The 334,762-nt window shown below is 52.9% G+C and carries 319 protein-coding genes, 1 tRNA gene, 2 other RNA genes and 8 pseudogenes (1 of these 330 running past the window's edge); 205 read left to right on the top strand and 125 right to left on the bottom strand.

Features of this window, described 5'->3' with window-relative positions:
• Positions 1 to 620 carry the 3' portion of an orotate phosphoribosyltransferase gene (gene pyrE, locus F4V72_RS07480; protein ID WP_136057938.1) on the top strand. The gene continues 22 nt to the left of window position 1, outside the view, so 620 of the gene's 642 nt are visible here — the last part of the coding sequence; its start codon lies off the left edge, out of view; it ends in the stop codon at positions 618 to 620.
• 79 nt (positions 621 to 699) lie between these two features.
• Here pyrE and slmA read toward each other — a convergent pair whose 3' ends face one another.
• The 3 genes from slmA to coaBC all read right to left on the bottom strand — a co-directional run bounded on the left by slmA (position 700) and on the right by coaBC (position 3,061).
• On the bottom strand, positions 700 to 1,296 hold the full coding sequence (slmA, locus tag F4V72_RS07485; RefSeq protein ID WP_023247292.1) for a nucleoid occlusion factor SlmA: 597 nt from the start codon (positions 1,294 to 1,296) through the stop codon (positions 700 to 702).
• A 108-nt stretch (positions 1,297 to 1,404) separates the two neighbouring features.
• On the bottom strand, positions 1,405 to 1,863 hold the full coding sequence (dut, locus tag F4V72_RS07490; protein WP_000976078.1) for a dUTP diphosphatase: 459 nt from the start codon (positions 1,861 to 1,863) through the stop codon (positions 1,405 to 1,407).
• Positions 1,841 to 3,061: a bifunctional phosphopantothenoylcysteine decarboxylase/phosphopantothenate--cysteine ligase CoaBC gene (coaBC, locus tag F4V72_RS07495; RefSeq protein WP_023247294.1), complete on the bottom strand. Its 1,221-nt coding sequence runs from the start codon at positions 3,059 to 3,061 to the stop codon at positions 1,841 to 1,843. The genes dut and coaBC overlap by 23 nt, the downstream gene beginning before the upstream one ends.
• Before the next feature lie 175 nt (positions 3,062 to 3,236).
• Between coaBC and radC the strand changes: the two genes are divergently transcribed.
• The 4 genes from radC to mutM all read left to right on the top strand — a co-directional run bounded on the left by radC (position 3,237) and on the right by mutM (position 5,451).
• Entirely contained in the window at positions 3,237 to 3,902 is a 666-nt protein-coding gene (radC, locus tag F4V72_RS07500) for a RadC family protein (RefSeq protein ID WP_023247295.1), read from the top strand.
• Positions 3,903 to 4,118: 216 nt separating this feature from the next.
• Positions 4,119 to 4,355: a 50S ribosomal protein L28 gene (gene rpmB / locus F4V72_RS07505; protein ID WP_001519051.1), complete on the top strand. Its 237-nt coding sequence runs from the start codon at positions 4,119 to 4,121 to the stop codon at positions 4,353 to 4,355.
• 20 nt (positions 4,356 to 4,375) lie between these two features.
• Positions 4,376 to 4,543, top strand: coding sequence for a 50S ribosomal protein L33 (rpmG, locus tag F4V72_RS07510; protein WP_001051798.1), 168 nt, complete (start codon positions 4,376 to 4,378; stop codon positions 4,541 to 4,543).
• 98 nt (positions 4,544 to 4,641) lie between these two features.
• Entirely contained in the window at positions 4,642 to 5,451 is an 810-nt protein-coding gene (gene mutM, locus F4V72_RS07515) for a bifunctional DNA-formamidopyrimidine glycosylase/DNA-(apurinic or apyrimidinic site) lyase (RefSeq protein ID WP_023247296.1), read from the top strand.
• A 23-nt stretch (positions 5,452 to 5,474) separates the two neighbouring features.
• On the opposite strand, the gene coaD is transcribed toward mutM, so the two are convergent.
• Together coaD and waaA are read right to left on the bottom strand one after the other, a co-directional pair.
• Positions 5,475 to 5,954 (bottom strand): pantetheine-phosphate adenylyltransferase, encoded by a 480-nt coding sequence (coaD, locus tag F4V72_RS07520; protein WP_001171884.1) that lies wholly within the window; start codon positions 5,952 to 5,954, stop codon positions 5,475 to 5,477.
• 8 nt (positions 5,955 to 5,962) lie between these two features.
• Positions 5,963 to 7,240, bottom strand: a complete 1,278-nt coding sequence (gene waaA, locus F4V72_RS07525; RefSeq protein ID WP_023247297.1) for a lipid IV(A) 3-deoxy-D-manno-octulosonic acid transferase — start codon at positions 7,238 to 7,240, stop codon at positions 5,963 to 5,965.
• Positions 7,241 to 7,648: 408 nt separating this feature from the next.
• Between waaA and rfaQ the strand changes: the two genes are divergently transcribed.
• The 10 genes from rfaQ (at position 7,649) to F4V72_RS07575 (ending at position 17,728) form a co-directional block, all read left to right on the top strand.
• The gene (gene rfaQ, locus F4V72_RS07530) at positions 7,649 to 8,719 is read left to right on the top strand and encodes a lipopolysaccharide core heptosyltransferase RfaQ (RefSeq protein WP_071790770.1); all 1,071 of its coding nucleotides are present in this window, start codon (positions 7,649 to 7,651) and stop codon (positions 8,717 to 8,719) included.
• Positions 8,716 to 9,840, top strand: coding sequence for a glycosyltransferase family 4 protein (locus tag F4V72_RS07535; protein WP_080070374.1), 1,125 nt, complete (start codon positions 8,716 to 8,718; stop codon positions 9,838 to 9,840). The genes rfaQ and F4V72_RS07535 overlap by 4 nt, the downstream gene beginning before the upstream one ends.
• Entirely contained in the window at positions 9,833 to 10,630 is a 798-nt protein-coding gene (gene rfaP / locus F4V72_RS07540) for a lipopolysaccharide core heptose(I) kinase RfaP (RefSeq protein ID WP_023247300.1), read from the top strand. The genes F4V72_RS07535 and rfaP overlap by 8 nt, the downstream gene beginning before the upstream one ends.
• A gap of 54 nt (positions 10,631 to 10,684) precedes the next feature.
• Positions 10,685 to 11,608: a glycosyltransferase family 52 gene (locus F4V72_RS07545; RefSeq protein WP_232081676.1), complete on the top strand. Its 924-nt coding sequence runs from the start codon at positions 10,685 to 10,687 to the stop codon at positions 11,606 to 11,608.
• Between the two features lie 85 nt (positions 11,609 to 11,693).
• The gene (gene waaB / locus F4V72_RS07550) at positions 11,694 to 12,773 is read left to right on the top strand and encodes a lipopolysaccharide 1,6-galactosyltransferase (RefSeq protein WP_053529960.1); all 1,080 of its coding nucleotides are present in this window, start codon (positions 11,694 to 11,696) and stop codon (positions 12,771 to 12,773) included.
• 5 nt (positions 12,774 to 12,778) lie between these two features.
• Positions 12,779 to 13,792, top strand: coding sequence for a lipopolysaccharide 3-alpha-galactosyltransferase (gene waaO, locus F4V72_RS07555; RefSeq protein WP_053529936.1), 1,014 nt, complete (start codon positions 12,779 to 12,781; stop codon positions 13,790 to 13,792).
• Positions 13,793 to 13,809: 17 nt separating this feature from the next.
• On the top strand, positions 13,810 to 14,820 hold the full coding sequence (rfaJ, locus tag F4V72_RS07560; protein ID WP_070801573.1) for a lipopolysaccharide 1,2-glucosyltransferase RfaJ: 1,011 nt from the start codon (positions 13,810 to 13,812) through the stop codon (positions 14,818 to 14,820).
• Between the two features lie 22 nt (positions 14,821 to 14,842).
• Complete coding sequence (rfaY, locus tag F4V72_RS07565; RefSeq protein ID WP_070801574.1) at positions 14,843 to 15,541, top strand: lipopolysaccharide core heptose(II) kinase RfaY; 699 nt, start codon at positions 14,843 to 14,845, stop codon at positions 15,539 to 15,541.
• A 149-nt stretch (positions 15,542 to 15,690) separates the two neighbouring features.
• The gene (gene waaZ, locus F4V72_RS07570) at positions 15,691 to 16,500 is read left to right on the top strand and encodes a 3-deoxy-D-manno-oct-2-ulosonate III transferase WaaZ (protein WP_053509324.1); all 810 of its coding nucleotides are present in this window, start codon (positions 15,691 to 15,693) and stop codon (positions 16,498 to 16,500) included.
• A gap of 82 nt (positions 16,501 to 16,582) precedes the next feature.
• Positions 16,583 to 17,728, top strand: a complete 1,146-nt coding sequence (locus F4V72_RS07575; protein WP_023247306.1) for a lipopolysaccharide N-acetylglucosaminyltransferase — start codon at positions 16,583 to 16,585, stop codon at positions 17,726 to 17,728.
• Between the two features lie 55 nt (positions 17,729 to 17,783).
• Here the strand turns inward: F4V72_RS07575 and rfaL are convergent, their stop codons facing one another.
• The 4 genes from rfaL to rfaD are packed head-to-tail and all read right to left on the bottom strand — an operon-like array spanning position 17,784 to position 21,972.
• A complete protein-coding gene (gene rfaL / locus F4V72_RS07580) occupies positions 17,784 to 18,998 on the bottom strand; it encodes an O-antigen ligase RfaL (RefSeq protein WP_023247307.1) in 1,215 nt (404 codons plus the stop codon).
• 39 nt (positions 18,999 to 19,037) lie between these two features.
• Positions 19,038 to 19,991 carry a lipopolysaccharide heptosyltransferase RfaC gene (gene rfaC, locus F4V72_RS07585; RefSeq protein WP_053509329.1) on the bottom strand — a complete coding sequence of 318 codons (954 nt, stop codon included), beginning with the start codon at positions 19,989 to 19,991 and terminating at the stop codon, positions 19,038 to 19,040.
• Positions 19,991 to 21,037, bottom strand: coding sequence for an ADP-heptose--LPS heptosyltransferase RfaF (gene rfaF / locus F4V72_RS07590; RefSeq protein WP_023247309.1), 1,047 nt, complete (start codon positions 21,035 to 21,037; stop codon positions 19,991 to 19,993). Before rfaF ends, rfaC begins: the two co-directional genes overlap by 1 nt.
• 2 nt (positions 21,038 to 21,039) lie before the next feature.
• A complete protein-coding gene (rfaD, locus tag F4V72_RS07595) occupies positions 21,040 to 21,972 on the bottom strand; it encodes an ADP-glyceromanno-heptose 6-epimerase (protein WP_136057940.1) in 933 nt (310 codons plus the stop codon).
• 202 nt (positions 21,973 to 22,174) lie between these two features.
• Between rfaD and kbl the strand changes: the two genes are divergently transcribed.
• From kbl to F4V72_RS07610, 3 genes are all read left to right on the top strand, one after another.
• Positions 22,175 to 23,371, top strand: coding sequence for a glycine C-acetyltransferase (gene kbl / locus F4V72_RS07600; RefSeq protein ID WP_053509331.1), 1,197 nt, complete (start codon positions 22,175 to 22,177; stop codon positions 23,369 to 23,371).
• A gap of 9 nt (positions 23,372 to 23,380) precedes the next feature.
• The gene (gene tdh / locus F4V72_RS07605) at positions 23,381 to 24,406 is read left to right on the top strand and encodes an L-threonine 3-dehydrogenase (RefSeq protein WP_070801576.1); all 1,026 of its coding nucleotides are present in this window, start codon (positions 23,381 to 23,383) and stop codon (positions 24,404 to 24,406) included.
• Between the two features lie 293 nt (positions 24,407 to 24,699).
• Positions 24,700 to 25,734 (top strand): glycosyltransferase, encoded by a 1,035-nt coding sequence (locus tag F4V72_RS07610; protein WP_150342438.1) that lies wholly within the window; start codon positions 24,700 to 24,702, stop codon positions 25,732 to 25,734.
• On the opposite strand, the gene F4V72_RS07615 is transcribed toward F4V72_RS07610, so the two are convergent.
• The 3 genes from F4V72_RS07615 to gpmM are packed head-to-tail and all read right to left on the bottom strand — an operon-like array spanning position 25,721 to position 29,524.
• The gene (locus tag F4V72_RS07615; protein ID WP_150342439.1) at positions 25,721 to 26,683 is read right to left on the bottom strand and encodes a divergent polysaccharide deacetylase family protein; all 963 of its coding nucleotides are present in this window, start codon (positions 26,681 to 26,683) and stop codon (positions 25,721 to 25,723) included. The genes F4V72_RS07610 and F4V72_RS07615 overlap by 14 nt on opposite strands.
• Positions 26,684 to 26,686: 3 nt before the next feature.
• On the bottom strand, positions 26,687 to 27,946 hold the full coding sequence (gene envC, locus F4V72_RS07620; RefSeq protein ID WP_024149606.1) for a murein hydrolase activator EnvC: 1,260 nt from the start codon (positions 27,944 to 27,946) through the stop codon (positions 26,687 to 26,689).
• Positions 27,947 to 27,979: 33 nt separating this feature from the next.
• The gene (gpmM, locus tag F4V72_RS07625) at positions 27,980 to 29,524 is read right to left on the bottom strand and encodes a 2,3-bisphosphoglycerate-independent phosphoglycerate mutase (RefSeq protein WP_053509338.1); all 1,545 of its coding nucleotides are present in this window, start codon (positions 29,522 to 29,524) and stop codon (positions 27,980 to 27,982) included.
• A gap of 246 nt (positions 29,525 to 29,770) precedes the next feature.
• Here gpmM and F4V72_RS07630 point away from each other — a divergent pair, with 246 nt between their 5' ends.
• The 5 genes from F4V72_RS07630 to cysE all read left to right on the top strand — a co-directional run bounded on the left by F4V72_RS07630 (position 29,771) and on the right by cysE (position 32,969).
• Positions 29,771 to 30,202, top strand: a complete 432-nt coding sequence (locus F4V72_RS07630; RefSeq protein WP_001156175.1) for a rhodanese-like domain-containing protein — start codon at positions 29,771 to 29,773, stop codon at positions 30,200 to 30,202.
• A gap of 86 nt (positions 30,203 to 30,288) precedes the next feature.
• A complete protein-coding gene (gene grxC, locus F4V72_RS07635; RefSeq protein WP_001273795.1) occupies positions 30,289 to 30,540 on the top strand; it encodes a glutaredoxin 3 in 252 nt (83 codons plus the stop codon).
• Between the two features lie 43 nt (positions 30,541 to 30,583).
• The gene (gene secB, locus F4V72_RS07640) at positions 30,584 to 31,051 is read left to right on the top strand and encodes a protein-export chaperone SecB (protein WP_000003370.1); all 468 of its coding nucleotides are present in this window, start codon (positions 30,584 to 30,586) and stop codon (positions 31,049 to 31,051) included.
• Complete coding sequence (gpsA, locus tag F4V72_RS07645; protein ID WP_023247315.1) at positions 31,051 to 32,070, top strand: NAD(P)H-dependent glycerol-3-phosphate dehydrogenase; 1,020 nt, start codon at positions 31,051 to 31,053, stop codon at positions 32,068 to 32,070. Before secB ends, gpsA begins: the two co-directional genes overlap by 1 nt.
• 77 nt (positions 32,071 to 32,147) lie before the next feature.
• Entirely contained in the window at positions 32,148 to 32,969 is an 822-nt protein-coding gene (cysE, locus tag F4V72_RS07650) for a serine O-acetyltransferase (RefSeq protein ID WP_001112115.1), read from the top strand.
• 185 nt (positions 32,970 to 33,154) lie between these two features.
• On the opposite strand, the gene trmL is transcribed toward cysE, so the two are convergent.
• The 5 genes from trmL to F4V72_RS07675 all read right to left on the bottom strand — a co-directional run bounded on the left by trmL (position 33,155) and on the right by F4V72_RS07675 (position 37,944).
• Positions 33,155 to 33,628, bottom strand: coding sequence for a tRNA (uridine(34)/cytosine(34)/5-carboxymethylaminomethyluridine(34)-2'-O)-methyltransferase TrmL (gene trmL, locus F4V72_RS07655; RefSeq protein ID WP_000932339.1), 474 nt, complete (start codon positions 33,626 to 33,628; stop codon positions 33,155 to 33,157).
• 64 nt (positions 33,629 to 33,692) lie between these two features.
• Positions 33,693 to 34,883 carry an FMN-dependent L-lactate dehydrogenase LldD gene (gene lldD / locus F4V72_RS07660; protein WP_001635973.1) on the bottom strand — a complete coding sequence of 397 codons (1,191 nt, stop codon included), beginning with the start codon at positions 34,881 to 34,883 and terminating at the stop codon, positions 33,693 to 33,695.
• Positions 34,880 to 35,656, bottom strand: a complete 777-nt coding sequence (gene lldR / locus F4V72_RS07665; protein WP_000636693.1) for a transcriptional regulator LldR — start codon at positions 35,654 to 35,656, stop codon at positions 34,880 to 34,882. The genes lldD and lldR overlap by 4 nt, the downstream gene beginning before the upstream one ends.
• Positions 35,653 to 37,308, bottom strand: coding sequence for an L-lactate permease (gene lldP / locus F4V72_RS07670; protein WP_002954673.1), 1,656 nt, complete (start codon positions 37,306 to 37,308; stop codon positions 35,653 to 35,655). The genes lldR and lldP overlap by 4 nt, the downstream gene beginning before the upstream one ends.
• Positions 37,309 to 37,581: 273 nt before the next feature.
• Entirely contained in the window at positions 37,582 to 37,944 is a 363-nt protein-coding gene (locus F4V72_RS07675; protein WP_023247318.1) for a YibL family ribosome-associated protein, read from the bottom strand.
• A gap of 290 nt (positions 37,945 to 38,234) precedes the next feature.
• On the opposite strand from F4V72_RS07675, the gene F4V72_RS07680 reads away from it, so the two are divergent.
• Complete coding sequence (locus tag F4V72_RS07680) at positions 38,235 to 38,444, top strand: hypothetical protein (protein WP_023247319.1); 210 nt, start codon at positions 38,235 to 38,237, stop codon at positions 38,442 to 38,444.
• Between the two features lie 9 nt (positions 38,445 to 38,453).
• Here F4V72_RS07680 and mtlR read toward each other — a convergent pair whose 3' ends face one another.
• From mtlR to mtlA, 3 genes are all read right to left on the bottom strand, one after another.
• Positions 38,454 to 39,044 (bottom strand): mannitol operon repressor MtlR, encoded by a 591-nt coding sequence (mtlR, locus tag F4V72_RS07685; protein WP_024149607.1) that lies wholly within the window; start codon positions 39,042 to 39,044, stop codon positions 38,454 to 38,456.
• Positions 39,041 to 40,189 (bottom strand): mannitol-1-phosphate 5-dehydrogenase, encoded by a 1,149-nt coding sequence (gene mtlD, locus F4V72_RS07690; protein WP_023247321.1) that lies wholly within the window; start codon positions 40,187 to 40,189, stop codon positions 39,041 to 39,043. The genes mtlR and mtlD overlap by 4 nt, the downstream gene beginning before the upstream one ends.
• Before the next feature lie 129 nt (positions 40,190 to 40,318).
• The gene (gene mtlA, locus F4V72_RS07695; protein ID WP_000093295.1) at positions 40,319 to 42,232 is read right to left on the bottom strand and encodes a PTS mannitol transporter subunit IICBA; all 1,914 of its coding nucleotides are present in this window, start codon (positions 42,230 to 42,232) and stop codon (positions 40,319 to 40,321) included.
• A 477-nt stretch (positions 42,233 to 42,709) separates the two neighbouring features.
• Here mtlA and F4V72_RS07700 point away from each other — a divergent pair, with 477 nt between their 5' ends.
• The 4 genes from F4V72_RS07700 (at position 42,710) to yiaY (ending at position 47,993) form a co-directional block, all read left to right on the top strand.
• Positions 42,710 to 43,318, top strand: coding sequence for a glutathione S-transferase (locus tag F4V72_RS07700; protein ID WP_070803440.1), 609 nt, complete (start codon positions 42,710 to 42,712; stop codon positions 43,316 to 43,318).
• A 98-nt stretch (positions 43,319 to 43,416) separates the two neighbouring features.
• Complete coding sequence (gene selA / locus F4V72_RS07705) at positions 43,417 to 44,808, top strand: L-seryl-tRNA(Sec) selenium transferase (protein ID WP_079836224.1); 1,392 nt, start codon at positions 43,417 to 43,419, stop codon at positions 44,806 to 44,808.
• Positions 44,805 to 46,655: a selenocysteine-specific translation elongation factor gene (gene selB / locus F4V72_RS07710; protein WP_136057942.1), complete on the top strand. Its 1,851-nt coding sequence runs from the start codon at positions 44,805 to 44,807 to the stop codon at positions 46,653 to 46,655. Before selA ends, selB begins: the two co-directional genes overlap by 4 nt.
• 186 nt (positions 46,656 to 46,841) lie before the next feature.
• The gene (yiaY, locus tag F4V72_RS07715) at positions 46,842 to 47,993 is read left to right on the top strand and encodes an L-threonine dehydrogenase (RefSeq protein WP_136057943.1); all 1,152 of its coding nucleotides are present in this window, start codon (positions 46,842 to 46,844) and stop codon (positions 47,991 to 47,993) included.
• Between the two features lie 71 nt (positions 47,994 to 48,064).
• Here the strand turns inward: yiaY and F4V72_RS07720 are convergent, their stop codons facing one another.
• On the bottom strand, positions 48,065 to 48,946 hold the full coding sequence (locus tag F4V72_RS07720; RefSeq protein WP_023247326.1) for an ROK family protein: 882 nt from the start codon (positions 48,944 to 48,946) through the stop codon (positions 48,065 to 48,067).
• Positions 48,947 to 49,114: 168 nt separating this feature from the next.
• Here F4V72_RS07720 and aldB point away from each other — a divergent pair, with 168 nt between their 5' ends.
• A complete protein-coding gene (gene aldB, locus F4V72_RS07725; RefSeq protein WP_023247327.1) occupies positions 49,115 to 50,653 on the top strand; it encodes an aldehyde dehydrogenase AldB in 1,539 nt (512 codons plus the stop codon).
• A gap of 88 nt (positions 50,654 to 50,741) precedes the next feature.
• On the opposite strand, the gene F4V72_RS07730 is transcribed toward aldB, so the two are convergent.
• Together F4V72_RS07730 and F4V72_RS07735 are read right to left on the bottom strand one after the other, a co-directional pair.
• Positions 50,742 to 52,697 (bottom strand): glycoside hydrolase family 127 protein, encoded by a 1,956-nt coding sequence (locus F4V72_RS07730; protein ID WP_150342440.1) that lies wholly within the window; start codon positions 52,695 to 52,697, stop codon positions 50,742 to 50,744.
• 10 nt (positions 52,698 to 52,707) lie between these two features.
• Positions 52,708 to 54,108: an MFS transporter gene (locus tag F4V72_RS07735; RefSeq protein WP_114048402.1), complete on the bottom strand. Its 1,401-nt coding sequence runs from the start codon at positions 54,106 to 54,108 to the stop codon at positions 52,708 to 52,710.
• Positions 54,109 to 54,332: 224 nt separating this feature from the next.
• On the opposite strand from F4V72_RS07735, the gene F4V72_RS07740 reads away from it, so the two are divergent.
• Entirely contained in the window at positions 54,333 to 55,151 is an 819-nt protein-coding gene (locus F4V72_RS07740) for an AraC family transcriptional regulator (protein ID WP_150342441.1), read from the top strand.
• On the opposite strand, the gene araD is transcribed toward F4V72_RS07740, so the two are convergent.
• The 8 genes from araD to yiaK all read right to left on the bottom strand — a co-directional run bounded on the left by araD (position 55,152) and on the right by yiaK (position 62,821).
• Complete coding sequence (araD, locus tag F4V72_RS07745; RefSeq protein WP_053509346.1) at positions 55,152 to 55,847, bottom strand: L-ribulose-5-phosphate 4-epimerase; 696 nt, start codon at positions 55,845 to 55,847, stop codon at positions 55,152 to 55,154.
• Positions 55,841 to 56,701: an L-ribulose-5-phosphate 3-epimerase gene (locus tag F4V72_RS07750; RefSeq protein ID WP_023247329.1), complete on the bottom strand. Its 861-nt coding sequence runs from the start codon at positions 56,699 to 56,701 to the stop codon at positions 55,841 to 55,843. Before F4V72_RS07750 ends, araD begins: the two co-directional genes overlap by 7 nt.
• Positions 56,694 to 57,359 carry a 3-keto-L-gulonate-6-phosphate decarboxylase UlaD gene (ulaD, locus tag F4V72_RS07755; protein ID WP_063390924.1) on the bottom strand — a complete coding sequence of 222 codons (666 nt, stop codon included), beginning with the start codon at positions 57,357 to 57,359 and terminating at the stop codon, positions 56,694 to 56,696. The genes F4V72_RS07750 and ulaD overlap by 8 nt, the downstream gene beginning before the upstream one ends.
• On the bottom strand, positions 57,356 to 58,858 hold the full coding sequence (locus tag F4V72_RS07760) for an FGGY-family carbohydrate kinase (protein ID WP_150342442.1): 1,503 nt from the start codon (positions 58,856 to 58,858) through the stop codon (positions 57,356 to 57,358). The genes ulaD and F4V72_RS07760 overlap by 4 nt, the downstream gene beginning before the upstream one ends.
• 81 nt (positions 58,859 to 58,939) lie before the next feature.
• Entirely contained in the window at positions 58,940 to 60,259 is a 1,320-nt protein-coding gene (locus F4V72_RS07765) for an MFS transporter (protein WP_053509352.1), read from the bottom strand.
• A gap of 134 nt (positions 60,260 to 60,393) precedes the next feature.
• Entirely contained in the window at positions 60,394 to 61,323 is a 930-nt protein-coding gene (locus F4V72_RS07770; protein WP_136057945.1) for a DUF4862 family protein, read from the bottom strand.
• A 23-nt stretch (positions 61,324 to 61,346) separates the two neighbouring features.
• Positions 61,347 to 61,811 (bottom strand): YhcH/YjgK/YiaL family protein, encoded by a 465-nt coding sequence (locus F4V72_RS07775; RefSeq protein ID WP_053509353.1) that lies wholly within the window; start codon positions 61,809 to 61,811, stop codon positions 61,347 to 61,349.
• Positions 61,812 to 61,822: 11 nt separating this feature from the next.
• Complete coding sequence (yiaK, locus tag F4V72_RS07780; RefSeq protein WP_136057946.1) at positions 61,823 to 62,821, bottom strand: 3-dehydro-L-gulonate 2-dehydrogenase; 999 nt, start codon at positions 62,819 to 62,821, stop codon at positions 61,823 to 61,825.
• Positions 62,822 to 63,040: 219 nt separating this feature from the next.
• Between yiaK and yiaJ the strand changes: the two genes are divergently transcribed.
• Complete coding sequence (yiaJ, locus tag F4V72_RS07785) at positions 63,041 to 63,856, top strand: IclR family transcriptional regulator YiaJ (protein ID WP_023247336.1); 816 nt, start codon at positions 63,041 to 63,043, stop codon at positions 63,854 to 63,856.
• Between the two features lie 116 nt (positions 63,857 to 63,972).
• On the top strand, positions 63,973 to 64,446 hold the full coding sequence (locus F4V72_RS07790) for a 4Fe-4S dicluster domain-containing protein (protein ID WP_001078816.1): 474 nt from the start codon (positions 63,973 to 63,975) through the stop codon (positions 64,444 to 64,446).
• A gap of 36 nt (positions 64,447 to 64,482) precedes the next feature.
• On the opposite strand, the gene avtA is transcribed toward F4V72_RS07790, so the two are convergent.
• Positions 64,483 to 65,733 carry a valine--pyruvate transaminase gene (gene avtA, locus F4V72_RS07795; protein ID WP_000144374.1) on the bottom strand — a complete coding sequence of 417 codons (1,251 nt, stop codon included), beginning with the start codon at positions 65,731 to 65,733 and terminating at the stop codon, positions 64,483 to 64,485.
• A gap of 173 nt (positions 65,734 to 65,906) precedes the next feature.
• The gene (locus tag F4V72_RS07800; protein ID WP_088733658.1) at positions 65,907 to 67,934 is read right to left on the bottom strand and encodes an alpha-amylase; all 2,028 of its coding nucleotides are present in this window, start codon (positions 67,932 to 67,934) and stop codon (positions 65,907 to 65,909) included.
• A 315-nt stretch (positions 67,935 to 68,249) separates the two neighbouring features.
• On the opposite strand from F4V72_RS07800, the gene F4V72_RS07805 reads away from it, so the two are divergent.
• A complete protein-coding gene (locus F4V72_RS07805) occupies positions 68,250 to 69,074 on the top strand; it encodes a protein bax (protein WP_136057947.1) in 825 nt (274 codons plus the stop codon).
• A gap of 60 nt (positions 69,075 to 69,134) precedes the next feature.
• Here F4V72_RS07805 and xylR read toward each other — a convergent pair whose 3' ends face one another.
• Complete coding sequence (xylR, locus tag F4V72_RS07810) at positions 69,135 to 70,313, bottom strand: D-xylose utilization transcriptional activator XylR (RefSeq protein ID WP_000459816.1); 1,179 nt, start codon at positions 70,311 to 70,313, stop codon at positions 69,135 to 69,137.
• A 362-nt stretch (positions 70,314 to 70,675) separates the two neighbouring features.
• Here xylR and xylA point away from each other — a divergent pair, with 362 nt between their 5' ends.
• The 3 genes from xylA to F4V72_RS07825 all read left to right on the top strand — a co-directional run bounded on the left by xylA (position 70,676) and on the right by F4V72_RS07825 (position 74,080).
• The gene (gene xylA, locus F4V72_RS07815; protein WP_046093843.1) at positions 70,676 to 71,998 is read left to right on the top strand and encodes a xylose isomerase; all 1,323 of its coding nucleotides are present in this window, start codon (positions 70,676 to 70,678) and stop codon (positions 71,996 to 71,998) included.
• 99 nt (positions 71,999 to 72,097) lie between these two features.
• Positions 72,098 to 73,552, top strand: a complete 1,455-nt coding sequence (gene xylB, locus F4V72_RS07820; RefSeq protein WP_023247341.1) for a xylulokinase — start codon at positions 72,098 to 72,100, stop codon at positions 73,550 to 73,552.
• A gap of 174 nt (positions 73,553 to 73,726) precedes the next feature.
• A complete protein-coding gene (locus tag F4V72_RS07825) occupies positions 73,727 to 74,080 on the top strand; it encodes a YiaA/YiaB family protein (protein ID WP_023247342.1) in 354 nt (117 codons plus the stop codon).
• A 22-nt stretch (positions 74,081 to 74,102) separates the two neighbouring features.
• On the opposite strand, the gene F4V72_RS07830 is transcribed toward F4V72_RS07825, so the two are convergent.
• Complete coding sequence (locus F4V72_RS07830) at positions 74,103 to 75,098, bottom strand: acyltransferase (RefSeq protein ID WP_023247343.1); 996 nt, start codon at positions 75,096 to 75,098, stop codon at positions 74,103 to 74,105.
• 165 nt (positions 75,099 to 75,263) lie between these two features.
• Between F4V72_RS07830 and F4V72_RS07840 the strand changes: the two genes are divergently transcribed.
• The 3 genes from F4V72_RS07840 to glyS all read left to right on the top strand — a co-directional run bounded on the left by F4V72_RS07840 (position 75,264) and on the right by glyS (position 78,695).
• Positions 75,264 to 75,566, top strand: coding sequence for a YsaB family lipoprotein (locus F4V72_RS07840; RefSeq protein WP_000178127.1), 303 nt, complete (start codon positions 75,264 to 75,266; stop codon positions 75,564 to 75,566).
• A gap of 138 nt (positions 75,567 to 75,704) precedes the next feature.
• Positions 75,705 to 76,616, top strand: a complete 912-nt coding sequence (gene glyQ / locus F4V72_RS07845; protein WP_079779280.1) for a glycine--tRNA ligase subunit alpha — start codon at positions 75,705 to 75,707, stop codon at positions 76,614 to 76,616.
• A gap of 9 nt (positions 76,617 to 76,625) precedes the next feature.
• Positions 76,626 to 78,695, top strand: a complete 2,070-nt coding sequence (glyS, locus tag F4V72_RS07850) for a glycine--tRNA ligase subunit beta (protein WP_079817317.1) — start codon at positions 76,626 to 76,628, stop codon at positions 78,693 to 78,695.
• A gap of 50 nt (positions 78,696 to 78,745) precedes the next feature.
• Here glyS and cueP read toward each other — a convergent pair whose 3' ends face one another.
• The 3 genes from cueP to F4V72_RS07865 all read right to left on the bottom strand — a co-directional run bounded on the left by cueP (position 78,746) and on the right by F4V72_RS07865 (position 80,249).
• Positions 78,746 to 79,285, bottom strand: coding sequence for a copper-binding periplasmic metallochaperone CueP (gene cueP, locus F4V72_RS07855; RefSeq protein ID WP_136057948.1), 540 nt, complete (start codon positions 79,283 to 79,285; stop codon positions 78,746 to 78,748).
• Positions 79,286 to 79,457: 172 nt separating this feature from the next.
• Entirely contained in the window at positions 79,458 to 79,670 is a 213-nt protein-coding gene (gene cspE / locus F4V72_RS07860; protein WP_000014594.1) for a transcription antiterminator/RNA stability regulator CspE, read from the bottom strand.
• A 288-nt stretch (positions 79,671 to 79,958) separates the two neighbouring features.
• A complete protein-coding gene (locus tag F4V72_RS07865; protein ID WP_023247347.1) occupies positions 79,959 to 80,249 on the bottom strand; it encodes an HTH-type transcriptional regulator in 291 nt (96 codons plus the stop codon).
• 437 nt (positions 80,250 to 80,686) lie between these two features.
• Between F4V72_RS07865 and F4V72_RS07870 the strand changes: the two genes are divergently transcribed.
• Entirely contained in the window at positions 80,687 to 81,397 is a 711-nt protein-coding gene (locus F4V72_RS07870) for a DUF3053 domain-containing protein (RefSeq protein ID WP_000190524.1), read from the top strand.
• Between the two features lie 49 nt (positions 81,398 to 81,446).
• Here the strand turns inward: F4V72_RS07870 and F4V72_RS07875 are convergent.
• Positions 81,447 to 81,863 (bottom strand): annotated as a pseudogene (locus F4V72_RS07875) (NAD(P)-dependent oxidoreductase); the annotation flags it as partial.
• Between the two features lie 172 nt (positions 81,864 to 82,035).
• Here F4V72_RS07875 and F4V72_RS07880 point away from each other — a divergent pair.
• Positions 82,036 to 82,524: an Hcp family type VI secretion system effector gene (locus F4V72_RS07880; RefSeq protein WP_136057949.1), complete on the top strand. Its 489-nt coding sequence runs from the start codon at positions 82,036 to 82,038 to the stop codon at positions 82,522 to 82,524.
• 12 nt (positions 82,525 to 82,536) lie between these two features.
• Here F4V72_RS07880 and F4V72_RS07885 read toward each other — a convergent pair whose 3' ends face one another.
• The 3 genes from F4V72_RS07885 to F4V72_RS07895 all read right to left on the bottom strand — a co-directional run bounded on the left by F4V72_RS07885 (position 82,537) and on the right by F4V72_RS07895 (position 84,199).
• On the bottom strand, positions 82,537 to 82,794 hold the full coding sequence (locus tag F4V72_RS07885) for a hypothetical protein (RefSeq protein ID WP_023247350.1): 258 nt from the start codon (positions 82,792 to 82,794) through the stop codon (positions 82,537 to 82,539).
• Positions 82,772 to 83,302 carry a DUF2778 domain-containing protein gene (locus F4V72_RS07890; protein WP_023247351.1) on the bottom strand — a complete coding sequence of 177 codons (531 nt, stop codon included), beginning with the start codon at positions 83,300 to 83,302 and terminating at the stop codon, positions 82,772 to 82,774. The genes F4V72_RS07885 and F4V72_RS07890 overlap by 23 nt, the downstream gene beginning before the upstream one ends.
• 237 nt (positions 83,303 to 83,539) lie before the next feature.
• A complete protein-coding gene (locus F4V72_RS07895; protein ID WP_023247352.1) occupies positions 83,540 to 84,199 on the bottom strand; it encodes an OmpA family lipoprotein in 660 nt (219 codons plus the stop codon).
• A gap of 152 nt (positions 84,200 to 84,351) precedes the next feature.
• Between F4V72_RS07895 and F4V72_RS07900 the strand changes: the two genes are divergently transcribed.
• Entirely contained in the window at positions 84,352 to 86,685 is a 2,334-nt protein-coding gene (locus F4V72_RS07900) for a molybdopterin guanine dinucleotide-containing S/N-oxide reductase (RefSeq protein WP_136057950.1), read from the top strand.
• Here F4V72_RS07900 and F4V72_RS07905 read toward each other — a convergent pair.
• Entirely contained in the window at positions 86,654 to 87,094 is a 441-nt protein-coding gene (locus tag F4V72_RS07905; RefSeq protein WP_023247354.1) for an N-acetyltransferase, read from the bottom strand. The genes F4V72_RS07900 and F4V72_RS07905 overlap by 32 nt on opposite strands.
• Positions 87,072 to 87,653: a DNA-3-methyladenine glycosylase I gene (gene tag, locus F4V72_RS07910; RefSeq protein ID WP_023247355.1), complete on the bottom strand. Its 582-nt coding sequence runs from the start codon at positions 87,651 to 87,653 to the stop codon at positions 87,072 to 87,074. Before tag ends, F4V72_RS07905 begins: the two co-directional genes overlap by 23 nt.
• 156 nt (positions 87,654 to 87,809) lie before the next feature.
• Here tag and F4V72_RS07915 point away from each other — a divergent pair, with 156 nt between their 5' ends.
• The 10 genes from F4V72_RS07915 (at position 87,810) to dppF (ending at position 97,156) form a co-directional block, all read left to right on the top strand.
• On the top strand, positions 87,810 to 88,514 hold the full coding sequence (locus F4V72_RS07915) for an autotransporter outer membrane beta-barrel domain-containing protein (protein WP_023247356.1): 705 nt from the start codon (positions 87,810 to 87,812) through the stop codon (positions 88,512 to 88,514).
• 229 nt (positions 88,515 to 88,743) lie between these two features.
• On the top strand, positions 88,744 to 90,435 hold the full coding sequence (gene eptB / locus F4V72_RS07920; protein WP_136057951.1) for a kdo(2)-lipid A phosphoethanolamine 7''-transferase: 1,692 nt from the start codon (positions 88,744 to 88,746) through the stop codon (positions 90,433 to 90,435).
• 90 nt (positions 90,436 to 90,525) lie between these two features.
• Positions 90,526 to 90,602: transfer RNA gene (locus F4V72_RS07925), tRNA-Pro, on the top strand.
• 34 nt (positions 90,603 to 90,636) lie between these two features.
• Positions 90,637 to 90,770: non-coding RNA, RtT sRNA (locus tag F4V72_RS07930), on the top strand.
• A 34-nt stretch (positions 90,771 to 90,804) separates the two neighbouring features.
• Positions 90,805 to 90,938, top strand: a non-coding RNA gene (locus F4V72_RS07935) — RtT sRNA.
• A gap of 516 nt (positions 90,939 to 91,454) precedes the next feature.
• Positions 91,455 to 93,062 (top strand): dipeptide ABC transporter periplasmic-binding protein DppA, encoded by a 1,608-nt coding sequence (gene dppA / locus F4V72_RS07940; protein ID WP_136057952.1) that lies wholly within the window; start codon positions 91,455 to 91,457, stop codon positions 93,060 to 93,062.
• Between the two features lie 158 nt (positions 93,063 to 93,220).
• Positions 93,221 to 94,240: a dipeptide ABC transporter permease DppB gene (gene dppB, locus F4V72_RS07945; protein ID WP_000938840.1), complete on the top strand. Its 1,020-nt coding sequence runs from the start codon at positions 93,221 to 93,223 to the stop codon at positions 94,238 to 94,240.
• 9 nt (positions 94,241 to 94,249) lie between these two features.
• Positions 94,250 to 95,152 carry a dipeptide ABC transporter permease DppC gene (dppC, locus tag F4V72_RS07950; RefSeq protein ID WP_023247767.1) on the top strand — a complete coding sequence of 301 codons (903 nt, stop codon included), beginning with the start codon at positions 94,250 to 94,252 and terminating at the stop codon, positions 95,150 to 95,152.
• Positions 95,153 to 95,162: 10 nt separating this feature from the next.
• Entirely contained in the window at positions 95,163 to 96,146 is a 984-nt protein-coding gene (gene dppD, locus F4V72_RS07955; RefSeq protein WP_023247768.1) for a dipeptide ABC transporter ATP-binding protein, read from the top strand.
• Positions 96,143 to 97,156, top strand: coding sequence for a dipeptide ABC transporter ATP-binding subunit DppF (gene dppF / locus F4V72_RS07960; RefSeq protein ID WP_023247769.1), 1,014 nt, complete (start codon positions 96,143 to 96,145; stop codon positions 97,154 to 97,156). The genes dppD and dppF overlap by 4 nt, the downstream gene beginning before the upstream one ends.
• Positions 97,157 to 97,256: 100 nt before the next feature.
• On the opposite strand, the gene F4V72_RS07965 is transcribed toward dppF, so the two are convergent.
• Positions 97,257 to 98,555, bottom strand: a complete 1,299-nt coding sequence (locus F4V72_RS07965) for an aromatic amino acid transport family protein (RefSeq protein WP_114048410.1) — start codon at positions 98,553 to 98,555, stop codon at positions 97,257 to 97,259.
• Between the two features lie 117 nt (positions 98,556 to 98,672).
• A pseudogene (locus tag F4V72_RS24390) lies at positions 98,673 to 98,876 on the bottom strand (PLP-dependent transferase); the annotation flags it as partial.
• A 321-nt stretch (positions 98,877 to 99,197) separates the two neighbouring features.
• On the opposite strand from F4V72_RS24390, the gene F4V72_RS07980 reads away from it, so the two are divergent.
• Positions 99,198 to 99,305 carry a type I toxin-antitoxin system toxin Ldr family protein gene (locus tag F4V72_RS07980; RefSeq protein ID WP_001537650.1) on the top strand — a complete coding sequence of 36 codons (108 nt, stop codon included), beginning with the start codon at positions 99,198 to 99,200 and terminating at the stop codon, positions 99,303 to 99,305.
• Positions 99,306 to 99,386: 81 nt separating this feature from the next.
• Here F4V72_RS07980 and bcsG read toward each other — a convergent pair whose 3' ends face one another.
• Genes bcsG through bcsE form a run of 3 tightly spaced genes read right to left on the bottom strand, consistent with a single transcriptional unit; the run spans position 99,387 to position 102,822 of the window.
• Positions 99,387 to 101,066, bottom strand: a complete 1,680-nt coding sequence (bcsG, locus tag F4V72_RS07985; protein WP_136057953.1) for a cellulose biosynthesis protein BcsG — start codon at positions 101,064 to 101,066, stop codon at positions 99,387 to 99,389.
• On the bottom strand, positions 101,063 to 101,254 hold the full coding sequence (gene bcsF, locus F4V72_RS07990) for a cellulose biosynthesis protein BcsF (RefSeq protein WP_023247774.1): 192 nt from the start codon (positions 101,252 to 101,254) through the stop codon (positions 101,063 to 101,065). Before bcsF ends, bcsG begins: the two co-directional genes overlap by 4 nt.
• On the bottom strand, positions 101,251 to 102,822 hold the full coding sequence (gene bcsE, locus F4V72_RS07995; RefSeq protein ID WP_023247775.1) for a cellulose biosynthesis c-di-GMP-binding protein BcsE: 1,572 nt from the start codon (positions 102,820 to 102,822) through the stop codon (positions 101,251 to 101,253). The genes bcsF and bcsE overlap by 4 nt, the downstream gene beginning before the upstream one ends.
• Before the next feature lie 244 nt (positions 102,823 to 103,066).
• Between bcsE and bcsR the strand changes: the two genes are divergently transcribed.
• The 9 genes from bcsR (at position 103,067) to F4V72_RS08040 (ending at position 118,919) form a co-directional block, all read left to right on the top strand.
• The gene (bcsR, locus tag F4V72_RS08000; RefSeq protein ID WP_000282617.1) at positions 103,067 to 103,255 is read left to right on the top strand and encodes a cellulose biosynthesis protein BcsR; all 189 of its coding nucleotides are present in this window, start codon (positions 103,067 to 103,069) and stop codon (positions 103,253 to 103,255) included.
• An 11-nt stretch (positions 103,256 to 103,266) separates the two neighbouring features.
• Positions 103,267 to 104,019, top strand: coding sequence for a cellulose biosynthesis protein BcsQ (gene bcsQ, locus F4V72_RS08005; RefSeq protein WP_063390912.1), 753 nt, complete (start codon positions 103,267 to 103,269; stop codon positions 104,017 to 104,019).
• Positions 104,016 to 106,640, top strand: coding sequence for a UDP-forming cellulose synthase catalytic subunit (gene bcsA, locus F4V72_RS08010; RefSeq protein ID WP_053529850.1), 2,625 nt, complete (start codon positions 104,016 to 104,018; stop codon positions 106,638 to 106,640). The genes bcsQ and bcsA overlap by 4 nt, the downstream gene beginning before the upstream one ends.
• 10 nt (positions 106,641 to 106,650) lie before the next feature.
• Entirely contained in the window at positions 106,651 to 108,951 is a 2,301-nt protein-coding gene (gene bcsB, locus F4V72_RS08015) for a cellulose biosynthesis cyclic di-GMP-binding regulatory protein BcsB (RefSeq protein WP_114048411.1), read from the top strand.
• Positions 108,952 to 108,954: 3 nt separating this feature from the next.
• Positions 108,955 to 110,064: a cellulose synthase complex periplasmic endoglucanase BcsZ gene (gene bcsZ / locus F4V72_RS08020; protein ID WP_063390909.1), complete on the top strand. Its 1,110-nt coding sequence runs from the start codon at positions 108,955 to 108,957 to the stop codon at positions 110,062 to 110,064.
• Positions 110,046 to 113,588 carry a cellulose synthase complex outer membrane protein BcsC gene (gene bcsC, locus F4V72_RS08025; protein ID WP_136057954.1) on the top strand — a complete coding sequence of 1,181 codons (3,543 nt, stop codon included), beginning with the start codon at positions 110,046 to 110,048 and terminating at the stop codon, positions 113,586 to 113,588. The genes bcsZ and bcsC overlap by 19 nt, the downstream gene beginning before the upstream one ends.
• A gap of 173 nt (positions 113,589 to 113,761) precedes the next feature.
• Positions 113,762 to 115,768 carry a biofilm formation regulator HmsP gene (hmsP, locus tag F4V72_RS08030; protein WP_023247781.1) on the top strand — a complete coding sequence of 669 codons (2,007 nt, stop codon included), beginning with the start codon at positions 113,762 to 113,764 and terminating at the stop codon, positions 115,766 to 115,768.
• A gap of 157 nt (positions 115,769 to 115,925) precedes the next feature.
• Positions 115,926 to 117,212 carry a C4-dicarboxylate transporter DctC gene (dctA, locus tag F4V72_RS08035; protein WP_136057955.1) on the top strand — a complete coding sequence of 429 codons (1,287 nt, stop codon included), beginning with the start codon at positions 115,926 to 115,928 and terminating at the stop codon, positions 117,210 to 117,212.
• Positions 117,213 to 117,431: 219 nt separating this feature from the next.
• The gene (locus F4V72_RS08040; protein WP_150342443.1) at positions 117,432 to 118,919 is read left to right on the top strand and encodes a M16 family metallopeptidase; all 1,488 of its coding nucleotides are present in this window, start codon (positions 117,432 to 117,434) and stop codon (positions 118,917 to 118,919) included.
• Positions 118,920 to 119,044: 125 nt separating this feature from the next.
• Here F4V72_RS08040 and F4V72_RS08045 read toward each other — a convergent pair whose 3' ends face one another.
• Positions 119,045 to 119,974 carry a sugar kinase gene (locus F4V72_RS08045; RefSeq protein ID WP_053508009.1) on the bottom strand — a complete coding sequence of 310 codons (930 nt, stop codon included), beginning with the start codon at positions 119,972 to 119,974 and terminating at the stop codon, positions 119,045 to 119,047.
• A 229-nt stretch (positions 119,975 to 120,203) separates the two neighbouring features.
• Here F4V72_RS08045 and pdeH point away from each other — a divergent pair, with 229 nt between their 5' ends.
• Both pdeH and F4V72_RS08055 read left to right on the top strand, forming a co-directional pair.
• Positions 120,204 to 120,971, top strand: coding sequence for a cyclic-guanylate-specific phosphodiesterase (gene pdeH / locus F4V72_RS08050; RefSeq protein WP_023247784.1), 768 nt, complete (start codon positions 120,204 to 120,206; stop codon positions 120,969 to 120,971).
• 110 nt (positions 120,972 to 121,081) lie between these two features.
• Entirely contained in the window at positions 121,082 to 123,142 is a 2,061-nt protein-coding gene (locus tag F4V72_RS08055; RefSeq protein WP_053508008.1) for an AsmA family protein, read from the top strand.
• 71 nt (positions 123,143 to 123,213) lie between these two features.
• On the opposite strand, the gene F4V72_RS08060 is transcribed toward F4V72_RS08055, so the two are convergent.
• The 3 genes from F4V72_RS08060 to F4V72_RS08070 all read right to left on the bottom strand — a co-directional run bounded on the left by F4V72_RS08060 (position 123,214) and on the right by F4V72_RS08070 (position 126,886).
• Positions 123,214 to 124,536, bottom strand: coding sequence for an MFS transporter (locus F4V72_RS08060; protein ID WP_023247786.1), 1,323 nt, complete (start codon positions 124,534 to 124,536; stop codon positions 123,214 to 123,216).
• A 350-nt stretch (positions 124,537 to 124,886) separates the two neighbouring features.
• A complete protein-coding gene (gene yhjD / locus F4V72_RS08065; RefSeq protein WP_023247787.1) occupies positions 124,887 to 125,915 on the bottom strand; it encodes an inner membrane protein YhjD in 1,029 nt (342 codons plus the stop codon).
• A gap of 71 nt (positions 125,916 to 125,986) precedes the next feature.
• A complete protein-coding gene (locus F4V72_RS08070; protein ID WP_023247788.1) occupies positions 125,987 to 126,886 on the bottom strand; it encodes a LysR family transcriptional regulator in 900 nt (299 codons plus the stop codon).
• Positions 126,887 to 127,516: 630 nt separating this feature from the next.
• Between F4V72_RS08070 and F4V72_RS08075 the strand changes: the two genes are divergently transcribed.
• A complete protein-coding gene (locus F4V72_RS08075) occupies positions 127,517 to 128,119 on the top strand; it encodes a response regulator transcription factor (RefSeq protein WP_063390907.1) in 603 nt (200 codons plus the stop codon).
• 29 nt (positions 128,120 to 128,148) lie between these two features.
• On the opposite strand, the gene F4V72_RS08080 is transcribed toward F4V72_RS08075, so the two are convergent.
• Positions 128,149 to 128,481 (bottom strand): glycoside hydrolase family protein, encoded by a 333-nt coding sequence (locus F4V72_RS08080; RefSeq protein ID WP_023247790.1) that lies wholly within the window; start codon positions 128,479 to 128,481, stop codon positions 128,149 to 128,151.
• A 280-nt stretch (positions 128,482 to 128,761) separates the two neighbouring features.
• Between F4V72_RS08080 and F4V72_RS08085 the strand changes: the two genes are divergently transcribed.
• Positions 128,762 to 130,351, top strand: coding sequence for an STY4199 family HEPN domain-containing protein (locus tag F4V72_RS08085; protein WP_023247791.1), 1,590 nt, complete (start codon positions 128,762 to 128,764; stop codon positions 130,349 to 130,351).
• Positions 130,352 to 130,363: 12 nt separating this feature from the next.
• Here the strand turns inward: F4V72_RS08085 and F4V72_RS08090 are convergent, their stop codons facing one another.
• Positions 130,364 to 132,013: an alpha,alpha-trehalase gene (locus F4V72_RS08090; protein WP_000934254.1), complete on the bottom strand. Its 1,650-nt coding sequence runs from the start codon at positions 132,011 to 132,013 to the stop codon at positions 130,364 to 130,366.
• Between the two features lie 325 nt (positions 132,014 to 132,338).
• Here F4V72_RS08090 and F4V72_RS08095 point away from each other — a divergent pair, with 325 nt between their 5' ends.
• The 4 genes and pseudogenes from F4V72_RS08095 to F4V72_RS08110 all read left to right on the top strand — a co-directional run.
• Positions 132,339 to 133,058 (top strand): GntR family transcriptional regulator, encoded by a 720-nt coding sequence (locus tag F4V72_RS08095; RefSeq protein WP_023176266.1) that lies wholly within the window; start codon positions 132,339 to 132,341, stop codon positions 133,056 to 133,058.
• Positions 133,059 to 133,233: 175 nt separating this feature from the next.
• A pseudogene (fraB, locus tag F4V72_RS08100) lies at positions 133,234 to 133,819 on the top strand (6-phosphofructose-aspartate deglycase); the annotation flags it as partial.
• Positions 133,813 to 133,920, top strand: a pseudogene (locus F4V72_RS08105) (fructoselysine 6-kinase); the annotation flags it as partial. The pseudogenes fraB and F4V72_RS08105, both read left to right, overlap by 7 nt.
• Positions 133,893 to 134,126: pseudogene (locus F4V72_RS08110) on the top strand (L-asparaginase); the annotation flags it as partial. The pseudogenes F4V72_RS08105 and F4V72_RS08110, both read left to right, overlap by 28 nt.
• A gap of 46 nt (positions 134,127 to 134,172) precedes the next feature.
• Here F4V72_RS08110 and gorA read toward each other — a convergent pair.
• Together gorA and F4V72_RS08120 are read right to left on the bottom strand one after the other, a co-directional pair.
• Positions 134,173 to 135,525, bottom strand: coding sequence for a glutathione-disulfide reductase (gorA, locus tag F4V72_RS08115; RefSeq protein WP_053508004.1), 1,353 nt, complete (start codon positions 135,523 to 135,525; stop codon positions 134,173 to 134,175).
• A gap of 104 nt (positions 135,526 to 135,629) precedes the next feature.
• Positions 135,630 to 136,472, bottom strand: coding sequence for a 23S rRNA (adenine(2030)-N(6))-methyltransferase RlmJ (locus F4V72_RS08120; protein ID WP_136057956.1), 843 nt, complete (start codon positions 136,470 to 136,472; stop codon positions 135,630 to 135,632).
• A gap of 210 nt (positions 136,473 to 136,682) precedes the next feature.
• Here F4V72_RS08120 and F4V72_RS08125 point away from each other — a divergent pair, with 210 nt between their 5' ends.
• The 6 genes from F4V72_RS08125 (at position 136,683) to hxpB (ending at position 143,178) form a co-directional block, all read left to right on the top strand.
• Positions 136,683 to 137,954, top strand: coding sequence for an acid phosphatase (locus F4V72_RS08125; RefSeq protein WP_121767632.1), 1,272 nt, complete (start codon positions 136,683 to 136,685; stop codon positions 137,952 to 137,954).
• Between the two features lie 181 nt (positions 137,955 to 138,135).
• Positions 138,136 to 140,178: an oligopeptidase A gene (gene prlC, locus F4V72_RS08130; RefSeq protein ID WP_023247798.1), complete on the top strand. Its 2,043-nt coding sequence runs from the start codon at positions 138,136 to 138,138 to the stop codon at positions 140,176 to 140,178.
• A 6-nt stretch (positions 140,179 to 140,184) separates the two neighbouring features.
• Positions 140,185 to 140,937 (top strand): 16S rRNA (guanine(1516)-N(2))-methyltransferase RsmJ, encoded by a 753-nt coding sequence (gene rsmJ, locus F4V72_RS08135; protein ID WP_023247799.1) that lies wholly within the window; start codon positions 140,185 to 140,187, stop codon positions 140,935 to 140,937.
• Between the two features lie 227 nt (positions 140,938 to 141,164).
• Complete coding sequence (locus F4V72_RS08140; RefSeq protein WP_023247800.1) at positions 141,165 to 141,899, top strand: ribulose-phosphate 3-epimerase; 735 nt, start codon at positions 141,165 to 141,167, stop codon at positions 141,897 to 141,899.
• Complete coding sequence (gene hxlB, locus F4V72_RS08145) at positions 141,889 to 142,446, top strand: 6-phospho-3-hexuloisomerase (RefSeq protein ID WP_023247801.1); 558 nt, start codon at positions 141,889 to 141,891, stop codon at positions 142,444 to 142,446. The genes F4V72_RS08140 and hxlB overlap by 11 nt, the downstream gene beginning before the upstream one ends.
• Before the next feature lie 81 nt (positions 142,447 to 142,527).
• Entirely contained in the window at positions 142,528 to 143,178 is a 651-nt protein-coding gene (gene hxpB, locus F4V72_RS08150) for a hexitol phosphatase HxpB (protein ID WP_070801589.1), read from the top strand.
• 47 nt (positions 143,179 to 143,225) lie between these two features.
• On the opposite strand, the gene F4V72_RS08155 is transcribed toward hxpB, so the two are convergent.
• From F4V72_RS08155 to F4V72_RS08190, 8 genes are all read right to left on the bottom strand, one after another.
• Positions 143,226 to 144,317, bottom strand: a complete 1,092-nt coding sequence (locus tag F4V72_RS08155) for a glycerol dehydrogenase (protein ID WP_053508002.1) — start codon at positions 144,315 to 144,317, stop codon at positions 143,226 to 143,228.
• Between the two features lie 61 nt (positions 144,318 to 144,378).
• Positions 144,379 to 144,666: an HPr family phosphocarrier protein gene (locus F4V72_RS08160; RefSeq protein WP_023247804.1), complete on the bottom strand. Its 288-nt coding sequence runs from the start codon at positions 144,664 to 144,666 to the stop codon at positions 144,379 to 144,381.
• A 2-nt stretch (positions 144,667 to 144,668) separates the two neighbouring features.
• A complete protein-coding gene (locus F4V72_RS08165; protein ID WP_053508001.1) occupies positions 144,669 to 145,841 on the bottom strand; it encodes a mannitol dehydrogenase in 1,173 nt (390 codons plus the stop codon).
• A 17-nt stretch (positions 145,842 to 145,858) separates the two neighbouring features.
• Complete coding sequence (locus F4V72_RS08170) at positions 145,859 to 146,557, bottom strand: DeoR/GlpR family DNA-binding transcription regulator (protein ID WP_023247807.1); 699 nt, start codon at positions 146,555 to 146,557, stop codon at positions 145,859 to 145,861.
• Between the two features lie 40 nt (positions 146,558 to 146,597).
• Positions 146,598 to 147,026 carry a PTS sugar transporter subunit IIA gene (locus F4V72_RS08175; protein WP_023247808.1) on the bottom strand — a complete coding sequence of 143 codons (429 nt, stop codon included), beginning with the start codon at positions 147,024 to 147,026 and terminating at the stop codon, positions 146,598 to 146,600.
• Positions 147,023 to 148,486, bottom strand: a complete 1,464-nt coding sequence (locus tag F4V72_RS08180; protein WP_053529864.1) for a PTS mannitol transporter subunit IICB — start codon at positions 148,484 to 148,486, stop codon at positions 147,023 to 147,025. Before F4V72_RS08180 ends, F4V72_RS08175 begins: the two co-directional genes overlap by 4 nt.
• Before the next feature lie 30 nt (positions 148,487 to 148,516).
• Positions 148,517 to 149,326, bottom strand: coding sequence for a sorbitol-6-phosphate dehydrogenase subunit (locus F4V72_RS08185; protein ID WP_053507999.1), 810 nt, complete (start codon positions 149,324 to 149,326; stop codon positions 148,517 to 148,519).
• A gap of 459 nt (positions 149,327 to 149,785) precedes the next feature.
• On the bottom strand, positions 149,786 to 150,988 hold the full coding sequence (locus F4V72_RS08190) for an NAD(P)/FAD-dependent oxidoreductase (protein WP_023247811.1): 1,203 nt from the start codon (positions 150,986 to 150,988) through the stop codon (positions 149,786 to 149,788).
• A 226-nt stretch (positions 150,989 to 151,214) separates the two neighbouring features.
• Between F4V72_RS08190 and F4V72_RS08195 the strand changes: the two genes are divergently transcribed.
• Positions 151,215 to 151,718 carry an RrF2 family transcriptional regulator gene (locus tag F4V72_RS08195; RefSeq protein ID WP_023247812.1) on the top strand — a complete coding sequence of 168 codons (504 nt, stop codon included), beginning with the start codon at positions 151,215 to 151,217 and terminating at the stop codon, positions 151,716 to 151,718.
• A gap of 77 nt (positions 151,719 to 151,795) precedes the next feature.
• On the opposite strand, the gene dtpB is transcribed toward F4V72_RS08195, so the two are convergent.
• The gene (gene dtpB / locus F4V72_RS08200; protein ID WP_136057957.1) at positions 151,796 to 153,268 is read right to left on the bottom strand and encodes a dipeptide/tripeptide permease DtpB; all 1,473 of its coding nucleotides are present in this window, start codon (positions 153,266 to 153,268) and stop codon (positions 151,796 to 151,798) included.
• 317 nt (positions 153,269 to 153,585) lie between these two features.
• Positions 153,586 to 154,020: a universal stress protein UspA gene (gene uspA, locus F4V72_RS08205; protein ID WP_000323565.1), complete on the bottom strand. Its 435-nt coding sequence runs from the start codon at positions 154,018 to 154,020 to the stop codon at positions 153,586 to 153,588.
• Between the two features lie 387 nt (positions 154,021 to 154,407).
• Between uspA and uspB the strand changes: the two genes are divergently transcribed.
• Positions 154,408 to 154,743, top strand: a complete 336-nt coding sequence (uspB, locus tag F4V72_RS08210; protein ID WP_000626193.1) for a universal stress protein UspB — start codon at positions 154,408 to 154,410, stop codon at positions 154,741 to 154,743.
• A gap of 83 nt (positions 154,744 to 154,826) precedes the next feature.
• Here uspB and pitA read toward each other — a convergent pair whose 3' ends face one another.
• Positions 154,827 to 156,323: an inorganic phosphate transporter PitA gene (gene pitA / locus F4V72_RS08215; protein WP_000902757.1), complete on the bottom strand. Its 1,497-nt coding sequence runs from the start codon at positions 156,321 to 156,323 to the stop codon at positions 154,827 to 154,829.
• A 230-nt stretch (positions 156,324 to 156,553) separates the two neighbouring features.
• On the opposite strand from pitA, the gene F4V72_RS08220 reads away from it, so the two are divergent.
• The 5 genes from F4V72_RS08220 to F4V72_RS08235 all read left to right on the top strand — a co-directional run bounded on the left by F4V72_RS08220 (position 156,554) and on the right by F4V72_RS08235 (position 162,985).
• Entirely contained in the window at positions 156,554 to 157,747 is a 1,194-nt protein-coding gene (locus F4V72_RS08220; RefSeq protein WP_023247814.1) for an NAD(P)/FAD-dependent oxidoreductase, read from the top strand.
• 107 nt (positions 157,748 to 157,854) lie between these two features.
• A complete protein-coding gene (locus tag F4V72_RS24115) occupies positions 157,855 to 157,992 on the top strand; it encodes a hypothetical protein (protein WP_154707684.1) in 138 nt (45 codons plus the stop codon).
• A gap of 63 nt (positions 157,993 to 158,055) precedes the next feature.
• Entirely contained in the window at positions 158,056 to 159,123 is a 1,068-nt protein-coding gene (locus tag F4V72_RS08225; protein ID WP_023247815.1) for an HlyD family secretion protein, read from the top strand.
• Positions 159,120 to 161,861 carry a ribosome-associated ATPase/putative transporter RbbA gene (rbbA, locus tag F4V72_RS08230; RefSeq protein ID WP_064055963.1) on the top strand — a complete coding sequence of 914 codons (2,742 nt, stop codon included), beginning with the start codon at positions 159,120 to 159,122 and terminating at the stop codon, positions 161,859 to 161,861. The genes F4V72_RS08225 and rbbA overlap by 4 nt, the downstream gene beginning before the upstream one ends.
• Complete coding sequence (locus tag F4V72_RS08235) at positions 161,861 to 162,985, top strand: ABC transporter permease (RefSeq protein WP_023247817.1); 1,125 nt, start codon at positions 161,861 to 161,863, stop codon at positions 162,983 to 162,985. Before rbbA ends, F4V72_RS08235 begins: the two co-directional genes overlap by 1 nt.
• A gap of 73 nt (positions 162,986 to 163,058) precedes the next feature.
• Here F4V72_RS08235 and nikR read toward each other — a convergent pair whose 3' ends face one another.
• The 3 genes from nikR to F4V72_RS08250 all read right to left on the bottom strand — a co-directional run bounded on the left by nikR (position 163,059) and on the right by F4V72_RS08250 (position 165,231).
• A complete protein-coding gene (gene nikR / locus F4V72_RS08240) occupies positions 163,059 to 163,460 on the bottom strand; it encodes a nickel-responsive transcriptional regulator NikR (protein ID WP_023247818.1) in 402 nt (133 codons plus the stop codon).
• A 91-nt stretch (positions 163,461 to 163,551) separates the two neighbouring features.
• A complete protein-coding gene (gene acpT / locus F4V72_RS08245) occupies positions 163,552 to 164,130 on the bottom strand; it encodes a 4'-phosphopantetheinyl transferase AcpT (protein ID WP_053529869.1) in 579 nt (192 codons plus the stop codon).
• Positions 164,131 to 164,181: 51 nt separating this feature from the next.
• Complete coding sequence (locus F4V72_RS08250) at positions 164,182 to 165,231, bottom strand: AI-2E family transporter (RefSeq protein ID WP_023247820.1); 1,050 nt, start codon at positions 165,229 to 165,231, stop codon at positions 164,182 to 164,184.
• Between the two features lie 130 nt (positions 165,232 to 165,361).
• Here F4V72_RS08250 and F4V72_RS08255 point away from each other — a divergent pair, with 130 nt between their 5' ends.
• A complete protein-coding gene (locus F4V72_RS08255; RefSeq protein WP_070803419.1) occupies positions 165,362 to 166,579 on the top strand; it encodes an MFS transporter in 1,218 nt (405 codons plus the stop codon).
• A 3-nt stretch (positions 166,580 to 166,582) separates the two neighbouring features.
• Here F4V72_RS08255 and F4V72_RS08260 read toward each other — a convergent pair whose 3' ends face one another.
• Positions 166,583 to 167,140: a DcrB family lipoprotein gene (locus tag F4V72_RS08260; protein ID WP_023247822.1), complete on the bottom strand. Its 558-nt coding sequence runs from the start codon at positions 167,138 to 167,140 to the stop codon at positions 166,583 to 166,585.
• 72 nt (positions 167,141 to 167,212) lie between these two features.
• A complete protein-coding gene (locus F4V72_RS08265) occupies positions 167,213 to 167,878 on the bottom strand; it encodes a 7-cyano-7-deazaguanine/7-aminomethyl-7-deazaguanine transporter (RefSeq protein ID WP_023247823.1) in 666 nt (221 codons plus the stop codon).
• A 169-nt stretch (positions 167,879 to 168,047) separates the two neighbouring features.
• Here F4V72_RS08265 and tusA point away from each other — a divergent pair, with 169 nt between their 5' ends.
• Entirely contained in the window at positions 168,048 to 168,293 is a 246-nt protein-coding gene (gene tusA, locus F4V72_RS08270) for a sulfurtransferase TusA (RefSeq protein ID WP_001541054.1), read from the top strand.
• 23 nt (positions 168,294 to 168,316) lie between these two features.
• Here the strand turns inward: tusA and tcp are convergent, their stop codons facing one another.
• The 3 genes from tcp to F4V72_RS08285 all read right to left on the bottom strand — a co-directional run bounded on the left by tcp (position 168,317) and on the right by F4V72_RS08285 (position 173,066).
• On the bottom strand, positions 168,317 to 169,960 hold the full coding sequence (gene tcp, locus F4V72_RS08275; RefSeq protein WP_023247824.1) for a methyl-accepting chemotaxis citrate transducer: 1,644 nt from the start codon (positions 169,958 to 169,960) through the stop codon (positions 168,317 to 168,319).
• A gap of 200 nt (positions 169,961 to 170,160) precedes the next feature.
• Complete coding sequence (gene zntA, locus F4V72_RS08280; RefSeq protein WP_023247825.1) at positions 170,161 to 172,359, bottom strand: Zn(II)/Cd(II)/Pb(II) translocating P-type ATPase ZntA; 2,199 nt, start codon at positions 172,357 to 172,359, stop codon at positions 170,161 to 170,163.
• Positions 172,360 to 172,439: 80 nt separating this feature from the next.
• Entirely contained in the window at positions 172,440 to 173,066 is a 627-nt protein-coding gene (locus F4V72_RS08285; protein WP_000964735.1) for a lysoplasmalogenase, read from the bottom strand.
• A 141-nt stretch (positions 173,067 to 173,207) separates the two neighbouring features.
• Between F4V72_RS08285 and F4V72_RS08290 the strand changes: the two genes are divergently transcribed.
• Positions 173,208 to 173,579, top strand: a complete 372-nt coding sequence (locus tag F4V72_RS08290; RefSeq protein WP_053529871.1) for a DUF2500 domain-containing protein — start codon at positions 173,208 to 173,210, stop codon at positions 173,577 to 173,579.
• Between the two features lie 21 nt (positions 173,580 to 173,600).
• Here F4V72_RS08290 and F4V72_RS08295 read toward each other — a convergent pair whose 3' ends face one another.
• Both F4V72_RS08295 and rsmD read right to left on the bottom strand, forming a co-directional pair.
• Positions 173,601 to 173,870 (bottom strand): DUF1145 family protein, encoded by a 270-nt coding sequence (locus tag F4V72_RS08295; protein ID WP_023247827.1) that lies wholly within the window; start codon positions 173,868 to 173,870, stop codon positions 173,601 to 173,603.
• Positions 173,860 to 174,456 carry a 16S rRNA (guanine(966)-N(2))-methyltransferase gene (gene rsmD / locus F4V72_RS08300; RefSeq protein WP_023247828.1) on the bottom strand — a complete coding sequence of 199 codons (597 nt, stop codon included), beginning with the start codon at positions 174,454 to 174,456 and terminating at the stop codon, positions 173,860 to 173,862. The genes F4V72_RS08295 and rsmD overlap by 11 nt, the downstream gene beginning before the upstream one ends.
• A 241-nt stretch (positions 174,457 to 174,697) precedes the next feature.
• On the opposite strand from rsmD, the gene ftsY reads away from it, so the two are divergent.
• The 5 genes from ftsY to livJ all read left to right on the top strand — a co-directional run bounded on the left by ftsY (position 174,698) and on the right by livJ (position 180,356).
• Entirely contained in the window at positions 174,698 to 176,173 is a 1,476-nt protein-coding gene (ftsY, locus tag F4V72_RS08305) for a signal recognition particle-docking protein FtsY (RefSeq protein WP_136057958.1), read from the top strand.
• A 2-nt stretch (positions 176,174 to 176,175) separates the two neighbouring features.
• Complete coding sequence (gene ftsE, locus F4V72_RS08310; RefSeq protein WP_000617716.1) at positions 176,176 to 176,844, top strand: cell division ATP-binding protein FtsE; 669 nt, start codon at positions 176,176 to 176,178, stop codon at positions 176,842 to 176,844.
• The gene (gene ftsX, locus F4V72_RS08315; protein WP_001081707.1) at positions 176,837 to 177,892 is read left to right on the top strand and encodes a permease-like cell division protein FtsX; all 1,056 of its coding nucleotides are present in this window, start codon (positions 176,837 to 176,839) and stop codon (positions 177,890 to 177,892) included. The genes ftsE and ftsX overlap by 8 nt, the downstream gene beginning before the upstream one ends.
• Before the next feature lie 245 nt (positions 177,893 to 178,137).
• Entirely contained in the window at positions 178,138 to 178,992 is an 855-nt protein-coding gene (gene rpoH / locus F4V72_RS08320) for an RNA polymerase sigma factor RpoH (RefSeq protein ID WP_000159621.1), read from the top strand.
• 260 nt (positions 178,993 to 179,252) lie between these two features.
• Positions 179,253 to 180,356: a branched chain amino acid ABC transporter substrate-binding protein LivJ gene (livJ, locus tag F4V72_RS08325; RefSeq protein WP_023247830.1), complete on the top strand. Its 1,104-nt coding sequence runs from the start codon at positions 179,253 to 179,255 to the stop codon at positions 180,354 to 180,356.
• A 43-nt stretch (positions 180,357 to 180,399) separates the two neighbouring features.
• Here the strand turns inward: livJ and panM are convergent, their stop codons facing one another.
• The gene (panM, locus tag F4V72_RS08330) at positions 180,400 to 180,783 is read right to left on the bottom strand and encodes an aspartate 1-decarboxylase autocleavage activator PanM (protein ID WP_000778869.1); all 384 of its coding nucleotides are present in this window, start codon (positions 180,781 to 180,783) and stop codon (positions 180,400 to 180,402) included.
• 422 nt (positions 180,784 to 181,205) lie between these two features.
• Between panM and livK the strand changes: the two genes are divergently transcribed.
• From livK to ugpQ, 12 genes are all read left to right on the top strand, one after another.
• Complete coding sequence (livK, locus tag F4V72_RS08335) at positions 181,206 to 182,315, top strand: high-affinity branched-chain amino acid ABC transporter substrate-binding protein LivK (RefSeq protein ID WP_053529873.1); 1,110 nt, start codon at positions 181,206 to 181,208, stop codon at positions 182,313 to 182,315.
• Positions 182,316 to 182,374: 59 nt separating this feature from the next.
• A complete protein-coding gene (gene livH / locus F4V72_RS08340; protein WP_000003007.1) occupies positions 182,375 to 183,301 on the top strand; it encodes a high-affinity branched-chain amino acid ABC transporter permease LivH in 927 nt (308 codons plus the stop codon).
• A complete protein-coding gene (gene livM, locus F4V72_RS08345) occupies positions 183,298 to 184,575 on the top strand; it encodes a branched chain amino acid ABC transporter permease LivM (protein WP_088759529.1) in 1,278 nt (425 codons plus the stop codon). The genes livH and livM overlap by 4 nt, the downstream gene beginning before the upstream one ends.
• Positions 184,572 to 185,339, top strand: coding sequence for a high-affinity branched-chain amino acid ABC transporter ATP-binding protein LivG (gene livG, locus F4V72_RS08350; RefSeq protein WP_000082083.1), 768 nt, complete (start codon positions 184,572 to 184,574; stop codon positions 185,337 to 185,339). The genes livM and livG overlap by 4 nt, the downstream gene beginning before the upstream one ends.
• Before the next feature lies 1 nt (position 185,340).
• On the top strand, positions 185,341 to 186,054 hold the full coding sequence (gene livF / locus F4V72_RS08355) for a high-affinity branched-chain amino acid ABC transporter ATP-binding protein LivF (protein WP_080168265.1): 714 nt from the start codon (positions 185,341 to 185,343) through the stop codon (positions 186,052 to 186,054).
• 130 nt (positions 186,055 to 186,184) lie between these two features.
• Positions 186,185 to 186,406 carry a type II toxin-antitoxin system Phd/YefM family antitoxin gene (locus F4V72_RS08360; RefSeq protein WP_001520924.1) on the top strand — a complete coding sequence of 74 codons (222 nt, stop codon included), beginning with the start codon at positions 186,185 to 186,187 and terminating at the stop codon, positions 186,404 to 186,406.
• Positions 186,403 to 186,771 (top strand): type II toxin-antitoxin system death-on-curing family toxin, encoded by a 369-nt coding sequence (locus F4V72_RS08365; protein WP_000174963.1) that lies wholly within the window; start codon positions 186,403 to 186,405, stop codon positions 186,769 to 186,771. Before F4V72_RS08360 ends, F4V72_RS08365 begins: the two co-directional genes overlap by 4 nt.
• 258 nt (positions 186,772 to 187,029) lie before the next feature.
• Entirely contained in the window at positions 187,030 to 188,346 is a 1,317-nt protein-coding gene (gene ugpB, locus F4V72_RS08370; protein ID WP_150342444.1) for a sn-glycerol-3-phosphate ABC transporter substrate-binding protein UgpB, read from the top strand.
• A 100-nt stretch (positions 188,347 to 188,446) separates the two neighbouring features.
• Positions 188,447 to 189,334 (top strand): sn-glycerol-3-phosphate ABC transporter permease UgpA, encoded by an 888-nt coding sequence (ugpA, locus tag F4V72_RS08375; RefSeq protein WP_136057959.1) that lies wholly within the window; start codon positions 188,447 to 188,449, stop codon positions 189,332 to 189,334.
• Positions 189,331 to 190,176 (top strand): sn-glycerol-3-phosphate ABC transporter permease UgpE, encoded by an 846-nt coding sequence (ugpE, locus tag F4V72_RS08380; protein ID WP_000572196.1) that lies wholly within the window; start codon positions 189,331 to 189,333, stop codon positions 190,174 to 190,176. Before ugpA ends, ugpE begins: the two co-directional genes overlap by 4 nt.
• 268 nt (positions 190,177 to 190,444) lie before the next feature.
• Positions 190,445 to 191,515, top strand: a complete 1,071-nt coding sequence (locus F4V72_RS08385) for a sn-glycerol-3-phosphate import ATP-binding protein UgpC (protein WP_000907838.1) — start codon at positions 190,445 to 190,447, stop codon at positions 191,513 to 191,515.
• Positions 191,512 to 192,252, top strand: coding sequence for a glycerophosphodiester phosphodiesterase (gene ugpQ / locus F4V72_RS08390; protein ID WP_085347565.1), 741 nt, complete (start codon positions 191,512 to 191,514; stop codon positions 192,250 to 192,252). Before F4V72_RS08385 ends, ugpQ begins: the two co-directional genes overlap by 4 nt.
• Here ugpQ and F4V72_RS08395 read toward each other — a convergent pair.
• Positions 192,249 to 192,665: a DUF2756 family protein gene (locus F4V72_RS08395; RefSeq protein WP_136057960.1), complete on the bottom strand. Its 417-nt coding sequence runs from the start codon at positions 192,663 to 192,665 to the stop codon at positions 192,249 to 192,251. The two genes, ugpQ and F4V72_RS08395, sit on opposite strands and share 4 nt — an antisense overlap.
• A gap of 125 nt (positions 192,666 to 192,790) precedes the next feature.
• On the opposite strand from F4V72_RS08395, the gene ggt reads away from it, so the two are divergent.
• On the top strand, positions 192,791 to 194,533 hold the full coding sequence (gene ggt, locus F4V72_RS08400) for a gamma-glutamyltransferase (protein ID WP_136057961.1): 1,743 nt from the start codon (positions 192,791 to 192,793) through the stop codon (positions 194,531 to 194,533).
• A gap of 38 nt (positions 194,534 to 194,571) precedes the next feature.
• On the opposite strand, the gene F4V72_RS08405 is transcribed toward ggt, so the two are convergent.
• From F4V72_RS08405 to yhhY, 5 genes are all read right to left on the bottom strand, one after another.
• Entirely contained in the window at positions 194,572 to 195,606 is a 1,035-nt protein-coding gene (locus F4V72_RS08405) for a phosphotriesterase-related protein (RefSeq protein WP_063390888.1), read from the bottom strand.
• Positions 195,603 to 196,574 carry a DMT family transporter gene (locus F4V72_RS08410; protein WP_136057962.1) on the bottom strand — a complete coding sequence of 324 codons (972 nt, stop codon included), beginning with the start codon at positions 196,572 to 196,574 and terminating at the stop codon, positions 195,603 to 195,605. Before F4V72_RS08410 ends, F4V72_RS08405 begins: the two co-directional genes overlap by 4 nt.
• A gap of 51 nt (positions 196,575 to 196,625) precedes the next feature.
• Complete coding sequence (locus F4V72_RS08415; RefSeq protein ID WP_023247841.1) at positions 196,626 to 197,387, bottom strand: glutamine amidotransferase; 762 nt, start codon at positions 197,385 to 197,387, stop codon at positions 196,626 to 196,628.
• Between the two features lie 12 nt (positions 197,388 to 197,399).
• Entirely contained in the window at positions 197,400 to 198,614 is a 1,215-nt protein-coding gene (locus tag F4V72_RS08420) for a PfkB family carbohydrate kinase (protein ID WP_080168269.1), read from the bottom strand.
• 233 nt (positions 198,615 to 198,847) lie between these two features.
• Positions 198,848 to 199,336, bottom strand: coding sequence for an N-acetyltransferase (yhhY, locus tag F4V72_RS08425; protein ID WP_023247843.1), 489 nt, complete (start codon positions 199,334 to 199,336; stop codon positions 198,848 to 198,850).
• Between the two features lie 469 nt (positions 199,337 to 199,805).
• Here yhhY and F4V72_RS08435 point away from each other — a divergent pair, with 469 nt between their 5' ends.
• From F4V72_RS08435 to gntU, 5 genes are all read left to right on the top strand, one after another.
• Positions 199,806 to 200,843 (top strand): oxidoreductase, encoded by a 1,038-nt coding sequence (locus F4V72_RS08435; RefSeq protein WP_136057963.1) that lies wholly within the window; start codon positions 199,806 to 199,808, stop codon positions 200,841 to 200,843.
• A gap of 122 nt (positions 200,844 to 200,965) precedes the next feature.
• Positions 200,966 to 201,661 carry a pirin family protein gene (locus F4V72_RS08440; protein ID WP_023183670.1) on the top strand — a complete coding sequence of 232 codons (696 nt, stop codon included), beginning with the start codon at positions 200,966 to 200,968 and terminating at the stop codon, positions 201,659 to 201,661.
• 291 nt (positions 201,662 to 201,952) lie between these two features.
• Positions 201,953 to 202,948, top strand: coding sequence for a gluconate operon transcriptional repressor GntR (gene gntR / locus F4V72_RS08445; protein WP_023247846.1), 996 nt, complete (start codon positions 201,953 to 201,955; stop codon positions 202,946 to 202,948).
• A 138-nt stretch (positions 202,949 to 203,086) separates the two neighbouring features.
• A complete protein-coding gene (gene gntK, locus F4V72_RS08450; RefSeq protein WP_023247847.1) occupies positions 203,087 to 203,620 on the top strand; it encodes a gluconokinase in 534 nt (177 codons plus the stop codon).
• Positions 203,617 to 204,957 carry a gluconate transporter gene (gene gntU / locus F4V72_RS08455; RefSeq protein WP_070789469.1) on the top strand — a complete coding sequence of 447 codons (1,341 nt, stop codon included), beginning with the start codon at positions 203,617 to 203,619 and terminating at the stop codon, positions 204,955 to 204,957. The genes gntK and gntU overlap by 4 nt, the downstream gene beginning before the upstream one ends.
• Before the next feature lie 62 nt (positions 204,958 to 205,019).
• On the opposite strand, the pseudogene F4V72_RS24765 reads toward gntU, so the two are convergent.
• Positions 205,020 to 205,115 (bottom strand): annotated as a pseudogene (locus F4V72_RS24765) (MarC family protein); the annotation flags it as partial.
• A gap of 183 nt (positions 205,116 to 205,298) precedes the next feature.
• Between F4V72_RS24765 and asd the strand changes: the two are divergent.
• The 6 genes from asd to glgP all read left to right on the top strand — a co-directional run bounded on the left by asd (position 205,299) and on the right by glgP (position 216,123).
• A complete protein-coding gene (asd, locus tag F4V72_RS08465; protein WP_023247848.1) occupies positions 205,299 to 206,405 on the top strand; it encodes an aspartate-semialdehyde dehydrogenase in 1,107 nt (368 codons plus the stop codon).
• A 348-nt stretch (positions 206,406 to 206,753) separates the two neighbouring features.
• The gene (gene glgB / locus F4V72_RS08470; protein ID WP_023247849.1) at positions 206,754 to 208,940 is read left to right on the top strand and encodes a 1,4-alpha-glucan branching enzyme; all 2,187 of its coding nucleotides are present in this window, start codon (positions 206,754 to 206,756) and stop codon (positions 208,938 to 208,940) included.
• Positions 208,937 to 210,913 (top strand): glycogen debranching protein GlgX, encoded by a 1,977-nt coding sequence (glgX, locus tag F4V72_RS08475; RefSeq protein ID WP_080168270.1) that lies wholly within the window; start codon positions 208,937 to 208,939, stop codon positions 210,911 to 210,913. The genes glgB and glgX overlap by 4 nt, the downstream gene beginning before the upstream one ends.
• Before the next feature lie 14 nt (positions 210,914 to 210,927).
• Complete coding sequence (gene glgC / locus F4V72_RS08480; RefSeq protein WP_023247851.1) at positions 210,928 to 212,223, top strand: glucose-1-phosphate adenylyltransferase; 1,296 nt, start codon at positions 210,928 to 210,930, stop codon at positions 212,221 to 212,223.
• Positions 212,223 to 213,656, top strand: coding sequence for a glycogen synthase GlgA (gene glgA / locus F4V72_RS08485; protein ID WP_001197663.1), 1,434 nt, complete (start codon positions 212,223 to 212,225; stop codon positions 213,654 to 213,656). Before glgC ends, glgA begins: the two co-directional genes overlap by 1 nt.
• 19 nt (positions 213,657 to 213,675) lie before the next feature.
• Positions 213,676 to 216,123, top strand: coding sequence for a glycogen phosphorylase (glgP, locus tag F4V72_RS08490; protein ID WP_000993430.1), 2,448 nt, complete (start codon positions 213,676 to 213,678; stop codon positions 216,121 to 216,123).
• Between the two features lie 91 nt (positions 216,124 to 216,214).
• Here the strand turns inward: glgP and glpD are convergent, their stop codons facing one another.
• Entirely contained in the window at positions 216,215 to 217,723 is a 1,509-nt protein-coding gene (gene glpD, locus F4V72_RS08495; protein WP_053507973.1) for a glycerol-3-phosphate dehydrogenase, read from the bottom strand.
• Between the two features lie 197 nt (positions 217,724 to 217,920).
• Here glpD and glpE point away from each other — a divergent pair, with 197 nt between their 5' ends.
• From glpE to F4V72_RS08510, 3 genes are all read left to right on the top strand, one after another.
• Entirely contained in the window at positions 217,921 to 218,247 is a 327-nt protein-coding gene (glpE, locus tag F4V72_RS08500; RefSeq protein ID WP_023247853.1) for a thiosulfate sulfurtransferase GlpE, read from the top strand.
• A gap of 75 nt (positions 218,248 to 218,322) precedes the next feature.
• Positions 218,323 to 219,153 carry a rhomboid family intramembrane serine protease GlpG gene (gene glpG / locus F4V72_RS08505; RefSeq protein WP_023247854.1) on the top strand — a complete coding sequence of 277 codons (831 nt, stop codon included), beginning with the start codon at positions 218,323 to 218,325 and terminating at the stop codon, positions 219,151 to 219,153.
• 93 nt (positions 219,154 to 219,246) lie between these two features.
• Positions 219,247 to 220,005 carry a DeoR/GlpR family transcriptional regulator gene (locus tag F4V72_RS08510; protein ID WP_023263136.1) on the top strand — a complete coding sequence of 253 codons (759 nt, stop codon included), beginning with the start codon at positions 219,247 to 219,249 and terminating at the stop codon, positions 220,003 to 220,005.
• A 25-nt stretch (positions 220,006 to 220,030) separates the two neighbouring features.
• Here F4V72_RS08510 and malT read toward each other — a convergent pair whose 3' ends face one another.
• Entirely contained in the window at positions 220,031 to 222,736 is a 2,706-nt protein-coding gene (gene malT / locus F4V72_RS08515) for an HTH-type transcriptional regulator MalT (RefSeq protein WP_136057964.1), read from the bottom strand.
• A 593-nt stretch (positions 222,737 to 223,329) separates the two neighbouring features.
• On the opposite strand from malT, the gene malP reads away from it, so the two are divergent.
• Complete coding sequence (malP, locus tag F4V72_RS08520) at positions 223,330 to 225,723, top strand: maltodextrin phosphorylase (protein WP_136057965.1); 2,394 nt, start codon at positions 223,330 to 223,332, stop codon at positions 225,721 to 225,723.
• Positions 225,724 to 225,732: 9 nt separating this feature from the next.
• The gene (gene malQ / locus F4V72_RS08525) at positions 225,733 to 227,811 is read left to right on the top strand and encodes a 4-alpha-glucanotransferase (protein WP_053529889.1); all 2,079 of its coding nucleotides are present in this window, start codon (positions 225,733 to 225,735) and stop codon (positions 227,809 to 227,811) included.
• 96 nt (positions 227,812 to 227,907) lie between these two features.
• Here the strand turns inward: malQ and gntT are convergent, their stop codons facing one another.
• The 3 genes from gntT to gntX form a co-directional block, all read right to left on the bottom strand.
• Positions 227,908 to 229,224 carry a gluconate transporter gene (gene gntT / locus F4V72_RS08530; protein WP_136057966.1) on the bottom strand — a complete coding sequence of 439 codons (1,317 nt, stop codon included), beginning with the start codon at positions 229,222 to 229,224 and terminating at the stop codon, positions 227,908 to 227,910.
• A gap of 377 nt (positions 229,225 to 229,601) precedes the next feature.
• The gene (gene nfuA, locus F4V72_RS08535; protein ID WP_000619387.1) at positions 229,602 to 230,177 is read right to left on the bottom strand and encodes a Fe-S biogenesis protein NfuA; all 576 of its coding nucleotides are present in this window, start codon (positions 230,175 to 230,177) and stop codon (positions 229,602 to 229,604) included.
• A 58-nt stretch (positions 230,178 to 230,235) separates the two neighbouring features.
• A complete protein-coding gene (gntX, locus tag F4V72_RS08540) occupies positions 230,236 to 230,919 on the bottom strand; it encodes a DNA utilization protein GntX (RefSeq protein ID WP_136057967.1) in 684 nt (227 codons plus the stop codon).
• Between the two features lie 37 nt (positions 230,920 to 230,956).
• On the opposite strand from gntX, the gene bioH reads away from it, so the two are divergent.
• The gene (gene bioH / locus F4V72_RS08545; RefSeq protein WP_064055969.1) at positions 230,957 to 231,727 is read left to right on the top strand and encodes a pimeloyl-ACP methyl ester esterase BioH; all 771 of its coding nucleotides are present in this window, start codon (positions 230,957 to 230,959) and stop codon (positions 231,725 to 231,727) included.
• Between the two features lie 35 nt (positions 231,728 to 231,762).
• Here the strand turns inward: bioH and F4V72_RS08550 are convergent, their stop codons facing one another.
• The 6 genes from F4V72_RS08550 to greB all read right to left on the bottom strand — a co-directional run bounded on the left by F4V72_RS08550 (position 231,763) and on the right by greB (position 239,076).
• On the bottom strand, positions 231,763 to 232,689 hold the full coding sequence (locus F4V72_RS08550; protein ID WP_053507969.1) for an Rpn family recombination-promoting nuclease/putative transposase: 927 nt from the start codon (positions 232,687 to 232,689) through the stop codon (positions 231,763 to 231,765).
• Positions 232,690 to 232,923: 234 nt separating this feature from the next.
• Positions 232,924 to 233,160 carry a [Fe-S]-dependent transcriptional repressor FeoC gene (feoC, locus tag F4V72_RS08555; RefSeq protein WP_023247862.1) on the bottom strand — a complete coding sequence of 79 codons (237 nt, stop codon included), beginning with the start codon at positions 233,158 to 233,160 and terminating at the stop codon, positions 232,924 to 232,926.
• Positions 233,161 to 233,172: 12 nt separating this feature from the next.
• Positions 233,173 to 235,491 carry a Fe(2+) transporter permease subunit FeoB gene (gene feoB / locus F4V72_RS08560; RefSeq protein WP_023247863.1) on the bottom strand — a complete coding sequence of 773 codons (2,319 nt, stop codon included), beginning with the start codon at positions 235,489 to 235,491 and terminating at the stop codon, positions 233,173 to 233,175.
• 18 nt (positions 235,492 to 235,509) lie between these two features.
• Positions 235,510 to 235,737, bottom strand: coding sequence for a ferrous iron transporter A (feoA, locus tag F4V72_RS08565; RefSeq protein ID WP_001160955.1), 228 nt, complete (start codon positions 235,735 to 235,737; stop codon positions 235,510 to 235,512).
• Positions 235,738 to 236,173: 436 nt separating this feature from the next.
• Positions 236,174 to 238,504 carry a Tex family protein gene (locus tag F4V72_RS08570; protein WP_070803408.1) on the bottom strand — a complete coding sequence of 777 codons (2,331 nt, stop codon included), beginning with the start codon at positions 238,502 to 238,504 and terminating at the stop codon, positions 236,174 to 236,176.
• A 98-nt stretch (positions 238,505 to 238,602) separates the two neighbouring features.
• On the bottom strand, positions 238,603 to 239,076 hold the full coding sequence (gene greB / locus F4V72_RS08575; protein ID WP_000856695.1) for a transcription elongation factor GreB: 474 nt from the start codon (positions 239,074 to 239,076) through the stop codon (positions 238,603 to 238,605).
• A 225-nt stretch (positions 239,077 to 239,301) separates the two neighbouring features.
• On the opposite strand from greB, the gene ompR reads away from it, so the two are divergent.
• Both ompR and envZ read left to right on the top strand, forming a co-directional pair.
• A complete protein-coding gene (gene ompR, locus F4V72_RS08580) occupies positions 239,302 to 240,021 on the top strand; it encodes an osmolarity response regulator transcription factor OmpR (protein WP_001157751.1) in 720 nt (239 codons plus the stop codon).
• Entirely contained in the window at positions 240,018 to 241,370 is a 1,353-nt protein-coding gene (gene envZ / locus F4V72_RS08585; RefSeq protein WP_001253818.1) for a two-component system sensor histidine kinase EnvZ, read from the top strand. The genes ompR and envZ overlap by 4 nt, the downstream gene beginning before the upstream one ends.
• A gap of 117 nt (positions 241,371 to 241,487) precedes the next feature.
• Here the strand turns inward: envZ and pckA are convergent.
• Positions 241,488 to 243,107: pseudogene (pckA, locus tag F4V72_RS08590) on the bottom strand (phosphoenolpyruvate carboxykinase (ATP)).
• A gap of 379 nt (positions 243,108 to 243,486) precedes the next feature.
• Here pckA and F4V72_RS08595 point away from each other — a divergent pair.
• The gene (locus tag F4V72_RS08595) at positions 243,487 to 245,196 is read left to right on the top strand and encodes a DUF4153 domain-containing protein (protein ID WP_136057968.1); all 1,710 of its coding nucleotides are present in this window, start codon (positions 243,487 to 243,489) and stop codon (positions 245,194 to 245,196) included.
• Between the two features lie 110 nt (positions 245,197 to 245,306).
• Here the strand turns inward: F4V72_RS08595 and hslO are convergent, their stop codons facing one another.
• From hslO to igaA, 4 genes are all read right to left on the bottom strand, one after another.
• Positions 245,307 to 246,185: an Hsp33 family molecular chaperone HslO gene (gene hslO / locus F4V72_RS08600; protein ID WP_079796047.1), complete on the bottom strand. Its 879-nt coding sequence runs from the start codon at positions 246,183 to 246,185 to the stop codon at positions 245,307 to 245,309.
• A gap of 24 nt (positions 246,186 to 246,209) precedes the next feature.
• Positions 246,210 to 246,611 carry a ribosome-associated heat shock protein Hsp15 gene (hslR, locus tag F4V72_RS08605; RefSeq protein ID WP_000660721.1) on the bottom strand — a complete coding sequence of 134 codons (402 nt, stop codon included), beginning with the start codon at positions 246,609 to 246,611 and terminating at the stop codon, positions 246,210 to 246,212.
• A 10-nt stretch (positions 246,612 to 246,621) separates the two neighbouring features.
• A complete protein-coding gene (gene yrfG, locus F4V72_RS08610; protein ID WP_079836185.1) occupies positions 246,622 to 247,290 on the bottom strand; it encodes a GMP/IMP nucleotidase in 669 nt (222 codons plus the stop codon).
• Between the two features lie 64 nt (positions 247,291 to 247,354).
• Positions 247,355 to 249,487, bottom strand: coding sequence for an intracellular growth attenuator protein IgaA (igaA, locus tag F4V72_RS08615; RefSeq protein ID WP_121767647.1), 2,133 nt, complete (start codon positions 249,485 to 249,487; stop codon positions 247,355 to 247,357).
• A gap of 322 nt (positions 249,488 to 249,809) precedes the next feature.
• On the opposite strand from igaA, the gene nudE reads away from it, so the two are divergent.
• A complete protein-coding gene (nudE, locus tag F4V72_RS08620; protein ID WP_023176215.1) occupies positions 249,810 to 250,373 on the top strand; it encodes an ADP compounds hydrolase NudE in 564 nt (187 codons plus the stop codon).
• Positions 250,374 to 250,468: 95 nt separating this feature from the next.
• Here the strand turns inward: nudE and mrcA are convergent, their stop codons facing one another.
• Entirely contained in the window at positions 250,469 to 253,021 is a 2,553-nt protein-coding gene (gene mrcA, locus F4V72_RS08625; RefSeq protein WP_170245751.1) for a peptidoglycan glycosyltransferase/peptidoglycan DD-transpeptidase MrcA, read from the bottom strand.
• 120 nt (positions 253,022 to 253,141) lie between these two features.
• Between mrcA and F4V72_RS08630 the strand changes: the two genes are divergently transcribed.
• The 12 genes from F4V72_RS08630 (at position 253,142) to trpS (ending at position 263,400) form a co-directional block, all read left to right on the top strand.
• Entirely contained in the window at positions 253,142 to 253,921 is a 780-nt protein-coding gene (locus F4V72_RS08630; RefSeq protein WP_136057969.1) for a DNA utilization protein HofM, read from the top strand.
• Positions 253,921 to 254,460, top strand: coding sequence for a PilN domain-containing protein (locus F4V72_RS08635; RefSeq protein ID WP_070801608.1), 540 nt, complete (start codon positions 253,921 to 253,923; stop codon positions 254,458 to 254,460). Before F4V72_RS08630 ends, F4V72_RS08635 begins: the two co-directional genes overlap by 1 nt.
• Positions 254,444 to 254,917 (top strand): hypothetical protein, encoded by a 474-nt coding sequence (locus F4V72_RS08640; protein ID WP_023247872.1) that lies wholly within the window; start codon positions 254,444 to 254,446, stop codon positions 254,915 to 254,917. The genes F4V72_RS08635 and F4V72_RS08640 overlap by 17 nt, the downstream gene beginning before the upstream one ends.
• The gene (locus F4V72_RS08645; RefSeq protein WP_000648138.1) at positions 254,907 to 255,308 is read left to right on the top strand and encodes a HofP DNA utilization family protein; all 402 of its coding nucleotides are present in this window, start codon (positions 254,907 to 254,909) and stop codon (positions 255,306 to 255,308) included. The genes F4V72_RS08640 and F4V72_RS08645 overlap by 11 nt, the downstream gene beginning before the upstream one ends.
• Positions 255,223 to 256,461 (top strand): DNA uptake porin HofQ, encoded by a 1,239-nt coding sequence (hofQ, locus tag F4V72_RS08650; protein ID WP_136057970.1) that lies wholly within the window; start codon positions 255,223 to 255,225, stop codon positions 256,459 to 256,461. Before F4V72_RS08645 ends, hofQ begins: the two co-directional genes overlap by 86 nt.
• 464 nt (positions 256,462 to 256,925) lie before the next feature.
• A complete protein-coding gene (aroK, locus tag F4V72_RS08655; protein ID WP_000818621.1) occupies positions 256,926 to 257,447 on the top strand; it encodes a shikimate kinase AroK in 522 nt (173 codons plus the stop codon).
• 56 nt (positions 257,448 to 257,503) lie between these two features.
• Positions 257,504 to 258,592 (top strand): 3-dehydroquinate synthase, encoded by a 1,089-nt coding sequence (gene aroB, locus F4V72_RS08660; protein ID WP_023247874.1) that lies wholly within the window; start codon positions 257,504 to 257,506, stop codon positions 258,590 to 258,592.
• 97 nt (positions 258,593 to 258,689) lie between these two features.
• The gene (gene damX / locus F4V72_RS08665) at positions 258,690 to 259,940 is read left to right on the top strand and encodes a cell division protein DamX (RefSeq protein ID WP_023247875.1); all 1,251 of its coding nucleotides are present in this window, start codon (positions 258,690 to 258,692) and stop codon (positions 259,938 to 259,940) included.
• A gap of 180 nt (positions 259,941 to 260,120) precedes the next feature.
• The gene (dam, locus tag F4V72_RS08670) at positions 260,121 to 260,957 is read left to right on the top strand and encodes an adenine-specific DNA-methyltransferase (RefSeq protein WP_023247876.1); all 837 of its coding nucleotides are present in this window, start codon (positions 260,121 to 260,123) and stop codon (positions 260,955 to 260,957) included.
• A 17-nt stretch (positions 260,958 to 260,974) separates the two neighbouring features.
• Positions 260,975 to 261,652, top strand: a complete 678-nt coding sequence (gene rpe / locus F4V72_RS08675) for a ribulose-phosphate 3-epimerase (protein WP_000816286.1) — start codon at positions 260,975 to 260,977, stop codon at positions 261,650 to 261,652.
• Positions 261,645 to 262,403: a phosphoglycolate phosphatase gene (gene gph, locus F4V72_RS08680; protein ID WP_023247877.1), complete on the top strand. Its 759-nt coding sequence runs from the start codon at positions 261,645 to 261,647 to the stop codon at positions 262,401 to 262,403. Before rpe ends, gph begins: the two co-directional genes overlap by 8 nt.
• Complete coding sequence (trpS, locus tag F4V72_RS08685; RefSeq protein ID WP_000165559.1) at positions 262,396 to 263,400, top strand: tryptophan--tRNA ligase; 1,005 nt, start codon at positions 262,396 to 262,398, stop codon at positions 263,398 to 263,400. Before gph ends, trpS begins: the two co-directional genes overlap by 8 nt.
• 141 nt (positions 263,401 to 263,541) lie before the next feature.
• Here the strand turns inward: trpS and F4V72_RS08690 are convergent, their stop codons facing one another.
• The 7 genes from F4V72_RS08690 to tsgA all read right to left on the bottom strand — a co-directional run bounded on the left by F4V72_RS08690 (position 263,542) and on the right by tsgA (position 276,370).
• Positions 263,542 to 263,712, bottom strand: a complete 171-nt coding sequence (locus tag F4V72_RS08690) for a YhfL family protein (RefSeq protein WP_023247879.1) — start codon at positions 263,710 to 263,712, stop codon at positions 263,542 to 263,544.
• Between the two features lie 194 nt (positions 263,713 to 263,906).
• On the bottom strand, positions 263,907 to 269,408 hold the full coding sequence (locus F4V72_RS08695) for an autotransporter outer membrane beta-barrel domain-containing protein (RefSeq protein WP_150342446.1): 5,502 nt from the start codon (positions 269,406 to 269,408) through the stop codon (positions 263,907 to 263,909).
• Between the two features lie 313 nt (positions 269,409 to 269,721).
• Positions 269,722 to 271,095: a siroheme synthase CysG gene (cysG, locus tag F4V72_RS08700; RefSeq protein ID WP_053507955.1), complete on the bottom strand. Its 1,374-nt coding sequence runs from the start codon at positions 271,093 to 271,095 to the stop codon at positions 269,722 to 269,724.
• Between the two features lie 11 nt (positions 271,096 to 271,106).
• Entirely contained in the window at positions 271,107 to 271,916 is an 810-nt protein-coding gene (gene nirC / locus F4V72_RS08705; RefSeq protein ID WP_023247882.1) for a nitrite transporter NirC, read from the bottom strand.
• An 81-nt stretch (positions 271,917 to 271,997) separates the two neighbouring features.
• Positions 271,998 to 272,324, bottom strand: a complete 327-nt coding sequence (gene nirD / locus F4V72_RS08710; protein ID WP_079796037.1) for a nitrite reductase small subunit NirD — start codon at positions 272,322 to 272,324, stop codon at positions 271,998 to 272,000.
• Positions 272,321 to 274,864: an NADPH-nitrite reductase large subunit gene (gene nirB / locus F4V72_RS08715; protein ID WP_063390869.1), complete on the bottom strand. Its 2,544-nt coding sequence runs from the start codon at positions 274,862 to 274,864 to the stop codon at positions 272,321 to 272,323. The genes nirD and nirB overlap by 4 nt, the downstream gene beginning before the upstream one ends.
• Before the next feature lie 324 nt (positions 274,865 to 275,188).
• Positions 275,189 to 276,370 carry an MFS transporter TsgA gene (gene tsgA, locus F4V72_RS08720; RefSeq protein WP_023247885.1) on the bottom strand — a complete coding sequence of 394 codons (1,182 nt, stop codon included), beginning with the start codon at positions 276,368 to 276,370 and terminating at the stop codon, positions 275,189 to 275,191.
• A gap of 275 nt (positions 276,371 to 276,645) precedes the next feature.
• On the opposite strand from tsgA, the gene ppiA reads away from it, so the two are divergent.
• The 5 genes from ppiA to argD all read left to right on the top strand — a co-directional run bounded on the left by ppiA (position 276,646) and on the right by argD (position 279,984).
• The gene (gene ppiA, locus F4V72_RS08725) at positions 276,646 to 277,218 is read left to right on the top strand and encodes a peptidylprolyl isomerase A (RefSeq protein ID WP_053507953.1); all 573 of its coding nucleotides are present in this window, start codon (positions 276,646 to 276,648) and stop codon (positions 277,216 to 277,218) included.
• 108 nt (positions 277,219 to 277,326) lie between these two features.
• Positions 277,327 to 277,494, top strand: a complete 168-nt coding sequence (locus tag F4V72_RS08730; RefSeq protein WP_001519136.1) for a YhfG family protein — start codon at positions 277,327 to 277,329, stop codon at positions 277,492 to 277,494.
• On the top strand, positions 277,484 to 278,086 hold the full coding sequence (locus F4V72_RS08735) for a putative adenosine monophosphate-protein transferase Fic (protein WP_079813294.1): 603 nt from the start codon (positions 277,484 to 277,486) through the stop codon (positions 278,084 to 278,086). The genes F4V72_RS08730 and F4V72_RS08735 overlap by 11 nt, the downstream gene beginning before the upstream one ends.
• 31 nt (positions 278,087 to 278,117) lie before the next feature.
• A complete protein-coding gene (gene pabA, locus F4V72_RS08740; protein ID WP_023247888.1) occupies positions 278,118 to 278,681 on the top strand; it encodes an aminodeoxychorismate synthase component 2 in 564 nt (187 codons plus the stop codon).
• 85 nt (positions 278,682 to 278,766) lie between these two features.
• Complete coding sequence (gene argD, locus F4V72_RS08745) at positions 278,767 to 279,984, top strand: bifunctional acetylornithine/succinyldiaminopimelate transaminase (protein ID WP_053507952.1); 1,218 nt, start codon at positions 278,767 to 278,769, stop codon at positions 279,982 to 279,984.
• Positions 279,985 to 280,025: 41 nt separating this feature from the next.
• Here argD and F4V72_RS08750 read toward each other — a convergent pair whose 3' ends face one another.
• A complete protein-coding gene (locus tag F4V72_RS08750) occupies positions 280,026 to 282,113 on the bottom strand; it encodes a YccS/YhfK family putative transporter (RefSeq protein WP_023247890.1) in 2,088 nt (695 codons plus the stop codon).
• 48 nt (positions 282,114 to 282,161) lie between these two features.
• Positions 282,162 to 282,794: a cAMP-activated global transcriptional regulator CRP gene (crp, locus tag F4V72_RS08755; protein ID WP_000242758.1), complete on the bottom strand. Its 633-nt coding sequence runs from the start codon at positions 282,792 to 282,794 to the stop codon at positions 282,162 to 282,164.
• A 307-nt stretch (positions 282,795 to 283,101) separates the two neighbouring features.
• Between crp and F4V72_RS08760 the strand changes: the two genes are divergently transcribed.
• Entirely contained in the window at positions 283,102 to 283,506 is a 405-nt protein-coding gene (locus F4V72_RS08760; RefSeq protein WP_023247891.1) for an OsmC family protein, read from the top strand.
• Positions 283,507 to 283,601: 95 nt separating this feature from the next.
• Here F4V72_RS08760 and F4V72_RS08765 read toward each other — a convergent pair whose 3' ends face one another.
• The 3 genes from F4V72_RS08765 to F4V72_RS08775 are packed head-to-tail and all read right to left on the bottom strand — an operon-like array spanning position 283,602 to position 285,805.
• Positions 283,602 to 284,471: a phosphoribulokinase gene (locus F4V72_RS08765; protein ID WP_001274689.1), complete on the bottom strand. Its 870-nt coding sequence runs from the start codon at positions 284,469 to 284,471 to the stop codon at positions 283,602 to 283,604.
• A 51-nt stretch (positions 284,472 to 284,522) separates the two neighbouring features.
• Entirely contained in the window at positions 284,523 to 284,741 is a 219-nt protein-coding gene (locus tag F4V72_RS08770; protein ID WP_023247892.1) for a YheU family protein, read from the bottom strand.
• Entirely contained in the window at positions 284,738 to 285,805 is a 1,068-nt protein-coding gene (locus F4V72_RS08775) for a hydrolase (protein WP_077950626.1), read from the bottom strand. Before F4V72_RS08775 ends, F4V72_RS08770 begins: the two co-directional genes overlap by 4 nt.
• A gap of 201 nt (positions 285,806 to 286,006) precedes the next feature.
• Here F4V72_RS08775 and F4V72_RS08780 point away from each other — a divergent pair, with 201 nt between their 5' ends.
• The 9 genes from F4V72_RS08780 (at position 286,007) to mdcH (ending at position 293,821) form a co-directional block, all read left to right on the top strand.
• Positions 286,007 to 286,318 carry a monooxygenase gene (locus F4V72_RS08780; RefSeq protein ID WP_023247894.1) on the top strand — a complete coding sequence of 104 codons (312 nt, stop codon included), beginning with the start codon at positions 286,007 to 286,009 and terminating at the stop codon, positions 286,316 to 286,318.
• A 264-nt stretch (positions 286,319 to 286,582) separates the two neighbouring features.
• Positions 286,583 to 288,238, top strand: coding sequence for a malonate decarboxylase subunit alpha (gene mdcA, locus F4V72_RS08785; RefSeq protein ID WP_023247895.1), 1,656 nt, complete (start codon positions 286,583 to 286,585; stop codon positions 288,236 to 288,238).
• Complete coding sequence (locus tag F4V72_RS08790; protein WP_079817345.1) at positions 288,238 to 289,128, top strand: triphosphoribosyl-dephospho-CoA synthase; 891 nt, start codon at positions 288,238 to 288,240, stop codon at positions 289,126 to 289,128. The genes mdcA and F4V72_RS08790 overlap by 1 nt, the downstream gene beginning before the upstream one ends.
• Positions 289,129 to 289,296: 168 nt before the next feature.
• The gene (mdcC, locus tag F4V72_RS08795; protein WP_023247897.1) at positions 289,297 to 289,596 is read left to right on the top strand and encodes a malonate decarboxylase acyl carrier protein; all 300 of its coding nucleotides are present in this window, start codon (positions 289,297 to 289,299) and stop codon (positions 289,594 to 289,596) included.
• Entirely contained in the window at positions 289,589 to 290,422 is an 834-nt protein-coding gene (locus F4V72_RS08800) for a biotin-independent malonate decarboxylase subunit beta (protein WP_136057971.1), read from the top strand. The genes mdcC and F4V72_RS08800 overlap by 8 nt, the downstream gene beginning before the upstream one ends.
• Positions 290,422 to 291,222 carry a biotin-independent malonate decarboxylase subunit gamma gene (gene mdcE / locus F4V72_RS08805; protein WP_023247899.1) on the top strand — a complete coding sequence of 267 codons (801 nt, stop codon included), beginning with the start codon at positions 290,422 to 290,424 and terminating at the stop codon, positions 291,220 to 291,222. The genes F4V72_RS08800 and mdcE overlap by 1 nt, the downstream gene beginning before the upstream one ends.
• Before the next feature lie 122 nt (positions 291,223 to 291,344).
• Entirely contained in the window at positions 291,345 to 292,304 is a 960-nt protein-coding gene (locus F4V72_RS08810; protein ID WP_023247900.1) for an AEC family transporter, read from the top strand.
• A gap of 3 nt (positions 292,305 to 292,307) precedes the next feature.
• Positions 292,308 to 292,928, top strand: a complete 621-nt coding sequence (locus F4V72_RS08815) for a malonate decarboxylase holo-ACP synthase (protein ID WP_023247901.1) — start codon at positions 292,308 to 292,310, stop codon at positions 292,926 to 292,928.
• Positions 292,925 to 293,821, top strand: a complete 897-nt coding sequence (gene mdcH, locus F4V72_RS08820; protein ID WP_023247902.1) for a malonate decarboxylase subunit epsilon — start codon at positions 292,925 to 292,927, stop codon at positions 293,819 to 293,821. The genes F4V72_RS08815 and mdcH overlap by 4 nt, the downstream gene beginning before the upstream one ends.
• 88 nt (positions 293,822 to 293,909) lie before the next feature.
• On the opposite strand, the gene F4V72_RS08825 is transcribed toward mdcH, so the two are convergent.
• Together F4V72_RS08825 and F4V72_RS08830 are read right to left on the bottom strand one after the other, a co-directional pair.
• Positions 293,910 to 294,842, bottom strand: a complete 933-nt coding sequence (locus F4V72_RS08825) for a LysR substrate-binding domain-containing protein (RefSeq protein ID WP_023247903.1) — start codon at positions 294,840 to 294,842, stop codon at positions 293,910 to 293,912.
• Between the two features lie 16 nt (positions 294,843 to 294,858).
• On the bottom strand, positions 294,859 to 296,760 hold the full coding sequence (locus tag F4V72_RS08830; protein WP_023247904.1) for an ABC transporter ATP-binding protein: 1,902 nt from the start codon (positions 296,758 to 296,760) through the stop codon (positions 294,859 to 294,861).
• Positions 296,761 to 297,026: 266 nt separating this feature from the next.
• Between F4V72_RS08830 and kefG the strand changes: the two genes are divergently transcribed.
• From kefG to slyD, 4 genes are all read left to right on the top strand, one after another.
• Entirely contained in the window at positions 297,027 to 297,578 is a 552-nt protein-coding gene (gene kefG / locus F4V72_RS08835) for a glutathione-regulated potassium-efflux system ancillary protein KefG (RefSeq protein ID WP_023247905.1), read from the top strand.
• Positions 297,578 to 299,383 carry a glutathione-regulated potassium-efflux system protein KefB gene (kefB, locus tag F4V72_RS08840; RefSeq protein WP_136057972.1) on the top strand — a complete coding sequence of 602 codons (1,806 nt, stop codon included), beginning with the start codon at positions 297,578 to 297,580 and terminating at the stop codon, positions 299,381 to 299,383. The genes kefG and kefB overlap by 1 nt, the downstream gene beginning before the upstream one ends.
• Before the next feature lie 9 nt (positions 299,384 to 299,392).
• Entirely contained in the window at positions 299,393 to 299,593 is a 201-nt protein-coding gene (locus tag F4V72_RS08845) for a YheV family putative zinc ribbon protein (RefSeq protein ID WP_053507944.1), read from the top strand.
• Between the two features lie 94 nt (positions 299,594 to 299,687).
• Positions 299,688 to 300,278: a peptidylprolyl isomerase gene (gene slyD / locus F4V72_RS08850; RefSeq protein ID WP_000861341.1), complete on the top strand. Its 591-nt coding sequence runs from the start codon at positions 299,688 to 299,690 to the stop codon at positions 300,276 to 300,278.
• Positions 300,279 to 300,465: 187 nt separating this feature from the next.
• On the opposite strand, the gene F4V72_RS08855 is transcribed toward slyD, so the two are convergent.
• Positions 300,466 to 300,684, bottom strand: coding sequence for a protein SlyX (locus tag F4V72_RS08855; RefSeq protein ID WP_001152701.1), 219 nt, complete (start codon positions 300,682 to 300,684; stop codon positions 300,466 to 300,468).
• A 219-nt stretch (positions 300,685 to 300,903) separates the two neighbouring features.
• On the opposite strand from F4V72_RS08855, the gene fkpA reads away from it, so the two are divergent.
• The 11 genes from fkpA (at position 300,904) to bfr (ending at position 309,219) form a co-directional block, all read left to right on the top strand.
• Positions 300,904 to 301,722: an FKBP-type peptidyl-prolyl cis-trans isomerase gene (gene fkpA / locus F4V72_RS08860; protein WP_023247908.1), complete on the top strand. Its 819-nt coding sequence runs from the start codon at positions 300,904 to 300,906 to the stop codon at positions 301,720 to 301,722.
• 275 nt (positions 301,723 to 301,997) lie between these two features.
• Positions 301,998 to 302,720: a helix-turn-helix transcriptional regulator gene (locus tag F4V72_RS08865; protein ID WP_000091462.1), complete on the top strand. Its 723-nt coding sequence runs from the start codon at positions 301,998 to 302,000 to the stop codon at positions 302,718 to 302,720.
• Positions 302,720 to 303,106 (top strand): sulfurtransferase complex subunit TusD, encoded by a 387-nt coding sequence (tusD, locus tag F4V72_RS08870; RefSeq protein ID WP_023247909.1) that lies wholly within the window; start codon positions 302,720 to 302,722, stop codon positions 303,104 to 303,106. Before F4V72_RS08865 ends, tusD begins: the two co-directional genes overlap by 1 nt.
• Positions 303,106 to 303,462, top strand: coding sequence for a sulfurtransferase complex subunit TusC (gene tusC, locus F4V72_RS08875; RefSeq protein ID WP_000820705.1), 357 nt, complete (start codon positions 303,106 to 303,108; stop codon positions 303,460 to 303,462). The genes tusD and tusC overlap by 1 nt, the downstream gene beginning before the upstream one ends.
• A gap of 7 nt (positions 303,463 to 303,469) precedes the next feature.
• A complete protein-coding gene (tusB, locus tag F4V72_RS08880; RefSeq protein WP_000903398.1) occupies positions 303,470 to 303,757 on the top strand; it encodes a sulfurtransferase complex subunit TusB in 288 nt (95 codons plus the stop codon).
• A 125-nt stretch (positions 303,758 to 303,882) separates the two neighbouring features.
• The gene (gene rpsL, locus F4V72_RS08885; RefSeq protein WP_000246815.1) at positions 303,883 to 304,257 is read left to right on the top strand and encodes a 30S ribosomal protein S12; all 375 of its coding nucleotides are present in this window, start codon (positions 303,883 to 303,885) and stop codon (positions 304,255 to 304,257) included.
• A gap of 95 nt (positions 304,258 to 304,352) precedes the next feature.
• Positions 304,353 to 304,823 (top strand): 30S ribosomal protein S7, encoded by a 471-nt coding sequence (rpsG, locus tag F4V72_RS08890; protein ID WP_001138042.1) that lies wholly within the window; start codon positions 304,353 to 304,355, stop codon positions 304,821 to 304,823.
• Between the two features lie 96 nt (positions 304,824 to 304,919).
• Positions 304,920 to 307,034, top strand: coding sequence for an elongation factor G (gene fusA, locus F4V72_RS08895; protein ID WP_023247910.1), 2,115 nt, complete (start codon positions 304,920 to 304,922; stop codon positions 307,032 to 307,034).
• A 71-nt stretch (positions 307,035 to 307,105) separates the two neighbouring features.
• Positions 307,106 to 308,290: an elongation factor Tu gene (gene tuf, locus F4V72_RS08900; protein WP_000031748.1), complete on the top strand. Its 1,185-nt coding sequence runs from the start codon at positions 307,106 to 307,108 to the stop codon at positions 308,288 to 308,290.
• A gap of 185 nt (positions 308,291 to 308,475) precedes the next feature.
• Positions 308,476 to 308,670 carry a bacterioferritin-associated ferredoxin gene (gene bfd / locus F4V72_RS08905; RefSeq protein ID WP_000289082.1) on the top strand — a complete coding sequence of 65 codons (195 nt, stop codon included), beginning with the start codon at positions 308,476 to 308,478 and terminating at the stop codon, positions 308,668 to 308,670.
• Positions 308,671 to 308,742: 72 nt separating this feature from the next.
• Positions 308,743 to 309,219, top strand: coding sequence for a bacterioferritin (bfr, locus tag F4V72_RS08910; RefSeq protein WP_000675530.1), 477 nt, complete (start codon positions 308,743 to 308,745; stop codon positions 309,217 to 309,219).
• Here bfr and hopD read toward each other — a convergent pair.
• Positions 309,216 to 309,683 (bottom strand): prepilin peptidase, encoded by a 468-nt coding sequence (gene hopD / locus F4V72_RS08915; protein ID WP_023246889.1) that lies wholly within the window; start codon positions 309,681 to 309,683, stop codon positions 309,216 to 309,218. The genes bfr and hopD overlap by 4 nt on opposite strands.
• A 379-nt stretch (positions 309,684 to 310,062) precedes the next feature.
• Here hopD and rpsJ point away from each other — a divergent pair, with 379 nt between their 5' ends.
• The 31 genes and pseudogenes from rpsJ to F4V72_RS09070 all read left to right on the top strand — a co-directional run.
• Positions 310,063 to 310,374 carry a 30S ribosomal protein S10 gene (gene rpsJ, locus F4V72_RS08920; protein WP_001181005.1) on the top strand — a complete coding sequence of 104 codons (312 nt, stop codon included), beginning with the start codon at positions 310,063 to 310,065 and terminating at the stop codon, positions 310,372 to 310,374.
• 32 nt (positions 310,375 to 310,406) lie between these two features.
• The gene (gene rplC / locus F4V72_RS08925) at positions 310,407 to 311,036 is read left to right on the top strand and encodes a 50S ribosomal protein L3 (RefSeq protein ID WP_000579838.1); all 630 of its coding nucleotides are present in this window, start codon (positions 310,407 to 310,409) and stop codon (positions 311,034 to 311,036) included.
• Between the two features lie 10 nt (positions 311,037 to 311,046).
• Complete coding sequence (rplD, locus tag F4V72_RS08930) at positions 311,047 to 311,652, top strand: 50S ribosomal protein L4 (protein WP_000424395.1); 606 nt, start codon at positions 311,047 to 311,049, stop codon at positions 311,650 to 311,652.
• Positions 311,649 to 311,951: a 50S ribosomal protein L23 gene (gene rplW, locus F4V72_RS08935; RefSeq protein ID WP_000617546.1), complete on the top strand. Its 303-nt coding sequence runs from the start codon at positions 311,649 to 311,651 to the stop codon at positions 311,949 to 311,951. The genes rplD and rplW overlap by 4 nt, the downstream gene beginning before the upstream one ends.
• A gap of 17 nt (positions 311,952 to 311,968) precedes the next feature.
• The gene (rplB, locus tag F4V72_RS08940) at positions 311,969 to 312,790 is read left to right on the top strand and encodes a 50S ribosomal protein L2 (protein WP_000301869.1); all 822 of its coding nucleotides are present in this window, start codon (positions 311,969 to 311,971) and stop codon (positions 312,788 to 312,790) included.
• Positions 312,791 to 312,806: 16 nt separating this feature from the next.
• Entirely contained in the window at positions 312,807 to 313,085 is a 279-nt protein-coding gene (gene rpsS, locus F4V72_RS08945; RefSeq protein WP_001138115.1) for a 30S ribosomal protein S19, read from the top strand.
• Positions 313,086 to 313,099: 14 nt separating this feature from the next.
• A complete protein-coding gene (rplV, locus tag F4V72_RS08950; RefSeq protein ID WP_000447529.1) occupies positions 313,100 to 313,432 on the top strand; it encodes a 50S ribosomal protein L22 in 333 nt (110 codons plus the stop codon).
• Between the two features lie 17 nt (positions 313,433 to 313,449).
• Positions 313,450 to 314,151, top strand: coding sequence for a 30S ribosomal protein S3 (gene rpsC, locus F4V72_RS08955; RefSeq protein WP_000529945.1), 702 nt, complete (start codon positions 313,450 to 313,452; stop codon positions 314,149 to 314,151).
• A gap of 12 nt (positions 314,152 to 314,163) precedes the next feature.
• On the top strand, positions 314,164 to 314,574 hold the full coding sequence (gene rplP / locus F4V72_RS08960) for a 50S ribosomal protein L16 (RefSeq protein ID WP_000941208.1): 411 nt from the start codon (positions 314,164 to 314,166) through the stop codon (positions 314,572 to 314,574).
• Positions 314,574 to 314,765: a 50S ribosomal protein L29 gene (rpmC, locus tag F4V72_RS08965; protein ID WP_000644742.1), complete on the top strand. Its 192-nt coding sequence runs from the start codon at positions 314,574 to 314,576 to the stop codon at positions 314,763 to 314,765. Before rplP ends, rpmC begins: the two co-directional genes overlap by 1 nt.
• Positions 314,765 to 315,019: a 30S ribosomal protein S17 gene (gene rpsQ / locus F4V72_RS08970; protein WP_000130101.1), complete on the top strand. Its 255-nt coding sequence runs from the start codon at positions 314,765 to 314,767 to the stop codon at positions 315,017 to 315,019. The genes rpmC and rpsQ overlap by 1 nt, the downstream gene beginning before the upstream one ends.
• 289 nt (positions 315,020 to 315,308) lie before the next feature.
• Entirely contained in the window at positions 315,309 to 315,680 is a 372-nt protein-coding gene (gene rplN, locus F4V72_RS08975; protein ID WP_000613954.1) for a 50S ribosomal protein L14, read from the top strand.
• A gap of 10 nt (positions 315,681 to 315,690) precedes the next feature.
• Positions 315,691 to 316,005 (top strand): 50S ribosomal protein L24, encoded by a 315-nt coding sequence (rplX, locus tag F4V72_RS08980; protein ID WP_000729185.1) that lies wholly within the window; start codon positions 315,691 to 315,693, stop codon positions 316,003 to 316,005.
• Positions 316,006 to 316,019: 14 nt separating this feature from the next.
• Positions 316,020 to 316,559 carry a 50S ribosomal protein L5 gene (gene rplE / locus F4V72_RS08985; RefSeq protein ID WP_001096206.1) on the top strand — a complete coding sequence of 180 codons (540 nt, stop codon included), beginning with the start codon at positions 316,020 to 316,022 and terminating at the stop codon, positions 316,557 to 316,559.
• A gap of 14 nt (positions 316,560 to 316,573) precedes the next feature.
• Complete coding sequence (rpsN, locus tag F4V72_RS08990; RefSeq protein WP_001118932.1) at positions 316,574 to 316,879, top strand: 30S ribosomal protein S14; 306 nt, start codon at positions 316,574 to 316,576, stop codon at positions 316,877 to 316,879.
• 33 nt (positions 316,880 to 316,912) lie between these two features.
• Entirely contained in the window at positions 316,913 to 317,305 is a 393-nt protein-coding gene (rpsH, locus tag F4V72_RS08995; protein WP_000062611.1) for a 30S ribosomal protein S8, read from the top strand.
• 12 nt (positions 317,306 to 317,317) lie between these two features.
• Positions 317,318 to 317,851, top strand: a complete 534-nt coding sequence (gene rplF, locus F4V72_RS09000; RefSeq protein WP_023246888.1) for a 50S ribosomal protein L6 — start codon at positions 317,318 to 317,320, stop codon at positions 317,849 to 317,851.
• Positions 317,852 to 317,860: 9 nt separating this feature from the next.
• Positions 317,861 to 318,214: a 50S ribosomal protein L18 gene (rplR, locus tag F4V72_RS09005; RefSeq protein ID WP_000358956.1), complete on the top strand. Its 354-nt coding sequence runs from the start codon at positions 317,861 to 317,863 to the stop codon at positions 318,212 to 318,214.
• A 14-nt stretch (positions 318,215 to 318,228) separates the two neighbouring features.
• Complete coding sequence (gene rpsE / locus F4V72_RS09010; protein ID WP_000940121.1) at positions 318,229 to 318,732, top strand: 30S ribosomal protein S5; 504 nt, start codon at positions 318,229 to 318,231, stop codon at positions 318,730 to 318,732.
• 3 nt (positions 318,733 to 318,735) lie between these two features.
• Positions 318,736 to 318,915 (top strand): 50S ribosomal protein L30, encoded by a 180-nt coding sequence (rpmD, locus tag F4V72_RS09015; protein WP_001140434.1) that lies wholly within the window; start codon positions 318,736 to 318,738, stop codon positions 318,913 to 318,915.
• Positions 318,916 to 318,918: 3 nt separating this feature from the next.
• A complete protein-coding gene (gene rplO, locus F4V72_RS09020; RefSeq protein ID WP_001238917.1) occupies positions 318,919 to 319,353 on the top strand; it encodes a 50S ribosomal protein L15 in 435 nt (144 codons plus the stop codon).
• A gap of 7 nt (positions 319,354 to 319,360) precedes the next feature.
• Positions 319,361 to 320,692, top strand: coding sequence for a preprotein translocase subunit SecY (gene secY, locus F4V72_RS09025; RefSeq protein ID WP_023246887.1), 1,332 nt, complete (start codon positions 319,361 to 319,363; stop codon positions 320,690 to 320,692).
• A gap of 31 nt (positions 320,693 to 320,723) precedes the next feature.
• Positions 320,724 to 320,840 carry a 50S ribosomal protein L36 gene (rpmJ, locus tag F4V72_RS09030; protein ID WP_000868187.1) on the top strand — a complete coding sequence of 39 codons (117 nt, stop codon included), beginning with the start codon at positions 320,724 to 320,726 and terminating at the stop codon, positions 320,838 to 320,840.
• Positions 320,841 to 320,986: 146 nt separating this feature from the next.
• Positions 320,987 to 321,343, top strand: coding sequence for a 30S ribosomal protein S13 (rpsM, locus tag F4V72_RS09035; RefSeq protein WP_000090780.1), 357 nt, complete (start codon positions 320,987 to 320,989; stop codon positions 321,341 to 321,343).
• Between the two features lie 16 nt (positions 321,344 to 321,359).
• Positions 321,360 to 321,749: a 30S ribosomal protein S11 gene (gene rpsK / locus F4V72_RS09040; protein WP_001029758.1), complete on the top strand. Its 390-nt coding sequence runs from the start codon at positions 321,360 to 321,362 to the stop codon at positions 321,747 to 321,749.
• Positions 321,750 to 321,782: 33 nt separating this feature from the next.
• Positions 321,783 to 322,403: a 30S ribosomal protein S4 gene (gene rpsD / locus F4V72_RS09045; protein WP_000135226.1), complete on the top strand. Its 621-nt coding sequence runs from the start codon at positions 321,783 to 321,785 to the stop codon at positions 322,401 to 322,403.
• A gap of 25 nt (positions 322,404 to 322,428) precedes the next feature.
• Complete coding sequence (locus tag F4V72_RS09050) at positions 322,429 to 323,418, top strand: DNA-directed RNA polymerase subunit alpha (RefSeq protein ID WP_001162094.1); 990 nt, start codon at positions 322,429 to 322,431, stop codon at positions 323,416 to 323,418.
• 40 nt (positions 323,419 to 323,458) lie between these two features.
• Positions 323,459 to 323,845, top strand: coding sequence for a 50S ribosomal protein L17 (rplQ, locus tag F4V72_RS09055; RefSeq protein WP_001216372.1), 387 nt, complete (start codon positions 323,459 to 323,461; stop codon positions 323,843 to 323,845).
• Between the two features lie 107 nt (positions 323,846 to 323,952).
• Entirely contained in the window at positions 323,953 to 324,321 is a 369-nt protein-coding gene (locus F4V72_RS09060) for a DUF1992 domain-containing protein (RefSeq protein WP_000266515.1), read from the top strand.
• Positions 324,322 to 324,331: 10 nt separating this feature from the next.
• A complete protein-coding gene (gene zntR / locus F4V72_RS09065) occupies positions 324,332 to 324,757 on the top strand; it encodes a Zn(2+)-responsive transcriptional regulator (protein ID WP_023246885.1) in 426 nt (141 codons plus the stop codon).
• Positions 324,758 to 324,814: 57 nt separating this feature from the next.
• Positions 324,815 to 325,018 (top strand): annotated as a pseudogene (locus F4V72_RS09070) (alternative ribosome-rescue factor A); the annotation flags it as partial.
• A 1-nt stretch (position 325,019) separates the two neighbouring features.
• Here the strand turns inward: F4V72_RS09070 and mscL are convergent.
• From mscL to def, 5 genes are all read right to left on the bottom strand, one after another.
• Positions 325,020 to 325,433 carry a large-conductance mechanosensitive channel protein MscL gene (gene mscL, locus F4V72_RS09075; RefSeq protein WP_053510233.1) on the bottom strand — a complete coding sequence of 138 codons (414 nt, stop codon included), beginning with the start codon at positions 325,431 to 325,433 and terminating at the stop codon, positions 325,020 to 325,022.
• Between the two features lie 141 nt (positions 325,434 to 325,574).
• Entirely contained in the window at positions 325,575 to 326,951 is a 1,377-nt protein-coding gene (gene trkA / locus F4V72_RS09080) for a Trk system potassium transporter TrkA (protein ID WP_000691374.1), read from the bottom strand.
• A gap of 21 nt (positions 326,952 to 326,972) precedes the next feature.
• Positions 326,973 to 328,262, bottom strand: a complete 1,290-nt coding sequence (gene rsmB / locus F4V72_RS09085; RefSeq protein WP_023246883.1) for a 16S rRNA (cytosine(967)-C(5))-methyltransferase RsmB — start codon at positions 328,260 to 328,262, stop codon at positions 326,973 to 326,975.
• A 51-nt stretch (positions 328,263 to 328,313) separates the two neighbouring features.
• On the bottom strand, positions 328,314 to 329,261 hold the full coding sequence (gene fmt, locus F4V72_RS09090) for a methionyl-tRNA formyltransferase (RefSeq protein WP_023246882.1): 948 nt from the start codon (positions 329,259 to 329,261) through the stop codon (positions 328,314 to 328,316).
• Between the two features lie 15 nt (positions 329,262 to 329,276).
• Entirely contained in the window at positions 329,277 to 329,786 is a 510-nt protein-coding gene (def, locus tag F4V72_RS09095; protein WP_063390860.1) for a peptide deformylase, read from the bottom strand.
• 131 nt (positions 329,787 to 329,917) lie between these two features.
• On the opposite strand from def, the gene dprA reads away from it, so the two are divergent.
• Genes dprA through F4V72_RS09125 form a run of 6 tightly spaced genes read left to right on the top strand, consistent with a single transcriptional unit; the run spans position 329,918 to position 333,710 of the window.
• Entirely contained in the window at positions 329,918 to 331,042 is a 1,125-nt protein-coding gene (dprA, locus tag F4V72_RS09100) for a DNA-protecting protein DprA (protein ID WP_063390859.1), read from the top strand.
• The gene (gene smg / locus F4V72_RS09105) at positions 331,014 to 331,487 is read left to right on the top strand and encodes a DUF494 family protein Smg (RefSeq protein ID WP_000460663.1); all 474 of its coding nucleotides are present in this window, start codon (positions 331,014 to 331,016) and stop codon (positions 331,485 to 331,487) included. The genes dprA and smg overlap by 29 nt, the downstream gene beginning before the upstream one ends.
• A gap of 26 nt (positions 331,488 to 331,513) precedes the next feature.
• Entirely contained in the window at positions 331,514 to 332,068 is a 555-nt protein-coding gene (locus F4V72_RS09110) for a DNA topoisomerase family protein (protein ID WP_136057973.1), read from the top strand.
• Complete coding sequence (gene tsaC, locus F4V72_RS09115; protein ID WP_023246878.1) at positions 332,061 to 332,633, top strand: L-threonylcarbamoyladenylate synthase type 1 TsaC; 573 nt, start codon at positions 332,061 to 332,063, stop codon at positions 332,631 to 332,633. The genes F4V72_RS09110 and tsaC overlap by 8 nt, the downstream gene beginning before the upstream one ends.
• A gap of 4 nt (positions 332,634 to 332,637) precedes the next feature.
• On the top strand, positions 332,638 to 333,456 hold the full coding sequence (gene aroE, locus F4V72_RS09120; RefSeq protein WP_024149567.1) for a shikimate dehydrogenase: 819 nt from the start codon (positions 332,638 to 332,640) through the stop codon (positions 333,454 to 333,456).
• Positions 333,453 to 333,710 (top strand): DUF1488 domain-containing protein, encoded by a 258-nt coding sequence (locus F4V72_RS09125; RefSeq protein ID WP_023246876.1) that lies wholly within the window; start codon positions 333,453 to 333,455, stop codon positions 333,708 to 333,710. The genes aroE and F4V72_RS09125 overlap by 4 nt, the downstream gene beginning before the upstream one ends.
• Here F4V72_RS09125 and F4V72_RS09130 read toward each other — a convergent pair.
• Positions 333,686 to 334,240 carry a gamma carbonic anhydrase family protein gene (locus F4V72_RS09130; protein WP_023246875.1) on the bottom strand — a complete coding sequence of 185 codons (555 nt, stop codon included), beginning with the start codon at positions 334,238 to 334,240 and terminating at the stop codon, positions 333,686 to 333,688. The two genes, F4V72_RS09125 and F4V72_RS09130, sit on opposite strands and share 25 nt — an antisense overlap.
• Positions 334,241 to 334,353: 113 nt before the next feature.
• Between F4V72_RS09130 and F4V72_RS24120 the strand changes: the two genes are divergently transcribed.
• Positions 334,354 to 334,506, top strand: a complete 153-nt coding sequence (locus F4V72_RS24120; RefSeq protein WP_164984560.1) for a hypothetical protein — start codon at positions 334,354 to 334,356, stop codon at positions 334,504 to 334,506.
• Positions 334,507 to 334,762: the final 256 nt, after the last annotated feature.

The raw sequence follows: 334,762 nt of genomic DNA on the forward strand, positions 1-334,762 counted from the left end.
TTATTGAGTTTGCGCTTAACAAGCAGGTACTAAAGTTTGGCGAGTTTACGCTGAAATCCGGGCGCCAAAGCCCCTATTTCTTCAACGCCGGGCTGTTTAATACCGGGCGCGACCTGGCGTTGTTAGGCCGTTTTTATGCCGAAGCTCTGGTTGATTCCGGTATTGAATTTGGTCTGCTGTTTGGCCCCGCATACAAAGGTATTCCGATCGCGACGACGACAGCGGTTGCGCTGGCGGAACATCACGATAAAGACCTGCCGTACTGCTTTAACCGCAAAGAGGCAAAAGATCATGGCGAAGGCGGGAATTTGGTGGGCAGCGCGCTACAGGGCCGCGTGATGCTGGTGGATGACGTGATTACCGCAGGTACGGCGATTCGCGAGTCTATGGAGATTATTCAGGCGCACGGGGCCACGCTGGCAGGCGTACTGATTTCGCTGGATCGCCAGGAACGTGGCCGCGGCGAGATTTCCGCGATTCAGGAAGTGGAGCGTGACTATGGCTGTAAAGTTATCTCCATCATTACGCTGAAAGACCTGATTGCCTATCTGGAAGAAAAACCTGAGATGGCTGAGCATCTGGCTGCTGTGCGGGCATACCAGGAAGAATTTGGGGTGTAAGCGAATTGCCCGGTGGCGCTACACTACGCTTACCGGGCCTATGTTTCTGTCGCCTGGATAAGGCGTGAGTCGGCCAGCGTTACTGTAACTGAGCGGCAATGAGCGGCCAGCGGGCGTCGAAATCGTCCGTTGGACGGTATTTAAATTCGCTACGCACGAACCGTGAAAGCATACCTTCACAGAAGGCGAGCAGTTGGCTTGCTAACAGTGTTTCATCCGTCGCGTAGCCTTCGCCTTCACGCATTCTTTTTTCTCGTAGCACCTGGCGGAGCTGCGCTTCGATGCGTTCAAAAAGCTGGTTAATGCGCCCTTGCAGGCGATCCTGTTCAAACATCAGCGCGTGCCCGGTAAGAATGCGCGTCAGGCCAGGGTTGCGTTCGCCAAAACCCAGAATCAGCAACACAATCAGTCGCAAACGCGTGCTGGTGTCTTTTTCATCTTTTAAAATCAGATTGATACGGGTAATCAGACTATCTTCGATAAACTCAATCAGGCTATCGAACATGCGGGTCTTGCTGGGAAAATGGCGATATAGCGCCGCTTCGGAAACGCCGACCGAGGCCGCCAGTTTTGCCGTCGTGATGCGTTGACTTCCATCGCTGGATTCAAGCATCAGCGCCAGAGACTGAAGTATTTCTTCGCGACGATTCCTTTTCGCAGTTTGTTTTTCTGCCATGTTACAAAATACCCCTGAAAATAAGCACTTGCCAGGCGAGCACCCACGCTATAACCGCAAACTCAGCGCTTGCGGCAGTATTATGACGTTATTGGGATGCGTAAAAATTTACTTACGGCCAGAATGACCGAAGCCGCCCTCGCCACGTTCGGTGGCGTCAAATGCTTCCACCAGATTAAATTCGGCCTGAACGACCGGAACAAACACCATTTGCGCGATACGTTCGCCGGGTTCAATGGTAAAACTGTCCTGACCACGGTTCCAGATCGAAACCATCAGTTGCCCCTGATAATCGGAATCAATCAGCCCGACCAGGTTGCCCAGCACGATACCATGTTTATGGCCCAGGCCCGAACGCGGCAACATGACTGCCGCCAGTGATGGATCGGCGATATGAATGGCCAGTCCGGTAGGCACCAACGTCGTTGCACCAGGCGCCAGTTCTACGGCGTCGTCGAGACAGGCGCGCAGGTCAAGCCCGGCAGAACCAGAAGTAGCATAAGTCGGCAGCGGAAACTGCTGACCAACACGCGGGTCCAGAATCTTAACGTCGATTTTTTTCATCATAACGGGTCACGATCTCGTCGAGTAATAATTGGCCCAGGAGTTCTTTTCGCTCAAGCGGTAAGACTTTATCTCCATCCTGCCAGAAAAGGTGTAAAGCGTTTTTATCGCTATTAAATCCCTGATTTGAAAGTGAAACATCATTTGCACAAATCAGGTCAAGGTTTTTACGGATACGTTTTTGCCGGGCGTATTCTTCCACATTATTCGTTTCCGCGGCAAACCCAACAACATAGGGTCGATTGTCACTGAGTGCGGCCACCCCGGCGATAATGTCCGGGTTTTTGACCATTTTTATTATTAATTCATCACTTTGCGCCGCCTGTTTTTTGATTTTTTCACTGGCGATAGTCTTTGCGCGATAGTCAGCCACGGCGGCGCAGCTAATGAAAATATGCTGCTGTTGAACGGCGGCCTGAACAGCGACTTCCATGTCCAGCGCGGTTATAACATCAACCCGTTTTACAAAAGGCGGCGTTGGTAACGAAACGGGACCGGAGACCAGCGTGACATTTGCGCCGCGACGCGCGGCGGCCGCCGCAATAGCGAAGCCCATTTTACCGGAGCTGTGGTTGGAAATATAACGCACCGGGTCGAGCGGTTCGCGCGTCGGACCTGCCGTAATCATGATATTAAGATGTTGCAGATCGTTGACAGCAGCGAAATGCGCGACGGCCTTATCGACGATAACTAATGGGTCCAGCATTCGGCCAGGACCTACATCGCCACATGCCTGACTGCCGCTATCCGGCCCCCAAATGAACAGACCGCGAGAGGCGAGTACCTCCAGATTATGTTGCGTGGCGGCAGCGCGGTACATCTGTTGGTTCATGGCCGGAAGAACGGCTACCGGGGCTGGCGTCGCCAGGCAGATGGTGGAGACTAAATCATTAGCCATACCCGATGCTACACGGGCGATCAGATCGGCGGTCGCGGGGGCAAGAATAACCAGGTCGGCCCATTTCCCCAACTCGATATGCCCCATCGCGGCTTCGGCGGCAGGGTCAAGCAGACTGTCGGACACCGGATAACCCGACACTGCCTGTAAGCTCAGGGGGGTAATAAAGGCTTTTGCCGCCTCGGTCATTGCCACGCGCACGTCAGCGCCGCGCTCACGTAAACGGCGTACCAGCTCCGGCGTTTTATACGCAGCGATACCGCCGCTAACGCCAAGAACAATTTTTTTACCGGCCAGGCTCATCATGTCTTTCCTGTTGGGTGATTTTGAAAGGCGGCTATTTTATCACAATCTCTACGGCGTCGTGTCTTTGCCTGCGCTCCACTTTGCGAGGCGCTACGCAAGAACAAAATCGGGGCATCGATCTCTCCCAAAGGCTATGCCACTATGCCGCTTCCTTAAAAAAGGAGGTGCGCGTATGGATACGTTGGACGGATTATTGCCGCGTGAAAAAATGCTCAGATCCGGCATTGCTTCCCTTAGCGATGTTGAGCTGCTGGCGCTTTTTTTACGTACCGGCACGCCGGGAAAAGATGTTATGACGTTGGCAAAAGAGATGTTGCAGCGCTTTGGGTCGCTGTATGGCCTGCTGTCGGCGGACTTTGCGCAGTTTCGCGGCGTAAACGGTATCGGCCTGGCGAAATTCGCGCAGTTGAAAGGCATTGCTGAGCTGGCAAGGCGCTATTACAGTGTGCGCATGAATGAGGAAAGTGCGTTGCTAAGTCCGGAAATGACGCGGGAATTTCTGCAAAGCCAACTGACGGGCGAGGAGCGTGAGATCTTTCTGGTGATCTTCCTCGATGCCCAACACCGTGTGCTTCAGCACAGCCGCCTGTTTTCCGGCACGCTTAACCACGTAGAGGTGCATCCGCGTGAGATTGTCCGGGAAGCGATTAAACTCAATGCCTCGGCGGTCATTCTGGCGCATAATCACCCTTCAGGCTGCGCAGAGCCGAGTAAAGCGGATAAACTTATCACCGAGCGCGTGATAAAGTGTTGCCAGTTTATGGACATCCGGGTGCTCGATCACCTGATAATTGGCCGCGGAGAGTACGTTTCTTTTGCCGAACGCGGCTGGATTTAAGGTACTTTGCGCGATCCATCGGGATCTTTGTCTGTTCGGGACTTGAGCATATCGCCGGGTCAGCGTATACTACGCCACCTTTGAGAATCTCGGGTTTGGCATTTGGGCCTGGCAATCGGGGGTTCACTTAGAACCGTCGTGACCGGGCTTTACAGCCTGACGAGGCGCCAATACCCCATACGAAGCTCGAGCTAATTTGATTTTTGGAGAATAGACATGTCCCGAGTCTGCCAAGTTACTGGCAAGCGTCCGGTGACCGGTAACAACCGTTCCCACGCACTGAACGCGACTAAACGCCGTTTCCTGCCTAACCTGCACTCTCACCGTTTCTGGGTTGAGAGCGAGAAGCGTTTTGTCACCCTGCGTGTATCTGCTAAAGGTATGCGTATCATCGATAAAAAAGGCATCGAAACAGTTCTGTCTGAACTGCGTGCCCGTGGCGAAAAGTACTAAGTACTAAGAGGAAATAAATCATGGCTAAAGGTATTCGTGAGAAAATCAAGCTGGTTTCTTCTGCTGGTACTGGTCACTTCTATACCACTACGAAGAACAAACGTACTAAACCGGAAAAACTGGAGCTGAAAAAATTCGATCCAGTTGTCCGTCAGCACGTGATCTACAAAGAAGCGAAAATCAAATAATTCTCGCTTTGATGTAACAAAAACCTCGCCTCGGCGGGGTTTTTTGTTTTTCTGGCCGTCCCCATATTAATAAGACCTGTCACACTGCCGGAGACGTTATGCCTGAATTACCCGAAGTTGAAACCAGCCGCCGGGGTATTGAACCCCATTTAGTTGGCGCTACTATTCTGCACGCCCATATCCGTAACGGTCGTCTGCGCTGGCCGGTTTCAGATGAAATTTATCGTCTGAGCGATACGCCCATCCTCAGCGTGCAGCGTCGTGCCAAGTATCTGCTGCTGGAGCTGCCTGACGGCTGGATAATCATTCACCTGGGGATGTCGGGAAGCTTGCGGATACTGGCGGAAGCGCTGCCGGCGGAAAAGCACGACCATGTCGATTTGGTGATGAGCAATGGCAAAATTCTACGTTATACCGATCCTCGCCGCTTTGGCGCCTGGTTATGGACCAAAGAGCTGGAAGGGCATAACGTACTGGCGCATCTGGGACCGGAGCCGCTAAGCGATGAGTTTAATGGCGAATATTTGCAGCAGAAATGCGCGAAGAAGAAGACGGCGATTAAACCCTGGCTGATGGATAACAAGCTGGTGGTCGGCGTGGGGAATATCTACGCCAGCGAGTCGCTGTTTGCCGCTGGTATTCACCCTGACCGCCTGGCGTCGTCACTCTCGACAGAGGAGTGCGACCTGCTGGCGCGAGTGATTAAAGCCGTTTTGCTGCGCTCTATCGAACAAGGCGGGACAACGCTGAAGGATTTTCTGCAAAGCGATGGAAAACCGGGCTATTTTGCGCAGGAGTTGCAGGTGTACGGGCGCAAAGGCGAGCCGTGTCGGGTATGCGGTACGCCGATAGTCGCAACGAAACACGCACAGCGTGCGACGTTCTATTGCCGTCACTGTCAGAAGTAAAACGCCAGGCCCGGCAAGGAGACTTATTTCAACTTATCCATTAGCGCCTGATGCACATTGTCCGGCAGAAAGTGGGTCACATCGCCCTGATGGCGCGCCACTTCTTTGACCAGCGACGATGAAATAAACGACCACTCTTTGGACGGCATCAGGAAAACGCTTTCCAGTTGCGGCATCAGATGACGATTCATATGCGCCAACTGCATTTCATATTCAAAATCCGCCACCGCGCGCAGACCACGAATCAGGATATTCGCCTGTCTGTCGCGGGCGAAATTGGCCATTAGGTCGCTAAAGCCCACCACCTCTACGTTACCCAAGTGTGCGGTCGCTTTTTGCGCCAGCGCCACACGTTCGTCCAGAGTGAACATGGGTTTCTTACCGGGGCTGGCGGCGATGGCCAGAATGACATGGTCGAACATCTGCGTTGCGCGCGTCACAATATCGAGATGACCGTTGGTAATCGGATCAAACGTGCCTGGATAAATCGCCCGTTTTTGCATGACAGCCCTCAATGCGTTTTCGGTGGCAGATAGGGTTCTAACAGTTGCAGCAGACGCTGGAGCGCGCCCTGATTTTGATAGAGCACTTCAACTGCGTGACGTCCGTAGAAATTACGATAATCAGCGTCGGTCAGTAAAGAGGAAACTTCTTTTGCCAGCGTAGCCGCATCAATAATAGTGATAAGTCCACTCGCCTGCTCCAGACGGGCGCAAATATCTTTAAAGTTAAAGGTATGCGGCCCCATCAGTACCGGAATCGCATGGGCGGCAGCCTCCAGCGGGTTATGACCGCCGCGCTCAACCAGTGAACCACCGACAAAGGCGAGATCGGCAATTCCATAGAGCAACATTAACTCGCCCATGGTATCGCCTACCACGACCTGAGTACTGGCGGACGGCACTTCGCCCGAAGAGCGAGTGATGTAGCTTAACCCTGCCTGGCGCACAAGATTGATAGCATCCGGGAAACGCTCCGGATGGCGAGGCACCAGAATCAGTAATAAATTCGGGAATTGATGTAATAACGCCTGGTGAGCGGCGATAACGATACTCTCTTCGCCATCGTGGGTACTGGTGGCAATCCAGACTGGCCGGTGCGGCGCCCACTGGCTACGTAGCGTAACGGCTTTAGCCGCCAGTTGCGGCGTAACTGAAATATCAAATTTCAGACTACCTGTGACCGTGACTTGATTGTTCTTCGCGCCCAACGCCACAAAACGTTCGCCATCTTCTTCGTTTTGCGCGGCAATCAGGGTGATACGGCGCAGGAGCGTACGGACAAACTTGCCAAGCTTCGTATAACCCGCGGCGGAACGGGCGGAAAGCCGCGCATTAGCGATCACCAGCGGAATATGACGTTTATGCAGCGCAGCAATCAGATTTGGCCAGAGCTCAGTCTCCATGATCAATACCAGCTTAGGGTCAATCTTATTGAGGAAACGATTGAGCGCATCGGGCAAATCATAAGGCAAGTAAACGTGCTGAACATCGTTGCCAAAGGCAGACTGGACGCGCTCCGAGCCGGTCGGCGTCATGGTCGTTACGGTAATAGGCAGATCGGGATAGCGATGACGTAGAGCGCGGACCAATGGGATGGCCGCCAGAGTTTCGCCCACTGAGACGGAATGCAGCATGATTCCGCCCGGTTTCAACGGACGGCGGTAGAATCCGTAGCGTTCACCCCAGCGCTTACGATAGGCCGGCGCTTTACGTCCACGCACCCAAAGCCGTATCCAGATCAGAGGCTGAATAAGGTAGAGAAGAGCGGTGTAAAGCAATTCGAGCATAGTAAATAGCTGACTTATGGATGTGCTGGGGATTCTATGTATTTAGCCTGGGCTTTACCATTACTTTTCCCATTTTTGCGCCAAATTGGCTCAGAAGCGGGGATTCCAGGCGCGAAACCTCATTATTTTTGCATTTTTACGCAATCCATTGAAATTTGCCGCCCTTGTCGCCCCAGGCAATTGGAATGACCATTCAAAATAGAGGGGTAAATTAATATCTCTTTGAATTTATAATTAAAAAAATGATTGTGTATAAAATTTATTCGTATCGGATTGCTGCGAAAGAAGTGTTACACTAGCGCATCTAAAATGAGTGCGGTATTAGCCATCGGGTTGCTGTGAAGCCTGGGGCGGTAGCGTGCTTTTTTCTGCTTATTTATCCGGACAATTTCAACCAAAGAGTCGCTTGTGGAAAAGCCATTTCGAAGAATTCTGATTATAAAAATGCGTTTTCATGGAGACATGTTACTTACCACCCCAGTCATCAGTACGCTGAAGCAGAATTATCCCGATGCAAAAATCGATGTGCTTCTTTATCAGAACACCATACCGATATTGTCGGAAAATCCGGAGATTAATGCACTCTATGGCATCAGTAACAAAGGCGCAGGAACAAAAGAGAAGATTAAAAACGCGCTATCGCTGATCAAAAAATTGCGTGCTAACCCGTATGATCTGGTTGTCAATCTTACCGATCAGTGGAGCGTGGCGCTTATTGTGCGTTTTTTAGACGCAAAAATAAAAATCTCGCAGGATTTCGGTAATCGTCAGTCTGCTTTATGGAAAAAGAGCTTTACGCATTTAGTGCCTTATGCGGGAGAGCATGCTGTCGAGCGCACGTTATCCGCGCTAAAGCCGTTAGCGCTAAAACAGTATGTCACGGAAACCACCATGAGCTATCGCCCGGAACATTGGGAAAACATGCGACAACAGCTCAAACAACTTGGCGTAACCCGGCAATATGTCGTTATTCAGCCTACGGCACGGCAGCTATTTAAGTGCTGGGATAACGATAAATTCTCTCAGGTTATTGATGCCGTGCAGCGCCGTGGCTATCAGGTTGTACTGACGTCAGGCCCGGCCGCAGACGAGATGGCCTGCGTGGATGATATTGCACGCGGCTGTGAGACAAAACCGATTACCGGTCTGGCGGGTAAAACTCGCTTTCCTGAGTTGGGCGCATTGATTGACCATGCGGATCTGTTTATCGGTGTTGATTCGGCCCCCGGTCATATCGCCGCAGCAGTCAAAACGCCGGTCATTTGCCTTTTCGGCGCGACGGATCATGTGTTCTGGCGTCCCTGGACCGACGACATGATTCAGTTTTGGGCAGGGAATTATCAGCCGATGCCTGAACGGCATGAGCTTGATCGTAATAAAAAATACCTTTCCGTTATTCCGGCTGAAGATGTTATCGCCGCGACGGAAAAAATGCTGCCGCATGAGGCACGCCCAATAGATTTGGACAGCCTGCTATGAGAGTTGCCTTTTGCTTATATAAATATTTTCCTTTTGGCGGTCTGCAGCGTGATTTTATGCGCATTGCCCAAACCGTGGCGGCGCGAGGTCATCAGGTTCGTGTTTATACTCAGACATGGGAGGGGGAATGCCCGGATAACTTTGAATTAATCCGCGTGCCGGTTAAATCCCGGACGAACCACGGTCGTAACGCAGAATATTATGCCTGGGTACAACACCATTTGCGCGACTACCCTGTCGATCGGGTTGTTGGATTCAATAAGATGCCGGGCCTTGATGTGTATTATGCCGCGGACGTGTGTTACGCCGAAAAAGTCGCACAGGAAAAAGGTTTTTTCTATCGCCTGACATCACGTTACCGGCATTATGCTGCTTTTGAACGCGCCACGTTTGAACACGGCAAGCAGACGCAGCTATTAATGCTGACGAATAAGCAGATTGCTGACTTCCAAAAACATTATCAGACTGAAGCGGAACGTTTCCATATTCTTCCTCCGGGGATTTACCCGGACAGAAAATATAGCCAACAGATCCCGAATAGTCGTCAAATTTATCGTCAGAAAAACGGTATCTCAGAACAGCAAAAATTACTGTTACAAGTGGGGTCTGACTTTACCCGTAAAGGTGTGGATCGCTCTATTGAAGCGCTGGCATCGCTACCCGAATCTTTACGGCAAAATACGGTGCTCTATGTTGTCGGGCAGGATAAGCCGAAGAAGTTAGCGGCACTGGCTGAAAGAAGCGGCGTCGGTGCGAATGTGCATTTTTTCTGTGGACGTAGTGATATCGCGGAATTAATGGCGGCAGCCGACCTTTTACTGCATCCAGCCTATCAGGAAGCCGCTGGTATTGTTTTGCTGGAAGCCATTACTGCTGGTTTGCCGGTATTGACAACCGCGGTGTGCGGTTATGCACATTATATTGTGGATGCAAACTGTGGCGAAGCGATGGCTGAACCTTTCCGTCAGGATGTGCTAAATGAGGTTTTACTCAAAGCGCTGACACAGCCTTCCTTACGCAGCGCCTGGGCTGAAAATGCGCGGTATTATGCTGATACCCAGGATTTATACAGCTTACCGGAGAAGGCCGCAGATATTATTACAGGTGATTTAGATGGTTGAGCTGAAAGCGCCGTTAACCACACTATGGCGCGGTAAAGATGCTTTTGAGGAAGTGAAAACGTTACAGGGCGAAGTGTTCAGAGAGCTGGAAACGCGTCGAACATTGCGGTTTGAGCTGGACGGCAAAACCTACTTCCTGAAGTGGCATAAAGGCACCTCTCTGAAAGAAATTGTGAAGAACCTGATTTCGTTACGTATGCCTGTACTGGGCGCTGACAGAGAATGGCACGCTATTCACCGCCTGCAAGAGCTAGGGGTAGATACGATGCACGGCGTTGGTTTTGGTGAAAAAGGTGTAAACCCGCTAACCAGAACATCATTTATTATCACCGAAGATTTAACGCCCACGATTAGCCTTGAAGACTACTGCGCTGACTGGGCTGTTAATCCACCGGACGTGCAGGTGAAGCGGATGATCATTAAGCGTGTTGCGACCATGGTACGTAAAATGCACGTCGGGGGAATTAACCATCGCGACTGTTATATTTGCCACTTTCTTCTGCATTTGCCTTTCACTGGCCGCGAAGAGGATTTAAAAATCTCCGTAATCGACCTGCATCGCGCGCAGATACGCCAGCGCGTTCCCCTTCGCTGGCGTGATAAAGATTTAATTGGGCTTTATTTTTCTTCAATGAATATTGGCCTGACTCAGCGAGATATATTCCGGTTTATGCGTGAGTATTTCTCTCTTCCCCTGCGAGAGATTTTGCGAAAAGAATCGGGGTTGATTCATCAGGCGGATGTTAAAGCCGCTCGAATCAAAGAAAGAACAATAAGAAAACATCTTTAATATAAATGCTGTATTTATAAATAGCATAGAGGCTGTATGTTCCTTTTCATATGCATGACTAATTTACAATTGCTCATTGCGCGGTCAATTATAGAAAAAGAGCAGTTGAAGAGTGTTGATGTTTTATTTATTGGCGATGTAGATAACGTAAAAAATCAGTACTATTTAAAAAAAATCCAACCGTTATGTCGGTACTCAAGCATAGTCTCTCAGGTTTCAAAATTTTCGGCATTTAAAACGATTCATAGAACACGATATGCTAAAAAAATCATGGAATCATATGCCAGAGAATATCATACCGTTTTCTTTGCGAATTTTCATGTCCCACTTATACACCATATTTTATCGTGTATCTCTTTTTCTGAAATAAAAACCTTTGATGATGGTACAAATAATATCAATCAGAAAAGTATAATGTATGAAAATAAGAATATAAGCGCAACATCAAAGTTAATACGAAAACTGATGGGGCGTAAATATCATAAAGATGAAATATTAAAGTTAGACGCAAAACATTATACTCTATTCCCTAACAGATCCAACATAATTAAAAATACCGAAGGAATTATATTGGTACACCACAACGGTCTTCCTGATACGAATAATGGCTTTAAAAAAGTATTATTGGGCACTGTATATACTGATGCGTTAAAAAATAAAGAAGATGAGAGTGTTTTTCTTGAGCATATTCAGCGGTTTATTAAGGAAGAAGCGGTTGATATATATATTCCTCATCCTCGATATGACTCGCATCAGTTTAATGGTGTATTGAATGTTAACTCTGAAATGATAGCCGAGGACATTATTTTAGAATGTCTGGAGCAGGGGATGGCATTAGAGATATATGGATTTAATAGCACAGTTCAGTATAATCTAAATAATATCTCAGCTATCAAAAACTATAAAATAACCAGCCATTTTCTAAAAGATAGCTTTAATCATGGACTGGGCTTCGATTTTAATCAGGTCTCAGTATAAATATAGTGTTGATTGGGTTTGTTCTTACAGTATCTTAAAAGTGAAGGAAGCCGAATAACATGAGTGTCAGCAGATGGTGACTTCATTGAAAATAACGTTTATTGGCGAAGCGGTATCTGGTTTTGGAGGGATGGAAACTGTTATTAGTAACGTTATCCATACGTTTGAAAACAACTCTCCGAAAATCAACTGTGAAATGTTTTTCTTTTGTCGTAATGACAAAATGGATAAAGCATGGCTAAAAGAGATTAAATATGCGCAATCATTCTCAAATATAAAATTAAGTTTTCTGCGTCGAGCTAGACATGTTTATAATTTTAGTCAGTGGCTGAAAAAAACGTCACCGGATATTGTGATATGTATTGATGTTATCTCATGTCTTTATGCCAATAAAGCACGAAAGAAAAGTGGTAAACAGTTTACTATTTTCTCATGGCCGCATTTTTCTCTCGACCATAAAAAACATGCGGAATGTATAACGTACGCAGATTATCATCTGGCCATCAGTAGTGGTATTAAAGAACAGATGATGGCACGGGGGATCTCAGCGCAAGATATTAGCGTCGTTTATAATCCTGTCTCTAGTAAAACAATCATTGTGCCGCCGCCTGAGCGCGATAAGCCCGCTGTATTTCTCTATGTAGGGCGTCTTAAATTTGAAGGGCAGAAAAGAGTTAAAGATTTATTTGATGGTTTGGCTCGAACGACAGGGGAATGGCAGCTACATATTATTGGTGATGGCTCAGATTTTGAAAAGTGCCAGGCCTATAGCCGGGAGCTTGGTATTGAGCTGCGTGTGATCTGGTATGGTTGGCAAAGCGCGCCGTGGCAAGTCGTACAGCAAAAAATAAAAAATGTCACCGCGTTACTACTTACCTCTGCATTTGAGGGATTTCCTATGACCCTGCTGGAAGCAATGTCATATGGAATTCCGTGTATTAGTTCTGATTGTATGTCTGGTCCGCGCGATATGATTAAACCCGGTTTGAATGGTGAGCTTTACACGCCGGGTGCTATAGATGATTTTGTAGGGCATCTTAATCGAGTTATTTCCGGTGAAGTAAAATATCATCACGATATAATTCCCGGCACGATTGAGAGATTTTACGATGTGCTATATTTTAAAAATTTTTATAATGCGATATTCTCGAAATTACAAAAGTGATCACTATGAGCAGAAAATATTTTGAAGAAGAAGTCATTCAACAGACTTTAGATTATAACTATGCACAACATAGTGATGCTAATAAATTTAATATATCTTATGGGATTGATAAAAACTTTCTTTTTGGCTGTGGTGTCTCTATTGCATCGGTTCTCCTTGCTAACCCAGAGAAGGCGTTAGCTTTCCATGTTTTTACTGATTCCTTTGGCCCTGAAGACCAGCAGCGATTTGATGCATTAGCAAAACAGTACGCTACGCAGATCATTGTTTATCTAATTGATTGTGAGCGATTAAAATCGCTACCCAGTACCAAAAACTGGACCTATGCAACATACTTTAGATTCATTATCGCCGACTATTTTTCAGATAAAACAGATAGAGTGCTTTATCTGGATGCAGATATTGCATGTAAGGGAAGTATTCAGGAACTTATTGATCTTAATTTCGCTGAAAATGAGATTGCGGCGGTCGTTGCTGAAGGCGAGTTGGAATGGTGGACTAAGCGCTCGGTTAGCCTGGCAACGCCTGGGCTGGTTTCTGGCTATTTTAATGCCGGTTTTATCTTAATTAATATACCTCTTTGGACCGCAGAAAATATTTCTAAAAAAGCAATTGAAATGCTAAAAGATCCGGAGGTGGTGCAGCGTATAACGCACCTTGATCAGGATGTATTAAATATATTATTAGTGAATAAGGCTCGTTTTGTTGATAAAAAATTTAATACGCAATTTAGTCTTAACTATGAATTAAAAGATTCAGTTATTAATCCAGTTGATGCTGAGACTGTATTTGTTCATTATATCGGACCAACGAAGCCCTGGCATAGTTGGGGGGCTTATCCGGTGTCACAATATTTTTTACAGGCAAAGAGCAACTCACCATGGTCTCATTGCGCACTGTTAAATCCAGTCACTAGTCATCAATTACGTTATGCGGCGAAGCATATGTTTAATCAGAAGCATTATACTTCGGGTATAAATTATTATATAGCCTACTTTAAACGTAAACTTCTTGAATAAAACCCATAGGTGATGTAATGGATTCATTTCCTGAGATAGAAATAACTGAATATAAAGTTTTTGATGAAAGTAATAATAATGATGATAACGTATTAAACATTTCTTATGGTGTTGATGAAAACTATCTTGATGGTGTAGGGGTGTCAATTGCTTCAGTTGTATTAAACAATAATATCCCGCTCGCTTTTCACATTATTTGTGATTCATACTCCCCGTGTTTTGTTAAATATATAGAGCGTTTAGCCGTACAGCACCACATTAAAATCTCTCTTTATCTTATTAAAGTAGAAAGCCTTGAGGTATTGCCTCAAACTAAAGTATGGTCAAGAGCAATGTATTTTCGTTTATTTGCTTTCGATTATCTTAGCAAGAAGGTAAACACATTACTTTATTTGGATGCCGATGTTGTATGCAAAGGTTCTTTGCAAGATCTTCTACGGCTTGATCTGACAGAGAAGATTGCTGCGGTTGTGAAAGATGTTGATTCCATCCAGAATAAGGTAAATGAGAGATTAAGAACATTTAATTTACAAGGTGGTTATTTTAACTCCGGCGTGGTTTTTGTTAACCTGAAATTATGGAAAGAGAATGCCTTAACAGAAAAAGCCTTTTTACTCCTGGCGGGTAAAGACGCAGATTCTTTTAAATATCCTGATCAGGATGTTTTAAATATTCTTCTACAGAATAAAGTCGTTTTCCTACCACGACCGTATAATACTATTTATACTATCAAAAGTGAGTTGAAAGACAGAACACATAAGAAATATAGCAATATAATTAATGAGAATACTATTTTAATTCATTATACGGGTGCCACTAAGCCCTGGCATGCCTGGGCAAATTATCCTTCAGTTATCTATTACAAAAATGCACGCCTGAACTCACCCTGGAAAGATTTTCCCGCAAAAGATGCGCGTACCATCGTTGAATTTAAGAAGCGATATAAACATCTTTTCGTACAGGGTCATTACTTCAAAGGCCTTCTGGCTGGAAGTGCATATCTTTATCGTAAACTTTTCCACAAATAATTCCCTTCCCTAAATCTCCATTATGATTATTGAACAAAAGGTTAAAAACTATACGGTCTTTGTCAAAAAAGACGGTGAAAAATACATTGAGATATTCAAAGATTTTCTATCTTATAATCATCAGGTTATTAAAGTCTTTCGTAATATAGAAGACACAAAAGTTGTATTGATTAATACAGACTACGGGAAATATATTCTCAAAGTATTTAGTCCGAAAGTAAAAAATACTGAACGCTTTTTCAAATCGTTGGTAAAAGGAGATTACTACGAAAAGCTTTTTTGTCAGACAGATCGTGTACGGCGGGAAGGGTTTGAGGCGCTTAATGATTTTTACCTGCTGGCGGAAATTAAAACGTTACGCTATGTAAAAACATATGTGATGCTAATTGAGTATATCGAAGGTATTGAGCTTGTTGATATGCCAGAAATTTCTGACGAGGTGAGAGAGAAAATCAAACAGTCGATATATTCTCTGCATCAGCACGGTATGGTTTCGGGCGATCCCCATAAAGGTAATTTTATCCTGCAAGGTAATGAGATCAGAATTATCGATTTGTCCGGAAAAAGACCTTCTCGACAACGACAAGCAAAGGATCGTATTGATTTAGAAAGACATTATGGTATTAAAAATAATGTGGAAGATATCGGATTTTACTTATTGATTTATAAGAAAAAAATTCGAAATTTCCTTCGCCGTATTAAGGGTAAGGAAAGGCGCTGATCAATGTAGCACGTTTAGTTTAGTTTAAGGGACAGGCTGGCTTTTATTTGCTGTAACGTTATGACATACTGGAGAGAATTTGAGATGTAATATTAGTAATTTATTATAACATTTATTTATAGGTTGCATGATAAACATACGAGTTTTTTATGGGCAGCGTTAACTTTATAACTCACGCCGATGTTCTGCAACTTATTGCGAAAAGAACGGCTGAAGATTGTATTATTTTTCTTTCTGGTCCCACATCCAGAAAGACGCCACTGTCCTTGTTACGAGTGAAAGATGTCATTGCAGTCAATGGTTCTGTTCAATATTTGCTAAACAATAATGTCAAGCCATTTTTGTACCTCCTGACGGATGTTCGATTCCTCCATCACCGGCGCGAAGATTTTTATAAATTTAGCAGTAATAGTCAGTTTACTATCGTCAATCTTGATGTGTACGAACAGGCATCAGCGGATGATAAAAAATATATTGAAGAAAATTGTTTAATTATTCGCTCCTTTTATCGCCGAGAAAAAGGGGGCTTTTTAAAGAAAATTAAATTTAATTTCCTTAAGCGGATTTATAAAGCATTACTTATTTCAGTCCCTCTCTCAAAAAGAGGACGACTGACTGGGTTTTGCAAAGATATCAGTATCGGTTATTGCTCTTGTCATACCATTGCTTATACCGCTATTCAGGTTGCCTATTCCCTGAAGTACGGCCGTATTATATGTTCTGGGCTTGACTTAACGGGGAGTTGCCCACGTTTCTATGACGAAGCTTCCAGCCCTATGCCTTCTGAGCTTAGTAAAGATCTGTTTAAAATACTGCCATTTTTTACTTTTATGAGAAAAAATGTCAGTGATTTAAATATCTTTAATTTATCAGATGATACTGCAATTCATTACGATATTATTCCATATATTAAAGCCTCAGAACTTGAGGATGAAATATATTACGATAAAATCATCTAAATACTAAAAACTCACTATTTTGTGCCGCTTTCGGTACATTTTTCTTTTTCTACAAGTCTAACTATTCTGGATTAAAGCTATTATGATTAAAAAAATCATATTTACTGTTACTCCTATATTTTCAATTCCTCCACGGGGGGCGGCTGCGGTAGAAACCTGGATTTACCAGGTTGCTAAACGGCTTTCAATACCGACTTCTATTGCTTGTATAAAGAATGCTGGCTATCCTGAATATAATAAAGTAAACGATAACTGTGATATCCATTACATTGGGTTTAGTAAAATTTATAAGCGCCTTTTTCAGAAATGGACTCGTCTCGACCCATTACCCTATTCCCAACGCATCCTTAATATTAGAGATAAAGTTACTACCCAGGAAGATAGCGTCATTGTTATTCATAATAGTATGAAACTGTATCGGCAGCTTAGAGAGCGTAATCCGAATGCAAAACTGGTCATGCACATGCATAACGCATTTGAACCAGAACTGCCTGATAATAATGCAAAAATTATCGTGCCCAGTCAGTTTCTTAAAGCGTTTTATGAAGAAAGATTGCCCGCCGCTGATGTTAGTATTGTGCCTAACGGTTTTTGTGCTGAAACTTATAAAAGAAACCCACAAGATAATCTTCGTCAGCAATTAAATATAGCGGAAGATGCCACCGTTCTCTTATATGCCGGAAGGATTTCGCCTGATAAAGGCATCCTGTTGCTTTTGCAGGCGTTCAAAAAATTACGTACCTTAAGAAGTAATATTAAACTTGTCGTTGTTGGCGATCCTTATGCAAGCCGTAAGGGAGAAAAAGCAGAGTATCAAAAGAAAGTACTGGATGCCGCAAAAGGGATTGGCACTGATTGCATTATGGCAGGTGGACAATCTCCTGACCAGATGCATAACTTCTATCATATAGCCGATCTGGTTATTGTTCCCTCCCAGGTTGAAGAAGCATTTTGCATGGTAGCTGTAGAAGCGATGGCAGCAGGAAAAGTGGTTCTTGCCAGCAAAAAAGGGGGGATTGGCGAGTTTGTGTTAGATGGTATAACGGGCTATCACCTCGCAGAACCTATGTCGAGCGACAGCATGATTAATGATATTAACCGTGCGCTTGCTGATAAGGAACGCCACCAGATTGCAGAAAATGCAAAGTCCCTGGTGTTTTCAAAATACAGTTGGGAAAATGTAGCGCAGCGTTTTGAAGAACAAATGAAAAACTGGTTTGAGAAGTGATTTAATACTGACGTGGAAAACGCGCTGATACCGTAATAAGTATCAGCGCGTTTTTTTATCTATTTCTTAGCGCCAGCAGGAAACCGGTAATGATACCAATTTGATCAATATCGACCTGTTCAAAATTGCCACGAACGATATAGAAACCGACGAAAGATAAGAATAATAGAAGATGAGCATTGTAGGGGCTTATCTCTACTTTCCTAAAGGTAGAGCTTGCTGTTTCCTTGATAATAGCGCCGTATAAATAGGCCAGGCTCGCCAGACCCAATATGCCAGCACTAAACCAGATGTACAGAATGGTATTATGCGGACCGATAGATTCTTTAAAGGTCCACGTTGGATAATCGACAACGCGTTTATTATAAATACTATCATAAACATCATTACTATAGCCGTAGCCCTTAACCGGGTTTTCCTGAATAAGTATCCACGCAGTACCCTGGGTTCCGTTAGTATAACGATATGAGCTATCTGTCTGCTGTAATTTATACAGTAGCCGCTCCTGATCTGGTTTATGGCTTTGCTGAGTGATAACCAAAGCACCAGCAATAACCAGTATAGCAGCGCCAATTCCCATTAGTTTCCACTGGCGGTTCAAAATCGTCCACAAAATGCCCACCACTAAAACTGCCAGCCATGCTCCCCGCGACAGAGTGCCTAACATTAAGAACAGATAGACGGCGCTCAGCGCAAAGAAAGCGAGTTTGAGCGATGTTTTTCTGAATAGCCAGATATTCAATAATGCTGGAAACAGAAATACCATTGAATCAGATATATGTCGATGATCATAGTTTGTAAATGGCATCACTCCCCTGGAATAGTCCTGAAGATAAAGGACTATTTCTACCAGTGAACGTAATCCTAGACTTACTAGAAAGGAGAAAAGTACGATTTTTGCAACCGTTTCTTTCGTTTCATCTTTTAATAGCACGGGAATTAATAAAGTATATAATAAGAAGCCTTCCAGTACCGTATTCTCAAATTCTTTGAAACTCTCTTTCATATCTGGCGATATGAGTACGGAATAAATAAGAATTAATGATAATACTGCTACGCTATAAAATACGCTATTTTTGAAAAGAGGGGAAAAACTTCTCGGTGAGCGTGAGACCTGATAAATCGCGGTGATAACCATAAGTATGGCTATCAAATGCTTATAACGCGTAATACCATCCAGAAAATACGTGGCAACAAAAAGAAAAACCAGCGTTTTATTCCAGGTCGGCTTCCATTTCTCTTTATTTAACGTTAATGATGTGGTTAGCATCTTTTCTCCACAATAGGGTTGGGATAAGACAGTGTCTCTTTAATGAATCCTTCCAAATACGCTCGCGGCATCTAAATTCGCCAGGTTTTGTTCTGGTGAGCAGCATGCCATTTGGTTCTTCCCATAACCTCCAATCAACCCAGGGTCCGTTGGGCCATATAGCGTAATATTCGGTCTGTCGAGCGCTGCGGTGAGATGGCTCAGGCCGGTATCAACCGATACGACAAATTTTGCGCCAGCCAGCACTCTCGCCACTTCCTCCAGGCTCATGCGCGGTAACACATCCACATAGTTAAAGCCTTCGGCCAGTCGTTTAGCGCGGGCTTCCTCATGAGGCGCGCCCCAGGGCAGTTTTATCCGTAATCCGGCGTTACCCAACAAACCGATAAGCTCACGCCAGTTTGCTTCCGGCCAGTGCTTATCATCGCGGGTCGTGGCATGCAAAAACACCGCATACGGATCGTTGACCGTCTGCTGGTCATGCAGAAAATGTTTTGCGATAGCGTAATCGCCCTGCGACTGCGGTTTATCGTATCCCAGACTTTTGGCGAACAGCTCGCGCGTCCGTTCAACAGCATGTTGTTGCTTTGCGATATGGTGTTTACGGTTATAAAACAGGCTGGCCAGTGGTTCGCGGGCTGTACTCCAGTCCATACCGTGCTTTATGCCGTGCGCCAGACGCGTCACCAGCGCAGCGCTTTTCACCAGCCCCTGCGCATCAATCACAGCGTCGTATTGGTATGCGCATACTGCCCGACGAAAGGCTGTGCGTTCCGCTTTGATGGGCGCGGAAAACCAGGCCTTGCGCCAACGGCGAATAGCAACGGGAATCACGCGATCGACAGCATTGTGCCAGGACGGAATTTGCGCAAACCCTTCTTCGACAACCCAATCAAATTGAATCCCCGGAATCGCCTGTTGCGCGTCAGTAAGTGCAGGCAGGGTATGTAACACGTCGCCCATCGATGACGTTTTAACGATCAAAACCCGCATTAAACGTCCTCTTCCGATAACAGCGGATGAAGTTCTTCCAGAACCCGCTGCGGCGTGATATCGATCAGGCTCTGGTGATAGCCTTGCGCCGTATCGCCTTTACGAACTTTGTGATAACCCGTAATCAGACGAATCACCCGGGCTTTATGAGACAGCGGCGGTGTGAAATCCGGGCTACTCGGGCCATACAATGCGACCAGCGGGCGGTCGAGCGCCGCCGCGACGTGCATCAGCCCGGAATCGTTAGTGACGATGGCTTTACAGGCGGCTATCAGAATGACGGCCTGTTCCAGTTGGGTTTCCCCCGCCAGGTTGCGACACCATGCCTGCTGCTCGCTATTCAGCGCCGCCAGGATCTCATTTCCGGCTTCATGGTCTTTTGCCGAGCCAAATAGCACGACCTGATACCCTTCGTTAATGAGTTGTTTTGCCAGTTCGGCGTAGTGATAGTGCGGCCAACGTTTTGCCGGACCAAATTCCGCGCCGGGGCAAAAGCCGATCAGAGGGCGTTCAGAAGATAGCGAAAAGTCGCTGCACATCAGCGACTTTTCACCTTCGCTAACCTGGAGCTGTGGCCAGAGTAGCGGCTGCGGCAGATCTTTCGCTGTGCGCATCACACCCTTGTCATAGGCCAGCGCCACGTAGCGCTCCACCATCAGCGGCCAGGCGTCTTTATCAAGGACGCGCGCATCGTTCAGCAGGCCATAGCGCATTTCGCCGCGCCAGCCGGTACGGTGCGGGATATTGGCAAAGAAAGGAACCAGCGCCGATTTAAACGAATTTGGCAGCACCCAGGCGCGATCGTAGCGCTTCTCTCGCAGGCTATGGCCCAATCTGCGGCGCTCGCCGATTTCCAGCGCGCCGTGGCCCAGCGGCATGGGTATCGCCTCGTTAACTTCCGGCATACGCGATAACAACGGACGGCACCAGGCTGGCGCCATCACGTCGATTATCGCCTGGGGATAGCGCGCCTTAAGCGTGCGATAGAGACTTTGCGACATCATCATGTCGCCCACCCAGGATGGGCCAATGACCAAAATTTTCATACTTACGCGTCGCGGTTCAGCCAGGCCATATACTCCGTGACGCCTTCGGCGACGGTCTTGAAGGGTTTGTCGTAGCCCGCGTTGCGCAGATTGGTTAAATCCGCCTGCGTAAACGCCTGATAGCGACCTTTCAGCTTATCCGGGAACGGAATATACTCAATGCTGCCTTTTTTATGGTATGCCAGCGTCGCGTCGGCGACGGCCTGGAAAGATTCCGCGCGGCCTGTGCCCAGGTTAAAGATGCCGGACTCGCCGCTTTCCAGGAACCACAGGTTGACGTCGGCCACATCGCCCACGTAGACGAAGTCACGCTTGAAGTTTTCGCTGCCTTCAAACAGTTTCGGGTTTTCGCCGTTGTTTAACTGCGTATTCAGATGAAATGCCACGCTTGCCATGCTGCCTTTATGGCCTTCACGCGGTCCATAGACGTTGAAATAGCGGAAACCGACAATTTGCGAATTCGCTTCTGGCAGGATCTGACGCACGTATTCATCAAACAGGAACTTAGAGTACCCGTAAACGTTAAGCGGTTTTTCGTATTCGCGCGATTCGATGAAATCAGACGTGCGACCGCCATAGGTGGCGGCAGAAGAGGCGTAGAGGAACGGGATTTCGCGCTCAAGGCAATAGTGCAGCAGCTCTTTGGAGTATTGATAGTTATTATCCATCATATACTTGCCGTCCCACGCGGTGGTGGAAGAGCAGGCGCCTTCATGGAAAACAGCCTCAATATCGCCGAGCTCTTCTCCGGACATAATCTGGATCAGGAAATCTTCCTTATCCATATAGTCAGCAATATTCAGATCCACCAGGTTCACAAACTTGGTGCCGTCTTTCAGGTTATCCACCACCAGAATATCGGTGATACCTTTATCATTCAGGGCCTTAACGATATTGCTGCCGATAAAGCCCGCGCCGCCGGTAACGATGATCATAACTGTAACCTTTGAATTATGGTGTCAGAGACTGTCTCAGACATGAATGTTCCTATCATATCACTATTCATCCATTCACTGATAACTCGTGAGGATACGCGTGATTTATGCTGCATTTTAAAGAAGTGATGATGCGTCATCTCGTATCAACGTATAGCTTTGGGTAATATGTGCTGAAATTTGCCCAGTCTGGAGAATCGCAATGCGTGGGGATTTTTACAAACAGTTAACCAACGATCTGGAAACCGCCCGGGCGGAAGGATTGTTTAAAGAAGAGCGCATTATTACGTCTGCGCAGCAGGCGGATATCACCGTGGCGGATGGAAGCCACGTTATTAACTTTTGCGCCAATAACTATCTCGGGCTGGCGAATCACCCTGAGCTGATTAATGCCGCAAAAGCGGGCATGGACAGCCACGGTTTCGGTATGGCGTCCGTGCGTTTCATCTGCGGTACCCAGGACAGCCACAAAGCGCTGGAGCAGAAGCTGGCAAGCTTCCTCGGCATGGAAGATGCGATTCTGTACTCCTCCTGTTTTGATGCTAACGGCGGTCTGTTTGAGACGTTGCTGGGAGCGGAAGACGCCATTATCTCCGACGCGCTTAACCACGCGTCTATCATTGACGGCGTGCGTTTGTGTAAAGCGAAGCGCTATCGCTACGCCAACAACGATATGGCTGAGCTGGAAGCGCGGCTGAAAGACGCGCGTGAAGCCGGCGCGCGTCATGTCCTGATCGCCACTGACGGCGTGTTCTCAATGGATGGCGTCATCGCCAATCTGAAAGGCGTCTGTGATCTGGCCGATAAATACGATGCGCTGGTGATGGTTGATGATTCTCACGCGGTAGGCTTTGTTGGTGAAAACGGTCGCGGTTCCCATGAATACTGCGACGTAATGGGCCGCGTAGATATTATTACCGGTACTCTGGGCAAAGCGTTAGGCGGCGCATCCGGCGGCTATACCGCGGCGCGTAAAGAGGTCGTTGAGTGGCTGCGTCAGCGTTCCCGCCCATATCTGTTCTCCAATTCACTGGCGCCGGCGATCGTGGCGGCTTCTATTAAAGTGTTAGAGATGGTGGAAGCGGGCGCAGAACTGCGTGAGCGCTTGTGGGCGAACGCGCGGCAGTTCCGGGAGCAGATGTCTGCCGCGGGATTTACGCTGGCAGGCGCGGATCACGCCATCATCCCGGTAATGCTGGGAGATGCGGTTGTCGCGCAGAAATTTGCCCGCGAACTGCAAAAAGAAGGCATTTACGTTACCGGCTTTTTCTATCCGGTCGTACCAAAAGGTCAGGCGCGTATTCGTACCCAGATGTCTGCGGCGCATACGCCCGAGCAAATTACGCGTGCGGTAGACGCGTTCACGCGTATTGGTAAACAACTGGGCGTGATTGCCTGAGGATGTAAGATGAAAGCGTTATCCAAACTGAAAGCGGAAGAGGGCATCTGGATGACCGACGTTCCGGAACCGGAAGTCGGTCATAACGATTTGCTGATTAAAATCCGTAAAACAGCCATCTGCGGTACTGACGTTCACATCTATAACTGGGATGAATGGTCGCAAAAAACCATCCCGGTTCCGATGGTCGTGGGGCATGAATATGTCGGCGAAGTGGTCGGCATCGGTCAGGAGGTGAAAGGCTTTAAAATCGGCGATCGCGTCTCCGGCGAAGGTCACATCACCTGCGGTCATTGCCGAAACTGCCGCGGTGGTCGTACTCACCTGTGCCGCAACACCACCGGCGTAGGCGTTAATCGTCCCGGCTGCTTCGCGGAATACCTGGTCATCCCGGCGTTCAACGCATTTAAAATCCCGGATAACATTTCTGATGATTTAGCATCTATTTTTGACCCGTTTGGTAATGCGGTGCATACGGCGCTGTCTTTCGATCTGGTTGGCGAAGATGTGCTGGTGTCGGGGGCGGGGCCAATCGGCGTAATGGCCGCCGCGGTGGCGAAACATGTCGGCGCGCGTCATGTGGTAATTACTGACGTCAATGAATACCGTCTGGAGCTGGCGCGTAAAATGGGCGTCACCCGCGCGGTCAACGTCGCGAAAGAGAGCCTGACCGATGTCATGGCGGAGCTGGGAATGACCGAAGGGTTCGATGTGGGTCTGGAGATGTCCGGCGCGCCGCCGGCGTTTCGTACCATGCTGGACACCATGAATCACGGCGGTCGTATTGCGATGCTGGGGATTCCGCCGGCAGATATGTCTATCGACTGGACAAAAGTCATCTTTAAGGGGTTGTTCATTAAAGGTATTTACGGTCGTGAGATGTTCGAAACGTGGTACAAAATGGCGGCGTTGATCCAATCCGGGCTGGATCTGTCACCGATTATCACCCATCGTTTCTCTATTGATGATTTCCAGAAAGGTTTTGACGCCATGCGTTCAGGCCAGTCAGGAAAAGTCATTCTGAGCTGGGATTAATATGTATAGAGACCCGATGATATTTATCGGGTCTGATATACGTTTCATCGTAAAAGGTTGGTGTCATTCGCCAACCTTTTTTATTAGGGAAAATCTGGAAAGCCGTAAAGAATTGTCATGGTCATCAAGCATTCGTAATTGCGCTTTAATCTTATTTTACTCGCTAACGTAACGCTCTACCCTGAGCTTTGTTCTTGCTTTTTACTGCGAAAATAAATCATGGTGGCTTAATAGTTTCTTAATAGAGCCACAGTATAAAGGCAGGGTAAATTCAGGTTTTTCTGGTAATCGTTATGAAAAATAGTAAAACCAAAGTGAGTATCATTATCCCATTATATAATGCGGGAGCGGATTTTAATGCTTGCATGGCGTCGTTAATCGCGCAAACGTGGTCGGCGCTGGAAATTATTATTGTGAATGATGGATCGACGGATCATTCCGTTGAGATAGCAAAACATTACGCGGAACATTACCCGCATGTTCGACTACTTCATCAGGCCAATGCCGGCGCATCTGTCGCCCGTAATCTTGGCCTGCAAGCGGCGACCGGCGATTACGTCGCCTTTGTCGATGCGGATGACATGGTCTACCCGAAGATGTATGAAACGCTGATGACCATGGCGCTTAACGATGATCTGGACGTTGCGCAGTGTAATGCGGACTGGTGCGCCAGAAAAACCGGGCACGCCTGGCAATCTATTCCGATCGATCGTCTGCGTTCCACCGGGGTATTAAGCGGACCGGATTGGTTGCGTATGGCGCTGGCCTCGCGGCGCTGGACGCATGTTGTCTGGATGGGCGTTTATCGACGTGCGCTGATTATCGATAACAATATTACCTTCGTTCCCGGACTACATCATCAGGATATATTATGGTCAACGGAAGTCATGTTTAATGCCACGCGCGTACGTTATACCGAACAATCATTATATAAATATTTCCTGCATGATAATTCGGTAAGCCGTTTGCAAAGACAGGGCAATAAAAATCTTAATTATCAGCGGCATTATATTAAAATTACGCGATTATTAGAAAAGCTCAATCGTGATTATGCCCGTCGTATTCCGATTTACCCGGAGTTTCGCCAGCAAATTACCTGGGAAGCGTTACGCGTTTGTCATGCGGTGCGTAAAGAGCCTGATATTTTGACCCGCCAGCGTATGATTGCCGAGATTTTTACTTCTGGCATGTATAGACGGATGATTGCTAACGTCCGCAGCGCGAAAGCGGCTTATCAGACGCTGATCTGGTCTTTCCGGCTGTGGCAATGGCGCGACAAAACCTTGTCGCTCCGTCGTATTGCCCGTAAGGCGCTCAATCTGTCTTAGCGCTCACGTTTTTAGGCGCGGCGATTTTCCCCCATCCTTGCCACTGGTGCTGAAACCAGGCAACCACGGAGCTTTGCGTAATGCTCTCGCCGATGACGCTGAAAAAGCGCGTAGCGTAGACCGGTTCCAGCGGTTTTTTCGGCTTACACATCTTCACGCCGCGAAAGGGATTGCGCGGCGCGTCAATTTTCTGCGGCGTCAGATTAGGCCGGGACGTCTCCACCTGCGGTTCGTTGAGCAGGCTGCCTGGGCGCACCAGGGTGATATCCGCCGGCAGGCGATAAACCATCTGTTGCAGCACGCGAACCGTTGCGGGATGCGGATGACCAATCGCGATAGCGGAACCGTTGCGACGGGCCAGTTCGATAGCGCGATTAAACTGACGGCGGATATCCGCCTCGTTTTGGGTATCGTCGAGGAACACCTTGCGCTTAATGACTTTCACACCCGTACCGGATGCTGCGCGCATCGCCTGGCTATTGCCAATCGTCATGCTGTCGAGAAAATAGAGATTGTAATGTTCCAGCGCCTGCATAACTTTTTGCATACCGAACAGGCTGGAAGTCATTGCGCTGCCCATGTGGTTATTAAGCCCTACGGCATACGGCACGTTGTTTACCGCCTCGCGGATAATGCGTTCGATCTCATCGCTGCTCATTTCTGGTCGCAGCGTATCCTTCTCCAGCGGCTGTTTGCTTAGCGGCGCCATCGGCAGATGGATTAATACCTCATGCCCGCTATTGTGCGCTTTAGTCGCCATTTCGCGCGCGTGCGGCGCGTTGGGCAGTACGGCGACGGAGATGTTTGGCGGCAGCGCCAGAACCTGGTTTTCCGTGTGCGGGCGATAGCCAAAATCATCAATCACGATGGCGAGCTTGCCAGCGAAAACGGGATGTGCAAACGCCAGCAAAGTGGCCAGCGTGAGAATGGTGCGACGAAACTGAGGCAAAACTTATCTTCCCAACCACGGCTGTGGATTGACGGCCTGACCCTGGCGACGAATTTCGAAATAAAGCGAGGGTCTGCCCTGACCGCCGCTACTGCCCACAAGGGCGATAGGTTGTCCGGCGCGTACCTGCGCGCCTACGCTGACCAGCGCGCTCTGGTTATAGCCGTAAAGGCTCATATCGCCTTTACCATGCTCCACGACCACCACCAGGCCATAACCTTGCAGCCAGTCCGCCAGAATCACCCTGCCGTCGGCGATGGCTTTGACCTCGGTGCCTTCCGACGCGCCGATCACCATCCCCTTCCAACGTAGCTCACCCTGCAGCCGTTCGCCATAGCGATGCAATATCGGGCCGCGTACCGGCCAGTATGCCTGCCCGCGAGGCGCGCCCAGCCCGCCGGTGCGGGACATCAGCGAACGCTCGCTTTCGGTCGGCTTATAGGTGGTGCCTTTGCGCGAGGCTTCCTGCTGCTTGTCGCGTACCGCCTGCGCTTCGCGGGCTTCACGCTCCGCTCGCGCTTTGGCCGCCGCTTCCGCCCGCGCGATACTGTTGCGCAGGCGTGATTCGTTGGCGCGCAGTTCGCTTAACTGCTGTTGGCCTTGCTGAATAGACGACTCCAGTCCGGCAAGCGTTTTCTTACGTTCATTACGCGCCTGCTCCAGCTTCGCCTGCTGGGCGCGCTGTTCATACAGCAACGTTTGTTGCTGGCTTTGTTTCTCTTCCAGCTCGGCTTTTTGCGTGGCGACCTGTTCGCGAGTCTGTTTCAGTTCGGCGATAGTGTCCTGGCGCGCCTGGTTCAGATAGCCGAAATAGGCCTGCAGGCGTTGCCCGCGCTGGCTCTCTTCTCCGCTAAGAATAAGCTGAATACCGGTGTGTTCGCCCTGGCGGAAAGCGGCGTCCAACTGCGCGGCGAGATTACGCTCCTGGCTGGCTTTTTGCTGCTCCAGTTTAGCAATTGAGGCGTTCATCTCATCAATTTGCGCGTTTAACTGATCCAGAGTGCTTTGCGTTTCGCGCAGTTTACGCGCTGCGGCCGAGATGGCCTCTTCCTGGGCTTTAAGTTGTGCCAGGAGGCTGGCGCGCTGTTGCTGCTGCTGGCGTACGGCGCGTTCTTTCGCGGCGATATCGGCCTGAATAGATTTGAGTTGATCACGGTCATCCGCATGGGCGGAAAAAGCGCACAACAATACGCCAGCGCTAAGTACGCTGGCGTAGAACAAAGGCCTGACTGAAAACGTTCTTGGTTTCACGGCCTGTTGAATGGTGTTAATCGCCTTTCCCCTCATGGGGAGGGATTATTCCACGATGAACAGCGGCTTACCAGTCATCTCTTGCGGGATTTCCATCCCCATCAGCGACAGCATGGTAGGCGCAATGTCTGAAAGTTTGCCGCCTTCGACCGCCTTCACGTTTTTCTCGCCGACATAAATCAGCGGCACCGGCAGGTTGGTGTGGGCGGTATGCGCCTGACCGGTCGCCGGATCGCGCATCTGCTCCGCGTTGCCGTGGTCCGCGGTAATCAACAGTTGTCCACCAACGGATTCAACCGCTTTTGTTACCTGTTCAATGCAGTTGTCCAACGCTTCCACCGCTTTGATAGCGGCTTCCATCACGCCGGTATGACCGACCATATCGCCGTTTGGATAGTTACAAATGATGGTGTCGTACTTACCGCTTTCGATCGCCGCGACCAATTTTTCAGTCAATTCTGCAGAGCTCATTTCCGGTTGCAGGTCATAAGTAGCCACTTTCGGCGAGTTGATCAGGATGCGCTCTTCGCCAGCAAACGGTTCTTCTACGCCGCCGTTAAAGAAAAAGGTTACGTGCGCATATTTTTCCGTTTCGGAAATACGCAGTTGGGTTTTATCGTTTTTCGCCATCCACTCGCCGAACGTATTCGCCAGTGAAGCTGGCGGGTAAGCTACGACGGTTTTGATATCGGCGGCGTATTCAGTCAGCATCACGAAGTTGAGATTAACCACTTTCTTACGCGCAAAGCCATCGAAATCAGCGTTAACGAAAGCACGGGTAATTTCGCGCGCGCGGTCAGCGCGGAAGTTCATGAAAATCAGCGTGTCGCCATCTTCCATTGCTGCATCGGCCTGGCCTTCGGCGCGGATAACGGTCGCTTTGACAAACTCATCGTTTTCATCACGAGCGTAAGCAGCCTGCAGGCCAGCCACGGCGGTATCCGCCTGGAATTCGCCCTGCGCCAGGGTCATCAGATCATACGCTTTTTCCACGCGATCCCAACGGTTGTCGCGGTCCATAGCGTAGTAACGACCGACGATAGACGCAACGCGGCCTTTGCCCAGCGCGGCGAATTTGTCTTCGAATTTTTTCAGCGAGGCTTCAGCGCTGCGCGGCGGCGTGTCGCGACCGTCGAGGAAGGCGTGCAGATAGATTTTTTCTGCGCCGCGTTCTGCGGCCAGTTCCACCATTGCCATAATGTGATCTTCGTGGCTGTGGACGCCGCCTGCGGACAGCAGGCCCATAATATGAACCGCTTTACCGGCGTTTTTCGCCTGGTCAACCGCATTAGTCAGGACCGGATTAGCAAAGAAAGTACGTTCTTTAATTTCAACGTCCAGACGCGTCAGGTCCTGATAAACGATGCGACCTGCACCCAGGTTAACGTGGCCCACTTCGGAATTGCCCATCTGGCGGTCAGGCAGACCCACTTCCAGACCGGATGCGTCGATCAGGGTATGCGGACGTTTTGTCCACAGAGCATCCATCACCGGAGTTTTGGCGTTTAAGATGGCGTTATCCTGCTGTTCTTCACGGTAGCCGTAGCCATCCAGAATCACCAGTACCATAGGTTTTTTAGAAACCGACATTGCGACAACCTCATACTCAATAGACAAAATAATTGCGTAATTTTACTACAGCTGAATCGATAAAATAGCCTCAGAAGATCAAAGAAAGGGAGCGCGCTGGCGTGAGAAGGCAAGTAATAGCGCGATTTTTTTCGTAGCGCCCCGCAAAAATGCATTCCAGTGCACGCTCTGGCTGTATTTGCGCCATTGCGCAGGTATACTCCTTTCCTGGTTTTTTAATCACTACGTCGGGAGTTGTTACCCCCCATGCAAGAAATTATGCAATTTGTTGGCCGTCATCCCATACTGAGTATCGCCTGGATTGCGTTACTGGTGGCGGTTTTATTTACCACGTTCAAAGGTCTGACTTCAAAAGTTAAGGTGATTACACGCGGCGAAGCCACGCGCCTTATCAATAAAGAGGACGCCATTGTTGTGGATTTACGTCAACGTGACGATTTCCGTAAAGGCCATATCGCTGGCGCGACCAATTTGCTGCCGAGCGAAATCAAAGCCAACAATGTTGGCGAACTGGAAAAGCACAAAGACAAGCCGATTATCGTGGTCGACGGTTCTGGTATGCAGTGCCAGGAATCCGCTAACGCGCTGACAAAAGCCGGCTTTGAAAAGGTCTTTGTGTTGAAAGAAGGCGTAGCAGGCTGGAGCGGCGAGAATCTGCCTCTGGTGCGCGGTAAGTAATTACCCGTCGTTTTCATGACGCAAGGGGAATGACTTGCCCTTGCTTCGACATGAAATCCATCGGGTAAAAAAACAGGAGCGAAGTCATGGCCAATATTGAAATCTACACCAAAGCAACCTGCCCGTTTTGCCATCGTGCAAAAGCGCTGTTAAACAGCAAGGGCGTGAGTTTCCAGGAAATTGCGATTGACGGCGACGCCGTGAAGCGTGAAGAGATGATCAAACGTAGTGGCCGAACGACGGTTCCGCAAATTTTTATTGATGCACAGCACATTGGCGGTTGTGACGACTTGTATGCGCTGGATGCGCGTGGTGGACTGGATCCGCTGTTGCGTTAAGGCGTACTCAAGTATTTAAGGACAACACTAAAGGGTTTTACACATGTCAGAACAAAATAACACTGAAATGGCTTTCCAGATCCAACGTATCTATACCAAGGATGTTTCTTTCGAAGCGCCAAACGCACCGCATGTTTTCCAGAAAGATTGGCAGCCAGAGGTTAAACTGGATCTTGATACGGCATCTTCCCAACTGGCGGATGACGTTTATGAAGTTGTGCTGCGTGTTACCGTAACGGCTTCCCTGGGTGAAGAAACCGCGTTCCTGTGCGAAGTTCAGCAGGCCGGTATTTTCTCCATCAGCGGTATTGAAGGTACTCAGATGGCGCATTGCCTGGGCGCATACTGCCCGAACATTCTGTTCCCGTATGCCCGCGAATGCATCACCAGCCTGGTTTCACGCGGTACGTTCCCGCAACTGAACCTTGCGCCGGTCAATTTTGATGCGCTGTTCATGAACTATTTGCAGCAGCAGGCTGGCGAAGGTACTGAAGAACATCAGGATGCCTGATGAACCAAAGTAATGCGTCAATGACAGTCATCGGTGCCGGCTCGTACGGCACCGCTCTTGCCATCACTCTGGCGAGAAACGGCCACCAGGTTGTCCTGTGGGGCCACGACCCAAAACATATCGCGACCCTGGAGCACGATCGCTGCAACGTCGCGTTCCTTCCCGATGTGCCTTTTCCTGATACATTACACCTGGAAAGCGACTTAGCAACCGCGCTGGCGGCCAGTCGTAACATTCTGGTGGTGGTGCCAAGCCATGTTTTCAGCGACGTGCTGCGGCAGATTAAACCGCTGATGCGTCCGGATGCGCGACTGGTATGGGCGACCAAAGGCCTGGAAGCGGAAACGGGACGCCTGTTGCAGGATGTCGCTCGCGAGGCGTTAGGCGATAGAATCCCGCTGGCGGTGATTTCCGGCCCGACGTTCGCTAAAGAGCTGGCGGCGGGTTTGCCGACGGCAATCTCTCTGGCCTCAACCGATGAGACCTTTGCCGACGATCTCCAGCAACTGTTGCACTGCGGAAAAAGTTTTCGCGTCTATATCAATGCGGATTTTATCGGCGTGCAGCTTGGCGGCGCGGTGAAAAACGTGATTGCGATTGGCGCGGGGATGTCTGACGGCATCGGCTTCGGCGCGAACGCCCGCACGGCGCTAATCACGCGTGGGCTGACCGAAATGTCGCGGCTTGGCGCAGCGCTTGGCGCCGATCCCGCCACCTTTATGGGGATGGCGGGCTTAGGCGATCTGGTGCTGACCTGTACCGACAACCAGTCGCGCAACCGCCGTTTTGGCATGATGCTTGGCCAGGGCATGGACGTTAAAGGCGCGCAGGATAAGATTGGCCAGGTGGTCGAAGGCTATCGCAATACTAAAGAAGTTCGTGAATTGGCGCACCGTTTTGGTGTTGAAATGCCAATAACCGAGGAAATTTATCAAGTATTGTATTGCGGAAAAAACGCGCGCGAGGCAGCATTAACGTTATTAGGTCGCGCCCGCAAGGAAGAGCTGAGTCGCCACTAGCCGTAAGGAACTGTTTGCATAAACGACCCAACCCGCACAGCACGGGTTGGTCGTTTTCTGTCCGCCTGGAGTAAGCCATGCCGTGTGAAGAACTGGAAATCGTCTGGAACAATATTAAAGCTGAAGCCCGCGCTTTAGCTGACTGTGAGCCTATGTTGGCCAGTTTTTATCACGCCACGCTACTCAAGCATGAAAATCTGGGCAGTGCGCTGAGCTATATGCTGGCAAATAAACTGGCTTCGCCCATCATGCCCGCTATCGCTATCCGTGAAGTGGTCGAAGAAGCCTACGCCGCCGACCCGGAAATGATCGCGTCGGCAGCCTGCGATATTCAGGCAGTGCGCACTCGCGATCCGGCGGTGGATAAATACTCCACGCCGCTGTTATATCTGAAAGGCTTTCATGCGTTGCAGGCCTACCGCATTGGTCACTGGCTGTGGAATAAAGGTCGCCGCGCGCTGGCTATCTTCCTGCAAAATCAGGTTTCGGTCTCGTTTCAGGTGGACATTCACCCGGCAGCGAAAATTGGCCGCGGGATTATGCTCGACCATGCCACCGGTATTGTGGTGGGGGAGACGGCGGTTATTGAGGATGATGTGTCGATCCTGCAATCCGTCACCCTGGGCGGTACCGGGAAAACCAGCGGCGATCGCCATCCTAAAATCCGCGAAGGCGTGATGATTGGCGCGGGCGCGAAAATTCTCGGCAATATCGAGGTGGGGCGCGGCGCGAAAATTGGCGCAGGCTCCGTCGTTTTACAGCCTGTCCCGCCGCACACCACCGCCGCAGGCGTTCCGGCGCGTATTGTCGGCAAGCCGGGAAGCGATAAGCCGTCGATGGATATGGACCAGCATTTCAACGGGATACACCATACTTTTGAGTATGGCGACGGCATCTGATTTCGAGCTGTCTTACTTGCCATATTGAACCTGGGCTGTGCTCGTCATCCTCACGTACTGCGTGTACGCGCAGGTAGACAAGCGCAGTCCGTGTCCAATGGCTGCGCCGATAACGCTCGAAACGAATATTATCAATATTAATGTGGGCTGGATAAGGCATCAGCCGCCATCCGGCATTGAATATATTACGACCGCAATACCGCGCCGGGGTATCCTAACTGGCGCCACGCTTCATACACCACCACCGACACCGCATTCGACAGGTTCATGCTGCGGCTATCCGGCATCATCGGAATGCGAATCTTCTGCTCTTTAGGCAACGCATCGAGAATGCTGGCGGGCAGGCCGCGCGTTTCCGGGCCAAACATCAAATAATCGCCATCCTGATAGCTTACGGCGCTATGGGCGGGCGTGCCCTTTGTCGTCAACGCAAACAGGCGCTGCGGATTTTCGGCGGCGATAAAGGCGGTATAATCGTGATGGCGCTGAACCGCGGCGAATTCGTGATAGTCCAGCCCTGCGCGGCGTAGGCGCTTATCATCCCAGGTAAACCCCATCGGTTCGATGATGTGCAGACGAAAGCCGGTATTGGCGCAAAGACGAATGATGTTGCCGGTATTCGGCGGGATTTCTGGTTCGAAGAGTACGATGTTAAGCATGATGCCCCCTTAAATGCGGGGGGCAGAATAGCAGAAATTTACCGGGCTCTCACGCGCCGGGCGTTCAGGCGGCATCGCCTTTGCTCATTGGCGCCAGCGCGGCGGGCAAACTTTTCCCCAGTTCCTGCACCAGTGAATCTCCACTGATTTCGCTAATGGATTTCGCGCCGGTCAGGGTCATGGCGACTTTCATCTCTTTCTCAATCAGGTCCAGCAGGTTGGCGACACCGGCTTTTCCTGCCGTCGCCAGCGCGTAGAGATAGGCCCGACCCAGCAGTACGGTATCGGCCCCCAACGCAATCATACGCACGACATCCAGCCCGTTACGAATCCCGCTATCCGCCAGAATGGCGATATCGCCTTTCACCGCATCGGCAATGGCGGGCAGGGCGCGGGCGGAAGAGAGCACGCCATCAAGCTGGCGGCCGCCGTGATTCGACACCACGATACCGTCAGCGCCGAAACGTACCGCATCGCGGGCATCTTCTGGATCGAGGATACCTTTGATCACCATTGGGCCGTCCCAGAATTCGCGTATCCACTCCAGATCTTTCCAGGAGATGGATGGATCGAAGTTATTTGCCAGCCAGCCGATGTAGTCTTCAAGGCCGGTCGGTTTACCCAGATAGGCAGAAATATTGCCTAAATCATGCGGACGACCGTTCAGGCCGACATCCCACGCCCATTTAGGGTGCATGACCGCCTGCCAGTAACGGCGCATGGCCGCGTTTGGGCCGCTCATTCCGGAGTGGGCGTCACGGTAGCGTGCGCCCGGCGTCGGCATATCCACGGTAAAGACCAGCGTGGAGCAGCCCGCCGCTTTCGCGCGTTCAAGCGCGTTGCGCATAAAACCACGATCGCGTAATACGTAGAGCTGGAACCACATGGGGCGTTTAAGCGTGGGGGCAACCTCTTCAATCGGGCAGACGGAGACGGTGGAAAGGGTGAACGGAATACCCTTCGCGTCCGCGGCGGCGGCGGCCTGTACTTCGCCGCGACGGGCGTACATGCCGCACAGACCCACTGGCGCTAATGCCACCGGCATCGACAACGTTTCGTTAAACAGGGTCGTTTCCAGGCTTAAATCGGACATATTTTTCAGCACGCGCTGGCGCAGAGCGACTTGCGACAGGTCTTCCACATTTCGGCGCAGGGTATATTCCGCATACGCGCCGCCGTCGATGTAGTGGAAGAGGAAAGGAGGCAACGTGCGCTGAGCTGCGGCGCGATAATCGCTGGCTGCTGAAATAATCATGATTTATTCTCCCTGGTCATCTCATTATGGTCGCCGGGCAGGCGGGTAATACGCGCCTGGCGAGCCTGGTCTTCATCAAATCGTTTAATCGTGGTGTGGACAAAACTGAGGTGCGCCATCATCGCTTTACGTGCGCCGTCGGCGTCACCGTCCAGAATGGCGTCCATCACCGCCTGGTGTTGTTCCGTCAGTTTTGAGAATACGGGCGGAACGAGATACATACGCTGGCGACTCTGTTTGACGGAGGATTGCAGTACGTCGAAGAAACCGCGCATGGTTTGCAACAGCACCACATTGTGCGAGGCTTCCGCGATCGCCAGATGAAAGCGCACGTCGGCCTGGGAGGCGAGATCCGGGTCTTCACTGAGCGTCGCATCAAAGCAGAGTCTGATTTTCTCTTTGTCGGCGGCGGTGGCGCGCATGGCGGCGTGCCAGGCCGTACTGGCTTCAATGGCGTGGCGGGCTTCCAGAATGTCGAAACTGTAGTCCGGATCGTTCGCCATCAGCGTTTTCAGCGGTTGCACGATATTCTGTTCAGACCAGGTTTCGTGCTGCCAGCGGACAAATGTCCCGCCGCCGCGACGGCTCACCAGCACGCCTTCGCTGACCAGCTTCGCCAGCGCTTCGCGTAAAGAGTTGCGTGATACGCCAAGCTGTATAGCCAACTGGCGCTCAGCGGGCAATTTCATGCCCGCTTCCAGGTTTTGTTCTTCAATCAGCGCCCGCACGCGAGAGGCAATCTCGTCTGACAGGCGTTTTGGCATCACAATCACGGAATCATCCAGGTTAAAACATAGGCCTGAAGCGTAGTGATCACGCCCACCATACAGGTGAAGATCAGGCTGTGTTTGACGGTAAAACGGAACAGATCGGACTCTTTCCCTACCAGCCCCACTGCCGCGCAGGCGATGGCGATAGACTGTGGCGAGATCATCTTCCCGGTTACGCCTCCAGTGGTATTCGCCGCCACCATCAGCACATCAGAGACGCCGATTTGCTGCGCCGCAGTAGCCTGTAGAGAGGCAAACAGCGCGTTAGATGAGGTATCCGAGCCGGTCAGGAAGACGCCCAGCCAGCCGAGGAACGGCGAGAAGAACGTGAAGGCGCTGCCGGTGTGCGCCAGCGCTAACGCCAGCGTAGAAGAAAGCCCGGAATAGTTCGAGATAAACGCGAACGCCAGTACCATACCGATGGAGTAAATCGGCAACGCCAGCTCTTTCAGCGTGCTGCCAAAGGTCTGGATTGCGGCTGAGGGTTTCATTTTCAGCCAGACGATAGACAACAGCGCGGCGAACAGGATCGCGGTGCCAGTGGCGGAGAACCAGTCAAATTTATACACCGCAGCGTAAGCGGTCGCTTCGTGTACGACCGGCGGCATACGGGCGACCAGTTTATCGAGATATGGCACCGGAACGTTAATAACCCAGTCATACAGCGCGCCACCGGGGGCAAACAGCGCTTTGAACGGCGGTACGCTCCAGAGGGTGACCGTGGCAGTCAGGAACAGGAACGGCGACCAGGCGCGAACAATTTGCCCCTTCGTATAGTGGGTGCGGGCCAGCGTCTGATCGACCTGCGACGCGCCCATATCGCCGAAGCGGAAGATGCGTACCGGCTGCCAACGTTTGAGGAACAGCGTCAGGCACACCAGAGACACCAGTGAAGAGATAATGTCCGGCAGTTCCGGCCCGATAAAGTTGGAGCTGAGATACTGGGCGATAGCAAATGAACCGCCAGAGACCATCACCGCAGGCCAGGTTTCTTTCACGCCGCGCCAGCCGTCCATAATCGCCATAATCCAGAACAGGACGATAATGGTCAGGAACGGCAACTGGCGGCCCACCATCTGACCGATTTCAAAGCTGTCCAGGCCCGTGACCTGTCCGGCAACCAGAATCGGAATGCCCATCGCGCCAAATGCAACCGGCGCCGTGTTTACAATCAGGCACAGCCCTGCCGCATACAGCGGATTAAAGCCTAACCCCACTAGCAGCGCGGCGGTAATCGCCACCGGCGCGCCGAAACCCGCCGCGCCTTCAAGGAACGCGCCGAAGCAGAAGCCGACAATCAGCATTTGCAGGCGTTGATCGGGCGTAATCGACAGAATTGACGAGCGGATAATGTCAAACTGTCCGGTCTTTACCGAAATTTTATAGACGAAGACCGCGGCGATAATGATCCAGGCAATCGGCCATAGCCCGTAGAAGAAGCCGTACACGACCGATGCCAGTGCGTGATCTACCGGCATTTTATAGAACAGCAGCGCGACGGCGAGCGCGATAACTACCGTCCACGAGGCGGCAACATAGCCTTTTAGCTTGAGTTTAATCAGGGCGAAAAAGAAGAACAGGATCGGGAGCGATGCGATCAGGCTGGAAAGCCAGATATTACCCGCCGGGTCATAGTTTTGTTGCCAGAGGTTCATTGCAGGTCTCCTGAGAACCACACGCATAATGGGATGAATCTTTTGCTCATCTCGTTGGGGTCACATTATGTGTAAAAGTGGTCCTGCCAATATTGTTGTGTATGGATAATGACAACGAATAGTTAACCAGATGTTATTTATTGGCAACGGTAGTGTAGAGTTAATTTAATGAAATGTGAACCTGTGGTCGGATTCAGCGGGAATTGGTAGGGCCAATGATTCAGTCAGAAGAAGGGAAGAACCGGGTAAGCAAAAGCGCCGCCCGGTCAACGTTTAGAATTCTGTTTTACTAAAGCCTGTCATCTCTTTGAGCCCCATTTCCCGGCCCAGCGCCGTCATCGGGTGTACCACGATCAGGCCGCGTGCGCTTTTCTTGAGTTTGCCCATATCGGCCTGCTCTTTTTTAGTGATGGCGCGGCGAAACGGCAGGTTCATCAGCTTCTGCGCTTCTTTACTCAGTTTCTGGCTGTGTATTTCGCGCAGACGGATAATTTCTGCTTCCAGCGTCTCTTTTTCTTTTTCCAGCTCCGCGTATTTATCGGCGGATTCAACCAGCGAGAGACCTGCCTGCTGGTGGCGAATAGCGTCAAGACGATCGCTCAGGCGTTTAATTTCGTTTTTTTCGACTTCTTTCATGGGATAGCTTCTGATAGAAATGGGATAGATATCCTATAGTATGCGCGCAGTGGGTGATTCTTCACAACTCATGGCATAAAGATAATCAATTATGGCAAGTATTACACCGCTAATTATTTAACTATCTCTTTGAGAATAAAATCCTTTTTTTTCGTAAAAAAGATGAAGCGCCTTTTTGCCGGCAAGAAAAGCGATTAAGCACATTTTCCTCAATGACAACGCTAAATCGATCCTAAACTCAAATAAGCGGCCGCGGGAATCAGACGCGGGTCACACATGGAGGATCTATCATGGCAAAAATAGGTGGGAACGTACCATTTCTTATTGATAAAGCCGTCGATTTTATGGCGTCCAGCCAGGCGTTCCGTGAGTATTTGAATAAAACGCCGCCGCGTAATTATGTTCCTTCCGAAGTGCCGTCGGAGAGCGCGCCCATTTATTTGCAGCGCCTGGAATATTACCGGCGGTTGTACCGACCAAAAGAAGAAGAAAGAGGTTAACGGCGGGATTTACTTTTGAAAGGCCTTTTTTAAGCTGATTTTAGAAATCAGCTCGGTCAGGGAGAGAACCATTGTCGAACGCACCGCCTGCTGGTAGCGCTGAATTTGCATGGCGTATAGCGCCGCGTCGGACGTATCAAAATGCGGTGGCGGCGGCAGCGCCATGACGCAGTGCAGTTCGCCAAACGGTCCGAGGATCTCATCGTCGGTAAAGGCATATTCATTGCCGTCGTGATTCAGCTCTTCGCGCAGTGCCATTAACAGCTCCGCATCTTCATATTCGGTACGGCTGAGTACGCCCAGGCCATAGATAAGTTTTAGACGTACCGAAAGATCGCCCAGCGGCCCGTCGCCGTCCAGCAACGGTTCCACAGCGTATTTCACGGCATAGTCGTCTTTGCGAAACACCTGGAGCACCAGGATATTCACTGCCTCGGTCAATAACTCGACGGCGGTAATCAGGAAGCTCCGTACGGTTTTGCCAGCATTCAGACGCTCAAGCACACGATTTTCAAAGGCCTGGGTTTGTTCCATTATTGCCTGCATATCTGACAATCTGTTATTTGGGCGCAGGCTAACCTGCGCCGGGTTCTGCATCATTTGGTCGCGTTATATGCGTTAACCGCCTCCGCCACCACATCGCTATTGGCATCCAGCCCGGAAATTTGCGCCAGCGCGGCCTGCGGGCCTTTTTCGGTAATCAGAGCCGCCAGCTCCTGCGCCTGTGGATCTTCATCGCTACGGAAATGCATCGCCGCCGCGATCCCTTTCACCAGATTCACATGCGGCAGACCATATTCCAGGGTGCCAAGCAGCGGTTTGATCAGACGGTCGCCCGCGCTGAGTTTGCGTAGCGGCTGACGGCCTACGCGTTCGACGTCATCTTTCAGATACGGGTTTTCAAAACGACCGAGGATTTTCTGAATGTATGCCGCATGTTTGTCGGCATCAAAACCGTAGCGTTTGATCAGCACCGCGCCGCTTTCTTCCATCGCGCCTTTAACCACCGCGCGAATACTCTCGTCGAGAATGGCGTCGCGAATGGTCTGATGACCGGCTAATTTGCCGAGGTACGCGGTTATAGCATGCCCCGTGTTCAGCGTGAAGAGTTTACGTTCGACAAATGCCATCAGGTTATCCGTTAACTCCATCCCCGGAATGGTCGGCAACGCGCCTTTAAACTGGGTTTTATCGACGATCCACTCGCTGAAGGTTTCTACCGTTACTTCCAGCGGGTCATGGGTGGCGGAAGCGGAAGGTGGCACGATACGGTCAACGGCGGAATCTACAAAACCGACGTGCTGTTCAACCCAGGCTTTATCGCCATCCGCCAGCGCGTTCATCACATGGCCTTTGAGCTGCGTGGTACCGCGCACCATATTTTCGCAGGCGATGATATTCAGCGGGGCATCCACGCCCTGCGCCTTACGTTTTGCCAGCCCTTTAGCGATAGCCGGGGCGATACGCTCCAGGACCACCGGGCCGACAGCAGTCGTCACCAGATCGACGCTGGTAATCAGCTCTACCACCTCATCGCCGATGCTACTTACCGCGTTAACGCCGGAGACCGTATCCACTTGCTCATTTTCACCCACGACATGGACCTGATAGCTATGACGGGCATTCAGGGCGTCAAGCACCACCTGATTTACATCCGCAAACGTCAGTTGTATCCCCGCGTCAGCCAGCAATTTGCCGATAAAGCCACGACCGATATTACCTGCGCCAAAATGTAATGCTTTCATAGTATTAACCTTTATTAATGTTTTTACCCGAGAGGGCTGGGGTGAGGCTTTCCCCTCAACCTAACCCTCTCCCTTGCGGGAGAGGAAACCGTAGGCCCGGTAAGCGTAGCGTCACCGGGCAAACAGAACTTACTTACGGCCTGCCAGCAGTTCCAGCACTTCATCGACGCTGGTGGTGTGCGCCAGACGTTCAATAACTGACTCGTCATCCAGAGCGTTAGTCAGGCTGGTAATCACCTGAATGTGCTCATTATTACGAGCGGCGATGCCGATGACCAGACGCGCGATGTCATCTTCTTCCTCGCCGAAGCGCACGCCTTCCGGATACTGGCAGAACACCACGCCGGTTTTCAGTACGCGATCTTTCGCTTCCACCGTACCGTGCGGCACTGCGATAGACTCGCCCAGATAGGTCGGGGTGAGCTTTTCACGTTCCAGCATCGCGTCGACGTATTCCGGCTGTACGTAGCCGCCTTTCACCAACTGCTCGCCGGCGAAGCGAATCGCCTCTTCTTTCGTGGCCGCTTTACGTCCGAGGAAGATATTCTCCGCGCCCAGCTTGAACAGGTTGTTATCGCCTTCCTCAAAGCTATCTTTCAGATGGTCACGTACCTTTTCTTCATTGGTATTGTGGCGCTGTGCGGCAACCAGACGTTCGGTCAGGCTGGTGTACAGGCCGCTATCCAGGAAGTTGGTCAGCGAAATATGCTGCGCCTGCGGTACCTGGCGCATCGCACGCTCGGTAAGGTCGCGGTGAGTAATGACCAGATCCACATCCGGCGGCAGATTGTTAATGGCGCTGTTGGTGACGGAGATCTGGCTCAGACCCGCATCCTGTACTTTCTTACGCAGTACCCCTGCGCCCATCGCGCTGGAACCCATACCGGCATCGCAGGCGACAATGATTTTACGTACATGGCTGAGGTCGTTGGTGACATCGCCAGCCGCCAGCGGAGAGGCGCCTTTGGACTGTGCTTTCATGTCATGCATACGACGGGTGGCCGCTTCAATGTCATCTTCTTCTTTCACTTTGCTGGTTTTCAGCAGAATTGCAGAAACCACGAAGGAGACCGCCATTGCCGCCACGATGGCAGTGATGTTAGCGAAGTAAGCGCCTTTTGGCGTCATCGCCAGTACCGCCAGAATGGAACCCGGAGACGCCGGAGAGACCAGACCGCCGTTCAGGATGGTCAGGGTGAATACGCCGGTCATACCGCCGAGAATCACCGCCAGAATCAGGCGCGGGTTCATCAGCACGTACGGGAAGTAGATCTCGTGGATACCGCCCAGGAAGTGGATAATTGCCGCGCCGCCCGCAGACTGTTTAGCGCTGCCGCGACCGAAGAACATGTACGCCAGCAGGACACCCATCCCCGGACCCGGGTTAGCTTCAATCAGGAAGAAGATGGATTTACCCATCTCATGGGACTGCTGGATACCCAGCGGTGAGAAGATACCGTGGTTAATCGCGTTATTGAGGAACAGGATTTTCGCCGGTTCAACAAAAATGGACGCCAGCGGCAGCATATCGTGCGCCACCATGAAGTTAACGCCCGCCGCCAGAATTTTGGACAGGACTTCAACCGCCGGACCAATACCGAGGAACGCCAGCATGGCGAGGATCATACCGATAATGCCAGCGGAGAAGTTGTTCACCAGCATCTCAAAACCGGATTTGATCTTACCGTCTACCCAACTGTCGAATTTCTTAATGCAGTAGCCGCCCAACGGACCGGCGATCATCGAGCCGAGGAACATCGGCATATCCGCGCCGACTATAACGCCCATGGTAGTGATAGCGCCCACCACGCCGCCGCGCTCGCCGCCAACCAGACGACCGCCGGTATAACCGATTAGCAGCGGCAGCAGGTAGGTGATCATCGGACCAACCAGTTTCGCCAGAGTTTCGTTAGGCAACCACCCTGTCGGAATAAATAATGCGGTGATAATACCCCACGCGATAAACGCGCCGATATTAGGCATCACCATATTGCTGAGGAATCGACCAAAGCTTTGCACTTTGATCTTAATATCGGATGACATAAAAACACCCCTTCTTATGTTGCTGTCGCGCAGGCTGAAAAGCCCAAGGTTTGTTAATGTAGCGGCAGAGGTAGCCGGACCCTGTAGTGTAGATACTGCGCAATCTGGCACTGAATCGTTCAACTGTCCAGACAGGGACAGTTAATGTGATTTAGATCGCATAAATATAGGGGGTAGAGAGGTAATTGATGTGATATTGATCACAAAATTACTGTGTAAAAAAACAACGCATCTAATTTTTAGACCTTAAAAGGCAATTTTATGTGAGATATTTCACACTTTTATTTTGGTGCTTTGTTGAATTTTTGTGATCATCTTCACAAGAAATTTTAGGCCCGGGTAACGTCAATACGATCCGGCAAACATTTTGTCGCGAGCCCTCTCACGTTATGTCACTCAGCAACTTCCTTTAGCGTCTCTTTTCGTTTATTTGAGCCATACTATGATTTTTACTTGGTTGGCAAAAAAGGACACGGCATGAAACTCATCGGTAGCTATACTAGCCCTTTTGTGCGCAAAATCTCTGTTCTGCTGCTGGAAAAGGGCATCACCTTCGAATTTGTTAACGAACTGCCCTACGAGGCGGATAACGGCGTGGCGCAATACAACCCTCTGGGTAAGGTGCCGGCACTGGTGACGGAGAAAGGGGAATGTTGGTTCGATTCGCCGATCATCGCGGAATATATTGAGCTGCTGGATATCGCGCCAGCGATGCTCCCGCGTGACCCCATGGCGGCGCTTAAAATTCGCCAGCTTGAAGCGTTGGCCGATGGCATTATGGATGCCGCGTTGGTCTCTGTACGCGAACAGGCGCGTCCGGCGGCGCAGCAATCGGAAACGGAACTGCTGCGCCAGCGGGAAAAAATCAACCGCAGTCTGGATATGCTCGAAGGTGATCTGAGCGACGGGACCCTAAAAACGGATACGGTGAATCTGGCGACTATCGCGATTGCCTGTGCGGTAGGCTATCTCAACTTCCGCCGGGTCGCGCCGGGCTGGTGCGTTGGCCGCCCCCACCTGGTCAAACTGGTCGAAACGCTTTTTCAGCGCGAAAGCTTTGCCCGCACCGAAGCACCGAAGGCTTGACGCGCATTATGTCCGCCTGAGCAAACTCACGTTACAATCCCCCTCAAGTCGATATCCCTCTCCAGCCAGGAGAGGGCCACCAACAGCCAGGCATTTTCATGACAAGCGAAACGCGTACACTCTACAGCCAGCTTCCTGCTATTGATCGCTTATTGCACGATAGCGCTTTTCTTTCTCTGCGCGATCGGTATGGCCATACCCAGGTGGTTGATCTGCTTAGGCGGATGCTTGACGACGCGCGCGACGTCATACGGAATACGCAGACGCTTCCCGACTGGTGCGCAGACTGGGCGCAAGAGGCGAAACGACGGCTGGAAAATGCGGCGCAAAGCGCGCTGCGCCCGGTGATTAACCTGACGGGGACGGTGTTGCACACCAATCTTGGCCGCGCATTGCAGGCGCAAGAAGCGATTGAGGCGGTAACGCAGGCGATGCGGGCGCCGGTGACGCTGGAATACGATTTGGATGGCGCCGGGCGGGGGCATCGCGACCAGGCGCTGGCGACGCTGTTATGCCGTATCACCGGGGCGGAGGACGCCTGTATCGTCAATAACAATGCGGCGGCGGTATTGCTGATGCTGGCGGCGACCGCCAGCGGCAAAGAGGTGGTGGTTTCGCGTGGCGAACTGGTCGAAATCGGCGGCGCGTTTCGTATTCCGGATGTCATGCGCCAGGCGGGTTGTACGCTGCATGAAGTGGGTACCACCAACCGGACGCACGCGAAAGATTACCGTCAGGCGGTAAATGAAAATACCGGGCTGTTGATGAAGGTACATACCAGTAATTACAGCATTGAGGGCTTTACCAAAACGGTAGAGGAAGCAGAGCTGGCGGAAATTGGGCGAGAGCTGGATATTCCGGTGGTGGCGGATCTGGGCAGTGGTTCGCTGGTGGATTTAAGTCAATATGGCTTACCCAAAGAGCCGATGCCGCAGCAGCTAATTGCCGCAGGCGTCAGCCTGGTAAGCTTCTCCGGCGATAAGTTGCTGGGCGGGCCGCAGGCCGGGATCATCGTCGGCAAAAAAGCGATGATTGCCCAACTGCAAAGCCATCCGCTGAAACGCGCCCTGCGCGCGGATAAAATGACGCTGGCGGCGCTGGAGGCGACGTTACGTCTGTATCTGCACCCGGAAGCGTTGGCGGAAAAATTACCCACGCTGCGTCTGTTAACCCGCAGTGAGGCGTCGATTCACGAACAAGCGCAGCGGTTACAGACGCGGCTGGCGACGCGTTACGGCGATGAATTTGCGCTGGAGGTTAAGCCCTGTCTATCGCAAATCGGCAGCGGTTCATTACCGGTAGACCGCCTCCCCAGCGCCGCCATAACCTTTACCCCGCACGATGGGCGCGGTAGTCGACTGGAGGCCCTGGCGGCCCACTGGCGCACGCTGCCTGTACCGGTCATTGGTCGAATTTATGATGGCCGTTTATGGCTGGATATGCGCTGTCTTGAAGACGAAAGCCGGTTTATGGAGATGATGCTGAAATGATTATTGCAACTGCCGGGCACGTAGACCACGGTAAAACGACGTTGCTCCAGGCGATTACCGGGGTCAATGCCAATCGCTTGCCGGAAGAGAAAAAACGCGGGATGACTATCGATCTGGGCTACGCCTATTGGCCGCAGCCGGATGGTCGTGTGCTGGGCTTTATCGACGTGCCCGGACATGAAAAATTTCTCTCCAACATGCTGGCGGGTGTAGGCGGTATCGATCACGCTTTGCTGGTGGTCGCCTGTGATGACGGCGTCATGGCGCAAACGCGCGAGCATTTACAGATCCTGCAACTGACGGGCAATCCGCAGCTCACCGTCGCGCTGACCAAAGCCGACCGCGTGGACGATGCGCGTATCAGTGAAGTACGTGAAGCGGTACTGGCGACGCTCGACAACTATGGTTTCGCCGATGCCGTTTTATTTGTCACCGCCGCCAATGAAGGGCGCGGTATTGCAGAACTTCGCGCCCATTTACAGCAACTTCCCGCACGTTTGCACGCCGCGCAGCATCGCTTCCGCCTGGCTATCGACCGTGCGTTTACGGTGAAAGGGGCGGGACTGGTGGTGACCGGAACGGCGCTGAGCGGAGCGGTAAAAGTAGGCGATACGCTATGGTTGACCGGCGTTAACACGCCGATGCGCGTACGAAGCCTACACGCGCAAAATCAGCCCACCGACCATGCGCATGCCGGGCAACGTATTGCGCTCAATATTGCGGGCGATGCGGAGAAGGAGCAACTTAACCGCGGTGACTGGCTGCTTGCCGATGCGCCAGCAGGGGAGGCTTTTTCCCGGGTGATCGTTTCTTTGGCGCTTCATGCGCCGCTTTCCCAATGGCAACCGCTACATATTCACCATGCCGCCAGCCATGTGACCGGTCGCGTCTCTTTGCTGGAAGGCGCGCTGGCAGAGCTGATTTTCGATACGCCGCTATGGCTGGCCGATAATGACACACTGGTGCTGCGTGATATTTCCGCGCGCGCCACCCTTGCCGGCGCGCGCGTGGTGACGCTTAACGCGCCGCGTCGCGGTAAACGTAAGCCAGATTACTTACAGTGGCTTTCAACGCTTGCCGCCGCGCAGGACGATAGCGCGGCGCTAGCCATTCATCTGGAACGCGGCGCCGTCAACCTGCCGGATTTCGGTTGGGCGCGTCAGCTTAATTCTCTCGGTATGCGTCAGCTTATTGAGCAACATGGTTTTATCCAGGCCGGAGACAATCTGTTAAGTGCGCCCGTCGCCGCCCGCTGGCAGCGTAAAATTCTCGATACGCTGGCGACTTACCACGAACAGCACCGCGATGAACCGGGGCCGGGACGCGAGCGTTTACGTCGCATGGCCTTGCCAATGGAGGATGAAGCGCTGGTGCTGATGCTGATCGAGCGGATGCGCGACGATGACCTGATTGACAGCCATCACGGTTGGTTGCATTTGCCGGATCATAAAGCGGGATTTAGCGATGAGCAGCAGGCCGTCTGGCAAAAAGTCGAACCGCTATTTGGCGATGAGCCCTGGTGGGTACGCGATCTGGCGAAAGAGACCGGGACGGAGGAACAATTGATGCGGCAGGCGCTGCGGCAGGCGGCGCAGCAAGGCATCATTACCGCGATCGTCAAAGATCGGTACTATCGCAACGATCGGATTGTCGCTTTCGCCAATATGATCCGCGAACTGGATCAAGAAAGAGGATCCACCTGCGCAGCGGATTTTCGCGACAGGCTGAATGTAGGGCGGAAACTGGCTATTCAGATCCTTGAATATTTTGACCGGATTGGATTTACACGGCGTCGTGGGAATGACCATTTATTACGTGATGCGTTATTATTTCCGCAAAAAGAATGAAATGTTTAAATTAAATAAGAAATGAATCAATACAATTATTGAGTTGATTTATAAAAAGCACATCAGGAAATGAACCTAATGTGCTTTTTATTTTTCTGACTTCTTAGAATAGCTATCGTGATCCTATTATCAGGAAAATTTTGCCCGTATTCTTTACGCCTTATTCAGGTAATTAAGGACAGTATAATGGCAGCTTCAACGTTTTTTATTCCTTCCGTGAATGTAATTGGTGCCGATTCATTAAAGGACGCAATGAATACGATGGCGGAATATGGTTTTCGCCGTACATTAATTGTCACGGATGCCATGCTGGCAAAATTAGGGATGGCGGGCGATATTCAAAAAGCGCTACAGGAACGTGATATTTTTAGCGTGATTTATGATGGTACGCAGCCTAACCCTACCACCAGCAATGTGGCAGCCGGGTTGAAGCTTCTGAAAGAAAATGGCTGCGACAGCGTTATCTCGCTGGGCGGCGGTTCCCCGCACGATTGCGCGAAAGGTATCGCGCTGGTGGCGGCGAATGGCGGCGATATTCGTGACTATGAAGGCGTTGACCGCTCCGCGAAACCGCAGTTGCCGATGATTGCGATTAATACGACCGCCGGCACCGCGTCTGAAATGACCCGTTTTTGCATCATCACCGACGAAGAACGACATATTAAAATGGCTATCGTCGATAAACACGTTACGCCGCTGCTCTCTGTCAACGACTCCTCTTTAATGGTTGGTATGCCGAAATCCCTGACGGCGGCAACCGGTATGGATGCGTTAACTCACGCGATTGAAGCTTATGTTTCCGTTGCGGCAACGCCTATTACCGATGCCTGCGCGCTGAAAGCGGTAACGATGATTGCGGAAAATCTGATTGTTGCGGTTGAAGAGGGGAGCAATGCCCAGGCGCGTGAAGCGATGGCTTATGCTCAGTTCCTGGCGGGAATAGCGTTTAACAATGCGTCGCTGGGCTACGTTCATGCTATGGCGCACCAGCTTGGCGGTTTCTACAACCTACCGCACGGCGTATGTAACGCGGTTCTGCTGCCGCATGTGCAGGTATTCAACAGCCAGGTAGCGGCGGCTCGCCTGCGTGATTGCGCAGCGGCGATGGGCGTCGATGTATCAGGTATGAGCGAGGCGGAAGGCGCGCAGGCGTGTGTGGCGGCCATTCGCCAACTATCACAGAAAGTCAACATTCCGGCAGGACTGCGCGAGCTAAACGTGAAGGAAGAGGATATCCCGGTTCTGGCGACCAATGCTCTTAAAGATGCCTGTGGCCTGACCAACCCGATTCAGGCGACGCACGACGAAATTGTGGAAATTTATCACGCGGCGATGTAACGCCTTTGCCCGGTGGCGCGGACACTTACCGGGCCTACGTAGACGATGCAGGCCGGATAAGGCGTAACACTTTAGCTTCGGTCGAGCTTTTGCTGCGCCAGCCAGACGGCGCCCAGCCTGCCCGCCTGATTTCCCAGTTGGCAGGGCTGAATCGGCACCTGGAGCGCCTCCCACATTTCAAACGTTTCAAGATGCCGCGTCAGGAGCGGGTAGAGCTTTTCCTGTTCGCTTATTCCTCCGCCGATCAGCACCACGCCCGGATCAAACATAGAGATCACGCTGTAAACGCCGCGTGACAGATAACGCGCCCAGTCATTGACCGCCTCACGCAGATGAACATCGGTCGCCATTCGTTCAAAGATCACATCCGCAGGCGGCATCTCTTCGGCGGGCAGCGCCAGAGCCTGGCGGCACGACGCCATTAATCCGCTGGTTGACGCGATTTTATGCATACTTTCGCCATTGTTCCCGACCGGCATGACGCCGAATTCACCGGCGTGGAAATGCGCACCGCGATACAACTCCCGTCCGACGATAATACCGCCGCCAATGCCGGTTCCAATGGTAATGCAGACCAGATTTTCATAATGTTGCCCGGCGCCTCGCCACATTTCGCCCAGTGCCGCGCAGTTTGCGTCGTTCTCCACGACCAGCGGCAGATCGGTCAGCCCGCTGAACAACTCCATCAGGTTGACGTCATCCAGGTAAGCCAGCGCGCCCGCTTTTGCCGCATGACCGTTATGGGGATTAATATGGCCAGGGAAACTGACCCCGATTGCCGCAATGTCATAGTCCTGTTGGCAACGCGCCACCACATCCTGCCATTTGCGGGTAAACGTGGAGGCGTCCTCTGGCGTATCGAATTGATGATGGGTTAATTCTTCGCCGTCACTGTTAATCACGCCATATTTGACGTGAGTTCCTCCCACATCAATACCGATATATTGCTGCATAGTGTTCTCCGTACGTTAAACAGGCACCTGTTTAGTATGGCTAAAACCAGACGGAGAAACGTAAAGGAAAGTAATTCGTGATTGCTGTCGTAAAGCGGGAAACCATTGGCGAAAAATTCACCAGTACCGTCTACCCTTGTGGAGTACCTTTACAATAAGGAGTTGGTCATGACGAACAATCCCCCTTCAACACGTATTCAGCCAGGTGAATACGGGTACCCACTGAAGTTAAAAGCCCGCTATGACAATTTTATTGGCGGTGACTGGGTTGCGCCCGCCGACGGCGAATATTATCAGAACCTGACGCCAGTGACCGGCCAGCCGCTATGTGAAGTCGCTTCCTCCGGTAAAAAAGATATCGATTTGGCGCTCGACGCCGCGCATAAGGCGAAAGATAAGTGGGCGCATACGTCAGTACAAGACCGTGCCGCTATCTTGTTTAAGATCGCCGATCGGATGGAACAAAACCTCGAACTGTTGGCGACAGCGGAAACCTGGGATAACGGTAAACCGATTCGTGAAACCAGCGCCGCCGACGTACCGCTGGCGATCGATCATTTCCGCTATTTCGCCTCTTGTATACGTGCGCAGGAGGGTGGGATCAGCGAAATTGATAGCGAAACCGTGGCCTACCATTTTCACGAACCGCTTGGTGTCGTGGGGCAGATAATCCCATGGAACTTTCCGTTGTTGATGGCAAGCTGGAAAATGGCACCAGCGTTGGCGGCGGGTAACTGCGTGGTGCTTAAACCGGCACGCCTGACGCCGCTTTCCGTTCTGCTATTAATGGAAGTCATTGGCGATCTGTTACCGCCGGGCGTCGTCAACGTAGTGAACGGCGCGGGCGGCGAGATTGGCGAATATCTGGCGACCTCGAAACGTATCGCGAAGGTGGCGTTTACCGGCTCGACGGAAGTGGGTCAACAGATCATGCAGTACGCCACGCAGAATATTATTCCGGTGACGCTGGAGTTAGGAGGTAAATCGCCAAATATCTTCTTTGCTGATGTGATGGATGAGGAAGATGCGTTCTTTGATAAAGCGCTGGAGGGATTTGCCCTGTTTGCCTTTAACCAGGGCGAGGTGTGTACCTGTCCGAGCCGTGCGCTGGTCCAGGAATCCATCTATGAGCGCTTTATGGAGCGCGCTATTCGCCGGGTGGAGAGCATCCGCAGCGGGAACCCGCTAGATAGCGATACGCAAATGGGGGCGCAGGTTTCTCACGGCCAGCTTGAGACTATCCTCAATTATATCGATATCGGTAAAAAAGAGGGGGCTGATATTTTGACCGGCGGACGGCGCAAAGCGCTGGATGGCGAACTTAAAGAAGGCTATTACCTTGAGCCTACTATTCTGTTTGGTAAGAATAATATGCGCGTCTTTCAGGAGGAGATCTTTGGCCCGGTGCTGGCGGTAACCACCTTTAAAACCATGGAGGAGGCGCTGGAAATCGCCAACGATACGCAGTATGGCCTCGGCGCAGGCGTCTGGAGCCGTAATGGTTCGCTGGCGTATAAAATGGGGCGCGGGATTCAGGCCGGGCGCGTATGGACGAACTGCTATCACGCCTATCCGGCGCATGCGGCGTTCGGCGGATATAAACAGTCCGGCATTGGCCGTGAGACTCACAAAATGATGCTTGAGCATTATCAGCAGACCAAATGTCTGTTAGTAAGCTATTCCGATAAGCCGTTGGGACTGTTTTAACTAATGGGTAGGCAGCTACATGCTGCCTACCTTTGGCGTAGTTCCGTAGGCCGGATAAGACGGGGGAGCTGCGCCATCCGGCACAGTATTATAGTTCGTTAACCCAGACGCGCATTTCGCCTTCGCCGCGGTTCGCCCAGCTAAACCAGGGAATAAATGTCAGCGTATGCGGCTGCGCTGTGCCTGGCGCGGCATCGAAATGCCATAACGCTTGCGGCGGCGTTTCTGTCATACCCTGTCTCACGCCTTCCGCCTGAATCAACATCTGATGAGCGAACAGCCCCTTGCCTTCAAATGCGTGAAATTTGCTCTCTTTCGCTAACCAGAGATTATGTAATGCCTCGCCATTATCGGCCTGTTCAAGACAATAGATGAGCGGTCCGCGCTGAACTGCCACCCTGCCCGCAACGTGACGTACTCGCGGGTTGCCATACACGCGGCGCACCGGCATCGGCAAGGTTAGTGCGATAGTATCTCCTTCTTGCCAGTCACGGTGGATATGCAGATAGCCTTTGCGAATATCCTGTGTCGCTGGCTGACCATTGACCTCTACCTGCGGTTGTGGGCACCACTCCGGCAGACGCAGCGCAAGGGTATGGCGTAGCGGCTGCGATGATTCAATAGTGATTGTGATCTGCTCATGCCAGGGATAATTTCCGCTGATGCGCAGTTTTAACGCGCCATTTTCCAGCGGGATTTCCACACTATTGCCCACATACATATTGATGTAAAGCGCCTCGTTGCGCGGCGTATAGAGATAATGGCCGAGAGAAGCCAGGACGCGGGCAATATTCGGCGGACAGCAGGCACAGCCAAACCAGCGCTGGCGAACGGGTTTCACATGGTCGTAGATGTGATTGAATTTTAAGGTTTTCGGATGCGCTTCCAGCGGGTTGACGTAGAAGAAATGCTTGCCGTCAAGCGCCATACCGCCGAGTACTGTGTTATACAGCGCGCGTTCCATCACATCGGCATAGCGGCTGTCGGCTTCCATCTCTAGCATCCGACGAGCGAACATCATCAGGCCGATAGACGCGCAACTCTCGGCATACACGGTGTCGTTGGGCAGGTCATAATCGCTGCTAAACGCTTCGCCGCTGCTTTGCGAGCCGATCCCGCCGGTAACATAGAGCTGACGCTGAGCCATATTATTCCACAGGCGCAGGCAGGTCTGGCGTTTGTCTTCGTCCTGACTTAGCCGCGCCAGGTGTGCTACGCCAGCCATGAGATAGACAAAACGGACGGCGTGTCCCGTGGCCGTTTGCTGGGCGGATAAGGGTAGATGCGCCTGACTGTAAGCTTTGTCTTTCACCATCCAGGCTGGGCCATAGGTGTGCCAGTAAGAGGCTTTCCCTCGCTTTTCGTACTCTTCATCATAGTAGTGCGGCTGCGTGCCGCGCTGCTCGACAAAATAGTTCGCCAGCGCCATATAGCGTGGCTGTTGAGTGATTTCATAGAGGCGCATCAGCGCCAGTTCAATTTCCGGGTGGCCGGGATACCCGTGAAGCTGATTTTCTCCGGGACCAAAAACGCTATCGATATGATCCGCCAGACGGCACACAACCTCTAACAGGCGGCGTTTACCCGTGGCCCGAAAGAAGGCCACGCCCGCTTCGATCATATGTCCGGCGCAATAGAGTTCATGGCATTCCGCCAGATTGCTCCAACGCTCCTGCGGCGCTTTGACCGTAAAATATGTATTGAGATAACCGTCGGCACACTGGGCGGTGGCAACCAGTTCAATCACGTCGTCAGCCGTTTTTTCCAGTTCAGAGTCAGGCTTCTGACACAGCGACCAGGCTACCGCTTCCAACCATTTGGCGACGTCGCTGTCCTGAAAAACCATGCCGTAAAACTCCCCGGACTGGCGTTTTGCGGCGATGCGGAAATTCTCTATCGCGTGGCTGGGATCGGCTTCGGTAATCCGACCATTGAGTGCATCCCATTGATAAGGAATGACAACGTCGCGGACTAATCGCTGATATTGTCCGAGAAACGGATCGCTAACCGTAAGTTTATGCAGGTCGACTTCCGCTACGTTCATGGTGTTTTCCTTAAAGCTGTACATGACGCTGACGCAGATCGGTAGCGATGCGCGACATCATAGGGTTATTGAGTTTGCAGATACGGATAGCCAGAGCCAGCAGCAGATGAAACAGCGCAGGTAGCAGGGTTTCCATTGCCGTAATACCGTTTAACGAGGCAGGCGTTTGGTTGCTCGCACCAGGATGATAGGCGACAAAAATAAACAGCAGGCTGATGATTCCGGCGCTGGAGGCCCAGGCCAACTTGATGAAAAACAGGTTAAACGCGAAGTTCATACCGGACGAGCGCACGCTGGTTTTCCACTCGCCGTAATCATCGGCAAAGGCCATCAATGAAAAGTGAAGCGGCAATGTAAAGCCCAGAATAATGCCGTTGCCGAGAATTACCGCCAGCCATAAAGCCTGATAAGCCGGGCCGACAGGCAGAAACCACATAGCGATAGCCAGCGTCGCCAGTACCAGGTTAGTACGGTAATACAGTTTCACCGTATCTATCCGCCGTGTTAGCGGGCTGACAATCACCGAACCGAGGATTGACGCGAAGGTGACCATCGTAAAAAACAGCGAGGTATACGCTGTGCTGCCTTCCAGCACGTAAGTAATAAAATACATGTATCCGCTGCCGCGAATGTTAAAGACGTTAATCAACAGGAAGGACATCACCAGCATTAGTAGCAGTTGGTCATTTTTACGCAGCCCGGCAAGGTGTTCACGCAGGGTGAATTTCCCCATCATGGCCAGTGGGACGCGCTCGCGAACCCAAAAAAAACAGCACAGAAACATTATGACCGCGATGGCGCAGAGCACGCCGACGCCCCATTGATAGCCCTGCGCAGCATTGCCCTGGCCCAAAAAATCCACCATCCAGGGCAATCCGACCGAGACGAGAAATCCGGCGACGCCGCACAGAACAAAGCGCCAGGACTGGCAGGCGATGACTTCCTCATGGCGGGTGGTCATGGTATTGATCAGCGCGCAATACGGTACGTTGATCGCGGTATAACCCACGGAAAGTAGTAGATAAGTTCCGAATGCCCAGGTGATTTTTACGCCCATACCGGCATCCGGAACGGTAAAAGTCAGTACGCCGATAATGCCGATGGGAATCGCTATCCATAGCTGCCACGGGCGAAAACGTCCCCAGCGGCTTTGCGTACGGTCGGTGATGATGCCCATAACCGGATCGGAAATCGCGTCGAATACGCGTAGGGCGATGAATAACGTGCCGACCAATGCAGGCGTCAGGCCGAAGACATCAGTATAAAAAAAGGTGAGAAAGTTCATGATTAGGCAGGTGATGACGGTGCCACCGGCATCGCCAAGACCATAACCTATTTTTTCGCGTATGGATAACGTCTGCCGGGCTTTATCCTGCGCGATATCAGTCGTTGTAATCAGTGTAGAGGTCATGGAAATTCCTCATTCAGGAAAGAGGGTTTTTGTTGTAACTGTCATGACCTGATTCATTCTGCCTGGAATATGTTCTGTAACAAGGCGATAAATGAGTAAAAAAAGAGGACGATTCCGACCTATTCTGGAAAGTGTGAACCAGGTCCGGTGAATTTTAATTTTTCGGTTAATAATCAGTAAATAAGCTAATTTTAAGCGGAAACTAAGCGGGAAATTCCATAACTATGCTTGAATTATCCATGACGCTTCCGATTTACGTTCAGAACGGGGGATTATTTATTTCCCGAGGAAAGGGGCGTCATCCGGCCCGTAGCCTGGATTCCTGGGAGATTATTTTTGTTGAAAAAGGAACATTAAAGATTCAGGAGGAAGCGCAGCTTTTTTGCATCAATGCCGGGGAAAGTTTGTTGCTTTGGCCGCATCGTCGACATGTTGGCGTCGAAGATTTTCCTGCTGACCTCAAATTTTACTGGTTACATTTTGAGGTTAAAATGGCGGATAACGATCCGCGTGCCTTAACGCAAATCTCCGTACCACAGCACGCCAGAGTAGCGGACCCGCAGGCTCTGATGGCGCTGTTTCGCCAGTTTATGATTGAACAGGAGAAGTTCCAGCATAGCCCGGCATTGGAACTGATCGTTTTGCTGATTTTACAGCAGATGACCTGCGATATTCCTCGGTATGATGACCACAATGAAGCTGGTGTGTCGTTGGCGTGGAAAGCGCAGCAACTGATTCGTACCCGTTATCATTTGCCGCTTTCAACGGCGCTACTGGCGAAAGCGCTGCATTGTAATGCAGATTATCTTGGGCGTGTTTACTGTCGCATCTTCCATCTAACCTTAACTGATGCGATTCATCGTCAGCGCGTGCGGGAGGCGGAGAAACGGCTCATCAGCGATGCGCGTTCGCTTAAAGAAGTCGCGGAATTATGCGGATTTAACGACGTGGGTTATTTTCGCAAAATTTTCCGTAAGTATACCGGCTTGACACCCGCCGCCTGGAAGCGGCGGTACTGTAAGGAACACATTAATTCGGCCTGATTACTGCCCGTAATAGGCAGTCGCGCCGTGTTTGCGCAGATAATGTTTATCGAGCAATTCCGGTTGCATATCAGGAAGCTGCGGGGCTAACTGGCGCGAGAATAGCCCCATGTAAGCGCACTCCTCAAGCACCACGGCGTTATGTACCGCCTCAGCCGCGTCTTTACCCCAGCAAAATGGGCCGTGGGAATGCACGAATACCGCCGGGATTTGTGCCGGGTCCAGGCCGCGCTCTTCAAAGGTTTTAATAATCACTTCCCCGGTCTGATACTCGTATTCGCCATTGATTTCGTCCTGCGTCATCGGACGAGTGCAGGGAATAGCGCCGTAAAAATAGTCGGCATGTGTGGTGCCCCAGGCAGGCAGATCCAGACCGGCCTGCGCCCAAATTGTCGCGTGGCGAGAATGGGTATGTACGATCCCGCCGATTTGCGGGAAGCGGCGATAGAGCGCCAGATGCGTCGGCGTATCGGACGACGGTTTTTTGCTGCCTTCTATGACTTTACCACTGGCGATTTCCACGACCACCATATCGTCGGCGGTCATCACGTCGTATTCGACGCCGGAAGGTTTGATCACCATAAGCTTGCGCGTTTCGTCTATCGCACTGACGTTGCCCCAGGTAAACGTCACCAGATGATGTGTCGGAAGCGCCAGATTTGCCGCCAGCACCTCCGCCTTGAGTTGTTCTAACATGTGAATCCTCCTTCCTGCATACGCGCTTCTATCCAGCGTCGCGCCTGGATAATCTCCAGCACCGGCTCTTTTGCTTTCTCTGTCCACATTTCAATCAGAAATGCGCCGCGATAGTTCAGCTCATGCAGTGTTTTGAAAATGCCGACAAAATCCACACACCCTTCGCCAAACGGCACGTCGCGAAACTGTCCGGGGCTTTGCGCAGTGACCGGCTGTGTGTCTTTCAAATGAATAGCGGCGATACGATCGATGCCCAGCTTTAGCTCGGCGGTCACGTCGTTTCCCCAGGCGCTGAGATTGCCGACGTCCGGGTAGACGGTGAACCACGGCGAGGCGAGCATCTCGTCCCACTTTTTCCACTTGCTGATGGAATTCATAAAGGCGGTATCCATGATCTCCACTGCCAGCATGACCTGCGCGGCGGCGGCCTGTTCCACCGCCCACGCCAGCCCTTCGGCAAAGCGCTGCTGGGTGCCTTCGTCATGCTCTTCGTAATAGACGTCATAACCCGCCAGTTGAATGGTGCGGATACCGAGATCGCGCGCCAGACGAATGGCTTTGGTCATGATCTCCCGCGCCCGCTCGCGTATCGTTTCATCGCGGCTGCCAAACGGGAAGCGACGGTGGGCGGACAGGCACATCGACGGGATGGCGACGCCGGTTTCCAGCATCGCGGTCACCAGCGAGGCGCGCTGCGTTGCGCTCCAGTCCAGACGCGACAGGCGTTCGTCAGTCTCATCCACCGACATCTCGACAAAATCAAAACCACAGCTTTTCGCCAGCACCAGTCGTTCCGGCCAACTGAGATCTTTCGCCAGCGCTTTCTCATAGATCCCTAACGGATGGTTACGCATGTGGTTTCCCCCAGATGGCGTTAATTTGCGCGTGGAATTCGGCGGCGACCTGCGCCGGATGGGACGCACCCGCCAACGCGCGCCCGGCGATAAACGCTTTCACGCGGATGTCTTTGAATAACGGCAGATCGGCAGGCGTAATACCGCCGGTAATCGACAGTTCCAGACCGATATCCGACAGCGCCTTCATGCGCGCCAGATCCGCCTCGCCCCACTGCTGCCCGCTGGCCTGCGCGTCGCGCCCGCGATGGTAAATCGCCTGACGTACGCCGATGCGATACCAGTTACGGGCATCATCCAGCGTCCAGTTGCCGAACAGTTCTATCTGAATTTCACCGCCGCAGGATTGCGCCACGGCGTGGCCCTTTTCGACGGTGGCGAGCGGCGCGGCGCAGATGATGGTCATCCAGTCGGCGCCTGCTCCAAAGGCCTGCTGCGCCAGAGTTTCACCCGCATCGGCTACTTTCCAGTCAGCGACGATGATTTTATCCGGGCACTGGTCGCGCAGGGCCTTCACCGCGCTAATTCCTTCGGTTAAACAGAGAATGGTGCCAGCCTCAACGATATCGACGTGGTCTCGTAATAGGGCAACATCGCGCTGCGCTGTCTGAAGATTGGTATGGTCAAGCGCCAGTTGCAGTAATGGGCGGCTCCTCATGCGTGCTCCTTAATACGGGCGTGATAGCCCTGTAGTGCTTCAATCAAATGTTGGTAATGGTGATATTTACGCTGGTAGCGTGCGTGGGCGGTCATGTCGGGCAGTAACGTGCGTATCGGGTGCTCCAGGGCGCGTTGGGCTTCGCTAAAGCTGCGATATACGCCGGTACCGACGCGGGCGGCAAGCGCCGCGCCAAAGCAGCCAGTTTCTTCCACCTGCGGTAGTTCAATACGCAGACTGCTGACGTCCGCCAGCATCTGCATCCAGACGTCGGAGTGGGCCGGGCCGCCGGTGACGCGCAGAGTGCGGACTTCGGTAAAGCGTTCACGCATACGGTTGAGATGGGTCATATGGCTGAAAACCACGCCTTCATACAGCGCCTGTAACAAATGAGCGCGGGTATGTAGCGCCTGCATACCGTAAAAACCGCTGGTCATTTCCAGCCCGGCATTACTGCCGTAGAGAAAGGGCAGAAAAAAGAGGTCGCTCCCCGCTTTCGGCAGACTGGCGACCGCCCGGTTTATCTCATCAAAAGAGAGGTCGCCCCACTGGGCGGTAAACCATTCGAGATTGCCGGAAGACGTTGGACTGGCTTCATGAACGATGTATTGCCCGTCATTCACATAGCGACCGTAAACGTAGGGATGGGCCTCATGCTCGCGCAGACCGCGAGCGATCCCGCTGGTGACCGCCCAGGTGCCCATGACGGCGTTGAGGGTAAATTCATCGTCAATACCGGCGCACAGCGCGGTGGATACCACATCAAACAGACCGCCGACCACAGGCGTTCCCGCGGCCAGGCCGGTGATAGCGGCAGCTTCCTCGCTGATCTTTCCGCCGGTTTCGGCGGACCCCACTACGGGGGGCAGGGCATGGTCGATCTCACTGATACCCAACCATTGGGTCAGACGCGAGTCGTACCGGCCTGTCGTCATGTTGTAGAGATTGGATTCGGAAATGTTGCTCTCTTCGCAGCCCTTCACGTCGGTTAAACGCCAGCGCAGATAGTCATGGGCCATCATCACGCAGCCGATGTGCGCATAGCGTTGAGGTTCATGCTCTTTTATCCAGCGCAACAGAGAGGCCGGATGTCCGGTCCACAATGTCTGGCGGGTTACGGGATAGAGTTTTTGCGGAATGCCATCTTGCTGCCAGCGTTCAACGATGTTCAGCGCCCGGCGGTCGGAGGAGAGTATCGCATTGCCCAGCGGCCTGTTCTGTTTATCAAGAAGAAACAGCCCCTTACCCTGAGCAGAGATGCCAATACCTTTAATTTGCCCGCCGGATACGCCCGTCTGTTTCAACAGTCCGGCAATGGTAGCGACGCACTGTTGCCAGAGCTGATGCATATCGCGTTCGGCATAACCGGGAAACGGCGATAACGTTTGTAGCGATTGCCGATGAATGCCGTGCTCATGACCTTCGGTGTCATATAAACCCGCTTTCAGATACGTACCGCCGCAATCAATACCCAGCCAGAAGGTCTCTTTCCTGCTCATCTTTCATCTCTCATTTTGCCGGATGGCGCTACGCTTACCCGGCCTACTGTAGGCCTGCAAGCGTAGCGCTCCGGCCATTTTTCAGGCCGCGTGTTTGCGTGGGGTCATCGTTTTTGCTGGCGTTGTGCCCGCATCGCATTTCGCGGGTAGCAGCAGGGCCATCAGTGCAGCTAAGGCGAGGGCGATCGCCAGGCAATAGACGCCAGCGTCTTTGTTGTAGAGGGTGATTAAGACACCTACCGCGTAAGGACCGCAGAAGCCGCCGAGGTTGCCGAGCGCGTTGATCACCCCGCGCGCGCCGCCTGCCATTTCCGCGCTGAACAGACGCGCCGGGATAGTCCAGAACACGCCCGCCGCCGATTGCAGGAAGAATCCGCAGCCAACCAGCGCCGCATACGCCAGCCAGATGTGGCTTTTCAAGGCTACCGACAGAAACATGCACAGGGCGAAGCCAATCAGCGGCAGGCAGACGAACAGTTTGCGTTTACCGGTACGGTCAGAGAGGGAAGAGAACAGGAACATCCCGGCAATCGCGCCGACGTAAGGCAGAATGGCGAGCATTCCGACCTGGCCCATGCTGCTGTGAGTCAACTCTTTCAGAATGGTCGGCAACCACAGGGTGTAACCGTAAATGCCGGTCTGATAGAAGAAGTTCAGCGCGATAAGCTGCCACATCGTTTTGTCGGAAAGCACCGCGCCGAGAGAGGCGTTTTTAACTTCGGTGCCGGCAATCGCTTTTTGCTCGGCGGCCAGCGTCTCAACCAGGTAATTTTTTTCGGCGGCCGAGATCCAGCGCGCTTCCTGCGGGCGGTCATAAACGGTGTAGGACCATAGCACCAGAACCACGACGGAGAGCAGACCTTCGATAATAAATAGCCAGCGCCAGTCGAGTACGGTAATGATCCAGCCGGAGAGCGGCGCGGTAACAATGCCGGCAATGGGGACAAACATAATCACAATTGCGTTGGCGCGGCCACGTTCGGCATCAGGGAACCAGTTGCTGATCATCGTCAGTACGACGGGCAACATACCGCCTTCCGCCACCCCCAGTAAAAAGCGCAGGATAAGCAGTTGGTACTGGTTAGTAATTATGCCCGTCAGGACGGAAATTATCGCCCATGCGACCAGCGACCAGCCGATAAATTTCTTACCGCTACCGTGGACGGCAATTTTGCCGCCGGGAACCTGTAAAAACAGATAACCGATAAAGAAAATACCGCCTGCCAGCCCCGCCATGGTGGCGGAAATACCCAGTTCGGCATCCATTCCGCCCGGCATTGCAAAGGCGATATTGACGCGGTCCATATAAGAAATAATACAGGCGATCAGGATCGGTGGAATAATTCGTAGCCAGCGCTGACGCGGTATATCTGTTTGTGTAGAGCGAGAGGTCATGTTCATCTTTATATTCTCGTAGAGTAAGTATTTTGGCGATGAAAAGTTTTATTATTAATGCCAGATGGCGCTGCGCTTATCCGAGCTACAGCGTTAGCTGTAGGCTGGATAAGGTGTTTACGCCGCCATCTGGCAACGTCTTATTGTTTTGTTTTATTTAATGCCGTGATGCCGTCGCGTAATATCGCTACGCGGTGGCTGACATCGGCACTGGCATTAATTTCCAGTAATTTAATGCCCGCAAAATGTAAGGGCGTCTCTTCCGCGCAGGCCAATAATTCATGCGTATGTTCCGTGGTCATCAGACTTTGCGGGCAGAAAGGGGCGAACGGCGCGTGTAAGTCTTGCCATTCACCGTACTCTCCATCCAGCGTTGTGCCGGAAAACATCAGCGCGCCGAGTTTTCCGGCCTGTTTGACCTGTTGCGTGTGGGCTAGCGGCAGGTTGATATCCCGCCCTTCAATGGCTGAACGCGCCCAGTTAATGCACACGCTGATGTCGTAGTCGACAAGGGTCTCCAGCACGTTCTCTAAAGGTAAAAAGCCCTTGCGCGGCGCGGGGCCGGTCATTGCATCACAATGTTCCAGCACCAGCGCGCAGGACCAGTCCCAGTGAGCAATTTCTTTGAGCGAGCGGGCAAAAGCCTCGGTAGCCTGGGCGACGTTTGGGTTATTCGCCATCGGTGCGGCATGAAGCTCCAGCGCCATGACTTTGCCGGGGATTTTCGCATTGAGTTTAGTTATCTTCTGATAAAGATGACGGTAGTATTCCACGCAAGCTTTACGCTGTTCCTCGTCACTGGACGCTAACCCAAAACCACCGTTTTCGCCGCGGCGGCGCATGGTTTCCATGATTGCCGTCACGACAAGGCGCCAGTTTCCCGGTGTATGGCGCAATAACCACTCGTCGCCGAGCGGGTGAAGATGTTCAAGGCAAGGTTGCTCCAGTCCGCGAATATGCGGCGTATCGGAGAGTTGTCGCCAGAATTCCGTCTCTTCCTCTTCACTCTTCTGGTGAAATAAGGGTGCACAAGGATACGCACCGATAATATAACCGGTATTATTTTTCATTTTGTGCTCCAGTAAACTCTATTTTATAAAACGTCTATGGCGACTTTTACGACTATTTTCCGTATCGGTGTCGCAATGCTTTTATTACAGCCAGGACGATGAACATCCTGCGGGAAAAACAGGGCATAACTTCCCGGTATCATTTCAATGAATGATTCATGTTCACTGTTGTGATAAAAAATAATATCGCGCTGTTCTAATAATGATTCGCTGATTTGATTATTACCGGTATCAATGGCAACCCCGATTTTCTCTTCACCCCAGGCCAGAAACTGAATATCCAGATAGCGGCGATGTACTTCCGGTCGGTTTTCGGCGGCGTCGCGCGTGGTTAAATCGATAATCTGCGCAAAAATGTTTTTACCGTCGATCTCCACCACGCCCGGCACCAGCGTGCGAAAGTCCGTATTGCGCAGGAAATCGAGCGCCTGCTCTATGGCCGACGGCAGCCGGCACGGATTAGGTTGCGCGATATGTCCAAAGATCATGATGTGGCTCCTTACAGCGCCTGAATTTTGGCCCAGATGCTGTCATCAACGGTGATACCGTGACGGCGGTTTTCATCGAGCAGTTTGGTAAATTCGTGGCCGGGCAGCCGAATCGCGACGTTGTCGTCGGCGCGTTCGGCGGTAGTAATAAAATCCATGATTCGTTGCAGTTTGGCGTCACGCGTAGCGCCATCGATCAGCTTATCGACTTCAATGGCGATGAAAATCTGCGATACTCCGTATTCGTCGCTGTTTTCCTGCGTCACTTCGGCAACGGAAGAGCCGTTGGAAAGTAGCATGGCAATCATATCCAGCACGATTGACAGACCAGAACCTTTCCAGTAACCCATCGGCAGGATGCGGCGATTTTTCTCGATCACGCCCGGTGCTTTGGTCAACTGACCGTTATCGTCGAAACCGCCGTCCACCGGCAGTTCGCGGCCCGCCAGACGGTTAACTTCTAACATCCCGTAGGAGAACATGGACATTGACATATCCACCATCGTGATCGGCGTGGAAGGGATCGCGACGATCAGCGGGTTAGTACCGATACGACACTCTTTCGCGCCCCACGGCGGCATGACGGCAATCGAGTTGGTCCAGCAGATGCCGATGTAGCCTTTTTCCGCCGCCTGCCAGCCGTAGCTGCCGCCGCGCATCCAGTGGTTGGCATTGCGTAGCGCTACCAGACCGATGCCGTGGTCGGAGGCCAGTTCAATGGCCCGATCCATCATCTTTTTCGCCGTCAGGTTGCCAATAGCGCGCTGTGCATCCCACTGCTCAATCGCCCCCAGGCTGGTCACGCGCTGCGGCTTTGCCTCAGGAATGATGTCGCCATTGTCCAGTTGCTGAATGAAGCGGGGAAAGCGGTTCACGCCGTGTGAATAAACGCCGGACTCGGTGGTGCGAGCGAACATTTCCGCGCAGGCGTCAGCAGTATCAGCCGCCACGCCGCGTGAAAGCAGTACCCGGTTAAACGCCGCTTTCAACTGCTCAAAAGTCACTTTCATTCCTGTATCTCCCGATAATCTGTGATCGCTTTTTTATCGTTAAATTTCACTATGCGAAATGTGATTTCAAATATATCGATCAAAAATTCCCAGATCAACGGGCAGAGCTATTTTTTAAATTTTTTAAAATCAATAAGTTGTATTTTTTCAGTGCAGATCGTGAACTGAAACACACTTTGCGTTACCATCAGATCCCGACAGCAAGGGGGAGCGGGAGCAATGACCAAAAAAGAAAGCGAAATGACGCACGACAAAGAGAGACCAGCCGGAAGTCAAAGCCTGTTTCGAGGATTAATGCTGATTGAGATCCTCAGTAACTACCCGAACGGGTGTCCACTGGCGCATCTCTCGGAACTGGCGGGACTAAACAAAAGCACCGTCCATCGGTTATTGCAGGGGCTACAGTCATGCGGATACGTCACGCCTGCGCCCGCCGCCGGAAGCTATCGTTTGACCACCAAATTTATCGCTGTCGGGCAGAAGGCGCTGTCATCTCTGAACATCATCCATGTTGCCGCGCCGCATCTGGAAGCGCTAAATATCGCGACCGGCGAGACCATTAACTTTTCCAGCCGTGAAGACGATCATGCGATTTTGATTTATAAACTGGAGCCGACCACCGGTATGCTGCGTACCCGCGCCTATATTGGCCAGCATATGCCGCTCTACTGTTCGGCGATGGGGAAAATTTATATGGCGTTTGGTCAGCCGGATTATGTGGCGTCTTACTGGGAAAGCCATAAAGATCAGATCCAGCCGCTGACTCGCAACACCATTACCGGTTTACCAGCGATGTACGATGAGCTGGCGCAAATTCGTGAAACCAGCATGGCGATGGACCGCGAAGAAAATGAACTGGGCGTCTCCTGTATTGCCGTGCCAGTGTTTGATATTCACCATCGAGTGCCTTACGCCATTTCTATTTCGCTATCGACGTCACGGCTAAAACAGATCGGCGAGAAAAATCTGCTCAAACCGTTGCGTGAAACCGCACAGGCTATCTCTAATGAGCTGGGATTTACCGTTCGCGAATAAGACAGCTCGCCAGGTTTTATCAGGCATCTGACAAAATTTGTCCGTTTGCGTAGTGGGATCAAAGCGGCGGGGAATTGCCCTCTGGCATTCTGACGTTTTAACGCAGGGGGAGAACAATGAACCGGTTTATTATGGCGGATGCGTCGGCGTGTATCGGGTGTCGTACCTGCGAGGTCGCCTGCGTGGTGTCTCATCAGGAACAGCAGAATAGCGCGGCGGTGACGACGGCGGACTTTGTGCCGCGTATCCGGGTGATAAAAGAGGATAGCTTCACCACGGCCACGGTCTGCCATCAGTGTGAGGACGCGCCGTGCGCGAATGTCTGTCCGGTACAGGCAATTCGCCGCGATCGGGGACATATCTTCGTGACGCCATCGCGCTGCATTGGTTGTAAAAGCTGTATGCTGGCTTGCCCGTTTGGCGCGATGACCGTGGTGGCGTCCGCGTCAGGCGCACAGGCGATTAAATGCGATCTTTGCTGGCATCGGGAAGCGGGACCGGCGTGCGTGGAAGCCTGCCCGACCCAGGCCTTACAGTGCGTTGACGCAACACACGTGCAGCGCCAGCGCCTCTATTCTCAACCTTTCTGAACGTCGTTCCGGCCTGCATGATGGCCGGAATAGCCGTCAGCCTTCACGCCAGGCGCGTTCTATCTCTTCTGCCAGAATTTTTACGCCCGCCTCGATTTTGTCCGGTTCAGGCACGTAGTTCATCCGCATACACTGGTGTGTGTGTGGCCAGGGTTTATCCAGCCCGGGAAAGAAATAGTGGCCCGGCACCATCAGCACGCCGCGCGCTTTCAAGCGCTGATAGAGCAGCTCGGTGGTAATCGGCAGATCTTTAAACCACAGCCACAAAAATATTGCGCCTTCCGGTTTATGAATCAGGCAGCGTTCTTCGGATAAATAGCGACGAATGATCGCGATCGTCTGTTGAACGCGCTGATAGTAGAAAGGTTTGATAACCGTTTCCGACAGCCGTAGCAGATCGTTACGCTTAATCATTTCGCACATCATCGCCGGACCCATGCCGCCGGGCGCAAGGCTGATAATGCCGTTCATGTTGGCAATGGCGGTAATCGTCTTATCATTGGCGATGATAATCCCGCAGCGGGAGCCGGGCAGCCCCAGCTTCGAGAGGCTCATGCATAGGATAATATTTGGGTTCCACAGCGGGCGCGCCTCGCTAAAGATAATGCCCGGAAACGGTACGCCGTAAGCGTTATCAATCACCAGTGGGATGTTGTGCTGATTCGCCAGTCTGTCCAGCTTCATCAGCTCTTCGTCGGTGATAACGTTACCGGTCGGGTTGGTCGGACGCGAGACGCAAATCATCCCCGTTTCTTCGCCGATGTGCAGATGCTCAAAATCGACGTGATACTTAAACTGGCCTTCCGGCAGCAGTTCAATATTCGGGCGCGCCGAAACGAAGAGATCGTCTTCCAGACCGGAATCCGCATAGCCGATGTATTCCGGCGCAAGCGGGAATAGTACCTTTTTCGTACTGCCGTCGGCGCGGCGTCCAGCGAAGAGATTAAACAAGTAGAAAAACGCGCTCTGACTGCCATTTGTCAGCGCAATATTCTGTGGTTCGATATCCCATCCCAGCGCTTCACGTAGCAGTGCGGCCAGTGCAGTCAGTAGCGCCGTTTTTCCCTGGGGACCGTCATAATTACAAAGCGCATCAGCGGCTTTGCCGCTTTCTACCATCTCTGCCAGTAGCGTCTGGAAATAATCCTGCATTGCAGGGATGTGCGCCGGGTTACCGCCGCCAAGCATGATGGCGCCTGGCGTGCGTAAACCGTCGTTGAGATCCTCCATCAGGCGGGTAATGCCTGAATGGCGGGTAAATTTATCGCCGAAAAGTGAAAATGTCATAACGGGTGATCTATCGAACTGTCTGTCAAAGTGGATAACCATAACGCTACAAATGGCGGGGCGCAAATGGGAGGGAGGCGGTGGTTTTGATGTTTTATGCTACAGATTTTTACCAGGTTAGTTTTTTATTTTGAAGGAGCTACCGGTACGCGAAGGGACCGGTAGCGTCACGATTAGCGGCGGCCCGCCCAGACGACCATCACAGTATCGTCGCCGTACTGGCGTACAAAACCGTATCCGTGTTTTAGCGTCAGCGTGGTTTGTTGGCCTGCGCCGATGGCGGGGTGTCTGGCGCGGAACTGGCTAATACGCTGCCAGTGCGCGACGGCTGCGGCTGACTTTCCGCTCACGTCCTGCCAGTTCATATCTGAACGGTTGCCTTGCAGCGGGTCGGAGCCGGTGGGGCCGAAGGGACGAGCGGATTCATCGCCGTAAAAGATCTGCACCGCGCCCGGCGAAAGCAGCAGCAGTTCCGCCGCTTTATCACCGCTCTCACGGAAAAGGCGCGTATCATGCGAGGAGAGGTAACTTAATACGTTGAAATCCTGCATTTTATCCGCCATTTGCTGCCAGACTGGCCCCATTTCCGCCAGGCAATCGACCGCTTTCGCCGCCTGCTCCTGATAATCAAAATTGATCATCGCGTCGAAACCATAGCGATAATAATCACTTTTCATGACGCCGTGGCCCCACGCTTCGCCAGTCATCCAGAACGGGCTATCATCCAGTGCTTTGTCCGGATTAGCCTGCTTCCATTCACGTAACGCCGCGCTGGTCTGGGTTTTTAGCTGTTGCCAGGCAGGAAGCTCAACATGTTTGGCGGTATCGATCCGGAACCCGTCAATGCCGTAATCATGCACCCACTGGCTTAACCAGTGAGTCAGATAATCCCGTGGCGTATAGCCCTCAATGAACTTTGCTTTAGTATCGGGTTTGTTGGCATAGAACGCGGGTACGCCGGAAGGCGTGGTAGATTCCGTTTTTATATCCGGCAGGAAGGCCAGCGACAGGGTTAAATCGTCAAATCCCGGACTGTCGTAGTCGCCAATATCGGTACGAATCCACTTTTTCCCCCACCATTTTTCCCAGGCGGCGCTGTCGCTGAAGTTGATGTAGTCGTTAAAGCTGTGCCAGCTTTGTCCGGCGGCGGGTCGCCAGTTTGTCCAACGATCGCCGAAAATTTTTTGCCGTTCCGCGCCGGATAAATAGAGCGCGCCGAACTGATACTCCTGCATATCCGCCAGCGTGGCGTAACCGGCATGATTCATTACTACGTCAAATAAAATACGGATGCCGCGCTGGTGCGCGCCGTCGACCAGCGCACGGAGATCGGCTTCGCTGCCCATATTGGCATCCAGCGTCGTCCAGTCCTGAGTGTAATAGCCGTGATAGGCGTAATGAGGAAAATCGCCTTTTGTTCCGCCGCCGACCCAGCCGTGGATCTGTTCAAACGGAGAGCTTATCCACAAGGCGTTCACGCCTAATTGCTGTAGATAGTCCAGTTGACTCGTCAACCCGCGTAAATCGCCGCCGTGGAAAGTGCCAATCTCTTGCATACCATCCTTATGGCGACCATAGCTGTGGTCATTGGTTGGATCGCCATTGCGAAAGCGATCCGTAAGCACAAAATAAACGGTGGCGTTGCGCCAGTTAAAAGGCGCTGACGCATGGGTTTCCGCGCGTTCCAGCAATAAAAGCCCGTGGCTGTCGGCAGGTTGCAGCGTGATTTGCCCGTTTTGGACGGTATCGGTTTGACCACTGTAATAATCGCGCACTACCGTTCCTTCTGGAAAGGTTTGGCTAACATCCAGCGTGAGCGGCGAATCATCCCAGACGGGACACTGGTAGGCGAGCTGCGCTGTGCGTTCAGGTTCAGTTTTTATCGATAACAACAGGGTCGGCGTACCGGAGCGGGTATCTACCGTTAGTGTATAGTCGCCATCTTTAAACAGACGCCATTGCGGCGGCGCGCCTTCGCAGGGTTTTAACGACAACATCTGGTTGAGTTTTATGGCGCCGACGGGCTGCCAGCACTGCTGATCAATATGGAGCGTTAACGCACGCGTACCTTTTGTTAACGCAGCATGGCTGGTAAAGCGTCCGGTTTCCTGCGCCGAGAACGTCGGAAAGCCTGGCGAGCTCCATGAGGAGGCGATCGCGATACCGGGTATCAGCGTCAGAGCGAAGGCGGCAAGTTTCATCACGCTATCCTTTATGGGCAATATTCATCAGTTTGCCTGGTTTTTAGGCGAATAAACTCCTCCCAAACAGAGAGTCGCGCAGGAGGAGGCGCGAGGGTGAGCGACGAGGCGCAAAAAAACGCGTCTATTTGCGATAAGCACCACATTTTACTGGCATTATTGCTGTCTGTTATCGTTAAGGCGTGACATAGTTTCGGATTAAGCCTATTCCCTGAGGTGCTTTTTAAGCCTATTTTTGCTAGAATTTGGGGTTCGTACCTTAACTTCGTGAAAAATAAAAGGTGTTGGAATGTATCAATCCGACCAGGAGACCTAATGATATTGACTCCCATGCGACGATATGGGGCAATGATTCTTATGTTACTCACCATCGCATTTTCGGGTGAGGTGCTGGCAAAGACGCACGCAACGCAAACGAGTCAAAAGTCCCACATAACCGAGACAAGTTATAAACAGGTTAGCAGTAAACAAGAGTATTCTCGCAATAGTGCAAAGAGCAGTTCACTTCCTGATTTGCGAAAATACCCTTCCGGAACCCCCAGAAAAAAAGCGTTTCTCCGGACCGTTATGCCTTACATCACCAGCCAAAATGCTGCGATTACCGCGGACCGTAACTGGCTGATCTCAAAACAGTACCAGAACCGCTGGTCGCCGTCTGAACGCGCGCGTATGAAAGATATCGCGAAGCGCTATAAAGTGAGCTGGTCCGGCAATACGCGTCGTATTCCGTGGAATACGTTGCTGGAGCGCGTCGACATTATTCCAACCAGCATGGTGGCGACGATGGCGGCGGCGGAAAGCGGCTGGGGAACCTCTAAACTGGCGCGTAGCAACAATAACCTGTTCGGCATGAAGTGCACGAAAGGGCGTTGTACCAATGCGCCGGGTAAGATGAAAGGTTATTCGCAATTCGCGTCGGTTAAGGAGTCGGTGAGCGCGTATGTCACCAACCTGAACACGCATCCGGCTTATTCTTCTTTCCGCAAGTCGCGCGCCCAACTGCGTAAGGCGGATCAGGAAGTCACCGCCACGGCGATGATTCATAAGCTGAAGGGCTACTCTACCCAGGGGTCGCGCTATAACAACTACTTGTTCGCGATGTACCAGGACAACCAGCGCCTGATCGCCGCACATATGTAATTCTGTGTGCCGGATGGCGCTACGCTATCCGGCTTACAAGGCGTCTGTAGGCTGGATAAACTACAACAACACTTCACTATGCTGGTCACGATACTCCTTAGGCGTGGTATCGTACTCCTTTTTAAACACCGAATAGAAATATTGCAGCGAGGGGTAGCCGCACATTTGCGAAATTTCGTTTATCGCCAACGTGGTGGAAACCAACAAACTACGCGCTTTTTCCAGCTTTTCGGCGTGGATCACTGCATGTATCGTCTCGCCAACCTCTTCCTTAAAACGTTTTTCCAGGTTTGAACGTGAAATCCCAACCGCGTCCAGCACCTGCTCGACTTTAATGCCCTTACAGGCATGGTTACGAATAAAGTGCATCGCCTGGATAACCGCCGGATCGGTCAGGGAGCGGTAGTCTGTCGAGCGGCGCGCAATGACACGCACCGGCGGCACCAGAATACGCTGTAAAGGCATCTCTTCACGCGCCAGCAAACGGTGCAGCAGTTTCGCCGCCTGATAGCCCATTTGCCGCGCCCCCTGCGCGACGGAGGAAAGCGCGACGCGCGACAGATAACGGGTTAACTCTTCGTTATCAATACCGATAACGCAAAGTTTTTCCGGCACCGGAATATGCAGGTGTTCGCAGACCTGCAATACGTGACGGGCGCGGGCATCCGTCACGGCAATGATGCCGGTTTGCGGCGGCAGCGTTTGAAGCCAGTCGGCGAGGCGATTTTGCGCGTGCTGCCAGTTTTCCGGCGCGGTTTCCAGCCCCTGATAGACTACGCCGCGGTATTTTTCCTCGGCGACCAGTTGGCGAAAGGCGTATTCCCGTTCCGCTGCCCAATGTTTACGGCTGGAGGCGGGCAAACCGTAAAACGCGAAGCGGTTGACGCCTTTTTCTTTTAAATGCAGGAAAGCGCTTTCAACGAGCGCATGGTTATCCGTGGCGATGTAATGAACGGCGGGATAATTTTCAGCAAGATGGTAAGAACCGCCGACCCCGACAATCGGTACGTCGACATCGGCCAATAATTGCGCGATATCGTCATCATCGTAATCGGCAATAACGCCGTCGCCTAACCACTCTTTAATGTTATCGATACGGGCACGGAAATCTTCCTCAATAAATATATCCCATTCGGATTGCGAGGCTTGTAAATATTCACCCACACCCTCCACTACCTGACGGTCGTAGGCTTTATTCGCGTTAAATAACAGAGTGATGCGGTGACGTTTATCAAACATGAGGATATATCCTGCAAAAGTGGACCTGGACTTGTGGATACTATCAAAACGGCTGACATAACGGCCTGGCGAATGATGGCAAATTATTTTGCGCCTGAAGCGTTATGCGAAATTCATCACAGCAAACGGCGGATGACAATTGTCATTTCTTATCTATGTATTACGGTTTTTTGTTTATTTGCCAGGATTCGATCGCGATCGCTTTTTTCTTCTGCGGTTTTCAGCATTTTTTTGAGAGCCAGAGCACATTTGGGTATTCTCTTAATAGCGGTGTGAAATAACGTAATTGAGCAATAAATCAGGAAATTCCAGTATGACGTTATGTCGTTTACTTGCCGTATTATCTGATTATGGAGCTCACTATGCAGGCTTATTTTGACCAACTCGATCGTGTTCGCTATGAAGGCCCTCAATCGACTAACCCGCTGGCATTTCGTCATTACAATCCCGATGAGCTGGTTTTAGGCAAACGTATGGAAGATCACCTGCGTTTCGCGGCCTGTTACTGGCATACCTTCTGCTGGAACGGCGCGGATATGTTTGGCGTAGGCGCGTTTAATCGTCCGTGGCAGCAACCGGGCGAAGCGCTGGAGCTGGCGAAACGCAAAGCGGACGTGGCGTTTGAATTTTTCCACAAACTGAATGTGCCTTTTTATTGCTTCCATGATGTGGATGTGTCGCCGGAAGGCGCGTCGTTGAAAGAGTATAAAAACAACTTCGCGCAGATGGTGGATGTGCTGGCGGCGAAACAGGAGCAGAGCGGCGTAAAACTGCTGTGGGGAACGGCGAACTGCTTTACCAACCCGCGCTATGGCGCAGGCGCCGCCACTAACCCGGACCCGGAGGTCTTTAGCTGGGCAGCGACGCAAGTGGTTACGGCAATGAACGCCACGCACAAACTGGGCGGCGAAAATTACGTACTGTGGGGCGGACGCGAAGGTTATGAAACGTTGCTGAATACCGATCTGCGCCAGGAACGCGAACAAATTGGCCGCTTTATGCAAATGGTGGTCGAGCACAAACATAAAATGGGTTTCCAGGGCACGCTGCTGATTGAACCGAAACCGCAGGAACCGACAAAACATCAGTATGATTATGACGTTGCAACGGTCTATGGCTTCCTCAAACAGTTCGGTCTGGAAAAAGAGATCAAAGTGAATATTGAAGCGAACCACGCGACGCTGGCGGGCCACTCTTTCCACCATGAGATCGCGACCGCTATCGCGCTGGGTATTTTTGGCTCCGTTGACGCCAACCGCGGCGATGCGCAACTGGGCTGGGATACCGATCAGTTCCCGATTAGCGTTGAAGAGAACGCGCTGGTGATGTACGAAATCCTGAAAGCGGGCGGCTTCACGACGGGCGGTCTCAACTTCGACGCCAAAGTTCGTCGCCAGAGCACCGATAAATACGATCTGTTCTACGGCCATATCGGCGCGATGGATACGATGGCGCTGTCGCTGAAAATCGCCGCGCGTATGGTCGAAGACGGCGAGCTGGATAAGCGCGTGGCGAAGCGCTATGCCGGCTGGAATGGCGAGCTGGGGCAGCAGATTCTGAAAGGGCAATTCTCCTTAGGCGAACTGGCGCAGTATGCGGAGCAGCACAATCTGGCGCCGGTACATCAAAGCGGTCATCAGGAGCTGTTAGAAAATCTGGTTAACCGTTATCTGTTTGATAAATAACTATAGCTACCGGGCGACTCCGCGTTGGCCCGGCCTGTAGTCGTGGTTAGCCCGGTAAGCGTAGCGCTGCCGGGCGCTTTCAGTAAAGGAATCCACAATATGTATATCGGGATCGATCTTGGTACATCGGGTGTAAAGGCTATCCTGTTGAATGAGCAGGGCGATGTGCTGGCTACGCATACTGAAACACTGACCGTATCGCGTCCGCATCCCTTATGGTCGGAACAGGAACCAGAGCAGTGGTGGCAGGCGACGGATCGCGCGGTTAAAGGTTTAGGCCGGCAACAGTCGTTAAGTGGCGTCCGGGCATTGGGGATCGCCGGACAAATGCATGGCGCGACATTGCTTGATAGCCGTCAGCAAGTTCTGCGACCAGCAATTTTATGGAATGACGGACGCTGTAGCGAAGAGTGCGCCTGGCTGGAAAAACAGGCCCCGCAGTCGCGTGCGATAACCGGTAATCTGATGATGCCCGGTTTTACCGCGCCCAAATTAGTCTGGGTGCAGCGCCACGAGCCGGATATTTTCCGCCAGATAGACAAGGTCCTGCTGCCGAAAGATTTTCTGCGGCTGCGAATGACGGGCGTCTTTGCCAGCGATATGTCGGATGCGGCGGGAACGATGTGGCTGGACGTGAAAAAACGTGACTGGAGCGACGTTATGCTCAACGCCTGTCATTTAACCCGACAGCAGATGCCAGCGTTATTTGAAGGTAGTGAAATTACCGGAACGTTGCTGCCAGAGGTAGCCAGCGCATGGGGAATGCCAACAGTACCCGTGGTGGCGGGCGGCGGCGACAATGCGGCTGGCGCGGTCGGCGTAGGAATGATCAATGCCGGACAGGCGATGCTCTCACTCGGAACATCGGGCGTCTATTTTGCCGTCAGCGACGGCTTTCTGAGTAAACCGGAAAGCGCAGTACACAGTTTTTGCCATGCGCTGCCGGAACGCTGGCATTTAATGTCTGTGATGTTGAGCGCCGCTTCTTGTCTGGACTGGGCGGCTAAACTCACCGGGCAGGAGAACGTCCCGGCGCTGATTGTCGCCGCACAGCAGGCGGATGAGCATACCGATCCTGTCTGGTTTTTGCCGTACCTGTCCGGCGAGCGCACGCCGCACAATAATCCGCAGGCAAAAGGCGTTTTCTTTGGTTTAACCCATCAGCATGGCCCGGCGGAACTGGCGCGGGCGGTACTGGAAGGCGTGGGATATGCTCTGGCGGACGGCATGGATGTGGTTCACGCCTGCGGCGTCAAACCCGCCGGCGTGACGCTTATCGGCGGCGGGGCGCGCAGCGAATACTGGCGTCAGATGCTATCTGATATTAGCGGGCTACAGCTTGATTATCGTACTGGCGGCGATGTCGGGCCAGCGCTGGGCGCGGCGCGTCTGGCGCAAATTGCGGTGAATAAACAGACCCCGCTCGCCGATGTACTGCCGCAGTTGCCGCTGGAGCAGGCGCACTATCCTGATGCACAGCGTTATGCGGTTTATCAACAACGCCGTGAAACCTTCCGTCGACTCTATCAGCAACTGTTGCCGTTGATGTCATAAGTCAGAATGCCTTTCGGTTTTGGCTGAAAGGCATTTTTCGTAAATATTGATTCTATTGAATTATATCGAAGTAAGTATGTGTGTTTTCTGATTTTTATATTATTGCTGAGCCGGCGCCTTTTTCATCGCTATTTCTTCGCTTAATGTGTTTCACTCATCCACAAGGAGAGTGATATGGACGATCACGTTACGCGTAGAAAACGGGTATTCGGTCTGGGAATGTTAGTCGTCGGTGCAGTGGTATACCTGGTGGGACTGTGGCCAGCCTGTCATACATTAAGCGAAAAGGGATATTTTTTTGCGGCAATGGTCATGTGCGGTTTTCCAGTCTTAATTCGCCAGGAACACACGGGGAATGACCGCCTGCTTTCTCGTTGCAAATATTTACTGTTGCTTGGCATCGGCATGGTCGCGGTTGGCGTATTGAATCTGGAACTGGCGGGCGCGCTGAAAATATTTTGTCTGGCGGCACTGGTGGTCAGTATATATGGAACCGATCTTTACGCTTCCTACAGTGATGATGAATGATGGCCGGAGCCATCATTGTCGTTTAGCTAACCCATTTCCGTTTATCAATACGCTGTAACAGCATGGAAAGCAACAGGCTTCCTGTTACCGTTGCGGCAAAAACCCACACGATATCTAACGGTGGCCAACGTTTTAATTCCAGACCATTGGTGCGTAGCGCATGGATAATCAGCGCGTGAAAACCATAAATACCCAACGAGTGGCGGGAGATAAGCCCCAGTCCAGGTAACGTCCGCGCATTCAGCTTATTTTTAACTACCGTGAACAGTGAGACGGCGCAAATAAACACCATGGGACCGCAATACAGATACCAGGTATCGGCAAAATTTCCGCGCCAGCGTAATTCATGCAATGTGCCGCGAGAAATAATAACTACCGCGATGATGAACAGGGCGGCGCAGATAAGCGTCAGCGATTGCTTTTGCGTCTCCATCATTCCAATGGCGCGGCCCAGCATACCGTAGAGAATGTAGTAGAACGTGTCACCGCTGATATACAGGTTGATGGGCAACCATTCAACGCCGCCGATTTTTTGCGGCACAGTATTTGGGTTAGCAATAATGCCAATGACCACCATCAGCGTCAGGAGCATTTTGCCGCTCACATTTTTTACCTGGATTAATGGCGATACCAGGTAGATCACCGCAATCGCAAAGAAAAACCACAGGTGATAGAACACGGGTTTTTGCAGCACATTTTTTAGCGAGAGCTCGACGTTGATCGAAGTAAAAAGTGAAATGTAAGCCAGGGCGACAACGCTGTAAAAGATAAGGCAGAGGGCGATACGTAAGAAATGCCGAGGTTGCGCGCTGCGCTCGCCAAAAAAAAGATAGCCTGAAATCATAAAAAACAGGGGAACGCTAACACGAGAAGCCGAATTCAGGACATTCGCAATATCCCAGTTTAGCGGGCTGACGCTGTGGGCGTTGGTGATATACCACGTTGTGGTATGGATCATCACTACCATTAAACAGGCGATCCCTCGCAAGTTATCAATCCAGTTAATTTTAGGCTGCATTAGTTCCTCAGCTTCTGTTTCAATAGGGTTCCAGCGTGGTGGCTCACTGGAAAAATCCGACTTTTTACGCTACATCTTGTGATGGCGTAAGGAGATTCGCACAATGCGTCTGTTACCCACAAACCTTAATAATAAGACTGACCAGCAAACCAGACGGTAATAAAAATGACAATGAAGTATTTTTGTCCTGTGATGATAGCCATCGCGCTGGTGGGATGCACAGCGACGCAGCCACCGATGCAGAAAGCCCAGCAGAGTAAAGTGAGCCCAACACGCACGCTGGATATGGAAGCATTGTGTAAAGCTCAGGCGGCACAGCGTTACAACACTGGCGCACAGAAAATTGCTGTTACCGGCTTCGAACAGTTTCAGGGAAGCTATGAGATGCGTGGTAATACCTTCCGTAAAGAGAGTTTTGTCTGCTCTTTTGATGCAGATGGGCAGTTTTTACATCTTTCTATGCGGTAAAAGCCGCGTCTGGTGAGGTGTGATGCCGCGAAATCCGGCAATTTTCGCTAAACAAACCTGTTTCATACTGTATATCTCGCATCCAGCGGGTATACTGACTCCTTCCTTTAAATCCACACGTATCCAGCACGAAATAATATGCAAAAGTTTGATACCAGGACCTTCCAGGGCTTGATCCTGACCTTACAGGATTACTGGGCTCGCCAGGGCTGCACCATTGTTCAACCATTGGACATGGAAGTCGGCGCGGGAACCTCTCACCCAATGACCTGCCTGCGCGCGTTGGGGCCAGAGCCGATGGCGACTGCCTATGTGCAGCCTTCTCGTCGTCCGACAGATGGTCGCTATGGCGAAAACCCGAACCGTTTACAGCACTATTATCAGTTTCAGGTGGTGATTAAACCGTCCCCGGAGAATATTCAGGAACTGTACCTCGGTTCTTTAAAAGAGCTGGGTATGGACCCGACGATCCACGACATCCGTTTTGTGGAAGACAACTGGGAAAACCCGACGCTGGGCGCCTGGGGGCTGGGCTGGGAAGTGTGGCTGAACGGCATGGAAGTGACGCAGTTCACCTACTTCCAGCAGGTTGGCGGTCTGGAATGTAAACCGGTGACCGGTGAAATCACCTACGGCCTGGAACGTCTGGCGATGTACATTCAGGGCGTGGACAGCGTTTACGACCTGGTCTGGAGCGACGGCCCGCTGGGTAAAACCACCTACGGCGATGTGTTCCATCAAAACGAAGTGGAGCAGTCCACCTATAACTTTGAATACGCCGATGTGGATTTCTTATTCACTTGCTTCGAGCAGTATGAAAAAGAAGCCCAGCAACTGCTGTCGCTGGAAAACCCGCTGCCGCTGCCGGCCTACGAGCGTATTCTGAAAGCCGCCCATAGCTTCAACCTGCTGGATGCGCGTAAAGCCATCTCCGTCACCGAGCGTCAGCGCTACATTTTGCGTATTCGCACCCTGACCAAAGCAGTGGCAGAAGCTTATTATGCTTCCCGTGAAGCCCTCGGCTTCCCGATGTGCAACAAAGACAAGTAAGAGGCGGCCATGTCTGAGAAAACTTTTCTGGTGGAAATCGGCACTGAAGAGCTGCCACCAAAAGCCCTGCGCAGCCTGGCGGAGTCCTTTGCTGCGAACTTCACTGCGGAGCTGGATAACGCCGGCCTCGCGCACGGTAACGTTGAATGGTTTGCCGCCCCGCGTCGTCTGGCGCTGAAGGTGGCGAACCTTGCTGAATCTCAGCCCGATCGCGAAGTCGAAAAACGTGGTCCGGCGATTGCTCAGGCGTTCGACGCCGAAGGTAAACCGAGCAAAGCAGCAGAAGGCTGGGCGCGCGGCTGCGGGATCACCGTTGACCAGGCCGAGCGTCTGAAGACCGACAAAGGCGAATGGTTGCTGTATCGCGCCCACATGAAGGGCGAAAGTACCGAAGCTCTGGTGCCTGATATGGTGGCCACGTCGCTCGCTAAGCTGCCGATCCCGAAACTGATGCGCTGGGGTGCGTCTGACGTGCATTTCGTGCGTCCGGTGCATACTGTAACCCTGCTGTTGGGCGATAACGTCATTCCGGCGACTATTCTGGGTATTCAGTCCGATCGCGTGATTCGCGGCCATCGCTTTATGGGCGAGCCGGAGTTCACCATCGACAGTGCCGATCAGTACCCGCAAATTCTGCTGGAGCGCGGTAAAGTCATTGCGGACTACGAAGCGCGTAAAGCCAAAATCAAAGCGGATGCGGAAGAGGCGGCACGCAAGATTGGCGGCAATGCCGACCTGAGCGAAAGCCTGCTGGAAGAGGTCGCCTCGCTGGTGGAATGGCCAGTGGTGTTGACGGCGAAATTCGAAGAGAAATTCCTCGCCGTGCCTGCCGAAGCGCTGGTGTACACCATGAAGGGCGACCAGAAGTATTTCCCGGTTTATGACAACGCGGGCAAGCTGCTGCCGAACTTTATCTTCGTCGCCAACATCGAGTCGAAAGATCCGCAACAAATTATCTCCGGTAACGAGAAAGTGGTGCGTCCGCGTCTGGCAGATGCTGAATTCTTCTTCAATACCGACCGTAAAAAACGTCTGGAAGACCATCTGCCGCGTCTGCAAACCGTCCTGTTCCAGCAACAACTGGGCACGCTGCGCGACAAGACCGACCGTATTCAGGCGCTGGCGGGCTGGATTGCCGGTCAGATTGGCGCTGACGTCAACCACGCCACTCGTGCGGGCCTGCTCTCCAAGTGCGACCTGATGACCAACATGGTCTTCGAGTTCACCGACACGCAGGGCGTGATGGGGATGCACTACGCGCGCCATGATGGCGAAGCGGAAGATGTTGCTGTGGCGTTGAACGAACAGTATCAGCCGCGTTTTGCCGGGGATGAGCTGCCTTCTAACCCGGTGGCCTGCGCGCTGGCGATCGCGGATAAGATGGATACTTTGGCGGGTATATTCGGTATTGGTCAGCATCCTAAAGGTGACAAAGACCCGTTTGCGCTGCGCCGAGCCGCGCTGGGCGTGCTGCGTATCATCGTTGAGAAGAACCTCGCTCTTGATCTGCAAACGCTGACCGAAGAGGCGGTGCGTCTGTATGGCGACAAGCTGACCAACGCCAACGTAGTCGATGACGTGATCGATTTTATGCTGGGTCGCTTCCGGGCCTGGTATCAGGATGAAGGCTATACCGTCGACACCATTCAGGCTGTTCTGGCGCGTCGTCCGACCCGTCCGGCAGATTTTGATGCCCGCATGAAGGCGGTGTCTCATTTCCGCACCCTGGAAGAAGCCTCTGCGCTGGCGGCGGCTAACAAGCGCGTCTCCAACATTCTGGCGAAAGCCACTGAGCCGCTGAACGATATCGTCCACGCCTCCGTACTGAAAGAAGCGGCGGAAATTGAGTTGGCCAGACATCTGGTTGTGCTGCGTGATAAGCTTCAGCCGTACTTTGCCGATGGTCGTTATCAGGAAGCGTTGATTGAGTTGGCCGCTCTGCGCGCGCCAGTGGATGAATTCTTCGAAAATGTAATGGTTAACGCGGAAGAGAAAGATATCCGTATCAACCGTCTGACGCTGTTGTCGAAACTACGCGAACTGTTCCTGCAGGTAGCGGATATTTCGTTACTGCAATAAGCGTTCAGTTAATTAAACAAAAACCTGCTTTCGGGCAGGTTTTTTTATTTTTAACGTAATGGTAATTCTGTCAGGCAGGTCTGGCTGTCACCTTTGGTGGCAATAGCATGTGACGCTGTTTTGCCGTTGTAACTTACTTCGAGCGTCCCTTCCATATTGCGCGGTAGCCAAACACCGATAAATCCATTTCGATAGCTGTGCATCTCTTTTTGTACGATGATAGAGCCTTTACTATCTGTCACTTTTACAGCGAACGGTTTATTCGGCATTTCTCCCTGACAGCCGGAAAGGCTGTGGTTAAAGCAGGGGGGTGTCCGCCATTCATAAGGCGCAAAAGAGAGATAGAATTTGTCGCCTAACGGCAACGTATAAATCTGCTCTCCGTCAGATAATTTGAGCTCGGTACTGGTAATCGACGCGGAGTAAGGCAAAGGACGGCTCTGTGGCGTCTGATCAATAGTATCCACGATCTGCTCAACCGTTTTTCCCGCAAGCCCGTGTTGCGCCAGAAAAGCGGATTCTGAGGATGCCGCAAGCGCGGAGCCGCTGGTGCATAAACCCAAAAGTAATAACCATGATGATTTCGACATAACTTCAATTCCTTGTGAACAATATCCTTGCCCACTATAGGGGTTCCCCTAAGGGAAAGGTCAAAGGGACGCAGGGTAAATTAATGCAAAGTTATGCGGGGGGAGAGGGGGAGATTGGAATAAAAAAATCCCCGCCATCAGGCAGGGATCTTCAATTCTGAGCTTTTTAAGCTTACAGGCTGGTTACGTTGCCAGCTGCCGGGCCTTTAGCGCCGCTTTCGATGGTGAAGGAAACTTTCTGACCTTCATCCAGAGATTTGTAACCATCGTTCTGAATTGCGGAGAAGTGTACGAACACGTCTTTAGAACCGTCATCAGGAGTAATAAAGCCGAAGCCTTTATCAGCGTTGAACCATTTTACGATACCAGTCATTTTACCGGACATAGTGTATTACCTTTTAAAAAATAAGTGTGCCTTTCGGCGTTATGGCGTGCTTTACAGATTTTTTAAGCGTTAAGGAAATGCGCACTACGAGGGGTATCTAATGGATAACTCTTGAAGGGGACTTGCCTTACTAAACTGCTTTAATGGTCTGTACGTCAAACCGTTGAGCACATTAACTCATGTAATGCCGGGCGATGCAACTTTTATTTTACTTTATTTCTCCAGGCCAGGAATCGGATGGGGGAAACGGCCCTTACGCAGGACCGTTAAAACAAGAAGTGGTAAAAATTACTCCATCAATTGCTTACTTAAGCGTGGGTTCGCCTGTATCAGGCGCATCAATTTGAGCTCTGCTGGTGTGGGTTTTTCGCGTTTCGATTCCCATTCCTGAACCATGGCAACCGTTACGCCCAGCGCTCTGGCGAATTCATCTGTTTTTAGTCCCGTTCCTCTCCGTAACTGTTCAAATTCGGTAAAAGGATTGGGTTTTTGCGTCAGGGTGATCTTTCGCGTTTCATCTTTAAAAACAATTTGTTCCAGGCTGCTCAGCAGCTCAAACATCGGATCTTTATGTTCCATTGAGAACTCCTGTAAATCACACAGCGGGATCGTGAAGTGCATCGAAGCCTATTAAGAATAGTCGGGAAACTCGCGGGTGGGGGCGAGGCGCCGTCAAGAAGCGCTATCGATTCGTTTCGATGACTTACGTTGCGCGACTTTTAGGACCCTAACAATCTGATCCAGGAAGATATATCCGTTTTTTAGAAAATAATTGTAAAGATAAAAAAAATATTACATTACCCACTGGAAAGCTTTCTTACCGCGTTTTTTATCGAAGCGCCAGGTCAAAAACTAACAATAAAATAACAAATTGAGTGCTGATGCAGATAAACGTGATTTTCCGCTACAAGATCGTGTGGAAAGGGTATCCTGCAAGCCTGACCTGGACTATCCTTGTAAGCCGTCAGGCACGCAGGTGTCGTTGTGCGCATTTTTGGGTGAAAGGAGTATTAACAATGGCGACAGGTAAGTCCTGCTCTCGCTGGTTTGCGCCTGTTGTGGCGTTATTAATGGTGTTTAGCCTGAGCGGGTGTTTTGATAAAGAAGGCGATCAGCGCAAAGCGTTTGTCGATTTCCTGCAGAATACGGCAATGCGTAGCGGAGAGCGTTTACCAACGCTGACGGCCGATCAGAAAAAACAGTTTGGTCCGTTCGTGTCTGATTACGCGATACTGTATGGCTACTCGCAGCAGGTAAACCAGGCGATGGATTCCGGTCTGCGCCCGGTGGTCGATAGCGTTAACGCCATCCGCGTTCCGCAGGATTATATGACGCAACGCGAGCCGTTGCGGCAGGCAAATGGTTCGTTAGGCGTGCTGGCGCAACAGTTGCAGAATGCAAAACTGCAGGCTGATGCCGCGCATGGCGCGTTAAAGCAGGCCGATGACCTGAAACCTGTGTTTGATCAGGTCTACAAAAAAGTGGTCACCGTGCCGGCAGATGCTTTGCAACCGCTGATCCCGGCGGCGCAGATCTTTACGCAGCAGTTGGTACAAGTGGGCGATTATATTGCGCAACAGGGCGAGCAGGTGAGCTTTGTCGCGAACGGCATTCAGTTCCCGACCTCACAGCAGGCCAGCCAATATAACGCGCTGATTGGGCCGTTGGCCTCGCAGCATCAGGCGTTTAATCAGGCCTGGACGGCGGCGGTAAACGCGACCCAGTAATGACAGTTTGCCCGATAAGCGAAAGCCAGCGCTTATCGGGCCTGTAGCCTTATCCCGCCGCCTGCGGATTGACGCAGTTCTTCTCTATTTTTCCCTGCAGCGCATCAATCAAATTATCCACCGCACAGCCCATCATGTTGTAGCGCATCTCATGCGTTGCCGAGCCAATATGCGGCACCGCGACGACATTAGACATGCTCAGCAGGGGCGAATCCACGGATAGCGGTTCATGTTCAAAGACATCCAGACCTGCCGCATATATTTCACCGTTTTGCAGCGCGGCAATCAGCGCGTTTTCATCGACCACCGGGCCGCGTCCGGCATTAATAAAAATGGCGGACGATTTCATTCTGGCAAACTGTGTTGCGCCAAACAGATGTCGCGTTTCTGCCGTTAGCGGCAGGATCACGCAGACAAAATCGGCTTCTTGCAACAGAGCATCTAGCTCGCAGTAGCGGGCGTTATAGAGGGATGAGTTTGGATACGGGGGATTATTGTACGTTTAGTATTATTTGGCCAGACCGGGGCGGGCAGTTAGGACACGGAAATTTTCTGATATATATTGATCGTTTACTCGCCAACTTACAAAGACTACACTTTTTATGTGAGATTTCTAACTAATTGAATAGAAAGGAAAAGTGTCCATTACAGCGTATTTATGGTTGAAGGACGATGGTGGCGCAGACATTAAAGATTCTGTCGATGTAAAAGACCGTGAAGGTAGTATTGAGATTATCGGTCTTTCGCATGGACTCAGCCTGCCGGTTGATAGTGCCAGCGGCAAAATCACTGGTACGCGTCAGCATTCAGCGATGATGATCGAGAAGGAGATAGACAGCTCTTCCCCCTACTTCAACCGTGCGGTAGCGACAGGCCAGGCACTGAAGAGCGCGGAGTTTCATTTCTACCGGATAAATTACTCAGGCCAGGAAGAGTGCTACTACAAAATTCTCCTGGAGAATGTGAAGGTGACGAGCGTGAATACAGCTATTCCGAACACGAAACTTTCCAGTTCTCAGATTAACCACGTCGAGCATGTCTGTTTAAATTACGAAAAAATCACCTGGCACTACATGGATGGAAATGTCCAGTACACCGATGCATGGAACGAGCGCAAGACGGTCTAAAAAAATGCGGCGTTAGCGGCGCATTTTTTTGATTATCCACATTGAAAACAGATGTCCCACCACGGCGAATGCAAAAGAGCAGACCACCCAGATCAGTACCCATAAGTCGTCGAAATTTTCCTGACTAGAGTATCCATATACCCATTGCGCGAAACGCTCAGAGGTGTACAGACTGATTAAATTTTCGGGGTAGATAATGCGCAAGCCAATATAAAACAGGCAGATAAACCAAGCTATTTTTGCCAGCTTACGAGCAAGTGTTATAGCCATTATTCACGACCTCGATCATGCCGTATGCTTTCAAATCCTTCATACAGGGCGCATCGATTTGTTGGGTAGCAAGCAGCGCATTACGCAGAGTGTGGAAGTCAGCATTACTCACAAGGGTAATGCAGCCGTCGGACAATACGCCGGGATGGAGGCGGAAATGTTGGCGCTTAACGCCTTCTATCCAGAGCGTGTCATCGATGTTCCAGTCGTTCGGGTACAACGCAAACCATTCATCGCGTCTGAATTCTGCGCCGCTATGAAATTTGTTGTACGTGTCTTTTATGTAAGCAATTCCCTTTGAGATACTCCCACCTCCCCCGCGGCTCACAATCCAGTATCGCCCTTCAGGCAGTGGGCCATCACCGGCAGCAGTTCCTGAAAACTTGCCACATCCTCCACGATTTTTATAAGCACCGTTGCCGGAAAACGCCATAAATGTTCCAACACCGGGAAAGGATAACGGCGCAATATCTGCACCATTTAAAAGCATTTTTCCATTAAGAGCCATTCGCTAATCCCTCATTGGTTTGTGGGTTTAGTTTACAGGGCATGTGACCATTTTTTAACAAACAAAACTTAATTGATTATTAAGCGGTGGTTTGGGAAACGGGAATTTCTGTACGTTAAGAGTGTTTATTAAGAACTATGAGTACATAACTAACTGATATATCTACATATGCTATCTGGTGTAGAAAGGAATGCAGGCCGGGTAAAACGACGTCGCCTTACCCGGCACAGTGGTTTATTACAGTGGGCTCAGGGTAATTTCGACGCGGCGGTTTTGCGCCTTACCTTCAGCCGTACTGTTGCTGGCGATCGGATTCGCCGGACCCATTCCGCTGGTACGGATACGGCTGGCGTCGACGCCCTGCGTGATCAGCGAGCTGGCGACGGAGTCAGCGCGTTGCTGCGACAGACGCATATTCAGATCGTGGCTGCCGGTACTGTCGGTGTAACCCACTACATTGACGGCGGTCCTGGGATACTCTTTCAGCACCATCGCCACGCCGGTTAACGTGTTGGCGCCTGCCGGTTTCAGCGTCGCGCTACTGCTGTCGAAGGTGACGTTATTCGGCATATTCAGAATGATATTATCGCCGCTTCGCGTCACGCTAACGCCCGTTCCCCGCATTTTGTCACGCAGTTTCGCTTCCTGTACGTCCATGTAGTAACCGACGCCGCCGCCCAGCGCTGCGCCCGCCGCTGCGCCAATCAGCGCGCCTTTACCGCGATCTTTTTTAGAGGAGGAGAGCGCGCCGATACCTGCGCCGACCAGCGATCCGATACCCGCGCCAATGCCGGATTTACCTGCTTCGCGTTCGCCGGTGTAAGGGTTTGTTGTGCAGCCAGAGACTGCCAGGGCGCCGCTTACGATGGCAGCAATCACAAATACACGTTTTTTCATCTTAAATCCTTATCACTTTTTTATTGTTACCACAGCGACCGTGGCGGTTGATTATGACGTCTGCACATGAAGAAAATTCCAGGGAAAAATCTGAAATTTGTAAGTAACATTGACTGGTAAATTAAATAACCCCAATGATTCAGGAGCGAACTTTGACCCACGCACCATCGCGCCATTCGGTATTGACCGCTGCACACTGGGGGCCAGTCCGCGTTGAAACCGACGGAGAACGCATTTTTGCCTCATATGGCGAACTCCCGACGGCACACCCAAATTCCTTGCAAACCGTTGTCCATGACCAGGTGCATAGTAAAACGCGGGTTCGCTTCCCGATGGTGCGTAAAGGGTTTCTGGCTTCACCCGATAAGCCGCAAGGCGTACGCGGGCAGGATGAGTTTGTTCGCGTAAGTTGGGATGACGCGCTGGATCTGATCCACGCTCAGCACAAACGTATTCGTGAAAGTTATGGATCGTCGTCTATTTTCGCCGGTTCCTACGGTTGGCGTTCGAACGGCGTATTACATAAAGCGGCCACGCTCTTGCAGCGTTACATGGCGCTGGCGGGAGGATATACCGGCCATCTTGGCGATTATTCCACCGGTGCGGCGCAGGCTATCATGCCTTATGTGGTGGGTGGCAACGAGGTTTACCAGCAGCAGACTAGCTGGCCGGTGGTGCTGGAACACAGCGACGTCGTGGTGCTCTGGAGCGCGAACCCGCTTAATACTCTGAAAATTGCCTGGAACGCCTCGGATGAACAGGGTCTCAATTATTTTGCGGCGTTGCGAAAAAGGGGGAAGCGCCTGATCTGCATCGATCCGATGCGATCGGAAAGCGTCGACTTTTTTGGCGATAAGATGGAGTGGATCGCCCCGCATATGGGCACCGATGTGGCGTTAATGTTGGGGATCGCCCATACGTTGGTGGAAAACGGTTGGCAGGATGAAGCGTTCCTTACCCGCTGCACGACGGGCTATGACCTCTTCGCCGATTATCTTTTGGGCGTGACCGACGGTACGGCCAAAACAGCGGAATGGGCGGCGGAGATTTGCGGCATTTCTGCGGTGAAAATCCGTGAACTGGCGGAAATATTTCATCATAACACCACTATGCTGATGGCCGGTTGGGGAATGCAGCGTCAGCAGTTCGGCGAGCAAAAGCACTGGATGATCGTCACGCTTGCCGCAATGCTGGGGCAAATTGGTACGCCTGGCGGCGGGTTTGGTTTTTCTTATCATTTTGCTAACGGCGGCAACCCGACGCGACGCGCCGCCGTGTTAGCGTCGATGCAGGGGAGCATCACGGGCGGCGTCGATGCGGTAGATAAAATACCGGTGGCGCGTATTGTCGATGCGCTGGAAAACCCCGGTGGGTTTTACCAACACAATGGGATGGATCGCCGCTTCCCGGATATTCGTTTTATCTGGTGGGCCGGCGGCGCGAACTTCACCCATCATCAGGATACCAACCGTCTGATTCGCGCGTGGCAAAAACCGGAGATTGTCGTCATCTCTGAATGTTTCTGGACGGCCGCCGCGAAACACGCGGATATTGTTCTGCCCGCGACCACCAGCTATGAGCGTAACGATTTGACCATGACCGGCGACTATAGCAATCAGCATTTGGCGCCAATGAAGCAGGTAGTGTCGCCCCGGTGGGAGGCGCGGAATGATTTTGACGTTTTTGCTGAACTGAGCGAACGATGGGAAGCCGGCGGTTACGCTCGGTTCACTGAAGGAAAAAGCGAGCTGGCGTGGCTGGAGACCTTCTACAATATTGCCGCCCAGCGTGGCGCCAGCCTGGGGGTGACGCTGCCGCCGTTTGCCGCATTCTGGCAGGCTAACCGTTTACTGGAGATGCCGGAAAATCCCGCCAGCGCGCAGTTTGTGCGCTTCGCGGATTTTCGCCGCGATCCTGATAACCATCCGCTAAAAACGGCCAGCGGCAAAATCGAAATCTATTCTGCGCGCATTGCCAGCTATGGGTACGCGGATTGTCCCGGTCATCCGATGTGGCTTGTGCCGGATGAGTGGCACGGGAATGCCGATGCGGGGCAGGTTCAGTTACTTTCCGCGCATCCGGCGCACCGCCTGCATAGCCAGCTTAACTACAGTTCGTTACGGGAGCGGTATGCGGTAGCAGGACGCGAACCGGCGACGATTCATCCGCAGGATGCGACAGCGCGCGGAATCGTCGATGGCGATACGATACGCGTCTGGAATCATCGTGGGCAGATTCTGGCGGGCGCGGTCGTTACCGAAGGGATTCGGCCCGGCGTGATCTGTATTCACGAAGGCGCATGGCCGGACCCTGAACCTACCGCAGGCGGTATATGTAAAAACGGCGCGGTAAACGTCCTGACAAAAGATCTCCCCAGCTCCCGGCTGGGGAACGGTTGTGCGGGCAATACCGCGTTGGTCTGGTTTGAGAAATATACCGGCCCGGCGCTACCGCTTACGGCGTTTGATCCGCCTGCCAGCTCATAATCCAGGTGGGATGGGAAGTATCCTCTTGCCAGGCGCTATCTTCAATGCGAAAACCGAGCGCATGATAGAAGTTTACGGCGGTTTGATTTTTCTGGTAAACCTCAAGGCTTAGCAGCGGAAAACGTTGCTGTACATATTCCAGAAGCGCTTTGCCAATGCCGTGTCTTAACGCGTCGGGGGCGACAAACAGCGCCCCGACAAAACGGGCTTCCAGCACGCTGACGAAGCCTTTCAGTTGTCCATTTTCTTCCCATACCCAGGTTTGTGCGGCGGGTAAATAGACGTCGCGCACAATCGCTTCGCTCTCGTGCCAGTAACGTTCTTCGATAAAGGGATGGGCATAAATAGTACTTTTCATCCACAGCGCCAGAATAGACGCCATGTCCTCACTCTGGGATTTGCGAATCATGTTTTTCTCCCGGATGGCAAAAACAGCCGGTAATATGGTCGTTGACCAGTCCGCACGCCTGCATAAAGGAGTAACAGATAGTCGTACCGACAAACTTGAAACCGCGCTTTTTCAATGCCTTAGCAAGCGCATCTGACGCAGGTGTTGAGGTGGGGATCTCATCCAGACTGGCCGCCTGGGTGAGCTGCGGCTGGCCATCAACGAATGACCAGACAAAATCGGCGAAAGGCTCGCCGTTTTGCTCCATCGCAAGCCAGGCGCGGGCGTTACTGATAATGGCCTGAATTTTCCCGCGATGCCGTATAATCCCCGTATTCTGCAGCAGGCGTTCAACATCCTCCTCCTGCATAGCAGCGATACGTACCGGGTCAAACTGATGAAAACAGGCGCGATAGTTCTCCCGTTTTTTAAGCACGGTGATCCAGGATAAACCGGCCTGTTGACCTTCAAGACAGATCATTTCAAACAACTTTCTGCCATCAGTTTCCGGTATGCCCCACTCGTTGTCATGATAGGCAATATAAAGGGGGTCCTGGCTGACCCAGCCGCAACGCTGCATAGACTTCCTCGTTATTGTGGTTACCGCGAAAATTTCCTTCAACCCGCCTTGACGGGCCCGCTAAAAGGACAATAGTTAATACAGGGCTGATGCCCGACATCCTTCATTCAATGACAATAATATCGCCGAATTCGGCTCTACTCTGGAGTCGCGTTGATGATTGTAAGAAAACGCCGTGGTCGCCGGACATTGCGTTGTCTGGCCGGCCTTATGGCCTGCTCGTTTTTTATCAATACCGCGTATGCCTGGCAACAAGAATATATCGCTGAAGCGGTTCCGGGGCATACGACGGAACGCTATACCTGGGACAGCGATCACCAACCGAATTACAACGACATACTGGCCGAACGTATTCAGTCTACGCAAAATACGGTGGGTCCGGTGCTTAGCCTGGCGGATGAAACTCCGCTTGATGCGACCAGCGGTATCAGTATGGGCTGGAATTTTCCGCTTTCCCGACGCGTGACCACCGGGCCGGTAGCGGCGCTGCATTACGACGGTTCGACTTCATCAATGTATAACGAATATGGCGATAGCGCGACGACATTAACGCTCACCGATCCGTTATGGCACGCCAGCGTCAGTACATTAGGCTGGCGGGTAAATTCGCAATTCGGCGATGTCCGTCCCTGGGCGCAAATTAGCTATAACCAGCAGTTTGGGGAAAATATCTGGAAAGCGCAGTCTGGGTTAAGCCGTATGACCGCAGTAAATCAAGAGGGAAACTGGCTGGATGTCACTGTAGGCGCGGACGTGTTACTTAACCCACATCTGGCGGCGTATGCGACGTTTTCCCAGGCGGAAAATAGCGCTACGGATAGCGATTATTTGTATACCCTGGGGGTGAGCGCTCGCTTTTAACGAGATAAGCCCCGCCCGGATTTATTAGACGTTCGGCTAATACTCTGTTTATATATTTACAAAAATATATGGGTTAATCACATTCTCTATAGACACTTTTTGCGCTTCCTGTGGTCTACTTAGCCGCGCTTGTAGACTTTCTCACATCTGCGTTAGCCGCATATTTACCTGTTTGATTAAAGAATCGTTGTACAGGTCGTTTTTATCCCGATTCCCAGGGTTTGCTTGCATGAGATACATTAAATCGATGACGCAGCAGAAACTTAGTTTCTTGCTTGCGCTCTATATCGGTCTGTTTATGAATTGCGCCGTGTTTTACCGCCGTTTCGGCAGTTATGCGCAAGAATTTACCATTTGGAAAGGCATCTCCGCGGTTGTCGAACTTGGCGCCACGGTGCTGGTGACTTTCTTCTTACTTCGTCTTCTTTCACTGTTTGGCCGACGAGTCTGGCGCGTGCTGGCCACGCTGGTGGTGCTGTTTTCCGCTGGCGCCAGTTATTACATGACCTTCCTGAATGTGGTGATTGGCTACGGCATTATTGCGTCTGTTATGACCACCGACATCGATCTCTCGAAAGAGGTGGTGGGGCTGCACTTCGTATTGTGGCTGATTGCCGTGAGCGTACTTCCGCTCATTTTCATCTGGAGTAACCGCTGTCGCTACACGTTGTTGCGCCAGCTACGTACGCCGGGGCAGCGTTTTCGCAGCGCCGCTGTGGTGGCGCTCGCAGGGGTGATGGTGTGGGCGCCTATCCGCCTGCTGGATGTGCATCAGAAAAAGGTTGAGCGGGCGACAGGCATCGATTTACCTAGCTATGGCGGCGTGGTGGCGAACTCCTATCTGCCCTCAAACTGGTTATCTGCGTTAGGGCTGTATGCCTGGGCGCAGGTAGATGAGTCGTCGGACAATAATTCATTAATAAATCCGGCCAGGAAATTTACCTATGTTGCGCCGAAGGATGGGGATGACACCTACGTCGTTTTCATTATCGGTGAGACGACCCGTTGGGATCACATGGGGATTTTCGGCTACGAGCGTAATACCACGCCGAAGCTGGCGCAGGAAAAAAATCTGGCGGCGTTCCGCGGCTATTCCTGCGATACCGCGACCAAGCTATCTTTACGTTGTATGTTTGTACGAGAAGGCGGCGCGGATAATAACCCGCAGCGTACGCTAAAAGAGCAGAATGTTTTTGCGGTACTCAAACAGCTCGGGTTCAGTTCCGATCTGTACGCCATGCAGAGCGAAATATGGTTCTATAGTAATACCATGGCGGATAATATCTCCTATCGCGAGCAGATCGGCGCGGAGCCGCGTAACCGCGGTAAAACGGTTGATGACATGCTGTTGATTGATGAGATGCAGAACTCAATTACCCAGAACCCGGAGGGTAAGCATCTGATTATCCTGCATACCAAAGGGTCGCATTTTAATTATACGCAACGTTATCCGCGCAGCTACGCTCAGTGGAAGCCCGAGTGTATTGGGGTCGATAGCGGCTGCACGAAAGCGCAGATGATCAACTCTTACGATAACTCCGTGACCTATGTTGATCACTTTATTACCAGCGTGTTCGATCAGCTACGTGATAAAAAAGCGATTGTGTTCTACGCGGCTGACCACGGCGAGTCGATTAACGAACGCGAACATTTGCACGGTACGCCGCGCAACATGGCGCCGCCGGAGCAATTCCGCGTTCCGATGCTGGTATGGATGTCGGATAAATATCTTGCCAATCCGCAGCATGCGCAGATGTTTGCTCACCTGAAACAACAGGCGGAGATCAAAGTGCCGCGTCGTCATGTGGAGCTGTACGACACGATAATGGGCTGCCTGGGGTATACATCGCCGAATGGCGGCATTAACCAGAATAACAACTGGTGCCATATTCCCGATGCGCAGAAAGTCGCCGCGAAGTAAGCCGTCTGCCGACTTTCTCGCCGATTGAATTGTATTTTGCGACTAAGGGATTGACGGGCGTGCGCCTGAGCAGTAAGATGCGCCCGCATTCGGTGATTGGCGCAGCCTGGTAGCGCACTTCGTTCGGGACGAAGGGGTCGGAGGTTCGAATCCTCTATCACCGACCAAATTCAGAAACCCTGCTCAACGAGCAGGGTTTTTTGTATCTGAAGCCTGAAGAGGATGAGAACCTCCGGGGGCAAGAGGTTCGACTCGAGCGAAGCGAGAGAACGTTGCATCAGCAACGGCCCGCAGGGCGAGCCACGCAGTGGCGAGTCATCCTCTATCACCGACCAAATTCAAAAACCCTGCTCAACGAGCAGGGTTTTTTGTATCTGAAGCCTGAAGAGGATGAGAACCTCCGGGGGCAAGAGGTTCGACTCGAGCGAAGCGAGAGAACGTTGCGTCAGCAACGGCCCGCAGGGCGAGCCACGCAGTGGCGAGTCATCCTCTCCTGGCGCCTGCTTACTCATTGCTGACATATTCCATTGCTTTCGCCGCCGTTTGCGTAAATCGCTTTCTGCGTTACTGCCTGCCGTACTTAGCATTTTTCGCTGTCCGCTTTAACGTACATGGTATTAATCGCTCATATATGCGCCATATTTTTAAAATTTTTGCGTTGACAGCATAAAAGTTAAACACTAAATGTTTCTAAATATTAAGATAATTATTCTGATGACTCGGGCGTAGCACAAATTTCCCTGCTGAAAATACCCTTCTGAACTTTTTTTAATCTTTGTTTGTTAATTCTCACCGTTGTTGTAAAAGCTGGTTACCTGTATTGACGTTTTGACATTCTGTTGACAGATTGTAGGGAATGAGGGGCATTTTATGGAGAATCCGCACTGCAACTCAGTCGTTTATGCGAACGGAATCCCCACCTCTCACTACTGACCTGACCAGGTAAAAAACAAAAAAGGCCGGGCGGTAAAAGCCACTGCAAAGGGCAAAACAACATACATCACAATTGGAGCAGAAGAATGAGTATTTCCTTGAAGAAGTCAGGGATGCTGAAGCTTGGTCTGAGCCTGATAGCCATGACCGTTGCAGCAAGCGTACAGGCTAAAACTCTGGTTTATTGTTCAGAAGGATCTCCTGAAGGATTCAACCCGCAGCTGTTTACTTCCGGTACCACTTATGACGCCAGCGCTGTGCCCATCTACAATCGCCTGGTAGAATTCAAAATCGGCACCACGGAAGTGATCCCGGGTCTTGCTGAGAAGTGGGATATCAGCGAAGACGGTAAAATCTATACGTTCCACCTGCGTAAAGGGGTGAAATGGCAATCCAGCAAGGATTTCAAACCCACGCGCGAGCTGAACGCCGATGATGTCGTGTTCTCTTTCGACCGGCAGAAAAACGAGCAGAACCCGTACCATAAAGTGTCTGGCGGCAGCTATGAATACTTTGAAGGCATGGGTCTGCCGGATCTGATTAGCGAAGTGAAGAAGATGGATGATCACACCGTGCAGTTTGTGCTGACGCGTCCGGAAGCGCCGTTCCTTGCCGATTTGGCCATGGACTTCGCCTCTATTCTTTCCAAAGAATATGCCGACAATATGCTGAAAGCCGGTACGCCGGAAAAAGTAGATCTGAACCCGGTTGGCACTGGCCCATTCCAACTGGTGCAATATCAGAAAGACTCCCGCATTCTCTACAAAGCCTTTGACGGTTACTGGGGCACGAAGCCGAAAATTGACCGCCTGGTTTTCTCCATTACGCCTGACGCCTCCGTGCGTTACGCTAAATTGCAGAAAAATGAGTGTCAAGTGATGCCGTACCCGAACCCGGCTGACATCGCCCGTATGAAGCAGGATAAAAACATCAATCTGATGGAGCAGGCGGGTCTGAACGTGGGCTATCTCTCCTATAACGTACAGAAAAAACCGCTGGATGACGTCAAAGTTCGCCAGGCGTTGACCTATGCCGTGAATAAAGAGGCCATCATCAAAGCCGTTTATCAGGGCGCGGGCGTTGCCGCAAAAAACCTGATCCCGCCGACGATGTGGGGCTATAACGACGATATTAAAGACTACGGCTACGATCCGGAAAAAGCGAAGGCGCTGCTGAAAGAAGCCGGTCTGGAAAAAGGCTTCACCATCGATCTGTGGGCGATGCCGGTACAGCGTCCCTATAACCCGAATGCGCGTCGTATGGCGGAAATGATCCAGGCGGACTGGGCGAAGATTGGCGTTCAGGCCAAAATTGTCACCTATGAATGGGGCGAATACCTCAAGCGCGCTAAAGATGGCGAGCACCAGACGGTGATGATGGGCTGGACCGGCGACAATGGCGATCCGGATAACTTCTTCGCCACTCTGTTCAGTTGCGATGCCGCGCAGCAAGGCTCCAACTATTCAAAATGGTGTTACAAGCCGTTTGAAGACCTCATTCAGCCTGCGCGTGCGACCGATGACCACAACAAGCGTATTGAACTCTATAAACAGGCCCAGGTTGTGATGCATGACCAGGCGCCAGCGCTGATCATCGCTCACTCCACGGTTTATGAGCCAGTGCGTAAAGAAGTTAAAGGCTATGTGGTTGATCCGCTGGGCAAACATCACTTCGAAAACGTCTCTGTCGAATAATTAAAAGAGCGCTACGCTCCGGCCTTTGTCGGCCGGATCAGCGTAGCGCCAGCCGGTAACTATGCTTCGCCCCTCGGCTATTTTTTGAGCGGGATAAGATTTGTGAGCAATACAGACTCACGGTTCCAGGCCGTGCGTCATGAGAGAGAATCCGGGTTATGTTGCAGTTCATTCTCCGACGTTTGGGACTCGTCATCCCGACGTTTATCGGTATTACCCTTCTCACCTTTGCCTTTGTCCATATGATCCCGGGCGATCCGGTGATGATCATGGCGGGTGAGCGAGGTATCTCCCCTGAGCGCCATGCTCAACTGTTGGCTGAACTCGGTCTTGATAAACCGATGTGGCAGCAGTATCTCCATTATATCTGGGGGGTGATGCATGGCGATTTAGGCATCTCGCTGAAAAGCCGAATCCCCGTGTGGGACGAGTTTGTACCTCGCTTTAAAGCGACGCTGGAACTTGGCGTCTGCGCCATGATTTTCGCCACTGCGGTGGGGATTCCGGTTGGCGTACTGGCTGCCGTCAAGCGTGGCTCCATTTTCGACCATACTGCCGTTGGCCTGGCGCTGACCGGTTACTCTATGCCAATCTTCTGGTGGGGCATGATGCTGATCATGCTGGTCTCCGTCCACTGGAACCTGACACCGGTTTCCGGGCGCGTGAGCGATATGGTGTTTCTTGATGACACCAATCCGTTGACTGGCTTTATGCTGATCGACACCGCCATCTGGGGCGAAGAGGGCAACTTTATTGATGCGCTGGCACATATGATCCTGCCTGCGATGGTACTCGGCACAATCCCGCTGGCCGTCATTGTGCGTATGACCCGTTCGTCGATGCTGGAAGTGCTGGGGGAGGATTACATCCGTACCGCACGCGCCAAAGGGTTGACCAGGATGCGCGTCATTATCGTCCATGCTCTGCGTAACGCCATGCTGCCGGTCGTCACCGTGATCGGCCTGCAGGTCGGGACGCTGTTGGCAGGCGCGATTCTGACAGAAACTATCTTCTCGTGGCCCGGTCTGGGGCGCTGGCTGATCGATGCGCTGCAACGCCGCGATTATCCGGTAGTGCAGGGCGGTGTGTTACTGGTAGCGACGATGATTATTCTCGTCAACCTGCTGGTAGACCTGCTGTACGGCGTGGTGAACCCGCGTATTCGGCATAAGAAGTAAGGGGCCATCATGTCACAGGTTACTGAAAATAATGTTATTGCCGCACCGGCGCCCATGACGCCATTGCGAGAGTTCTGGCACTATTTCAAACGCAATAAAGGCGCGGTCGTCGGGCTGGCGTATGTCGTCATCGTGATCCTGATTGCGGTGTTTGCCAACTTTATTGCGCCGTACAACCCGGCAGAGCAGTTCCGCGATGCGCTGCTGGCGCCGCCGGTCTGGCAGGAAGGCGGCAGTTGGGCGCATATTCTGGGAACGGATGATGTTGGTCGCGATGTCCTCTCGCGCCTGATGTATGGCGCGCGTTTGTCACTGCTGGTCGGCTGTCTGGTGGTCGTCCTGTCGCTGGTAATGGGGATTATTCTCGGCCTGGTTGCGGGCTACTTTGGCGGTCTGGTCGATAACATCATCATGCGCGTGGTCGATATCATGCTGGCCCTGCCGAGCCTGCTGCTGGCGCTGGTGTTGGTGGCGATCTTCGGCCCCTCCATCGGCAACGCTGCGCTGGCGTTGACGTTTGTGGCGCTGCCGCACTATGTCCGCTTAACCCGTGCGGCGGTTCTGGTAGAGGTGAACCGCGATTATGTGACTGCCTCTCGCGTGGCGGGCGCAGGCGCGATGCGTCAGATGTTCGTCAATATTTTCCCGAACTGCCTTGCGCCGCTGATCGTTCAGGCGTCGCTGGGCTTCTCTAACGCCATTCTCGATATGGCCGCTCTCGGTTTTCTTGGCATGGGTGCGCAGCCGCCAACGCCGGAGTGGGGCACCATGCTCTCTGACGTGTTGCAGTTCGCGCAAAGCGCCTGGTGGGTCGTGACCTTCCCGGGGCTGGCGATTCTGCTGACGGTGCTGGCATTTAACCTGATGGGTGACGGTCTGCGTGACGCGCTCGATCCCAAACTGAAGCAGTAAGAGGTTCGAGATGGCGTTATTAAATGTAGATCAATTATCGGTACACTTCGGCGACGAAGGGACACCGTTCAAAGCCGTCGACCGCATCAGCTACAGCGTGAAGCAGGGGGAAGTGGTCGGCATTGTCGGCGAGTCTGGTTCCGGCAAATCCGTCAGCTCGCTGGCGATTATGGGGCTTATCGATTACCCAGGCCGCGTGATGGCGGAAAACCTGCTCTTTAACGGACAGGATCTGAAGCGCATTTCCGAGAAGGAACGTCGCAACCTGGTGGGCGCTGAAGTAGCGATGATTTTCCAGGACCCGATGACCAGCCTCAATCCTTGCTATACCGTTGGCTTTCAGATTATGGAAGCCATCAAGGTACACCAGGGCGGGAACAAGAAAACCCGTCGTCAGCGAGCGATTGACCTGTTGAACCAGGTGGGCATTCCCGATCCGGCCTCTCGTCTGGATGTCTATCCGCACCAGCTTTCCGGCGGTATGAGTCAGCGAGTGATGATTGCGATGGCAATAGCCTGTCGACCAAAGCTGTTAATTGCTGATGAACCGACCACGGCGCTGGATGTGACCATTCAGGCGCAAATCATTGAGCTGCTGCTGGAGTTGCAGCAAAAAGAGAACATGGCGCTGGTGCTTATTACCCATGACCTGGCGCTGGTGGCGGAAGCGGCGCACAAAATTATCGTCATGTACGCCGGGCAGGTAGTCGAAACCGGCGATGCGCAGGATATTTTTCGTGCGCCGCGTCATCCCTATACGCAGGCACTGCTACGCGCGTTGCCGGAATTTGCGCAAGATAAAGCGCGTCTGGCTTCGCTCCCGGGCGTGGTGCCGGGGAAATATGACCGCCCGACGGGCTGTCTGCTTAACCCGCGCTGCCCCTACGCCACGGACAGATGTCGTGCGGAAGAACCTGCTCTCAACCAACTGGACGATGGACGTCAGTCAAAATGTCATTACCCACTCGATGATGCCGGGAGGCCCACACTATGAGTACGCATGAGGCCACCTTGCAACAGCCGCTGTTGCGGGCTATCGACCTGAAAAAACACTACCCGGTAAAGAAGGGGATCTTTTCTCCGGAACGGCTGGTAAAAGCGCTGGACGGCGTGTCGTTTAACCTCGAACGTGGTAAAACGCTGGCCGTAGTGGGGGAGTCCGGTTGTGGAAAATCCACGCTGGGCCGCCTGCTGACGATGATTGAAACGCCAACCGGCGGCGAGCTTTATTACCAGGGGCAGGATCTGCTCAAACACGATCCGCACGCGCAGAAGCTGCGGCGGCAGAAAATCCAGATTGTGTTTCAGAACCCTTACGGTTCCCTGAACCCACGCAAGAAAGTGGGGCAAATTCTGGAAGAGCCGTTGCTGATCAATACCAGCCTGAGTAAAGCGCAGCGTCGTGAAAAAGCGCTGGCGATGATGGCGAAGGTGGGGCTGAAAACCGAGCACTACGACCGCTATCCGCATATGTTCTCCGGCGGCCAGCGTCAGCGTATCGCTATCGCCCGCGGTCTGATGCTTGATCCGGACGTAGTGATTGCCGACGAACCGGTCTCCGCGCTCGACGTGTCGGTGCGCGCCCAGGTGCTGAACCTGATGATGGATTTGCAACAGGATATGGGGCTGTCTTATGTCTTTATCTCGCACGACCTGTCGGTGGTGGAACACATCGCCGATGAAGTGATGGTCATGTACTTAGGCCGCTGCGTGGAGAAAGGGACCAAAGAGCAGATTTTTAACAATCCACGTCATCCGTATACCCAGGCGTTGCTCTCCGCCACGCCGCGGCTGAATCCGGACGATCGCCGTGAGCGGATTAAGCTGACCGGCGAGTTGCCAAGTCCGCTGAATCCGCCGCCGGGCTGCGCCTTCAACGCCCGCTGCCGCCGTCGCTTCGGACCCTGTACGCAGTTGCAGCCGCAGCTCAAAGAGTACGACGGTCAGTTGGTGGCCTGCTTTGCCGTCGATCAGGATGAAAATCCGCAGAAATCGGTGAGTTAACTGCATTTTATGCCGGATGGCGGCTACGCCTTATCCGGCCTACACCCTATCGGTAGGCCTGGTAAGCGTAGCGCCACCAGGCATTGCTCTTTGGCACGGCTTATTCAATCAATTTTAATAATGGCGACAGGCACAACAATATTCCATATAACAAAATAAGCCAGGTTTTCAGACCGCGTAATTTTTTCAGTTGCACTACTTTATAAATCAGGAAAAAGGGAATAATACACGCGACAATGCCATAAAGCGGACTGCCTAACTGGAAAAAGACCAATACTGAGACGCGAAACGAAACCCAAATGACCAGAGTAACCACGATAAAGACACAGATCCCAGTGGTCAGTAACAGTGGGTTGACGTTTTTGACATCCATAATACGACTCAATACATTCAGCACAATACCTTTAAGCGCTTCGTGAAAACCTAAATAAATACCAAAGAACGCGGTAAGTACGGCAAAAATATTGAGGATGGTGGAGGTAATGTGGATGATATGGCCAGGGATTACCTGAGCTGCCAGCGCAAGGGCGGAAATATTCTGCTCGAACGCTGATACCGCCTCTTCATGGCTAATCGAAAAGGTAAACGAGAACGAGAAAAAGAGAATAATAGCAATCAGCGTAATATAGCTAATGCGGTGTGTGCGAATCGCCATTCGGGTGGCCAGCACACGGTCAGGTTCGCGTTTACGATAGGCGATGTTCATTGGGTTTAGCACCTGAATGAAGACCGCAGAAAAGAAGCAGAATGGGATAGTGAGCAGTACGTCGCGAAAGAAAACCGATGCGGCGGGAAAGGCGGAAATATTATCAAGATTCCAGTGTGGGATCATCGCAAAACCGAATATCAGAATGATCCCGACTTTCACCACCACCATCGGGCCGGAAATTTTAAATAATAGCTTTTCCCCGCCGGAGGCAATCGCGACCAGCACGGCGAAAATCGCGACTTTATAGATAATAGACTGCGAAAGATCGACCTCAGTAAGGCCGAAGGTTTTTATATAGGAGGCGCTATCAAACACCACCGACAGGGAGTAAATAAACACCCCGTGGATAATCATAAGAAAATAGATTACACCGAGAAAAACGCCCCAGTTTTTGCCCAGGTAGTGACTGATAATATCTGTATAATCGTCACAGGTTTCGCTTTCAGACAACGTTTTTAGATAAATATCCTGCACAATATAGGTAGCGGGATAAGCGATGATAAAAGCGGTAATAAATACCCAGATCCCCTTGAGACCGATTTGCACAGGCATTAATACGGTACCTGCGCCGATCGCCATACCGATACACAAGAGCACCCAGCCAAAATCATATTTTGTAAACGGTAATCTCGTTGAAAGCGGTGTGGTCGTTGCTTTACTGTTATTTAATGGTAATGTGTCGTCCTGCATAGAGCCCCCTGCCCAAAATATACGCAGCTCTCTCATAAAGAATGCTGCATATAACCAGGCTATAGTGCCTTGATACCCGATGCGGCAAACCGGTGACAGCGGTTCGCCGCGCAATCGTCAGAATGCTGCTTTTCTGCTGGCGCGTTCAAGGTCATGAATAATATCGTCGGGATCTTCAGGTCCCGCTGAAAGACGGATAAGTTCGTCGGTAATACCTGCTTTTAGCCATTCCTCTGGCGCAACAGGCGAATATGTCATAGACGCAGGATGCTGAACGAGGGTTTCGGTATCACCGGGACTGGCCGCGAGGAGGCATAATTTACAGAATTGAGTGGCTGACTGCCAGTCTCAGAAATGCTGAATGTATTCTGGCAAATAAAAGTAGTCGTCTGCGAAGCGTCACGCAGATTGCACGTTAGCGCCGTGCCGGGGCGGGTGTTTTACCGTAATATCAGCAGCAAGCCGGGTTTACCCGGTGAGGCGCAATGTTGCGGGGGCTTGATCCCCGGCGGCATAGGTTGCTGGATAGAGAAAACCCCCGCACGTTGACTGGTATAAACCTGGCAACCTGACGGGGGCTAACTTGAACCTCAACACATCAAGGATAGCCGCGAACGGTTGCCATTGCAACAAGGCGGCTATATGACGCTTACGCAGTTGGGCGTTGCCTTCTGGCACGATCTGGCGGCACCGATCATTGCTGGCATTATCGCCAGTGTGATCGTCAACTGGCTACGTGACAGGAAGTAACGCGTTTTGAGCGTCTGTCCGCCGTAATGGCAACATGCGCCCGAACCAGGCCACAGGGGAAACCTTGCGGCCTTTTTCGGTTTACTGCGGGTAAGGCACCCAGTCGCCGCCATTCAGACGAACGTAGGGTTTACCCTGATACTGAATCACCACCGCATTAGCGTTTTCTGAAACCGGCGCGGTTTGCGGCAGATTGCTGGTCAGCTTGTTCCAGTTCACACTGTCTTCGGTAAAGAGCTTACCGTCTACGGCGCGTACGACCAGTTCGGAAATCGCCAGGTAGCTGCTCGGCTGGTTAATATCAATCGGCGCGCCCTCATGCGGGGCTTTCATGCCAAAAAATTTCACGCCCGCCGGGACATTGGTGATGGAGGGGCTGGGAATATCGCGCAGGCCTGAGATCTGCATTCTGTCGCCCTTCAGCGCGCCGCCGTGCTCCGGTACGACGACCACCATCACCTTACGTCCGGATTTCTCCAGCTCGGTAAAGAAGGCGTCCAGTTCATCGAACAGCTTCTGCGCGCGGATTTTATAATCCGCCGTTTTGCTGACGCCGGGGAAGTGGTTGCCATCGTGTAACGGCAGCAGGTTAAAGAAGGTCGCGGAACGGGAGCTGGCTTCACGTTCTTCCCCTGTCAACCAGCGGTTCAGAACCGCCAGGTCGTCATATACCGGCGAGCCGTCGAATGACAGCAGGGCGGTTGGCAGACCGGACTGGTTCATCAGCTCGCTCTGCATACCGCCGTTTTCGCGAACTTCTTTCAGGAAGCCGCCAAATTCGCCGTTATGATCCATCATCAGATGCTGAGTAAAGCCCAGTTTCGCCAGATTATCGAACAGATAACATTCGTTATCGGCTGGTTGATAAAGCCGGGTATGCGATGGTTGACCACAACTGGCGCGCAGCAGACGAATGGCCGCCGGGCCGCTGTAAGACGTACCGGAATTAAAATGTTTAAACAAGATATCAAAGTGCGACCATAGCGGATGTGACATCAAGCCTGCCGCTTCGACATCCGACCAGGAGAGCGAACAAATATTGATGACCAATAGGTCGAACGGCTGCGCATCAGGCGGAAGCTGCGCCGGGAACGACGTTTTCCGCTTTTCTTCCGCAGTATAGAAGGTGTTCAACCAGGCGTTCAGATTCGCGGTCGTCGGTGGCGCGGTTTGCGCAGGCATATCGCCGATGACCGGCTTATCGCCCGCTGTCGCGACGGTAGCGGCAGCGTTACCGCCAGTCGTCGTCATCGTATCGGTTGGCTGACCTGCCGGCCACAGCGTAAAAACCGGGCCAGTTAATGTCAGGACGTTCAGCCATACCATGATGGCGACCACAAACACCGTGACCCGAATCCACTGTGATAAAAATAGCCAGGCGACCAGCAGTACAAAGACGGCGCCGATCATTTGCCAGTTAATAAAACGAGCGATCAGATCGAGCAGATAACCGGAGCTGAACTCCGCCACCTGCGTACCCTGGCTCATAATACTTTGCGGGCCGGGCAGCCAGGTGTCGTGCCAGAACAGCGCGAAGCCGACGGGAATAGCAATCCAGTGGCGCAACTGGTGGAGGCGATATTGTGGTATTGGCATCAGCAGGAACGCCATAAATACCAGATTCAGTAAAGGATGAAAATTCAGGTAGCCTGCCCACAGCAGGCCAAACTTGACCAGAAAATAGAAATTCCAGCCGGAAAGACCGCGCCAGTATTGCCAGAGCGGAGAAGGCATTGAGGGTGTTTGAGTATGCTGAGTCATTTTTTGTCTGCCTTGACTTTCGTAGCGCGGCGCAGAGTTCCGGCTGGTTTTACATAACGAGGTTTGGCAAATAGCAGCCGGGTCGTATCACTCATACGGCGTAGCGAATGACGCGCCAGATAGCCCAGCGGAAAGAAAATCAGCGCGCAAAAAAGAATAAGTTGCACGATATCGCTGATGGTCATCATGATGCACGCTCCGCGGTGTCATCGAGCAATCGCAGGGGTTCAGGAATACGACGCCAGATGCGGCCATCGTGTTCGGCATTTATTACCGGGTCGGCGCGTTTAGCCAGCGGTAGCGGCGTTCCCCACAATTCTGGCGACAATAAGCGCATCTGCACCAGCTCGGCGCTGATTTGTTTATCTTCGAACCAGACCATACGATTAGAGAAAATATCGCCCGTGGGCAAAGGGAAAATATGGTTTAACGCGGTATCCAGATCGTTGACCCGGCAGAATGATAAAAACAACACCAGACGGTTGCCGCCGATGGTCATAATATCGCCGGTTCGGTTTGGCCGACATAATGTCAATGCCTGCTCAACCCGAATGCCCGGCACCGGGCGCAGCGCGACCAGAACGCCTTTCCCGTCGGCGGGGAGCAGCGTATTGCTCATCATCGTATGGACGGCATCGCAGAAGGTATCCCACGGCTGAAAACCGCGCAGTTTCAACGGCTGCGTCATCGACAGCAGCGTGGTGATATCTTCCGGTACGTAACGGCTGAACTGCTGTCCCTGAACGCTTTCAATAAGTGTCAGACAGCGTGAAAGCGGAGCGTTCCAGGGAATGATCATATTGGCGCCGCAACCCAGCAGCAGGCGCTCATCGGTGGCACGCAAACTGGCGATATTTTCGCGCACGACAATTTTCAGCGCGCTTCCCCGCTGGCGCCGCAAAGTATGAATGCGACGAGCAAGCGGCTCGATTTGGTTATTCTGTGTGAGAGAAAAAATAATCGTCGCGGCCTGCGCCGTGCGCGCGTCGTTGAACAGCGCTTCGTTATTGTCGAAAAGCGCCCAGTGTTCCGAGAGCGGCGGCGCGCCTTCAAGGACGGCGACGTGGCTGAGAATGCGTTTTTCGTCGCTACGCGGCTGAATTGCCGTCTCTTCCTGATGGGATAACATCCAGCGTTCATCCTGCTGACATAGCAATAACTGCTGTCGGGCGCTGACGCCTTTTTCGTTACACCAGAAGGCAATATCGAACAAATGTTGATCGCCCTGAAAACGTAAACTGGCGAGGCCGAAAAGTGAGCGATACTCGCCCATCAACAACGAGGATTGTTTATCACTATTATGACAAGGGTTAATAACCAACAATGAACAGTGATGAAAGCGAGTCCATTTATTCATTTTTTCCAGCCATTTATGCAGGCTTTCTGACGTTATATTCCGCCACGTGTTATTTGTACAAATAAGAATGAAAAAGTAATGCGTCGGGTTGACAGAACAAAGTAAATCGTGGGCCAAAGAGTATAGCCCTTTTTCTGAATCCGGCATGGTAAATAAGCGGATTTTCTCCGGACCGTGAGATTCATCTAATTTGATTACTTTGCCAGGATCGCCTTCCATGCCGATGACGGCGACGTTTGCATTCTCCGTTTGTGACGCAATCGTTTGATTCACCAGACTGATGGCATCTTGCTGGCGATCGGCGTTAACCCACCAGACACCGCCGGTTGGCATATGGCGCAGTTCATCCCATAATGATGAGATGCCGAGAGAAAATACGGGGTCCACAGTGTCCCTCATGTCACTATTTTAACTATTTATCAGTTTACTAGCGAAAGCACAGAAATAAACCTAACATTGAAATTAAAACGCATCAGATTTAGCATGTGAATCAATTTGTCCGGCAGGATGCCCTGTAACTCTGCGCTTTGCATTTTTACACATTATAAATGATGCCACGGAAAGACGAAAAATGCGCGTTCTCCCGTATTGACGACGGGGCGTAATGTTGCCAGTGAGAAATATTTAAAAGGGAGCAACCAGAATGTATAACAATGAACCTGGCGCTCAGTCCGATCCAACGTTGGGCTACACTTTTCAAAATGATTTTCTGGCATTAAGCCAGGCGTTTTCACTACCCGAAATAGATTATACCGATATTTCCCAACGCGAACAGTTGGCGGCGGCGATTAAAAGATGGCCGCTCCTGGCTGAATTTGCGCAACAACATTAAGGAAGCCATAAATGGCGATTCTGGGATTGCAGGGCGTACGCGGTGGGGTGGGAACCACATCTATCACCTCAGCACTCGCCTGGGCGTTACAAATCTTAGGGGAAAATGTCCTGGTGATTGACGCCAGCCCCGATAACCTGCTGCGCATGTCGTTTAACGTCGACTTCGTCCATCAGGGCGGTTGGGCGCGATCGTTGCTGGACGGCCATGACTGGCGTGATGCCGGGTTACGTTATACCTCGCAGCTTGATCTGCTGCCGTTTGGACAGCTCACCACGAAAGAGCGGGAAAATCCGCAGGCCTGGCAGGAGACGCTGGGAGAGATCGGATCTGCTATCCAGGCGCTGAAAGCGAGCGGGCGTTATAGCTGGATTTTACTGGACTTACCCTACGGCGCGTCACCACTGACACGGCAGTTGGTGAGCCTCTGCGACCATACGCTGGCGGTAGCCAGGGTTGACACCAACTGCCATATTCGCCTTCATCAACAGGCGTTGCCTGCCGGAGCGCATATTCTGATCAATGACTTACGCATTGGCAGCCAGTTACAAGACGATCTGTACCAGGTCTGGCTGCAAAGCCAGCGCCGATTGCTGCCTATGGTGATCCATCGCGATGAGGCGATGGCGGAGTGCATGGCGTCGAAACAACCGTTAGGCGAGTATCGCAGCGATTCGTTGGCCGCCGAAGAGGTGTTAACGCTGGCGAACTGGTGCCTGTTGCACGATGCGGGAGACAAAACGTCCGCCAGGAGCCCGCGATGAGCGCCCTTTCCCGGTGGCTGCTTATCCCGCCGGTCAGCGCGCGTTTGAGCGAGCGCTATCAGGGTTACCGCCGCCACGGCGCGTCGCCATTTAGCGCAGCGCTCGGCTGCCTGTGGACGATTCTGGCGTGGATAGTGTTTCCGCTTGAGCATCCGCGCTGGCAGCGTATTCGCGCCGGGCATAAAGCGCTTTATCCGCATATTAACGCCGCCCGCCCGCGCCCGCTGGACCCGGCTCGATATCTCATTCAGACCCTCTGGCTGGTAATGATCTCGTCGGCTAAAGAACGTCATGAACCGCGCTGGCGGTCATTTGCGCGCTTGCAGGGCGTTCGTGGACGTTACCATCAATGGATGGATACCTTACCGGAGCGGGTGCGCCAAAAGACAACGCACCTGGAAAAGGAAAAAGAACTGGGACATCTTAGCAACGGCGCCCGACGTTTTATTCTGAGCGTTATCGTGACCTTTTCACTGATACTGGCGCTGATCTGTATTACGCAGCCATTTAACCCGCTATCGCAATTTATCTTTCTGCTGTTGCTGTGGGGCGTTGCGCTATTGGTACGACGTATGCCGGGACGCTTTTCCGCGCTGATGCTCATCGTGCTGTCGCTAACGGTCTCCTGTCGTTATATCTGGTGGCGCTATACCTCGACGCTAAATTGGGACGACCCGGTCAGTCTGGTGTGTGGACTGATTTTGCTGTTTGCGGAAACCTACGCCTGGATTGTGCTGGTGCTGGGGTACTTCCAGGTGGTGTGGCCGTTAAATCGTCAACCGGTGCCGTTGCCGAAAGAGATGTCGCAGTGGCCGACAGTGGATATTTTTGTGCCGACCTATAACGAAGACCTTAACGTGGTCAAAAATACCATTTACGCTTCGCTTGGCATTGACTGGCCGAAAGACAAGCTGAATATCTGGATTCTTGATGACGGCGGGCGAGAATCATTTCGTCAGTTTGCCCGACATGTTGGCGTGCATTACATTGCCCGCGCCACGCATGAACACGCCAAAGCCGGCAACATCAACAATGCGCTAAAACACGCGAAAGGCGAGTTTGTGGCGATCTTCGATTGCGACCATGTGCCGACGCGCTCGTTTCTGCAAATGACGATGGGCTGGTTCCTGAAAGAGAAACAGCTGGCGATGATGCAGACGCCGCACCACTTCTTCTCCCCGGACCCGTTTGAGCGCAACCTGGGACGTTTTCGTAAAACGCCTAACGAAGGCACGCTGTTTTACGGGCTGGTGCAGGACGGTAACGATATGTGGGACGCCACTTTCTTTTGCGGATCGTGCGCGGTGATTCGCCGTAAGCCGCTGGATGAGATTGGCGGTATCGCCGTTGAGACGGTGACGGAAGATGCGCATACTTCGCTCCGGCTGCACCGGCGCGGTTATACCTCTGCGTATATGCGCATTCCGCAGGCGGCGGGGCTGGCGACGGAAAGCCTGTCGGCGCATATCGGGCAGCGTATTCGTTGGGCGCGGGGCATGGTGCAAATTTTCCGCCTCGATAACCCTCTGTTTGGCAAAGGCTTAAAACTGGCGCAGCGGCTGTGCTACCTCAACGCAATGTTCCATTTCTTGTCCGGCATTCCGCGCCTGATCTTTCTGACCGCGCCGCTGGCTTTTCTGCTGCTGCACGCCTATATCATTTATGCGCCTGCGTTGATGATTGCGCTATTTGTTTTACCGCACATGATCCACGCCAGCCTGACTAACTCGAAGATTCAGGGTAAGTATCGTCACTCCTTCTGGAGCGAAATCTATGAAACGGTACTGGCATGGTATATCGCGCCGCCGACTCTGGTCGCGTTGATCAATCCGCACAAAGGGAAATTTAACGTCACGGCGAAAGGCGGGCTGGTGGAAGAGAAGTACGTCGACTGGGTAATCTCGCGTCCGTATATCTTCCTTGTCTTGCTTAACCTGCTCGGTGTGGTGGTGGGCGTATGGCGATACTATTACGGGCCGGAAAATGAAATGCTGACCGTCATCGTTAGCCTGGTGTGGGTCTTCTACAACCTGGTCATTCTCGGCGGCGCGGTTGCGGTTTCGGTAGAGAGTAAACAGGTCAGGCGCGCGCATCGGGTCGAGATTGCCATGCCGGGGGCCATCGCCCGCGAAGATGGGCATTTGTTCTCCTGCACCGTACATGACTTCTCCGACGGCGGGTTAGGCATCAAGATCAACGGTCAGGCGCAGGTGCTGGAAGGGCAGAAAGTGAACCTGTTGCTTAAACGTGGGCAGCAGGAATATGTCTTTCCAACGCAGGTGGTGCGCGTGACGGGCAATGAGATAGGGCTGCAACTGATGCCGCTCACCACCAAACAACATATTGATTTTGTGCAGTGTACCTTCGCTCGCGCCGATACGTGGGCGCTTTGGCAAGATAGCTTCCCGGAAGATAAACCGCTGGAAAGCTTGCTGGATATTCTGAAACTGGGCTTCCGCGGCTATCGCCATCTCGCGGAGTTTGCACCGCCTTCAGTAAAAGTAATTTTCCGATCGTTGACGGCGTTAATTGCCTGGATTGTATCGTTTATTCCGCGTCGCCCGGAGCGGCAAGCGGCGATACAGCCGTCGGATCGGGTTATGGCTCAGGCTCAACAATGATGATAATGCGATGAAAAGAAAATTGTCCTGGATTTGTGCGGCGGTAATAGGATTAAGCGCGTTTCCTGCTTTCATGACGGCGGCGGCGCCTGCTACGCCGCCATTGATAAATGCTGAACCCACCGAGCCTGCGCAGTCGCCCGCAAATCAGGCGCCCGTCGTGGCGCAAACCGCGCCTTCGCGCGAGGTCAAGCTGACCTTTGCGCAAATCGCGCCGCCGCCGGGCAGTATGGCGCTGCGTGGCGTTAACCCTAACGGCGGCATTGAATTTGGTATGCGCAGCGATGAAGTGGCGTCGAAAGCGGTGCTGAATCTGGAATATACGCCGTCGCCATCGCTCCTGCCGATTCAGTCGCAGCTTAAGGTTTATCTCAATGATGAACTGATGGGCGTACTGCCGGTGACAAAAGAGCAGTTGGGGAAAAAGACGCTGGCGCAGGTACCTATCAATCCGCTATTTATCACCGACTTTAACCGGGTACGGCTGGAGTTTGTCGGCCATTATCGCGACGTATGTGAAAACCCGGCCAGCAGTACTCTGTGGTTGGACATCGGACGAAATAGCGCTCTGGATCTGACCTATAACATGCTGGCGGTGAATAACGATCTGTCCCACTTCCCGGTGCCGTTTTTCGATCCGCGGGATAACCGTCCGGTGACGTTGCCAATAGTGTTTGCTGACGTGCCGGATCTGGCGCAGCAGCAGGCGGCTTCTATTGTCGCGTCCTGGTTTGGCTCGCGGGCGGGCTGGCGCGGTCAGCGCTTCCCGGTGTTGTATAACCACCTGCCGGATCGCAATGCGATCGTGTTCGCCACCAACGATCGACGCCCCGATTTCCTGCGCGATCATCCTGCGGTTAACGCGCCGGTTATCGAGATGATGAACCATCCGGATAATCCGTATGTGAAGTTGCTGGTCGTATTTGGTCGTGATGATAAAGATCTGTTGCAGGCGGCAAAAGGTATTGCGCAAGGGAATATTCTCTTTCGTGGTTCCAGCGTGGTAGTCAACGATGTAAAACCGCTACTGGCGCGCAAGCCGTACGATGCGCCGAACTGGGTGCGTACCGATCGCCCGGTCACCTTTGGCGAACTGAAAACCTATGAAGAGCAGCTCCAGTCGAGTGGGCTGGAGCCGGCGCCCATCAACGTTTCTTTGAATCTGCCGCCGGACCTCTATTTGCTGCGTAGCAACGGTATTGATATGGATCTCAACTACCGTTATACCTCGCCGCCGACCAAAGACAGTTCGCGGCTGGATATCAGCCTGAATAACCAGTTCCTGCAAGCCTTTAGCCTTAACAGCACGCAAGAAACTAATCGACTCCTGTTGCGCTTGCCGGTACTTCAGGGATTGCTGGATGGTAAAACGGATGTGTCGATTCCGGCCCTAAAACTGGGGGCGATGAACCAGCTACGTTTTGACTTCCAGTACATGAACCCGATGCCGGGCGGGTCGGTGGACAACTGTATTACCTTCCAGTCGGTACCGAATCATGTGGTGATAGGGGATGACTCCACTATCGATTTTTCGAAATATTACCACTTTATCGCGATGCCGGATTTACGCACGTTCGCCAATGCCGGTTTCCCGTTCAGCCGGATGGCCGACCTGTCTGACACCCTGGCGGTGATGCCGAAGACCCCAACCGAAGCGCAAATGGAAACGCTGCTGAATACGGTCGGTGCCATTGGCGGGCAGACCGGTTTCCCGGCAATTAATCTGACAATCACCGATGATAGCGCTCAGATCGCTGACAAAGACGCCGATCTGCTGATTATTGGCGCTATTCCGGACAAGCTAAAAGACGATAAGCGTATCGATCTGTTGGTGCAGGCGACACAAAGCTGGGTAAAAACCCCAATGCGGCAGACCGCTTTCCCGTCGATTATGCCGGATGAAGCCGATCGCGCGGCGGATGCGCAGTCCACCGTCACCTCCAGCGGTCCGATGGCGGCGGCGGTGGGCTTCCAGTCGCCGTTTAATGATCAGCGCAGCGTGATTGCTCTGCTGGCCGACAGCCCGCGCGGCTACCAGCTACTGAACGACGCCATGAACGACAGCGGTAAACGCGCCGCGATGTTTGGTTCCGTGGCGGTGATCCGCGAGTCCGGCGTTCACAGTCTGCGCGTTGGCGATATCTATTACGTCGGACATCTGCCGTGGTTTGAGCGGCTGTGGTATGCGCTGGCGAATCACCCGGTGCTGCTGGCGGTACTGGCGGCCCTCAGCGTGATATTACTGGCGTGGGTATTGTGGCGTCTGCTACGTATTCTCAGTCGCCGTCGTCTCGACCCAGACCATGAGTAATGAATGATGACTATGCTGCGCGGATGGATAACGATTATCGTCATGCTGACGGCAATAAATGCGCAGGCGGCCTGTAGCTGGCCTGCGTGGGAGCAGTTCAAGAAAGACTACATTAGCCAGCAGGGACGCGTTATCGATCCGGGCGATGCGCGAAAAATTACCACCTCCGAAGGGCAAAGCTACGCTATGTTCTTTGCCCTGGCGGCGAACGATCGACCGGCGTTCGCGCAACTGTTTAACTGGACGCAAAATAATCTGGCGCAGGGATCGCTGCGTGAACATCTGCCCGCCTGGCTGTGGGGACAAAAAGATCCCGACACCTGGTCGGTGCTGGACAGCAACTCCGCGTCCGACGGCGATATCTGGATGGCATGGTCGCTGCTGGAGGCCGGTCGTCTGTGGAAAGAGACGCGTTATACCGAAGTGGGCACGGCGTTGTTAAAGCGCATCGCCCGCGAAGAGGTCGTGAATGTGCCGGGGCTGGGCTCAATGCTGCTACCTGGCAAAATCGGCTTTGCCGAGGCGAATAGCTGGCGTTTTAACCCAAGCTATCTGCCGCCGCAGTTGGCGCAATACTTTAGCCGTTTTGGCGCGCCGTGGTCGACGCTACGGGAAACCAATTTGCGGCTTTTGCTGGAAACCGCGCCGAAAGGTTTCTCGCCGGACTGGGTGCGTTATAAAAGCAAGCAAGGCTGGCAGTTGAAAGCGGAAAAGACGCTGATCAGTAGCTACGATGCGATTCGCGTCTATTTATGGGCGGGAATGATGCATGATGGCGATCCGCAAAAAGCGCGTTTACTGGCGCGATTTAAACCGATGGCGACGTTAACCATAAAAAACGGCGTTCCACCGGAAAAAGTTGATGTCGCCAGCGGGAACGCACAAGGGACGGGGCCGGTCGGGTTTTCCGCCGCCTTACTGCCTTTCCTGCAAAATCGCGATGCTCAGGCCGTGCAGCGACAGCGGGTCACAGACCATTTTCCTGGCAGCGATGCCTATTACAACTATGTGCTGACTCTCTTTGGACAAGGCTGGGATCAGCACCGTTTTCGCTTCACCGTCAAAGGTGAATTATTACCTGACTGGGGCCAGGAATGCGTAAGTTCACGTTAAGTCTCATGCACGCTTTTTTGCCGGCTGGCGGTCGAAATGCCTTACCCGGTAAAAGGGGCATTTATCGGGCATTGTTGGGTTTATCGCTTGGTATGGCGCTAACTCCGCTTGCCGACGCAGCGACCTCCGCGCAGCAACAGTTGCTGGAGCAGGTTCGGCTGGGAGAGGCCATGCACCGTGAGGACTTAGTCCGTCAGTCGCTCTATCGGCTGGAACTGATCGACCCAAATGATCCACAGGTTATCGCCGCCCGTTTCCGCTATCTGTTGCGGCAGGGGGATAGCGACGGGGCGCAGAAGCTACTTGACCGGCTGGCGCAACTGGCGCCGGAGTCGACGGCGTATCAATCTTCCCGCACCGCGATGCTGCTCTCCACGCCGCAAGGACGCCAGTCTTTGCAGGAGGCGCGTTTACTGGCGACGACCGGCCATACTGAGCAAGCGATCGCCAGCTACGACAAGCTGTTTAAAGGTTATCCGCCGGAGGGCGAACTGGCGGTCGAATACTGGACGACCGTGGCGAAATTGCCCGCCCGCCGTCACGAAGCGATTAACCAGTTACAGAAAATCAATGCCGTCAGCCCGGGTAATAACGCTCTGCAAAATGCGCTGGCGCAACTGTTGTTCGCCAGCGGGCGGCGCGATGAGGGATTCGCGGTGCTAAAACAGATGGCGAAATCCAGTACGGGACGCGGCGCGGCCTCCGCCATCTGGTACCAGCAGATAAAAGATCTCCCGGTGAGCGACGCCAGCGTAAAAGCGTTGCAAGACTATCTGACGCAGTTTAGCGAAGGCGATAGCGTGTCTGCCGCTCGCACCCAGCTTAGCGAGCAACAAAAACAGTTAGCCGATCCGGCGTTCCGCGCGCGCTCGCAAGGCATCGCGGCGGTTAATGCCGGAGAAGGCGGTAACGCCATTGCGCAATTGCAGCAGGCGGTGAGCGCCCGGCAGGACGATAGCGAGGCGGTTGGTGCGCTGGGGCAGGCATACTCACAGCGTGGCGATCGCGCCCGCGCCGTCGCGCAGTTTGAAAAGGCGCTGGCGATGGCGCCGCACAGCAGCAGCCGCGATAAGTGGGAGAGTCTGCTGAAGGTCAATCGCTACTGGCTGTTAATTCAGCAGGGCGACGCCGCCTTAAAGGCTAATAATCTGGCCCAGGCGGAGCGTTTCTATCAGCAGGCGCGAGCGGTGGATAACACTGACAGCTACGCGGTGCTGGGGCTGGGGGATGTGGCGATGGCGCGCCAAGATAATGCCGCCGCCGAACGTTATTATCAGCAGACGCTGCGTATGGATAGCGGTAATACCAATGCTGTGCGCGGGCTGGCGAATCTCTATCGCCAGCAGTCGCCGCAAAAAGCCGCCGCGTTTATCGCTTCTCTTTCCGCCAGCCAGCGGCGCAGTATCGACGATATCGAACGCAGTCTGGAAAATGACCGTCTGGCGCAGCAGGCGGAAACGCTGGAAAGCGAGGGCGAATGGGCGCAGGCCGCTGAGCTGCACCGTCGTCGGCTGGCATTAGATCCGGGTAGCGTGTGGGTGACGTACCGACTGTCACGCGATCTGTGGCAGGCCGGGCAGCACGCCCAGGCCGATGCGCAAATGCGCTCTCTGGCGCAGCAGAAGCCAAACGATCCGGAACAGGTCTATGCTTATGGGCTTTATCTTTCCGGCAGCGATCGGGACCGGGCGGCGCTGGCGCATCTCAATACCCTGCCACCCAGCCAGTGGAACAGCAATATTCAGGAACTGGCGGACCGATTGCAAAGTAACCAGGCGCTGGAAAGCGCTAACCGCTTGCGCGATAGCGGCAAAGAACGCGAAGCGGAAGCGTTGTTACGTCAGCAGCCGCCCTCTACGCGCATTGCGTTAACGTTGGCGGATTGGGCGCAGCAGCGTGGCGATAATGCGGCGGCCCGCGCCGCTTATGACGCCGTTCTGGCGCGTGAACCGGGTAATGTCGATGCCATGCTGGGGCGAGTGGAAATCGACATCGCACAGGGTGATAACGCCGCGGCGCGCGCTCAACTGGCGGCGCTGCCTGCGGCGCAAATCGCCTCTATTAACATGCAGCGCCGCGTCGCACTGGCGCAGCTCCAGCTTGGCGATATCGCGGCGGCGGCGCGGACCTTCAACCGCATTACGCCGCAGGCAAAAGCACAGCCGCCATCAATGAAAAGCGCGATGGTATTGCGTGACGCCGCCGATTTTCAGGCGCAAACGGGCGAGCCGCAGCGGGCGCTGGAGACCTACAAAGATGCCATGGTCGCGGCGGCGATTACGCCGGTTCGTCCACAGGATAACGATACCTTTACCCGACTGACGCGCAATGATGAAAAAGATGACTGGTTAAAACGCGGCGTGCGTAGCGATGCGGCGGAGTTGTATCGTCAGCAGGATCTCAATGTCACGTTGGCGCACGATTATTGGGGGTCGAGCGGTACTGGCGGCTACTCCGATCTGAAGGCGCATACTACGATGCTTCAGGTGGATGCGCCCTGGTCGGACGGACGGGCGTTCTTTCGTACTGATATGGTTAATATGGATGTTGGCCGCTTCTCTACGGATGCGGATGGGAAATACGATAATAACTGGGGCACCTGTACGCTGGAGAGATGCAGTGGACACCGTAGCCAGGCCGATACTGGCGCGAGCGTGGCAGTCGGCTGGCAGAATGAGACCTGGCGTTGGGATATCGGCACGACGCCGATGGGCTTTAATGTCGTTGATGTGGTCGGCGGCGTGAGCTATAGCGACGATATCGGGCCGTTGGGTTATACCCTGAACGCGCATCGTCGCCCGATCTCCAGTTCGTTGCTGGCGTTTGGCGGGCAAAAGGATGCCACCAGCAATACCGGTACCAAATGGGGAGGCGTGCGGGCCAGCGGCGGCGGCGTCAGTCTCAGCTATGATAAAGGCGAAGCAAACGGCGTTTGGGCGTCGCTCAGCGGCGACCAGTTGAGCGGTAAAAATGTGGAAGATAACTGGCGCGTGCGCTGGATGACCGGTTATTACTATAAGGTGATTAACGAGAATAACCGCCGCGTTACCGTTGGGCTGAATAACATGATCTGGCATTACGACAAGGATTTGAGCGGTTATTCACTGGGTCAGGGCGGTTATTATAGCCCGCAGGAATACCTGTCGTTTGCGGTGCCGGTGATGTGGCGGCAGCGTACGGAAAACTGGTCGTGGGAGTTAGGCGGCTCGGTATCCTGGTCGCACTCCCGTACCCGTACCATGCCGCGTTATCCGCTGATGAATTTGATCCCGGCGGATTATCAGGAGGATGCGCGTGACCAGACCAATGGCGGTGGCAGCAGCCAGGGATTTGGCTATACCGCGCGGGCGCTCATTGAACGCCGGGTCACTGCCAACTGGTTTATTGGTACGGCAGTCGATATTCAGCAGGCGAAAGACTATACCCCCAGTCATCTGCTGCTGTATGTCCGTTATTCCGCAGCAGGCTGGCAGGGGGATATGGATTTACCGCCGCAGCCTCTGGTGCCTTATGCTGACTGGTAATCATTGTGTCAGGCCTACGTATTGATATGCGCCGTAGGCCTGAGAAGCGCAGAGCCATCAGACGCTATCATTAACCGTTATTCAGAAAAGTCCTTTTCAGATACGGCCTCTCTTAATGCCGCTGCAATCGGGTATACTCAGGCGGCAGTCCGGGATATCCAGGGAGAGTCAATTTGCGCGTCAGCCGCTCGTTAACAATTAAACAGATGGCAATGGTTGCGGCCGTTGTCATGGTGTTTGTTTTTGTCTTTTGCACCGTTCTGTTGTTCCATCTGGTGCAGCAGAACCGCTACAACACGGCTACGCAACTGGAAAGCATCGCGCGATCCGTCCGGGAACCCCTTTCTTCCGCGATTTTAAAAGCGGATCTCCCCGGCGCGGAAACCATTCTGGAAAGTATTAAACCTGCGGGCGTGGTGAGTCGCGCCGATGTGGTATTGCCGAATCAGTTCCAGGCGTTGCGCAAGCGCTTTATTCCTGAACGCCCCGTCCCGGTCACGGTGACGCGTCTCTTCGAACTGCCGGTACAAATTTCTCTGCCGGTTTATTCGCTGGAGCGTCCCGCCAATCCGCAACCTCTGGCCTACCTTGTATTGCAGGCGGATTCGTACCGTATGTATAAGTTCGTCATGAGCGCGCTCTCTACGTTAGTGACCATTTACTTACTTTTATCGCTAATCCTGACGGTGGCCATCGCCTGGTGCGTAAACCGCCTGATTGTGCACCCGCTGCGCAAAATTGCCCGGGAGCTGAATGACATTCCGCAGCAAGAGCTTATCGGGCATCAGTTGGCGTTGCCGCGTCTGCATCAGGATGATGAGATTGGGATGCTGGTGCGCAGCTATAACCTCAACCAGCAGCTTATGCAGCGTCAAAGCGAGGAGCAAACGGACAACGCGATGCGTTTTCCGGTTTCCGATCTTCCCAATAAAGCCTTTTTAATGGCGCTGCTGGAACAGGTTGTCACCCGCCAACAGACCACCGCGCTTATCATCGTGACGTGTGAAACTTTGCGTGACACAGCAGGCGTGCTGCAAGAAACGCAGCGGGAGATTCTATTGCTGACGCTGGTTGAGAAGCTGAAGTCGGTGCTGGCGCCGCGCATGGTGCTTACGCAGGTCAGCGGGTATGACTTTGCCATTATCGCCCACGGCGTAAAAGAGCCGTGGCACGCCATCACATTAGGTCAGCAAATACTCACTATCATTAATGAGCGGCTTCCCATCCAAAGTATTCAACTACGCCCAAGCTGCAGTATTGGCATCGCGATGTATTATGGCGATCTGACCGCCGAACAGCTTTATGGTCGTGCCGTCTCCGCCGCGTTTACCTCGCGTCGGAAGGGTAAAAATCAGATCCAGTTCTTTGACCCGGCGCAGATGGAGGCCGCTCAACAGCGCCTTACCGAAGAGAGCGATATCCTTACCGCGCTGGATAACCATCAATTCGCCATTTGGCTACAGCCGCAGGTCGAGATGCGCAGCGGCAACGTCATAAGCGCTGAAGCCTTGTTACGTATGCAGCAGCAGGACGGTAGCTGGGAATTACCGGAGGGGCTGATTGAGCGCATTGAATCCTGCGGCCTGATGGTCACGGTGGGCTATTGGGTGCTGGAAGAGTCCTGTCGCCAGCTTGCCGCCTGGCAGGAGCGCGGCGTGACATTGCCGCTTTCCGTCAATCTTTCCGCGTTACAGCTCATGCACCCAGGCATGGTGTCGGAGCTGCTGGAATTGTTAAACCGCTATCGTATTCAATCGGGTACGCTGATTCTTGAGGTCACTGAAAGCCGCCGTATCGACGATCCACACGCTGCCGTCGCCATCTTACGTCCGTTACGTAATGCTGGCGTGCGTATTGCGCTGGATGATTTTGGCATGGGCTACGCGGGGCTGCGCCAGTTACAGCATATGAAGTCGTTACCGGTCGATATCCTTAAAATTGATAAAATGTTTGTCGATGGGTTACCGGATGATCACAGTATGGTAACGGCGATTATCCTGATGGCCCGCAGTCTTAATTTACAATTGATTGCCGAGGGCGTGGAGAACGAGGCGCAGCGCGCGTGGCTGGAACAGGCTGGGGTTGACGTGGCGCAAGGCTTCCTGTTTGCTCGCCCCGTTCCCGCGGATATCTTTGAAGAACGGTATCTGCCGCACGTAAATCCTGATTACAAAAGTTAAAAAAGGTCGCGCTTGTGCGAGCCAGCTCAAACTTTTTAACATTTTTGTTTCAATTATGATCCTGGCGCATTTCTGTCATGTTGTGTGGGTGTTATTTTAAGGCCGCAGGTTACTCATAACCTTACAAGACCTGTGGTTTTTACTTCAAGGACACCCTATGAAAACCTCTCTGTTCAAAAGTCTTTATTTTCAGGTCCTGACAGCAATCGCCATTGGTATTCTCCTTGGCCATTACTATCCTGAACTGGGCGCACAAATGAAACCGCTTGGCGACGCGTTCGTTAAGCTCATTAAGATGATCATCGCTCCTGTCATTTTCTGTACTGTCGTGACGGGCATCGCAGGCATGGAAAGCATGAAAGCGGTGGGCCGTACCGGCGCGGTAGCGCTGCTTTACTTTGAAATTGTCAGTACGATTGCGCTGATTATCGGTCTTATCATCGTTAACGTCGTGCAACCTGGCGCCGGGATGAACGTCGATCCGGCAACGCTGGATGCGCAGGCGGTGGCCGTTTATGCCGCACAAGCCAAGGAGCAGGGCATTATTGCCTTTCTGATGGATGTCATACCGGGCAGCGTGATCGGCGCGTTTGCCAGCGGCAACATTCTGCAGGTCTTACTGTTTGCGGTGTTGTTTGGTTTTGCGCTGCACCGTTTGGGCAGCAAAGGCCAGCTAATTTTCAATGTGATTGAGAGTTTTTCGCAGGTCATTTTCGGCATTATCAACATGATCATGCGCCTGGCGCCGATTGGCGCATTTGGCGCGATAGCTTTCACCATCGGTAAATACGGCGTCGGTTCTCTGGTGCAACTGGGGCAGCTCATTATCTGCTTCTATATCACCTGTATTCTCTTCGTGGTGGTGGTACTGGGGACGATTGCACGGGTAACGGGCTTTAGCATTTTTAAATTTATTCGCTATATCCGGGAAGAATTACTCATTGTACTCGGCACCTCCTCTTCCGAGTCAGCGCTGCCGCGTATGCTCGATAAGATGGAAAAACTGGGGTGCCGTAAGTCGGTGGTTGGACTGGTGATCCCGACGGGGTATTCGTTCAACCTCGATGGCACCTCTATCTACCTGACGATGGCGGCGGTGTTTATCGCCCAGGCGACCAATAGCCATGTGGATATCTTCCACCAGATAACGTTGCTGGTCGTGCTGCTGCTCTCGTCAAAAGGCGCCGCAGGCGTGACCGGAAGCGGCTTTATCGTGCTGGCGGCCACTATCTCCGCCGTTGGACATTTACCGGTTGCGGGACTGGCGTTAATCCTCGGTATCGACCGCTTTATGTCCGAAGCGCGCGCGCTGACTAACCTGGTGGGTAACGGCGTGGCGACGGTGGTGGTTGCCAAATGGGTGAAAGAGTTAGATCACCAAAAGCTGGACGATGTGCTTAATAATCGTGCGCCGGATGGCAAAACGCACGAAATTTCCTCCTAATCTCGCCACTTATGCCCGTAGTCCCTTCCAGGACTGCGGGTGTTTGCGCATAATTGACCCCTGCGCCCAAAGCATACAGCATGATGCTTAGGGATTATTTCACTTCTTCCGTGACATTTTTAGGTTCTTGCGGTCTAACACGAAGTGTTTTTACGTCATATTCAGGCACCCCTGCCGGGGCTGTCTTTTTATTACCAGGATTGTTGATCAGGGGTTCACATGCAGGGCACAAAAATTCGACTCTTAGCGGGCAGTCTGTTGATGTTGGCCTCTGCCGGCTATGTGCAGGCAGATGCGCTCCAGCCCGATCCGGCATGGCAACAGGGGACGCTGGCTAATGGGTTACAGTGGCAAGTGTTGGCTACGCCTCAGCGCCCCAGCGATCGTATTGAAGTTCGTCTGCAGGTTAATACCGGTTCGCTCACCGAAAGTACGCAACAGAGCGGGTTCAGCCATGCGATTCCCCGTATCGCGCTGACGCAAAGCGGTGGTCTGGATGCCGCACAGGTACGTTCTTTATGGCAGCAAGGGTTTGATCCTAAACGTCCCATGCCGCCCGTTATTGTTTCTTATGATTCCACGCTCTATAACCTCAGTTTACCCAATAACCGTAACGATCTGCTGAAAGAAGCGCTGACCTATCTGGCTAATGTTTCCGGTAAATTAACCATTACTCCAGAGACGGTGAATCATGCGTTAAGCAGCGAAGATATGGTCGCGACGTGGCCAGCAGATACTAAAGAGGGCTGGTGGCGTTATCGGCTGAAAGGGTCGGCGTTATTGGGGCACGATCCTGCCGAACCGTTAAAGCAGCCGGTAGACGCGGCCAAAATTCAGTCTTTCTATGAAAAATGGTACACCCCGGATGCCATGACGCTGATTATTGTCGGCAACATTGATGCGCGCTCCGTCGCCGAGCAAATCAATAAAACGTTCGGTACGCTGAAAGGTAAACGCGAAGCGCCCGCCCCAGTGCCGACGCTTTCGCCGCTGCGGGCGGAGTCAGTGAGCATTATGACCGATGCGGTGCGCCAGGATCGTCTCTCCATTATGTGGGATACGCCGTGGCAACCGATTCGCGAATCGGCGGCGCTGTTGCGTTACTGGCAGGCGGATCTGGCGCGCGAAGCGCTGTTCTGGCATATCCAGCAGGAGCTCACTAAAAATAACGCGAAAGATATTGGTCTGGGGTTTGACTGCCGGGTTCTATTTCTGCGCGCGCAGTGCGCCATCAATATTGAATCACCTAATGATAAGCTCAATACCAATTTGAGCCTGGTGGCGAATGAACTGGCGAAAGTACGCGATAAGGGTCTGTCGGAAGAGGAGTTTACTGCTCTGGTGGCGCAGAAGAATCTCGAATTGCAAAAGCTGTTCGCGACCTACGCTCGTACCGATACCGACATTTTGACTGGACAGCGTATGCGCTCGCTGCAGAATCAGGTGGTGGATATCGCGCCGGAGCAGTATCAGAAGCTGCGCCAGAATTTCCTCAACAGCCTGACCGTCGATATGCTCAATCAGAATCTACGTCAGCAGCTATCGCAGGAGATGGCATTAATTTTGCTGCAACCGCAAGGCGAGCCGGAATTTAATATGAAGGCGTTAAAGGCGACGTGGGATGAAATCATGGCACCGGCGACTGCCGCCGCTGTTGAAACGGATGAGGCGCATCCGGAAGTGACGGATACGCCGGCGGCACAGTAACCTGCCGCCCGTCGGCCCGAGCCCTGTGTAAAATGCCGGATGGCGGCGTGACCGCCTTATCCGGCACAGGCACAACGTTCACGCAGGTCCGGTAAGCGCCGCGCCATCGGGCAAAAGCGAATGACTTACTGCGGCATCGCGTCGTGCGGAATAATCGCCCCACGGTACTGAATCACGGTGCTGGCCGTCAGGTGCCCACGCTTCGCGGCATCCGTCGCGCTGCCGCCCGACAAACGAACGGCCAGATAACCGGCGCTGAAGGAGTCGCCTGCGGCAGTGGTGTCTATCACTTTCTCTTTCGGGAGTTTGACCGCCGGAACGTCAATGAGCGCCTCGCCCTGAATCGAGACCAGGCAAGAGTCCGCCCCGCGTTTTACCACCACTTCCTGTACGCCTGTCGCATGGGTGCGGGCAATGACCTCTTCCACCGGTTTCTTACCCCATAGCGCGTCTTCATCGTCCAGCGTCAGGAAGGCGATATCGGTACATTCCAGCATCTTTTGATAGACCTGCTGCGTTTCTTCGCGACTTGTCCATAAACGCGGGCGATAGTTATTATCAAAAATCACTTTTCCGCCGTTGTCGCGACATTCACGCAATAAAGACAGCAGCTTATCACGGCTGGCCGGGCTTAAAATCGCGAGGCTGATGCCGCTCAGGTAGAGGTAATCGAAGGTCGCCAGCGACTTACAGATAGCCGCCGTCTGCTCGCTCTCCAGCCAGAATTTCGCCGCCGCTTCGTTACGCCAGTAGTAGAAGGTACGCTCGCCAGTGTCGTCGGTTTCGATGTAATAGAGACCTGGCAGACGATTTTCCATCCGCTGCGTTAGCGATGTATCCACATTTTCATGCTGCCACGCCTCCAGCATCTGTTGGCTGAAACTGTCGGTACCCAGCGCCGTCACATAGTGAACGGTCAAGGCGGCAGAATCGACCTGACGGGCAATATAAATGGAGGTATTCAACGTGTCGCCGCCGAAGCCGCGCTGAACATCAGCGCCTTTCTGCGACAGTTCAATCATGCATTCGCCAATCACGGCAATCTTTTTAGACATAGTCGTGAACCTGATCTGTAAAAATTAGCGTTAGTGTGCGCTGTGGATGTTTAGTGGTCAATCATATTAAAACATCGTTCCATTATTTTTTTGAGCCCAAACGTATTTCTGACAGGTTTTCGTGACCTGTTTTTATTTTGCCTGGGACCGAGGGTAAAGTTCTCTGCCTGAACGCCGATAACCTTTGACGAGTCCGGACAGTCACACTCCCATTAACAGGACAACTGAGATGATAAAGCAGGTTATCCAGCAGCTAAACGTTCCTGATGCAGGTATAGAGAACTTGCAGGAACGGCGCTATTGGCTGCAATGCGAGCGTGCCTATACTTACCAGCCGATATACCAGACGAATGGCCGTCTGATGGCGGTTGAACTTCTGACTGTCGTAACCCATCCTGATAACCCTTCCAGACGTATTGCCCCGGATCGTTATTTTGCGGAATTAGCGGTTCGACACCGCATTGACGTAGTGAAAGAACAACTTCATCAGCTTGAACAAAAAGCGGATTTTTTCACTTGTCATCACTTATTGGCATCGGTCAATGTCGACGGCCCTACGCTGATTGCCATGCGACAACAGCCGGACATTCTGGCAACGATGGAACGCTTACCCTGGCTGCGTTTCGAGCTGGTGGAACATATTCGTTTGCCAAAAGACTCCTCTTTCGCCTCGATGTGTGAGTTCGGCCCGCTATGGCTGGATGATTTTGGTACTGGTATGGCCAACTTTTCAGCGCTGAGCGAAGTGCGGTATGACTATATTAAAGTGGCGCGAGATCTGTTCGTCATGCTGCGTCAGACCCCGGAGGGGCGCAACCTGTTCATTCTGCTGCTGCAACTGATGAACCGCTACTGCCGCGGCGTTATTGTCGAAGGCGTGGAAACGCTGGAAGAGTGGCGTGATGTACAGCGCTCACCCGCCTTTGCCGCCCAGGGCTATTTTCTTTCCCGACCCGTGCCGCTGATATCGCTCGAAGAGGTAATTTTGACCTTGTAACGCCAGACTGTTCCCCGTAATACGTGGTATTACGAGGCGCGGTCGTCCTCCTTTTTCGTCTGACTGGACTATCTTTAGGACAGGCAAGGGAAGAAGTGAGGAAATAACACATGACTAAAGCAGGCAAAATAACCGCCGCCATCACAGGGACTTTCTTGTTGTTGATCGTCATAGTGATTGTGTTGATCGCAACATTTGACTGGAACCGCCTCAAACCGACCATCAACCAGAAAGTCTCTACCGAATTGAACCGGCCTTTCGCTATTCGAGGCGATGTAGGTGTGGTGTGGGAACGCCAAAAACAGGAGACCGGCTGGCGAAGCTGGGTACCGTGGCCACATGTTCATGCGGAAGACGTCATTCTCGGCAATCCGCCGGATATTCCGGAAGTAACGATGGTGCATCTGCCACGCGTTGAGGCGACACTCGCCCCGCTGGCGCTCCTGACCAAAACCGTCTGGCTGCCGTGGATCAAACTGGTGAAACCCGACGCGCGTCTTATTCGCCTGTCCGAGAAAACCAATAACTGGACCTTTAACCTCGCGCAAGACGAGAATACGGACCCCAATGCTAAACCTTCCGCCTGGTCCTTCCGGCTGGATAATATTCTCTTCGACCAGGGGCGAATCGCGATCGATGATAAGGTCAGCAAAGCGGATATCACTATTCTGATAGATCCGTTGGGCAAACCGTTGCCGTTCAGCGAAGTGACGGGAACGAAAGGCAAAGAGGACAAATCCAGCGTGGGCGACTATGTCTTCGGCCTGAAAGCGCAGGGGCGTTATAACGGGGAGCCGTTGACCGGTACGGGGAAAATAGGCGGTATGCTGGCGCTACGCAGCGAAAGTACGCCTTTTCCTGTGCAGGCCGATTTCCGCTCTGGTAATACGCGGGTGGCTTTTAGCGGCGTGGTGAACGAACCAATGAAAATGGGCGGTGTCGATCTGCGGCTTAAATTCTCTGGCGATTCACTGGGCGATTTATATGATTTAACCGGCGTGCTGCTGCCGGATACGCCGCCGTTTGAGACCGATGGGCGATTAGTGGCGAAAATTGACGCCGAAAAGTCGTCGGTATTTGATTATCGTGGTTTTAACGGGCGTATTGGCGACAGTGATATCCACGGCTCCCTCACTTATACCACCGGTAAACCGCGTCCTAAACTGGAAGGTGAGGTCGAATCGCGCCAGTTACGACTGGCCGATCTTGGGCCGCTGATTGGCGTGGATTCCGGGAAAGGCGCTGAGCAGTCGAAACGGTCTGAACAGCGCAAAGGCGAGAAGAATGTTCAGCCGGCGGATAAAGTGTTGCCTTACGATCGCTTCGAAACCGACAAATGGGACGTCATGGACGCCGATGTCCGGTTTAAAGGCCGGCGTATTGAGCATGGCGGCAGTCTGCCGATTAGCGATCTTTCGACCCATATCATCCTGAAAAACGCCGACTTACGTCTACAGCCGCTGAAGTTTGGTCTGGCAGGCGGCAGTATTGTATCCAACATCCATCTGGAAGGGGATAAAAAGCCGATGCAGGGGCGGGCGGATATACAGGCACGTCGGCTGAAGCTTAAAGAACTGATGCCGGATGTGGAGCTGATGCAGAAAACGCTGGGCGAGCTGAACGGCGATGCGGATATTCGCGGCACGGGCAACTCGGTCGCCGCGCTGCTTGGCAACAGTAACGGTAATCTCAAATTATTGATGAATGACGGATTGATTAGCCGCAACCTGATGGAAATCGTGGGGCTGAACGTCGGCAACTATATTGTCGGGCAGATTTTTGGCGATGACGAAGTGCGGGTTAACTGCGCGGCGGCGAATCTCAATATTGCGAACGGCGTAGCGCGACCGCAAATTTTTGCTTTTGATACGGAAAATGCGCTGGTTAACGTGACCGGTACGGCGAGCTTCGCCTCTGAACAGCTCGATTTAACCATTGATCCGGAAAGTAAGGGGATTCGTATTATTACGCTGCGATCGCCGCTTTACGTGCGCGGGACATTTAAAAATCCGCAGGCGGGCGTCAAGCCCGGTCCGCTGATTGCGCGCGGCGCGGTTGCGGCAGCGCTGGCGACGTTGGTAACGCCCGCTGCCGCGTTACTGGCGCTAATTTCGCCGTCTGAAGGCGAAGCCAACCAGTGCCGGACGATTTTAACGCAGATGAAGCAGTAACGTGAAACGTAGCGCCGGATGACGACGCAAAACGTCTTATCCGGCCTACGTCGCGCCATCTGGCCGCCCTATTACAGCGACTGGTGGCGCGTCTCATGGATTAACAGCAACGCAATCAGCGTCAGCGCCGCCATTGACGCCAGGTAAACTCCTACCGCCGCCAGCCCGTAGTGGCTTTGCAGCCATGCGGCAATATACGGCGCGACGGAAGCGCCCAGAATCGATGACACATTGTAGGAAAACGACGCGCCGGTATAGCGCACTTCCGTCGGAAACAGCTCCGGCAGTAGCGCTCCCATTGGGCCGAAGGTCAGCCCCATCAGACTCAAACCTAACAACAGGAACACAAATACCAGCGCCGGATTGCCTGAACCCAGCAGTGGGGTAAAGGCGAACAACGCGAAGAGAATGATGAGCGTGGTAATGATAACCATGCTTTTCCGACGGCCAAATGCGTCCGCCAGCAGGCCGGCGACGGGCACCATCACGCCGAAACCCATCACCGCCATCATCAGCATCCACAGTATTTCATTGCGCGGCAGGCCAAGTCCCACCGGCGCGGCGGCGGTGCTGTAAGTCATGGAATAGACGGTCATGATATAGAACAGTGTGTAGGTCGCCAGCATGATAAACGTGCCGAGAATGGTTACGCGGACATGTTTCGTCAGCAACGTGCCCAGCGGTATTTTCACCTGCTTTTTCGCTGCGGCCACTTTCGCAAACACTGGCGTTTCATGCAGCGACACGCGCACATACAGACCGATAATCACCAGCACCGCCGAGAAGATAAACGGCACGCGCCAGCCCCAGCTCATAAACTGCTCATCGGTCAGCAGCCAGGAGAGTAACAGGAAGGTGCCATTGGCAAAAAAGAAGCCGATCGGCGCACCCAACTGCGGGAAAGATCCATACAGCGCGCGTTTCCGCGGCGGCGCATTCTCTGTCGCCAATAACGCTGCGCCGCCCCATTCGCCGCCCAGCCCCAGCCCCTGGCCGAAACGCGCCAGCGCCAGCAGCAGCGGCGCGAAAATACCCATCGTCGCGTAGCCCGGCAACAGACCGATAATGACTGTTGAGATCCCCATCGTCAGCAGCGAAGCCACCAGCGTGACTTTGCGGCCTACCCGGTCGCCGAAATGACCGAATAGCGCAGAGCCAATCGGACGCGCCACAAACGCGATAGCGAAGGTGGCGAGCGATTGTAGCGTTGCCGCAGTGGGATCGCCCTGTGGGAAGAAGATATGGGGGAACACGATCACCGCTGCGGTGGCGTAAATATAGAAGTCGAAGAACTCAATCGCGGTGCCGATAAGCGAGGCAATAACGACTTTATTGCGTGAGTTTACCGGAACATGTTCCTGTTCATGGTCGAGTGTTGTGGCGGTTGCTTGCATACTATTTTCTTATTTTTAGCGAACGAATAGCCATATTACGCACAGCAAAAGTTATATTTCAATGTGTAACAAAAGCAAAAGATGGTCAAAAAAAGCGCAAAAAGGGGATAATGTTTAAGCCAGCCATTTTGCGTCTATGAAATGCTTCACATAATTTTAAAATTAGTGAATAAGACTGGTTTTTGGTTAAATAAAAGTTAATTACTGGATTTATATGCTGAAGCAATGGGATGTGGCGGAAGGACGTGCCTGATTGTACCGCTGGGTACGCTTTGCTTGCCCGGCCTGGGTCCACACAGCAGTAGGCCGAATGACGACGCCGTGCGTGCCATCCGGCAGCAAGTCGCAGATTAGCGTTGCGTTTTACCCGGCATTCGCGGGTCGTCCTTGTATTCGGCGGTCGCTATCCAGGCCGCGCAGAATAACGTCAGGCGAGCAAAAAAGTAGAAGAATGCCATCAGACCGAGTACGGAGCCAAACGCCGCGCCGGAAGGCGATTTCACCAGCGATGGCAGCGTATAGGTCATAATGATTTTAATCACCTCAAAACCGATAGCGGCGATAAATGTCCCGCGAATCAATGCCTTTTTACGTGGACGATGGCGAGGCAGTCGCCAGAAAATCCAGAAAAAAAGCAGATAGTTGGCAAAAATAGAGATGGCCAGACCGATCAAATGCCAGGCTGGTTTTAACCATTCGATGCTGTCGAGATATAAGGCGGAGATAATCATCTGCTGGGCGGAACCGGCGATGGAAGTGATGGAAAGCGTAATGATTAAAGCGACCAATAATCCAATCAGTGAGATAAAATCGCGCAGATATTTGAGCCAGATTTTCTCCTGGTCCTGCGGCGTTCTCTCCCAGACGTCCCGTGACTGGGCGCGAATCGCTTCTCGCAGGTTGCCCATCCAGTTAACGCCGGAATAGAGCGCGATACCCAGTCCGACCAGCCCAACCGTGGTACGCTGTTGAACCGCCGTAGTAATCGTGTTCTTAAGCGTGGACGCCAGCGTAGGATCGCTCACATTCATCAATATCTTGCTGAAAATATCTTCCAGTAGATTAGGGTGCGAGGCGAGGATAAAACCTGCTGCGGCAAAGGACACCATCATTATCGGGATCATCGACAGAAACGAGAAGTAGGTGATAGCTGCGCCAAACTGATTGCCCAGTCGATCGTTAAAACGTTCGGTCGCGCGAATGAGGTGGGCCACCATCGGTTGACGCTGAATTTTTTGCATCAGGGTGGTGACGGCATGCAACGCCTGATTTGCCTTTTCGTTTTTTTCCGGCGCATCTTGCGGCTGCATTTCTATTTTTTGTATCGGGTCGTGTTCCAGTTCCTGAATAGGGCGTTTTACGTCATTTTCCTGCGTCATCAGGTCGGTAGTCCTTCATCATTAATAGAGTAGTCAGTATAGCTTCTCCCCGGCTGATGCTGAAAACGCGGCTACTCTGCGGCCTCTTTGATAGTCTCGGTCAGCCATACCATAAACAGATGTATCCGGCGGGAAAGATTACGGCGATGAGGATAATGCAGCGTTACCGGCAGTGGAGCGGCGCGATATTGCGGCAAAATTTCAATGAGCGTTCCGGCGCGTAAAGCCTCACGCACAACAATGCGCGGCGTCTGAATGATCCCTAACCCTGCCAGACAAGCTGCATGCCAGGTCTCCGTACTGTTTACAGTTAGCATTCCGCCGGTTTTTACCCACTGTATACCGTGGGAGGTTTCGAAGGCAAAACCCGGTGAAGAGGCTCCTGGCGTCAATGAATAATGCACCACCGCATGCGAGGCGAGATCGTCAAGGTTTTCCGGATACCCAAAGCGCGCCAGGTATTGTGGACTGGCGCAGTTCACCCTCGTCAGTTTGCCAAGCGGGCGCGTTAATATCCCTGGCGCGTGTAGCGGCTCTGTACGCACCACGCAGTCGAAATCTTCCCGTAGTAAATCAACCTGTCGATCGCTACTACAAAGTTCCAGTGCAATGCCGGGATAATGATGTAAAAAAGTGGGCAGGCGCGGCATGATTAGGCTGTTTGTGAGACCCGGCGGTATATCTATTCGTATTTTGCCGCTGATACTGGCGGGGTCAGACTGAAAAAGGCCTTCCAGTTCATCCAGGTTACTCAACAGATCTTTTGCCCGTTCGTAGTAAGCCATTCCGTCCTGCGTAAGCTGTACCCGCCGGGTGGTGCGGTGGAGCAGGCGCGTGCCCAGTTGATTTTCCAGCGCTTGTATCTGCCGTGAAACGCTGCCTTTGGGGAGGCCGACATCCTCTGCTGCGCGGGAAAAACTTTCCCGTTCCGCCACGCGTACAAACAATTTCATTGCATATATTTTATCCATCATCAGGCTCTATTATTGTTTTTATTGAAACAGTGACGCTGAAGCGGCTGGTTTTATTGATTTTCTAGCATCTAATAAGCACTTTCGCAATCATTGTCCGCGTGATGAATAGGTCTGATCACGCTGTGCAACGGATTTATCCCTTCAAGTCAGGTTGTGCAGCGCCAAAAAGTCGTTAAACGGGACGAGGGCGGTAAAATGCGTCGATAAAAGTGGGTGCGGCAGGGCGGAAAATGTGCGTGGATAGACGGTATTTGAATTGACCCATCGTCGCAGTTTTCAGGGCTGACCGGTTATTTTTTAACGCGGTGTGCTAATTTATATTTTGTAACATACCAGATGGAAGACAGATGTTTCTTTTGCGGCGCGCCAGGCATATTCTTCTTGATAATTAATATTAAAGTTAGCGTTTTATGTTGTTGCTAATAAGATATTCCTTAAATTAAAGCGCTAATTCTGGCTAATTATGTAATCCCGATGTTGAAGCTGTAAATATTCATAACCCCTCTCTTCCTCAACTAATGGCTATCGGTAAAATGGTCTATGCCAAATGGCGACTTCTTATTTTACCCTACGGGGAATACCCTTCCTCATCTTGAGTCTATTATTTTACTGAGGCGGAGAAAAGTAATGCAGGTAATCATGTTTGACAGGCAGTCAATATTTATTCATGGAATGAAAATCAGTTTGCAGCAACGTATTTCAGGAATAAGTATTCAGAGTGTCGGTCAGGCAGAAGAACTCTGGCAAAAAGTAGAAAGCGCGCCGGATGCGCTGATCATGCTGGATGGCGGCCAGGATGCTGAATTTTGCCGTGAGGTGCTACAAAGAATCGCGCGGCAATTTCCTGAGGTGAAGATTATTATCACGGCGATGGAAGGCAGTCAAAAGTGGCTGCATGAAATGATGCAATTTAACGTTCAGGCCGTGGTGCCGCGTGATTCTGATGCCGATACCTTTGCCCTTGCGCTCAATACTGTCGCTCGCGGGATGATGTTTTTACCGGGGAATTGGTTAAATTCAACGGAACTGGCGTCCCATGATATAAAAGCGTTAAGCACCCGCCAGCGAGAAATTTTACAGATGCTTGCCGCAGGAGAATCAAATAAACAAATTGGTCGGGCGTTAAATATTAGTACCGGGACAGTTAAAGCGCATCTTGAGTCGCTTTACCGGCGGCTGGATGTGAAAAATCGTACTCAGGCCGCCATGATGTTAAATGAATCGAATTAACAACGTTAAATTTACAGTCCGCAGATTCCTCACTGTGAAATATCACTCGTATTAATTAATGATAAAAAACGCTGATGTCCGATGCTGAACATCAGCGCAATAAGCGTTTCGTGTTGAAACCGATCATTAAGCTCCGGCAGGCAGGTCTGTAGCAATTTATCGCAGTTATTGAGGTCATCCAGCAAGAATGCCTCCGCCTGTTCGGGCGTAATGAACGTCAGTGTTTCATCCGGCGTCAGCATATGTCCGTAACCAATCACCCAATCCCCCTGTCGATCGCGATACTTTTCCAGCGACAGACCTTGCCACTGTTTAATAAACGCGATGCAGGCGGAACTAAAGCGAGATGAAATGTGCGGCATGGCGTCTTTCTCATAAAAATCGCGATTATAAAGTGTGCGGCAAGCATGACCAGTGGTCAGACGGCCAAACGCTGGCAGGGAAAAGGTCTATACCGTTCAGCGTAACGCCACGTTGACAGAATGAAAAGCTGATGTTTTAGGTTAGCAACCGATCTTCTTATAAATTTGCAATGATAAAGATTAAGTCACTGAAATGTGGCTAAATCTGTTATATCTATGAAAAAACATAATTAAAAGAAAACTAAGATCTCGTCGCGGGATCGTCTTTTTAGGGAAGATAATGACGAATAGCGCTTCGCAGGCGACACATGCGCCTTTTGAACATAGCCTGGGGATTATCCGCCAGGCGTCAATGGAAATACTGCTGCTGCTGGGTGTTCATACCGCAGAGGGAAAAGAGCCTCGGTGGTTCATGGAACAGCTTGAGCAGGCGCGCCTTAATCTGGGCGGTTGGGGCGCGGTGGCGAAAAAATTGCGGATAAATGACGCGCAGTTGAGCCAGTTTATGCTGCAACTGCGTCATCTTCAGCAGCATGTCCCCCAGTATGACAGCGGACAAGAGGTCACAGAAAATCAACTGCTTGCCGCGTTGCGTTTTGTCACCTCGCTGGAACATCTACGTCAGCAACAGCCGCTACTGACGTATCAAACTGAACTGGAAGAACCCGACCAGGAGGCGCATCTTGAGGCGCAGCGTCAGCTTCGGGCGATAGAGCTGACGTTAAAAGCGCTTATTGCGCGCGCATGGCCGGATCGGGCGTCTCTGAATCACTACCTTAAACAGCATTTCGGCCCGGACCGTTTGCGCCAGTGGTTAAAACAGGGAGAAGATCAACATGCGCTGGAAGGCATGTTGTTCAGCGAGCTGGCGCTCATGGTGGTCGATAAGAAATTGTTTGCCCGTCATTACGTCAGAATTTTTAATGACGCCTCGGCGTTGACGCTGTTCGCCGAGTCGCGCACCACTCTGCGTATGTTTCTGGATGATTGCCGCCTCGCGCGAAACGAGGTTATCGCCAGGCAGCCGCTCACCTCAGCGCGGCTTATGCTGCTAAACGTTCAGTATCAGCAAATCGTTCGACCCATCCAGCGCGCCTATGCCGAAAAGCGTACTCGCGTGAATCCCGCTTCGTTTCTGCTGGCGGATGAACGGGAATTGCGCCAGTTCTGGGAAACCGCACGGCTTAAAGATCGACAGGCCGGAGGAGATAAGCATGAGATTAGTGAGAGCATAGAGCCGCCGCGTAAACGGCCGCCGCGCACGCCTGAAGAACGTGATCAACTGATTTCCGGCGCTTTGTGGGGCGGGGTCGGCGTAATGACTCTGGCGATACTGGCGGGCGTATTCTGGCTGTTCAGTTCGCCCTCGCCGGGCGACGGGGCCGGGCAAACTCTCGCGATTGCGCAGGATGAGCCGCCACGCGAGGCGCCCTCCGCGCGGGAAACGATCACCCATATGGGCATTACCTGGGATACGTATAACATGCGGGCGGCGATAGATCGCAATGATACGCGGGTGACGGCGCTGTTCCTACAGGGCGGAATGAACTGGCAACTCGCGTGGACGGAGCAAGCGTTTGCGGCGGGACATACCGAGGTGCTGCAACTGTTGTTACGTTATCCCGCGCTGATGGATGAGGTAAAACCTTGCCGACGATTTATCACAACGTTAAGCCACGCCATGTCGAGCGGCGCGCCGCTGACCGCGATGCATAAAACCTATTTGCAAACGTTTTGCACCGTTCCGGCCGTTGTGACGCGCCAGCAGCACGATACGGAGCAGGCCCGATTACGCGCTCAGGCCCGACCCAGCGCAGACAATAAAAAATGGTTTAAAATTCAGTCAGCCATTTATGATGCGATTCACTGAGGCCGGAGCAGGTTAAGGCTCTCCATAAAGGCCAATCAGGCGGCGCACCACGCCATTGGTCCAGCCGAATCCATCCTGTAGCGGATACTCACCCCCGCCGCCTTCGCGGGGCGTACCGCCGGAAATATGGTATTTCTCAATCAGTTTATGGTGCTCCTGATAAAAATGGTTCACCGTTTTTAACCAGTTATGGGCGATTTCATCGCCCAGCATATCGTCGCCATACAGTTTGAAGCCCTGGATCGCCATCCATTGCAGCGGCGCCCAGCCGTTCGGTTTATCCCACTGTTCGCCGGTTTCGTATTCGGTCGCCATAATTCCGCCGGGCGTTAACAGGCGGCTGCGTACCACATTTGCCAGACGGTCGGCCTGTTCATGGTTTGCCATACCGACATACAGCGGCACGATACTGGCGGCGGAAAAGAGCGCCATTTCTTCGCGTCGCCAGTCATAGTCCCGATAACAGCCGTTTTCATCATCCCACAGATAATGGTTCACGGCGGCGCGGCGATCGCTGGCTTTCTGACGAAATAGCGCTTCGGTGTCACGTTCGCCTTTCAGCGCTGAAATATTGGCGATGGCGCTCTCCAGTTTGTACAGAAAAGCGTTCAAATCGATGGGGATAAACTGGGTTGTGCGTATGCTGGCAAGCCGACCCGCATCGCGTAGCCAGCGTGAAGAATAGTCCCATCCGGACGCTGCCCCGGCGCGTAAATCCCGGTAGACTTCATTGGGCGGACGGCCGGAATGTTTCGCGGTTTCGACATCTTCCAGCCACGACTCGTCGCGCGGCGTGTCGCGATCGTCCCAGTAGCGGTTCAGCAGGGAACCGTCCGGCATCCGCACAACGTGGCGATAAGCCTGGTTGAGCGCCAGTGATTCGGCGCCGTCCATCCAGAAGGCGTATTCCATTTTGAGATGGTCGAGATAACGCCGCGCGCCGCGCACGCCGTCTTCTTCAAACAGTTCAACCATCAGGGCAAAAACTGGCGGCTGGGAACGGCTCAGGTAATAGGTCCGGTTGCCGTTGGGAATATGCCCGTAGTTTTCAATCATCCAGGCGAAATTATCCGCCATACATTTAAGTAAGTCTTCGCGCCCGCTTTCCGCCAGACCCAGCATGGTAAAATAAGAGTCCCAATAATAGGTTTCGCTAAAACGGCCACCCGGCACGATATAGGATTGCGGCAGGGCCAGCAGCGAAGACCACGGAATATGATCCTGCGGTTCGCGCGTCAGTATCGGCCAAAGCTGGTCAATATGTTCTTTGAGCGAGTTTTCGGGGTTAGAGACATACTCGCTGGATAAGGTTTCCGGTAGCCAGAAATGGTTTTCGACGAAGCGGCGTAAGTCAAAATCACGGTGGCGTCTGACCTTACGGTAGCGGATCAGAATATCAAGCGGGTCCATCTTCGGCGCGCAGTCCGGGAACGTTTTACTGTCTGGAAACAGTTTTGTTGACTGTACATGCTCGAACAGTTCGAGATACCGATCGGCAGGGGTCAGGGCGTCAGAGGCGGGAAGCCCCTCGATCATCTCCGGCTCCGGTTCTGCCTCGATCATTTCATCCAGCTTTAACTCGCACGGGTCTGTTTCATAAAGCAGATCGACATCAATAGTCAGATCTTCAGAAGGCGTGGGGTTTAATTTCTGGTTGAGCATAATGACAAGGACCTCCGGCTTGCGTCGTAAAAGATACGGGTGTTGCCCGGCTGTCTATTAAGCGTAGACATTCGCTTCGATACCTGGGTTGCAAAGTGTGCGGTAGATCACATTTTACAATTTACCTGCCAAGAAAAATTATTAATAACTTACTGAATATTATAGTGAAAAACCTGTTTTCATGACGCCTCCCCCAGACCTAAAATCAGAACATTCGTTTCGCAGCGGTATAACTACGTAACCGCATGGCGTGGATTCACAAGCAAAGGTAACATAAATAGTTATAATACAGGCTATGGCATTAAGATAATACAAATGGATACAAATGATCGAGCAACCCGACAGTAATAGCGCCAAACCGCTTTATAAGCAGCTTGAAGCCGCTTTAAAAGAGGCTATTGCGCGTGGAGAGTATAAACCAGGCCAGCAGATCCCGACGGAAAATGAGCTGAGCGCGCGCTGGCAGGTGAGTAGGGTCACGGTCCGTAAGGCGCTGGATGCGCTGACGCGTGAAAATTTGCTGACCCGTGTGTCCGGCAAAGGCACCTTTGTCTCCAGTGAGAAATTTCAGCGCAGTATGACCGGCATCATGAGTTTCAGCGAGTTATGCCAGTCCCAGGGACGTCGCCCGGGGTCACGCACCATCAAATCCGTTTTTGAATCGGTAGACGATGAGACAAAAGCGTTACTGAATATGAACGATGGCGAAAAAGCGGTCGTCATTGAACGTATCCGCTATGCCGACGATGTGGCGGTATCGCTGGAAACCGTACATCTTCCCCCACGTTTCGCGTTTTTACTGGAAGAAGATCTTAATAATCACTCTTTGTATGAATGCTTACGCGAGAAATACCATTTATGGTTTACCCACTCCCGTAAGATGATCGAACTGGTTTATGCCAGCTTTGAAGTCGCCCATTATCTCGGCGTCAACGAGGGTTATCCACTGATCCTGATAAAAAGTGAAATGATTGATAACAAAGGAGAACTCTCCTGCGTTTCGCAACAGTTGATCGTCGGCGATAAAATACGCTTTACCGTATGATGCCAGCGTTACGGTAACGGAGAGCAGGCTGAATCGGGAGCCAGATCGCGGCTCCCGATTTTTTTTGATTTTCATCTTGATCAAATGTCTTTAAATACCCTATAAAAATGACAATACATTATGAGTCATTTGTGGCGAATCCTCGTCTGTATCATTGATGGAATCAGAGGAAAGCATGATGGGTATGAAAGAGACAGTTAGCAATATTGTGACCAGCCAGGCAGGCAGAGAAAGGGGGCGTTAAACACCTCTATTACGTGGCGTGCGGCGGTTCTTATGCGGTGTTCTATCCGGCAAAAGCATTTTTAGAAAAAGAAGCGAAAGCGTTGACTGTCGGTCTGTATAACAGCGGAGAATTTATTAACAATCCGCCGGTAGCACTGGGAGAAAATGCCGTTGTGGTTGTCGCCTCTCACAAAGGTAATACGCCAGAGACAATTGAAGCGGCTGAAATCGCCCGTCAGCACGGCGCGCCGGTCATTGGTTTAACCTGGGTGATGGATTCACCGTTGGTGGCGCATTGCGACTATGTGGAAACGTACACGTTTGGCGACGGTAAAGATATTGCCGGCGAGAAAACGATGAAAGGCCTGCTGAGTACGGTCGAACTGCTCCAGCAGACGGAAGGGTATGCGCACTACGACGATTTTCAGGATGGCGTCAGCAAAATCAACCGTATCGTCTGGCGCGCTTGCGAGCAGGTTGCGGAACGCGCGCAGGCGTTCGCTCAGGAATATAAAGACGATAAAGTCATTTACACATTTTGCAATCGGGTATGGCGGAACCCGATAAAGAAAGCGTGCTATGCGCCCTGCGGCAGGGCGGGAAATCGGCGGCGCAGGCTCGGTCTCGGTACGCAGCGACGCGGGGATTAAAAAAGCGGAGAAAGCCGGGATTATCGTGGTGCGCGCTTCCCGCACCGGAAATGGCGTAGTACCGCTGGATAAAGGACAGCCAGGGCTGGTGTCTGATTCGCTCAACCCGGCGAAGGTGCGGGTCTTGTTGATGACGGCATTAACTCAGACGCATAATCCGGAACTGATCCAGAGTTATTTCAGTACGTATTAACCATGAAGGCCTGTGCGCCCATCCTCTAAGGTGGGCGCACAAGATATTAACGCATGGTAACAAACTCTTCTGACGCGGTCGGGTGGATGGCGACGGTATTATCGAAGTCTTTCTTGGTAGCACCCATCTTCAGCGCCACCGCGAAGCCCTGCAACATTTCATCCATGCCGAAGCCGATACCGTGGATACCCACAATTTTTTCTTCCGGTCCGACGCAGACCAGCTTCATACGGCACGGTTGGCGGTGCGTCGTCACCGCGGTATACATGGCGGTAAACGATGATTTATAGACTTTCACCTGCTCGTCGCCGTACTGCTCGCGCGCCTGCGGCTCGCTTAACCCGACGGTGCCGATAGGCGGATGGCTAAAGACCACGGTCGGGATGTTGCTGTAGTCCAGATGCTCGTCCGGCTTGTTGTTAAACAGACGTTCGGAGAGACGGCGACCGGCGGCGACCGCGACTGGCGTTAACTCCACCGCGCCGGTGTTATCGCCAACAGCGTAAATGCCCTCTACGTTCGTGTTCTGCAACTTATCGACGATGATGTAACCTTTTTCATTGGTTTTCACGCCCGCAGCCGCCAGATTAATATTGTCGGTCGACGGTTCGCGACCAATGGCCCAGATCAGGCAATCAACGGTTTCAGTGCGGCCATCTTCCAGTTCCAGAGTCAGACTGCCGTCGGCGTTTTTCACCACCGCTTTCGGCACTGCGTGAGTATGTAGCTGCGGGCCTTCGGCGTTCATCACCTCAACCAGCGTTTCGCTAATCATCGGGTCAAAACTGCGCAGCGGCGCATGTTTACGGACAAACAGATGCGTTTTCGCCCCCAGGGCGTTGATAACGCCAGCCAGTTCAACGGCGATATAACCTGCACCTACGACCGCGACGCGCTCCGGCAAGGCAGGCAGCGCAAAGAAACCGTCGGAATCAATGCCGTATTCCACGCCAGGAATCCCAGGATGGCTCGGACGGCCGCCGGTAGCGATCAAAATATGATCGGCGGTGATAGTTTCGCCGTTCACTTCAATGGTTTTGGCATCGACAAAGCGGGCAAAGCCTTTAATCACATCCACGTTATTTTTGCCCAGCACGTTGTCGTATGAAGTATGGATGCGGTCAATATACGCGGTACGGCTGGCAATCAGCTTGCTCCAGTCGAACTGATTAATCGTGGCGTCAAAACCGTAGTCCGGGCCATACAGATGAATCGCTTCACGAATCTGCGCGGCATGCCACATCACTTTTTTCGGCACGCAGCCCACGTTAACACAGGTGCCGCCCAGTTCTTTGGCTTCGATGAGCGCGCATTTCTGGCCGTACATGGCGGCGCGGTTAATCGAGGCGATACCGCCGCTGCCGCCCCCGATAGCGATGTAATCATAGTGTTTGGTCATGACCGCTCCTTTATGTTCGTTGTCGGACGGATAGATTCTGCGCTACCCGCCAAAATATTCGCGATTGTATACCTGAAGGTGAAAGGTTCCACCGATGGCTGTGATTACTCCAGCACGATCCAGCTTACCGAAGTGTGCCCATGACCGTTCGGCGCCAGCCTGCTGTGCAGCCACGGTAGCACGTTGTTCATCTGCTGCTCCAGTTTCCACGGCGGGTTAACCACGATCATACCGGACGCCGTCATCCCGCGCTGATCGCTGTCCGGGCGGATCGCCAGCTCAATTTGCAAGATTTTACGGATGCCGCTGGCCTCCAGATCATGGATCATGCGCTTAATCTGCTGACGGAGTACCACCGGATACCATAGCGCGTATGTACCGGTGGCGAAACGTTTATAACCCTCGCTGATGCCGCTGACTACCGCCTGGTAGTCGGTTTTAATTTCATAAGGCGGGTCAATGAGGATCAGACCGCGGCGGGAAACCGGCGGCAATTTGGCTTTCAGTTGCTGATAGCCGTCGGCGCGTTCCGCGCGCGCGCGGTTGTCTTTTTGAAACTCCGTGCGCAACAGTGGGAAGTCGCTGGGATGCAATTCCGTGAGTTGCAGACTGTCCTGCTCACGCAGCAACTGGCGGGCGATTAACGGAGAGCCCGGATAGTAGCGTAACTGCCCGCTGCGGTTGAAATGTTTTACGACGCTAATATACGGCTCCAGTTCGGCGGGCAGATCGTCCTGCTGCCAGATACGGGCGATGCCTTCCAGATACTCTCCGGTACGTTCAGCATGTTCGCTGCCCAACTGATAACGCCCCGCGCCCGCGTGCGTGTCCAAATAGAGAAACGGTTTTTCTTTCTCTTTTAGCGACTCGATGATCAGGCTCTGAACAGTATGTTTAAGGACATCGGCGTGGTTGCCTGCGTGAAAGCTGTGACGATAACTGAGCATGGATACAGATATTCCGGGAAGTAAACAAGTTAACCGATAGTTTACCGCAGATCCGCGCAGATTACCCCAGTACCGCCATGTTGTTTCGCGCGTTGTGAAAGTATTGCAAGACGTGTTCGTATCATCAAACCGTCAAATGAGCAGGCCAGCATCGCCTGTGGGCAAGGTAGTGGTTTTGACCTGGCGTTATTTTTAATGAAAGGAACCATAATGAAACTACACATTACTGTACTGGCGTCATCTCTGGCGCTGGCGCTGCCGGTACTGGCGAAAGATATTCCCCTGTCCCAGGCGGAGTCGATAGCGAAAATCGTGACGCCCGACTCGGCGAGCGTCGCCTTTAATGACCTTGAGTTTCAATGGCTGACACAGTTGCGCAAGGCATTACAAGGCGATGCCGCCGCGTTGACTCGCGACGCCCTGGCTCAGATGCGACAAAATTCCGTCCAGGCGGATAACGCCTGGTTACAGGCTAGCGGTTATGATTTTCATACCACTAAGAATCAACAGGTGGGAATTACCCTGCTTTCCGCCTTCAATACATTGCCGGAAGCAGTATTGAAAGACAATCTGGCGACGGTGACGGCGATTAATCACGATGCCGATGTTAATACCCGTCACCAGGCGCTGGCGGATGCGGAAAGCGTGGGCTATCTCTATTTCCTGAGCGACGCGATGGGGCCGCGGCTGGGGCGGGCATTTCTTACCGCTTATGATAAAGGTGAGTTGGGCAAAGCGGCGGCGCTGATTAAAGCCTCGGAAGTCAGCACCAGCGCGGCGAAAAAATATTTTCACTACCCGCGTCCTTTCCAGGTGCCGGGTAATACTATCCATCTGACGCCGGACGATGTGGTGGTAAAAGATGGTCATCCTTATACCGCGGGTGGCGGTTCTTTCCCCAGCGGTCACACGAACGTCGGTTATACGGATGCGCTGTTGATGGCGGAAATGATCCCGGAACGCTTTGATGCGCTGGTGATTCGCGGCGCGCGTTATGGCTATTCCCGCCTGGTCCTTGGCGTACACTATCCGCTGGATGTGATGGGCGCGCGGATGGTCGCGCAGCGTAATGTCGCGCACTATCTTAACGATCCGCATTATCGTACGTTGTTCAACGAAGCTCGCGCTCAATTGCGCGAGGCGCTGGTGAAAGAGTGCGGTACGACGATTGTCGAATGCGCGGCATCGGCCGGAAAAGACGATCCGTACCGCGATCCGGCCATGCATACCTTTTACCGTTTCACCATGACCTATAACCTGCCGCAACAGAAAGGCGAGCATCAGCCGCTGAAAATACCAAAAGGTGCGGATGTTCTGCTACAGGCCGCGCTACCGAATTTTTCAATGGCACAGCGTCAGGCGCTAATGGAAGAGACGGCGTTACCGGCAGGATATCCGTTATCGGGCGAGACCGATGACCAACAGTTCTGGCAGCGTCTGGATCTGGCCGCTGCTTACGAGATGGCGAGAAAAATGCGCTAACGTTGTCACCCGGCTTATAAAGCGTAAGCCGGGATGATGTTTAAGGGGCGGCTTATTGCAGCGATACCCACGTCTGTACGCTGTCCATCATTGAAATTCCCCTCACTATCCCCCATTCTAGATCACATCGCGAGAGCGCCAAAAGCGCGCTCCACTCACCTTCTTCTACAGGACTGCGCATATGACCAATCCATTACTGACGTCTTTTTCACTGCCGCCTTTTTCTGCAATTAAACCGGAGCATGTGGTGCCTGCGGTCACCCAAGCGTTGGCTGATTGCCGGGCGGCGGTAGAAGGCGTTGTGGCGCATGGCGCGCCGTATACCTGGGAAAATCTTTGCCAGCCGTTGGCGGAAGTCGACGATGCGCTGGGACGAATCTTCTCCCCGGTGAGTCACCTTAACTCGGTGAAAAATAGCCCGGAGCTGCGCGAAGCCTACGAACAGACGTTGCCGTTGCTGTCTGAATACAGCACCTGGGTTGGGCAACATGAAGGGTTGTACAACGCGTATCGCGACCTGCGCGATGGCGATCATTACGCCACTCTGAATACAGCACAGAAGAAAGCGATTGATAATGCGCTGCGTGATTTTGAACTGTCCGGCATCGGCCTGCCGAAAGAGAAACAGCAGCGTTACGGCGAAATCGCCACTCGCCTGTCTGAGCTGGGCAACCTGTACAGCAATAACGTGCTGGACGCAACGCAGGGCTGGACGAAGCTCATTACCGATGAAGCCGAGCTGACGGGAATGCCGGAAAGCGCGCTCGCCGCTGCTAAAGCGCAGGCCGAAGCAAAAGCGTTGCAGGGCTACCTGTTGACGCTGGATATTCCAAGCTACCTGCCAGTGATGACTTACTGCGACAACCAGGCGTTGCGCGAAGAGATGTATCGCGCCTATTCCACTCGCGCCTCCGATCAGGGGCCGAACGCGGGGAAATGGGATAACAGCCCGGTGATGGAAGAAATTCTTGCGCTGCGCCATGAACTGGCGCAACTGCTGGGCTTCGAAAATTATGCCCATAAATCGCTGGCCACCAAAATGGCGGAAAATCCGCAGCAGGTGCTCGATTTCTTAACCGATCTGGCGAAACGTGCTCGTCCGCAGGGGGAAAAAGAGCTGGCGCAACTGCGTGCCTTCGCGAAAGCGGAGTTCGGCGTCGACGAGCTGCAACCGTGGGATATCGCGTACTACAGTGAAAAGCAAAAACAGCACCTGTACAGCATCAGCGATGAGCAGCTACGTCCGTACTTCCCGGAAAACAAAGCCGTGAATGGCCTGTTTGAAGTGGTGAAACGCATTTACGGCATCACCGCGAAAGAGCGCGCTGATGTGGAGGTGTGGCATCCGGATGTTCGTTTCTTTGAGCTGTATGACGATAACAACGAGCTGCGCGGCAGCTTCTACCTTGATCTGTATGCGCGTGAAAACAAACGTGGCGGCGCGTGGATGGACGACTGTGTCGGCCAAATGCGTAAAGCGGATGGCACATTGCAAAAGCCGGTCGCTTATCTGACCTGTAATTTCAACCGTCCGGTAAACGGTAAACCCGCTCTGTTTACCCATGATGAAGTGATCACCCTGTTCCACGAGTTTGGTCATGGCCTGCATCATATGCTGACCCGCATTGAGACCGCCGGGGTCTCCGGTATCAGCGGCGTGCCGTGGGATGCGGTCGAACTGCCAAGTCAGTTTATGGAAAACTGGTGTTGGGAACCGGACGCGCTGGCGTTTATCTCTGGTCATTATGAAACTGGCGAGCCGTTGCCGAAGAAATTGCTGGATAAAATGCTGGCGGCGAAAAACTATCAGGCGGCGCTGTTTATTCTGCGTCAACTGGAGTTCGGTCTGTTTGATTTCCGTCTACATGCGGAATTTAACCCGCAGCAAGGGGCGAAAATTCTTGAGACGCTCTTTGAAATTAAAAAACAGGTCGCCGTGGTGCCGTCACCGACATGGGGCCGCTTCCCACATGCGTTCAGCCATATCTTTGCTGGCGGCTATGCGGCAGGCTACTACAGCTATCTGTGGGCCGACGTACTGGCGGCGGACGCTTATTCCCGCTTTGAGGAGGAGGGCATTTTCAACCGTGAGACCGGTCAGTCATTCCTTGATAACATCCTGACTCGCGGTGGTTCTGAAGAGCCGATGGAACTCTTTAAACGCTTCCGTGGCCGTGAACCACAACTGGACGCGATGCTGGAGCATTACGGGATTAAAGGCTGATTTTACGTGCAAATCTGCTTAATAGATGAAACGGGCGCCACAGACGGCGCCTTATCTGTTCTGGCTGCCCGCTGGGGACTGGAGCATGACGAAAACAACCCGATGGCGCTGGTACTGACTACAGCGCATCTGGAGCTGCGCAAGCGCGACGAATCGAAGCTCGGCGGCATTTTCGTCGATTTTGTCGGCGGCGCGATGGCCCATCGACGTAAGTTTGGCGGCGGGCGCGGCGAAGCGGTGGCGAAGGCGGTCGGTATTAAGGGCGATTATCTGCCGGATGTGGTTGATGCCACGGCGGGGCTGGGGCGCGATGCGTTTGTGCTGGCGTCAGTCGGTTGCCGCGTGCGGATGCTGGAGCGTAATCCGGTGGTGGCGGCCTTACTGGATGACGGTCTGACGCGCGGCTACGCAGATGCGGACATCGGCCCGTGGTTGCAGCAACGTTTACAGTTGATTCATGCTTCCAGCCTGACGGCGCTGACTGATATCATTCCGCGCCCGCAGGTGGTCTACCTCGATCCAATGTTTCCTCACCGGCAGAAAAGCGCGCTGGTGAAGAAAGAGATGCGGGTGTTTCAGTCGTTGGTGGGGCCGGATTTAGACGCCGACGGACTGCTGGAACCGGCGCGTCAGTTGGCGACCAAACGCGTGGTGGTTAAACGTCCCGATTATGCGCCGCCGCTGGCGGATGTCGCGACGCCCAACGCCATCGTCACCAAAGGCCACCGGTTCGATATTTACCCGGGAACGCCGGAGTAATGCAGTAATTTAATCTTCATTTGCATAATCGTGTTTGTTTGTGCGCTTTTGTACTGAAAGCGCATTTGCTTATCTTCTTTTTTGTCTATTTAATCAATTGAAAATTAAAGTGTTTTTTAATTGTTTTCGACCGTGATCACAGTTCAGCTATCTTTACATAGTTAATGCGTTTTTGTGCGCATATCATTTAAATTCATGCATAATTGCGCATTTCAGGAGAGATCACAATGAGTAAAAGGACGGTTGCTGATGTTGTTTTATCGCCTTCTTTGATGTGTACAGATTTGCTGAGTTTAAGCGACTCGGTGAGGGAACTGGAGGAAATAGGTGTAGACGCGCTACATATTGATCTTATTGATAGCACGTTTAGTCCCAGTATGCCGTTGGGCTTAGAGGTAATCAGGCAATTACGTGAAAAAACGAATCTCGATTTTGATATCCATATTATGTCGATGAATAATGAGTGGTTTATTAAACAGGCGCTCGATATTGGTGTACGGCGGGTTTCATTCCATTATGAAACGTCACTGCATCCCGACAGGCTGGTAAATCTAATTAAGAAACAAAAAGTTGAAGCGGGAATCGCACTCAACCCCGCCACCAGTTTACGTTCACTTGACTATCTTCTTCCTTCGTTAGATTACGTTTTACTTATGCTGATTAATCCGGGGTTTGCCAGTAATAAAGATGAACAGCAGGTTCCTTATGCGGAAGATAAAGTCCGCCATCTGCATGCCCGGATTGCGGAGGCAGGAACTCATACTGCAATACAGGTTGATGGTAGAGTCTCATTTGCCACCATTCCTGGGTTGGTCGCGGCGGGGGCGAGTAATCTGGTACTCGGCAGCACTGGGCTTTTTTTCCGTGGGGCCACGCTTATGGAGAACAAGTCACAATTAAATGAAAAAATCGCTGCGGGACTGGCGCAACGGGCGAAGGGGGGAGTGGCCTGTGAGTTATAAAGCGAATCAGAAACGTGTATTACATGAGTTAAACGCCACTTTGGAAAACATTGCATCTAAGGATGTTGAGCGGTTACTGGAGATGATTGAAGCTGCTGATAGTGTCTTTTTCGTGGGGGTTGGAAGAGTCTTATTGTCTTTGGAAGCCATAGCTAAACGGTTAGCGCATCTGGGAATCAAAACGTATGTGGTCGGGCAAATAACAGAACCGGCAATTACCAAAAATGATCTTCTGATTGTTGGATCGGGTAGTGGTGAAAGTATGTTTCCCGTGGGTATAGCCAGAAAAGCGAAAAGTTTTAATGCCCAAATTGTACATATTGGTGCTAATGCTGAAAGTAGCATGAAAGAGTTGTGCGACCATTTTGTTCGTATTCCGGTAAAATCAAAACTTAATCTGGCGTCTGAAATCCCTTCGGTTCAACCGATGACATCGCTTTTTGAACAATCACTTCTGTTACTTGGCGATATTATTGCGCTCCAGTTCATTGATAATCATAAAATTAATATGGAATTGCTCTGGCAATATCATGCCAACCTTGAATGAATAAAAATTTAAATGACAAATTTATATGCCATGACTCAGTAATTATTGACTGTGTTATGGCATTTTTTATAAGGAGTAAAAATGTCAAAGATCATTATTTTTGATATGGATGGCGTACTTATTGATTCTGAACCTGTATGGCAACAGGTTGAATGCGAATTTTATCTTAGACATTACAATATCTCTCTCGGCCCAAAGGATTTTGATTTATTCACAGGGATGCCGGTGGGTATTTTCCTGCGGAAGTTGCATGAAAATCATGGTTTTCCGACTAATAATCTGCCGCAAATTCAGGACACTATAGTTGCCCAGGTTGCAGAAAAAATACGTCAACAACCGAAACCTATCGCGGGTATCTTTGAGTTACTTAATTATCTACAGCGGCGGGGAACGTTAATGGCTGTAGCCTCTTCTTCACCGCAATATCAAATAGATAATGTTCTTAATACACTTAACATCAGGCACTATTTTTCTGCCGTAGTTTCCGCAGACGGGCTTTCGTACGGCAAACCGCACCCGGAAATATTTTTGACTGCTGCCGCAATGTTGAAGGCAGAACCGGAAACATGTCTGGTGATTGAAGATTCATTAAATGGTGTTATTGCAGCGAGGGCTGCCGGGATGCGCGTTATTGCATTACCTGCTGAACACCAACAAAATGACCCGCGTTTTACTATTGCCGACACAGTAATTTTGAACCATTGCCAAGTGTTAGAGTGGTTGACTGCATAAAAAAGCAGGCTTACGGGCGTCACGTAAACCTGCAAAGAAGCTTGTTTTTAATAATAACGTCTACCGTATTCATCCGCGGCAATCAATGCTGCAACGATATTTTCAGGTCTAATTTCAAAGGGTTCATTATGCATGGTCTCACCCTGTTGACAGGCTGCTAGTGCGATTTCCATCAAATGTTGAACAGAACGATCGGTTATGCCAATCTCCGCGAGCGTAACAGGCAGTCCGATTTGCCGGTAAAACTGATAGACTCGCCTGATTAGGTCAGGCTCTCTGTCTGTCATCAGTAACATAGCAAGCGTGCCAAAGGCGACTTTTTCTCCATGCCAGAATTTATGCGTTTCTGGTAACACCGTCAGTCCGTTGTGAATTGCGTGAGCAGCAGCGAGACCCCCGCTTTCAAAACCTAGTCCTGAAAGTAATGTATTGGCTTCGATGACGTGTTCAAGAGCCGGAGTGACCTGGTGCATGCGACATGCAGAAACTGCCTGTTCACCATAGGTTAGCAACGTATCGAAGCATAATTTTGCCAGAGCGTAGGCGGACATTGGCCCAGGCCTTCCGGTCATGTTTCCTGCACCTTTAATGCGACAATCTTCCGCTTCGAACCATGTCGCTACGGCATCGCCTATCCCAGAAAGCAGAAAACGCACAGGTGCGTCGGCGATCACTTGAGAATCGACAAAAACCAGCGAAGGGTTATGGGGAATCATCATATAGCGCTTGAACTGACCTTCAGCGGTATAAATCACAACGAGGGAACTGCATGGCGCATCGGTGGAGGCAAGAGTAGGAATAACGATAATCGGAATATTCAATTTGGCGCCAACGGCTTTGGCCGTATCCAGTGTCTTACCGCCTCCGATACCCACAATCATTTCTGCCGAACATGCCTGTGCTGAGGTAGAAATTCTCTCGATCTCTTCATCACAGCATTCGCAATTAAATATTTCAAGTTCAAACGTAACGTTGGGATTCAAGGCTTCGGTAATTTTTCCTCCAATATTTTTGTGAACAATGGGATCCTCAAGAATCATCGCATTTTTACCAAAACGGGCTAATTCATTTCCCAGACATTTCTCAATAGCATTAGCGCCCTGAATATATCTTCCGGGAAATATTGCGGTGGTAATCATAAATATTATCCTTAAGATGATATGAATTGACGCCCATATGAAATAAGCGTCAACTACATATTTATTCTCCTAATCCATTCTCAATTTCGCAGCGTATCTTTTGTAATGCACTTTGTGCATCTTCGCCATGAAAAAGGATGTTGACCTCATGTCCTTTTTTAATACCTAAAGACATTAATGCCATCAGACTTTTAGCGTTAACATAGTTATTGCTTCGAGCAAGATTAGCGATTTTTACAGTACATCTGTATGGTTTTAATGCAGCAACAAAATGTGCGCCTGGGCGTGCGTGAATTCCATGCTCATTTTTAATAACGAAACGAGCACTTAAATTAAGTTCTGTTGTCATAATTAAAGTTGTATGGTTGGAATTAAGTTTTCGGCATCCAGTGCTAAGTATTGATATGCCACATCAAGTGTAACCGGGTGGTCTTTCGGTAACCCTATTACTTTTGCTGCACTCGTCAGCAAACCATTTTGCTGAATAAACCGCTGTAATTTCACTGATGCCTTATCGTCCTCAGCATAATATGCCAGACCACAGGCAATTGCTTTGGTTAACGGTGAATAGTCGAGATCATATTTCAGGCAAAGCTGTACTACCCCCATCAAACGGTCCTGATACGCTAGTTTTCGGATGGGATCGTAAGCGACACGGTGGATGGAGTCTGGAAGCTCATTTTTTGCTTTCGGAAGATATTCAAGATCTTTCAATGCGTCGCGAGTGATTTGCGGATATTCCTTCATTACGGCAGTAATAGTAACATCGTGCACGGCGTTCGCCAGTTTTGCAACAGACGGATCCGCGGAGGCATCAGGAATCGTTTTGTAACCTTTCAGGTGGCCATAGAAAGCGGTGGTGGCGTGGGGACCGTTAATAGTAAAAACTTTAATGTCTTTGAGCATTTCCAGATGTTCACGGGGCTCTAACCATTCAACATCACTAATGTCGTTGTAGAGTGGTGACTGTATTAATAGAGAGGCAACGGCTGTGCTATCAATCTGGGTTGCATAGTGCGTCTGCGCATCCGTGGAACGGCGGACAATAGAATCGCGAACGGCTACGTGAGTATCGAACCAGTTTTGTGCTTCTGAAGAGGGGATGGCATTGCGATACCACGATTCAATATCTTTGATTATATGATTTTTGTTGGTCAGGCAAATTAACGTCATTTTTTTTTCAGGATCGGTCTGGAATTGACGTTCAAAGCATTTACCCAGATAATGTGCTGACTCTTCAAAGTCTTCAGGATAAAGTGGACACATAATAACCGATGACTCAAGGAAGTCGCTCATCACAGAGTACTGATCGTCTGTAGTAAAAGCATTAAAATTAGTGACTTCATGCATAATGATATCATCAGTTCGGAAAACCTGGACGGTATATTTATTTTGTTTGTTTAGAGCATCAATAACTCTCTGATCTTTATCAAGGAATGTAATATTCCAGCCTGCATTATCAAACGTTTCGCCAACGAACCCTTTGCCAAGGCGGCCAGCACCCACAATTAATACACGTTTCATTAGTACACCTCATCATATTATGCGTCCTTGCTCGTGAATATATAATTTATATCCTTGAGAGAGGACACGACGAAATTAGACCTGGTCTCGAGTTTTTCTTCCGTAACAAGAATGGCAACCTCATTTGAGACCTCGGCCATTTTTTGTTTGGTATAACATTCATCCAGACCAGGAAGCGTTACACCGACTTCACTATCAACATGTGCAACGCCCATAAAATAAATGTCTGGGCGGATTGATTCCAGTTCACGAATTGTCTCGGCACCAATTAATACCAAAGAATTTTTGTAGAGTCTGCCACCTAATCCCATAACTTCTATATTCTGATAATCACTGAGTAAGTGTAGAATAGGAATATTGTTAGAAATTACGGTGCATTTTAAATCTTTCGGAATTAATTTTACCAATTCGTAATTCGTTGTCCCTCCATCAATTAAAATAACACTATTTTCTTTGATTAAATGTATCGCCTTTTTGGCAATTTTCACTTTTTCACTAATATTTAAGTCCTGGCGGACATTAAACTCAGTAACCGCAGGCCCTACGCGTATAGCACCACTGTGCACGCGTCTGATTAAACCCTGGCTTGCCAATTCATTTAAGTCGCGCCTAATCGTATCTTCAGAAACTTTTAGGCGCTCACTTAATTTACTGGCTACAATCTTTTTTTCCTTTTCAAGTATCTGTAGAATGATGTCTTGTCTGGCAGCTTTCATCGTAACTTACTCATTTTATTCATAGAATAATGAGTATATCTTACATGTTTAGCACTTGTAAAACCTGTTCTATAGATGTGGCATTACGCAGTGTCTGGACATTATCTTCTTCAATGCAAATTAAGGCGATTTTGTTAAGTAAGTCCATATGCTCGGCTTCTTTTCCTGCAATACCAATGGTTATATATGCAGTATTGCCATCGCCAAAGTCTACCCCATCGGGAAACTGGACTAGTGAGATGCCAGTTTTAATGATTTCACAATCAGAACCATCTGTTCCATGCGGGATGGCTAAACCATTGCCCAGATAAGTTGAAACAATTTCTTCTCTCACTATCATTCTTTTAATGTATTCATCCGTGACATACCCATTTTCCTTAAGGATGTTTCCGGTGATTCGTATAGCGTCAAACTTATCTTTGGCTTGTGCATTGAGAATGATGTTATCAGGCGTGAAAATATTATTCATGCTGTCACCTCTTGCTGATTCATATTATTCTGTGATTTTATGAATGTTACAGTTTCATCATAATCACTTAATTTAATAAAGTTCTTCACAGTCATGAAGACGGTGTCGTCATTTTCACAGCTTAATTTTGCCCGTTCGATAAGACCAGATAAGGTAATGACAATGTCATAATCTTTACCTACTCGGTTTGCGGAATCGTTGATGACGGTAATATAGTCCAGTCCTTCTTCTTTCAACCGTTTACGCAGGACTGACGCGCCCATTGCACTGGAACCCATTCCGGAGTCACATGCGACAAGGATGCTTTGAACCGTTTTTCCTCTGGTTGCTGTCGCCATACTTGTGACTCCTGGAACAAAGTCAGTGACGGACTTAACCTGACGTCCTCCAACTATGACAGGGTTTTCATCTTCATCGTTTTCTGTTCCTGGACTGACTTTAAGCAATAGCCAGCCTAATGTGCATGAGACGAGGAAACCGGCGCTGATGGACACCAGATTCGCAATAATCGCGCTTTTCGGCGTCATCATCGCAATGGCAATTAAGCTACCTGGTGATGCCACGCCGATCAGCCCGCCGCCCATAATCACCTGTAAGAATAAAGAGACAGCAAGCCCGCCCATAGTGGCGAATACCAGTAAAGGGTTGGCCAGCACAAAGGGAAAGTAGACCTCACCAATCCCTGCTATACCGGCAATAAACATGGCCATTGGTGCCGTTTTTTTCGCCCGACCACGACCAAAAAGTGCGATAGCCATTAATGTTCCAAGTAATGGGCCATTATTGGTATCAACGAGGAACATGATCGATTTACCCAGTTCAGGAACCTGAGCAAAGCCAATCGGCGCAAGAATACCGTGATTGACAACATTATTCAGGAAGAGTACTTGAGCAGGGGCCATAAAAACGGAAAGCAAAGGCAGTAGATTATGGCTTGTACACCAGTTCACGCCCGAGGTGATGATGACGATAAGTAAGCGGATTACCGGCCCAACGGTCATATAGGCAAAAATGGCGCAAAGCAACCCGATAATACCGAGACTGAAATTGTTTACGAACATTTCAAATCCCGGTTTAATTTTATGTTGTACTTTTTGGTCGAATCTCTTTAGCAACCATGAAGAAAGGGGACCCATAACCATCGCCCCGCTAATCATCGTAATATTTGAACCGACGATGACGCCCATAGTTGCAAATGCGGCGATAACACCTCCACGTTGGCCATGAATGTTATAGCCTGCTGTATAACCAATGAGTAATGGGAAAAGATAATTCAGAATTGGGCCGACCATCTCACCTAATTTTTCATTAGGGAACCAGCCATTGGGTATAAAGATGGCGGCCATCAGTCCCCATCCTACAAAAGCACCCAGATTCGGCATGACCATGCCGCTCATAACTCCACCAAACTTTCTTATTTTCGCTAACGTAGGGCTATTGGCAATTTGATTGTTCCCCATGGTCGGCTCCATTTGTATGTTGGTTAGTGATTAATGATGTGACTTACCGCCGGTGATATTAATAACTGAACCGGTGATATAGGAGGAATGCTCGGAGACAAGGAAAGAAATTAAGTCTGCAATCTCTTCAAGTTTACCCGGTCGGCCGAGAGGAATTATGCCTTTGTAGTCTTTATGAACATGGTTAGGATCTGTACCTCGCGTGTAAGCAAGCGCACGGAAATTGGCCTCGCTGTTCATTGGCGTGGGTACATTGATTGCTGGCTCAACGCTGACCACGCGAACATTGTAAGGACCCAATTCTTTCGACCACGAAAATGTAAACGCATTGACAGCGGCTTTGGTTGCAGAGTAACAGCTTTGACCACGGGAACCCTGAACACCCGCCTCGGATGTCATATTGATAATCACGCCGGACTGTTGTTCAACCATCTGACGTGCGACAGACTGTGACATCAGGAATACCGCTTTCTGGTTTACATTCACCATAAAGTCGAAGTCATCCTCACTCAACTCGTACTCAGGCTTTTCTTTAAAAACATCGACCAGTAAACGTGGACGACTAACGCCAGCGTTATTGACCAGCCCATCAATATGACCAAATTTCGCAACAACGGACTGGGTTAAGTTTTCAACTTCTTTTTTGTCGGTTACGTCACACTTGATAAAGGTAATATCATCACATTGGCTGAAAGTTTGATTTGGTGATAAGTCGGCATACACGACGGTCGCGCCGTTAGCATGTAAATTTTCAACCATTTTTTCTCCCAACCCCATGCTTCCTCCGGTTACGATCACAACTTTCCCTGACAGATCTAACCACTTCGTTGCTTGATCCATTTTTAACCCTCATTTTGCGGCGTTGATTGACACATGCTGGTACGGGAGCTTTCAGCCGTGCCTGTAGCATGTTTTTTACATGTATGCGTTTTTTTGCGCGTTTATAATTTATGCGCAGAAAAACGCATTGCCTATGACAATCGATTTGATTTGCGAGGCAAGTCACAATGGATATTATTTATTTTATATAAATCAAATGCTTGCATTATTTCATTGTATTTTGCGTAGATGCTGGCATTTCCAGGGTGATTTATAATTAACCGATTCATTAATGCGTTTATATGCTTGTTTTGATTTCGCATGCGCATTTTTTTGCATTTTTCATATGAGATTGTTGGTATGTAAGAAAGCGGCGCTTAAGAAGTTGAGGGAGAAAGAAGAAGGGAGCCTATTCAGATATTCCTTTAAGCACGCCCTGACCGGAGTGGAGTTGCCAGGGCGTGGTATTGTTCAGACAGTTTAAACAAACGGCGCCAGCGGATCGGCAATCGCAAACGCCGCTGCGCGGTCTGCTTTCGGCGGGTAGATCAGCTTGCTGGTGATTGACATCTTGAGTTTCTTCGCTTCGGCGCGCGTCAGTTTTACCTGCTGATCCCACCCTTCGGTATAGACTGCGCCCCAGGCGCCAAGATCCAGACAGGTAACATAGTTTTCCTGACGATATGGCAGAGGAGTCACCTCCAGCAAGCTGGCCGCAGCGTTATTACCGGCGAACTTGCCTAACAGAATCGCGTGCTGGCAGGTCATTAGCGCATGATGGCCTTTGTCGTCGGTCGCGGCATAGGCCACGTCGCCGGTGGCGTAGATATCTTCGTGACCTGGTATCTGAAGTGCGGTATTCACATGCAGACGCCCCTGGCGATCGCGCGGAGCGCCAATCTGCGCCGTCAGGCCATTGGCCTGTACGCCAACTGTCCAGATCACCGTTTGCGATGCAATCGTCCGCCCGTCTTTCAGCGTCACGCCTGCGGCATCCACGCTTTCGACTTCTGCGTTAACGAGCCACTCCACGCCCAGTTCCGCAGAGGCTTCAATGATGACATTACGCAATGCTTCGCTATAGCGTGCGCCCGGCTCTGGGCTACGTTCAACTACGACTACTCTGGTCTTAGCATCGGCGCCGAGGATATCGCACAGGCGACCAGGCAGTTCAAGCGCCATCTCGATGCCCGTAAAACCACCGCCGCAAACGACCACGGTATTACGCGCTTCACTTTCAGCCTGGTAAGCCAGGTCTTTCAGATGTTGTTCCAGAACTGCCGCGCTTTCCAGCTGATCCAGATCGAAAGCATGTGTCTGAGCGCCGGCCACCTGTGAGCGATCTACGTGGCTGCCGCTGGCAAGTACCAGGCGATCGTAGCGGCTTACTCGCGTTTCGCCGCTGGCATCCGTCCAGCTCACCTCTTTTGAGCCCGGGAAGATTTGCCGCACCGTTCCGCGCAGGAAGTTCACGCCGGTGATATCAAACAGCGGCTGAAGCGGCGCGACCAACGTTGTCACCGCGTTTTCATAAAAACGAGGACGCACGCGTAGTTCAGGCTGAGGTGCGATAACGGTGATTTTAATATCCTCGCTTTGATATTTGTCTACCAGACGAGCCGCACTGAGCGCTGCCCACATCCCGGAAAATCCCGCCCCTACGATCAGAATATTTTTATGCATTTTGGTTTCACCTGATGATGACTTATTTACTCGGATTGTATTGGTCCTAGTTAAAAGAGGCAATGTTATTTTGTCCGTGTTTAGTATTTACGTTCGGAGTGTGCGATTATCTATTTGAAAATTAAACACTAAAACTGTATTGCATTATGTGAGATTGCTTCTTGTCTGGCATGGCGATGATGAAAAAGCTAAAATAACTCAGAGTTAATTTGGCTGAGATAAGAGTATGGCTTTCTACAGTTCCGGGGTTGAGTACGGTATCCATAGTCTGATGTGCATGGTGGACAGCAAGGGAGATGCTCGTGAAATGAGCGTTCGCGAGATTGCGGACCTGCAAAGCGTGCCTTATGACTATCTGGCCAAGATTTTTACCCGTCTGTCGAAGGCTGGTCTGGTGCGTAGCATTGAGGGGAAGGGGGGCGGTTTTCAGCTTGCCAAACCTGCCGAGCATATTACGGTGCTCGATGTGGTCAACGCGATAGACGGCGATAAACGGATTTTTGAATGCCGCGAGATTCGCCAGCGGCTGGCGGTATTTGATGCGCAACCGCCCGCGTGGGCTTGCGAAGGGATTTGCGGCGTGCGTTCAGTGATGGATATAGCGCAGCAACGCATGGAAGAGGCGCTGGCGCAGCATACTATTCTCGATCTGGCGCGTAAAATGTATCGTAAAGCGCCGGATACCTTTGTGGTTGAAGTGCAAGCGTGGATCGACGCGCGAAAAGGTTAAGATGCCGATGTATCCGGCCAACAGCCTGGTGCCGCAGGCCGGATAAGACGCTCTGCGCCGCCATCCGGCATTAACAATTATCGGGCATTATCCGGGGTATTAATCATCCGGTTTAGCCACGGCACCATAATGGCCATCACCACGGTGACCGCCAACGTAACCAGACCAATTTTGCTAAAGACGCCGGTATAAATGGGCAGCGTCTGCAATGGATCGGTGATGTTTTCCGGTACGGCGGTGAAGGTCGCCACATAACCGCCGAGCAGGAAGGCGGCGGCCTGGGTCAGGAACCACATTCCCAGAATAAAGCCCATCAGATGCTGCGGCACCAGGGCGGCGACCATTGCCAGTCCCAGCGCGCTAATTAGCAATTCGCCCAGACTCTGGAACAGATACACCAGCACGATAAACCACGGCGACGTCAGTCCTTGCGCATCGGCGAACCACATCCCGGCGGCGGCGGCGGTCAGAAAACCCAGCGCGCAGAGGAACATGCCGAGCGTAAACTTCATCGGCATGGTCAGATCTTTGCCTTTGCTACCCAGTCGGGTGTAAATCGCTGCCAGTACCGGACTGGCGACGACCACCCAGAATGGGTTCAGCGCCTGAAAACTCACTGGATTAATGGTGAATCCAAGAATTTCATGATGAACGTTATTAATCGCAAAGAAGTTCAGCGAGGTAGGCATCTGCGCATACAGAATGTAAAACAGCACGGCTTCAATCATCAGAATAAACGCCACGAACATTTTATTGCGGCCGGTTTTATCCAGACGAAACGCTTCGCGAAAGAAGAAAATAGTGACGACGATAGAAAGGACGATGAGCACCAGATTGGCTATCTTAACATTGTGCATCAGCCAGGCGCAGAGGAAAACCATGACGACGGTGCCGAGTAATACCAGCAGCAAGTTGCGAAAACGTAGCGGTTTATGATCCGGTTCAGAACCGATATTTTTCACCATGCCACGGCAGGCGAAGTACACCAGAAGCGCAACAATTATACCGGCGCCGCACAGATTGTAGGTCACGGCATAGCCAAACTTATCGGCTATCACCGGCGCCAGCGATAGCGATAGCAAAGAACCGATGTTAATCGACATGTAAAACAGGGTGAAAGCGCCATCCAGCCGGGGATCTTTAGGCAGATAGCATTTAGAGAGCAGGCTGGCGGGATTGGCTTTAAATAACCCGTTGCCCACGGCAATCGTGCCCAGCGCGATAAAAATCAGATCGGGATTTAATAGCGACATGCCGGTCATAGAATAGCCAATCGCCAGCACAATCGCGCCCAGGACCAGGGTGCGTTTAGTCCCTAACAGATGGTCGCCAACATAGCCGCCGATGGAGATCAGGCCATAAACCAGCGCCGCAAAAGCGCCAAAGGTAATAAAGGCCTGTTCCTGAGAAAAACCCAATTGTTTAACGAAAAAAACCGCCAGGATGCCCTGGACGCCGTAATAGCCAAATCGTTCCCATAATTCTACAAAAAAGATCATGAAGAATGGACGAGGTTGCTGCAGCAAGCCCGTAGGTGCAGTTGTATTCATATTCCTTCGCCTTTCAATGCCATCCCGAAACGTATGAGCGCGCATATCAAAACGCGCCGAAAAGTCTTACCCTGATATAGACTGCGGCTATTAGCCGGATTAATAGGTTATTATACAAATGATATGCAAACTAATTAGCGGATCACACTAATTATGTTTGGTGTGATGGAATGATGTACTGAGTGCTGCGGAGAGGGGGATAAACAAAACGCCCACATAAGCGGGCGTTGTTGTTGATAGCCGGAATTGGCCTGATGGTTCAGGCCAACCTGATTGACTATAGACCAGATAAGGTCTTAGCCGCCAGCCGGCAAGTATTACTCTTCTTCGTCGCGCAGCGGAACAATCAGCATGTCAACGTGAACGGTGTTGATCAGCTGGCGCGCAGAAGACATCAGTTTGCTCCAGAAGTCCTGGTGATGACCGCAAACGACCAGATCCATATCGTATTTCTTGATGGCGTCAACCAGCACCTGGCCCAAGTCGCCGCTACCGCTCAGGGTTTCAGTGATAGGGTAGCCAGCATTAGTAGACAGCTCGGTCAGCGCGTGGTGGGTTTCTTCGGAGATACGTTTCTGCATATCGCCCAGATTGACGTCAATCAGACCTGTGTACAGGTCAGAATAATTCACGTCAACGTGGATCAGGGAGATTTTCGCGTTGTAGGGGCGCGCCATAGAGACCGCTTTTTCAACCAGAACTTTACTTTCCGGGGAGAGATCAACTGCGATAAGAATGTGTTTATAAGCCATAGTGTTACTCCTTCCATAAGTTGTCGATGACCATTGAGCTACTGGCGTTTCTTATGCCGCCGCGTCACCCGCGTCCTGCGAACTCTATGCGCGGGGCTAGCTCAGCCGTTTACCATAACTATCCTTACATTATAGCGGCCAGGATAATCCGTCAATCTGCCTTGCTTGCCAGTTAGTTAAACAAAATTTTCAGTGAATTGCATTGATAGTGATTAACCTTCTGGTAAAAAAATTAACTGATCTCCTACAATGTGTATAAGAGCCGTTCGAATGCGGAGCGCTAACATGGGCGGCTTTCGTAGTACTCTTTCACTGATTGTCTGGCAGGGTATCGGGGAGCGGTAGTCCCGGAGAGGAACTCCGTGGGCGGGTCGCCGGGGAGGAGATATGATAAGCACCGTCTCACTATTCTGGGCTTTATGTGTCGTTTGCATTGTTAATATGGCGCGCTATTTCTCATCGTTACGCGCACTGTTAGTGGTACTTCGTGGTTGCGATCCTTTGCTCTATCAATATGTCGATGGCGGCGGCTTCTTTACCACGCATGGTCAGCCTAATAAACAGGTGCGCCTGGTATGGTATATCTACGCTCAGCGCTATCGCGATCATCATGATGAAGAATTTATTCGCCGTTGTGAACGCGTCCGCCGTCAGTTTCTGCTGACCAGCGCGTTATGCGGTTTGGTGGTAGTGAGCTTGATTGCGCTCATGATTTGGCACTGAATAAAAAAGCGGGCCAGTTTCCTGACCCGCTCGTGTGAGATAAGCCTCCCGGATAAGCGATAACGCCATCCGGCACAGTCGGCTTAAATAATTTTCAGGGAAAGCCAGTACAGCACGCCGGAAAGAATAATCGCCGCCGGTAACGTAAATACCCAGGCCATCAGAATGCTGGTCACGGTTTTACGCTGCAACCCGCCGCCATCAACGACCATGGTTCCCGCCACTGAAGAGGAGAGTACGTGAGTGGTAGAAACTGGCATACCGGTGTAGCTGGCAAGACCGATAGAGACTGCCGCCGTCATCTGCGCCGACATCCCCTGCGCATACGTCATGCCTTTTTTACCAATTTTCTCGCCGATAGTGGTCGCCACGCGACGCCAGCCTATCATCGTACCAATACCCAGCGCCAACGCCACCGCCATGATGATCCACACCGGCGCATACTCAATGGTACTTAACATATCGGTCTTCAGCTTTTTCAGCAGACGCTGGTCATCGCTGCTTACGCCAGGCAATTTCACGACTTTGTCGGTCGTGTCGGAGATGCACAGCATAATGCGACGCAACTGACTACGCTGTTCAACGCTTAACTTGTCGTAGCTTTCCACGTTTGCCAGCATCCCTTTCGCACGGTTAAGCGCGTTAATGGTGTTAGCCGGATGGCAGTGGAATTCAGCCGGTTCAGTCGCGCCCGGTTCCGGAGACGGAATCAGTTGGTCAACGCCGGTGACGGCTTTCAGCAGGTCAGGACGCTGCTCAAAGTACGTTTCGACATTGTTGATAGCATCGCGCGTACGGGTGATTTCGTAGCTGGAGGCATTCATATTAACCACGAAACCCGCAGGCGCGACGCCAATCAGCACCAGCATGACCAGGCCAATGCCTTTTTGACCATCGTTCGCGCCATGCGAAAACGCCACGCCGATAGCTGAGAGAATCAGCGCGATACGCGTCCAGAACGGCGGCTTTTTCTTGCCGTCTTTCTTTTCACGCTCGGCTGGCGTCAGGTGGATACGGGCGCGTTTCTTAGTGCCGCTCCAGTAGCGACGCAGCAAGAAAATCAGACCGCCAGCGAACACCAGACCGACAATAGGGGAGATGATGAGCGAGCCGAAAATATTGATAACTTTCGGGATGTTAAGCGCATCCACCACTGACGTGCCGGTCATCATCGCATTGGTTAAACCGATGCCGATAATCGCGCCAATCAGCGTGTGGGAACTGGAAGCAGGCAACCCGAAATACCAGGTACCGAGGTTCCAGATAATCGCCGCCAGCAACATGGAAAAGACCATGGCGAGGCCGTGCGCGGAACCCATGTTGAGCAGGAGATCCGTTGGCAGCATATGCACAATGGCATACGCCACGCTGAGACCCCCCAGCAGAACGCCAAAAAAGTTAAACACCGCCGCCATGATAACCGCCAGCTGCGAACGCATCGCGCGGGTGTAAATCACGGTTGCGACTGCATTGGCTGTATCATGGAAGCCGTTAATCGCTTCGTAGAACAGCACAAAAGCCAGAGCAAGCAATAATAAAAGCCCGGTATGTAAATCCAGGCCAGCAAACAAATGTAGCATAGGACGTTACGCCATCTTGAGGACATGAACGCGGCGCATTATCAGTGACTTTGGCGGCGCGGGCAAAGTGAAATATAGACTTTTTTTGATGTGCTTCGTGCTTTGTTTTATGCCACTAAAGAATTATCTTATATATTTCAGACAAATACCATTTTCAGGCGCTTTTCGCGCTGGTGCGACCACTGAGGAAACTTTACAATTCCCGCCCGAATTTGAGAGAGGAAAGTCACGTGGAAAGGTTTGATGCCGTTATTATAGGCGCTGGCGCAGCGGGCATGTTTTGCGCAGCGCAGGCAGGACAGGCGGGTAGCCGCGTGCTGCTCATCGATAATGGCAAGAAGCCAGGACGTAAAATCCTCATGTCCGGCGGTGGGCGCTGCAACTTTACTAATCTTTATGTTGAGCCTGCTGCATATTTGAGCCAGAACCCCCATTTTTGCAAATCAGCGTTAGCCCGTTATACACAGTGGGACTTTATCGATCTGGTCGGCAGATACGGGATAGCCTGGCATGAGAAAACGCTGGGACAGCTTTTTTGCGATGATTCCGCTCAACGCATTGTCGATATGCTGGTTGCCGAGTGCGACAAAGGTGGCGTAACGCTGCGCCTGCGTAGCGAGGTATTGAGTGTCGCACGTGATGAGTCGGGTTTCGTGCTGGCGTTGAACGGCGAGACGGTCGTTACGCAAAAGCTGGTGATCGCCAGCGGCGGCCTGTCGATGCCGGGCCTTGGCGCATCGCCGTTTGGCTATAAAATCGCCGAACAGTTTGGTCTCAAGGTGTTGCCTACTCGCGCCGGGCTGGTGCCCTTTACGCTACATAAGCCGCTGTTAGAACAGCTCCAGACGCTGTCTGGCGTATCTGTTCCCTGCGTGATTACCGCCCGCAATGGCACGGTATTTCGGGAAAACCTGCTTTTTACCCATCGTGGGCTGTCCGGACCCGCCGTTTTACAGATTTCGAGCTACTGGCAACCGGGCGAATTGGTGAGCATTAATTTATTGCCGGACCTCTCGCTGGATGACGTTCTCAATGAACAGCGTAACGCGCACCCGAACCAGAGTCTGAAGAACACGCTGGCGATGCATCTGCCGAAACGGTTGGTAGAGTGTTTACAACAGTTGGGGCAGATCCCGGATGTATCGCTCAGGCAGTTGAACGTCCGTGACCAGCAGGCGCTGGTTGACATGCTTACTGCCTGGCAAGTGCAGCCCAATGGCACCGAAGGCTATCGGACAGCGGAAGTGACGCTGGGCGGCGTGGATACAAACGAACTGTCATCGCGGACCATGGAAGCGCGCCGCGTGCCGGGTCTCTATTTTATCGGCGAAGTGATGGACGTCACCGGCTGGTTGGGCGGCTATAACTTCCAGTGGGCCTGGTCGAGCGCCTGGGCCTGCGCGCAGGATTTGGCAGCAAAATGATAAGTACCATTACAAACAATAAGCGAATAGACATCCCGGACAGAGGTGTTAGTATCGATTTATAGCAGTTATGAGTATGCGTGTTTCATTTACGGCCAGGAACGCTGATGATGACAACATTACTCCCTCTTTTTCGGGTACCTACATCATTCACTCCCTTTGACGGCGAGCGCTTCATCGGCGACTATTCGTCGTCTGGCCCCTTTTTCTTTTTCATTCATATCCCGGATGAAAACCTCCGCTGAACGCGCGTCTGGCGGACTTTGTGACACGCATTGTTGGACAACAGGGATTACGGCGGGTCGATTATGGACAAAATGAAGCGCCATCTGGTGTGGTGGATTGCAGGCATCCTGGTGGTTATTGCCGGCGTCGTAGGGTGGATGCTACGTCCTGCGGGCGTGCCGGAAGGGTTTGCCGCCAGCAACGGCAGAATAGAAGCGACGGAAGTCGATATCGCCACCAAAATCGCTGGTCGTATTGAGACGATACGGGTGAATGAAGGGCAGTTCGTTCGTCAGGGCGAGGTACTGGCGAAAATGGACACTCGCGTATTGCAGGAGCAGCGGCTGGAGGCGATAGCGCAGATTAAAGAGGCCGAGAGCGCGGTTGCCGCCGCCCGCGCCTTGCTGGAGCAACGCCAGAGTGAAATGCGCGCCGCGCAGGCGGTCGTCAAACAGCGGGAAGCTGAGCTGGATTCTGTCTCTAAACGTCACGTGCGTTCCCGTTCGCTGTCGCAGCGTGGCGCGGTATCTGTACAACAGTTAGATGACGATCGCGCGGCGGCGGAAAGCGCGCGCGCCGCCCTGGAGTCCGCCAAAGCGCAGGTATCGGCGGCAAAAGCGGCGATTGAGGCGGCGCACACCAATATTATCCAGGCGCAAACACGCGTGGAGGCGGCGCAGGCGACCGAGCGGCGTATTGTCGCCGACATTGACGACAGCGAATTAAAAGCGCCGCGCGACGGGCGCGTGCAGTACCGCGTTGCTGAGCCGGGCGAAGTGTTATCGGCTGGCGGCCGGGTGTTGAACATGGTCGATCTCAGCGATGTTTATATGACATTTTTCCTGCCGACCGAACAGGCGGGGTTGTTGAAGATCGGCGGCGAAGCGCGTCTGGTGCTTGATGCCGCGCCCGATCTCCGTATACCGGCAACGATCAGTTTTGTCGCCAGCGTGGCGCAGTTCACCCCCAAAACTGTGGAAACCCACGATGAACGGTTGAAGCTGATGTTCCGGGTGAAGGCGCGTATTCCGCCAGAGCTGTTGCGACAGCATCTGGAATATGTCAAAACCGGTTTGCCGGGAATGGCCTGGGTCCGTCTGGACGAGCGCGTGCCCTGGCCTGACTCTCTAAGCGTGAGGTTGTCGCAATGACGTCGCTGACGCTGGTGCCTGTTCCTCCCGTGGCGCAGCTTGAGGGGGTGAGCCAGCATTACGGAAAAACGGTCGCGCTGAACAATATCACGCTGGACATTCCCGCCCGTCGTATGGTCGGGCTGATTGGTCCGGACGGGGTGGGTAAGTCGAGTCTACTGTCGCTGATTTCTGGCGCGCGGGTGATTGAACAAGGGAACGTTATCGTCCTGGGCGGTGATATGCGCAATGCGAAACATCGCCGCGACGTCTGTCCGCGCATCGCCTGGATGCCGCAGGGACTGGGGAAAAACCTTTATCACACGCTATCGGTCTATGAGAACGTCGATTTTTTCGCTCGTCTCTTTGGCCATGACAAAGCTGAACGCGAAGCGCGTATTACCGAGCTGCTGAACAGTACCGGCCTGGCGCCGTTTCGTGACCGGCCTGCCGGGAAGCTGTCCGGTGGGATGAAACAAAAGCTGGGGCTGTGCTGTGCGCTGATTCATGACCCGGAATTACTGATTCTTGATGAGCCTACCACCGGCGTGGACCCGCTTTCCCGCGCCCAGTTCTGGGACTTAATCGACAGTATCCGCCAACGGCAGACCAATATGAGCGTGTTGGTCGCAACGGCCTATATGGAAGAGGCGGAGCGTTTTGACTGGCTGGTGGCGATGAATGCGGGCGAGATACTGGCAACCGGCAGCGCGCAGCAACTGCGGGAAAAAACCCATAGCGCGACGCTGGAACAGGCGTTTATCGCCCTGTTGCCAGAAGCGCAGCGCCAGGCGCATAAGCCGGTGGTAATCCCGCCTTACCGCGCTGAGCAACAAGAGATTGCGATTGAAGCGCGGGATCTGACCATGCGTTTCGGTCATTTCGTCGCGGTTGACCATGTTAATTTCCGCATTCCGCGCGGCGAGATTTTTGGCTTCCTCGGTTCGAACGGTTGCGGCAAATCGACCACCATGAAAATGCTGACTGGTCTGCTTCCCGCCAGCGAAGGCCAGGCCTGGCTATTTGGTCAGCCGGTGGACCCGAATGACATCGACACCCGTCGCCGGGTCGGATATATGTCGCAGGCTTTTTCGCTCTATAACGAACTCACCGTGCGGCAGAATCTGGAACTTCATGCCCGCCTGTTTCATATTCCGCCAGCGGAGATCCCGGCGCGTGTCGCGCAGATGAGCGAACGCTTTATGCTAACGGAGGTGGAAGATACGCTCCCCGCGTCGTTGCCGCTCGGTATCCGCCAGCGTTTATCGCTGGCGGTAGCGGTGATCCATCGCCCGGAAATGCTGATTCTTGATGAGCCAACGTCCGGCGTTGATCCGGTCGCCAGGGATATGTTCTGGCAGCTTATGGTCGATCTTTCGCGTCAGGATAAGGTGACGATTTTTATCTCGACCCATTTTATGAACGAAGCGGAGCGCTGCGACCGGATGTCGTTAATGCACGCCGGTAAAGTGCTCGCCAGCGGGACGCCGCAAGAACTGGTGCAACAGCGAGGCGCGGCCAATCTGGAAGCGGCGTTTATTTCCTGGCTACAGGAAGCCGCGGGAGCGACACCTGAAACCACAATACCGCCATCCCAGATGCCCGCCGCGTCAGATAAACCGTCGCGGCAGGGATTGAGCTTCCGGCGTTTGTTCAGCTACAGTCGCCGCGAAGCGCTGGAGCTACGCCGTGATCCGGTACGCTCGACGCTGGCGCTGCTGGGAACGGTAATTCTGATGCTGATTATGGGCTATGGCATCAGTATGGACGTGGAAAACCTGCGTTTTGCCGTACTCGATCGCGATCAAACCGTCAGTAGCCAGGCGTGGTCGCTCAATCTGGCAGGGTCCCGCTACTTTATCGAACAGCCGCCGCTCGCCAGCTATGACGAGCTTGACCGGCGGATGCGTGCGGGAGAGCTGGCGGTAGCCATTGAGATCCCGCCTAATTTTGGCCGCGATATTGCTCGCGGTACGCCAGCGCAGATTGGCGTCTGGGTGGATGGCGCCATGCCCAGCCGCGCCGAGACGGTGAAGGGGTACGTTCAGGCGATGCACCAAAGCTGGCTGCAGGAAGCGGCTAGCCGTCAGCCGAACCCGGTTAAACAGGCCGGGCTGCTCAACATTGAAACGCGCTATCGCTATAATCCGGATGTGAAAAGCCTGCCCGCTATCGTTCCGGCGGTCATTCCGCTGCTGCTCATGATGATCCCGTCAATGCTTAGCGCCCTGAGCGTGGTGCGGGAGAAAGAGCTGGGGTCGATGATTAATCTGTACGTAACGCCGACGACGCGCAGCGAATTTTTGCTGGGTAAACAACTGCCGTATATCGCGCTGGGTATGCTGAACTTCTTGTTACTGTGCGCGCTGTCGGTCTTTGTATTCGGCGTGCCGCTGAAAGGCAGCTTTCTCACGCTTACCCTGGCGGCGCTGCTTTACGTCATCATCGCCACCGGTCTGGGGCTGCTGATCTCCACTTTTATGAAGAGCCAAATTGCCGCTATTTTTGGGACGTCGATTATTACCCTCATTCCGGCAACACAATTTTCCGGCATGATCGATCCGGTAGCCTCGCTGGAGGGGCCGGGAAGATGGATCGGCGAGATCTACCCGACCAGCCATTTTCTGACGATCGCGCGTGGGACGTTTTCCAAAGCACTGGATCTGTCCGATCTTTGGCCCTTATTTATGCCGCTACTGATTGCTGTCCCGGTGGTAATGGGTCTGAGCATTCTGCTGCTGAAAAAACAGGAGGGGTAATGCGCGGATTACGTAATATTTATAACCTCGGCGTCAAAGAACTGCGCAGTCTGCTGGGCGACAAAGCGATGCTGGCGCTGATCGTCTTCGCCTTTACGATTTCGGTTTACTCCTCCGCTACCGTCCTGCCCGGTTCGTTGCATCTTGCCCCTATCGCCATCGCCGATATGGATCAGTCGCAGTTGTCGAACCGTATTGTGAATAGTTTTTACCGCCCGTGGTTTCTGCCGCCGGAGATGATTACGGCAACGGAAATGGATGCCGGACTGGATGCCGGACGCTATACCTTCGCGGTTAATATTCCGCCGAATTTCCAGCGTGATGTGCTGGCCGGACGTCAGCCTGATATTCAGGTTAACGTCGATGCGACGCGCATGAGCCAGGCGTTTACCGGCAACAGTTATATCCAGAATATTATTAGCGGCGAGGTCAACAGCTTTGTGGCGCGCTATCGGGATAATAGCGTCCAGCCTGTGTCGCTGGAGATTCGGATGCGCTTTAACCCGAATCTGGACCCGGCGTGGTTTGGCGGCGTGATGGCGATTATCAACAACATTACCATGCTGGCGATAGTGCTGACCGGATCGGCGCTGATCCGCGAGCGAGAACACGGCACGGTTGAGCATCTGTTGGTGATGCCGGTTACGCCCTTTGAGATCATGATGGCGAAGGTATGGTCAATGGGGTTGGTCGTGCTGGTGGTTTCCGGTTTGTCTTTGATGCTGATGGTGAAAGGCGTACTTGGCGTACCGATTGAAGGATCGATCCCATTGTTTATGTTGGGCGTGGCGCTGAGCCTGTTCGCCACCACTTCAATAGGGATTTTTATGGGCACTGTCGCCCGTTCGATGCCGCAACTAGGGTTATTAATGATTCTGGTGCTGTTGCCGCTACAAATGCTTTCCGGCGGCTCCACGCCGCGCGAAAGTATGCCGCAGGCGGTGCAGGATATTATGCTGACCATGCCAACGACACATTTTGTCAGCCTTGCCCAGGCCATTCTTTATCGCGGCGCAGGTTTGAGTATCGTCTGGCCGCAGTTCCTGACCCTGCTGGCGATAGGCGGCGTGTTCTTCCTGATAGCGCTATTACGCTTCAGAAAAACGATTGGCACGATGGCATAACTCTCTTATCCGGCCTACAGACGTGCGGACGTAGGCCGGGCAAGCGAAGCGCTCCCGGCAAGGCGCTGAGGCGTTAGTCTTCTTTCGGCAAACACTGTAAGTGGCCGTGGCGCACGCCGCGCTGGGAGATAACATCATCGGCAAAATGCTGTACGTCGCCCATATCGCCTTTCAGAACGGCGATCTCCAGACAGTCATCGTGGTTGATATGGACGTGCAGCGTGGCGACGGATAAATCATGATGATGATGCTGGGTGGAGACGATGCGGCTGGCTAAATCCCGTTTCTCATGTTCATAAACATACGAAAGTACCGCGAAACCCTGCGTACCGTGTTCCTGGGTGACCTCCTGCGCCAGAGCGCCGCGCAGAATATCGCGGATCGCTTCGGAGCGGTTATTATAGCCGCGTCGCTGGCTCAGGCTGTCCAGCGTTTCCAGTAAATCGTCATCGAGGGTGATGGTGACACGTTGCATCTGACTTAAACCTTTTGGTATGGCGCGTCGGCGCATGGAAAGCTCCGCATTTTGTAACACACGTCCGGCGCCAGAGGGAAAAATTAATGTGTCATTGCGCTTTCGTTATCGTCTGCGAAGTCAGCGTAAAAGGCGTGGGGGTGCAGACTGCCAGGCTGAGCGTATCGAGCTGACACTGGCTGACCGACAACGCAAAGGGCAATGTGCTGTCCACGCTGACGATTTGCCAGGCGCTGCCGCCGCGTTGTTTCACGATGGCTTCTTTACGCGTCCAGATACGCCAGAATGCCGCCAGTTGTCGCTCCGGACGTTCCGCTTCCATTTCAGCATGTTCGCCGAGACTGAATACCGCATTTGCCAGCGAACGCCAGTTATCGCGCGGACGAATCACTTCAATATCGCAGCCGACTTCACCTTCATCGCTAAGCAACAGAGCAATAGTGTCGCCGCTATGGCTGAGGTTAAACCACAGCGGCGTTCCGGCGGAAAAAGCTGGTTTGCCCTGTTCGCCATACACCATCTCCGGTAGCGGCGAGAGCGCACGGGAAAGCAGCACGCGCCCGGCCAGCCAGCTTGCCCGGCGAACGCCCTGCGGCGCCTGGGCGATTAACGCGTCGGGCAATTGACCTGCGCTTAATGTGGACACTTTTCCCAGAACGATCTGGTACATATCAGGACCAACGTTGCATATAAAGAGGAGGTGATTGTAGCATCTGTCGCCTCATCCCGGTAAACGGCTTTTCGGTCGGCCTGGCCCCAGTAAGATTGCCAGTTTGCTGCCGCCTTTAGTGGTTTCCATCCAGATTTTGCAAACGCTGGTCAAGGGAACGGACAATAGCATCCCTACCGGGCCTAATAGCCATCCCCAGACCAGTAACGAGAGAAATACCACCAGCGTGGACATTCCCAGACGATGACCCATCATGCGTGGCTCCATAATGTTGCCAATCACCATATGGACCACCAAAAAGAGCGCGCCGACCAGTACGCATTCGTAAAAGCCGTTAAATAACAGCGCCTGAATCATGGGCGGAACGGCGGAAATCACCGAGCCGATATTAGGAACGTAATTAAGCAAAAAGGCCAGTACGCCCCACATTAGCGCAAACTGAATATCCATTAACGCCAGCCCCAGCCAGATAATCGCGCCCGTCCACAGACTGAGCAGCGTTTTCAGCGCCAGATAATGCGAGACGCCTTTCAGGGCGCGGTGCAGGCCGGCAATATGGATTTGTGGATTGTTAAGCGCAAAACGTAATTTATAAGGCACATGGCGTACCTCAAACAGCATAAAAACCACGGTCATCACCAGCAGCACAATGCTTGCCATCGCGCCCGATACACCGGTCATTAATGTCGTGGTGAAGAGCATAATTTTATCGGAATCCATCCCGCGGAGCATACGTTCCGGCGACATATGTAAATTCAGAAAGGGCATTAACTCCTGAAGGTGTAAGACTTTACGCGTCAGTTCCTTACTGTATTTAGGCAGCATGGCGATAAATTCATTAAGCGATGCGGCAAGCACGCCCACCAGCGCGGTAAGCACAATCAGCATGACGACCACCACGATAGTAATCGCCAGCGGTCGCTTCACGCCCCGGCGAATAAACCAGGTCACTAAAGGATTAAGAACGATGGCGAAAAAGAGCGCCAGCAAGAGTTGTACAATAATATCCGCCGCGGCATGAATCCCGGCGAGAATGACGACCAGGGAGGCCAGTTTCAGCAGAATATGCATACCCGTTTTGTCGGGCTGAGCGGTTACCATGAAGTTTTCCTTGTTGTGTTTTTTCTAAGTGTAGCGGCTGACCTGATACCGATAATCTGAATCTCACTACTGATTTTCACCGCGCGCCATGATAGAAATGAAAACATGATGTAAAAATGCGGTGATACTCATGCCCGAACCCGTCGCTGAACCGGCGCTAAATGGATTGCGCCTCAATCTGCGTATCGTCTCCATTGTGATGTTTAACTTTGCCAGCTACCTGACTATCGGCCTGCCACTCGCCGTCTTGCCCGGCTATGTGCATGATGCGATGGGATTCAGCGCGTTCTGGGCGGGGCTTATTATCAGCCTGCAATACTTCGCCACTCTGTTAAGCCGTCCCCATGCCGGGCGGTATGCGGATGTATTAGGGCCGAAAAAAATCGTTGTCTTTGGCTTGTTCGGTTGTTTTTTAAGCGGACTCGGCTACCTGCTGGCGGATATCGCCGACAACTGGCCCATGATCAGTTTGTTGCTACTGGGGCTTGGTCGCGTGATTTTGGGGATTGGACAAAGTTTTGCCGGCACCGGTTCGACACTGTGGGGCGTCGGCGTCGTTGGGTCGTTGCATATTGGTCGGGTCATCTCCTGGAACGGTATCGTCACCTACGGCGCAATGGCGATGGGCGCGCCGCTGGGCGTGCTGTGTTATGCCTGGGGCGGGTTACAGGGACTGGCGCTAACGGTGATGGGCGTAGCGCTGTTGGCGGTACTGTTAGCGCTTCCACGTCCGTCGGTGAAGGCGAACAAAGGCAAACCGCTGCCGTTTCGCGCGGTGCTGGGGCGTGTCTGGCTGTATGGTATGGCGTTGTCCCTGGCATCGGCAGGGTTTGGCGTTATCGCGACGTTTATTACCTTATTTTATGATGCTAAAGACTGGGATGGCGCCGCCTTTGCGCTCACGTTATTTAGCATCGCGTTTGTCGGTACGCGTTTGCTGTTCCCTAACGGCATCAATCGCTTGGGCGGGTTGAATGTTGCGATGATCTGCTTTGGCGTGGAGATTATTGGTCTGTTACTGGTTGGGACGGCAGCCATGCCGTGGATGGCGAAAATCGGCGTTTTGCTCACCGGTATGGGGTTTTCTCTGGTCTTTCCGGCGCTGGGCGTGGTGGCCGTCAAAGCGGTGCCGCCGCAGAACCAGGGCGCGGCGCTGGCGACTTACACCGTATTTATGGATCTATCTTTGGGGATTACCGGGCCGCTGGCGGGGCTGGTGATGACCTGGGCGGGCGTGCCGGTGATCTATCTGGTGGCGGCCGGGCTGGTAGCGATGGCGCTATTGCTTACCTGGCGCTTAAAAAAACGGCCTCCGTCTGCACTGCCGGAGGCCGCATCATCGTCGTAAAGGTTACTGAATAACCAACGTATTGATGATGTTTTCAGCCGTGGTTTGCGCTTTTTGCTGATTGTCCGCAGGCAGTGTGACCTGAATCGTCAGCAATTGGTTATCCACTTTGCCCAGCACGATGGAAGAATACGCCGTCTGTCCCTTCGCGGAGATAATACTGTCCAGTTGTTGCAACGTATGGCCTTTGAGCTCAATAGACTTATTGGTGACTACCTGAAGCTGAGGGTCGCGGCTACGCTGTTGCTCGAGCAGGCGGTTCGCCAGCACCGACAGCGGTTCATCGGTATTATCGCCGACGATGACAATCACCGCTTTCTGGCCCGTTGGGTCAGAATAAACGTGCATATTATTGGCCTGGGTGCCCAGCTTACCGCTCTGATCGGTCATATCCGCCGGCAGTGAGAAACTGAGTTTGCCATCCATCAGGCTGACGGGCTGCCCGGAGGCCTGACTTTCTGCGGCGGCACCTTCTGCCGGTGCTTTTGTATCGTTGTTATCACAGGCCGCAAGCCCCATAACCAGCAGGCCAATACCGGCATATTTAACCAAATTGCGCATTGACTTCTTCCTTTCGATAAACAGCCATAACGGCTCATTCGCTCATCTTATCACAACTCAGAAAACGAACCTTTAACTTGCCGGTAATGGGGAAATTTCAGATTTATCTGCCAGCCTTTTCAGCAACATATTCAGTAAAACGCCGTACATCGGCAGGAAGAAAATAATGCTGATGAGCACCTTGAAGCAATAGTCCACCAGCGCAATTTCCATCCAGTGCTCGGCCATAAAGGCATCGGGGCTTCGCCAGAACGCAATAAAGAAAAAGGCAAGAGTATCGCTGATATTGCCAAACAGCGTTGAGGCGGTCGGCGCCAGCCACCAGCGGCGATTTTGGCGCAGACGGTTAAACACATGGACATCAAGGATCTGTCCCAGCGCGTAGGCCATAAAGCTGGCGGCGGCGATACGGGCGACAAACAGATTAAAGTTCGCCAACGCGGCGAAACCTTGCCAGACGCCCATATAGAACAGCGATGACACCACATACGACACCAGCAGCGCGGGGAGCATGACGGCGAAGATAATGCGGCGCGCCAGCGGTGCGCCAAAAATACGCACGGTAAGATCGGTGGCGAGAAAAATAAAAGGAAAACTAAACGCGCCCCAGGTGGTGTGGAAACCAAAAATAGTGATGGGGAGCTGCACCAGATAGTTACTGGAAATGATTACCAGTAAATGGAATAGCGATAGCCAGAACAACGCTTTTATGCGCTGTGATTGTGTAAACGGAGTCATATTGTGACCTTTTTGTTGGATGGGGTGAGGGAACCCAATAAAGAACCGCCGCATAATACTGTTTTGCGCTGGCATTGCAATGGCTAATTTTCACGCAATCGTTAACCTGCCTGGCTTACTGACGAAGATGGGCGTAAAATATCGCCGTTTTTTTACGATTGAGACAAAGATGAGCGATCTGTTTTCCTCCCCTGACCATACGCTTGACGCCCTGGGGCTGCGTTGTCCTGAACCGGTAATGATGGTGCGCAAAACGGTGCGCAACATGCAAACTGGCGAAACATTGCTGATTATCGCCGACGATCCGGCGACGACGCGTGATATTCCTGGGTTCTGTACCTTTATGGAACACGATCTGCTGGCGCAAGAGACGGAGGGTTTGCCGTACCGCTATTTACTGCGTAAAGCGCATTAACCGTACGGCAGATAGCATGCTGATTAGAAGCTTTCCCAGCTCGCCTGTTCTGCGGCGGGTTGTGGCGTTAAGCCTTTGCTTAACGGCGTCGGCGGCGCCTCCCGACGAGGCTGTTTCTGGATGCGGAACACGGCGACCGCCTGACGAAGTTCGTTAGCCTGATCTTCCAGCGCCGCCGCCGCCGCTGCGGACTCCTCTACCAGTGAGGCGTTTTGCTGCGTCACGCTGTCCATTTCCGATACCGCCTGCGCCACCTGCTCAATGCCTTTGCTTTGCTCATCGGAGGCAGAGGCGATTTCGCCCATAATATCGGTCACGCGGGTCACGGCGGTGACGATCTCTTTCATGGTTTCTCCAGCTTCGCGTACCTGCGTAGAGCCGGTATCAATGCGCGACACGGAGTTTTCAATCAACACTTTGATCTCTTTGGCGGCCTGCGCGCTACGGCTGGCCAGCGTGCGTACCTCTCCGGCCACGACCGCGAATCCTCGCCCCTGTTCGCCGGCGCGGGCTGCTTCTACCGCGGCGTTTAACGCCAGGATATTGGTCTGGAAGGCGATACCGTCAATCACGCTGGTGATGTCCACGATTTTTTCCGAACTTTCGGCGATATCATTCATGGTGTGCACTACGTTATCCACCACGCGTCCTCCTTTACGCGCGGTTTCTGATGCTGTTTTCGCCAGACCGGTCGCCTGTCGTGCGTTATCGGAGTTTTGTCGTACCGTGGCGGTTAACTGTTCCATGCTGGCGGCGGTCTCCTCCAGTGCCGAGGCCTGCTGTTCGGTTCGGGAAGAGAGGTCGCTGCTGCCTGCGGAAATTTCGCCTGCGCCAGTATAGATAGAGTCCGCGTTATCGCGCACCGCGCTGACGGTACGGATTAACGACTGCTGCATCGTTTTGAGACCGGCGGCCAGTTGGCCCATTTCACTGCGTCCTTCGGCCTCTATCTCATGGGTGAGATCGCCGTCGGCGATAGTTTGAATGTGCGCCATAATCCGTTGCAGCGGGCGTAGTAGAACGCGTTGAAGCCCCTGCCAGATAAACGCCAGCACGACGAGCACGATAAGCAGAATCATCCCCAGCGTCCATTGCATCTGGGTAAAACTGCTCTGATTCTGATCGCTGGCTAATTTTATTAATTGCGCATTTTGAGAGAGCCACTGATTATATACCTGTTCCATGTCATCCTGCGCTTTTTGGGCGTCAAGGTTGCCATAAGCGGCGTAATTATCGGCTTTAAGATAGCGGATAGACTGCTGCAAAACGTCATACATCTGCTTAAAGCTGGCTTCTGCCTGGACATCTAATGCCGGATCTTTGCCTGCGATCGCTTCGGAGTTCGCGTAGTTGTTGAAATGTTTTTCCGCTTCGTTGAGTGACGCGCCAGCGTTGGTTAACAGCGTGTTCATGGCGTCCAGCGAGGCGGGATCGCGCTGATTTTTTAACATGCGTATCGCCACGCGGTTAATGGTGACGCGGGTTTCAATCAATGTCTGAAAACTGCCGCCCAGTTCCTGTTGTTGGTAACTTAATGCGCTCGCATTCTGGAAATTCAGTCGATCGCTGCTGACGGCGGAATAAAACAGTATTCCTGTTACCAGCAATAAGGCGCTAAATATGCCCAGCGTCGCGATAACGCCGGTGATAACTTTGATATTTTTCATAGTGCCTAACATTCCTTATTTTGTAGACGGTATGATCAATATCGGTTGGGTAAAAATTAACCTTACATCAAATCACGCTATTTCTGATTAATGGTTTGATAAGTAATAAAAAATAAATAATTTTCGCGTGAATAATATACGCAAAGAAAGGAATACCGCGGGATAACCCGGCGGACACGACGCCGCCGGGCGGGAGACGATTATTTTTTACGCAGCAAACGTAGCGCGTTGGCGGTCACCAGTACTGTGGCTCCCGTATCCGCCAGGATTGCCAGCCATAGCCCGGTAAAACCAAGTAGCGTCGTCACCAGGAAAATGGCTTTCAGCCCCAGAGCAAGGGTAATGTTCTGCCGGATATTCGCGTGGGTAGCGCGCGCCAGAGTAATCATCTGCGCTAACCCGCGCAGGCGGTTATGAGTAAGGGCGGCGTCGGCCGTTTCCAGCGCGACGTCAGTACCGCTGCCCATCGCGATCCCGATACTGGCAGCTTTCATTGCGGGCGCATCGTTAATGCCGTCACCCACCATTGCCAGCGGCGCTTGTTGGTTAAGGGCGGTGACTGCCTGCACCTTGTCTTCTGGCAGTAGCCCGGCTTTAAACGCCAGATCCAGCTCGCCGGCAATCGCTGCCGCCGCCCGCGGGTTATCGCCGGTCAGAATCACGCCGTTAACGCCTAACTGATGCAGTTCGCGGATGGCGTCGCGCGCATCGTCACGCAACGTATCCTGGAGGGCGAGGACGCCAAGAGCGATCTCGTTACGCAGCACCAGAACCACCGTCTGCCCGACGTTTTCCAGTTCGCTAATTTGCCCGGCAAACGCTGCCGCAGGCTGTTTTCCCGCCGCGCAAATCAGAATACGTTCGCCGTTAACCTGCGCTTCAATCCCGGTGCCGGCCAGTGTTCGCTGCGATTCCGCCGTTGGGATCGCCAGATCGCGTGTCTGCGCTTCGCGGACAATAGCCTGCGCCAACGGGTGCGTAGCGCCTTGTTCTACGGCTGCCGCCAGTGCTAACAGTTCAGCTTCGCTGATACCACTTGCCGGATGAATCGCCGTCACCCGTGGTTTACCGACGGTCAACGTACCGGTTTTATCAAAGGCGATCTGCGTGATACGGCCCAGTTGCTCCAGCGCTGCGCCGCCTTTAATCAATGCGCCGCGCCGTGCCGCCGCCGCCAGCCCGGAGGTAATGGCCGCGGGCGTGGAGATCACCAGCGCGCATGGGCAACCGATTAGCAGCAGCGTCAGCCCTTTATAAATCCACTCCTGCCAGCCGCCATCGAACATCAGTGGTGGAATAAGCGTCACCAGCAGCGCGATGACCATAATGACTGGCGTATAGATGCGGCTGAAACGGTCAATAAACCGCTCAATGGGCGCACGGCGCTCTTCCGCCTCTTCAATCAGCGTCAGGATACGGTCAATCGCGCTGGCGCCAGGTTCAGATAACACCTCCAGGGTGACGAGACGGTCAACGCTGGTCGCGCCTGCCGGGATTTTTTCGCCCGTTGCGCGCTCCACAGGGATGGACTCGCCGGTGAGCGCGCTTTCATCAAAGCTGGCGAAACCGGAGATCAGTTTACCGTCGGCGGGTAAACGCCCTCCGGCGGCGACTTCGATAACATCGCCCGGTCGCAGGGTATTAATAGCGACCTCTTCCCGCACGCCGTGGCGCAGACGGGTAGCCGTTTCCGGTTTAAGCGCCATTAATGCGCTGACGCCTTTACGGGCGCGGCTGGCGGCCCATCCTTCCAGGCGCTCGCCGATGAGGAACAGCAGCAATACCATTGCCGCCTCCGCCGTTGCGCCAATAAACAACGCACCAATGGCGGCGATGCTCATCAGCGTTTCAATAGCGAACCAACTGCCGCTTTTCATCAGCCGCAGCGCCTGGCGGGCAATAGGATACAGGCCGACCAGGGTAGTGGCGATAAAGGCTAGTTGGCCGAACGGGTGGTTAAATTGCTCCAGCCCCCAGCTTATCGCCATCATAATGATCAGCGTAATAAGCGGCAGGTTCTCTTTAAGACGAGATTCAGGCGTTGCGTCGCGTGAATCTTCGCTACGCAAGGTATAACCCGCCTTCTGTACGGCGCGTTCAATTTGCGTGCGGAGGTCGGCGTCGGCATCGACCACTAACTTTTCGGTGGCGAACAGCACTTGCGCCTGGTTGACGCCGCGAATTTGGCGTACCGCATTCTCCACTTTTCGGGCGCAGGCGGCGCAGTCCATGCCTGAGATTTTCCAGGTATAGCGCGTGCCTGCCGCGGCAATAGAAACAGGCGCGCTGGTCGCACAATGTTCTTCACAGCAGCAGCTATCGGCCTTCTGTATCGCCGGGGCTAATCTGAAGGATGAAAAGGGCGGGACTTTTTTGCCATCGGAATCAGGGGTCGACATAACGTCCTCCGGTTGATGATAATTTTCTCATTAACCGGAGGATACACTCTGGAGTCGACTCCAGAGTCAAGCGCTATTATTTACAGGTACAGCGAGCGCACAATCAGGAAGTGTCCGGCAAAGTAGCAGGCGGCGGCAATCGCGTTATCCGCCCGGAAACGGCGGCGGTAATGGCTACCCAGCCAGACGATATTGCCGATGAACAGCAGCGTTGCGCCGGTAAAGGCCGAAAGGGCTGGCGCCGTTGGGCGGAAGAACCACAGTTCACCCGCCAGCCAGACCATGACCAGCGTCATGGCGATAAAAGTACACACTGGCCAGCGCAGCTCTTCCAGCCGCGTCCAGATAACGGCGATAAGCAATGCGCCGACTATCAGTAACGCCAGCGGCAGCGGCCAGAAGAACGACAACGTCATTTGGCTGGCAAAGTAAATGGTGTAGAGCAGATGCGATAAGAAAAATGCCCCGACGGCGTACAGCAGGCGTTGACGCGGCAAGAGCGTTAACGCATCGCCGACCAGCGAGGCGCACAGACCGGCCAGCACAAGATAACTGATGGCGTCAAACATCGGCGCTTGCCAGGCCAGTAACAGTAACAGTAATAACGTGACGGGCTTAAAAACCCAGCGTTGCCAGGCTGGCCCGCGATAGGAGGCGTCCACATACAGCCATGCGGACAGGCAGACAGCGATAAACGACCAAAGCATCTTAATTCCTTGAATTCGTTATTTTTTCGCAAACGGTATGCTTGCGGCTCTATTATTCAGTGTAGAGGCCGTGACGGTCAGATGACAACACCATAACGGACAGGGTATGCTTATTTCCGCATTTTCCGACAGGTTAACATCATGAGTAAACCACCGCTTTTCTTCATTATAATCATTGCATTAATCGTGGTTGCCGCGTCGTTTCGCTTCGTTCAGCAACGGCGGGAAAAAGCCGCTAATGATGCGGCGCCGTTACAGCAAAAACAGGTCGTGGTAAGCAATAAACGGGAAAAGCCGGTTAATGACCGACGCTCGCGCCAGCAGGAAGTGAGCCCGGCGGGAACCAGTATGCGCTATGAGGCAAGTTTTAAACCGCTCAATGGCGGTCTGGAAAAAACGTTCCGTGTACAAGCGCAGCAGTACCACGCTTTGACGGTGGGCGACAAAGGTACGCTGAGCTATAAGGGAACGCGGTTTGTCGGGTTTGTTGCCCGTAGCCCGGATAACGAATAAACCGTCATCCGGCAGCAAACGTTATTTTTTGATCTTAAATTTCTTCTGCCAGACCAGCAGTTCAAACACGCCGAACAAGAAAATGCGGATTTTCTCTCCCGTCGTCATCTGCGGGTCATCTTTCGGTATCGTTGATTTCAGCAGCGCCAACTGCATACCGTGCATCAGCGCCATGAACACCAACGCCACGTTGACGAAGATATTGAGCGGGCGCGGGAAGGGATGCACCAGATTAAGAATCAAAAATGCCCAAACGAAGAGCATTAACAAGCGGCCCAGATTAATCAGCATCATTTTCTCCTTGCGCATCGCGTTGATACAGACGATAAGCGACCTGTCCGGCCACCTTTTCACGATACAATGCCCAGTTAGCCGGAACGGGCGGCAGACCGTTTTCCACCTCGCTTTCTACATAGATTAGCGCGTCGTCGGCCAGCCATCCTTTAGTTTCCAGCAATTGTAACGTCTCTTCCAGCAGCCCTTTACGAAACGGCGGGTCGACAAAGACAACGTGATGCGGCGTCCCCGGCTGGCTGAGGAAGGCCAGAGTATTGGTATTGACGACGCGAGCATTGTTGGTTTTCAGCGTCGCCAGATTTTTTTGCAACTGCTGCGATACGGCTCGATCCATTTCCAGTAACGTTGCCTGGGCCGCATAACGCGATAGCGCCTCGAGGCCCAGCGCGCCGCTACCAGCAAAGCAATCCAGGCAATAGGCGTCTACCATTACCGGAGCCAGCCAGTTAAATAACGTTTCGCGCACGCGATCGGTGGTAGGACGCAGACCCGGGCTGTCCGGAACCGGTAATTTACGGCCACGCCATTGTCCGCCAATAATGCGGATTTGGCCGCTGCCTGAGTGGGTTGGTTTTTTCATTTCTCATGCTCGAACCGCCCGTCGCAGATTATTCTAGGCGGTAGTGTAAATTAAGTTAACCCTTCGACTTTCAAGATACCTCTACGTTGGCTACGCTCGCTCACCCGAATCACTTACTACAGTAAGCTCATCGGGATTTGTCGCCTTGACGCAACTCGAAATTCATTGGGTATAAGTGATAGACTATTTCATCATTTTTTTAGCTTCCATGTATATAGCGCCGCGAGGGGTGTAGTCGCAGATGGCAAAACAGAAAAAACGTGGCTTCTTTTCCTGGCTGGGCTTCGGTGATAAAGAGCAGAAGCAGGAACAGACCGAAGAGCAGCAGATTGTTGAAGAACAACGACCGGTTGAGCCCCTTGTTGAAACGGCGGCAGACATAGATACGGAAACGCCCGCGCACAGCAAAGCAGAGACCGAGGCCTTTGCGGAAGAGGTGGTGGACGTTACTGAGAACGTTCAGGAGAGCGAAAAACCGCAACCAGTAGAGCCGGAGCCCGCGGCGGCTATTGAGACGGCCGCGCCGCAGATCGCTGTGGAACGCGAAGAACTGCCGCTGCCGGAAGAGGTCAAAGACGAGGCTATCTCGCCGGAAGAGTGGCAGGCCGAAGCGGAAACCGTAGAAGTCATTGCCGCGGTGGAAGAAGAGGGCGAAAACGCGGCGACATTCACCGACGAAGAGCTGGAAGCGCAGGCGCTGACCGCTCAGGCGGCGGAAGAAGCGGTGATGGTTGTTCCGGCGGCGGAAGAAGAAGCGCCGGTAGAAGCGATCGTTCAGGAGCAGGAAAAACCGACTAAAGAAGGTTTCTTTGCCCGTCTGAAACGCAGCCTACTGAAAACCAAAGAAAATCTCGGTTCCGGATTTATCAGTCTGTTCCGCGGCAAGAAAATCGACGATGATTTGTTCGAGGAGCTGGAAGAGCAGTTGCTCATCGCTGATGTCGGGGTGGAAACCACGCGTAAGATTATCGCTAATCTGACGGAAGGCGCCAGCCGCAAACAGCTTAAAGATGCCGAGGCGCTGTATGGCCTGTTGAAAGATGAGATGGGCGAGATTCTGGCGAAGGTAGACGAACCGCTTAATATTGAAGGTAAAACGCCTTTTGTTATTCTGATGGTTGGCGTGAACGGCGTGGGTAAAACCACCACTATCGGTAAACTGGCGCGTCAGTTTGAGCAGCAGGGTAAATCAGTGATGCTGGCGGCGGGGGATACTTTCCGCGCGGCGGCGGTCGAACAGCTACAGGTCTGGGGGCAGCGTAACAACATTCCGGTTATCGCCCAGCATACCGGCGCGGATTCCGCCTCGGTGATTTTTGACGCTATCCAGGCTGCGAAGGCGCGTAATGTGGATGTGTTAATTGCCGATACGGCAGGGCGTCTGCAGAACAAGTCGCACCTGATGGAAGAGCTGAAAAAAATCGTTCGTGTCATGAAAAAGCTGGACGAAGAGGCGCCGCATGAAGTTATGCTGACCATTGACGCCAGCACCGGGCAGAACGCGGTAAGCCAGGCCAAACTGTTCCATGAAGCGGTGGGCTTAACCGGTATTACCCTGACCAAGCTGGACGGTACGGCGAAAGGCGGGGTGATTTTCTCGGTGGCCGACCAGTTTGGCATTCCTATCCGTTACATTGGCGTGGGCGAACGTATCGAGGATTTGCGTCCGTTTAAGGCGGACGACTTTATTGAGGCACTTTTTGCCCGAGAGGATTAACAATGATTCGCTTTGAACATGTCAGCAAGGCCTATCTCGGCGGGAGACAAGCGCTGCAGGGAGTGACATTCCATATGCAGCCGGGCGAGATGGCGTTTCTGACCGGCCACTCTGGCGCGGGGAAAAGTACCCTGCTGAAGCTTATCTGTGGGATTGAGCGGCCCAGCGCTGGCAAAATCTTCTTCAGCGGGCATGATATTACGCGTCTGAAAAACCGCGAAGTGCCGTTTTTGCGCCGCCAGATTGGGATGATTTTCCAGGATCATCATCTGCTGATGGATCGCACGGTCTATGACAATGTGGCGATACCGTTAATCATTGCCGGCGCCAGCGGCGATGATATCCGTCGTCGCGTGTCGGCGGCGCTGGATAAGGTTGGGCTACTGGACAAAGCGAGAAACTTCCCGATTCAACTCTCTGGAGGCGAACAACAGCGCGTGGGCATCGCCCGCGCGGTGGTCAATAAGCCAGCGGTATTGCTGGCGGATGAACCGACCGGAAACCTGGACGACGCGTTATCGGAAGGGATTTTACGTCTGTTTGAAGAGTTTAACCGCGTAGGGGTGACGGTACTGATGGCGACGCACGATATCGGGCTTATCTCCCGTCGTTCCTATCGGCAGCTCGTCCTGAGCGATGGACATCTGCATGGAGGCCTGGTCAATGAATAGGCGCGACGCGATTAACCAAATCAGGCAGTTCGGCGGACGGCTGGATCGACTGCGTAAATCTCGCGGCGGAACAGGCGGCGGACGCAACGCGCCAGGACGCCAGAAGCCGACGCCAAAACCGAACTCACGTAAAACGAACGTCTTTAATGAACAGGTGCGCTATGCCTGGCACGGCGCGCTGCAAGATCTGAAAAGCAAACCGCTGGCGACGTTTCTGACGGTGATGGTGATCGCCATCTCCCTGACGCTGCCAAGCGTCTGCTACATGGTCTATAAGAACGTCAATCAGGCGGCGACGCAGTATTATCCGTCGCCGCAGATCACCGTTTATCTGCAAAAAACGCTGGATGATGACGCGGCGGCGCGGGTCGTTGGGCAGCTTCAGGCCGAGCAGGGCGTTGAGAAGGTCAACTACCTGTCCCGTGAGGACGCGCTGGGAGAATTCCGCAACTGGTCTGGCTTTGGCGGCGCGCTGGATATGTTGGAAGAGAACCCGTTGCCGGCGGTGGCTGTGGTGATCCCCAAGCTGGACTTCCAGAGTACCGCCTCGCTTAATACGCTGCGCGACCGTATCTCGCAGATTAACGGCATTGACGAAGTCCGAATGGATGATAGCTGGTTTGCGCGCCTGGCAGCGCTCACCGGGCTGGTGGGCCGCGTGTCGGCGATGATCGGCGTGCTGATGGTCGCGGCGGTCTTCCTCGTTATCGGTAACAGCGTGCGCCTGAGCATTTTTGCCCGTCGCGATACCATTAACGTGCAAAAGCTGATTGGCGCGACTGATGGCTTTATCCTACGTCCGTTCCTCTACGGCGGCGCGTTGCTCGGTTTTTCCGGCGCTTTTCTTTCACTGATATTGTCTGAAATTTTGGTGATGCGTTTATCATCGGCGGTGACTGAAGTGGCGCAGGTCTTCGGCACGAAGTTTGATCTCAATGGCTTATCGTTCGATGAGTGCCTGTTGTTGTTGCTGGTCTGCTCTATGATCGGCTGGATCGCCGCCTGGCTGGCCACGGTGCAACATTTACGTCACTTTACTCCCGATTGATAAAATCGTGGTATAATCTTTCCCTGCAATGGGTTTCCGTTCGCAGGGAAAGAGTCCCTGTTGTCTCTTCCCCGCGCGTCATCTTTATGTCACATGATTTGTGCAAATTATGCACAGTGTTACATTGAACTTGTGGGTAAAATCACTGTCTGATAAAAGAGTGGATGATATTCTCGTTGCTCATCGGCTTTGGCACGGTTGTTGCTCGCTGACGGTGTCAGGCAATACTGATTGAGAGGATTTGAATGACCAAAGAAATGCAAAATTTAGCTTTAGCCCCTGTTGGCAACCTGGAATCTTATATCCGGGCGGCGAACGCGTGGCCGATGTTATCGGCTGACGAGGAGCGGGCATTGGCTGAAAGGCTGCATTACCAGGGCGATCTGGAAGCAGCTAAAACGCTGATCCTGTCTCACCTGCGCTTTGTTGTTCATATTGCTCGTAACTATGCGGGCTATGGTCTGCCGCAGGCGGATTTGATCCAGGAAGGTAATATCGGCCTGATGAAAGCCGTACGTCGTTTCAACCCGGAAGTAGGCGTGCGTCTGGTGTCCTTCGCCGTACACTGGATTAAAGCAGAAATTCACGAATACGTGTTGCGTAACTGGCGTATCGTTAAGGTTGCGACCACTAAAGCGCAGCGTAAGCTGTTCTTTAATCTGCGTAAAACCAAGCAGCGTCTGGGCTGGTTTAACCAGGATGAGGTCGAGATGGTGGCGCGCGAACTGGGTGTTTCCAGTAAAGACGTGCGTGAGATGGAGTCGCGTATGGCAGCGCAGGACATGACGTTTGACATGTCTTCGGACGATGAGTCCGACAGCCAGCCAATGGCGCCGGTGCTGTATCTGCAGGATAAATCGTCTAACTTTGCCGACGGCATTGAAGACGATAACTGGGAAGAGCAGGCCGCCAACCGACTGACCGACGCGATGCAGGGGCTTGACGAGCGTAGCCAGGATATTATCCGCGCTCGCTGGCTGGACGAAGACAATAAGTCTACGTTGCAGGAGCTGGCCGATCGTTACGGCGTCTCCGCTGAGCGTGTGCGCCAGCTTGAAAAGAACGCCATGAAAAAGCTTCGCGCCGCGATCGAAGCGTAACTTCCCCTTCACGACCCGTAAAACCCTGGATGTAAATCCGGGGTTTTTTTGTTTTTATCATCCTCTCCCGCCTGAGTTCGCTCACCCTGTCATTAAATTGTTATTCAATTGTCAAATTAACTATTCAAAAACTATCAAAATCGGGTATGTTTTAGCAGAGTATGCTGCTAAAGCACGAGCGGTAGGCCAATAATCGAAATAAAGTGCTGAACAATAACATCACAACACACGTAACAACCAGAATAATGGGGATTATCAGGATGAATATGAAGGGTAAAACGTTATTGGCAGGATGTATCGCCCTGTCGTTAAGCCATATGGCATTCGCAGACGACATTAAAGTCGCGGTTGTCGGCGCGATGTCCGGTCCGGTGGCGCAGTATGGCGACCAGGAATTTACCGGTGCGGAACAGGCGATTGCCGATATCAATGCGAAAGGCGGTATTAAAGGCGATAAGCTCGTCGCGGTGAAATATGACGACGCCTGTGACCCGAAGCAGGCGGTAGCTGTCGCTAACAAAGTGGTGAACGACGGCATCAGGTATGTTATCGGTCACTTATGCTCCTCTTCCACACAGCCAGCGTCTGATATCTACGAAGACGAAGGCATCCTGATGATAACCCCGGCAGCGACCGCGCCGGAGCTGACCGCGCGCGGCTATAACCTGATCCTGCGCACGACCGGTCTGGACTCTGACCAGGGACCAACGGCGGCAAAGTATATTCTGGAGAAGGTAAAACCGCAGCGTATCGCGATTATCCACGATAAGCAGCAGTACGGCGAAGGGCTGGCGCGCGCGGTGCAGGACGGTCTGAAGAAAGGCGGCGCTAACGTCGTGTTCTTTGATGGTATTACCGCCGGTGAAAAAGATTTCTCCACTCTGGTAGCGCGTCTGAAAAAAGAAAATATCGACTTTGTCTACTACGGCGGTTATCACCCGGAAATGGGGCAGATTTTACGCCAGTCTCGCGCCGCAGGGCTGAAAACCCAGTTTATGGGGCCGGAGGGGGTGGCGAATGTCTCGCTGTCTAACATCGCCGGAGAGTCTGCCGAAGGGATGCTGGTCACCAAACCGAAGAACTACGATCAGGTCCCGGCGAACAAACCGATTGTGGACGCCATCAAAGCGAAGAAACAAGATCCTAGCGGCGCGTTTGTCTGGACAACCTATGCGGCGTTGCAATCATTGCAGGCGGGTTTGAATCAGTCTGACGATCCGGCGGAAATCGCCAAATACCTGAAAGGCGCCACGGTCGACACCGTAATGGGACCGCTGTCGTGGGATGAGAAAGGCGATCTGAAAGGCTTTGAGTTCGGCGTATTTACCTGGCATGCGAACGGGACGGCGACCGACGCCAAATAGTCGTTAGCCGGATGGCGCATTCAGTAGTCGCCATCCGGCTTTTTTAGCGCTTCTCCCAGCCGTCATGTTGGGCGGTAAAGCCTAACGCCTGCATAAACGCCGCCATAACGCCGCGGTCTTCAACACCGACATCCGCCATCCACCACGACGAGACATTGGGGTTATCGCGGATGACTTCTTCTACCAGGTATTGCCCGACGCCACGACGGCGCGTCACGTCACGCACGCGTAGCGAATCCAGTGCGCCCTGCGTCCCGCTCAGCGTTACTCTTACGGCGCCCAACAAACGCTCGTTAAACCGCGCGGCATAAATCCGGTGCGTTTCATCTACGCTTAATGAGGAGGCGGAATATTCCGGCCAGATTTTGCCCAGATCGATCTGATCCTGAGCGCTAAAGTGTTCTAAACGAAGAATGGTCAGCTTCATCGACGGCTTGTCCCGATTTCAAAAGATGCGATCAGTGTACCGAAATAGTCAGGCCAGATGCTTTCTCTTTTTTGTGTCATTTACCAGGTTATTAATTTTTTAACAACGATAACTACAGTTTGAAACATTAGAGAATGAAAAACAGGCAGCATAATCCCCTGAGTGCTAGTGAATTATTCCGCTTAATATACCGTTATTTTATGCTGACAAGTGCAATTTTTTTTGTTTATCTATAGCTAAAAGCAGAATATTATCTTTCCTTAATAGACTGAAAAATAGAGATTTTAATCTCATTATGCTTTAAATGCTGCGCTAACCCATTAATGAGACAGGCAAAAAGCGCACCGTTTATAAAAAGCACAGTCTGCTTTTTAACCAGCAAAACACAAAATATATAACATCACGAATGGGGATACAGGCACATGAAACGGAAAGCGAAAACGATAATCGCAGGGATCGTTGCATTAGCAGCCTCGCAGGGGGCAATGGCAGACGATATTAAAGTCGCCGTAGTCGGGGCGATGTCCGGCCCGGTAGCGCAATGGGGCGATATGGAATTTAACGGCGCGCGCCAGGCCATTAAAGACATCAACGCTAAAGGCGGTATTAAAGGCGATAAGCTGGTCGGCGTGGAATACGATGATGCCTGCGATCCAAAACAGGCGGTGGCGGTGGCCAACAAAATCGTTAACGACGGCATTCAGTACGTTATTGGTCACTTATGTTCTTCTTCTACCCAGCCGGCTTCCGATATCTATGAAGATGAAGGTATTCTGATGATCTCCCCGGGGGCGACTAACCCGGAGCTGACGGCGCGCGGCTATCAGTACATTATGCGTACCGCCGGCCTGGACTCCTCCCAGGGGCCAACGGCCGCGAAATACATCCTGGAAACGGTGAAACCGCAACGTATCGCTATCATTCACGATAAACAGCAATACGGCGAAGGACTGGCACGCTCCGTGCAGGATGGCCTGAAGCAGGGCAGTGCCAATATTGTCTTTTTTGATGGTATTACCGCCGGCGAAAAAGATTTCTCCGCCCTGATTGCCCGCTTACAAAAAGAGAATATCGACTTTGTGTATTACGGCGGCTACTACCCGGAAATGGGGCAGATGCTGCGCCAGGCGCGGGCTAATGGCCTGAAAACGCAATTTATGGGGCCGGAAGGCGTGGGTAACGCGTCGCTGTCCAATATTGCGGGCGGTGCGGCGGAAGGCATGTTGGTGACGATGCCAAAACGTTATGACCAGGACCCGGCGAATAAGGCGATTGTCGAGGCGCTGAAAGCCGACAAGAAAGATCCCAGCGGCCCGTACGTCTGGATCACCTACGCCGCCGTCCAGTCACTGGCGACCGCAATGGCGCGTAGCGCCAGCCATGCTCCGCTGGATCTGGTGAAAGATCTTAAAGCGAACGGGGCTGATACCGTCATTGGGCCGCTGAAATGGGATGAAAAAGGCGATCTTAAGGGATTTGAATTTGGCGTCTTCCAGTGGCACGCCGACGGCTCGTCAACCGTCGCGAAGTAATGCCAGAAGATAAGTTATCCCACCGCCCGCACGCCGGGCGGGTTTAAAAAGGTTACCTTATGTCCGAGCAGTTTCTCTATTTCTTGCAGCAGATGTTTAACGGCGTCACGCTGGGAAGCACCTACGCGCTGATTGCTATCGGTTATACGATGGTGTACGGCATTATCGGCATGATCAACTTCGCTCATGGCGAGGTGTACATGATCGGCAGCTACGTCTCTTTTATGATTATCGCCGCGCTAATGATGATGGGGATCGACACCAGTTGGCTACTGGTGGCCGCCGGATTTATCGGCGCGATTATTATTGCCAGCGCCTACGGCTGGAGTATTGAGCGAGTCGCTTACCGGCCCGTGCGCAACTCCAAACGCCTGATAGCCCTGATTTCCGCCATCGGGATGTCTATCTTCCTGCAAAACTACGTCAGCCTAACGGAAGGTTCGCGCGACGTGGCGTTGCCCAGCCTGTTCAACGGCCAGTGGATTGTGGGCAGTAGCGAAAACTTTTCCGCGTCCATCACCACCATGCAGGCAGTTATCTGGATAGTCACCTTTCTGGCTATGCTGGCGCTAACCATTTTCATTCGCTACTCCCGGATGGGCCGCGCCTGCCGCGCCTGTGCGGAGGATCTGAAAATGGCCAGCCTGCTCGGCATTAATACCGACCGCGTCATTGCGCTAACGTTTGTTATCGGTGCGGCAATGGCGGCGGTGGCGGGCGTTCTGCTCGGACAATTTTACGGCGTGATTAACCCCTACATCGGTTTTATGGCCGGGATGAAAGCGTTCACCGCGGCGGTGCTGGGCGGTATTGGCAGCATTCCGGGCGCGATGATTGGCGGTCTGATTTTGGGCGTCGCCGAAGCGCTCTCGTCTGCATATTTAAGTACCGAATATAAAGATGTCGTGTCGTTCGCTCTGCTGATTCTGGTACTGCTGGTGATGCCGACCGGTATCCTGGGTCGTCCGGAGGTAGAGAAAGTATGAAACCGATGCATATTGCGATGGCTCTGTTCTCTGCGGCGATGTTTTTCGTTCTGGCTGGCGTCTTCATGGGCGTACAACTGGAGCTGGACGGCACCAGGCTGGTGGTGGATACCGCCGCCGACATCCGCTGGCAGTGGATCTTTATCGGTACGGCAGTGGTCTTTTTCTTTCAGTTGCTGCGTCCGATGTGCCAGAAAGCGGTGAAGAACGTCTCCGGACCGAAGTTTATTCTGCCGGCGATCGATGGCTCTACCGTTAAGCAAAAGCTGTTTTTGATAGCGCTGCTGGTTATCGCCGTGGCGTGGCCGTTTATGGTGTCGCGCGGTAGCGTGGATATCGCCACCCTGACCATGATTTATATCATCCTCGGTCTGGGGCTGAACGTGGTGGTGGGGCTGTCCGGTCTGCTGGTATTGGGCTATGGCGGCTTTTACGCCATCGGCGCCTACACCTTTGCGCTGCTCAACCACTATTACGGTTTGGGCTTCTGGACTTGCCTGCCGCTGGCGGGATTGGTCTCTGCTGCCGCCGGTTTCCTGCTTGGCTTCCCGGTACTGCGCCTGCGCGGCGACTATCTGGCGATTGTGACGCTCGGCTTCGGCGAAATCGTCCGTATTCTGCTGCTCAACAACACCGAAGTAACCGGCGGTCCGAACGGCATTAGCCAGATCCCCAAACCGACGCTGTTTGGTCTGGAGTTTAGCCGCAGTACCCGCGAAGGCGGCTGGGATACCTTCAGCAATTTCTTTGGCGTGAAGTACGACCCGTCCGACCGGGTCATCTTCCTCTATCTGGTAGCCTTGCTGCTGGTGGTCTTGTCGCTGTTTGTCATTAACCGCCTGCTGCGGATGCCGTTGGGCCGGGCGTGGGAAGCGTTGCGTGAAGATGAGATCGCTTGTCGTTCATTAGGCTTAAGCCCGACGCGCATCAAGCTGACCGCTTTTACTATCAGCGCCGCGTTTGCCGGTTTCGCCGGTACGTTGTTTGCCGCCCGCCAGGGCTTTGTCAGCCCGGAATCCTTCACCTTCGCTGAGTCCGCCTTCGTGCTGGCGATTGTGGTGCTGGGCGGAATGGGCTCGCAGTTTGCGGTGATCCTGGCGGCGGTTCTGCTGGTGGTGTCGCGCGAATTGATGCGCGACTTCAACGAATACAGCATGTTGATGCTCGGCGGTTTGATGGTGTTGATGATGATCTGGCGCCCGCAGGGATTGCTGCCGATGACGCGTCCGCAGTTGAAGCTGAAAAATGGTCAGGCGAAAGGAGAGCGGGCATGAGTCAGCCATTATTAGCGGTTAACGGCCTGATGATGCGCTTTGGCGGTTTGCTGGCGGTCAACAATGTATCGCTGGAATTGCGTGAGCGGGAAATTGTGTCGCTGATTGGCCCTAACGGCGCGGGTAAAACCACGGTGTTTAACTGTCTGACCGGTTTTTATAAGCCGACAGGCGGTACGATCACACTGCGCGAGCGGCACCTGGAAGGACTGCCGGGCCAGCAGATCGCCCGCATGGGCGTGGTGCGCACTTTCCAGCATGTGCGTCTGTTTCGCGAAATGACGGTGATTGAAAACCTGCTGGTAGCTCAGCACCAGCAACTGAAAACGGGCCTCTTTTCCGGCCTGTTGAAAACGCCCGCTTTCCGCCGCGCGCAAAGCGAAGCGCTGGACCGCGCGGCGACCTGGCTTGAGCGTATTGGCCTGCTTGAACATGCCAACCGCCAGGCCAGTAATCTGGCCTACGGCGACCAGCGTCGGCTGGAGATTGCCCGCTGCATGGTGACACAGCCAGAAATTCTGATGCTCGACGAACCGGCGGCCGGTCTTAACCCTAAAGAGACCAAAGAGCTGGATGAGCTGATTGCCGAACTACGTAATCATCACAACACCACTATCTTGCTGATTGAACACGATATGAAGCTGGTGATGGGCATTTCCGATCGCATTTACGTGGTGAACCAGGGCACGCCGCTGGCGAACGGCACGCCGGAAGAGATCCGCAACAACCCGGACGTCATTCGCGCTTATCTGGGTGAGGCATAAGATGGAAAAAACGATGTTAACGTTTGAAAAGGTCAGCGCTCACTACGGCAAGATTCAGGCGCTGCACGACGTCAGTCTGCACATTAACCAGGGGGAAATCGTTACCCTGATTGGCGCTAACGGCGCGGGGAAAACGACGCTGCTTGGTACCTTGTGCGGCGATCCGCGTGCCTCCAGCGGACGGGTGGTGTTTGACGGTAAAGACATCACCGACTGGCAGACGGCGAAAATCATGCGTGAAGCGGTGGCGATAGTGCCGGAAGGGCGGCGCGTCTTCTCGCGGATGACGGTGGAAGAGAATCTGGCGATGGGCGGTTTTTTTGTCGAGCGCGATCGGTTTCAGGAGCGTATCAAATGGGTGTACGAGCTGTTTCCGCGTCTGCATGAACGCCGTATCCAGCGAGCGGGCACCATGTCTGGCGGCGAACAGCAGATGCTGGCGATTGGCCGCGCGTTGATGAGCCAGCCGAGGCTATTGCTGCTGGATGAACCGTCGCTGGGGCTGGCGCCGATTATCATCCAGCAGATCTTCGACACCATTGAGCAGTTGCGCGAGCAGGGTATGACCATCTTCCTTGTCGAGCAGAACGCCAACCAGGCGCTGAAGCTCGCTGACCGCGGTTATGTGCTGGAAAACGGCCACGTGGTGCTATCCGATACCGGTGATGCGCTGCTGGCGAACGAAGCGGTGCGCAGCGCCTATCTGGGCGGTTAGACTGTGCCAGGGGGAAGCGCGTGCGCCGTCCCCGGTAACGGCAAGCGGTAAAATTTTTCAAAAGAGCCTGATGGCTCTTTTTTTGTACGTGTTTGTTGTACAATAAACATGTACAACTGGGGAGGTGTTCATGCGTACGGTTAACTATAGCGAAGCGCGGCAAAATCTGGCCGAAGTCCTGGAAAGTGCGGTGACGGGGGGCCCTGTCACCATCACGCGTCGTGGGCATAAGTCCGCAGTGATCATCAGCGCCGAGGAGTTTGAGCGTTATCAGACGGCGCGAATGGATGATGAGTTTGCTGCCATTATGGCGGTTCATGGCAATGAGCTCAGGGAGCTGGCGGATAAATGACCCTGCAACTTATCTCAGCGGAAGAGATAATTCAGTTTCACGACAGGCTTCTCCGCGTTACGCCTGGTGTAACAGGTATGCCTGATCCTGGCCGCGCGGAAGCGCTAATGTACCGGGTACTCAATCAAATCGAATATGAAGGGGTGACCGACGTGTGGCTGCTGGCGGCAATGCATTTGCTCGCTATATCCCGTGGGCATATCTTCAATGATGGTAACAAACGCACCGCCTTATTTATTACGTTGCTGTTTTTAAAGCGCAATGGGATCTCACTCGCTGCGAATCCGGATTTTGTCGATATGACAGTCGATGCGGCGGCAGGGCGGCTTACGCTGGAGCAAATTGCCGTTCGCTTACGCGCCTGAGACGTTAATCCCGGCGACGCTCCGCCTGGTTGAGTTACGGCATGTGCGCCGTCCCCGGGAATAATGTCGTACCTATCCGTGCCGTAGCTCCCACTTTTCTTTTCCGGCGCTTTCACTGCCTTGCCATCTCTCTGTCGCCTTACTATCTTTTTTTTGTAATAAAAAAGTTATTTTTCTGTCATTCGAGCATGTCATGTTACCCCCGCGAACATAAAACGCGTGATATCGCGCATCCCGGCACAAAAAGAGAGATAACCGATGATATCGTTACGACATACAGCTTTAGGACTGGCGCTGAGTCTGGCATTTACGGGTCAGGCGTTGGCCGTCACCACTATTCCATTCTGGCATTCAATGGAAGGGGAGTTAGGCAAAGAAGTTGATTCACTGGCGCAACGTTTCAACCAGGCCAATCCGGATTACAAAATCGTTCCGGTCTATAAGGGGAACTATGAACAGAACCTGAGCGCCGGGATCGCGGCATTCCGTACTGGCAACGCGCCGGCAATATTGCAGGTTTATGAGGTTGGGACGGCGACCATGATGGCCTCGAAAGCCATTAAGCCGGTTTATGAAGTGTTTAAAGACGCCGGTATTAACTTTGACGAGTCCCAGTTTGTACCGACCGTTGCAGGCTACTACACCGATGCCAAAAGCGGGCATCTGCTCTCCCAGCCTTTTAACAGCTCTACCCCGGTGCTGTACTACAACAAAGACGCCTTTAAGAAAGCCGGTTTAGATCCGGAGCAGCCGCCGAAAACCTGGCAGGAGCTGGCTGACTATACCGCGAAACTGAGAGCGGCAGGCATGAAATGCGGTTACGCCAGCGGCTGGCAAGGCTGGATCCAACTGGAAAACTTCAGCGCCTGGAATGGTCTCCCCTTCGCCAGTAAAAACAATGGGTTTGACGGTACAGATGCGGTGCTGGAGTTTAATCAGCCAGAGCAGGTGAAACATATCGCGCTGCTGGAAGAGATGAATAAGAAAGGCGACTTTAGCTACGTTGGGCGTAAGGACGAGTCTACTGAGAAGTTTTATAACGGTGACTGCGCGATGACAACCGCGTCCTCCGGTTCGCTCGCCAATATCCGCCAGTATGCCAAATTCAACTATGGCGTGGGTATGATGCCGTACGACGCCGATATCAAGGGCGCGCCGCAAAACGCCATTATCGGCGGAGCCAGCCTGTGGGTCATGCAGGGTAAAGATAAAGAAACCTATACCGGCGTCGCCAAATTCCTCGATTTCCTGGCAAAACCGGAAAACGCCGCTGAATGGCATCAAAAAACTGGCTACCTGCCGATTACCACCGCTGCCTACGAACTGACCCGCGAGCAGGGTTATTACGATAAAAATCCCGGTGCGGATATCGCCACTCGGCAGATGTTGAATAAGCCGCCGTTACCCTTCACCAAAGGGCTGCGTCTGGGCAATATGCCGCAGATTCGTACCATCGTGGACGAAGAGCTGGAAAGTGTCTGGACCGGGAAGAAAACCCCACAACAGGCGTTGGATACCGCGGTGGATCGCGGGAATCAGTTGCTGCGTCGTTTTGAGAAAGCGAGTAAATCGTAATGTGTGGCATGCCCGGTGGCGCTGCGCTTACCGGGCCGACAAGACCATAGGCCGGGTCAGGCGAAGCCGCCACCCGGCGCTGTTCAGGAAAAACACCTTCATGTCATCATCCCGTCCGGTGTTCCGCTCGCACTGGCTGCCGTATTTACTGGTTGCCCCGCAGTTGGTTATCACCGTTATTTTCTTTATCTGGCCTGCGGGCGAAGCGCTGTGGTATTCGCTGCAAAGCGTCGATCCGTTTGGTTTTTCCAGCCAATTTGTCGGGCTGGAGAATTTCGTCGCGCTTTTTCACGACAGTTATTATCTCGACGCCTTCTGGACGACGATTAAATTCAGCGCGCTGGTCACGTTTAGCGGCCTGCTGGTCTCGCTGTTTTTCGCTGCCCTGGTGGATTACGTGGTCCGCGGCAGCCGTTTTTATCAGACGCTGATGTTGCTGCCTTATGCTGTCGCGCCCGCCGTCGCCGCCGTATTGTGGATTTTCCTGTTTAACCCGGGGCGGGGATTAATCACCCATTTCCTCGGCGAATTCGGCTATGACTGGAACCACGCGCAAAACAGCGGTCAGGCGATGTTCCTGGTGGTATTTGCATCAGTCTGGAAGCAGATTAGTTACAACTTTTTATTCTTCTTTGCCGCGCTGCAATCCATTCCCCGCTCGCTGGTGGAAGCGGCGGCCATTGACGGCGCCGGGCCGATTCGTCGTTTCTTCCGGCTTTCTTTGCCGCTTATCGCGCCGGTCAGTTTCTTCCTGTTGGTGGTCAACCTGGTGTATGCCTTTTTCGACACCTTCCCGGTGATCGACGCCGCGACCGCCGGCGGGCCGGTACAGGCCACCACGACGCTGATTTATAAGATCTATCGCGAAGGGTTTACCGGCCTGGATCTCTCGGCGTCCGCCGCGCAGTCGGTGGTGTTGATGTTCCTCGTCATCATTCTGACGGTGGTGCAGTTCCGCTATGTGGAAAGTAAGGTGCGTTACCAATGATAGAGAATCGTCGCGGGCTGACAATATTCAGCCATACCATGCTGATTCTGGGGATCGCGGTCATTTTGTTTCCGCTGTATGTCGCGTTTGTCGCGGCGACGCTGGACGACCGCGCGGTGTTTGAGACGCCGATGACGCTGCTTCCCGGTACGCAGTTACTGGAGAATATCAAAACTATTTGGGTCAACGGCGTCGGTGTTAATAGCGCGCCGTTCTGGCTGATGATGCTTAACAGTTTCATTATGGCGTTCAGCATTACGGTAGGCAAAATCACGGTGTCTATGCTTTCCGCATTCGCCATCGTCTGGTTTCGTTTTCCCCTGCGTAACCTGTTCTTCTGGATGATTTTTATCACCCTGATGCTGCCGGTTGAAGTGCGTATCTTTCCGACGGTGGAAGTTATCGCCAACCTGAAAATGCTCGACAGCTATGCCGGTCTGACGCTACCGCTGATGGCGTCCGCCACCGCCACCTTTCTGTTTCGTCAGTTCTTCATGACGCTTCCGGATGAACTGGTGGAGGCGGCCCGTATTGACGGCGCGTCGCCGATGCGCTTTTTCCGCGACATCGTGTTGCCGCTGTCGAAAACCAACCTGGCGGCGTTATTCGTCATCACCTTTATCTACGGCTGGAACCAGTATCTGTGGCCGCTGTTGATTATCACCGACGTGAATCTTGGCACTGCCGTAGCGGGTATCAAAGGGATGATCGCCACCGGCGAAGGCACCACGCAATGGAACCAGGTGATGGCCGCGATGCTGCTGACTCTGATTCCCCCGGTCGTAATTGTGTTAGCCATGCAACGGGCGTTTGTGCGTGGTTTAGTGGACAGTGAGAAGTAGGTTGTATCCCTTGATTATTCGTGACGTCGACGCTGAGCCGAAATCGCGTAATCAAGGCGGAGGATGATGGACATAGTGGGCCTATGTCCAAATCCGACAACGCAGAGTACGCGATTTCGGCACGCGTCCCACAGGGTTGGGGCTATTTTTGCCCAGTGCCGTGTTACTCGCGTCTAATTTGGGCCCACCAAACTTCGTCGCTCGTGCCTTGCCCTGGGCAAAAATAGCCGCCAGCGACGTTCATGAATAATCAGGGGATGCAACCTCTATGGCTGGTTTAAAACTACAGGCAGTAACCAAAAGCTGGGACGGCAAAACCCAGGTCATTCAACCGTTAACGCTGGACGTGGCGGATGGCGAATTTATCGTGATGGTCGGGCCGTCCGGCTGCGGCAAATCAACGTTGTTGCGGATGGTGGCCGGTCTGGAACGCGTGACCAGCGGCGATATCTGGATTGATCGCAAACGGGTCACCGAGATGGAGCCCAAAGATCGCGGCATCGCGATGGTATTTCAGAACTATGCTCTCTATCCCCATATGAGCGTAGAGGAGAACATGGCGTGGGGGCTGAAAATTCGCGGTATGAGCAAAGCGCATATTGAAGAACGTGTGCGGGAGGCTGCGCGCATTCTGGAGCTGGACGGCCTGCTTAAACGCCGTCCACGCGAGCTTTCCGGCGGTCAACGGCAGCGCGTGGCAATGGGGCGCGCGATCGTCCGCGAGCCGGCAGTCTTCTTATTCGACGAACCGCTCTCTAACCTCGACGCCAAGCTGCGCGTGCAGATGCGTCTGGAGTTACAACATCTGCATCGTCGCCTTCGTACCACCTCGCTCTATGTTACTCACGATCAGGTAGAGGCGATGACGCTGGCCCAGCGGGTGATGGTGATGAATAAAGGCGTCGCAGAACAGATTGGCACGCCGGTAGAGGTGTATGAAAAACCAGCCAGTCGCTTCGTGGCGAGCTTTATCGGCAGCCCGGCGATGAATCTGTTGGACGGCGTTATCAGCGCTTCCGGCGACCGTTTCGAATTGCCTGGCGGTCTGGCGTTGCCGATAGGTGCGGACTATCGGGGTCATGCCGGACGTAACATGACGCTGGGTATCCGCCCGGAGCATATTGCGTTAAGCTCGCAGGCGGAAGGCGGCGTGCCGCTAACGGTAGACACGCTGGAGATTCTGGGCGCGGATAATCTGGCGCATGGGCGCTGGGGCGATCAGAAACTGGTGGTGCGGTTGGCGCATCAGCAGCGCCCGGCGGCGGGCAGTACGCTATGGCTGCATCTGCCGGAACATCAGCGGCATCTTTTTGATGGCGAAACAGGACAACGTGTATGAGTAACTGGCCTTATCCCCACATTGTCGCCCATCGCGGCGGCGGTAAACTGGCGCCGGAAAACACTCTGGCGGCGATTGACGTGGGCGCGCGATACGGGCACACCATGATTGAGTTTGATGCCAGGCTGTCGAAAGACGGCGAAATTTTCCTGCTGCACGACGATAACCTGGAGCGCACCAGCAACGGTTGGGGTGTGGCGGGCGAGTTGAACTGGCAGGATTTATTGCGTGTGGACGCTGGCGGTTGGTTTAGCGGCGAATTTAAAGGCGAGCCGCTACCGTTGCTCTCGCAGGTGGCGGAGCGCTGCCGTAAACACGGCATGATGGCGAATATTGAGATCAAACCGACAACGGGGAGCGGAAGGCTAACAGGACGCGTCGTGGCGTTGGCCGCCCGCGAACTGTGGGCCGGGATGACGCCGCCGCTGCTTTCTTCCTTTGAGATAGAGGCGCTGGAAGCGGCGCAGGCAGCGGCGCCCGAGCTGCCGCGCGGGTTACTGCTGGATAAATGGCGTGCAGACTGGCGTGAACTGACGACCCGTCTGGGCTGTGTTTCCCTCCATCTCAACCATAAATTACTCGATGAGACGCGAGTGCAAGAAATTAAGGCCGCGGGTCTGCGGATTCTGGTGTATACCGTCAATCAGCCCCAGCGGGCGGCAGAGCTACTGCGCTGGGGCGTGGATTGTATCTGCACCGATCGTATTGATGACATCGGCCCTCACTTTCAGTTTTAAGGGCTGATGGTTTTCAGCGGGATGTCAGGCTGCGGCGTCCCGCTGTCCTGCTGCAACATTGGCTGGGAATGGTTTAGCATCCGGTCCGGATTTCCGCTGCCGCTGAGCATTCCGCCCTCCGTATTGGGCAGCGTTTGCTGACCGAGCATACCGTTGCCCGGCTGTCCCTGCTGAACCCGCTGCGTATTAGCATTCAACTGCGACTGTAGATTTTGCTGCTGGCTGCGCGCCTGCGTTTGCAGCTGTTGTTTCAACATACCCTGCTGCTGAATCTGCTGCGTTTGCATCTGCGTCTGCATACGCTGCTGGCTTGGGATCTGATAACCTGGCTGATGAGGATTATTCAGTGTATTAATTGGCTGGGCCAATACCGCAAATGGTAACAAAGCCGTAATAAGTAGTAAGCGTTTCATTGTCGTCTCCTCCCGATGAGGCCTCTTTTTAAGTGTACCTCTATTTCGCCATGATGATGATTTTTTAAGCGTTGTGGACCAGGATTAAACGGGACATACACCCCTTTATCTGGAGAAAAACAACGATGAAACCAACGTTTATGCGCTGGGTGGCGATCGCCGCTCTGCTGACCGGGGGGACGTTTAGCGCGGTGGCCAATCCTCCCGTCGCGCCGCCAGTCTCCTATGGTGTTGAAGAAGATGTCTTTCATCCTGTGCGGGCTACGCAGGGGATGGTGGCGTCCGTGGATGCAATGGCGACACAGGTTGGCATGGATATCTTAAAGCAGGGCGGTAATGCCGTAGATGCCGCTGTCGCCGTGGGCTATGCGCTGGCGGTCACGCATCCGCAAGCCGGGAATTTGGGCGGCGGGGGATTTATGCTGTTGCGCACTAAAGATGGCGCTACTACGGCGATCGATTTTCGTGAAATGGCACCTGCTGGCGCCACGCGCGATATGTTCCTTGATGAACAGGGCAACCCGGACAGTAAAAAATCGCTGACGTCGCCTCTCGCATCCGGTACGCCTGGCACCGTCGCGGGACTCTCGTTGGCGCTGGAAAAGTACGGCTCCCTGCCGCTCAACAGCGTGGTGCGTCCGGCCATTAAACTGGCGCAAGAGGGATTTATTGTTAACGATGCGCTGGCTGACGATCTCAAAACCTACGGCAGTGAAGTGCTCCCTCATCATGAGAACAGTAAAGCAATTTTCTGGAAAGACGGCGAGCCGCTAAAGAAGGGAGACAAACTGGTACAACAGGACCTGGCGAACAGTCTGACAATGATTGCGGAAAATGGTCCGGATGCCTTCTATAAAGGCGAGATTGCCCGCCAGATAGCCCAGCAGATGCAGCAAAACGGCGGACTGATTACCACAGACGATCTGGCGGCCTATCAGGCGGTAGAACGAACGCCTGTTAGCGGCGAGTATCGTGGGTATCAGATTTTCTCTATGCCGCCGCCGTCTTCCGGTGGAATTCATATCGTCCAGATCCTGAATATCCTCGAAAATTTCGATATGAATAAATATGGATTCGGCAGCGCGGACGCTATACAAATAATGGCGGAGGCAGAGAAATATGCCTATGCCGACCGTTCGGAATATTTAGGCGATCCGGATTTTGTTAACGTACCGTGGCAGGCGTTAACCAGCAAAACGTATGCAAAATCTATTGCTGGACAGATAGATATTAATAAAGCAAAACCGTCGAGTGAAATTCGCCCTGGCAAACTGGCCCCGTATGAAAGCGATCAGACGACGCATTTCTCAGTGGTGGATAAAGACGGCAATGCTGTGGCGGTGACCTATACCCTGAATACCACCTTCGGTACAGGAATTGTGGCGGGAAATACCGGTATTTTGCTAAATAATCAAATGGATGATTTTTCCGCTAAACCTGGTGTACCCAATGTTTATGGCCTGGTGGGCGGTGAGGCGAATGCGGTCGGACCGAAAAAACGTCCGCTGTCGTCGATGTCGCCCACTATCGTCGTTAAAGATGGCAAAACCTGGCTGGTGACCGGCAGTCCTGGCGGTAGCCGTATTATTACTACCGTACTGCAAATGGTGGTCAATACTATTGATTTTGGCATGAATGTCGCGGAAGCGACCAACGCGCCGCGTTTCCATCATCAATGGTTGCCGGATGAACTGCGGGTAGAAAAAGGCTTCAGCCCCGATACGCTGAAGTTGCTGGAACAGAAAGGGCAGAAAGTCGCGCTGAAAGAAGCGATGGGAAGCACCCAAAGTATAATGGTTGGACCGGATGGCGAACTGTACGGTGCGTCCGACCCGCGTTCGGTGGATGATTTAACGGCGGGATATTAAGGGAATGACCCGGCGTATGCCGCCGGGTCTGAAACAATTCAGGCGGTAAGCAGGCGCGCCGGATTATCGATACACAGTTTACGTAATGTGGCGCCGTCAATGCCCCGCTCGGCCAGATAGGCCAGGAAAACATTGGGCACAAAGCCCCAGCCGTTACCGCCATTTTTTGCCCACATCTGTTTCAGGAACACATCGTGACTGAGCACGAGCTGGTCGGCGTAACCAAGCTCAATAAGATGGGCGACGGCATCCGCGGTCTCCTGTACGCCAGGCGCAACGCCCTCGTTGGGGAAGGTGATATCGAGCCCAATCATATCGAACTCCAGCCACACGCCCCGATCCAACAGGCTCCGCTGATAGGACACGTCCTTACCGGAAGGATCGGAATGGGCAAGCGACACTTTGCCAGGGGCGACTTTCATCTCATCAAGGACAATCGCCAGCACCTCCTCGCCTCGTCTGAGCCAACCCGGCATATGAATATTCATCGCCACCTGCGGGTTATTGTTTTGCGCCAGCGACGCCGCGCGCAGGCTATTACGCTCTGCGTCGGTAAAGGCTGGCGAGACGCCGATTTCGCCAATCATTCCGGCACGGATATCGGTATCGCCAATTCCCTGATTCAGTTCTTTGTCGATGCGCGCCGCCAGTTTATCAATCGGTTGGTGAATGCGGCTACTTTCGAATTTTTCCAGATAAGGCCCGGATGAGGCCACAATGTTAAGGCCAGTTTGCAGCGCCACGTCCCGCAGCGCTTGCGCATCGCGTCCGATAGATTCGGAACCCGTGGCGTCAACAATCGTCCTGCCGCCCAGCGCCATAAAATTGTTCACTTCAAAAATCACATCTTGAATAGGCTTTTTATCCATATTATCGGCGCAACAGTAGGGGTCATGTTTAAGTCCCCACTGTAATTCCGCGCTCACTTTTTTGCCGACTAATTGTTCTGAGAAGGCATAACAGGGTTTATCCACGACGGAAGAGAGATCGTTAAACAGATGCTCATGCGGGAGCGTAAGTCCCATGTCGGCCTGCGCAATCGGGCCTGTTACGGTTTGCAGATAACCTTTCATCCTGAGACCTCCATCTTATTGACGGCTTTCGATGCTCTGTATTCCGGAATGGTGGTGACAATCGCACCGACCAAAGCAAACAGAGTGCCGATAATGGTGACTAAATAAACGGTATTACCTAATGAAGGAATTAATTTATCAATCAATACAGACCCCAGTAACTGACCCGCCGTGGACGCGACGCCTAACATTAACAGCCCCAGACCCCGGACCAGGATCGCCATCAGGCCGATGGACATCAGCCCCAGCGGGCCGCCGAGATACATCCACCAGACGTCCGGCAACTGGACGCTGACATGCCCTGACGCGACGCGAATCGCCAGCGCTGCGCCAAGCACGCAAAAGCCGACAATAAAATTCCAGGTAATGGAGACAAGCATTGAGCCGGTGGCTTCCGCCACTTTGGCGTTACCAGCGGGCTGCCAGCCTGCCAGCAGCCCCGCCAGAAATGGCAGGATGGCCAGCAAAATAAAAGAGGTTGAGTGCCACTGCGGAGAGACGACAAATATCGTGGCGATAACGGCAAAAAGCGCGCCGGTGATACGCCAGGGCGTAAAAAGCTTTTTCTCATCCACGCCGATACCAAAGCGATCGCAAAGCAGACCGGAGAGCAACAAGGCCGAAATTAATGCGGTCTGAAAGGTGGCTACGCCAAGCGCGCTGGCGGAAGCGCCTTCGGAAAATACCACCATTGCGCCGCACAGACCAGCAAACCAGTTCCACAGAGGTACTTTTTTATTTTTAATCAGCGAAGGGATCGCGGCAAATTGCTGGCGCGTCTCCTTGCGGGCCATAATAATAAAAAACATCACCACCAGACCGCTGGCAAAAGAGATGACCGCACACGCATTGCCATCCTGTAACCAGTGTCCAAGCTGACCGTTAACCGCTGATTGCATAGGCGAAAGCATACCCGCGAGAATAGTGGCAATCATCAGCAAGGGAGTTGAGTACTTATTTTTTTTCATACATCAATCCTTTTATTTAGCAAAGGAGTAACCCGCGTTACTCCCGTATTGTTATCGTTTGGCGATAAATTTAAGCGTGTTGACCCACAGGTCGGTGTAAAACGGCCATGCCATAAATTGCTGTGTTCCCCAGTGCGGCGCGCAGTCGCTCATAAAGCAAGCGGTTTTCCCGTGGTGATATTCGCCGAAGACCAGTAAGGGGTCGTTATTGATGGTTAACACCACGGCGGTATTTTCTTTCGCGACAGCCTGGTTATATCCCAGAAAAGGAGGATAATCAGAAAAGCCTTTAATAACCGGGTGTTCAGGGTTTTCAACCTGAGCATAGACGCCCTCCGGTTTTTCAACGCGATCGTCGCCATCAGGCATCACTACCGGTAGTACCTCGGCCAGCGTCGTATTTTTATAATTTGCTTTTGCTTCAATTCCCATAAAGGAAAGGTAGCCGCCAATCATCAATAATCCGCCGCCGTTACGAACATACTCTTTGATTAACTCAAGGGCATTTGGTTTTATTCTTAGCTGATAGAAAGTGTCGTTTTGTAATAAAAAAGTGTTACTGCCGATGTCGCTGATCACGATAACGTCATAACGATTTAAATCGTCCACGCTTTCTGGAAAAGCGATTTGTACCGTATGTGCGGGCATATAGTCGACAGAAACACCTCCTTTTTTTAAACACGCCAGTAGCCAGGTGGCACCTTCTTCATATTTACTTGAGGTAAAGCTGTCATATCCTTTTGAATGGATCATATGGATATGCCAGGATTCTCCAATAAAGAGCACCTTTAACGTTGTGTTGGCATTATTCATTATTTACTCCTTTTAATGGCTAGAGATAGATTGCTGATATGATGTGCTCTGAATACGGTGAATGACGGATTCATGTTCCGGCATATCAGAGGCGTTAGCGGTCTCTACTGCCAGGGAGGCAAAGGCGCTGGCGTAGCACAGCGCAGACTCCAGCGGTTTGCCTTTGGCGAGGACTGAAGCGAGCGCGCCGTTAAACGCATCGCCTGCGCCCGCGGTATTTTTGACTACCGCCGGGAACGCTGGGGAATAGATAAATTTTCTCCCGTCATAGGCCAACGAACCTTTGCTGCCTAAAGTGATAATGGTGGTTTTTACACCTTTCTGGTGGATAATTTTTGCCGCCTCTCTGGCGGAGGCAATATCTGTAACCTCAATCCCTGCCAGGAGTCCGGCCTCTGTTTCGTTGGGCGTAATGTAATCAATATTTTCAATAATAGAATTAACCCCGTCGTTATACGGCGCTGGATTAATAATTACCGGGATACTGTTTTTTTGCGCCAGAGCGATGGCCTGGCGCAATGCGCTATAATTAGTTTCAAGCTGCAGAAGAACAATATTAGCGTTAATAATCGCTTCTTGTTGGATCACGACCTCATCTGGTGTAATAGTCATATTGGCGCCAGGATAGATAGCGATAACGTTATCTCCGGTGTCCTCATTAACCAGGATCGTTGCAGTACCGGTTTGCGTTCCCTGAGTCTGGTAAATAATGCTTTTATGTATTTTTGAGGCGTTCATAAAATTGATAGCATATTCGCTAAAATGATCCGCACCGACTTTAGTAATAAAATGTACGTCTGAGTCTGCGTAGCTTGCCGCCAACGCCTGGTTGCAGCCTTTTCCGCCGGGAGAAAAAATAAATTTATTGGCAAGCAGCGACTCGCCGACCGCGGGAAGCCTGGGCAAATAGCTGATTATGTCGACATTAAATGATCCAATTACACATACATGACTTTTCATATCGGAGCGACCCTTTTTTATGCCCTGTGTTTTTTCGTAATGTTCAAGTGCGTAAGCAATTTCGTTTTTCGCTACGTTATCCAGCGAATCGAGAGTTATAAACGCGCCGCCATGACAGCGGGTCAGGTAACCGAGTCTGGCCAATTCATTAAGATCTGAACGAATTGTCTCTTTTGTGACGTTCAGACTTTTCGCCAGAACAGAGACTTTTACGATCCCGGACGTGCCAATTTTTTTCAATATTTCATGGTGGCGTTCAAATTTCATGGTTCACCTCACCTGAGTTACGTTAATATCAGGGGAAGTATATTGTTGTGATAATCACCATAAAGTGACGGGCAAAAGCAAAAAAAAGCAAAAAGGAAGGGTGAAATTAGCTGTTGGCAAAATGCCAATAAAAATAGTGTGAGCAAGCTTCAGAAAAAATATAAAGATTCAGGATACAATCTGATAAAGAGTATGGATATTAATTTGGCCCCCAATAATGGGGGCCAAATTAATTATTTAATCCGCGCCATAAAATAGGCGTCAACGTATTCACCGTTGCGCAGACCGTATTTTTTGCCGGTGCCTTCAATTTCAAAACCAAACTTTTTGTAAAGCGCTACCGCAGGGGCATTATCGACAAATACAGTTAATTCAATACGTTCGACGCGCAGCCAGTTATCACACATATCGATCATGGCGCGGAGCAGCGCGCTGGCGACGCCACGATTTTGCCATTGCGCATCAACGCATATCCCAAAATCGGCAACGTGGCTGCGGCGTGGTCGCTGAATAACGTCAATGCTAAGGTGGCCAACGACGCTATTATCAATGCAGGCGACCAGCTGCTTAACGCCCGGCCGCTCGGCCAGCCGCTCTTGCCACATATGGCCGGAAGGGTAGGGAACCTGTAGGGTGTTGTGATATACCTCCGGCTGGGCATGAATATGACGGATAGCGTCGTAATCTTTCGGTTCAGCGTGGCGTATCACGATATCATTCATTACGGGTTCCTCAACGGGTTAATAACCCTTTCAACATCACTGACTTTCAAAAGGACGTCAACGCCTTTTTTTGCAAAAAAAGCTAGACAAGTGCGAATGAGAATGATTATTATTGCTTTGCGTTCAGGGGGACCTTGACGGAAAACCTGAAAGCACGACATTGCTCACATTGCTTCCAGTATTACTTTAGCCAGCCGGGTGCTGGCTTTTTTTTGGCTGGGTTTTGGGCTAGTTTGCTTGCCAGCTTAATCCCGGGCTGTGCTCGTAATCCTCACGTACTCTGTGTACGCTCCGGTTGCTGCGCGCAGGCCGTGAATAATCTGCCTGCGCCACTGACGCCCGATCTTTTGGCTGTATAACGCGCCAGGCCTGATAAGACTCCGCCGCCATCCGGCAAAGAATCCAACATTCAGTCTCAAGCGGCTTTGCGCTATGGTGTAGGTAATCACCTTTAAAAAAGGATCTGGCTATGACTTTACATTGCGCATTCATTGGTTTTGGTAAAAGCACCACCCGCTACCATCTTCCCTATGTTCTCAACCGTAAAGAGAGCTGGCATGTGGCGCACATCTTCCGCCGTCATGCGAAACCGGAAGAGCAGGCGCCTGCCTGGTCACATATCCATTTCACCAGCGATCTTGACGATGTGCTGAACGATCCGCAGGTGAAACTGGTGATCGTTTGCACCCACGCCGATAGCCACTTTGAATATGCAAAACGGGCGCTGGAAGCCGGTAAAAACGTGCTGGTGGAAAAACCCTTTACGCCGACGATGGTTGAAGCAAAGGTCTTGTTTGAACTGGCGCAAAGCAAAGGATTAATTGTGACGCCCTATCAGAACCGTCGCTTTGACTCTTGCTTCCTGACAGCTAAAAAAGTGATTGAGAGCGGGAAACTGGGCAAGATTGTCGAAATTGAAAGCCATTTCGATTATTACCGCCCGGTAGCGGAAACCAGGCCGGGACTGCCGCAGGATGGCGCCTTCTACGGTCTTGGCGTGCACACGATGGATCAAATTATTTCGTTGTTTGGCCGTCCGGATCATGTCGCGTATGACATTCGTAGCCTGCGTAATAAAGCGAATCCGGATGATACTTTCGAAGCGCAGTTATTTTACGGCGATCTGAAGGCGATCGTTAAAACCAGCCATTTGGTGAAAATTGACTACCCGAAATTTATCGTACACGGGACCAAAGGCTCGTTTGTGAAGTATGGTATCGATCAGCAAGAAACCAGCCTGAAAACGAACATTATGCCAGGCGAACCGGGTTTTGCGGTAGACGAATCTGTCGGTGTGCTGGAGTATGTCAGCGACGAAGGCGTAACCGTAAAAGAAGAGGTGAAACCGGAAACAGGTGACTATGGTCGCGTTTATGATGCCTTGTATGAGACGCTCACTACCGGCGCGCCAAATTACGTCAGGGAATCTGAGGTTCTCACCAATCTGGAGCTTCTGGAACGGGCATTTGAACAGGCTTCTCCCGCCACCATAACCCTTGCAAAATAAGTGTTATCGGCTCCTTTGAACTTATTCATATTTTTTGAACAGAGGAGTCAATTTTCACCCCCTATCATCATTGAAGGATTAGGTTCACACTCAATCCATCAACACGAATTGGGGTGAACACAATGATCTACTTACGCAAAGCAAACGACCGCGGTCATGCGAATCATGGCTGGCTTGACTCCTGGCATACCTTTTCTTTTGCCGATTATTACGATCCGAACTTTATGGGGTTCTCGGCGCTGCGTGTGATTAACGATGATGTGATTGACGCGGGCCAGGGGTTCGGCACTCACCCGCATAAAGACATGGAAATTTTGACCTATGTACTGGAAGGCGCCGTAGAACACCAGGACAGTATGGGCAATAAAGAACAGGTTCCGGCAGGCGAATTCCAGATTATGAGCGCCGGGACCGGCGTTCGCCACTCCGAGTACAACCCAAGCAAAACGGATCGTCTGCGGCTGTATCAGATCTGGATTATTCCGCAAGAAACAGGCATCACGCCGCGCTACGAACAGCGCCGCTTCGACGCCGCGCAGGGCAAGCAACTGGTGCTTTCACCAGATGCTCGCGACGGTTCGCTGAAGGTCCACCAGGATATGGCGCTGTATCGCTGGGCGATGGTGAAAGAGGAGCAGTCGGTGCATCAGATTGCCGCTGAGCGCCGCGTCTGGATACAGGTGGTAAAAGGTAACGTGACCATTAACGGCACCAAAGCGACGACCAGCGACGGCCTGGCGATTTGGGATGAGCAGGCAATCTCGATTCATGCCGACAGCGACAGCGAAGTGCTGCTGTTTGATCTGCCGCCGGTATAAAATACACGTCATCCTTCAGGCCGCATCTGTGTTGGCTTTCCTTACTCCCTCCGGTCACGTACTTTATGTACGCTCCCGGGGATTAATGAGGGACATCCTTGTCCCTCACCAGAGGCAACCTTCGGTTGTTCAAATTCGTTCCTGACGAATTTGTCACTGCGTCGCCGCCTTGATGCAACTCGAATGATTTTGTGTATTTCTCACAATAATGAACTCCTTTTTTCTCTGCGAAGGTTCACGCATGTCCGTGGTAAACTGGAAGAATCTATCCCTTTTATACCTTTCAGGACGATGAAAAAGAAAAGACCCGTACTTCAGGATGTGGCCGACCGTGTCGGCGTGACCAAAATGACGGTCAGCCGTTTTTTGCGTAATCCGGAGCAGGTCTCCGTCGCGCTGCGGGGTAAAATTGCGGCTGCGCTTGATGAGCTCGGGTACATTCCTAATCGCGCGCCAGACATTCTTTCCAACGCCACCAGCCGCGCCATTGGCGTTCTGCTGCCGTCTTTAACCAACCAGGTCTTTGCGGAAGTTTTACGCGGTATTGAAAGCGTCACCGATGCCCACGGGTATCAGACTATGCTGGCGCACTACGGCTATAAACCGGAGATGGAACAGGAGCGCCTGGAATCAATGCTCTCCTGGAATATCGACGGCCTTATCCTTACTGAGCGTACCCATACGCCGCGCACCTTAAAAATGATCGAAGTAGCCGGGATTCCGGTGGTTGAACTGATGGACAGCCAGTCGCCGTGTCTTGATATCGCCGTTGGTTTTGACAACTTTGACGCCGCCCGCCAGATGACCGCCGCGATTATCGCACGCGGCCATCGCCATATCGCCTATCTGGGGGCGCGCCTCGACGAACGTACTATCATCAAGCAGAAGGGCTATGAGCAGGCGATGCTGGACGCAGGCCTGGTTCCCTACAGTGTGATGATGGAGCAATCTTCATCCTACTCTTCCGGTATCGAACTCATGCGCCAGGCGCGACGCGAATATCCGCAGCTTGACGGTATTTTTTGCACCAACGATGACCTGGCGGTGGGCGCGGCCTTCGAATGCCAGCGCCTGGGACTAAAAATCCCGGACGATATGGCGATCGCCGGGTTCCACGGTCATGATATCGGCCAGGTGATGGAACCGCGTCTGGCAAGTGTCCTGACGCCGCGCGAGCGAATGGGCAGCATTGGGGCAGAACGTCTGTTGGCCCGCATTCGCGGCGAAACGGTCACGCCGAAAATGTTAGATTTAGGTTTCACCTTGTCACCGGGCGGATCTATTTAGTCTGACAACTTTGAAGTAGCTCACACTTATTCACTTTTGGCACGAATGGTCATTGCGTCGCGAATGGTGCGGCTGGACAATGTTACCGATAACAGTTACCCGTAACAAATTTTGCAACTTGTAGAGTGGGGGCCCGCTTTGAGCACGACTAATCATGATCACCACGTTTACGTTCTGATGGGCGTATCAGGCAGCGGTAAATCCGCTGTCGCAAGCGCCGTGGCGCATCAGCTTCATGCCGCGTTTCTGGACGGCGATTTTCTGCATCCGCGCTGCAATATTGAAAAAATGGCTTCCGGCGAGCCGTTGAATGATGATGACCGCAAACCGTGGTTGCAGGCGCTGAACGACGCCGCTTTCGCGATGCAGCGTACCAATAAAATCTCGCTGATCGTCTGTTCCGCGCTGAAAAAACACTATCGCGACCTGTTGCGCGAGGGAAACCCGAATCTCTCCTTTATCTATCTGAAAGGCGATTTCGACGTCATTGAAAGCCGTCTGAAAGCGCGTAAAGGCCATTTCTTCAAAACCCAGATGCTGGTGACGCAGTTTGAAACGCTGCAAGAGCCGGGTGCCGACGAACGCGATGTTCTGGTGGTGGATATCGACCAGCCGCTGGAAGGCGTCGTGGCGAGCACCATTGAGGCCATCAATAAAGGCAGTACGCTGTGAGTACATTAACACTGGTTTTAACCGCCGTCGGTTCTGTCTTACTGCTGCTGTTTCTGGTGATGAAAGCGCGTATGCACGCCTTCGTCGCATTGATGGTCGTCTCGATGGGCGCGGGGCTTTTTTCTGGTATGCCGCTTGATAAAATCGCCGCGACCATGGAAAAAGGGATGGGAGGTACGCTGGGCTTCCTGGCGATTGTGGTCGCGCTGGGGGCGATGTTCGGTAAAATCCTGCATGAAACCGGCGCGGTCGATCAGATTGCCGTTAGAATGCTTAAATCTTTTGGCCATAACCGCGCACACTATGCTATTGGCCTTGCCGGGCTGATTTGCGCGCTCCCGCTGTTCTTCGAAGTCGCGATCGTGCTGCTGATTAGCGTCGCGTTCTCAATGGCGCGTCATACCGGCACCAACCTCGTGAAGCTGGTCATTCCGCTATTTGCGGGGGTGGCGGCGGCGGCGGCGTTTTTGTTGCCTGGCCCCGCGCCGATGCTACTGGCTTCCCAGATGCATGCTGATTTCGGCTGGATGATTCTGATTGGTCTGTGCGCGGCGATCCCCGGCATGATTATCGCCGGGCCGCTGTGGGGGAATTTCATCAGCCGTTATGTTGAGCTGCGTATTCCTGACGACATTACCGAGCCGCATCTGGGAGAAGGCAAAATGCCTTCTTTCGGCTTCAGCCTGTCGCTCATCCTGCTACCGCTGGTGCTGGTGGGGCTGAAAACGATCGCCGCGCGTTTTGTGCCGGAAGGTTCCACCGCTTACGAATGGTTTGAGTTTATCGGTCACCCCTTTACCGCCATCCTGGTCGCATGTCTGGTGGCGATTTACGGCCTGGCGATGCGTCAGGGGATGCCGAAAGATAAAGTGATGGAAATCTGTGGTCACGCGCTGCAACCGGCGGGCATTATCCTGCTGGTCATTGGCGCAGGCGGAGTGTTCAAACAGGTGCTGGTCGATTCCGGCGTCGGCCCGGCGCTGGGCGAAGCGTTAACCGGTATGGGACTGCCGATTGCCATTACCTGCTTTGTGCTGGCGGCGGCGGTGCGCATCATTCAGGGTTCCGCGACCGTGGCGTGTTTAACCGCGGTCGGTCTGGTGATGCCGGTCATTGAGCAACTGAATTTCTCCGGTGCGCAGATGGCGGCGCTCTCTATCTGTATCGCTGGTGGTTCAATTGTGGTTTCTCATGTTAACGATGCCGGTTTCTGGTTGTTCGGTAAATTTACCGGCGCGACCGAAGCGCAGACGTTAAAAACCTGGACAATGATGGAAACTATCCTCGGCACGACAGGCGCGATTATCGGGATGATTGCGTTTCAGTTGCTGAGTTGAGTTTCACGTTACATATTGCTGCGAGCTTGTTCGCAGCAATCATTTTCTGTTTTTAAACCTCCCTGCAGTACACACATAAAAATAAGTAGATTTCCACGCTGATCCATAATCAGGATCAATAAAGTAGCGGCGGAAATGATTCCATTCCTAACGCAAATTCCCGGATAATCGCCACTGGACTTTCTGCTTGCGCGGTAAGGCAGGATAAGTCGCATTACTGATGGCTTCGCTATCATTGATTAATTTCACTTGCGACTTTGGCTGCTTTTTGTATGGTGAAGGATGCGCCACAGGATACTGGCGCGCATACACAGCACATCTCTTTGCAGGAAAAAAACGCTATGAAAAATGTTGGTTTTATCGGCTGGCGCGGAATGGTCGGCTCTGTTCTCATGCAACGCATGGTAGAGGAGCGCGATTTCGACGCTATTCGCCCTGTTTTCTTTTCTACCTCCCAGTTCGGACAGGCGGCGCCAACCTTCGGCGACACCGCTACCGGTACGCTACAGGACGCTTTTGATCTGGATGCGCTAAAAGCGCTCGATATTATCGTGACCTGCCAGGGCGGCGATTATACCAACGAAATTTATCCAAAGCTGCGCGAAAGCGGATGGCAAGGTTACTGGATTGACGCGGCTTCTACGCTGCGCATGAAAGACGATGCCATTATTATTCTCGACCCGGTCAACCAGGATGTGATTACCGACGGCCTGAATAATGGCGTTAAGACCTTTGTGGGCGGTAACTGTACCGTTAGCCTGATGTTGATGTCGCTGGGCGGTCTCTTTGCCCATAATCTCGTTGACTGGGTATCTGTCGCGACCTATCAGGCCGCCTCCGGCGGCGGCGCGCGCCATATGCGCGAGTTGTTAACCCAAATGGGTCAGTTGTATGGTCATGTCGCCGATGAACTGGCGACGCCTTCTTCCGCAATTCTTGATATTGAACGCAAAGTTACGGCATTGACCCGCAGCGGCGAGCTGCCGGTTGATAACTTTGGCGTACCGCTGGCGGGAAGCCTGATCCCCTGGATCGATAAACAGCTCGATAACGGCCAGAGCCGCGAAGAGTGGAAAGGCCAGGCGGAAACTAACAAGATTCTCAATACCGCATCTGTGATCCCGGTTGATGGTTTGTGCGTGCGCGTCGGCGCGCTGCGCTGTCACAGCCAGGCGTTCACCATTAAGCTGAAAAAAGAGGTATCCATTCCGACGGTAGAAGAACTGCTGGCGGCACATAATCCGTGGGCGAAAGTGGTGCCGAACGATCGTGATATCACTATGCGTGAATTAACCCCGGCGGCGGTGACCGGCACGTTGACTACGCCCGTTGGTCGCCTGCGTAAGCTGAACATGGGGCCGGAGTTCTTGTCGGCCTTTACCGTAGGCGACCAGTTGTTATGGGGCGCCGCGGAGCCGCTGCGTCGAATGCTGCGTCAGTTGGCGTAGCGGTAGCTGCCCGATGGCGTCGCGCTTATCCGGCCTACGTGCGGTTCTGTAGGCTGGATAAGGTGTAGTCGGCAATCAGAGATCTGATTGATATGTAGGGTGCATCGTCACCCTTTTTTTGCGTAATACAGGAGTAAACGCGGATGTTTCATTTTTTTATCAGGAGTTAAAGAGAGCATTGGCTATTCTTTAAGGGTAGCTTAATCCTACGGGTATTAAGCCTAACCTGAAGGTAGGACGACGCAGATAGGATGCACAGTGTGCTGCGCCGTTCAGGTCAAAGAAGTGTCACTACCTGATGTTGAATTCAGTTAGATGGAGTGACGCCACAAAACAGGATGACAAACCATGTCCAGTCGTATCGATAGAGACGTGATTAATGCGCTAATTGCAGGACATTTTGCGGACCCTTTTTCCGTACTCGGAATGCACCAGACCCAAGCCGGACTGGAAGTCCGCGCCCTATTACCTGACGCCACCGACGTATGGGTGATTGAACCCAAAACCGGACGTAAAGTCGGCAAACTGGAATGCCTCGACGCTCGCGGTTTTTTCTGCGGCGTTTTACCCCGACGTAAAAATTTCTTTCGCTATCAGCTCGCCGTAGTCTGGCACGGACAGCAGAACCTCATCGACGATCCTTACCGTTTTGGTCCATTAATACAGGAAATGGATGCCTGGCTATTGTCGGAAGGCACCCACCTGCGTCCTTATGAAACGCTGGGCGCGCACGCCGATACGATGGACGGCGTCACCGGCACCCGTTTTTCCGTTTGGGCGCCTAATGCTCGTCGCGTTTCGGTTGTAGGGCAATTCAACTATTGGGATGGGCGTCGCCACCCGATGCGTCTGCGCAAAGAGAGCGGTATTTGGGAGCTGTTTATCCCCGGCGCGCATAATGGACAACTGTATAAATTCGAGCTGCTTGATGCGAACGGTAATCTGCGCATTAAAGCCGATCCCTATGCTTTTGAGGCGCAGATGCGTCCGGAAACGGCGTCGATGATCTGCGGACTGCCGGAGAAAGTGACGCAAAGCGAAGAACGACAAAAAGCCAATCAGTTTGACGCGCCGATTTCGATTTATGAGGTGCATTTAGGTTCATGGCGTCGCCATACGGATAACAACTTCTGGCTGAGCTATCGTGAGCTGGCGGATCAGCTTGTGCCTTACGCCAAATGGATGGGTTTTACGCACCTGGAACTTTTGCCGGTCAACGAACATCCGTTCGACGGCAGTTGGGGCTACCAGCCGACCGGTCTCTACGCGCCGACCCGCCGTTTTGGTACGCGAGACGACTTCCGCTATTTCATCAATGCGGCCCATGCGGCGGGGCTCAACGTCATTCTCGACTGGGTGCCGGGCCATTTTCCGTCCGATGAATTTAGCCTCGCGGAGTTTGACGGGACCCACCTCTATGAGCACAGCGATCCGCGCGAGGGGTATCACCAGGACTGGAATACGCTGATCTACAACTATGGTCGTCGTGAAGTCAGTAATTATCTGGTGGGCAACGCCCTGTACTGGATGGAGCGTTTTGGGATTGATGCGCTGCGTGTCGATGCGGTGGCCTCTATGATCTACCGCGACTACAGCCGCAAAGAGGGCGAGTGGATACCGAACGAGTTCGGCGGTCGTGAAAACCTGGAAGCCATTGAGTTTCTGCGTAATACCAACCGCATTATTGGCGAGCAGGTGCCCGGCGCGGTCAGCATGGCGGAAGAGTCGACAGACTTCTCTGGCGTGACGCGTCCGCCGGAAACGGGCGGCCTGGGGTTTTGGTACAAGTGGAATCTGGGCTGGATGCACGACACGCTGGACTATATGAAACTGGACCCGGTGCACCGTCAGTATCATCACGACAAGCTGACCTTTGGTATGTTGTACAACCATACTGAAAACTTTGTTCTGCCGCTGTCGCACGATGAGGTGGTTCACGGTAAAAAATCCATTCTCGATCGCATGCCGGGCGATGCGTGGCAGAAGTTTGCCAACCTGCGCGCCTATTATGGCTGGATGTGGGCCTTCCCCGGAAAGAAACTGCTGTTTATGGGTAATGAGTTTGCCCAGGGACGCGAGTGGAACCATGACGCCAGCCTCGACTGGCACCTGCTGGAGGGGGGCGATAACTGGCACCACGGGGTTCAGCGTTTGGTGCGCGATCTCAACCACACCTATCGCCACCATAAAGCGCTGCATGAGCTGGATTTTGATGCTTACGGCTTTGAGTGGCTGGTGGTCGATGACAATGAACGCTCGGTACTGATTTTCGTGCGCCGCGATAAAGCCGGTAACGAAATCATCGTTGCCAGCAACTTCACGCCTGTTCCCCGTCACGACTACCGCTTTGGCATCAACCAGCCGGGACGCTGGCGTGAAATTCTCAATACCGACTCGATGCATTATCACGGTAGCAACACCGGCAATGGCGGCATGGTGCACAGCGATGAGATCGAAAGCCATGGTCGTCAGTACTCTCTTAGCCTGACGTTACCGCCGTTGGCGACGATCTGGCTGATGCGGGAGGGGGAATGACGCAGCTTGCGATCGGCGAAGCAACGCCGCATGGCGCAACGTATGACGGTCATGGCGTGAATTTCACGCTCTTTTCCGCCCATGCGGAGCGTGTGGAGCTGTGCGTCTTTAATTCCCGGGGGGATGAGCATCGCTACGACCTGCCAGGACGTAGCGGCGATGTCTGGCATGGTTATCTGGCAGGCGCCAGGCCAGGTTTGCGTTATGGCTATCGCGTACATGGCCCGTGGCAACCAGCGCAGGGGCATCGGTTTAATCCGGCGAAGTTACTGCTTGACCCTTATGCGCGCCGGGTCGAGGGCGAGCTAAAAGATCATCCGCTGTTGCACGGCGGACACGATGAACCGGACTACCGCGATAATGCGGCGATGGCGCCGAAAAGCGTGATAATCAGCGATCATTATGACTGGGAAGATGACGCTGCGCCGCGTACGCCGTGGGGAAAAACGGTCATCTATGAAGCTCATGTCAAAGGGCTTACCTACCTGCATCCGGAGCTCCCCCAGGAGATACGCGGCACCTATAAAGCGCTCGGTCATCCGGTCATGGTGGCGTACTTCAAACAGCTTGGCATTACGGCGCTGGAGCTGTTGCCGGTGGCGCAGTTTGCCAGCGAGCCGCGCCTGCAACGCATGGGACTGACCAACTATTGGGGTTATAACCCGATGGCGATGTTTGCGCTGCATCCCGCCTGGGCCAGTTCGCCCGAGACGGCGCTGGACGAGTTTCGCGATGCGGTGAAAGCGCTGCATCGCGCCGGGATTGAGGTCATTCTGGACATCGTATTAAACCATAGCGCCGAACTGGACCTGGACGGTCCAACTTTCTCCCTGCGCGGAATTGATAACCGTAGCTATTATTGGATAAAGGACGATGGCGATTATCACAACTGGACGGGGTGCGGCAACACGCTCAATTTAAGCCATCCCTGCGTGGTGGAATACGCGTGCGAGTGTCTGCGCTATTGGGTAGAAACCTGCCATGTCGATGGTTTTCGTTTTGATTTGGCGTCCGTCATGGGGCGAACGCCGACGTTTCGCCAGGATGCGCCGCTGTTCGCCGCGATTAAAGCATGTCCTGTGTTATCAACGGTCAAGCTGATTGCTGAACCGTGGGATGTTGGCGAGGGAGGGTATCAGGTCGGAAATTTTCCGCCGCCGTTTGCCGAGTGGAACGACCATTTTCGCGATGCGGCCCGCCGATTCTGGTTGCCGCGTAACCTGGCGACCGGGGAATTTGCCTGTCGTTTCGCCGCTTCCAGCGATGTGTTTAAACGCAATGGCCGCAAGCCCGGCGCCTCTGTCAATCTGATCACTGCGCATGACGGTTTTACGCTACGGGACTGTGTCTGTTTCAATCAGAAACACAATGAGGCGAACGGTGAGGAAAATCGCGACGGCACCAACAACAATTACAGCGACAATCATGGTAAAGAAGGATTAGGAGGTCCGCTTGATTTAATTGAGCGGCGGCGCGACAGCATTCATGCCCTGCTGGCGACGCTACTGCTCTCTCAAGGAACGCCGATGCTGCTGGCAGGCGATGAACACGGCCATAGCCAGCACGGCAACAATAACGCCTACTGTCAGGATAATGCCTTAACCTGGCTGGACTGGCAGCAGGCAAACCGTGGGTTAACCATGTTTACCGCCGCGCTGATTCGTTTGCGCCAGCAGATACCGGCTTTAACCGGCGATAGCTGGTGGGAAGAAGACGATGGCAACGTGCGTTGGCTTAATAAAAACGCGCAACCCTTGAGTGCGGATGAGTGGCAAAACGGACCTAAGCTGATGCAAATTCTACTGTCGGACCGTTTTCTGATTGCGATAAATGCCACGCTTGAGGTGACAGATATTGTTTTACCCAAAGGGGAATGGCGCGCCGTTCCCCCATTCGCTGGAGAGGATAATCCGGTGATAACGGCTGTCTGGCAGGGACCTGCGCATGGACTGTGTGTGTTCCAGAGAGGATAAAAAAGGAGTTAATCATGGTGAGTTTAGAGAAGAACGATCGTGTAATGTTGGCGCGCCAGCTGCCACTGAAATCTGTTGCCCTAATCCTGGCCGGCGGCCGCGGCACGCGTCTAAAAGATTTAACGAACAAACGCGCCAAGCCTGCCGTCCACTTTGGCGGGAAGTTCCGCATCATCGATTTTGCCTTATCGAATTGTCTGAACTCCGGGATTCGCCGTATCGGCGTGATCACTCAGTATCAGTCCCACACGCTGGTACAGCATATTCAACGCGGCTGGTCGCTGTTTAGCGAAGAGATGAACGAATTTGTTGACCTGCTGCCAGCCCAACAGCGAATGCAGGGCGAAAACTGGTATCGCGGTACGGCGGATGCTGTGACCCAGAACCTGGACATTATTCGTCGCTATAAAGCGGAATATGTCGTCATCCTGGCAGGCGATCATATCTACAAGCAGGACTACTCGCGTATGTTGATCGATCACGTTGAAAAGGGCGCGCGTTGCACGGTGGCCTGTATGCCGGTGCCGATCAACGAAGCGACGGCGTTCGGCGTGATGGCGGTAGATGAAAGTGACAAGATTATTGATTTTGTCGAAAAACCGGCGAATCCTCCCGCGATGCCTGGTGACGATAGCAAAGCGTTGGCCAGTATGGGGATTTACGTTTTTGACGCCGATTATCTGTATGAATTGCTGGCAGCGGACGATAAAGATGACGCCTCCAGCCATGATTTCGGTAAAGACATTATCCCGAAAATCACCCGCGAAGGCATGGCTTACGCGCATCCTTTCCCGCTTTCCTGCGTGCAGTCCGATCCGGAAGCTGAACCGTACTGGCGCGATGTAGGTACGCTGGAAGCTTACTGGAAAGCAAATCTGGATTTAGCCTCAGTGACGCCGGAGCTGGATATGTATGACCAGAACTGGCCTATCCGTACGCATATGGAATCGCTACCGCCTGCGAAATTCGTGCAGGACCGCTCCGGTAGCCATGGTATGACGCTGAACTCGCTGGTCTCCGGCGGCTGCATTATCTCCGGTTCGGTGGTGGTGCAATCTGTGCTCTTCCCACGGGTGAGAATAAATTCTTTTTGTAATATTGACTCGGCAGTGTTGTTACCTGAGGTTTGGGTAGGACGCTCCTGCCGTTTACGTCGTTGTATTATTGACCGTGCCTGCATTATCCCGGAAGGCATGGTGATTGGTGAAAATGCGGAAGAGGACGCTCGTCGTTTCTACCGTTCAGAAGAAGGTATTGTACTGGTCACGCGTGAAATGCTGCGCAAACTGCAGGTCAAACAGGAGCGATAATGCAGGTTTTACATGTATGTTCAGAGATGTTCCCCCTGCTAAAGACCGGGGGTCTGGCGGATGTGATAGGCGCGTTGCCTGCGGCACAAATTGCGGATGGTGTTGATGTTCGCGTTCTGCTTCCAGGGTTTCCCGATATCCGTCGGGGGATACCCGACGCGCATGTGGTAAGCCGTCGCGATACTTTCGCAGGTAAAATATCGCTGTTGTTCGGGCATTATAACGGCGTGGGCATTTATTTAATCGACGCGCCGCATCTGTATGAGCGTCCGGGCAGCCCCTATCATGATACGAATTTATATGCCTATACCGACAACGTGCTGCGCTTTGCCCTGTTAGGGTGGGTCGGCTGCGAAATGGCCTGCGGACTTGATCCATTCTGGCGCCCTGACGTGGTGCATGCCCATGACTGGCACGCCGGGCTGGCGCCCGCCTATCTGGCGGCGCGCGGACGTCCGGCGAAATCGGTCTTTACCGTACACAACCTCGCCTATCAAGGCATGTTTTATGCAAAGCATATGGATGACATCGAACTGCCGTGGTCATTTTTTAATATGCATGGGCTGGAGTTCAACGGACAAATCTCCTTTTTGAAGGCCGGCTTGTACTATGCCGACCATATTACGGCAGTTAGCCCGACCTATGCGCGTGAAATTACCGAGCCGCAATTTGCTTATGGTATGGAAGGCCTGCTGCGCCAGCGTCACCTGGAAGGGCGTCTGTCCGGCGTACTGAATGGCGTGGATGAGAAGATCTGGAGCCCGGAATCCGATCTGCTGCTGGCGTCGCGCTACACGCGCGATACCCTGGAAGAGAAGGCGGAAAACAAACGTCAGCTACAAATTGCGATGGGGTTGAAGGTTAACGACAAAGTGCCGCTGTTTGCCGTGGTAAGCCGTCTGACCAGCCAGAAAGGACTGGATCTGGTATTGGAGGCATTACCGGGGCTGCTGGAGCAGGGGGGGCAGTTGGCGCTACTCGGCGCGGGCGATCCGGTGCTTCAGGAGGGTTTCCTCGCGGCGGCGGCGGAACACCCAGGTCAGGTTGGTGTACAGATCGGCTATCACGAAGCTTTCTCGCATCGCATTATGGGCGGCGCGGACGTAATTCTGGTGCCAAGTCGTTTCGAACCGTGCGGCTTAACGCAGTTATATGGCTTAAAGTATGGCACGCTGCCTCTGGTGCGGCGTACCGGGGGGTTGGCCGATACGGTCTCCGACAGTTCGCTGGAAAATCTGGCGGACGGTATCGCCAGCGGTTTTGTCTTTGAAGATAGTAACGCCTGGTCGTTGCTACGCGCGATTCGGCGTGCTTTTGTGTTGTGGTCACGGCCTTCGCTTTGGCGGTTTGTACAACGGCAGGCGATGGCGATGGATTTTAGCTGGCAAGTTGCCGCGAAATCATACCGCGAGCTGTACTATCGCTTGAAATAGTCATCCAGGAATCATTTATATGAATGCTCCGTTTACTTATGCATCGCCCACACTCAGCGTTGAGGCGCTTAAGCATTCTATTGCCTATAAGCTGATGTTTACGATTGGTAAAGACCCGGTCATTGCCAATAAACACGAATGGCTGAACGCCACGTTGTTCGCAGTGCGCGATCGTCTGGTGGAGCGCTGGCTGCGTTCTAATCGAGCCCAATTATCGCAGGAAACCCGGCAGGTTTATTACCTGTCGATGGAGTTTTTGATTGGCCGTACCCTCTCTAACGCGCTGCTCTCGCTGGGCATTTATGACGACGTTAAAGGTGCGCTCGAGGCCATGGGGTTAGATCTCGAAGAGCTGATCGACGAAGAGAATGACCCGGGGCTGGGCAATGGCGGCTTAGGACGGCTGGCAGCTTGCTTCCTGGACTCGCTGGCGACGTTAGGATTGCCGGGGCGCGGGTACGGCATTCGCTACGACTACGGCATGTTTAAGCAGAATATTGTCGACGGGCGGCAAAAAGAGTCTCCGGATTACTGGCTGGAATATGGCAACCCGTGGGAGTTCAAGCGGCACAATACGCGCTATAAGGTGCGTTTTGGCGGGCGAATTCAGCAGGAAGGCAAAAAAGCGCGCTGGATTGAGACGGAAGAGATCCTGGCCGTCGCGTATGATCAGATCATTCCCGGTTACGACACCGACGCCACTAACACACTACGGCTGTGGAATGCGCAGGCCAGTAGTGAAATCAACCTCGGTAAATTCAACCAGGGCGACTACTTTGCGGCGGTGGAGGATAAAAACCACTCTGAGAACGTATCACGGGTGCTCTACCCGGACGACTCCACCTATTCCGGACGAGAGCTACGCCTGCGCCAGGAGTATTTTCTGGTCTCGGCGACGGTGCAGGATATCCTGAGTCGTCATTATCAACTGCATAAAACCTATGCGAATCTGGCAGATAAAATCGCCATTCACCTTAATGATACGCATCCGGTGCTGTCAATTCCGGAGCTGATGCGCCTGCTGATTGATGAACATAAATTTAGCTGGGACGACGCGTTTGAGGTGTGCTGTCAGGTCTTCTCTTATACCAACCATACGCTGATGAGCGAGGCGCTGGAAACCTGGCCGGTCGATATGCTGGGGAAAATTCTGCCCCGTCACCTGCAGATTATCTTCGAGATTAACGACTATTTCCTGAAAACGTTGCAGGAGCAATATCCCAACGATACCAGTCTGCTTGGACGCGCGTCGATTATTGATGAGTCGAACGGACGCCGGGTGCGGATGGCCTGGCTGGCGGTGGTGGTTAGCCATAAAGTCAACGGCGTTTCTGAACTGCATTCCAACCTGATGGTGCAGTCGCTGTTCGCGGATTTTGCGAAGATTTTCCCGACTCGTTTTTGTAACGTCACTAACGGCGTTACGCCGCGCCGCTGGCTGGCGCTGGCAAACCCGCCGCTTTCTGAAGTGCTGGATGAGAATATTGGTCGTACCTGGCGTACCGATCTTAGTCAGCTCAGCGAGCTGGAGCAGCATTGTGATTATCCGCTGGTCAATCATGCGGTGCGTCAGGCGAAGCTGGAAAATAAAAAACGGCTGGCGGTGGTGATTGCGCAACAATTGAACGTGGTGGTGAACCCTAAAGCGTTATTTGACGTGCAGATTAAGCGTATTCACGAATACAAGCGGCAGTTGATGAACGTACTGCATGTCATTACCCGCTATAATCGCATTAAAGAAAATCCGGAGGCCGACTGGGTGCCGAGAGTGAATATTTTTGCCGGTAAGGCGGCTTCCGCCTATTACATGGCAAAACATATCATTCATCTGATCAACGACGTGGCGAAAGTGATTAACAACGATCCGCAGATTGGCGACAAGTTGAAAGTAGTGTTTATCCCGAACTACAGCGTCAGTCTGGCACAGGTGATTATTCCCGCTGCCGACCTGTCTGAGCAGATTTCGCTGGCAGGGACAGAAGCTTCCGGCACCAGTAATATGAAATTTGCCCTGAACGGCGCGCTCACCATTGGTACGCTGGATGGCGCGAACGTAGAGATGCAGGAGCATGTCGGCGAGGAGAATATCTTTATCTTCGGTAATACTGCAGAAGAGGTGGAAGCGTTGCGCAGGCAGGGGTATAAACCTCGCGACTATTATGAAAAAGATGAAGAGCTACATCAGGTACTGACGCAGATTGGTAGCGGCGTCTTTAATCCGGAAGAGCCAGGTCGTTACCGCGATCTGGTAGATTCGCTGATTAACTTTGGCGATCACTATCAGGTGCTGGCGGACTACCGCAGCTACGTGGACTGCCAGGATAAGGTGGATGAGTTGTATCGTCGCCCGGAAGAGTGGACGACGAAAGCGATGCTCAACATTGCCAATATGGGCTACTTCTCATCGGACAGAACTATCAAAGAGTATGCCGAAAACATCTGGCATATTGATCCGGTGCGGTTGTAAAACCCGATGCCGGCGGCGTTTTGCTTGCCCGGCCTACGTTTATGTATTCTTGTAGGCCGGATCAGGCGTTCACCGCCAGCCGGCATTTTTCTCAGGACGCCAGTGACAGTTGGCGTTTGCCAATATACTCCGCCAGCCATTGGGTGATGCGCGACTGCTGCTCGGCGGTCAGCCACATGCCTTCTTTGGTACGACGCCAGATAGCGTCTTCAGTACGGCGCACCCATTCGTGATCCACCAGATACTTGAGTTCCGCTTCGTAAAACTCATGGCCGAAATCTTCGCCTAAATCAAGCAGTGACGTGGCTTCGCCGAGAATCCACTCCGTATTGCTGCCGTAAGTGCGCGAATAGTGGCGAGCCAGCGATTCCGTCAGGAACGGATAACGACGACGCAGCTTCGCCGCGTAATCTTCGCGGCTGCCGTCGATGTCGCCGCCAGGAAGTACGCACGTTTTGGTCCATGCCGGTCCGATGCCTGGATACCAGGGTGCCAGTTTTTCCATCGCATGTTCGGCCAACTTACGGTAGGTCGTGAGCTTACCGCCAAACACGGAAAGCAGCGGCGCTTTGCCATTTTCATCGTGGATATCCAGGGTGTAATCGCGAGTGATAGCCTGCGGCGAGTCGGACTCATCATCGCACAGCGGACGGACGCCGGAGTATGTCCAGACGATGTCATCGCGTCCCAGTTGTTTTTGGAAGTGCGCGTTATAGACCTTCAACAGGTAATTAATTTCGCTCTCTTCAATTTTTACCGCTTTCGGATCGCCTTTATATTCGACATCGGTTGTGCCAATGATCGAAAACTCCTCCATCCACGGGATGACAAAGACGATACGTTTATCTTCGTTTTGCAGAATATACGCCTGCTTCTGATTATGGATGCGCGGCACAACGATATGGCTGCCTTTGATCAGGCGGATGCCATACGGAGACGGTAGGTGCATCCCTTCGTCGAAGAACTGTTTGACCCACGGACCGGTGGCGTTAACCAGTCCGCGCGCCTGCCAGACATATTTTTTACCGGTGTCGATATCTTCCGCTTCGACAATCCACAGGCCATTTTCCCGGCGAGCGGCGGTTGCGCGAGTACGGGTAAGGACTTCGCCGCCTTTACGCACCACCATCTGTGCGTTGGCCAGCACCAGACGCGCATCGTCTACCCAGCAGTCGGAATATTCGAATCCGCGCACGATTTCAGGTTTGAGTACCGAATCTGCGCCAAACCGCACACCGGTGGAACCGGGTAAACTGGTACGTTTGCCGAGGTGATCGTACATAAACAGACCGATACGGATCATCCATGCCGGACGTAAATGCGGGCGGTGCGGCAGACGAAAACGCATCGGGAAGGCGATATGCGGCGCCATTTTCAACAGCACCTCACGTTCTGCCAGCGCTTCACTGACCAGACGGAATTCGTAGTGCTCCAGGTAGCGTAAGCCGCCGTGGATAAGTTTAGAACTGGCGGAAGAGGTCGCGCAGGCTAAATCTTGCGCTTCCAGCATGAGTACGGACAAACCGCGTCCGGCGGCATCAGCCGCGATGCCTGCACCGTTAATGCCCCCGCCTATCACGATCAGATCTATGGTTTCCATGCTGTCCTCTTGCACTTTCGTTAAAGTTCAAAAATGTTCGTTATCGAACATAATAGCAAAGAAACGCGCTATTGGTAACATCGAAAAAACATTTTAGAGTGATATGTATAACATTATGGCGTTAAGCTACTCCGTCAACGTACACTGGGCGATAAAATGCCTTAATTGGCTTCACCGGCAATATGAAAGAGCGATTCATGGAACAATTTGAATGTATCACTGTAGAAGAGGCGTATCAGAAACTGCATCAGGGCGCGGCGGTGCTGGTCGATATTCGCGATCCGCAAAGTTATGTCATGGGTCATGCGCCGCAGGCGTTTCACTTGACCAACGATACGCTGGGCGCGTTTATGCGTGAGCATGATTTCGATACCGCCGTGATGGTGATGTGCTATCACGGCAACAGCAGTAAAGGCGCCGCGCAGTATCTGCTCCAGCAAGGCTATGATGCGGTTTACAGCATTGACGGCGGGTTTGAGGCCTGGCATCGCCATTTCCCTGCCGACATCGCAAATGGCGCTTAATCCCACAAAGATGCAGCCTCCGACGAGAAGGGTATATATACTGTCTTCTTTTGTATGGACTAAGCGACAGCAACAATGTTGATGATTACTTCCTTTGCGAATCCCCGCGTGGCGCAGGCATTTGTTGATTACATGGCCACCCAGGGCGTCATTCTTACTATTCAGCAACATAATCAAAGCGATATCTGGCTGGCGGATGAATCGCAGGCCGAACGCGTGCGGGCCGAGCTGGCGCGGTTTATAGAAAATCCCGGCGATCCGCGTTATCTGGCGGCTAGCTGGCAGTCCGGGCAGACTAACAGCGGGCTGCACTACCGCCGTTTTCCCTTTCTCACCACGTTGCGTGAACGAGCCGGCCCCGTCACCTGGATCGTGATGGTCGCCTGCGTGCTGGTCTATATCGCGATGAATATCGTCGGCGATCAGACGGTGATGGTGTGGCTGGCATGGCCGTTCGATCCGGCCTTAAAATTTGAATTCTGGCGCTACTTCACCCATATCTTTATGCACTTCTCACTGATGCATATTCTTTTTAACCTGCTGTGGTGGTGGTATCTCGGCGGGGCGGTAGAGAAGCGCCTGGGCAGCGGTAAATTAATCGTCATTACGGTGATAAGCGCGCTGCTAAGCGGCTATGTACAGCAGAAATTTAGCGGTCCGTGGTTTGGCGGACTGTCCGGCGTCGTCTATGCGCTGATGGGGTACGTGTGGCTGCGCGGAGAGCGCGATCCGCAAAGCGGAATTTACCTCCAGCGCGGCTTAATTATTTTTGCATTATTGTGGATAGTCGCTGGCTGGCTTGACTGGTTTGGCATGTCTATGGCGAACGGCGCGCACATCGCCGGGCTTATCGTCGGTTTAGCGATGGCCCTTGTTGATACGTTGAATGCGCGAAAACGAACGTGAGGCGTATCCGGCCTGTGGTCGAGATATTTTTCCAGGCCGGGTAGGGCGAATGCCGCTATCCGGCATAAGGTTGGTTACTTTCAGAGATTATTCATGAAACAAACACAACGGCATGACGCGATCATTGAACTGGTAAAAAAACAGGGGTACGTCAGTACGGAAGAGCTGGTGGAGCATTTTTCTGTCAGCCCGCAAACCATCCGTCGGGATCTTAACGATCTGGCGGAACAGAATATGATTTTGCGCCACCACGGCGGCGCGGCGCTGCCCTCCAGCTCGGTGAACACGCCGTGGCACGATCGTAAAGCGACGCAAACGGAAGAAAAAGAGCGTATCGCTCGTAAAGTCGCGACCCAGATCCCCAATGGTTCGACGCTGTTTATTGATATCGGCACGACGCCGGAGGCCGTAGCGCACGCCCTGTTAGGGCACAGTAATTTGCGGATCGTGACCAACAATTTGAACGTAGCGAACACGCTAATGGCGAAAGAGGATTTTCGTATTATCCTGGCCGGCGGCGAACTCCGCAGCCGCGACGGCGGTATTATTGGCGAAGCGACGCAGGACTTTATCGCCCAGTTCCGTCTGGATTTCGGCATTCTCGGTATTAGCGGTATTGATAGCGACGGCTCATTGCTGGAATTTGACTACCATGAGGTACGCACCAAGCGCGCAATTATCGAAAATTCGCGCCATGTGATGCTGGTGGTGGATCACTCTAAATTTGGTCGTAATGCGATGGTAAACATGGGCAGCATTAGTATGGTCGATGCGGTCTACACCGATACCCTACCACCGCCGGGCGTGATGCAGGTGATTGCCGACCACCATATTCAATTAGAGCTGTGCTAAAGAGACTGTCTTATCAGGCATTAATTTAAACCCCGTACCCCATCATCTTCAGCAACTGCTGCGCGTGCTGTACCGCGTCCTGACGGTGCGCGACGCCGAGTTTCTGGTAGAGGTTGCGGATATGCGTCTTAATGGTGGTCGCGGCCACCGCCAGTTCGCCGGCAATCTGTTCGTTGCTGTAACCGGAATAGATAAGCCCTAACACCTGCCATTCACGCTGGGTGAGCGGGCTGGTGCGAATAAGCTCCGGGACATCCGGATGGTTAAGCAGGCGCTCGACGAAGCCCTCGTCAAAATGGGCGAATTTATGCCGGTGATGTTGGTTAATCTCTCGCAGGATGCGCTGCGCGCGATGCTGCTCCATCTCTGGCAGCGTATTGAGCTGGATAAGCTGACGCAATTGTTGCGCCATGGCTTCGCCTTCAATCACAAAATGGCTGATAAATCCGGTGCGGTTGGCGAGCTGTAAGGCATCAAGCAATACGCGCTGGGCGTCGTTTTTCCGCCCTGATTGCCAGTAAAGCTGATTGAGTAACAGCAGGTTGCGGTTTAAATCGCTCATTAAGCGCAGGCTACGGGCGTTCTCATTTAACTCTTCCAGCACGATTTCCGCAGGCTCGAATTCGCCCACCAGGATCTGCGCTCTGGCGATATTCCGCCATTGTCCTTGCAGAAAATGGTTATTGGCAAACGCCGGTTTTGGCGTATGGCGTAACCAGTTGGCGGCGGATTTCTGGTCACCGGTTAACTGCCAGTAAATGACACGCACCTTATCGGCGTTAGAGATCCAGTCGCAGTGGTAACGGCCATTGCCTAATAAATTTTCCAGTCGGTTAAGCTGACTACGGGCATTATCCAGATCGCCGCGCGCCAGCGAGCACTGCACCAGTAACGTCAAACACTGCAACTGTTGTTGCGGCTGAAAGGTGGACAGCACAGCGATACCGCTGCGCGCCGAGGCTTCCGCTTCGTCAAGGCGCGCCCACGCCCACAGCAATTGCGCGCGGATACGTATCAGAAACTCATGCATCGGCAGTTGTTCCAGATGTTGCTCTTTGATCAACTGGAAGGCTCTCTCCTGCGTTTCCCATGCGGCCTGCAGGAATCCCTGGGCGAACTGAATTTCGCTTTGTTGAATTAAGCTCCACAGCGCATAATGCCAGACGTCATGATGGCGCGCCATTTGTTCGGTTTGTTGCATCAGTGATAAAGACTGGCTGAGATCGCCTTTACAATGCAGCACTTCGCCGTGGACGGAGGTCGCGACGATGCGGCTATAAAACCAGGCGAGAGGAAGCTCATCCAGCGCCAGTTTCGCCAGCCGCTCTGCTTCTTCCGGATTGCCGTCGTTGATGGCGACCTGGGCGCGCAGCGCGTTAAATTCAGCATGCAGCGTGCCGTCCATGACCCCTTTGATCTCTTGCTCGGCGCGCGCCAGCAACGTATTCACTTCGCTGTAGCGGTGTTGGCTTTGCATCAGCCAGGCCTGTAACAACACCAGCCGCGGATTTTCCAGCAGGCTTTCCCACGGCAGCGCTTTTAATGACTCTTCCAGCAGCGCCAGTTCACTGTGATTAAACAGCCCCCACGCATGATTAAGCAGGATATCGCGCAGCATTTGCGCGTCACCCGCCGCCAGCGCATGATGTATAGCTTCGCTGGGAAAACCTTGTTCCATCCAGCTTTCTGCGGCCGCGCGGTGGATCTCCGGCAGTTCCGCCGCCAGTTCCCACTGGCAACGCTGGCGCAGAAAGCTACCAAACAACGGGTGATAGCTAAACCACTCGCCCGTGTCGTCCATGCGTTGTAGGAATAACCCCTGGCGCTCAATCTCCTCCAGCCGCATCTGGCCGTTTTCTTCGCCGGTCACACGCACGATCAACGCGTCATTCATTGAGCGTAAGATCGCGCTTTTAAGTAAGAAATGTCGGGTGCTGACATCCACGTTATCCAGTACTTCGTCCACCAGATAATCAGAAAGGTGGCTGGCATTAATCCCGGCAAGACGGCGGGCGGAGTGATGCGCAGAGGTATGGTTCTGGCGCGCGGAGAGGGCGATCAACTGTAGCGCAGTGGCCCAACCGGCCACATCATCGCACATGCGGCTGCTCTCAGCGGCTTCAATGGGCGACGAAAGACGACGGTCAAAAAATTGCTTTGCTTCCTGATGGTTAAAAGCCAACTGCTGGCTACCGATTTCCAGCAACTGATCGCGCACGCGCAGGTTAGCGATGCCCAGTTGCGGCAAATTACGCGATAGCACCACCAGAGTGAAATTTTCCGGCTGATGACGTAAGAAAAAGCGCATCGCATCGTGAATCACCGGATTGGTAATCAAATGGTAGTCGTCAATCACCAGATAAAGCGGGCGATGCCACTGCGCCAGTTCAATAAAGAGCTGCGCGAAGAGGGAAGTCAGACTGGCGTACTGACGTTTTTGCGCCATCGCTTCGCTGGTAGTGCAGTGTCCGCCGGTGGCCTGCTGGATAGTGGCGATTAAGTAACTGGCGAATCGCTCTTGCTGGTTATCGCCTTCGTCGAGAGAGTACCAGCCTAATTCATTTTTGCCCGCCGCCCACTGTGAGACAAGCGTGGTTTTCCCATAGCCAGCAGGACTGGTTACCAGGGCGAGCCTGAAATTGTTCGCGCCGGAAAGTTTAGCCAACAGCCGCTCACGAACCACGGTATGGTCGAGACGAACCGGACGACTTAATTTAGACGGAATCAACATAGCAATCACTTCACTGTGAGGAATGGGGGAACTGCGATTTTTTTTGCGCTTCGTAATTAATAAATACAAGGTCGACCAGAAAGCATTTTAATGCAAGCTAAGCAGACTTTTTATGTGTCTGAACTTGCACTCTGTCACAATTCTAAATAACGGTATTAAAAAAGTATTTGGCGCAGTTGAAACGGGCGTCAGAACTGGGCTGAGGTCATATTGCTGCTGTTGTAAATAATGTCCTGGTCATGATGCGGATTTAACACAATGGCAATACCAGGCATTTAATTAATTATGTTAAGTCGGTGAATCTCCCGCCGCTGAATATTTCAAGTAAGAAACTATTTCGGCGTTCATATAATCTTTCGAAAATACCCCTTCGTGATTTATTGTTATTTCTGTTTATTCATTTGATTATGCGTAACACTGGACACCGCTGGCAGGAGTCGGCGCGTTTATGCAGGGTTAAGTGGCGGCGATCACACTTTTATGCTCATCCCCGCTCCTCCTCCCTCCCTAATCCGTGCCGGGAGGAGGAAGGTCAACATCGAGCCTGGCAAACTAGCGACAACGTTGTTTTATTACCCGAGGACGGATTTCCTATGTCACAGCCAACCTTCAATAAAGATCAATTCCAGGCCGCCCTGACGCGTCAGTGGCAGCGTTTCGGTTTACTGTCGGCGTCCGACATGACGTCTCGTCAGTGGTGGCAGGCCGTTAGCGGCGCGCTGGCAGAATTACTGAGCGCGCAGCCGGTAGCGCAGCCGACGAAAGGCCAGCGTCATGTGAACTACATTTCGATGGAATTTTTGATTGGCCGCCTGACGGGAAATAACCTGTTAAATCTGGGGTGGTACCAGGACGTTAGCGATGTGCTGAAAGCGCATGACGTCAACCTGACCGATCTGCTGGAAGAGGAAGTCGATCCGGCGCTCGGCAACGGTGGTCTGGGACGTCTGGCCGCCTGCTTCCTCGATTCGATGGCGACCGTCGGGCAGTCCGCCACGGGCTATGGTCTGAACTACCAGTATGGGCTGTTCCGTCAGTCATTTGTTGAAGGCAAGCAGATGGAAGCGCCGGATGACTGGCATCGCGGCAGCTATCCGTGGTTCCGCCACAACGAGGCGCTGGACGTTCAGGTTGGGATCGGCGGTAAAGTCACCAAAGAAGGGCGCTGGGAGCCCGGCTTTGTGATTACAGGCCAGGCCTGGGATCTGCCGGTGTTAGGCTATCGTAACGGCGTCGCGCAACCGCTGCGTTTGTGGCAGGCGACCCACGCGCATCCGTTTGATCTGACCAAATTCAACGATGGCGCTTTCCTGCGGGCGGAACAGCAGGGTATCGATGCGGAAAAACTGACGAAGGTGCTTTATCCCAACGATAACCACACGGCGGGCAAAAAACTGCGTCTGATGCAGCAATACTTCCAGTGCGCCTGCTCGGTAGCGGATATTCTGCGTCGCCATCACCTGGCCGGACGCAAACTGCATGAGCTGGCGGATTACGAGGTCATTCAGTTGAACGATACTCACCCGACCATCGCCATTCCGGAACTGCTGCGCGTGCTGATTGACGAGCACCAACTGAGCTGGGATGACGCCTGGGCTATCACCAGCAAAACCTTCGCCTACACCAACCACACCCTGATGCCGGAAGCGCTGGAGTGCTGGGATGAGAAGCTGGTGAAAGCGCTGCTGCCGCGTCATATGCAGATCATCAAAGAGATTAACGACCGCTTTAAGAAGCTGGTCGATAACACCTGGCCTGGTGATAAGCAGGTATGGGCAAAACTGGCGGTGGTGCATGACCGTCAGGTGCGCATGGCCAATATGTGCGTGGTCAGCGGCTTTGCGGTCAACGGTGTGGCGGCGCTGCACTCCGATCTGGTGGTGAAAGATCTGTTCCCGGAATATCACCAACTTTGGCCGAACAAATTCCACAATGTCACCAACGGCATTACGCCGCGTCGCTGGATCAAACAGTGCAATCCGCAGCTTGCGGCGTTGCTGGATAAAACGCTGAAAAAAGAGTGGGCTAACGATCTCGACCAGTTGATCAACCTCGAAAAATACGCTGACGACGCCACATTCCGTCAGCAGTATCGCGACATCAAACGGGCGAACAAAGAACGGCTGGTGAAATTTATCCAGGCCCGTACCGGGATTGAGATTTCGAGCCATGCGATTTTTGATATTCAGATCAAACGCCTGCACGAGTACAAGCGTCAGCATCTGAATCTGTTGCATATTCTGGCGCTGTACAAAGAGATCCGCGAAAATCCACAGGCTGACCGCGTACCGCGCGTATTCCTGTTTGGCGCGAAGGCGGCGCCGGGCTATTACCTGGCGAAGAACATCATTTTTGCTATCAATAAGGTCGCGGAAGCCATTAATAACGACCCGGTGGTGGGCGATAAGCTGAAGGTCGTTTTCCTGCCGGATTACTGCGTCTCGGCGGCGGAAATGCTCATTCCCGCGGCGGATATTTCCGAGCAAATTTCTACTGCCGGGAAAGAAGCGTCCGGCACCGGTAACATGAAGCTGGCGCTGAACGGGGCGTTGACAGTGGGAACGCTGGACGGCGCTAACGTTGAAATCGCTGAGAAGGTGGGCGAAGAGAATATCTTTATTTTTGGCCATACTGTGGAAGAGGTGAAGGCGCTCAAAGCTAAAGGCTACGACCCGGTGAAATGGCGTAAAAAAGACAAAGTGCTGGATGCGGTGCTAAAAGAGCTGGAAAGCGGTCAATACAGCGATGGCGATAAACATGCCTTTGACCAGATGCTGCATAGCCTCGGCAAACAGGGGGGCGATCCGTACCTGGTCATGGCGGACTTCGCCGCTTATGTCGAGGCGCAAAAGCTGGTGGATGCGCTGTATCGCGACCAGGAAGCGTGGACGCGCGCCGCGATCCTCAATACCGCGCGCTGCGGTATGTTCAGTTCCGATCGCTCTATTCGCGATTATCAGGCCCGTATCTGGCAGGCAAAACGCTAAGGGAGCGCGATGGAAAATAAACGTCTCGATAGTGCCGCGCTGGTGGCGGGGATCAGCCCCAGTTACATCAATGCTCATGGCAAACCGCAGTCTATTGGCGCTGAAACCAAGAGACGTTTGCTGGCGGCGATGCACGGTACGACCACCGGACCACAGGCGATCGTGCCGAATGTGAAGGTTTATACTGCGGGTAAAAAAATGGCGTTACCGGTACAGGGGCACGGTGAGTTTGCCTGGCTGCTGACCACTGAAGAGGGCGTGCATTACAAAGGGCGCGTGACGGGCGGTAAAAAACTTAACCTTCCGGCTACGTTGCCGGAGGGTTACCACACCCTGACGTTGACCCAGGATGAACAGCGAACGCACTGTCGTATTATTGTTGCCCCGCCGCGATGCTATGAACCGCAGGCGCTGCTGGAAGGGAAAAAACTGTGGGGGGCCTGCGTCCAGCTTTATACCCTTCGTTCAGAAAAAAACTGGGGTATTGGCGATTTCGGCGATTTGAAGTCGATGCTGGCCGACGTTGCGAAACGCGGCGGCGCGTTTATCGGCCTGAACCCGATCCACGCGCTTTATCCGGCGAATCCGGAGAGCGCCAGTCCCTACAGCCCCTCGTCCCGTCGCTGGCTGAACGTGATATATATTGATGTTAACGCTGTCGAAGATTTCCGCCTGAGCGAAGAGGCGCAGGCGTGGTGGCAAATGCCCGCCACACAGCAAAGACTGCGACAGGCGCGAGATGCGCAATGGGTGGATTACGTTACCGTTACCGCGCTGAAAATCACGGCGCTGCGGATAGCGTGGACGAGGTTTGCCGCTCGCGACGATGCGCAAATGGCGGAGTTTCGTCACTTTATCGCCCGCGAAGGCGAGAGCCTTTACTGGCAGGCGGCATTCGACGCGCTGCATGCGTATCAGGTGAAAGAGGATGAGCAGCGCTGGGGCTGGCCAGCCTGGCCGGAGGCGTACCAGTCGGTAGAGTCTCCCGCTGTGAAAAAATTCTGTGAAGCGCACCGCGAAGAGGTGGAGTTTTACCTCTGGCTTCAGTGGCTGGCCTGGCGCCAATTCGCCGCCTGCTGGGATACCTGTCAGAGTTTTAAGTTGCCGATTGGTCTGTACCGCGATCTGGCGGTTGGCGTGGCGGAAGGCGGCGCGGAAACCTGGTGCGACCGGGAGCTGTATTGCCTGAAAGCATCCGTCGGTGCGCCGCCGGATATCCTCGGCCCGCTCGGTCAGAACTGGGGGCTGCCGCCAATGGACCCGCATATCATTGTCGCCCGGGCGTATGAACCCTTTATCGACCTGCTGCGCGCCAATATGCAAAACTGCGGCGCGTTGCGCATTGACCATGTTATGTCGTTGCTGCGTCTGTGGTGGATACCGTATGGCGAAACAGCGGATCGCGGGGCATATGTTCAGTATCCGGTTGACGATCTGTTGGCTATTCTGGCGCTGGAGAGCCAACGTCATCGCTGTATGGTGATAGGCGAAGATCTGGGGACGGTGCCAGTTGAGATTGTCGGCAAGCTGCGCGATAGCGGGGTCTATTCTTATAAAGTGCTGTGGTTTGAAAATGACCTTGAGAAAAACTTCCGCGCGCCAGGCGCGTATCCGCAACAATCGATGGCTGTCGCCTCGACGCACGATCTCCCCACGCTGCGCGGCTATTGGGAATGCGGTGACCTGACGTTGGGTAAAGCTCTGGGGCTTTATCCGGATGAAGTGATTCTGCGCGGGCTGTATGAGGATCGCGAGCGGGCGAAACAGGGGCTATTGGACGCGCTGCATAAATATGGCTGTCTGCCAAAACGCGCCGGGCATAAGGCATCGTTAATGTCGATGACGCCGATACTAAATCGCGGACTTCAGCGCTATATCGCCGATAGTAACAGCGGTCTGTTGGGGCTTCAGCCGGAGGACTGGCTGGATATGGCCGATCCGGTTAACGTGCCGGGCACCAGCTATCAGTATAAAAACTGGCGGCGAAAATTGTCCGCGTCTCTTGAGGCCATGTTTGCCGATGAGGGAGTGAACAAGCTGATTAAGGATTTGGACAGACGCCGAAAAGCGGCCGTGAAGAAGGCGTAACGTTATTTTGCCGGATGGCGGCGCGCAATGTGTCTTACCTGGCCTACGAGGATTTTTGTAGGCCGGGTAAGCGAAGCGCCACCCGGCAATATTTTATCAGACCACCATACCCAGTAGCAGACAGCCAATCAGGCCGCAGACGGAGATGATCGTTTCCAGCATCGACCAGGATTTAATGGTCTCGCCGATAGTCAAATTGAAATACTCTTTGAACAGCCAGAAGCCTGGATCGTTAACGTGAGAGAAAATCACGCTCCCGGAACCGACCGCGATAACCATCAGTTCAGGGCTAACGCCGGTAGTGGCGATCAGCGGTGCCACAATGCCACCTGCGGTAATCGCCGCGACAGTCGCGGAGCCCAGCGCGATACGCAGAACCGCCGCGATAGACCACGCCATAAACAGCGGAGAGACATTGGTTTCATGCATCATTGAAGCGATGTATTTATCCACGCCGCTATCGACCAGCACCTGCTTGAACGCGCCGCCGCCGCCAATGATCAGCAGCATCATGGCGATAATTTTGATGGAAGAGACCAGCGTATCGTTAATCTGAACCATCGAACGCCCGCGGTTCAGGCCAAAGGTGAACATCGCAATCAGTACGGCAATCAACGTAGCCATGACCGGGTCGCCCAGGAACTCGGCAACGGGCAGGAAAGCGTGGCCTTTTGGCAGAATCATCTCGGCAATCGCACGCATCGCCATCAGAATAACCGGAACCAGCGACGTCCAGACGCTGACGCCAAAGCCCGGCATCTCTTCTTCCGTAAAGGTTTTCGCGCTGTACAAGCCTTCCGGGATCGGCTTATCAATGCCTTTCAGAAAACGGGCGTAAACCGGGCCGGCAAGGATCACGGTCGGGATCGCCAGAATCGTACCAAACAGCAGCGTTTTACCCATATCAGCATGGAAAATCGTGGCAATCGCGGTTGGGCCCGGGTGCGGCGGCAGGAAGCCGTGTGTGACGGAGAGCGCCGCGGCCATCGGCACGCCGACGTACAGTAACGGAATATTCGCCGCCGCGGCAATGGTGAATACCAGCGGTAGCATCAGGACGAAGCCCACTTCATAGAACAGAGCGAAGCCGACGGTAAAGCCGGTTAACACCACGGCCCACTGGATATGCTTTTTACCAAATTTCGCGATCAGGGTAGTGGCGATACGTTGAGCACCGCCGCAGTCGGCAAGCATTTTGCCCAGCATGGCGCCAAATCCCATAATCAGGGCCAGGCTGCCAAGTGTACCGCCGACACCGGCTTTGATGGAGCCGATGACTTTATCCAGCGGCATTCCCTGCATCAACCCGACAGCGAGCGCTACCAGGACAAGGGCGATAAATCCGTTCATTTTGAAGCGGATCATCAGAAGAAGTAACAAGATAACACCGATAGCAACGATGACTAATGGCATGATTTACCTGGCCTTTACTTTGTTATGGGTAACGTCATTGTTTCGACGACAAATTCCTGTTATCCCCGACGGGAACAGAGCCGCAATAGCACCAATACTGATTAACGTTGAAACGAATGAGCGTAGTCAGATGTTATATGGATGTTAGGTGCCCATAAGAATGATACGGGTAACATAGGGGTGTTGAAAATGGCTCTGGCAGGCAAAATTTAAATTATGAGACACAGGTCATGTTATCGGGGGAGAAGAAAGACCATCGACCTGAGGTGTGGCTGATAGCGCCGGATGGCGGCGTAAACGCCTTATCCGGCCTACGGTGGCGCAGACGGCAGGCCCGATAGGCGCAAGCGCCATCGGGCATGGATGCGGGTAAAATATTAGTAGTATGAGTGCTCGCCGCGCTGGTGTTCGGTCAAATCGCGAACCCCTTTCAGTTCCGGAAATTCATTCAGCAACTGTTTCTCGATCCCTTCTTTCAGCGTGACGTCAACCATAGAGCAACCGTTGCAACCGCCGCCAAACTGCAGAATAGCATAGCCTTCATCGGTAATTTCCATCAGCGAGACGCGACCGCCGTGGCCCGCCAACTGAGGGTTAATCTGCGATTGCAGAGCATACTCCACGCGCTCCATCAGCGGCGCGTCATCGGCCACTTTGCGCATCTTCGCGTTTGGTGCTTTCAATGTGAGTTGAGAACCTAGCTGGTCGGTCACGAAATCAATTTCCGCATCTTCCAGATAGGGGGCGCTCAGCTCGTCGACATAAGCGGTCAGCAAATCGAATTTGAGCGCGGTGTCAGTGGCTTCCACGGCGTCGGGCGGACAATAAGAAACGCCGCACTCCGCGTTAGGGGTGCCGGGATTAATGACAAATACGCGGATTTGCGTCCCTTCCTCCTGATTTGCCAGCAGTTTGGCAAAGTGCGCTTGTGCAGCATCGGAAATACGGATCATAGTAATGGCCTAATAGTTGACTATTTTAGTTGGTTATAATACGCCCATCATCGAGGCTCTACAAGGTTCGACACAGGCACCATACTTGGACAGTCGCTGCGCCGTTGCGCAAAAGCAGTTGCGCGATTTCCGCGACGGTACTTCCGGTAGTGACGACATCATCCACAATAACCATATGGAGATCCCGTACCGGCAATTCAAGGCGAAACGCGTTTTTCAAATTGCGTTTACGTAACCTGGCGCTGAGATGATGTTGGACTGCGGTCGCCCGTACCCGCGTGATGGTCTGGCTGTTCCATGCACAGCCAAGCCAGCGCGCTAACGGTTGGCATAACAGATCGCTTTGGTTAAATCCCCGGTGCCAGTGTCGGCGCGGCCAGAGCGGAACGCTGACGATTCTGTCGGGAAGCTGCAAGCCAGTGCTGCGGCGCGCCATGAGAACCTCTTGCAACAGTAGACGCGCCAGAGCGGCGGCAATTTCGCTGCGGCGGGTAAATTTAAGCTGATGCACCAGTAAACTCAAGGGCGGCGTATAGTCGCTGACGCTCACCAGACGCTGCCAGGGCGGCGGTTTTTGCAGGCAGCGACCGCAGGGGAGCAAAGGATGCGCGGCAGGTAATCCGCATTGCGGGCACTGGCTGATACGCTGACGGACGGTGCGCGCGCATACGGAACAAATCCCCCAGTGACTTAACGCCAGCGGCATTCGGCATAGCCAGCATAATCCCGGTACTGTTAGCATAGATGCATCCTTGTTAGGCAAAAGAGAACAGTAACTGATGAATGACATCTGGTGGCAGACCTACGGCGAGGGAAATTGTCATCTTGTGCTGCTGCACGGATGGGGATTGAATGCGGAGGTATGGCATTGCATTCGCGAGGAACTCGGCTCGCATTTTACGCTGCATCTGGTCGATTTGCCGGGCTATGGTCGTAGCACGGGGTTTGGCGCCATGACGCTTGAAGAGATGACGGCGCAGGTAGCGAAAAACGCGCCGGACCAGGCTATCTGGCTTGGCTGGAGTCTGGGTGGGCTGGTGGCGAGTCAGATGGCGCTCACACACCCTCAACGCGTTCAGGCGTTGGTGACTGTCGCCTCTTCGCCATGCTTTAGCGCGCGTGAGGGGTGGCCGGGAATAAAACCGGAAATCCTCGGCGGATTTCAGCAGCAGCTTAGCGACGATTTTCAGCGCACGGTGGAGCGTTTTCTGGCGCTGCAAACGTTAGGGACGGAGACGGCGCGTCAGGATGCCCGCACCTTAAAAAGCGTAGTGCTGGCGCAGCCTATGCCGGATGTAGACGTGCTCAATGGCGGACTGGAAATCTTAAAAACGGTCGATCTACGAGAAGCGCTTAAAAATGTGAACATGCCGTTTTTGCGTTTGTATGGTTATCTGGACGGTCTGGTGCCGCGTAAAATCGCGCCTTTGCTCGATACGTTATGGCCGCACAGTACATCGCAGATAATGGCGAAGGCGGCCCATGCGCCGTTTATCTCGCATCCGGCGGCGTTTTGCCAGGCGCTGATGACGCTAAAATCATCGCTGTAACCAGGGCGTTACCGGGTCCAGGCCATTCTGCAAGATTAATGGCTTTCAGACGCCAGATCGGCAGGTGCCAGCCCGGTAACCCTAAGCACGGTATCGCGATCGAAACCATCGGTTAGCATGGAGCGGGCAATGCGCAATGCGGCGAGCCGTTGGCCTTCCTGTTTGCCTTGTTGTAGCCCTTTCTGTAACCCGTGACGATGCCCTTCCTGACGTAATCTTTCTGCGATAGTCATGATCTTCTCCTTATGCTGTGGGATACGCATAGCCACCTGGCGGATAAACGTATTGAAGCGCGCGGCGTCGCCAGTGTGCATCATGTAATTAAACAGACTTTGAAGCTGGGTGTCATTAGCGTATCCCTTAATCAGCAGGGCGACCAGCTGTTCGACAAGCCCCATCAGATCACGTTGGCGGATGTGTTTTTGTATGAGTTCCAGCAGCGCGACGCGGCGGTGCCGCATAATCTCGTCGTCCGGCACGACCGTAATATCGACCAGAGGAAAGGCGGTGGCGTATAGCTTACGCGCCATCACCGGGTCGGCAAATTCATCCAGCCAGCATAATGAGAACGGATACGGGCTTCGGTTTCCGTGGTAAAACAGCATTGGTACCACTAACGGCAACGTCTTATGCCCGGCCTCCAGGTGTCGTTGCATTGCAGCCATCGCGTAACGCATCAGCCGAAATGCCATATGCGCGTCCGGCGTACTCTGATGTTCAATAACCACGTAAATGTAACCTTCACCTTCACTTGTTTCCAGCGACCAAAGAATATCGGAATAATGGGGGCGTAAATCCTCTTCAATAAAGCTACCGGACTCCAGCCGTAACGTATTCAGATTACAGATTTGACGTAATGTCGACGGGAGATGGATTTCCAAAAAATCTCGTGCAGTATCGGGGTGGCATAAAAACTGTTTGAATACCGCGTCATGCGGCGTGGATGTTGTTGAGGTCGCCATATCGATCCGTCACCGGTGAAGTTCAATGACGTGACACTACGCGCTGACCGGGCTGATTGCAGTAGAGAATTAGTGCGCTTGCGAGGCGCATGGGGAGATAAATGCGGACGGCGGTAACGCTTTCATCTTTGTGGAAGGCATTACGCAAAATTGCCCGGCAGCGTGACGCGTACCGGGCAACATAACGCGGGATAAAGGCCGGATGAGAAGTGTTACGTCGCTATCCGGCGAAGGTTAACGCAAGGCCCACCATTCGCGCAGGCAGGCTTTACCTTCCGGACAACTTTTGCAGCTACCTGAAAGGCAGCCGTCCGGTTCTTCCGGGATACGTACCGCTTTACCCATGATCTCCAGTTGATTCAGCATGGCGTCGATCATTGGCTGCGGGGCGTGCAGCGTATGGCTGATCTGCGTTACCTCCATGCGACCCCGTAGCGCCAGTAGATCGCGAACCTGTATCAATGAAGCCATTTTTTACATCCCTTAGTGACAATTGCCCGCAGTGCCCGAACAACAGGAACTGACGTTTTTGCGGGTTGCCAGTAGTTCAATGTCCACACGGCTGCGGGCGCGGCGCAACAGGCTTAACACCACAACGTTAAAGACGATCACCGCCAGAATACAGATCAGGCTGTATGTAGGGTGTTGACTGAAGCTGGTAACCTGATAGAACAGCGTGGCGAGCGAATAGGCGATATTCAGTCCCCACAGGATTGAGAAGCTCATCCAGCCGCGGCTGGACTCGCGGGCGATAGCGCCCATCACCGAGATACATGGTACGTAAAGCAGGACGAAAATCAGGTAACTGTACGCCGCCGCGGCGCTGCCGAATTTTTGATCCATTACGCCCATCGCTCCGGTCGCCATTTCGCCGTCGCCTTTACTTGCTTCGATCGGGTTGGCCAGTACGCTCAGGCTAAAGGTGTCTTTCAGGCTTTGCCAGGTATCGTCAACCGCGCCCAGCAGTTCATCGCCGAGATGAAAGTCGGCAGGGTTAAACGCTTCGTCCTGAATATTTTCGGCGGTGTAGAGCGTGTTCAGCGTACCGACGACAACTTCTTTCGCCATGGCGCCCGTAAACAGACCCACGGTCGCCTGCCAGTTATCCTCATGGACGCCGATCGGTTTAAAGACTGGCGTGATCACCCGGCTTACAGAGGCGAGGGCGGAGTCATTAATGTTATCGACGATTTTGCCGCTCAGTGAGAAGCTGTTAAACGCGCTCAGGAAAATACTAACGATGATAATGACTTTACCGGCGCGCAGTACAAAACCTTTCAGGCGTTGCCAGGTCTGGATAATAAGGCTCTTGATATGCGGTACGTGGTAAACCGGCAGCTCCATCACAAACGGAGAGGCTTCGCCGCGCATAATGGTATGTTTCAGCATCAGGCCGGTTAATACCGCCATAACAATACCCAGCACGTACAACGAGAAGACCGCCAGCGCGCCGTTTTGCCCGAAGAAGGCGGCGGCAAAGACGGCGAAAATCGCCAGACGCGCGCCGCAGGACATAAACGGCGCCATCATGATGGTCATCAGGCGTTCGCGCGGAGCGTCAAGCGTGCGGGCGCCCATCACGGAAGGTACATTACAGCCGAAGCCGACAATCAGCGGCACGAAGGATTTACCCGGCAGCCCCAGCGCCTGCATCAGGCGATCCATGACGAAGGCCGCGCGCGCCATATAGCCGGAGTCTTCAAGGAAGGAGAGAAACAGGTACATCATCCCGATCTGCGGTACCAGCGGCAGGACGGTATTGATCCCGCCGCCAAGACCTTGCGCCAGGAAGATGGTTAACCAATCCGGGAAGTGCAGAGTGTAGCCAATCCACTGAATGCCATGAATAAAGATAGCGACGGAACCGGCATCAAACAGGGGTTGCAACGCGCCGCCGATGTTAATGGCGAGCAAGAACATCAGGTACATCACGAACAGAAAAATCGGTAAGCCGAGGAAACGGTTCAGGATAATTTTATCAACTGCGGTGGTGAAACGGCTGGGTTCGGCTGTCAGGGTATTGCTTACCACGTCGCAAATAGCGGCGATACACTGGTAACGGGCGTCGGCGATATGCAGCGCCGGGTCGTCCATTTCGTCCTTCAGACGGGCAAGGGAGGTGTCCAGGTTTTGCGCCGCTTCGCCTGCGTAAGCCTGGCTGTAGATATCGCCCTCCAGCATTTGCAGACCCAGCCAGCGGCGCTGTTGTAAAGGCATCTCCTGGGCCATCGCGTCGGCCAGGAAACCCGCCTCGCGCAGCAGCGGCTGGGCATAATGCACCAGTTCGACATTGTCGTTAGCGTTGTGACGGTCAATGGCCAGTTTCAGCGCCTCGATACCGCGACCGCGAGTCGATACCAGCGGTACGACAGGGCAACCCAGACGCGTGGACAGAGCGTCGACATCAATACGAACCTGCTGTTTTTCGGCAATATCCAGCATGTTGAGCGCGACAATACAGGGGATACCCAGCTCCAGCAGTTGCAGCGTCAAATAGAGGTTACGCTCCAGATTGGAGGCGTCCACAACGTTTATCAACAGGTCGGCATCGCCGCTCAGGATGTAGTGGCAGGCGATCTGTTCGTCGAGAGAGGTTTGCGACGAGATGGTCGTCAGCGAATAGGTGCCGGGTAAATCTACCAGCGTGACCTGGTGGTCAGTTGTCGAAAACTGACCCTCTTTACGCTCGACGGTGACGCCCGCCCAGTTCCCTACGCGCTGACGCGCGCCGGTGAGTTGGTTAAATAAGGTGGTCTTGCCGGAATTAGGATTACCAATTAAACCAATGGTTAATTTTTTCATTTTTATAGACTCACTGTATTAACAGGAAACCGCTTCCACTTCTATTAACGCCAAATCCTTTTTACGTAATACCAGACTCACGCGTCGTGTTTCGATATGGATCGGATCGCCTAAGGGCGCGACGCGGACGACATTAAATGAAGAGCCGGGCAACATGCCGAGCGAAAGCAGTTTTTGACGATACGCCGGGCTGATTTCACGCGCAAAGCCGGTGATTTTCCACGCAGTGTCAGGAGTGAATTGCATACGACCTACTTGTTTCTTGCTAACTGGATGTATACCTCATGCGGCGCTCAGGGGGGCGGCAGGAGACCCGATATTTAGCCAACGAAGGAAAGAGTAAATAATCAACAACACAATGATAATGAGAATGGTTTCTATCTTCAACGGTTAAAATGTGACGGAATGTACAAATAAGCGATAATTTGCGCCAATGTTGATATGGCTCAACATTTATTTGTCTTTTTGCAAATCCCCCTGTTGTGCAAATATCCACCATTTTTAATGTTTAATTAAGGTTTCATCTGTTAATAGAGTGATAATTAATAGTACGGATAGCAGAAGAGAATTAATTAACAGATTCTAATGGGTAAGATTTAATTGTTAATTAAAAAAGAAAGGGTTGGACGTATTGCAAAATCGCAGGCCGGATAAGAGATCATCCGGCCTGCGTATTACCCGATTAGCGTTTTTTCCCCAGTGCGGCTGCCAGCGCATCCATCATGGCGCTGTTACCGGCTGGCTGGGCGTCCCGACCGCGCGCTTTCACCGCTTTTGTTGCCGGGCGGTTTCCCTGAGCGCGATCGGCACCGCCGCTACGGCGAGCAGTGGTTTCGCCGGGCTGTTCGTCCAGACGCATCGTCAGCGCAATACGCTTACGTTGCAGATCCACTTCCAGCACTTTCACCTTCACGATGTCGCCGGCTTTCACCACAGTGTGTGGATCGTCGACGAATTTAGTCGACAGGGAAGAGATGTGAACCAGACCATCCTGATGGACGCCGATATCGACAAACGCGCCGAAGTTGGTGACGTTAGTGACCGCCCCTTCCAGAATCATACCCGGCAACAGGTCATTCATGGTTTCGACGCCATCGGCGAACTGCGCGGTTTTAAATTCAGGGCGCGGGTCGCGGCCTGGTTTTTCCAGCTCTTTGATGATATCGCTCACGGTCGGCACGCCGAATTTATCGTCGGTAAAATCGGCGGCCTTGAGGTGACGCAATTCGTTGCTGTTGCCCATGAGATCTTTTAGCGCTTGCTGCGTCGCCGCCAGAATTCGTTCGACAACCGGATAGGCTTCCGGGTGGACGGTAGACGCATCCAGCGGGTTATCACCGTGGTTAATACGCAGGAAGCCCGCGCACTGCTCAAACGCTTTCGGCCCCAGACGGCTCACCTTCAACAGTTGCTGGCGATTCTGAAACTGACCGTTCTCATCGCGCCAGGCGACGATGTTCTGCGCCATCATACGCGTTAAGCCCGCGACGCGGGTCAGCAGCGGCACGGAGGCGGTATTCAAATCGACGCCGACGGCGTTTACGCAGTCTTCTACCACCGCATCCAGTTTACGGGCCAACTGTGTCTGGCTGACATCGTGCTGATATTGGCCGACGCCGATCGATTTCGGGTCGATTTTCACCAGTTCAGCCAGCGGGTCCTGTAGACGGCGGGCAATGGACACCGCGCCGCGCAGAGAAACATCCAGATCCGGAAACTCCTGCGCCGCCAGCTCAGAAGCGGAATAAACGGACGCCCCCGCTTCGCTGACGATCACTTTCTGCGCCGTCACGTTCGGGAATTGTTTCTGCACGTCGAGATAGAAGCGTTCGGTTTCGCGCGATGCCGTACCGTTGCCAATCGCTACCAGTTCGACGTGGTATTTTTCGCACAGCGCGGCGATAACGGTAGCCGCTTTGGCCGCCTGACCGGTATGCGGATAAATGGTATCCGTCGCCACCAGCTTGCCGGTGCCGTCAACGACAGCGACTTTTACGCCGGTACGCAAGCCAGGATCAAGGCCCATTGTGGCGCGCAGGCCAGCCGGTGCCGCCATCAGCAGGTCGTGCAGGTTACGGGCAAACACGTTAATCGCTTCGTCTTCCGCACGTTCGCGCACGGTGCCCATCAGTTCGGTTTCGAGGTGCATTAAGACCTTGATGCGCCATGTCCAGCTCACTACGCCCTTGCGCCAGCTATCCGCCGGGGCGTTATTCAGACGCAGGCCGAGATGGTCCATGATGATTTGTTCGCAGTAGCTCTCTTTTGGCGGCTCATCAAACTGTGGGTCGGCATTGAGCGAAAGTTGCAGAATGCCTTCGTTACGACCACGGAACATTGCTAACGCACGGTGAGACGGGACGTTGGCAATTGGCTCATGATGGTCGAAATAGTCGCGGAATTTTGCCCCTTCTTCCTCTTTGCCGCTCACGACGGTGGCAACCAGATGGGCGTTCTTCCACAGGTAATCACGCACTTTCGCCAGCAATGCGGCGTCTTCGGCAAAGCGCTCCATCAGAATGTAGCGTGCGCCATCGAGCGCGGCTTTCGTGTCCGCCACGCCTTTGTCGGCATCAATATACTTTGCCGCTTCCACATCAGGATCGTGGGACGGCTCGTTCCAGAGCAGATCGGCCAGCGGCTCAAGGCCGGCTTCAATGGCGATTTGTCCACGGGTGCGGCGTTTAGGTTTATAGGGCAGGTAGAGATCTTCGAGCTCGGTCTTACTTAACGTAGCGTTGATGGCGCCAGCCAGCTCATCGGTCAGTTTGCCTTGTTCGGAAATGGACTTGAGGATGGCCTGACGCCTGTCTTCCAGCTCACGCAGATAGCCCAGACGTGTTTCCAGGTTACGCAACTGCGTGTCATCCAGACCGCCGGTGATTTCTTTACGATAACGTGCGATAAACGGCACGGTGTTCCCTTCGTCAAGCAGGCGAACGGCAGCTTCAACCTGTCCGGCATGTGCCTGGATTTCACCCGCAATAATGCGGCAGAAAGAATCATTCATCATGGGTTAGCTTCGTCTTCAGGATAAAAATCAGGGGATAGTTATACGGATTGGCTGACAAAAATGCCAGCCATCAGCGGGGGCTTAGGATTCTTCTTGTCTTATTTGACGTATTCGATCGCGTTGACGTACCAGTTTGCTTCGCCGACAGGGGTGTTGACCACCGCCAGATCGCCCACTTCTTTTTTCAGTAGTGCCCGCGCCATCGGCGAGTCGATAGAGATGTAATCCTTACGTCCGAAAATTTCATCGTAACCGACAATGCGGAACTTCAGCGTATCGCCGTCGTCATTTTCGATTTCCACCCAGGCACCGAAGAAGACTTTGCCCTCCTGCTGCGGGGAATAATCCACGATTTTGAGATTTTCCATGCATTTGGTCAGATATCTGACACGTCTGTCGATCTCACGCAGGCGCTTTTTATTATACTGATAGTCGGCATTCTCGCTGCGGTCGCCCAGACTCGCAGCCCAGGTCACTTTTTTGGTGACCTCCGGGCGCTCTTCACGCCAGAGATAATTGAGCTCTTGTTTGAGTGTTTCGTACCCTTCGCGGGTGATCAGGGGCGTTTTCATCTCGTTGATTTACCTTTGCTGTCGATATTGCGCACACGGGGTATAACGTGATCGTCCCGACAGAATAAATAATGGGTTTGCTGATTAATTGTATATTTAAGCTGCTGTTAAATATGCTTTGTAACAATTTAGCCTGAAATTCATACCAGAATTCGCTGGTGACTCACGTGAGCTTTTTTAAGAATACACACTTACATTTGTTGCGAACCTTTGGGAGTACAGACAATGCAAGAGAATTATAAGATTCTGGTGGTTGATGACGATATGCGTCTGCGGGCGCTACTGGAACGTTATCTGACCGAGCAGGGCTTCCAGGTTCGAAGCGTCGCTAACGCCGAGCAGATGGATCGTCTGCTGACCCGTGAATCTTTCCATCTCATGGTACTGGATTTAATGCTGCCAGGTGAAGATGGTCTGTCGATTTGTCGCCGTCTGCGTAGTCAAAGTAATCCAATGCCGATCATTATGGTTACGGCGAAAGGGGAAGAGGTTGACCGTATTGTCGGGCTGGAAATCGGCGCCGATGACTACATTCCTAAACCGTTTAACCCGCGCGAGCTGTTGGCGCGTATCCGCGCCGTGCTGCGTCGTCAGGCAAACGAACTGCCCGGCGCGCCGTCGCAGGAAGAGGCCGTTATCGCGTTCGGTAAGTTTAAACTGAACCTCGGTACCCGCGAGATGTTCCGTGAAGATGAACCGATGCCGCTGACCAGCGGGGAGTTTGCGGTACTGAAAGCGTTAGTCAGCCATCCGCGCGAGCCGCTCTCTCGCGATAAGCTGATGAATCTGGCCCGTGGCCGCGAGTATTCCGCGATGGAACGTTCCATCGATGTCCAGATCTCCCGTCTGCGCCGCATGGTGGAAGAAGATCCGGCGCATCCGCGTTATATTCAGACCGTATGGGGCCTGGGCTACGTCTTCGTACCGGACGGCTCTAAAGCATGAGGCGAATGCGCTTCTCGCCGCGAAGTTCATTTGCCCGCACGCTGTTGCTCATCGTCACCTTGCTGTTCGTCAGCCTGGTGACGACCTACCTGGTGGTGCTGAACTTCGCGATTTTGCCGAGCCTCCAGCAGTTTAATAAGGTTCTGGCTTACGAGGTCCGCATGCTGATGACCGATAAGCTGCAACTGGAGGACGGTACGCAGTTAGTCGTGCCTCCTGCGTTTCGCCGGGAAATCTATCGCGAACTGGGGATCTCTCTCTACACCAACGAAGCTGCCGAAGAGGCCGGGCTGCGTTGGGCGCAACACTACGAATTCTTAAGCCATCAGATGGCGCAGCAGCTTGGCGGCCCGACGGAAGTGCGCGTTGAGGTCAACAAAAGCTCGCCCGTCGTGTGGCTGAAAACCTGGCTGTCGCCCAATATCTGGGTGCGCGTGCCGCTGACCGAGATTCATCAGGGCGATTTTTCTCCGCTGTTCCGTTACACGCTGGCGATCATGCTATTGGCAATAGGCGGCGCGTGGCTGTTTATTCGCATACAGAACCGACCGTTAGTGGATCTTGAACATGCCGCCTTGCAGGTAGGAAAGGGAATTATTCCGCCGCCGCTGCGTGAATATGGCGCCTCTGAGGTGCGCTCTGTGACCCGTGCGTTTAACCATATGGCAGCCGGTGTGAAACAATTGGCCGATGACCGTACGCTATTGATGGCGGGCGTCAGCCACGACTTGCGCACGCCGCTGACCCGCATTCGTCTGGCGACGGAGATGATGGGCGAGGAAGATGGTTATCTCGCGGAGTCGATCAATAAAGACATCGAAGAGTGTAACGCCATTATCGAACAGTTTATTGACTATCTGCGTACCGGTCAGGAAATGCCGATGGAGATGGCGGATCTCAATTCCGTACTGGGTGAGGTGATTGCGGCGGAAAGCGGCTATGAGCGTGAGATTAACACTGCGCTTCAGGCAGGCAGCATTCAGGTGAAAATGCACCCGCTCTCTATTAAGCGCGCGGTGGCGAATATGGTGGTCAATGCTGCCCGTTATGGCAACGGCTGGATTAAGGTCAGCAGCGGCACTGAGTCGCATCGCGCCTGGTTCCAGGTAGAAGATGACGGGCCGGGCATTAAGCCGGAGCAGCGTAAACATCTGTTCCAGCCTTTTGTGCGCGGCGACAGCGCCCGTAGCACCAGCGGAACAGGGCTGGGTCTGGCGATTGTGCAGCGCATTATCGATAACCATAACGGGATGCTGGAGATTGGCACCAGCGAGCGTGGTGGATTGTCGATTCGCGCCTGGCTGCCGGTGCCTGTGGCTCGCGTCCAGGGGACCACAAAAGAGGCATAAGAAAGGGAGGTATTAACCTCCCTTTCTTCTCAACGCTGGAATGGCGCTACACTTATCCGACCTGGTATTTCACACATTGTAGGCCGGATAAGGCAAAGCCGTCATCCGGCATATTCCTTACAGCTTCGGTCCGGCGCTAACCAGTGCTTCGCCTGCCGGGGTATCCGTGTACTTCTCGAAGTTCTCAATGAACAGTTTCGCCAGCGCGGTGGCTTTTTCCTGCCATTGTTCCGGCGACGCGTAGGTGTTACGCGGGTCGAGAATGCGGGTATCCACGCCCGGCAGTTCAGTCGGGATCGCCAGATCGAACAGCGGCAGACGGAAAGTTTCCGCGTTATCAAGAGAACCGTTCAGAATGGCGTCGATAATCGCGCGCGTATCTTTAATGGAGATACGTTTGCCGGTACCGTTCCAGCCAGTGTTAACCAGATAAGCCTGCGCGCCCGCCGCCTGCATACGTTTCACCAGCACCTCAGCGTACTGCGTCGGGTGCAACGTCAGGAACGCGGCGCCGAAGCAGGCGGAGAAGGTGGGGGTCGGTTCGGTAACGCCGCGTTCGGTGCCGGCCAGTTTAGCGGTGAAACCCGACAGGAAGTGGTACTGCGTCTGGTTAGCGGTTAAACGGGAAACCGGCGGCAACACGCCGAAGGCATCCGCAGTCAGGAAGATAACCTTAGTGGCGTGACCTGCTTTGGATACGGGCTTAACGATGTTATCGATGTGATAGATCGGGTAAGAGACGCGGGTGTTTTCGGTTTTGGAACCATCGTCGAAATCAACGGTGCCGTCCTCGCGCACGGTGACGTTTTCCAGCAGCGCATCACGGCGAATCGCGTGATAAATTTCTGGCTCCGCTTCTTTCGACAGCTTGATGGTTTTGGCGTAGCAGCCGCCTTCAAAGTTGAATACGCCGTCGTCATCCCAACCGTGCTCATCATCGCCAATCAGACGACGTTTCGGGTCGGTGGACAGTGTGGTTTTTCCGGTGCCGGAAAGGCCGAAGAAGACCGCGACATCGCCTTTTTCACCCACGTTGGCAGAACAGTGCATTGATGCGATACCTTTTAGCGGCAGCAGGTAGTTCATTACCGAGAACATCCCTTTTTTCATTTCGCCGCCGTACCAGGTGCCGCCAATGAGCTGAATACGTTCAGTCAGGTTGAACGCCACGAAGTTTTCCGAGTTCAGCCCTTGCTCTTTCCATTGTGGGTTGGTGCACTTCGCGCCGTTCATGACGATAAAGTCAGGCTTGAAATCCACCAACTCTTCGTCCGTTGGGCGAATAAACATATTTTTAACGAAATGGGCCTGCCAGGCGACTTCCGTAATAAAGCGTACAGAAAGACGCGTATCAGCATTTGCGCCGCAGAATGCATCAACAATGAATAAGCGTTTACCGGAAAGTTGATGCGTCACCAGATCTTTCAGATGTTGCCAGGTTTCCTGGGAAAGCGGCTTATTATCGTTTTTACCTTTACCCTTATCGGACCACCAGAGCGTATCACGCGTGGTGTCGTCGCGAACAATATACTTATCCTTAGGCGAACGACCGGTAAAAATACCGGTATCAACGGCAACGGCGCCCAGGTTAGTTAACACGCCACGCTCATAGCCTTCCAGACCAGGATTAAGTTCTTCCTGATAGAGGGTGTCGTAGCTGGGATTGTAAACGATATCCTAGACGTCATTGATACCATAAGCCTTGAGATCTTGCGGGGTTAAATTGTTAACGCGCATATCACTGCTCCTTAGCCAATATGTATTACCGGAAATAATAAGGTTTTTTGAAGTTGGTTAACCGCGACAAGGCTCATAGATTTACGTATCTGGACAAAATCACGATTGACGAAAAACACTGTGTCTCCTGTCACGCAGAGGCGGTTATTATGGCAGGAAACCTACTTTTGTTGTGGAAAATGTTCTGAAAACGTTAAAAGGAAGTGTTTTTGACCGACATAATGTGATGGTAATCGCATTCATGTAAGAAAGTGACGTAACACCAACATTAACAATATCGATTCACCTATCTGCGTTTTTTTCTGAATTATGCATGACGACGCCTGGCGGTGAAGAGATGATGCAATAATGCGACTTTCTCATCATTCTGGATAACGACATGGAAAGTGTAGCGCTTTCACGTACTACTCGCTGGGGTATGATGCTCACCGGTTTGCTACAGGGAGTATTGTGCTACCTGCTGATGGCCTGGCTGGTACCGTATAATAGCGACTGGCTGTTCTATGGTATGCCCGCAACGATAGCGTTGTCGTCAATGCTATTGCTTACCGTGGTCTCTTTTAAACAGGGGGCGCTGTGGGGCTGGCTGGCACTAATCTTTGTGGTAGTGCTGGCAATGAGCGGCTGGCTGAAATGGCAGGTTGAGGCAGTGGATAAATGGCGCCAGGCCGATCTCCTCTGGCAGTATGGCCTCCGGCTTGTGTTGATGGCGATGCTGGTATTACCCTGGATGCAATATCAGTTGCATTCGCAAACCGGTTCGGTGCGTTATCCCCAGTTTTATATGCGGTTATGGCATAACGTACTGACATTGCTTATTGTCCTGGTCGCTAACGGACTGTTCTGGCTGGTTCTGCTGCTCTGGAGCGCGCTATTTAAACTGGTGGGCATCCACTTTTTCAGCACCCTTTTCTTTGAAACTGAAGGCTTTGCTTATGTGGCCATCGGCCTGATTACGGCGCTGGCGGTCATTCTCGCCCGCACGCAGTCGCGCCTTGTAGCGGCGGTACAAAAGCTGCTGACGCTGATCGCGATGGGTTTACTGCCGATAGTGTCGCTGCTGGCATTGCTGTTTATTGTGACGTTGCCCTTTACCGGACTGGAGGCGATTTCTGCGCGTGTTTCCGCTGCGGGGCTGTTATCCACGCTGACACTGATGCTGCTGCTCCTTGTGGCGATCGTCAGTGAACCGCAAAAGCGCGTATTACCTTATCCTCGCGTACTACGCGGCATGATTAGCGCCTCGCTTTGCGTTGCCCCGATATATATGCTGCTAGCGGGCTGGGCGTTATGGGTACGCATTCAGCAATACGGCTGGACGCCGGATCGTCTGTATGGTGCGCTGACGGTGTTTGTATTGCTGGTATGGTCCTTCGGTTATCTGATCGGTCTGTTACGGCGCGGGCGCGATCCAGGTGAATGGCAAGGCAAGGTGATACTGAGCGTCTCTTTGCTGACGCTGGCGATATTGCTGTTGCTGGCCTCGCCTGTACTTGATGCCTGGCGTATTAGCGTCAACAGCCATATGGCGCGTTACCACAGCGGTAAAATTACTGCGGATCAGATCAGCCTGTATATGCTGGATCACAGCGGTAAAACTGGCCGTGAAGCGCTGAAATCGTTGCAGGATGACGGGATGTTTACGCAGGACAGAAAGCGCAAGCGGGAACTGATGACGCTTTTGCAGGAAAATAAGGTTTCCCCGACGGCGGACGATTTAGCGCGGGTGGTGATGATTGCGCCCGGTAGCCAGAAGCCGGATGCCGCATTTTGGGCGTTTGTCAAAGAGCAGAATTATTCGGCCGCTTCTTGCTTCGAACAGGATGCCTGCGTGCTGGTGAGCCAGGATCTTAACGGTGACGGTCAGCCTGAGCAGGTGCTGTATAACTTTATAGTTGCCGAGAGCCGGGTTTTTGGCTTAAAAGATCGGAAATGGACGCAAAGGGCGTTGGCCCAATTGCCGGACGGGTTTTCTAAGACGCAACTTTTGCGCGCTATTGCCGGGAATCGGCTTGACTCAGCTCCCAAAGCCTGGCGCGATATCATTATTGATGGTAAGCGGTTGGATGTGAATTACTACAACGAGTAAGCTTTTTGCCGGATGGCGGCATAAATGCCTTATCCGGCCTACGGAGCGGGATGCTGTAGGCCAGATAAGCGCAGCGCCATCAGGCAATGACGGTGCCGTATAAGATGCGATTAATGAACCTGTGGATCGGCAGGAGAGGCGTTGTTACGGATCTCCGCGATATCCATCGCATTGAACAGGTAATGATTGCCGCAGTAATCGCAGTGCATATCGATTTCGCCTTCTTCCGCCAGAATGCTGTCCACTTCTTCATCCGGCAATGTTTTCAGCGCGCCCGCGCAACGTTCGCGTGAACAGGTGCATTTGAATTCAACATCTTGCGGATCGTAGAGCGTGACCTCTTCTTCGTGATACAAACGCCACAGCACGTCATTTGCCGGTAGCGTCAGCAACTCTTCACTTTTAATGGTGTCCGTCAACATGGCCAGATGGTCGAAATCCTCCGCTTGCGCGTTCTGTGCCGGCATCACCTGGAGCAACATTCCACCTGCCGCTGGTTTACCGTCGACATCGCCGGTACGGATAAACAGGCGCGTCGGCAACTGCTCGGAGCGCAGGAAGTAATCCTCCAGGCACGCCGCCAGAGTATCGCCTTCCAGACCCACCACGCCCTGATAGCGTTCACCCTCTTCCGGGGTAATGGTGATCACCAGATAGCCGTTGCCAACCAGAGTTTTGAGATCCGCATTGTCAGGGATGTCGCCCTGAACGCGAGCCACGCCGCGCATCTGCTGCTGATTATTGCCATTGATCACTGCCAGGCTTAACGGCCCGTCGCCCTGGAGCTGTACCGTAATGTCACCGGCAAACTTCAGCGTCGCGGTGAGCAGGCTGGTGGCGACCAGCAGTTCGGCCAATACGGTTTTCACCGGCGGTGGGTAGTTATGATTGTCGAGGATCTGTTGCAAGGTTTCCGAAACGGTCACCAGCTCGCCGCGAACGGCAAAGTTTTCAAACAGATAACGATGTAATTGGTCATGTTGCGGCATAATCATCTCTCTTGCGGGTGACAGTTATTCGCTGTCGCCGTGTTTAAATCGTAACAGGTCGCGGCGCTCTTTCTTGTCCGGTCGCCTGTCCGGATGCGGCATGGTCAGGGCGTTAAGCTTGCGCGCCTGCGCCATTTTTTCGCGTTTTTCCACGCTCTCCGCCGTCTCTTCATACAGAGCGACGGCTTCGCTGGCCGGACGGCGCTGTTCGGTGATGGCTTTAACGATCACCGTCCGTTCGTCATTTCCCTGACGCAGGGTAAGGGTTGCGTTCAGCTCGACGATTTTGCTCGGCTTACTGCGTTGCCCGTTGTAATGCACCTTACCGCCTTCAATCATCTCGCGGGCCAGCGCGCGGGTTTTATAAAAACGCGCGGCCCACAGCCATTTATCCAGTCTGACCTCAACGGAGGACTTTTCTTTCATGGCGTCTCCTTCACATCAGCGAGGGGATCAGACGGCGGTAGTCGTTCAGGGACGGATGGCGCGTATATTGCTTTTCCGCCAGGCCGGAATCGGGATTTGTCACGCCAAGACAGTAGCGAATACCAAACCGGGCGGCGGCGTCGAGAATCGGTTCGCTGTCATCGATAAACAGAGTTTTCTCTGCGCTTATTCCCGTTTCCTCAGCGACAGCGCGCCATAACCGCTGATCCTCTTTGGGATAACCAAATGTGTGGGTGGAAAGTAATAAATCAAGGTGTGAGGCCAGACCGGTATGCTCCAGCTTCACCGCCAGGTTATGTGGATGCGCATTGGTGAGCAGAATCCGGCGTTTTCCGCTGGCTTTTAACGCATTCAGAAACGGCACGGTATCGTCGCGTAAAACGGCGCGCGGCCCTTGCGCCGTCGTCATGGCGCAAATATCCAGACCCAGGCGCTCGCTCCAGTAATCCAGACAGTACCAGTTTAGCGTATGCTGTACGGCATGATACTGCTGGCGAATATATTTCTGCGCGTCCTGCGGCGAAATACCCTGCTGCGCACCGTAGGTTTCCGGTACCAGCTTTTGCCAGAAATAGTTATCGAACGCGAGATCGAGCAGGGTGCCGTCCATATCCAGCAAAACGGTATCCACGTTTTGCCAGTCAATATCAATATGCATGGGGAACTCCAGGGTAACGCAATTTGCGCGACAGGGTAGCATACCCTGCCGCACGGCGGCGTTATCAGATGAGGTTTTCCGGAGAGACGGTTAACCTGGGATTGAGACAGCTTTCATAGTATTCCTGAATGTCCGCCATACGGGTGCGGTGGCGTTGATAACGTCTGAACGCCTGAACGCCGTTATAGACCGCGCTCACTATCATTGCCAGCATCAGTAGCGTGGTGCCGAGGTAACGCCACCAGCCGGATTTATCGGGTATACGATGCAGGCCGATATGCTGTGTGCCATTGGCATCGGTATACACGCTGGTGACAATTCCCTCGGCGCTAAATGGCGTTTGCATTAGCGTTTGCGCCAGACGCTGGAAAGCGCTCCACTGTTCCTGCGCGGGATAGTCGTACAGCGACGTTGACGGCCAGGCCTGATCGACCAGTTCGCTGCCTTCATCGCTGACGATCAGGAATCCGCCGGGAGCAGGGCTATTCAGCGACTGGGCGGCGCGCGCGGTCTCGCGAGAAATAAACGGCGCCGTTGAGGTCGTGATCAGATTTTCCAGCGACTCTGCGCTTACGGGGCGTAGCAGCACGTTGACGCCGTCCAGTTTGCCGGCGTTCGCGCGTTTCACCAGCGCGTTCCAGTCCTTACTGTTACCGAGATTAACCAGCGCATTTTTCAGGCGCACGCACTCGTCTTCCGCCGCGCACAAATCAGCGGTTTTCAGAACAATATCGCCAAAGTCATCTAATAATACCATGCCCGATTTTTGTATCGCGGAGCGTAAAGATGCGCTTACGCGCGAGTCGTCTTCGGGTTTGGGATGGAGCTGACGATTTACCGCCTGGCTTAGCGCCATCGCTTTATTCACCAGGTCTGATTCCGGCAGCGGTAGCGCAGGCGCGTCGTTCCAGATGATTTGCGAGCAATCGAACGGCATAAACGGTGAGTTAGACTGTCCGCTCCAGGTCGCGCCGGAATGAATATTACACATTCCTTTACCGCTCAGGTGCAGCGTATCGCCCACCCGCACGCCAGCCTCTTCAAGCTGTTTTACCGTTGTCGCTTCAATGGTTTGCGCGCCTTTCATCCATGATAGCGTGAACTTGATTGGCATATCCAGCGGGATCCAGAACAGCAGCATAAACAACACCAGCAGCGAACCGATAGCAATAACAGTGCTGCGTAACCAGTGCTGCAACGGGAAGTTTTTGACTTCATCATGCAGGGATAAAAACCGACCCTGGCGGGCGACATGACGATCAAGGTAAATATCGATATCCGTTTGTTGCCCTAGATCCTGCGTAATGTAAGGTTGCCAGTGGGCAGGGTAAATAAGGTCGATGATGCCCAGGGAAATATTGTTAATCTGCTCCTGATTATTCTCCCCAAACAGTCCCCAGCGGCGGGGCGTTCCCCGCAAACAGTGAATTTCCCGCAGCGCGCTTTTCGACGGCGGCGCAAAAAGTCCCCAAAGTCCGGCTGCCAGCAGTAGGATCGCGCCGCCTATCATCCACGGTACAAAAACATCCGGCGTTATCAGACAGAAAAAGAATAAGAAAAAGGAGGTAACAATTAATAATGCTTCGCGCAAGCCGGCCGGGCGGCTGAGCGCATATTCTTCGTGGGTCTCCTGACGGATGTTCAACAGCTCGATCTGCTCGCTCTCTTCGCCGCGAATCGACGCCTGCGTAGAGGCCGTATTCTGTAGCGCGTAGCCGCGCGACTCCTGCATATACTCTTGCAGCGTATGGCCGTTTAAAGAGATCACCAGCGGCAGCGTATCCGTAAGGATTAGCTCAACGTTGTTTTCATCATTGATGTACTGTTCCCAGAAAGGTGGCAGATGGACTTCGACGGAGTCGAGGTAGTAGCGCCATTTATTGGGATCGTCAGTGGTAATGCCGTAGCGGGTGATGGAGTGGGTCAGTATCACGACACTGTTGCTTTCCGCGTTTAGCGTCAGCGAGATGGGCGCAGCGCTGGCACCTGTCGGCCCCGGAACTTGCTGGATCTGGCTAAGGTTATCGAGATAGTTTTCTACCGCGCTGCGCTCTTCAGGCAACAGTTTACGCGTTTGCGCGTCCTGAAAGGCGCTGATCCACGGTAAACTCCCTCGTCTGGACTTTACCCGGAACCGCCATACTGCCAGTAGAGAGCAGGCCAGCAAAGCAGCTATAAAAATCAGAATGGTGCTCATGCTTTCCCCATCTTACTAAGTCTGTCAGGCGTGGTCAGTCGCACCCTGTCCAATAAACATTTTTCTGTGGTTGGCTATCGGCAAGCGTGGAGTTGAACTTGAGCATTGTAAAGCGCATCCCAGTGAAGGCAAATCATAGCAATACCACCAAAAACGAAATATCAGCAAATTCCTGGAGTTATTTCAACCTATTGACTTTTAATTTGAAATAATAATTAATTTTTATTACGTTACATAAATGTAAATAAACGGCAATTCGCATTGCCGAAACCGTGCGGTATATCGCACAATGACCACAGATTTCACTGCAAAGATTCTCACAATGAGCAAATCATTACAAAAACCCACCATTCTGAAAGTGGAAACCGTCGCACAATCCCGACTGTTTAACGTAGAAAGCGTGGATCTGGAGTTCAGCAACGGCGTGCGTCGCGTGTATGAACGTATGCGACCATCAACCCGTGAGGCGGTAATGATTGTGCCGATCGTTGATGAGCATCTGATTCTTATTCGTGAGTATGCGGTGGGAACCGAGTCCTATGAACTGGGCTTCTCGAAAGGATTAATAGACCCGGGCGAGACCGTTTTTGAAGCGGCGAACAGGGAGCTCAAAGAAGAGGTTGGGTTTGGCGCGTATAACCTGACCTTCTTAAAAAAACTCAGCATGGCGCCCTCTTATTTTTCCAGCAAAATGAATATCGTGGTGGCGGAAGACCTCTATCCAGAGTCGCTGGAAGGCGACGAGCCTGAACCATTGCCGCAGGTACGCTGGCCGCTGGCGCATTTAATGGATCTGCTGGAAGACCCCGATTTTAACGAAGCCCGCAACGTCAGCGCGCTGTTTCTGGTACGCGAGTGGTTGAAAGCGCAGGGACGGATTGCCTGATGGCGCTGCGTTTATCAAGCCAACAAAAAGTTCGTCTCCCTGTTCGCCGCCATCCGGCAAACACAATAAAAAAGGCGCCGGAGCGCCTTTTTTGATCAGAACAGTTCGTGTGTTTCACCATTATCAATAATGGTGGTTCCTACCTCATGCACCGCCTGCTGTGTCGGCTGCGTGCCTTCGATAAAATACTCTTCACGGCTGTTACCGCCGTTCGCCAGTTGTCCGGTACTGCGGTCGATATTTACCGTGACGATGCCCGGCGGCGGCGTTAGCGGCTGTTCCGGCACGCCTTCCAGCACGGCTTTCATATAGGCGTCCCATGCAGGTTGCGCGCTCTTGGCGCCGCCCTCATAGCCGGATATTTGATCTTTGATCGCGCCGGAAGCCGTGGTGCGGCCTAAATCACGGCGGTGATCGTCAAAGCCGATCCATACGGATGTGACGACGCCAGGACCATAGCCGGAGAACCATGCGTCTTTCGAGCTGTTGGTCGTACCGGTTTTGCCGCCGATATCGCGACGTTTAAGGTCGCGCGCCGCACGCCAGCCGGTACCCATCCAGCCGGGTTCGCCGAAGATATTGGTGTTCAGCGCGCTTTTGATCAGAAACGCCAGCGGCGTATTGATCACATGCGGCGCGTATTCCTGCGTACCGTTTTGCGCGACCAGCGCCTGGTTTGCCTGTTCCAGCTTAGGCATCGGTACGGCGCTGTTTTGTTGCTCTTGCGAAACCGCGACCTCTTCCACATTGGTGTTTTCCAGCACGTTGGATTTCTGCGTATTGCCGTAAATGACCGGGATATCGCACTCCGGGCAGGCGATTTTCGGTTTCGCTTCGAAGATCACGCCGCCCTGATCGTTCTCAATCTTGCTGATGAAATACGGGTCGATTAGAAAACCGCCATTCGCCATCACCGCATAACCGCGCGCAACCTGCATCGGCGTGAAGGAGGCGGAGCCCAGCGCCAGCGATTCGGTATGTACAATATTCTGCGCCGGGAAGCCGAAGCGTTGCAGATACTCCGCCGCATAGTCGACGCCCATTGCGCGCATGGCGCGTACCATCACCACGTTTTTCGACTGCCCCAGCCCCTGGCGTAAACGAATCGGTCCGGCGTATTGCGGTGGGGAGTTTTTCGGACGCCAGTCTGAACCTGCCCCGGCGTCCCAGCGGGAAATCGGCACATCGTTGAGCATACTGGCGAGCGTCAGTCCTTTATCTATTGCGGCGGTGTAGAGGAACGGTTTGATGTTCGACCCCACCTGACGCAGCGCTTGCGTCGCGCGGTTAAATTTACTCTGATTAAAATCGAAACCGCCGACCAGCGCCAGTACCGCGCCGGTTTGCGGGTTAAGCGAAACCAGTGCGGAGTTCACTTCCGGTACCTGCGCCAGCCACCAGTCGTTATCCACCTGACGAACCCAGATTTGTTGGCCTGTCTGGACGACATCGGTAACTTTACGCGGCGTCGGCCCCTGCTGCGTATCCGAGCGGTAAGGCCGCGCCCAACGCATCCCTTCCATACGTAGCGAAACGGACGTACCGTCGGCAAGCGCAGCGGTCGCCTCTTGCGGATTAGCGCTGGTGACCACGGCGGGAAGCAACGGTCCGTAGGTCGGTAACGCCTTCAACGTATCGGTAATTTTTTTACTGTCCCACGCCGTTTCGCCCACTTTCCATAGCACATTCGCCGGGCCGCGATAACCGTGGCGCATGTCATAGTCCAGCACGTTATTACGCACAGCCTGTTGTGCGGCCTGCTGCACTTTGCGGGTGATGGTCGTGTAAATTCGATAACCATCTTCGTAGGCGCTTTCGCCATAACGGTTATACATTTCCTGGCGCACCATTTCCGACAGATAAGGCGCGGAGAAGGCGATTTCCGGCGCGTGATAATTTGCGTCGATAGGCTCGCTACGGGCCTGATCGTACTGCGCCTGAGTGATATATCCCTCGCTTAACATTCGCGAGAGCACTACGTTACGGCGCGCCGTCGCCCGATCCATCGAGTAGAGCGGGTTAAAGGTAGAAGGCGCTTTAGGTAGCCCGGCGATGACCGCCATTTCGCTTAAGCTAAGCTGGTCGACCGTCTTACCAAAGTAGACCTGCGCCGCCGCGCCAACGCCATAGGCGCGGTAGCCGAGATAGATCTTGTTCAGATAGAGTTCGAGGATCTCATTTTTATTCAGCAACTGCTCAATACGAATCGCCAGAAACGCTTCCTTGATCTTGCGCATCAGCGTGCGTTCGGGGCTAAGGAAGAAGTTTCGCGCCAGTTGCTGGGTAATGGTACTTGCTCCCTGCGATGCGTGACCGGAGAAGAGCGCGACGCTGGCCGCGCGGAAAATACCTACCGGGTCAACGCCGTGATGCTCATAAAAGCGGCTATCTTCGGTCGCGATAAAGGCGTTGATCATTTCCGGTGGAATTTGATCGAGCGTAACGGGAATACGGCGTTTTTCGCCATATTGCGCGATAAGTTCGCCATCCGCGCTGTAAACCTGCATCGGAATTTGCAAACGCACATCTTTCAATGTCGCGACGTCAGGTAGCTGCGGCTCAATATAGCGATAAAGGCCATAAATCGAGCCTGCTCCCAGCAGGATGCAACATACTGCAAGGATCAATAAATACTTTACGAACTTCACTGGAGATTTCCCATTTAGTGTCATTTGGGCAGTTTATAAACAAACGCGCGGTAGTATAAAGGCAAGCCAGACGCATTGATATACCCGTTAACGCGACGGGTGATAAGGAGATCGACCGTTATGGCTTTTAAAACCTGGCAAATAGGATTGCATATTCAGCAGCATGAAGCGCTGGCCATCGCCGTTGTTCGCGGCGCATCAGGCTGGTCCCTGCAACGTTGGTGGCGACTGCCGCTGATGAACGCCTCCACGGCAGAGGGTACGATTCCTGACCCGCAATCGCTGGCTCACGTACTGCGGTCCTGGAGCCGCGAGCTACCGCTACGTCACCGTATTCACCTCTCTTTTCCCGCCAATCGGACATTACAACGCGCTTTTCCGCATCCGCCGATGCGCCTGCGGGAACGTGAGCAAGTCGCATGGCTTGCACAAACGATGGGGCGTGAGCTGGATATGGAACCAGACTTATTACGTTTCGATTTTCAGGACGATGCGCTGAGCCCTGCGTTCAACGTTACCGCCGCACAAAGCAAAGACATTTCAGCGCTGTTAACGCTGGCGCAAACGCTCAATGTGCGTATCGCCGCCGTGACGCCCGATGCCTGCGCGTTACAGCGCTTACTGCCGTTTATACCCTCGGGGCGGCAATGTCTGGTCTGGCGCGATGAGAGCCAGTGGCTGTGGGCGACGCGCTATGCGTGGGGGCGTAAATCGGCGCGAGAGGCGACGACGCTGCATGACCTTGCCGCAACGTTATCCGTCATGCCGGAATATATTTCGTTATGCGCCGAAGGCGAATTCGACCCCTGGCGCGCCGTTATCGTCCGTCAACCGCCGGTTCCGCCGGACGGTTATCGCTTTGCGATTGCGCTGGGTTTAGCCATGGGGGAGATACGCTGATGGCGCATTCTGTCAATTTGCTCCCCTGGCGACGCCAACATTACGTGGCGCGTCTGCGGCTGTGGTGCGTGGTATGGGGCGCGTCCCTGCTGCTGATAGCAAGCCTCGCGACGATCGCCCGGTTGGCTTTTTGGCAGGAGGGGAGGATTAACGAACTGCTACTGACGGCGGAAAACGGGCGCACGATGGCGCTTGCGGCGAACATGCCGCAGTTACAGCAGCGTCAGCGGCAGCAACAGGCGCGATTACTACGTCAGGCGCAGCGTGAACTGACGCAAGCCTGGCAATCTATCTTGATCGATCTTGCCAACCTGTTGCCGGATCAGGCATGGCTGACAAGCCTCAATTATCAGCAAGAGACGCTAGAGCTGGAAGGGCTGGCGAGAACATTTGACGCCCTGCTAACGCTTGAGACATCGCTTCGTCATTATGTCAGTTTTCCGCTAAACCGCACGGGCGCCACGCGGCAGGATGCGCAAGGGCGCTGGCAGTTCCATTATCAGTTAACGAGGAGCGCCGCCCGTGAACGTGCTCTTTGATATCTGGTACGGGATGTCGCGCCGTGGTCGGGTTTTTTGTTGGTGTGCAGGCGTGCTGTGCCTGACGTTGGCGGTCGCGTTATCTGTGGGCTATCCCGGCTGGAAAACGCTGGATATGCAACATATGCGGTTAAGCCAGCAGCGCGAGGCCGCCCGGCAACAGTGGCGCAATCTGCGCCGTCTGAGTGTCGCGGTTGAACCACTTTTCGGGCGTACCGTTGAAAATCCGCGTCCTTTTTCGCCGTTAGATTTCCAGGCGCCTCCCCTGCATTTGCTGCACTGGCAGCCGTCGGCGCAGGGGGGCGAAATGGCGCTGAAAACGTCCTGGGACGCGGTGCCGTCGCTGTTTGTCCGGTTGGCCGAAAGCGAGATGAGCGTAAGTCGGTTTTCATTGCGTAGGGAGGGGGCGGAATTATTGATGACGCTGCAACTGGAGCGCCTGGCGAATGAAGGCTAGCCGCAGTGTATTGCTCTGTTTTTGTTTGCTGACGTTGACGGGAATGCGCGATCCCTTTCGCCCGCCGGAGGACCGCTGCCGGATAGCGGAACTCTCGCAGTGGCGGTATCAGGGCGCGGTGCGTAAAGGCGAGCGATGGATCGGCATTCTTAAAGACAGTCAGCAAAAATGGCGGCGAGTGGAAGAGGGGCAGAAGCTGGAAAACGGCTGGACGATTGTCCGCCTGACGGCGCAAACCTTAACGTTAACGACCGGTAAAAATTGTGCGCCGCCGCAGTGGCGGTGGCTACGTCAGGGAGCGGACAATGAAGCGATGGATAGCCATAATACTGATAGTCTTGATGCCCGCCGCGCAGGCGGGAAAAGCGGCGAAAGTGACGCTGGTGGTTGACGACGTCCCTGTGGTGCAGGTTTTGCAGGCCTTAGCTGAACAGGAACGGCAGAACCTGGTGGCGTCGCCGGACGTCAGCGGCACGTTATCGCTGCATCTGACGAATGTGCCGTGGAAACAGGCGCTACAGACGGTGGTCGATAGCGCGGGGCTGGTGCTGCGTCAGGAAGGGAATATTCTCTATGTGCATTCGCAGACCTGGCAGAAAGAACACAGCGCGCGCCAGGAGGCCGAGCGATTAAGGCTTCAGGCTAATTTACCACTGGAAAACCGCAGCATTAGCCTGCAATACGCCGATGCCGCCGAAATGTCGAAAGCGGGCGAGAAACTCCTGAGCGCGAAGGGAACCATCACGGTAGATAAGCGCACCAACCGTCTGCTGTTGCACGATAACCGCGCGGCCCTGGCGGAGCTGGAAAAATGGGTATCGCAAATGGATCTGCCGGTGGCGCAGGTGGAGCTGGCGGCGCATATCGTCACCATTAACGAAAAGAGTCTCCGGGAGCTGGGCGTAAAGTGGACGCTGGCTGATGCCCAGCAAGCGGGAGCGGTGGGCGACGTGACGACGCTTTCCAGTGATTTATCCGTCGCCGCCGCCACCTCACGCGTAGGATTTAACATCGGGCGCATTAACGGACGCCTGTTGGATTTGGAACTGTCAGCGCTGGAACAGAAGCAGCAGTTGGATATTATCGCCAGCCCCCGGCTGCTGGCTTCGCATCTGCAGCCGGCCAGTATTAAGCAAGGCAGCGAAATTCCTTATCAGGTCTCCAGCGGCGAAAGTGGCGCGACATCCGTTGAATTTAAAGAAGCGGTGCTGGGAATGGAGGTGACGCCCACCGTTTTGCAAAAAGGACGCATCCGCCTGAAGTTGCATATCAGCCAGAATGTTCCCGGTCAGGTACTACAACAGGCCGACGGCGAAGTGCTGGCGATAGATAAACAGGAAATTGAAACGCTGGTAGAGGTAAAAAGCGGCGAGACGCTGGCGCTGGGCGGTATTTTTTCGCGAAAAAATAAATCGGGTAGCGATAGCGTGCCGCTGTTGGGGGATATCCCCTGGTTTGGTCAGCTCTTCCGCCATGACGGCAAAGAGGACGAGCGACGCGAATTAGTGGTGTTTATCACCCCCAGACTGGTTGCGGCAGAATAATTTATGCATAAAAAAGCGCTGTTTTTGTACTGAACGCGTCTCAGGGATTTGACGTGCGGATGTATTTAGCATACAAGGAGTACCGATTTGAGAGTCGTGCTTTTCGTTGCTTACGCATTGATAAATGCGCTTTGCCTTGCCGAAGGTGTGCATAAGACCGATGATAAACGGCTGAATGTCCGCTGATGCAGACTTATTGGTTCTGCGGATTGCACACAATTGTTTGAAAGTAGAGCAATTTGTAGGCCGGATATGTTGTTCTGGCCGCCGTCCGGCAACGCTAACTCGGGTTTTGCAACAATCAGGCTTGGTGATTTATTCAGTTGCCAAACCCGCTTGAGTATTGAGATAATTTTCAGTCTGACTCTCGCAATATCTTATGAGGTTTCAGTTCATGTCCTGCTGCGCTGGGTGTCTGTGAAGCGGGTTTACCATTAACGAATAGTCTTAGTAGTACCGAAAAAATGGCAGAGAAACGCAATATCTTTCTGGTTGGGCCTATGGGTGCCGGAAAAAGCACTATTGGGCGCCAGTTAGCTCAACAACTCAATATGGAATTTTATGATTCTGATCAAGAGATTGAGAAACGAACCGGAGCTGATGTGGGCTGGGTCTTCGATGTTGAAGGTGAAGACGGCTTCCGTAATCGTGAAGAAAAAGTTATCAACGAATTGACGGAAAAACAGGGTATTGTGCTGGCAACCGGCGGTGGCTCTGTAAAATCGCGTGAAACGCGTAACCGTCTTTCCGCGCGTGGCGTCGTGGTTTACCTTGAAACGACCATCGAAAAACAACTGGCGCGCACGCAGCGTGATAAAAAACGCCCGCTGTTGCAGGTTGAAGCGCCGCCTCGCGAAGTTCTGGAAGCGCTGGCCAACGAACGCAATCCTCTGTACGAAGAGATTGCCGACGTCACCATTCGCACCGACGATCAAAGCGCTAAGGTTGTGGCAAACCAGATTATTCATATGCTGGAAAGCAACTAATTCAAGCAGAATACTCTGGGTAAGCGGGTACAAGTAACTAAGGTGGATGTCGCGTCATGGAGAGGATTACAGTCACTCTCGGGGAACGTAGTTACCCGATCACCATCGCGGCTGGTTTGTTTAACGAACCAGCTTCATTCTTGCCGCTGAAATCAGGCGATCAGGTCATGTTAGTGACCAACGAAACCCTGGCGCCGCTTTATCTGGACAAGGTTCGCGGCGCACTCGAACGGGCGGGCGTTAACGTAGACAGCGTGATTCTTCCTGACGGCGAGCAGTATAAAAGCCTGACGGTGCTGGATACGGTGTTTACGGCGTTACTGAAAAAACCGCATGGTCGTGATACCACGCTGGTCGCACTGGGCGGCGGCGTGATTGGCGATCTCACCGGTTTTGCGGCGGCCAGTTACCAGCGAGGCGTTCGTTTCATCCAGGTACCAACCACCCTACTGTCGCAGGTTGATTCCTCCGTGGGCGGGAAAACCGCCGTCAACCATCCCCTTGGCAAAAACATGATTGGGGCGTTTTACCAACCCGCTACTGTGGTCGTCGATCTTGATTGCCTGAAAACGCTTCCTGCACGCGAACTGGCATCGGGGCTGGCAGAGGTGATCAAATACGGCATCATACTCGACGCGGACTTCTTTACCTGGCTTGAGGGTAATCTGGATGCGCTATTGCGTCTGGATGGCCCGGCGATGGCGTACTGTATTCGTCGTTGTTGTGAGCTGAAGGCGGAAGTTGTTGCCGCCGACGAGCGTGAAGCGGGCTTACGTGCTTTACTGAATCTTGGACATACCTTTGGCCACGCCATTGAAGCGGAAATGGGATATGGCAATTGGTTACATGGCGAAGCCGTTGCCGCAGGTATGGTGATGGCTGCGCGCACGTCCGAGCGTCTGGGACAGTTTAGTTCTGCTGATACGCAGCGCATCATCGCTCTGCTCGAACGGGCCGGGTTGCCTGTCAACGGCCCTCGCGAGATGTCCGCGCAGGCCTATTTGCCGCACATGCTGCGAGATAAAAAAGTGTTGGCGGGGGAGCTGCGTTTAGTGCTTCCGCTGGCCATAGGGAAAAGTGAAGTACGCGGCGGAGTGTCGCATGAAGTCGTTCTTAGCGCGATTGCTGACTGTCAGCAGGCGTAACAACAAGAAAGGTCAGACTGATATTGCGTAGATGTCAGTTTTTTAGCTTCAGGTTATGTGCAATGTCGTAAGCATTAACCTTTGAGTGGGGTGTTAAATGGATGAATTCAAACCAGAAGACGAGCTGAAACCCGATCCCAGCGATCGTCGTACTGGTCGTTCTCGTCAATCTTCAGAACGCGATAATGAGCCGCAGATCAACTTTGATGACGTTGATCTGGATGCTGACGATCGCCGTCCGACGCGTGTGCGTAGAGCGCGTAGTGAAGAACCTGAAGTCGAAGAAGAGTACGAATCCGATGAAGACGATACGGTGGATGAGGAGCGTGTAGAACGCCGTCCACGTAAGCGTAAAAAAGCGGCCCATAAGCCAGCCTCTCGTCAGTACATGATGATGGGCGTTGGCGTACTGGTGCTGCTACTGTTGATTATCGGTATCGGTTCCGCGCTGAAAGCCCCCTCAACGTCTTCCAGCGAGCCGTCGGCTTCTGGCGAAAAGAGTATCGATCTTTCCGGTAACGCCGCCGATCAGGCTAATGCAACCCAGCCTGCGCCGGGTACCACCTCCGCAGAGCAAACGGCGGGCAATACGTCGCAGGATATTTCGTTGCCGCCGATTTCTTCAACGCCGACGCAGGGACCGTCGCCCGTGGTCGCTGACGGTCAGCAGCGCGTGGAAGTGCAGGGCGATCTGAATAATGCGCTGACGCAGAATCCTGAGCAGATGAACAACGTTGCGGTGAACTCTACGTTGCCGACAGAGCCTGCAACCGTCGCGCCAGTTCGCAATGGTAGCGCGTCGCGTCAGGCGGCAGTTAGCGAACCTGCCGAACGTCATACCTCGCGTCCGGAACGTAAACAGGCCGTCATTGAACCTAAGAAACCGCAAACAACGGCGAAAACCACGACCGCGGAACCGAAGAAACCGGTCGCGCCAGTGAAACGCACGGAACCGGCAGCGCCAGCCGCGACGCCGAAAGCGACGGCAAGCGCCGCGCCGGTACAAACCGCGAAGCCAGCGCAAGCCTCGACGACGCCTGTCGCAGGCGGCGGGAAAAGCGCCGGCAACGTTGGCGCGTTAAAGAGCGCGCCATCCAGCCACTACACGTTGCAGCTCAGTAGTTCTTCAAATTACGACAACCTGAATCGTTGGGCGAAGAAAGAGAACCTGAAAAATTATGTGGTATACGAGACGACGCGTAATGGACAACCGTGGTATGTGCTGGTAACCGGAGTGTATGCTTCGAAAGAAGATGCTAAACGCGCAGTGTCCACGCTGCCTGCTGATGTGCAGGCGAAAAATCCGTGGGCAAAACCGTTGCATCAGGTTCAGGCCGATCTGAAATAATCCAGGCTGTGTCCTGCAATTGCCTGTGAGTGTCGCTGACAGCTATTTTTGTTCAGGACAGGCGCGAGGGGCGCATTTGCTACCGCCAAATGCGCCGTAAAGCAACGCGGCACAGCCTAAAGCGCAGGATGCTGTCGGAGCTTTCTCCACAGCCGGAGAAGGTGTAATTAGTTAGTCAGCATGAAAAAAAATCGCGCTTTTTTGAAGTGGGCAGGGGGAAAATACCCTCTGCTTGATGATATCAAACGACATTTGCCAAAAGGCGAGTGCCTGGTCGAACCTTTTGTGGGTGCCGGATCGGTGTTTCTTAACACCGACTTTTCTCGTTATATCCTCGCCGATATCAACAGCGACCTTATTAGCCTCTATAACATCGTGAAGTTACGTACCGACGAGTACGTACAGGCTTCGCGCGAGCTGTTTATGCCTGAAACTAACCAGGCTGAGGTCTATTACCAACTCCGTGAGGAGTTCAACACCTGCCAGGACCCCTTTCGTCGGGCGGTACTGTTTTTATATCTGAATCGCTACGGTTATAACGGACTCTGTCGCTATAACTTACGCGGGGAATTTAATGTACCGTTTGGTCGTTATAAAAGACCTTACTTCCCGGAAGCGGAGTTGTACCACTTTGCAGAAAAGGCGCAGAATGCGTTCTTTTACTGTGAGTCATACGCAGACAGTATGGCGCGTGCGGACAAGTCGTCGGTGGTCTATTGCGATCCGCCTTATGCGCCGTTGTCCGCCACGGCTAACTTCACAGCGTATCACACCAATAGTTTTAGCCTGACGCAACAAGCGCATCTGGCGGAAATCGCTGAGAATCTGGTCAGTAACCGGATACCGGTGCTCATTTCCAACCATGATACGGCGCTCACGCGCGAGTGGTATCAACTCGCAAAATTGCATGTCGTCAAAGTTAGACGCAGTATAAGCAGCAACGGCGGCACACGTAAAAAGGTGGACGAACTGCTGGCTCTGTACCAACCAGGAGTCGCAGCGCCTGCAAGAAAATAATTCTCAAGGAGAAGCGGATGAAACAGTATTTGATTGCCCCCTCAATTCTGTCGGCTGATTTTGCTCGCCTGGGTGAAGACACCGCAAAAGCGCTGGCTGCCGGTGCTGATGTTGTACACTTTGACGTCATGGATAACCACTATGTGCCGAACTTGACTATCGGCCCGATGGTGCTGAAATCCCTGCGTCAATATGGTATTACCGCGCCTATTGATGTCCACCTGATGGTCAAGCCGGTCGACCGTATCGTACCCGATTTTGCCGCCGCTGGCGCGAGCATCATTACTTTTCACCCGGAAGCCTCCGAACATGTTGACCGCACGCTACAGCTGATCAAAGAACACGGCTGTAAAGCGGGGCTGGTATTCAACCCGGCAACGTCGCTCAGTTATCTCGATTACGTAATGGACAAACTGGATGTGATCCTGCTGATGTCTGTGAATCCTGGCTTCGGCGGTCAGTCTTTTATTCCGCAGACGCTGGATAAGCTGCGCGAAGTGCGTCGCCGGATTGATGCGTCTGGCTACGACATTCGTCTGGAAGTGGACGGCGGCGTGAAGGTGAACAATATCGGCGAGATCGCAGCAGCAGGTGCGGACATGTTTGTTGCGGGGTCGGCGATTTTCGATAAGCCCGATTACAAAAAAGTGATTGATGAAATGCGCAGTGAGCTGGCAAAGGTAAGTCATGGATAAGTTGCAGAATATTCGGGGCGTCGCCTTTGATCTTGACGGTACGCTGGTAGATAGCGCGCCGGGGCTTGCCGCGGCGGTGGACATGGCGCTGTATGCGCTGGAACTGCCGGTCGCGGGCGAGGAGCGCGTGATTACCTGGATTGGTAACGGCGCAGATGTATTGATGGAGCGCGCGTTGGCCTGGGCTCGCGAGGAACGTGCCGCGCTGCGTAAGACGATGGGTAAACCGCCCGTTGATGAAGATATTCCTGCCGAGGAACAGGTACGCATTCTGCGTAAACTGTTCGACAGGTATTATGGCGAAGTGGCGGAAGAGGGCACCTTTTTATTTCCGCATGTCGCCGACACGCTGGGCGCGCTGCACGCCAGCGGATTGTCATTAGGTCTGGTGACGAATAAGCCGACGCCGTTCGTCGCGCCGTTGCTGGAATCGCTTGATATCGCCAAATACTTTAGTGTGGTTATCGGCGGCGATGATGTGCAAAATAAGAAGCCGCATCCGGAGCCGCTGTTGCTGGTGGCAAGCCGGCTGGGCATGATGCCGGAGCAGATGCTTTTTGTCGGCGATTCGCGTAATGATATTCAGGCTGCAAAAGCGGCGGGCTGCCCTTCGGTTGGCCTGACATACGGCTACAATTATGGCGAAGCGATCGCTCTTAGCGAGCCGGACGTCATTTATGACAGTTTTAACGATCTTTTGCCCGCACTTGGGCTTCCGCATAGCGATAACCAGGAAATAAAAAATGACTAAGCCCATCGTTTTTAGTGGCGCACAGCCCTCAGGTGAATTGACCATTGGCAACTATATGGGGGCATTGCGTCAGTGGGTAAACATGCAGGATGACTATCATTGCATCTACTGCATCGTAGACCAACATGCTATTACCGTGCGTCAGGACGCGCAGCAGCTACGTAAAGCGACGCTGGATACGCTGGCGCTGTACCTGGCATGTGGTATTGATCCTGAAAAGAGCACTATTTTCGTTCAGTCCCATGTGCCGGAACACGCGCAGCTTGGCTGGGCGCTGAACTGCTATACCTATTTCGGCGAGCTGAGTCGTATGACGCAGTTTAAAGATAAATCTGCGCGCTATGCGGAAAACATTAATGCCGGTCTGTTTGATTACCCGGTGCTGATGGCCGCTGACATTCTGCTGTACCAAACCAATCTGGTGCCGGTAGGCGAAGATCAGAAGCAGCATCTGGAGCTGAGTCGCGATATCGCCCAGCGTTTTAATGCGCTGTATGGCGATATTTTCAAAGTACCGGAACCGTTTATTCCGAAATCCGGCGCGCGCGTGATGTCGCTGCTGGAGCCGACGAAGAAAATGTCCAAATCGGACGATAACCGTAATAACGTGATCGGTCTGCTGGAAGATCCGAAATCGGTAGTGAAGAAAATCAAACGTGCGGTCACTGACTCCGACGAGCCGCCGGTAGTACGTTATGATGTGAAAGAGAAAGCGGGTGTCTCTAACCTGCTGGATATTCTTTCCGCCGTGACCGGTCAGAGCATTCCTGAACTGGAAAAACAGTTTGAAGGTAAAATGTATGGTCATTTGAAAGGCGAAGTGGCGGAGGCGGTTTCCGGAATGCTGTCTGAGTTGCAGGAGCGCTATCACCGTTTCCGCAACGACGAAGTGTTCTTGCAGAAGGTGATGAAAGACGGGGCGGAAAAAGCCAGCGCGCGTGCGGCCGAAACGCTAAAAGCGGTTTACGAAGCCATTGGCTTTGTGGCGAAACCGTAACGGTTATTGCCTGCCCGATGGCGCTAGCTTATCGGGCCTACAAACGAGCGAAGTTGGACAAGGCACCTGCGCTGTTCCGTTTATCAGGCCTGTAAAAAACCGGGAAATCCCGGTTTTTTTGTATCTGCGCAGTCGTTTCTATTATTGATCGGCAGCCGGGCCGCAACCGCCAATAATTTTAGAAATAGAAATTGCAGGGTGCAGCAAATAATCGTAGCTACAGTTGTTTTTTTTGTTTTCAATATGACCCGTACAGGCGGTGAGCGTCGCCAGAACCCCTGCCACAATGGCAGTTTTTACAAATTTGAACATATCAAAATCCTTTTTGAATAAAAGGGATATTATTTATGGGATAAATATAATGTCTATTTAGCGTATATTACGATAGCAATTAATAAACCATACAGGTAGTCCAAATAAGGACTTCATCTTTACCAGAAAATATGATTTAAACAGGACCGCTTAATAATAAGCGGCCTGTATTAGTGTTATATAATGTCGTTTATTTAACGAAATGTTTTCTTAACGTTAAGCATAAAGCCTTTATCGCTGATACTGTCTTCCTTCCACTGGTATGCGTCCAGATGCAGCGCGGTATCATTGCTGCTGTATTTCACGCCGATGGTTGCTTGTCCATTAACGCCGCCGCCTTTTTGACCGTCATCCACGCTGAACGATTGACCCGCCGCGCCCTGTAATGACGCCGTGCGCTGGCTCTTGTTGTAGCTCAGGTTCGGACCGCCTTCCAGAGTGGCGGTGGCGCTCCAGCCATCTTTCCCGGTATAGTCCAGATTCAGACCGACAAGGGAGTCCACTGCCGTTTCGTTGCCAGAGTTCATTGACAGGTTAAAGTCTCCGGCGCTGCGCTCTTTGTAGCCGTCCTCCATAGTGTGACGGAATTTCACACCAGCATACGGCGTCACTTTCAGCGCATCGTCCATCAGGGAGAAGGTTTTTGCGCCTTCACTACGGAATTCCATGTACTGCTGACGCGCATCGGAATCGGCGACTTTGTTGACATCGCTATAGTCAACAGAACGGCTGCTGTCGAGGTTATGCACGTCATAGCGCAGGCTGTTATTCCAGGCCAGGCCTTCACCAAACGCCATGTTATGTTTCAGACCGAAGAACTGACTGTAGCCGCCGGTCAGGCCGTTATCGCCCGCTTTTTGCGAACCGCCGCCATCAAGACGAGCAATACCGTACTCCAGCGTCAAGTTCTGGCTTGCGGTCAAATCCAGCGTCTGGCGCAGCGCCAGCATGTCGTATTGGGTATCATTGCCCAGTTCGGCACGCGGATCGCCTTTCGCCACCACGTTGAATGCCAGGCCATCTTTAATTTGCGGCGCGGCATCGGCCAGCATAGTAAAGCGATTACTGAGAATACGGGCCTCGCGGAAGACGGTGGTCGCCTGGCTGCCGCTGATTTGTTTAAGGGCGTTGTTCAGTTCGGCGGTGGTGCCGACGTTGAGGCTGGTGTACAGCTCATTATTGGTATAACCTGCATCCAGCGCCTGCGCGACGTCAGAAACGCTGCTGTCGGTGGCGACATCGGCATAGGCGTTTTTGGTCATCGTGACATCAACGTTGCCGCTGCTATCCGTACTCCCCTGCGCGTTCCAGACCACAGTGGTGGACTGGATTGCGCCTGCATCCGATAGGTTGCTGCCTTCAACGACGTTATCAAACGTGATGGTGGTGTCGGCAGTACCTGCGGTAAAGCCGGTATTAATCTCCACGCCGTCCAGACTGGCGTTGCTCACCATTAGCTTACCCGCGCTGCCGTCGGCACTGGTGCCCACTACATAACCGTTCAGGTCGTTGCTGGCGGTGTCGGAAGTGCCGTTTGCGGTATTGACCGTATCGGCTGGATCGGCAGGTAGATTGTAGTCAGCGTAGTGAACTTCGGTATTGTTGCCGTTATTACCATTCAATCCTTCTACATTGACGCTGTCACCTTGTTTGATGAGGCCAGAACCAGTCACGCTGTCGTCAATAACCACGGTGCCATTATTGACCACATGGCCTGCGCCAGCCACGCTGAAAGCATACGAGTCGCTGGCGTAGATATTGATGGTGCCGTTGTTCTCAATCACAGCGTCAGCTGTTGCACCGGAGTCCAGCGCCATGGCAATCATGCCGGTATCGGTAGTGCCTTTGGTGCCGAGGTTGATGGTACCGTTGTTCACCAGCTGCGCATTTTTGCTACCGTACATGCCGTAAGCGTTGTTGCCGCTGACGTTAATGGTACCATCGTTCTGCGCTACGAAGTTGCTGTGGCTAATTTTGACGACTGCGCTGCCATCAAGATCGTAGTTAATAACGCCGCTTTCCTGGTTCCAGAAATAAGAGTTGTAATCGCCGCTGGCGTTGTCGCCGCTGGCGAATACGGCTTGGGTGGTCGCATCCATTGTGCCAGCGTTAATGAAATCGCCAGAACCGCCCCAGACATTGATGGCACCATTATAGGCTGATGCGGTGAACTCCATATGACCGGTGTTATAGAGTGTGCTGGCACCGCGCATGTTGATGGCATTTTTGCTGTTATCAATAATCAGCTCGCCGCTGTTGTTGAACACCGAACTCTGATTAAGATCCAGCGTGCCTTTGTCCGCCCCTTCGTCTTCGTATCCAAGATGCCAGGTACCGCTATTATTGACCACCGCATTATTGTTAAGCTTAGCGCCGCGGTTGACGTCGCCACTGGCAAGATTGTTAAAGGTGCCGTTGTTCATGACGACTTGCGCGTCTGCCGTTCCCTCGTTGTTAAATGTGCCGCTGGTGATGGTGACGCTGTTGACGATGCCTTTATTATCCAGCTCACCGCTGGAAATCGTAATGGTGTTATTGATGATGCCGGAAGCATTGTTGGTCAGTACGCCGTTGGTCTGGATAGCCAGTTCACTGCCATTGACTGTCCCGTTATTATCCACGTTGCCAATAATGATAGTTTTTTGATCCAGTGTGACCGTTTCGTCGGTATCGGCGATCACGCCATCCCGCAAGGCATTTTGAACATAGGGATCGGTTGGGTTATAGGTTGCGCTGTCCTGACAGCTATCCTCTATACAGATGGTGCCATAGTTAACGACCAGGCTGCTGCTGTCGGCGAGGAACGGCTTGCCGAAACTGGCGTCGATATTAATAGTGCCAGTGGTGTCGTTAATGACCGTACCGCCGTTTAATGCCGCCATGCCGACCAGTTGGTTTTCATCGGCTTGCGTGACGCCTTCATCTGCCGTCAGCGTAATTGTGCCCTGGTTAATCGCGGTGCCGCCGTTGAGCGCCATCATGCCGAACCCGGCATTATTGACGGTGATGGTGCCGGTATTGGTGGCGGTGGCGTCGCCGTTACCCGAATCCGTTGAGCCAGCAACCATACCTGCACTGGTTATATTGAGGTTTGTGGGCTGCCAGAATGTTTTACCGGTAATGTTGCCCGCATCATCCAGCGTCGGGACGAAACCGTCGAGATAAATATCACCGGCATTGCTCGCAGTACCTTTGGCGGCTGAAACGCCGTATACGCCCGCGCCCTGAAGCGTAATTGTTGCCCCGGCGTCATTGCTGACTTCGCCATAGTTGTTCGCCAGCATCGCGTAATAGGTATTACCATACCATTTAAGTGAGTACTCCGGCATGCCGCCGCCGCTATAGAAAGGTTTCTGATCCGAGAGCAACGTGATATTGCCGCCTGCCTTATTCTCGCTGACGGAGCCTTTATCCATGGCGATGATAATGCCCGCGCGGGTATCGCTGTTATTGAGATTATCCTTTGTCCAGGCGGTGATAGCGCCGCTGTTGGCGACATGCGCGCCATCACGCGCCATCAACAGTTGCGCAGCTCCATCGTCGTTGATAGTGCCCTGATTCTCGATATCGGAATCCGCCCCGGAGGCGACTAACAGCGCGTTGTAGTCATAATACCAGGAGTCCAGGAAGTTCATGTCGATATCGACACTGGAGTTTTCGTCCAGCACCAGTTGGCCGCCGTTCTGTACCTTCGCCAGCATCACGTCCCCGCCAATCATGGTGGTTAAGTCTGCGGTAGAGTGGCCGCTCAGCGTGACTTTGCTGTTGCCGTTAATATTAATAGCGTGGATGGCGCTGTTTTCATCATCCGTAGAGCCGGTCGCCGTAATATTAAGGCCGCCGGTGATATTCACATTGTTATTGTCACCCTGGATGTCCAGACCCGTAATGTCCTGGGTTTGGCCGACGACATTGCTAAGGTCGCTGGCGTTGAGATTCAACGTACCGTCAAGCGTCACGTCATTGTTGTTCCCGGTGATGGCAATACCGTTGAGTGGGATCTCATCAGAAATCAGCGAGTCCTGGGCGTAGTTGGCGCTAACGTTGACGTTACCCTGGATATTTACCGCGTTATCGCTGCCGCTGACATTGACGCCAGTGGCCCCCTGGAAGACGCCGTCACTGTCCTGCACCGAGTCGACGTTGATGTCGCCGCTCAGATTAACGTCTGACTCAGTACCGCTGACCAGAGCGCCCGTACCGTTGAGACTGGCGTCTATGTTGCCTTTGTTGGTGAGGGTGTTTTGTTCTCCCGCCACCACAAAACCAGTCGATCCCTCGTCATGCACGGTGATGTTGCCATTGTTGGTCAGCGTTACGCCCTGACCGTTGGTAATAATGCCCATCGCGCCATTGGTCACCAGCAGGTCGCCGTTCTGAGTCAGTTTGGCGTTATTGCCGTCAATGACGGCGACGGTTGAGCCCGCACCGTCTACATGCACATTACCGGCGTTCATCATGCGGGCGTTGTCGCCCTTAATGTGGGTGCCCGTAGCGCCATCGGTAATCGTCTGGTCGCCAGCATTGACCACATAGGCGTCGTCACCCTCAATGTACAGCCCGGTAGAGCCTGCTCCACGGGTGGTGGAATTACCCGTATTATCGACAATTGCGCCATCGCCGACGATCTTTGCCCCGGTAGCGCCATCGGAGACCTCTAACTCACCATCGTTGATGAGACGCGTGTTATCGCCAAGAATAATCGAACCTGTAGAGCCCTCACTGCTAATGGTGGAGGTACCGGTATTATCAATGATGGTTCGGTTACCATCGATAACCATACCCGTTCCACCTCCACTGACGTTGATATTGCCGGAAAGCGTGGTACTTGAGTTGCTGCCGGAAATCAAGGCGCCGATGGCGCCGTCAACCGACGTATCGCCTGAAATCGTGTTGGTGGTGTTATCGCCGGTAATCACCAGACCGACTGCGCCGTCGCTAACAATGGCGTCGCCGGTGAGGGTATTGGTGGTTTTATCGCCGGAAATGATAACACCGGTTTTGTTAGCGCCGCTCACGGTCATTCCGCGATCGGTAGCGTGGGTCTCGTTATCCCCAGTGGTCACCTGCGTCTGGTCATCAGCAAGGATCAGATATCCCCGGCTGTCATACTTCCAGTACAGACCGTTTTCCTGAGTACCTTCAATGACGGCAGCGTTATCGTCTGTGACATTCCAGCCGGAGACATCCAGCGTCTTACCGCTAAGGGTGGTTAACTGCCATCGCTCGTCTTGTTTGGAATAACTTAGCGTTGCCGGGCCGAGATGTTTGCCGTTATCCAGCTTAATATCATTGAAACTCAGCGTATCCGCGCCTCTGTCATCAGTGACGCCGTTACTGTAGGATATGATAGAGGTATCATCAGGAGGTGTTGGTGTGACATCGCCGCCATCATCCGACGGTGTCGGAGAAACAGTGTGATGCGAGTTGCCATCACTGTCACTATTATGCACGCCCAGTGCGACACTGGCTGCCAGTGCCGCAATACCGCCAGCCGCCCATCCCCAGTGATTATCCTGCTCTACTTTAGTAATAAGACATTCGGCGGGCAATTTTTCCCTCTCAGCCTGAGATAATGAGGAAATATTAGTGGGACATTTATTATCATCGTCGGTATTATCGGCAGCCATAGCGGGGTAATAAGAGGTTTGCAGGGCAAGCGCAATACCAATAGCCAGGAGTTTTTTCCTTTGCATAGGTTATCCTTAATTAAACTGGGCGTATAAAGAAAACGTGATTTACATTTTGTCAGAAAGGTCAGTTTATAGTTTGGACTCTGCGTATCCAAAATTGCTTCGTATGTTAAGGAATTAATAAGTATTTGCCTGGCTAATTACTGGAGCACGAAAAAGGGGCGAAAAGGCTATTTTTTGACGGTGAGGGCTAATTGTTGCAGGGAATGATATTAAATATAAATGAATTTAATTTAATTAAAATGTAACGTAAGAATAAATCATTACTTAATGGCGAAAATAAATAGACGCCCTGAATAACAGGGCATCACGGAAATCAATGATTCGAGAACCAGTTTAATTTATCGCGTAGCCCGACCACGCGACCAACAATAATCAGCGCCGGACTGACCACCTGTTTCGCCAGTTCGCCCAACTGCGCCAGTTCGCCATTGACCACCCGCTGTTTGATAGAGGTGCCATTTTCAACCAGCGCGACCGGCATATCAGCCTGCATACCGAATGCGATCAGTTTTTCCTGGATAGTCACCGCCTGACTCAGACCCATATAGAACACCAGTGTCTGTTTTTCTGCCGCCAGGTTTGCCCAGTCCAGCTCGCCGTCGGTTTTCAGATGACCCGTGACCAGACGCACACTCTGTGCGTAATCGCGATGGGTTAGTGGAATACCGGAGTAGGCGGAACAACCGGAAGCCGCGGTAATCCCCGGTACTACCGAGAAAGGAATACCGGCATGACATAGTGTTTCCAGCTCTTCGCCGCCGCGACCAAAGATAAAAGGATCGCCGCCTTTCAGGCGTACCACGCGTTTACCTTTTTGCGCTTCACGTAGCAGGATCTGGTTGATTTCCTCCTGCGGGACGCAGTGGTAGCCTGCGCGTTTCCCCACAAATACCCGATCGGCATCGCGGCGTACCAGGTTCATAATGTCGTCGGAGACGAGGCGATCATAAACCACGATATCCGCCTGTTGGATTTGTTGTAACCCTTTCAGCGTGAGCAGTCCGGCATCGCCCGGCCCGGCGCCGACCAGCACCACTTCACCGCGGTGATCCAGCGGTTCGCTAAACAGTTGCTCGGTCGTCGCGTTAACCGCTTTCTCATCGGCATTTGCCAGCGACTGCGCCAGCCGGTCGTTGACGAAAAATTTTTCCCAGAAGCGACGGCGTTCGCCCATGGTGGTGAACTGTTTTTTTACCCGGGCGCGGAGTTGTCCGGCATAGCGCGCGACCTGCCCCAGATGTTGCGGCAGTAGCGATTCCAGCTTCTCGCGCAGCAGACGCGCCAGCACCGGGGAGGTACCGCCGGAAGAGACCGCTACCATCAGCGGCGAGCGGTCGATAATGGAGGGCATGATAAAGCTGGCGGCTTTCGGCGCATCCACCACGTTGCAGAAGATACGGCGTGACTCCGCCGCTTCGCTGACGCGCTGGTTGACGGTATCGTCGTCGGTGGCCGCGATCACCAGCCAGCACGGGTCGAGAAGCGTTTCGTCGAACGGCCCCTCGACCAGCGTCAACATGCCTTCATTTGCCCATACGGTGAACTGTGGAATAAAGGTTAGCGCATTGACCGTTAAACGTGCGCCTGCTTCCAGTAGCAAACGTGCTTTGCGTTCTGCGACATCGCCACCGCCGACGATCAGACAGTCGCGGTCGCGTAATTGACAAAATATAGGCAAATGGTCCACGACATTACCCCTTAATGGCTGGCTGTAACCTTAATGTGGTTGATTTTTTGCGGAACAGGGCGCTCCGATTTTGGCGTAGCATACCAATAACCCAATCCCATGAACACGACGCCGGACAAAGTATTGCCGAGAGTGACCCATAACAGATTGTGTCCGATTCCGGACAGGGTATAGGCGTCGCTGTGATGACCAAACCAGGAGAGGGCGAACAACGTCATATTCGCGACGGAGTGCTCGTATCCGGAAGCGATAAACGCCAGCAGACACCACCAGATAGCAAGAAATTTCGCCGTGCCTTCCGTGCGGATCGCCATCCAGATTGCCAGACAAACCAGCCAGTTACACAGTGCGCCTTTAAAGAACAGTACCGCGGCGGGCGCTGTGGTTTTCGCCAGTGCGACTGAGTGAACGATACTGGTATCGACTGGCAACAAACTGCCGCCACCCCAACTGTAAAGCAGCGCGACAAATACGGAACCGGCCAGGTTGCCGAGCCAGGTTTGCGGCAGGATAGCCCACATTTGACCGTGGCTGATGGTGCCTGCTTTGACGCCCAGCGTCAGGAACATGGTGTGGCCGGTAAACAGTTCGGAGCCGGCAATAATCACCAGCGTTAAGGCGATACCGAAGGTGGCGCCCATCACCAAAGGACGCACAGAAGGATCGAGTAAATTACCGAGGGTGAAGATGAGAATAATCCCGAGGCCGACATAAGCCCCGGCCATTGCGGAACTGATCCAGAAGCCGAGCGGATTATTCGCCGACAGGCGTGCGATGCGCGCAGCGTTAGCCGCACACTTGTTGATAGTGTCTGTAAACATTTGATCATCCTTAAATTTGCAATAACAATTAAAATTTAAAAAAATACAAAAAAGGGGAGGCGTTGCGCCTCCCAAAATTAATTAACCGCGCAACTGAACCATGCCCTCTTTCACCCGCGCTTCGTAATGTTTTACAGAGAACTGCTCATCTTCCATGCACAAACCATCGCTCAGGCGGAAGTGCTGCTTTTTCAACGGGCTGGCGACCCATAGTTCGCCCTGGTGTTCCGCAATCAGCCCACGAGACAGCACACTGGCCTCAAAGAACGGGTCGATGTTGCTGATAGCGAACACCTGATCGTTATGGTAAGGACGGAAAATCGCTACCTGTTCGCCGCCTGACAGCGCGCAGACGCCGGTTCCCGGCAGGATGTCATCGATTTTGCAGATGTTTTGCCACTGGCTCATGCGTTTTCCTCCACCAGAGTTACCGGGATACGTTCATACGGCGTGGCCGGACGATGCTGTTCGCGTTCTGGGACGACCTGGACATTTGGGTCGCGCTTGTCGCTGTTGATGAAGTGTTTGAAACGAACCTGCGCCGCTGGCGTGTTGACGGTTTCCGTCCACTCGCAGACCACCGCTGCGCGCAGGCGCGCCATCTCTTCTTCCAGATGTTCGTTCAGGCCCAGCTTATCGTCGATAATGACCGATTTCAGATAGTCGATGCCGCCTTCCAGATTATCCAGCCACGGCGCGGTACGGGTCAGCTTATCGGCGGTACGAATGTAGAACATCATAAAGCGGTCGAGATACTTGAGCAGAGTGTCGCGATCGAGATCGGCTGCCAGCAGATCCGCGTGACGCGGTTTCATGCCGCCGTTACCGCAGACGTACAGATTCCAGCCTTTTTCGGTGGCGATGATACCGACATCTTTACCCTGCGCTTCCGCACATTCGCGGGTACAGCCGGAGACGCCGAACTTCATTTTGTGCGGGGTGCGAATGCCTTTGTAGCGGTTTTCCAGCTCCACGCCGAAACCGACGCTGTCGCCAACCCCGTAGCGGCACCAGGTGCTGCCGACGCAGGTTTTCGCCATCCGCAGCGCTTTGGCGTACGCGTGACCGGTTTCGAAGCCCGCTTCAATCAGCTGACGCCAGATTTCCGGCAGATCGTCTTTTTGCGCGCCAAACAGACCGATACGCTGAGAGCCGGTAATTTTGGTGTACAGGTTAAACTCGCGGGCGATACGACCCACGGCCACCAGACCTTCCGGCGTGATTTCACCGCCCGCCGAGCGTGGGATCACCGAGTAGGTACCATCTTTCTGAATATTCGCCAGGAAGTTATCGTTGGTATCCTGTAGCGGAGTGTGCTGCGGCTTAAGGATGTATTCGTTCCAGCACGACGCCAGCAGCGAAGCAACGGTTGGCTTACACACTTCGCAGCCGTAGCCTTTACCGTGTTTCGCCAGCAGCTCTTCAAAAGTTTTGATGCCTTCTACGCGGATTAAGTGGAACAATTCCTGGCGAGAATAAGCAAAGTGCTCGCACAGATTGTTGTTGACTTCGATACCCTGTTTCGCCAGTTCGGCGTTCAGTACCTGCGTCACCAGTGGGATACAGCCGCCGCAGCCGGTTCCGGCTTTGGTCTCCGCTTTCAGCGCCGCCACGGTATGGCAGCCTTTATTGATGGCGGCGATCAGATCGCCTTTAGTCACGTCGAAGCAGGAGCAGATCTGCGCGCTGTCCGGCAGCTTATCCACGCCGATAGACGGTTTGCCGCTGCCCGCGTGTGACGGCAGGATCAGCGAGTCCGGGTTTTCCGGAAGTTCGATGGCGTTCAGTACCAGTTGCAGCAAATTGCCGTAATCGCTGGTGTCGCCGACCAGTACTGCGCCGAGCAGCGTTTTGTTATCTTCGCTAACGATGAGACGTTTGTAGACTTCTTTGCTTTCGTCGAGGTAGACATAGCTACGGGCGCCCGGCTTGCGGCCATGGGCGTCGCCGATGCCGCCCACGTCCACGCCCAGCAGCTTCAGTTTGGCGCTGAGATCCGCCCCTTCAAAGGTGTTTTCACTGCCGAGGATATGGTCAACGGCGACCTGGGCCATTTTATAGCCCGGCGCGACCAGACCGTAAACGCGGTTATTCCAACTGGCGCACTCACCAATGGCGTAGATATCCGGGTCGGAAGTCTGACAGGAATCGTTAATGACGATACCGCCGCGCTGCGCGACGGCCAGACCGCACTGGGTAGCCAGTTTGTCGCGGGGGCGAATACCGGTAGAGAAGACGATAAAATCGACTTCCAGCTCGCTGCCGTCGGCAAAACGCATGGTTTTACGTGCTTCGGTACCTTGCTGAACAATCTCTTGCGTATTTTTACTGGTGTGTACACGTACGCCCATGCTTTCGATCTTGCGTCGTAGCTGCTCGCCGCCCATCTGATCGAGCTGTTCCGCCATCAGCATCGGCGCAAATTCAATGACGTGAGTTTCCACGCCGAGGTTTTTCAGCGCGCCGGCGGCTTCCAGCCCCAGCAGGCCGCCACCGACCACCGCCCCGCGCTTGCTGCGGCGGGCGCAGGATTCGATAGCGTTAAGGTCTTCAATGGTACGGTAAACGAAGCAATCCTGGGTTTCTGAGCCTTTAATCGGTGGAATCCACGGATATGAACCAGTCGCCATGATCAGCTTGTCATAATAAACGGTACGACCCGCGCTGGAGTGAATAACTTTCTCCTGACGGTTAATGGTAATTGCGCGTTCGCCAACCAGTACCTTTACGTCATGCTTCTCATAAAACCCTTCACGCACCAGAGAGAGCTCTTCCGCGGTGTGGTGAGAGAAGTAGGATGACAGGTGGACACGGTCATAGGCTTTACGGGGTTCTTCACAGAACACGGTAATGTCGAACAGGCTAGCGTCGGATTTATCAAGGAGATCCTCAATAAAGCGGTGGCCGACCATACCATTACCGATAATAGCGAGTCTGACTTTGCTCATTTTTGCCTCGATTTCTTTTCTATTACCGCCTACCTTAACGATTCAGCAACCCCACTTATTGATGTAAATCAAATTCACCTTTATATACCTCTTAATGGGTATATGGCTGATTTGTCAGGATTTTTATAAGTGGCGGAATTGTCAGGCTTTTCAGGTTTGTACAAATAATGTACAAAATGAGGGGGTTTTAGACCACCAGGCCTACCTCGTCGGGAGGAGAGGGGAAAATAGGTTGCCGGAAGGCTGCTGCGCCTTATCCGACCTACCAACGGCTTACGCTGTAGGCCGGATAAGACGCATTGCGTCGCCATCCGGCAATCATTATCAATGCGCCGCTGGGGCGCTATGTTGGCGATGACGGGACACAAAGCCGAGCGCAAAGCACATCACAAATACCACCGCATACAGACCATTTGCGGTGAGTAAGGCCGCCTGCGGGCCGCTGTGCGCCACAATCGGGCCGGTGACGACGAATGTCAGCATCGTTCCGATGGTACCGCAGGTCAAAATAAAGTTGACCAGCTTAGGCGAGGCCACTTTCGTTTGCTGCGATCCCAGCGTAATGATGGAGGTATAAATGGCGCTGGAGAAGAAGCCCAGCGTCAGAATAAACCACGGCATGTGCGCCTGTGTGCCGGTAATAAACAGATACATCAGTACTGCCGCCATACCCGCCAGCACGGTCAGAATGCGTTGCAGATCGAAAAAGCGCAGGATAAAGCTGAACGCCCACATGCCAAACATATAGGACATCCAGAAATCGCTCACCAGCGCCCCGGCGTCATTCAGGCTCATGCCGAGGCCTTTGGCGTATTCCGGCACCCAGGAGATAAAGCCTAATTGACCGAGGATATAGCACAGCGCAGCGACGGCGAGAAACAGTACGCCAATGCCCCATTTTTCTTTGGCGACAGGCGCCTGAGAGTGCTGCGCATGTTTACCCAGCGCCGGAAATTCACAGCCGAAGGTCAGGATGAAAATCGCCAGATAGACCAGGCCGATGCAGGCATAGACCCAGTACCACTCAATACTACGCGCCAGCAAGAAGGCGGCGACCATGGGAAAAATCATCCCCGCCATGCTGAAGAAGGAGTCGGTAAACAGCAGTCGGGAACCGCGCTGACGCCCTTCATACAGTTGCGTAATCAGGAAGGTGCCAATCGACATGGTGATCCCACTGACCAGCCCCAGCACAAACATCGCCGCTGAGAACAGCGCCAGGCTATGACTGAGCATCAGCCCGGCAACCGCCAGCACCATCAGGATAAAACCAAAGCGTAGCTGTGTTTTCAGCGGGACGATTTCCATCAACCACGCATTGAGGAAGATCGAGATCAAAATCCCGGCGTTCAGGAAAGTAAAGGTGTTACTCATGCTGGAAACGGGCAGATGAAAATAGTCTGCGATATTTCCCATCACCATCCCGGTGACAATCACCAGCGCCCCGGTCAGGGCGTAGGAAAGAAAGCTGATCCATGTGAGCTTGATGCGGTTGCTGTTAGTCATGTCTGGCCTTGAAGAGAAGTGAAGCGCGTGGAGGGCGCGTTAAGCGGGCAGATTTTAGGCGCTTTAGTGACGCATTTAAATAATTATTAGCAAACGTATTGCCCGTTACATTTTTAACGTGATCATGATCACGGTATATTGCGAAGCTCAGGCATTGTGCCGTGACGTTACATTTGTTTCAGATACGTAAAATTAGGTAAAGGACTGGCCTGACCCTGGAAGGCTCTTTAGAATCAGTCCACTTGCTTTATTTCTGCTCTTGTTAAGGAAATCTCATGCTCAAATCGACTCTGGCGGCTGTCGTAGCTGTTTTCGCTCTTTCTGCTCTTTCTCCCGCAGCGTTGGCAGCAAAAGGCGATCCTCATGTGCTGTTAACCACCTCCGCCGGGAATATTGAGCTGGAGCTGAACAGCCAGAAAGCGCCGGTTTCCGTGAAAAACTTTGTCGATTACGTCAACAGTGGTTTCTATAACAACACCACGTTTCACCGCGTTATTCCTGGCTTTATGATTCAGGGCGGTGGTTTTAACGAGCAGATGCAGCAGAAGAAACCGAATCCGCCTATTAAGAATGAAGCCGACAACGGCCTGCGTAATACTCGCGGCACGATCGCGATGGCGCGTACCGCGGATAAAGACAGCGCCACCAGCCAGTTCTTTATTAACGTCGCGGATAACGCTTTTCTCGACCACGGCCAGCGTGACTTTGGCTATGCAGTCTTTGGTAAAGTGGTAAAAGGTATGGACGTCGCTGATAAAATCTCTCAGGTGCCGACGCACGATGTCGGGCCTTATCAGAATGTGCCGACAAAACCAGTCGTTATCCTTTCCGCGAAAGTCCTGCCATAAAATATGCCTGCGCGGGGGCGAGCCACCCGCGTTTTCTCCCTGTCTCAGCGTAACCTGAAATTGCTGCTTATACTTGTGGGCAAGCACAGGCATATTCAGGGAGGCCAGGTGAAGAAACTTACCGATAAACAAAAGTCACGCTTTTGGGAACAGCGGCGCAACGTTAACTTCCAGCAAAGCCGCCGTCTCGAAGGTATTGAGATCCCCTTAGTAACCCTGACCGCCGACGAAGCGCTGGCACGCCTTGACGAACTTCGGAGGCACTATGAGCGATAAATTTGGCGAAGGACGCGATCCGTACCTCTATCCGGGGCTGAATGTGATGCGTAATCGGCTGGGGATTCATCAGGCCCAGCGACTGGCGCAAGCGGCATATGAAATGACCGCGCTCCGCGCCGCCACGATTGAACTGGGGCCGCTGATACGCGGCTTGCCCCATCTGTGCGCGATTCATCGCCAGCTCTATCAGGATATTTTCGACTGGGCAGGGCAACTGCGGGAGGTCGATATTTACCAGGGCGATACCCGTTTCTGCCACTTTGCCTATATCGAAAAAGAGGGTAATGTCCTGATGCAGGATCTGGAAGAAGAGGGCTATCTGGTCGGTCTGGCGCATGAAAAGTTTGTCGAGCGGCTGGCGCATTACTACTGCGAAATTAACGTACTTCACCCGTTTCGTTTGGGGAGCGGGCTGGCGCAGCGCATCTTCTTTGAACAACTGGCGCTACATGCAGGCTACGCGCTGAGTTGGCAAAGCATTGCGGTTGAAACGTGGAATCAGGCGAACCAGAGCGGCGCAATGGGCGATCTCTCCGCTTTGCAGGCAATTTTTCAGAAAGCGATAAGCGAAGCTCGCGAAACTGAGTAAAATAGTGCGGTTCTACTGACCCGGAGCCGCCATGATCCTGCTTATCGATAACTATGATTCCTTTACCTGGAACCTCTACCAGTATTTTTGTGAACTGGGCGCGGAAGTGCAGGTCAGGCGCAATGATGCGCTGACGCTGGCGCACATTGACGCTTTGAACCCGCAAAAAATCGTTATCTCTCCCGGCCCCTGTACGCCGGATGACGCTGGCATTTCACTGACGGTCATCCGCCATTATGCCGGACGTATTCCGATGCTGGGCGTTTGCCTTGGGCACCAGGCGATGGCGCAGGCTTTTGGCGCGACGGTGGTGCGGGCAGCGAAAGTAATGCACGGTAAAACGTCACCTGTTACGCACAATGGACAGGGCGTGTTTCGGGGATTGCCCAGCCCGTTAACCGTGACACGTTACCACTCGCTGATTGTCGACCCTGCCACGTTGCCTGAGTGTTTTGAGATCACCGCCTGGAGCGAAACGCAGGAGATTATGGGCATTCGCCACCGCGAGTGGGATCTGGAAGGCGTGCAGTTCCACCCGGAAAGTATTCTCAGCGAACAAGGACACGCTCTCCTGGAGAATTTCCTCCGGCGTTGATTTGTGGTTGCTATTAAGTGATTTTTTATTCATATTTTATGATTATAATTTCACTGGCATTTCTGCTTAACCGGGTGGTAATGATATGGCAACTGAACAAACGGCTATTACGCGCGCAACTTTTGATGAAGTGATTCTGCCCATTTATGCACCGGCGGACTTTATTCCGGTTAAAGGTAAAGGCAGTCGCGTATGGGATCAGCAGGGCAAAGAGTATATCGATTTCGCCGGCGGGATCGCAGTGACTGCGCTGGGCCATTGCCATCCGGCGCTGGTCGAGGCGCTGAAATCCCAGGGTGAAACCTTATGGCATACCAGCAACGTTTTTACCAACGAACCGGCGTTGCGTCTGGGACGTAAATTGATCGACGCCACGTTTGCCGAGCGCGTGCTGTTTATGAATTCCGGCACCGAAGCGAACGAAACCGCTTTTAAACTGGCGCGTCATTATGCCTGCGTGCGCCATAGCCCGTTCAAAACGAAAATCATTGCCTTCCATAACGCCTTTCATGGCCGTTCCTTGTTTACCGTCTCTGTAGGCGGGCAGCCAAAATATTCTGACGGCTTTGGGCCGAAACCCGCCGATATTATTCACGTTCCCTTCAACGATCTTCATGCGGTGAAAGCGGTAATGGATGACCACACCTGCGCGGTGGTGGTCGAGCCGATTCAGGGTGAAGGCGGCGTGCAGGCGGCTACACCGGAATTCCTCAAAGGGTTACGCGACCTGTGTGACAAGCATCAGGCGTTGCTGGTGTTTGATGAAGTGCAGTGCGGGATGGGGCGCACCGGAGACCTGTTTGCCTATATGCACTACGGCGTCACGCCGGATATCCTCACCAGCGCCAAAGCGTTAGGCGGCGGTTTTCCGGTGAGCGCCATGCTGACCACGCAGGAGATTGCCTCGGCCTTCCATGTCGGTTCGCACGGTTCAACCTATGGCGGCAATCCGCTGGCCTGTGCGGTGGCTGGCGCGGCATTCGATATCATTAATACGCCAGAGGTACTAGAAGGCATTCACACTAAGCGGCAACAGTTTGTGCAACATTTGCAGGCGATTGACGAACAATTTGACATTTTCAGCGATATTCGCGGCATGGGGCTGCTGATTGGCGCGGAACTGAAGCCGAAGTATAAAGGTCGGGCGCGCGATTTTCTGTACGCAGGCGCAGAGGCCGGGGTGATGGTGCTCAATGCCGGACCAGACGTGATGCGTTTTGCCCCGTCGCTGGTGGTGGAAGAGGCGGATATCAATGAAGGAATGCAGCGCTTTGCGCAGGCGATAGGGAAAGTGGTTGCCTGATGGCGGATTGCCGGATAAGCGTAGCGCATCCGTCAGTCGATCTAACCTTTTGTATCCCGTAGCCGCTTACTCAGCCAGATACCGTGATGCGGACGCTGACGCCAGGCCATCGACGAAATGGTGTGCATGGTGTTCAGATGGCCGATGATGCGCTGTAAATGTTGTTCCAGAGTGCTCAATAAGCCATGTGACGGCATGTCCGGCGACTCCAGAATGTTGACGTCGCCGGAACCGCCTGGCCTGTCGTACTCCAGGCGCTGCTGGCAGCGCTGAATCGCAATCTCGCAAGATTCCAGATAGCGCTGCGCCAGATCCGGCGTCAGCATGGTGTGTTCCCGCGCCAGCGTCGTCATGGCGTTGATATGCTCGACAATAAACTGGCTGTGCGTGACCCACAGTTTCATATCCGACAGATAGTGGGTATTGAATCCGGGTTCCTGCATTGCCTGATTTAACGAGTTGAATAGCGTGTTATGCGCCTGGTTGACCCGCATTCTTTGATAAGCGAGCGGGGTGGCCTGCGGATCGTTACTGAGGATCAGTCGGATAGCTTCTTGATCGGCTTCCAGCGCATCATGGGCGTTTTTACGTAATAGCCCGCTTTGCCATTGCGGCCACAGCCAAACCATGCCGCCAAAGGCAATTAAACAGCCAATAAGCGTATCGATCAGCCTCGGCACAATAAACTGCTCTCCGTTTAACGTCAGTAACTGGATGGTGTATACCGCCGTCACCGTAAAGCCGACCGTCGCCCAGCCGTAGTTTTTACGAATAATCAGATAACTTGCCAGCGTTAGTACCAGCATGACCGCCAGCGTAATGCTTTCGGGAATATGTAAGTGCAGCGTGACGCCGGCAATCACCAGGCCGACCAGCGTTCCGACCGAACGGTGCAGAATACGTACGCGCGTCGCGCCATAGCCGTTTTGGGTGACAAACAGCACCGTCATGAGGATCCAGTACGGTTTGGGCAGGTGCAACGCGCTGCCCATCAGACTGGCGATACTCATCATTACGCTAATGCGTCCGGCGTTGCGTAGCGCCGGCGATTTAAGCGACACATAATTTTTCAGCGCCGGGAGTAGTGGCAGGCGACGCTGTTTATCGGCCATCAGGTCGCGGGCGTAAAGCGGTCGCTGAGTACGCAGCACGCGGGCGATTCGGCTGAAGTGCCAATAGCAGAACTGGCCTACCGGGTTTTCAGGATGTTGATTGGCAATCTTCTCCAGCGCGCCAATCTGTTTTTCCATAGAGAAGCGCGTCGGCAGACGATGATAAAGGATGTCATCCGCCAGCACGCGCAGGCGAGCGGCGACCGTTTGCGCATTCCAGCGAATTACCTCTTCCGCATGGCTGCGTTCTACCAGTTTCTGTACCTCTTCCGGCTGATGCAGGCTGACGGAGATGTGTTCCTGCAAATCCATCGCTTCCTGAAAAGCCCGCAGTAGGCGCTTGTAATCATTATTGTTGTGCGCCGAAAGCATATGCATCTGTTGGTAACACTGGGTAATGAGATCGACCGCTTTTTGCTGGCGTATCAGCAGGGGAGGCAGCGCTTTTTCCGGATCGATATGTTGGGTGAGCAGGCTGTATTTCGCTTCGCAGTAATCGGCCAGTTCACGATATAACAAACTCAATGACTCGCGCAGCGGCTGTTCGCGCCATAGCCAGAACCAAAACCAGTTAAACACGCCGTACCATAGGGTGCCCAGCGCATAAATAAGCAGCGGCTCCCAGACGGGCATGTATCCCGCAAGGCTCAGGGTAAATATGGCGGCAATCAGCGACGCTGGCAGTAGCCGCGCATGAAGTGGGCTAATTTCCGCCGTCACGCCAAGCACCAGCGTGAGCCCGGTCAGGATCAACGGCAGGGGGACGGATTCTGCCAGCAGGAGTTGCGTTGCCAGACTGCATCCGGCGAACAGCGACGCGCCGATGATCAGGCGTTTAAAAAAGCGTTTGTGCGGTGTATCCAGACCTGCAATGTTGCAGCAGGCGGGAACGAGAGAGAAAAGTAATCCCAGGTGTAGCTGGCCTATCAATAAACCGACAGCCACAGGCAGGCACAGCACCAGCGTTTGCCGTAGTGCGTAATTAATCTCTGGGTGATAAATCAGTCTTCGCCACATCGATGCAAACAAAAATGGCGCATGATAAAACGCGCCATTCTGACGGGATTAACGGGTGCCGTAGACGACGATGGTCTTGCCATGCGCGGAGATCAGGTTTTGATCTTCCAGCATCTTCAAAATACGACCAACGGTTTCGCGGGAGCAGCCGACGATCTGGCCAATTTCCTGACGGGTGATTTTGATCTGCATCCCATCCGGGTGCGTCATGGCATCGGGCTGTTTCGCCAGATTCAGCAGCGTCTGAGCGATACGCCCGGTGACGTCGAGGAAGGCGAGGTTACCTACTTTTTCAGACGTGACTTGTAAGCGACGAGCCATCTGGGAAGAGAGGCGCATCAGAATATCCGGGTTTACCTGGATTAATTGGCGAAATTTTTTGTAGGAAATTTCAGCGACCTCACATGCGGTTTTCGCACGTACCCAGGCGCTGCGTTCCTGGCCTTCTTCAAACAGGCCCAATTCACCAATAAAATCACCCTGATTCAGATAAGAAAGAATCATTTCTTTCCCTTCCTCATCTTTGATCAGCACTGCCACGGAGCCTTTAACGATGTAGTACAGCGTTTCTGCTTTTTCACCCTGGTGAATCAGCGTGCTCTTTGACGGGTACTTATGAATGTGGCAATGAGACAAGAACCATTCAAGAGTCGGGTCTGTTTGCGGTTTGCCAAGCACCATGCGCGGTTATCCTCTGTTATAAGCTGTCTCCAGAGCCAGAAAACGGCACTGTCTCTGGGGTTGCAAAAATATGCTTCCCGCTACCTGGGAAGAGGGCTACGAAAATAGACTGTAGCCTGTAATGTGATGTCCTCTGCATACATGCAGTACGTCAATGTATTACTGTAGCATCTTGTCTGTTTTAGCATAGCTTTCGCCGTGTGTCTCCTGGTGTCTCGCTTCAGCATGACCCAAGTCGCCTTCCATTGCGAGTTTTGTTGTATGCGCGTAATCTTTCAGGAAAATTGAAACATTGGAGTTACGAAATATGCAAGCGCGTGTAAAGTGGGTTGAAGGACTCACGTTCCTCGGAGAGTCTTCCTCCGGCCACCAGATTTTAATGGATGGCAACTCCGGTGACAAAGCGCCGAGTCCGATGGAGATGGTATTAATGGCGGCTGGCGGATGTAGCGCTATTGATGTGGTATCGATCCTACAAAAGGGGCGTCAGAATGTCACCAACTGCGAAGTGAAGCTGACATCCGAGCGCCGGGAAGACGCGCCGCGCCTGTTTACGCACATTAATTTGCATTTTATGGTTACCGGCAACGATCTGAAAGAGGCTGCCGTCGCGCGCGCTGTTGATCTCTCTGCGGAAAAATATTGCTCGGTGGCGCTAATGCTGGAAAAAGCGGTCCATATTACCCATTCGTATGAAGTGATTGCGGCGTGATTATCATTATCTGATGGCGGCTTCGCCTTATCGGACCTACCAGTTTTTATCCCGTAGGCCCGATAAGCGTAGCGCCATCGGGCGTTTCAACGCGGTTATTCGATTTTTTTGCCTTCCATTAATCGCTGTACCAACGGCAACATAATCAGCTCCATCGCCAGTCCCATTTTGCCGCCCGGCACCACTAATGTATTAATGTGAGAAATGAACGAGCCCTGGAGCATCGCCAGTAGCCAGGGAAAATCGATCCCTTCCAGGTTGCGGAAATGGATCACCACAAAACTCTCATCCAGCGACGGAATGCCCTTTGCGGCGAACGGATTGGAGGTGTCGACGGTCGGCACGCGCTGGAAGTTAATATGGGTACGGGAGAACTGCGGCGTAATGTAATTGATGTAGTCGTCCATGGAGCGCACCACGGAATCCATCACTGCTTCACGGGAGTGTCCACGTTCGCCGGTGTCACGAATCAGTTTCTGAATCCATTCGAGGTTGACGATAGGCACCACGCCAACCAACAGATCAACATGACGCGCGACATCATGTTGCGGCGTGACGACGCCGCCGTGCAGTCCTTCATAAAACAGCACATCGGTCGGCTCGGGAAGCGGCTGCCAGGGTGTAAACGTGCCGGGAACCTGATTCCACGGTACGGCTTCATCATAGGTATGCAGATATTTACGTGACTGGCCTTTACCCGTCTGCCCGTACTCAATGAAAGTGTGTTCCAGCAGGCTGAAGTCATTGGCTTCAGGCCCGAAATAGCTGATATGCCGCCCGGCGTCGCGCGCTTTGCGGATCGCCATGTCCATTTCCGGGCGGGTATAACGATGAAAACTGTCGCCTTCCACCTCGGCGGCGTGCAGATTTAACTGCGCGAAAATTTTACGAAACGCGAGGCTGGTGGTGGTGGTCCCCGCGCCACTTGACCCTGTTACTGCTATCACCGGATGTTTGGCTGACATGGCAACTCCATGATTAAGCTTTAATAATAATGTATTGCCGTCAAAGGCGTTTTATTCGCGAAACTGTTTTTTCGGCATAATATTGACCGTTTCATGTAATTCAGACCATACCAGAACGGCCTCGCCGGATTGCAGTTGACGTTTTACGTCCGCGACTTTTTGTTCAAGCGAACGTTCATGTTCACCATAATCGGTGCCTTCGCGCAACACAAAGCTTTCGAGCAGGTTGTCCAGCGTGTCGGGGGAGAGCCCCTGCCAGGGAATGATCATGATGACGCCTCCAGATACGTTGTCAGCCAGTCAGGAATTCGGCGTTCCAGCCACATTTCAGGGCGCAGCGGCGTACCGCCGATAAATCCTACGTGTCCGCCATGCTCAGTTAACTGATACTCCACGTGTGGGGGCAGATCTTCCGCTTTAGGGATCACATGATGATCCATAAACGGATCGTCTTTGGCATGAATAATCAGCGTCGGTTTAGCAATCTGGTTAAGCAACGGCATGGCGCTACACTGACGATAGTAGTCGATGGCGTCGGCAAAGCCATGAATTTTCGCGGTGATCAGGTCGTCAAACTCGCGGATACGGCGCATTGATTTGAGTTGCCCCAGATTCACCGGCAGCGACCCGGGATACGCCGCCAGCTTGCGTGACGCATTCGCTTTTAACAGATTGAGCAAATAACGCTGATAGACGCGGGAAAACCCTTTATCCATGTGGTAGCTACAGGCTTCGAGAACAAAGGGCGCAGAAACAATCACCGCCGCCTCGATGGGGATATTGCGGCCTTCTTTCGCCAGCAGGCACGCCAGCATATTACCGCCGAGCGAATAGCCCACGGCGGCTGTCGGAACGGTGCCGAACTCCCGCTGTAGCCAGCGTAAAAACCAGGCGCCATCCTCCGTTTCGCCGGAGTGGTAAATTCGATTCAGACGGTTTGGCTCACCGCTACAGCCGCGAAAGTGCATCACTACGCCCAGCCAGCCGCGCTTTTGCGCCGCCTCAATCAGTCCGTGGGCATAGGGGCTGTTCAGGCTGCCTTCCAGGCCGTGAAAGACCACCAGCCGCGGTTTATGCTTTGCCTGTTGCGGCTTTTCGCTCCATGCCAGATCGACAAAATCGCCGTCCGGTAATTCCAGCCGCTGCCAGTAGGCGTTGAACTTCACTTTGCGGCGGATTAAACGCGGCAGCATAGTCTGTAAATGGCGATTACGAATGCCGCGCATGGGAATAAATTCATGCGAGTCATTGACAGGCGGGGTCATTTCTGTAGACGTGATCTCAACCATAGCACCAGAACAATTGATAATTGGAAACAATACTATACCGCGCATAAGGTTCACAGATTAATCAATATGTGATTTTACGTTCAATAAATCACCCGGCGAAATAAGAATTGCGCCTCATTTCGCCAGGGGGGGGGGCGGTATTCACTGCGCGCGCAATACCCTGCAGAAATAGTGTGAACCCCTGCATCAGCCGAATTAATCGTGGTAGTGTGGCAGTACGATGGTTATGTGACTCAAGGAGAAGGCATGTCGAAGACACTTTTACAGATCCACTTTAACTTTAGCGGCCCTTTTGGCGAGGAGATGACTCAGCAACTGAACGGACTGGCGGAGTCCATCAATGAGGAGCCGGGCTTTATCTGGAAAATCTGGACAGAAAGCGAGAAAAACCAGCAAGCTGGCGGCATTTATCTGTTTGAATCCGAAGAAACGGCGCAGGCTTATATTAAAAAACACACTGCACGTCTGAAAAATCTTGGTGTTGATGAGGTGACGTTTAAATTATTTGGCGTGAACGACGCGCTGACGAAAATAAATCACGGCAACCTCTGCCGATAAATCATATAATGCAGGCTTCCCATCCCGGCCAGCCTGCGAACTACGTCCGTTCCCAGCCATTGGCCCCCTTCAAACCTATACCAATAACACCGCGTCGTTCGGCATGCTGCTGTCTGGCGTGATCGTCATCACAAATTGTTACTTCAATTATTACTCTCAGGCTAATGATTTTTACCTGCGCTTAATTGATGATTTTCTCACCAAAGCTCAGACTCTTTTCAGTGTTAAGCCAATCAAACTGATTGTTGAATCAGGAGGTTAATAATGTTATCTGGACAAACGCCAGCACGCGTCTGGAACACGCGCCGCAACGAAAAACAGCGCCGTCTGGCTTCCGTTCCGGTGCAGGGTAAGGTACTGCCTACCGCAGACCTGACCGCGATGCTGGAAAAACTGATCGCGCCGGGTGACCGCGTGGTATTAGAAGGGAATAACCAAAAGCAGGCGGATTTCCTGTCCCGTATGCTGGCGGAAGTCAATCCGCAGAAAGTACACGACCTGCACATGATTATGCCAAGCGTCGGGCGTAGCGAGCATCTGGATATCTTTGAAAAAGGCATCGCCCGCAAGCTGGATTTCTCCTTCTCCGGCACCCAAAGCCTGCGCATCTCGCAGCTACTGGAAGATGGCCAGTTGGAAATCGGCGCCATCCACACTTACATCGAACTGTACTCCCGTCTGTACGTCGACCTGGCCCCGAATGTGGCGCTGATTGCTGGTTACAAAGCTGACCGCAAAGGAAACCTCTACACCGGGCCGAGTACCGAAGATACTCCGGCGCTGGTGGAAGCCGCGGCCTTCCACGACGGTATTGTTATCGCTCAGGTGAACGAACTGGTAGATGACGAATGCGACCTGCCGCGCGTGGATATACCGGGCTCCTGGATTGACTACGTAGTGGTCGCTGACAAGCCGTTCTTCATCGAACCACTGTTTACCCGCGACCCGCGCCTGATCAAACAGGAACACATCCTGATGGCGATGATGGCCATCAAAGGCATCTACGCCGAGCATCAGGTGCAGTCGCTGAACCACGGTATCGGCTTCAACACTGCCGCTATCGAGCTGCTGCTGCCGACTTACGGCGAACAGCTCGGTCTGAAAGGCAAAATCTGTAAACACTGGACTCTGAACCCGCATCCGACGCTGATCCCGGCAATTGAAAGCGGCTGGGTGGAGAGCGTGCACTGCTTCGGCGGCGAACTGGGGATGGAAGAGTACATCCGCGCCCGCCCTGACGTATTTTTTACCGGGGCTGATGGCTCCATGCGTTCTAACCGCGCCTTCTGCCAACTGGCGGGGCAGTATGCGGTGGATATGTTTATCGGTTCGACCTTGCAGGTTGACGGCTATGCTAACTCCTCAACGGTCACCCGTGGTCGTCTCTCCGGTTTCGGCGGCGCGCCGAACATGGGGCACGACCCGCACGGTCGCCGTCACGCGACCCCGGCCTGGCTGAACATGATTACCGAACCGGACCCGATGCAGCGCGGTAAAAAACTCGTCGTACAGATGGTAGAAACCTTCCAGGCGGGCGTGAAGCCGACCTTCGTGGAAAAACTGGATGCCATTGACGTGGCGAAAGCTTCCGGTATGCCGCTGGCGCCAGTGATGATTTACGGCGACGACGTAACGCACGTGCTGACTGAAGAAGGCATCGCTTATCTCTACCGGGCTAAAGATCTGGAAGAGCGCCGTGCGATGGTGGCGGCGGTTGCCGGTATCACCGACATCGGTCTGGGCGTTGACGCGAAACGCGTCGCCGAACTGCGTAGTAGCGGCAAGGTGGTCTACCCGGAAGATATGGATATTCGTCGTACCGACGCCACCCGTTCGCTGCTGGCGGCCGGTAGCGTCGCCGACCTGGTGGAGTGGTCCGGCGGTCTTTACAACCCACCTGCGAAATTTCGGAGCTGGTAATGAAACTTCTGCCTCAGATTCAGGTTGCAGGCGGTGCCGAATGGCTGGCGCGAACCGCCACGCAGTGTCTGATTGACGAAGCACGATTAAGCCCGAAGCCCGGTCTGGTGGACAGTCGGGGGAACGGCGCGCATCACGATTTGACTCTGGCGCTCATGGAGCGCTCGGCGCACAGCCTGACCCCTACGTTTCAGGCGCTGGCGCTACAAAGCTGGCAGCGTCCAGCGGATATTGCGCTCAGACAAACCATAGGGCGACTCGGTCGCGAAGGCGAGAAACAGATGATGGCCGCTACCGACGGCGTGAACACCCACCGCGGCGCGATTTGGGCGCTGGGGATGCTGGTGAGCGCAGTAGCGATGCACGGCGGTGTAGGTAGCGCGCAGCAGGTGGCGAACACTGCCGCCGAGCTGGCGACGCTGCCGGACGACGCCGCGCCGAAGGTCTTTAGCAAGGGGCTGCGTGCCACACGCCGTTATCGCGTACCGGGCGCGCGCGAAGAGGCGCAGCAGGCGTTTCCGCACATTATGCAGCGGGCGCTACCGCAATTGCGTTTAAGCCGATTGAGCGGCAGTAGCGAAACGCATGCGCGGTTAGATGCCCTGATGGCGATTATGACTTCGTTGACCGACACCTGCGTGCTCTCCCGCGCGGGGCTGGAGGGGCTGGACGTCATGCAGGACGGCGCGCGCGCCGTCCTGAGTGCTGGTGGCAGCGCCCATCCGGCGGGTCAGAGGGCGCTGGCGGCGCTCGATCGTCAGATGCTGGCGCTGAACGCCTCGCCGGGCGGCGCAGCCGATTTACTGGCCGCCACCCTGTTTCTTGACCGCATCGAATCGCCCTATACACAAAGTAATTCGAGTTGCAGGACAAAACGCACCGCGTTTTGAACAGCGCTTGCGCTGGCCCCGAAGGGGTGAGGCCAAAAGGCCGAATCACGCGGCAAGGGAGTGAATCCCCAGGAGCGTACATAAGTACGTGACTGGGGGGAACGAGCGTAGCCAACGCATCTGTAACGTGAAGTACGACGTGTATATTTAAAGCATTAAGAGGATGTTATGGAACACATTACATTAACCGTACCGGCCAGCCGTACCTTAAGCGGCAAAGCGCTGGCAGGCGTTGTGGGCTCCGGGGATATGGAGGTGTTATTCACCGCCGACCAGGGCCAGACGTTAACCATTGATATCACCACTTCCGTCGATAACAGCCGTAGCCGCTGGGAAGCGCTGTTCAACCGTCTGCAAACGGTCAGCAGTCTGCCGGCGGGCCAACTGACCATCCACGATTTCGGCGCAACCCCGGGCGTAGCGCGCATTCGTATCGAACAGGTATTTGAAGAGGTGAACTATGCGTGATGACCGCAGTTTTATCGAATTAAAAGCGCGTCAGCGTGCGCAGGCGCTGCTGGATGAAGGCAGTTACCGTGAACTGCTCGACCCGTTTGAAGGCGTGATGTCGCCGTGGTTGGGCGCGCAGGGCATTGTTCCGCAGGCTGATGACGGTATGGTCGTCGCAAAAGGTACCATCAACGGCAAACCGGCGGTGGTGGTAGCGATTGAAGGCGCGTTCCAGGGCGGCAGTATGGGCGAAGTGTCCGGCGCCAAAATGGCGGCGGCGCTGGAGCTGGCGGCGGAAGATAACCGCAACGGCATTCCGACGCAGGCGGTATTGTGCCTGGAAACCGGCGGTGTGCGCTTACAAGAGGACAACCTGGGCTTGGCGGCGATTGCCGATATTCACGCGGCGATTGTCGACCTGCGTCGCTATACCCCGGTTATCGGCATCGTGGCCGGGACCGTTGGCTGCTTCGGCGGGATGTCGATTGCCGCCGCGCTGTGCAGCTATCTGATTGTCACCCGTGAAGCGCGTCTCGGTCTGAACGGCCCGCAGGTTATCGAACAGGAAGCCGGGATCGAAGAGTACGACTCCCGCGATCGCCCGTTTATCTGGAGCATGACCGGTGGTGAAGTGCGTTATCAAAGCGGGCTGGTGGAAGCGCTGGTCGGCGACGGCGTCAACGCGGTGAAAGCGGCGATGAACGAGGCGCTGGCCAAAGGCGTACCGGCAAAACATCGCACCGATAACTACGACGGGTATCTCGATCGCCTGACGAACTTCGACACCCGCAAACAGGCCGATGCTGAACAGATTAAAGCGCTTTTCGCCCGGGAGGTGAAATGATGAGTAACGCAATGAGCCGTGGCCAATTATGGCTGGAAACCCTGGTACCCAATGCCAAACGTCTTGAAGGGCTGTGCCCGTCCGTGCAGGCCGCCGACGGCGAGCTGAACAGTGAAGCGGTGCGTTTTATTGCCGTGGTGCCCGATGCCAATAACCACTACCCGCGCGCTGCTAAAGGCGAGGTCGGGCTGCTGGAAGGTTGGACACTGGCGAAAGTGGTAAGCGAAACCATCGACGCCGATGCCGATAAAGCGGTGAAACGCCCGATTGTGGCGGTGATTGACGTACCAAGCCAGGCCTACGGTCGTCGTGAAGAGGGTTTTGGTATTCATCAGGCGCTGGCGGGTGCGGCGGCAGCCTATGCCAACGCGCGACTGGCGGGGCATCCGGTGATTGGCCTGATCGTCGGTAAAGCGATGTCCGGCGCGTTTCTGGCGCACGGCTACCAGGCGAACCGTCTGATTGCGTTTAACGATAAAGGGGTGCTGATCCATGCGATGGGTAAAGAGTCCGCAGCACGCATTACCCTGCGTACCGTCGAGGCGCTGGAAAAACTGGCGGCGACCATTCCGCCAATGGCGTATGACATCAGCAATTACGCCACCCTGGGGCTGCTGGAGAACCTGCTGGATATCAGCAATCCGGATGCCCCGTCTGTTACCGATCTGGCGCTGGTGAAAACCACCCTGCAACAGGCCATCAATGACGCTCGTCAGGACCCGACGCTGAAAAGCCGTCTGGGCGCTGATAATCGCCGCAGTTCAGCCCTTGTGCGCGAACGTATGCGAGCAAGCTGGTAAGTAAAAAGAGACCTGCCGGATGCCCGGTTCCGTGGGCGCGCTCGTTGCGCCCGCGCGGGCCGCTGTATCTGAAAAATAATAACCATCGCGATAGTGCTAACTTTTTAAATGACAGGTGATTTATGACTTACGTGATTGTTCATGCCCTTGCACCGATTTTTATCATCATGCTGCTGGGATTCTGGGCCGGGAAGGCCAAAATGGTCGATAACAAGAATGTTTCCCTACTTAATATTTTCGTCATGGATTTCGCATTACCAGCGACGTTGTTTAGCGCGACGGTACAAACGCCCTGGACGGGAATTCTCGCCCAGTCGCCACTGATTCTGGTACTGACGCTGGCGATGTGGATTACCTATGCGGCTATCTACTTCCTGGCGACAACCGTCTTTAAAAAGTCGCCGCAGGATGCCGCTGTGCTGACCCTGACGGTGGCGCTGCCAAACTATGCGGCGCTCGGTCTGCCGATTCTCGGCAGCGTATTGGGCGAAGGCGCGACGACCTCGCTGTCCGTCGCTGTTTCCATTGCCTGCGGTTCGGTACTGATGACGCCGTTCTGTCTGCTGATTCTGGAACGTGAAAAAGCGCGCGCCGAAGGCAACAACACCGGTTCTACCCTGGCGATGCTGCCTGTACTGATGTGGCGCTCGCTGAAAAAACCGATCGTGATGGGCCCGCTGCTGGGGGTTATCCTCTCCGCTATCGGTATCAAAATGCCGGAACTGTTCCTCGCGGCGATTAAACCGTTGGGTCTGTCTGCGACCGCCGCAGCGCTGTTCCTGACCGGGGTGATCCTGTCTGCGCGTAAACTGCAGATCAATACTGTGGTGATCACCTCCACCATCGCCAAACTGCTGATTCAACCGGCGATTGCCTGGGGTATCGTGCTTATCTTCGGCCTGCATGGCTCCGTGGCGATTACCGCTATCCTGATGATTGCGCTGTCCGCGGGCTTCTTCGGCGTGGTGTTCGGTAACCGCTTTGGCGTGCAGTCTCCAGATGCAGAAGCCGTGCTGCTGTTGAGCTCGGTCCTGTGTATCCTGTCGCTGCCGCTGTTTATCTCGCTGACTTCAGGAATCTAAATCATGAGCACAACATTACGCCCACACGACCTTATCTGGCTGAACGCGCGCGACGCGCTCGAAGATGTCACGGAATCCTGGGTGGATACCGTCTGGCATAGCGGTCTGCCGGTGGTAGTGCGGCGTGATGTTGATGCGCAGGGGCGTGTGCCCGTTGGTGTGCGCGGCATGAAGCGCGACCAACGGGCGGCGGGCTGGGTGCAGCCGGCGGCCGTCGTTCGTATCTGCTCGCCGCAATCGCTGGTCGACTCGCAGACGTTGTTGCGCTCGCCCTTTATCTCTCAGCCGCCGGTTCAGGTAGCTTTATTATTGGCTCAGCAAACGTGGCCTTGGACGTGGGGCATTACCGGCAGTACCGGCTATGCGCTGGCGACCGGTATTCCGGTTATCCATGCGGCAAGCGATCTGGATCTGCTGATCCGCGCGCCGCAGCCGCTGGCGCGTGAGGAGCTTAAAACGTGGCAGCAGCAGTTAGCGGGCGGACTCTGCCGGGCAGACACCCAGGTGGAAACGCCGCACGGCGCGTTTGCGCTCAATGAGTGGCTGCGCGATGGCAAAGCATTGTTAAAAACCTCGCAGGGGCCGCGGCTGGTGAGCGACCCGTGGAGCAGGGAGGAGTCATGAAAATCCTGTTTACCTTTCCGGGGCAGGGTACGCAGCATCCCGATATGCTGCAAAACCTTCCGGGACCGGAATTAGCACAGGCGCGAGAAGTGTTAGGCGCGGAGGCGGACGGACTGGATTCCCCCGACGCGCTGAAACACACCCGGGCAGTGCAACTGGCGTTGCTGATTGCCGGGGTGGCCTGGGCGCGGGAGCTGGCGCGTCGCGGTGCCGCGCCGGATATCGTCAGTGGACTGTCCATTGGCGCGTATCCTGCGGCGGTAGTGGCCGGGGCGCTCGATTTTAGCGACGCGCTGAAGCTGGTGGCGCTGCGCGGTGATTTAATGGAACAGGCGTATCCGCACGGCTATGGCCTGACGGCGATTATGGGACTGACCCTGCCGCAGGTGGAAAGCCTGGTGGAAGGCAGCGGCACCTGGATCGCCAACCTGAACGCGGAAACCCAGATTGTGATTGCCGGCACCGACGAAGCGATGGCTGGCGTGGCGAAACGGGCATTAGCGAAAGGGGCCAGTAAGGCGCATCGTCTGGCGGTCAGCGTACCGTCGCATTGTGAGTTGCTGGCAGAACCCGCGCAAAAACTGGCGGCGGCGTTCAGCAATGTGACGCTCTCTCGACCACGCTGCGCGTATTTGAGCGGCAGTACCGGACGCGTTTTATGGCAGCCGGAAAAAATTGCTGATGACCTGGCGATGAATATGGCGCGCACGGTGCGCTGGCAGGAGGCGGTCATTTCCGCCAACGAGCGCGAAGCGCGGCTGGCGATAGAGATGCCTCCGGGCGGCGTGCTGACCTGCTTAACGCGTCAGGCGGCGTGGGAAGGGGAGTCTGTCTCACTGGAGCGCAACGGGGTGGAGGTAGCCGTGCATCTGGCGAAGCGGCTTCGCGCGTAATGTTGTTGCCCGATGGTGCTGCGCTTATCGGGCCTACGCTCGTGCTTGCTGTAGGCCGGAAAAGACGCGAAGCGTCGCCCTCCTGCAATCAGCCGTTCGGGTTAAGGCTGCGCGCGTACATCCGCCCTTCGGCGGCCAGCGCCAGCAGGCTTGGATCGCGCTCCCGGTTGCGGGCAAAGACAATGGCGATAAGCTGCTGCATCTGGTATGGCTCGGAAAGTTTCAGTAGTTGCACGGTATTCTCGTACATCTTCTTCATTCGCCCCGGCATCAGCGTAAAGCCCACGCCCGCCTGCACCAGGCTGAGCATCGAAAAGATATCGTTCACGCGGGTGACAATCTCCGGCTCAAAGCCGGCGATATGAAAGGCTTCCTGAAACCCAGCATAGGTGGCGAACCCTTCCGCCAGCGAGACAAACTTCTGCTCCCGGTAATCGCGCAGGTCAGCCGGTGATGAGGTATTGAGGGTAGCCGTTGCTGGCGCCGCGAGATAAATATCATCGTGAAACAGCGGCAGCACTTCCAGACTATTGCGATCGATTTCGCTTTCAGAAATCGAGATCAGAATCGCGTCCAGCGTACCGTCTTCCAGCATTTTCAGCAGTGCTTCGTTAGAGCCCATGGTGAGATCCAGCTCCAGATCCGGGCGGCGCAGCTTCATGCCCATAATCAGGTGCGGTACCGTTTCCAGCGTCAGCGAGTAGAGCGTGCCGACGCGCAAACGCCCCTGACCGACACCTGCCGTTTTACGGGTCTCTTCCAGCCCTCGGGCCATCAAATGCGTCACTTCCTGGCAATATTCCAGCAGCGTCCATGCCGCCGGTTGGGCAATCAGGTTGCGGCCTTTGTGGATGAACAGCGGACAACGCACGTTCTCTTCCAGCGTGTGCAGCGCCCGGTGCACGCTGACGCCGCTGATATCCAGCGCCTCGGCGGTGCGGGCGATATTGCCCTTCGCCATAAAGGTCATGAAGATGGTCAGCTTGCGGAAGGTTATGTCATCGGTAATTGATACGCTCATCGTCCGGCCTTTACGGTTAATCGTTCATCATCTGCTCAAGCCTCTCCTGTGCTTCCAGCCACGCCATTTCGCACGCTTCCAGCCCGGATTTGGCGCTGGCCTGTTGCTGTAGGCATTCCGTCATCTCCGCTTTGCGGCTCGGGTCGTACAGGCTGCTGTCGCCGAGCTTCTCTTCCGCCTGCGCTAATTGGGCGTTGAGCTTCTCCATCTCTTTTTCCAGACGGGCAATCTCTTTACGCAACGGTTGCGTCAGAGTACGCAGTTCCGCGTCGCGGCGCTTCTGATCTTTACGCGCCTGCGCGCTGTTGGCGTTCTCTTTTGGTACGTCGTCGGTCTGGTTTTCCTGCTTCTGCACGTCGCTCAGCCACTGCTGGTAATCTTCCAGATCGCCGTCGAAGGGTTCGACTTTTTTGTCGTGCACCAGATAGAGGTCGTCGGTGGTGGAGCGGATCAGGTGACGATCGTGCGAGACAACCACCAGCGCGCCTTCGAAATCGATCAGCGCTTCGGTGAGCGCCTGGCGCATGTCGAGATCCAGGTGGTTGGTCGGCTCATCGAGCAGCAGCAGGTTTGGTCGCTGCCAGACGATCAGCGCCAGTACCAGGCGCGCTTTCTCGCCGCCGGAGAAACGTTGCGTCTCTTCCGTTACTTTGTCGCCCTGGAAACCGAAGCCGCCGAGATAATCACGCAGCTTCTGCTCCAGTTCCTGCGGCGCCAGACGCGCCATATGCTGCAACGGCGATTCATCGGCGCGTAAATACTCCAGTTGGTGCTGGGCGAAGTAGCCGAGCTTAATGCCTTTGGCGAGGCCGATTTCGCCGTGCAACGGTTCCAGTTCGCCCGCCAACAGTTTAATCAGCGTCGATTTCCCCGCGCCGTTACGTCCCAGCAGACCAATACGCGAGCCGGGCACCAGGTTTAGCTTGATAGATTCCAGAATGATGCGATCGCCATAACCTGCGCTGACTTTTTCCATCTTCAACAGCGGGTTTGGTAGGCTTTCCGGCGCGCGGAAGCTGAAATGGAACGGGTTGTCCACATGAGCCGGAGCGATAAGCTCCATACGCTCCAGCATCTTGATACGGCTTTGCGCCTGTTTCGCTTTGGTCGCTTTGGCGCGGAAACGGTCGATATAACTTTGCAGATGCGCCACACGCTCCTGCTGACTTTCATACATCGCCTGCTGCTGCGCCAGGCGCGTGGCGCGCTGTACTTCAAACGCGCTGTAGTTGCCGGTGTACTCGAACAGAGTCTGCTGTTCGATATGGATAATTTTATCCACTATCGGGTCGAGGAAGTCGCGATCGTGGGAGATCAGAATCAGGGTGCCCGGATAGCTTTTCAGCCATTTTTCCAGCCAGATGACGGCATCCAGATCGAGGTGGTTGGTCGGTTCGTCGAGCAGCAGTAAATCGGAACGGCAAATCAGCGCCTGGGCCAGGTTAAGGCGCATTCGCCAGCCGCCGGAAAAGTCGCTGACCGGACGTTCCAGCTGATCGTTAGAGAAGCCGAGGCCGTGAAGCAGGCTGGCGGCGCGCGAGCGAACGGTCCATGCGTCGATGGCGTCCAGCTTGCCGTGTATGGCGGCGATAGCATGTCCGTCGTTACGTTCGTTGGCGTCGTTAAGCTGCGCTTCCAGATGACGGTATTCACGGTCGCCGTCAATGACATACTCAATCGCTGGCTGGGGCAACGCAGGCGTTTCCTGATTCACCCACGCTAATTGCCAGGTTCCGGGCAGGGTAAAACTCCCGGCATCGGCGCTGATTTCATTTTTCAGCAATGCCAGCAGGGTAGATTTACCGCAGCCGTTTTTACCCACCAGGCCGACTTTCTGGCCGGGATTAATGGTAGCCGAGGCATTGTCCAGTAGGACGCGCACGCCGCGACGAATTTGTAACGAGGAGAAAACAATCATAAGGCGCCGTATGTTCAGACTATGTTAATTTATCATTATGATAATGTAATATTCGGGCGTACCGCCGCGCTGGAGCGCAATGGTAGCTCAAAACAACAACGATACACAAAATCATTCAGGCCGCCTTTGGTGAGGGACAAGAATATCTCTCATTAATCCCCAGCGGCGTACATAGAGTACGTGGCTGGGGGTGAACAAACGCCGTCAACGTAGAAGTAGCCTGAAGAATGAAGGGTATCTACCCAAAAGAACCGGGAGGGGGATTGATGTCTCAGCCAGCAAAAGTCTTGCTGTTGTATGCCCATCCGGAATCTCAGGACTCGGTCGCTAACCGGGTACTGCTTAAACCGGCCATACAGCACAATAACGTAACCGTGCACGATCTTTATGCGCGCTATCCTGATTTTTTTATTGATACGCCCTATGAACAAGCCTTGCTACGTGAGCACGACGTCATTGTTTTTCAGCATCCCCTTTACACCTATAGCTGTCCGGCTTTACTGAAAGAATGGCTTGATCGTGTTCTGAGTCGGGGGTTCGCCAGCGGACCAGGAGGAAACCAACTGGTGGGAAAGTACTGGCGTAGCGTGATTACGACCGGCGAGCCGGAGAGCGCTTACCGGTATGACGCGCTAAACCGCTATCCGATGAGCGATGTACTGCGCCCCTTTGAACTGACCGCGGCTATGTGCCGGATGCACTGGATGCCTCCCATTATTGTGTATTGGGCGCGCCGCCAGTCGCCGCAGGCGCTGGCCAGTCATGCGCAAGCTTATGGTGAGTGGCTGGCGAATCCTGTGAGCGCGGGGGGCTATTGATGGAAGGTGCTGATTTATTGATGGCGGGAACGCTGTTTCTCTTCGCGGCGGTCGTGGCGGTGCCGCTGGCGGCCAGGTTGGGCATTGGCGCGGTATTAGGGTATTTGCTGGCGGGAATCGCCATCGGCCCGTGGGGGCTGGGATTTATCAGCGATGTTGACGAGATCCTGCACTTTTCCGAACTGGGCGTCGTGTTTCTGATGTTTATCATTGGCCTCGAACTTAATCCTTCCCGGCTTTGGCAACTGCGGCGTTCTATCTTCGGCGTCGGCGCTGCTCAGGTGCTGCTAAGCGCGGCGGTGCTGTCGGGATTACTGATGCTTGCTGATTTCTTATGGCAGGCGGCGGTAGTCGGCGGGATTGGCCTGGCGATGTCTTCGACGGCGATGGCGCTACAACTGATGCGCGAGAAAGGCATGAACCGTAGCGAGTCCGGGCAGCTAGGGTTTTCAGTCTTATTGTTTCAGGATTTAGCGGTGATCCCCGCGCTGGCGTTGGTGCCTTTATTGGCGGGATCTGCCGACGAGCATTTTGACTGGTTTAAAGTGGCAATGAAGGTACTGGCCTTTGTGGTAATGCTGATTGGCGGGCGCTACCTGCTGCGCCCGGTATTTCGTTTTATTGCTGCGTCCGGCGTACGAGAGGTTTTCACTGCCGCGACGTTGTTGCTGGTGCTGAGCGCCGCCTTATTTATGGATGCGCTGGGACTGTCGATGGCTCTGGGAACCTTTATTGCCGGCGTTTTACTGGCAGAGAGTGAATACCGGCATGAGCTGGAAAACGCTATCGATCCGTTTAAAGGTTTACTGCTTGGGTTGTTCTTTATCTCTGTCGGTATGTCGCTAAATCTTGGCGTACTTTATACCCATTTACTGTGGGTGGCGGCGGGCGTCGTTATCCTGGTCGTCATAAAAATGCTGACGCTGTATCTCCTGGCGCGGCTATATGGAATAAGAAGTTCTGAACGGATGCAGTTTGCCAGCGTGCTGAGTCAGGGGGGCGAGTTCGCTTTTGTGCTCTTTTCTACCGCCTCTTCTCAGCGTCTGTTTCAGGGCGATCAGATGGCGTTATTATTGGTGACTGTCACGTTATCAATGATGACCACGCCGCTACTGATGAAAGGGATTGATAAGTGGTTATCGCACCGTCTTAACGGCCCGGAAGAGAATGATGAAAAGCCGTGGGTCGAAGATGATAAACCCCAGGTGATTGTCGTCGGCTTTGGCCGTTTTGGTCAGGTGATCGCTCGCTTATTGATGGCGAATAAGATGCGTATCACCGTGCTGGAACGCGATATCGGCGCCGTTAATCTGATGCGCAAATATGGTTATAAAGTGTATTACGGCGATGCTACACAAGTAGAGCTGCTGCGTTCTGCGGGCGCGGAGGCGGCGGAGTCGATAGTCATTACGTGTAATGAACCGGAAGATACGATGAAGCTGGTGGAATTGTGTCAGCAGCATTTTCCGCATCTGCATATTCTTGCGCGAGCGCGCGGACGTGTGGAGGCGCATGAGTTATTACAGGCTGGGGTCACGCAGTTTTCCCGTGAAACGTTTTCCAGCGCGCTGGAACTGGGACGTAAGACTCTGGTGTCGTTAGGTATGCATCCGCATCAGGCGCAGCGCGCGCAGTTGCATTTTCGTCGGCTGGATATGCGAATGTTGCGGGAGCTGATCCCTGAGCATACCGACACGGTACAGATTTCGCGCGCCAGAGAGGCCCGACGCGAGCTGGAGGAGATTTTTCAGCGCGAAATGCAACAGGAGCGGCGCCAGTTGGATGGCTGGGATGAATTTGAGTAGAGGTGAACAATGGCAATCCGTAAACGTTTTATTGCAGGCGCGAAATGTCCGGCCTGTCAGGCACAGGATACAATGGCGATGTGGCGTGAAAATAATGTCGATATTGTTGAATGCGTTAAGTGCGGGCATCAAATGCGGGAAGCAGATAAAGACATTCGCGAGCATGTTCGCAAAGAAGAGCAAGTGATCGGGATTTTTCATCCGGACTAGCGATATGCCGCAGGTTTTTTTAAGCTAAGGGGTACACGGCTGCAGAATTCCGCTACAATCTGCGCCACTATTCTTCCCATGCTCAGGAGATATCATGAAAGTAGCAAAAGACCTGGTGGTCAGCCTGGCCTATCAGGTACGTACAGAAGACGGTGTGTTGGTTGATGAGTCTCCGGTGAGTGCGCCGCTGGATTACCTGCACGGCCACGGCTCTCTGATCTCTGGCCTGGAAACCGCGCTGGAAGGCCATGAAGTTGGCGACAAATTTGATGTCGCTGTTGGCGCGAACGACGCTTACGGCCAGTATGACGAAAATCTGGTGCAGCGCGTGCCTAAAGACGTCTTTATGGGCGTTGATGAACTGCAGGTAGGTATGCGCTTCCTGGCGGAAACCGACCAGGGTCCGGTACCGGTAGAAATTACCGAAGTGGAAGACGATCACGTTGTGGTTGATGGTAACCACATGCTGGCTGGCCAGAATCTGAAATTTAACGTAGAAGTTGTTGCGATTCGGGAAGCGACTGAAGAAGAACTGGCTCACGGTCATGTTCACGGCGCGCACGATCACCACCACGATCACGGTGAAGACGGCTGCTGCGGCGGTCATGGTCATGACCATGGTCACGAGCACGGCGGCGAAGGCTGCTGCGGCGGTGGTGGTAAAGGCGGCTGCGGCTGTCATTAATCCCCGTCGTCTTTCAAGCCACCGCGGTGTTGGCTACGCTTTCAAACCCCGGTCACATAGTTATCTATGCTCCCGGGGAATTTGCAAGCTTGCCGCCTTGCTGTGACTCGAAATCCTTAGGGTATTATCATCGGTTCGATAAATCATCGGACACAAAAAAAGCGGGTTAACCCGCTTTTTTTTCGTCTCAATAATGCGGCGGCGGCGTTTCTTCTGCCTGAGAGGCGATATTTGACGGCTGACTGGCTTTTAACTTTTCCGTGAGCAAACGCAGATGATCGCGTAGCTTCGCCATCTCCATTTCATGTGCGGTTACCGTCAGGTTTAGTTCTTCTATGGTAATCTCCTGGAATGCCAGACGGCTTTCCAGTTCAGCCAGACGAGCTTCCATCGTGATATCCTGCATGATGTACCTCTTTATGTTGTCTCCGTCGGCGGATTCTACTTAACTTTACCGGCTTTCACAGCAACCATTACGCGCCCTACGAAACTAATTTAAACAAAAAGAGTCTGAAAAGAAGTGATAATAGGGCGTGTTCGTATGTTGATTTGTTCTGCAACGATTTATAGTACGCTTCTTATGTAAGTTAACATGGGGCGAGATGCCCCGGCCCTGGAGATATGGATGAAATCACTGTTTAAAGCCACGCTGCTGGCAACTACGATGGCCGTTGCTCTGCACGCTCCGATCACTTTTGCTGCTGATGCGGCGAAACCGGCAGCTACCGCTGATAGCAAAGCAGCCTTTAAAAACGACGATCAAAAAGCGGCTTATGCGCTGGGCGCCTCGCTGGGTCGTTACATGGAAAATTCGCTTAAAGAGCAGGAAAAGTTGGGCATCAAACTGGATAAAGATCAGTTGATTGCCGGCGTTCAGGATGCCTTTGCCGATAAGAGCAAACTGTCCGATCAGGAAATCGAGCAAACGTTGCAGACGTTTGAAGCACGCGTGAAGAGCGCTGCTCAGGCGAAGATGGAAAAAGACGCTGCCGATAACGAAGCAAAAGGCAAAACGTTCCGCGACGCTTTTGCTAAAGAGAAAGGCGTGAAAACCTCCTCTACCGGTCTGCTTTACAAAGTAGAGAAAGAGGGCACAGGCGAGGCGCCGAAAGATAGCGATACCGTTGTGGTGAACTACAAAGGTACGCTGATCGACGGTAAAGAGTTTGATAACTCTTACACGCGCGGCGAACCGCTCTCCTTCCGTCTGGACGGCGTTATCCCTGGCTGGACTGAAGGCCTGAAAAATATTAAGAAAGGCGGCAAGATCAAGCTGGTTATCCCACCGGCGCTGGCCTACGGCAAAACAGGCGTTCCGGGTATCCCGGCGAACTCCACCCTGGTATTCGACGTAGAGCTGCTGGATATCAAACCAGCGCCGAAAGCGGATGCTAAACCTGCCGATGCGGCTGACGCTAAAGCCGCAGATGCTGCTAAAAAATAAAAATTGAGAGCCGCCGCTTGTTATAGCGGCGGTTTTTTTTATGCAGGCCGGATATATTACTCACCATAATTTGATTTGCGGATAACGGCGCTTGCGCCGGTCGTTAAGGGCGAGACCGTGGCTGAATGACCGCCAACGCACACGCAGCCTGAAATAGACGAGTAAATTAGTACTGGAAAGAGGAACCCTCACTGTATTAATTTAATCATCCGCGTAAATAATGAGCCTGCCCTGAAAACATAACGACAGGCTCCTGAAAAGGAGTGTTTTTTTTCATGTCCAGGTCGCTTTTAACCAACGAAACCAGTGAGCTTGATTTGCTGGATCAGCGTCCCTTCGATCAAACCGACTTCGATATTCTGAAATCCTACGAAGCGGTAGTGGACGGGTTAGCGATGCTTATAGGTTCCCATTGTGAAATCGTATTGCACTCTTTGCAGGATTTAAAATGTTCAGCCATTCGTATTGCCAACGGCGAACATACGGGCCGTAAAATTGGCTCGCCGATTACCGACCTTGCGTTGCGCATGTTGCACGATATGACAGGGGCGGACAGTAGCGTGTCGAAATGCTATTTCACGCGCGCGAAAAGCGGTGTCTTGATGAAGTCGTTGACGATTGCCATTCGCAACCGCGAGCATCGCGTTATTGGTCTACTGTGCATCAACATGAATCTTGATGTGCCATTTTCACAGATTATGAATACCTTTATTCCGCCGGAAACGCCGGAAGTCGGCTCAGCGGTTAATTTTGCCTCCTCGGTAGAAGATTTAGTCACCCAGACGCTGGAATTCACTATCGAAGAGGTGAATGCCGATCGTAATGTCTCTAACAATGCGAAAAATCGTCAGATTGTCCTTAACCTGTACGAAAAAGGTATTTTCGATATTAAAGACGCCATCAACCAGGTAGCCGATCGTCTGAATATCTCAAAACACACGGTTTACCTCTATATTCGCCAGTTCAAAAGCGGCGATTTTCAGGGGCAGGATAAATAATGCGTTATGCCATTATGGTCACCGGGCCGGCATATGGCACCCAGCAGGCCAGCAGCGCATTGCAGTTCGCCCACGCGCTGCTTAATGAGGGGCATGAGTTAGTCAGCGTCTTTTTCTATCGGGAGGGTGTCTATAACGCCAATCTCCTGACCGCGCCGGCGAGCGATGAATATGATCTGGTACGCGCCTGGCAGAAATTGAATACGCAGCATGGCGTGGCGCTGAACATCTGTGTGGCGGCGGCGCTTCGTCGCGGTATTATTGATGAAACTGAAGCAGGCAGACTGGGGGTGCCGTCCGCCAATCTTCAGCCGGGCTTTACGCTAAGCGGACTGGGCGCGCTGGCGGAGGCATCTCTCACCTGCGATCGGGTGGTGCAGTTTTAATGAAACGTATTGCATTTGTCTTTTCCACCGCGCCGCATGGCAGCGCCTCAGGCCGTGAAGGGCTGGATGCGTTGTTGGCGACGTCAGCGTTAACGGAAGCGCTGGGCGTCTTTTTTATCAGTGACGGCGTCTTTCAGTTATTACCCGGGCAAAAACCAGACGCCGTGTTGGCGCGTGACTATATTGCTACTTTCAAACTCTTTGATTTGTACGATATTGATCAATGCTGGATCTGCGCGGCATCGCTGCGCGAGCGTGGTCTGGAGAACGTCAATTTTGTGGTAGACGCCACGCCGCTTGAACCCGTGGCGTTACGCCGCGAGCTTGGCAACTATGATGTCATCCTGAGATTCTGAGTCGTTTATGCTGCATACCTTACCCCATTGCGCTTCGGGCGTTGATTTTCCCGCTTTGCTGCGCCTGCTAAAAGAGGGCGATGCGCTTTTATTGCTCCAGGATGGCGTTACCGTCGCTATTGAAGGTAACCGCTTCCTTGAAAGTCTGCGCGACGCCCCCATAACAGTCTATGCCTTGAAAGAAGACATTGACGCCCGCGGCCTGGGTGGTCAAATTTCAGACAGTGTCGTCAGGGTTGACTATACTGAGTTTGTCAGACTCACGGTTAAGTATGCCAACCAGATGGCCTGGTGATGGCGGGATCGTTGTATATTTCTTGACACCTTTTCGACACCGCCCTAAAATTCGGCGTCCTCATATTGTGTGAGGGCGTTTTATTACGTGTTTACGAAGCAAAAGCTAAAACCAGGAGCTATTTAATGGCAACAGTTAACCAGCTGGTACGCAAACCACGTGCTCGCAAAGTTGCGAAAAGCAACGTGCCTGCGCTGGAAGCATGCCCGCAAAAACGTGGTGTATGTACTCGTGTATATACTACCACTCCTAAAAAACCGAACTCCGCACTGCGTAAAGTTTGCCGTGTTCGTCTGACTAACGGTTTTGAAGTGACTTCCTACATCGGTGGTGAAGGTCACAACCTGCAGGAGCACTCCGTGATCCTGATCCGTGGCGGTCGTGTTAAAGACCTCCCGGGTGTTCGTTACCACACCGTTCGTGGCGCGCTTGACTGCTCCGGCGTTAAAGACCGTAAGCAAGCTCGTTCTAAGTACGGCGTGAAGCGTCCTAAGGCTTAATGGTTCTCCGTTAAGTAAGGCCAAACGTTTTAAATTAATGTCAAACTAAACTCGTAGAGTTTTGGACAATCCTGAATTAACAACGGAGTATTTCCATGCCACGTCGTCGCGTCATTGGTCAGCGTAAAATTCTGCCGGATCCGAAGTTCGGATCAGAACTGCTGGCTAAATTTGTCAATATCCTGATGGTAGATGGTAAAAAATCTACTGCAGAATCAATCGTATACAGTGCGCTGGAGACCCTGGCTCAGCGTTCTGGTAAATCTGAACTGGAAGCTTTCGAAGTAGCTCTCGAAAACGTGCGCCCGACTGTCGAAGTTAAGTCTCGCCGCGTTGGTGGTTCTACTTATCAGGTACCAGTTGAAGTCCGTCCGGTTCGTCGTAATGCTCTGGCAATGCGTTGGATCGTTGAAGCTGCTCGTAAACGCGGTGATAAATCCATGGCTCTGCGCCTGGCGAACGAACTTTCTGATGCTGCAGACAACAAAGGTACTGCAGTTAAGAAACGTGAAGACGTTCACCGTATGGCAGAAGCCAACAAGGCGTTCGCACACTACCGTTGGTAATCCCTTCGGAGTCATAGTCACCAGGCGGGCGCTTCAGGTAAGTCGCCCGTTTTGGATAACTTAACTGAACGCCTAAAGATATCAACGAGGAATCAAATGGCTCGTACAACACCCATCGCACGCTACCGTAATATCGGTATCAGTGCGCACATCGACGCCGGTAAAACCACTACTACCGAACGTATTCTGTTCTACACCGGTGTAAACCACAAAATCGGTGAAGTTCATGACGGCGCAGCTACCATGGACTGGATGGAGCAGGAGCAGGAGCGTGGTATTACTATCACCTCCGCAGCGACTACTGCATTCTGGTCTGGTATGGCTAAGCAGTATGAACCGCATCGCATCAACATCATCGACACCCCGGGGCACGTTGACTTCACCATCGAAGTAGAACGTTCCATGCGTGTTCTCGATGGTGCGGTAATGGTTTACTGCGCAGTTGGTGGTGTTCAGCCGCAGTCTGAAACCGTATGGCGTCAGGCAAACAAATACAAAGTTCCGCGTATTGCGTTCGTTAACAAAATGGACCGCATGGGCGCGAACTTCCTGAAAGTTGTTGGTCAGATCAAAACCCGTCTGGGCGCGAACCCGGTTCCGCTGCAGTTGGCAATTGGTGCTGAAGAAGGTTTCACCGGTGTTGTTGACCTGGTGAAAATGAAAGCCATCAACTGGAACGAAGCAGACGCAGGCGTTACCTTCACTTATGAAGATATCCCGGCTGACATGCAGGACCTGGCTGACGAATGGCACCAGAACCTGATCGAGTCCGCTGCGGAAGCTTCTGAAGAGCTGATGGAAAAATACCTGGGCGGTGAAGAACTGACTGAAGAAGAGATCAAACAAGCTCTGCGTCAGCGTGTTCTGAACAACGAAATCATCCTGGTAACCTGTGGTTCTGCATTCAAGAACAAAGGTGTTCAGGCGATGCTGGATGCGGTAATTGATTACCTGCCATCCCCGGTAGACGTACCTGCGATCAACGGTATTCTGGATGACGGTAAAGATACTCCGGCTGAGCGTCACGCAAGCGACGACGAGCCGTTCTCTGCGCTGGCGTTCAAAATCGCTACCGACCCGTTTGTAGGTAACCTGACCTTCTTCCGTGTGTACTCCGGTGTGGTTAACTCTGGCGACACCGTAATGAACTCCGTGAAAGCTGCACGTGAGCGTTTCGGTCGTATCGTTCAGATGCACGCGAACAAACGTGAAGAGATCAAAGAAGTTCGCGCGGGCGACATCGCTGCTGCTATCGGCCTGAAAGACGTGACTACCGGTGACACCCTGTGTGATCCGGAAAACCCGATCATTCTGGAACGTATGGAATTCCCTGAGCCGGTAATCTCCATCGCGGTTGAACCGAAAACCAAAGCTGACCAGGAAAAAATGGGTCTGGCTCTGGGCCGTCTGGCGAAAGAAGACCCGTCGTTCCGCGTATGGACTGACGAAGAATCTAACCAGACTATCATCGCTGGTATGGGCGAGCTGCACCTCGACATCATCGTTGACCGTATGAAGCGTGAATTCAACGTTGAAGCGAACGTTGGTAAGCCTCAGGTTGCTTACCGCGAAGCGATTCGCGCGAAAGTTACCGATATCGAAGGTAAACACGCGAAACAGTCCGGTGGTCGCGGTCAGTATGGTCATGTTGTTATCGACATGTACCCGCTGGAGCCGGGCTCTAACCCGAAAGGTTACGAGTTCATCAACGACATTAAAGGTGGTGTAATTCCTGGCGAATACATCCCGGCCGTTGATAAAGGCATCCAGGAGCAGCTGAAGTCTGGCCCGCTGGCGGGTTATCCGGTAGTTGATCTCGGCGTGCGTCTGCACTTCGGTTCTTACCATGACGTTGACTCCTCTGAGCTGGCGTTTAAACTGGCTGCGTCTATCGCCTTTAAAGAAGGCTTTAAGAAAGCAAAACCAGTTCTGCTTGAGCCGATCATGAAGGTTGAAGTAGAAACACCAGAAGAGAATACCGGTGACGTTATCGGCGACCTTAGCCGCCGTCGTGGTATGCTCAAAGGTCAGGAATCTGAAGTTACAGGCGTTAAGATCCACGCTGAAGTACCGCTGTCTGAAATGTTCGGATATGCAACTCAGCTGCGTTCTCTGACCAAAGGTCGCGCATCGTACACTATGGAATTCCTGAAGTATGATGATGCGCCGAACAACGTTGCTCAGGCCGTAATCGAAGCCCGTGGTAAATAAGCCGCAGGGTTAAAAACCAAAATCCCGTGCTCTCTCCTGAAGGGGAGAGCGCTATAGTAAGGAATATAGCCGTGTCTAAAGAAAAATTTGAACGTACAAAACCGCACGTTAACGTCGGCACCATCGGCCACGTTGACCACGGTAAAACTACCCTGACCGCTGCCATCACTACCGTACTGGCTAAAACCTACGGCGGTGCTGCTCGTGCATTCGACCAGATCGATAACGCGCCGGAAGAAAAAGCGCGTGGTATCACCATCAACACTTCTCACGTTGAATACGATACCCCGACCCGCCACTACGCACACGTAGACTGCCCGGGGCACGCCGACTATGTTAAAAACATGATCACCGGTGCTGCGCAGATGGACGGCGCGATCCTGGTTGTTGCTGCGACTGACGGCCCGATGCCGCAGACCCGTGAGCACATCCTGCTGGGTCGTCAGGTAGGCGTTCCGTACATTATCGTGTTCCTGAACAAATGCGACATGGTTGATGACGAAGAGCTGCTGGAACTGGTAGAAATGGAAGTTCGTGAACTTCTGTCTCAGTACGACTTCCCGGGCGACGACACGCCAATCGTTCGTGGTTCTGCTCTGAAAGCGCTGGAAGGCGACGCAGAGTGGGAAGCGAAAATCATCGAACTGGCTGGCTTCCTGGATTCTTACATCCCGGAACCAGAGCGTGCGATTGACAAGCCGTTCCTGCTGCCGATCGAAGACGTATTCTCCATCTCCGGTCGTGGTACCGTTGTTACCGGTCGTGTAGAGCGCGGTATCATCAAAGTGGGCGAAGAAGTTGAAATCGTTGGTATCAAAGAGACTCAGAAGTCTACCTGTACTGGCGTTGAAATGTTCCGCAAGCTGCTGGACGAAGGCCGTGCTGGTGAGAACGTAGGTGTTCTGCTGCGTGGTATCAAACGTGAAGAAATCGAACGTGGTCAGGTACTGGCTAAGCCGGGCACCATCAAGCCGCACACCAAGTTCGAATCTGAAGTGTATATTCTGTCCAAAGATGAAGGCGGCCGTCATACTCCGTTCTTCAAAGGCTACCGTCCGCAGTTCTACTTCCGTACCACTGACGTGACTGGCACCATCGAACTGCCGGAAGGCGTGGAGATGGTAATGCCGGGCGACAACATCAAAATGGTTGTTACCCTGATCCACCCGATCGCGATGGACGACGGTCTGCGTTTCGCAATCCGTGAAGGCGGCCGTACCGTTGGCGCGGGCGTTGTTGCTAAAGTTCTCGGCTAATTACTCGTTAATTAGTTTTGAATTGAAAAGGGCGCTTAGGCGCCCTTTTTTGTTGCCTGCTATTTAGTCGCCGTTATATTTATTCGCCCTTTTTAACGTTTCTCCCGTGGCGTAAATCGCTTTGTGCTATTGTAATCATAACCATTCTCATTTACACTTTGCGCAGAAATTGAACGGGAGCGATCATGTACGTTTGTTTGTGTAATGGTATAAGCGATAAAAAAATCCGCCAGGCTGTACGACAATTTCATCCACAGTCATTTCAACAGTTGCGTAAATTTATTCCTGTGGGAAATCAATGTGGTAAGTGTATTCGCGCCGCGCGAGAAGTGATGCAGGATGAGTTAACACAAATGCCGGAATTTAAAGAGATCGCCTGAGTCACACTCTTTTTTTTGACATCCCTGTAGCCCCATCTACGCTCTAGAGAGTGGAAGCGGAGGGACTATAAAATGAAAGGTGATGTTAAAATCATAAATTATCTCAATAAACTATTGGGAAATGAGCTTGTCGCAATTAATCAGTATTTTCTTCATGCCCGTATGTTTAAAAACTGGGGGCTGACCCGGCTTAATGATGTTGAGTACCATGAATCCATTGATGAGATGAAACACGCGGATAAGTACATTGAGCGTATCTTATTTCTGGAAGGCATACCGAACCTACAGGATCTGGGTAAGCTGGGCATCGGTGAAGATGTCGAAGAGATGTTACGATCGGATCTCCGGCTTGAGCTGGAAGGCGCAAAAGACCTACGTGAGGCAATAGCCTATGCCGATAGCGTTCATGATTATGTCAGTCGGGATATGATGATTGAAATCCTTGCTGACGAGGAAGGCCACATCGACTGGCTGGAAACTGAGCTGGATTTGATTGCCAAACTCGGCATGCAAAATTATCTGCAATCACAAATTAAGGTTACCGATTAACCATCCGGAAAGAAATCTTTCCAACTTGTCATGAAACCCGCCACCGTCAGCCATGGCCCAAAAGGTAGCGGGTTTATTAATGCCGATTTACCTCTCACCAGTAGCGCGACGCCAAAGCCACCACAGGCCAGCATGGTGGCAAGGAAAATCAGTAATGGTAGTCCTTCCCAACAATGCCACGCCCCTAAGGCAGCAAGGAACTTGACGTCACCATACCCCAGTCCCTCTTTCTGATAACGCAGGCGATAGCCCCAGTAAATTAACGCGAATCCGCCATAGCCGGCGATAGCGCCCCAAAGCGCATCCGGTAAACGCTCCGGCAGGCAAATCTGGTGATAAAGCAGACCACCCCACAGCAATGGACAGGTAAACCGGTCAGGCAGCAGGCCGGTACGCGCGTCGTATATGCCAAGCAATAAAGAGAACGACGCATAAAAGATCAGAAAGAGAAGGGCGACAAACATAAGCAAATCCTCGTCAAAGCTTGTGCTCACCTTTATAGATTTATGCGACAGCGACAACGACGTATTGCCAGCTTTGCCTGATGCCTTCCAAAGAAAAGATGCGCGTTGCTATCTCATGCGCGCTATCTGGAATCATGCCCGCATAAGGATAAAGTGTTTAATTTCTATCCGACACTTGCGTCAGGCTGAGATTTACGTATAATGCGCGGGCTTGTCGTAATTGACGGCAGGTTCGATTTGAACCTCGAATAGCCGATTTGGCTATTTAACAATGCTCCCAATCGGGGAGCTACGTAAGAACGGTTACACTCTCCCATCAATCGTAATGGGTGTGAGGAGTAATCATTTTCGTTTATAAAATAATTGGAGCTCTGGTCTCATGCAGAACCAAAGAATCCGTATCCGCCTGAAAGCGTTTGATCATCGTCTGATCGATCAATCAACCGCGGAAATCGTCGAGACTGCCAAGCGCACTGGTGCGCAGGTTCGCGGTCCGATCCCGCTGCCGACCCGCAAAGAGCGCTTTACCGTTCTGATTTCTCCGCACGTTAACAAAGATGCGCGCGATCAGTACGAAATTCGCACTCACAAGCGTCTGGTTGACATCGTTGAGCCAACCGAGAAAACCGTTGATGCTCTGATGCGTCTGGACCTGGCTGCCGGTGTAGACGTGCAGATCAGCCTGGGTTAATCAGGTCATCGAGCGATTGAGAGGTTGATACAATGATTGGTTTAGTCGGTAAAAAAGTGGGTATGACCCGCATCTTCACTGAAGATGGCGTCTCTATCCCAGTAACCGTAATCGAAGTTGAAGCAAACCGTGTTACTCAGGTTAAAGACCTGGCTAACGATGGCTACCGCGCTGTTCAGGTTACTACGGGTGCTAAAAAAGCTAACCGTGTCACCAAGCCGGAAGCGGGTCACTTTGCTAAAGCTGGCGTAGAAGCTGGCCGTGGTCTGTGGGAATTCCGTCTGGCTGAAGGCGAAGAATACACCGTAGGTCAGAGCATCAGCGTTGAACTGTTTGCTGACGTTAAAAAAGTTGACGTAACCGGTACCTCTAAAGGTAAAGGTTTCGCAGGTACCGTTAAGCGCTGGAACTTCCGTACCCAGGACGCGACTCACGGTAACTCCTTGTCTCACCGCGTTCCGGGTTCTATCGGTCAGAACCAGACTCCGGGCAAAGTGTTCAAAGGCAAGAAAATGGCAGGTCAGATGGGTAATGAGCGCGTAACCGTTCAGAGCCTTGACGTAGTACGCGTTGACGCTGAGCGCAACCTGCTGCTGGTTAAGGGTGGTGTTCCGGGTGCAACCGGTTGCGACCTGATCGTTAAACCAGCTGTGAAGGCGTAAGGGGATAGCAATGGAATTAGTATTGAAAGACGCGCAGAGCGCGCTGACTGTTTCCGAAACTACCTTCGGTCGTGATTTCAACGAAGCGCTGGTTCACCAGGTTGTTGTTGCTTATGCAGCTGGTGCTCGTCAGGGTACTCGTGCTCAGAAGACTCGTGCTGAAGTAACTGGTTCCGGTAAAAAACCGTGGCGCCAGAAAGGCACAGGCCGTGCGCGTTCAGGTTCTATCAAGAGCCCGATCTGGCGTTCTGGTGGCGTGACCTTCGCTGCTCGTCCGCAGGACCACAGTCAAAAAGTTAACAAGAAGATGTACCGCGGCGCGCTGAAAAGCATCCTGTCCGAACTGGTACGTCAGGATCGTCTGATCGTTGTCGAAAAGTTCTCTGTAGAAGCGCCGAAAACTAAGCTGCTGGCACAGAAACTGAAAGACATGGCTCTGGAAGATGTGCTGATCATCACCGGTGAGCTGGACGAGAACCTGTTCCTGGCCGCACGTAACCTGCACAAGGTTGACGTACGCGATGCGACTGGTATCGACCCGGTTAGCCTGATCGCCTTCGACAAAGTCGTAATGACTGCTGATGCTGTTAAGCAAGTTGAGGAGATGCTGGCATGATTCGTGAAGAACGTCTGCTGAAGGTGCTGCGCGCACCGCACGTTTCTGAAAAAGCGTCTACTGCGATGGAAAAAACCAACACCATCGTTCTCAAAGTTGCTAAAGACGCGACCAAAGCAGAAATCAAAGCTGCTGTGCAGAAACTGTTTGAAGTCGAAGTCGAAGTCGTTAACACCCTGGTTGTTAAAGGGAAAGTTAAACGTCACGGACAGCGTATCGGTCGTCGTAGCGACTGGAAAAAAGCTTACGTCACCCTGAAAGAAGGCCAGAATCTGGACTTCGTCGGCGGCGCTGAGTAAGTCGGAGGAGTAATACAATGGCAGTTGTTAAATGTAAACCGACATCTCCGGGTCGTCGCCACGTCGTTAAAGTGGTCAACCCAGAGCTGCACAAGGGCAAACCTTTTGCTCCGCTGGTTGAAAAAAACAGCAAATCCGGTGGTCGTAACAACAATGGCCGTATCACCACTCGTCATATCGGTGGTGGTCACAAACAGGCTTACCGTATTGTTGACTTCAAACGCAACAAAGACGGTATCCCGGCAGTTGTTGAACGTCTTGAGTACGATCCGAACCGTTCCGCGAACATCGCGCTGGTTCTGTACAAAGACGGCGAACGCCGTTACATCCTGGCCCCGAAAGGCCTGAAAGCTGGCGACCAGATTCAGTCTGGCGTTGATGCTGCAATCAAAGCAGGCAACACCCTGCCGATGCGCAATATCCCGGTTGGTTCTACCGTTCATAACGTAGAAATGAAACCAGGTAAAGGCGGTCAGCTGGCGCGTTCCGCTGGTACTTACGTTCAGATCGTTGCTCGCGATGGCGCTTATGTCACCCTGCGTCTGCGTTCTGGTGAAATGCGTAAAGTCGAAGCAGACTGCCGTGCAACCCTGGGCGAAGTTGGCAATGCTGAGCATATGCTGCGCGTTCTGGGTAAAGCAGGTGCTGCACGCTGGCGTGGCGTTCGTCCTACCGTTCGCGGTACTGCGATGAACCCAGTAGATCACCCACATGGTGGTGGTGAAGGTCGTAACTTTGGTAAGCACCCGGTAACTCCGTGGGGCGTTCAGACCAAAGGTAAGAAGACCCGCAGCAACAAGCGTACCGATAAATTCATCGTACGTCGCCGTAGCAAATAATTTTAGAGGATAAGCCATGCCACGTTCTCTCAAGAAAGGTCCTTTTATTGACCTGCACTTGCTGAAGAAGGTAGAGAAAGCGGTGGAAAGCGGAGACAAGAAGCCCCTGCGCACCTGGTCCCGTCGTTCAACGATCTTTCCTAACATGATCGGTTTGACCATCGCTGTCCATAATGGTCGTCAGCACGTTCCGGTATTTGTTTCCGACGAAATGGTCGGTCACAAACTGGGTGAATTCGCACCGACTCGTACTTATCGCGGCCACGCTGCTGATAAAAAAGCGAAGAAGAAATAAGGTAGGAGGAAGAGATGGAAACTATCGCTAAACATCGCCATGCTCGTTCTTCTGCTCAGAAGGTTCGCCTTGTTGCTGACCTGATTCGCGGTAAGAAAGTGTCGCAGGCTCTGGATATTCTGACCTACACCAATAAGAAAGCGGCTGTACTGGTCAAGAAAGTTCTGGAATCTGCCATTGCTAACGCTGAACACAACGATGGCGCTGACATTGACGATCTGAAAGTTACGAAAATTTTCGTAGACGAAGGCCCGAGCATGAAGCGCATTATGCCGCGTGCAAAAGGTCGTGCAGATCGCATCCTGAAGCGCACCAGCCACATCACTGTGGTTGTGTCCGATCGCTGAGACTCTGGAGACTAGCAATGGGTCAGAAAGTACATCCTAATGGTATTCGCCTGGGTATTGTAAAACCATGGAACTCTACCTGGTTTGCGAACACCAAAGAATTCGCTGACAACCTGGACAGCGATTTTAAAGTACGTCAGTACCTGACAAAGGAACTGGCTAAAGCGTCTGTATCTCGTATCGTTATCGAGCGTCCGGCTAAGAGCATCCGTGTGACCATTCACACCGCTCGTCCGGGTATCGTTATCGGTAAAAAAGGTGAAGACGTAGAGAAACTGCGTAAGGTCGTAGCGGATATCGCTGGCGTTCCTGCACAGATCAATATCGCCGAAGTTCGTAAACCTGAACTGGACGCTAAACTGGTTGCTGACAGCATCACTTCTCAGCTGGAACGTCGCGTTATGTTCCGTCGTGCGATGAAGCGTGCTGTACAGAACGCTATGCGTCTGGGCGCTAAAGGTATCAAAGTTGAAGTTAGCGGCCGTCTGGGCGGCGCGGAAATCGCACGTACCGAATGGTACCGCGAAGGTCGCGTACCGCTGCACACTCTGCGTGCTGACATCGACTACAACACCTCTGAAGCGCACACCACTTACGGTGTAATCGGCGTTAAAGTGTGGATCTTCAAAGGCGAGATCCTGGGTGGTATGGCTGCTGTTGAACAACCGGAAAAACCGGCTGCTCAACCGAAAAAGCAGCAGCGTAAAGGCCGTAAATAAGGAGCGTCGCTGATGTTACAACCAAAGCGTACAAAATTCCGTAAAATGCACAAAGGCCGCAACCGTGGTCTGGCTGCTGGCGCGGATGTTAGCTTCGGCAGCTTCGGCCTGAAAGCTGTTGGCCGTGGTCGTCTGACTGCCCGTCAGATCGAAGCAGCACGTCGTGCTATGACCCGTGCAGTTAAGCGTCAAGGTAAGATCTGGATCCGTGTATTCCCGGACAAACCGATCACTGAAAAGCCGCTGGCAGTGCGTATGGGTAAAGGTAAAGGTAACGTGGAGTATTGGGTTGCCTTGATTCAGCCGGGTAAAGTCCTGTATGAAATGGACGGCGTACCGGAAGAGCTGGCCCGTGAAGCATTCAAGCTGGCAGCAGCGAAACTGCCGATTAAAACCACCTTTGTAACTAAGACGGTGATGTAATGAAAGCAAAAGAGCTGCGTGAGAAGAGCGTTGAAGAGCTGAACACCGAGCTACTGAACCTGCTGCGTGAGCAGTTCAACCTGCGTATGCAGGCTGCAAGTGGCCAGCTGCAACAGTCTCACCTGTTGAAGCAAGTGCGTCGTGATGTCGCACGCGTTAAGACTTTACTGACTGAGAAGGCGGGTGCGTAATGACCGATAAAATCCGTACTCTGCAAGGTCGCGTGGTTAGCGACAAAATGGAGAAATCCATTGTTGTTGCTATCGAACGTTTTGTGAAACACCCGATCTACGGTAAATTCATCAAGCGTACGACCAAAATGCACGTACATGACGAGAACAACGAATGTGGTATCGGCGACGTGGTTGAAATCCGCGAATGCCGTCCGCTGTCCAAGACTAAATCCTGGACTCTGGTTCGCGTTGTAGAGAAAGCGGTTCTGTAATACAGTACCGATACACTAAGTAATTCGAGTCGCAGAAAGGCGGCAAGAGAGCGAATCTCAGGAGCGTACATTAGTACGTGACTGGAGTGAGTGAACGCGGCCAACGCATCTGCAACTTGAAGTACGACGTGTATATTCTCGATACGAATAAACGGCTCACCGATGGGCCGTTTATTTTTTCTACCCATATCTGATTTGCGGTGTTATAATGCCGCGCCCTCGATATGGGGTTTTTTTAACGACCTGATTTTCGGGTCTCAGTAGTAGTTGACATTAGCGGAGCACTAAAATGATCCAAGAACAGACTATGCTGAACGTCGCCGACAACTCCGGTGCACGTCGCGTAATGTGTATCAAGGTTCTGGGTGGCTCGCACCGTCGCTACGCAGGCGTAGGCGACATCATTAAGATCACCATCAAAGAAGCGATTCCGCGTGGTAAGGTCAAAAAAGGTGATGTGCTGAAGGCGGTAGTGGTGCGCACCAAGAAGGGTGTTCGTCGCCCGGACGGTTCTGTCATTCGCTTCGATGGTAATGCATGCGTTATTTTAAACAATAACAGCGAGCAGCCTATCGGTACGCGTATTTTTGGGCCGGTAACTCGTGAACTTCGTAACGAGAAGTTCATGAAAATTATCTCTCTGGCACCAGAAGTACTCTAAGGAGCGAATCATGGCAGCGAAAATCCGTCGTGATGACGAAGTTATCGTGTTAACCGGTAAAGATAAAGGTAAGCGCGGTAAAGTTAAGAATGTCCTGTCTTCCGGCAAGGTCATTGTTGAAGGTATCAACCTGGTTAAGAAACACCAGAAGCCGGTTCCGGCTCTGAACCAACCAGGCGGCATCGTTGAAAAAGAAGCTGCAATTCAGGTTTCTAACGTTGCAATCTTCAATGCGGCAACCGGCAAGGCTGACCGTGTAGGCTTTAGATTCGAAGACGGCAAAAAAGTCCGTTTCTTCAAGTCTAACAGCGAAACTATCAAGTAATTTGGAGTAGTACGATGGCGAAACTGCATGATTACTACAAAGACGAAGTAGTTAACAAACTCATGACTGAGTTTAACTACAATTCTGTCATGCAAGTCCCTCGGGTCGAGAAGATCACCCTGAACATGGGTGTTGGTGAAGCGATCGCTGACAAGAAACTGCTGGATAACGCAGCAGCAGACCTGACAGCAATCTCCGGTCAAAAGCCGTTGATCACCAAAGCACGCAAATCTGTTGCAGGCTTCAAAATCCGTCAGGGCTATCCGATCGGCTGTAAAGTAACTCTGCGTGGCGAACGCATGTGGGAGTTCTTTGAGCGCCTGATCACTATTGCTGTTCCTCGTATCCGTGACTTCCGTGGCTTGTCCGCTAAGTCATTCGACGGTCGTGGTAACTACAGCATGGGTGTCCGTGAGCAGATCATCTTCCCAGAAATCGACTACGATAAAGTCGACCGCGTTCGTGGTTTGGATATTACCATTACCACTACTGCGAAATCTGACGAAGAAGGCCGTGCTCTGCTGGCTGCCTTTGACTTCCCGTTCCGCAAGTAAGGTAGGGTTACTAAATGGCTAAGCAATCAATGAAAGCACGCGAAGTAAAACGCGTAGCTTTAGCTGATAAATACTTCGCGAAACGCGCTGAACTGAAAGCGATCATCTCTGATGTGAACGCAACCGACGAAGATCGTTGGAATGCGGTTCTTAAGCTGCAGACTCTGCCGCGTGATTCCAGCCCGTCACGTCAGCGTAACCGCTGCCGTCAAACTGGTCGTCCGCACGCTTTCCTGCGGAAGTTCGGGTTGAGCCGTATTAAGGTCCGTGAAGCCGCTATGCGCGGTGAAATTCCGGGTCTGAAAAAGGCTAGCTGGTAATTGTCACCAATTGAATCACGGGAGTAAAGACAGATGAGCATGCAAGATCCGATCGCGGATATGCTGACCCGTATCCGTAACGGTCAGGCCGCGAACAAAGCTGCGGTCACCATGCCTTCCTCCAAGCTGAAAGTGGCAATTGCCAACGTGCTGAAGGAAGAAGGTTTTATTGAAGATTTTAAAGTTGAAGGCGACACCAAGCCGGAACTGGAACTGACACTTAAGTATTTCCAGGGTAAAGCTGTTGTAGAAAGCATTCAGCGTGTCAGCCGCCCAGGCCTGCGCATCTACAAACGTAAAGATGAGCTGCCGAAAGTTATGGCCGGTCTGGGTATCGCGGTTGTTTCTACCTCTAAAGGTGTTATGACTGATCGTGCAGCGCGCCAGGCTGGTCTTGGTGGCGAAATTATCTGCTACGTAGCCTAATCGGAGGAAAAAATGTCTCGTGTTGCTAAAGCACCGGTCGTTGTTCCTGCCGGCGTTGATGTCAAAATCAACGGTCAGGTTATTACGATCAAAGGTAAAAACGGCGAGCTGACTCGTACTCTCAACGATGCTGTTGAAGTTAAACATGCAGATAATGCACTGACCTTCGGTCCGCGTGATGGTTACGCAGACGGTTGGGCACAGGCTGGTACCGCGCGTGCCCTGCTGAACTCAATGGTTATCGGTGTTACCGAAGGCTTCACTAAGAAGCTGCAGCTGGTTGGTGTAGGTTATCGTGCAGCGGTTAAAGGGAATGTAGTAAACCTGTCTTTAGGTTTCTCTCACCCGGTTGATCATCAGCTGCCGGCAGGTATTACTGCTGAATGTCCGACTCAAACTGAAATCGTGCTGAAAGGCGCTGATAAGCAGATGATCGGCCAGGTTGCAGCAGATCTGCGCGCCTACCGTCGTCCTGAGCCTTATAAAGGCAAGGGTGTTCGTTACGCCGACGAAGTCGTGCGTACCAAAGAGGCTAAGAAGAAGTAAGGTAACACTATGGATAAGAAATCTGCTCGTATCCGTCGTGCGACCCGCGCACGCCGCAAGCTCAAAGAGCTGGGCGCAACTCGCCTGGTGGTACATCGTACCCCGCGTCATATTTACGCACAGGTAATTGCACCGAACGGTTCTGAAGTTCTGGTAGCTGCTTCTACTGTAGAAAAAGCTATCGCTGAACAACTGAAGTACACCGGTAACAAAGACGCGGCTGCAGCTGTGGGTAAAGCTGTCGCTGAACGCGCTCTGGAAAAAGGCATCAAAGATGTGTCCTTTGACCGTTCCGGGTTCCAATATCATGGTCGTGTCCAGGCACTGGCAGATGCTGCCCGTGAAGCTGGCCTTCAGTTCTAAGGTAGAGGTGTAAGATGGCTCACATCGAAAAACAAGCTGGCGAACTGCAGGAAAAGCTGATCGCGGTAAACCGCGTATCTAAAACCGTTAAAGGTGGTCGTATTTTCTCCTTCACAGCTCTGACTGTAGTGGGTGATGGTAACGGTCGCGTTGGTTTTGGTTACGGTAAAGCGCGTGAAGTTCCAGCAGCGATCCAGAAAGCGATGGAAAAAGCCCGTCGCAATATGATTAACGTCGCGCTGAACAACGGCACCCTGCAACACCCGGTTAAAGGTGTTCACACGGGGTCTCGTGTATTCATGCAGCCAGCTTCCGAAGGTACCGGTATCATCGCCGGTGGTGCAATGCGCGCCGTTCTGGAAGTTGCTGGGGTTCATAACGTTCTGGCTAAAGCATACGGTTCCACTAACCCGATCAACGTGGTTCGTGCAACTATTGATGGCCTGGAAAATATGAATTCTCCAGAAATGGTCGCTGCCAAGCGTGGTAAATCCGTTGAAGAAATTCTGGGGAAATAAACCATGGCAAAGACTATTAAAATTACTCAAACCCGCAGTGCAATCGGTCGTCTGCCGAAACACAAGGCAACGCTGCTTGGCCTGGGTCTGCGTCGTATTGGCCACACCGTAGAGCGTGAGGATACTCCTGCTGTTCGTGGTATGGTCAACGCGGTTTCCTTCATGGTTAAAGTTGAGGAGTAAGAGATGCGTTTAAATACTCTGTCTCCGGCCGAAGGCTCCAAAAAGGCGGGTAAACGCCTGGGTCGTGGTATCGGTTCTGGCCTCGGTAAAACCGGTGGTCGTGGTCACAAAGGTCAGAAGTCTCGTTCTGGCGGTGGCGTACGTCGCGGTTTCGAGGGTGGTCAGATGCCTCTGTACCGTCGTCTGCCGAAATTCGGCTTCACTTCTCGCAAAGCAGCGATTACAGCCGAAGTTCGTCTGTCTGACCTGGCGAAAGTAGAAGGCGGCGTTGTAGACCTGAACACGCTGAAAGCGGCAAACATTATCGGTATCCAGATCGAGTTCGCGAAAGTGATCCTGGCTGGCGAAGTCACTACTCCGGTAACTGTTCGTGGCCTGCGTGTTACTAAAGGCGCTCGTGCTGCTATCGAAGCTGCTGGCGGTAAAATCGAGGAATAAGTAGCAGATGGCTAAACAACCGGGATTAGATTTTCAAAGTGCCAAAGGTGGCTTAGGCGAGCTGAAACGCAGACTGCTGTTTGTTATCGGCGCGCTGATTGTGTTCCGTATTGGCTCTTTTATTCCGATCCCTGGTATTGATGCCGCTGTACTTGCCAAACTGCTTGAGCAACAGCGAGGCACCATCATTGAAATGTTTAACATGTTCTCTGGTGGTGCTCTCAGCCGTGCTTCTATCTTTGCTCTGGGGATCATGCCGTATATTTCGGCATCGATCATTATCCAGCTACTGACGGTGGTTCACCCAACGTTAGCGGAAATTAAGAAAGAAGGGGAGTCTGGTCGTCGTAAGATCAGCCAGTACACCCGCTACGGTACTCTGGTGCTGGCGATATTCCAGTCGATCGGTATTGCTACCGGTCTACCGAATATGCCTGGTATGCAGGGCCTGGTGATGAATCCAGGCGCTGCATTCTATTTCACCGCTGTTGTAAGTCTGGTTACAGGAACTATGTTCCTGATGTGGCTCGGCGAACAGATTACTGAACGTGGTATCGGTAACGGTATCTCAATCATCATCTTCGCTGGTATCGTTGCGGGACTCCCGCCAGCCATTGCCCATACTATCGAGCAAGCGCGTCAAGGCGACCTGCACTTCCTCGTGTTGCTGTTGGTTGCAGTATTAGTATTTGCAGTGACGTTCTTTGTAGTCTTCGTTGAACGTGGTCAACGCCGCATTGTGGTAAACTACGCCAAACGTCAGCAAGGTCGTCGTGTCTATGCTGCACAGAGCACACATTTACCGCTGAAAGTGAATATGGCGGGGGTAATCCCGGCAATCTTCGCTTCCAGTATTATTCTGTTCCCAGCGACCATCGCGTCATGGTTCGGGGGCGGTACTGGTTGGAACTGGCTGACAACAATTTCGCTGTATTTGCAGCCTGGGCAACCGCTTTATGTGTTACTCTATGCGTCTGCAATCATCTTCTTCTGTTTCTTCTACACGGCGTTGGTTTTCAACCCGCGTGAAACAGCAGATAACCTGAAGAAGTCCGGTGCATTTGTACCAGGAATTCGTCCGGGAGAGCAAACGGCGAAGTATATCGATAAAGTAATGACCCGCCTGACCCTGGTTGGTGCACTGTACATTACCTTTATCTGCCTGATCCCGGAGTTCATGCGTGATGCAATGAAAGTGCCGTTCTACTTCGGTGGGACCTCACTGCTTATCGTTGTTGTCGTGATTATGGACTTTATGGCTCAAGTGCAAACTCTGATGATGTCCAGTCAGTATGAGTCTGCATTGAAGAAGGCGAACCTGAAAGGCTACGGCCGTTAATTGGTCGCCTGAGAAGTTACGGAGAGTAAAAATGAAAGTTCGTGCTTCCGTCAAGAAATTATGCCGTAACTGCAAAATCGTTAAGCGTGATGGCGTCATCCGTGTGATTTGCAGTGCCGAGCCGAAGCATAAACAGCGCCAAGGCTGATTTTTTCGCATATTTTTCTTGCAAAGTTGGGTTGAGCTGGCTAGATTAGCCAGCCAATCTTTTGTATGTCTGTACGTTTCCATTTGAGTATCCTGAAAACGGGCTTTTCAGCATGGTACGTACATATTAAATAGTAGGAGTGCATAGTGGCCCGTATAGCAGGCATTAACATTCCTGATCAGAAACACGCCGTGATCGCATTAACTTCGATCTACGGTGTCGGCAAGACCCGTTCTAAAGCCATCCTGGCTGCAGCGGGTATCGCTGAAAATGTTAAGATCAGTGAGCTGTCTGAAGAACAAATCGACACGCTGCGTGACGAAGTTGCCAAATTTGTCGTTGAAGGTGATCTGCGCCGTGAAATCAGCATGAGCATCAAGCGCCTGATGGATCTTGGTTGCTATCGCGGTTTGCGTCATCGTCGTGGTCTCCCGGTTCGCGGTCAGCGTACCAAGACCAACGCTCGTACCCGTAAGGGTCCGCGCAAACCGATCAAGAAATAATCGGGGTGATTGAATAATGGCAAAGGCACCAGTTCGCGCACGTAAACGTGTAAGAAAACAAGTCTCTGACGGCGTGGCTCATATCCATGCTTCTTTCAACAACACCATCGTGACTATTACCGATCGTCAGGGTAATGCGCTGGGTTGGGCAACAGCCGGTGGTTCCGGTTTCCGTGGTTCTCGCAAATCCACTCCGTTTGCAGCTCAGGTTGCAGCAGAGCGTTGCGCTGACGCCGTGAAAGAATACGGCATCAAGAATCTGGAAGTTATGGTTAAAGGTCCGGGTCCAGGCCGCGAATCTACGATTCGTGCACTGAACGCCGCTGGTTTCCGCATCACTAATATTACTGATGTGACTCCGATCCCTCATAACGGTTGTCGTCCGCCGAAAAAACGTCGCGTATAACGCTTCGTTTTCCAGGTTAGTTGGAGAAAGAAAATGGCAAGATATTTGGGTCCTAAGCTCAAGCTGAGCCGTCGTGAGGGCACCGACTTATTCCTTAAGTCTGGCGTTCGCGCGATCGATACCAAGTGTAAAATTGAACAAGCTCCTGGCCAGCACGGTGCGCGTAAGCCGCGTCTGTCTGACTATGGTGTGCAGTTGCGTGAAAAGCAAAAAGTTCGCCGCATTTACGGTGTGCTGGAGCGTCAGTTCCGTAACTACTACAAAGAAGCAGCACGTCTGAAAGGCAACACCGGTGAAAACCTGTTGGCTCTGCTGGAAGGTCGTCTGGACAACGTTGTATACCGTATGGGCTTCGGTGCCACTCGTGCAGAAGCACGTCAGCTGGTTAGCCATAAAGCAATTATGGTAAACGGTCGTGTTGTTAACATCGCTTCTTATCAGGTTAGTCCGAATGACGTTGTTAGCATTCGTGAGAAAGCGAAGAAGCAGTCTCGCGTGAAAGCCGCTCTGGAGCTGGCTGAGCAGCGTGAAAAGCCAACCTGGCTGGAAGTTGATGCTGGCAAGATGGAAGGTACGTACAAGCGTAAGCCTGAGCGTTCTGATCTGTCTGCGGACATTAACGAACACCTGATCGTCGAGCTTTACTCCAAGTAAAGCTTAGTACCAAAGAGAGGACACAATGCAGGGTTCTGTGACAGAGTTTCTAAAACCGCGCCTGGTAGATATCGAGCAAGTGAGTTCGACGCACGCCAAGGTGACCCTTGAGCCTTTAGAGCGTGGCTTCGGCCATACTCTGGGTAACGCACTGCGCCGTATTCTGCTCTCATCGATGCCGGGTTGCGCGGTGACCGAGGTTGAGATTGATGGTGTACTACATGAGTACAGCACCAAAGAAGGCGTTCAGGAAGACATCCTGGAAATCCTGCTCAACCTGAAAGGGCTGGCGGTGAGAGTTCAGGGTAAAGATGAAGTTATTCTTACCTTGAATAAATCTGGCATTGGCCCTGTGACTGCAGCCGATATCACCCATGATGGGGATGTCGAAATCGTCAAGCCGCAGCACGTGATCTGCCACCTGACCGATGAAAACGCGTCTATTAGTATGCGTATCAAAGTTCAGCGCGGTCGTGGTTATGTGCCGGCTTCTACCCGAATTCATTCGGAAGAAGATGAGCGCCCAATCGGCCGTCTGCTGGTCGACGCCTGCTACAGCCCTGTAGAGCGTATTGCCTACAATGTTGAAGCAGCGCGTGTAGAACAGCGTACCGACCTGGACAAGCTGGTCATCGAAATGGAAACCAACGGCACAATCGATCCTGAAGAGGCGATTCGTCGTGCGGCAACCATCCTGGCTGAACAACTGGAAGCTTTCGTTGATTTACGTGATGTACGTCAGCCGGAAGTGAAAGAAGAGAAACCAGAATTCGATCCGATCCTGCTGCGCCCTGTTGACGATCTGGAATTGACTGTCCGCTCTGCTAACTGCCTCAAGGCAGAAGCTATCCACTATATCGGTGATCTGGTACAGCGTACCGAGGTTGAGCTTCTTAAGACGCCTAACCTGGGTAAAAAATCTCTTACCGAGATTAAAGACGTGCTGGCTTCCCGTGGACTGTCTCTGGGTATGCGCCTGGAAAACTGGCCACCGGCAAGCATCGCTGACGAGTAACCGGATCACAGGTTAAGGTTTTACTGAGAAGGATAAGGTCATGCGCCATCGTAAGAGTGGTCGTCAACTGAACCGCAACAGCAGCCATCGCCAGGCTATGTTCCGCAATATGGCAGGTTCACTGGTTCGTCATGAAATCATCAAGACGACCCTGCCTAAAGCGAAAGAGCTGCGTCGCGTAGTTGAGCCGCTGATTACTCTTGCCAAGACTGATAGCGTTGCTAATCGTCGTCTGGCATTCGCCCGTACTCGTGATAACGAGATCGTGGCAAAACTGTTTAACGAGCTGGGCCCGCGTTTCGCGAGCCGCGCCGGTGGTTACACTCGCATTCTGAAGTGTGGCTTCCGTGCAGGCGACAATGCGCCGATGGCATACATCGAGCTGGTTGATCGCTCTGAATCGAAAGCAGAAGCTGCTGCAGAGTAATCTGTAGTAACGTAAAAAAACCCGCTTCGGCGGGTTTTTTTATACCCGCCCGATCCCCACATATCTACAATACTTGTATTCTTTTTGTTCAACCCATGGAGTGTCGTATGTGGTTACTTGACCAGTGGGCAGAGCGTCATATTATCGAGGCACAGCGTAAAGGCGAGTTTGATAATCTGCCTGGCCGCGGCGAACCGCTTATTCTGGATGATGATTCTCATGTGCCGGCGGAACTTCGTGCGGGTTATCGCTTACTCAAGAATGCGGGCTGTCTTCCTCCTGAACTGGAGCAGCGCAGAGATGCTATTCAGTTACTTGATATCCTCAACAGTATCCGGGAAGATGACCCTCGATACCATCAGGTAAGTCGCCAGCTCTCACTGCTTGAACTAAAACTTCGGCAGGCTGGGTTGAGTACCGACTTTTTACATGGTGAGTATGCAGAAAAACTGTTGCATAAAATCAACGATAATTAACGGAGCTTGTATGTATCGCATTGGTGAGCTGGCAAAGCTGGCAGAAGTAACGCCTGATACCATTCGCTACTATGAAAAACAGCAGATGATGGATCATGAGGTACGTACTGAAGGCGGGTTTCGTCTATATACGGAAAACGATCTTCAGCGTCTCAAGTTTATTCGTCATGCGCGGCAGTTGGGTTTCACGCTTGAGTCGATCCGCGAACTTTTATCGATCCGAATTGATCCTGAGCATCATACCTGCCAGGAGTCAAAAAGCATTGTGCAAGATCGATTGCAGGAGGTTGAAGCCAGGATTGCGGAGCTGGAAACGATGCGGCGTTCGTTACAAAGGCTTAATGATGCTTGTTGCGGAACGGCGCATAGTAGCGTCTATTGTTCCATTCTGGAAGCCCTGGAGCAGGGGGCCAGTGGAGTGAAATCAGGATGTTGATTTATTGAACCGGCGGGACTACACTCGCGCCGTTAATTTATACAAACGGGAGATATTATGAGTCGCTATCAACATAAGAAAGGGCAGATAAAGGATAACGCCATCGAGGCATTGTTACACGATCCCCTTTTCAGGCAACGCGTTGAAAAAAATAAGAAAGGTAAGGGAAGCTATTTGCGTAAAGGTAAACACGGTAATCGAGGGAACTGGGAGGCCAGTGGCAAGAAAGTCAGTGACTTTTTTACCACTGGCCTTCTGCTTATTAAGAACGGTTACTTTGTTCTTTCAGCAGATCGCGGATTTCGCCCAATAACACTTCCTCTTTAGAAGGCGCTGGCGGGGCTGTCGGCTCTTCTGCTTTTTTACGGTTGAGTCTGTTGATAAGCTTAATGGCAACAAAAATAGCAAACGCCACAATCACAAAATCAAATACGTTCTGGATAAACACGCCGTAATGCATGACGACCGCCGGGATATCTCCCTGCGCTTCGCGTAGCGTAAAAGCAAATTGTTTAAAGTCGATCCCGCCAATTAATAACCCCAACGGCGGCATAATGATATCGGCAACCAGTGAAGAAACAATCTTCCCGAATGCCGCGCCAATAATGACACCCACTGCCAAATCCACAACATTCCCGCGCATCGCGAATTCGCGAAATTCTTTAATAAAACTCATTTTTATTCTCCCTATGCAGCTGACGTTATAAGTTTAACAAATGCTAAGGCATTTTCCATTTACGGCTTCTGTTTAGCGAAATAAATTAAACCTTGATAAATAAAGGGAATTAAAAAGGGCGCTGAATGAGCGCCCCTTAAATTAGAGGAAGAAAGGGCTTGGCTGGAACAGACGCTCGACGTCGGTAATAAACTTTTTATCGGTCAGAAACATAATGACGTGATCGCCTTGCTCAATACGGAGGTTGTCATTGGCAATCATGACATCATTGCCGCGAACGACCGCGCCGATAATTGTTCCCGGCGGTAATTTAATTTCGTCAATGACGCGGCCCACCACGCGAGATGTGCTTTCATCACCATGCGCCACGGCCTCGATGGCTTCCGCGACGCCGCGGCGTAATGAGGAAACGCCGACGATATCCGCTTTACGCACATGGCTCAGTAATGCAGAGATGGTGGCCTGCTGCGGAGAAATCGCAATATCTATAACGCTACCCTGCACAAGGTCGACATAAGCTCGACGCTGAATTAGCACCATGACTTTTTTGGCACCCATACGCTTAGCCAACATCGCGGACATGATATTGGCTTCGTCATCGTTAGTGACCGCGATGAAGAGATCGACCTGATCAATATGCTCTTCCGCCAGCAATTCCTGATCGGAAGCGTCGCCAAAAAAGACGATCGTGTTTTGCAGCTTCTCAGCCAGTTCTGCGGCGCGCTGTTGATCGCGTTCGATCAATTTAACGCTATAGTCTTTTTCCAGACGTCTTGCCAGGCCGGCGCCGATATTGCCGCCGCCAACCAGCATGATGCGTTTGTAGGGTTTTTCCAGACGCTGTAATTCGCTCATTACTGCACGGATATGCTGTGAAGCCGCAATAAAGAAGACTTCATCCCCTGCTTCCACGATAGTCGAGCCCTGAGGGCGGATTGGTCTGTCATGGCGGAAAATTGCGGCAACGCGGGTATCGATATGCGGCATATGTTCTCGCATCGTCGAGAGCGCGTTACCTATTAGTGGACCGCCATAGTAGGCTTTTACTACTGCCAGACTGACTTTCCCTTCGGCAAAGTTTACAACCTGTAATGCGCCTGGATACTCGATCAGGCGATAAATATTATCGATAACCAACTGCTCCGGCGCGATCAGATGATCAATCGGAACCGCTTCAGAGTGAAAGAGTTTATCCGCATCGCGAACATAGTCCGGGGAGCGAATGCGGGCGATACGGTTTGGGGTGTTGAAGAGTGAATAGGCTACCTGACAGGCAACCATATTGGTTTCATCTGAACTGGTGACAGCGACCAGCATATCCGCATCGTCAGCGCCCGCTTCGCGCAGTACGCGGGGATGCGATCCATGCCCCTGAACCACACGTAGATCGAACTTATCTTGCAAACTGCGTAACCGTTCGCCGTTGGTATCAACCACCGTGATGTCGTTGTTTTCGCCGACCAGGTTTTCCGCCAGTGTTCCGCCAACTTGCCCTGCGCCCAGTATGATAATTTTCATCAGTTGTGGCCCGTTATCTCATCACTTTTTGATTAGCTTAGCGTAAAAGAACCCGTCACCTTCTTCGGCGCCCGGTAGATTTTGTTGTCCCGGCTGGTCTGGCGTTCCCGTTTCGCTAAGCGCGGCATCGGGAGTGCGTTGCAAAAAGGTTTTGATCTGATTGCTGTTTTCTTCCGGCAGTACGGAGCAGGTGGCGTAAACCAGCGTCCCACCGGGCTTCAGGTGCGGCCAGACGGCATCAAGAATTTCCGCCTGTAATTGCGCCAGTTCCGCGATATCACGATCGCGACGCAGCCATTTGATATCTGGATGACGGCGAATGACGCCGGTTGCGGAACAGGGCGCATCCAGCAGAATACGATCGAACTGCTTCTCGCCGCACCACTGTGACGGATAGCGTCCATCACCCTGCTTAACCGTTGCTTTCATTCCCAGACGCTTCAGGTTGTCATAGACGCGGGAAAGACGCTGCTCATCAATATCGACAGCCATCACCTCGGCTTCGGGAGCGGCTTCAAGAATATGGGTGGTTTTCCCGCCGGGAGCCGCGCACAAGTCTAAAATGTGCTCACCGTTTTGTGGCTGGAGGAAAGCGACGCAGCCCTGAGCGGAGGCGTCCTGAACCGTTACCCAGCCTTCATCGAATCCAGGAAGAGCATGAACCGGCGTGGGGGTTTCCAGACGTATAGCATCGGGATAAGCCGGGTGGGTGAAACCTTTCATACCAGCTTCTTCTAACAACGCCAGCCAGGCGTCACGGGAATGGTGTGTACGGTTTACGCGTAACCACATCGGCGGGCGCTGATTATTGGCCTCGGCAATAGATTCCCACTGGGTCGGATACGCATTTTTCAGGCGCTTCAGTAACCATGCAGGATGTAAAAAGCGCGATTCATTGCTGGCAAATTCAGCCAGTAATGGCTCCTGTTGGCGCTGGAACTGGCGCAGGACGCCATTAATCAGCCCCTTAAGCTGAGGACGTTTAATAGCAACCGCGCCTTCAACGGTTTCAGCCAGCGCCGCATGGGGAGGAACGCGGGTGTACAGCAACTGATAAAAGCCGACCATAATTAAGTAATGCACAGTACGCTGCTTGCCGGTCATTGGACGAGACATCAGCTTATTAATCAGCCATTCCAACTGCGAAAGGGTGCGCAGGACGCCAAAGCACAGCTCCTGAAGTAGCGCTTTGTCTTTATCGGCGACTTTTTGTTGCAGCGGCGGGAGCACATTACTTAATGATTGTCCCTGCTCGACGACCTGTTCAACGGCCTGTGCCGCCAGACTACGTAAATTGTTTTGTTTTTTCATATGTATAAAATAAAAATGCCCGGTAACACCGGGCTTATAAAGACGTGACCGTCAGGCAAGGCGGTTACCAGGAATAAACCATTCCCGGCGTGAATTTAACAGATCCTGGGCGCTCATCGCTTTTTTGCCGGCAGGCTGAAGCGAAAGCAAATTTAATATCCCCTTGCCTGTGGCAACCTGGATGCCCTGTTTCGTCGCTGCCAGAATGGTTCCTGGCAGTGACTGCGTGGCGTCCTCAATGACGGAGGCCTGCCAGACTTTTACCGGCTGGCCGTCGATTTCCAGCCAGCTCATTGGCCACGGATTAAAGGCGCGAATGCAACGCTCCAGTTGTGCTGCGGAGAGAGACCAGTCAATACGCGCTTCTTCTTTACTGAGCTTTTCCGCATGAGTGACCAGCGCTTCATTCTGCGCTTCAGGCGTCGCTGTGCCGTCCGCCAGTTGTTTTAGTGTGGTAATTAATCCCTGCGGGCCAAGTTTAGCCAACTTATTATACAGTGAGCCACTGGTATCTTCTGCGGTAATCGGGCACGCAAGTTTATACAGCATGTCGCCGGTATCCAGCCCTACATCCATCTGCATAATTGTGACGCCGGTTTCCGCATCGCCTGCCCAGAGTGAGCGCTGAATAGGCGCCGCGCCGCGCCAGCGTGGAAGCAGCGAACCGTGAACGTTGATACATCCGAGACGGGGCATATCCAGCACTGCCTTTGGGAGAATCAGACCATATGCTACGACAACCATGACGTCGGCATGTAAGTCAGCAACCAGATGTTGGTTTTCCTGAGGACGAAGCGACACGGGCTGGAAAACGGGCAGGTCTTTTTCTTCCGCCAGCACTTTTACCGGGCTGGGCATCAACTTTTTGCCGCGACCTGCTGGACGATCGGGTTGGGTAAATACGCCGACAACGTTATGTCCAGAAGTTAACAGCGCGTCGAGATGACGCGCTGCAAAGTCAGGTGTACCCGCAAAAATAATACGTAGTGAATCTGACACGTTGGTTCTTGTCCTTTAAGCCCGGGCGTTCAGGCGGTCGAGTTTTTCTACTTTCTGACGAATACGTTGTTGCTTCAGCGGCGACAAATAATCGATAAACAGTTTACCGACCAGGTGATCCATCTCATGCTGAATGCAGATCGCCAACAAACCATCCGCTTCAAGCTCAAACGGGTTGCCGTCGCGATCCAGCGCGCGGATTCTCACTTTCTCGGCGCGCGGCACTAAAGCGCGCTGCTCCGGAATCGACAGGCAGCCTTCTTCGATACCCGTTTCGCCGCTTTTCTCCAGCAATTCCGGATTAATGAGTACCAGGCGCTCATCGCGGTTTTCCGAAACGTCAATCACGATGATCCGCTGGTGGATATCGACCTGCGTTGCTGCCAGACCAATACCTTCTTCCGCGTACATCGTCTCGAACATATCATCGACGATACGCTGAATTTCTGCATTCACTTCTTCAACCGGCTTTGCGACTTTGCGAAGGCGCTCGTCCGGAATATGTAACACTTGCAAAACTGACATAATTATCCAGAGTTGTGTTCAGGAGTTGAAAAGATTATTACCTCTATTCTAGACAAATCCCCACCTGATTGACAGCATCAGTGACCAATCGCAAAGATTGCTCAGACTGCTTGTGGCAGGGGAGGGAAAGGATGACCCGTACCGAAATTTGGTTACGTTTAATGTACGTCGGCGACCTCTATGGCGAGGCGATGTTGAACATGGCGAATTCGCTTATTCGCCAGCCTCAGATAAATAGCGCGCGCCTGCAGGAGGCTGGTCTTAGCGCACGGCAAGCTGAACGTTTTTTACAGCTTCCAGCCGGTGTGCTTGAGGAGACGTTACGCTGGCTTGAACTACCGCAGCACCATTTTCTGTGTGCGGATAGTGAGGTTTATCCTCCCCAACTGCGTGCTATTGACGATTATCCCGGCGCTATTTTTATTGACGGCGATCCCGCCTGCCTTCATACCTGCCAACTTGCCGTCGTAGGGAGCCGGGACCACTCCTGGTATGGAGAACGCTGGGGACGTCTGCTCTGCGAAAGCCTTGCGAAAAGCGGTTTGACGATCACCAGCGGCCTTGCCCGGGGAATTGATGGCGTTGCACACAACGCCGCGGTGAGTATTGGCGGAAAAAGTGTAGCGGTGTTAGGGAATGGCTTAGCAAAGATTTATCCGCGCCGACATGCCATGCTGGCCGAAAGCCTGGTTGCCGCTGGCGGCGCAGTGGTCTCGGAATTTCCGCTTTCAACGCCTCCGCTACCGCAAAATTTTCCTCGCAGAAACCGCATCATCAGCGGGCTGAGTAAAGGCGTACTGGTGGTTGAGGCGGCGTTGCGCAGCGGTTCGTTGGTGACGGCACGCTGCGCGCTTGAACAAGGACGGGACGTTTTTGCATTGCCTGGCCCCATCGGTAGCCCGGGAAGCGAAGGCACGCACTGGTTAATTAAACAGGGGGCTATGCTTGTGACGACGCCGGAGGATATTCTGGAAAATTTGCAATACGGCTTACACTGGTTGCCAACTACGGCGGAAAATTCACTTTATTCACTAAATCAGGATGAGGTGGCATTGCCATTTCCTGAGCTCCTGGCTAACGTAGGAGATGAGGTAACACCTGTTGACGTCGTCGCTGAACGTGCCGGCCAACCTGTGCCAGCGGTAGTGGCTCAGCTACTCGAACTGGAGTTAGCAGGATGGATCGCAGCTGTACCCGGCGGCTATGTCCGATTAAGGAGGGCAAGCCATGTTCGACGTACTAATGTATTTGTTTGAAACATACATCCATAACGAAGCCGAGCTGCGCGTGGATCAGGACAGACTGGAGCGTGATCTCACCGACGCTGGGTTTGATCGCGAAGACATCTACAATGCGCTGCTGTGGCTGGAAAAACTCGCTGACTATCAGGATGGCCTCGCGGAACCCATGCAACTTGCTTCCGACCCTCTTTCAATGCGTATTTATACGGTTGAAGAGTGTGAAAGGCTTGATGCCAGTTGCCGGGGATTCCTGTTATTCCTTGAGCAGATTCAGGTGCTAAACCTCGAAACACGAGAAATGGTGATTGAGCGTGTGCTGGCGCTGGATACCGCAGAGTTCGACCTGGAAGACCTGAAATGGGTTATTTTGATGGTGTTATTCAATATTCCGGGCTGTGAAAATGCCTATCAGCAAATGGAAGAATTACTCTTTGAGGTAAATGAAGGTATGCTGCATTAATAGGTGTTAATGCTGCATGGGTGAATATGGCTAAATCAGCACTGTTTTCTGTGCGTAAAAATGAGCCCTGCCCGCAGTGCGGGGCTGAACTGGTAATTCGTTCCGGGAAACATGGTCCGTTTCTCGGCTGTTCTCGCTATCCGGAATGTGAGTATATTCGTCCGCTGAAGTCGTCTGCTGACGGGCATATTGTCAAAGTTCTGGAGGGTAAGTTTTGCTCCGATTGCGGTGCTTCGTTGGTGTTGCGGCAGGGACGTTTTGGTATGTTTATCGGATGTAGTGAGTATCCGGCCTGTGATCATACCGAGCTCATTGATAAACCTGATGAAACTGCGATCGTTTGTCCGCAATGTCAAAAAGGCCATCTGGTTCAGCGTCGCTCTCGTTATGGCAAAACCTTTCATTCCTGCGATCGTTATCCGGAGTGCCAGTTTGCTATTAACTTCACACCGGTTGCGGGGGAGTGCCCCGAGTGCCATTATCCGCTACTCATCGAAAAGAAAACCGCGCAGGGCGTGAAGCGCTTTTGCGCCAGTAAACAATGTGGAAAGCCGGTTCCGGTGGAACAAACAAGTGAATAATAACCTGCCAACAGGGTCTATCGCCGCGGCGGTAGATCTCCTGAATAAAGAAAATGTCATCGCTTATCCAACAGAAGCCGTTTTCGGCGTCGGCTGCGATCCCGATAGTGAAACAGCCGTTACGCGCCTGCTGGAGTTAAAACAACGGCCCGTCGATAAGGGGCTCATTTTGATTGCCGCCAGCTTTGAGCAGTTAAAACCTTATATTGATGACAGCATACTTACCGCCGCACAGCGTAAAGCGGTATTTGATTGCTGGCCCGGGCCGGTAACGTTTGTTTTTCCTGCGCCCGCGACAACGCCGCGGTGGCTCACGGGACGTTTTGATTCCCTGGCCGTTCGTGTTACCGACCACCCGCTGGTGGTAGCGCTATGCGATGCATATGGCAAACCGCTGGTTTCCACCAGCGCCAATCTGAGCGGATTACCGCCATGCCGTACAGTTGAAGAGGTGCGTGCGCAATTTGGCGATGATTTTCCAATGGTTGAAGGCGCAACGGGCGGACGTTTAAATCCTTCGGAAATTCGCGATGCCCTGACGGGCGAACTGTTTCGACAAGGGTAATATGATAGAAACCTATGCTGTTTTTGGAAATCCGATTGCGCACAGCAAATCGCCATTTATTCATCAGCAATTTGCTCAGCAGCTAAATATTGTTCACCCCTATGGTCGCGTGCTGGCTCCCATTAATGATTTCATTAATACGCTTAATGCTTTTTTTGCTGCAGGCGGGAAAGGCGCGAACGTCACGGTACCTTTTAAAGAGGAGGCGTTTGCGCGATCGGATGAGTTAACGGAACGAGCATCGCTGGCGGGAGCGGTCAATACATTAAAACGGCTGGAGGATGGTCGTTTGCTTGGCGACAATACCGACGGTATCGGTTTATTAAGCGATCTCGAACGCTTAAATTTTATCCGGCCAGGGTTGCGTATTTTGCTGATTGGCGCGGGTGGTGCATCTCGGGGCGTGCTGTTACCTCTGCTTTCTCTGGATTGCGCGGTCACTATCACTAACCGTACAGCTTCACGTGCCGAAGCGTTGGCGCAAATCTTTGCTCATACCGGCAGCGTTCATGCCACGGATATGGATAAGCTGGATGGCTGTGAGTTTGACCTGATTATTAATGCAACTTCCAGCGGCATACAGGGCGAAATCCCGGCGATTCCGGCGTCACTTATTCACCCTTCCCTCTGTTGCTATGACATGTTCTATCAAAAAGGGAATACGCCATTTCTTTCCTGGTGTGTACAACAGGGAGCAAAACAATATGCAGATGGGCTGGGAATGCTGGTGGGGCAGGCAGCACATGCTATTTTACTTTGGCACGGTGTATTACCGGAGGTCGAGCCAGTGATTAAGTTGCTACAGCAGGAATTATCAGCGTGAACCAGGCAATACAATTCCCTGACCGCGAAGAATGGGATACTGCCGCCAGCGCTATCATCTTTCCCGCCCTGGTCAATGGGATGCAACTCATGTGTGCAATAAAAGAAGATGTGCTGGCGTATCGTTTTGGTGGAGAAACGCCGGAGCAGTGGCTGGCAATTTTTCGTGAGTATCGCTGGGACCTGGAAGAAGAGGCTGAAGCATTAATCCTGGCCCAGCAGGAAGACGATCACGGTTGGATTTGGTTATCCTGAGAGAGATATTCGTCTTTCCATTTTACATAGTTATTGGCGGAGTATTGCAGGCCCGATCTCTCAGCATCGCTCAGGGGGCGGATCTGTTTTACCGGACTGCCAAGATATAAATATCCGCTTTCCAGCCGTTTGTGCTGCGGCACCAGGCTTCCCGCGCCAATCATTACGTCATCTTCTATTATCGCGCCATCCAGCACAATGGAGCCCATACCTACCAGCACGCGATTACCGAGGGTACAGCCGTGCAGCATAACTTTATGGCCAACGGTAACATCTTCGCCAACGATTAAGGGGTTGCCTTGTGGGTTGGATGCAGACTTGTGGGTTACGTGAAGGACGCTGCCATCCTGAATGTTTGTACGAGCTCCTATCGCAACGTAATTCACATCGCCGCGAATCACCACAAGCGGCCAGATCCCGACATCATCCGCCAGACGGACATCGCCAATAACTACGCTGCTGGTATCGATCATCACGCGCTGACCGATTTCAGGAAAAAGATCCTTATAAGGACGTAATGTGTCAGACATGTTTACCTCATCATAACTGAATAGTCATGAAGACTTTGGTTGCTTTAACGGCGTTGTGCAAGAGGAGATAGCATCAAAAAATCGCCAGTTTGCGCAGGAATGGAGCGAAAGGGATGAAAAATCAACAAACAGAAAAAAAGATCCAAAAAACGCTTGTGCAAAAAAATGTGATCCCTATAATGCGCCTCCATCGACACGGCGGATGTGAATCACTTCACACAAACAGCCGGTCGGTTGAAGAGAAAAATCCTGACATTCAGGGTTGACTCTGAAAGAGGAAAGCGTAATATACGCCACCTCGCGACGGTGAGCTGAAAGCCGCGTCGCACCTGCTCTTTAACAATTTATCAGACAATCTGTGTGGGCACTCGAAGATACGGATTCTTAACGTCCCCGGACGAAAAATGAATACCAAGTCTCTGAGTGAACACGTAATTCATTACGAAGTTTAATTCACGAGCATCAAACTTAAATTGAAGAGTTTGATCATGGCTCAGATTGAACGCTGGCGGCAGGCCTAAC

This window comes from Salmonella enterica subsp. diarizonae (assembly GCF_008692785.1).
Lineage (GTDB): Bacteria > Pseudomonadota > Gammaproteobacteria > Enterobacterales > Enterobacteriaceae > Salmonella > Salmonella diarizonae.

What these genes read in the sequence shown, in the direction of transcription:
- rfaD (WP_136057940.1), bottom strand. Translation starts at nt 21,972, where the DNA reads ATGATCATCGTTACCGGCGGCGCGGGCTTTATCGGCAGCAATATCGTT.
- F4V72_RS08120 (WP_136057956.1), bottom strand. Translation starts at nt 136,472, where the DNA reads ATGCTCAGTTATCGTCACAGCTTTCACGCAGGCAACCACGCCGATGTC.
- rpmJ (WP_000868187.1), top strand. Translation starts at nt 320,724, where the DNA reads ATGAAAGTTCGTGCTTCCGTCAAGAAATTATGCCGTAACTGCAAAATC.
- cysE (WP_001112115.1), top strand. Translation starts at nt 32,148, where the DNA reads ATGCCGTGTGAAGAACTGGAAATCGTCTGGAACAATATTAAAGCTGAA.
- feoB (WP_023247863.1), bottom strand. Translation starts at nt 235,491, where the DNA reads ATGAAAAAATTAACCATTGGTTTAATTGGTAATCCTAATTCCGGCAAG.
- rpsL (WP_000246815.1), top strand. Translation starts at nt 303,883, where the DNA reads ATGGCAACAGTTAACCAGCTGGTACGCAAACCACGTGCTCGCAAAGTT.
- bioH (WP_064055969.1), top strand. Translation starts at nt 230,957, where the DNA reads ATGAATGACATCTGGTGGCAGACCTACGGCGAGGGAAATTGTCATCTT.
- F4V72_RS07805 (WP_136057947.1), top strand. Translation starts at nt 68,250, where the DNA reads ATGATATTGACTCCCATGCGACGATATGGGGCAATGATTCTTATGTTA.
- F4V72_RS08190 (WP_023247811.1), bottom strand. Translation starts at nt 150,988, where the DNA reads ATGCATAAAAATATTCTGATCGTAGGGGCGGGATTTTCCGGGATGTGG.
- tag (WP_023247355.1), bottom strand. Translation starts at nt 87,653, where the DNA reads ATGCAGCGTTGCGGCTGGGTCAGCCAGGACCCCCTTTATATTGCCTAT.
- hslR (WP_000660721.1), bottom strand. Translation starts at nt 246,611, where the DNA reads ATGAAAGAAAAGTCCTCCGTTGAGGTCAGACTGGATAAATGGCTGTGG.
- F4V72_RS08180 (WP_053529864.1), bottom strand. Translation starts at nt 148,486, where the DNA reads ATGGGGAACAATCAAATTGCCAATAGCCCTACGTTAGCGAAAATAAGA.
- rplW (WP_000617546.1), top strand. Translation starts at nt 311,649, where the DNA reads ATGATTCGTGAAGAACGTCTGCTGAAGGTGCTGCGCGCACCGCACGTT.
- rpmC (WP_000644742.1), top strand. Translation starts at nt 314,574, where the DNA reads ATGAAAGCAAAAGAGCTGCGTGAGAAGAGCGTTGAAGAGCTGAACACC.
- F4V72_RS09130 (WP_023246875.1), bottom strand. Translation starts at nt 334,240, where the DNA reads ATGTCTGACACATTACGTCCTTATAAGGATCTTTTTCCTGAAATCGGT.
- coaBC (WP_023247294.1), bottom strand. Translation starts at nt 3,061, where the DNA reads ATGAGCCTGGCCGGTAAAAAAATTGTTCTTGGCGTTAGCGGCGGTATC.
- mdcH (WP_023247902.1), top strand. Translation starts at nt 292,925, where the DNA reads ATGAAAATCCTGTTTACCTTTCCGGGGCAGGGTACGCAGCATCCCGAT.
- gph (WP_023247877.1), top strand. Translation starts at nt 261,645, where the DNA reads ATGGATAAGTTGCAGAATATTCGGGGCGTCGCCTTTGATCTTGACGGT.
- rpoH (WP_000159621.1), top strand. Translation starts at nt 178,138, where the DNA reads ATGACCAAAGAAATGCAAAATTTAGCTTTAGCCCCTGTTGGCAACCTG.
- ppiA (WP_053507953.1), top strand. Translation starts at nt 276,646, where the DNA reads ATGCTCAAATCGACTCTGGCGGCTGTCGTAGCTGTTTTCGCTCTTTCT.
- yhhY (WP_023247843.1), bottom strand. Translation starts at nt 199,336, where the DNA reads ATGAATGATATCGTGATACGCCACGCTGAACCGAAAGATTACGACGCT.
- araD (WP_053509346.1), bottom strand. Translation starts at nt 55,847, where the DNA reads ATGTTAGAACAACTCAAGGCGGAGGTGCTGGCGGCAAATCTGGCGCTT.
- cueP (WP_136057948.1), bottom strand. Translation starts at nt 79,285, where the DNA reads ATGTCGAAATCATCATGGTTATTACTTTTGGGTTTATGCACCAGCGGC.
- F4V72_RS07965 (WP_114048410.1), bottom strand. Translation starts at nt 98,555, where the DNA reads ATGCAGGACGACACATTACCATTAAATAACAGTAAAGCAACGACCACA.
- bcsF (WP_023247774.1), bottom strand. Translation starts at nt 101,254, where the DNA reads ATGATGACCATCAGCGATATCGTGCAACTTATTCTTTTTTGCGCGCTG.
- F4V72_RS08080 (WP_023247790.1), bottom strand. Translation starts at nt 128,481, where the DNA reads ATGCCGCACATTTCATCTCGCTTTAGTTCCGCCTGCATCGCGTTTATT.
- slyD (WP_000861341.1), top strand. Translation starts at nt 299,688, where the DNA reads ATGAAAGTAGCAAAAGACCTGGTGGTCAGCCTGGCCTATCAGGTACGT.
- nfuA (WP_000619387.1), bottom strand. Translation starts at nt 230,177, where the DNA reads ATGATCCGTATTTCCGATGCTGCACAAGCGCACTTTGCCAAACTGCTG.
- mdcC (WP_023247897.1), top strand. Translation starts at nt 289,297, where the DNA reads ATGGAACACATTACATTAACCGTACCGGCCAGCCGTACCTTAAGCGGC.
- rpsG (WP_001138042.1), top strand. Translation starts at nt 304,353, where the DNA reads ATGCCACGTCGTCGCGTCATTGGTCAGCGTAAAATTCTGCCGGATCCG.
- F4V72_RS07740 (WP_150342441.1), top strand. Translation starts at nt 54,333, where the DNA reads ATGCTTGAATTATCCATGACGCTTCCGATTTACGTTCAGAACGGGGGA.
- ompR (WP_001157751.1), top strand. Translation starts at nt 239,302, where the DNA reads ATGCAAGAGAATTATAAGATTCTGGTGGTTGATGACGATATGCGTCTG.
- mdcE (WP_023247899.1), top strand. Translation starts at nt 290,422, where the DNA reads ATGAGTAACGCAATGAGCCGTGGCCAATTATGGCTGGAAACCCTGGTA.
- bcsB (WP_114048411.1), top strand. Translation starts at nt 106,651, where the DNA reads ATGAAAAGAAAATTGTCCTGGATTTGTGCGGCGGTAATAGGATTAAGC.
- aroB (WP_023247874.1), top strand. Translation starts at nt 257,504, where the DNA reads ATGGAGAGGATTACAGTCACTCTCGGGGAACGTAGTTACCCGATCACC.
- greB (WP_000856695.1), bottom strand. Translation starts at nt 239,076, where the DNA reads ATGAAAACGCCCCTGATCACCCGCGAAGGGTACGAAACACTCAAACAA.
- F4V72_RS08140 (WP_023247800.1), top strand. Translation starts at nt 141,165, where the DNA reads ATGAGTAAAAGGACGGTTGCTGATGTTGTTTTATCGCCTTCTTTGATG.
- F4V72_RS08635 (WP_070801608.1), top strand. Translation starts at nt 253,921, where the DNA reads ATGGCGCATTCTGTCAATTTGCTCCCCTGGCGACGCCAACATTACGTG.
- ftsX (WP_001081707.1), top strand. Translation starts at nt 176,837, where the DNA reads ATGAATAGGCGCGACGCGATTAACCAAATCAGGCAGTTCGGCGGACGG.
- F4V72_RS07870 (WP_000190524.1), top strand. Translation starts at nt 80,687, where the DNA reads ATGGCGACAGGTAAGTCCTGCTCTCGCTGGTTTGCGCCTGTTGTGGCG.
- slmA (WP_023247292.1), bottom strand. Translation starts at nt 1,296, where the DNA reads ATGGCAGAAAAACAAACTGCGAAAAGGAATCGTCGCGAAGAAATACTT.
- F4V72_RS08225 (WP_023247815.1), top strand. Translation starts at nt 158,056, where the DNA reads ATGGACAAAATGAAGCGCCATCTGGTGTGGTGGATTGCAGGCATCCTG.
- F4V72_RS08865 (WP_000091462.1), top strand. Translation starts at nt 301,998, where the DNA reads ATGTCCAGGTCGCTTTTAACCAACGAAACCAGTGAGCTTGATTTGCTG.
- mscL (WP_053510233.1), bottom strand. Translation starts at nt 325,433, where the DNA reads ATGAGTTTTATTAAAGAATTTCGCGAATTCGCGATGCGCGGGAATGTT.
- F4V72_RS08595 (WP_136057968.1), top strand. Translation starts at nt 243,487, where the DNA reads ATGGAAAGTGTAGCGCTTTCACGTACTACTCGCTGGGGTATGATGCTC.
- F4V72_RS07730 (WP_150342440.1), bottom strand. Translation starts at nt 52,697, where the DNA reads ATGAACGTAGCGGAAGTCGACCTGCATAAACTTACGGTTAGCGATCCG.
- F4V72_RS08845 (WP_053507944.1), top strand. Translation starts at nt 299,393, where the DNA reads ATGGCAATCCGTAAACGTTTTATTGCAGGCGCGAAATGTCCGGCCTGT.
- radC (WP_023247295.1), top strand. Translation starts at nt 3,237, where the DNA reads ATGGATACGTTGGACGGATTATTGCCGCGTGAAAAAATGCTCAGATCC.
- F4V72_RS07915 (WP_023247356.1), top strand. Translation starts at nt 87,810, where the DNA reads ATGATTGTAAGAAAACGCCGTGGTCGCCGGACATTGCGTTGTCTGGCC.
- glgC (WP_023247851.1), top strand. Translation starts at nt 210,928, where the DNA reads ATGGTGAGTTTAGAGAAGAACGATCGTGTAATGTTGGCGCGCCAGCTG.
- rsmD (WP_023247828.1), bottom strand. Translation starts at nt 174,456, where the DNA reads ATGAAAAAACCAACCCACTCAGGCAGCGGCCAAATCCGCATTATTGGC.
- ggt (WP_136057961.1), top strand. Translation starts at nt 192,791, where the DNA reads ATGAAACCAACGTTTATGCGCTGGGTGGCGATCGCCGCTCTGCTGACC.
- smg (WP_000460663.1), top strand. Translation starts at nt 331,014, where the DNA reads ATGTTCGACGTACTAATGTATTTGTTTGAAACATACATCCATAACGAA.
- malT (WP_136057964.1), bottom strand. Translation starts at nt 222,736, where the DNA reads ATGTTGATTCCGTCTAAATTAAGTCGTCCGGTTCGTCTCGACCATACC.
- rplC (WP_000579838.1), top strand. Translation starts at nt 310,407, where the DNA reads ATGATTGGTTTAGTCGGTAAAAAAGTGGGTATGACCCGCATCTTCACT.
- F4V72_RS08060 (WP_023247786.1), bottom strand. Translation starts at nt 124,536, where the DNA reads ATGCAAGCAACCGCCACAACACTCGACCATGAACAGGAACATGTTCCG.
- bcsG (WP_136057953.1), bottom strand. Translation starts at nt 101,066, where the DNA reads ATGACTCAGCATACTCAAACACCCTCAATGCCTTCTCCGCTCTGGCAA.
- rpsC (WP_000529945.1), top strand. Translation starts at nt 313,450, where the DNA reads ATGGGTCAGAAAGTACATCCTAATGGTATTCGCCTGGGTATTGTAAAA.
- F4V72_RS08295 (WP_023247827.1), bottom strand. Translation starts at nt 173,870, where the DNA reads ATGCTGATTAATCTGGGCCGCTTGTTAATGCTCTTCGTTTGGGCATTT.
- glgA (WP_001197663.1), top strand. Translation starts at nt 212,223, where the DNA reads ATGCAGGTTTTACATGTATGTTCAGAGATGTTCCCCCTGCTAAAGACC.
- gpsA (WP_023247315.1), top strand. Translation starts at nt 31,051, where the DNA reads ATGAACCAAAGTAATGCGTCAATGACAGTCATCGGTGCCGGCTCGTAC.
- uspB (WP_000626193.1), top strand. Translation starts at nt 154,408, where the DNA reads ATGATAAGCACCGTCTCACTATTCTGGGCTTTATGTGTCGTTTGCATT.
- secY (WP_023246887.1), top strand. Translation starts at nt 319,361, where the DNA reads ATGGCTAAACAACCGGGATTAGATTTTCAAAGTGCCAAAGGTGGCTTA.
- F4V72_RS08800 (WP_136057971.1), top strand. Translation starts at nt 289,589, where the DNA reads ATGCGTGATGACCGCAGTTTTATCGAATTAAAAGCGCGTCAGCGTGCG.
- trpS (WP_000165559.1), top strand. Translation starts at nt 262,396, where the DNA reads ATGACTAAGCCCATCGTTTTTAGTGGCGCACAGCCCTCAGGTGAATTG.
- tusC (WP_000820705.1), top strand. Translation starts at nt 303,106, where the DNA reads ATGAAACGTATTGCATTTGTCTTTTCCACCGCGCCGCATGGCAGCGCC.
- F4V72_RS24115 (WP_154707684.1), top strand. Translation starts at nt 157,855, where the DNA reads ATGATGACAACATTACTCCCTCTTTTTCGGGTACCTACATCATTCACT.
- F4V72_RS07700 (WP_070803440.1), top strand. Translation starts at nt 42,710, where the DNA reads ATGAAACTCATCGGTAGCTATACTAGCCCTTTTGTGCGCAAAATCTCT.
- F4V72_RS08285 (WP_000964735.1), bottom strand. Translation starts at nt 173,066, where the DNA reads ATGCTTTGGTCGTTTATCGCTGTCTGCCTGTCCGCATGGCTGTATGTG.
- feoC (WP_023247862.1), bottom strand. Translation starts at nt 233,160, where the DNA reads ATGGCTTCATTGATACAGGTTCGCGATCTACTGGCGCTACGGGGTCGC.
- F4V72_RS08855 (WP_001152701.1), bottom strand. Translation starts at nt 300,684, where the DNA reads ATGCAGGATATCACGATGGAAGCTCGTCTGGCTGAACTGGAAAGCCGT.
- F4V72_RS08770 (WP_023247892.1), bottom strand. Translation starts at nt 284,741, where the DNA reads ATGATCATTCCCTGGCAGGGGCTCTCCCCCGACACGCTGGACAACCTG.
- nikR (WP_023247818.1), bottom strand. Translation starts at nt 163,460, where the DNA reads ATGCAACGTGTCACCATCACCCTCGATGACGATTTACTGGAAACGCTG.
- F4V72_RS08175 (WP_023247808.1), bottom strand. Translation starts at nt 147,026, where the DNA reads ATGAATAATATTTTCACGCCTGATAACATCATTCTCAATGCACAAGCC.
- aldB (WP_023247327.1), top strand. Translation starts at nt 49,115, where the DNA reads ATGACGAACAATCCCCCTTCAACACGTATTCAGCCAGGTGAATACGGG.
- F4V72_RS08760 (WP_023247891.1), top strand. Translation starts at nt 283,102, where the DNA reads ATGCAAGCGCGTGTAAAGTGGGTTGAAGGACTCACGTTCCTCGGAGAG.
- rplF (WP_023246888.1), top strand. Translation starts at nt 317,318, where the DNA reads ATGTCTCGTGTTGCTAAAGCACCGGTCGTTGTTCCTGCCGGCGTTGAT.
- F4V72_RS08410 (WP_136057962.1), bottom strand. Translation starts at nt 196,574, where the DNA reads ATGAAAAAAAATAAGTACTCAACTCCCTTGCTGATGATTGCCACTATT.
- kbl (WP_053509331.1), top strand. Translation starts at nt 22,175, where the DNA reads ATGCGTGGGGATTTTTACAAACAGTTAACCAACGATCTGGAAACCGCC.
- F4V72_RS07680 (WP_023247319.1), top strand. Translation starts at nt 38,235, where the DNA reads ATGGCAAAAATAGGTGGGAACGTACCATTTCTTATTGATAAAGCCGTC.
- acpT (WP_053529869.1), bottom strand. Translation starts at nt 164,130, where the DNA reads ATGTACCAGATCGTTCTGGGAAAAGTGTCCACATTAAGCGCAGGTCAA.
- cspE (WP_000014594.1), bottom strand. Translation starts at nt 79,670, where the DNA reads ATGTCCGGTAAAATGACTGGTATCGTAAAATGGTTCAACGCTGATAAA.
- F4V72_RS08570 (WP_070803408.1), bottom strand. Translation starts at nt 238,504, where the DNA reads ATGATGAATGATTCTTTCTGCCGCATTATTGCGGGTGAAATCCAGGCA.
- glgB (WP_023247849.1), top strand. Translation starts at nt 206,754, where the DNA reads ATGTCCAGTCGTATCGATAGAGACGTGATTAATGCGCTAATTGCAGGA.
- rpsH (WP_000062611.1), top strand. Translation starts at nt 316,913, where the DNA reads ATGAGCATGCAAGATCCGATCGCGGATATGCTGACCCGTATCCGTAAC.
- glyS (WP_079817317.1), top strand. Translation starts at nt 76,626, where the DNA reads ATGTCTGAGAAAACTTTTCTGGTGGAAATCGGCACTGAAGAGCTGCCA.
- envZ (WP_001253818.1), top strand. Translation starts at nt 240,018, where the DNA reads ATGAGGCGAATGCGCTTCTCGCCGCGAAGTTCATTTGCCCGCACGCTG.
- bcsR (WP_000282617.1), top strand. Translation starts at nt 103,067, where the DNA reads ATGTATAACAATGAACCTGGCGCTCAGTCCGATCCAACGTTGGGCTAC.
- F4V72_RS08780 (WP_023247894.1), top strand. Translation starts at nt 286,007, where the DNA reads ATGTCGAAGACACTTTTACAGATCCACTTTAACTTTAGCGGCCCTTTT.
- ulaD (WP_063390924.1), bottom strand. Translation starts at nt 57,359, where the DNA reads ATGAGGAGCCGCCCATTACTGCAACTGGCGCTTGACCATACCAATCTT.
- rpsQ (WP_000130101.1), top strand. Translation starts at nt 314,765, where the DNA reads ATGACCGATAAAATCCGTACTCTGCAAGGTCGCGTGGTTAGCGACAAA.
- trmL (WP_000932339.1), bottom strand. Translation starts at nt 33,628, where the DNA reads ATGCTTAACATCGTACTCTTCGAACCAGAAATCCCGCCGAATACCGGC.
- F4V72_RS08235 (WP_023247817.1), top strand. Translation starts at nt 161,861, where the DNA reads ATGCGCGGATTACGTAATATTTATAACCTCGGCGTCAAAGAACTGCGC.
- F4V72_RS08830 (WP_023247904.1), bottom strand. Translation starts at nt 296,760, where the DNA reads ATGATTGTTTTCTCCTCGTTACAAATTCGTCGCGGCGTGCGCGTCCTA.
- F4V72_RS08170 (WP_023247807.1), bottom strand. Translation starts at nt 146,557, where the DNA reads ATGAAAGCTGCCAGACAAGACATCATTCTACAGATACTTGAAAAGGAA.
- nirD (WP_079796037.1), bottom strand. Translation starts at nt 272,324, where the DNA reads ATGAGCCAGTGGCAAAACATCTGCAAAATCGATGACATCCTGCCGGGA.
- bcsC (WP_136057954.1), top strand. Translation starts at nt 110,046, where the DNA reads ATGCGTAAGTTCACGTTAAGTCTCATGCACGCTTTTTTGCCGGCTGGC.
- mutM (WP_023247296.1), top strand. Translation starts at nt 4,642, where the DNA reads ATGCCTGAATTACCCGAAGTTGAAACCAGCCGCCGGGGTATTGAACCC.
- mtlR (WP_024149607.1), bottom strand. Translation starts at nt 39,044, where the DNA reads ATGATGCAGAACCCGGCGCAGGTTAGCCTGCGCCCAAATAACAGATTG.
- igaA (WP_121767647.1), bottom strand. Translation starts at nt 249,487, where the DNA reads ATGAGCACCATTCTGATTTTTATAGCTGCTTTGCTGGCCTGCTCTCTA.
- nirB (WP_063390869.1), bottom strand. Translation starts at nt 274,864, where the DNA reads ATGAGCAAAGTCAGACTCGCTATTATCGGTAATGGTATGGTCGGCCAC.
- pdeH (WP_023247784.1), top strand. Translation starts at nt 120,204, where the DNA reads ATGATAAAGCAGGTTATCCAGCAGCTAAACGTTCCTGATGCAGGTATA.
- mdcA (WP_023247895.1), top strand. Translation starts at nt 286,583, where the DNA reads ATGTTATCTGGACAAACGCCAGCACGCGTCTGGAACACGCGCCGCAAC.
- dtpB (WP_136057957.1), bottom strand. Translation starts at nt 153,268, where the DNA reads ATGAATACAACTGCACCTACGGGCTTGCTGCAGCAACCTCGTCCATTC.
- F4V72_RS07830 (WP_023247343.1), bottom strand. Translation starts at nt 75,098, where the DNA reads ATGCAGCCTAAAATTAACTGGATTGATAACTTGCGAGGGATCGCCTGT.
- F4V72_RS08415 (WP_023247841.1), bottom strand. Translation starts at nt 197,387, where the DNA reads ATGAATAATGCCAACACAACGTTAAAGGTGCTCTTTATTGGAGAATCC.
- xylR (WP_000459816.1), bottom strand. Translation starts at nt 70,313, where the DNA reads ATGTTTGATAAACGTCACCGCATCACTCTGTTATTTAACGCGAATAAA.
- F4V72_RS08385 (WP_000907838.1), top strand. Translation starts at nt 190,445, where the DNA reads ATGGCTGGTTTAAAACTACAGGCAGTAACCAAAAGCTGGGACGGCAAA.
- F4V72_RS07630 (WP_001156175.1), top strand. Translation starts at nt 29,771, where the DNA reads ATGCAAGAAATTATGCAATTTGTTGGCCGTCATCCCATACTGAGTATC.
- F4V72_RS08395 (WP_136057960.1), bottom strand. Translation starts at nt 192,665, where the DNA reads ATGAAACGCTTACTACTTATTACGGCTTTGTTACCATTTGCGGTATTG.
- rfaJ (WP_070801573.1), top strand. Translation starts at nt 13,810, where the DNA reads ATGGATTCATTTCCTGAGATAGAAATAACTGAATATAAAGTTTTTGAT.
- F4V72_RS07735 (WP_114048402.1), bottom strand. Translation starts at nt 54,108, where the DNA reads ATGACCTCTACACTGATTACAACGACTGATATCGCGCAGGATAAAGCC.
- ftsY (WP_136057958.1), top strand. Translation starts at nt 174,698, where the DNA reads ATGGCAAAACAGAAAAAACGTGGCTTCTTTTCCTGGCTGGGCTTCGGT.
- dppD (WP_023247768.1), top strand. Translation starts at nt 95,163, where the DNA reads ATGGCGTTATTAAATGTAGATCAATTATCGGTACACTTCGGCGACGAA.
- rplE (WP_001096206.1), top strand. Translation starts at nt 316,020, where the DNA reads ATGGCGAAACTGCATGATTACTACAAAGACGAAGTAGTTAACAAACTC.
- grxC (WP_001273795.1), top strand. Translation starts at nt 30,289, where the DNA reads ATGGCCAATATTGAAATCTACACCAAAGCAACCTGCCCGTTTTGCCAT.
- rbbA (WP_064055963.1), top strand. Translation starts at nt 159,120, where the DNA reads ATGACGTCGCTGACGCTGGTGCCTGTTCCTCCCGTGGCGCAGCTTGAG.
- F4V72_RS07980 (WP_001537650.1), top strand. Translation starts at nt 99,198, where the DNA reads ATGACGCTTACGCAGTTGGGCGTTGCCTTCTGGCACGATCTGGCGGCA.
- F4V72_RS07535 (WP_080070374.1), top strand. Translation starts at nt 8,716, where the DNA reads ATGAGAGTTGCCTTTTGCTTATATAAATATTTTCCTTTTGGCGGTCTG.
- F4V72_RS07675 (WP_023247318.1), bottom strand. Translation starts at nt 37,944, where the DNA reads ATGAAAGAAGTCGAAAAAAACGAAATTAAACGCCTGAGCGATCGTCTT.
- F4V72_RS09060 (WP_000266515.1), top strand. Translation starts at nt 323,953, where the DNA reads ATGTGGTTACTTGACCAGTGGGCAGAGCGTCATATTATCGAGGCACAG.
- zntR (WP_023246885.1), top strand. Translation starts at nt 324,332, where the DNA reads ATGTATCGCATTGGTGAGCTGGCAAAGCTGGCAGAAGTAACGCCTGAT.
- lldD (WP_001635973.1), bottom strand. Translation starts at nt 34,883, where the DNA reads ATGATTATTTCAGCAGCCAGCGATTATCGCGCCGCAGCTCAGCGCACG.
- glpG (WP_023247854.1), top strand. Translation starts at nt 218,323, where the DNA reads ATGTTGATGATTACTTCCTTTGCGAATCCCCGCGTGGCGCAGGCATTT.
- rsmB (WP_023246883.1), bottom strand. Translation starts at nt 328,262, where the DNA reads ATGAAAAAACAAAACAATTTACGTAGTCTGGCGGCACAGGCCGTTGAA.
- F4V72_RS08195 (WP_023247812.1), top strand. Translation starts at nt 151,215, where the DNA reads ATGGCTTTCTACAGTTCCGGGGTTGAGTACGGTATCCATAGTCTGATG.
- nirC (WP_023247882.1), bottom strand. Translation starts at nt 271,916, where the DNA reads ATGTTTACAGACACTATCAACAAGTGTGCGGCTAACGCTGCGCGCATC.
- F4V72_RS07750 (WP_023247329.1), bottom strand. Translation starts at nt 56,701, where the DNA reads ATGCGTAACCATCCGTTAGGGATCTATGAGAAAGCGCTGGCGAAAGAT.
- yiaY (WP_136057943.1), top strand. Translation starts at nt 46,842, where the DNA reads ATGGCAGCTTCAACGTTTTTTATTCCTTCCGTGAATGTAATTGGTGCC.
- bcsE (WP_023247775.1), bottom strand. Translation starts at nt 102,822, where the DNA reads ATGAGGGACACTGTGGACCCCGTATTTTCTCTCGGCATCTCATCATTA.
- ugpA (WP_136057959.1), top strand. Translation starts at nt 188,447, where the DNA reads ATGTCATCATCCCGTCCGGTGTTCCGCTCGCACTGGCTGCCGTATTTA.
- tusB (WP_000903398.1), top strand. Translation starts at nt 303,470, where the DNA reads ATGCTGCATACCTTACCCCATTGCGCTTCGGGCGTTGATTTTCCCGCT.
- rplX (WP_000729185.1), top strand. Translation starts at nt 315,691, where the DNA reads ATGGCAGCGAAAATCCGTCGTGATGACGAAGTTATCGTGTTAACCGGT.
- bcsA (WP_053529850.1), top strand. Translation starts at nt 104,016, where the DNA reads ATGAGCGCCCTTTCCCGGTGGCTGCTTATCCCGCCGGTCAGCGCGCGT.
- F4V72_RS08810 (WP_023247900.1), top strand. Translation starts at nt 291,345, where the DNA reads ATGACTTACGTGATTGTTCATGCCCTTGCACCGATTTTTATCATCATG.
- glpD (WP_053507973.1), bottom strand. Translation starts at nt 217,723, where the DNA reads ATGGAAACCATAGATCTGATCGTGATAGGCGGGGGCATTAACGGTGCA.
- tsgA (WP_023247885.1), bottom strand. Translation starts at nt 276,370, where the DNA reads ATGACTAACAGCAACCGCATCAAGCTCACATGGATCAGCTTTCTTTCC.
- mtlA (WP_000093295.1), bottom strand. Translation starts at nt 42,232, where the DNA reads ATGTCATCCGATATTAAGATCAAAGTGCAAAGCTTTGGTCGATTCCTC.
- rfaF (WP_023247309.1), bottom strand. Translation starts at nt 21,037, where the DNA reads ATGAAAATTTTGGTCATTGGCCCATCCTGGGTGGGCGACATGATGATG.
- gpmM (WP_053509338.1), bottom strand. Translation starts at nt 29,524, where the DNA reads ATGTCGGTTTCTAAAAAACCTATGGTACTGGTGATTCTGGATGGCTAC.
- yiaJ (WP_023247336.1), top strand. Translation starts at nt 63,041, where the DNA reads ATGACCAAAAAAGAAAGCGAAATGACGCACGACAAAGAGAGACCAGCC.
- F4V72_RS08630 (WP_136057969.1), top strand. Translation starts at nt 253,142, where the DNA reads ATGGCTTTTAAAACCTGGCAAATAGGATTGCATATTCAGCAGCATGAA.
- fkpA (WP_023247908.1), top strand. Translation starts at nt 300,904, where the DNA reads ATGAAATCACTGTTTAAAGCCACGCTGCTGGCAACTACGATGGCCGTT.
- F4V72_RS07865 (WP_023247347.1), bottom strand. Translation starts at nt 80,249, where the DNA reads ATGGAACATAAAGATCCGATGTTTGAGCTGCTGAGCAGCCTGGAACAA.
- rplO (WP_001238917.1), top strand. Translation starts at nt 318,919, where the DNA reads ATGCGTTTAAATACTCTGTCTCCGGCCGAAGGCTCCAAAAAGGCGGGT.
- F4V72_RS09110 (WP_136057973.1), top strand. Translation starts at nt 331,514, where the DNA reads ATGGCTAAATCAGCACTGTTTTCTGTGCGTAAAAATGAGCCCTGCCCG.
- F4V72_RS07545 (WP_232081676.1), top strand. Translation starts at nt 10,685, where the DNA reads ATGACTAATTTACAATTGCTCATTGCGCGGTCAATTATAGAAAAAGAG.
- F4V72_RS08435 (WP_136057963.1), top strand. Translation starts at nt 199,806, where the DNA reads ATGACTTTACATTGCGCATTCATTGGTTTTGGTAAAAGCACCACCCGC.
- damX (WP_023247875.1), top strand. Translation starts at nt 258,690, where the DNA reads ATGGATGAATTCAAACCAGAAGACGAGCTGAAACCCGATCCCAGCGAT.
- dut (WP_000976078.1), bottom strand. Translation starts at nt 1,863, where the DNA reads ATGATGAAAAAAATCGACGTTAAGATTCTGGACCCGCGTGTTGGTCAG.
- F4V72_RS08095 (WP_023176266.1), top strand. Translation starts at nt 132,339, where the DNA reads ATGATCGAGCAACCCGACAGTAATAGCGCCAAACCGCTTTATAAGCAG.
- dppA (WP_136057952.1), top strand. Translation starts at nt 91,455, where the DNA reads ATGAGTATTTCCTTGAAGAAGTCAGGGATGCTGAAGCTTGGTCTGAGC.
- rfaL (WP_023247307.1), bottom strand. Translation starts at nt 18,998, where the DNA reads ATGCTAACCACATCATTAACGTTAAATAAAGAGAAATGGAAGCCGACC.
- rpmD (WP_001140434.1), top strand. Translation starts at nt 318,736, where the DNA reads ATGGCAAAGACTATTAAAATTACTCAAACCCGCAGTGCAATCGGTCGT.
- F4V72_RS07575 (WP_023247306.1), top strand. Translation starts at nt 16,583, where the DNA reads ATGATTAAAAAAATCATATTTACTGTTACTCCTATATTTTCAATTCCT.
- F4V72_RS08825 (WP_023247903.1), bottom strand. Translation starts at nt 294,842, where the DNA reads ATGAGCGTATCAATTACCGATGACATAACCTTCCGCAAGCTGACCATC.
- waaA (WP_023247297.1), bottom strand. Translation starts at nt 7,240, where the DNA reads ATGCTCGAATTGCTTTACACCGCTCTTCTCTACCTTATTCAGCCTCTG.
- avtA (WP_000144374.1), bottom strand. Translation starts at nt 65,733, where the DNA reads ATGACATTTTCACTTTTCGGCGATAAATTTACCCGCCATTCAGGCATT.
- coaD (WP_001171884.1), bottom strand. Translation starts at nt 5,954, where the DNA reads ATGCAAAAACGGGCGATTTATCCAGGCACGTTTGATCCGATTACCAAC.
- rplD (WP_000424395.1), top strand. Translation starts at nt 311,047, where the DNA reads ATGGAATTAGTATTGAAAGACGCGCAGAGCGCGCTGACTGTTTCCGAA.
- feoA (WP_001160955.1), bottom strand. Translation starts at nt 235,737, where the DNA reads ATGCAATTCACTCCTGACACTGCGTGGAAAATCACCGGCTTTGCGCGT.
- bcsZ (WP_063390909.1), top strand. Translation starts at nt 108,955, where the DNA reads ATGATGACTATGCTGCGCGGATGGATAACGATTATCGTCATGCTGACG.
- waaZ (WP_053509324.1), top strand. Translation starts at nt 15,691, where the DNA reads ATGGGCAGCGTTAACTTTATAACTCACGCCGATGTTCTGCAACTTATT.
- selA (WP_079836224.1), top strand. Translation starts at nt 43,417, where the DNA reads ATGACAAGCGAAACGCGTACACTCTACAGCCAGCTTCCTGCTATTGAT.
- dprA (WP_063390859.1), top strand. Translation starts at nt 329,918, where the DNA reads ATGACCCGTACCGAAATTTGGTTACGTTTAATGTACGTCGGCGACCTC.
- rplQ (WP_001216372.1), top strand. Translation starts at nt 323,459, where the DNA reads ATGCGCCATCGTAAGAGTGGTCGTCAACTGAACCGCAACAGCAGCCAT.
- F4V72_RS08090 (WP_000934254.1), bottom strand. Translation starts at nt 132,013, where the DNA reads ATGCTCAACCAGAAATTAAACCCCACGCCTTCTGAAGATCTGACTATT.
- F4V72_RS07760 (WP_150342442.1), bottom strand. Translation starts at nt 58,858, where the DNA reads ATGAGCAGGAAAGAGACCTTCTGGCTGGGTATTGATTGCGGCGGTACG.
- dctA (WP_136057955.1), top strand. Translation starts at nt 115,926, where the DNA reads ATGAAAACCTCTCTGTTCAAAAGTCTTTATTTTCAGGTCCTGACAGCA.
- F4V72_RS08040 (WP_150342443.1), top strand. Translation starts at nt 117,432, where the DNA reads ATGCAGGGCACAAAAATTCGACTCTTAGCGGGCAGTCTGTTGATGTTG.
- eptB (WP_136057951.1), top strand. Translation starts at nt 88,744, where the DNA reads ATGAGATACATTAAATCGATGACGCAGCAGAAACTTAGTTTCTTGCTT.
- F4V72_RS07905 (WP_023247354.1), bottom strand. Translation starts at nt 87,094, where the DNA reads ATGATTCGCAAATCCCAGAGTGAGGACATGGCGTCTATTCTGGCGCTG.
- F4V72_RS08085 (WP_023247791.1), top strand. Translation starts at nt 128,762, where the DNA reads ATGACGAATAGCGCTTCGCAGGCGACACATGCGCCTTTTGAACATAGC.
- F4V72_RS08735 (WP_079813294.1), top strand. Translation starts at nt 277,484, where the DNA reads ATGAGCGATAAATTTGGCGAAGGACGCGATCCGTACCTCTATCCGGGG.
- rfaC (WP_053509329.1), bottom strand. Translation starts at nt 19,991, where the DNA reads ATGCGGGTTTTGATCGTTAAAACGTCATCGATGGGCGACGTGTTACAT.
- F4V72_RS08185 (WP_053507999.1), bottom strand. Translation starts at nt 149,326, where the DNA reads ATGGATCAAGCAACGAAGTGGTTAGATCTGTCAGGGAAAGTTGTGATC.
- F4V72_RS08690 (WP_023247879.1), bottom strand. Translation starts at nt 263,712, where the DNA reads ATGTTCAAATTTGTAAAAACTGCCATTGTGGCAGGGGTTCTGGCGACG.
- mtlD (WP_023247321.1), bottom strand. Translation starts at nt 40,189, where the DNA reads ATGAAAGCATTACATTTTGGCGCAGGTAATATCGGTCGTGGCTTTATC.
- rpmG (WP_001051798.1), top strand. Translation starts at nt 4,376, where the DNA reads ATGGCTAAAGGTATTCGTGAGAAAATCAAGCTGGTTTCTTCTGCTGGT.
- F4V72_RS08125 (WP_121767632.1), top strand. Translation starts at nt 136,683, where the DNA reads ATGAAACTACACATTACTGTACTGGCGTCATCTCTGGCGCTGGCGCTG.
- rpsS (WP_001138115.1), top strand. Translation starts at nt 312,807, where the DNA reads ATGCCACGTTCTCTCAAGAAAGGTCCTTTTATTGACCTGCACTTGCTG.
- rfaY (WP_070801574.1), top strand. Translation starts at nt 14,843, where the DNA reads ATGATTATTGAACAAAAGGTTAAAAACTATACGGTCTTTGTCAAAAAA.
- bfd (WP_000289082.1), top strand. Translation starts at nt 308,476, where the DNA reads ATGTACGTTTGTTTGTGTAATGGTATAAGCGATAAAAAAATCCGCCAG.
- F4V72_RS08160 (WP_023247804.1), bottom strand. Translation starts at nt 144,666, where the DNA reads ATGACAACAGAACTTAATTTAAGTGCTCGTTTCGTTATTAAAAATGAG.
- bcsQ (WP_063390912.1), top strand. Translation starts at nt 103,267, where the DNA reads ATGGCGATTCTGGGATTGCAGGGCGTACGCGGTGGGGTGGGAACCACA.
- F4V72_RS07770 (WP_136057945.1), bottom strand. Translation starts at nt 61,323, where the DNA reads ATGAAAAATAATACCGGTTATATTATCGGTGCGTATCCTTGTGCACCC.
- F4V72_RS08055 (WP_053508008.1), top strand. Translation starts at nt 121,082, where the DNA reads ATGACTAAAGCAGGCAAAATAACCGCCGCCATCACAGGGACTTTCTTG.
- fusA (WP_023247910.1), top strand. Translation starts at nt 304,920, where the DNA reads ATGGCTCGTACAACACCCATCGCACGCTACCGTAATATCGGTATCAGT.
- tcp (WP_023247824.1), bottom strand. Translation starts at nt 169,960, where the DNA reads ATGAAAAATATCAAAGTTATCACCGGCGTTATCGCGACGCTGGGCATA.
- F4V72_RS08045 (WP_053508009.1), bottom strand. Translation starts at nt 119,974, where the DNA reads ATGTCTAAAAAGATTGCCGTGATTGGCGAATGCATGATTGAACTGTCG.
- xylA (WP_046093843.1), top strand. Translation starts at nt 70,676, where the DNA reads ATGCAGGCTTATTTTGACCAACTCGATCGTGTTCGCTATGAAGGCCCT.
- F4V72_RS08405 (WP_063390888.1), bottom strand. Translation starts at nt 195,606, where the DNA reads ATGAAAGGTTATCTGCAAACCGTAACAGGCCCGATTGCGCAGGCCGAC.
- F4V72_RS08440 (WP_023183670.1), top strand. Translation starts at nt 200,966, where the DNA reads ATGATCTACTTACGCAAAGCAAACGACCGCGGTCATGCGAATCATGGC.
- crp (WP_000242758.1), bottom strand. Translation starts at nt 282,794, where the DNA reads ATGGTGCTTGGCAAACCGCAAACAGACCCGACTCTTGAATGGTTCTTG.
- F4V72_RS07790 (WP_001078816.1), top strand. Translation starts at nt 63,973, where the DNA reads ATGAACCGGTTTATTATGGCGGATGCGTCGGCGTGTATCGGGTGTCGT.
- F4V72_RS08165 (WP_053508001.1), bottom strand. Translation starts at nt 145,841, where the DNA reads ATGAAACGTGTATTAATTGTGGGTGCTGGCCGCCTTGGCAAAGGGTTC.
- F4V72_RS08290 (WP_053529871.1), top strand. Translation starts at nt 173,208, where the DNA reads ATGAGTAAACCACCGCTTTTCTTCATTATAATCATTGCATTAATCGTG.
- F4V72_RS08265 (WP_023247823.1), bottom strand. Translation starts at nt 167,878, where the DNA reads ATGACTCCGTTTACACAATCACAGCGCATAAAAGCGTTGTTCTGGCTA.
- rpsJ (WP_001181005.1), top strand. Translation starts at nt 310,063, where the DNA reads ATGCAGAACCAAAGAATCCGTATCCGCCTGAAAGCGTTTGATCATCGT.
- lldP (WP_002954673.1), bottom strand. Translation starts at nt 37,308, where the DNA reads ATGAACCTCTGGCAACAAAACTATGACCCGGCGGGTAATATCTGGCTT.
- F4V72_RS08815 (WP_023247901.1), top strand. Translation starts at nt 292,308, where the DNA reads ATGAGCACAACATTACGCCCACACGACCTTATCTGGCTGAACGCGCGC.
- dppC (WP_023247767.1), top strand. Translation starts at nt 94,250, where the DNA reads ATGTCACAGGTTACTGAAAATAATGTTATTGCCGCACCGGCGCCCATG.
- pitA (WP_000902757.1), bottom strand. Translation starts at nt 156,323, where the DNA reads ATGCTACATTTGTTTGCTGGCCTGGATTTACATACCGGGCTTTTATTA.
- F4V72_RS08250 (WP_023247820.1), bottom strand. Translation starts at nt 165,231, where the DNA reads ATGGTAACCGCTCAGCCCGACAAAACGGGTATGCATATTCTGCTGAAA.
- ugpE (WP_000572196.1), top strand. Translation starts at nt 189,331, where the DNA reads ATGATAGAGAATCGTCGCGGGCTGACAATATTCAGCCATACCATGCTG.
- kefB (WP_136057972.1), top strand. Translation starts at nt 297,578, where the DNA reads ATGGAAGGTGCTGATTTATTGATGGCGGGAACGCTGTTTCTCTTCGCG.
- yrfG (WP_079836185.1), bottom strand. Translation starts at nt 247,290, where the DNA reads ATGCATATTGATATTGACTGGCAAAACGTGGATACCGTTTTGCTGGAT.
- yhjD (WP_023247787.1), bottom strand. Translation starts at nt 125,915, where the DNA reads ATGACGCAGGAAAATGACGTAAAACGCCCTATTCAGGAACTGGAACAC.
- livG (WP_000082083.1), top strand. Translation starts at nt 184,572, where the DNA reads ATGAGTCAGCCATTATTAGCGGTTAACGGCCTGATGATGCGCTTTGGC.
- F4V72_RS08775 (WP_077950626.1), bottom strand. Translation starts at nt 285,805, where the DNA reads ATGCGCGGTATAGTATTGTTTCCAATTATCAATTGTTCTGGTGCTATG.
- F4V72_RS08645 (WP_000648138.1), top strand. Translation starts at nt 254,907, where the DNA reads ATGAAGGCTAGCCGCAGTGTATTGCTCTGTTTTTGTTTGCTGACGTTG.
- F4V72_RS08365 (WP_000174963.1), top strand. Translation starts at nt 186,403, where the DNA reads ATGACCCTGCAACTTATCTCAGCGGAAGAGATAATTCAGTTTCACGAC.
- tdh (WP_070801576.1), top strand. Translation starts at nt 23,381, where the DNA reads ATGAAAGCGTTATCCAAACTGAAAGCGGAAGAGGGCATCTGGATGACC.
- selB (WP_136057942.1), top strand. Translation starts at nt 44,805, where the DNA reads ATGATTATTGCAACTGCCGGGCACGTAGACCACGGTAAAACGACGTTG.
- F4V72_RS07720 (WP_023247326.1), bottom strand. Translation starts at nt 48,946, where the DNA reads ATGCAGCAATATATCGGTATTGATGTGGGAGGAACTCACGTCAAATAT.
- rpmB (WP_001519051.1), top strand. Translation starts at nt 4,119, where the DNA reads ATGTCCCGAGTCTGCCAAGTTACTGGCAAGCGTCCGGTGACCGGTAAC.
- hopD (WP_023246889.1), bottom strand. Translation starts at nt 309,683, where the DNA reads ATGTTTGTCGCCCTTCTCTTTCTGATCTTTTATGCGTCGTTCTCTTTA.
- F4V72_RS07895 (WP_023247352.1), bottom strand. Translation starts at nt 84,199, where the DNA reads ATGAAAAAACGTGTATTTGTGATTGCTGCCATCGTAAGCGGCGCCCTG.
- ftsE (WP_000617716.1), top strand. Translation starts at nt 176,176, where the DNA reads ATGATTCGCTTTGAACATGTCAGCAAGGCCTATCTCGGCGGGAGACAA.
- asd (WP_023247848.1), top strand. Translation starts at nt 205,299, where the DNA reads ATGAAAAATGTTGGTTTTATCGGCTGGCGCGGAATGGTCGGCTCTGTT.
- livH (WP_000003007.1), top strand. Translation starts at nt 182,375, where the DNA reads ATGTCCGAGCAGTTTCTCTATTTCTTGCAGCAGATGTTTAACGGCGTC.
- gntX (WP_136057967.1), bottom strand. Translation starts at nt 230,919, where the DNA reads ATGCTAACAGTACCGGGATTATGCTGGCTATGCCGAATGCCGCTGGCG.
- bfr (WP_000675530.1), top strand. Translation starts at nt 308,743, where the DNA reads ATGAAAGGTGATGTTAAAATCATAAATTATCTCAATAAACTATTGGGA.
- rpsD (WP_000135226.1), top strand. Translation starts at nt 321,783, where the DNA reads ATGGCAAGATATTTGGGTCCTAAGCTCAAGCTGAGCCGTCGTGAGGGC.
- rpsE (WP_000940121.1), top strand. Translation starts at nt 318,229, where the DNA reads ATGGCTCACATCGAAAAACAAGCTGGCGAACTGCAGGAAAAGCTGATC.
- livK (WP_053529873.1), top strand. Translation starts at nt 181,206, where the DNA reads ATGAAACGGAAAGCGAAAACGATAATCGCAGGGATCGTTGCATTAGCA.
- livM (WP_088759529.1), top strand. Translation starts at nt 183,298, where the DNA reads ATGAAACCGATGCATATTGCGATGGCTCTGTTCTCTGCGGCGATGTTT.
- F4V72_RS08790 (WP_079817345.1), top strand. Translation starts at nt 288,238, where the DNA reads ATGAAACTTCTGCCTCAGATTCAGGTTGCAGGCGGTGCCGAATGGCTG.
- hslO (WP_079796047.1), bottom strand. Translation starts at nt 246,185, where the DNA reads ATGCCGCAACATGACCAATTACATCGTTATCTGTTTGAAAACTTTGCC.
- prlC (WP_023247798.1), top strand. Translation starts at nt 138,136, where the DNA reads ATGACCAATCCATTACTGACGTCTTTTTCACTGCCGCCTTTTTCTGCA.
- tusA (WP_001541054.1), top strand. Translation starts at nt 168,048, where the DNA reads ATGAGCGATCTGTTTTCCTCCCCTGACCATACGCTTGACGCCCTGGGG.
- F4V72_RS08765 (WP_001274689.1), bottom strand. Translation starts at nt 284,471, where the DNA reads ATGTCAGCCAAACATCCGGTGATAGCAGTAACAGGGTCAAGTGGCGCG.
- F4V72_RS07890 (WP_023247351.1), bottom strand. Translation starts at nt 83,302, where the DNA reads ATGGCTCTTAATGGAAAAATGCTTTTAAATGGTGCAGATATTGCGCCG.
- F4V72_RS08075 (WP_063390907.1), top strand. Translation starts at nt 127,517, where the DNA reads ATGCAGGTAATCATGTTTGACAGGCAGTCAATATTTATTCATGGAATG.
- hofQ (WP_136057970.1), top strand. Translation starts at nt 255,223, where the DNA reads ATGAAGCGATGGATAGCCATAATACTGATAGTCTTGATGCCCGCCGCG.
- F4V72_RS08260 (WP_023247822.1), bottom strand. Translation starts at nt 167,140, where the DNA reads ATGCGCAATTTGGTTAAATATGCCGGTATTGGCCTGCTGGTTATGGGG.
- glgX (WP_080168270.1), top strand. Translation starts at nt 208,937, where the DNA reads ATGACGCAGCTTGCGATCGGCGAAGCAACGCCGCATGGCGCAACGTAT.
- argD (WP_053507952.1), top strand. Translation starts at nt 278,767, where the DNA reads ATGGCAACTGAACAAACGGCTATTACGCGCGCAACTTTTGATGAAGTG.
- F4V72_RS07885 (WP_023247350.1), bottom strand. Translation starts at nt 82,794, where the DNA reads ATGGCTATAACACTTGCTCGTAAGCTGGCAAAAATAGCTTGGTTTATC.
- F4V72_RS08550 (WP_053507969.1), bottom strand. Translation starts at nt 232,689, where the DNA reads ATGGCGACCTCAACAACATCCACGCCGCATGACGCGGTATTCAAACAG.
- rpe (WP_000816286.1), top strand. Translation starts at nt 260,975, where the DNA reads ATGAAACAGTATTTGATTGCCCCCTCAATTCTGTCGGCTGATTTTGCT.
- yiaK (WP_136057946.1), bottom strand. Translation starts at nt 62,821, where the DNA reads ATGAAAGTGACTTTTGAGCAGTTGAAAGCGGCGTTTAACCGGGTACTG.
- rplN (WP_000613954.1), top strand. Translation starts at nt 315,309, where the DNA reads ATGATCCAAGAACAGACTATGCTGAACGTCGCCGACAACTCCGGTGCA.
- hxpB (WP_070801589.1), top strand. Translation starts at nt 142,528, where the DNA reads ATGTCAAAGATCATTATTTTTGATATGGATGGCGTACTTATTGATTCT.
- F4V72_RS08360 (WP_001520924.1), top strand. Translation starts at nt 186,185, where the DNA reads ATGCGTACGGTTAACTATAGCGAAGCGCGGCAAAATCTGGCCGAAGTC.
- livJ (WP_023247830.1), top strand. Translation starts at nt 179,253, where the DNA reads ATGAATATGAAGGGTAAAACGTTATTGGCAGGATGTATCGCCCTGTCG.
- F4V72_RS09050 (WP_001162094.1), top strand. Translation starts at nt 322,429, where the DNA reads ATGCAGGGTTCTGTGACAGAGTTTCTAAAACCGCGCCTGGTAGATATC.
- rplB (WP_000301869.1), top strand. Translation starts at nt 311,969, where the DNA reads ATGGCAGTTGTTAAATGTAAACCGACATCTCCGGGTCGTCGCCACGTC.
- nudE (WP_023176215.1), top strand. Translation starts at nt 249,810, where the DNA reads ATGAGCAAATCATTACAAAAACCCACCATTCTGAAAGTGGAAACCGTC.
- F4V72_RS07840 (WP_000178127.1), top strand. Translation starts at nt 75,264, where the DNA reads ATGACAATGAAGTATTTTTGTCCTGTGATGATAGCCATCGCGCTGGTG.
- F4V72_RS08070 (WP_023247788.1), bottom strand. Translation starts at nt 126,886, where the DNA reads ATGGATAAAATATATGCAATGAAATTGTTTGTACGCGTGGCGGAACGG.
- F4V72_RS07610 (WP_150342438.1), top strand. Translation starts at nt 24,700, where the DNA reads ATGAAAAATAGTAAAACCAAAGTGAGTATCATTATCCCATTATATAAT.
- dam (WP_023247876.1), top strand. Translation starts at nt 260,121, where the DNA reads ATGAAAAAAAATCGCGCTTTTTTGAAGTGGGCAGGGGGAAAATACCCT.
- glyQ (WP_079779280.1), top strand. Translation starts at nt 75,705, where the DNA reads ATGCAAAAGTTTGATACCAGGACCTTCCAGGGCTTGATCCTGACCTTA.
- F4V72_RS08750 (WP_023247890.1), bottom strand. Translation starts at nt 282,113, where the DNA reads ATGTGGCGAAGACTGATTTATCACCCAGAGATTAATTACGCACTACGG.
- rplV (WP_000447529.1), top strand. Translation starts at nt 313,100, where the DNA reads ATGGAAACTATCGCTAAACATCGCCATGCTCGTTCTTCTGCTCAGAAG.
- malP (WP_136057965.1), top strand. Translation starts at nt 223,330, where the DNA reads ATGTCACAGCCAACCTTCAATAAAGATCAATTCCAGGCCGCCCTGACG.
- rplR (WP_000358956.1), top strand. Translation starts at nt 317,861, where the DNA reads ATGGATAAGAAATCTGCTCGTATCCGTCGTGCGACCCGCGCACGCCGC.
- tusD (WP_023247909.1), top strand. Translation starts at nt 302,720, where the DNA reads ATGCGTTATGCCATTATGGTCACCGGGCCGGCATATGGCACCCAGCAG.
- glgP (WP_000993430.1), top strand. Translation starts at nt 213,676, where the DNA reads ATGAATGCTCCGTTTACTTATGCATCGCCCACACTCAGCGTTGAGGCG.
- trkA (WP_000691374.1), bottom strand. Translation starts at nt 326,951, where the DNA reads ATGAAAATTATCATACTGGGCGCAGGGCAAGTTGGCGGAACACTGGCG.
- malQ (WP_053529889.1), top strand. Translation starts at nt 225,733, where the DNA reads ATGGAAAATAAACGTCTCGATAGTGCCGCGCTGGTGGCGGGGATCAGC.
- rplP (WP_000941208.1), top strand. Translation starts at nt 314,164, where the DNA reads ATGTTACAACCAAAGCGTACAAAATTCCGTAAAATGCACAAAGGCCGC.
- F4V72_RS07765 (WP_053509352.1), bottom strand. Translation starts at nt 60,259, where the DNA reads ATGAACATGACCTCTCGCTCTACACAAACAGATATACCGCGTCAGCGC.
- F4V72_RS08695 (WP_150342446.1), bottom strand. Translation starts at nt 269,408, where the DNA reads ATGCAAAGGAAAAAACTCCTGGCTATTGGTATTGCGCTTGCCCTGCAA.
- pabA (WP_023247888.1), top strand. Translation starts at nt 278,118, where the DNA reads ATGATCCTGCTTATCGATAACTATGATTCCTTTACCTGGAACCTCTAC.
- gorA (WP_053508004.1), bottom strand. Translation starts at nt 135,525, where the DNA reads ATGACCAAACACTATGATTACATCGCTATCGGGGGCGGCAGCGGCGGT.
- rpsN (WP_001118932.1), top strand. Translation starts at nt 316,574, where the DNA reads ATGGCTAAGCAATCAATGAAAGCACGCGAAGTAAAACGCGTAGCTTTA.
- ugpQ (WP_085347565.1), top strand. Translation starts at nt 191,512, where the DNA reads ATGAGTAACTGGCCTTATCCCCACATTGTCGCCCATCGCGGCGGCGGT.
- dppF (WP_023247769.1), top strand. Translation starts at nt 96,143, where the DNA reads ATGAGTACGCATGAGGCCACCTTGCAACAGCCGCTGTTGCGGGCTATC.
- zntA (WP_023247825.1), bottom strand. Translation starts at nt 172,359, where the DNA reads ATGTCGACCCCTGATTCCGATGGCAAAAAAGTCCCGCCCTTTTCATCC.
- rfaP (WP_023247300.1), top strand. Translation starts at nt 9,833, where the DNA reads ATGGTTGAGCTGAAAGCGCCGTTAACCACACTATGGCGCGGTAAAGAT.
- aroK (WP_000818621.1), top strand. Translation starts at nt 256,926, where the DNA reads ATGGCAGAGAAACGCAATATCTTTCTGGTTGGGCCTATGGGTGCCGGA.
- ugpB (WP_150342444.1), top strand. Translation starts at nt 187,030, where the DNA reads ATGATATCGTTACGACATACAGCTTTAGGACTGGCGCTGAGTCTGGCA.
- kefG (WP_023247905.1), top strand. Translation starts at nt 297,027, where the DNA reads ATGTCTCAGCCAGCAAAAGTCTTGCTGTTGTATGCCCATCCGGAATCT.
- F4V72_RS08510 (WP_023263136.1), top strand. Translation starts at nt 219,247, where the DNA reads ATGAAACAAACACAACGGCATGACGCGATCATTGAACTGGTAAAAAAA.
- waaO (WP_053529936.1), top strand. Translation starts at nt 12,779, where the DNA reads ATGAGCAGAAAATATTTTGAAGAAGAAGTCATTCAACAGACTTTAGAT.
- secB (WP_000003370.1), top strand. Translation starts at nt 30,584, where the DNA reads ATGTCAGAACAAAATAACACTGAAATGGCTTTCCAGATCCAACGTATC.
- rpsK (WP_001029758.1), top strand. Translation starts at nt 321,360, where the DNA reads ATGGCAAAGGCACCAGTTCGCGCACGTAAACGTGTAAGAAAACAAGTC.
- gntR (WP_023247846.1), top strand. Translation starts at nt 201,953, where the DNA reads ATGAAAAAGAAAAGACCCGTACTTCAGGATGTGGCCGACCGTGTCGGC.
- F4V72_RS08155 (WP_053508002.1), bottom strand. Translation starts at nt 144,317, where the DNA reads ATGATTACCACCGCAATATTTCCCGGAAGATATATTCAGGGCGCTAAT.
- def (WP_063390860.1), bottom strand. Translation starts at nt 329,786, where the DNA reads ATGTCAGTTTTGCAAGTGTTACATATTCCGGACGAGCGCCTTCGCAAA.
- F4V72_RS24120 (WP_164984560.1), top strand. Translation starts at nt 334,354, where the DNA reads ATGAAAAATCAACAAACAGAAAAAAAGATCCAAAAAACGCTTGTGCAA.
- glpE (WP_023247853.1), top strand. Translation starts at nt 217,921, where the DNA reads ATGGAACAATTTGAATGTATCACTGTAGAAGAGGCGTATCAGAAACTG.
- panM (WP_000778869.1), bottom strand. Translation starts at nt 180,783, where the DNA reads ATGAAGCTGACCATTCTTCGTTTAGAACACTTTAGCGCTCAGGATCAG.
- dppB (WP_000938840.1), top strand. Translation starts at nt 93,221, where the DNA reads ATGTTGCAGTTCATTCTCCGACGTTTGGGACTCGTCATCCCGACGTTT.
- F4V72_RS07800 (WP_088733658.1), bottom strand. Translation starts at nt 67,934, where the DNA reads ATGAAACTTGCCGCCTTCGCTCTGACGCTGATACCCGGTATCGCGATC.
- uspA (WP_000323565.1), bottom strand. Translation starts at nt 154,020, where the DNA reads ATGGCTTATAAACACATTCTTATCGCAGTTGATCTCTCCCCGGAAAGT.
- F4V72_RS08420 (WP_080168269.1), bottom strand. Translation starts at nt 198,614, where the DNA reads ATGAAATTTGAACGCCACCATGAAATATTGAAAAAAATTGGCACGTCC.
- F4V72_RS07825 (WP_023247342.1), top strand. Translation starts at nt 73,727, where the DNA reads ATGGACGATCACGTTACGCGTAGAAAACGGGTATTCGGTCTGGGAATG.
- livF (WP_080168265.1), top strand. Translation starts at nt 185,341, where the DNA reads ATGGAAAAAACGATGTTAACGTTTGAAAAGGTCAGCGCTCACTACGGC.
- xylB (WP_023247341.1), top strand. Translation starts at nt 72,098, where the DNA reads ATGTATATCGGGATCGATCTTGGTACATCGGGTGTAAAGGCTATCCTG.
- F4V72_RS07775 (WP_053509353.1), bottom strand. Translation starts at nt 61,811, where the DNA reads ATGATCTTTGGACATATCGCGCAACCTAATCCGTGCCGGCTGCCGTCG.
- F4V72_RS08255 (WP_070803419.1), top strand. Translation starts at nt 165,362, where the DNA reads ATGCCCGAACCCGTCGCTGAACCGGCGCTAAATGGATTGCGCCTCAAT.
- gntT (WP_136057966.1), bottom strand. Translation starts at nt 229,224, where the DNA reads ATGCCATTAGTCATCGTTGCTATCGGTGTTATCTTGTTACTTCTTCTG.